Origin of the sequence: Candidatus Kurthia intestinigallinarum, assembly GCF_003991225.1 — a bacterium.
GTDB lineage: Bacteria > Bacillota > Bacilli > Bacillales_A > Planococcaceae > Kurthia > Kurthia populi.
Map to the genome: position 1 here is coordinate 288,357 of NZ_JTFC01000031.1, position 461,373 is coordinate 749,729.

At 39.2% G+C, this 461,373-nt stretch carries 423 protein-coding genes, 2 pseudogenes and 2 other annotated features (2 of these 427 running past the window's edge); of the genes and pseudogenes, 68 read left to right on the top strand and 357 right to left on the bottom strand.

Annotated elements, in window-relative coordinates:
* Both mutL and mutS read right to left on the bottom strand, forming a co-directional pair.
* Positions 1–63: the beginning of a DNA mismatch repair endonuclease MutL gene (gene mutL, locus QI30_RS10065; RefSeq protein WP_126990716.1), read on the bottom strand. The gene continues 1,854 nt to the left of window position 1, outside the view; 63 of the gene's 1,917 nt are visible here — the first part of the coding sequence; it begins with the start codon at positions 61–63; its stop codon lies beyond the left edge, outside the window.
* A 21-nt stretch (positions 64–84) separates the two neighbouring features.
* Positions 85–2,733: a DNA mismatch repair protein MutS gene (gene mutS, locus QI30_RS10070; RefSeq protein ID WP_233600568.1), complete on the bottom strand. Its 2,649-nt coding sequence runs from the start codon at positions 2,731–2,733 to the stop codon at positions 85–87.
* Positions 2,734–2,827: 94 nt separating this feature from the next.
* On the opposite strand from mutS, the gene QI30_RS10075 reads away from it, so the two are divergent.
* Complete coding sequence (locus QI30_RS10075) at positions 2,828–3,220, top strand: DUF423 domain-containing protein (protein ID WP_233600569.1); 393 nt, start codon at positions 2,828–2,830, stop codon at positions 3,218–3,220.
* Positions 3,221–3,273: 53 nt separating this feature from the next.
* Here the strand turns inward: QI30_RS10075 and QI30_RS10080 are convergent, their stop codons facing one another.
* From QI30_RS10080 to QI30_RS10105, 6 genes are all read right to left on the bottom strand, one after another.
* Positions 3,274–4,053, bottom strand: a complete 780-nt coding sequence (locus QI30_RS10080) for an alpha/beta fold hydrolase (RefSeq protein WP_126990718.1) — start codon at positions 4,051–4,053, stop codon at positions 3,274–3,276.
* Positions 4,054–4,296: 243 nt separating this feature from the next.
* Positions 4,297–6,444: an RNA ligase gene (locus tag QI30_RS10085; RefSeq protein ID WP_126990719.1), complete on the bottom strand. Its 2,148-nt coding sequence runs from the start codon at positions 6,442–6,444 to the stop codon at positions 4,297–4,299.
* A 251-nt stretch (positions 6,445–6,695) separates the two neighbouring features.
* Entirely contained in the window at positions 6,696–7,046 is a 351-nt protein-coding gene (locus QI30_RS10090) for a RicAFT regulatory complex protein RicA family protein (RefSeq protein WP_126990720.1), read from the bottom strand.
* Positions 7,046–8,566 (bottom strand): tRNA (N6-isopentenyl adenosine(37)-C2)-methylthiotransferase MiaB, encoded by a 1,521-nt coding sequence (miaB, locus tag QI30_RS10095; protein WP_126990721.1) that lies wholly within the window; start codon positions 8,564–8,566, stop codon positions 7,046–7,048. The genes QI30_RS10090 and miaB overlap by 1 nt, the downstream gene beginning before the upstream one ends.
* A gap of 63 nt (positions 8,567–8,629) precedes the next feature.
* Positions 8,630–9,982: an AMP-binding protein gene (locus QI30_RS10100; RefSeq protein ID WP_126990722.1), complete on the bottom strand. Its 1,353-nt coding sequence runs from the start codon at positions 9,980–9,982 to the stop codon at positions 8,630–8,632.
* 103 nt (positions 9,983–10,085) lie between these two features.
* Complete coding sequence (locus QI30_RS10105; protein WP_126990723.1) at positions 10,086–11,027, bottom strand: TDT family transporter; 942 nt, start codon at positions 11,025–11,027, stop codon at positions 10,086–10,088.
* Between the two features lie 110 nt (positions 11,028–11,137).
* Between QI30_RS10105 and QI30_RS10110 the strand changes: the two genes are divergently transcribed.
* The gene (locus QI30_RS10110) at positions 11,138–11,941 is read left to right on the top strand and encodes a LysR family transcriptional regulator (protein ID WP_126990724.1); all 804 of its coding nucleotides are present in this window, start codon (positions 11,138–11,140) and stop codon (positions 11,939–11,941) included.
* Positions 11,942–12,089: 148 nt separating this feature from the next.
* On the opposite strand, the gene QI30_RS10115 is transcribed toward QI30_RS10110, so the two are convergent.
* Both QI30_RS10115 and QI30_RS10120 read right to left on the bottom strand, forming a co-directional pair.
* Positions 12,090–12,956 (bottom strand): 2-oxoacid:ferredoxin oxidoreductase subunit beta, encoded by an 867-nt coding sequence (locus tag QI30_RS10115; protein WP_020189516.1) that lies wholly within the window; start codon positions 12,954–12,956, stop codon positions 12,090–12,092.
* Positions 12,943–14,703, bottom strand: a complete 1,761-nt coding sequence (locus tag QI30_RS10120) for a 2-oxoacid:acceptor oxidoreductase subunit alpha (protein WP_126990725.1) — start codon at positions 14,701–14,703, stop codon at positions 12,943–12,945. The genes QI30_RS10115 and QI30_RS10120 overlap by 14 nt, the downstream gene beginning before the upstream one ends.
* 294 nt (positions 14,704–14,997) lie before the next feature.
* Between QI30_RS10120 and QI30_RS10125 the strand changes: the two genes are divergently transcribed.
* Positions 14,998–15,195 (top strand): hypothetical protein, encoded by a 198-nt coding sequence (locus tag QI30_RS10125; RefSeq protein WP_020189514.1) that lies wholly within the window; start codon positions 14,998–15,000, stop codon positions 15,193–15,195.
* Positions 15,196–15,320: 125 nt separating this feature from the next.
* On the opposite strand, the gene QI30_RS10130 is transcribed toward QI30_RS10125, so the two are convergent.
* The 110 genes from QI30_RS10130 to QI30_RS10675 form a co-directional block, all read right to left on the bottom strand.
* Entirely contained in the window at positions 15,321–16,118 is a 798-nt protein-coding gene (locus tag QI30_RS10130; protein ID WP_020189513.1) for a TIGR00282 family metallophosphoesterase, read from the bottom strand.
* A gap of 111 nt (positions 16,119–16,229) precedes the next feature.
* A complete protein-coding gene (gene rny, locus QI30_RS10135; RefSeq protein ID WP_126990726.1) occupies positions 16,230–17,789 on the bottom strand; it encodes a ribonuclease Y in 1,560 nt (519 codons plus the stop codon).
* A 285-nt stretch (positions 17,790–18,074) separates the two neighbouring features.
* On the bottom strand, positions 18,075–19,142 hold the full coding sequence (recA, locus tag QI30_RS10140; protein WP_126990727.1) for a recombinase RecA: 1,068 nt from the start codon (positions 19,140–19,142) through the stop codon (positions 18,075–18,077).
* 165 nt (positions 19,143–19,307) lie between these two features.
* Positions 19,308–20,567, bottom strand: coding sequence for a competence/damage-inducible protein A (locus QI30_RS10145; protein ID WP_126990728.1), 1,260 nt, complete (start codon positions 20,565–20,567; stop codon positions 19,308–19,310).
* Positions 20,568–20,650: 83 nt separating this feature from the next.
* Positions 20,651–21,229 (bottom strand): CDP-diacylglycerol--glycerol-3-phosphate 3-phosphatidyltransferase, encoded by a 579-nt coding sequence (gene pgsA / locus QI30_RS10150; RefSeq protein WP_020189509.1) that lies wholly within the window; start codon positions 21,227–21,229, stop codon positions 20,651–20,653.
* A gap of 55 nt (positions 21,230–21,284) precedes the next feature.
* The gene (locus QI30_RS10155) at positions 21,285–22,256 is read right to left on the bottom strand and encodes a helix-turn-helix domain-containing protein (RefSeq protein ID WP_020189508.1); all 972 of its coding nucleotides are present in this window, start codon (positions 22,254–22,256) and stop codon (positions 21,285–21,287) included.
* Positions 22,257–22,272: 16 nt separating this feature from the next.
* Positions 22,273–23,082 carry a DUF3388 domain-containing protein gene (locus tag QI30_RS10160; RefSeq protein ID WP_126990729.1) on the bottom strand — a complete coding sequence of 270 codons (810 nt, stop codon included), beginning with the start codon at positions 23,080–23,082 and terminating at the stop codon, positions 22,273–22,275.
* Positions 23,083–23,301: 219 nt separating this feature from the next.
* Positions 23,302–24,024 carry an elongation factor P 5-aminopentanone reductase gene (gene ymfI / locus QI30_RS10165; RefSeq protein ID WP_020189506.1) on the bottom strand — a complete coding sequence of 241 codons (723 nt, stop codon included), beginning with the start codon at positions 24,022–24,024 and terminating at the stop codon, positions 23,302–23,304.
* Positions 24,024–25,328 (bottom strand): EF-P 5-aminopentanol modification-associated protein YfmH, encoded by a 1,305-nt coding sequence (yfmH, locus tag QI30_RS10170; protein WP_126990730.1) that lies wholly within the window; start codon positions 25,326–25,328, stop codon positions 24,024–24,026. Before yfmH ends, ymfI begins: the two co-directional genes overlap by 1 nt.
* The gene (gene yfmF / locus QI30_RS10175; protein ID WP_126990731.1) at positions 25,328–26,593 is read right to left on the bottom strand and encodes an EF-P 5-aminopentanol modification-associated protein YfmF; all 1,266 of its coding nucleotides are present in this window, start codon (positions 26,591–26,593) and stop codon (positions 25,328–25,330) included. Before yfmF ends, yfmH begins: the two co-directional genes overlap by 1 nt.
* A 153-nt stretch (positions 26,594–26,746) precedes the next feature.
* The gene (locus QI30_RS10180; RefSeq protein WP_126990732.1) at positions 26,747–27,706 is read right to left on the bottom strand and encodes an ABC transporter permease; all 960 of its coding nucleotides are present in this window, start codon (positions 27,704–27,706) and stop codon (positions 26,747–26,749) included.
* A gap of 1 nt (position 27,707) precedes the next feature.
* Positions 27,708–28,775, bottom strand: a complete 1,068-nt coding sequence (locus QI30_RS10185) for an ABC transporter permease (protein ID WP_126990733.1) — start codon at positions 28,773–28,775, stop codon at positions 27,708–27,710.
* Positions 28,775–30,316: an ABC transporter ATP-binding protein gene (locus QI30_RS10190; protein ID WP_126990734.1), complete on the bottom strand. Its 1,542-nt coding sequence runs from the start codon at positions 30,314–30,316 to the stop codon at positions 28,775–28,777. Before QI30_RS10190 ends, QI30_RS10185 begins: the two co-directional genes overlap by 1 nt.
* A gap of 189 nt (positions 30,317–30,505) precedes the next feature.
* Entirely contained in the window at positions 30,506–31,567 is a 1,062-nt protein-coding gene (locus QI30_RS10195) for a BMP family lipoprotein (RefSeq protein ID WP_020189500.1), read from the bottom strand.
* Between the two features lie 75 nt (positions 31,568–31,642).
* Positions 31,643–32,371, bottom strand: coding sequence for a GntR family transcriptional regulator (locus QI30_RS10200; RefSeq protein WP_020189499.1), 729 nt, complete (start codon positions 32,369–32,371; stop codon positions 31,643–31,645).
* Positions 32,372–32,581: 210 nt separating this feature from the next.
* Positions 32,582–34,966 carry an FtsK/SpoIIIE family DNA translocase gene (locus tag QI30_RS10205; protein WP_126990735.1) on the bottom strand — a complete coding sequence of 795 codons (2,385 nt, stop codon included), beginning with the start codon at positions 34,964–34,966 and terminating at the stop codon, positions 32,582–32,584.
* Between the two features lie 92 nt (positions 34,967–35,058).
* Positions 35,059–36,726 (bottom strand): ribonuclease J, encoded by a 1,668-nt coding sequence (locus QI30_RS10210; protein ID WP_020189497.1) that lies wholly within the window; start codon positions 36,724–36,726, stop codon positions 35,059–35,061.
* A 168-nt stretch (positions 36,727–36,894) separates the two neighbouring features.
* Positions 36,895–37,797 carry a 4-hydroxy-tetrahydrodipicolinate synthase gene (dapA, locus tag QI30_RS10215; protein ID WP_020189496.1) on the bottom strand — a complete coding sequence of 301 codons (903 nt, stop codon included), beginning with the start codon at positions 37,795–37,797 and terminating at the stop codon, positions 36,895–36,897.
* Positions 37,798–37,817: 20 nt separating this feature from the next.
* Complete coding sequence (locus QI30_RS10220; protein WP_126990736.1) at positions 37,818–38,858, bottom strand: aspartate-semialdehyde dehydrogenase; 1,041 nt, start codon at positions 38,856–38,858, stop codon at positions 37,818–37,820.
* A gap of 197 nt (positions 38,859–39,055) precedes the next feature.
* Positions 39,056–40,282, bottom strand: a complete 1,227-nt coding sequence (locus QI30_RS10225; protein ID WP_126990737.1) for a M16 family metallopeptidase — start codon at positions 40,280–40,282, stop codon at positions 39,056–39,058.
* Between the two features lie 141 nt (positions 40,283–40,423).
* The gene (gene pnp / locus QI30_RS10230) at positions 40,424–42,547 is read right to left on the bottom strand and encodes a polyribonucleotide nucleotidyltransferase (protein ID WP_020189491.1); all 2,124 of its coding nucleotides are present in this window, start codon (positions 42,545–42,547) and stop codon (positions 40,424–40,426) included.
* A 153-nt stretch (positions 42,548–42,700) separates the two neighbouring features.
* Positions 42,701–42,970, bottom strand: coding sequence for a 30S ribosomal protein S15 (gene rpsO / locus QI30_RS10235; RefSeq protein WP_010286308.1), 270 nt, complete (start codon positions 42,968–42,970; stop codon positions 42,701–42,703).
* A gap of 200 nt (positions 42,971–43,170) precedes the next feature.
* Positions 43,171–44,121 (bottom strand): bifunctional riboflavin kinase/FAD synthetase, encoded by a 951-nt coding sequence (locus QI30_RS10240; protein ID WP_126990738.1) that lies wholly within the window; start codon positions 44,119–44,121, stop codon positions 43,171–43,173.
* Between the two features lie 12 nt (positions 44,122–44,133).
* Positions 44,134–45,045 carry a tRNA pseudouridine(55) synthase TruB gene (truB, locus tag QI30_RS10245; RefSeq protein ID WP_126990739.1) on the bottom strand — a complete coding sequence of 304 codons (912 nt, stop codon included), beginning with the start codon at positions 45,043–45,045 and terminating at the stop codon, positions 44,134–44,136.
* 102 nt (positions 45,046–45,147) lie between these two features.
* On the bottom strand, positions 45,148–45,504 hold the full coding sequence (gene rbfA, locus QI30_RS10250; RefSeq protein ID WP_020189488.1) for a 30S ribosome-binding factor RbfA: 357 nt from the start codon (positions 45,502–45,504) through the stop codon (positions 45,148–45,150).
* Positions 45,505–45,522: 18 nt separating this feature from the next.
* Entirely contained in the window at positions 45,523–45,801 is a 279-nt protein-coding gene (locus QI30_RS10255) for a DUF503 domain-containing protein (RefSeq protein ID WP_020189487.1), read from the bottom strand.
* Positions 45,801–47,753, bottom strand: a complete 1,953-nt coding sequence (infB, locus tag QI30_RS10260) for a translation initiation factor IF-2 (protein ID WP_020189486.1) — start codon at positions 47,751–47,753, stop codon at positions 45,801–45,803. The genes QI30_RS10255 and infB overlap by 1 nt, the downstream gene beginning before the upstream one ends.
* Before the next feature lie 154 nt (positions 47,754–47,907).
* Positions 47,908–48,222 carry a YlxQ family RNA-binding protein gene (locus tag QI30_RS10265; protein WP_020189485.1) on the bottom strand — a complete coding sequence of 105 codons (315 nt, stop codon included), beginning with the start codon at positions 48,220–48,222 and terminating at the stop codon, positions 47,908–47,910.
* A gap of 1 nt (position 48,223) precedes the next feature.
* Complete coding sequence (rnpM, locus tag QI30_RS10270) at positions 48,224–48,496, bottom strand: RNase P modulator RnpM (RefSeq protein ID WP_020189484.1); 273 nt, start codon at positions 48,494–48,496, stop codon at positions 48,224–48,226.
* Between the two features lie 30 nt (positions 48,497–48,526).
* Positions 48,527–49,666, bottom strand: a complete 1,140-nt coding sequence (gene nusA / locus QI30_RS10275) for a transcription termination factor NusA (RefSeq protein ID WP_126990740.1) — start codon at positions 49,664–49,666, stop codon at positions 48,527–48,529.
* A 24-nt stretch (positions 49,667–49,690) separates the two neighbouring features.
* Complete coding sequence (gene rimP / locus QI30_RS10280) at positions 49,691–50,179, bottom strand: ribosome maturation factor RimP (protein ID WP_020189482.1); 489 nt, start codon at positions 50,177–50,179, stop codon at positions 49,691–49,693.
* Positions 50,180–50,311: 132 nt separating this feature from the next.
* Entirely contained in the window at positions 50,312–54,643 is a 4,332-nt protein-coding gene (locus tag QI30_RS10285; RefSeq protein ID WP_126991033.1) for a PolC-type DNA polymerase III, read from the bottom strand.
* 134 nt (positions 54,644–54,777) lie between these two features.
* Positions 54,778–56,487: a proline--tRNA ligase gene (locus QI30_RS10290; protein ID WP_126990741.1), complete on the bottom strand. Its 1,710-nt coding sequence runs from the start codon at positions 56,485–56,487 to the stop codon at positions 54,778–54,780.
* 115 nt (positions 56,488–56,602) lie between these two features.
* A complete protein-coding gene (gene rseP, locus QI30_RS10295; RefSeq protein ID WP_126990742.1) occupies positions 56,603–57,862 on the bottom strand; it encodes an RIP metalloprotease RseP in 1,260 nt (419 codons plus the stop codon).
* 64 nt (positions 57,863–57,926) lie between these two features.
* Positions 57,927–59,072 carry a 1-deoxy-D-xylulose-5-phosphate reductoisomerase gene (gene dxr / locus QI30_RS10300; protein WP_126990743.1) on the bottom strand — a complete coding sequence of 382 codons (1,146 nt, stop codon included), beginning with the start codon at positions 59,070–59,072 and terminating at the stop codon, positions 57,927–57,929.
* Between the two features lie 12 nt (positions 59,073–59,084).
* A complete protein-coding gene (locus tag QI30_RS10305) occupies positions 59,085–59,885 on the bottom strand; it encodes a phosphatidate cytidylyltransferase (RefSeq protein WP_126990744.1) in 801 nt (266 codons plus the stop codon).
* A gap of 3 nt (positions 59,886–59,888) precedes the next feature.
* A complete protein-coding gene (locus QI30_RS10310; RefSeq protein ID WP_126990745.1) occupies positions 59,889–60,674 on the bottom strand; it encodes an isoprenyl transferase in 786 nt (261 codons plus the stop codon).
* 137 nt (positions 60,675–60,811) lie between these two features.
* Positions 60,812–61,369, bottom strand: a complete 558-nt coding sequence (gene frr, locus QI30_RS10315; RefSeq protein ID WP_020189475.1) for a ribosome recycling factor — start codon at positions 61,367–61,369, stop codon at positions 60,812–60,814.
* Positions 61,370–61,387: 18 nt separating this feature from the next.
* Positions 61,388–62,104, bottom strand: a complete 717-nt coding sequence (gene pyrH / locus QI30_RS10320; protein WP_020189474.1) for a UMP kinase — start codon at positions 62,102–62,104, stop codon at positions 61,388–61,390.
* A gap of 93 nt (positions 62,105–62,197) precedes the next feature.
* Positions 62,198–63,076 (bottom strand): translation elongation factor Ts, encoded by an 879-nt coding sequence (gene tsf / locus QI30_RS10325; RefSeq protein WP_126990746.1) that lies wholly within the window; start codon positions 63,074–63,076, stop codon positions 62,198–62,200.
* Positions 63,077–63,171: 95 nt separating this feature from the next.
* Entirely contained in the window at positions 63,172–63,900 is a 729-nt protein-coding gene (gene rpsB / locus QI30_RS10330; protein WP_020189472.1) for a 30S ribosomal protein S2, read from the bottom strand.
* Positions 63,901–64,071: 171 nt separating this feature from the next.
* A complete protein-coding gene (locus QI30_RS10335) occupies positions 64,072–64,575 on the bottom strand; it encodes a hypothetical protein (protein WP_148113860.1) in 504 nt (167 codons plus the stop codon).
* An 8-nt stretch (positions 64,576–64,583) separates the two neighbouring features.
* Positions 64,584–64,892, bottom strand: a complete 309-nt coding sequence (locus QI30_RS10340; RefSeq protein ID WP_020189470.1) for a hypothetical protein — start codon at positions 64,890–64,892, stop codon at positions 64,584–64,586.
* Positions 64,893–64,910: 18 nt separating this feature from the next.
* Positions 64,911–65,678, bottom strand: coding sequence for a FliA/WhiG family RNA polymerase sigma factor (locus tag QI30_RS10345; protein ID WP_126990748.1), 768 nt, complete (start codon positions 65,676–65,678; stop codon positions 64,911–64,913).
* Positions 65,679–65,907: 229 nt separating this feature from the next.
* Entirely contained in the window at positions 65,908–66,252 is a 345-nt protein-coding gene (locus QI30_RS10350) for a hypothetical protein (protein WP_020189468.1), read from the bottom strand.
* On the bottom strand, positions 66,252–66,749 hold the full coding sequence (locus QI30_RS10355) for a chemotaxis protein CheD (RefSeq protein ID WP_126990749.1): 498 nt from the start codon (positions 66,747–66,749) through the stop codon (positions 66,252–66,254). The genes QI30_RS10350 and QI30_RS10355 overlap by 1 nt, the downstream gene beginning before the upstream one ends.
* A 1-nt stretch (position 66,750) precedes the next feature.
* Positions 66,751–67,380, bottom strand: a complete 630-nt coding sequence (locus QI30_RS10360) for a chemotaxis protein CheC (RefSeq protein ID WP_020189466.1) — start codon at positions 67,378–67,380, stop codon at positions 66,751–66,753.
* 14 nt (positions 67,381–67,394) lie between these two features.
* Positions 67,395–67,847: a chemotaxis protein CheW gene (locus tag QI30_RS10365; RefSeq protein WP_020189465.1), complete on the bottom strand. Its 453-nt coding sequence runs from the start codon at positions 67,845–67,847 to the stop codon at positions 67,395–67,397.
* A gap of 14 nt (positions 67,848–67,861) precedes the next feature.
* Positions 67,862–69,928: a chemotaxis protein CheA gene (locus tag QI30_RS10370; RefSeq protein ID WP_126990750.1), complete on the bottom strand. Its 2,067-nt coding sequence runs from the start codon at positions 69,926–69,928 to the stop codon at positions 67,862–67,864.
* A gap of 15 nt (positions 69,929–69,943) precedes the next feature.
* On the bottom strand, positions 69,944–71,068 hold the full coding sequence (locus QI30_RS10375) for a protein-glutamate methylesterase/protein-glutamine glutaminase (RefSeq protein ID WP_126990751.1): 1,125 nt from the start codon (positions 71,066–71,068) through the stop codon (positions 69,944–69,946).
* A gap of 1 nt (position 71,069) precedes the next feature.
* Positions 71,070–71,933: a MinD/ParA family protein gene (locus QI30_RS10380; protein ID WP_126990752.1), complete on the bottom strand. Its 864-nt coding sequence runs from the start codon at positions 71,931–71,933 to the stop codon at positions 71,070–71,072.
* A gap of 3 nt (positions 71,934–71,936) precedes the next feature.
* The gene (flhF, locus tag QI30_RS10385; RefSeq protein WP_020189461.1) at positions 71,937–73,049 is read right to left on the bottom strand and encodes a flagellar biosynthesis protein FlhF; all 1,113 of its coding nucleotides are present in this window, start codon (positions 73,047–73,049) and stop codon (positions 71,937–71,939) included.
* Positions 73,046–75,079 carry a flagellar biosynthesis protein FlhA gene (gene flhA, locus QI30_RS10390; protein ID WP_126990753.1) on the bottom strand — a complete coding sequence of 678 codons (2,034 nt, stop codon included), beginning with the start codon at positions 75,077–75,079 and terminating at the stop codon, positions 73,046–73,048. Before flhA ends, flhF begins: the two co-directional genes overlap by 4 nt.
* Before the next feature lie 16 nt (positions 75,080–75,095).
* Entirely contained in the window at positions 75,096–76,184 is a 1,089-nt protein-coding gene (gene flhB, locus QI30_RS10395; RefSeq protein WP_126991034.1) for a flagellar biosynthesis protein FlhB, read from the bottom strand.
* Position 76,185: 1 nt separating this feature from the next.
* A complete protein-coding gene (gene fliR / locus QI30_RS10400) occupies positions 76,186–76,962 on the bottom strand; it encodes a flagellar biosynthetic protein FliR (protein WP_126990754.1) in 777 nt (258 codons plus the stop codon).
* 4 nt (positions 76,963–76,966) lie between these two features.
* Positions 76,967–77,236: a flagellar biosynthesis protein FliQ gene (gene fliQ, locus QI30_RS10405; RefSeq protein WP_020189457.1), complete on the bottom strand. Its 270-nt coding sequence runs from the start codon at positions 77,234–77,236 to the stop codon at positions 76,967–76,969.
* 13 nt (positions 77,237–77,249) lie between these two features.
* Positions 77,250–77,915, bottom strand: coding sequence for a flagellar type III secretion system pore protein FliP (gene fliP, locus QI30_RS10410; protein WP_020189456.1), 666 nt, complete (start codon positions 77,913–77,915; stop codon positions 77,250–77,252).
* Positions 77,908–78,576: a flagellar biosynthetic protein FliO gene (locus QI30_RS10415; RefSeq protein WP_126990755.1), complete on the bottom strand. Its 669-nt coding sequence runs from the start codon at positions 78,574–78,576 to the stop codon at positions 77,908–77,910. Before QI30_RS10415 ends, fliP begins: the two co-directional genes overlap by 8 nt.
* Before the next feature lie 4 nt (positions 78,577–78,580).
* Positions 78,581–78,943: a response regulator gene (locus QI30_RS10420; protein ID WP_020189454.1), complete on the bottom strand. Its 363-nt coding sequence runs from the start codon at positions 78,941–78,943 to the stop codon at positions 78,581–78,583.
* Positions 78,944–78,963: 20 nt separating this feature from the next.
* Positions 78,964–80,142 (bottom strand): flagellar motor switch phosphatase FliY, encoded by a 1,179-nt coding sequence (gene fliY / locus QI30_RS10425; protein ID WP_126991035.1) that lies wholly within the window; start codon positions 80,140–80,142, stop codon positions 78,964–78,966.
* A complete protein-coding gene (gene fliM / locus QI30_RS10430; protein WP_020189452.1) occupies positions 80,135–81,133 on the bottom strand; it encodes a flagellar motor switch protein FliM in 999 nt (332 codons plus the stop codon). Before fliM ends, fliY begins: the two co-directional genes overlap by 8 nt.
* A 31-nt stretch (positions 81,134–81,164) precedes the next feature.
* A complete protein-coding gene (fliL, locus tag QI30_RS10435; RefSeq protein ID WP_126990756.1) occupies positions 81,165–81,596 on the bottom strand; it encodes a flagellar basal body-associated protein FliL in 432 nt (143 codons plus the stop codon).
* The gene (locus QI30_RS10440; RefSeq protein ID WP_020189450.1) at positions 81,589–81,807 is read right to left on the bottom strand and encodes a flagellar FlbD family protein; all 219 of its coding nucleotides are present in this window, start codon (positions 81,805–81,807) and stop codon (positions 81,589–81,591) included. The genes fliL and QI30_RS10440 overlap by 8 nt, the downstream gene beginning before the upstream one ends.
* Before the next feature lie 62 nt (positions 81,808–81,869).
* A complete protein-coding gene (gene flgG, locus QI30_RS10445) occupies positions 81,870–82,661 on the bottom strand; it encodes a flagellar basal body rod protein FlgG (protein WP_020189449.1) in 792 nt (263 codons plus the stop codon).
* An 82-nt stretch (positions 82,662–82,743) separates the two neighbouring features.
* The gene (locus QI30_RS10450) at positions 82,744–83,112 is read right to left on the bottom strand and encodes a TIGR02530 family flagellar biosynthesis protein (protein ID WP_020189448.1); all 369 of its coding nucleotides are present in this window, start codon (positions 83,110–83,112) and stop codon (positions 82,744–82,746) included.
* A 5-nt stretch (positions 83,113–83,117) separates the two neighbouring features.
* A complete protein-coding gene (locus tag QI30_RS10455) occupies positions 83,118–83,819 on the bottom strand; it encodes a flagellar hook capping FlgD N-terminal domain-containing protein (protein WP_126990757.1) in 702 nt (233 codons plus the stop codon).
* Positions 83,820–83,822: 3 nt separating this feature from the next.
* Positions 83,823–85,190: a flagellar hook-length control protein FliK gene (locus QI30_RS10460; protein ID WP_126990758.1), complete on the bottom strand. Its 1,368-nt coding sequence runs from the start codon at positions 85,188–85,190 to the stop codon at positions 83,823–83,825.
* A gap of 22 nt (positions 85,191–85,212) precedes the next feature.
* Positions 85,213–85,869 carry a MotE family protein gene (locus QI30_RS10465; RefSeq protein WP_126990759.1) on the bottom strand — a complete coding sequence of 219 codons (657 nt, stop codon included), beginning with the start codon at positions 85,867–85,869 and terminating at the stop codon, positions 85,213–85,215.
* Positions 85,870–85,874: 5 nt separating this feature from the next.
* A complete protein-coding gene (gene fliJ, locus QI30_RS10470; protein ID WP_126990760.1) occupies positions 85,875–86,324 on the bottom strand; it encodes a flagellar export protein FliJ in 450 nt (149 codons plus the stop codon).
* Positions 86,325–86,327: 3 nt separating this feature from the next.
* Positions 86,328–87,650: a flagellar protein export ATPase FliI gene (gene fliI, locus QI30_RS10475; protein WP_020189443.1), complete on the bottom strand. Its 1,323-nt coding sequence runs from the start codon at positions 87,648–87,650 to the stop codon at positions 86,328–86,330.
* A gap of 6 nt (positions 87,651–87,656) precedes the next feature.
* Positions 87,657–88,433, bottom strand: a complete 777-nt coding sequence (locus QI30_RS10480; protein WP_126990761.1) for a FliH/SctL family protein — start codon at positions 88,431–88,433, stop codon at positions 87,657–87,659.
* Positions 88,426–89,442, bottom strand: a complete 1,017-nt coding sequence (fliG, locus tag QI30_RS10485) for a flagellar motor switch protein FliG (RefSeq protein WP_020189441.1) — start codon at positions 89,440–89,442, stop codon at positions 88,426–88,428. The genes QI30_RS10480 and fliG overlap by 8 nt, the downstream gene beginning before the upstream one ends.
* A 15-nt stretch (positions 89,443–89,457) precedes the next feature.
* Positions 89,458–91,065 carry a flagellar basal-body MS-ring/collar protein FliF gene (gene fliF, locus QI30_RS10490; protein ID WP_126990762.1) on the bottom strand — a complete coding sequence of 536 codons (1,608 nt, stop codon included), beginning with the start codon at positions 91,063–91,065 and terminating at the stop codon, positions 89,458–89,460.
* A gap of 47 nt (positions 91,066–91,112) precedes the next feature.
* On the bottom strand, positions 91,113–91,415 hold the full coding sequence (gene fliE / locus QI30_RS10495) for a flagellar hook-basal body complex protein FliE (RefSeq protein ID WP_020189440.1): 303 nt from the start codon (positions 91,413–91,415) through the stop codon (positions 91,113–91,115).
* 24 nt (positions 91,416–91,439) lie between these two features.
* Positions 91,440–91,904, bottom strand: coding sequence for a flagellar basal body rod protein FlgC (gene flgC, locus QI30_RS10500; protein WP_020189439.1), 465 nt, complete (start codon positions 91,902–91,904; stop codon positions 91,440–91,442).
* A gap of 2 nt (positions 91,905–91,906) precedes the next feature.
* On the bottom strand, positions 91,907–92,302 hold the full coding sequence (gene flgB / locus QI30_RS10505; RefSeq protein WP_126990763.1) for a flagellar basal body rod protein FlgB: 396 nt from the start codon (positions 92,300–92,302) through the stop codon (positions 91,907–91,909).
* Between the two features lie 582 nt (positions 92,303–92,884).
* Positions 92,885–93,664 (bottom strand): GTP-sensing pleiotropic transcriptional regulator CodY, encoded by a 780-nt coding sequence (codY, locus tag QI30_RS10510; RefSeq protein ID WP_020189437.1) that lies wholly within the window; start codon positions 93,662–93,664, stop codon positions 92,885–92,887.
* Positions 93,665–93,741: 77 nt separating this feature from the next.
* On the bottom strand, positions 93,742–95,136 hold the full coding sequence (hslU, locus tag QI30_RS10515) for an ATP-dependent protease ATPase subunit HslU (RefSeq protein WP_020189436.1): 1,395 nt from the start codon (positions 95,134–95,136) through the stop codon (positions 93,742–93,744).
* Positions 95,133–95,678, bottom strand: a complete 546-nt coding sequence (gene hslV, locus QI30_RS10520; RefSeq protein ID WP_044527260.1) for an ATP-dependent protease subunit HslV — start codon at positions 95,676–95,678, stop codon at positions 95,133–95,135. The genes hslU and hslV overlap by 4 nt, the downstream gene beginning before the upstream one ends.
* A 27-nt stretch (positions 95,679–95,705) precedes the next feature.
* Positions 95,706–96,602 carry a tyrosine recombinase XerC gene (xerC, locus tag QI30_RS10525; protein WP_126990764.1) on the bottom strand — a complete coding sequence of 299 codons (897 nt, stop codon included), beginning with the start codon at positions 96,600–96,602 and terminating at the stop codon, positions 95,706–95,708.
* 256 nt (positions 96,603–96,858) lie between these two features.
* On the bottom strand, positions 96,859–98,169 hold the full coding sequence (trmFO, locus tag QI30_RS10530; RefSeq protein ID WP_020189433.1) for an FADH(2)-oxidizing methylenetetrahydrofolate--tRNA-(uracil(54)-C(5))-methyltransferase TrmFO: 1,311 nt from the start codon (positions 98,167–98,169) through the stop codon (positions 96,859–96,861).
* 307 nt (positions 98,170–98,476) lie between these two features.
* A complete protein-coding gene (gene topA, locus QI30_RS10535; RefSeq protein WP_020189432.1) occupies positions 98,477–100,564 on the bottom strand; it encodes a type I DNA topoisomerase in 2,088 nt (695 codons plus the stop codon).
* A gap of 93 nt (positions 100,565–100,657) precedes the next feature.
* On the bottom strand, positions 100,658–101,542 hold the full coding sequence (gene dprA / locus QI30_RS10540; RefSeq protein ID WP_126990765.1) for a DNA-processing protein DprA: 885 nt from the start codon (positions 101,540–101,542) through the stop codon (positions 100,658–100,660).
* 73 nt (positions 101,543–101,615) lie between these two features.
* Entirely contained in the window at positions 101,616–102,536 is a 921-nt protein-coding gene (sucD, locus tag QI30_RS10545; RefSeq protein WP_020189430.1) for a succinate--CoA ligase subunit alpha, read from the bottom strand.
* A gap of 17 nt (positions 102,537–102,553) precedes the next feature.
* Positions 102,554–103,714 carry an ADP-forming succinate--CoA ligase subunit beta gene (sucC, locus tag QI30_RS10550; RefSeq protein WP_020189429.1) on the bottom strand — a complete coding sequence of 387 codons (1,161 nt, stop codon included), beginning with the start codon at positions 103,712–103,714 and terminating at the stop codon, positions 102,554–102,556.
* Positions 103,715–103,870: 156 nt separating this feature from the next.
* On the bottom strand, positions 103,871–104,167 hold the full coding sequence (locus QI30_RS10555; protein WP_126990766.1) for an EscU/YscU/HrcU family type III secretion system export apparatus switch protein: 297 nt from the start codon (positions 104,165–104,167) through the stop codon (positions 103,871–103,873).
* A complete protein-coding gene (locus QI30_RS10560) occupies positions 104,164–106,248 on the bottom strand; it encodes a hypothetical protein (RefSeq protein ID WP_126990767.1) in 2,085 nt (694 codons plus the stop codon). The genes QI30_RS10555 and QI30_RS10560 overlap by 4 nt, the downstream gene beginning before the upstream one ends.
* Before the next feature lie 4 nt (positions 106,249–106,252).
* Entirely contained in the window at positions 106,253–107,026 is a 774-nt protein-coding gene (locus tag QI30_RS10565; RefSeq protein ID WP_126990768.1) for a ribonuclease HII, read from the bottom strand.
* Positions 107,027–107,114: 88 nt separating this feature from the next.
* Entirely contained in the window at positions 107,115–107,969 is an 855-nt protein-coding gene (gene ylqF, locus QI30_RS10570; RefSeq protein WP_126990769.1) for a ribosome biogenesis GTPase YlqF, read from the bottom strand.
* Positions 107,970–107,982: 13 nt separating this feature from the next.
* Positions 107,983–108,552 carry a signal peptidase I gene (lepB, locus tag QI30_RS10575; RefSeq protein ID WP_126990770.1) on the bottom strand — a complete coding sequence of 190 codons (570 nt, stop codon included), beginning with the start codon at positions 108,550–108,552 and terminating at the stop codon, positions 107,983–107,985.
* Positions 108,553–108,683: 131 nt separating this feature from the next.
* On the bottom strand, positions 108,684–109,028 hold the full coding sequence (gene rplS, locus QI30_RS10580) for a 50S ribosomal protein L19 (RefSeq protein ID WP_020189424.1): 345 nt from the start codon (positions 109,026–109,028) through the stop codon (positions 108,684–108,686).
* Between the two features lie 148 nt (positions 109,029–109,176).
* Complete coding sequence (trmD, locus tag QI30_RS10585; RefSeq protein WP_044527259.1) at positions 109,177–109,908, bottom strand: tRNA (guanosine(37)-N1)-methyltransferase TrmD; 732 nt, start codon at positions 109,906–109,908, stop codon at positions 109,177–109,179.
* Positions 109,908–110,423, bottom strand: coding sequence for a ribosome maturation factor RimM (gene rimM, locus QI30_RS10590; RefSeq protein ID WP_020189422.1), 516 nt, complete (start codon positions 110,421–110,423; stop codon positions 109,908–109,910). The genes trmD and rimM overlap by 1 nt, the downstream gene beginning before the upstream one ends.
* 69 nt (positions 110,424–110,492) lie before the next feature.
* Positions 110,493–110,726 carry a KH domain-containing protein gene (locus QI30_RS10595; protein WP_020189421.1) on the bottom strand — a complete coding sequence of 78 codons (234 nt, stop codon included), beginning with the start codon at positions 110,724–110,726 and terminating at the stop codon, positions 110,493–110,495.
* Between the two features lie 31 nt (positions 110,727–110,757).
* Positions 110,758–111,030 (bottom strand): 30S ribosomal protein S16, encoded by a 273-nt coding sequence (rpsP, locus tag QI30_RS10600; protein ID WP_020189420.1) that lies wholly within the window; start codon positions 111,028–111,030, stop codon positions 110,758–110,760.
* 222 nt (positions 111,031–111,252) lie between these two features.
* Positions 111,253–112,623, bottom strand: coding sequence for a signal recognition particle protein (ffh, locus tag QI30_RS10605; RefSeq protein WP_020189419.1), 1,371 nt, complete (start codon positions 112,621–112,623; stop codon positions 111,253–111,255).
* Positions 112,624–112,635: 12 nt separating this feature from the next.
* Entirely contained in the window at positions 112,636–112,968 is a 333-nt protein-coding gene (locus QI30_RS10610; protein ID WP_020189418.1) for a putative DNA-binding protein, read from the bottom strand.
* A 136-nt stretch (positions 112,969–113,104) separates the two neighbouring features.
* The gene (gene ftsY / locus QI30_RS10615) at positions 113,105–114,370 is read right to left on the bottom strand and encodes a signal recognition particle-docking protein FtsY (protein ID WP_126990771.1); all 1,266 of its coding nucleotides are present in this window, start codon (positions 114,368–114,370) and stop codon (positions 113,105–113,107) included.
* A gap of 16 nt (positions 114,371–114,386) precedes the next feature.
* Complete coding sequence (gene smc / locus QI30_RS10620; RefSeq protein WP_126990772.1) at positions 114,387–117,941, bottom strand: chromosome segregation protein SMC; 3,555 nt, start codon at positions 117,939–117,941, stop codon at positions 114,387–114,389.
* 69 nt (positions 117,942–118,010) lie between these two features.
* On the bottom strand, positions 118,011–118,781 hold the full coding sequence (gene rnc, locus QI30_RS10625; RefSeq protein WP_126990773.1) for a ribonuclease III: 771 nt from the start codon (positions 118,779–118,781) through the stop codon (positions 118,011–118,013).
* Positions 118,782–118,942: 161 nt separating this feature from the next.
* Complete coding sequence (locus QI30_RS10630; protein WP_020189415.1) at positions 118,943–119,179, bottom strand: acyl carrier protein; 237 nt, start codon at positions 119,177–119,179, stop codon at positions 118,943–118,945.
* 95 nt (positions 119,180–119,274) lie between these two features.
* Positions 119,275–120,009, bottom strand: coding sequence for a 3-oxoacyl-[acyl-carrier-protein] reductase (gene fabG, locus QI30_RS10635; RefSeq protein WP_126990774.1), 735 nt, complete (start codon positions 120,007–120,009; stop codon positions 119,275–119,277).
* Positions 120,002–120,949, bottom strand: coding sequence for an ACP S-malonyltransferase (fabD, locus tag QI30_RS10640; protein WP_126990775.1), 948 nt, complete (start codon positions 120,947–120,949; stop codon positions 120,002–120,004). Before fabD ends, fabG begins: the two co-directional genes overlap by 8 nt.
* 1 nt (position 120,950) lies before the next feature.
* A complete protein-coding gene (gene plsX / locus QI30_RS10645) occupies positions 120,951–121,937 on the bottom strand; it encodes a phosphate acyltransferase PlsX (RefSeq protein WP_126990776.1) in 987 nt (328 codons plus the stop codon).
* Between the two features lies 1 nt (position 121,938).
* Complete coding sequence (gene fapR / locus QI30_RS10650; protein WP_020189411.1) at positions 121,939–122,508, bottom strand: transcription factor FapR; 570 nt, start codon at positions 122,506–122,508, stop codon at positions 121,939–121,941.
* A 98-nt stretch (positions 122,509–122,606) separates the two neighbouring features.
* The gene (gene recG, locus QI30_RS10655; RefSeq protein WP_126990777.1) at positions 122,607–124,655 is read right to left on the bottom strand and encodes an ATP-dependent DNA helicase RecG; all 2,049 of its coding nucleotides are present in this window, start codon (positions 124,653–124,655) and stop codon (positions 122,607–122,609) included.
* Positions 124,645–125,544, bottom strand: a complete 900-nt coding sequence (gene sdaAA / locus QI30_RS10660; RefSeq protein WP_020189409.1) for an L-serine ammonia-lyase, iron-sulfur-dependent, subunit alpha — start codon at positions 125,542–125,544, stop codon at positions 124,645–124,647. The genes recG and sdaAA overlap by 11 nt, the downstream gene beginning before the upstream one ends.
* Before the next feature lie 11 nt (positions 125,545–125,555).
* On the bottom strand, positions 125,556–126,224 hold the full coding sequence (sdaAB, locus tag QI30_RS10665; RefSeq protein ID WP_020189408.1) for an L-serine ammonia-lyase, iron-sulfur-dependent subunit beta: 669 nt from the start codon (positions 126,222–126,224) through the stop codon (positions 125,556–125,558).
* A 359-nt stretch (positions 126,225–126,583) separates the two neighbouring features.
* A complete protein-coding gene (locus tag QI30_RS10670; protein ID WP_126990778.1) occupies positions 126,584–128,227 on the bottom strand; it encodes a DAK2 domain-containing protein in 1,644 nt (547 codons plus the stop codon).
* A gap of 17 nt (positions 128,228–128,244) precedes the next feature.
* Positions 128,245–128,619: an Asp23/Gls24 family envelope stress response protein gene (locus tag QI30_RS10675; protein ID WP_020189406.1), complete on the bottom strand. Its 375-nt coding sequence runs from the start codon at positions 128,617–128,619 to the stop codon at positions 128,245–128,247.
* Between the two features lie 235 nt (positions 128,620–128,854).
* On the opposite strand from QI30_RS10675, the gene rpmB reads away from it, so the two are divergent.
* Complete coding sequence (gene rpmB / locus QI30_RS10680) at positions 128,855–129,043, top strand: 50S ribosomal protein L28 (RefSeq protein ID WP_010286489.1); 189 nt, start codon at positions 128,855–128,857, stop codon at positions 129,041–129,043.
* 232 nt (positions 129,044–129,275) lie between these two features.
* On the opposite strand, the gene QI30_RS10685 is transcribed toward rpmB, so the two are convergent.
* The 14 genes from QI30_RS10685 to QI30_RS10750 form a co-directional block, all read right to left on the bottom strand.
* Positions 129,276–129,926: a thiamine diphosphokinase gene (locus tag QI30_RS10685; RefSeq protein ID WP_020189405.1), complete on the bottom strand. Its 651-nt coding sequence runs from the start codon at positions 129,924–129,926 to the stop codon at positions 129,276–129,278.
* On the bottom strand, positions 129,926–130,588 hold the full coding sequence (rpe, locus tag QI30_RS10690) for a ribulose-phosphate 3-epimerase (RefSeq protein WP_126990779.1): 663 nt from the start codon (positions 130,586–130,588) through the stop codon (positions 129,926–129,928). Before rpe ends, QI30_RS10685 begins: the two co-directional genes overlap by 1 nt.
* Positions 130,589–130,592: 4 nt before the next feature.
* Complete coding sequence (rsgA, locus tag QI30_RS10695; protein WP_126990780.1) at positions 130,593–131,474, bottom strand: ribosome small subunit-dependent GTPase A; 882 nt, start codon at positions 131,472–131,474, stop codon at positions 130,593–130,595.
* 10 nt (positions 131,475–131,484) lie between these two features.
* Positions 131,485–133,485: a Stk1 family PASTA domain-containing Ser/Thr kinase gene (gene pknB, locus QI30_RS10700; protein WP_126990781.1), complete on the bottom strand. Its 2,001-nt coding sequence runs from the start codon at positions 133,483–133,485 to the stop codon at positions 131,485–131,487.
* A gap of 3 nt (positions 133,486–133,488) precedes the next feature.
* Positions 133,489–134,226, bottom strand: coding sequence for a Stp1/IreP family PP2C-type Ser/Thr phosphatase (locus tag QI30_RS10705; RefSeq protein ID WP_126990782.1), 738 nt, complete (start codon positions 134,224–134,226; stop codon positions 133,489–133,491).
* 22 nt (positions 134,227–134,248) lie between these two features.
* Complete coding sequence (gene rlmN, locus QI30_RS10710; RefSeq protein ID WP_126990783.1) at positions 134,249–135,361, bottom strand: 23S rRNA (adenine(2503)-C(2))-methyltransferase RlmN; 1,113 nt, start codon at positions 135,359–135,361, stop codon at positions 134,249–134,251.
* Between the two features lie 63 nt (positions 135,362–135,424).
* Complete coding sequence (rsmB, locus tag QI30_RS10715; protein ID WP_126990784.1) at positions 135,425–136,780, bottom strand: 16S rRNA (cytosine(967)-C(5))-methyltransferase RsmB; 1,356 nt, start codon at positions 136,778–136,780, stop codon at positions 135,425–135,427.
* Complete coding sequence (fmt, locus tag QI30_RS10720) at positions 136,777–137,718, bottom strand: methionyl-tRNA formyltransferase (RefSeq protein ID WP_126990785.1); 942 nt, start codon at positions 137,716–137,718, stop codon at positions 136,777–136,779. The genes rsmB and fmt overlap by 4 nt, the downstream gene beginning before the upstream one ends.
* The gene (def, locus tag QI30_RS10725; RefSeq protein WP_020189397.1) at positions 137,718–138,224 is read right to left on the bottom strand and encodes a peptide deformylase; all 507 of its coding nucleotides are present in this window, start codon (positions 138,222–138,224) and stop codon (positions 137,718–137,720) included. Before def (QI30_RS10725) ends, fmt begins: the two co-directional genes overlap by 1 nt.
* Before the next feature lie 13 nt (positions 138,225–138,237).
* Positions 138,238–140,646, bottom strand: coding sequence for a primosomal protein N' (gene priA / locus QI30_RS10730; protein WP_126990786.1), 2,409 nt, complete (start codon positions 140,644–140,646; stop codon positions 138,238–138,240).
* Positions 140,643–141,845 carry a bifunctional phosphopantothenoylcysteine decarboxylase/phosphopantothenate--cysteine ligase CoaBC gene (gene coaBC, locus QI30_RS10735; protein WP_126990787.1) on the bottom strand — a complete coding sequence of 401 codons (1,203 nt, stop codon included), beginning with the start codon at positions 141,843–141,845 and terminating at the stop codon, positions 140,643–140,645. The genes priA and coaBC overlap by 4 nt, the downstream gene beginning before the upstream one ends.
* 92 nt (positions 141,846–141,937) lie before the next feature.
* On the bottom strand, positions 141,938–142,162 hold the full coding sequence (gene rpoZ, locus QI30_RS10740; RefSeq protein WP_126990788.1) for a DNA-directed RNA polymerase subunit omega: 225 nt from the start codon (positions 142,160–142,162) through the stop codon (positions 141,938–141,940).
* A gap of 3 nt (positions 142,163–142,165) precedes the next feature.
* Positions 142,166–142,786 (bottom strand): guanylate kinase, encoded by a 621-nt coding sequence (gene gmk / locus QI30_RS10745; protein ID WP_020189393.1) that lies wholly within the window; start codon positions 142,784–142,786, stop codon positions 142,166–142,168.
* 50 nt (positions 142,787–142,836) lie between these two features.
* Complete coding sequence (locus QI30_RS10750) at positions 142,837–143,712, bottom strand: YicC/YloC family endoribonuclease (RefSeq protein ID WP_126990789.1); 876 nt, start codon at positions 143,710–143,712, stop codon at positions 142,837–142,839.
* 159 nt (positions 143,713–143,871) lie between these two features.
* Between QI30_RS10750 and QI30_RS10755 the strand changes: the two genes are divergently transcribed.
* On the top strand, positions 143,872–145,557 hold the full coding sequence (locus QI30_RS10755) for an Rqc2 family fibronectin-binding protein (protein WP_126990790.1): 1,686 nt from the start codon (positions 143,872–143,874) through the stop codon (positions 145,555–145,557).
* 259 nt (positions 145,558–145,816) lie between these two features.
* Here QI30_RS10755 and QI30_RS10760 read toward each other — a convergent pair whose 3' ends face one another.
* From QI30_RS10760 to QI30_RS10915, 32 genes are all read right to left on the bottom strand, one after another.
* A complete protein-coding gene (locus QI30_RS10760; protein ID WP_126990791.1) occupies positions 145,817–146,719 on the bottom strand; it encodes a VOC family protein in 903 nt (300 codons plus the stop codon).
* Positions 146,720–146,865: 146 nt separating this feature from the next.
* Positions 146,866–147,498 carry an orotate phosphoribosyltransferase gene (pyrE, locus tag QI30_RS10765; RefSeq protein WP_020189389.1) on the bottom strand — a complete coding sequence of 211 codons (633 nt, stop codon included), beginning with the start codon at positions 147,496–147,498 and terminating at the stop codon, positions 146,866–146,868.
* Positions 147,499–147,500: 2 nt separating this feature from the next.
* Entirely contained in the window at positions 147,501–148,208 is a 708-nt protein-coding gene (gene pyrF, locus QI30_RS10770) for an orotidine-5'-phosphate decarboxylase (RefSeq protein ID WP_126990792.1), read from the bottom strand.
* Between the two features lie 2 nt (positions 148,209–148,210).
* A complete protein-coding gene (locus tag QI30_RS10775; protein ID WP_126990793.1) occupies positions 148,211–149,122 on the bottom strand; it encodes a dihydroorotate dehydrogenase in 912 nt (303 codons plus the stop codon).
* Entirely contained in the window at positions 149,119–149,886 is a 768-nt protein-coding gene (locus QI30_RS10780) for a dihydroorotate dehydrogenase electron transfer subunit (RefSeq protein ID WP_126990794.1), read from the bottom strand. Before QI30_RS10780 ends, QI30_RS10775 begins: the two co-directional genes overlap by 4 nt.
* The gene (gene carB, locus QI30_RS10785) at positions 149,886–153,089 is read right to left on the bottom strand and encodes a carbamoyl-phosphate synthase large subunit (RefSeq protein WP_020189385.1); all 3,204 of its coding nucleotides are present in this window, start codon (positions 153,087–153,089) and stop codon (positions 149,886–149,888) included. The genes QI30_RS10780 and carB overlap by 1 nt, the downstream gene beginning before the upstream one ends.
* A complete protein-coding gene (locus QI30_RS10790; protein ID WP_020189384.1) occupies positions 153,082–154,185 on the bottom strand; it encodes a carbamoyl phosphate synthase small subunit in 1,104 nt (367 codons plus the stop codon). The genes carB and QI30_RS10790 overlap by 8 nt, the downstream gene beginning before the upstream one ends.
* Entirely contained in the window at positions 154,185–155,462 is a 1,278-nt protein-coding gene (locus QI30_RS10795) for a dihydroorotase (RefSeq protein WP_020189383.1), read from the bottom strand. Before QI30_RS10795 ends, QI30_RS10790 begins: the two co-directional genes overlap by 1 nt.
* On the bottom strand, positions 155,462–156,343 hold the full coding sequence (locus tag QI30_RS10800) for an aspartate carbamoyltransferase catalytic subunit (protein ID WP_126990795.1): 882 nt from the start codon (positions 156,341–156,343) through the stop codon (positions 155,462–155,464). The genes QI30_RS10795 and QI30_RS10800 overlap by 1 nt, the downstream gene beginning before the upstream one ends.
* Positions 156,344–156,520: 177 nt before the next feature.
* Positions 156,521–157,885 (bottom strand): uracil-xanthine permease family protein, encoded by a 1,365-nt coding sequence (locus QI30_RS10805; protein WP_126990796.1) that lies wholly within the window; start codon positions 157,883–157,885, stop codon positions 156,521–156,523.
* A 28-nt stretch (positions 157,886–157,913) separates the two neighbouring features.
* Positions 157,914–158,453, bottom strand: coding sequence for a bifunctional pyr operon transcriptional regulator/uracil phosphoribosyltransferase PyrR (gene pyrR, locus QI30_RS10810; protein WP_020189380.1), 540 nt, complete (start codon positions 158,451–158,453; stop codon positions 157,914–157,916).
* A gap of 230 nt (positions 158,454–158,683) precedes the next feature.
* Positions 158,684–159,601 (bottom strand): RluA family pseudouridine synthase, encoded by a 918-nt coding sequence (locus QI30_RS10815; RefSeq protein WP_126990797.1) that lies wholly within the window; start codon positions 159,599–159,601, stop codon positions 158,684–158,686.
* Between the two features lie 4 nt (positions 159,602–159,605).
* Positions 159,606–160,082, bottom strand: coding sequence for a signal peptidase II (gene lspA, locus QI30_RS10820; RefSeq protein WP_020189379.1), 477 nt, complete (start codon positions 160,080–160,082; stop codon positions 159,606–159,608).
* A 139-nt stretch (positions 160,083–160,221) separates the two neighbouring features.
* A complete protein-coding gene (gene ileS / locus QI30_RS10825; protein ID WP_020189378.1) occupies positions 160,222–163,002 on the bottom strand; it encodes an isoleucine--tRNA ligase in 2,781 nt (926 codons plus the stop codon).
* Positions 163,003–163,050: 48 nt separating this feature from the next.
* Positions 163,051–163,271 (bottom strand) — a binding site (T-box leader).
* Between the two features lie 46 nt (positions 163,272–163,317).
* Positions 163,318–163,839, bottom strand: a complete 522-nt coding sequence (locus QI30_RS10830; RefSeq protein WP_020189377.1) for a DivIVA domain-containing protein — start codon at positions 163,837–163,839, stop codon at positions 163,318–163,320.
* An 89-nt stretch (positions 163,840–163,928) separates the two neighbouring features.
* Positions 163,929–164,720: an RNA-binding protein gene (locus tag QI30_RS10835; RefSeq protein WP_126990798.1), complete on the bottom strand. Its 792-nt coding sequence runs from the start codon at positions 164,718–164,720 to the stop codon at positions 163,929–163,931.
* 84 nt (positions 164,721–164,804) lie between these two features.
* On the bottom strand, positions 164,805–165,056 hold the full coding sequence (locus QI30_RS10840) for a YggT family protein (protein ID WP_020189375.1): 252 nt from the start codon (positions 165,054–165,056) through the stop codon (positions 164,805–164,807).
* A gap of 29 nt (positions 165,057–165,085) precedes the next feature.
* Positions 165,086–165,661, bottom strand: coding sequence for a cell division protein SepF (locus QI30_RS10845; protein WP_126990799.1), 576 nt, complete (start codon positions 165,659–165,661; stop codon positions 165,086–165,088).
* Between the two features lie 15 nt (positions 165,662–165,676).
* Complete coding sequence (locus QI30_RS10850) at positions 165,677–166,354, bottom strand: YggS family pyridoxal phosphate-dependent enzyme (protein WP_020189373.1); 678 nt, start codon at positions 166,352–166,354, stop codon at positions 165,677–165,679.
* A 276-nt stretch (positions 166,355–166,630) separates the two neighbouring features.
* A complete protein-coding gene (ftsZ, locus tag QI30_RS10855) occupies positions 166,631–167,824 on the bottom strand; it encodes a cell division protein FtsZ (RefSeq protein ID WP_126990800.1) in 1,194 nt (397 codons plus the stop codon).
* A gap of 50 nt (positions 167,825–167,874) precedes the next feature.
* Positions 167,875–169,206, bottom strand: a complete 1,332-nt coding sequence (gene ftsA, locus QI30_RS10860; protein WP_126990801.1) for a cell division protein FtsA — start codon at positions 169,204–169,206, stop codon at positions 167,875–167,877.
* Positions 169,207–169,423: 217 nt separating this feature from the next.
* The gene (locus tag QI30_RS10865) at positions 169,424–170,209 is read right to left on the bottom strand and encodes a cell division protein FtsQ/DivIB (protein ID WP_126990802.1); all 786 of its coding nucleotides are present in this window, start codon (positions 170,207–170,209) and stop codon (positions 169,424–169,426) included.
* A gap of 23 nt (positions 170,210–170,232) precedes the next feature.
* A complete protein-coding gene (murD, locus tag QI30_RS10870) occupies positions 170,233–171,588 on the bottom strand; it encodes a UDP-N-acetylmuramoyl-L-alanine--D-glutamate ligase (protein ID WP_020189369.1) in 1,356 nt (451 codons plus the stop codon).
* A 1-nt stretch (position 171,589) separates the two neighbouring features.
* A complete protein-coding gene (mraY, locus tag QI30_RS10875; protein WP_020189368.1) occupies positions 171,590–172,564 on the bottom strand; it encodes a phospho-N-acetylmuramoyl-pentapeptide-transferase in 975 nt (324 codons plus the stop codon).
* A gap of 209 nt (positions 172,565–172,773) precedes the next feature.
* On the bottom strand, positions 172,774–174,984 hold the full coding sequence (locus QI30_RS10880) for a penicillin-binding protein (RefSeq protein ID WP_126990803.1): 2,211 nt from the start codon (positions 174,982–174,984) through the stop codon (positions 172,774–172,776).
* A complete protein-coding gene (gene ftsL2 / locus QI30_RS10885; protein ID WP_020189366.1) occupies positions 174,981–175,373 on the bottom strand; it encodes a cell division protein FtsL in 393 nt (130 codons plus the stop codon). Before ftsL2 ends, QI30_RS10880 begins: the two co-directional genes overlap by 4 nt.
* A gap of 15 nt (positions 175,374–175,388) precedes the next feature.
* Positions 175,389–176,327: a 16S rRNA (cytosine(1402)-N(4))-methyltransferase RsmH gene (gene rsmH / locus QI30_RS10890; protein ID WP_126990804.1), complete on the bottom strand. Its 939-nt coding sequence runs from the start codon at positions 176,325–176,327 to the stop codon at positions 175,389–175,391.
* Positions 176,328–176,727: 400 nt separating this feature from the next.
* Positions 176,728–178,326, bottom strand: coding sequence for a bacillithiol biosynthesis cysteine-adding enzyme BshC (bshC, locus tag QI30_RS10895; RefSeq protein ID WP_126990805.1), 1,599 nt, complete (start codon positions 178,324–178,326; stop codon positions 176,728–176,730).
* An 80-nt stretch (positions 178,327–178,406) separates the two neighbouring features.
* Positions 178,407–178,772, bottom strand: a complete 366-nt coding sequence (locus QI30_RS10900; RefSeq protein ID WP_020189363.1) for a DUF3397 family protein — start codon at positions 178,770–178,772, stop codon at positions 178,407–178,409.
* Positions 178,773–178,912: 140 nt separating this feature from the next.
* Positions 178,913–179,683: an enoyl-CoA hydratase/isomerase family protein gene (locus QI30_RS10905; protein ID WP_020189362.1), complete on the bottom strand. Its 771-nt coding sequence runs from the start codon at positions 179,681–179,683 to the stop codon at positions 178,913–178,915.
* 253 nt (positions 179,684–179,936) lie between these two features.
* On the bottom strand, positions 179,937–180,110 hold the full coding sequence (gene rpmF, locus QI30_RS10910; RefSeq protein WP_020189361.1) for a 50S ribosomal protein L32: 174 nt from the start codon (positions 180,108–180,110) through the stop codon (positions 179,937–179,939).
* 23 nt (positions 180,111–180,133) lie between these two features.
* Positions 180,134–180,664 (bottom strand): YceD family protein, encoded by a 531-nt coding sequence (locus tag QI30_RS10915; RefSeq protein ID WP_126990806.1) that lies wholly within the window; start codon positions 180,662–180,664, stop codon positions 180,134–180,136.
* A 129-nt stretch (positions 180,665–180,793) separates the two neighbouring features.
* On the opposite strand from QI30_RS10915, the gene QI30_RS10920 reads away from it, so the two are divergent.
* Positions 180,794–181,972 (top strand): nucleotidyltransferase, encoded by a 1,179-nt coding sequence (locus QI30_RS10920; protein ID WP_126990807.1) that lies wholly within the window; start codon positions 180,794–180,796, stop codon positions 181,970–181,972.
* A gap of 142 nt (positions 181,973–182,114) precedes the next feature.
* Here the strand turns inward: QI30_RS10920 and QI30_RS10925 are convergent, their stop codons facing one another.
* The 4 genes from QI30_RS10925 to QI30_RS10940 all read right to left on the bottom strand — a co-directional run bounded on the left by QI30_RS10925 (position 182,115) and on the right by QI30_RS10940 (position 185,781).
* A complete protein-coding gene (locus tag QI30_RS10925; protein WP_126990808.1) occupies positions 182,115–183,167 on the bottom strand; it encodes a SepM family pheromone-processing serine protease in 1,053 nt (350 codons plus the stop codon).
* Between the two features lie 114 nt (positions 183,168–183,281).
* Positions 183,282–183,770, bottom strand: a complete 489-nt coding sequence (coaD, locus tag QI30_RS10930; protein WP_020189357.1) for a pantetheine-phosphate adenylyltransferase — start codon at positions 183,768–183,770, stop codon at positions 183,282–183,284.
* A gap of 1 nt (position 183,771) precedes the next feature.
* On the bottom strand, positions 183,772–184,335 hold the full coding sequence (gene rsmD / locus QI30_RS10935) for a 16S rRNA (guanine(966)-N(2))-methyltransferase RsmD (RefSeq protein ID WP_020189356.1): 564 nt from the start codon (positions 184,333–184,335) through the stop codon (positions 183,772–183,774).
* Positions 184,336–184,350: 15 nt separating this feature from the next.
* Complete coding sequence (locus tag QI30_RS10940) at positions 184,351–185,781, bottom strand: hypothetical protein (protein WP_126990809.1); 1,431 nt, start codon at positions 185,779–185,781, stop codon at positions 184,351–184,353.
* A 54-nt stretch (positions 185,782–185,835) separates the two neighbouring features.
* On the opposite strand from QI30_RS10940, the gene QI30_RS10945 reads away from it, so the two are divergent.
* On the top strand, positions 185,836–186,225 hold the full coding sequence (locus tag QI30_RS10945; RefSeq protein WP_020189354.1) for a DUF7147 family protein: 390 nt from the start codon (positions 185,836–185,838) through the stop codon (positions 186,223–186,225).
* A gap of 185 nt (positions 186,226–186,410) precedes the next feature.
* Here the strand turns inward: QI30_RS10945 and QI30_RS10950 are convergent, their stop codons facing one another.
* Complete coding sequence (locus tag QI30_RS10950) at positions 186,411–186,683, bottom strand: YlbG family protein (RefSeq protein WP_020189353.1); 273 nt, start codon at positions 186,681–186,683, stop codon at positions 186,411–186,413.
* Between the two features lie 134 nt (positions 186,684–186,817).
* Here QI30_RS10950 and QI30_RS10955 point away from each other — a divergent pair, with 134 nt between their 5' ends.
* Positions 186,818–187,723 carry a glycerophosphodiester phosphodiesterase gene (locus QI30_RS10955; protein ID WP_126990810.1) on the top strand — a complete coding sequence of 302 codons (906 nt, stop codon included), beginning with the start codon at positions 186,818–186,820 and terminating at the stop codon, positions 187,721–187,723.
* Between the two features lie 65 nt (positions 187,724–187,788).
* On the opposite strand, the gene QI30_RS10960 is transcribed toward QI30_RS10955, so the two are convergent.
* The 7 genes from QI30_RS10960 to QI30_RS10990 all read right to left on the bottom strand — a co-directional run bounded on the left by QI30_RS10960 (position 187,789) and on the right by QI30_RS10990 (position 196,498).
* Positions 187,789–189,144 carry a diguanylate cyclase domain-containing protein gene (locus QI30_RS10960; RefSeq protein WP_126990811.1) on the bottom strand — a complete coding sequence of 452 codons (1,356 nt, stop codon included), beginning with the start codon at positions 189,142–189,144 and terminating at the stop codon, positions 187,789–187,791.
* Positions 189,145–189,300: 156 nt separating this feature from the next.
* Complete coding sequence (locus tag QI30_RS10965) at positions 189,301–189,750, bottom strand: YlbF family regulator (protein WP_020189350.1); 450 nt, start codon at positions 189,748–189,750, stop codon at positions 189,301–189,303.
* Positions 189,751–189,786: 36 nt separating this feature from the next.
* Positions 189,787–190,854: a CAP domain-containing protein gene (locus QI30_RS10970; protein WP_233600570.1), complete on the bottom strand. Its 1,068-nt coding sequence runs from the start codon at positions 190,852–190,854 to the stop codon at positions 189,787–189,789.
* A gap of 69 nt (positions 190,855–190,923) precedes the next feature.
* Positions 190,924–191,385 carry a DUF420 domain-containing protein gene (locus QI30_RS10975; RefSeq protein ID WP_020189348.1) on the bottom strand — a complete coding sequence of 154 codons (462 nt, stop codon included), beginning with the start codon at positions 191,383–191,385 and terminating at the stop codon, positions 190,924–190,926.
* Between the two features lie 141 nt (positions 191,386–191,526).
* Positions 191,527–194,964 (bottom strand): pyruvate carboxylase, encoded by a 3,438-nt coding sequence (gene pyc, locus QI30_RS10980; RefSeq protein WP_126990812.1) that lies wholly within the window; start codon positions 194,962–194,964, stop codon positions 191,527–191,529.
* 13 nt (positions 194,965–194,977) lie between these two features.
* Positions 194,978–196,153: a putative lipid II flippase FtsW gene (ftsW, locus tag QI30_RS10985; RefSeq protein WP_020189346.1), complete on the bottom strand. Its 1,176-nt coding sequence runs from the start codon at positions 196,151–196,153 to the stop codon at positions 194,978–194,980.
* 63 nt (positions 196,154–196,216) lie between these two features.
* A complete protein-coding gene (locus QI30_RS10990; RefSeq protein ID WP_010286615.1) occupies positions 196,217–196,498 on the bottom strand; it encodes a YlaN family protein in 282 nt (93 codons plus the stop codon).
* A 176-nt stretch (positions 196,499–196,674) separates the two neighbouring features.
* Between QI30_RS10990 and QI30_RS10995 the strand changes: the two genes are divergently transcribed.
* Together QI30_RS10995 and QI30_RS11000 are read left to right on the top strand one after the other, a co-directional pair.
* Positions 196,675–197,166: a peptidyl-prolyl cis-trans isomerase gene (locus QI30_RS10995; protein WP_126990813.1), complete on the top strand. Its 492-nt coding sequence runs from the start codon at positions 196,675–196,677 to the stop codon at positions 197,164–197,166.
* An 11-nt stretch (positions 197,167–197,177) separates the two neighbouring features.
* Positions 197,178–197,381: a YlaI family protein gene (locus tag QI30_RS11000; RefSeq protein WP_126990814.1), complete on the top strand. Its 204-nt coding sequence runs from the start codon at positions 197,178–197,180 to the stop codon at positions 197,379–197,381.
* A gap of 196 nt (positions 197,382–197,577) precedes the next feature.
* On the opposite strand, the gene typA is transcribed toward QI30_RS11000, so the two are convergent.
* Entirely contained in the window at positions 197,578–199,422 is a 1,845-nt protein-coding gene (gene typA / locus QI30_RS11005) for a translational GTPase TypA (protein WP_126990815.1), read from the bottom strand.
* 185 nt (positions 199,423–199,607) lie between these two features.
* Here typA and QI30_RS11010 point away from each other — a divergent pair, with 185 nt between their 5' ends.
* Positions 199,608–199,793 carry a YlaF family protein gene (locus tag QI30_RS11010; RefSeq protein ID WP_020189342.1) on the top strand — a complete coding sequence of 62 codons (186 nt, stop codon included), beginning with the start codon at positions 199,608–199,610 and terminating at the stop codon, positions 199,791–199,793.
* Positions 199,794–199,977: 184 nt separating this feature from the next.
* On the opposite strand, the gene QI30_RS11015 is transcribed toward QI30_RS11010, so the two are convergent.
* Both QI30_RS11015 and QI30_RS11020 read right to left on the bottom strand, forming a co-directional pair.
* Positions 199,978–200,772: an inositol monophosphatase family protein gene (locus QI30_RS11015; RefSeq protein ID WP_020189341.1), complete on the bottom strand. Its 795-nt coding sequence runs from the start codon at positions 200,770–200,772 to the stop codon at positions 199,978–199,980.
* Between the two features lie 99 nt (positions 200,773–200,871).
* Positions 200,872–201,069, bottom strand: a complete 198-nt coding sequence (locus tag QI30_RS11020) for a hypothetical protein (RefSeq protein WP_020189340.1) — start codon at positions 201,067–201,069, stop codon at positions 200,872–200,874.
* Between the two features lie 143 nt (positions 201,070–201,212).
* Here QI30_RS11020 and QI30_RS11025 point away from each other — a divergent pair, with 143 nt between their 5' ends.
* Positions 201,213–201,842, top strand: coding sequence for a YktB family protein (locus QI30_RS11025; RefSeq protein WP_126990816.1), 630 nt, complete (start codon positions 201,213–201,215; stop codon positions 201,840–201,842).
* A 629-nt stretch (positions 201,843–202,471) separates the two neighbouring features.
* On the opposite strand, the gene QI30_RS11030 is transcribed toward QI30_RS11025, so the two are convergent.
* The 4 genes from QI30_RS11030 to QI30_RS11045 all read right to left on the bottom strand — a co-directional run bounded on the left by QI30_RS11030 (position 202,472) and on the right by QI30_RS11045 (position 207,138).
* Positions 202,472–202,765 carry a UPF0223 family protein gene (locus QI30_RS11030; protein ID WP_020189338.1) on the bottom strand — a complete coding sequence of 98 codons (294 nt, stop codon included), beginning with the start codon at positions 202,763–202,765 and terminating at the stop codon, positions 202,472–202,474.
* A 43-nt stretch (positions 202,766–202,808) separates the two neighbouring features.
* The gene (locus tag QI30_RS11035) at positions 202,809–203,486 is read right to left on the bottom strand and encodes an LrgB family protein (protein ID WP_126990817.1); all 678 of its coding nucleotides are present in this window, start codon (positions 203,484–203,486) and stop codon (positions 202,809–202,811) included.
* A complete protein-coding gene (locus QI30_RS11040; RefSeq protein WP_126990818.1) occupies positions 203,473–203,838 on the bottom strand; it encodes a CidA/LrgA family protein in 366 nt (121 codons plus the stop codon). Before QI30_RS11040 ends, QI30_RS11035 begins: the two co-directional genes overlap by 14 nt.
* Before the next feature lie 123 nt (positions 203,839–203,961).
* A complete protein-coding gene (locus tag QI30_RS11045; RefSeq protein ID WP_126990819.1) occupies positions 203,962–207,138 on the bottom strand; it encodes an efflux RND transporter permease subunit in 3,177 nt (1,058 codons plus the stop codon).
* 132 nt (positions 207,139–207,270) lie between these two features.
* Here QI30_RS11045 and QI30_RS11050 point away from each other — a divergent pair, with 132 nt between their 5' ends.
* Positions 207,271–208,107, top strand: a complete 837-nt coding sequence (locus QI30_RS11050) for a TetR/AcrR family transcriptional regulator (protein ID WP_020189334.1) — start codon at positions 207,271–207,273, stop codon at positions 208,105–208,107.
* Between the two features lie 41 nt (positions 208,108–208,148).
* Here the strand turns inward: QI30_RS11050 and QI30_RS20450 are convergent, their stop codons facing one another.
* The 3 genes from QI30_RS20450 to QI30_RS11060 all read right to left on the bottom strand — a co-directional run bounded on the left by QI30_RS20450 (position 208,149) and on the right by QI30_RS11060 (position 209,731).
* Positions 208,149–208,313, bottom strand: coding sequence for a hypothetical protein (locus QI30_RS20450; RefSeq protein ID WP_020189333.1), 165 nt, complete (start codon positions 208,311–208,313; stop codon positions 208,149–208,151).
* A gap of 11 nt (positions 208,314–208,324) precedes the next feature.
* Positions 208,325–209,104, bottom strand: coding sequence for an SDR family NAD(P)-dependent oxidoreductase (locus tag QI30_RS11055; RefSeq protein ID WP_020189332.1), 780 nt, complete (start codon positions 209,102–209,104; stop codon positions 208,325–208,327).
* Positions 209,105–209,188: 84 nt separating this feature from the next.
* A complete protein-coding gene (locus QI30_RS11060) occupies positions 209,189–209,731 on the bottom strand; it encodes a TetR/AcrR family transcriptional regulator (protein WP_158621028.1) in 543 nt (180 codons plus the stop codon).
* 161 nt (positions 209,732–209,892) lie between these two features.
* Here QI30_RS11060 and QI30_RS11065 point away from each other — a divergent pair, with 161 nt between their 5' ends.
* Positions 209,893–210,717 carry a pirin family protein gene (locus tag QI30_RS11065; RefSeq protein ID WP_126990821.1) on the top strand — a complete coding sequence of 275 codons (825 nt, stop codon included), beginning with the start codon at positions 209,893–209,895 and terminating at the stop codon, positions 210,715–210,717.
* Between the two features lie 12 nt (positions 210,718–210,729).
* Positions 210,730–211,344 carry a DsbA family oxidoreductase gene (locus tag QI30_RS11070; protein WP_126990822.1) on the top strand — a complete coding sequence of 205 codons (615 nt, stop codon included), beginning with the start codon at positions 210,730–210,732 and terminating at the stop codon, positions 211,342–211,344.
* Between the two features lie 273 nt (positions 211,345–211,617).
* Here the strand turns inward: QI30_RS11070 and lpdA are convergent, their stop codons facing one another.
* From lpdA to pdhA, 4 genes are all read right to left on the bottom strand, one after another.
* Positions 211,618–213,033: a dihydrolipoyl dehydrogenase gene (lpdA, locus tag QI30_RS11075; protein WP_020189328.1), complete on the bottom strand. Its 1,416-nt coding sequence runs from the start codon at positions 213,031–213,033 to the stop codon at positions 211,618–211,620.
* A gap of 5 nt (positions 213,034–213,038) precedes the next feature.
* Positions 213,039–214,382 carry a dihydrolipoamide acetyltransferase family protein gene (locus QI30_RS11080; protein ID WP_126990823.1) on the bottom strand — a complete coding sequence of 448 codons (1,344 nt, stop codon included), beginning with the start codon at positions 214,380–214,382 and terminating at the stop codon, positions 213,039–213,041.
* A gap of 100 nt (positions 214,383–214,482) precedes the next feature.
* On the bottom strand, positions 214,483–215,460 hold the full coding sequence (locus tag QI30_RS11085) for an alpha-ketoacid dehydrogenase subunit beta (protein WP_020189326.1): 978 nt from the start codon (positions 215,458–215,460) through the stop codon (positions 214,483–214,485).
* A 3-nt stretch (positions 215,461–215,463) separates the two neighbouring features.
* A complete protein-coding gene (gene pdhA, locus QI30_RS11090; protein WP_126990824.1) occupies positions 215,464–216,579 on the bottom strand; it encodes a pyruvate dehydrogenase (acetyl-transferring) E1 component subunit alpha in 1,116 nt (371 codons plus the stop codon).
* A gap of 324 nt (positions 216,580–216,903) precedes the next feature.
* Between pdhA and def (QI30_RS11095) the strand changes: the two genes are divergently transcribed.
* Complete coding sequence (gene def, locus QI30_RS11095; RefSeq protein WP_020189324.1) at positions 216,904–217,455, top strand: peptide deformylase; 552 nt, start codon at positions 216,904–216,906, stop codon at positions 217,453–217,455.
* 49 nt (positions 217,456–217,504) lie between these two features.
* Here def (QI30_RS11095) and QI30_RS11100 read toward each other — a convergent pair whose 3' ends face one another.
* Positions 217,505–218,284: a Cof-type HAD-IIB family hydrolase gene (locus QI30_RS11100; protein ID WP_126990825.1), complete on the bottom strand. Its 780-nt coding sequence runs from the start codon at positions 218,282–218,284 to the stop codon at positions 217,505–217,507.
* 220 nt (positions 218,285–218,504) lie between these two features.
* Here QI30_RS11100 and QI30_RS11105 point away from each other — a divergent pair, with 220 nt between their 5' ends.
* Together QI30_RS11105 and rnjA are read left to right on the top strand one after the other, a co-directional pair.
* Positions 218,505–218,717 (top strand): DNA-dependent RNA polymerase subunit epsilon, encoded by a 213-nt coding sequence (locus QI30_RS11105; protein ID WP_020189322.1) that lies wholly within the window; start codon positions 218,505–218,507, stop codon positions 218,715–218,717.
* On the top strand, positions 218,718–220,385 hold the full coding sequence (gene rnjA / locus QI30_RS11110; protein WP_020189321.1) for a ribonuclease J1: 1,668 nt from the start codon (positions 218,718–218,720) through the stop codon (positions 220,383–220,385).
* Between the two features lie 128 nt (positions 220,386–220,513).
* On the opposite strand, the gene ssuE is transcribed toward rnjA, so the two are convergent.
* The 10 genes from ssuE to aceA all read right to left on the bottom strand — a co-directional run bounded on the left by ssuE (position 220,514) and on the right by aceA (position 229,695).
* A complete protein-coding gene (ssuE, locus tag QI30_RS11115; protein ID WP_126990826.1) occupies positions 220,514–221,056 on the bottom strand; it encodes an NADPH-dependent FMN reductase in 543 nt (180 codons plus the stop codon).
* Positions 221,057–221,067: 11 nt separating this feature from the next.
* Positions 221,068–222,408: an LLM class flavin-dependent oxidoreductase gene (locus QI30_RS11120; protein WP_233600571.1), complete on the bottom strand. Its 1,341-nt coding sequence runs from the start codon at positions 222,406–222,408 to the stop codon at positions 221,068–221,070.
* Positions 222,409–222,449: 41 nt separating this feature from the next.
* Positions 222,450–223,457: an ABC transporter substrate-binding protein gene (locus QI30_RS11125; protein WP_126990827.1), complete on the bottom strand. Its 1,008-nt coding sequence runs from the start codon at positions 223,455–223,457 to the stop codon at positions 222,450–222,452.
* A 12-nt stretch (positions 223,458–223,469) separates the two neighbouring features.
* The gene (locus QI30_RS11130) at positions 223,470–224,282 is read right to left on the bottom strand and encodes an ABC transporter permease (RefSeq protein ID WP_020189314.1); all 813 of its coding nucleotides are present in this window, start codon (positions 224,280–224,282) and stop codon (positions 223,470–223,472) included.
* A 12-nt stretch (positions 224,283–224,294) separates the two neighbouring features.
* A complete protein-coding gene (locus tag QI30_RS11135) occupies positions 224,295–225,083 on the bottom strand; it encodes an ABC transporter ATP-binding protein (RefSeq protein WP_126990828.1) in 789 nt (262 codons plus the stop codon).
* A gap of 353 nt (positions 225,084–225,436) precedes the next feature.
* Positions 225,437–226,096: a potassium channel family protein gene (locus QI30_RS11140; RefSeq protein ID WP_126990829.1), complete on the bottom strand. Its 660-nt coding sequence runs from the start codon at positions 226,094–226,096 to the stop codon at positions 225,437–225,439.
* Positions 226,097–226,133: 37 nt separating this feature from the next.
* Entirely contained in the window at positions 226,134–226,388 is a 255-nt protein-coding gene (locus QI30_RS11145) for a hypothetical protein (protein ID WP_199754666.1), read from the bottom strand.
* A gap of 134 nt (positions 226,389–226,522) precedes the next feature.
* Positions 226,523–226,648 carry a protein YhfH gene (yhfH, locus tag QI30_RS11150; RefSeq protein WP_020189310.1) on the bottom strand — a complete coding sequence of 42 codons (126 nt, stop codon included), beginning with the start codon at positions 226,646–226,648 and terminating at the stop codon, positions 226,523–226,525.
* A 20-nt stretch (positions 226,649–226,668) separates the two neighbouring features.
* Positions 226,669–228,264, bottom strand: coding sequence for a malate synthase A (aceB, locus tag QI30_RS11155; RefSeq protein ID WP_126990830.1), 1,596 nt, complete (start codon positions 228,262–228,264; stop codon positions 226,669–226,671).
* Positions 228,265–228,423: 159 nt separating this feature from the next.
* Entirely contained in the window at positions 228,424–229,695 is a 1,272-nt protein-coding gene (gene aceA, locus QI30_RS11160; RefSeq protein ID WP_126990831.1) for an isocitrate lyase, read from the bottom strand.
* 201 nt (positions 229,696–229,896) lie between these two features.
* Here aceA and QI30_RS11165 point away from each other — a divergent pair, with 201 nt between their 5' ends.
* The 8 genes from QI30_RS11165 to QI30_RS11200 all read left to right on the top strand — a co-directional run bounded on the left by QI30_RS11165 (position 229,897) and on the right by QI30_RS11200 (position 237,460).
* Positions 229,897–230,565, top strand: coding sequence for a LytTR family DNA-binding domain-containing protein (locus tag QI30_RS11165; RefSeq protein ID WP_020189307.1), 669 nt, complete (start codon positions 229,897–229,899; stop codon positions 230,563–230,565).
* 256 nt (positions 230,566–230,821) lie between these two features.
* Positions 230,822–231,364: a helix-turn-helix domain-containing protein gene (locus QI30_RS11170; RefSeq protein ID WP_126990832.1), complete on the top strand. Its 543-nt coding sequence runs from the start codon at positions 230,822–230,824 to the stop codon at positions 231,362–231,364.
* A 15-nt stretch (positions 231,365–231,379) separates the two neighbouring features.
* Complete coding sequence (locus tag QI30_RS11175; RefSeq protein ID WP_020189305.1) at positions 231,380–232,480, top strand: ABC transporter ATP-binding protein; 1,101 nt, start codon at positions 231,380–231,382, stop codon at positions 232,478–232,480.
* Positions 232,470–233,294: an ABC transporter permease gene (locus QI30_RS11180; RefSeq protein ID WP_020189304.1), complete on the top strand. Its 825-nt coding sequence runs from the start codon at positions 232,470–232,472 to the stop codon at positions 233,292–233,294. Before QI30_RS11175 ends, QI30_RS11180 begins: the two co-directional genes overlap by 11 nt.
* Complete coding sequence (locus tag QI30_RS11185) at positions 233,281–234,072, top strand: ABC transporter permease (RefSeq protein ID WP_020189303.1); 792 nt, start codon at positions 233,281–233,283, stop codon at positions 234,070–234,072. The genes QI30_RS11180 and QI30_RS11185 overlap by 14 nt, the downstream gene beginning before the upstream one ends.
* The gene (locus QI30_RS11190) at positions 234,072–235,148 is read left to right on the top strand and encodes an ABC transporter substrate-binding protein (RefSeq protein ID WP_126990833.1); all 1,077 of its coding nucleotides are present in this window, start codon (positions 234,072–234,074) and stop codon (positions 235,146–235,148) included. Before QI30_RS11185 ends, QI30_RS11190 begins: the two co-directional genes overlap by 1 nt.
* Positions 235,149–235,357: 209 nt before the next feature.
* A complete protein-coding gene (locus tag QI30_RS11195; protein ID WP_126990834.1) occupies positions 235,358–236,983 on the top strand; it encodes an FAD-binding protein in 1,626 nt (541 codons plus the stop codon).
* A gap of 21 nt (positions 236,984–237,004) precedes the next feature.
* Positions 237,005–237,460, top strand: a complete 456-nt coding sequence (locus QI30_RS11200) for a CoxG family protein (protein ID WP_020189300.1) — start codon at positions 237,005–237,007, stop codon at positions 237,458–237,460.
* 125 nt (positions 237,461–237,585) lie between these two features.
* On the opposite strand, the gene QI30_RS11205 is transcribed toward QI30_RS11200, so the two are convergent.
* Entirely contained in the window at positions 237,586–238,224 is a 639-nt protein-coding gene (locus QI30_RS11205) for a TetR/AcrR family transcriptional regulator (protein WP_126990835.1), read from the bottom strand.
* Positions 238,225–238,383: 159 nt separating this feature from the next.
* On the opposite strand from QI30_RS11205, the gene QI30_RS11210 reads away from it, so the two are divergent.
* Positions 238,384–239,553 carry an MFS transporter gene (locus QI30_RS11210; protein WP_020189298.1) on the top strand — a complete coding sequence of 390 codons (1,170 nt, stop codon included), beginning with the start codon at positions 238,384–238,386 and terminating at the stop codon, positions 239,551–239,553.
* A gap of 158 nt (positions 239,554–239,711) precedes the next feature.
* Here QI30_RS11210 and QI30_RS11215 read toward each other — a convergent pair whose 3' ends face one another.
* The 6 genes from QI30_RS11215 to QI30_RS11240 all read right to left on the bottom strand — a co-directional run bounded on the left by QI30_RS11215 (position 239,712) and on the right by QI30_RS11240 (position 247,007).
* Positions 239,712–240,842: an N-acetyldiaminopimelate deacetylase gene (locus QI30_RS11215; protein WP_020189297.1), complete on the bottom strand. Its 1,131-nt coding sequence runs from the start codon at positions 240,840–240,842 to the stop codon at positions 239,712–239,714.
* A 61-nt stretch (positions 240,843–240,903) separates the two neighbouring features.
* Positions 240,904–241,617: a 2,3,4,5-tetrahydropyridine-2,6-dicarboxylate N-acetyltransferase gene (gene dapD / locus QI30_RS11220; RefSeq protein ID WP_126990836.1), complete on the bottom strand. Its 714-nt coding sequence runs from the start codon at positions 241,615–241,617 to the stop codon at positions 240,904–240,906.
* Between the two features lie 95 nt (positions 241,618–241,712).
* A complete protein-coding gene (locus QI30_RS11225) occupies positions 241,713–242,609 on the bottom strand; it encodes a LysR family transcriptional regulator (RefSeq protein ID WP_020189295.1) in 897 nt (298 codons plus the stop codon).
* A gap of 77 nt (positions 242,610–242,686) precedes the next feature.
* Positions 242,687–243,124, bottom strand: a complete 438-nt coding sequence (gene cbpB, locus QI30_RS11230) for a cyclic-di-AMP-binding protein CbpB (RefSeq protein WP_020189294.1) — start codon at positions 243,122–243,124, stop codon at positions 242,687–242,689.
* A gap of 228 nt (positions 243,125–243,352) precedes the next feature.
* A complete protein-coding gene (locus QI30_RS11235; RefSeq protein ID WP_020189293.1) occupies positions 243,353–245,467 on the bottom strand; it encodes an RNA degradosome polyphosphate kinase in 2,115 nt (704 codons plus the stop codon).
* Between the two features lies 1 nt (position 245,468).
* Positions 245,469–247,007 (bottom strand): Ppx/GppA family phosphatase, encoded by a 1,539-nt coding sequence (locus QI30_RS11240; protein WP_126990837.1) that lies wholly within the window; start codon positions 247,005–247,007, stop codon positions 245,469–245,471.
* A 151-nt stretch (positions 247,008–247,158) separates the two neighbouring features.
* Between QI30_RS11240 and QI30_RS11245 the strand changes: the two genes are divergently transcribed.
* Positions 247,159–247,593, top strand: a complete 435-nt coding sequence (locus tag QI30_RS11245; RefSeq protein ID WP_020189291.1) for a YkyB family protein — start codon at positions 247,159–247,161, stop codon at positions 247,591–247,593.
* 111 nt (positions 247,594–247,704) lie between these two features.
* On the opposite strand, the gene QI30_RS11250 is transcribed toward QI30_RS11245, so the two are convergent.
* The 3 genes from QI30_RS11250 to QI30_RS11260 form a co-directional block, all read right to left on the bottom strand.
* The gene (locus QI30_RS11250) at positions 247,705–248,607 is read right to left on the bottom strand and encodes a chemotaxis protein (protein ID WP_020189290.1); all 903 of its coding nucleotides are present in this window, start codon (positions 248,605–248,607) and stop codon (positions 247,705–247,707) included.
* A 249-nt stretch (positions 248,608–248,856) separates the two neighbouring features.
* The gene (locus tag QI30_RS11255) at positions 248,857–249,726 is read right to left on the bottom strand and encodes an NAD(P)-dependent oxidoreductase (protein WP_370323610.1); all 870 of its coding nucleotides are present in this window, start codon (positions 249,724–249,726) and stop codon (positions 248,857–248,859) included.
* Positions 249,727–249,796: 70 nt separating this feature from the next.
* Positions 249,797–251,191, bottom strand: coding sequence for a YfcC family protein (locus QI30_RS11260; RefSeq protein WP_126990839.1), 1,395 nt, complete (start codon positions 251,189–251,191; stop codon positions 249,797–249,799).
* Positions 251,192–251,336: 145 nt separating this feature from the next.
* Here QI30_RS11260 and QI30_RS11265 point away from each other — a divergent pair, with 145 nt between their 5' ends.
* From QI30_RS11265 to QI30_RS11275, 3 genes are all read left to right on the top strand, one after another.
* Positions 251,337–251,819, top strand: a complete 483-nt coding sequence (locus QI30_RS11265) for a GNAT family N-acetyltransferase (RefSeq protein ID WP_126990840.1) — start codon at positions 251,337–251,339, stop codon at positions 251,817–251,819.
* An 82-nt stretch (positions 251,820–251,901) separates the two neighbouring features.
* The gene (locus QI30_RS11270; RefSeq protein WP_126990841.1) at positions 251,902–253,095 is read left to right on the top strand and encodes an MFS transporter; all 1,194 of its coding nucleotides are present in this window, start codon (positions 251,902–251,904) and stop codon (positions 253,093–253,095) included.
* Positions 253,082–253,930 carry a MerR family transcriptional regulator gene (locus QI30_RS11275; RefSeq protein WP_126990842.1) on the top strand — a complete coding sequence of 283 codons (849 nt, stop codon included), beginning with the start codon at positions 253,082–253,084 and terminating at the stop codon, positions 253,928–253,930. The genes QI30_RS11270 and QI30_RS11275 overlap by 14 nt, the downstream gene beginning before the upstream one ends.
* A gap of 99 nt (positions 253,931–254,029) precedes the next feature.
* On the opposite strand, the gene QI30_RS11280 is transcribed toward QI30_RS11275, so the two are convergent.
* Both QI30_RS11280 and QI30_RS11285 read right to left on the bottom strand, forming a co-directional pair.
* A complete protein-coding gene (locus tag QI30_RS11280; RefSeq protein ID WP_020189284.1) occupies positions 254,030–254,212 on the bottom strand; it encodes an aspartyl-phosphate phosphatase Spo0E family protein in 183 nt (60 codons plus the stop codon).
* A gap of 109 nt (positions 254,213–254,321) precedes the next feature.
* On the bottom strand, positions 254,322–254,510 hold the full coding sequence (locus QI30_RS11285) for a hypothetical protein (protein WP_020189283.1): 189 nt from the start codon (positions 254,508–254,510) through the stop codon (positions 254,322–254,324).
* A gap of 104 nt (positions 254,511–254,614) precedes the next feature.
* On the opposite strand from QI30_RS11285, the gene QI30_RS11290 reads away from it, so the two are divergent.
* Together QI30_RS11290 and QI30_RS11295 are read left to right on the top strand one after the other, a co-directional pair.
* Positions 254,615–254,809, top strand: coding sequence for a YkvS family protein (locus tag QI30_RS11290; RefSeq protein ID WP_020189282.1), 195 nt, complete (start codon positions 254,615–254,617; stop codon positions 254,807–254,809).
* A 90-nt stretch (positions 254,810–254,899) separates the two neighbouring features.
* Positions 254,900–255,499, top strand: coding sequence for a CPBP family intramembrane glutamic endopeptidase (locus tag QI30_RS11295; protein WP_020189281.1), 600 nt, complete (start codon positions 254,900–254,902; stop codon positions 255,497–255,499).
* A gap of 119 nt (positions 255,500–255,618) precedes the next feature.
* Here QI30_RS11295 and QI30_RS11300 read toward each other — a convergent pair whose 3' ends face one another.
* Positions 255,619–256,068, bottom strand: coding sequence for a MarR family winged helix-turn-helix transcriptional regulator (locus QI30_RS11300; RefSeq protein WP_126990843.1), 450 nt, complete (start codon positions 256,066–256,068; stop codon positions 255,619–255,621).
* A 138-nt stretch (positions 256,069–256,206) separates the two neighbouring features.
* Between QI30_RS11300 and QI30_RS11305 the strand changes: the two genes are divergently transcribed.
* Entirely contained in the window at positions 256,207–257,943 is a 1,737-nt protein-coding gene (locus QI30_RS11305) for a B12-binding domain-containing radical SAM protein (RefSeq protein ID WP_126990844.1), read from the top strand.
* A gap of 38 nt (positions 257,944–257,981) precedes the next feature.
* Here the strand turns inward: QI30_RS11305 and QI30_RS11310 are convergent, their stop codons facing one another.
* Positions 257,982–259,340, bottom strand: a complete 1,359-nt coding sequence (locus tag QI30_RS11310; RefSeq protein WP_020189278.1) for a TrkH family potassium uptake protein — start codon at positions 259,338–259,340, stop codon at positions 257,982–257,984.
* A gap of 220 nt (positions 259,341–259,560) precedes the next feature.
* Positions 259,561–260,331, bottom strand: a complete 771-nt coding sequence (locus QI30_RS11315; protein ID WP_126990845.1) for a TerC family protein — start codon at positions 260,329–260,331, stop codon at positions 259,561–259,563.
* Positions 260,332–260,745: 414 nt separating this feature from the next.
* Between QI30_RS11315 and QI30_RS11320 the strand changes: the two genes are divergently transcribed.
* Entirely contained in the window at positions 260,746–261,408 is a 663-nt protein-coding gene (locus tag QI30_RS11320) for a hypothetical protein (protein ID WP_020189276.1), read from the top strand.
* 16 nt (positions 261,409–261,424) lie between these two features.
* On the top strand, positions 261,425–262,771 hold the full coding sequence (locus tag QI30_RS11325) for a hypothetical protein (RefSeq protein WP_126990846.1): 1,347 nt from the start codon (positions 261,425–261,427) through the stop codon (positions 262,769–262,771).
* Between the two features lie 137 nt (positions 262,772–262,908).
* Here the strand turns inward: QI30_RS11325 and QI30_RS11330 are convergent, their stop codons facing one another.
* The 5 genes from QI30_RS11330 to QI30_RS11350 all read right to left on the bottom strand — a co-directional run bounded on the left by QI30_RS11330 (position 262,909) and on the right by QI30_RS11350 (position 269,293).
* Entirely contained in the window at positions 262,909–263,454 is a 546-nt protein-coding gene (locus QI30_RS11330; RefSeq protein WP_126990847.1) for an NADPH-dependent FMN reductase, read from the bottom strand.
* A gap of 138 nt (positions 263,455–263,592) precedes the next feature.
* On the bottom strand, positions 263,593–265,167 hold the full coding sequence (locus tag QI30_RS11335; RefSeq protein WP_020189273.1) for a peptide chain release factor 3: 1,575 nt from the start codon (positions 265,165–265,167) through the stop codon (positions 263,593–263,595).
* A gap of 196 nt (positions 265,168–265,363) precedes the next feature.
* Positions 265,364–266,614 (bottom strand): LysM peptidoglycan-binding domain-containing protein, encoded by a 1,251-nt coding sequence (locus QI30_RS21170; RefSeq protein ID WP_126990848.1) that lies wholly within the window; start codon positions 266,612–266,614, stop codon positions 265,364–265,366.
* Positions 266,615–266,757: 143 nt separating this feature from the next.
* The gene (locus QI30_RS11345; RefSeq protein WP_126990849.1) at positions 266,758–268,230 is read right to left on the bottom strand and encodes a UDP-N-acetylmuramoyl-L-alanyl-D-glutamate--2,6-diaminopimelate ligase; all 1,473 of its coding nucleotides are present in this window, start codon (positions 268,228–268,230) and stop codon (positions 266,758–266,760) included.
* 4 nt (positions 268,231–268,234) lie between these two features.
* Entirely contained in the window at positions 268,235–269,293 is a 1,059-nt protein-coding gene (locus tag QI30_RS11350) for a M42 family metallopeptidase (protein ID WP_020189270.1), read from the bottom strand.
* Between the two features lie 131 nt (positions 269,294–269,424).
* Here QI30_RS11350 and QI30_RS11355 point away from each other — a divergent pair, with 131 nt between their 5' ends.
* Positions 269,425–271,014, top strand: coding sequence for a two-component system sensor histidine kinase NtrB (locus tag QI30_RS11355; protein ID WP_233600572.1), 1,590 nt, complete (start codon positions 269,425–269,427; stop codon positions 271,012–271,014).
* Between the two features lie 41 nt (positions 271,015–271,055).
* Here QI30_RS11355 and QI30_RS11360 read toward each other — a convergent pair whose 3' ends face one another.
* A complete protein-coding gene (locus QI30_RS11360; protein ID WP_126990850.1) occupies positions 271,056–272,432 on the bottom strand; it encodes an aldehyde dehydrogenase in 1,377 nt (458 codons plus the stop codon).
* A gap of 154 nt (positions 272,433–272,586) precedes the next feature.
* Between QI30_RS11360 and QI30_RS11365 the strand changes: the two genes are divergently transcribed.
* Positions 272,587–273,009, top strand: coding sequence for an Ohr family peroxiredoxin (locus QI30_RS11365; protein ID WP_020189267.1), 423 nt, complete (start codon positions 272,587–272,589; stop codon positions 273,007–273,009).
* A gap of 228 nt (positions 273,010–273,237) precedes the next feature.
* Here QI30_RS11365 and QI30_RS11370 read toward each other — a convergent pair whose 3' ends face one another.
* From QI30_RS11370 to QI30_RS11390, 5 genes are all read right to left on the bottom strand, one after another.
* The gene (locus tag QI30_RS11370) at positions 273,238–274,236 is read right to left on the bottom strand and encodes an inorganic phosphate transporter (protein ID WP_020189265.1); all 999 of its coding nucleotides are present in this window, start codon (positions 274,234–274,236) and stop codon (positions 273,238–273,240) included.
* A gap of 16 nt (positions 274,237–274,252) precedes the next feature.
* Complete coding sequence (locus QI30_RS11375) at positions 274,253–274,873, bottom strand: DUF47 domain-containing protein (RefSeq protein ID WP_020189264.1); 621 nt, start codon at positions 274,871–274,873, stop codon at positions 274,253–274,255.
* A 391-nt stretch (positions 274,874–275,264) separates the two neighbouring features.
* Positions 275,265–275,837 carry a histidine phosphatase family protein gene (locus QI30_RS11380; RefSeq protein ID WP_126990851.1) on the bottom strand — a complete coding sequence of 191 codons (573 nt, stop codon included), beginning with the start codon at positions 275,835–275,837 and terminating at the stop codon, positions 275,265–275,267.
* A 107-nt stretch (positions 275,838–275,944) separates the two neighbouring features.
* Complete coding sequence (locus QI30_RS11385) at positions 275,945–276,784, bottom strand: thermonuclease family protein (RefSeq protein WP_126990852.1); 840 nt, start codon at positions 276,782–276,784, stop codon at positions 275,945–275,947.
* Positions 276,785–276,854: 70 nt separating this feature from the next.
* Complete coding sequence (locus QI30_RS11390; protein WP_020189261.1) at positions 276,855–277,400, bottom strand: phosphatidylglycerophosphatase A family protein; 546 nt, start codon at positions 277,398–277,400, stop codon at positions 276,855–276,857.
* Between the two features lie 107 nt (positions 277,401–277,507).
* On the opposite strand from QI30_RS11390, the gene QI30_RS11395 reads away from it, so the two are divergent.
* From QI30_RS11395 to QI30_RS11405, 3 genes are all read left to right on the top strand, one after another.
* The gene (locus QI30_RS11395; RefSeq protein ID WP_020189260.1) at positions 277,508–278,230 is read left to right on the top strand and encodes an alpha/beta hydrolase; all 723 of its coding nucleotides are present in this window, start codon (positions 277,508–277,510) and stop codon (positions 278,228–278,230) included.
* 84 nt (positions 278,231–278,314) lie between these two features.
* Positions 278,315–278,827 carry a YjcG family protein gene (locus QI30_RS11400; protein WP_020189259.1) on the top strand — a complete coding sequence of 171 codons (513 nt, stop codon included), beginning with the start codon at positions 278,315–278,317 and terminating at the stop codon, positions 278,825–278,827.
* Position 278,828: 1 nt separating this feature from the next.
* On the top strand, positions 278,829–279,272 hold the full coding sequence (locus tag QI30_RS11405; protein ID WP_020189258.1) for a GNAT family N-acetyltransferase: 444 nt from the start codon (positions 278,829–278,831) through the stop codon (positions 279,270–279,272).
* 88 nt (positions 279,273–279,360) lie between these two features.
* Here the strand turns inward: QI30_RS11405 and QI30_RS11410 are convergent, their stop codons facing one another.
* The 6 genes from QI30_RS11410 to QI30_RS11435 all read right to left on the bottom strand — a co-directional run bounded on the left by QI30_RS11410 (position 279,361) and on the right by QI30_RS11435 (position 284,107).
* On the bottom strand, positions 279,361–279,663 hold the full coding sequence (locus QI30_RS11410) for a hypothetical protein (RefSeq protein ID WP_020189257.1): 303 nt from the start codon (positions 279,661–279,663) through the stop codon (positions 279,361–279,363).
* Between the two features lie 143 nt (positions 279,664–279,806).
* Positions 279,807–281,183 carry a magnesium transporter gene (mgtE, locus tag QI30_RS11415; protein ID WP_126990853.1) on the bottom strand — a complete coding sequence of 459 codons (1,377 nt, stop codon included), beginning with the start codon at positions 281,181–281,183 and terminating at the stop codon, positions 279,807–279,809.
* 142 nt (positions 281,184–281,325) lie between these two features.
* On the bottom strand, positions 281,326–282,219 hold the full coding sequence (locus tag QI30_RS11420) for an RluA family pseudouridine synthase (protein ID WP_126990854.1): 894 nt from the start codon (positions 282,217–282,219) through the stop codon (positions 281,326–281,328).
* A 2-nt stretch (positions 282,220–282,221) separates the two neighbouring features.
* Positions 282,222–283,028, bottom strand: coding sequence for an NAD kinase (locus QI30_RS11425; RefSeq protein ID WP_020189254.1), 807 nt, complete (start codon positions 283,026–283,028; stop codon positions 282,222–282,224).
* Entirely contained in the window at positions 283,025–283,705 is a 681-nt protein-coding gene (locus QI30_RS11430) for a GTP pyrophosphokinase (protein ID WP_020189253.1), read from the bottom strand. Before QI30_RS11430 ends, QI30_RS11425 begins: the two co-directional genes overlap by 4 nt.
* 18 nt (positions 283,706–283,723) lie before the next feature.
* Positions 283,724–284,107 (bottom strand): hypothetical protein, encoded by a 384-nt coding sequence (locus QI30_RS11435; protein ID WP_020189252.1) that lies wholly within the window; start codon positions 284,105–284,107, stop codon positions 283,724–283,726.
* A gap of 141 nt (positions 284,108–284,248) precedes the next feature.
* On the opposite strand from QI30_RS11435, the gene QI30_RS11440 reads away from it, so the two are divergent.
* From QI30_RS11440 to QI30_RS11455, 4 genes are all read left to right on the top strand, one after another.
* Positions 284,249–284,842, top strand: a complete 594-nt coding sequence (locus QI30_RS11440; RefSeq protein WP_126990855.1) for a CYTH domain-containing protein — start codon at positions 284,249–284,251, stop codon at positions 284,840–284,842.
* A 3-nt stretch (positions 284,843–284,845) separates the two neighbouring features.
* Positions 284,846–285,673 carry a lytic transglycosylase domain-containing protein gene (locus tag QI30_RS21175; RefSeq protein WP_199754669.1) on the top strand — a complete coding sequence of 276 codons (828 nt, stop codon included), beginning with the start codon at positions 284,846–284,848 and terminating at the stop codon, positions 285,671–285,673.
* Between the two features lie 159 nt (positions 285,674–285,832).
* Complete coding sequence (locus QI30_RS11450; protein ID WP_020189249.1) at positions 285,833–286,228, top strand: globin; 396 nt, start codon at positions 285,833–285,835, stop codon at positions 286,226–286,228.
* 3 nt (positions 286,229–286,231) lie between these two features.
* On the top strand, positions 286,232–287,047 hold the full coding sequence (locus QI30_RS11455) for a DsbA family protein (RefSeq protein ID WP_020189248.1): 816 nt from the start codon (positions 286,232–286,234) through the stop codon (positions 287,045–287,047).
* Between the two features lie 580 nt (positions 287,048–287,627).
* Here QI30_RS11455 and pepF read toward each other — a convergent pair.
* The 4 genes from pepF to spxA form a co-directional block, all read right to left on the bottom strand.
* Positions 287,628–289,442, bottom strand: a complete 1,815-nt coding sequence (gene pepF, locus QI30_RS11460; RefSeq protein ID WP_126991041.1) for an oligoendopeptidase F — start codon at positions 289,440–289,442, stop codon at positions 287,628–287,630.
* A gap of 54 nt (positions 289,443–289,496) precedes the next feature.
* Complete coding sequence (locus QI30_RS11465) at positions 289,497–290,525, bottom strand: competence protein CoiA (RefSeq protein ID WP_158621029.1); 1,029 nt, start codon at positions 290,523–290,525, stop codon at positions 289,497–289,499.
* Between the two features lie 95 nt (positions 290,526–290,620).
* Positions 290,621–291,277 carry an adaptor protein MecA gene (gene mecA / locus QI30_RS11470; protein ID WP_020189245.1) on the bottom strand — a complete coding sequence of 219 codons (657 nt, stop codon included), beginning with the start codon at positions 291,275–291,277 and terminating at the stop codon, positions 290,621–290,623.
* A gap of 180 nt (positions 291,278–291,457) precedes the next feature.
* Positions 291,458–291,853 carry a transcriptional regulator SpxA gene (spxA, locus tag QI30_RS11475; protein WP_044527252.1) on the bottom strand — a complete coding sequence of 132 codons (396 nt, stop codon included), beginning with the start codon at positions 291,851–291,853 and terminating at the stop codon, positions 291,458–291,460.
* 460 nt (positions 291,854–292,313) lie between these two features.
* Positions 292,314–292,529 (top strand) — a binding site (T-box leader).
* Between the two features lie 43 nt (positions 292,530–292,572).
* On the opposite strand from spxA, the gene trpS reads away from it, so the two are divergent.
* The gene (trpS, locus tag QI30_RS11480; protein WP_020189243.1) at positions 292,573–293,580 is read left to right on the top strand and encodes a tryptophan--tRNA ligase; all 1,008 of its coding nucleotides are present in this window, start codon (positions 292,573–292,575) and stop codon (positions 293,578–293,580) included.
* A 96-nt stretch (positions 293,581–293,676) separates the two neighbouring features.
* Here the strand turns inward: trpS and fabF are convergent, their stop codons facing one another.
* Together fabF and QI30_RS11490 are read right to left on the bottom strand one after the other, a co-directional pair.
* Positions 293,677–294,918 (bottom strand): beta-ketoacyl-ACP synthase II, encoded by a 1,242-nt coding sequence (gene fabF, locus QI30_RS11485; RefSeq protein ID WP_044527251.1) that lies wholly within the window; start codon positions 294,916–294,918, stop codon positions 293,677–293,679.
* A gap of 19 nt (positions 294,919–294,937) precedes the next feature.
* Positions 294,938–295,876, bottom strand: a complete 939-nt coding sequence (locus QI30_RS11490) for a beta-ketoacyl-ACP synthase III (RefSeq protein ID WP_020189241.1) — start codon at positions 295,874–295,876, stop codon at positions 294,938–294,940.
* A 192-nt stretch (positions 295,877–296,068) separates the two neighbouring features.
* Here QI30_RS11490 and QI30_RS11495 point away from each other — a divergent pair, with 192 nt between their 5' ends.
* Positions 296,069–296,266: a YjzD family protein gene (locus QI30_RS11495; protein WP_020189240.1), complete on the top strand. Its 198-nt coding sequence runs from the start codon at positions 296,069–296,071 to the stop codon at positions 296,264–296,266.
* A 77-nt stretch (positions 296,267–296,343) separates the two neighbouring features.
* Here the strand turns inward: QI30_RS11495 and QI30_RS11500 are convergent, their stop codons facing one another.
* The 7 genes from QI30_RS11500 to QI30_RS11530 form a co-directional block, all read right to left on the bottom strand.
* Positions 296,344–297,078 carry a glycerophosphodiester phosphodiesterase family protein gene (locus QI30_RS11500; protein ID WP_126990857.1) on the bottom strand — a complete coding sequence of 245 codons (735 nt, stop codon included), beginning with the start codon at positions 297,076–297,078 and terminating at the stop codon, positions 296,344–296,346.
* 74 nt (positions 297,079–297,152) lie between these two features.
* Positions 297,153–299,303: an ATP-dependent Clp protease ATP-binding subunit gene (locus QI30_RS11505; protein WP_126990858.1), complete on the bottom strand. Its 2,151-nt coding sequence runs from the start codon at positions 299,301–299,303 to the stop codon at positions 297,153–297,155.
* A 256-nt stretch (positions 299,304–299,559) separates the two neighbouring features.
* Complete coding sequence (locus QI30_RS11510) at positions 299,560–300,219, bottom strand: ABC transporter ATP-binding protein (RefSeq protein ID WP_126990859.1); 660 nt, start codon at positions 300,217–300,219, stop codon at positions 299,560–299,562.
* A gap of 12 nt (positions 300,220–300,231) precedes the next feature.
* Positions 300,232–301,737: an ABC transporter permease gene (locus tag QI30_RS11515; protein ID WP_126990860.1), complete on the bottom strand. Its 1,506-nt coding sequence runs from the start codon at positions 301,735–301,737 to the stop codon at positions 300,232–300,234.
* A gap of 174 nt (positions 301,738–301,911) precedes the next feature.
* Positions 301,912–302,916, bottom strand: a complete 1,005-nt coding sequence (locus tag QI30_RS11520; RefSeq protein WP_126990861.1) for an NAD(P)H-dependent flavin oxidoreductase — start codon at positions 302,914–302,916, stop codon at positions 301,912–301,914.
* Between the two features lie 82 nt (positions 302,917–302,998).
* On the bottom strand, positions 302,999–303,313 hold the full coding sequence (locus tag QI30_RS11525; RefSeq protein ID WP_126990862.1) for a metal-sulfur cluster assembly factor: 315 nt from the start codon (positions 303,311–303,313) through the stop codon (positions 302,999–303,001).
* A gap of 45 nt (positions 303,314–303,358) precedes the next feature.
* Positions 303,359–304,123 carry a prolyl oligopeptidase family serine peptidase gene (locus QI30_RS11530; protein ID WP_020189233.1) on the bottom strand — a complete coding sequence of 255 codons (765 nt, stop codon included), beginning with the start codon at positions 304,121–304,123 and terminating at the stop codon, positions 303,359–303,361.
* Between the two features lie 133 nt (positions 304,124–304,256).
* Between QI30_RS11530 and QI30_RS11535 the strand changes: the two genes are divergently transcribed.
* Together QI30_RS11535 and QI30_RS11540 are read left to right on the top strand one after the other, a co-directional pair.
* Positions 304,257–305,069 (top strand): Cof-type HAD-IIB family hydrolase, encoded by an 813-nt coding sequence (locus QI30_RS11535; RefSeq protein ID WP_126990863.1) that lies wholly within the window; start codon positions 304,257–304,259, stop codon positions 305,067–305,069.
* A gap of 12 nt (positions 305,070–305,081) precedes the next feature.
* Positions 305,082–305,939, top strand: a complete 858-nt coding sequence (locus QI30_RS11540) for a DegV family protein (protein WP_126990864.1) — start codon at positions 305,082–305,084, stop codon at positions 305,937–305,939.
* A 43-nt stretch (positions 305,940–305,982) separates the two neighbouring features.
* Here QI30_RS11540 and QI30_RS11545 read toward each other — a convergent pair whose 3' ends face one another.
* The 14 genes from QI30_RS11545 to QI30_RS11610 all read right to left on the bottom strand — a co-directional run bounded on the left by QI30_RS11545 (position 305,983) and on the right by QI30_RS11610 (position 326,205).
* On the bottom strand, positions 305,983–306,363 hold the full coding sequence (locus tag QI30_RS11545; protein ID WP_233600573.1) for a YisL family protein: 381 nt from the start codon (positions 306,361–306,363) through the stop codon (positions 305,983–305,985).
* A 122-nt stretch (positions 306,364–306,485) separates the two neighbouring features.
* Positions 306,486–307,385 carry a fumarylacetoacetate hydrolase family protein gene (locus QI30_RS11550; RefSeq protein WP_020189229.1) on the bottom strand — a complete coding sequence of 300 codons (900 nt, stop codon included), beginning with the start codon at positions 307,383–307,385 and terminating at the stop codon, positions 306,486–306,488.
* Positions 307,386–307,595: 210 nt separating this feature from the next.
* Complete coding sequence (gene addA / locus QI30_RS11555) at positions 307,596–311,279, bottom strand: helicase-exonuclease AddAB subunit AddA (RefSeq protein ID WP_126990865.1); 3,684 nt, start codon at positions 311,277–311,279, stop codon at positions 307,596–307,598.
* A complete protein-coding gene (addB, locus tag QI30_RS11560; protein WP_126990866.1) occupies positions 311,260–314,778 on the bottom strand; it encodes a helicase-exonuclease AddAB subunit AddB in 3,519 nt (1,172 codons plus the stop codon). The genes addA and addB overlap by 20 nt, the downstream gene beginning before the upstream one ends.
* A gap of 106 nt (positions 314,779–314,884) precedes the next feature.
* Positions 314,885–315,508: a TVP38/TMEM64 family protein gene (locus tag QI30_RS11565; protein ID WP_126990867.1), complete on the bottom strand. Its 624-nt coding sequence runs from the start codon at positions 315,506–315,508 to the stop codon at positions 314,885–314,887.
* Between the two features lie 163 nt (positions 315,509–315,671).
* Positions 315,672–316,790 carry a PDZ domain-containing protein gene (locus tag QI30_RS11570; protein WP_020189225.1) on the bottom strand — a complete coding sequence of 373 codons (1,119 nt, stop codon included), beginning with the start codon at positions 316,788–316,790 and terminating at the stop codon, positions 315,672–315,674.
* A 121-nt stretch (positions 316,791–316,911) separates the two neighbouring features.
* Positions 316,912–317,430, bottom strand: a complete 519-nt coding sequence (locus QI30_RS11575; RefSeq protein ID WP_020189224.1) for a redoxin domain-containing protein — start codon at positions 317,428–317,430, stop codon at positions 316,912–316,914.
* Between the two features lie 72 nt (positions 317,431–317,502).
* Positions 317,503–318,390 carry a permease-like cell division protein FtsX gene (gene ftsX / locus QI30_RS11580; RefSeq protein WP_126990868.1) on the bottom strand — a complete coding sequence of 296 codons (888 nt, stop codon included), beginning with the start codon at positions 318,388–318,390 and terminating at the stop codon, positions 317,503–317,505.
* On the bottom strand, positions 318,380–319,063 hold the full coding sequence (gene ftsE / locus QI30_RS11585; RefSeq protein WP_126990869.1) for a cell division ATP-binding protein FtsE: 684 nt from the start codon (positions 319,061–319,063) through the stop codon (positions 318,380–318,382). The genes ftsX and ftsE overlap by 11 nt, the downstream gene beginning before the upstream one ends.
* A gap of 125 nt (positions 319,064–319,188) precedes the next feature.
* Complete coding sequence (locus QI30_RS11590) at positions 319,189–320,367, bottom strand: DUF4097 family beta strand repeat-containing protein (RefSeq protein WP_126990870.1); 1,179 nt, start codon at positions 320,365–320,367, stop codon at positions 319,189–319,191.
* Positions 320,368–320,411: 44 nt separating this feature from the next.
* Positions 320,412–320,966: a hypothetical protein gene (locus tag QI30_RS11595; RefSeq protein WP_158621030.1), complete on the bottom strand. Its 555-nt coding sequence runs from the start codon at positions 320,964–320,966 to the stop codon at positions 320,412–320,414.
* 51 nt (positions 320,967–321,017) lie between these two features.
* Positions 321,018–323,885 carry an excinuclease ABC subunit UvrA gene (uvrA, locus tag QI30_RS11600; RefSeq protein WP_126990872.1) on the bottom strand — a complete coding sequence of 956 codons (2,868 nt, stop codon included), beginning with the start codon at positions 323,883–323,885 and terminating at the stop codon, positions 321,018–321,020.
* Between the two features lie 5 nt (positions 323,886–323,890).
* The gene (uvrB, locus tag QI30_RS11605; RefSeq protein WP_126990873.1) at positions 323,891–325,855 is read right to left on the bottom strand and encodes an excinuclease ABC subunit UvrB; all 1,965 of its coding nucleotides are present in this window, start codon (positions 325,853–325,855) and stop codon (positions 323,891–323,893) included.
* A gap of 122 nt (positions 325,856–325,977) precedes the next feature.
* Positions 325,978–326,205 carry an IDEAL domain-containing protein gene (locus QI30_RS11610; RefSeq protein ID WP_020189217.1) on the bottom strand — a complete coding sequence of 76 codons (228 nt, stop codon included), beginning with the start codon at positions 326,203–326,205 and terminating at the stop codon, positions 325,978–325,980.
* A 189-nt stretch (positions 326,206–326,394) separates the two neighbouring features.
* Between QI30_RS11610 and QI30_RS11615 the strand changes: the two genes are divergently transcribed.
* Positions 326,395–326,946, top strand: coding sequence for a competence protein ComK (locus QI30_RS11615; protein WP_020189216.1), 552 nt, complete (start codon positions 326,395–326,397; stop codon positions 326,944–326,946).
* A 45-nt stretch (positions 326,947–326,991) separates the two neighbouring features.
* On the opposite strand, the gene prfB is transcribed toward QI30_RS11615, so the two are convergent.
* The 29 genes from prfB to QI30_RS11760 form a co-directional block, all read right to left on the bottom strand.
* A protein-coding gene (prfB, locus tag QI30_RS11620) for a peptide chain release factor 2 (protein WP_126990874.1) occupies positions 326,992–328,096 on the bottom strand; the annotation gives its coding sequence in 2 pieces (ribosomal slippage) (positions 326,992–328,020 and positions 328,022–328,096; 1,104 coding nt in all).
* Positions 328,097–328,173: 77 nt separating this feature from the next.
* On the bottom strand, positions 328,174–330,735 hold the full coding sequence (gene secA, locus QI30_RS11625) for a preprotein translocase subunit SecA (protein ID WP_020189214.1): 2,562 nt from the start codon (positions 330,733–330,735) through the stop codon (positions 328,174–328,176).
* A gap of 211 nt (positions 330,736–330,946) precedes the next feature.
* On the bottom strand, positions 330,947–331,573 hold the full coding sequence (locus tag QI30_RS11630; protein WP_020189213.1) for an acetyltransferase: 627 nt from the start codon (positions 331,571–331,573) through the stop codon (positions 330,947–330,949).
* Positions 331,574–331,673: 100 nt separating this feature from the next.
* Positions 331,674–332,237 (bottom strand): ribosome hibernation-promoting factor, HPF/YfiA family, encoded by a 564-nt coding sequence (gene hpf, locus QI30_RS11635; RefSeq protein WP_020189212.1) that lies wholly within the window; start codon positions 332,235–332,237, stop codon positions 331,674–331,676.
* Between the two features lie 267 nt (positions 332,238–332,504).
* Positions 332,505–332,909: a PilZ domain-containing protein gene (locus QI30_RS11640; protein ID WP_126990875.1), complete on the bottom strand. Its 405-nt coding sequence runs from the start codon at positions 332,907–332,909 to the stop codon at positions 332,505–332,507.
* Between the two features lie 181 nt (positions 332,910–333,090).
* Positions 333,091–338,421, bottom strand: coding sequence for a hypothetical protein (locus QI30_RS11645; protein WP_126990876.1), 5,331 nt, complete (start codon positions 338,419–338,421; stop codon positions 333,091–333,093).
* A 133-nt stretch (positions 338,422–338,554) separates the two neighbouring features.
* Positions 338,555–338,920, bottom strand: a complete 366-nt coding sequence (locus QI30_RS11650; protein ID WP_126990877.1) for a flagellar protein FliT — start codon at positions 338,918–338,920, stop codon at positions 338,555–338,557.
* A complete protein-coding gene (gene fliS / locus QI30_RS11655; protein WP_126990878.1) occupies positions 338,920–339,318 on the bottom strand; it encodes a flagellar export chaperone FliS in 399 nt (132 codons plus the stop codon). The genes QI30_RS11650 and fliS overlap by 1 nt, the downstream gene beginning before the upstream one ends.
* Positions 339,319–339,345: 27 nt before the next feature.
* Positions 339,346–341,217 (bottom strand): flagellar filament capping protein FliD, encoded by a 1,872-nt coding sequence (gene fliD / locus QI30_RS11660; RefSeq protein ID WP_126990879.1) that lies wholly within the window; start codon positions 341,215–341,217, stop codon positions 339,346–339,348.
* Between the two features lie 15 nt (positions 341,218–341,232).
* Positions 341,233–341,607 (bottom strand): flagellar protein FlaG, encoded by a 375-nt coding sequence (locus QI30_RS11665; protein WP_126990880.1) that lies wholly within the window; start codon positions 341,605–341,607, stop codon positions 341,233–341,235.
* Between the two features lie 6 nt (positions 341,608–341,613).
* Positions 341,614–343,200 (bottom strand): aldolase catalytic domain-containing protein, encoded by a 1,587-nt coding sequence (locus QI30_RS11670; protein WP_126990881.1) that lies wholly within the window; start codon positions 343,198–343,200, stop codon positions 341,614–341,616.
* 15 nt (positions 343,201–343,215) lie between these two features.
* Entirely contained in the window at positions 343,216–343,935 is a 720-nt protein-coding gene (locus QI30_RS11675) for a 3-deoxy-manno-octulosonate cytidylyltransferase (protein WP_126990882.1), read from the bottom strand.
* A 12-nt stretch (positions 343,936–343,947) separates the two neighbouring features.
* On the bottom strand, positions 343,948–344,292 hold the full coding sequence (locus QI30_RS11680; RefSeq protein WP_126990883.1) for a hypothetical protein: 345 nt from the start codon (positions 344,290–344,292) through the stop codon (positions 343,948–343,950).
* Positions 344,285–346,021: a motility associated factor glycosyltransferase family protein gene (locus tag QI30_RS11685; protein ID WP_126990884.1), complete on the bottom strand. Its 1,737-nt coding sequence runs from the start codon at positions 346,019–346,021 to the stop codon at positions 344,285–344,287. The genes QI30_RS11680 and QI30_RS11685 overlap by 8 nt, the downstream gene beginning before the upstream one ends.
* A 123-nt stretch (positions 346,022–346,144) precedes the next feature.
* Complete coding sequence (hag, locus tag QI30_RS11690; RefSeq protein ID WP_126990885.1) at positions 346,145–347,224, bottom strand: flagellin Hag; 1,080 nt, start codon at positions 347,222–347,224, stop codon at positions 346,145–346,147.
* A 119-nt stretch (positions 347,225–347,343) separates the two neighbouring features.
* Positions 347,344–348,156, bottom strand: coding sequence for a flagellin (locus QI30_RS11695; protein WP_126990886.1), 813 nt, complete (start codon positions 348,154–348,156; stop codon positions 347,344–347,346).
* 192 nt (positions 348,157–348,348) lie between these two features.
* Complete coding sequence (csrA, locus tag QI30_RS11700; protein ID WP_126990887.1) at positions 348,349–348,564, bottom strand: carbon storage regulator CsrA; 216 nt, start codon at positions 348,562–348,564, stop codon at positions 348,349–348,351.
* Positions 348,565–349,011, bottom strand: coding sequence for a flagellar assembly protein FliW (fliW, locus tag QI30_RS11705; RefSeq protein WP_126990888.1), 447 nt, complete (start codon positions 349,009–349,011; stop codon positions 348,565–348,567).
* 3 nt (positions 349,012–349,014) lie between these two features.
* Positions 349,015–349,575, bottom strand: a complete 561-nt coding sequence (locus QI30_RS11710; protein WP_126990889.1) for a DUF6470 family protein — start codon at positions 349,573–349,575, stop codon at positions 349,015–349,017.
* Between the two features lie 45 nt (positions 349,576–349,620).
* Complete coding sequence (flgL, locus tag QI30_RS11715) at positions 349,621–350,580, bottom strand: flagellar hook-associated protein FlgL (protein WP_126990890.1); 960 nt, start codon at positions 350,578–350,580, stop codon at positions 349,621–349,623.
* Positions 350,581–350,594: 14 nt separating this feature from the next.
* Positions 350,595–352,490, bottom strand: coding sequence for a flagellar hook-associated protein FlgK (gene flgK, locus QI30_RS11720; RefSeq protein WP_126990891.1), 1,896 nt, complete (start codon positions 352,488–352,490; stop codon positions 350,595–350,597).
* Positions 352,491–352,628: 138 nt separating this feature from the next.
* Complete coding sequence (locus tag QI30_RS11725) at positions 352,629–353,126, bottom strand: flagellar protein FlgN (RefSeq protein WP_126990892.1); 498 nt, start codon at positions 353,124–353,126, stop codon at positions 352,629–352,631.
* 12 nt (positions 353,127–353,138) lie between these two features.
* On the bottom strand, positions 353,139–353,402 hold the full coding sequence (gene flgM / locus QI30_RS11730; protein WP_126990893.1) for a flagellar biosynthesis anti-sigma factor FlgM: 264 nt from the start codon (positions 353,400–353,402) through the stop codon (positions 353,139–353,141).
* A 168-nt stretch (positions 353,403–353,570) separates the two neighbouring features.
* Entirely contained in the window at positions 353,571–353,987 is a 417-nt protein-coding gene (locus QI30_RS11735) for a TIGR03826 family flagellar region protein (protein ID WP_020189182.1), read from the bottom strand.
* A gap of 18 nt (positions 353,988–354,005) precedes the next feature.
* Positions 354,006–354,605, bottom strand: coding sequence for a ComF family protein (locus QI30_RS11740; RefSeq protein ID WP_199754671.1), 600 nt, complete (start codon positions 354,603–354,605; stop codon positions 354,006–354,008).
* Positions 354,606–355,946 (bottom strand): DEAD/DEAH box helicase, encoded by a 1,341-nt coding sequence (locus tag QI30_RS11745; protein ID WP_126990894.1) that lies wholly within the window; start codon positions 355,944–355,946, stop codon positions 354,606–354,608.
* Positions 355,947–356,137: 191 nt separating this feature from the next.
* Complete coding sequence (locus QI30_RS11750) at positions 356,138–356,983, bottom strand: DegV family protein (RefSeq protein WP_126990895.1); 846 nt, start codon at positions 356,981–356,983, stop codon at positions 356,138–356,140.
* Positions 356,984–357,170: 187 nt separating this feature from the next.
* Positions 357,171–357,845, bottom strand: a complete 675-nt coding sequence (locus QI30_RS11755; protein WP_020189178.1) for a response regulator — start codon at positions 357,843–357,845, stop codon at positions 357,171–357,173.
* A gap of 34 nt (positions 357,846–357,879) precedes the next feature.
* A complete protein-coding gene (locus QI30_RS11760) occupies positions 357,880–359,031 on the bottom strand; it encodes a sensor histidine kinase (protein ID WP_126990896.1) in 1,152 nt (383 codons plus the stop codon).
* A gap of 179 nt (positions 359,032–359,210) precedes the next feature.
* Between QI30_RS11760 and QI30_RS11765 the strand changes: the two genes are divergently transcribed.
* Together QI30_RS11765 and QI30_RS11770 are read left to right on the top strand one after the other, a co-directional pair.
* Positions 359,211–359,846 carry a YigZ family protein gene (locus tag QI30_RS11765; protein WP_020189176.1) on the top strand — a complete coding sequence of 212 codons (636 nt, stop codon included), beginning with the start codon at positions 359,211–359,213 and terminating at the stop codon, positions 359,844–359,846.
* Positions 359,847–359,952: 106 nt separating this feature from the next.
* The gene (locus QI30_RS11770; RefSeq protein WP_199754672.1) at positions 359,953–361,122 is read left to right on the top strand and encodes an LCP family protein; all 1,170 of its coding nucleotides are present in this window, start codon (positions 359,953–359,955) and stop codon (positions 361,120–361,122) included.
* A gap of 1,065 nt (positions 361,123–362,187) precedes the next feature.
* Here the strand turns inward: QI30_RS11770 and QI30_RS11775 are convergent.
* On the bottom strand, positions 362,188–363,225 hold the full coding sequence (locus QI30_RS11775; RefSeq protein ID WP_020189174.1) for a glycosyltransferase family 4 protein: 1,038 nt from the start codon (positions 363,223–363,225) through the stop codon (positions 362,188–362,190).
* Between the two features lie 601 nt (positions 363,226–363,826).
* Here QI30_RS11775 and brnQ point away from each other — a divergent pair.
* Together brnQ and QI30_RS11785 are read left to right on the top strand one after the other, a co-directional pair.
* Complete coding sequence (gene brnQ / locus QI30_RS11780; protein WP_126990897.1) at positions 363,827–365,152, top strand: branched-chain amino acid transport system II carrier protein; 1,326 nt, start codon at positions 363,827–363,829, stop codon at positions 365,150–365,152.
* Between the two features lie 231 nt (positions 365,153–365,383).
* Positions 365,384–366,958: an FMN-binding glutamate synthase family protein gene (locus tag QI30_RS11785; RefSeq protein ID WP_020189172.1), complete on the top strand. Its 1,575-nt coding sequence runs from the start codon at positions 365,384–365,386 to the stop codon at positions 366,956–366,958.
* 151 nt (positions 366,959–367,109) lie between these two features.
* On the opposite strand, the gene QI30_RS11790 is transcribed toward QI30_RS11785, so the two are convergent.
* Positions 367,110–368,438: an NAD-dependent malic enzyme gene (locus QI30_RS11790; protein ID WP_020189170.1), complete on the bottom strand. Its 1,329-nt coding sequence runs from the start codon at positions 368,436–368,438 to the stop codon at positions 367,110–367,112.
* A gap of 661 nt (positions 368,439–369,099) precedes the next feature.
* Between QI30_RS11790 and QI30_RS11795 the strand changes: the two genes are divergently transcribed.
* Positions 369,100–370,182, top strand: coding sequence for a LysM peptidoglycan-binding domain-containing protein (locus QI30_RS11795; RefSeq protein ID WP_126990898.1), 1,083 nt, complete (start codon positions 369,100–369,102; stop codon positions 370,180–370,182).
* Between the two features lie 293 nt (positions 370,183–370,475).
* The gene (locus QI30_RS11800; protein WP_126990899.1) at positions 370,476–371,183 is read left to right on the top strand and encodes a C40 family peptidase; all 708 of its coding nucleotides are present in this window, start codon (positions 370,476–370,478) and stop codon (positions 371,181–371,183) included.
* 126 nt (positions 371,184–371,309) lie between these two features.
* On the opposite strand, the gene QI30_RS11805 is transcribed toward QI30_RS11800, so the two are convergent.
* Positions 371,310–372,989, bottom strand: coding sequence for a S1C family serine protease (locus tag QI30_RS11805; protein WP_126990900.1), 1,680 nt, complete (start codon positions 372,987–372,989; stop codon positions 371,310–371,312).
* 198 nt (positions 372,990–373,187) lie between these two features.
* Between QI30_RS11805 and QI30_RS11810 the strand changes: the two genes are divergently transcribed.
* On the top strand, positions 373,188–374,297 hold the full coding sequence (locus tag QI30_RS11810; protein WP_020189167.1) for a CapA family protein: 1,110 nt from the start codon (positions 373,188–373,190) through the stop codon (positions 374,295–374,297).
* 54 nt (positions 374,298–374,351) lie between these two features.
* A complete protein-coding gene (locus QI30_RS11815) occupies positions 374,352–375,083 on the top strand; it encodes a WecB/TagA/CpsF family glycosyltransferase (RefSeq protein WP_126990901.1) in 732 nt (243 codons plus the stop codon).
* A 95-nt stretch (positions 375,084–375,178) separates the two neighbouring features.
* On the opposite strand, the gene QI30_RS11820 is transcribed toward QI30_RS11815, so the two are convergent.
* From QI30_RS11820 to QI30_RS11830, 3 genes are all read right to left on the bottom strand, one after another.
* Positions 375,179–377,776 (bottom strand): hypothetical protein, encoded by a 2,598-nt coding sequence (locus QI30_RS11820; protein WP_126990902.1) that lies wholly within the window; start codon positions 377,774–377,776, stop codon positions 375,179–375,181.
* A 625-nt stretch (positions 377,777–378,401) separates the two neighbouring features.
* The gene (locus QI30_RS11825; protein ID WP_020189162.1) at positions 378,402–378,707 is read right to left on the bottom strand and encodes a DUF2653 family protein; all 306 of its coding nucleotides are present in this window, start codon (positions 378,705–378,707) and stop codon (positions 378,402–378,404) included.
* Positions 378,695–379,162 carry a hypothetical protein gene (locus tag QI30_RS11830; RefSeq protein WP_020189161.1) on the bottom strand — a complete coding sequence of 156 codons (468 nt, stop codon included), beginning with the start codon at positions 379,160–379,162 and terminating at the stop codon, positions 378,695–378,697. Before QI30_RS11830 ends, QI30_RS11825 begins: the two co-directional genes overlap by 13 nt.
* A 505-nt stretch (positions 379,163–379,667) precedes the next feature.
* Here QI30_RS11830 and QI30_RS11835 point away from each other — a divergent pair.
* Complete coding sequence (locus tag QI30_RS11835; protein ID WP_126990903.1) at positions 379,668–380,300, top strand: hypothetical protein; 633 nt, start codon at positions 379,668–379,670, stop codon at positions 380,298–380,300.
* A gap of 40 nt (positions 380,301–380,340) precedes the next feature.
* On the opposite strand, the gene QI30_RS11840 is transcribed toward QI30_RS11835, so the two are convergent.
* A complete protein-coding gene (locus tag QI30_RS11840) occupies positions 380,341–381,705 on the bottom strand; it encodes a S41 family peptidase (protein WP_126990904.1) in 1,365 nt (454 codons plus the stop codon).
* Between the two features lie 157 nt (positions 381,706–381,862).
* On the opposite strand from QI30_RS11840, the gene QI30_RS11845 reads away from it, so the two are divergent.
* Positions 381,863–382,687: an SH3 domain-containing protein gene (locus QI30_RS11845; protein ID WP_126990905.1), complete on the top strand. Its 825-nt coding sequence runs from the start codon at positions 381,863–381,865 to the stop codon at positions 382,685–382,687.
* A gap of 226 nt (positions 382,688–382,913) precedes the next feature.
* On the opposite strand, the gene QI30_RS11850 is transcribed toward QI30_RS11845, so the two are convergent.
* From QI30_RS11850 to QI30_RS11940, 20 genes and pseudogenes are all read right to left on the bottom strand, one after another.
* The gene (locus tag QI30_RS11850) at positions 382,914–384,041 is read right to left on the bottom strand and encodes an Ig-like domain-containing protein (protein WP_126990906.1); all 1,128 of its coding nucleotides are present in this window, start codon (positions 384,039–384,041) and stop codon (positions 382,914–382,916) included.
* Between the two features lie 11 nt (positions 384,042–384,052).
* Positions 384,053–385,033, bottom strand: a complete 981-nt coding sequence (locus tag QI30_RS11855) for a CZB domain-containing protein (RefSeq protein WP_126990907.1) — start codon at positions 385,031–385,033, stop codon at positions 384,053–384,055.
* An 88-nt stretch (positions 385,034–385,121) separates the two neighbouring features.
* Positions 385,122–386,093 carry a hypothetical protein gene (locus QI30_RS11860; RefSeq protein ID WP_126990908.1) on the bottom strand — a complete coding sequence of 324 codons (972 nt, stop codon included), beginning with the start codon at positions 386,091–386,093 and terminating at the stop codon, positions 385,122–385,124.
* 126 nt (positions 386,094–386,219) lie between these two features.
* On the bottom strand, positions 386,220–386,846 hold the full coding sequence (locus tag QI30_RS11865) for a hypothetical protein (RefSeq protein WP_020189155.1): 627 nt from the start codon (positions 386,844–386,846) through the stop codon (positions 386,220–386,222).
* 511 nt (positions 386,847–387,357) lie between these two features.
* Positions 387,358–387,789 (bottom strand): universal stress protein, encoded by a 432-nt coding sequence (locus QI30_RS11870; protein ID WP_020189154.1) that lies wholly within the window; start codon positions 387,787–387,789, stop codon positions 387,358–387,360.
* A 62-nt stretch (positions 387,790–387,851) separates the two neighbouring features.
* On the bottom strand, positions 387,852–388,469 hold the full coding sequence (locus QI30_RS11875; RefSeq protein ID WP_020189153.1) for a LysE family translocator: 618 nt from the start codon (positions 388,467–388,469) through the stop codon (positions 387,852–387,854).
* A 169-nt stretch (positions 388,470–388,638) separates the two neighbouring features.
* A complete protein-coding gene (locus QI30_RS11880; protein WP_126990909.1) occupies positions 388,639–390,153 on the bottom strand; it encodes a glycosyltransferase in 1,515 nt (504 codons plus the stop codon).
* A gap of 137 nt (positions 390,154–390,290) precedes the next feature.
* Positions 390,291–392,273, bottom strand: coding sequence for a hypothetical protein (locus QI30_RS11885; RefSeq protein ID WP_126990910.1), 1,983 nt, complete (start codon positions 392,271–392,273; stop codon positions 390,291–390,293).
* A gap of 99 nt (positions 392,274–392,372) precedes the next feature.
* Complete coding sequence (locus QI30_RS11890; RefSeq protein WP_126990911.1) at positions 392,373–393,536, bottom strand: hypothetical protein; 1,164 nt, start codon at positions 393,534–393,536, stop codon at positions 392,373–392,375.
* 58 nt (positions 393,537–393,594) lie between these two features.
* Complete coding sequence (locus QI30_RS11895) at positions 393,595–393,972, bottom strand: hypothetical protein (protein ID WP_126990912.1); 378 nt, start codon at positions 393,970–393,972, stop codon at positions 393,595–393,597.
* Positions 393,973–394,162: 190 nt separating this feature from the next.
* Positions 394,163–394,312 carry a hypothetical protein gene (locus tag QI30_RS20455; RefSeq protein WP_158621031.1) on the bottom strand — a complete coding sequence of 50 codons (150 nt, stop codon included), beginning with the start codon at positions 394,310–394,312 and terminating at the stop codon, positions 394,163–394,165.
* A 109-nt stretch (positions 394,313–394,421) separates the two neighbouring features.
* A complete protein-coding gene (locus QI30_RS11900) occupies positions 394,422–397,247 on the bottom strand; it encodes a hypothetical protein (RefSeq protein ID WP_126990913.1) in 2,826 nt (941 codons plus the stop codon).
* Between the two features lie 211 nt (positions 397,248–397,458).
* Entirely contained in the window at positions 397,459–398,154 is a 696-nt protein-coding gene (locus QI30_RS21240; protein ID WP_370323618.1) for a flagellin, read from the bottom strand.
* A 147-nt stretch (positions 398,155–398,301) separates the two neighbouring features.
* A pseudogene (locus tag QI30_RS20975) lies at positions 398,302–398,706 on the bottom strand (flagellin); the annotation flags it as partial.
* A 143-nt stretch (positions 398,707–398,849) separates the two neighbouring features.
* The gene (locus QI30_RS11915) at positions 398,850–400,559 is read right to left on the bottom strand and encodes a WD40 repeat domain-containing protein (RefSeq protein ID WP_126990916.1); all 1,710 of its coding nucleotides are present in this window, start codon (positions 400,557–400,559) and stop codon (positions 398,850–398,852) included.
* A gap of 434 nt (positions 400,560–400,993) precedes the next feature.
* Positions 400,994–401,356: a JAB domain-containing protein gene (locus tag QI30_RS11920; protein WP_233600574.1), complete on the bottom strand. Its 363-nt coding sequence runs from the start codon at positions 401,354–401,356 to the stop codon at positions 400,994–400,996.
* A 245-nt stretch (positions 401,357–401,601) separates the two neighbouring features.
* Positions 401,602–405,003, bottom strand: a complete 3,402-nt coding sequence (locus tag QI30_RS11925) for a hypothetical protein (RefSeq protein WP_126990917.1) — start codon at positions 405,001–405,003, stop codon at positions 401,602–401,604.
* A 635-nt stretch (positions 405,004–405,638) separates the two neighbouring features.
* Positions 405,639–407,186, bottom strand: a complete 1,548-nt coding sequence (locus QI30_RS11930; protein ID WP_126990918.1) for a GW dipeptide domain-containing protein — start codon at positions 407,184–407,186, stop codon at positions 405,639–405,641.
* Positions 407,187–407,546: 360 nt separating this feature from the next.
* A complete protein-coding gene (locus QI30_RS11935; protein WP_158621032.1) occupies positions 407,547–410,585 on the bottom strand; it encodes a GW dipeptide domain-containing protein in 3,039 nt (1,012 codons plus the stop codon).
* A gap of 344 nt (positions 410,586–410,929) precedes the next feature.
* Positions 410,930–412,456, bottom strand: a complete 1,527-nt coding sequence (locus QI30_RS11940) for a glucosaminidase domain-containing protein (RefSeq protein WP_126990920.1) — start codon at positions 412,454–412,456, stop codon at positions 410,930–410,932.
* Between the two features lie 114 nt (positions 412,457–412,570).
* Here QI30_RS11940 and QI30_RS11945 point away from each other — a divergent pair, with 114 nt between their 5' ends.
* Positions 412,571–413,125, top strand: a complete 555-nt coding sequence (locus QI30_RS11945) for a thioredoxin family protein (RefSeq protein WP_020189139.1) — start codon at positions 412,571–412,573, stop codon at positions 413,123–413,125.
* Between the two features lie 494 nt (positions 413,126–413,619).
* Here the strand turns inward: QI30_RS11945 and QI30_RS11950 are convergent, their stop codons facing one another.
* The 3 genes from QI30_RS11950 to QI30_RS11960 are packed head-to-tail and all read right to left on the bottom strand — an operon-like array spanning position 413,620 to position 416,835.
* Positions 413,620–415,164 carry a glycosyltransferase gene (locus QI30_RS11950; RefSeq protein WP_126990921.1) on the bottom strand — a complete coding sequence of 515 codons (1,545 nt, stop codon included), beginning with the start codon at positions 415,162–415,164 and terminating at the stop codon, positions 413,620–413,622.
* A 52-nt stretch (positions 415,165–415,216) separates the two neighbouring features.
* Positions 415,217–416,014 carry a teichoic acids export ABC transporter ATP-binding subunit TagH gene (gene tagH, locus QI30_RS11955; RefSeq protein ID WP_020189136.1) on the bottom strand — a complete coding sequence of 266 codons (798 nt, stop codon included), beginning with the start codon at positions 416,012–416,014 and terminating at the stop codon, positions 415,217–415,219.
* 11 nt (positions 416,015–416,025) lie between these two features.
* Positions 416,026–416,835 (bottom strand): ABC transporter permease, encoded by an 810-nt coding sequence (locus QI30_RS11960; protein ID WP_126990922.1) that lies wholly within the window; start codon positions 416,833–416,835, stop codon positions 416,026–416,028.
* A gap of 278 nt (positions 416,836–417,113) precedes the next feature.
* On the opposite strand from QI30_RS11960, the gene QI30_RS11965 reads away from it, so the two are divergent.
* Positions 417,114–418,265 carry a CDP-glycerol--glycerophosphate glycerophosphotransferase gene (locus tag QI30_RS11965; RefSeq protein ID WP_020189134.1) on the top strand — a complete coding sequence of 384 codons (1,152 nt, stop codon included), beginning with the start codon at positions 417,114–417,116 and terminating at the stop codon, positions 418,263–418,265.
* A 13-nt stretch (positions 418,266–418,278) separates the two neighbouring features.
* Positions 418,279–418,668: a glycerol-3-phosphate cytidylyltransferase gene (tagD, locus tag QI30_RS11970; RefSeq protein ID WP_020189133.1), complete on the top strand. Its 390-nt coding sequence runs from the start codon at positions 418,279–418,281 to the stop codon at positions 418,666–418,668.
* Between the two features lie 57 nt (positions 418,669–418,725).
* Here the strand turns inward: tagD and QI30_RS11975 are convergent, their stop codons facing one another.
* Both QI30_RS11975 and QI30_RS11980 read right to left on the bottom strand, forming a co-directional pair.
* The gene (locus QI30_RS11975) at positions 418,726–422,031 is read right to left on the bottom strand and encodes a YhgE/Pip domain-containing protein (protein WP_126990923.1); all 3,306 of its coding nucleotides are present in this window, start codon (positions 422,029–422,031) and stop codon (positions 418,726–418,728) included.
* An 84-nt stretch (positions 422,032–422,115) separates the two neighbouring features.
* Positions 422,116–422,685 carry a TetR/AcrR family transcriptional regulator gene (locus QI30_RS11980; protein ID WP_020189131.1) on the bottom strand — a complete coding sequence of 190 codons (570 nt, stop codon included), beginning with the start codon at positions 422,683–422,685 and terminating at the stop codon, positions 422,116–422,118.
* A gap of 143 nt (positions 422,686–422,828) precedes the next feature.
* Between QI30_RS11980 and QI30_RS20460 the strand changes: the two genes are divergently transcribed.
* Complete coding sequence (locus tag QI30_RS20460; protein ID WP_158621033.1) at positions 422,829–422,999, top strand: hypothetical protein; 171 nt, start codon at positions 422,829–422,831, stop codon at positions 422,997–422,999.
* Positions 423,000–423,059: 60 nt separating this feature from the next.
* Here the strand turns inward: QI30_RS20460 and QI30_RS11985 are convergent, their stop codons facing one another.
* From QI30_RS11985 to QI30_RS12035, 11 genes are all read right to left on the bottom strand, one after another.
* Positions 423,060–424,598, bottom strand: coding sequence for a glycosyltransferase (locus tag QI30_RS11985; RefSeq protein WP_126990924.1), 1,539 nt, complete (start codon positions 424,596–424,598; stop codon positions 423,060–423,062).
* Between the two features lie 12 nt (positions 424,599–424,610).
* On the bottom strand, positions 424,611–425,786 hold the full coding sequence (locus tag QI30_RS11990; RefSeq protein ID WP_020189129.1) for a CDP-glycerol glycerophosphotransferase family protein: 1,176 nt from the start codon (positions 425,784–425,786) through the stop codon (positions 424,611–424,613).
* Positions 425,787–425,817: 31 nt separating this feature from the next.
* Positions 425,818–426,951: a CDP-glycerol glycerophosphotransferase family protein gene (locus QI30_RS11995; RefSeq protein WP_126990925.1), complete on the bottom strand. Its 1,134-nt coding sequence runs from the start codon at positions 426,949–426,951 to the stop codon at positions 425,818–425,820.
* Positions 426,939–427,964 (bottom strand): ribitol-5-phosphate dehydrogenase, encoded by a 1,026-nt coding sequence (locus QI30_RS12000; RefSeq protein WP_020189127.1) that lies wholly within the window; start codon positions 427,962–427,964, stop codon positions 426,939–426,941. Before QI30_RS12000 ends, QI30_RS11995 begins: the two co-directional genes overlap by 13 nt.
* Positions 427,964–428,677, bottom strand: coding sequence for an IspD/TarI family cytidylyltransferase (locus tag QI30_RS12005; protein WP_020189126.1), 714 nt, complete (start codon positions 428,675–428,677; stop codon positions 427,964–427,966). The genes QI30_RS12000 and QI30_RS12005 overlap by 1 nt, the downstream gene beginning before the upstream one ends.
* Before the next feature lie 184 nt (positions 428,678–428,861).
* Positions 428,862–430,028 (bottom strand): aminotransferase class I/II-fold pyridoxal phosphate-dependent enzyme, encoded by a 1,167-nt coding sequence (locus QI30_RS12010; RefSeq protein WP_020189125.1) that lies wholly within the window; start codon positions 430,026–430,028, stop codon positions 428,862–428,864.
* 194 nt (positions 430,029–430,222) lie between these two features.
* Entirely contained in the window at positions 430,223–430,951 is a 729-nt protein-coding gene (locus tag QI30_RS12015; protein ID WP_020189124.1) for an amino acid ABC transporter ATP-binding protein, read from the bottom strand.
* Positions 430,952–430,963: 12 nt separating this feature from the next.
* Positions 430,964–431,620, bottom strand: coding sequence for an amino acid ABC transporter permease (locus tag QI30_RS12020; RefSeq protein ID WP_233600585.1), 657 nt, complete (start codon positions 431,618–431,620; stop codon positions 430,964–430,966).
* A gap of 110 nt (positions 431,621–431,730) precedes the next feature.
* Positions 431,731–432,546, bottom strand: coding sequence for a basic amino acid ABC transporter substrate-binding protein (locus QI30_RS12025; RefSeq protein ID WP_020189122.1), 816 nt, complete (start codon positions 432,544–432,546; stop codon positions 431,731–431,733).
* 377 nt (positions 432,547–432,923) lie between these two features.
* Positions 432,924–433,754, bottom strand: coding sequence for a flagellin (locus QI30_RS12030; protein ID WP_126990927.1), 831 nt, complete (start codon positions 433,752–433,754; stop codon positions 432,924–432,926).
* Positions 433,755–433,897: 143 nt separating this feature from the next.
* Positions 433,898–434,344 (bottom strand): transcriptional regulator, encoded by a 447-nt coding sequence (locus QI30_RS12035; protein WP_020189120.1) that lies wholly within the window; start codon positions 434,342–434,344, stop codon positions 433,898–433,900.
* 297 nt (positions 434,345–434,641) lie between these two features.
* Here QI30_RS12035 and QI30_RS12040 point away from each other — a divergent pair, with 297 nt between their 5' ends.
* From QI30_RS12040 to tnpB, 3 genes and pseudogenes are all read left to right on the top strand, one after another.
* Complete coding sequence (locus QI30_RS12040) at positions 434,642–436,213, top strand: SWIM zinc finger family protein (RefSeq protein WP_126990928.1); 1,572 nt, start codon at positions 434,642–434,644, stop codon at positions 436,211–436,213.
* A complete protein-coding gene (locus QI30_RS12045) occupies positions 436,210–438,975 on the top strand; it encodes a DEAD/DEAH box helicase (protein WP_199754674.1) in 2,766 nt (921 codons plus the stop codon). The genes QI30_RS12040 and QI30_RS12045 overlap by 4 nt, the downstream gene beginning before the upstream one ends.
* A 173-nt stretch (positions 438,976–439,148) precedes the next feature.
* Positions 439,149–440,298 (top strand): annotated as a pseudogene (gene tnpB / locus QI30_RS12050) (IS200/IS605 family element RNA-guided endonuclease TnpB).
* Positions 440,299–440,423: 125 nt separating this feature from the next.
* On the opposite strand, the gene QI30_RS12055 reads toward tnpB, so the two are convergent.
* Positions 440,424–440,837, bottom strand: a complete 414-nt coding sequence (locus QI30_RS12055; RefSeq protein ID WP_020189117.1) for a single-stranded DNA-binding protein — start codon at positions 440,835–440,837, stop codon at positions 440,424–440,426.
* Between the two features lie 185 nt (positions 440,838–441,022).
* Here QI30_RS12055 and QI30_RS12060 point away from each other — a divergent pair, with 185 nt between their 5' ends.
* Positions 441,023–441,451: a YwpF family protein gene (locus QI30_RS12060; protein ID WP_020189116.1), complete on the top strand. Its 429-nt coding sequence runs from the start codon at positions 441,023–441,025 to the stop codon at positions 441,449–441,451.
* A gap of 34 nt (positions 441,452–441,485) precedes the next feature.
* Here the strand turns inward: QI30_RS12060 and fabZ are convergent, their stop codons facing one another.
* From fabZ to QI30_RS12170, 22 genes are all read right to left on the bottom strand, one after another.
* On the bottom strand, positions 441,486–441,920 hold the full coding sequence (fabZ, locus tag QI30_RS12065; protein WP_020189115.1) for a 3-hydroxyacyl-ACP dehydratase FabZ: 435 nt from the start codon (positions 441,918–441,920) through the stop codon (positions 441,486–441,488).
* Positions 441,921–441,972: 52 nt separating this feature from the next.
* Positions 441,973–442,269 (bottom strand): DNA-directed RNA polymerase subunit beta, encoded by a 297-nt coding sequence (locus tag QI30_RS12070; RefSeq protein WP_020189114.1) that lies wholly within the window; start codon positions 442,267–442,269, stop codon positions 441,973–441,975.
* A 21-nt stretch (positions 442,270–442,290) separates the two neighbouring features.
* Positions 442,291–443,136 carry a flagellar hook-basal body protein gene (locus tag QI30_RS12075; RefSeq protein WP_020189113.1) on the bottom strand — a complete coding sequence of 282 codons (846 nt, stop codon included), beginning with the start codon at positions 443,134–443,136 and terminating at the stop codon, positions 442,291–442,293.
* 13 nt (positions 443,137–443,149) lie between these two features.
* Positions 443,150–443,986, bottom strand: coding sequence for a flagellar hook-basal body protein (locus tag QI30_RS12080; protein ID WP_126990929.1), 837 nt, complete (start codon positions 443,984–443,986; stop codon positions 443,150–443,152).
* 16 nt (positions 443,987–444,002) lie between these two features.
* Complete coding sequence (mreB, locus tag QI30_RS12085; RefSeq protein ID WP_126990930.1) at positions 444,003–445,016, bottom strand: rod shape-determining protein MreB; 1,014 nt, start codon at positions 445,014–445,016, stop codon at positions 444,003–444,005.
* 310 nt (positions 445,017–445,326) lie between these two features.
* Entirely contained in the window at positions 445,327–446,634 is a 1,308-nt protein-coding gene (gene murA / locus QI30_RS12090; protein ID WP_126990931.1) for a UDP-N-acetylglucosamine 1-carboxyvinyltransferase, read from the bottom strand.
* Between the two features lie 316 nt (positions 446,635–446,950).
* Entirely contained in the window at positions 446,951–447,196 is a 246-nt protein-coding gene (locus QI30_RS12095; protein WP_020189109.1) for a DUF1146 family protein, read from the bottom strand.
* A 707-nt stretch (positions 447,197–447,903) separates the two neighbouring features.
* The gene (locus QI30_RS12100; protein ID WP_020189108.1) at positions 447,904–448,311 is read right to left on the bottom strand and encodes a F0F1 ATP synthase subunit epsilon; all 408 of its coding nucleotides are present in this window, start codon (positions 448,309–448,311) and stop codon (positions 447,904–447,906) included.
* A 25-nt stretch (positions 448,312–448,336) separates the two neighbouring features.
* Positions 448,337–449,761, bottom strand: a complete 1,425-nt coding sequence (gene atpD, locus QI30_RS12105) for a F0F1 ATP synthase subunit beta (RefSeq protein WP_126990932.1) — start codon at positions 449,759–449,761, stop codon at positions 448,337–448,339.
* Between the two features lie 51 nt (positions 449,762–449,812).
* Positions 449,813–450,667 (bottom strand): ATP synthase F1 subunit gamma, encoded by an 855-nt coding sequence (atpG, locus tag QI30_RS12110; protein WP_020189106.1) that lies wholly within the window; start codon positions 450,665–450,667, stop codon positions 449,813–449,815.
* 44 nt (positions 450,668–450,711) lie between these two features.
* Entirely contained in the window at positions 450,712–452,232 is a 1,521-nt protein-coding gene (atpA, locus tag QI30_RS12115; RefSeq protein WP_126990933.1) for a F0F1 ATP synthase subunit alpha, read from the bottom strand.
* Between the two features lie 29 nt (positions 452,233–452,261).
* Positions 452,262–452,798: a F0F1 ATP synthase subunit delta gene (locus QI30_RS12120; protein ID WP_126990934.1), complete on the bottom strand. Its 537-nt coding sequence runs from the start codon at positions 452,796–452,798 to the stop codon at positions 452,262–452,264.
* Complete coding sequence (atpF, locus tag QI30_RS12125) at positions 452,795–453,319, bottom strand: F0F1 ATP synthase subunit B (RefSeq protein WP_020189103.1); 525 nt, start codon at positions 453,317–453,319, stop codon at positions 452,795–452,797. The genes QI30_RS12120 and atpF overlap by 4 nt, the downstream gene beginning before the upstream one ends.
* 212 nt (positions 453,320–453,531) lie before the next feature.
* Complete coding sequence (gene atpE, locus QI30_RS12130; protein WP_020189102.1) at positions 453,532–453,753, bottom strand: F0F1 ATP synthase subunit C; 222 nt, start codon at positions 453,751–453,753, stop codon at positions 453,532–453,534.
* A gap of 76 nt (positions 453,754–453,829) precedes the next feature.
* A complete protein-coding gene (gene atpB, locus QI30_RS12135; protein ID WP_020189101.1) occupies positions 453,830–454,543 on the bottom strand; it encodes a F0F1 ATP synthase subunit A in 714 nt (237 codons plus the stop codon).
* 36 nt (positions 454,544–454,579) lie between these two features.
* On the bottom strand, positions 454,580–454,951 hold the full coding sequence (locus QI30_RS12140; RefSeq protein WP_020189100.1) for an ATP synthase subunit I: 372 nt from the start codon (positions 454,949–454,951) through the stop codon (positions 454,580–454,582).
* 485 nt (positions 454,952–455,436) lie between these two features.
* On the bottom strand, positions 455,437–456,543 hold the full coding sequence (gene wecB / locus QI30_RS12145; protein WP_020189099.1) for a non-hydrolyzing UDP-N-acetylglucosamine 2-epimerase: 1,107 nt from the start codon (positions 456,541–456,543) through the stop codon (positions 455,437–455,439).
* Between the two features lie 18 nt (positions 456,544–456,561).
* Positions 456,562–457,191: a uracil phosphoribosyltransferase gene (upp, locus tag QI30_RS12150; protein ID WP_020189098.1), complete on the bottom strand. Its 630-nt coding sequence runs from the start codon at positions 457,189–457,191 to the stop codon at positions 456,562–456,564.
* Between the two features lie 362 nt (positions 457,192–457,553).
* Positions 457,554–458,807 (bottom strand): serine hydroxymethyltransferase, encoded by a 1,254-nt coding sequence (glyA, locus tag QI30_RS12155; RefSeq protein ID WP_020189097.1) that lies wholly within the window; start codon positions 458,805–458,807, stop codon positions 457,554–457,556.
* A gap of 44 nt (positions 458,808–458,851) precedes the next feature.
* Positions 458,852–459,409, bottom strand: coding sequence for a TIGR01440 family protein (locus tag QI30_RS12160; protein ID WP_126990935.1), 558 nt, complete (start codon positions 459,407–459,409; stop codon positions 458,852–458,854).
* Positions 459,410–459,421: 12 nt separating this feature from the next.
* Complete coding sequence (gene rpiB / locus QI30_RS12165; RefSeq protein WP_020189095.1) at positions 459,422–459,865, bottom strand: ribose 5-phosphate isomerase B; 444 nt, start codon at positions 459,863–459,865, stop codon at positions 459,422–459,424.
* Positions 459,866–460,169: 304 nt separating this feature from the next.
* A protein-coding gene (locus QI30_RS12170; protein WP_126990936.1) for a methyl-accepting chemotaxis protein crosses the window boundary here: on the bottom strand, positions 460,170–461,373 show its 3' portion. The gene runs 80 nt beyond the window's last position; 1,204 of the gene's 1,284 nt are visible here — the last part of the coding sequence; its start codon lies off the right edge, out of view; the stop codon is at positions 460,170–460,172.

Consider the following 461,373-nt stretch of genomic DNA (forward strand, 5'->3'; position numbering starts at 1 on the left):
GACAACTTCCCCTGCCGCAATTTTATTCGATAGAAATTCATCCATAATATGAATCTTGCCCATATCGAATGCACTTCCTTTACGTTATTTTTTTAGCAATTGTTGCTGTAAACGGTAAACCATTTGCAAGGCATCCATCGGTGTCGTTCCAGAGATGTTTATGCCTCGTAATTCCGTTAGTACATCCTGCTCCTCTTGTGTCTGTTCTTCAAATAGCGACAGCTGTGCAGAAGGTTCTGCTACGGCCGTTGCGCTCGCCACTTCGACAACACGCTCGACTGGCACCTCAACGATACGTTCAACCGGTACTTCGACACGCTTTTCAACAATGCGTTCCACTGGTACTTCAATGCGTTTTTCAACGATTTTTACCTCACCCTCATTTTGCGACTCGAATTGTTCAAGTAACACATGCGCACGTTCGATAATTTCCGTTGGTAAATCGGCAAGCTGTGCCACATGAATCCCATATGACTTATCAGCTGGCCCTTCTTTTACTTTATGCAAGAATACAACACGACCATCCTGCTCTGTTGCAGAAACATGTACATTACGTAAATGCGACAGCTGCTCTTCTAGCGACGTTAGTTCGTGATAGTGCGTTGAGAATAATGTATTTGCGCCAATATGGTCATGAATATATTCCATCATGGCCTGTGCTAAGCTCATGCCATCATACGTTGACGTCCCACGACCAATTTCATCAAATAATAATAAACTACGAGACGTAGCATTCATGATGGCATGTTGGGATTCAAGCATTTCCACCATAAATGTCGATTGACCACCTGCTAAGTCATCAGCTGCGCCAATCCGCGTGAAAATCTGGTCGGTAATCGGTAAGACTGCCTCATCCGCTGGTACATAGCAGCCCATTTGTGCCATGACCGTAATAAGTGCTACTTGACGCATATACGTTGATTTACCCGACATATTCGGACCTGTAATTAGCATCATATTTTCCGCTTCATTGAGCACACAGTCATTTGGTACATACGTTGATTTATTCAACATTTTTTCAACAACCGGGTGACGCCCGTTGATGATTTTTAGTGCGCGGTCTGCATGAAATACCGGCTTCACAAAACGATATTTTTCCGATATCGTCGCAAACGCTGCATACACATCTAGCTCACTAATTTGTGCCGCAATTTTTTGCAGACGACCAATGTATTGCTTCATCGTCTCACGGATTTCTGTAAATAATTTATATTCTAAAACAGCACTTTCTTCCTCTGCATTTAAAATAAGCGCTTCTTTTTCTTTTAATTCCTCTGAAATATAACGCTCTGAATTCGTTAACGTTTGCTTGCGCTCATAACGAGATAAATCCGCTAAATGAATATTTGATTTCGTAATTTCAATATAGTAGCCAAATACGCGGTTATAGCCAATTTTTAAGTTTTTAATGCCCGTACGCTCACGTTCTTTTTTCTCTAATTGCGCAATCCAGTCCTTACCATTACGTGAGGCATCACGTAGCTCATCAAGACGTGTATTATAGCCTTCGCGAATAACATCGCCTTCTTTAATTGAAATCGGTGGATTGTCTGTAATCGCTGTTGCAAGATAACGCTCAATATCCTCACATAAATCCAGTGCCTGGCCAAGAGCTACTAAATTATCGCGTCCAGATTCTAGTAATTGCTTTTGAATCGCCGGTAGCTGACGTAGTGAATCACGTAGCTGAGCTAAATCACGACCACCTACACTACCAAAAGCTACACGCCCTACAAGACGCTCTAAATCATAAACATTTGTAAATAACTCTTGTAATTCCATACGTAAAAAATATTCTTCAAGTAATGCTGTCACAACGCCAAGACGTTTTTCAATCGCCTGCTGATTGGCTAGTGGTTGATGGAGCCATTGTTTTAATTTACGACCACCCATTGCTGTGACCGTTTCATCTAGTAGCCATAACAGCGTACCCTTTTGGTCACCACCACGTAATGAGTGGATTAACTCTAGATTACGTTTTGAATGCGTATCAATATTTAAGTATTGCTCGACTTCTTGATAATTAAACGGTTGAATATGTGCGAGCGAGCGCATTTGTGTACGCTCAATATAACGTAATAGCTTGTAAATCGTCGCATGAAGATCATCAGGTGATGCAGTCGTATACATTGCCCCGTTTTCTGCACTCATTGCATCCTCTTCAATTGATAGCACAATCGAATAAACATCTGCGAGTTCCTTTAACTCATCGAAAAAAGCATCGGACACCACGAGCTCACGAATGCCAAGTGACTGTAGTTGCTGCATCAGGTCATCATTTGCACCGTCAACATAGGTTGCTGTTGCTTCACCTGTAGAAATATCTAAATAGCAAAAGCTATAACGTGCGCCAATTTTTTCAGCCGCCGCAATGAATAAATTCGTTTTACCATCCATGCCCTTGCCTTCCATTAACGTCCCTGGTGTCACGACTTGTACCACTTCGCGTCGCACGACACCTTTCGCTTGGCGTGGGTCTTCCGTTTGCTCACAAATGGCTACTTTATAGCCTTTTTGCACAAGCGCCTCAATATAGCCCTGTGCCGAGTGATGTGGGACTCCACACATTGGAATGCGCTCTGGTGCCCCAGCATCTTTCCCCGTTAATGTAATTTCAAGCAACTGCGATGCTTTTGTCGCATCATCAAAAAACAACTCATAGAAATCGCCTAAACGGAAAAAAACAAACGCGTCTTTATAATCTTTTTTTATATTAATGTATTGTTGCATCATAGGTGTATATCCCATAATCAGTTAAAACCTCGCTTCTACTTTCATTGTTCTTTTATTATATCAAAATTAGCAGGTGAAAAAAGGAATACGTGTTATGATGGAATTTGAAGAGGGAGTGAAGAAAATGCTTGTAACAGGTTCAGTTATTGCCATGTTAGCAGTTGTTATTGGTGCATTTGGTGCACACGCGTTAAAGACTCGATTTGAAGGAACAAATTACGGGGAAACGTGGGAGACGGCTGTTAAATATCAAATGTATCATGCACTTGGTCTTATTCTTATCGGCATTCTACAATTCGATACATTACTTGGTACGCAGTCGATTTTTTCAACAGCAAGCTGGCTAATGGTCATCGGGATTATTTTATTCTCAGGTAGCTTATATGTACTCGCACTCACAGGAATTAAAAAACTTGGTGCAATTACACCACTTGGCGGTCTATGCTTGATTGCCGCTTGGCTTTGCGTCGCAATTGGCGTAGCATAATAAAAAAGAGGCGAGGGACGTATCCCTTGCCTCTTTTTTATTGCAGTAAAAGATTATTCAGCTTCTACGTCTGATTCTGCTTCTACATCTGTGTCCGCATATTGTTCTTCAAAATCTGCAATTAAGTTTACAAAGCCTCTAGGTTCTTCTAGCATACCTAAGTGACCTGTGTTTGTTAACATCATTTCTACGTATAAGTTGTCTGTTTCAACAGGCTCTACGATTGTGTCCTCTTTACCTTCGATTACAAGGATTGGTGTTTCCGTTGTATCTAGTAATTGTTGTTGGTTTGGACGTTGTTTCATTGCTTCAAGCGCTGCAACTAAACCTTCTTTTGTAGCACCATTTGCGATTTTTTTAGCAAACTCGACATCAGTAGGTTTTGCATCTTTTTTGAAGAATTTCGTAATTGTGTAATCAACATAGTGCTCAACACCTTGTTTAGTGATGATGGCTTGTTGGTCATTACGTTTTGATTTTGTAAGTTCGCTGTCAGCAGCTGGTGAAGAATAAGCTAATACCGCTTTTGTAATTGGCATTAATTGTTTTTCAAGTGCTGCAAGTGTGATATACCCACCTAGTGAGTGGCCCACCCAAGTTGCTTCCTCGATACCTTCTTCTTTTAACACGTTTACGATTTCTTGTGCATAATCGTATACTGTGTACGCTTCTTTTTCCATTACGCTTTCACCATGTCCCGGTAGATCCACAGCAATCACATCAAAACTTTGTGAAAGTGGTCCAATCACGCGGTCAAAAATGGCTGTGCTTCCTAAAAATCCATGGATTAGAACAAGCGGTGCGCCTGTTCCTTGTCGTGTATAGTGTAACATAGCATAGCTCCCTTCAAACTTCCTATATGCTTGTGTATTCCCTACTTTAATTTTGATGAAAACTAACTCGGGTAAATTTGTATTCTAAATTGCATAACGCAACCATACTATAATATAACAAAATTCATCGTCTAATAGGGAGTTCGAGCAGGATTTCTTCTAATTTTCTTAAAAAACATCTACTTTCATATGTTGAAATTTTCATGGAAAATACATAATTTTGAAATTACCTTATAAAATTGGTTATTTTTTGTATCGTTTACGCACATCTAAAATCGACATTTCTTTTAATACGTCTTGCTCCTGTGCTTTCATCCACGTATAAACGGCGACATGAAGTGGTTTCGTTAATCGGTTTCGTTTCACCTCTTGCTTGCGCTCAATAACTTCCTTCACCGTACGTAGCTCTTTCCACACTGTGTAAAACGGCAACTTTAATTTTGTCATAAAGCCCGTCGCATCTTCTAAAACATAACCTTCCATTTCAAGCGTTAGATCATTTGTCACACGTAAATACCATTCATAGAAGCTTAACCAATCCGCAAATTCAGCCATCACCTGCTTCACTGGTAGCGCAAAGGTTTCCGCAAAGCGTACAACCTCATCATATGGTAGCTTTTCATAGGCGACACTGCGGCGCACGATATCTAATAAAATGAGGCGGTCTGTATCGTAGTCAATAATATGTGGATCTTCTTGAATTTTAATGACCTCAAATACGAGCGCTACATTTTCATCACGCAAAAAGCGTTTTACCGCTTCGCGTTGTTGCGGCTGGACTTGTTTTTCAAATAATTCCTTCACCCATTCGGAATGCATACCATCGATTCGTGATTTCGACGTATAAATGAGCGCATCACTCATCTCGTCATAGCCAACAGTGCCTAGGAAGCCATTCTCTTTTGAGTAAGCGACAACCGGGAATGTTAAATTTTCAGCTAGTGTATCCATTTTCGTGTCTTCTCGCTCGCCAATATTGAAAAATTTATTGTAGGAACGTGCGACAATTTTTTCGTTCTTCGTATTAATAAATAACCCACGTGCTTTGACATTAAGCGCATCCCACGCACGCTCTGTAAATGCCCGTCTCGTAAAGTTAAATGAAGAAATATGACCGTCCATCGGTTTTTCTTGCACAAGCTCATGTGCACGTAAATACGCAATAAATTCATCCTCTGGTACATCCTCTTGAATCGTGGTCACCGTATTGTCTTGCGACAGCTCATACACATCATTTTTTATTTCAAATGTCTCAAAACCGTCTTTAGATAACGTCATTGCACGAAGATACTGTCCCTTTTCTACCTGGCCTTCTAAATTAAATGTATGCGATGTTGCCTGTACTGGTAAATGATATAAATTACGATGACCATGCACCTGATACGTCGTTTCATGCTGCTCCCATAAATGGTCTACATCTAAGCTATAAGAACCAACACCGTATACAAATTGACGTGTCGGCATCAAATGTAAATCCTCTGGCATTTTCGGTATGCCTGCATGGGTAACAAGCACCTCCTGATTATCATACGTATAATATACGACCTGACGCAGACGACGACAAAGCTGGCGCACGTCTTTTTTCGATATATTTGCCGCTTCTAGTTGCTCCTTCGTCGGTCCAAAATTGCCCCCACGGATTTCCTCATCATTCGCCCATGCCTCTAAACTCTTCTCATGGTTACCGCGTAGTAGGACGACATTCGGCTGCTCGTACACTGTTAATAAAAACTGAAGCACCTCCACGTTTTCAAGGCCACGGTCTAAATAATCCCCAACAAAAATATACAACTCATCATCGTGTAGCTCGCTGTTTAAATACTGCTGAAGCGCCGTATAACAGCCATGAATATCCCCAATATGATGAATTTTTTGCCACTTATTATAGTCAGTTGGCGAATAGGTAATGGCCTCACGAAATTCATGTGGCTTCAGTGTTGTAATCCAGTTCGGCAATGGTGTCGTTTGGATTTGATCATAAACAGTCATAACGGCAGCATCCGGCACATGCTTATACGTCGCACGCATTTTATTTTGCTTTAATACTACGTCAAGTGGCACATCTGAAAAATCGACAGCGTATGTACGGTAGCGATAATGCTGTGCTAATTTTTTGTAGCGTGCTAGCGTCTTACTATTGGCATGCGTCGCATTGACGACAACAAACTCGCCTCGCTTCATACGCGTTTCTAATAAATCGAATAATAAATTCCACACACGGTGGTCATTTTTTTGACTAATCGTTAATTCTCCTGCGTCATTCATTAAGGGCCCTTCAAACATTAATCGAATCGTATCTGATGATAATGTATATGGTTCTAGACCTTGCTCGGTAATAAATGTGTCTTTTCCTGCGCCCATTGCTCCGCGCAGTAATACTAATTGCTGCATGCTACGTCCTCCTTTATTTGCTGTTCCAACGTAATCACTTATGTATTGATTAACTTCCTATGATACACCAAAATATCAAAAAAATACAAAAATAATAAAATCGCCATAAAAAAGAGACTGGGACAAAACACGTCATGTTCCTTTTTTAGCGTTCGCAACGAAAAACCGGAACCGCGCCACCGCGCGATTCCGGTTTTTCTGATGCTCCTATGAGAGGTGATTTCTACACGTATGTCAAAGCCTCGTTGTTGCTATTTTTCTAGATGATCTGCCATCGTCTTCGCGACAAGCTGTAGTAATTCGTTCACATCTTTATGAACGCCCTTAAACTGGTCTACAATTGGCATATCATCAATCTCTTGCTGAAGTGCATCAATTTTCGCTTCAACCTCATGCTGTGCAGCATATTTGCCGTAATGTTGTAAATTGACCGCTTGCTTCTGCAGCAGCTTAATTTCCGCAATTTTTTTTTGCACTTTTTTATTATTATTTAACTGCGCTTCTGCACGTTTGAAAAATGCTACTTCTTCGCTCTGTTCGATTTGAGCAGCAATTTGCTGTGCCTTGCGCTTAATGTCCTCGTTTGAAAAACGTTCAGGCATTAAACCTCCACCTTTTCCACAACCTCTACGAACTCACCATTTAATGAATACATTTTTGCGTCTGTCACACGTACAAGTACACGCTTGCCAATCACTTCTTTTGGTGCGCGGAAGTTGACTAATTTATTGCGACGCGTATAGCCCGCTAAGACATCTTTATTTCGTTTACTTTCGCCGTCTACTAACACTTCAACAACTTGGCCCACATAAGGTTTTAACGCCTTTTCGCTATATTCTCCAACGACCGCATTTAAACGCTGTAAACGCTCTTTTTTTACGTCCATCGGTACATTATCTGACATTTTTGCAGCAGGTGTGCCCTCACGCGGAGAATAAATATAGGTGAAGGCCATTTCAAAGCCCACCTCACGATAGAGTGATAACGTTTCTTCAAATTGCTCTTCTGTTTCATTCGGGAAGCCAACGATAATATCCGTCGTTAACGCAACATCCGGAATCGCCTTCTTAATTTTAGCAACTAATTCTAAATAACGCTCGCGTGTATACTTACGCGCCATGATTTTTAGCATACTTGTTGAGCCAGATTGTACAGGTAAATGAATATGCTCGACTAAATTACCTTTTTTCGCTAACACATCAATCAAGTAATCATCAAAATCACGTGGATGACTTGTCGTAAAACGAATACGTGGTACATTAATGGTACGAAGCTCATCCATTAAATGGCCTAAGCCATATTCAAAACCTTCTAAATCCTTACCATACGCATTGACGTTTTGACCAAGCAACGTAATTTCTTGATAGCCCTGTGCGGCTAACTCGCGTACTTCCTGAATAATATCTTGCGGTAAACGACTACGCTCTTTCCCGCGTGTATACGGTACGATGCAGTACGTACAGAACTTATCACAGCCGTACATAATGTTTACCCATGCCTTTGTACCACCATTACGCACTTTTGGCATGTTTTCGATGACATCGCCCTCTTTTGACCATACATCGATGACCATTTCTTTTGACATATACGCTTCATTTAAGATTTCTGGTAGCTTATGAATATTATGGGTACCGAAAATAATATCGACCTGATCATATGTTTTTAAGATTTTATTAACGACCGCTTCCTCCTGTGACATACAGCCACAAACGCCAAGTAATAAATCAGGATTTTTCGTTTTTAATGGTTTTAAATGACCCAGCTCACCAAACACACGATTTTCCGCATTTTCACGAATCGCACATGTATTCAGTAAAATCACATTAGCCTCGTTAACATCCTCTGTTGCTTCGTATCCTAGACTTTCAAAAATTCCTGCCATCACTTCAGTATCATGGACATTCATTTGACAGCCAAAAGTTTGAATCATAAATTTACGGCCATTGCCCATGCCTTTAAATTGCGCATTAATTGAAAATTGCTCATACGCAACCTCTTCTTTACCACGCTTTTTCGCATCTTTTAGTGAAGGTGCTTGAAAATAGGCACTATAGTCCTTTGTCGGTTGTAGTGGTTTGAACGGCTTCGCCTGCTCGTTCATGTTACGTTGTTCTTCGTTCATTATTTTATCCCCCTCAAAATCATCCCTCTTATTATACGGAATTCAGCGAGGTTTGGAAATGATTTACGGCAAGTACAACTGCTTCATACTTTTATAATCAACTTTACCGGTATGCAAATGCGGTAGCTCTTCGACGCTTTCGACCTGTACAGAGTTGGCATGCAAGTTATAGAGCTGGCATAAAAAGCGCTTCACACGTGATGCATCGCCGTGTTCAATTACCGCGACAAGTTGTTGGTCATTACCTACACAGGCGACCGTTACACCAAATTTCTTCGCGACCGTCTTTTCAACATCATGTAAATTAATGCGTAGCCCTTTAATTTTAATAAAACTTTTCATGCGCCCAATTAAGGTCGCATAGCCTTCCTCATCAATTGTTGCTAAATCGCCAGTCGGTAAACAGCCGTCATATTCATCGCCGTTTGCAAGATCTCTCGCCTCTGTTGCATAGCCCATCATGACATTATCGCCGTAATAATATAATTCACCCGTATCCGCTAGCTCAAAGCGGCCGCCGGGCACTGGGATACCAATTGAGCCTAATTTATCCGCAAGGCGCTCATACGGGACGTACGCAATGCGTGGTGCCGCTTCCGTTTGTCCATACATGACATAAAACTTGCGATTCGTTGCAATCGCGTATTGATTAAATTTATCGACTAAATACACATCTAAGTGGCCACCCGCTTGCGTCAATGTTTTTAATGACGGCAACTCCATATCAACAAAGCCTAAACGATTTAATAATTGATACGTAAACGGCACACCTGCAATCGACGTCCCTTTAAATTCATTCACAAAATACCAAAACGACGGTAGTTTCACGCTTTTAGACGTCAATAATAACGTCGCCCCTACTTGTAAATGACTATTCACAATCGAAATGCCGTACGAATATGATAACGGTAAATTAATGACGGGACGCTCGTGCTCGTCTAGTTCTAAATAGTCGACAATCGACTCGGTATTTGCTTGTATATTTTTATACGAGAGGCGCACGTATTTTGGGCTTCCCGTCGTACCCGATGTACTTAATAGTAGCGCTAAATCTTTATGAACCGAATAGGTTGGTTGTTGACGTTTTTTGAAAAACTGCTCGGTAATCTCTTCGTAGGCATCATGCGTCGTTGCACCGAGTAAAAAAGCCGGCTCATAATGCGTCACGATATTTTCAAGCATGGCTACCGCTAAGTCATCATTTATGAGCATCACTGCATGACCCGCTTGAAGTGCCGCTACATAATGGACAATCGTTTTATAATCATTGCGGCAAACAATGCCGACAACTACTTTCTTTGGCGTCTCTAACATCGCGACAATTTGTGCGACATCCTCAGCTAGTTGCTCATACGTGTACGCCGCTGTCGCTTTTTGAACAGCAATTTTTTCCGATGGTTGAATGTCAAAAAACATCGTTCTTCCCCCTTATCACAATTCCTTTGCTTTTATTTTAATGGAAAAATTTTGATTTTCCTATAAAAAAAGAGAAATCACGAAGATTTCTCTTTTTACATGCCTATTCATTGACCGCTACTTTTCTAGCACTTGCCATCTCACGCCATAAAAAGACAATGTAGCGCGCCGTTACATAGAGCACCATGACCGTTGCAAACGTTATTTCAACAACAATCACAGTTGTTACGATAGGACCTGTATAGCCTAAATAATGCACGGCATTTGTCAGTGCTGTCGCACAAATGACCAGTGGGAATGTAAACGCCGCATAACTCGGAAAAAATGGTAGGCGTAATAATTGAGGAAGCTGTGTTAGCACAAGCACATATAATAGCTGTGCAATGATAACTAGTGTTAACACCATCGTCGTTGAAGCCGCTTCAACATGTGCTAAGTAGCCTGCTAATGTCAGAGATACAGGTGCACATAAAATCGTAATTAACGGCAAGGTCGGCACCTCTAAATTACGCATCACGAAAATACGTACGAGCATGAGCGGTACAAGAATAATCACAAACGTAATACAGCTATAAAAAACGATATCCATTAATGCTGGCGCACGTCCACCAGCCGTTAGTGGCATAATGCCCATACCGATATACATAATAAACCAGCTCGGATAAATATGAGAAAGTGTCAACGCCGTACGTAATACGAAGCGATACGTAAAATACAACATCAATACAAAATGCAGCACAAGGGCAAACCACCAAATATTTTCCCATACAACCATTGTATCCATATACAAACTACTTAACACCATTAACGCCATTGTGAATGTCGGTGACACTGCAGCAATTAAAGGGTTTTTCATTTCTTTTAAAACGCGTTCTGGTGCTAATACAATCTTTAATAATAGTCCGCTTAAAAAGACAGCACCCATAAAAATAAGGCCATTGGCAAACCATGTTAGCTCGAATGTTTTTACTAATTTAGCGAGCGAGAATAATGCAAGCATAACACCGCTAATTGGAATCGGTATCGCACGAATAAGTTGTTTCATTGTTCATCACGTCTCCTTGATGCTTTCAGTATACTAAGAACTTTACTATTTTAAAAATACATAATTAAAATTATAATTATTGGTAAATCAAATAATTAGGATGTGATTCCATGCTTGAACAACTTCATGTATTCGTAAAAGTATATGAACAACGAAATTTTACAAAAGCCTCCGCACTATTGTTCATTTCACAACCAACGATTTCAACAAAGATCAAACAACTTGAGCAACAATTAAATACAACATTCTTCATTCGTAAAGGTCCCAAAAGCCTCGTACCAACTGAGGCCGCCCATACCTTTTATCAATATGCGTTACGTACCATTGATGACTACGAACAGACGTTGACACAACTGCATGGTAAAAAGCGTATACGTTGCCATATTGGCTGTTCGAATACGATTGCGGTCCATTACTTCCCGCAAATCTTCCCACAGCTTGTCGCCGCTTTTCCACATATTGATTTCATTTTGTCCTTATCCAATTCCGCGAAAGTAGCCGAAGGCGTGGCACAGCATCGACTAGATATTGGCCTAATCGAAAAGCCACTCGATACGCATCCGCTTCAAAAGACTATACTTGGTACAGATGAGCTCGTACTCGCTGGCAATCTAGAAAGTCCCTACTGGCTGATGCGTGAAAAACAATCAGGTGTTCGCTTTTTTAATGAACTCTATATTTCCGAACAAAATATTCATGCACAAATTATCGATACAAATAGTAATGAAATCATTACCGCACTACTGCAACAAGGCTTTGGTAAAACCATTTTGTCACGCATTAGCTTGCCAGAAAACATTCCCTTTCAGCAACTGTCCACGCATTATCATCGACAACTTTTCCTTATTAATCGCGACGATCAAAATGATTTACAAGCTGTTTCAGCGATGATTGCAAAGCATTTCCAAACATAAAAAAGAGAGAGGGATATACATGAAAAAACAACCGCTCCTAGGAGCATAAGAAAAACCGGAATCGCGCGGTGGCGCGGTTCCGGTTTTTCGTTGCGAACGCTAAAAAAGGAAAATGACGTATTTTGTCTCAGTCTCTTTTTTATTATGATTACATAAATTCTTTCATTAACTCGTCTAATTTTTCTTCGCCTAATTCAAGATTTTCATAAGTTAATGCATTTTCTGAATAGCCTTTTACTTTTTCTTGGTAAGAAGCTGTTTCAGTATCTTGATAAATGATACCTGTTACAAGACCTTCATGCTTCATAACCGTTTGCATTGCTTGCTCACGGTTTGAAGAATCATAATCTTCAATATCACTTAATTTTGTTAAATGTTCTTTAAACCAATCATATGTGTTTACTTTATTATATGTCACACATGGTGAGAATACATTAATGAATGAGAAGCCTTTATGTTTCATCCCTTCTTCAATCATCGCTGTTAATTCTTTTAAATCTGTTGAGAAGCCTTGTGCCACAAATGTTGCACCTGATGATAAGGCTACTTCAAGCGGTTTTAGTGATGGCTCAATCGCGCCACCTGGTGTTGATTTCGTGATAAAACCAGCAGCAGAACGTGGAGATGTTTGTCCTTTTGTTAAGCCATAAATTTGGTTATCCATTACAATGTACGTGACATCAATATTACGACGGATTGAGTGTACAGTGTGACCCATACCGATAGCAAATCCATCACCGTCACCGCCTGTTGCGATAACGTTTAAGTCACGGTTTGCCAGTTTTAGACCTTGTGCGATTGGTAGCGCACGACCGTGGATACCATGTAAGCCATATGCATTAATATAACCTGATAAACGACCTGAACAACCGATACCTGACACGACCGCTAATTCATGTGGTTCGATTTCTAGGTTTGCGGCAGCACGTTGAATCGATGCTTGTACAGAGAAGTCACCGCATCCTGGACACCAGTTCGGTTTGATTGTATTACGAAAATCTTTAAATGTTACCATCTGGTAGCAACTCCTTTACACGACCTAACAATTCGTTTGGTAAGAATGGTGTACCATCGTATTTTGTTAAGTTGATGATTTTATCATGATGACCGACGTTTAACTTAATGATGCTTGCAAGCTGACCAGTCGCATTATTTTCAACAACAATGATTTTTTTCGCTTTTTCCATTAATGGTAGCAATTCTTTTGCTGGGAATGGGTGAATCAAGCGAATATGAGCATGATTGGCTTTGATGCCTTGTTCATCTAACACAGGACGAATTTCTTCGATAGCACCGCGTGTAGAACCGAAACCAACGATTAATACGTCTGCTTCGTCATGTGGCGCATCTGTGTAAACAGGTGTCTCAAAATCAACATACTCTAATTTACGGAAACGTTTATCCATTTGCGCTTGGCGATTTGCCGGTGCTTCAGATGGTGTACCGATTTCAGAGTGCTCAACACCCGTCACATGGTGAATACCATATTTTTGACCAGGTACGACACGTGTCGATACACCGTCCTCTGTCACTTCATAGCGTTTGAAGTAGGCTTTGTCTTCCATTTCCGGTAAATCACCTAATTCCAATTTACCGCGTTTAATCGATACTTTACTATAATCAAATGGTTCCACTGTTTGCTTACCAAGTGATAGCTGTAAATCCGAAAGAACGATTACTGGTAATTGTAATTGATCCGCAATATTGAATGCTTGAATCATATCGTAAAATGCTTCCTCACCTGTTGACGGTGCGATAATCACTTTGGGAATTTCACCATGTGTACCGTAAAGCATTGCAAATAAATCGGATTGTTCTTGTTTCGTTGGGAGACCTGTTGATGGACCACCACGTTGTGTATCAACGACAACAAGTGGAGTTTCTGTCATACCGGCAAGACCTAAACCTTCCATCATTAGTGATAGACCAGGACCTGCTGATGCAGTGAATGCACGTGCACCACCATAAGAAGCGCCAATTGCCATTGTGACAGCTGCGATTTCATCTTCTGTTTGGACAACAAGACCACCGACTGTTGGTAGTTTTTTTGTTAAATATTCCATAATTTCAGAAGCTGGCGTAATTGGGTACGCACTCATCACGCGAGAACCTGCAGCTAATGCACCTAATGCCATTGCTTCATTCCCAATCATAAATAGACGGTGTTGACCATCGCCTGGTTCTAATTCAAATTGACCTTCTGTATTCCCTGCTTCAACTAATAAATCATGCATTAATTGATGCCCTTGTGCGATAGCCTCCATGTTTTTCGCTACGACTTCTTCCCCTTTACGGCCAAAGATTTCGTCGACGACACTTTGGAATACGGTATCTTCTAAATTCATTAATGCCGCTGTAGCACCAATCGCTACCATGTTTTTCATTAATGTTGTTCCTAGCTCTTTTGCAGTCGCTGTGAACGGCACGATATACATTGTTGCCTCACAATCTTCAGGTTTTACTGGCTTAAATTTTGCATCCGCTAAAATAACACCATCTGCATGTAGCTCTTTATAGTTTACATCGATTGTTTCTTGGTCAAATGCAACAAGAATATCGTTATCATCTGGAATCGTATGCACCGTTGTTGTACGTACGTTAATTTTATTATTCGTATGGCCACCTTTAATACGAGAAGAGAAATGACGATAGCCGTATAGGTGGTAGCCTAGACGGTTCATCGCTGTTGAGAAAATCTCACCAGTTGATTCGATCCCTTCACCTTGCTGCCCACCGACTTTCCACGAAAGTTGATGTAACATGTTTAAACATCTCCTTAAAACAGGGTATTTTATATATTTTTATCCTTCATAAGTTTATCACGAAGAAACGACAGAAACTATTGGAAATCCATGAAAAGAGAGAATTTCAGACCTTTGACGGAAAAATTAAGTTTGTTTTACATAAATAAACTTAATTTTCTTGTTTTTCATTCTTTTTATGTGTTTAAATTTCAAAAAAAGGGAATCATACTACTATACGAATAGAAGAACAACAATAAATATTACAAAAAAGCGAGGTGAAAGCTTCTACGCTACGCCGTAGAAGTAGCAATTATGATGAAAATTCTATGGATTCCCATCGCATTGTTTATTTTCTCACTAACAGCATATATGGTAGCTACTTGGGGTACTGACGGTGCAACAACATTGAAAATGCTCATCGGTCAAGGGGTTATGATTCCGTTCTTCTTCTTCGTTCTCTTATTCATTTGGCGATTTAATCAACAGCATAAAAAATCTTACACGGCTTAAACAGTATAAAAAACGCAACGTTAAAAACATGAGTAACAAAAAGAAGGAATCGCGCGTGTGCGTGATTCCTTCTTTTTATTGAGAAATATAATATTAAGTAAGAAAGGATTTACATCAGCTTTCCATTAACCTTTAAATGGATTATCTGGATTAATATAAATACGTTCCATTTGTTTCGCTTGACCTGTTTTATCATCCAGCTCAACAAATACAGCACTTAATACCGCGTCGCCTTTTGTTGGTACTTCAAAACGAACAGGTAAATTTGTTTGGAAACGATAAAGGACACTTTCTTTTTTCATCCCTAATACTTCATTATAAGGACCTGTCATTCCTACATCACTAATATAAGCTGTTCCGCCTGGTAAAATGCGAGAATCAGCTGTTTGAACATGTGTATGCGTGCCGACAACACATGATGCTTCTCCCGCTAGATGCCAGCCAAGCGCAATTTTTTCACTCGTTGTTTCAGCATGGAAATCAACGAAAACAAGTGGTGATACTTTTTTTGCTTCTGCTACAAGCTCTTTCCCCACTTTAAACGGATCTTCATGCGGTGGTAAAAAGACACGGCCATGTAAGTTAATAATTGAAATGGTTTGACCATTTTTTGTTACTGTCGTCATCCCTTTACCTGGCGCATCCTCTGAGAAGTTTGCTGGACGTACTAAATAATCAGCGTCATCGATAAAATCAAAAATTTCGCGTTGATCCCACGTATGGTTCCCCATTGTCATAGCATCGACACCCATCATTAATAAATCTTGATAAATACGACGTGTTAACCCGCGTCCTTTTGCGGCATTTTCTGCATTTGCGATGACAACATCAATAGCATATTTACGCTTTAATTTTGGTAGGTATTTCTCTACAGCATCTAAACCGATGTCCCCTACGATATCGCCGATAAATAAAACTTTCATTGTTTAAGCTCCTTAATAATACAAGTTATCTTTACTTTACCACAATACGCTTCTGCTTTGGAAAATGCATTAAAAAAAGAAGAGATTTGCCTAAGCAATCTCTTCTTCCATTTATTTTGCATATTCAACAGCGCGTGTTTCACGAATGACCGTAATTTTAATATGTCCTGGGTAATCCAGTTCATCTTCAATACGTTTTCGAATATCGCGTGCAAGACGATGTGATGATAAATCATCTACAGCATCTGGACGTACAATAATACGAATTTCACGACCTGCTTGAATCGCATATGATTTTTCGACACCTTCATAAGATTCGGAAATCTCTTCTAGCTTTTCAAGACGTCGAATATAGTTTTCAAGCGTTTCACTACGAGCACCTGGGCGTGCAGCTGATAATGCATCAGCAGCCGCTACAAGCACCGCAATAACAGATGTTGCTTCTGTATCACCGTGGTGAGAAGCAATACTATTAATAACGACTGGATGCTCTTTGTATTTTGTAGCAAGCTCTACGCCGATTTCAACGTGTGAGCCTTCTACTTCATGATCAATTGCTTTACCGATATCGTGCAGTAACCCTGCACGCTTCGCAAGCATCACATCTTCACCAAGTTCAGCAGCAAGTAAACCTGTTAAATGCGCTACTTCGATTGAGTGTTTTAAAACATTTTGACCGTAACTTGTGCGATACTTCATACGACCTAAAATTTTCATTAAATCTGGATGTAAATTGTGAATGCCAAGGTCAAATGTTGTTTGTTCCCCAGTTTCACGAATTTGTTCATCAATTTCACGACGAGATTTTTCCACCATTTCCTCGATACGCGCTGGGTGAATACGGCCGTCTTGTACTAATTTTTCAAGAGCTAGGCGGGCTGTTTCACGGCGAATCGGATCAAAGCCTGAAAGAATAACTGCTTCTGGTGTATCATCGATAATCAAATCAATACCTGTCAATGTTTCAAGTGTACGAATGTTACGACCTTCGCGGCCAATAATACGGCCTTTCATTTCATCGTTTGGTAAATTCACGACCGAAACGGTTGTTTCAGCCACATGATCTGCAGCAAAACGTTGAATTGCTAATGATAAAATTTCGCGCGCTTTCTTATCTGCTGTTTCTTTAGCACCTGATTCCGCTTCCTTTGTCATAACAGCGATATCAGTAGTAAGTTCTGTTTCTACGTCTTTAAGAATAATTTCTTTTGCTTCATCGCGTGTTAGAGCTGAAATACGTTCAAGTTCAGCGCTTTGTTTAGCTACAAGCTCTTCTGCTTTGCCTTCCATCTGTTCAATATGCTGTTGTCTGTCAGCTAGAGACGTTTCCTTACGCTCTAAAGCTGTCTCTCGATTATCGAGAGATTCATCCTTACGATCTAAGTTTTCTTCACGCATTAACAAGCGGTTTTCTTGTTTTTGTAATTCAGAACGACGATCACGGATTTCAGTTTCTGCTTCTGTTCGAAGTTTGTGAGTTTCATCTTTTGCTTCAAGAAGTGCTTCCTTCTTCAGTGCTTCCGCTTCTCTTTTACCATCTTCGATAATCATTTCTGCGGTACTTTTAGCACCTGTCACTTTTGAATCATTCACTTTTTTCATGACGAAATAGATAACAGCGGCACCGACGATGAGTCCAAGCAAAGCGGAGATTATGATTTCAATGCCCATTCGAACACCTCCTCTTGCTATTTTAAAAAAACATTTCAGTCGGCTATACATTGCATATTACAATATACTGCCTATTTCATTTCAGTTTAGAAATAATACAATTTCATTGTATAGATGAAGAAAAGGACTGTCAAGGATTCACAGTATTTGGATATTCTTTTCTTTCGTCATACGAATTATTTTCATATTATAAAAAATGTGTATTTTTTTATTAAAAACACATAAAAAGAGAGCTGTTCTGATAAGAAGATACTTACAGAACAGCTCACTTATAAATCGATAGTCTTATTCTTTGTCTAAACCTAAATCAGCAGCTAATGCTGGATCCATTTTTTCTTCCTCTTCTTCAGGAACAACATATTCTTCGCTAGCAATACCTGCTGCCACACGAATTTTTTGTGCGATTTCTGCGCAAACTTCTGGATTTTCTTTTAAGAATTGTTTTGCATTTTCACGGCCTTGACCTAAACGTTCGTCACCGTAAGCAAACCATGAACCCGATTTTTGAACGATTTCATATTCAACACCAAGGTCAACTACTTCCCCAACGTATGAAATTCCTTCACCATACATAATATCAACTTCTGCTACTTTAAATGGTGGCGCTACTTTATTTTTCACAACTTTAATTTTTGTACGGTTACCGACCATGTCACTACCTTGTTTAATTGTTTCAGCACGACGCACTTCTAAACGAATTGTTGAATAGAATTTAAGTGCACGACCACCTGTAGTTGTTTCAGGGTTACCAAACATAACACCGATTTTTTCACGTACTTGGTTAATGAAAATAGCGATACAGTTCGATTTGTTAATGATACCTGATAATTTACGTAACGCTTGAGACATTAAACGAGCTTGTAGACCCATGTGAGAGTCGCCCATTTCTCCCTCGATTTCAGCTTTCGGTACTAATGCTGCAACAGAGTCAATGATGATAATATCGATAGCTCCACTACGTACTAATGCTTCAGTAATTTCAAGTGCTTGTTCACCTGTATCTGGTTGAGATAGTAATAGTTCGTCGATATTAACGCCTAATTTTTCTGCATATGATGGGTCTAATGCGTGCTCAGCATCGATGAATGCTGCTTGACCACCATTGCGTTGTACTTCAGCAATTGCATGAAGCGCAACCGTTGTTTTACCTGATGATTCGGGTCCATATACTTCAATAATACGACCTTTAGGGAAACCACCAACTCCAAGAGATAAATCAAGTGTTAATGAACCAGTTGATGATGTAGAAATTTTTCTATCTGCTTGTTCCCCTAATTTCATTACTGAACCTTTACCAAATTGTTTTTCAATTTGCTTTAATGCCATATCTAAGGCAGCTTTACGATCGTTCAATGTATTTCCTCCTTCATTACACGTCTGTTGTGTCTATACATACTACTATACTTCAATTTCATAAAATACTCAAGAAAAAAGCGAACATTTATTCGTACTTTTTTCTGCTGTTCTGTAATTATAAGTTGTTTTTTTTGGACGTTCAAACGAAACGTCCCAAATTTATTAGCTATTTTTTAATTTTGAATAACCCTGTTCGCTTAATAATTGAATAATAAAATTTTGACATGCTTTAACAGCTAACAAACGATTCGTATTGCGCTGAGCTGACAACTGAAGCTTATACGTATGCACTGTATCTTTTATCGCAATTCCAATCCATACTGTACCAGCTGGGCTACCATCATGTGCATCAGGACCTGCAGCACCCGTCAAACCAACTCCAATATCCGCATCAAATTTCTCACGGGCACTTAAAGCCATTGCTTCTGCACACTGTGAGCTCACAACCGTATATTCTTCAAGAAGTTCTCGAGAGATATCTAGTTGTTTAATTTTCATTTCTTCATTATAAACAACAACACCACCTTGTAATGCTTCTCCTACTCCAGGAATATCCGCTAATGTTGCCATAAAACGTCCTGCAGTTAAGCTTTCTGCAGCAGCTATTGTTAACTTATTATCGATAAGCATTTCCACTAGCTTAGACGATAGTGAATCGTCATTAATACCGTAAAAGTGTTTCCCAACACGTTGTAAAATTTCTTGTTGAATTGGTTCAATTAACTCACGGGCACGTATTTCACTCTCTGCTTGAGCTGTAATTCGTAGCATGACTTCTCCGTCACTAGCAAGCGGTGCAACCGTTGGATTCGTTAAATCTAACAAATCCGATACTTCTACCTCGAGTGCTGATTCCCCAATACCATAAAAATGAAGCACCTGCGATACGATTTGCTCGCCATCACTAACAATCGATGCTAATAAAGGTTTTGCCTCAAATTGAAACATTGGTTCTAACTCACTCGGTGGTCCAGGTAATAACATATAGAAATGCTTATCTGTTTCATAAAACATCCCGGGCGCCATCCCATGACGATTTGTCAACACCGTCGCACCGTCTAGGACAAGTGCTTGTTTTTTATTATTGTCTGTCATCACGCGATTTCTCACATCAAAAAAATGTTGAATACTCGCCATCGCCTGATCGTTTTGTACAAGATTTACATTTAAATGCTGTGCAATGGTCTCCTTCGTTAAGTCATCCTTTGTTGGGCCCAATCCACCACTAAAAATAATGATATCTGCTCGGCTCTCAGCAATCTCAATCGCTTGCAACAATCGTCTCGGATTATCCCCAACAACTGTATGATGGTAAATATGAATTCCTAATTCCGTTAATTGACTTGAAATAAATCGTGCATTCGTGTTATTGATTTGCCCAAGTAATAGCTCCGAACCTACTGCAATAATTTCTGCATTCATGCGTTTTCTCCTCCAAATAAAAAAATACTTTCTATACATATTTACCATAAAGTATAGAAAGTATTCAAAATTAATTAATTAAATTACATTGAGTCTAATAAAAGACGACGATTTTTCCAGAAATAATCGAGACCTGATAACAATGTAAAGAAGAATGCTACATATAACATGATTTGGTCAAATGGGAAATTCCACATTTCAAAAATGATGTTGTGCAATAGTAAAAACGCTAATGCTACCATTTGAGACCATGTTTTAAGCTTTCCTAAGTTACTTGCAGCAATAATGACATTTTGCTCCGCGCCAATTGAACGAAGGCCTGTAACAGCAAACTCACGCGCTACAATGACGATGATTACCCATGCAGGTGCTACACCCCATTGCACTAAAATAATAAATGCTGCTGTGACTAATAATTTGTCCGCTAATGGGTCTAAAAATTTCCCCATATTCGTTACTAAATTATATTTACGAGCTAAGTGACCATCAAAGAAATCGGTAATTGATGCAATAATAAATACAATCGCACCGACTAAATGTTCAATTGGCATTGTAGCGCCAAGTAACGTAATGTTACCCCATCCAAAATTGACAACCATTAAAATAACGAAAATCGGAATCATCACGACACGAGAAACGGTTATTTTGTTTGGTAAATTCATTTCTTTCACCCTTTTTCAAAGAAAATAGCCATCAAATGATGACTATCTTCTGACATTATTTCATTTCAATAACAATATTTTGCGTTGGACGACTTGAAGCAGGAACTAATAGTTTTACTTCTTTGTTGTTAATAAATACTTTCCCTGCTGAAGCAGCACCTAAACGAATTCGAATGGATTCTTGGTCTTTTGCATTATATTCTAACTTTTGACCACTTGAATACATTTTACCTGTTACAAGATTTGCACCTGCAGCAGTTGTAATACCAACCCAGTTTTCGCCAGTCATTTCAACTCGAACTTTGAAGTTTTTCGTATTAGATAATGTGTATTTCGTTGTTGCACCATCGCCAGCATCTGTACCTTTTGATAACTTACCAGCTTTTTTCTTTTCTTTCGCTGCTTTTTCTTTAGCAGCTTTCTCTTTCGCCGCTTTTTTCTTAGCAGCAGCTTCTTTTTTCGCTGCTTTTTCTTCCGCTTCTTGATCTTTTACTTCTTGTTCTTTCGTTGTATCTACTTTAGTTTCTGTAGATGTAGCTGCTTTTTGTTCTTGCTTCACGTCATCTGTTACATCATTATTTTTAGATTGATGATTCGCTAAGAACCAAATAACTGCAATCACAACAATGACAACGACAGCTACCGCAATTTTTGGCATTAAATCGGTCATTTTACGTTGTTGCTTAGCTGTTTGCTTAATTTTCGCTGCAGGTTGTGCTGTACGTTGATTCGTACCACCTTTTGGTTGCTGAATCGCAGTTGATACTGTTCCAGCCGCCTCTGCTGCTTTATTCGCAGGAATTTCAGATTTATATGTTTCTAAAATTTCATTGGCATCTAATCCGACTGCCTCTGCGTATTGTTTAATAAATGCACGTACATAAAATGCACCGGGCATTACGCTAAAATTGCCTTCCTCGATGGCAGACAAATAGCGTTTTTGGATTTTTGTGATTTCTTGTAAATCTTCCAAACTATACCCTTTGGCCATTCTCGCTTCTTTTAAGCGAGTACCTAGTTCTGCCAAGTTAAACACCTACCTGTTAAAAGTTAAAGTCTCCAAAACCGCCGAAACCACCTGATTCGTTGAAGAAATCATTTTGTTGCTCATGCTTTTCAAGAATCTGATATGTAATTTCTTCCTCTGGATGATGTCTCAATTCGATTATATAATCGAAATCTTCTAGCGTGTATTCCGAATGTTGAACGAAAATATCAGGATGCTCCACTACTTTAATGGATGGTTGTTGCATCATTTCTCGCACTAATTGTTGATGTCGTTCGTCTGACGAACGACGCGTCACTGCTCCGTCAATAATAAATACATTATTACCACCATATTCATCACCATGTAGCTTCTGACGCACCGTCTGTTTAATCATTGTAGACGATAAAAAGAGCCATTTTTTGTTCGCACAAACACTGGCTGCTACAATAGATTCCGTTTTTCCAACACGAGGCATACCACGTACCCCAATTAATTTATGTCCTTCTTTTTTAAATAGTTCGGCCATAAAATCAACTAAAATCCCTAGTTCATCGCGTACAAAACGAAATGTCTTCGTTTCGTCGCCCTCACGTTGAATGTAACGACCATGACGAATTGCTAACCGATCTCGCGTTGTTGGTTTTCTAAACTTTGTCACACGAATCATTTCCATCGTAGAGACAATATTTCGAAATCGTTCAATTTGCTCAGCCTTTTCAGCGCGAATCAACATACCGCGACGCACTAAATCGACACCATTAATTGTAACAATATTGACACGCAGCATACCTAATAGCGACGCAATATCTCCTAATAAACCCGGACGATTTACCTGTATCTCATATTCAAAATACCATTCGTTCATACAAGGTTCTCCCTTCATATATAACGATTAAAACATTTCTATGTTTCATAATAGCGGATTTTGTAACAGATTAAAAGAAAAAAAGGAAAACTACGACAAAACGATGACATTCCTTTCATTTTCAAAATCTATTTCATACTTTTTTTATGTACATTGCCAAATACTTGTTGAATGAAAAAAAGCTGAAATCGTCACCTTGTACGTTTCCAGCTTTTTTCATTAAATATACCAGCCACCATTAACACGCATGATTTGTCCGGTCATATAATCTGCTTTTCCAGATAATAAAAATGATACAAAATGTGCCACTTCTTGTGGTTGGCCTGCTCGTGCCATCGGAATTTCCGATACAACATCCGCAAGCTCTTGCTCGGTTAAATGCCCATTCATCGATGTTTGAATCATCCCCGGTGACACAGCATTTACTTTCATACCATTAAAAGCGACTTCCTGTGCATAGGCTTTTACAAAACTATGCACCGCACCCTTAACCGCTGAATACATCACTTCGCCAGCGCCACCCGCTTCGCCCCAAATTGAGCCAATCATGGCGATATAGCTCGATTCATGACGACGCATTTTAGGTGCTAGTTCTCGAATAATTTCTACAGGCGATTGCACATGCACCATCCAAAGCGACTGCATATCACTCGCAGTTGTATCATCAATTAATTTATATAAGGCTTGCCCACTCGCTACAACAATCGCTTCGATATCAAAGATAGACTGTGCAAGCTTTTCTGCAGCTCCTGGTATACTGAGCTCCGCTTGAATCATCATAAATTCTTGCTCAGGATAACACGCCATTAATTCTTCAGCTAATGCTGTCACGGGATGGCGATTGTATTGTAAGTATAAGCTAAAACCATCCTTCGCAAGCTCACGAGCCGTCGCCGAACCAATTGCACCTGAAGCACCTAACACTAAACAAAAGCGTTTCATTAAGCTTGCGCCTCTTTTGTTAATGGATTAATCGTAAAGACAGATTGTTGGCTTTCACCTGTGATCGATGTTAATGCTTGCTCGACATCCGCTATCGTTAACTCTTCAATAACTGGGACAATATCAAATAGATTCATATCATTGAATTTATAACGTGTAAATTGGTTCGCAATAAATTCAATTGAGTTTAACGCACGTAAATTAAAGCCAATTTTACGACGTTTCACACGGTCTAAATCTTCTTGTGTAAATGGTAGTTGTACTGATGCATCCTCCATAACTTGTTTCATTGCTGCAATCAATTCTGTTGGATAAGCAGTATCTGAACCTACCATTGCAAAACCGAAACCTTCTTCTAATGAGAAGTCATATGAATACGATTCATCAATCCAACCTTGTTGGTACACTTCTTCATAAAATGTTGAAGAGCGACCATATAATAAATCAAGCGCTAACTGGATAGCTAATTCATGCTTCATCATTTCCGCACCCTGTAAGCTCACTTCACGCGCTTTAAATGATACATACGCTTTCGGTTTTAATACGTCCATTTCTAATGTACGTTCTTTTACCGCTACATCCGATGCTTCCTCTACATGAATGCGATTGATTGGTTGTGGCGCTGCAAATGTTTTCGTCTGTTGATTATCACGAATCGTTTGCATCATTTCCTCTGGATCCACATTTCCAATCGCAAATAATAGCATATTTGATGGATGGTAGAATGTGTTGTAGCACGTATATAAATGCTCTGCTGTAATGCCATCAATCGATTCAACAGTACCCGCAATATCAATTTTCACAGGATGCTCGTGGTAAAGATTTTCGATTGAGCCAAAATAAACGCGCCAATCTGGTTGGTCATCGTACATTTGGATTTCTTGTCCAATGATGCCTTTTTCTTTATTAACCGTTTGCTCTGTGAAATAAGGCTGTTGCACGAAATCTAATAATGTATTCGTGCTTTCCTTAATATGGTCCGTTGCTGAGAATAAATACGCTGTACGTGTAAATGACGTAAAGGCATTTGCTGAAGCCCCGTACTCACTAAATTTTTGGAAAATATCGCCCTCTTCTTTTTCAAACATTTTATGCTCTAAGAAATGCGCGATACCATCTGGTACAGTCACTGCCTCTTCCTCACCTAATGGCACGAATGAACGGTCAATTGAACCATATTTTGTTGTAAAGGTAACGAATGTTTTCGAGAAGCCTTTTTTCGGTAAAATATAGACATCTAAACCATTCGGTAATTTTTCATAATGTAATGTTTCTTCTAATTGATCAAAGTGGATTTTTTCCATTACTGTGCATCCTCCCCGCTTAAGAAGTAAACAGTTTCTTTTTTCAATTGTGCTGCCATTGCTACAACATCTTCTTTCGACACTGCATCCCATTTCGCACTCATATTTTCAACTGTAAATTCTTCTGGTAATTCACGATATTGATTGTAAAGCTCGATTTGGCCACGAGCTGAATCTAATGCTTCTTTTAATTGATTTTTCAGCATTGCCTTTGTTTGCATAATTTCTAAATCCGAAATATCACCTTGACGGATTGCTTCTAATTGTTCATCGATTAAACGACGCGCTTTTTCTTCATTTTCTGCTTCAATTCCTGACATCACGTACATTAAACCGTACTGTGCTGAGTATGAGCTTGAGCAGTAGTAAGCAAGACTTTCTTTTTCACGCACATTCATAAATAATTTCGCGTGTGGGTAACCACCAAAAATCCCGTTAAAGATTTGCATTTTCGGGAAATCAGGGCTTGTAAACTGCACCGGCGTTGAATAACCGATATGTAGTTTCCCTTGGCGTGTATCAAATGTTTCTTTTGTGTAGTCCGCTGTTGCGTGTGATTCTGGTAATGCAGGTGCCACTTTTGGTTTACGTGCACTAAATGGGAATACTTCTTTAAGCGATTGAATCATTTGTTGTTCGTCAATGTCACCAATAACAAAAATATCAATTTCATCTTCATTTAGCATCGCTTCGTATGCTTCTTTTAAACTCGCTGGTGTAACAGCTTGAACCGTTTCAACCGTACCATTTACTGATGTTGATACTGGATGATTTGGACGTAAGATTTCTTGCAGACGTTTTTGTGCATAACGTGATTTATCGTCAAATATAGATTGAATACGTTCAACAACCATTTCACGTTCACGTTCGACAATCGTTTGTTGGAAAAGTCCTTGTTCATCAAGATTTGGTTCAAACAGCACCGTATGCATTAATGATAATACTTCATTTAATACATCGCCTGTTTTTAAATAATGGTCATTTACTGTTTCAACATTTAATAAAACGATTTGCTCATTTCCTTGTTTTGTCGTATCTAAGTAAAGCACCGTACCATATAAATCATCTAATTTCATGCGCATCGCTGCCGCTGATTGGAATTTCGCATTACTATGTTGTAATACATTTGTCAGCACTGTACGATTTGCCGCTTCTTCTGTATTTAATGGTCGCTTTAATTTAATTGAAAAATTAACTGTTTTAAATTGCTCTGATTTACGCGTAAAAATTGTAACACCTTCCGCGATTTCCGTTCTGTTAAACATGTGACCCCTCCTAATTCTCCTGGGTAAAACACCATTAGTACCACTATATATGAGTTTTCTTTGCTTTGGCAACTAATGGTGGCTAAAAACACTAAAAAACGAAGCACAACGCAAAAACACTGTGCTTCGTTCTTTATTTTATGCGAAAAACCACTAACGTTTTCCTTTAATATAAGGCTTACCAGACGCCTTTGGTGCATTGGCTTTCCCAATGAATCCTGCAAGCGCTAGAATTGTTAAGACATACGGTAAAATCAATAAGATTACTTCCGGAATATCTTTTACGTACGGAATCGAAGCACCCGCGATACTTAATGACTGCGCTAAACCGAAGAATAACGCCGCACCTAATGCACCTAGTGGATGCCACTTACCAAAGATCATCGCCGCAATGGCCATGAAACCTTGTCCTGAAATCGTTAATGCACTGAAGTTACCAGCGATAGCCTGTGCATAGATTGCGCCACCAATACCACCTAGTGCACCTGAAATCATTACCGCGATATAACGCATTTTCGTTACATTGACACCCATTGTATCTGCGGCAACAGGATGTTCCCCTACTGCACGTAAACGTAAACCAAATGGCGTTTTATAAATAACGAACCATGCAAGAAATGCAACAGCAATTGCTAACACAGATGTCATGTGTAAATCATGGAAGAACATACGGCCAATAACAGGAATATCGCCTAATACCGGCACATCATAACGTCCAAAACGCTCTGAAATCGAATCCGTTTGTCCCTTATCATAAATCATTTTCACAGAGAATACAGCAAGCGCTAACCCTAACATGTTAAGCGCTACCCCAGTTACGGTTTGATCCGCTCGGAATGAAATCGCTGCAACAGCTAATAATAGTGAGAAGATGGCACCGACTACCATGGCAACTACTAAGCCTAACCACGGGGCCCATCCTGCTAGTTTATCTGCAAATGTTAAGTTGAAAATAACACTAATGAAGGCACCGATAATCATAATACCTTCAAGCCCGATATTAACAACACCTGAACGCTCCGTGAATACACCACCGATAGCTGTCATAATAAGCGGGGCCGCATAGAAAATGGCAGAAGGGATGATGAAGTATAACACATCTAAAAAGCTCATGTTATTTTCCCTCCTTTATTTTCTGAGTATCTTTATTTTTCTTGCCGAATTTTTCAAGACCTAATCGAATAAGGTAACCTGATGCGACGAAGAAGATGATTAATGCGATAACAATCGATACGATTTCTGTTGGAATGCCTGCTTCATTTGGCATATTCAAACCACCATTTTTCAGTGCACCGAATAAAATGGCACCTAATAGCACACCAAACGGTTGGTTAGCGCCTAATAAGGCAACGGCGATACCATCAAAACCAATACCTGTTGCAGCGGTCATTTTCATCATGTTGCCGAATGTACCAAGTGCTTCCATCGCACCACCAACACCCGCAAACATACCTGAGATGACCATTGCTAAAATAATATTACGACTAACATTCATCCCTGCATACTCAGAGGCATTCTTGTTGAAACCAACTGATTTCAACTCATAACCTAATGTTGTTTTTTCTAATAAAATCCACATAATAATAACAGCTAAAATTGCGACAACAAAGCCCCAGTGTAAACGAGAGAATTGTGTCATTGATGATAGCCATTCAGATGCAAGTGACGCAGATGGATAAATTTTATCCGTTTTCTCGCCGCCATCGCTAATTGCTGAAATGGCTGCGTTAGCTGTATGAAGGGCAATATAGTTCATCATAATTGTTACGATAACTTCATGCACTTGTAATTTTGCTTTTAATAATCCTGGAATAAAGGCCCAAATACCACCCGCTACTGCAGCTGCTAAAATTGCGACAACAGCATGTAAGCCTGTTGGCATTTCGAAGGCTTGACCAACATACGCTGCTGCAAGCCATCCCATAATTAATTGGCCTTCAACACCGATATTAAACATCCCTGTACGGAATGCAAAAGCGACCGCTAAACCAGAAAAAATATACGGTGTAATCGTACGAACGGTTTCACCTATATTATAAGTGTCACCAAATATCCCATTCCAAAGCGCTGAATACCCTGCCACTGGATTAAATCCTGAAACAAGCATCACAATCGCGCCGACAATTAATCCTAAAATAACTGAAACAACTGGCACGAGAATATTGACCATACGTTGTGACATTATTCTCCACCTACCTTATCTAATGATGGTTTTTTCACTGTTTGACCAGCCATTAATAAACCAAGCTGTTGTTCTGTTGTTTCTTGTGGTTTTACCGTATCAATAATATGTCCGTCATGAATAACTGCAATTGTATCCGATACGTTCATAACCTCGTCTAATTCAAACGAAATCAGTAATACAGCTTTTCCTTTATCACGTTGCTCGATTAGACGGCGGTGAATAAATTCGATTGCCCCTACATCCAACCCACGTGTTGGTAATGCCGCAATCAATAACTCTGGGTCACGATCGATTTCACGACCAATAATTGCTTTTTGTTGGTTACCACCTGATAATGCACGTGCCTCAGTTGATGCACTTGGTGTACGCACATCAAATTCTTGAATGATTTTTTCTGCTAATTTATCGATTTTTTTATAATCGATAATACCACCTTTAGAAATAGGCGATTGATAATAGGTTTGAAGTGCAATATTATGTCCAATTGGGAAATCCAATACCAGACCATGCTTATGACGGTCTTGTGGAATATGCCCCACGCCAGATTCTGTAATCTTACGTGGCTTCAACCCTGTAAGTTCTTGACCTTTTAAGAGTACCTTACCTGAAGATATCTTTCGAAGACCGGTGATTGCTTCGATTAGCTCGGATTGTCCATTACCATCAATACCAGCAATCCCCACAATCTCTCCAGCTCGGACGGTCAAACTTAAATCTTTCACGCGATCGACGCCTCGATTGTCTTTCACATTTAAACCTGTCACTTCTAAAATCGTTTCTTTCGGCGTAGCAGCCGTTTTTTCTGTTTTAAATACTACTTGACGACCTACCATCATCTCAGCTAGTTCATCTGGATTTGTCTGTGCAGTTGTCACAGTACCAATCCCTTGCCCTTTACGAATAATTGTTACACGATCTGAAACTTCCATAATTTCTTTTAGCTTATGCGTAATTAAGATAATCGACTTACCTTCTGAAATTAAGCGCTTCATAATTTGAATTAATTCCGTAATTTCTTGCGGTGTTAACGAAGCGGTTGGTTCATCGAAAATCAAAATCTCTGCACCACGGTAAAGCGTTTTTAGAATTTCCACACGTTGCTGCATACCTACTGAAATATCTTCAATTTTTGCATAGGCATCAACATTCAAACCATATTGTTCTGACAGTTGCTGCACTTTTTTAGCAGCTTTTTTAATATTTACTGTGCCGAGCGCTGTTGGCTCATTTCCCAAAATAATATTTTCCGTCACCGTGAAGTTTTCAACTAACATAAAGTGTTGGTGAACCATGCCGATACCTAAATCATTCGCTTTGTTTGGATCTGAAATCTTCACTTCTTCTCCACGAACTTTAATCGTACCTGCTTCTGGTTGATATAAACCAAACAGAACATTCATCAACGTCGATTTTCCTGCACCATTTTCTCCTAATAATGCATGAATTTCTCCTTTTGCTAATTGAAGGGTGATATTATCATTTGCTACAAAATCCCCAAATTGCTTACGGATATTAAGCATTTCGATCACATATTCCAATGTGCTCACTCCTTCAAAATTCTCTTAAAAATAGTTTGTAATGGATTTATAAGGTTAATTAAATTAACACATGTAAAAATTCGAAATGTTCAAATTTTTACATGTAATAAATTAAAAATTTATTACAAAATAAACATGAGGGCAGACATTTGCCCTCATGAAATACCGGACATAATCGCGGCAATACTACTATTTTTCTGGTTGCTCAGGAACTTCAATTTTACCAGCGATGATATCTTCTTTTGCTGCGTCAACTTCTTTTTGTGTTTTATCAGAAATTGCACCGTGTGAATCAGCAAGACCTACACCATCATCTTTAAGACCGTAAGTTACTGTTTCGCCACCTGGGAAATCACCATCAGCTGAACGTTTGATCATATCTTGCGCAGCAACGTCAACGCGTTTTAATACAGATGTCATCACAATATTTGTTTTATCGTCAACTTTACCTTCATCATATTGGTCACGGTCTACACCGATTGCCCATACGTCATTACCAGATTTTTTCTGAGCAATTGCTTCAGTGAATAAACCTTGACCTGTACCACCAGCTGCATGGAATACGATATCCGCGCCACCGTCATACATACGTTTAGAGATTGCTTGACCTTTCGCTGCGTCACCAAATGAACCAGCATATTGAACGTCAACTTTCACTTTAGGATCAGCTGCTTTAGCACCTGCTACGAAACCTGCTTCAAAACCACCGATGATATTACCTTCCATACCACCTAAGAAGCCAACTTTACCAGTTTTTGATTCTAATGCTGCGGCAACACCCGCTAAGTAAGAAGCTTCGTTTGCTTTAAACATAATTGATGTAACATTATCTAAATCTGGTACTACTGAATCGATAATAGCGATTTTCGCATCTTTTTGTTGAGCGGCTACTTCTTTCACTGAGTCTTCTAATTTAAATCCTACCGCAAATACTAAGTCAAAGTCACGACGAACTAAGTTGTTAATATTTGTTGTAAAATCAGAGTCAGAAGCTGATTGTAAATAATCGTAACCACCATCGCCTTTTTTCAAACCAGCCTCTTTCCCATAAGCTTGTAGACCTTCCCAAGTTGATTGGTTAAATGAACGGTCATCAATACCACCTGTATCCGTTACCATTGCTACTGAGAATGAATCTTTGTTGTCTCCACCTTTAGAATCGTCTTTCGAATCACTTGAACCACAAGCTGCCAATAAAGTACCTGACGCTAATAATGCTGTCAATGCTAAACCAATTTTACGCTTTTTCAATTTGGAGTCCTCCCAAAAAAGTGAAATTTTTATTTTTTGTATTGCTACGATAGCAGAAATGAATACGCTGATTTGTTATACACGCTTACGAACTACATGAAAGCTAAATTTATCAGCTCGGAAATAGTTGCGTGAGTAAAGAACCACTCGATCGTTATCATCATAGTGGAACTGCTTTAATACGAGTAAAGCTTGATCTGCTTTACAATTTAAGATTGGAGATACTTCATTGTGATAGCCAATAGGGTCAATATATGTCACTGCATATGACACGTGAATATCACCTGATTGTTCTAAAGATTGAAAAATCGATGGATTCTCCATCGTTAAAAAATCTGCCGATAGATAACTACTTGGCACTTGGTCTACACAATAGACGACGGGTTCCCCATCCGCTGTACGAACACGTTTAATCGTCATTATAGATTCATCTTCATCGCATTGAAAGCGCTTAATATCTTCTTCAGTCGAAATAGAAGCCGTGGAACTAATATATGTTGTGCCAGGCTCCATGCCTACTTCTTCGATCATTGAAGAAATGCTCGAAAGTTGTTCAATTCCTGATGTGAACACGGGTTTTGGGTTAACGAAAGTACCTACACCATGCCTGCGAACAATGATATTTTCCTCTTCCAACAGTCGCAATGCTTCACGAAGCGTTGCGCGACTGACTCCTAATGATTTAGAAAGTTCAAATTCTGATGGTAGTTTTTCATTTTCTTTAAAAACACCATTTTCAATATCCGTCTTTAAATGATCAATTACTTGGAGATACAGATGACGATGATCTGATTTTATAGCCATTCAAATCACCACCAATCAGTCATCAGACATCAGACGTAGAACATTTCTGCTAATCAGACAATACTATATCACTTTTAATTTAATAAATAAATAGCTTTAAACAAAAACTGTGTTAAAACAGCGAAAATTTTCTAACATTTATAATTTTTTCGTCAATTGTATAGTAAAAAAATGCAGGGATTCCAAAAACTTCCCTGCATTTATATCAATTTACTTACTTATTAATATTTGACGTGGCTTACTTTTTTCCGCAGGACCTACAACACCATGTTCTTCCATCTGATCCATGATGCGAGCAGCTCTCGCATAGCCAATTTTTAACTTGCGCTGTAAAAATGATACAGATGCATTGTCCTGTTCTACAACAAGGCGCACCGCTTCATTATAAAGCTCATCTGTATCCTCATCTGCCTCAGGTGCAATGTCCTCATCTGTTGGAATCATTTCTTCTTGGTATTGTGCTTTTTGCTGACTAATGACATATGCGACAATATCTTGTACTTCTTCATCTGAAACAAATGCACCTTGAACACGTGTCGGTTTTGATTCACCAGAAGGTAGGAATAGCATATCCCCACGTCCTAGTAAACGCTCTGCCCCGCCCATATCCAAAATAGTACGTGAATCAATTTGTGACGATACAGCGAATGCAATACGAGATGGAATATTCGCCTTAATAACTCCCGTTAACACATTTACAGAAGGTCTTTGAGTGGCAATAATTAAATGAATGCCTGCCGCACGCGCCATTTGTGCTAAACGCATAATCGAATCTTCTACATCGCCTGCTGCTACAAGCATTAAATCAGCAAGTTCATCCACAATCACAACAATAAAAGGTAAATGTGGATGCTTTTCATTATTTTCTTCGTTAAATCGATCTACATGTTTATTATAACCTTCAATATTTCTTGTGCCTGTATGTGAAAATAAATCATAGCGTCGTTCCATCTCACTAACTACTTTCTTTAGGGCTTCAGAAGCTTTGCGTGGGTCCGTTACAACGGGTGCCAATAGATGCGGCACACCATTATAAACACTTAATTCAACCATTTTAGGGTCAATCATCATCATTTTTACTTCATGTGGTTTAGCCCGCATTAAAATACTAATAATAATACTATTAATACAAACTGATTTACCACTACCAGTAGAACCTGCTACTAATAAATGTGGCATTTTGTTTAATTTTGTTAGTTTTGCCTCTCCTGAAATATCGCGACCTAAGCCAACAACCAATTTTTCATCTGGTTTATTACTTGGAGAAGCTTCTAATACAGAACGTAAGCTAACCATTGAAATTTCTTTATTCGGCACTTCAATCCCCACAGCAGATTTACCTGGAATTGGCGCTTCAATACGAATATCTTTTGCAGCTAATGCCAATGCCATATCATCTTGTAAATTAACGATTTTACTAACCTTCACGCCACGTTCAGGTAAAACTTCATATTCTGTAACAGCTGGCCCCAAATGCACTTCTGTCACATTAGCCTGAACACCAAAAGCATCTAATGTTTGCTCAATCGTTCTAGCATTTTGTTCAATAACTTCAAATTCAGCAGACTGATCTTTTACGGGCGGCAAGGCGAGTAAATCCATTTTTGGTAAATCATAAGCCTCATTTTGTACTATACCCGCTTCTGACATAATAGTATCTTGTTGTTTCTGTGAATTTTTGTCTATTTTTTCCTCTTCTTTAACTACTGGTTGTTCTTCTTCGACTGCAATATTTTGCGTATAAGCTGAAATGTTCAACGCTGGTTTTTTTATACTGTCAGATTTACTATCTGCTATAACAGTTTCTTCTTTAGCTTTCTGACTAGTTTTGTGTTGCTTTGACTTATCAGAAATAACTGGCTCTAGCTCTTCTTCCATTTTTTCTTCACGAGCATACATAACCTCGTCACGTCTTTTAGCAATTTCCTCACGCCACTTTGGAATTTGTTCCATTAAATACGGTACAAGTGCTTTCCCTGTCAATAAGATGATGCCAATCGCAATAAATAATACAGCTACTATTTTCGACCCTGTCATGTCCACGAGATTGTGAAATACTGCATACAAAACCGTTCCTAAAAGGCCGCCTCCAAGAAACCCATCTGGTTCTATATACGATTTTTCATGTACAATTAAGCCCCAGCTTTCGCTTAAAATACTTGTATTACGGTCAATCGATTCTCCATTATATAAATCATTAAACATCGCAATATGACTAAACAATGTCACACTACATAATAAACTGATGACACCCCAAATATAGCGATTTTTAAATGCTGGTAGCGTACGTCGCATCATCAAATAAACCGCATACCAAATCATAAAGATTGGTAATAATAAATGCCAATTACCAATTAATAATTTACTGAGTCCTTGAAAAAAACGCCCAATTAAACCAAACTGAAACATTGTAATAAAAGCAACTGCTATTAAAACTAGTCCGACAATTTCATAAGACAAGGAAGGTCGCTTTTTTGCTGTCGCTTGTTTTTTCATCGGTGTTTTACGAGCATTAGGCTTCTTTGAAGACTTACGCTTCGTTGTTGTCGTTTGTTGTTTGCGAGTCGTCGTTTGCTTTGTCTTGTTCGACGCCATGCCGTCACCTACTTTCTTTCTTCATTATACCTTGTAGTAAAAATGAAAAAAAGGATTCCCTGCCAAGAGGCAAGGAATCCCTTTTAGAATAATTAATATTCCATGATAATTGGAATAATCATTGGACGACGTTTTGTTTTTTGGTATAAGTAACCATTTAACGTATCACGAATTTCTTGTTTAATACTTGTCCATTCATAAGAACCTTTTGTTACGTATTTTTCAACAACGCCTCGTACAAGTTTTGCTGATTCATCCATTAGCTCTTCAGATTCACGTACATACACGAACCCACGAGATAAGATTTCTGGACCTGAGGCAATTTTTTTCAATTTACGATTAATTGTTACAACAACGATGAAAATACCATCTTGTGATAGTAATTTACGATCACGCAATACGATGTTACCCACATCGCCGACACCAATACCATCGATTAATACATTACCCGCTGTTACGCGGCCAGCCATACGCATTTTACCATTTTTGTATTCAACAATATCACCTTTATCCGCGATAAAGATTTGTGATTTTTGTAAACCGACATCTTGCGCTAATTTTGAATGCGTAATTAACATACGATATTCACCTTGGATTGGGATAAAGTATTTAGGTTGCATTAGATTTAGCATTAATTTTAAATCTTCTTGTGAACCATGTCCTGATACGTGAACTTTTTTATCTGCTGAGAATACTTTTGCACCTAGCTTAGATAATTCATTCATTGTATCAGCCATTTGCACTTCCATGCTTGGAGATGGTGTAAATGTAATTAAAACCGTATCATTTTGTTTAATGCGTAAATCGCGGTGGTGTTTACGGATAATTTTTTCTAATCCTTCAAGTGGTTCACCTTGATTACCTGTAATAATTGCAACGATTTCATTATCTTCATAATCAGACATTTTATTAACTGGAATGATTTTTTCTGAATCAATTTCTAAATAGCCTAAACGCATACCTACTTCAAAAATTGTTTCTAAGCTGCGACCTACGATTGCTACTTTACGACCTGAAGCAATTGCCTGATCAAATACTTGTTGAATACGAATGAAGTTAGATGCGTATAACGCTACTAGAATACGGCCTTCTGCTTTGTGGAATGTTTTTTCTAAACGAGTTTTTACAACGTTCTCTGATAATGTATAGCCTTCTTTTTCAGCTTCTGTAGAATCTGACATTAAGATGAATACACCTTCATCACCAAGCGCTGCCATTTTAGCGATGTCTGGGCGATATTTACCTTTTGCTGATTGATCAAATTTAAATTCACCTGTATGAACGATAGCACCCTCTGATGTATGGAATACAACACCTAATGAGTCTGGAATACTATGCGTTGTATGGAAGAATGTCACATACGTCGTTTTAAAGTTCATACGGCTTTTGTTTGTTACCTCAAAGAATTTTACTTGATGAGGCGCTGGATTTGCTTTTAAATGTTCTTTTGCTAACGCAATTGTTAAACGAGAGCCATATACTGGTGCATTTACTTTACTTAATAAGTAAGCCACCGAACCGATAGCATCTTCGTGACCATGTGTTAAGAAAATCCCTTTGACACGATCTTTATTTTCTACTAAGTAACTCATATCTGGAATGACATAATCAATCCCTAACATTTCGTCCTCTGGAAACATTAATCCACTATCTACTACGAAAATATCATCGTCGATTTCGACAACGTACATCGCTTTACCGATTTCACTCACGCCACCTAGTGGAATAACGCGAATCGTTTCATTTTTAATTTTTGCCACTTCTTTTCCTCCTAAAATATATCCCGTACAGCAACCACTTACACTCATTATAATTGTTTACCCAATATTACACAATTAAAAAAATGTCAATTCATGCCGTTATATCACGTTTCCAAAAAAAAAGAGTATCTAGATTTTCTCTAGAATACTCTCGGTCAATTAATCTACTTAAACCGTAGCAAAAGATTTTTGTTGTTCAAAATAAGCATCCCATACAATATCAAATGCTGCCTTCTCTTCATCTGTTAACGCTACGATTGGTAAACGTACATTCTCATTACATAAACCTAATTTTGATAACGCATATTTAACTGGTGATGGACTTGGTTGCGCGAATAATGCTCGAATTAACGGTAATAATGCTTGATGAATTTTTGCTGCTTCTGCATGACGGCCCTCTTTAAATAAAGAAATCATCGTTTGCATATCATTCCCAACAACATGTGCCGCTACTGATATAACACCATGTCCACCAACTGCTAATAATGGTAATGTAATGCCGTCATCCCCACTATACACTTTGAAATCATCTGGAGTTGAAGCAAGGATTTCAGACATTTGGTCTAAATCACCACTTGCTTCTTTAATGATTTGGATATTTGGTACTTGTGCCAGTTTGGCAACCGTTTCCGGTGCAATATTAATGCCTGTACGTCCTGGAATATTATAAAGCATTACTGGAATATCTACAGACTGCGCAATATCAACAAAGTGAGCGTAGATTCCGCGTTGATTTGGCTTATTATAGTAAGGTGCTACTAGCATAACACCATCTACCCCAGCAACTTCAGCTTTTTGAGCCATAATTTTTGAGTAGTATGTTTCATTATCACCAACACCTGCAATAACTGGTACACGACCGTTAACGCGGTCTACTGTATATTTTAAAACATCTAATTTTTCTTCCGTTGACAATGTTGGAACTTCTCCTGTTGTGCCTAATACAACAATTGTATCTGTTCCAGTTGAAATTAAATGTTCAATCATACCCGCTAAATGTTTATAGTCTACCATTGCTCCATCTTTCGTAAATGGTGTGACCATTGCTGTTCCAATATTACCTAAATCCATTTTTGCCATCCCCTTAAATTTTATAGTAAGCCGTCTTCAAGCATTGCTTCTGCAATTTGCACTGAGTTAAGTGCTGCACCTTTTAATAGATTGTCTGATACAACCCACAGATGGAAGCCTTTATCATTATTTAAATCTTTACGAATACGACCTACAAACGTTTCACCTTTACCTTCTGCTTCAAGTGGTGTTGGGTATTCTTGGTTTGCTGGATCATCTTGTAATACAACCCCTGGTGCAGCTTTTAAGACATTTTGAATATCTGCAACTGTAACACCTGCTTGTTCTACTTCGATAAAAATTGATTCAGAGTGCCCCGCTACAACAGGAACACGTACACAAGTTGCTGCTACTGGTAGTTCAGGTGCATGCATAATTTTTTTTGTTTCATTAATCATTTTCATTTCTTCGTATGTAAAACCATTATCAGTGAAAACATCGATTTGTGGTAATACATTACGTGCGATTGGGAAGTGACGTTTATCGCCTTTAACTGGTAAAATAGTTGCTTCTACATCTTTCCCTTTTTCCCATTGTACACTTTGCTCATGCAGTTCTTCGATTGCACTCACACCAGAGCCTGATACAGCTTGATATGTTGACACAATTAAATTATTTAAACCGTATGCTTGACGAATTGGCTCAAGTGCTACCATCATTTGAATTGTTGAACAGTTTGGATTTGCAATAATTCCTTTATGTTCTTTAATATCTGCACGATTTACTTCTGGCACAACAAGCGGAACATCGGGGTCCATACGAAATGCACTCGTATTATCAATTACGACCGCGCCTCGTTCTGCTGCAGCATGTGCTAATGCCGTTGATACAGAACCACCTGCTGAAAATAATGCTACATCGACTCCTTCAAATGATTCCGGTGTTGCTTCTTCAAGTACATATGTTTCGCCATTGAATGATAACTCCTTGCCAGCAGAACGCTTTGATGCAAGTAACTTCAATTTACCTACTGGAAACTTTCGCTTTGAAAGTTGCTCCATCATTTTTGTTCCTACCGCTCCTGTAGCACCGACAACTGCTACTGTTAATTGTTTCGTCATCATCCATCTCTCCCTATGTTTATAAAAAACTATAATTGGCGTTATTGTATCACAATAATTCAGTATTGTGTATAATAATCCGACTATTTTGGATATTCTAGCATTTTAAAGCGTTTACATAACGAAATATGACATGAACTGAAGTTTTCATTTAGACAAAAAAAGAAATGAGATGCATTTGACCGCATCTCATTTCTCTATTTTTCTTTATCACTAAAAATAACAGACCTAGCATGTGGTTTCGTTAAAATACGTTCAATTACACGTTCAACACTTGCCTCTGATACCGCAGCCAATTCCGCTAAAGCTTGTTCTACTGTTCGCTCTTCCCCGTATGTTAATTCATTTCGTGCATTACGGTTCATGTAATCAAAACTCGTTTCTAAGCCTAATAATAAACCACTTTCTAATTGAATTTTTGCACGTTGAATTTCTTCTAACGTTACACCATTATTTTTAATATCCTCAATAACCGCAAGAATCGTTTCTTCCATTTGAGCAAGCTGTTTCATCGATGTACCACCATAAATCATCCATGCGCCCATATCTTCATAAGAAGAATAATATGAATAAACACTGTATGCTAATGCTTTTTCTTCACGAACTTTTTGGAATAAACGTGAAGACATCGAATCCCCAATAATATTGTTTAATACAAGTAAGCTAACGATGTCTGGATCCGAAACTGCTAGGCCTTCATACCCTAGTACAAGATGAGCTTGTTCAATCGCCATTTTTCGTTCTACTGCATCTGCATGGAAGATTGGTTTTGTATGATGTACCTGTTCACGTGCCTCATTATCAAATTGATTAAATGTTTCTATAACAAAATCAATGAGTGCATCATCAATATTACCCGCTAATGAAATAATCACTTCACTCGGTGTATAATGTTCATTCATAAATGCTTTAATTTTTTCTTTCGTAAAAGTGCGAAGTGTTTCCTCTGTCCCTAAAATGGGTGCCGCCATTTGTGAACCGGCAAACATTGTTTGCCATAAACGTTCATCTACGCTATCCTCTGGATCATCCTCACTCATCGCAATTTCTTCTAATATAACTTGGCGTTCTTTTTCAATATCTTCTTCACGAAATGCTGAATTAAAAAATAAATCAGCTAAAAGGGCAATCGTTTTTCGTGCCTCGTAATCAAGCGATACAGCATAATAACAAGTCTGGTCCTTTGAAGTAAATGCATTTGTCTGTGCACCTAATCGGTCAAATTCCTCTGCTAGTTGTTTTGCTGTACGTTCAGATGTCCCTTTGAACAACATATGTTCAATAAAATGTGTTAACCCATTGTCTTCAGGTTTTTCATAGCGAGAACCCACATTCACAAAAATACCAATCGCTACCGAGCGCATATGTGGCATTTTTTCTGTAATAATTCTTAAGCCATTAGGGCATACTTGTTTTGTTGTCATATTCGCCTGCTAATTCATTTTTTACAATTAAATTAACAGCTTTCACCTCACTTTTAATCTCCATTTTACTCAGCCTACTATAGCACAACAACACAAAAAAAGCGCAATACATGGCGTATTACACTTTATTTTATAAAAATACTAAATTTCTTCTACAGCTGCTTTCTCTTCTTGAATAACAACTTTGCGTGATAAGTTCACACGATGTTTCGCATCAACTTCAATACATTTCACACGTAATTCATCACCTAATTTTAAAACATCTTCAACATTATTTGTACGTTCTTCTTGGATTTCAGAAATATGAAGCAAGCCGTCTTTACCTGGGAAAATTTCTAAGAAAGCACCGAATTTTTCAATACGTTTTACTTTCCCCATGAAATATTCGCCAACTTGTGCTTCGCGAACAATTCCTTCAATCATTTCTTGCGCTTTTTGAATCATCTCTTGATCAACAGAAGCAATGAAAATCGTACCATTTTGTTCAGTATCAATCTTAACACCCGTTTCATCAATGATTTTATTAATTTGCTTACCCCCAGGTCCAATAACATCACGAATTTTTTCTGGTTTAATTTGCATTTTTTTGATTTTCGGAGCATGTGTTGATAACTCTTCACGAGGACCTGATAATGTTGCAAGCATCGAATCTAAAATAATCATACGACCACGTTTCGCTTGTTCTAATGCTTCTTCTAAAATTGCACGGTTAATGCCATCAATTTTAATATCCATTTGAAGTGCCGTTACACCTTTAGCTGTACCTGCTACTTTAAAGTCCATATCACCAAGATGATCTTCCATACCTTGAATATCTGTTAATACCGCATAGTTGTCACCTTTTTTCACAAGACCCATTGCGATACCTGCTACAGGTGCTTTTAATGGTACACCAGCATCCATCATTGCAAGACAAGAACCACAAATTGATGCTTGTGACGTCGAGCCATTTGATTCAAGCACTTCTGATACACAACGAATTGTGTAAGGGAAATCTTTTTCATCTGGAATGACAGCAAGTAATGCACGTTCACCTAAAGCACCATGCCCAATTTCACGACGACCAGGACCACGCATTGGACCAACTTCACCAACTGAGAATTGAGGGAAGTTGTAATGATGCATGAAACGTTTATTCTCTTCGACACCTAAGCCATCAATTAATTGCACTTCTGATAATGAGCCTAATGTACAAACAGATAACGCTTGTGTTTGACCACGTGTAAATAAGCCTGAACCATGCGCACGAGGAAGTAAATTCACTTCTGAAGAAAGTGGACGAATTTCATCTAATTTACGACCATCAGGACGAATTTTTTCATCCGTAATTAAACGACGTACTTCATCCTTAACCATTTTATCCAATACCTGTGAAACTTGTTTTAATTGCGCTTCTGCATCTGCAACATCGCCAATTTTCTCAGTATAAGCTTCCATTACAAGTGCTTTTACTGCATTAATTGCTTCATCACGTGCATGCTTCTCATATGTTTGAATAGCAGCGATCATTTGAGGTTCATATGCATCATTGATTTCTGCAATAAGCGTAGCATCTAACTCATGTAATTCCACAGCCATTTTTTCTTTTCCACATTCAGCTGCAATTTTTTCTTGGAAAGCGATGACCTTTTTAATTTCTTCGTGACCGAAAAGAATTGCTTCAAGCATTGTTTCTTCAGGAACTTCTAGTGCTCCCGCTTCTACCATGTTGATTGCTTCCTTTGTACCAGCTACTGCTAAGTTAATTAACGATACGGCTTCTTGTTCTGGTGTTGGATTGACAATAAACTCACCATCAATCAAACCAATTTGCACGCCGGCAATTGGTCCATCAAATGGAATGTCGGATACCATAAGCGCTAAAGAAGATCCCAACATAGCAGCCATTTCAGTTGAACAATCTGGATCTGCAGACATAACCATTGAAATAACTTGTACTTCATTACGGAAGCCATCTGGGAATAATGGGCGAATTGGACGATCAATTAAGCGTGACGTTAAGATTGCTTTTTCAGAAGCACGACCTTCACGTTTAATAAAGCCTCCTGGAATTTTACCTGCCGCATACATCTTTTCTTCATAATTCACTGTTAATGGAAAGAAATCTGTTTGCTTTGGTTTCTTTGATGCTGTCGCATTACATAACACAGCTGTATCACCATAGCGAACCATTACTGCACCATTTGCTTGTTTTGCTAATTGACCGACTTCAATTTGAAGTGGACGGCCAGCCCATTCATAGGTATACACCTTTTTTTCGCTCATTGTAAAATGAACTCCTCTCTACGATTATCTAACACCATTTTTTATCTATGTAGTAGTATATTTTATCAAATTTCATCATTTTTAACATCTAGGAAATGTTTGAAAACATAAGAAAAAGCGGGGCTAGCCCGCTTTTGTGTGCTGAATTAAATTCTAGCGACGTAAACCTAATTTTTGAATAGTTTCGCGGTAACGAGTTACATCGTTTTCACGAAGGTATTTTAATAGGTTACGACGACGACCTACCATTTTGAATAAACCGCGACGAGAGTGGTGATCCTTTTTGTGTGTACGTAAGTGATCGTTTAATAAATTGATTTCTGCAGTTAGTACAGCGATTTGTACTTCTGGAGAACCAGTATCACTTTCGTGTGTGCGGAATTCCGCGATGATTTCGTTTTTACGTTCTTTTGTTAGAGCCATGCTCTACACCTCCTAAAATTATAAAAACCCCCATTTACTGAGTTCATCGTTGGAGAATCGATTGACCAAGTAATGGTTGTCCGTGATTAAATCACTTAAAGAAGTGTATCATATAAAGGCTTTATGTTGCAACTATATTCACATCATTTGCAAGTATAGTTCTTTATTTTTAGCCATTACATTCTTATCACGCGTATGGATTATTTTTGTGCCTCAAAATATTCCATACATTGTTGTTTGTCCGCTTGTAATTGTGCAATAAGCGCTTCAATACCATTAAAACGTTGTTCATCGCGCAAACGTTTATACCAATCAATCGCTACTTCTTCTCCGTAAATATTACGATCAAAATCAAAAATATTTACTTCAATTGTTAGTAGTTTTTCATCTGGATTTTTAAATGTTGGTTTAAAACCAATATTACACATACCTTCATACCATTCATCTTGCACACGAATTTTCACAACATAGACGCCATTTGCCGGAATAAATGTTCCTTCAGGTACTTGAACATTTGCTGTTGGGAAACCAATTTGACGACCTCGTTTGTCCCCATGAACGACGACACCTGGTGTTTGATATGGTCGTCCTAATAATGTTTGAACTTCTTCAATATTGCCCTCTTTTAGTAGTCCTCGAATACGTGTTGAACTCACCTTATCGTCACCATCCTCTAATTTTTCTACAACTTGTACGGAAATATCCGTACCACAAAGCTCTCTCATCACATCCATATTACCGCAACCTCGACTACCAAACGTATAATCAAAGCCTGCAGTTACATGAACTACATTTAAATCTCTTACAAATAATTGTACGAAATCTTCTGGACTTAATTTAGCAAAATCAGATGTAAAACGTACGACAAATAATGTATCAACACCTAATTTTTCTAAAACCTCGATTTTTTGTTGAAGCGGTGTAATGTAAAAAATAGCTTCTTTACGTCCCCCTAAAACAAGCGAAGGATGCGGATCAAAGGTCATTACCGCTAACTTTGTATTCGTTTGTTTTGCCTTTTCTTTCGCTGCATTGATTACCTTTTGATGACCTCTATGTACGCCGTCAAAAAAGCCTAATGCGAGTGAATAAGGGCCACTCACTTCTTCTGTGTGAATGTGATGTGGATACATCAATTGAATCACTTGCATTGAACGTTCCTCCTAATCTATGTTTGGAAACATTTTTTCAGGTTTCATTTGATCTTTTTTAGATGGATGTTTCACATATACCGCCACGGCTTTTTGCTGTTCTACAAAGACTAGTTTATCATGTTCTACTAGCTCTGGGTGCATTGGAAGGACCATACCATTTTTCACTTGTTTTTCATTTTGCTCTGTTATTTCTTGTTGAGGAAAATCAGACAGTGCTGTTTCTAATGGACGAATCACTTCATTTAAGCGCTCTTCATCAGCCAGTAACTGTAGTTCTGCTAAAGTTACACATTGCTCGCGTGTATAACTACCTGACATCACACGTGTTAATTGCGCCATGTGAGCAGGGTATCCTAATAACTCGCCGATTTGAACAGCTAATGTACGAATATACGTGCCTTTACCACAATGAATGCGTACAGAAAAAGTTACTTCTTTACCCGAATAGGCATCTTCATTATCAAGTAATTCAATACTATAAATCATCACTTCACGACTTGGACGCTCAACTGTTTCACCTGCACGAGCATATTCATACAATTTACGGCCATTCACTTTAACAGCTGAAAACATCGGGGGGACTTGTGTAATCTTCCCTGTTAACTTTTCAAATACCTTTTCTAATTCTTTACGAGAAAAATGTTTATCCTCAACATTTTCTTCAACCGTATCGCCTTCTGCATCTTCTGTCGTTGTTGATCGTCCGATTGAAATCACCGCTTCATATACCTTTCCCGCATCGGTAATATATTCTGCTAAACGTGTTGCATTACCTAAACAAATCGGTAATACGCCATCAACACCAGGGTCAAGTGTTCCTGTGTGCCCTACTTTTTTCATTCTTAAAATTTTTCTCACTTTAAATACGCAGTCATGTGACGTCATTCCGCGTTCTTTCCATAAAGGTAAAATACCGTGCATGTTCATTCTCCTTTGTTGCTATTCATTCTTTAAGAATAGCTTTTTGCGTGTATGATTTCAATAAAAAAGACTGAGGAGCCGAAGCTTCTCAGTCTTTTAATATTAATAATCTTTTTCAGATTCATGTAGTTGACGCAGTAATTGGTCAATTTTATTACCATATTCAGTTGAAGCATCAAATTCAAATGTTAATTCTGGTGTAATGCGCAAACGAATACGCTTTGCGATTTCTGAACGAATGAAGCCTTTTGCTTTTTCAAGCCCTTTTAATGTAGCTTCTTTCTCACGTTCGTTGCCTAGGCTTGTAATATAAACCGTAGCTTGTTGCAAATCACCTGTTACTTCAACATCTGTGACTGTAATAAAGCCTACACGAGGATCTTTTAACTTTCGACCGATAATGTCGCCTAGCTCTTTTTTCATTTGCTCAGCAACTCGGTTTGAACGTACTTGTGACATACAAGTCTCACCTCTTTGCTATAAATACTCGATGTTGATATTTGTACACTCCCACTCGGAGTTTGTTTCTAAAAATGCAATGGCTCGGTCTAGTTCTCGCCTCGCAGCAACTGTATCTGATGCAACTGCTACAAGTGCAACAACCGTTCTTTGCCATACATTCTGATAATTAATTTCTGCTATAGAAACATTGAAGCGTTGTTTTGCACGCATTGTCATACGTTGTAACACAGCTCTTTTTTCCTTTAGCGAATGCACCGTCGGAATAAAAAATTCACATTCGGCGTAAACAATCATTATCGTTTAATTTCTTCCATTACGAATGCTTCAATAATGTCGCCTACTTGAATATCGTTGTAGTTTGCGATAGTGAAACCACATTCGTAACCTTTTGCAACTTCTTTTGCATCGTCTTTGAAACGTTTTAATGAAGATAATTCACCTTCAAAAATAACGATTGAGTCACGAATAACACGTACGCCAGCATCACGAACAAGTTTACCCTCTGTTACGTAACCACCTGCGATTGTACCCACTTTAGAAACTTTAAATGTTTCACGTACTTCTGCATTACCAATGATTTTTTCTTCGTATTCTGGATCAAGCATACCTTTCATCGCTTGTTCGATTTCTTCGATTACTTTGTAAATAATACGATGTAAACGAATATCTACGCCTTCTTCTTCAGCAGCGCGTTTTGCGTTTGTATCTGGACGTACGTTGAAACCGATAACGATTGCATTAGAAGCAGCTGCTAATGCGATATCTGATTCAGTAATTGCACCAGCACCAGTGTGAATGATTTTAACATTTACACCTTCAACATCAATCTTCATAAGTGATGCAGCCATAGCTTCTACTGTACCTTGAACGTCGGCTTTAACGATTAAGTTTAACTCTTTCATTTCGCCTTGTTTCATTTGTTCGAATAAGTTATCTAATGTTACACGAGAACCTTCGTTACGGTGTTCTTGGATAGCTAATGTTTGACGAGCTTCACCAACTTGGCGTGCGCGTTTTTCGTCTTCAAATACAACGAATAAGTCACCAGCTTGAGGGACGTCGTTTAAACCTGTAATTTCAACTGGAGTTGAAGGACCTGCAGATTTAACACGACGACCAAGATCATTCACCATAGCACGTACACGACCAAATGTGTTACCTACTACGATTGGATCCCCAACGTTTAATGTACCGTTTTGAACTAATAGTGTTGCAACAGAACCACGACCTTTATCAAGTTGTGCTTCAATTACTGTACCCATAGCTAAACGTTTTTCATTTGCTTTTAATTCTCCTACTTCAGAAACTAAAAGAATCATTTCTAAAAGTTGGTCAATTCCGTCACCTTTAAGTGCTGAGATTGGTACGAAGATTGTATCGCCGCCCCAATCTTCTGGAATTAAACCATGTTCTGTTAATTCTTGCATTACACGATCAGGGTTTGCAGAAGGTTTATCCATTTTGTTTACTGCTACGATAATTGGCACTTCTGCCGCTTTCGCATGGTTGATTGCTTCTACTGTTTGAGGCATGACACCATCATCAGCTGCAACAACTAAGATTGTTAAATCCGTGATTTTTGCACCACGAGCACGCATTGTTGTGAAAGCTGCGTGTCCAGGTGTATCAAGGAATGTGATTTTTTTGTCGTTAACTTTTACTTGGTAAGCACCGATATGTTGTGTGATACCGCCTGCTTCACCTTCCGTAACCTTTGTATTACGAATTGAGTCAAGTAATGTTGTTTTACCATGATCGACGTGACCCATGATTGTTACAACTGGTGGGCGTTCTTTAATATCTTCTGGGTGCTCTTCTTCGTCTTCGAAGTACGTACCTAAGTCCGTACGGTCAATACGAATTTCTTCTTCAACTTCTACACCATAATCAGCACAAATTAATTCGATGGCATCTTTATCAAGTTCGTTGTTGATTGTAGCCATGATACCTAACATGAATAATTTTTTAATGATTTCAGAAGGTTCGCGACCTAATTTTTTCGCTAACTCCCCAACAGATAATGATTCATAGAACGTAATTTGTTCTGGCAATTCTTTTTTCACTGGTGGTGGAGGTGTTGGACGGTTTTTACGACGTTGTCCGCCATGAATACCTGGTCGACGGCGTTGGTTTGGACGTCCACCTTGACCTGGACGTCCACCACCGCGGTTATTATTGTTGCGAGAGTTACTATTGTTAGTGTTACTATTGCTATTATTGTTTTTAGATGATGAATTATTAGTCATAGTACTTCCTTACTTGTTGTTTAGTTTTGTCTTTTTACGATAAACGACATTAGATCGCCATCCCGTTTATCGTAGGACGAGTTCCTGGCTGTCCTTCGGCTGTAATGATGGCCTTTCTGAAGTGGTCAACACCAGTATCTCATAGACAGACAACTTACGCTAACTCATTGAAGTACTGCGATAGCTTTTTAGCAAAGCCGTTATCCATAATTGCTAGAGATACACGCGTTTCACGTCCTGTCGCATGACCTAATTGCTCACGCGAACCAAAGACATAAATCGGCACATTATAATATGCACATTTATCGTGCAATTTTTTTGTTGTGTTTTGTGAAGCATCTGCTGAGATAATGACAAGTTTGGCGTCATTCCCACGTACTTCTTTTACCACTTGTTCTTCGCCTGATACGACTTTTCTTGCACTGGCAGCGATTCCCAATAAATTAAAAATGGCTTGTTCTGTTGTCATTTTACGATTCCTTTCGAATAACTGCTAGTAAGTCTTCATAAATTTGTTCTGGAATTTCTACTTCAAGCTGATGCTTTAATACATTTTTACGTTTTGCTTCATTAACAGCATATTCTGTTTTTGAAACATAAGCACCCCGTCCTGATTTTTTGCCTGTTACATCTACTGATACTTCGCCTTCTTTTGAGCGTACAACACGAATCATCTCTTTTTTAGGATGCATTTCATTTGTTGCAACACAACGGCGCAGTGGCACTTTACGATTTGTTGGCATACTTTTCACCCTCCAAATTGATTCGGACGATTATGCTTCTTCGCCGTCTTGGTATAAATCGATTTCTACTTCTTCAGAAGCAACTGTTTCATCTTCTACTGCTACAAATGTAGAATTTTCGTTAGGGTAAATACCTAATTCGCGTGCATCCGTTTCTGATTTAATATCGATTTTCCAACCAGTTAATTTTGCAGCAAGACGAGCATTTTGACCGCGTTTACCGATTGCTAATGATAATTGATAATCCGGTACAACAACTGTTGTTGATTTTTCTTCTTCATTTACTTGAACATCAAGAACTTTTGATGGGCTAAGTGCGTTCGCAACGAATTCGATTGGATCTTCTGACCATTCAACAATATCGATTTTTTCACCGTTTAATTCATTAACGATTGTTTGAACACGTGCACCTTTAGCACCTACACAAGCACCTACAGGATCTACTTCTTCATTATGAGCTACTACAGAGATTTTAGAACGATCGCCCGCTTCACGTGAAATCGATTTAATTTCTACAGTACCTTCAAAGATTTCTGGTACTTCAAGTTCGAATAAACGACGAAGTAAGCCAGGGTGAGTACGTGATACGAATACTTGTGGACCACGAGTAGAACGTTCTACTTTTGTGATATAAACTTTGATACGATCATGTGGTTCGTACGTTTCGCCTTGAATTTGTTCGTTTTGCGGTAATACAGCTTCGATTTTGCCAATACCTACATAAATATTGCGAGCATCCATACGTTCAACAACACCATTAATGATATCATCTGCACGGTCTACGTATTCTTCATAGATAAGACCACGCTCTGCTTCACGGAAACGTTGTGTAACGATTTGTTTAGCAGTTGTTGCTGCGATACGACCGAAATCACGAGGAACTTCTTCTTTTTCTACAACATCGCCAAGTTCGTATGATGGGTTCACTTCTTTAGCATCTTCTAATGAAATTTGTAAACGTTCATCTTCTACGATACCGACTACATCTTTACGTGAATAAAGGCGCATTGTTCCTTTTTCTAGGTTTAAGTCAACGCGTACATTGGCAGCTTGATCATAATTTTTTTTATAAGCATTGATTAATGCCGCTTCAATTGCATCTACGATAATTTCACGAGAAATCCCTTTTTGTTCTAGTGCTTTTAATGCACCAACTAATTCCTTACTCATTTTATTTTTTCACTCCTACAATATTTAAAATTCTTTGTGTTTCGAAAAGTCGATTGCTAACCTAGCATTGGCAATTTTATCTTTTGGAATAAGAACTTTCACTTTTCTAGTTTTAATTAGCATATCAATTTCGGCGCCTTCATCGGTAAATGATTTTAAATATCCTTCAAAGACTTTCATTCCATTGACTGCCTCATATGTTTTCATGTGAACGAATTGGCCGATTGCTTTAATGTAATCTGCTTCCTTTTTCAGAGGACGTTCTGCTCCTGGTGAAGATACTTCAAGGAAATAGTTTTGCGAAATAGGATCCGATTCGTCTAACTTCTCGCTCAGTTTTTCACTAACTTGGGCACATTGATCAATATCAATATTTCCTTCAGGAGTATCTACATAGACGCGTAAAAACCAATCGCGCCCTTCTTTCACAAACTCTACATCGACAAGTTCTAGTTTTAACTCTTCAACGATTGGCATTGCGAGCTGTTCAATTTCAGACGTAACTTTACTCATACTCTCCTCCTGACTAGTTATTGTCATAGACAAACAGAAAAGAGCGGGAAATCCCACTCTTTTGCCGTCGTACTATCAACAAATAATTACTTAAATCCTATCACAAATAGCGCTACAATGCAATAGAATAGGCTAGAACAGTGATAATTGGTTCGCTTCTGGTAATCCTTCAAGACAACCTAAGCGGTCCATATACTCGATTAATGATTTTGAAACACGCCCACGAATTTGTAAATCTTCTTTTGATAAGAATTCACCTTGTTCCCGCGCTTTGACAATCATCTCTGCTACACTATTCCCTAAACCAGGAATCGCATTAAATGGTGGAATTAAACTTTGCCCATCAATTACAAATTCTGTTGCCTTTGAACGATACAAGTCAACCTTTTGGAAATGCATGCCACGTTCACACATTTCTAGTGATAATTCAAGTACTGTTAATAAACTTTTTTCTTTAACAGAAGCATCTAAGCCTTTATCACTCACTTCTTTCATTTGTGCTTTAATCATTTCTGGTCCATTGACCATCGCGATTAAATCAAAATCCGAAGCACGTACAGTGAAATAAGCACAATAATAAAGAATTGGTAAATGCACTTTGAAGTACGCAATACGAATCGCCATCAATACATAGGCTGCCGCATGGGCTTTCGGGAACATGTATTTGATTTTTTTACATGATTCGATATACCATTTTGGTACATTTTCAGCCATCATCGCTGCTTCCATTTCTTCAGTTAAACCTTTCCCTTTACGCACATGCTCCATAATTTTGAAGGCTAATGAAGGCTCCAAACCTTGATAAATTAAATACACCATAATATCATCACGACAACCAATTACTTCAGATAACACACATGTACCATCGGCAATTAAATCACTTGCGTTCCCTAGCCATACATCCGTTCCATGAGACAATCCCGAAATTTGCACAAGCTCAGAAAACGTCGATGGCTTCGTTTCTTCTAACATACCACGTACAAACTTCGTACCAAATTCCGGAATTCCTAGCGTACCTGTTTTACACATAATTTGATCAGCCGTTACTCCAAGAACTTCTGGACCAGTAAAGATTTTCATTACTTCTGTATCATCGGTTGGAATCGTTTTTGGATCGATACCCGATAAGTCCTGTAGCATACGGATAACGGTCGGATCATCATGTCCTAGAATATCGAGTTTTAAAATATTATCGTGAATCGAGTGGAAATCAAAGTGTGTGGTACGCCATTCTGCATTTTGATCATCTGCAGGATATTGAATTGGCGTAAAATCATAAATATCCATATAGCTTGGTACAACAATAATCCCACCTGGGTGCTGCCCGGTTGTACGTTTAACACCCGTACAACCTTGTACAAGACGATCCACCTCAGCACCACGGAAGTTAATGTTATGGTCTTGACCATATCCTTTTACATAACCGTAAGCTGTTTTTTCTGCTACCGTACCAATTGTTCCTGCACGGAAAGCATAATCTTCACCGAATAAAATTTTTGTATAATTATGTGCCTGCGGTTGATATTCACCAGAGAAGTTCAAATCAATATCGGGTACCTTATCCCCTTTAAATCCTAAGAACGTTTCAAACGGTATGTCTTGCCCATCTTTTTTATAAGCCGTACCACATTCTGGACAATCCTTATTCGGTAAGTCATAACCCGAAGCAACCGAACCATCCTCGAAGAATTCCGAGTGCTTACAGTTTGGACAAATATAATGAGGTGCTAATGGATTTACTTCTGTAATCTCCATAAATGTTGCAACAAGGGAAGACCCTACAGAACCACGTGAACCTACTAGATAACCATCAGATAATGATTTTTTTACGAGCTTCGCAGAAATTAAATAAATAACGCCAAATCCATGTCCTAAAATAGACTTCAATTCTTTTTCAATTCGTTTTTCTACGATTTCCGGTAGTATCTCACCGTAGATTTCATGTGCCATTTTGTATGTTCGTCGAGTTACTTCTTCATCCGACCCTTCAATTTTAGGTGTATATAAATCATCTTTAATTGGCACTACCTTATCAATCGATTCAGCTAAAGCTTGTGAGTTTGTCACAACAATTTCTTTCGCTAAATCTTCGCCTAAGAAAGCAAAGTCTTCTAGCATTTCATCGGTTGTACGGAAGTGACTCTCAGGCAGTTCCGCACGATTTAATGGATTCGCTCCACCTTGTGAACGAATCAGAATTTTACGGAAAATCGAATCCTCTTTGTGGAGGTAATGTACATTTCCTGTCGCAATAACCGGCTTGTCCAGCTTTTTACCGATTTTCACAACTTTACGCACAATATCCTCCATATTCCATTCATCTTTAATTAATTCACGTTCTAATAAAGGCTTATATACGCCCTTGGGATGTACTTCTAAATAATCGTAAAATTTTGCTACTTCCATCGCTTCATCAACGGATTTCTGCATAACAGCTGTAAAAAATTCACCATCTGAACAACCAGAACCCACTAATAATCCTTCGCGATATTTTTGTAATGATGAACGCTTGATACGAGGGACGCGATAAAAAGTTTCGGTATGCGCCTCACTAATTAGTTTAAACATATTTTTCAAACCGTCTTGTGTTTGCGCTAAAATCGTACAATGCGTTGGGCGAGAACGTTTATAAGAATCTCCGCCGCCAACATATTTATTAAAATCATCATGGAATGCGATGTCTTTTTCTTTCACAGCATCCTTTAATAGATGAAGTAATAAATAACCTGTCGCTTCTGTATCATAAATCGCACGGTGATGTTGCGTTAGTTCGATATTTAGCTTTTTACACAATGTATTTAAACGATGATTTTTCATCGTTGGATATAGCATGCGAGCTAATTCCAGTGTATCGATTACAGAGTGATCAAAATGGTCGATCCCCGCTTTTTTATATGCTTCATATAAAAAACCAATATCAAATGAAGCGTTATGTGCGACGACAATTCCATCTCCAATAAAATCGTGGAATTTTGCAATCATCTCTTCTACTTCTGGTGCATCACGAACCATGTCATCTGTAATTCCTGTTAATTCAATTGTTGTAGCAGATAATGGGTGATGTGGATTTGAAAAACTTTCAAATGTATCAATCACTTCACCGTCTACAATCTTCACAGCAGCCAATTCAATAATTGTATCGTATGCAGCTGATAAACCTGTCGTTTCTACATCAAAAACAACGAATGTTGCATGCTCAAGCTCAATATGACGAGGTTCATAAGCAATCGGCACCCCATCATCCACTAAGTTAGCTTCAACGCCAAAAATCGCTTTAATGCCATTTTTCTCTGCAGCGCCATAAGCTTCTGGAAATGCTTGTGCTCCACCGTGATCTGTAATCGCTACTGCTGGATGTCCCCATTTAGCTGCCTGTGTCACAAGCTCTGCCGCTGAAGATGTCGCATCCATTTGGCTCATTGATGAGTGCATATGGAGCTCTACACGACGTTCTCCTTCTGGCGCTTTATCCGAACGAATTTGCGGACGAATTTCTTGCATGTCTTGTGCCATCATCACTAAATCACGTACAAAAGTATCATTTTGGATCGACCCACGTGCGCGTACCCACATGCCTTTTTTTGCTTTTTGCATAATTGATACATCATCTTTATCACGTGAAAACATCTTCACTAAAATAGAATCCGTGTAGTCACTGACTTTCATCGTTAAGAGCGAACGACCACTACGTAGCTCTTTCACTTCCACATCAAATACAAATCCTTCAATTGTCACACGACGTTCTTCATCTTGAATTTGTTGAATTTCCATTAATGTATCATCAGGCTTCATTGCAATACCAAGTTGGAATGGACGATCATCGTCTTCGTCTCCACCATTCGCTTTTTCTTGCTCACGTTTTTGCATATCTTCTACAGCTTTTTTCGCAAATTGTTCTTCTTCAATACGACGCTGCTCTAAAAATTTCTGTTGTTCCTCTACCAATTCTTCTGTAGCTTCACTTAAAGCAAACTCTACAGGCAAATTTGGAAATCCATAATAACCATAATTCATTGAGATTTTATCAGTATATTTATGTTTATAGGCTTCAAGTTCAAAATCACGTTTACATGTTAACGAAAGTTTTTGACCATTCCATTGCGGTATTTGCTCTGCTAAACCTTTTCGTAATGGTGGTGAAATCTCTTCTAAATCATTAACAACTGTCATCCAATAATCTTGAATTAATTGTTCTGTCACTTGTGGTTGTTCTGTCGTAAATTGCAGTTGTACTTGTGCAATTTGTGAAAATGCTTTTTCCACATTCATTTTAAATAATTGATACACACGATACGGTAAAATATTTGGTGTTTTCAAAGTAAACTTCCAAACACGTTGCTGTTTATGCACCGTCATTCGTGTCATTTCTGCCGCTTCAAAAAACGGCATGTAAACATCATCTGTCAGACCAATTTGTTGTAATAAGATCTGAAAACGTTGTTTTGCTTCATGTTCATTAGACATGCTTGCACCTACTTTCTTTAAACGTTCATCTTCTATTGTACGTGAAATCGTAGCATCATACAAAGGCTCATACTTCCAATTTAGACAAAAGAAAAAAGCTTGATTGCTCAAGCTTTTTTCAGGCTATCTATAAATTAGTTTGTTGTTTTTAATAGATTATTTAAACGATCAATTAATTCTTCTTTTGCCCATTCAAATGTTTCGCCTGTTTGACGAACTTTTACTTCAACAATACCGTCAACAGCTTTTTTACCTACTGTTACACGCACTGGTAACCCAATTAAATCTGAATCTGCGAATTTAACGCCCGCGCGTTCTTTACGGTCATCATGAAGTACATCATAACGATAAGAAGTTAATAGTTTATAAAGATCTTCTGATAATTCATTTTGTGCATCATCTTTTGTATTCACTGTAATTAAGTGCACATCATACGGTGTTACTTGTTGAGGCCATGTGAAACCATATGCATCTTGATATTGTTCTGCCACTGCAGCCATTACACGTGATACACCGATACCATAGCAACCCATGATAAATGGTTGATTACGACCATTCTCATCTAAGAACATGCCATTTAATGCTTCAGAATATTTTGTGCCTAGTTTAAATACGTGGCCTACTTCAATTCCTTCAGCAAATTTAATTGTACCTTCACCATCTGGAGAAGGATCGCCTACTTGAATGAAGCGAATATCTTCATATGCATCAACAGCAAAGTCACGACCTGGGTTAACCCCTGTATAATGATAGCCATCTTCATTTGCGCCGGCTACACCATTACGAATCGATTTAATTGCATGATCTGCTACTACTTTAACGCCAACTGGTAATTTAATTGGGCCAAGTGAACCTATATGGCTACCTAATAATTCAACGATTTCTTCATCTGTTGCTAATTCTGCTGTTTCTGCATCTAGTGCATGTTTTAATTTAATATCATTTACTTCATGATCGCCACGAGCAAGAACAACTACTAATTCTTCATCTACTTTAAATACTAATGTTTTCACAATATTACTAGCAGGTACTTCTAGGAATGCTGCAACATCTTCAATTGTTTTTTGATCTAGTGTTTCTACTTTTTGAAGTTCTGTCATATCAACATCTGGTGCTGAATAATCTACTTTTACTTCTGCCATTTCAATGTTGGCTGCATAATCAGATGTATCAGAGTAGGCAATTGTATCTTCACCAATTTCAGATAACACCATGAATTCATGTGTATCTTTACCACCAATTGAACCTGAGTCAGCAATAACTGCACGGAAGTTCAAGCCTAGACGTGTGAAAATGTTTTTATATGCTTGAACCATATCATCATATGTTTCATCAAGGCTTTCTTGTGTTGCATGGAAAGAATAAGCATCCTTCATAATGAATTCGCGACCACGTAATAATCCGAAGCGAGGACGTTTTTCATCACGGAATTTTGTTTGAATTTGATAAAGTGTTAATGGTAATTTTTTATATGATTTCACTTCATCGCGAACTAATGCTGTAATAACTTCTTCATGAGTTGGTCCTAATGCAAAATCACGGTTATGACGATCTTTTAAACGCATTAATTCTGGGCCGTAATGTTCCCAACGACCAGATTCTTGCCATAATTCAGCTTGTTGTAGTGCTGGAAGTAATACTTCGTTACCACCTACTGCATCCATTTCTTCACGAACGATTTTTTCAATGTTTGCAAGCACTTTTTTACCTAATGGTAGATATGAATAAACGCCTGATGTACTTTGGCGAATAAATCCTGCGCGAAGTAATAATTGATGTGACTTTACATCAGCATCTGCTGGTACTTCACGTAAAGTTGGGATAAATGTTTTAGATTGTTTCATGTTTAACCTCACCTTTGAATATAGTTGACTCTATTATACAAGACAAAGAGCCTTTTGTTATGTTTTTAAGCAATAAAAGTTCATTTGCTGTGCAAATGAACTTTTTTCTCACTATCTAAAAGAAGAATCTCTGAATGTCGTTCCATGTTACCGCGACCATTAAGACCATCAGACATGCAAAGCCAACAAACGTAATAATACCTTCTTTATTTTTATCAAGTGGTTTACCACGTACTAATTCATAGAAAAATAATGCAAGTCGTCCACCATCTAGTGCGGGGAATGGTAATAGGTTCATAATACCAAGATTTACACTAAGTGCGGCAGCCCAACTTAATAATGTTACGAAACCATATTTAGCCACTTCAGATGTTGCCTCATAAATACCTACAGGACCAGATAAAGCGTCTAGCGTAAATCCACCTGTTACGAGCACAACTAAAATTTTCACAATTTGAACAAGCCAAGTCCATGTTTGTTCAAATCCATATGGAATTGCTTTAAGTGGATTTTTATCATACGTATTCGCATACTGAATACCAATTTGCCCCACTTTTTCTTTATTTACTTCCACTTCTTTTGGCGTTACCTTCAAGGTTTTATCTTGCCCATCACGTACGACACCAATCGTAATTTCCTTACCAGGGCTTCCTTGAATAACTGCTGATAAATCCTGGAATTTATCAACTTCTTTACCGTTAACAGACGTGATTAAATCTTTTTCTTCAAAGCCTGCTACAGCAGCCGGACTATCATCTACTACTTTAGCAATTAAAGGTTCATTCGTCGGAATCCCTTGCACGAAACCAATGATGACGAAAATCACAATCGCTAAAATAAAGTTAAATAACGGCCCTGCAAAAATTGTAATCGCACGTTTACCCAGTGATTTTGCATTAAATGTGCGGTCATATGGTGCAATTTGTGTTTCTTGACCATTTTCCTCAATGATACAGTCACGCGCGACATTGTAACGTACGAGCTGCTCATCTTCATCATAGCCTTCCACCCATAATTCTTTTTGAAGTTCTGCTTTCTCAACTTCTAAAAAAAGCATATCGGGCAATTGCTTGTTTTGATTCATGACAAGACGAGTAATTTCATCATTTTCATTTAGTGTAAACCCGATACGATAACCTGGCTGTAATTCAACATTATCTAAATCATCGCCAGCCATCCGTACATAACCACCCATTGGTAGCAGACGAATTGTATATAGTGTTTCACCCTTTTTAATGCCTAATAATTTCGGTCCAAAACCGATTGCAAATTCACGTACCATAATGCCAGAGCGTTTTGCAAAAATAAAGTGTCCTAACTCATGGAAAAAAACGATCATACCAAATACGAATATAAATGCAATTGCTGATTGCATCAAATCCCACCTTTAATAATAAAGTTGACTTTCACGCAAGATTGCACGCCCCGTCATCTGTATGCTATTTTAGCATGCCTTCAACAATTTTTCTTGTTTCCTTATCTACAGCTAAAATTGTTTCTAAATCTGGATTTTGAACATTGTCATGTGTTTGCATCACACGTTCAATAACATCTTCAATTTGAAGGAATGTAATTTTTTCTTGTAAAAACGAACCAACAGCTGCTTCATTAGCTGCATTCATTGCTGTTAAAATCGTACCGCCCATACGTCCTGCTTCATATGCAAAGTCTAGGCAACGGAAACGATTAAAATCAACATTTTCAAAATGTAATTGACCAATCTTCGCTAAATCTAATCGTTCAGCTGTTGAACGTGGTAAACGTTCTGGATAACTTAAAGCGTATTGAATCGGTGTACGCATATCCGCTGTACCAAGCTGTGCCATAACACTTGAATCGTGATATTCAACCATCGAATGAATAATTGATTCGCGATGAATTAAAACATCAATTTTATCATATGACATACCATACAATACAGCAGCTTCAATTACTTCCAGCCCTTTATTCATTAATGTCGCTGAATCAATTGTGATTTTTGCACCCATTGACCAATTCGGGTGATTCAATGCTTGTTTGACTGTCACACCTTCAAGCTCTTCACGTGTTTTATCACGGAAACTACCACCTGATGCAGTTAAAATCAAGCGTTCTGCAGATTTTGGATTTTCGCCATTCATTGATTGCCAAAGTGCTGAGTGCTCACTATCCACTGGTAAAATAGGTGCTCCATATTTTTTTGCTTCCGCCATTACGAGATGCCCTGCTGTCACAAGGGTTTCTTTATTTGCAATTGCAATAGCTTTCTTTTGACGAATTGCAGCCAGGGTAGACTCCAATCCAATACTACCTAATACAGCATTTAATAACACATTTGAATCACTATATGTCGCAACATCAATTAATCCTTGTGACCCATGTGTTACTTCTAATCCCGGAAATTCTTTTGATAAAGCTCGTGCATCTTCTTCTGATTGCATAGAAACAAGTTTTGGAGAAAATTCACGAATAATTTCCTTCGTTTTTTCAATATTTTTCCCTGATGCTAATGCAGCAATTTCAAATTCTTCTTGATGATCTTTTACAATATCAAGTGTTTGCTGTCCAATTGAACCTGTTGCACCTAACAAACTAATCGACTTCATAATGATGATCTCCTATCCAACAAAATGTAAAAAATGTAGCAGTGGTAATACAAACAATAGACTATCAAAACGATCTAAAATACCACCATGTCCGGGTAAGATTTTCCCTGAATCTTTTACCCCATAATGACGTTTAATAGCTGATTCTACTAAATCACCCATTTGCCCAACAATAGAAGCAATAATTGTTACAACAATTAATTTCCACCACTGTACTTCAAGATGTGTAATCATTTCAAAAATAAAAACAGCAATGATAGCGATAATAATACCACCCACAAAACCTTCAACTGTTTTTTTCGGTGAAATTTCTGGCCAAAGTTTATTTTTACCAAGTTTGCGCCCTACAAAATAGGCTCCTGAGTCAGTTGACCATACAACAACTAATGCAAAGACAATATATAACAGGCCATCTGATGCATCTCGTGTTGCCATAAAGTAATAAAACCCTACACCAACATAAAATACAGATATAAGTAAAAAACCAACATCGTCAAATGTAAATTTATTTTTCTTTAATACAACATAAATTAATAATAATGCTGTAACAAGGACAAGCCATTCCAATTTTGAATAACTTGTTGCGTCGATAATAGCACTTTCCCATCCTTCAGGCATTAACATAGCAAATAAGCCAACTAATGCTAATATACCTGGTACAGAGAATAGTGATAGATTGCGCATTTTAAGCATTTCAAAAAGCCCTACTGCTGCGATTATATAAATAACGATTGTTAATGGCGTTCCGCCATATACAACAAACGGTACAAATAATAATGCCGCAATAATGGCTGTAATAATACGCTGTTTCACGATTTATTCTCCTTTCAATCCACCATAACGGCGATTGCGCGATTGATAACTTTCTACTGCTTCTAGCAAATCTTTATCGCTAAATTCAGGCCAATGCACTTCTGTAAACCAAAATTCACTATAAGCAAGCTGCCATAATAGGAAGTTACTTAAGCGAAGCTCTCCACTGGTACGAATAAGCAAATCTGGATCTGGTAGCTGTGATGTCATTAAATGATTCGAAATTGTTTCTTCTGAAATGTCTTCCAAGCTTAACGTTCCATTTTGAACTTGGGTAACAATTTCTTGAACAGATAAAACCATTTCACGACGACTACCATAATTTAATGCAAAATTAAGTATCATACCTGTATTACTTGCAGTCGTATTCATCGCATTTTGAACAGCTTTTTGCGTATGTGTAGGTAATGCATCTATTTCGCCAATCATTCGAACACGAATATTTAACTCCATTAGTTCAGGTAAAAATGAAGTTAAAAATTCTTCTGGTAAGCGCATTAAAAATTCTACTTCTTTACGTGGACGTTTCCAGTTTTCTGTTGAGAAAGCATACAATGTCAACGCACCAATACCTACTTTATTTGCACAGCGCGTAATTGTACGTATATTTTTCATCCCTTCATGATGTCCTGCTACACGCGGTAGAGCACGCTTTTGTGCCCAACGACCATTGCCATCCATAATAATCGCAATGTGTTGTGGTACGCTCTCACTACGCACTTTTAACATGCGTTCTTGTAATGTAGCGTCCTTTTTATCTGTTTTTCTCCATCCGAGTTTATCTAACATTTAAAATCCTCCACTAGCTTGCATATCGGAACGTATACTTCATCTATCATAACAAAAATAACATTCTTTTTCCTCTATATCACTAAAAAAGACGTCCCTATTATATAGAGGACGTCTTTTTATTTTGGAAAGTTCTATTAAACTGATAGAATTTCTTTTTCTTTTTCAGCAGCTAGTTCATCAATTTCTTTGATGTGATCATCAGTTAATTTTTGAACATCATCGCTATATCCACGTAAATCATCTTCTGTAATTTCGCCAGCTTTTTCAGCTTTTTTGAAATCATCATTTACATCACGACGGATATTACGAACAGCAACTTTCGCTTCTTCAGCTTCTTTTTTCACCACTTTTACAAGATCTTTACGACGTTCTTCTGTAAGCGCTGGGATTGTTAAGCGAATTACTGAACCATCATTTGTTGGTGTAATACCAAGATCTGATTTTAAGATTGCTTTTTCAATATCGCCTAAAATTGTTTTATCATATGGTTGGATGACTAAAAGTCGAGCTTCAGGAACTGAAATACCTGCCATTTGATTTAATGGTGTTGGAGCTCCGTAATAGTCAACAGAAATACGGTCTAATAGTGAAGCATTTGCACGACCTGCGCGGATTGCCGCAAGTGCACGAGAAAATGCATCAATTGCTTTAGACATACGATCTGTTGCTTGATCGATAACTTGTTTTGACATGCTTAATCCTCCTGAGTTTTATTTATGCACTGTAGTACCGATTTTTTCGCCCATTACAGCACGTTTGATGTTTCCATCTTCTAATAATGAGAATACTACTAAATCGATATCATTGTCCATGCATAACGTTGAAGCAGTTGAATCCATTACTTGTAATCCTTTTTGAATAACATCTAAATATGTCAATTCTTCGTACTTAACAGCATTTTCATCAACTTGTGGATCTGCAGAGTATACACCATCTACATTATTTTTCGCCATTAAAATGACATCTGCGCCAATTTCAGCTGCACGCAATGAAGCCGTTGTATCAGTAGAGAAGTATGGGTTACCTGTACCGGCAGCAAAGATTACTACACGTTTTTTCTCTAAATGACGAACTGCTTTACGACGAATGTAAGGTTCAGCAACTTGTGTCATCACAATTGAAGATTGTACACGAGTTGGTACACCTAGGTTTTCTAATGAATCTTGTAAAGCTAAAGCATTCATAACAGTCGCTAACATGCCCATATAATCTGCATTGGCACGCTCCATACCCATTTCTGCTCCAATTTTACCTCTCCAAATGTTCCCGCCACCTACTACTAAGGCAACTTCCACTCCTAAGTCTACTACGTCTTTAATTTGCGCTGCTACTGATTTAACAACTTTTGGTGCTAGGCCGAAACCTGCTTCACCAGCTAGTGCTTCCCCACTTAATTTAATGACTACGCGTTTATATTGTTCTGGCATAAGCTCTTTAGACCTCCATATTTTTTTCTTGAAAAATAGGGAACACGGTGTTACTGTGCTCCCTACTTTAATAAAACTATTTGATTGAAAAAATTAGTTACCTTTAACTTGGTTCATAACTTCTTCTGCAAAGTTATCTTCACGTTTTTCGATACCTTCGCCTACTTCGTAACGTACAAATTCAGTTACTTTAGCGTCGCCTAAGAATTTAGCAACAGTTTCATCTGGATTTTTAACGAATGGTTGGTCAAGTAAGCAAATTTCTTTGAAGTATTTGTTTAAACGGCCTTCTACCATTTTAGCAACGATGTTTTCAGGTTTACCTTCATTTAAAGCTTGTTCAGTTAAAACTTTACGTTCGTGTTCAACTTCTTCAGAAGAAATTTGGTCGTGAGAAACATATTTAGGGTTGATTGCAGCAATATGCATAGCTACATCTTTCGCTTTAGCAGCGTCAGTAGTGCCTTCAACAACAGTTAATACACCAATACGACCGCCCATGTGTAAATAAGCGCCGAAAGCATCAGCATCTGTTTTAGTTTCGATTACGAAACGACGAAGAGTAATTTTTTCACCGATAGTAGCGATTGCTGATGAAATATGTTCAGCAACAGTTGCGCCACTTTCCATTTTAGATTCTAAAGCTGCTTCAACATTTTCAGGTTTTGCAGATAATAATTGTTCAGCTAATTCTTTAACTAAAGTTTGGAAACCTTCGTTTTTAGCAACGAAATCAGTTTCAGCATTTACTTCTAAAAGTACAGCTTCATTACCTTTTTCGGCGATGAAAGTAGTACCTTCTGCCGCGATACGGTCAGCTTTTTTACCAGCTGCAGCTAAGCCTTTTTCGCGTAAGAAATCTACAGCCGCTTGGATATCTCCATCAGTTTGTACTAATGCTTTTTTACAATCCATCATTCCAGCACCAGTTTTTTCACGTAATTCTTTAACCATTTTAGCAGTTACTGCCATTGATAGTTCCTCCTATACAATTGAAAAGTTTATTTTTCTCAAAAAAAGGTGATAAGAGGGATTATCCGCTTATCACCTGTCTCTAAAATAAGAAATTACTCAGCTGAAGCTGCTTCTGTAGCTTCAACTTGCGCTTCTTCTTCACCTTGTTTAGACTCGATTAAAGCATCAGCCATTTTAGAAGTGATTAATTTTACAGCGCGGATTGCGTCATCGTTTGATGGAATAACGTAATCAATTTCATCTGGATCACAGTTAGTATCAACCATAGCCACGATTGGAATGTTTAATTTGTGTGCTTCTGCAACAGCAATACGTTCTTTGCGAGGATCAACAACAAACATTACATCTGGAATAGCTTGCATATCACGGATACCGCCTAAGAAGCGTACAAGACGTTCATGTTGTTTTTTAAGTTGAACAACTTCTTTTTTAGGAAGTACTTCGAAAGTACCGTCTTCTTCCATACGTTCGATTTCTTTTAAACGAGCGATACGTTTTTGAATAGTACCAAAGTTAGTTAATGTACCACCTAACCAGCGTTGGTTGATGTAGTAGTTACCTGAACGTTCAGCTTCTTCTTTAATAGCTTCTTGAGCTTGTTTTTTAGTACCAACAAAAAGAACTTTACCGCCTTCTTCGCCAACTTGACGCATGAAGTTATAAGCTTCTTCTAATTTTTTAACTGTTTTTTGTAAATCGATAATGTAGATACCGTTACGTTCAACAAAGATGAATTTTTTCATTTTTGGATTCCAACGGCGAGTTTGGTGACCGAAGTGTACACCAGCTTCTAGTAATTGTTTCATTGAAATTACTGACATGATTTGGTTCCTCCTAAAGGTTTTTGATTTAATTTTCCTCCGCATTCATCATTTATATAGAGAACTTTAATTATTCAAAGCACCACCCTATATATCAGAATGCGTGTGTAATAATAACACCAATTGTTAATATACCATAGTCCCTATTCACTAGCAACTATTTTTATTTAGTTATTGTTGAAATTTTAGTAATAATTCAATTTCTGTTTTACCTCTATTTACTCTTTTAGCAATGTCTGAAATAGAAAGTCCTTTTTTATACATTTGAATTACTTGCTCTTCAACTGTAAGTTTATTTTCATCAGATTTTTTGGTTTGATATGCTTTTTTAACATAGGCTTTAGGGACCTTGAAGTTGTTTTGTATTGTTTCTATTTCATCGTCACGATCAGCTGTATTTTTTGTATACACTGAGCTATCTTGCTTATTAATAAACGATGATAAGTTATTCGTAGATTGTTTTTTTATCGTTTTCATCTCTTGAATCAAACGATTATTTTCATCTTTCATTTCAGCTAAATAAGCTCCTATGGCATCATCCATATCGTCTTTCATGCGCTGTTGTTTTTCTTCTACTTCTTTTAAAGAAGAAATCTTGAGGTTTAAAAGAACGATAAAATAAAAACTTAGACACTGAGCAATGACAAGAAAAATAATAATTATGCTGAGCATCATTGTATCTCCTAACCACTAAAATCAAAAAAATTACCCTTAAATGGATGTTGCGTTGAATGTTCTTTTGATTGGTATTTTTCTTTTTTTGAATGTGATGATTCATTAGATTTTTTTCGTTTATCTGGGTGTTCATCTCCGACTTTCGATGTATCTTCTGACTTTAAAACAGTCGTCCGATTTTTCAACGTCTGTTTTTCTGTAGCCATTTGAGCCATTGATTGATTACCATTAACATATTGCTGCGCATTATCAGCCATCTTACCAGCTTCAAACGTTTTAGGTAACGCAATTTGAAGTTCAATACTTTTTAATGACATTACATTCCCCCCATTAAATTATAAGTTTCTCATTTCTTCTGTTAGTAAGTTACGTAATTTAAATAAGGCTTTTGAATGTATTTGTGAAATTCTGGAAGTTGATAATTCTAACATTTCACCTATTTCTGTTAGCGTCATTTCTTCTGTGTAAAAAAGACTTAATACTAATTGCTCTTTATCATTTAATTTTAAAATACTTGCAGATAAATCTTGTATTAACTCTGCTTGCATTGCTTCTTGTTCCGGTGTTTTGATTGAATCATCTCGAATTGAAAAAGTTTTATTATCTGATTCATCATCCTGTAATTGTTCATCCATTGATAAAATATTTGAAGCAAAATGTTCTCGAACCGTTTGAAACACTTCATCAACCGTTATATTTAATTCAATCGCTACTTCCTCAGGTGTCACATGCCTTTGCAATCTTTGTTCCATTTCTTCAATAAGCATATCCATTTTCTTTGTTTTCTCACGCGCTGAACGTGGTAGCCAATCTTCTTTTCTAAGTCCATCAATAATAGCACCGCGCACTCGAAATGAAGCATACGTATCAAATTTCAAATCCCGTGTAGGATCAAATTTATTTAAAGCATCAAATAATCCCATCATACCTAAACTATTTAGTTCATCACGCGACACACTTTTAGGTAATCCAACAGCAATTCTTTGCACATGGTAAGATACTAATGGCTTATACTTTCGCATTAGTACGTCTCCTGCATGAGGATCTCGATTGGCCTTCCAACTTTGCCATAGTTTTTGCTCTTCTACTGAAGTTGTTTGCATCAAATTACCCTCCTCACTCTATCTACATTCCCTTCAATTATTATAGCAAATCTCACCTATATTTTGGAATGTATATACAACAGAATATGCGTAAATAAAAGGATTACCCCTAATAAATTTACTTACCATTTAAGAATTTGTAGAATTCAGAGAAAAATCTTCTAATAAAATTTCCCTTTACAATTTTCAGATTCTTAAGGTGATTAGAAATAGGGATAATCCTTCTTTTTTAGCTTTCTTGGGCCATTAACGTTTTCACTACTTTTGCTACTTCTTTTGCCTGTGTTTCTTCTATATCATTTTTCTCTATAGTTATTGACTGGTTTGTTACTTGATTTTGTTCTTGTTGTTCAGCTACTTGTTCTTCTATTAAAATTTCTTCTGATTTTGGATTATAGAAAGCATAACCTATTAAGAATCGAACAACGAACGTTGTAATAAATACAACAAATGCTACAGTGAAAGATTGAATAAGAATCTCACCTGGTGTGCGAGCTGTTTGAAATATTAATAAAAAGTAAATGGCAAAAGATCCAAGTGCTGCCCAACAATTAATATAAAATGAGCCTGCCATTAAATATCTTTCACTCCTTGATTTACAGTACGTATTTGTAATTTTGAGGTTTGAGGATTAAATTCAATCGTACGACCACTATTACCCCCAGTATCCTCAGAAACAATTGGAATACCAAACTTTCGTAGTTGATTTTTTACGGCTTCTACATTACGTGGTCCTATACGCATAGAATCTTGATTTGATGTGAATTTAAACATTTGCGCGCCACCAGCAATTTTAGCTTTCAACTTAACTGCATTAGCGCCCTTCAATTTCATTGCATCAATTAAAGCGGGAACACCTGTGTCAGCAAATTTCGCAACGGTCAGCTGATCACCTCTACTCAAAGATGAATCTGGCAACATAACATGGACAAGACCTGCTACTTGCTTTACCTCATCATATATAACAACACCTACACAAGAACCTAATCCTGATGTTCGAATCGTCTGCTTTTGCGTTGCCACATCTAATTGTGCAATCCCTACTTTAACAACATCTAGACTTGTAAACATATTATCCAACACCTAATGATGTAAAAATTGTAGAAAATGAATTTGGGTCTGGAATCAAGAAAAAGTGACCGCTGACTTCTTCTTTAGCATTTTCTTCATGTTCAATAATTGATGTATCTATTACAATTACATAATCACTAATTTGAGATACTTCTATTAATCCGATACTAATAATTGCACCAAACATATCGCTCGCTAACGCAGGAGGAGTTGGATATAATTTTAGCTTTGTAAAGTCCGAAAGTGCAGATAAATACGAACCCGATAAAATATTTCCCATTTCTTGCATAGCTGAGAGTCCTAATTCTGAAGGTGATTGCGCAAAATCAAAAGATTTTTCATGGATTAATTTTCGAATTAATTGGTTCGCTTGTTCTACTGGCATGATAAAAAACATTCCTCCAGCTACATCCCCCTCGATTCTCAAATAAATTCCGGTAACAAAAGTTTCTGCTCCGCCTACACGTTCCATCATATCGTTGAATGATACCATTTCTACTTGAGGTACATGCATATCTATCTTCGTATTAAGTAATGTAGATAAAGCTGTTGCCGCGTGTGCAGCTCCGATATTCCCAATTTCTTTCAGGACATCTAAATGAAAAGAGGTAATATTTTGTTGAATATCCATCTAAAAATCCTCTCTTATTTTAACGTACTTAGTACTTTTTCTAAGTTTAATAGAATCAATAGACGATTTCCTATGTTTGCGACACCTGAAATAAATTCTTCTTCTAATGAACCAACGACTTCTGGTTGTGGTTCAATTGTCTCTTTTTGAATATCCATTACATCGTTCGCTGCATCTACAATAAATCCAACTTCCATATCTTCTTCAGAAATTATAATAATACGCGTATTTTCGCTGCTCACAGTTGTTGTAACACCAAAACGATCACGTAAATCAATAATTGGTGTTACAACTCCACGTAAATTAATGACGCCTTTTACATAATGCGCTGTACGTGGTACACGCGTAATATGCATCATTTTTTCAATTCCTTGAACTTGTTCAACAGGTAATGCATATTCCTTGTCTCCTAATTGAAAAACAATTACTTTCATTACTTCGACGTCCATTGCTACATTTTCTGTCATTTCTAACACCTCTCTTATTTAATAAGTGAATTACAATCAATAATTAGTGCTACTTGACCATTCCCTAAAATTGTTGCTCCTGAAATCGCAAAAACATTTGTCAAATAATTCCCTAGAGACTTAAGAACAATCTCTTGTTGACCAATAAATGAACCAACAACTAATCCTGCCATTTTGTCCCCTTTTCGTACAATAACAACAGAGTGGAAATCATCTCCTGGATCATCAGTGCGTGGAACTTCAAAAATTTCTTCTAAAAATACAAGTGGTACTACTTTCCCACGGAAATCAATCACTTTCTGATTATGAGCATTCATTATATCTGCCTTACGAATAATTGACGTTTCAATAATTGACGTTAAAGGAATTGCATAAATTTCTTGTTCAATTTCAATTAACATAACCGAGATGATTGATAAAGTCAGCGGTAATTGAACAGAAAATAACGAACCTTTTCCTTCTTCCGATTCAATTGTAATGGTTCCTCCCAATGATTCAATTGTTGATTTTACAACATCAAGGCCAACACCTCTACCAGAAATATCCGATAATACTTCAGCTGTTGAGAATCCTGAAGCTAAGATTAATTCATTAATTTGAGTATCTGTTAGTTTTGATGCTAACTCTGAGGTAACGACGCCTTTTTCTAATGCTTTACTTAAAACACGTTCTTTATTGATACCGGCACCATCATCTTCAATTTCAATAAACACATGATTCCCACTATGATAAGCACGTAGTTCAACACGTCCTTCTTCAGGTTTTCCAGCTGCTACTCGAACCTCTGGACTTTCAATACCATGATCAAGTGAGTTTCGAATTAAATGAACAAGAGGATCTCCGATTTCATCAATAACTGTTCGATCTAATTCAGTTTCTGCACCAATAATATCTAATTTGATTTTTTTATTTAAATCACGTGATAATTGTCTAACCATTTTAGGAAAGCGATTAAAGACCGTTTCTACTGGTACCATACGCATATTCAAAATAATATTTTGTAAGTCGCTCGAAACGCGCGACATGCGTTCAACTGATTCATTTAATTCATTATGATTAAGCTCTGCTGCAATTGATTGTAAACGTCCTCGGTCAATTACTAATTCTTCGAATAAATTCATCAGTATATCCAGTCTTTCAATATTTACTCGAATTGTTTTACTTGTGGCATGAGAAGATTTAACTGGCTTTTCAGATTGCTTAGCAGTTGAGTTGGTTACGACTTTTGTTGCTTCTTGGGAAATCACTTCCACATCAATACTTTTGGCTGTTGAAGAAGCAACAACAGGTTCTAAAACATTTTCCTCTACTAAATCAAAGAACATTTTTTTAACAACTACTTCTTTTACTTCTGACACTTTTTTAATAGCTTCTTCTACAGTCTCAATAGCTTCTTTTGTAACAAAAGCAATTGAAAAATCTGTATCAAACTGTTCTGCTTCTAATTGTTCTACTGCAGGGACAGATTTAATTACATCTCCGCATTTTTCAAGAACTTCAAATACCATAAATACTCGTGCTGCTTTTAGTAAGCAATCATCGCGTAGAGTAATTGCGATTTCATATGTGCCAAAACCTTGTTCATTAGATTGTTCAATAATTGTACGTTCAAAATCATCATAAGTAAGTGCTGTTACTGAAACCAATCTATCTTCACTGCTATCCTCTACAACAGCTTTGGCATTTGAACCATCAATTAGTTCTCCATTTTCAATACGCTTTAATTTTTCAACAGTCTCGCTAACATTTCTTTTTCCATCTCCACCCTCAGAAATATCTCCAATCATGGCTTCAAGGTGATCAATAGACTCAAAAACAACATCTAAAATCTCAGGTGAAACTTCGATTTTTTCATTACGAATCCCATCTAAAACATTCTCCATTTTATGCGTCAAATCCGCCAAATCTTCAAATCCCATTGTTGCAGACATGCCTTTTAATGTATGTGCATTACGAAAAATCTCGTTTACAATTGATAAATCATGTGGATTTTGCTCCAGTGCTAATAAATTTTCGTTACATGATTGTAAATGTTCCGTACTTTCATCAATGAATACTTCTAAGTATTGGTTTGTATCCATATTTTAAGCCTCCTCTTATGGAATATATTTCATAATTGTTTGTGCAATATCATCAACATCTTCAACATTATCGACTAACCCGGTTTCAAATGCCGCTTTAGGCATACCATATACAACACATGTATTAGCAGATTCTGAAATAGCTTTAACATTTCCTGTGGTTTTTAAAATTTTAAGCCCCTTAGTTCCATCTGAACCCATACCTGTCATAATAACAGCTAATTTATCATATTCTTCTAACTTACTAGCACTTTCATACATAACATCAACAGCTGGCCTGTGACCTCCTCTAGGAGCTTCTATATTATCTAATTTAATTCCAACTGACATTCCAACTTTTTGTAATTTCATATGATATCCACCAGGAGCAATATATGCTACTCCAGATTGTAAAATATCTCCATTTTCTGCTTCTTTAACAGTTATCTCAGACAAATTATCTAACCGTGTTGCTAAAGATTTAGTGAACCCTGCTGGCATGTGCTGAACGATTAAAATTGGTGCCATAATGTTTTGCGGTATTTTAGTAATGACTTCCTGTAAAGCTCTTGGACCACCGGTAGATGTTCCTATTAATACCAATTTTTTCTTTCCATGTAAATTCCAATTATTCGTATTAATCACTGAACGTTCAAGTGGTTTAGATGGAGTAGTTATTTCTTTAGTAGAAATATCTTTATTAAAAAATGTATTTGCTGCTTTAGAAAGAGTTGCTGGCTTACGTAATTTTGTCACCGACACATTCGTTGCTTGAATGACTTTATGAACAAGTTCATCCTTAATCTTATGTAGATCTAAAGAAATTGTTCCACTCGGTTTAGCAATAAAATCTACTGCTCCATTTGCCATTGCTTCTACAGTAATTTCTGCGCCGGCTTTAGTCGTACTAGAAAGCATGACTACGGGAGTTGGACAATCTACCATGATTAGTTTCAAAGCCTCTAATCCATTTAATTGAGGCATTTCAACATCCAACGTCACAACATCTGGTTTTAAAGCTTTAATTTTTTCAAGTGCATCTTGTCCATTTCGTGCAGTACCTATTACTTCAATATTTGGAACATCTACAAAAAAATCTCCAATCAGTTTTCTCATAAATGCTGAATCATCAACAATTAATAATTTTTTTATTACTGTCATGTTATCCACGCCCTTTACTAAAAATACTTTTTAATGCATTTATAAAACGATTTGTGTCTAGTTCATTCAAATTTTTTGATTGACCTGATGTGTAAGTAGTAGTAATTTTTTGAACTGCTTTTGTAGCAGGAGCACGTTCATATAAAATTGAAAACAATTTTTGTTGCTGTACAGCTTTCCTTACATGAATATCTTCTGGAATAGAACCCAAAATATTTAAATTTTTGTTTAAAAACTGCTGTGCTGTACTTTTTAAACGATGTAGTGTTTGATTTGCTTCGTCTGTTGTCAATGCTCGATTACACACAATATGCATATTTTTAAGTGGGTTTCTTGTGTTCACATATTTCATCATTGAATATGCATCCATAACTGCTGTTGGTTCTGTAGTAGAAATAACGATTATATCGTCTAAAGCCTCAAGTAATTGCAATGACCATTCTGTAGCTCCCGCACCCATGTCAAAAATAATATAGTCATAGCGCTGTTGAAGTAGTTCAAAAGCAGATAGTAAACGATCAAACATTGAATCATTCCATTCAATTACTTTCGCCATTGCAGAGCCACCACTTAAATAGTCAATATTACTTAAAAAAGATTCTATTACATCTTCTAAAATATATTCTCCACTTAAATAATCGATTAAAGAATATCTAGACTTTTCTCCTAATAATATATGAATATTCCCCATCCCGATATCCATATCCACTATAACTATCTCATATCCTTTTTCTGCTAAATTGAACGAGAAATTAGTAGAAAAGTTACTTTTTCCAACGCCTCCTTTACCACTTATTACCCCTATAGATGTGGAAATACGTTTATTTTCCATTTTTAATCGCAATTTTTCTGCTTGATTTCCCATTGACTATTCTCCTTGGAAAATTAATTCAACTATTTTATCAAGAGTTGCTTCCACAATATCTTCTGGTACTTCTTGTCCATTAGTATAGTAAGCAAGTCCTTTATTATATTTAATCATTAAATTGACTATAGGGCCAATAGAATTTGTTTCATCTAGCTTTGTAAAAATTAACTTTGTAATTGGAAGTCTTTCAAACTGCTCGATAATCACTTCTAGATCACGCTGTTTTGCTGTAAGTGCTAAAACTAAATAATTTTCAGTTTCTTTATTAATATCGATTAATTCAACTAAATCATTAATATATTTACTTTCGTTGTAATTTCGTCCTGCAGTATCAATAAAAATCAAATCACAATGTTTTAAATTATCAATTGCTTTTACATAATCCTCATGTGAGTAGACAACTTCTACAGGTGCTTGTAGCAAATTAGCATATGTTTTCAATTGCTCAATCGCTCCAATTCGATATGTATCCGCCGTAATAAATCCAATCTTCTTACGTTTTTCCAATACTGCACGAGCAGCCATTTTAGCAATAGTTGTTGTTTTTCCAACACCTGTAGGACCAACCACATTAATAAATCGTTTATCAAAAGATTGATTTCCTATTGAAAACTGATCTAGCTCTTGACGTAATGCCATTTTAGCAAATCGTATTAATTGTTGTGTTGTTAACTCTTCACGACTATTTTTATACATGTCAAAAAGCTCATCACTAATTGATGTGATGAGCTTTTTGTCTAATTCTTGATGTTCCATTTGCTCAATAATAGATGTGAAAATAACCGGATACTTTGTAGTTGCTGTTTGCTGTTTCTTTATTAAATCTTTTAATGTCACTAACTCATGTCGAATTTCTTCAACATGCGTTGGTTGTAGAGTAATAGAATTTTTTTCTATTACATCATTTGATTTTAATTCTATATTTTCTATAGATGACATTGTCGTACGTTCGATTCCAATGACAACTTCAAAGTATTTCTTTTTAAACAAACCTAGAAACCCTTTTGAATATATAGGCTTTGAACTAATAATAATCGCTTCATCACCAAAATCTTTTTGTACTTTTTTCATTGCTTCTGCCATTGTAGAAGCTGTATATTTTTTCATCTTCATTCTACATTCACCACTCCAACACTTTGAATTTCAATTGATGCTTCTAGCTCATTATACGAAAGAATTGGAATTTGTGGGAAGTAGCGTTCTGTTAATTGTCGTACATACATGCGCACAGCAGGTGAACATAAAATTACAGGTGATTGTTCAAAAAATGCTATGCGTTCCACTTCTTTAGAAATGGCTTCTAAAATCATTTGAGACATTTGTGGATCTATTGCTAAATAATTACCATGCTCTGTTTGCTGAATACTATCTGCTACTATTTTTTCTACTTTAGCAGATACCGTTAACACTTTTAATTCAGGTTGATTACCAACATATTGAGTAGTAATTTGACGAGCTAGGCCTTGTCGAACATATTCTGTTAGCACATCTACATCTGATGTTAGTTTTGAATAATCAGCTAATGTTTCAAAAATAATTGGTAAATTACGTACAGATACGTTTTCTCTTAGTAAATTAGCTAATACTTTTTGTATTTCACCTATCGCCATTGGTGTAGGTGTTAATTCTTCTACAAGAATAGGGGATGTTTCGTGTAAGTGGTCAATCAATTGTTTTGTCTCTTGACGTCCCAATAACTCTGATGCATTTGCGCGAATAATTTCTGTTAAATGCGTAGAAACTACACTTGGTGGATCCACAACAGTGTATCCCAGCATTTCAGCTTCTTCTTTCACTAATTCAGTAATCCATTTTGCAGGAAGGCCAAATGACGGCTCAACAGTATCAATACCATCAATTGAATTCTCCTCACCAGGACTCATCGCCAAATAATGATCTAACAAGAGCTCTCCATTAGCCATTTCATTCCCTTTAATTTTGATACGATATTCATTAGGTTGCAGTTGAATATTGTCTCTAATACGTACTACCGGTATAACAATACCTAATTCTAAAGCTAATTGACGACGAATCATAACTACTCGGTCAAGTAAATCTCCACCTTGAGCTGCATCAACTAGAGGAATTAATCCATATCCAAATTCAAATTCAATCGGATCAACATTTAATAAATTCACAACATTTTCTGGACTCTTCAGATTATCTGTAACAACCTCTTCTTCGATTTCTTCTTGTTCTTCAACAGTTTCTTTTGTAGAACGTTTTTGTTGATATGCTAGTAATGCAATAATTGCTGCCACAGGAATTGTCACAAAATCACTAACAGGTGTTAGTAATCCTAATAAAAAGATTGTACCAGCTGCTACATATAATACTTTTGCATCTCCAAATAATTGACGCATAATATCCGTACTCAAATTACCATCTGATCCAGCACGTGTCACGACAATACCTGTAGCTGTAGAAATAATTAATGCAGGAATTTGTGAAACTAATCCATCCCCGACTGTCAATGTAGTAAATCGACTAATAGCGTCTGCAAATTCCATTTCCATTTGCACAACACCAATAACAATACCGAACAAAATATTAATAATAACAATAATGATACCAGCTATTGCATCACCTTTAACAAATTTCGTTGCCCCATCCATTGCTCCATAAAAATCGGCTTCTCCTGAAACTTTCTCACGACGTTCGCGCGCTTGCGTTTCAGAAATCAAACCTGCATTTAAGTCTGCATCAATAGCCATTTGTTTACCTGGCATGGCATCTAATGTGAATCGAGCAGCAACTTCAGATACACGTTCAGAACCTTTTGTAATAACAAGGAAGTTTATAATTACTAAAATAATAAATACTACTAATCCTACTACAAGATTTCCGCCAACAACAAATGTACCAAATGTTTCTACAACATTCCCTGCTTCACCACCACTTAAAATAGCTCGTGTAGTTGAAACATTTAAGCCTAATCTAAATAATGTTAAAAGCAAAAGAATTGTGGGAAAAATAGAAAACTCAAGTGCTTCTTTCATATTCATAGCAATTAATAAAACAAGAATTGCCAATGCAATATTCATGATAATTAAAAAGCTTAATAGCCATGTTGGCAGAGGGATAATCAGCATCGCTACAATCATAATAACGGCTGCTAAAACACCTATGTCGCGAAATTTCATGTTTGTCCCTCCCTAACTAAATCTTACGTTTAATGCGATATACATACGCAAGTACTTCTGCAACTGCTTTAAAAAATTCTTCTGGTATACGGTCATTAATTTTAACTTGGTCATACATAGCTCTGGCAAGGGGCCGATTTTCTACCATGACAACCTTATTTTCTTTTGCAATTAATTTTATCTTTTGTGCAACAAAATCTGTTCCTTTAGCAACGACTTTGGGTGCATCCATAGCATCCTCATCGTATTTTAAAGCAATTGCATAATGCGTTGGATTTGTAATGACTACATCTGCTTGAGGTACTTCCTGCATCATTCTACGCATTGACATTTCTCTTTGCCTTTGTTTAATTTTTGATTTGATTAAAGGGTCACCTTCAACATTTTTGTATTCATCTTTAATATCTTGTTTAGACATTCGAAGGTTTTTTTCATAATCATATTTTTGATACATGTAATCTAAAATCGCAATAACCATCAATACAATAGAAGCTGCTATACCCATGTATGCCACAAGTTTTGAAACTGTTATCAAGGCTGCTCCTGGGGTTTTATGTGCTAAGCTTAAAACTTCCTCAATGTTAATATATAATACTAAAAATGTTGTGGTACCTATAAAAGATATTTTCAAAATTGATTTTAATAACTCAACAATTGCTTTGAGCGAAACAATTCGTTTTAACCCCTTTATCGGGTCAATTTTTTTTAAATCAAATTTTAACGTTTCAGTTGTAAATAGTAATCCGAACTGCATAAAATTAGCCACAATTGCTGCAACAACTGCAACTATAAAAATTGGCACTACAATCATAGCTAATTCTTTTAGTATATCCCAATACATTTCCATAATGGAAGAAATAGTAATCGTTTTAACAGTCATATTATGTACAATAATTTCTCTGAAAAAAGACATCATTTCTTCTTTCATAGATCCTGCCACAAAAGTTAAATATAAAAATATCGCTAATAGGACTATTGCGCTTGTTACGTCTTGACTTTTTAATACCTGCCCTTTTTTTCTAGAGTCTTGACGTTTTTTTGGTGTTGCTTTTTCAGTTTTCTCACCTGCAAAAAACTGTATATTTAATTGAACTAACATATTCATTTTAGCCAATACCTATCAACTCCATGTATTGCCGCATCGAGACAAACATAAATTTAAATAACTGCTGCATCACCTCAGACATTACTGTAAACATAACAACCATTGTGACAAACGCCACAAAAATCTTCACTGGAAAACCGATTACAAAAATATTAAGTTGTGGCACAGTTTTTGCAACAATTCCTAAGGCTAAATCAGTCAAAAATACAGTAGCTACAATAGGAATAGCTAATTGAAACGCAATAATAAACATTCCAGCGAACATTTGTATTACAAACATAACTGTATTTTCTGTTGCAAGTTTCGGCCATGTCTGTGCAACAGGTACAAATTCATAACTATAATAAATTGCATCTAATAAAAGATGATGGCCATTAGCACTCAATAATAATAATAAAGCTATAACATTAAAAAATTGTCCAGTTAAAGGACTTTGTGTTCCCGTTTGTGGATCAATAACATTGGCAATAGCAAATCCTATTTGGAAGTCAATAAAACCTCCAGCTATTTGCACTGCTGACATTACAATATACGCTAACAAACCTAATGTTAGTCCCACAAGTGCTTCTTTAATAATCAATAAAGCATAATTACCATCAACTTCAATCATTTCAGCATCCATAGGAAGTGCAATAATTACTGAAAATAAAACTGCTAATCCAATCTTTACTTGATTTGGAATTGTTCGATATGAAAAAAAAGGCACTGTTGCTAAAAAAGCACTTAATCGGACAAGAATCAATATGATTAATGGAATTTTTGCTACCAATATTTCCATTCTCTCACCCTATATACCTTGTTAAGTTTTCAAAAATATCTTTTGTGTATGTAACAACCTTTGTTAGCATCCAAGGGCCAAAAAATACGATGGCTAATAATACAGCGATAATTTTTGGAACAAAAGATAATGTTTGCTCTTGAATTTGAGTCGTTGCTTGAAAGATACTCACAAGTAAACCAACTACTAATGCTACAAGTAAAAGGGGCCCTGAAGCCATAATCACAACAGTAATTGCACGTTCGGCAATTGATATAACTAGTTCTTGTGACATTTTTATTCATCCCCTAAAAGCTTTGTAATAGTGACTTCATCACGAGTGACCAGCCATCTACTAATACAAATAATAAAATTTTAAAAGGTAGCGAAATCATTACTGGCGGTAGCATCATCATCCCCATAGACATTAAAACACTAGCTACAATCATATCAATGACTAAAAATGGTATAAAAATCATAAATCCCATTTGAAATGCTGTTTTTAATTCACTTATGGTGTATGCCGGTACTAATGTCGTTAATGGTATATCCTCTACTTTTTCAGGCATTTCTTGATTTCTATAACTTAGAAATAAATCTAAGTCATTTTGGCGTGTATGTTTAGCCATAAACTCTTTAAAAGGTGTAGCTGCATTATCATATGCCTCATCTAAAGTTATTTCTTCATTAAACAATGGTTGTAAAGCGCCTTTATTCACTTCTTGTAGAGTTGGTGACATAATAAAAAATGTTAAGAACATTGCTAAGCCTATAATTACCTGATTAGGCGGCATTGTATTCGTTGCAAGAGCTGTTCTTACAAACGACAAAACAATGACGACTCGAGTAAAACAAGTCATCAAAATCAAAATACTTGGTGCAATAGAGAGTACTGTCAACAATAGCATTAGCTTCACAGAAGTCGAAACATTGGCAGCACTACTATCAGAAAAATAATTTATAAAATCACTCATCTTTCAGGCTGCTCTCCTTCTGTTTCAACACTTGTAATTCTTCATTACGTTGTTGTTTAATTTGATCTAAACGGCTTACAAATTCCGTTTTAAAATCATCCTTACCATCTATTTCTACCGTTTTTTTCTTTTTTAATAATTTTAAAAAAGGTGTTCCTTGAATTGGTTGAATTTGCTTTTCATTGTATAGAGCAATAAGTGAATTACGTTCTTGCTCATCTGTAATTTCTTTTAGCATATTTACATCTTCGCCTACACCAACTAGATAAAGAGAATTTCCTACTTTAACTAGTTGTACGGATTTTTGTGATCCTACAGAGATTCCGCCTAAATTTTGCATCATTTTAGTATGTTGATATTTTGTATTACGTTTGTTTAAAAACCGTAATACAAAATAAAGTAATCCAATAACAAAAATTAAAGCAAAAATCATCTTAATGTATTCTCCAGCAGACACACCAACAGCTGTCGATTCTTTATCATTATCGACAGCTGCCTCTGTATCCTCTTTGCAGGCTTCATCTTTCTTGTTTCCTATACAGTCATCTACCATAATATTAGATGATGCATAACCTACTTCAGAAAAAGGTACCGTTTCAGTAAATGGCAAAGCATTACACAATACAAAGAAAAGCAATATAAAGCATACTTTTCTAAACATCACCTTACCCCAAAGCTTTTTGAATAGCTTCAATAACTCGATCTGCTTGGAATGGTTTTACGATAAAGTCTTTAGCTCCTGCTTGAATAGCATCAATTACCATTGCTTGTTGTCCCATTGCAGAACACATAATAATTGTTGCGTTCGGACTTGTCTTTTTAATTTCTTTCAAAGCTGCAATACCATCCATTTCTGGCATTGTAATATCCATTGTCACTAAATCTGGTTGCAATTCATTATATTTTTCAACAGCTTGAGCACCATCTGCTGCTTCTCCTACTACTTCAAATCCATTTTTCGTTAAAATATCCTTAATCATCATACGCATAAATGCTGCATCATCTACGATTAAAATTTTCTTTGCCATAATTAGATTCCTCCAAACGATTATCGTAAGTTATTTAGTCTATCTGCCTTACTTAAGATATCTGTAATTCGCACACCAAAATTCTCATCAATAACAACTACTTCACCTTTTGCTATTAAACGACTATTTACTAAAATATCAACCGGTTCACCAGCTAATTTATCTAATTCAATAATTGAACCGCTTACTAATTCTAATACGTCTTTTACTGAACGTTTTGTACGACCTAATTCAACTGTTACCTGCAAAGGTATATCTAGAAGCATATTTAAATTACGTGCTTCTGTTTGTTTTAATGATGGTTGTGTAAATTCTGTAAATTGTGCCTGTTGAACATTCATTGGTTGTTGTTGATATTGTTGAGGTGGTGCATACATCGGCTGTTGCATTGTAATTGCTTCCTGGTGTTGCATCATAGGCTGTTGCATTGTTTTTTCTTGTGAAGTCACTGGTTCAGAAACACTTTCTTTCTCTATTGAAATTTCTTCTACTGGTTCTGGATTCAATAGTTGTTGAACTAAGGATTGACTAAATTCCAAGGGTAATAACTGCATAATATTCGAATCAATTAATTCACCTATACGTAAACGGAAAGATACACGTACCAGCAAATCCTCTTCTGGAATATTTTCAGAACCTTCATCTTCACGAATATTCATTAGATCAATTGATGGAGGAGAAATATCTACTTTTTTATTAAATATTGTAGACATCGAAGTAGCTGCAGAGCCCATCATCTGATTCATTGCTTCTTGAACAGCACTTAAATGTATTTCACCTAATTCCTCTGATGGATTCAATCCATCTCCACCTAGCATCAAATCTGCAATAATAGCCGCATCGGATTGTTTGATTACAAGTAAATTCATTCCTGTTAAACCAATCGTATATTCTACTTGAATAGCAACATACGGATGGGGAAATTCCTCCTCCAGTTTGTCACGATTAATCATTGAAATAGTTGGTGTGGTAATATCAACTTTTTGACCCAGTAAAGAAGATAGTGCAGTTGCAGAACTGCCAAATGAAATATTACCTATCTCTCCTAAGGCATCCTGAGACATTTCATCTAAATAGTCTCCTACATTATACTGTTCTTTTTGAGCAGACGCATCATCATTTTTATCATCACCTTTATCAATTGATTCACCACGAAGTAGTGCCTCAATTTCTTCTTGTGATAACATATCATCACTCATCATCATCGTCTCCTCCTCTCAAAGACTCAATTACTTGAACAGCCATTTTTTTCTTCACTTTACCTGGCTGAGCAGTAAATTTTGGAATATTGTCTACTTTAATTGTTAATGGATTGGTAATGTTTTGATCTAACTGAATAACATCACCCTGTTGTAAAAATAAGAAATCTTCAATACTAATGTTTGTAGAACCTAATTCAGCTGTAACATCCACCTCAGATCGACGAATATTTTGCTCAATTCGAGCTTTTTGTTCTGGTGAATTTTCCCTAGTATTCGATTGCATCCAATATCGGACAGATAAATTTGGAACAATTGGTTCTAATACAACATGTGGAATGCAAATATTTATCATTCCACTAGTTTCACCAATGATAGAATTGAACGAAATAACGACTACCGTTTCATTTGGTGATATCATTTGTAAAAATTGAGGATTCACTTCTAACTCTGTTAAAATCGGGTCAATATCAGCAATATTTGCCCATGCTTCACGTAAATTATCAAATGATCTCTCAAAGAGATTTGTCATTATTTTTTGTTCGATTTCCGTCAAATTATCTACATTACTATGACTTGTTCCTGCTCCACCCATCAAACGATCCAACATTGAATAAGCAATATTTGGATTAATTTCCATTAGAATATTGCCATCTAAAGGTGGCACATCAAATACATTGATTAATGTAATATTAGGTATGGAACGAATAAATTCTTCAAATGGTATCTGATCCACCGAGGCTACGGTGATTTGAACATAGCTGCGCAGCTGGGCAGAAAAATATGTTGTTAATAGGCGTGCAAAGTTTTCATGAATTCGCGTTAAGCTACGGATTTGATCTTTAGAAAATCGTAATGCTCGTTTAAAGTCATATACTTTTACTTTTTTCGTTTCTTCTTCTTTTTTCATATCTTCCGCTGACATTTCACCTGTTGATAACGCTGATAACAATGCATCAATTTCGGATTGTGATAACACATCTCCGGCCATTTGCCCACCTCCTTAAAAATTCATTTCTTTTTTATTGAATAATACATGATGTAATATACACACGTTGAATTTGACCTTCTTGCATTAATCCATTAAATTTTGTTTTTAATGTGTTTTGTAAAACCGCTTTTCCTTTTTTTCCTTCTAAATTCTCTTTTGATAACTCTGAAAGTTCTTCAATTAAAATATCTTTCATTTGAAAATCACGTTTTGTTAATTCTTCTGCAGCATCCTTACTATCCGTTTGTACTTTCAAAGAAATTTTAACAAAATTACTGCCTTTTAAGTTTGTAGTTAATTCTTCTACATCAACAGAAGACTCTAGCACTGTATCAATATCTGGCTCCGCATTTGCCGTATCTTTCCCACCAATTTGGGTAATAACTACGGTGGCTACAACACCGATTAAAGTTAGCGAAACCAACACAATAAGCATAATTGTTAGCACTTTATTTTTATTCATCTTCTTCACCTCTTAAATGCGGATTGGATAGGAGTTGAACACTTTTATAAAACTTTGTAACTCGATTTAATACTTCGTTCCCAGATTCTAATACAACATATTTTCTTCCAGTCGTTAATGTAATGGTCGTATCTGGAAACTCTTCGACTGTTTCTATGTATAATGCATTAAGCGAGAACGCCTTGCCATTTAACTTTGTTAAAGAAATCATAAAATGGATAGGACTAAGAAATTAACTTAGTCCTTCCTCCCTTCTTATAAAAAGGTTTAAAATTATCGTTTTAAATTTACTAATTCTTGTAAAATCTCATCAGATGTCGTAATAATGCGTGAGTTTGCTTGGAAGGCACGCTGCGCAATAATCATTTCGGTAAATTCTTCTGACATATCAACATTTGACATTTCAAGGAATCCTGATTGAATGACGCCATTTCCCTCTACACCTGGAGTTTTTTCCTCACTTGGTGCTCCTGAGTTAGCAGATGGTTTAAAGAAGTTTGCTCCTACTTTTGTTAGACCACCTGGATTAATAAATTTAGTAACTCCTATTTGACCTAACGGAGTTAACTGTCCTCCAACAATGGCATTAACTGTTCCATCTTGTGAAATAGATACTTCAGTGGCTTCGGCGGGGATATTAATATTACCACTACCAGCTGCTTGAATATAAGCTCCATCACTTGTTACTAGAGCCCCATTGCTATCTAAATAAAAATTACCTGAACGCGTATACATCGTTTCACCATTTTTTGTAACTTCAAAATAGCCATCTCCTTCAATAGCTAAGTCAAGCACGCGATTGGTTGTCTGTAATGATGATTGATCTGCAATTGTATCAATTGAAGCTACTGCAGAACCTAATCCAATTTGTTTTGGGTTTGTACCACCCATTGTATCTGTAGCGCCGCCAGCACCTGCAGAAGTTTGTGAGATTAAATCTTTAAATGTCGTACGGCCTTTTTTGAAGCCATACGTATTAACATTGGCGATGTTATTACCAATAACATCTAACTTCGTTTGAAAATTTCGTAAACCACTAACACCTGAATACATTGAACGTAACATAATAAATTTTCTCCCTTCGATTTTAAAAAATATATTACCTCTGTCAATCGGTAATACGAAGGCACCCTTTTACAGGTCCTGCCTATGATAAAATAATTGTTCCATCAATATTAGTAAACAATTGATTTTCAGATTCTTCTCTACTCATTGCTGTAATGACTGTCATATTTTTAGCGCTAACAATCATTGTTGTTTTGGGTGTTACAACAAGCGGTTCCTGAACTCCTTTTTCTTTCGCCTCTAGTACTTTACTTGTGATTTTCTGCCATTCTACTTCATTTATTTTTATATTTCGCTGTGCCAAACGTTGTGATGCATGTTTACTTATTTTCAACGAATTATGTTGATTTAAAACATCTTGAAAGTTTTGTGTAGGTACCTTTTTATAGGGCACTACATTTGGTGATTGCTTAACAGTGTTTGCTGGTTGTAGTGGTTGAATATATCGCAATAAATTTATGCTTTCTGAGTAATTGATACAATTTGATCTGCTGTTGTTTGAAGACCGCCTGATAAATTGAAAACAATTGAGTTGTCTTTTCTAGATACCGATTCAACCATCGCTGTTTGCTCTTCACCTTGTTCGTTTTTGAATGTAACATTTTTCCCAATTAACATGCTTGAGTCTACAAGAGAATTACCTGCACTACTTGAAGAACTTCCAGATAATACTTCTGATATATTAGATGCTTGAATGGTTTTTCCATTATCTAATACAAATTTTGCTGTTGAGCCGTCGTATTTGACACTTACGATTGTTCCAGTACCACTTTCAACACCTGCTGTAGATTGCGTTATCGAATCTTTAGCAGACTCTACAACTTCTCCAGTTTCTTTTCCAGTTGTCGTTGTTGTAATATGATACTTTACCGTTTTACCAACAAAAGAATTAAATTGAATCATCTGTGTTTGCTGTGTGACTGCTGTTAATTCTTCAATTGATGACGAAACATTTTGCATTTGTTCTAAAGAAGAGAACTGCGCCATTTGTGAAATAAATTGTGAGTTATCCATCGGACTAGATGGATCTTGATATTGTAGTTGTGTTACTAATAACTTTAAAAATGCGTCTTTACCTAAAGAAGTATTTTCACCTTCTGCAACTACTTTAACGCCATTACTTGGCATACCATATTGTTTTTGAATAGTCGTTGTCATAACTTACACCTCTAATTCTGCTAATAGTTCTTCAAACGTCAATCCATCATCATCTTGTCTATTTTCTTTTTGATTGCTATGATTCTGCTGATTCATAGACGATTGTTGATTAAATTGTTGTTGGCGCTGCTCGCTACGTGACGGTTCAGATAATGCTTGTGAAATATCAATTCGATCCAATTGAATATTTTGATTCACTAGCCCTGTTTTTAATTGATGTAATTGGCTTTCTATCATTTGCTTACCAGTAGCTGTTGATGTCAAAATACGTGCACTCATTATTCCATTTTGCTGTGAAAACTCTATACGTATTGAACCCAAATGCTCTGGATATAGTTTAATCAATAAGCGTTGTCCTTGAGCATTAGTTGCTAATTGGCTACGATTCATAATTTGTTCAAATTGTTTTACAAAGTTTTCAGATTGTGAAGTTGGCGTTGTTTGCGGTAAAGAAATTGTTATAGTTGTTGTCTGTGGAGTGACTTTTGTAATCGCGTTACCTACCAATTCAGGCGTCACTGATTTTGTTGTTGAAATTTCTTGCTGAACGACTGGTTTCACCACCCCAATAATTTCTTGTTCCTTCATATTGGGTGACAATTCTTTTTGACCTATAGTCGGTGCTTGTACTTCTGCCACTTTTATGTTCACAAGTGCCTTGTTAATCATTTCTTTAACATCTTGTTGCGTTTGTGCAGTTTCAATAACTCTTGAAGCAATTGTAGTCATCCAGTTTTTAACTTGTGAACTCTGCATTTCTTGTTGTAATGTTAAATCTGTTGTTGGAGCCGCCAATTCAACAAATTTTAACATTTTAACAACATCCGAAATTTCTTCTTTTGTAAGTGGTCCTTTTCCTTCTAATGAAGTCGTTACATTTTGAATAAATTTGAATGCACTCATATCAAGTTGGGCTAAAATATCCCAAAGGTTATCCCCCGTTACTTCTTCTGCAATTAGTTCACTAAATGCTTTTTTCAATTGATCTATATCCACCTCAAGTACTTCTGCTAATTGATTTAATGAAATCTGTTTTGTCATTAGCTCTGTATCAGATATATCAATTCCTAATTCTTTCAAATTCGAAGCGTTCAATAAACTTTTTATATCTATATCAACTGTTTCAACTTTTGTCTGATTATTACCCAACAATGCACCTAATCCTAAATTCATTTGAAATTTTTTAGATGTATTTCCATCATCAAGTGTTTTTTGCTGATTTGGTACTACTGAATTTGTATCATTAATAGTTGCGGCATTTAGTCTTTCATTAAATGATACACCTTGATCATTTACAGAAGCATTTGTTGTATTTACTGTATTCATTGATTGTTGCATTGTGTTTGCTAATTGCATCGTTGCAAGATTCATTTGTTCACCTCCTTTCAATTTTTTAATTTGTTGAAGTTTTTGTTACATTTTTATTGTCGACTTTTTTTACAGATAATAAAGTAGTAAATCGAGCAGCTTCATCTGGAGACATTTTTTCTAAAATGGCGGCTAATGTTTCTGTTTTTAATTTACTCATGATTGCAATAGCTTCTTCATCCTTAAGCGCAACTAAAGCTGGCGCAGCAGATTTCGGTCGCATTTGTTCATATGTAGCAATAAGCGAATCAATACTTGCTGTTTCATCTTCAGAACCTGACTTTAATTTTTTTATTTCTTTTTTCAAACGACGTTTTTCTATTCGTTCTTTTTTCGCAGTTATTTTTTGTTGATCAATTTGATCTTGCAAACTCTTAATTTCAGCTTCTTTTTCTTGTTGCTGAGCTTTCAAATTCACAATTTGTTCTTCGTAATTTTTATTATTAATTTCATTGTTTTCTTCATTTTGAGAAACACCTGCAATATCTTTTGCCTTTTCAAAAATATTTGTACCTGTCACTTCAAAAACAATTAATAAAATTGCTGAAGCGAATAGTAACGGTATAATAATCCAGAAAAAAGCTTTTTGGAATTTTCCCGGTGTTTTTTTTTCTTCTCCCAAATCTTCACGGCCCTTAGGTGGTCTTTTACCTTTTACAGGTCGTTTTTTTGGTTGTGCCACTAGAATCACCTAATTTCTTTATTGTAATAAGCGATTTGCGAGAGCTCATCTAATTGAAGCATTTCTAATCGATTTTTTTCTAATTTAAATAATTCATAATCTTTCTCTCGCATTTTTTCATATTTTCTACACTCTAATGTTTGCTCAAGTAATTTTCCTTCAAACCATTCCATTTTAGAACGTGCTTGAATTACCTTATTTTGAATATCAACAATCGCTTTTTCTATGCTATCTAAAAACTGTGCATTACTATGCATTTCTTGGATGCTCATACCTATTTTCATTTGTTGCTCTTGATAGCTAATTAAATCTTCTTTTCTTTTTAAGGAATCATATAAGTTTTGAGCAACTGCTTCAAAATCTTGTACAGCTTTTTTATAAGCCATTTCAACTTCATTCTTTTCTTGTTCTTTTACAACAATAATGGAATCAAATCGATATTTATACTTTGGCATCTATTATCCTCCTCGATTTGCTAAGTGAATAAGTTGATTAACGCTTTCTTCTAAAGAAACCGGGTCTAGATACCCCTGTTTTAAAAAATTCGTAATCAATGGTTCATAAAAAATAGCTTCATCAATTTCTTTTGATGTTCCTTTTTTATAAGCTCCTATATTAATCAAATCTTCGGATTTACTATAAGTGAAATAAAGTTCTCTTAATTTTTCTGCGGCAATTTTATGATCGTTTGTAACAATATGATTCATTAGTCGACTTACACTTTTCAAAACATTTATTGCAGGGTATTGCCCTTTATTAGCCAAGACACGGTCTAAAACAATATGACCATCTAATATTCCACGTACAGTATCTGCAATTGGTTCATTCATATCGTCCCCATCTACTAGTACTGTATAAAAAGCTGTAATAGAGCCATATTCATTTGTTCCTGTACGCTCTAATAGTTTAGGTAAAATAGCGAATACTGAAGGCGTATAGCCTTTTTGTGCAGGCGGTTCTCCTGTAGCAAGACCTACTTCTCGTTGTGCCATAGCCACTCGTGTTACCGAGTCCATCATTAACATGACATTTAATCCCTTATTACGGAAATATTCTGCTATAGCTGTAGCTGTAAAAGCACCTTTTATACGCATTAATGCAGGTTGATCAGAAGTAGCAGCAACAATTATCGAGCGTTTCAGCCCCTCGGGTCCTAAATCTCGTTCTATAAACTCTCTTACTTCTCTACCACGTTCTCCGATTAATGCTATGACATTTAAATCTGCAGTAGTATTTCTAGCAATCATTCCTAATAATGTTGATTTACCTACACCCGAACCGGCAAAGATACCAAGACGCTGCCCTTTTCCGACTGTTAACATACCGTCAATTGCTTTAACACCAACCTCTAATTTTTCTTCTATAGGTGGTCTAGTTAATGGGTTCGGTGGTTCTCCTTCAGTATCTACAACTGCTAATCCTTTAGGTAATATCGAGCCATCTAAAGGATTTCCCATTGAATCTAAAATTTTCCCAATTAATTCTGGCCCAATTTTAATTTCAAGTGGCTTATTTGTACTTTCAACAAGACAACCAATAGAGATATCTCTCAATGAAGTAAAAGGCATTAAGACAACCGTTTCATCTCTAAAACCCACTACTTCTGCTAAAATTTTTTGATGCCCTGTATGCGCAGAGAAAACATGTATTTTACATACATCACCTATTGAACTTTCAGGGCCTTGCGCCTCAATCATTAATCCAACAACTTTTGTCACTCGACCATATTTTTTAAATGTAGGTACGGCATGTAATTGTTCTAATAATTCCACAGCCTTCATTCCAAATCACTCCGCACTCTCTAATATTTCACTTAGGTGGTGACGTAACTCATTTAACTGTTCATCGATACTAGCTATAAGGCGACCATGATTTGTATCTATATAGCATTCTTGAATTGATAATGTATCGTCAATAAAAATCATAAATGGCATATCTACTGGGAACATCGCTACTAATTCTGCTCTATTTTTTGTAAGCAATGCATGATTTTCTGCAGAAACATACACTTTGACAAATTCACTTTCACGAACTTCTTTCAATGCTCGTTTAACAATTGGCATATATTTTGTAGCATTTTCTTCTAACTCTAAATTTAAAATCCGCTCTGCTGAACGCATAGCCAATTCTAAAATAACGCCCTCTTGACTTTCTAGATATGCATAGGCATTTTGCTCTGATTGAGCCATTGTTTCATTAGCTATTTGAATATCAGATGCCATATTCGATAACGCTTTATTTCTTCCCTCATCTATACCTTGAGAAAAACCTTCATCATATGCTTGTTGCTGCAATTGGATTTTTTCATCTTCCCATTGTTGCTTGGACTTTTTTAATGAAGTTTCTTTTTCTATGCAAAATACTTCAAACTGCTTTTTTTTCAATTCAATTTCTTGCCGAGCTTCTTCTAATAATCGATCTCGCTCAGCATACAATTGTTCTAGTGAAATATCTGGAACGACGTCATTATCTTCATCGACAGTAGGAATCATGAATTCTCGAATTTCAATCGTGCGAATATTTGGTTGGTCCATACCTGTGCCTGGGCGATAAATTCTAGACAATAATGTCATCTCCTCCACCACGAGCAATAATAATTTCTCCGGCATCTTCTAAACGACGAGTTACTGCGACAATACGTGATTGTGCTTCTTCAACATCACGTAAGCGAACTGGTCCCATAACTGCCATGTCTTCTTTGAAAGTTTCTGCCATACGTTGAGACATATTTTTGAATAAGATTTCTTTGACATCTTCGCTCGAAACTTTCATAGATAATAATAGATCTTCGTTTTCGACATCGCGTATAACACGTTGAATTGAACGGTTGTCCAATGTAACCAAGTCTTCGAAAACAAACATACGTTTTTTGATTTCTTCTGCAAGTTCTGGATCCTGAATTTCGAGTGCATCGAGAATTGTTTTTTCTGTTTGACGGTCTACCCCATTCAGTACTTCTACAACTGCATCTACACCGCCCGTTTCTGTATAATCCTGTGTTACTGTAGAAGATAATTTTCTTTCTAATACAGATTCAATTTCACTAATAACTTCAGGTGATGTTGATTCCATTGTTGCTATACGTTTTGCGATATCTGCCTGTACTTCTTGTGGCAGTGACGATAAAATTGTTCCTGCCTGCTGAGGCTCAAGATACGATAAAATAAGTGCAATTGTTTGTGGATGCTCATTTTGAATAAAGTTGAAAATTTGAGCTGGATCTGTTCGGCGCGCAAAATCGAATGGTCTTACTTGTAATGATGATGTCAAACGATTAATAATTTGCTGTGCTTGATCATTTCCTAATGCTTTTTCAAGAACTGTTTTTGCATATCCAATACCCCCTTGCACAATATAATCTTGTGCAAGGGCAATATTATGAAATTCTTCAATTATCTCTTCTTTTACTTCTGGGTCTACTTTTTTCACGCCTGAAATTTCTAGAGTTAAACGTTCAATTTCCTCTTCGGATAGATGTTTATATACTGCAGCAGAAACTTCAGGTCCTAATGAGATTAATAGGAGTGCGGCTTTTTGTTTACCAGAAAGCTCTTTATCTTTTTTTGCTACCAACGCATTTCCCTCCCATTAGTCTTCTGAAATCCATGTACGTAATAATTTTGCAAAGTCTTCTGGCTTATCTTTCGCCATTTTCTCTAACTGTTTACGACGAACTGTTGATTCAGAATCTTTTTCGTCTGCTATGTCTTCAATTTCCATTTCCTCATCATAATAGTCTTCTTCATCATAATAATCTTCTTCATTTTGACGACGTGAACGGATAATAAAGAATGTTAATAATCCAATGGCTACAACTAGAACACCACCAATGACCCAAATCCACCAAGGAATTGTTGTACCTGTTGCTGTTGCTGTTGTGGCTTTACCATTTAATTTTTGAACGGAAACATTAATTTTTTGTGATACATCTGCATTTGATAAGTTTCCTGCTGAGTTTTTATCGATTGATGTACGTACAATTGATGTCAACATATCTTGAACAGCCGTTTCTGTATCTGCTGGTAGAGATGTTGGGTCATCTGATGTTGGTGGTTCTAAAACGACTTGAATCCCTAAATCACGTACACGATATGGACTTTCAGTAATTTGGCGTTTAATACGATTCACTTCATTATTAACAGTATCTTCTGTTCTTTCATAATCTCCAGAACCCGTATCTCCAGCAGCTTGATAATCTGTAAAATTATCTGTAGCTCCATCTGCCTCTGACGTTCCTGCTGCTGCAGCTCCAGTACCTGAGTACGTTTCAGAGATCTTTTGAGCACTAATTGTAATACCCGCCATATTTTCTTTATCAACTGGTTCTACTAGTTTCTCAGTTCTTTGTTCTTGTGTGAAATCAATATCAGAAGTCACTGTAACAACGGCTTTTCCAGCGCCCATAATATTACTTAATAATGATTGAACTTGTCTTTGTAAATCACGTTCAATTTGTTTTTTTACGGCTAATTGACTCGCTGCATTCCCAGCTCCATTCGCTCCTGCAATTGAATCTGATGTCAAATCAAAATATTCATTATATTGATTTGTAATAACGATATTATCTGTATTCAAATTGGGTACTGATTTTGCCACTAAATTGTATAATGTTTTAATTTGCTCATCAGAAAATTGTTGTCCTGCCTGTGTATCTAACACAATAGAAGCACTAGATTCTTCTGCATTCTCACTACTTGTTACAAATGTGCTTTTTTCAGGTATAGATAACATAACTTTTGCATCTTTAATTCCATCCATTTGTTTTAATAATTTTGCTAATTCAGTTTGAACTGATGCAACTTTTAGCACATTAAATTCGTTGTCAGTCATACCAAATCCTGCGTTTTCAGAGAAGAAAGAGTAGTCAATTTCACCCGATTGTGGATAGCCTTGTGAAGCTAAACTTACGAGTAAATCATCTGCTTGATTTTCTGGAACTAATATTGTGGTTCCACCTTCTTCAATTTGATACTTAACCCCTTCAGCATCTAATTGTTCTTTAATTTGTCCAACTTCACTAGCTGTTAAATTTGAATACAAAGGTTTGTAAGTAACGCGGGTTGCAAAATATGTAATAATTGCTGCTAACGCAATAATTGCTACGATGCTACTAATTAATGCAATCTTTTGCTTTTTTGAACGACTTCCCCAAAATCCAGAGAACTTCGTTTTAATATTATTTACTCTTTCGTTCATTTTATGCCTCCGGGTACTTGTAAATGCAGCGATTCAAAGGTTTAAGCTTATACTGACATACGCATAACTTCTTGATAAGCTTCGACTGCTTTATTACGAATCGATAGAGCCGTATTCAATGTAACATTTGCTTTTTGTGCAGCAATCATTACATCATGCAACTCCACATCTTGCCCATTCACTAATTTATTTGTATACACATCTGATGTTGCTTGTGTGTCATTTACTTCATTAATTGCATCTTTTAACATCGTGCTAAACGATGTGTCTGTTTTAATGTTATCTGTTGCTGCTGTTTGCGTCACAGCAGGAGTAACAGGTTGAGTTAGCGCCACAGAAGATATGGCCATCATTAACAGCTCCTTCTAATTCATTTATTTACCTATTTCTAAAGCTTTTGACAGCATTGATTTATTTGCGTTAAATGCAGTTACATTCGCTTCATAAGATCTTGTTGCCGAAATCAAGTTTGTCATTTCTTTTAATGAATCCACATTTGATGTTTGAACATACCCTTCATCATTTGCATCCGGATCAGTTGGATCGTAAATTAATTTAAACGGTGTTTCTGTATCTTCATTAATTTGAGTTACTTTTACACCTTTACCTGTGGACTGATCACTTCGACCAATTGCTGCACTTAAATAGTTGGAAAAAGCAGGTCCTGATTGTTGAGAAGCTAATGTTACCGTTTTACGACGGTATGGTTCCCATTCTCCATTAACTTGTTTTGCTCTTGTTGTATCTATGTTTGCTAAGTTTGATGAAACAACATCCATTCTTAATCGTTGCGCAGTCAATGCACTTCCTGTTGTTTCCATACTACTAAAAATCGACATGGTTAACTTCCTCCCTTAGCAACTGTTAACAATGAATTAAGCTTTCCACTTACACGATCAATTAATGCATTGTAATAAATTGTATTTTCCGCTAAACTTGCCTGTTCTTTATCCATATCAACACCATTACCATTTTGGCGATAACTTAAATTTGTATAACTATATATACCTGGTGTTTTTGTTGAACTGGTAGTGAAATTAATATGCTTATTATCTGTTCTATAAGCTGATACAGATGATGTTTTCGCATCTTCTAACATTTTGGCAAAACTAACATCTTTTGCTTTATAATTAGGTGTATCACTATTTGCTATATTTTGTGCAACTACTTTATTCTTAGTTGAAGCATATGATAGACCATATTCTAAATTACTAATTGTCCCACTAAATAACCCCACTTTTTTCACCTCAGTTCAATATTCGCTGTAAACAAAGCCCTATAATATCAATATGTTAATTGTAATAAATAAGCGACAGTGTGTCTATTGATTCTACAGCTTTTTTAATGATTCTAAGGTCCTATCTTTAGTTCTATAATACTTTCAACTCAATGTTATATTCACTATATTATATTGTTTTTAGGCTGTTTATTCACACTATCAATACAGTGTAAACCTTAAAAATAGGGATTTTGAAGCTGTTTCGAATTTTACTTTTTATTGAAATAAAATATTACTTTTATCCTTTGTAATATTTTATACCTAAATTTGTATTTAAAGAAAATTAATTACATAAAGATACATGAATTTATTTTTAAGAAGTTTAATTTGTATCTTTATGATAATTCTTTAGTTTTTTATTAGCAGTTATTTTTTCAGCAAATAAAAAAGAAGAGGCTGGGACATATGTATAAAAACAACCGTTCATATGAGCATAAGAAAAACCGGAATCGCGCTGTAGCGCGGTTCCGGTTTTTCGTTGCGAACGCTCAAAAAGGAAAATGACGTGTTTTGTCCCAGCATCTTCTTTCAATTTAATAATTAACGCATTTTGATTTCTTCTAAAGCAGTAAGGAATTTATTGTTTAAAACTTTAATATAAGTTCCTTTCATACCTAGAGAACGTGATTCAATAACCCCAGCAGATTCTAGTTTACGTAAAGCATTTACAATCACAGAACGTGTAATACCAACACGGTCAGCAATTTTAGAAGCAACTAATAGACCCTCTGAACCATCTAATTCTTCAAAGATATGTTCAATTGCTTCAAGTTCTGAATAAGAAAGTGAATTGATAGCCATTTGTACAACTGCTTTTGAACGTGCTTCTTCTTCAATTTCTTCCGCTTTTTCACGTAGAATTTCCATACCTACTACTGTTGCGCCATATTCAGCTAATACTAAATCTTCATCTTCAAATGAGTTTCCGATACGACCAAGTACTAATGTACCTAAACGTTCTCCACCACCAACGATTGGAACGATAGTTGTTAAACCATCTTTGAATGTATCTTTATTTTCTACAGGGAATACTGTATGTTCATCATCGATACCTATGTTTGCGACTGTTTCTTGAAAATCATATAAATTTTTAGTATATGCTTCTGGGAAACGACGTTCTTCAAACATTTTTTTAATACGTTCGTTTTCGATTTGTTGATTAATTGTAAGACCTAATAGTTTACCTTTACGACTTACGATATATACATTACTATCAATTACTTCGCCAAGTGTTTCTGACATTTCTTTAAAGTTCACAGGCTTACCAGCTGACGCTTGAAGCATTGAGTTAATTTTACGAATTTTTGCTAATAAATTCATTTTAAAAGTGTTCCTCCTGATTGAATTGTCCTTTATTTACGGAATATTCAAAAGTTTTTATACATTTCAATTATAAACTATAAAATAAACTCTGACAAATCTTTGTTCTTAACGATTTTTCCGAGCTTACTGTTCACATACTGAGGTGTAATATCAATATGTGCTGGTGCGATATCAGAAGCCTCAAATGATAGGTCTTCTAATAGTTTTTCTAAAATAGTGTGCAAACGACGAGCACCGATGTTATCAGTATTCAGATTTACTTCCATCGCGATATCTGCTAAACAATCGATGGCTTCGTCGGTAAATGCAATTGCAATACCCTCTGTTTCAAGTAATGCTTGATATTGTAAAATTAATGAATGATCTGGTTCTTTCAAAATTCGTACAAAGTCTTCTTTCGTTAATTTTTCTAATTCAACACGAATTGGAAAACGACCTTGTAATTCTGGAATTAAATCAGATGGTTTTGACATATGGAAAGCACCTGCTGCAATAAACAGCATAAAATCTGTGCGTACAGTACCATATTTCGTATTTACTGTTGAACCTTCTACAATTGGTAAAATATCTCGCTGTACACCTTCTCTAGATACACCAGGTTGACCACCATTATTACCTCTAACTGCGATTTTGTCGATTTCATCAATGAAAATAATACCCATTTGTTCAGAACGACGAACAGCTTCTTCAGCTACCTCATCACTATCAATAAGTTTATTCGCTTCTTCAATCGTTAATACGCGGCGCGCTTCTTTTACTTGTAAGCGGCGTTTTTTCTTTTTCTTTGGCATCATACTAGACAATAAATCGCCCATACCTGTGCCATTCATATCCATACCAGGCATTCCTGGCATCATCATCATGCTCATTTGTTCTTCAACTTCAACAGTGACCCATTCGTTTTCAAGTTTTCCGGCAGCTAAATCTTCAGCAATTTGGGAACGTTTAACACGGACTTGTGTATCTTCCGTTGTGTCTTCATCCTCCTCTTGTTGATTGCCAAAAAACATTTCAAAAGGATTCGCCATATTTGGTTGTTTATTTTTGCGCATGCTTGGAACTAAAAGTTTAACAATTTGTTCATTCGCTAATTTCTCAGCTTGATCATGAACTTCTTCTTGTTTTTCTTCTTTTACAAGACGATTCGCAACTTCTACTAAATCTCTGACCATTGATTCTACATCTCGCCCTACATAACCAACTTCAGTAAATTTTGTTGCTTCCACTTTTAAAAATGGCGCTTTTACTAACTTAGCGATACGACGTGCAATTTCAGTTTTACCAACACCCGTTGGTCCAATCATTAAAATATTTTTAGGAATCACTTCTTCGCGCATTTCTTCTGATAAACGTTGGCGACGATAGCGGTTGCGTAAGGCTACTGCTACAGATTTTTTTGCCTCTGTTTGGCCAACAATATAGCGATTTAAGTATTCAGTCATTTGTTTTGGTGTTTGTTGTATTGTCATACGTCTAAATCCTCCACAATGATATTATGATTTGTAAAAACACAAATATCTGAAGCTGTTTCTAAAGAAGCTTTTGCAATTTCTTTAGCAGTCATATACTCTCCAGCGTGTTTTTGCAATGCTCTACCTGCTGCAAGTGCGTAGTTCCCACCTGAACCAATTGCTAAAATCCCATCATCTGGCTCAATAACTTCTCCTGAACCAGAAACAAGAAGTAACGTTTCTTTATTCATGACAAGTAATAATGCTTCAAGCTTCTGAAGCATTTTATCTCCACGCCATTGTTTCGCTACCTCTACAGCAGCTCGCTGTAAATTTCCATTATACTCTGTTAATTTGCCTTCAAACATTTCAAATAATGTAAAAGCATCTGCCACAGAACCAGCAAAACCTGCTAGTACTTGACCATTGTATAAACGACGAACCTTACGAGCAGTATTTTTCATAATAACTGATTGGCCTAATGTTACTTGACCATCACCAGCCATTGCACTTTGGCCTTTATGTTGAACTGCAAAAATAGTTGTTGCGTGCATTTGCATATCCACAATCTTCACTCCTCTTTATCATTACGCTCTCGGATGAGCATTCATATAAGTATTTCGAAGATGTTCTTTCGTTACATGTGTGTAAATTTGCGTAGAAGATAACGAAGAGTGTCCAAGTAATTCTTGGACTGTTCTTAAGTCCGCTCCATTATTCAACAAATGCGTAGCAAATGTATGACGTAACATATGCGGATATATCACCCCGTGCATCTCTGCCTTTTTCAGCATTTCGTTTAAAATATAACGAACGCCACGTGATGTTAGTTCCCCACCACGCATATTTACAAATAATTTACTATGTGGCTGATTCATCAATGGTGTGCGCACTTCATTTATATAACGCACAATAGCTTCATGAGCATAATGACCAAACGGTACATACCGTTCCTTTCTCCCTTTCCCCATGACACGTACAATATCCAATGATAAATCAACATCTTTTACTGTTAATGATGTAAGTTCACTCACGCGAATCCCCGTTGCATATAGCAATTCTAAAAGTGCTATATTCCGCAACGACTTTACATCATCCCCTTCATTTCTCTCAAACAAATTCGTTAATTCTTCCTCATAGAAAAAGCGCGGTAAGCGGCTTTCTTTTTTCGGATGATATAACGCTTGGAATGCAGCATCATCCAATTGATACTCTTTATTTAAAAAGCGGAAAAACGAACGAATCGCAGAAATCTTTCGTGAAATCGTCGCACGCGCTTTTTGCTCATCATATAACTGTGTTACATATAATCGCGCATGAAGATACGCTACTCTTTCTAAATCTTCGACACCTTCTTGTTTTAAAAATTCAAAAAAGTAATATAAATCTTTTTCGTAATTTAAAACAGTTGAAGACGCGTAATTTTTCTCAAGTTTAATATATGCTATAAAATCATTAAGCGCTTGAATCTTCTGAATCTCCATTCGAACACCTCACATCGAGCAATCTATCTTTATTCTCTCATTGTCTCACTATTAAATAAAGCGAGAAGGCTCTAAGCAAAACATAGATTGTACTTATTTTCTGTCAATCCGTGACGATTTTTTGAACAACCTATTACTAAGTGAAGGTATCTTACTTGAAGCATTAAAAAAGCCCTTCAAAGTATAACAACTTTAAAGGACCGAATCAAATTTATTTCTAGAGAATACAATTGTGTACCATAGAAAGATTATCGAATTAAAGTACAGTTGAATCTTTAAATTGCTTTAATGCAGCTAACGCACGAGCTGCATGACGTTCGCCACGTTCTTGTTTTGATTTAATGCGTTCTCCTAGTTCAGGGAATAAACCAAAATTCACATTCATTGGTTGGAAATGTTTTGCATCTGCTTCAGTAATATAGCGCGCCATACTACCAAGAGCCGTCTCTTTAGGGAAGATTACAAGTTCTTGCTCTAATGCCATATGTGCTGCATTAATCCCTGCCACTAACCCTGCTCCAGCTGATTCTACGTAACCTTCAACGCCTGTCATTTGACCTGCAAAGAATACAGTTGGTTGTGCCTTTAGTTGATATGTTGGAGCTAATACTTTGGGTGAGTTAATGAATGTGTTACGATGCATAACACCATAACGTACAATTTCAACATTTTCTAAACCTGGGATCATTCTAAATACACGTTTTTGTTCGCCCCATTTTAGATGTGTTTGGAAGCCTACAATATTATAAAGTGTGCCAGCTGCATCATCTTGACGAAGTTGAATTACTGCATATGGACGTTTGTCTGTTTTAGGATCTTCAAGACCTACTGGTTTCATTGGTCCGAATAACATTGTTTTTTCGCCACGTTCAGCCATTACTTCAATCGGCATACAACCTTCGAAGTATTTTTCTTTTTCAAATTCTTTTAGTGGAGCTTTCTCCGCTCCGATTAGTGCTTCACGGAAAGCATAGAACTCTTCTTTATTCATTGGGCAATTTAAATATGCTGCTTCGCCTTTGTCATAACGTGATTTTAAATATACTTTATCCATATCAATTGAATCTTTTTCAATAATTGGTGCTGCTGCATCATAGAAGTATAAATAATCTTGACCTGTTGCTTCACGTACTTTTTCAGCTAATGCCGGTGATGTTAATGGACCTGTTGCAATAACCGTAATACCTTCTGGAATTTCTGTTACTTCTTCGTTAATCACTTCAACATTTGGATGATTTTTTACCTTTTCAGTAATATATCCTGAGAATTCGTGACGATCAACTGCTAATGCGCCACCTGCTGGTACTGAACAATTATCTGCTGCATCAATAATTACCGAATCTAATTGGCGCATTTCTTCTTTAATTACGCCAACAGCATTTGTTAAAGAGTTTGCACGTAATGAGTTTGAACATACAAGCTCTGCGAATTTATCTGTATGGTGCGCTGGAGTTTGTTTTACTGGACGCATTTCATATAAGCGTACCTTTACGCCACGTTTTGCGATTTGCCATGCTGCTTCACTACCAGCAAGACCTGCTCCGATTACATTTACGATTGGTGTCATGTTACATACCTGCCTTTTTTTCTTTTGCGTTTTTCGCAATATAAAATTCATTTTAACAGTACACTAAATAAAACGCTACTATGTTTTACCAAGAGAATCATTGTTTAGGATAGAACTGTTTTATCACATAGTAGCAGTTGCTCACTTTTTTTCATAATTAAAAAAGCGACTGAAACACAATTGTAGCTCATTTCAGTTTATTGGTGCACAAAAAAAGGAATCACGCGTCAGCACGATTCCCTCTTTTATTATGCTTATATGTTTAAGCTGAGCTTTCCCTTTTGGCCTAGCTTCTTACATAGCACTCTTATTTTTCAACTGTTTCTTCTTTATAATCACATTCTGTACATTGTACTTGTGTGCCTTTTTTAACTTTCTTCTCAACTAATAAATGGTCACCTTTTGGACATTTACGAGCAATTGGTTTATCCCATGATACGAAATCACATTCTGGATAACGATTACAGCCATAAAAGACACGTTTCGTTTTGCTCTTACGTTCAACAATTTCGCCTTCATGACAAGTCGGACATTTCACACCGATTTCTTTTACAATCGCTTTTGTGTTGCGACATTCTGGGAAATTACTACATGCCATAAACTTACCGTAACGACCAAGTTTGAATACCATTGGATGGCCGCACAGTTCACAATCTTCACCAGCAGGTTCATCTTTGATTTCAACTTTTTCCATTGCAACTTCAGCATGTTTTAAACTTTTTTCAAAATCTTGATAAAAGGCATCAATGATTTTAACCCATTCTATTTTGCCTTCTTCAATACTATCCAAATCTCGTTCCATTTTTGCCGTAAATTCAATATTAATAATTTCTGGGAAAAATTCATTTACTAATGAATGAACGATTTCACCAAGCTCTGTTGGTACAAAACGCTTCGTTTCAAGCGTCACATAGCCACGCTTTTGAATCGTATCTAGCGTTGGCGCATAAGTTGATGGTCGACCTATACCTAGCTCTTCTAAGGTTTTTACTAACCGCGCTTCAGAAAAACGTGGTGGTGGTTGTGTAAAATGTTGTTTCGGCGCAATTTCAAGGCTTTTAACAATATCGCCTTCTTGCATCGGTGGTAACAATTTATCTTTTGATTTATCTTCTTTCGAATCGTCATTACCTTCAATATAGACTTTCATAAAGCCTGAAAATTTTACATGTGATCCTGTTGCACGGAATGTAATATCTCCATTAATTAAATCAGCTGTTACGGTATCTAATACCGCTGGTGCCATTTGGCTCGCAATAAAACGTTCCCAAATTAGACGATACAGACGCAATTGATCACGTGATAACACTGCTTTTAATTGATCTGGATGACGTAATGTAGATGTTGGACGAATCGCTTCGTGCGCATCTTGTGCTTTCTCAGATTTTTTAGCTTGTTGTGAAACAGGCGTTGTATATTCTTCACCATATGTTTGCTCAATATAACTAAATGCTTCTTTTTTTGCTGTTTCTGAAATACGCGTAGAATCCGTACGCATATAAGTAATTAAACCTGTAATACCTTCTTTTTTACCTAGGTCAATCCCTTCATAAAGTTGCTGCGCTAACATCATTGTTTTCTTTGCGCGGAAATTTAACTTACGCGCAGCTTCTTGTTGAAGAGAAGAGGTTGTAAATGCCGCCGCAGCATTACGCTTACGTTCACGTTTTACAATTTTTGTAACTTTGAAATCTTCACCGTCTATTTGTTTTAAGATTGCATTTACTTCTTCTTCATTTGTTAATTTTACTTTGTCAGTGCCTGTGCCATAAAATAATGCATCAAATTGTTTTTTGTCCTTTTCAAATTGTGCATCGATTGTCCAATATTCTTCTGGTTTAAAATTATTGATTTCATTTTCACGGTCAATAATTAAACGTAAAGCAATAGATTGAACGCGACCTGCAGATAACCCTTTTTTGACTTTCTTCCATAGTAATGGGCTAATGTTATAACCTACTAAACGGTCTAAAATACGGCGAGCTTGCTGTGCATCAACTAAATCCATATCAATTGGACGTGGATGTTTAAAAGATTCTTTAATCGCATCTTTTGTAATCTCATTAAAGACGACACGACAATCCGAATCTTTATCAATATTTAATGCTGTAGCTAAGTGCCAAGCAATTGCTTCCCCTTCACGATCTGGATCGGCTGCGAGAAAGATTTTTTTCGCTTTTTTTGCTGCGTTTTTTAAATCTTGTAAGACAGGGCCTTTACCACGAATCGTAATATATTTCGGTTCGTAGTTATTTTCCGTATCAATACCCGTTTGACTTTTCGGTAAGTCACGAACATGACCTATAGAAGCTTTTACCTTATATTTTTTTCCTAAATATCGCTCGATTGTTTTGGCTTTCGCGGGCGATTCTACAATAACTAGATAATCTGACATGTGATTTCCCCCTTATGAGAGGTGAAGTTTCTTATTGAAAACAAATACCTGTTGCAAAATGTATAACAGAAATCCAAGTTTTGCAACCATTTTTCATTTCAAAAATAAAAAATCGGCCATTTCTTCAAGGATTTGAGAGCCATTCCATACAAGCGTAGCACCCTCTGAGGCCAATTTATGGGGTAATTCAGAGAGTGGTGACAAAATATTTCCAGGAAGCACAAAAATTGAGCGTCCGTGCTCTAATCCATAGTCAACTGTCGATAAAGTGCCACTCTTTTTTTGAGCTTCTGTCACAAGAATTCCCCAACTTATCCCACTAATCAATCGATTTCTCATTGGAAATTGCCATTTTTTTGGCCCCATATACGGTGGATATTCGCTAATCAGTAATTGTGTTTGACTCATCACTTTTATTAATCCCTCATGTTCCTTAGGATAAACATGTTGAAATCCATAGCCTAATACACCAATTGTAGCCCCTCCAAGCGTAATTGTCACATCATGAGCCATTTTATCAGCTCCTCTTGCCAAACCGCTTACAACGACAAATTCTTCGTTTAAAAGTGGTGGCAGTAAATGTTCTAGCGCATCTTTTGAATATTGAGTTGCTTTTCGAGATCCTACAACGGCAATTCTCCGTTCATTTTGTAAAATATTTATGTTTCCCTTTGTATAAATAACACTCGGTGGATCATAAATATGGCGCAAATTTTTAGGATAGGCTGCATCAAAAAAAGTAATCGGGATGATTTTTTGTTGTTTATAATATGAAGAAAAAGAAAAATGTCTATGTGCATTTAAAAATTGTTGTAATTTTAAGGCTTTTTGAGGTGTAATTTTGAGGAGTTTTGATAGTTGCATAGAAGAAATTTTTTCTAATGATTCGCATGATAACAAGGGCCATAAACGATTGATAGAAGCAGGCATAACATAATGTAATGCTAGTAAAAATTCTCTTAGTGATTGTTCGAACATACTTTTCATCCTCTCTTAAAAACACAAAAAGGACCGCGTATATAACGCGATCCCGATTTATTTATTTTAAAAATTAAACATGTTGTTTTTCAGCATGTGTTTTTACTTGATCGTAAAGACCTTGCTCTTTTACAACTTTAATAAATGTTTCACCAATTGTTGATGGTGTAGGAGCAACTTCAATACCTGCTGCGTTCAGTGCTGCGATTTTATCCGCTGCTGTACCTTTACCACCTGAAATAATTGCACCAGCATGACCCATTCGTTTGCCTGGAGGTGCTGTTTGACCAGCGATAAATGCAACAACTGGTTTTGTCATATTGTTTTTTACGTATTCAGCTGCTTCTTCTTCCGCTGTACCACCAATTTCACCAATCATAACAACTCCTAATGTTTCTGGATCAGCTTCAAATTCTTTTAATACATCGATGAAATTTGTACCATTTACAGGGTCTCCACCAATACCAACTGCTGTTGTTTGACCAATACCTGCTGTTGATAATTGATGTACCGCTTCATAAGTTAATGTACCAGAACGTGATACAACACCTACATGGCCTTTTGTATGAATATATCCTGGCATAATACCAATTTTACATTCATCTGCTGTAATAACACCTGGGCAGTTCGGTCCGATTAAACGTGTTTTCTTGCCTTCCATATAACGTTTTACACGAACCATATCTAATACAGGAATATGTTCTGTAATACAGATAACCATATCTAATTCGGCTTCTACAGCTTCTAAAATTGAGTCAGCTGCAAAACGTGCTGGTACATAAATTACTGATACATTACATCCCGTTGCGTCAACAGCATCTTTTACAGTATTAAATACTGGAACACCTTCAACCTCAGTGCCGCCTTTACCTGGTGTAACGCCCGCTACGATTTTTGTACCATATTCAAGCATTTGTTTTGTATGGAAAAGTGCAGTTGAACCAGTAATACCTTGAACAAGCACTTTTGTATCTTTATTAATGAAAATACTCATGTTTATTCCACCCCTTCTTAGCCTACAAGCTCTACGATTTTTTGTGCGCCGTCTGCAAGTGATGCTGCTGCTACGATATTTAATGTTGAATTTCGTAGAATTTCTTTACCTAACTCAACATTTGTACCTTCTAAACGAACAACAAGTGGCACTTCTAAACCTAGTTCGCCTGCTGCTGCTACAACACCTTCTGCAATAACATCACATTTCATAATGCCACCAAAAATATTAACGAAAATACCTTTTACATGTGCATCTGAAAGGATGATTTTAAATGCTTCTTTAACTTTCTCTGCTGTCGCGCTACCACCAACATCTAAAAAGTTTGCTGGACTGCCGCCGTAGTAACCGATTGTATCCATAGTTGCCATCGCAAGTCCGGCACCATTTACTAAACAACCAATTGAACCTTCTAGTGGAATATAGCTTAAATCATGTTTTGATGCTTCAATTTCTTTCGGATCTTCTTCATCGTAGTCCCGTAGTTCTACTACATCTGCATGACGATATAGACTATTACCATCAAAGTTGAATTTCGCATCTAATGCGATAACTTCATCCCCATTTGTTACAACAAGTGGATTAATTTCAACAATAGATGCATCTTTTTCGATGAATGTTTTATATAAACCTAGGAAAAGGTCTGCTGCTTTATTTATCAAATTATTCGGAATATTAATATTAAATGCAAGACGTCGTGCTTGGAAAGCTGTAAGGCCGACAATCGGATCCACCACTTCTGTGAAGATTTTTTCAGGTGTTTCTTCCGCAACCTCTTCGATATTCATACCGCCTTCTTCAGATCCCATTAATGTGACACGAGAAGTAGCACGGTCAACGAGTAAACTTACATAATACTCTTTTTTAATATCTGAGCCTTCTTCTATGTAAAGGCGCTTGATTTCTTTACCTTCTGGACCAGTTTGGTGTGTCACCAATACTTTACCTAAAAGTTCTTTTGCATATTGTTCTACTTCGTCTAGTGATTTTGCGATTTTAACACCGCCTGCTTTACCACGCCCCCCAGCATGGATTTGAGCTTTCACTACTACTACCTCGGTGCCTAATTCTTTAGCTGCTTTCACCGCTTCTTTTGGTGAAAATGCAACGATACCTTTAGGAACCTTTACCCCATTTTGACGAAGAATCTCTTTCCCTTGATACTCATGGATATTCATGAAACTTCCTCCCATCTCTTTGTAAAACTTTCTGTTACCTATTTCATTGTATATAAAATATTCTGAACTGTCTATGTTTTATACTACAATATCTTTTATATTTTCTATAAAATTCTTCTTTAGACACAAAATCCGCTAAATTTCGCACCACGAAATTTAGCGGATTTTTTTTTGAACACCATCATATGTACGATCTAATCGATAAATAAAAGCAAAAACCTCTGCAACTGCTTGGTACAATTCTTCAGGTATCGATTCATTTAAGTCCAATTGTCCAAGTAATTGAACAAGTGAGCGGTCCTCTTGAATTGGAATGTCATGCATTTTTGCCTGTTCTAAAATATTTTCAGCAATTTTCCCTTTACCTTTTGCCAGGACTTTTGGTGCTCCACCATCAGTTGGATCAAAACTTAATGCAACTGCCTCATGTCTTTTTTCATATTGTTCCGTCATATGCGCAAATCAACACCGCCTTCTCCATTAGTTGTTGTTGCATGAAAAATTGGTTTCACTTCTTTTTCCACACGTTCAAATGATTTTATTAAAACACCTGATAACTTATAATCATGTGTTTGTAATCCTTTTTCTAATGACTCACGTAGCGGTTCTGCAAATAATGCTAGATCTTGTTTTTCATTATACACAGTTACAGTAACTACGCGACTTTGAACTTGCATATCAATAATTGTTTCCTCTAGTGAAGCTAAATCTAAATAGAACATAACACGTGCATAATCCGTATCAATTTTACCATTCTTTTTCATACGTCCATTCCATTGCAAAGTTGCATCAGTTTGTCTACCAAATAATTCAAGAGGTACTTGCATAATCAATTGATGTTGTGGTCCATTCTCACCCGATAAAAAATGCATTCCATTCATACGAGATATGATATTTTCCGCTGCTTGACGTGTTGCAGAATGCGCTGATTCATCTTGTAATAGCGCCATTAATTGCGGTTTTAATTGTTGCTGCAATTGTTCTAAATTTGTCTCTTTATTATTTAAATTTGCTTCATAATTAAGTCCTAAATTTTGTAAGGTATGCCGTAAGATCGTTTCAAACGCTTTTCCATTCAGCTGCTGTTGTAATTGTAATTCAGTATTTTGCAATAGTTGCTGTGCTGTAGCATTTACATTTTTTGTTGTTTGATACGTTAGTGCTTCTAATGCTTCATCCATTAGCTTCGGTTGAACACCTAATAATTGCATCAATTGTGTTTTAGTTTGTTGTGACGCATTTTGTTGAAAAGGCTGTTGCTGTAGTTGGCCACTATAGTCTTTTACTAATTCTTGCTGAACTAGTTTAGCCAAATTTTGAATAGATTGTGCCGTTGCTGGCGTCGTATTAAATTTTTGGACCAATGTTTGGATAGCTTCTTTTGTAGCTACAGATAATTGCGTATCTTGATTCACAGATTGTGTTAATTGTGTTAAAACAGGTGCTATATTTGTTGATTTTGTTTGTACTACAGCCGTTAATAATTGTGCTGGCGTTAAAGAATCTGCTGTTTTCATTGCATTCGTCGTCGCTGTATTTAATTGAGCCGTATACGTATTCGTCGGTGAAATCTGCACCCGATTTAATGCTGTTATAATCGCTTCTTTGGAAGCTGTATTTAATCCTGTGTGATTTAAAACAGCCTGCTGTAATCCTATTCTAGCTTCTACATTTTGTGGACTTTGTTGAACAAGTTGTAACGCATTTTGTAGCGTCTGTGTTGGATTAGCATCAACTTTCCCTAAGGCGCCTGATAAGAAATTCATCATATTGGCATTTTGAGGTAATACGCCTGCTTGACGAAGCATAGATAACATCGCTTGTTTTGTTGACGCATTGGTTGCAGTAGAAATTAGACTATCTAGCATTTTCGCTAGCATTATACTACCTGTTTCAATCGCTAATGGTTTCTCCAAACGCAATAAACTATTTAATAATGTATCTTTAAGTGTCGTACTTAATGTTGCATCATTTTGAATCAATTGTTGCAAGTTATTTAATGCTGCCTGGAATCCTGTTTTAGCACCACCTTGAACAATCGCTTGCAATGAACTTTCTGTCATCGGTAGTTTTAATTGAACAATTTTGGATAAAGCATCTAGCGCTTGTGTCGTTGGAATCGTTGTGGCTCTCAACACTTGCTCTGCTTGAATAAGTTGTTCGCGTGACATTGGTACATCATTTTTCAAAAATTGCTTTACAATTTGCTGCATTTCTTTTGAATCCGGTAAATCCATGCTATTTATTAATTGTAGTGCCTGTTGTGACGCTGATTGTGACGTTAAGGGCCCTGAAACTACTTTTAAGGATAAATTAGGTGAAATAACCGTCACTTGAAAGAAATGCGCGTCACCGGCTTTTAATGGCGTTTCAAGTTGTGCCATCATTTTTTGATTCCCTACTTGAATTTCAACTTTCTGGTCCGGGTACAATTTTGTAATTGTGCCATGTAACACTTGTCCTTCTTTTACAACAACAGCTTGTTGTGTTGTTTGCATTTGTGACTGCTGTACATTTACACCTGTTAAATTCATCGTCTCATCCTTTCAAAAGCATTGTTTTTATCGGTTCAAATGTTTTACGGTGAATCGGTGTGACCCCAAGATGTTCCAACGCTTCTAAGTGTTGTTTTGTTCCATATCCTGCATGTTTTGCAAAACCATAACCAGGATATTTTTCATCCATCTCTTCCATATAATGATCTCGTGCAGTTTTGGCCAAAATAGAGGCTGCTGCAATAGCTAAGCTTTTTGCATCTCCTTTGATAATTGAACTTTGTGCTATTTCGATATCTAGCTTCATAGCATCGGCCAATACATAATCGGGCTTTACTGCCAAACGCTCAATAGATGTCTTCATTGATTCACGTGTTGCTTCATAAATATTAATATCATCAATCACTTCGACTGATTGAAAATGAACGGCGGTTGCTATTGCAGTTTGCATAATCTTCTCAATAAATTCTTCACGTTTATCATATGATAATTGTTTCGAGTCGTTTAACCCAAGCAATTCTTCACATGCATTATTCGGTAAAATCACAGCAGCTGTCACAACGGGGCCGGCTAGTGGTCCTCTACCCGCTTCATCAGTCCCGGCTATAAGAGAAGAACTGTTCTCACGAAATGATTGATCAAATGCTAACTTCGACTGGTGCTCATCTATTAATTTTTGCTGTTTCTCTTGTGCACGTTTCCATGATTTTAATGCATTTTGAGCGCCTGTACGTTCATCTTTGGCTAATTCATCCATCCAACTTTGCCATACTGTCTCTGTTGATAATTTCTCTTTAATTTCTTTAATCGTTGTCATCTACACTTACTCCTTTTATCGGTTAACATTGTCACGATATAATGAAAAAATCGACAATGCCTAAAAGACATTGTCGATAAAGTGGCATTTACTCGTAATCTTCTACAAAATCAAATGTTAATTTTCCTAAATGTTCATTTCGAATGTCACGAACGATTAATTCAGATACCATTGAATAATCAATATCGCCACCTGACATTTTAATGTTGCGTAGTTTACCGATGTGATCAAATGTGCCAACAATTGGATCTGTTAAACCTTCAATTTGATAACGTTCATGTAAACGTTGAGGGTAATATGTTTCTAAAAAGTTTAGCCCAAAAATCGCTAAATCATCCATATTCATAATTGCATCTTTAATGGCACCCGTTACCGCTAATTTAGCTCCTACACGCTGATCTTCAAATTTTGGCCATAAAATCCCTGGTGTATCAAGTAATTCTAACTCTTTCCCAACCTTGATCCATTGCTGAGATTTTGTTACCCCTGGCATGTTACCTGTTCGTGCGATATTTTTTTTCGCTAAGCGGTTAATCATTGTCGATTTTCCAACGTTTGGAATCCCCACAATCATCGCGCGAATGGCACGCGGTTTTAAACCTTTTTTACGCATACGATCCCATTTTTCTGCCAACACATCTTCCGCAGCTTTTGTAACGCGTTTTAATCCTTTACTATCAAGTGAGTTTACAGCTACTGCTTTATGTCCTTTTTCTTCAAAAAATTGAATCCAACGCTTAGTTTGCGTTTCATCTGCCATATCGGCTTTATTTAAAATGAGTAATCGTTTTTTTTGATGAATAATATCATCTAGCATGGGGTTACGAGATGACATTGGTAAACGTGCATCAATTAACTCAAAAACAATATCTACTAACTTTAAATTTTCTGTAACTTGTCGGCGGGCTTTAGCCATATGCCCTGGAAACCATTGAATTGTCATAATATCTCTCCTCTTAATCTATCGTACCAAAGTTTTCAATTGGCCAGAAGACAACGCTTGCCTTCCCTACAATTTTTTCTTCTGATACTAGTCCAATATGTCGACTGTCTTTACTATTTCGTCGATTATCACCCATTACAAAATAATATCCTTTTGGAATTATTTTCTTACCTGTGTAATCTAATAGGCTAAAATCTTCGGTTAGTGTACCACCATCAACAATTTGGTTTTTATAATCTTGTAAATACGTTTCATTTACTTTCTTGTCGTTAATGTATAGTTGATCATTTTTATATTCAAGTGTATCACCAGGAACCCCTATCACTCGTTTAATATAATCTTTCTTTTCAGGTGCGTGGAAAACAACAATATCAAAACGCTGAATATCTCCAACTTTATAATTTAGTTTATTTACAATCATACGTTCGCCACTTTCAAGAGTAGGCATCATGGACTCACCATCAACAACAATTGGTGTAAAGAGTACAAAGCGGATCAATGCTGCTAATAAAAAAGCAATAATAAGCGCTTTAATCCATTCCCATAAGTCGCTTTTTTCTTTTTTTAATTTTTCCTCTTCCATACAATCACCCCTCACTCTACATTATTTATTGTACAAGTATTTCTAAAAGCAGGCAAAAAGATTCTCTCTTTTAGACATGAAAAAAGTGTAGAGCAAATTGCTCTACACTCTTTTTTGCTAGTAAAAAGAAATTAGCGAATTTCTTTGATACGAGCAGCTTTACCACGTAAGTTACGTAGGTAGTATAATTTAGCACGACGTACTTTACCACGACGAGTAACTTTAAGTGCTGCGATTTTTGGTGTGTTAACTGGGAATGTACGTTCAACGCCTACACCGTAAGAGATTTTACGAACAGTGAAAGTTTCGCTGATACCGCCACCACGACGTTTGATTACAACACCTTCGAATTTTTGGATACGTTCGCGAGTACCTTCGACAACTTTAACGTCGATAGATACTGTGTCACCAGGACGGAAAGCTGGCATATCAGTACGTAATTGTTCTTTTGTGATTTCTGTAATAATGTTTGACATTTTATTTTCTCCTTTGACAGATGCTCATATAGTTCGCTTAATGGTTGCTACAGCGGAACACCGTAATACGGCATTTCTTTAAGAAATGCACTTTAAATACTAACATATCTATACGTTTGTTTCAAGTCCATTTCCTTGTCACAGATGATTATTTTTCATACCCAAGTGAACGTAAATAGCTCTTTTGTTTTGGTGTAAGATTAATATTCTCTAATAAATCAGGTCGACGTTCGAATGTACGTTTTAATGATTGTTCTTCACGCCATTCTGCAATTTTCGCATGATTTCCAGACATTAAAACATCCGGAACTTTCATCCCACGAAAGTCTGCTGGGCGTGTGTAATGTGGATGCTCCAATAAACCTGTAGAGAATGAATCATTAATATGTGAAGCTTCTTGTCCCAATACACCTGGTAAAAGGCGCACTACACTATCAATGATTGTCATGGCAGCAAGCTCACCACCTGTTAACACAAAATCACCAATTGAAATTTCATCGGTAACAAGGTGCTCACGAATACGCTCATCGTACCCTTCATAATGACCACAAAGGAAAATCAAATCTTCTTCTAAAGATAGTTCTTCTGCTTTCTTTTGAGAATATCGTTCACCTTGAGGACACATTAAAATAATACGAGGTTTTTTGCCTTGTGCTTGCAATGCTTCTACAGCATTAAATAATGGCTCAGGTTTCAATACCATACCCGCGCCACCGCCGTAAGGGTAGTCATCTACTTGATTATGTTTATTGTTTGAAAACGAGCGAAAATCCGTTACATCAAATGTTACAGCACCTTTATCTTGTGCTTTTTTCATAATAGATGCATTAAAAACACCATCGAACATATCTGGAAACAATGATAAAACTTGAATATTCATCATGATAATAAACCTTCCATTAATTCAATTGTGACGCGTTTATTTTCAACATCTACTTCCTTAATTACTTCAAAAATAACCGGTAAATAATGCTCTTTACCATCTATGCCTGTAACAGTCCAAACATCATTGGCACCCGTTTCAAAAATTTCTTTAATTTTACCAATTTCATTGCCATTTTCATCAAACACGTCACAACCAACGATTTCATGATAATAAAATTCATCTTCTTCTAATTCTTCAAGGAAGTTTTCATTTACTTTTAGCATGCTTCCTTTGAATTTTTCAACATCATTAATATTTGGATAACCTTCAAATGAAAGAAGAATGAAGTTTTTATGTTTTCGAGCAGTTTTAATAATAACTGTTGTAGGACGTTTTTCACCCGGCGCAAAAATACCAAGTTTTGCACCTACTTCATAACGATCTTCTGGAAAATCTGTTTGTGAAATCACACGAATTTCACCACGAATACCATGTGTATTAACAATTTTACCAACGTTGTACCATTTCATACTAGGACACCTCTTTTTTATACTTATATACAACAAAAAAGGAAGGAACCAATGCTCCCTCCTTTTACGCTAATCTATGATGTCGACATATGTCTTCTTCATATGGTGACTGCTTGCAGCAGAATAAACAATTGTTCGAATCGCTTTCGCGACACTTCCTTGTTTACCTATGACTTTGCCGACATCTTGAGGATGGACAGCAAGTTTATAAACGACACGATTTTCTGATTCATTCACCGTAATGCGAACATCATCTGGAAAATCGACTAGTGGTTGTACAATTGTTTTAATCAGCTGTTCCACAACGTCACCCCCGATTATTTATAAGGCAAAATTATTTACCTTGTTTTGATTCATGGAATTTAGCCATGATACCTTGTTTCGAGAACAAGTTACGTACAGTATCAGATGGTTTTGCACCATTAGCTAACCAAGATAATGCTTTTTCTTCATCAATTTTAACTTCTTCTGGAGAAGTTAATGGATTGAATGTACCGATTGTTTCAATAGAACGACCGTCACGTGGAGAACGTGAATCAGCAACTACGATACGGTAGAAAGGAGCTTTTTTAGCACCAATACGTTTTAAGCGAATTTTTACTGCCATGTTTCTTTGCACCTCCGAATAAGTTTCACACAAGATAGTATAATATCAAGCTTTCGATTGTTTGTAAAGTGTTTTTTCTTAACACAAGTTATTCTACAGGATTCTGAGTAAGATTACAAGTGTTTGTAAAGTATTTTTTCTTAACAACTAAAAACAATTAATTCTACGAATTTTTTAAGCTATTTAGCATACGAAAAACTCTACAAATGCAGAGCTTTTGTATTACATTTTAAATAATGAATCCATACCTGGTAATTTCAGCTTTTTCTTTTTACCTGCACCAGGTGCACCGGCTAATCCAGACATTTGTTTCATCATTTTTTTCATTTCATCAAATTGCTTAATCAAACGGTTAACTTCTTGTACTGAACGCCCAGATCCTTTAGAAATACGTTTACGACGGCTCGCATTAATAATTTCTGGATTTGTGCGCTCTGCAATCGTCATTGATTGAATAATCGCTTCAATATGATTAATTTGTTTATCATCAAAGTTCATTTTATCTAACCCTTTGACTTTGTTCATACCAGGAATCATTTTAATAATATCTTCCAATGGACCCATTTTCTTCACTTGACTCATTTGATCAAGGAAATCGTCAAAAGTAAAACTTTGTGTTTTGAATTTTTCTTCTAACTCTTTTGCTTTGTCCGCATCAACCGTTGCTTGCGCTTTTTCAATAAGTGATAATACATCACCCATACCTAAAATGCGCTGTGCCATACGTTCTGGGTGGAATGGTTCAAGTGCATCCATTTTTTCACCCATACCAACAAATTTGATTGGTTTCTCTGTAACTGAGCGAATTGATAATGCCGCACCACCACGAGTGTCCCCATCTAATTTAGTTAATACGACACCTGTAATTCCGACAGCTTCATTAAAGCTTTCCGCTACGTTTACAGCATCTTGACCTGTCATTGCATCAACAACTAAGAATACTTCATCCGGCTCTTTAAGTGCTCGAATATCTTTTAATTCTTGCATTAATGCTTCATCGATGTGTAATCGACCAGCTGTATCGATGATCACAACATCGTGATGCTCTTCTTTAGCCAATTCAATTGCTTCACGAGCAATCTCTACTGGTGAAACATCCGTTCCTTTGTCAAACACTGGGATTGACAATTGTTTTCCTAGTGTTTGTAGTTGTTGTACAGCTGCTGGACGATAAACATCGGCTGCTACAAGTAATGGCTTTTTATTGTATTTTTTACGTAATACATTTGCTAGTTTCCCTGTAGTAGTCGTTTTACCGGCACCTTGTAAACCTACCATCATAATAACAGTCGGCGGACGAGTCGAGAATTTAACAGGTGATTGTTCGCCACCCATTAATTGTGTTAATTCTTCTTGAACAATTTTAATAACTTGTTGACCCGGCGTTAAGCTTTGCATAACGTCAGAACCTACTGCACGTTCACTAACTGATTTTACGAATTTTTTTACTACTTTTAAGTTAACATCGGCTTCGATTAAAGCAAATCGAACTTCACGCATCATTAATTTAACGTCTTGTTCTGTTACTTTACCTTTACCTTTAATTTTGGCAATTGTACCTTGGAGTCGCTCTGATAAGCCTTCAAATGCCATAGTGGTCGCCCCCTAATCCCATTCTTTCAATTGTTCAATATAACGTAATGCATCCTCTTTTGGCGCATTTTCTTCAATTGCTGCAATTAATGCCAGCGCAATTTGCTGTCTTTTTTGAAACTTTGTAAAAAGTTGAAGTTTTTCTTCATATTCTTCAAGCATTGCTTCCGTACGTCGGATATTATCATAAACTGCTTGGCGTGATACTTTATATGATTCTGCAATTTCTCCTAATGACAAATCATCTAAATAATAAAGTTGCATATAGCTTCTTTGTTTATCCGTTAGAAGTGCTTGATAAAAGTCAAAGAGAAAGTTCATACGTGTTGTTTTTTCTAATAACATACATAACCTCTCCTTTACATACATATTCCATCGTATCATATAAGAAAAGCGAGGACTCTGTCAAGGTAAACCCCTTGTCCAAAACCTCGCTTTTTATTGATATATCAACGTTTATCGTTGCTTATACGTCTTTGTGTTATTCATCCAATTCATCGATTTGTTTATCTAATGAATCTGCGAATAAACCATACACATAACGTTCCGCATCAAATGGTTGTAAGTCATCCATTTTTTCACCAAGACCAACAAATTTAACTGGAATATGCAATTGATTACGAATGGCTAATACAATACCACCTTTTGCAGTACCATCTAATTTCGTTAATACAATCCCTGTTACTTTTGTAGCTTCCTTGAATGTTTTCGCTTGTACAAGTGCATTTTGTCCAGTTGTAGCATCTAAAGCTAATAAGACTTCATGCGGTGCACCTGGTACTTCACGTTCGATAACACGATGTACTTTTTGAAGTTCATTCATTAAGTTAACTTTATTTTGTAAGCGACCCGCTGTATCACAAATTAAAATATCTGCTCCGCGGTTCTTGGCTGCATTGATTGCGTCATACATAACAGCTGCTGGATCCGAGCCTTCTGATTGTTTGATCACTTCAACACCCACTCGGTCGCCCCAAACTTGCAATTGGTCAATTGCACCAGCACGGAATGTATCACCAGCTGCCAGCATAACTTTTTTACCTTGTTGTTCAAAACGATGCGCTAATTTGCCAATTGTTGTTGTTTTACCAACACCATTTACACCAACAAATAAAATAACTGTTAATTCACCATCTGGTTGCATATTTAAATCAGTAATATCAGCTTCACCTTGCTCATAAATTTCCACTAATTTTTCCGAGATAACTGCTTGAATACCATCTGTTGATTTAATATTTTTGCGTTTTACTTCCATTTCAAGTTCATCGATTAATTGCATTACTGTTTCAAATCCAACATCGGCTTGTAGTAATAATTCTTCTAATTCCTCGAAAAACTCTTCATCTACTGTACGGTAACGTGCTACTAAATCATTTACTTTTGAAGAAAATGAATTACGTGTTTTTTCAAGACCATGCTTGAATTTTTCAGTAATTGCTGCTGGAGAAAACCAATGACGCTTTTGCTCTGATTCTTCTTTAGTTTCTGACTCTTCTTCAACAATCGTTGGTAGTTCTTCTAAAGCCTCTTCAACGACTGGTTCTTTGATTACTTCAGGTTCTTCCACAATTTCTTTGACAGGCTTTTCTACCGATTCAATTACTTTTGTTGTTTCCTCTGCTTGGCTTTCTTCGATTTCAGCATTGTCCTCTATGGCATCTGCTTCATTTGTTTCTTCTAGTTGTTCTAACTGTTCTTCATCTTTTTTACCAGTTAGCTTTTCTTTCATACGTTGTAAAAAGCCCATACTTCATTCCGCTCCTTTAGGACATCTCTTGTTCTAATTTTACTGATACGAGTTTTGAAACGCCGGATTCTTGCATCGTAATACCATACAACACATCGGCGCCTTCCATCGTACCTTTACGGTGCGTGATCACGATAAATTGTGTATCATCGCTGAATTTTTTCAAGTATTGACTATAGCGACTAACATTCGCTTCGTCAAGCGCTGCTTCGACTTCATCCAAAATACAGAAGGGTACTGGACGAGTTTTTAAGATTGCAAATAATAAAGCAATTGCTGTCAATGCACGTTCCCCACCAGATAATAAACTCAAGCTTTGCAATTTCTTACCAGGTGGTTGCGCAACAATTTCAATACCCGTTTCTAATAAGTTTTCTGGGTCTAACAAAATTAAATCTGCTTTACCACCACCAAATAATTCACGGAAAACTTCTTGGAAATGTGTGCGAATAGACATAAATGTCTCACTAAAACGAGCTGTCATTTCTTCATCCATTTCACGAATGGCTTCATGCAACGTATCTTTCGCCTCCAATAAATCATTGCGTTGATTTGTTAAGAATTCATGACGTTCAGACACGGTTTTGTATTCTTCAATAGCGTGTACATTCACATCGCCAAGCTCATCAATTGACTGACGTAATAACTTCACTTTACGCCGTGCTGTATCAATATCAACATCAACAGCTTCCTCAAGCAATGCTTCTTGGAATGTTAAGTCGTATTCTGTTAACAATTGATTTTCTTGATTGCTACGGTTTGCATCAATACGATTCATTTTCACATCGATGTCACGAATAGCGTTTAGCACGCCTTGGTGAACACGTTGTGCTTCTGTAAGCAATGTATCGACGTTTTGAATCGTTTTTTGCAATTCTGCACGTTTTACTTTTGCCTTAGCAATAGAAGTGTTTAAAGTATCTCTACGCGCTTTCAATGATACAGTATGCTCTGTCAATTCTTCCTCAGAAAGGCCTTCTTCTCCTTCGCTTGTTAATAACCATTCACGTTCTTGTTGTTGAGCATGCAAATGCTGTTTACTTGTCATTAATTTATTTGTTAAGTCTTCTACTTGCATACGAAGTTGTAGTACTTGCTCAGCTTTTACAGCCTGCTGTGCTTTTGCATCAGCTAAATCACTTTGCAATTGATCACGTTCGGTTATACTTTGTGCTTTTAATGACTCTAAGCGCTCTACATCTTTATTTAATGTAGCTGTCTCTTCATCTAAAGATACTAAACGTTTTTCAAGGGTGATTTTTGAATCTTCCAATGAACCTAAACGACTTGTGACATCTTGCTGTTCAGAATCAAATAAAGAAACACGTTGTGATAAGCGCTTAACCGTCGCTGAAATGGTTTCTAGTGCGATATTTTGGCGATATTCACGTTGTTTTAATGTATCCCCTCTTTGACGCTGTTGCTCCAACTCTGCTTCTTTTAAACCGACACGTTTTTCTAGTTCTTTCACTGTTTGTTCTGCTGCTAAGATAGAGACTTGCAATTTATCTACATTGTCTGTTAACTGTTCTAATTCTGCTTTACGACTAAATACAGGGTTTTGTTTATTTGTCGATCCACCCGTCATTGAACCACCAGCATTTACGACATCGCCTTCTAATGTAACGATACGGTAGCGATAATGACATGCGTTTGCGATAGCTTTAGCGCCGTCCAAATCTTTGGCGATAATAACATGCCCTAATAAATGAGCAACAATCGTATCAAACGTTTCTTCTGCTTCAACAAGTTTGTCAGCTGTGTTGATAAATGATGGATGTCCCGCTACACGCGCTAATACATCTGTTGGAATTTGACGCGATTTCATAATATTCTTCGGTAAGAACGTAGCACGTCCACCGTTATGATTACGTAAATAATGAATCGCTTGGCTCGCATGTTTATCCGTTTCCGTAATAATATGCTGTGCTGTTGCACCAAGCGTTGTTTCAATAGCAGTTGCATAAGGAGCCGGCACTTGCAACATTTCGGCTACAGCGCCATGAATACCTGTTAAACGATTTTCATAACGAGCTTGTAAAATCATTTTAGGACCTTTATAAAAGCCTTCAAAATTTGATGATAGCTCTTCTAACGTTTCTTTACGTCCTTGCATGGTTTTCAATTGATTATAGCCTTGATAAAGCATGTCTCGTTTTTTCGAATACATGTCACGTAATTTTTTATACGTCTCTTGTGATTCTTTATAACGTGCTAATTGCTCAGCTAATTCAATCGAAATGGCTTCTAGTGATGCCGCAGCTTGTTCTTTTTCTGCGTTATGACGACGTAACTCTTCAATTGTTTCTCCAGAAGCGGATGACATTTTTGTTGTCTCTGCTTGCTCTTGTTCCAATTGACGAATAATATTTTTTAATTCGTTATTTGTGGCAGCACGCTCACTTAAACGATCAACATAAACATTTTTAAGTTGTTCAATTTCACGCTCAATTTCAGATGTAGAACGTTCCAAAGTTTGTGTCATCTGCTTTACTTCTTGACAAATCTCTTTAAACGCAACGTCATACTCTGCTAGTTGTTGTGCCTTTACTTCTTTCAAAGCAGCATCTTGTTCATATTGTATTTTGGCAGTTTGAATTGATTTTTCTAAACTTGCTAGTTGTTGTGAAATATTTTGACGTTTTTGTAATAAGACCGCTTTACGTCCTTCATAGCGTTCTACATCTGTACTAACATCTACAAGTTCTGCTTGCTCTAAATCCAATGTTGTATCAATTGTTTGAAGTGCTTCGCGATGCATACGTTGCTCTTTTTGAAGCGCTTCGATCTCTAATTGTTGTGCATTTCCTTTTTCGGAAAGAGTACTTTTTTGCACAGCCAATTGTTTGAAAGAAGTTTCTAACATTTCGATATCATGGATTAAGACAGCAATATCAATGCCTCGTAGTTCTTTTGTCATCGACACGTAGTCTTCTGCGGCAGATGCCTGAATACGCAACGGTTCAATACGTCCGTCTAATTCATGTAAAATATCGAGCACACGATTTAAATTATCATCTGTTTCAAATAGTTTATGCTCTGCTTTTTTACGTCGTTTTTTATATTTTAAAACACCAGCAGCTTCTTCAAAAATCGCACGACGGTCGTCTGGTTTACTGTTTAAAATTTCATCAACACGACCTTGTGAAATAATTGAAAAAGCTTCTTTTCCTAGTCCAGAGTCTAAAAATAAATCTGTAATATCTTTCAAGCGACAGCTTTGTTTATTTAATAAATATTCGCTTTCACCCGAACGATAGACACGACGAGAAACGCTCACCTCATTATAAGAAAGTGGCAAGCGTTCATCTTCGTTATCTAGGATGAGCGTTACTTCTGCAAAGTTAAGCGGTTTGCGTGAGTCACTACCCGCAAAAATAATATCTTCCATTTTTGCACCACGTAGCGATTTCGCTGATTGTTCGCCAAGTACCCATCGAATGGCATCTATGACGTTACTTTTACCACTACCATTTGGACCGACTACCGCCGTCACTCCTGGCACAAAGTCAATTCCGATTCGATCGGCAAAAGATTTAAAACCAATCACTTCAAGCCGTTTAAGGAACAAAATAATACCCCCTACTAATCTTTTGCCTCATTAGTCTATACTGTTGTACATTCACGTACGTTCTGTTTGCTATTGGGCTTCGTTGTTATTTTTATTCATTTGTTGTTTTTTAAAAGCAACCATAGCACTTTGAGCAGCTCGTTGCTCAGCTTCTTTTTTCGATTTACCATTCCCGACACCTAACTCTGCACCACTTAACATGACTTGAGATACGAAAGTACGGTTATGCGCTGGACCATTTTCTTTAATAATAGTGTATTGAAGCGCACCTGAGTTTGCTTGTTGCACCATTTCTTGTAATTGACTTTTAAAGTCCATTACATGTGAAAACATACCGAGCTCTACTTTTGGAAAAACGACTTTTTCCAAGAAGCCAACAACTGTTTCTAAACCTTGGTCTAAATATAAAGCACCGACAAATGCTTCGAAGCAGTCCGCAAGTAATGCTGGACGTTCACGACCGCCTGTAATTTCTTCCCCTTTACCTAGTAACACAAATTGTCCAAAATTTAGTTCGTTTGCAAAGATAACAAGTGACGGTTCGCAAACAATCGCTGCGCGAAGTTTTGTTAATTCGCCTTCTGTCATTTTAGGGAATTTCAGGAATAAAAACTTAGAAACAGTTAGCTCTAACACTGCGTCACCTAAAAATTCAAGACGTTCATTGTCTTCATATTGTTTGCGGCGATGCTCGTTTACATAAGATGAGTGTGTAAACGCATTGTATAATAAATTTTTATTACCAAAGTGTAAGCCTAAAATATTTTGTAATTTTTCAAATTTAGCGCGAGCCTGTTCAGGGATTGCACCGTTTTTTTGTGATAATTCTTCGATTTCCATCGTTCATCAACCTTCTTAGTTTACTAAATTAGTACTCTTTGATAGTGTACCTTTTTCTTACGCAATGTGCAAAACATTAAAAAATTTGTCACAAAAACATAACTTCCCTTGCAGCAAGCTACAAGGGAAGTTTAAGTATTTATTCAAAACAGCTTATGTGATTAAGCTTGTGCTTTCTCGATGAATGACACTGCATCACCAACTGTTTGGATTTTTTCAGCATCTTCATCTTCGATTTGCATATCGAATTCTTCTTCAAATTCCATTACTAATTCAACAACGTCTAGTGAATCAGCACCTAAATCTTCACGGAATGATGCTTCCGGTTTTACTTCGCTTTCGTCAACACCTAAACGATCAACGACAACTTTGCTTACGCGTTCTAAAACTGTAGCCACAAAATACACCTCCTCTCAAAGACTAACTGGTATGACCAGTTTATGATTTCTAGCATAGTATAGCATTTTTCATCGGTGAATAAAAATAATATTTATTACATCACCATGCCGCCATCAACATGTAGTACTTGACCTGTCATGTAGCGGCTTGCATCGCCTGCTAAGAACGATACCACATCTGCGATATCTTCAGGCTGTCCTAATTTTGCTAATGGAATTTGAGCTTCCATACCTGCTTTTGCCTCTGCTGGCATAGCATCTGTCATTTCCGTTTCGATAAAGCCTGGTGCAACAGCATTTACTAAAATATTACGTGCTGCTAATTCTTTTGCAGATGTTTTTGTTAAACCAATGACCCCCGCTTTAGACGCTGTGTAATTCGCTTGCCCAGCATTCCCAACAATTCCGACAACTGACGCCATGTTAATGATGCGCCCTACACGTTGTTTCATCATTGGACGTGCTACAGCCTTCGTACATAAAAAGACTGATTTTAAGTTTGTATCGATTACTGCATCCCAATCGTCTTCTTTAAGACGCATTAATAAGTTATCGCGCGTAATGCCCGCATTATTTACTAGCACATCAATTGTGTCAAATGTTTCAAGCGTTGTATCGATTAACTTTTTAACATCGTCCGCTTCTGCAACATTTGCCTGAACGATAAGTGCTTCTACGTTAAATGCTTGTACTTCTTTAGCGACTGCTTCTGCACGTTCTTGAGAACCACTATAGTTGACAACAATATTGTAGCCGTCTTTTGCTAATTTCAAGGCAATTGCACGACCAATTCCGCGGGAAGCACCTGTTACGATTGCTGTTTTAGACATGAGACCACTCCTTTGCTTGTGTTAACACATCTTGTAATGATGCTTCATCATAAATACAGTACGTTGTTGCTTTACGATCCACTTTCTTCACTAAACCGCTTAATACTTTTCCCGGGCCACATTCAATAAATGTATCGACACCTTGTGCTAATAATTCACGAATTGACTCTTCAAAACGTACTGGTGAATACAACTGTTCCACTAATAATTTTTCAATCTCTTCAGGTCGCGTAACAGGCTTTGCCGTTACATTCGCAATAACCGGAATTTGCGCTTCGTGTAATTCAATCGCATCTAAGGCTGCTTTTAATCGTTCTGCCGCAGGTTTCATCAACGCCGAGTGGAATGGTCCACTAACGTTTAACGGTAATGCACGACGTGCGCCTGCTTCTTTTGCACGTTCACATGCTACTTCTACTGCATGTTTTGTACCAGAAATAACAATTTGACCTGGACAATTTAAGTTCGCCATTTGGACAACTTCACCAAGTTCTGACGATACTGCTTCCGTGACAGCGCCAAGTTGTTCTGAATCTAACGCTAAAATAGCGGCCATAGTTCCTTCACCTGCAGGAACTGCCTCATTCATTAATACACCGCGCTTATGAACGATTTTCACAGCATCTTCAAAACTCATTACTCCTGAAGCTACTAACGCTGCATATTCACCTAAGCTATGACCAATTGTGAAATCCGCTTTAATACCTGCATCTGCTAGTTGTTTTGCTACAAGTACACCAGTTGTTAAAAGTGCAGGTTGTGCATTGTATGTAAGTGTTAATTGATCTTCTGGGCCTTCTAACATAAGTGATGATAAATCATATGCTACAAGCGAATCCGCATCTTTATAGAAATTTGCGTAAGCACCTGTTAAGAGTTCAGCACCCATACCTACTTTTTGAGAGCCTTGTCCTGGGAAAAGAAAAGCAATTTTTGTCATGTTAATTCTCCTTTGAAATCGTAGAATCAATCGTTGCGCAGACATTATGTTTCACCATTTTCCGTGCTTGACGAATTGCACTGTAAAAACCTTGTGCATCTGATGAGCCATGCGCTTTAATAACTGGGGCCTTCAATCCAAATAATACCGCTCCACCATATTCTTTATAATCCATTTTATTTTTAATGGTTTTCAAGCTTGGTTTCATTAAAACCGCGGCTACTTTCGTTTTTGTTGATGACATAAAGCCCTCTTTTAATAAAGAGAACAATGCCCCAACAGACCCCTCGATTGTTTTTAATACCATGTTGCCAGTGAACCCATCTGTCACAACAACATCAGCGGCGTGATTTAATAATTCACGCGCTTCGACGTTACCGATAAAATTAATCGGTGCTTCTTTTAATAAATCAAAAGCATGTTTTGTTAAATCATTACCTTTTTTATCTTCTGTACCAATATTTAATAAACCTACAGTTGGGTTTTTTACGCCGCGCACTTGTTGCGCATAAATGCTGCCCATAATCGCATATTGTACAAGATTTTCTGGTTTAGCATCTGCATTCGCACCTAAATCAAGCATATCAAAACCAGCATCATCCAATGTTGGTAATGTTGTTGATAATGCGGGGCGGTCAATGCCGTCAATACGACGAACAATAAATAAACCAGCTGCCATTAAAGCACCTGTATTCCCAGCAGATACACATGCTTCTACTTCACCATCAGCAACAGCTTGCGCCGCACGCACCATTGAAGCATCTTTTTTACGACGAACAGAGCGCACTGGCTCATCTGTTCCTTCGATTACTTCTGTACAATGAATTACTTCTAAACGATTATGCTGTTTTAAAAAAGGTTTCATTTTCTCTTCGTCGCCATAAAGAACGATTTCTAAATCAGAAAAATCTTCAAGCGCTTTGTAGACACCTTCAATAATTTCTTTTGGCGCATTGTCGCCACCCATACCATCAATTGCAAATTTCATTTTATTCACCTTTACCTTTCGTACGGTACATTTCAAAATCTCCCGTAAACACTGTCGTACCATTTACTGTTGATGTCACACTTACAAATGTACGATTATTGTCATCACGACTTGTTACAGTTGCTTTTGCAATAACGCGATCTCCTGCATGTACAGGGCGCGTGAATGATAACGTTGATTTAACAGTTAACGCTAAATCGTCATCAATGACAGCGACCGCCAATGAATTTGCTTGTGCAAATAAATGGTGTCCTCGCGCAATATTATTACGCTGGAAAACATGATCCTCTGTCACATCAAAAATAGACAATGCTCGTTCATCTAACTCGATATCAATAATCTCACCAATGATTTCATCGAGAGGTAAAGTTTTTACTTCATTTTCAAAATTATGTGCTGCTACGTCTTTAATGCGTTCGCGTAACTCGGGGATAGATAATTCCATACGGTCTAATCGGATTGTTTGAACACTAACATTAAATTTTGTTGCCAGTTGATCATCCGTAATAAAAGGATTATCTTCAATAGTCTGTTTTAACAACTTTTGTCGTTCTTTTTTTGAATACTTCATCGTTTCAATATGCCGCTCCCTTTGTATTAGCACTTGGTACTAATATCAGTATATAAATATAAAAAGGAGAATGCAAGTATAAATTGCACTCTCCGCTTCTAATCAATGCGCTCACCCGTCATAACACCAGATTTTTCAAGTGATTCACGCAGTGGACCATACTCCTCGTCATGCCAAAATTCATCGGTATACAAAAGGTTGTTCGCATCGCGTCGTGCTGTTTCTAATGCTCGATAATCATGAACTAAATCAGCCATTTTAAATTGTGGTATACCACTTTGTTTACGCCCAAAAAAGTCGCCCGGACCGCGAAGTTCTAAATCTTTTTCAGCAAGGCGGAATCCATCATTCGTTTCGGTCATAGAAATCATGCGTTCTTTTCCTTCTTCGCTTTTAGGATCCGCTACTAGTACACAATAAGATTGATGCTCCCCGCGCCCTACACGTCCTCTTAACTGGTGTAACTGTGCGAGGCCAAAACGCTCTGCATCATAAATAACCATAAACGTGGCATTTGGTACATTCACACCAACTTCGACAACGGTTGTTGATACGAGTACATTGATAGCACCTTCGCTAAATGACCGCATAACCGCATCTTTTTCATCGGCTGGTAAACGACCATGCATAAGTCCTACTGTAAATTTATCAGCAAAAATAGTTTGTAGCTGCGCATGAAGCTCCACTGCATTTTGGACATCTAATTTATCCGACTCCTCAATCAATGGACAAATCAAATAAGCTTGACGTCCTGCTGCCAATTCCTGCTCCATACGTTGTAAGACTAGATTGAACTGCTCCGCTTTCAGCCAATTTGTTTCAATTACTTTTCGCCCTGCTGGCATCTCATCAATAATGGATACATCCATTTCGCCAAAAGCTGTAATCGATAATGTACGTGGAATAGGTGTCGCCGTCATAAACAACTGATCAGGACTTTCTCCTTTTTCACGTAACACGCGCCGTTGGTTGACACCAAAGCGATGCTGTTCATCGGTAATCACAAGCCCTAATTTATGAAACGCAACATCTGGTTGGATCAATGCATGTGTACCAATTAACACATCAATGTCGCCAGTTGCTAAATCTGCTAATAATGCCCGACGTGCTTTTGCTTTCGTAGAACCAGATAATAACTCAACACGAACATCAAATGGCTCTAGCCAGCTTCGTAAATTTTCTAAATGCTGTTCTGCTAAAATTTCAGTAGGAGCCATTAAAGCACCTTGAAATCCTGCTGTCACTACTGCATAAAGGCCACTCGCTGCAACGACGGTTTTACCCGAACCTACATCACCTTGTAGTAAACGGTTCATTCGTTGTGGTGTTAGCAAGTCCTTACAAATTTCATTAACAACACGTTTTTGCGCCCCTGTTAAATCATATGGTAGAGCCGCAAAAAATGTGCGTAATTTTTCAACATCATAGTGAATCGCTAAGCCAGCCTCGTCTTCACGACGTACTTTACGAAGCGCCTGCATCTTTAGCTGAAAGACGAGTAATTCCTCGTATACAAAGCGTCTACGTGCTTGCTTTGCATGCATCGCATTTTGAGGGAAATGCACGCCTTCTAATGCTTCATGAATTCCTAATAGCTTATATGACTCTCGCAATTTTCCTGGCAAAGTTTCCGGTATCATGAATGCTACTTCATCTAATGCTTGTCTCATAAAATGACGGTATTTTTTTTGTGTTAATTTCCCTTTTAAGCTATAAACGGGTTCAAAATCTGCCTGTGCATCTTTCGGTCCAAAGTGAACTTGTGAACCACTAATTTGCTGACGGCCTTGATCCCATTTGCCAGTTACAGTAATAATCGCACCCGGCTTTAATTTATTTTTTAAATATGCTTGATTAAAAAAAGATACGCGAATCAAATGGTTGCCTACAAGCATTTTAAATTGTAAGCGTGAACGACCTTTGCCCATAAACATGACATTTGGTACACTTTCAACGCGTCCTTCCACTGTCACACGCTCATTGTGAGGGGTTTGTGCTAAATCTTTCAGTCGAAAATCTTCATGGCGAAACGGAAATGTCATAATTAGTTCTTCTATTGTATGGACACCCATCTGTTCTAAATTTTCGGCAGCTGTCTTCCCAACACCCTTAAGCTCTGTAACAGGGCTTTTTAAATCAATTGCCACTGTTCGCTACAGCTCCTCCAAAAATACGTTTTTCTAACCAGCGACCGGTTGGTGTAGCAGCCAATCCGCCTTGTGCCGTTTCACGTAGTGCAGAAGGCATCGTTTGACCAATTCGATACATGGCATCGATTACTTCATCTGTTGGAATGCGACTTTCAATCCCTGCTAATGCCATATCAGCAGCTACCATTGCATTCGCTGCACCCATTGCATTACGCTTTACACAAGGTACTTCAACTAGCCCAGCTACAGGGTCACATACTAAGCCTAGCATATTTTTTAGTGAAATGGAGAATGCATGTGCAGATTGTTGCGGTGTTCCACCTGCCATTTCAACAATTGATGCTGCCGCCATTGCAGCTGCTGAACCTACTTCCGCTTGGCAACCACCCGCCGCACCTGAAATAGACGCATTATTTGCGACAACAAAACCAAATGCACCTGCTGTAAATAAAAAACGTACCATTTGTTCATGCGTAGGATTTAATTTATTTTTAACCGCAAATAACACACCCGGTACAACCCCTGCTGAGCCTGCTGTTGGTGTGGCGCAAATCATGCCCATCGCGGCGTTTACTTCGTTCGTTGCAACAGCTTTGCTAACAGCATCTAATAAGAAATCTCCGCTCAATCCTTTACCAGACTGAATGTATTTTTGCATTAATACAGCATCGCCACCTGTTAGACCAGTAACCGATGTGACACCTTTTAATCCACGTTCAATTGCTTGGTCCATAACTTCTAAGTTACGTTCCATTTGGGTAAAAATTTCTTCACGCGTACGTTCAGACATCCCCATCTCTTGCTCAATCATAATCTCTGATAATAATTTATTTTCATTTTCTGCGCGTTCGACTAATTCACGAACGTTACGAAATAACACTTCCATCTTCATTCCTCCTAGCTATTTTTGATACGTGATACTTGCGTAATATTCGGTAGTCTTTCTAGCTCATTTAAAATATCTTCATGTAGATTTTGATCGACTTCAATGACCATTAAAGCCATCGTACCGCGTTCTTTCCGTGACACTTCCATATGTCCAATATTAATCTGATGGCTCGCTAGACATACAGCCACATGTGCGACAACACCTGCACGGTCATTATGCACGACTAAAATAGCGGGCATACCACCTGACATACGTAAACGGAAACCATTTAATTCCGTAATTTCAATGGCACCACCACCAATTGAAATTCCGCACATCGACATTTCGTTTCCTTCTTCATCTCCTAAAATAATACGTGCTGTATTCGGATGCTCTGAAGCACCTGTTTCAGGAATAAATTCAAATGTTAAACCAACCTTTTCTGCTTCGTCAAAAGATGTTTTAATGCGCTCATCGTATGTTTCATAGTCTAATAAGCCACCAATAATTGCGACATCGGTACCATGACCCTTATACGTTTCCGCAAATGAGCCATATAAATGTATTTTTGCCCATGTTGGTTGTTTACCAAATAAATCTCGTGCTACGCGACCAATTCGCGCTGCTCCTGCTGTATGGGACGAAGAAGGCCCAATCATAACAGGACCAATAATGTCAAAAACGGATGAAAACTTCATTCGTAGTCCCCCTTTAGTAAATAAGTAATTGTAGTATCATTTTATCCTATTCAAGTCATAAACCCAACATTTATGCAATTGGGAACGATTGCATTTTACTATTTTGTCCGACTAAATAAGACATGCCAGAAAAAAAACGCAAAATAGTGTTGTACAAGGCGTGTAAGATGCGTTTTCACGGTGTACATTACGAGGAAAATTTTTCATAAAAAAGAGGCTGGGACAAAACGTTGCATTTTCCTTTTTTAGTGTTCGCAACGAAAAACCGGAACCGCGCCACAGCACGATTCCGGTTTTTCTTATGCTCCTATGAGAGGTTGTTTTACATGTATGTCCTAGCCTCTTCAATAGTTACTCGATTATTCAACTGAGATGATGTAAGGATATACCGGTTGTTTACCGTTATGTACTTCCACTTCTACATCTTCATAATTTGCTTCAATAAATCCTGTTAGTTGAGCTAATTGTTGTTGTGTCGTATTTTGACCATAAAGGATTGTAACGATTTCAGAATCTTCATCGATTACTTTTTTCACTGCTTCTTCTGCAGCTTCCTCTAATGTTTTAACAGACGCCACAATTTTACCTTCAACCATTGCCATGAAATCATCTGTGTGAATTTCAACGCCATCGATTGATGTATCACGAACTGCTGTTGTAATTTGTGCGGTTGAAACGCCCGCAAATGCGCGTGTCATTGCTTCAGCATTTTCTTCTACTGATGCCTCTGGGTTAAATGCTAAAATAGCGCTCATACCTTGAGGGATTGTTTTCGTTGCAACAACAGCAGCTGGAATATCTAATAATTCAACCGCTTGTTCTGCAGCCATCACAATGTTTTTATTATTTGGTAAAATTAATACTTTTTCAGCGCCAACTTCTTTAATTGCATTAACGATATCTTCTGTAGATGGGTTCATTGTTTGACCACCCTCGATAACATATGATGCACCAACGCTTTCAAGTAATTCTTTTACCCCTTCACCTAGTGCTACTGTAACGATTGCATAAGGTACTTTTTTCACTTCTTTTGCTGCTGTAGGTTTTTCGTCACCTACGATAGCTGTATGTTGTAAACGCATGTTATCTACTTTGATCTTCACAAGGCTACCATATTGGTGACCGTATGAAATAACGTCACCTGGTGTTTCAGAGTGAACGTGAATTTTAACGACTTCATCATCGGCAATCACTAATAATGAATCCCCAAATTTGCTCATTTCTTCACGGAATTGTTCTTCGTTGAATGGACGTTTGTCTTCCTCGAAGCGTACCATGAACTCTGTGCAATAACCGTAAACGATTGCTGAAGTATCCATGAAATCTTGTACACGATGGTGCTCAGCATTTACTAAATCATCTAAAGAAGATTCAATTTTCGCTGGTAACTCTTCGCCTTTTAAACTAGCAACAAAGCCTTCATATACAAATACTAGACCTTGGCCGCCACTATCGACAACACCAACTTCTTTTAAGACTGGTAACAGGTCTGGTGTTTTGTCTAAAGCGACTTTAGCAGCTGCTAAAACTTCTTCCATTAACACAATAATATCGTCTTCTGTTTCAGCTACTTCAACAGCTTTTTCACCTGCTAAACGGGCAACCGTTAAAATTGTCCCTTCTGCAGGTTTCATCACTGCTTTATAGGCTGTTTGAACACCATAGTTTAATGCATTTGCAAATGTCTTTGTTGTTAATGTTTCTTCTTTCTCAACCGCTTTACCGAATCCTCGGAATAATTGTGAAAGAATAACGCCTGAATTTCCGCGTGCGCCCATTAATAAACCTTTTGATAAGGCTTGTGATACTGCACCAATATTTTCTGTGACATTGTTTGCTACTTCTTTAGCACCTGATGTCATCGAAAGATTCATATTTGTACCTGTATCACCATCTGGTACTGGGAATACATTTAGTGAATCTACGTAATCTGCGTTTTGAGATAAATGATGTGCTCCAAGTTGCACCATTTCCGCAAATTTAATGCCGTCTAATGACTTCATTGATTTAGTTCCTCCTCTTAATCGTTCGCTACTCGAACACCTTGCACATAAACATTTACTGAATTAACAGCCATGCCTAATGTTGTATCAAGTGTATATTTTACTTTTGATTGGACTTGATAAGCTACTTCTGAAATTTTTGTACCATAGCTAACGATTACATACATGTCTATATGTAAATTTTTATTTTCATCTTCGCCGTCTTGACGTACTAGTACGCCACGTGCAAAGTTTTCTTTACGTAAAATATCTGTTAATCCATCACGAATTTGATGCTTACTTGCCATGCCGACAATTCCGTAACATTCGATTGCAGCTCCTCCAGCAATTTGTGCTACAACATCATTTGCGATATCAATATGACCGAATTCATTTGTAATTTCTACTGACATGATATGGCCCCCTGTCTAAAATTAACTTCACTTTATTGTACTATACAAAATCTTATTATAAAAGATTCCGCTGTATTCGTCCATTTTTGCACAAAACATAGTGTAAAGGTTTTTTTCTTGAAAGTCTAGGATTTAGTTATTGCAAAGTGCCAATCTGTATGTTAAATTATTATAGTATGTGAAATACCGAAGTGAAACACACTCTTTCAACTTCTTAAATGAGGAGGAAATTAATATGCCTAAACAATGCGTAATTACTGGACGTAAATCTCGTTCTGGTAACAACCGTTCACACGCTATGAACGCTTCTAAACGTACTTGGGGTGCAAACTTACAAAAAGTTCGTATCTTAGTAAACGGCAAACCTAAACGTGTTTGGGTTTCTGCACGTGCACTTAAATCAGGTAAAGTTGAACGCGTATAATTTTTAGCGCTGTCGAGACACCTTGCTATAGCAAGGTGTTTTTTTGTACAAACAAAAAGAAGAGGCTGGGACAAAACACGTCATTTTCCTTTTTTAGCGTTCGCAACGAAAAACCGGAACCGTGCCACAGCGCGATTCCGGTTTTTCTTATGCTCCTATGAGAGGTGATTTCTACACGTATGTCAAAGCATCTTTTCTTATACTCATCAATTTTAATTAGATTTCTTTTTGTTTAGTCGTTGCTACGAATCATCAATAAAGCGCCCTCTGAAAAGCTAACAGTCGCGGACGCACTGATAACCTCATTACTCGTAAAACGCGTTGTACCCATTTGTACCAGCTCTGAATGTGTTTCATAGGCTACTCCCTTTAATGTTACGTCCGGAACATCTCGTCCAAAGGCAAAAAAGGACATATATTTATAGCGTTGATCATAAGGTAAACGTGATGTCCCTGGTAAAATAAAGCGCACTTCATTTGTTTTATTCATTAAACGGATCGAACAGTTAGGTGCTTCCTTTTGTAAACGATACACTAAATGTAAATTTGATTCATAATGATCTAAGCGACCACCTGTAGCACCTGTTACGGTAATTTTTTGTGGTTTCATTTCTAAAGCGCGGATAATGGCAAGTTCAGTATCCGTTTCATCTTTCTCTGGTTCATGGCGCTCAATAGTCTTGACTTCTCGTTCTACTCGCTGCCACTCTTCAATTGTTAATGAATCAAAATCACCGACTGCCATTGTAGGTATAATTCCTTTATCTAATAAATAAATCGTGCCGTGGTCCGCTCCAATAAAGACGGCATCATCAAAAGAAAGGAGGACGTCGCGTTCTGCGACCTCCTCCTCTGGACCTCCTGCACAAATAATAACGTGCATTAAAGCGCCGCTTCTCCGGCTTCTTTAATTGCTTTTAAAGCAGCGGTACGATCTTCTTTACCGAAGATAGCGGAACCTGCAACAAAAATTGTTGCACCTGCTTGTGCACAAGGTACGATTGTTTCGGCGTTGACGCCTCCGTCGATTTCAATCGCAACATCTAAATTTTTCTCTTTAATAATATCTGATAGCTCTTTAATTTTTGGTACAACAGAATGAATGAATTTTTGACCACCAAAGCCTGGATTTACTGTCATAAATAGCACCATATCAATATCTTCTAAAACATGCTTAATTGTTTCAATGGGTGTATGTGGGTTTAAAACAACACCTGGTTTTACGCCATATGAGCGAATCAATTGAATCGTACGATGTAAATGACGGCAAGCTTCTACATGGACCGTAATATACGCCGCGCCTGCTTTCGCAAATTGCTCGATGTATTGGTCTGGATTTTCAATCATTAAATGAACATCTAATGGTAACTCTGTATGTGGACGAATCGCATCCATAGCAATTGAACCAAATGAAATATTTGGCACGAAATGGCCATCCATTACATCAACGTGAATTAAATCCGCGCCTGCTTTTTCGACATCTTTCACTTCTTCAACAAGTTTACCAAAATTTGCTGCTAGAATTGATGGTGCAATTTTAATCATAATATTAGTACCTCGGCTTTCTATCTGTTATCTCTTGTAGGAATTGTAGATAATGATCATAGCGATATTGCTGTAAATCACCTGCTTCTAGTGCTGCTTTAACGGCACATTTAGGCTCTTTCACGTGTAAACAACCACGGAATTTGCAGTTTTCTGAGAGACGCGCTAAATCTGGGAAGCAGTATGTTAATTCCTCTTTCTCTATTGTATCAAAATCAAATGAACTAAAACCAGGTGTATCTGCAATTAATCCACCTGCTACTTCGATTAATTCAACATGGCGTGTCGTATGTTTACCACGACCAAGTGCATCAGAAATAACACCCGTTTTTAAATTCAATTGTGGCATTAACGTATTCAATAGTGTTGATTTACCAACACCTGATTGTCCAGCAAGCACAGACGTTTTCCCTGCTAATAGCGGCGTTAATTTCCCTAAAATAGAAGCATCGTCTTTAAACGTTTCAATAACCGTGTAGCCAATCCCCTCATAATCCGCAATATAGCGTGCCATATCTTCACGTTTTTCTGCTGGGAGTAAATCCATTTTCGTTAAGCAAATAAGCGGTTGAATATGGAATGATTCGAGTACAACTAAAAAGCGGTCCAATAAAATCGTATTAAAATCAGGTTCTACGACAGAGAACACTAAAATTGCTTGATCAATATTTGCAATCGGTGGTCGCACAAGTTCATTCTTTCGCTCTGCAATCTTTGTCAACGTGCCATCATTATTTCCTTCCACCTCATACTCTACAAAATCTCCAACGAGTGGTGTAATGCCACGTTTACGAAAGACCCCACGTCCTCTCGTTTGAATAAGTTGTTCTCCATCTTGTACATAATAAAAGCCACTTAATGCTTTTCGAATTTGGCCTGTTGCCATATACTGCCTCCTATAAATCGTCGTAAAGGATTGTTTCATCATAAATCGTCTCACCATCACGCGTAATGCGATAAATGCCTTCTTCATCCTCTTCAATTACTAATTTTAATCGTTTTGTTGTTGTTTCCGTAATCGAGAATGTTTGATATACATCCTCTATAGAATGATCTTTATCTTGAATATAAATATCAATTTTTTGTGGTATAGGCTCTTCTTGTTCCGTATCTGACTCTTCTTCAGTTGCCGGTTCTTCAGTAGTTGCTTCATCGTACGGAATTTCAATCGTACGAATTAACGTTTTAGATGTTTTTTCAGCTGGACCTTTTGATAAAACGACTGTCACATCACTACCAGCACTTAGTTGTGTGCCAGCAGCAGGTGATTGTGATAGCACTTGCTCCTTCTCAAAAGTTTCTGAGTACTCTTCTCCGGTAATCCGAATGTTCACACCTGTCTGTGCTGCATAATCCTGAAGCTGTGATTTAGAATAGCCAAGTAAATTCGTTAGCTCAAATGTCTCAATACCTTTACTCACTGTCAATGTTACAGTCGTTTCTTCTGGTACGACTGATTTTCCAGCAGCTGGCTTTTGGCTTAAAATCTCATCGACTTCTTTAGAAGAATATTTTCGCTTCACCTTCACCTCAAAGCCTTGTTGTTCAAGTAATTGTTGTACTTGCCCAACATCACGCGCTACATAATCATTTAATGTCACCTGACGTTTACCGTTTGAAATCACTAGATCAATTTCGGTATTTTTATCAACTTTTTTCCCAGCCGATGGTGTAGTCGTAATAATATTGCCATCCACGATATCATCAGAAGACTGATTTTTTCGTTCGCCAATCGTTAAGCCTGCATTTTGAATTTCTGTTAGTGCTTTTTCAAGTGAAATATCGGTTACATCTGGCACTTCTACTTGCTGTGCTTTAAATAAACTCGGGAATAAAATAAGTGCTGCTAAAAATAAAATCATCAACATCCCTAATATGCCCAATGTGATAAGCCACTTATTACGTTTTTTCTTCTTCGGTGTTTCTTCGACTGGTTTTGGCGTAGGCTTTTGCTCTACTTCCATCACACGCGTCGCCTCATCATCTTCAGGACTTGGTGTGAAGTCACGAATAACTGGTAGCGCCTTTGTCTTATCCATATCTTCTGGCACGACAAATTTCGGTTCATTACTACGCGTATCATCAAGCACCGTTTCTAAATCTTCACGCATCGCTTCAACTGATAGATAGCGGTATTTGGGATCTTTAGCTGTTGCCTTTAAAACTACATTTTCTAAGCTCTGTGGAATAGATGGTACGATTTTTCGAACAGATGGCGTTTCAGCCTGTAAATGTTTCAGTGCAATTGATACCGCTGATTCACCGGAAAATGGCAACTGCCCAGTTAATAATTCATACAGGACAATGCCTAACGCATACATATCCGATTTAACAGTGGCAATACCGCCACGTGCCTGTTCTGGCGATAAATAATGCACCGTTCCTAGCACAGAATTTGTCTTCGTAAAGGACGTCGCCGACAACGCCATTGCAATACCAAAATCGGTAATTTTCACCGTACCATGTTCATCCATCAAAATATTTTGCGGCTTAATGTCTCGATGAATAATTTGATTTTGGTGCGCATGTGCAATAGCAGATGTTAATTGCAGCATAATCGTTACGGCACGCTTTGGCGATACAGGTGCATGTTGCTGAATATATTGCTTCAATGTTTGACCCTTTACATGCTCCATTACGAGATAATGCATATCAGCTTCTTCCCCTACATCATAAATCGATACGATATTAGGATGCGTTAAGCTTGTAGCAGATGATGCTTCCCGCTGAAAACGACGATGTAGTTCATCTTCATCAGTAAAATTATAACGTAATACTTTAATAGCAACGTCACGGTCTAAAATCACATCATGTGCTAAATAGACATTGGACATACCGCCGCCACCAATGAGTTCTAGGATTTTATAGCGGCCGCCAATACTCTTGCCAATAAGCATGCGCTACACCTCCTCTCGATCAGCTTCTAGTAGGATAAACGAAATATTATCTTCGCCGCCATACTCATTTGCTAACCTAACCAATGTTTGACCTTTTTGTTGAAGAAGCTCATCTTCCACGACGATGCTATGTAATTCAGAAGGTGTTAGCTTATTACTAAGACCATCTGAACAAATTAATAGATAGGAATAAGGCAACAATTGGACCTCATAGTAGTCTGGTTCAATTGTTGCCTCAGTGCCTAAAGATTTAATGATGTAGTTTTTCTGTGGATGCGTTTTTGCTTCTTCTTCACTAATTTGGCCGGTTTCTACAAGAACATTCACAAAGGAATGATCTCGTGTGATTTGTTCTATTTGATTTGCTTGAATAAAATAAGCGCGACTATCACCCACATGACAAATTGTCACATGTTGCTGCTCAATTAACGCGGCGATAATCGTTGTTCCCATACCTTGGCATTCTTCATGTGTCAGCGAATAACGATAAATTTCTTTATTAACGCGCTTCACAGTTGCTGCAAGCCATTGTTTCTTCGCTTCTCTATCGAGTGTCTCTAATTGCTCAAATGCTTGCTTAAATCCTTCAACTGCCATTGTACTTGCGACATCACCGGCATTATGACCGCCCATGCCATCTGCAACAACTGCTAATTGAAGGTTTCCTCGCGATAAGAGTAGCGTCCGATCTTCATTTACCGAGCGCTTTTTTCCAATATCACTTTCAACCGTAAATCTCAAGGGCACTTCACCTCTTTAACAATTAGTGTGCTGTTTCTTCTTCACGTTCTTGTGCACGTAATTGACCACAAGCAGCCGCGATGTCAGAACCTTGCTCACGACGAATTGTTACGTTAATACCACGGTCTTTTAATGTGCGCTCAAAAGCAAAAATACTGCTACGTGATGTACGAACATAATCACGTTCTGGCACGTAGTTAATCGGAATTAAATTGACATGACATTTAATGTCTTTAATTAAGTCCGCTAACTCATTTGCCACGTCTGTCGAATCATTTTGACCAGACATTAAGCCATATTCAAAACTTACACGACGACCTGTTTTTTCTGTATAATATTTAACCGCATCAAGCAATTCGTTTAATTTATATGCTTTTGCGATTGGCATTAATTTTTGACGTGCTTCTTGGTTTGGTGCATGTAATGATACGGCGAAGTTGATTTGTAATTCTTCATCCGCAAATTTATAAATTTTTGGCACAATACCAGAAGTTGATACTGTAATATGACGCGCACCGATATTTAATGATTGGTCATGGTTGATAATACGCAAGAATTGCATCATGTTGTCATAGTTATCGAACGGTTCCCCGATACCCATAATAACGACGCTTGATACACGTTCGTCTAATTCATCTAATTGACGTTGTACTTTCACAACTTGTTCCACGATTTCACCTGCTAATAAGTGACGTTTTAAACCACCTAATGTTGAGGCACAGAATGTACAACCGATACGACAACCTACTTGTGTTGTGACACAAATAGAATTTCCGTAGTCATGGCGCATTAATACCGTTTCAATTGAATAGCCATCTTGTAATTGGAATAAAAATTTAATCGTACCATCTTTTGATTCTTGTTTTACAAGTGTTGATAATGTACTTAGCGCAAAGCTAGCTGCTAATTTATCGCGTAAGCCTTTTGATAGATTGCTCATTTCTTCGAATGAACCAACACGTTTTACATAAAGCCAATCGAAAATTTGTTTTGCACGAAATGATTTTTCGCCATTATCTTTTAACCACTGCTCTAAATCTTTTGGTAGTAAAGAGTAAATTGATTCTTGTAAGACTGGCTTTTCTTTTTTGATACGTTTTTTTTCAGTTACTGGTTTTAAAATTTCTTGTTCCACGTTGGAATCTCCTTATTACTGTGGCTTAGAGGCCGTAGCCTGTTCAGCACTTAGTTATTTCACTTAGCCTTGTTTCACGAATGATGCGACAAAGAAACCGTCGCTATTAAAATCTTGTGGAAATACTTGCATCATACCACTGTCGCGTAATTCTTGCGCAGCTTCAGGTGCATTAGAGACAGGTGAAAGCTTCATATCTGGATGCTTCGCTAAAAATGCCTCCACCGTTCCGTTGTTCTCCATTTTATCAATTGTACACGTACTGTAAACCATTTTGCCTTGAGGTTTTAATAATTCATAGGCAGAATCCAATAAATCAAGCTGAATTGCATGTAATGAAGCAAAGTCTGATTCTGATTTTGTGTACTTAATATCTGGCTTACGACGAATCACGCCTAAGCCACTACATGGTGCATCGACTAAAACACGGTCAAATGACTGTTTTTCAAATTGTTCTTGTGCTTTACGACCATCTAACAATTGTGGCTTGATAATTGATAAACCTAAACGATCTGCATTTTCTTGAATCAATTTAATTTTATGTTTGTGAAGGTCTGTTGCAATTAACTCGCCTTCATTATTCATTTTTTCAGCGATATGCGTTGTTTTACCACCAGGGGCTGCACACATATCATAGACGCGCATACCAGGCGCTACATCTAATGCATACGCAGGTAGCATTGAGCTTTCATCTTGAATAGTAATAATCCCCTCAGCAAAAGCATTTGAACGTGCTGGTTGACCTTCTAGGACATGCAAACATTCTGGAATGTTTTCGCTACGACGCACAGAAAATTTTTCATCCCATAACGCTTCTAGACCACCGCGCGTATCCGCCTTGATTGAATTGACACGTACAGTTTGAAGTGGTGGTAGATTATTTTCGATTAACATATCTTCTGTTGCTTCAATACCAAATCCCTCAATATAGCGACGAACAAGCCACTCTGGGTGACTTGTTTCTACAGAAATACGTACAGCTGGATCTTTGATGGCTGTTGTTTCACGTAAGCCTTCACGTAAAATCGAGCGTAAAATACCATTTACAGTCGCGCTAACGCCACGGTGACGCGCACGATGTTTTGCGATTTCTACCGCTTCATTTACTGCCGCATGGTCTGGAATTTTATCAAGATATGCAATTTGATAAAGTGCTAGACGTAATAGCCAGCGTACCCATGTATCTAATTTTCCGCGTACATACGGCTCTAAATAATAATCTAATGTTAATTTATATTGTAATGTGCCATAAGTTAATTCCGTTAATAAACCACGGTCTTTTGCTGAAATATTATATTTCTCAATTGTTTTATGAAGCAATAAATTACTGTAGGCTTGCTTTTCATCAACGGCTAATAAAATCGTTAAGGCTGCGTCACGTACATTTCCGTCCCAAATGACGGCTTTCTTTTTACTCATTCAAATAGATCCCCAATCGCTAATTTTGAGCCTACACCGTTTAAATAGTTCACAGCTGGCATCGCTTTTTTTCCTGCTGGTTGAATTTCTAGCACATCAACCGCTGTTCCTTCACCACACGCTACAGTAAAGAATTTTTTTGCTTTGGCAACGACTGTGCCTGGTGCGGCTGTTGTTGTTTCTGCCGACTCACGTACAGCCCATATTTTGACGTTTTCATCCGCGAATGTTGTATAGGCAACTGGCCAAGAGTTTAAGCCACGTACTTGATTAAATACGGTACGCGCTGATTTTGTCCAATCAATGCGCTCTTGCTCGCGTGAAATATTATGTGCAAATGTCACAAGTGATTCGTCTTGTGGTGTGCGGCTATTTGTTCCTGCCACAATCGCTGGAATTGTTTCTTTTAGTAGGTCACGACCAATGATGCTTAATTCATCGAATAATTGACCCGTTGTATGATGGTCTTCGATTGTGATAGCACGTTGTGAAATAATATCACCTGCATCTAATTTTTCAGCCATATACATAATCGTAACACCTGTTTCAGCTTCTCCATCTAAGACAGCTTGGTGAATTGGTGCACCCCCGCGGTATTTAGGTAGTAGCGATGCGTGGACATTAACACAACCTAATTTTGGTGTATCAAGTAACGATTTCGGTAAAATTTGACCAAAAGCAGCAGTTACAACTAAATCTGGATTTAGTGCAATAATTTGTTGTAACTCTTCTGAGCCACGTAATTTTTCAGGTTGAATAACTGGTAAGCCTAACTCAAGCGCTGCCGCTTTTACTGGTGGTGGCGTTAAGATACGTTTACGGCCTACTGGACGGTCTGGCTGTGTGACAACAGCTAATACGTCATAGCCTTCCTCAACTAACATTTGAAGAACAGGTACTGAAAAATTCGGTGTACCCATAAATACGATAGACGTCATTATTCTTCCTCCCCAAACATATCAGCCATTTCTTCTGGCGTATACATTTTTGATGCTTTTGTTGTGAACAATACCCCGTGTAAATGGTCAATTTCATGTTGAATAACACGCGCATCATAGCCGATTGCTTCTAATTTATATGTTTTACCGAAGCGGTCTTCAAATTCCACACGCACACCATTAGCACGCTCTACATCACCAAATTGCTCTGGAATGCTTAGGCAACCTTCTAAATCGACATTCGTATCTGTTGAATATTGGACAATTTCTGGATTGATTAATTCTAAGATTTCTTCCTCTTCTTCAGAATCAATATTCATTAAAACGATAACGGCTTGTAATGATTGGTTGACTTGTGGTGCGGCAATTCCAACACCCTCACTTTCAACCATTGTTTCATACATATCATCTAATAATTTATGCAGTTTTGCATCAAATTTTGTGACAGGTTTTGCTTCTGCTAACAAGATGTCAGCTGGTTCTGTTACTACGTTTAAAATAGCCATAAAATCCTCTTTTCTATATGGACGATGGGTCGAGATCGACGAATAATTGTACGCCGTCTTTTATCCAATCCGTACGATACATTCTAATTAATTGTTTCAATGCCTCAATCAAATTAGGCTCTACTTTATATTTTATCAAACATTGATAGCGATATCTATTTTGGATTCGGCTAATTGATGCTGGTGTTGGACCAATTAAGCCAACTTGTGGCGATAAATTCGCTTGAATGAAGCGCATCGCTTGGTGTGCATAGTCCGACGCCTTCATAGCATTTTCATGACTAATTTGAATAAGGACAACAAAAAAGTACGGCGGATAGCTAAAACGATGGCGCATTTTCATTTCACGTTTATAAAATGGTTCATAATCTTGTGATTGTGCAAGCTCAATTGCATAATGTTCTGGCGTATACGTTTGAATAACGACCTGTCCCGGCAGTTCATGACGTCCGGCACGACCACTGACCTGTGTTAGTAGCTGGAATGTCTTCTCTGCTGCTCGGAAGTCTGGTAAGTTCAGCGACGTATCAGCACTCATAACACCAACAAGCGTAATATTCGGGAAATCAAGTCCCTTCGCAATCATTTGTGTACCGAGTAAAATATCCGCTTCACCACGACCAAAAGCATCTAAAATACGCTCGTGTGCCCCTTTTTGACGTGTTGTATCCACATCCATTCGTAGTACACGCGCTTCTGGGAATACTTTATGCAATTCCTCTTCAATCTTTTGCGTCCCTGTACCAAAGAAGCGAATATGCTCACTTTGACAGCTTGGACACGTGGTTGGCATCGGTTCTTCATAGCCACAATAATGACAGCGTAAGGAATGCGATGTTTTATGATACGTTAATGAAATATCACAGTTTTTACATTGCACAACCGTTCCACAATCTCGACATAACACGAACGATGAAAAGCCACGGCGATTTAAAAACAACACCATTTGTTCACCGCGCTCCAGACGCTCACGAATCCCTTGTGCTAATGCAGTAGAAAACATCGAACGATTCCCTTTATGTAGCTCATTACGCATATCAACAATTTCAACGCTTGGTAATGCTTGATGCTTCGCACGTTCAGTTAGTTTTAATAACGTATATCGTCCTTTTTGTGCACGAGCGGATGACTCTAGTGCTGGTGTGGCACTCCCTAAAATAACCGGACAGTTATAAAACTGACTTCGCCAAATAGCTGCATCTCGTGCATGGTAACGCGGTGTGTCTTCTTGCTTGTATGTGGATTCATGCTCTTCATCTAAAATAATTAAGCCAATATTCGTAAATGGTGCAAAAACGGCCGAGCGCGCACCAACGACAACGCTCACTTCACCACGCTGTACTTTTCGCCACTCATCGTATTTTTCACCCATCGATAAGGCACTATGCATCACGGCTACCTTATCTCCAAAACGTGCACGGAATCGTTCCGTCATTTGTGGCGTTAATGAAATCTCAGGAACGAGTACAATCGACTGTTTTCCTTCGTTCATCACATGCTGGATAGCTTGTAAATAAACTTCCGTTTTCCCGCTTCCGGTAACACCTTGCAGGAGAAATGTTTCCGCACGTTTCGCATCATAAGCAGCGTTAATGGACGTTAGTGCCTGTTGTTGCTCCTCTGTAAGCGTTAAAGCATTTGTTGCTTGCACTTCTTTTGAAAAAGGATCACGGTACGTTTCTTCATCTGTAAAGGTTGCCGCACCACGTTCTACAACACCCTTTAATACCGCATCTGACACGTCTAATAATGCTGCTAGTTCTGCTGGCACAAATTCTTCGCCTGCATGCTCAGACATCCACTGCACAACATGCAATTGCTTTTTCGCACGCGCACCCATTGACTCTGCAAGCTCTTGTAAGAAAAATTTATCGTCATGTACTTTAATTTTACGAACCGTCTTCGCTTTCCCTTGCTGCTTTACAGCGGTAATCACTTCGACTTGGCCATCTCGAATCGCACGCTTTAAAGGTGCCAGTAAACCTTCTTTTTCAAATAGTTTATACGTTGAAATTTGTCGCTTCCCAAATACACGTTGAAGCGACTCATCTAGAGTTGTCACAGCCACGTTTAAAACGACTTTTTTCTCATATTTTGCACGCAATGCATTCGGTAGCATTACTTGTAGTGCATCAATTTCATAACATAATGTTTTTTGCGTCATCCACTTCGCCATCTCAAGCATTTCAGCAGTTAAAACAGGTGTTAAATCTAGTAGCTCCGCAATGTCTTTTAGCTTCCCTGCTGGCACATCCGTCGTATCACTAAAGCCCACGATAAAGCCGAGGACATTGCGCCGGCCAAAAGGTACTTTGACACGACTGCCTGCCTCGACTAAATGGACTAACTGTTTTGGGACACCATAATCAAACGGACGGTCAACTGGATAAGCGGACACGTCAACAATTACTTTTGCAATCATTTCGCAACACCTGACTGTGCAATGATTGTTTCTAATAATTGCGTTGCTAAGGCTCGTTTAGATGTGGACGGGAAATGCTGTACAAAATCATGGCCATATAAGGTCACTGTATTTTGGTCCGCGCCAAAGCCGCGATCTGTTTTTGACACATCATTGGCGATAATATAATCTGCATTTTTACGTGTTAATTTATCAAGTGCATACGTTTCCACATCATTTGTTTCAGCAGCAAAGCCGATTAACAGTTGATGTGTCTTTTGAGCGCCAAGCGTCGCTAAAATATCTGGTGTTCGCTCAAGCTCCATCTGTGTATCACCCTGCTGTTTTTTTACTTTCTGTTGTGCTGCCTGCTTTGGACGATAATCTGCTACTGCAGCTGCTTTAATGACATAATCTGCTGCGTCATAGCGCGATAAAATCGCTTCTAGCATCTGTTCGGCACTTTCAATCGCAATAACGGTCATACCACTTGGATCTGGTAGCGCTACGGGCCCATGTACAAGCGTCACAGCAGCACCTAAATCACGTGCTGCTTCCGCCATTGCATAGCCCATTTTGCCACTTGAGAAATTCGATAAGTAACGTACCGGATCGATTCTTTCTAGCGTAGGTCCAGCAGAAACAATCACTTGCTTGCCTTTTAGTGGTAAATTTTGTGGTTCAAAAAATTTACTCACTAGCGCTGTAATTTTTTCAGGCTCCTCTAAGCGGCCTTTCCCTACATAACCACATGCAAGATACCCAGCTGACGGCTCGATAAAACGAATACCATCTGCATAAAGACGGTCAATATTACGTAATACTGCTGGGTGGTCATACATATGGACGTTCATTGCTGGTGCAATCCAAACAGGTGCTGTTGTCGCAAGCAATGTTGTCGTCACCATATCGTCGGCAATGCCATTTGCTAGTTTCCCAATGACATTCGCTGTTGCTGGTGCTACAAGTACTAAATCCGCCCAGTCTGCTAAATCAATGTGAGCAATGACATGCGAATCTTTTTCATCAAATGTATCGTAAAATACATCATTTTTAGACATCACTTGAAAACTTAATGGGTTCACAAATTGACGTGCTGATTCTGTCATAATCACTTTCACATGTGCGCCAGCTTGCGTCAATTTACTAACAAGCGCAACGGCCTTATAGACAGCAATCCCACCAGACACACAAAGTAAAATCTTTTTATTCACAAGCATTCGTATTCCTCCCCAATAAAATAGAAAGCTCCCAAGAATCATACCTGGGAGCTTCTTCGATTCTCATCGAGTAATTGTTGTTGATGGCGAAATTAAACTTCGTCTTCGTATACTTTTGATTCGTCTTGTTTTTCTTTTGTTAAAACGCCTGCAGCTACTTCTTCAAGTGCTTTACCAACGTTTTTCACAGATTTATAATTGCTTAAAAGTTCAGCAGAACCCTCTTGCATAGTGCGCGCGCGTTTTGCAGCAAGGCTCACTAAAGAATATTTTGAATCAATTTTTGTTTTTAATACGTCAACTGATGGATAGATCATCGGTTATTTTTCCCCTTTCAACATAGCTAAATATTGTTTTTCTACACGTTCACGACGGCAGTGTTCAGCTAAAATAATAGCATTAATGCGCTCACATGCAAGCTCGACTTCATCATTTTCGACTACATAATCGTAAAGATTCATCATTTCAAGCTCTTCGTTTGCAGCAGCAATACGATTTTGAATAACTTCTTGCGATTCTGTACCGCGGCCGATTAAACGGTCTTGCAGTTCAGAAAGGCTCGGTGGCGCAAGGAAGATAAATAAAGCATGAGGTGCTTTTTCACGAATTTGTGTAGCGCCTTGTACTTCAATTTCTAAGAAAACGTCGCGACCAGCATCTAAAGTTTCATTAACATAGTCAATTGGCGTGCCATAGTAGTTGCCTACATATTCCGCATACTCTAGTAATTTGCCTTCTTCAATTAATTTTTCAAAGCCTTCTCGTTCTTTAAAGAAGTAGTCTACTCCATCTACTTCGCCTTCGCGCGGTTTACGCGTCGTCATTGAGATTGAGTATTCATAGTTCGTATCCGGTTGTGAGAATAATTCTTTACGTACAGTACCTTTACCGACACCAGACGGACCAGATAGGACAATTAATAATCCACGTTCTTTTATCATTTGTTCTCCCTCATCGTTCCAAATTAATTATTTTACATTTTTTTCAGTGATTATTCAATATTTTGAACTTGTTCTCGCATTTTTTCAAGAACCGATTTCATTTGCACCACTGCGACAAATGCTTCAGATGATTGATTTTTTGAACCAATCGTATTTGTTTCGCGATGAATCTCTTGCAAAAGGAAATCAAGCTTACGCCCAATTGAAATGTCCTCTGCTAGCGTTTCATCTAATTGTTTTAGGTGACTATTTAATCGATCTAGCTCTTCTGCTATATCAATTTTTTCCGCAAACACAGCAACTTCTGTTAACACACGTTCATCGACACTTGTACTTTCCGTTACTTCTTTGATTCGTAATAATAGCTTTTCGCGATACTTCACAACCGCATCATCTGATACGGCGCGAATGCAGTCGATTTGCTCGACAAGCTCTTGCTTAAAGCCACACATGACTTCATACAATACAGCACCCTCGCGCTCACGCATCGCAATTAAATTGTTTAGCGCCTCTGTCAAAGCATCACGAACTGCCTCAATCACTTCTTCATGCGGTAGTTGCGCGGTCTCTACTGTTAAAGCACCCTCTAGCTTTAGCAACTCCGTCATATCCCATTCTTCCTTTAAGGGAACCTCTGCTGCTAACTCTTTTCGCGCTGCTTTATACGCATTGACAAGTGGCCAATTAATAACCATTGTTTGTTCATGCTGATGATTTTCATTCACAAAGACAGAAACGTCTAATTTTCCGCGTGATACTTTTGATTGAATCAATTTTTTTGCGGCGAGTTCAGCTTCCATCCATTCTTTAGGAAAGCGGCTAGAAATCTCCAAGAAACGATGATTAACGGAACGGACCTCTACCGTTAATTGGAAATGTTCCGTCTGTGTGACACCCCTGCCAAATCCAGTCATGCTACGAACCAAGGTCAGTCACATCCTTCTTTGCATAATAGTATAAGTATAGCATAGCAACGAATATTTTTGCTTGTCGATTTAAAAAAATCAATGAATCGTTAAAAAGACACAGCACCCTTAAGAAATGGTAAAATAAAAGGACGTTAAAAATGAAAGAGGTTTTCGATTATGGCTTATGATGGCTTATTTACTGTCGCAATGACAAAAGAGCTTCAACAATTTGTCACAGGACGTATTGCTCGCGTCCATCAACCAAACTCACAAGAAATTATTTTAACCGTCCGTGCAAATGGACGTAATGATAAATTATTATTTTCGATTCATCCATCTTACGCACGTGTACATCTAACAGAAAAAGCGATTGATAACCCACCTGAGCCGCCGATGTTTTGTACATTACTACGCAAGCATATCGAGGGTGGCTTTATCGAATCGATTGAACAGCTTGGTGCTGACCGCGTAATTGTCTTAACGATTACAGCAACTAATGAAATTGGTGACCCAATCACGCGTAAACTATATGCTGAAATTATGGGTCGCCATAGTAATTTAATTCTCGTGGAAGAGCAAGGAAAAATCGTCGATAGCTTGAAACATTTACCACCGAGTGTCAATAGTTATCGTACAGTGCTGCCGGGCTTTGAATATATCGAGCCACCGAAGCAAGATAAAGAGAATCCACTAACGATTTCATTAAATGAATTAGATGATTTCTTTGGTATGCCACGTGAGCCGCAGGAAATCGTCCAAGAATTTGTTGGCTTTAGTCCACTGCATGCGAAGGAATTTGTACATCGTGTCAATACGGAAGGTTTATCGATGGCCGATGCCTTTCAACCGTTTATTCAACAGTTTAAAGAGGGTGGCAATGAACCAACCTATATTGAGATTGGCAATAAAGTCTACTTCTCTCCAATCGCACTAACACATATCGATGAAAAGAAAACCGTCTACCCTAACTTAAGTAAACTGCTAGACCGTACATTCTTTGCACGTGCTGAGCGTGACCGCGTGAAGCAGCAAGCTGGTGATTTGGAGCGCTGGATTCATAGCGAATTAAGCAAATTACGCTTAAAACTTAAAAAATTAGACAAAGATTTAAAACGTGCGCAAACCCTAGATAAATATCAATTATACGGCGAACTTTTAATGGCCAATCTATATGCCTTTGAAAAAGGCCCTACAGAAGTAACTGTCACAAATTATTATACAAATGAGCCGATTACGATTCCAATTAGCGTGCGTAAAACACCGATTGAAAATGCGAAAAGCTATTATGCAAAATATAATAAGTACAAAAACGCACTTATCATGGTTCAAGAGCAGATCGATAAAACAAATGATGACATTCAATACTTTGAAATCATTATGCAACAAGTCGAGCAAGCTTCCCCTGCTGATATTGAAGAAATTCGTGAGGAATTAGCAGACCAAGGGTATTTGAAGTTAAAAAAATCAAAACGTCGAAAAAAACCGACACGTCCAAAGCCTGAGGAATATATTTCATCGACTGGGACGCGTATCTCCGTTGGGAAAAATAATAAGCAAAATGATTATTTAACATTTAAAATTGCCCGTAAAAATGAAATTTGGATGCATACAAAAGATATTCCAGGTTCCCATGTGGTCATTCACGAAGAAGAACCTGATGAACCAACAATGCGTGAAGCTGCAAATTTAGCAGCCTACTTTAGTAAGGCACGTGCATCAGGCTCTGTACCAGTAGATTATACGCAAGCACGTCATGTCAAAAAACCAAGCGGCGCAAAACCTGGCTTCGTCAATTATTTTGAACAAAAAACCATTTTTATCGATCCAGATGAAGATCAAATTATGAAATTAGAGCATCGCTAATAAAAAATACCCCTGACTTGTTCGCCCAAGTCAGGGGTATTTTTATAGACAAAGAAATGATGAGTGGTCTCCCTTTTCTAATCAAAATCACCACCTTCAATTGTCATTTTTACCCAATAAAATATTACAAAACATATATTCCTTATTTTTATTTATTACTTTTTAAATGATAAGAATGCCAAATTCCTACAAGAATCTACAGTTATCTAGACTAAAAATAAAAATCATTACTTTAGAGCCTTAGTGAAATGTACTGTACCTACTGCTTGATAACAATTCGATTACCACTTGGATCCGTTACAATAAATGTATCATCTAAATCTTGGAATGGAATTTGCTGCTTCACATGATTTTTCAATGCTTCATAGGCTTCACTAGATGACAATTTAATATGTACCTCTTTTAAGCCATTATGACGTTCTAATGGTTGTGCTGGATTATCACCAGACCATGTATTCCCAGCGATATGGTGATGATAGCCACCCGCACCTACGAAAAATACATCATCATATACTTCTTGCTTTTCAAAGCCTAATACATCATGGTAAAAAGCTAGCGTTTCTGCGAGTTGGTTTACGCGTAAATGCACATGTCCGATAATTGTATCTGCGGGTAGCTTACCATCCGTATCAAAATCTGCAAGCTGCGCTAATTCTTTAAAATCTAGCGGGTTACTGCCCCCTGGACGCGTAGCCCATTCCTCACGTGGACGGTCTGCGTAAATTTCGATGCCGTTGCCTTCAATATCTGATAAATAAAAAGCTTCGCTATAGCCGTGGTCACTTGCACTATCCAATTTTGCAATGGGTATGATACGTTCAAAATGTGGGAAACGATTTTCTTGTTCGCGTGGACTATCCACCGTTTCTTTATTGCGTAAAATCTCAAAGAATTTTGTCGCAAACGCAGCTCTTGTTGGTAATAAAAAAGCGGTATGGAATAAGCCTGTTGATAGAGCTGGCTGCAATTTTTCTGCTGTTTTTTGTAATGTAAAGAAAGCCGGAGCTCCTTTTGCTGCTGAGAAGCTAGCGGTTGTTGCGCTTTTTTTGACTACATATAAACCGACAACTTGCTCATAAAAAGCAGTTTGTCGCTCTAAGTCTATTACTTTTAATACTACGTTATCAATTTTAAGATTTGAATCGATTTCAAATGTTGTCATATTTAATCCCTCACAAATTCCTAGTTAACAACTAAGTTTTATCATATTTTAACAAGCGATGCAAGTTTCGCACGAAAAAGAGGAATCGCAATCATATGCAATTCCTCTTTTCTATTCAGATAAATTTATCTACATATATGTCGCAATTATTTTAAGTTACCTGCTTTTAAGTCTTCGTACCAGCTTAGTAACCCTGGGATATCTGCTTCTTCGATTGCACCTGTTTCTTTTGCTGCTTCAATTAATGCTTCGAAATTAGACAGGCTATAATATGGCACGCCTGCTTTTTCAAAGTTTTCAAGTGCAGCTGGTAATAAGTATGAGTACACAGAGACAACGCCTAGTACATCAGCACCTTCACGATTTAATGCTTCTACTGCATTGATTGAAGAGCCACCTGTTGAAACGATGTCTTCAATCACAACTGTTTTAGCACCCGCTTGGAATTTCCCTTCCGTTTGTTTACCACGGCCATGGTCTTTTGGTTTTGAACGAACATATACCATTGCTAAGTCTAAAATCTCCGCTACCCATGCAGCATGTGGAATGCCTGCTGTCGCTGTGCCTGCTACAAGCTCAGTGCCTGGGAATTTTTCGTTGATTAAGTCTGCTAAGCCTTGTGCGATTACTTTACGTACTTTTGGAAATGAAATCGTTAGACGTGTATCGCAGTAAATGGGTGATTTAATACCTGATGCCCATGTGAATAAATCATTTGGACTTAACTCTACTGCGCCTACTTCTAACATACCTTTTGCTACATCGTGTTGAATTGCCATCTTTAATTGTCCTCCCATAATTGTACCACTGTATGATACGCTTCTACTGGATTTTGTGCCTTTGTAATCGCGCGTCCTACAACGATTTGTGTTGAGCCTTCTGCGCGCGCTACTTGCGGTGTTGCAACACGTTTTTGATCATGTGTCGCCCCCCCTGCTAAGCGAATACCAGGTGTTACTTTCAAGAAGGCTTTACCGCATGCTTCTTCAATCATTTTCGCTTCGAGAACCGAACAGACAACACCATCTAATCCCGCATCTTTTGCGAGTTTCGCATAATGGACGACGGATTCAAAAATGGCTCCAGGGATTTTTTGTTCATTGTTCATTTGCTCTTCAGAAGTCGAAGTTAATTGCGTAACAGCAATTAATGCGGGACGTTCTTTGCCTTCTGGTGTTCCTTCAATCAGTCCTTCTAGCGCTGCTTTCATCATCAGCGAGCCGCCTGCTGCGTGAACATTTACTAAATCAATATCTAGCTTCGCTAAGCCTTTCATTGCTGATTTCACCGTATTTGGAATATCATGCAGTTTTAAATCTAAGAAAATGTCGTGACCTAATGCTTTGATGGCACGAATAATGGATGGACCATTTTGTAAATAAAGTTCCATGCCTACCTTTACAAATAGTGGCTCATCAAATTGGGATAAAAAGGTTGTTACATCTTCAGGTGTTGGAAAATCAAGTGCAATAATTGGCTTTGTGTTCATCGTTAGCGATGGCTCCTTCCGATTAAGTCTTGGACGTTTTCAACGCCAAGTTCGTCTAATTTTTGTGGTAGTGCGTCGATTAGGTTCGGGCAAATGAATGGCTCAACAAAGTTTGCTGTTCCGACTGCTACTGCTGAAGCACCTGCAGATAAGAAGTCGATGACATCCTCTACTGTTGATACCCCACCCATACCGATAATCGGAATATTGACTGCTTTATATACTTCATAGACCATACGAATGGCTACTGGTTTAATACCCGGGCCTGACAGACCGCCTGTACCATTTGCGATAACTGGCTTCCCCGTACGTTGATCTAAACGCATACCTACTAATGTATTAATCATCGTAATGGCATCCGCACCACCGCGTTCAACAGCTTTTGCCATATCGACAATGCTCGTCACATTTGGTGATAATTTCACGTAAACTGGCACACCCGCTGCTTCTTTTACAGCGCGTACGAGTGCTTCTGCAACATCTGGGTCTGTACCGAACTGAATGCCGCCGCATTTCACGTTTGGACAAGAAATGTTTAGCTCAAGTGCATACACATTTGGTGCCTTACTAATTTCACGCGCGACTTGCACATAATCCTCTGTTTCAGAACCCGCAACATTAGCGATAATTGGTACATCGTATTTTTCAAGCCATGGTAGCTCATGCGCAAGCACATGCTCTAGACCAGGGTTTTGAAGACCGATGGCATTTAACATGCCCGCAGCCGTTTCTGCAACACGTGGCGTTGGATTACCGCGACGTTGTTCTGCTGTTGTAGCTTTAATCATAATTGCACCTAGCTTTGATAGATCATAAAGCTGCGCATATTCTTGGCCGAAGCCGAAGCAACCTGATGCAGGCATAATTGGATTCTTTAATGTTACTCCTGGTAATGCGATTTCTAAGCGGTTCACAGTGCTACGACTCCTTTCGCGAATACAGGGCCATCTGAACATACTTTTTTATAGCCACCGTCGGTTGTATCGCATACGCAAGCGTAGCAAGCCCCGATTCCGCAACCCATACGTTCTTCAAATGATAAGAACCCTTTTTTACCTGGGAATGCTTGATCTACTGCTCGTAACATCGGCGTTGGCCCGCATGTGTAGAACGTATCAAACGCTGGATTTTTTTCATTAATTAATGTTGTAACAAAGCCTTGATGACCACTTGAGCCATCTTCTGTCACGATATATGTTTCACCTAATTGATTGAATTCTTCTTCGTAGAAAACATCTTTAGCTCCACGGAAACCTAACACATGAATGGTTTTCACACCGCGTTCATTTAAGCGTTTTGATAGCTCATATAGGGGCGGTACACCAATACCACCACCTACTAATAGCGCTGTTTCGCCTGGTTGGGTTTCCTCAACTGGGAAACCATGTCCTAGAGGACCTAGTACATCGACAACGTCTCCCACTTGTTTTTTAGAAAGAACGTCCGTACCACGTCCGCCAGCACGATAAAGCATCGTAAACTGCTTGTTGTCGTGATCGATATTCGCAATGGAAATCGGACGGCGTAAGCTAGGTTCATAACTATCCGCAACGCGTAAGTGAACGAATTGTCCGGGTTCTTGCATTTGGTCTGTAAGCTGGCCTTCTAGCGTAATCTCGAAAATACTATCCGCGACTTGCTGTTGACGCACTACTTTCATTTTTTCTTGTTGGATCATTAGATGCGCACCTCTACTTGAGCTTTTGGCATTGGCATTGCTGTGAATGTCATTGATTCGATAACTTTTAAAATTGCATCTGCTGTATCAAGTGAAGTTAAGCAAGCGATACCGTTCTCTACTGCTTCACGACGGATACGGAAACCATCACGTGCTGGTTGTTGACCTTTTGTAAGCGTGTTGATGATTAGCTGTGCTTCACCTTTTTGGATGACATCAAGTAATGTTGGGCCATTTGAGCCGATTTTATCAACGATTGTTGTTTGAATTCCTGCTTGTGCTAATGCTTTCGCTGTTCCTGGTGTTGCGAAGATTGAGTAGCCGATTTCTACAAAACGTTTTGCAAGCTCTGTTGCTTCTGCTTTATCTTTGTCTGCTACAGTCATTAATACTGAACCGTGATCTTCGATTTTTGTACCTGCTGCAACGAAGCCTTTGTAAAGTGCTTTTTCAAGCGTTGCATCTTTACCCATTACTTCACCAGTTGATTTCATTTCAGGTCCTAATGTTGTATCGACACGACGTAGTTTCGCGAAGCTGAATACTGGTACTTTAACGAAGACACCTTCTTGAATTGGTGCTAATCCTGTTGGATACCCTTGGTCAACGATTGATGTACCAAGGATGGCTTTTGTTGCTACATTGGCCATTGGGATATTTGTAATTTTACTTAAGAATGGTACGGTACGTGATGCACGTGGGTTTACTTCAATTACATACACTTCATCATTTGAGATAACGTATTGGATGTTCATTAATCCTTTAATACCAAGACCTAATGCTAGGCGTGTTGTGTAATCCACTAATGTATCAATATGTTTTTGAGATAAGTTTTGTGGTGGGTAAACCGCGATTGAGTCACCTGAGTGAACCCCTGCACGTTCAATATGTTCCATGATCCCTGGGATACATACATTTGTACCATCACAAATTGCATCTACTTCGATTTCTTTACCAGTTAAGTAGCGGTCGATTAATACTGGGTGCTCTGGTGATGCTTCAACCGCAGTTTCCATATAGTGTTTGATTTCGTCTGTGCTATAAACAATTTGCATTGCGCGTCCACCAAGTACATATGAAGGACGTACAAGCACTGGGTAACCGATTGATTCCGCAATTTTCACCGCGTCTTCTGTGTTTGTTGCTGTTTTACCAAGTGGTTGTGGAATATTTAATTCGTGAAGTGCTTCTTCGAAACGGTCACGAGATTCTGCACGGTCGATTGAGTCTAGTGATGTACCTAGAATTTTTACGCCACGTGCTTCTAATTTATCTGCTAAGTTGATGGCTGTTTGACCACCGAATTGGACAACCACACCTTTTGGTTGCTCTAAATCGATAATGTGCATCACGTCTTCGATTGTTAATGGCTCGAAGTATAATTTATCTGAGATTGAGAAGTCAGTCGATACCGTTTCTGGGTTTGAGTTGATGATGATTGCTTCGTAACCTGCTTCTTGGATTGCCCATACTGAGTGTACTGTCGCATAGTCAAACTCAACCCCTTGACCGATACGAATTGGACCAGAGCCTAATACGATCACTGATTCACGATCTGTTTTGATTGACTCATTTTCATCTTCGTATGTGCCATAGAAGTACGGTGTTTCTGATTCGAATTCTGCTGCACAAGTATCAACCATTTTGTACACTGGGATGATGCCATTTGCTTTACGGAAGTCGTATACATCACTTTCACTCATGCCCCATAGTTTACCGATTGTTTCATCGGCGAAACCAATTTTCTTCGCATGACGTAATACTTCAACGTCTTGAACATTGTCTTTTAATGTTGTTTCGTAATCGATGATGTTTTTGAATTTATTTAAGAAGAATAAGTCAATTTTTGACCATTCATGGATTTCTTCGATTGTTACGCCGCGACGTAATGCTTCACCTAGGAAGAATAAACGTTCATCGCCCGCTTTTGTGACACGTTTTTTAATCCATTCATCTGAAAGATCTTCCGCGTGCTTCATTTCAAGATGCTTGTGACCTGTTTCTAATGAACGTACGGCTTTTAGCATCGCTTCTTCAAAGTTACGACCGATAGCCATTACTTCACCAGTTGCTTTCATTTGTGTACCAAGGTTACGTTTTGCACCTTCGAATTTATCAAATGGCCAGCGTGGGATTTTTGCAACAATGTAGTCAAGTGCTGGCTCGAAGCAAGCGTATGTTTTACCTGTTACAGGGTTGATCATTTCATCAAGTGTTAGGCCAACAGCAATTTTTGCTGCAAGCTTCGCGATTGGGTAACCCGTTGCTTTTGATGCAAGTGCTGATGAACGTGATACACGTGGGTTTACTTCAATGATGTAGTAGTTGAAGCTGTCTGGGTCAAGTGCTAGCTGTACGTTACAGCCACCTTCGATGCCTAGTGCACGGATGATTTTTAATGATACGTTACGTAGCATATGGTATTCGCGGTCAGATAATGTTTGTGATGGTGCTACAACGATTGAGTCACCTGTGTGAATGCCGACTGGGTCAACGTTCTCCATGTTACAAACAACGATGGCATTGTCTTTTGAGTCACGCATTACTTCGTACTCAACCTCTTTGTAGCCAGCGATTGATTTTTCTACTAAACATTGTGTTACTGGAGAGTATTTTAAGCCAGATGCAACGATTTCGTGAAGGTCTTGGTCATTTTCACAAATACCACCGCCCGTACCGCCTAGTGTAAAGGCTGGACGTACGATAATTGGATAACCGATTTTTTTTACGAATTCTTCTGCTTCTTCTACTGTGTGTACGATTTCTGATTCTGGTGTTGGGACATCTAGTTCGTACATTAAGTTACGGAATAAATCACGGTCCTCTGCTTGGTTAATGGCATCTAATTTTGTACCTAAGATTTCTACATTTAGCTCATCTAAAATACCTGAGTTATGAAGCTCGATTGCCATATTTAAACCTGTTTGACCACCTAGAGTTGGTAAAATCGCGTCTGGGCGTTCTTTACGGATAATACGAGATACGAACTCAAGGCTAATTGGCTCGATGTATACTTTGTCAGCGATTTGTGTATCTGTCATGATTGTTGCTGGGTTTGAGTTAATAAGAATAACACGGTACCCTTCCTCTTTAAGTGAAAGGCAGGCTTGTGTACCTGCGTAGTCGAATTCTGCGGCTTGACCGATGATGATTGGACCAGAACCGATTACTAAAATGGATTTGATATCTTGGCGTTTAGGCATGTTGTTGTTGCTCCTCTCTAGTATTGTTATTCATTAACTCGATAAATTCGTCGAATAGATGGTTCGGATCTTCCGGACCAGGTGATGCTTCTGGGTGATATTGTACCGTGAAGGCTGCTGCTGTTTTGTGGCGTAGTCCTTCACATGTGCTGTCATTTAAAGCAACATGTGTTACTTCTAGGTCTGTTGCAGCAAGTGAATCCATATCTACTGCGTAACCATGGTTTTGAGATGTTAATTCTGTACGACCTGTACGTAAGTCTTTTACTGGGTGGTTCGCACCGCGGTGACCGAATTTTAATTTAAATGTTTGTGCACCGCTTGCTAATGCGAATAGTTGGTGACCTAAGCAAATACCGAATAGTGGAACTTTTCCGATTAAAGTTTTAATCGTTTCAATTGCTTCTGGTACATCAAGTGGATCCCCAGGTCCGTTTGATAGCATGATGCCATCTGGGTGGTAAGCTAGCACTTCTTCTGCGGTTGTGTTGTAAGGGACAACGACTACATCACAGTTACGTTTATTTAATTCGCGTAAAATCCCGTGCTTCATACCGAAGTCCATTAGGACAACGCGTTTGCCACGTCCTGGAGATGGATATGCGCTTTTTGTTGAAACTTGTTCTACTTGGTTTGTTGGGAAAGTTGTGCCTTGTAAGCGTGCCACAACTTCTTCTACATTGACGTCTTCATTTGTCGCTGTTAAGTATCCTTTAACAGAACCTTCGTTACGAATAAGGCGTGTTAGTTTACGTGTGTCGATGCCTTCAATCCCTGGAATGTCTTTCATTTTGAAGTATTCATCCACTGTGCCTTCGTTACGGAAGTTTGATGGTGTTTTTGCTAGTTCATGTACGACGAACCCTTTAATTGCTGGTGAAATCGTTTCGAAATCATCACGGTTCATCCCGTAGTTACCAATTAGTGGGTAGGTCATTGTTACGATTTGTCCGCAGAAAGATGGATCAGATAATGTTTCTTGATATCCTGTCATCCCCGTTGTGAATACGACTTCACCGTCCGAACCTTTGTCACTACCAAATGCTTGCCCTTCAAATACTTCCCCTGTTTCTAAAATGAGTTTTCTTGTTGTCATTATGCTTCCTCCCATACGATCTCACCATTGTAGATTGTTTTTTGTGGCCATCCATACGCTTTCCAGCCATTGAATGGTGTGTTTTTCCCTTTTGATTCAAAATTCTCAACGTCGACTGCTTGTTCATTATCTAAGTCAATCAGTACGATGTCTGCAGATTCGCCGACATTTAATGTACCGTATGGCAATTTGAATAGTTGTGCCGGTTTAACCGTCATCCAATCAATTAGTTGGCGCAGTGTCCATTTTCCTGTTTTCACAAATTGTGTATACAGTAATGGGAACGCTGTTTCAAAACCGACAATGCCGAATGGTGCGCCAACCATACCGCAGCATTTTTCATCATGCGTATGTGGTGCATGATCCGTTGCGATACAGTCGATTGTGCCATCAAGTAACCCTTCATGTAATGCTTCCCAGTCATCCTTCGCACGTAATGGTGGATTCATTTTCCAGTTTGCATCATCTGAAGGGATGTCCATTTCCTCTAAAATTAGATGGTGTGGACAAACTTCAGCAGTTACACGAATGCCTGCTTTTTTCGCATCGCGTACGGCGCGTACCGATTCTTTTGTTGAAACGTGGCAGACATGATAATGTGCACCAGCTGCTTCAGCAAGTAGTACGTCACGTGCGATTTGAACAGATTCACAAATTGATGGAATCCCAGGCAAGCCTAGTTCGTGATTACGTTTCCCTTCGTGCATAACACCGTCGTAGATAAGTGAATTATCTTCACAGTGTGCAACGACCGCTACCCCAAGCTCCGCTGCATCTTTCATTTGCTCGTACATTGTTGAAGCTAATTGTACGCCGACACCGTCATCAGAGAAGGCAACTGCGCCATTGTCTTTTAAATCTTTAATGCTTGTACGTGCGTCACCTGATTGGGCGACTGTTAGTGAACCGTACGGTAGCACACGGATTTTAGCGCTTTTCTCGATAAGACGATTAATTAATTGTAAGTTTTCAACTGAGTCTGGAACTGGCTTTGTGTTTGGCATTGCGCAAATGGTTGTGAACCCACCTTTTGCAGCAGATGCTGTTCCTGTTTCAATTGTTTCTTTATGTTCAAAGCCTGGCTCACGAAGGTGAACATGGACGTCAACAAAACCCGGCGAGGCCATGCAGCCTTTACCATCGATTGTTTCGTCTGCTGCTTGTGATACTTTTGCCGCAACTTCTGCGATGTTACCATCATTGTCGATTAAAATTTCACCTGCTGATAAGTTCCCTGCTGCATCTACTAACTGGATGTTTGTGATTAATTTTGACATTAGTTTCTCCCCTTTAAGATCGTTTCTACGATAGCCATGCGAACGAATACGCCGTTGCGTACTTGCTCGAAGATTCGCGAGCGGTCACACTCAACGAGATCGGAGTCAATTTCTACTCCGCGATTCACTGGTGCCGGGTGCATGATGATGGCGCCATCTTTCATTTGCTGTTCACGTTCTTTCGTTAAGCCGAATTGTGCGTGATATCCTTCTGTTGTAAAACCGTCGTATGCGGCATCACGTTCATGTTGAACGCGAAGTAACATGACGACATCACTTGTATGTAGTAACTCATCCCAATCGTGACGTGCCTCGCTGTAGTCGCCTTGCCATTCTTTCGGGCAAACAAAGTGAACGTTTGCGCCAAGTCTTTGTAGTGCGGATGCGTTTGATTTTGCAACGCGGCTATGGGACACATCCCCCACGATTGTAACATTTAATCCTTCGAATTTGCCGAACTCTTTGAAAATTGTGAATAAATCGAGTAGACATTGTGACGGATGCTGGCCTGCACCGTCACCTGCATTGATTACGGAGACGTTGATGCCTTCTAGTAATTCCTTGTAGTAGGCATCATCTTTATGGCGAATGACTACTGCGTCCATGCCGATCATCTCTAACGTTTTCACTGTGTCATACAGTGTTTCGCCTTTTAATGTACTTGAAAATCCTGCTTCAAAGGGAATGACTGTAGCGCCAACTTTGCGCTCAGCCGTTTCAAAGCTTGTTTTCGTACGTGTACTTGGTTCAAAAAATAGGTTTGCAACTAAGTAGTCTTGTTCTAGTTGTGTGGGCTCGCCTGCTTCAAACGCTGCGGCTCTTTTTAAAATCGCATAGATTTCTTCGTTAGATACTTCTTCAATTGACAGTAAATTTTTCATCATAGTGCCTCCAAATTTATTCTCGCTCACAGTCGAGATTTTAATAAAAAAGCCTCCTTAGTTATTTTAAGGAGGCGGAGGAAGGATATTACAGTAGAGGTATGCGAGTACGCCCCTCTTAGCTGTAGTATTGACCCTTCTGTGCCTCTCTGGGCAACCCTTAAAAGGTAATGCTGTTTAATTCTTATTAAGTTGTTGTTCTTTTTTTTCGTCTGCTAACAGCTCAAGGTCTGGCTGCGCTTTACCCGGTAAGATGATGTTTAGTAGGACACCGACGATTGCCGCTAGTGCCATACCTTCGATTGCAAAGTCATATCCTTTAATACCGAATGCGTTTTCCCATAAGAGCTTACCGCCGCCGATACCTAAGATTAGAATAACTGATGCAATCACAAGGTTACGACTGTGGTCGAAATCAATCTTGTTTTCGACTAGCATGCGTAGCCCGCTTGATGCGATGATACCGAATAGTAAGATCGATACGCCCCCAAGCACTGGTGTTGGAATTGTACTTACTAAAGCCATTAGCTTTCCTGAGAAGGACAGTAAGACGGCAAACACTGCTGCACCACCGATTACCCATACGCTGAAGACGCGTGTTAAAACAAGTACGCCGATATTTTCACCGTACGTTGTTTTTGGTGGACCACCGATTAGAGATGAAATTAGTGTACCGAAGCCATCACCTAGTAATGAACGGTGAAGCCCTGGACTTTTAATGAAATTGCGGTGTACGACTTTCCCTAAAACAAGTTGGTGTCCAATATGCTCTGAGATTGTCACGATGACGATTGGTACCATTGCAAGTAGCAACGTCGACGTTACCTTGAAGTCATAATCTATACCAGGAATTAAGAAGTCTGGTGAAGCAATCCACGCTGCTTCTGTTACTGCAGTGAAGTTAATAAAACTTGTACCTGCAATTTGGTCTGAAATAAGGGCCGCAATATAGCCGACAATCAAGCCGATTAAGATTGGCATCGTGCTGACAACACCTTTTACAAAGTTGTTGACGATAATCGCTGCTGCTAGTGTAATGAGTGCGATAACAAAGTACGATGCATGATATACTTTCGTGCCGTTATCTAGTGTTTCATTCATTGCCATGTCAACTGCTGTGCCCGCTAACGCTAAGCCGATAACCATAATAACAGGGGCTACGACGATTGGCGGTAAAATGCGTAAAATCCATTTATAACCTGTTTTCCAGATTAATAGCGACACAATCCCGTATACGATCCCGACTGCCATTGCGCCAATCATTGCTCCACCAGGGCCACCCGCAGCTTTCGTTGCTACTAAGATAGGAGCAATAAAGGCAAATGATGAGCCTAAATAGGCTGGCACTTGAAAACGTGTTATTAATAAGAAAAATAATGTTGCGATACCACTCGTTAAAAGGGCGATAGCTGGTGAGAGCCCTGTCAATGTTGGCACTAAAATCGTTGATCCAAACATTGCGAACATATGTTGTAAACTTAATGTAATTAATTGACTGCCTTTTGGTTTGTCATTGATATCTAAAACAGTTTGATTTGACATATCTTTCAACTTCCTTCTTTGCTTCTACCTACTCGTAAATTGCTACTAAATCTTCGTCGTCTACTTCTACCATGTGGACAACGACGCGTTCGTGGCTTGCCGTCGGGATGTTTTTCCCTACGAAGTCCGCGCGAATTGGTAACTCGCGGTGGCCTCGGTCAACTAGTACGGCTAGTTGAATTTGTGACGGACGTCCAATATCCATAACCGCATCCATTCCTGCGCGAACTGTACGACCTGTGTACAGTACATCATCAACTAGTACGACGGTTTGGTTTGTCAAATCGTGTGTAATATCGACCTGCTGTACTGTCGCTTCACCATTCAATGTTTTTGTTGAAAGATCATCGCGGTACAGAGAAATGTCTAACTCTCCTGCACGAATTTCCTTTTTCTCAATCGTATTGATTTTTTGTGACAGGCGCTTCGCTAAGTATGCACCGCGCGTTTTAATTCCTACTAAAATGACGTTATCGATTCCTTCGTTGCGTTCGATAATTTCATGTGCGATACGAGTTAGCGCTCTGTTCATCGCTGCTTCATCTAAAATGTCGGCCTTCTTTGTCAACTGGAACTGCCTCCTTTCTTTCAATAAAAAAACCTCTTGAGCATAAGGCCCAAGAGGTTGTATAGGTATACTGATAGATATGTCAAATAAACTGCATAACTCGACGCAGTAATCCCACATTCTTCGCATCCCTTCTCAGCCTCTCTGGACTGTCTTTAAAAGGTGAATATTAAGATTTTCACTGACACAATTATAGACCTTCATGACTTAAAGTGTCAACAGCCTATTTGTTAATTTTCGTATTCGCTGCCTAAACGAGCTAATAACGCTTCAAAATCAGCAGGTATTGGTGCAGAGAACTCTAAGTACTCATTTGTGCGTGGGTGCACAAAACCTAAAACGCCCGCATGTAGTGCTTGGCCACCAATATCCATTGTTTTCTTCGGTCCGTATTTTGGATCCCCAACAAGTGGATAGCCAATATAGTTCATATGCACACGAATTTGGTGTGTACGGCCTGTTTCAAGACGGCATTCAATTACTGTGTAATCTACACCAAAGCGGCCTGTTACTTGGAAGTGTGTCACAGCGTGCTTACCGTTATCGACAACGGCTTGTCTTTGACGATTTTTTTGGTCACGACCGATTGGTGCATCGATTGTTCCTTTGTCATGTGGAATATGACCATGTACAAGTGCTGTGTAGCGACGTGTTACTGTTTTATCAACAAGTTGTTGAACAAGTTTTTCATGCGCCATATCATTTTTAGCGACCATTAATAGACCCGATGTATCTTTATCGATACGGTGAACGATACCAGGGCGCATGACACCATTAATGCCTGATAGGTCGTTACAGTGATGCATTAAACCATTTACTAATGTGCCTGTTGCATGGCCTGGTGCTGGGTGTACAACCATACCTTTTGGTTTGTTAACAACTAAAACATCTTCATCTTCATAAACGATTTCTAACGCTAAATCTTCTGCGATGATTTCAAGTGGTTCAGCTTCTGGCTCATCCACGCTAATATGGTCATGCTCTTTTACTTTATATGTTTTTTTTACTTTTTCTCCGTTAACGAGTAAATGTCCCTCTTCAACAAAGTTTTGAATTTGCGTACGAGACCACTTTTCTTGCATTGATGCTATTGCTTTATCAATGCGGTTTCCGGCAGTATCTGCTTGTACTATAAAATTTTCAGTCATAAAATTATTTCTTCACCTTTCCTTGTTTTCCTTCAAAAAATAATACATAAATAATCATTAAAATTACGCCAAATGTCAGCGCCATATCTGCAATATTAAAGATTGGGAAATCGTAGTCGATTACTGGAATCCAAAAGCTTGCAAAGTCCACTACTTCGCCGCGCGTTAAGCGGTCGATGAAGTTCCCAATTGCGCCGCCTAGAAGCAGCATTAGGCTCGTCGCAAATAGCGGCTTGCCTTTTCCTTCTTTGTGGAAGTAATAAATGATCGCGATAATCACAACCACCGTAATGATTGTAAATAAACCTATTTTGCCTTGCATCATACCCCATGCTGCGCCTTGGTTACGATGTGAGTAAAGTGAAAAAATAGGGTCCCAAACAACGATTTCTTGGCCCTCTGTCATGTTTTTCACAATGCCCCATTTCGTCAGCTGGTCAACAATAATGACAAAGAGTGCAATTAAATAATATTTAAACACGTGACGTATCCTCCGTTTTCCATGAATCTAACCTATTTTACCACATATTGATACGAGAACAAATTGAACGATTAGCGAATTCCATAAGCATAAAAAAAGAACCGTACAATGTACGATTCTTTTTTGTAAAGATAAAAAATTATTTTGCTTCTAAATCAACGTCTGCAAAGTTTTCTTCCACAACGCTTGCACAGCGTTCGCAAAGGTCTGGATGTTTTTCGTTGTGACCAACTGTTTCATCAATTGTCCAGCAACGTGCACATTTTTCGCCTTCAGCTTTAACAACCGCTACGGCTACAGTTTCTGTTTTCACACATTCTTCTGTTGCGTTTGCAAGGTCATCTAACACAAATTCAGATACAATCATCATTTGTGCGAAATCGATTGATGCATCAGAAAGAACAGCTTTTGTTGCTGCATCTGCGTAAACGGTTGCTTTTGCTTCTAATGATTTACCGATAACTTTTGCTGTACGTGCTTCTTCTAATGATTTTAGAACTACATCACGAACAGCCATGATTTTTGTCCATTTTTCAGTTAATGCAGCGAAGTTTTCTTTTTCAACAGCATCTGGCATATCTGTTAATTGTACAGATTCCTCTGTTGTCCAAGCCATATAACCAAACATTTCATCCGCTGTGTGAGGAATGATTGGTGCAAGTAATTTCACTAATGCATTTAATGTATCGTACATAACGGATTGCATTGCACGACGCGCGTGGCTATTTGGTGCTTCTACATAGACAACATCTTTCGCAATGTCTAAGTAGAATGAGCTTAGTTCTGTTGCGATAAAGTTGTTTACTGCTTTATAAACTGTTGCGAATTCATATGAATCATATGCTACGCGCACTGTTTTGATTAATTTTTGAAGTTCCATATACATGTATTGATCTACTTCACGTAAATCTTCGTATGCAACATAGTCTGTTTCTGCATTGAAATCTTCTAAGTTACCATGAACGAATTTTAAAGTGTTACGTACTTTACGGTACATTTCAGAAACTTGTTTTAACATATCCATTGAGATACGAACATCTGCAGTATAGTCTACTGAAGCTACCCACATACGTAAGATATCTGCACCGTATTGTTGCATGATTTTCGCTGGTGCGATGATGTTACCAAGTGATTTCGACATTTTACGGCCATCGCCATCTAATACGAAACCATGTGATAATAAACCTTTGTATGGTGCATAGCCATTAACCGCTACTGATGTGATTAATGATGAGTTGAACCAACCACGGTATTGGTCAGAACCTTCTAAGTAAAGGTCTGCAGGGTAGCTCATACCACGTTCAGCTAATACACCTTGGTGAGAAGAACCTGAGTCGAACCATACGTCCATGATGTCGTTTTCTTTAGAGAATTCGCCATTTGGAGAGCCCGCATGTGTAAATCCTTCAGGAAGTAATTCTTTAGCTGTTTTTTGGAACCAGATATTTGAACCGTGTTCACGGAATAATTGTTGTACGTGCGCGATTGTTTCTTCTGTAATGATTTCTTCGCCGTTTTCAGCGTAGAATACAGGGATTGGAACACCCCATGCACGTTGACGAGAGATACACCAGTCACCACGGTCACGAATCATATTGAATAGACGTGTTTCGCCCCATTCAGGTGTGAAGTTCGTGTCGCGGATTGCTTGTAATAATTCTGGACGGAATGAATCAATTGATGCAAACCATTGTGGTGTTGCGCGGAAGATAACTGGTTTTTTCGTACGCCAATCATGTGGGTATGAGTGTTCGAAGAATGTTAGGCTTAGTAATGCGCCAAGTTCTTCTAATTTTTCACAGATTGGTTTATTTGCTTTGTCATAAAATTGACCAGCGAATTCGCCAGCAGCTTCTGTTAATACACCACGGTTATCTACAACTGAAAGGATTTCTAAGCCGTAACGTTTCCCAACTTGGTAATCATCCTCACCATGTCCAGGTGCTGTGTGTACGCAGCCGGTACCAGCTTCAAGTGTTACGTGATCGCCAAGCATCACAAGAGATGTACGATCGAATAATGGGTGTTTTGCTGTGATGTTTTCTAATTCCGCACCGTTGATTTCACGGTCGATTTGTACATCTTCCCAGCCGATTTTTTCTGCTACTGAATTTAGTAAATCTTTTGCAACAACGAATTTGCGGTCGTTTACTTTTACTACAACATATGTGAATTCAGGATTTACAGAAATACCTAAGTTCGCTGGTAATGTCCAAGGCGTTGTTGTCCAGATAACGATTTCTTCGTCATTATTTAAAACACCTTTACCATCTTCTACTTTAAATGCTACGAAGATTGATGGTGATTTGATGTCTTTGTATTCGATTTCTGCTTCTGCTAATGCAGATTCAGAAGATGGAGACCAATAAACTGGTTTTAATCCTTTGTAGATATAGCCTTTTTTCGCCATATCGCCGAATACGCCAATTTGACGTGCTTCAAATTCTGGACGTAATGTGATGTATGGGTTTTCCCAGTCACCGCGTACGCCGATACGTTTGAATTGTTCACGTTGGTTACTAACTTGCTCTAATGCATAATCTTTACAAAGTTCGCGGAATTCTGCGATCGACATTTTTTTACGGTCATGTCCTTTATTTGTTAATGCTTGTTCAATTGGTAGACCATGTGTATCCCAACCTGGAACATATGGTACATAGTAGCCTGTCATTGAACGATGGCGGTTAATCATATCTTTTAATACTTTGTTTAATGCGTGACCCATGTGGATATCACCGTTTGCATATGGAGGTCCATCATGTAACACAAATGGTGTGCGGTCTTTTGTACGTTCAAGCACTTTCGCATTGATATCCATTTCTGCCCATTTCTCTTGCATTTTTGGTTCCATATTTGGTAAGTTTCCGCGCATTGGGAAATCTGTTTTCGGCATTAATAACGTTTTTTTGTATTCAGCCATTCGTAATTCCTCCTCAAAATTAATCCATAAAAAAACTCCTCGCCCCAAACAAGGGACGAGGAGAAGTTAACTCGCGGTACCACCCTAATTGCATAGTTAGACCATGCCACTTAAGAACACCTTAACGCGGTGGTAACGAGACGGCTTACTAAAGTTCAGCAATCTAGCTCAAGAGTGATCTTCAACCTTATCTGTACCGTTCGAGCTCTCACCATCCTCGAATCGCTATACTGCAGCATAAAGTTTACTGTCTCTATCAGTGCTTTTCATTCATATGTTGCAATTATAGAAAATTGCGACCAGAACGTCAAGCGGTTATTCTTCGTCTGGTAATTCAATCGCTTCGACATTATCGACATCAGGCACTTTAATTTCATATTCCATTAAGTGATCCCAGTCTTCTGACTCGATTAAATCCAGTTGTGCTTCCACAATCATTTTGAAACGATTACGGAATACTTTTGAATGTTTTTTCAGTTCTTCGATTTCAAGTGCCACTGTACGTGCTTTCGCTAATGCTTCATTAACGATACGGTCTGCGTTTTTTTCAGCCTCTTTCACGATTAGTTTTGCTTCTTTTTGTGAATTGCGACGGACTTCTTCTGCCGCCTCTTGTGCGACAATAATTGATTTTTGAAGTGTATCCTCTAGTGAGCTATAATGGCCTAACTGATCATGCGCTGATGCAAGACGGGCTTCTAGCTCACTTTTTTCTTTTAACACAAGATCCATATCTTTCATTACTTGTTCCATAAATTCATTAACCTGGTCCTCGTTGTATCCACGGAATGAGCGGTCAAATTCTTTATTATGTATATCAAGTGGTGATAACGGCATACTATCTCTCCTTTTATCTGCAAGTTCAACTTATTCATTATTATACCGTTCTTTTGACAGAACTTCATCTGTAAAACGGCAAAACAAAGTTATTTCCGTTCCATTTTACCAATTTTTAGGCGTAGTTTTTCTTTCTTTGTGCGACCTTCTATCGATTCAATAAATAAACGACCGACACCACGAATCGAAATTAAATCTGCCTCATGTAATTCAAAGGACGTTTGTTCACGCACTGCATAGTTTACTTTCACTTTGCCAGACTCAATATATAACGCGGCTTTTTGACGTGAAATGGCTGGATAGCTTGAGGCAATGACTGTATCAAGGCGGAGTGATGAAGCCGTGATTACGGACTCCTGCCATTCTTCTGTTGCAGGAAGTAGTGTTGTTGAGGAATCTACTTCTTGCACAGTCACCTTGCTTTTCGCGATTGATGTTAAATTGGCACGTACATAGTCTGCTACCTCGCGTGCTACAACAAACTGCACAATGTCCGTCCCCACTCTTATATCCCCGAATTTTGCGCGTTCTAACCCTAAGCTAAGTAATGCGCCTAGAACATCAGGATGTTTTAGTTGCACAAATTTAGATGGATAGCGTACAGAAAGCATCGCAAACTGAAACTCATCTGCCACTGGCTCCACATAGCTCGGGTATATTAATGCACGCTGACGCTCTGAATAATCACTAAAGCCACCATGAAACGCTACTTGTGTATCGCCATTTGTACCAATAAGAGATTGTACAATCGTTCGCTGACGTGGATCTAAAAAAGGTGTTGTTTTTGGCGCATAAAAATCTTCCACTTGACGCTTCCATTCAAGCACTTGCTCAATAAACTCATGCTCATCGGGTCTAAAATGTTGTAGTAGATGATCCATTTTTTCTTCCTTTCTAAAAAACAAAAACTCCTTACGCCAATGCGCGAGGAGCCTTATTTAGTACATAATGATAGACTGACTAGTTTATAAAATATAGCTCAACACACGGTATAAGCCTATTTGAATAAAGTTCAATGCTAATAACGCAATGATTGGTGAAATATCAATCATACCAATCGGTGGAATAATCTTACGGAAAATCGATAAATACGGTTCTACGATTTTTGATAAAATTTCACCAAACTTTGATTCTTGCAACCCTGGAAGCCAGCTCATTAAAATGTAAATAATAATGGCGAATGAATAAACTTGAAATGCTAAAGCAATAATATCCATGCGTGTACTTTTCTCTCCTTAGTGGTAGCCTAGTACTTATCTTCTTCGTAATAGTATTCTGAAATCGCACCATCGATTTCAACATTATCTGGCGTACATAAGAAAATATCGATACCAATTTTTTTTATTTCACCGTCTAGTGCGAATACTGTACCACTTAGAAAATCAATAATACGCTTCCCATTTTCTTTATCAATACGTTGTAAATTAACAACCGCAGATTTTTTATTGCGAATGCAATCCGCAATATTTTGCGCTTCTGAATACATACGAGGCTCAAATAAATTGACCTTTGTTGTACGATTCATGCTCACGACATTATTAGCTTTTTTTTCCACAACTTGCATTTGTGCTACTTGTTGAGGTGGTAGATTTGATGCTACTTGCTGTGTTTTACGTTGTACAGGCTGTTGCACCTTACGTGGTGTTGCCATTTGTTGAGGTACAGGCTGCTGTTTTAGCTGCTGTACTTGTTGTGGACGCTGTTGCTGCTGTGGTTGTTGCTGTTGTGGTCTTGCTTGTTGTTTCGGCTGTGCTACTTCTTCTTCATCAAATTCATCATCGCGATTATCTAAATAGAAAAAGTCTTTTAAAAAGTTTTTCATTGCGGAATCCTCCTATCAGTCGAGTCCAACTAAAGCTGTACCAATACGAACGTATGTAGATCCCTCTTCGACGGCGATTGCATAGTCGTGTGACATGCCCATCGACAATTCGGTGCAAGGCGCATGCTCATATTGTTTTGCAGCGAGTGATAATTGAAGCTCTTTTAGTCCTTTAAATGTATTTCGAATGATTGTGTCGTCTTCTGTATTCGGCGCCATTGTCATTAAACCGACAACGCGAATATGGTCATATGCTTTCAGTTGTTCAATAAAAGGCTCAACTTCTTGTACCGCTAAGCCATGCTTAGAATCTTCGCCCGATACGTTTACTTGGACGAAGCAATTTACTGTTTTGGTTGCACGTTTATTAATTTCTTCCGCTAAACTTAATCGATCTAATGAATGGATGAAATCAACAGTATCTAATACTTTACGTACTTTACGTGTCTGTAATGAGCCAATATAATGCCAAACTGCACCATCTGTAATGGTTTCTTGCTTTTCAAGTAATGGTTCAGGGCGATTTTCACCTAGATGATGAATCCCTGCCGCAAGTGCTTCCTCGGCACGCGCTGTTGTGACTTGTTTTGTAACCGCAATAATCGTTACTTCTTCAGGATTGCGCCCTACTTTCGCGCAAGCTGCATCGATATTTTGTTGTATACGTTGTAAGTTATCAATAATTCGTGTCATGATTAATCCCAGCTTTTCAAGTTACTTGTTTATCATATTATTTTCATTTTATCAAGCACAGCCATATTAATCAATAAATTCCCATGAACCACGAAGATTTAAGCAAAATCTATTCATACTATCGTCTATTCCCGATGGCAATTCATCAAAAACATTAAAATTGTGTAACAAAATTTTAACAGATAAAAAAGCAGGAATCGCAATAGACACGATTCCTGCTTTTTTTATTAAATCCCTTGAAGGAAATAAGCTAACACTCATTCCACTCAAAACATTCTAGCGATTACGACGGTTACGATTACGTAAGAATGTTGGGATTTCTAATTCGTCTTGTTGAGACTGTTGTTGTTGTGTTTGTTGAGGCTGTGTTTGTTGCATAGGTTGCTCATATTGATGCTGTACAGGTTGTTGCGTTTGTTGTACAGGTTGTTGGTGCGTTTGTTGTGGAGCTGGGCGTGATGGTTGCACTGGACGTTGGCTACCACCTTGACCATTTGGATACGCATTATGTGTTTCAGAGAAATCTGTCGCGATAACTGTCACGATGATTTCATCTTTTAAGTTATCATTGATTACGGCACCGAAGATGATATTTTCATCGTCGTCTGGTGCAGCAGCACTTGAGATGATGTCCGCTGCTTCTTGGACTTCAAATAAGCTTAGGCTTGAGCCACCAGTGATGTTTAATAATACACCTTTCGCTCCGGCAATGGATGTTTCAAGTAATGGACTTGAAATGGCTTTTTTCGCTGCTTCTTCTGCGCGTTTTTCACCCGTTGCAATCCCAATACCCATCAGTGCTGAACCTTTGTTAGACATGATTGTTTTCACATCGGCAAAGTCAAGGTTGATTAAACCAGGTACAGCGATTAAATCTGAAATACCTTGGACACCTTGGCGTAATACGTTATCCGCTTCACGGAATGCTTCAAGCATTGGTGTATTTTTATCAACGATTTCTAATAGACGGTCGTTTGGAATAACGATTAATGTATCTACAGCTTCTTTCATCGTTGCAGTACCCGCTAATGCTTGAGATTGACGTTTACGGCCTTCGAATGAGAATGGGCGTGTAACAACACCTACTGTTAATGCGCCTAAATCACGAGCAATTTGAGCGATAACAGGGGCTGCCCCAGTACCAGTACCGCCACCCATACCTGCAGTGACGAATACCATATCAGCGCCTTGTAGTGTTTCTTCTAGTTGTTCTTTGCTTTCTTCAGCAGCTTTTTTACCTACTTCAGGGTTGGCACCTGCGCCTAAACCACGAGTTAGTTTATCCCCGATTTGTAATTTAATATCTGCTTGTGATGTTAATAATGCTTGTGCGTCGGTATTAACTGCGATAAATTCTACACCTTGTACCCCATGTTCAATCATTCGGTTTACTGCGTTGTTACCGCCGCCACCAACACCAATAACTTTAATTACTGCTAGTGGGTTTTCGTTCTGTTCGAAACCAATCATCTCTATTCCTCCTATTTCTTCAGTCACTATCTATCGTTATGAAACGTTAATTAGTCTAAAATCCCTTTGAAGATTTTCTTTACTTTATCGCTGAATTTTTCTTTTGGTTGATGATTTGTTTCTTCATAATCATCTCGTGGTGCTGGTTGTTGGTACTCCATTTGCTCTTGTTCATGCGATGGTTGTGCTGTACCTAACATCATATCATTTGAAGGTTGATTGAAATCACCTTCGTATTTATTGTAAAACTGATTATCAGCGTGTGCATAACGAATTAAATTCACAGCTGATGTGTATTCAGGGTCACGAACGCCAATATATTGAGGTGCTGCAATACGGACACGCGTTTGTAGACAATCACGTGCGAGTTGTGCGATACCTTCTAATTTAGCAACGCCACCTGTTAATACGACACCACCTGGTAAGCCTGAAAGATTTTGACGATAGAATTCATCTAAAATCAATTCGAACAGCTCTTCAAGACGCATACTAATAATTTCAGAAATATAGCGTTGGCTAAATTGTTCTTTTGCATCTGCCCCAATGACAGGCACATCGAAAACTTCATTATCCGATGCTTCATTGAAATAAGCATGACCATATTCTAGTTTGATTTTTTCAGCTTGCTCCGTCGATGTGCGCAGTACGAGTGATAAATCCTTCGTAATATTTTCGCCACCTACTGGAATAACCGATGCATGTAGTAATTGATCGTCTTTAAAGACTGCGATTGTCGTTGTTTCGCCACCGATATCAATCAATGTCGTTCCACGATTTCGTTCATCTTTTGTTAACGCAAATGTGCCCGATGCTAACGGTTGCAAGTAAATTTCTTGGATATCTAAGCCTGCTTTTTCTACACAACGTAAGACATTGTGTAACACCGTTTTAGATGTTGTAATCATCGTTGCATCTACTTCAAGTCGAATGCCTAGCATGCCGCGAGGATCTTTAATTTCTGATACGCTATCTACTGTGTAATAGCGAGGTACTAAATTAATATGCTCACGATCTGGTGAAAGAGACATCATCTGAGCAGCGTCTAATACGCGGTTTACATCATCAGACGTAATCTCACGATTTTCATCGTTCTTCACGACAGCTACGACGCCCTTTGTATCTTGAAGCATCACATGAGCTGCTGGAATTCCTAAAATGACCTTATGTATAGACATACCGATCATTCGTTCAGCTTGGTCCACTGCACGTTTTATCGATTGTACTGTCGCATCAATATCCACAATGCTTCCTTTACGAATGCCTGTAGATTTCGCATTTCCTACACCAATAATGTGTACGGCCTCATCACTGACTTCGCCAATAATACATTTTACAGATGTAGAACCAATATCTAATGATACATATACTTCTGGTTCACCCATTAAGGCACCTCCTTATAAAATGATTTTTTATTACCTTATAGTTTATTGCAAAACTTTTTTATTGTCTAAAGATAGTATGAAAAACAACTTTTTAGTATGAAATTCGCTATACCTTTTCCCTACATTTCTTATATAGAAACACTGTATACTCCGTATTATTTCATATTTTTCAAAAGATTACACGCCACAGCAGGAAATATTCACAAATTCATTATTTTTAATACTTCTTAAATGAATTGGCAACCTCCATGTTATAGACGCCTTTTTGAGTGCCACCTTTTTTCGCACGTTGCACCATTGCCGGATAGTACTGGAGCTTATATGCTAAATTTTTAACATCGATGTAGACGATATTACCATCCGTCATATAAAGCTTCGCATATTCACCATATTTCTTTTCAGTATTTGGTGAGATTTCCGAAATGGAATGAAGCAACTCAGCATCTAGTTGACTCAATTGTTTCACCGCATTTTGACGCTTTTCTTCATTGCTGAAACCCGTCATAATCGGCATATCAATTTCAGTAATATCTTTTGGTGTCGGTAAAATCACTCCATTTTCCAATACATATTCAATACGGTTCGTACTATCACGGACATATGCAACTGGCTTATACTCCGTAATTTTTACATGAATATCACTTGGCCACACACGACTGACAACTGCTTTTTTTACTGTTTTTTCTTGTGACAATCGTTTTTCAATAACACGATTTTTATAACCCCAAAGCGAGTCCCCAGCATGTAAATCACTTTGCTGCTCATAATACTCCGCTGACTTTAACGTTGCGCCTTTCACCGTTACGTTGTCGATATGGCTAATCGGCAATTGTAAGTAAAGAAGTGCGAGCAGACACACCGCAAGGATACTCATAATGATGGCAAACTTTTTCGTATGCTTGTTCATCTTTTTGGGTGGACGCTTTTTTTTCTTCGGCTTGTTTGACGAAGTCGTATCATTAGCGGCCTCTTGCAACTTAGAAAATTCGATAATTTTCTCCATGTGCTACTCACTTCTTTCTTCGTTTATTGCTGTAACGCCTCTACTGCTTTGACGAAGCGCTCGCCACGTACTTCAAAGCGAGAATATTGATCCCAACTTGCACATGCTGGTGATAGTAAAATAACATCACCTTCGTTTGAAACGGCATATGCTTTTTCTACAGCATCTTCAATCCACTCAGCACGTTCAATTGTTTCAATACCACAAGACTTCGCAAATTCTGCAAAACGTTCCGCTGTTTCACCTGATACGACAACGGCATGAACATTTGGCATAAATTCACGCAATTCTTCGAATGAATGTCCGCGATCCAAACCACCTGCTAGTAACACAATTGGTTGTTTGAAGGCTGACAAGGCACTGCGTGTTGCAAGTGTATTTGTCGCTTTTGAGTCATTGTAAAATTTACGACCATTCCACGTTGTCACAAATTGTGTACGGTGTTCTACGCCCGCAAATGTCGCTAGAACGTGTTCCATCGCTTGTTGTGGTGTATCAAGTAATTTTGCTGCTGCAATCGCACACATCGCATTTTCAACATTATGCTTACCTGGTAGCGCAATCATGTCGCGCGCCATTAGCACTTCTCCATTCCAGTAAATATTGTCAGCATCACAGCTAATCCCTTGTTCAAGGATGCGTGTTGATGAAAATGGAATTTTTTGTGCTTTTGATTTCGCCGCATATGATGATACGATTTCTTGGTCTGCATTATAGATTAAGAAGTCTTGCTCATCTTGGTTACGCGTTACATTGAATTTTGCTTTCGCATATTCTTCCATTGTGCCGTGGTAATCGATATGTGCTTCAAATAAATTCGTCCAAATCGCAATATGCGGTTTAAATTCATTTGTGCCCATTAGTTGGAATGATGATAATTCCGTGACGATGACATTGTCTTGCTGTGCTTTTTCAGCAACGCCACAAGCGACCGTACCGATATTGCCAGCGATTAATGGTTTTTTATTACCTTCGTTCAAAATATTAAATAACAATGTTGTTGTCGTTGTTTTACCATTTGAACCAGTAATCCCAATCATTGGTGCTTCACTTACTAGATAAGCTAATTCCACCTCGGTCCATACCGGAATGCCACGTTCAATTGCATCTTTAACGATGATATTTGAATAAGGAATCCCTGGGTTTTTGACAACGACTTCGAAGCCCTCATCAAGTAAATCTTCTGGGTGACGACCACAAATCACATGCATACCTTGCTCTAAAAGACGTTTTGCATCGTCATTGTCCTCAAATGGTTTTGAGTCATTGACCGTTACAAATGCGCCTAATTTGTGTAATAATTCCGCTGCTGCCACGCCACTTTTTGCTAAGCCTAATACTAATACTTTTTTATGTTCGAACATTGTTATTTTTTTCATCCTATAAAACCTCCGCAACCACTGCAATCACTGCTACGATTACTCCAACGCCCCAGAATGTAAGCACAACGCGCCACTCTGACCAGCCAGATAATTCGAAGTGGTGATGAATTGGGGTCATTTTAAATACACGTTTCCCTGTTTTTTTAAATACCGCTACTTGGATCATAACAGAAGCTGTTTCTACTACGAATACAAGGCCGATAATTAATAATAAAATTTCTTGATGCGTTAAAATTGATAACGTCGCTAAAGCGCCACCAAGTGCTAATGAGCCTGTATCCCCCATGAAGACTTTCGCTGGGTTTTTGTTGAAGATAAGGAAACCTAATAATGAACCTGCTACCGCAAAGGCGAAAACAGCTAAATCATACTGTTCTTGTACGAATGCGATAATGGCATACGCTAAGAAAGCAACAGCTCCTGTACCTGATACGAGACCATCTAGACCATCTGTTAAGTTCACAGCGTTTGAGAAGCCAACTAACCAGAAAATCATGAATAATACATATACCCATCCTAAATGAATTGAGCTATCTGTGAATGGAATGTGTAGTGCATTTTCAAAACCACCAACATTCGTAATTAAGAAGTACGCTACGATTGAAATGATGATTTGTAAAATTAATTTTTGAATCGACGTTAGTCCTAAATTACGTTTGAAAAATACTTTCATTCCGTCATCTAGGAAACCAACGATACCAAAGCCAAGAAGAACGATTAATAATGCAACAGATTCTGCTGAAATTAAGCCCTTCCCTGCCCCGATAATTAATGTTGTTAAAATAATTGAAATTAAGAAGATGATACCACCCATTGTAGGTGTACCTGCTTTTTTCATGTGAGATTTTGGACCTTCCTCACGAATGCTTTGACCAAATTTCAAGCGGTGTAATGCAGGGATTAACATCGGTGCAAGAATCGCTGAAATGGCGAATGCGACGATTAACGTCAAGAAAACTAATGATGCTGACATGTTTTTATTGCTCCTTTTAAACTTTTAAATACGTTATCTATCATAGTAGTTTCACTTTAAAATTAAAAGGTTTTTTCTAGAAAAGCCCTTTACAAATTCATCACAATTATGACTAAGCGATAACATTGTTCATTTTCAATATGAAACAGGAAAAAACCGAGCGTGGGCACGGTTTTAAATTTCCTGACATATAACTGTCGCCTAAACGACTATTTTTTTGTTTTTTTTGTACTTTTTGCATCCGTTTGCTTTAACGTAAGGGTTAGTTTTGAATCGGCATCTAATGTTGTGCCTTCTGGCAGTGACTGTGTTGTCACAAAGCCTTCTCCTTTTATCGTAAACTGATGACCACTAAGTGACTGATAGGTTAATACATCACGCAGTGACCAGCCTTTAAACGAAGGTAGCTGAATGATATCGCTATCTGTTTTCAAGAACAGACGTGCACCCTCTAATACTATTTCGCCTTTTTCTGGATATTGTTGCACAATTTGCGTACCATTCTCACCGAGTATAATTGGTGTTAATTTTTGAGCTGCTAATTCCTGTGTCGCATCTTCAACGCCTAATGCTACATAGTCGCTCACTTCTACATCCTCTGCACGTTCTACTTCTTCCGGCTCAACATTTAAATATTTTAAACTACGGTCCATGACGGAATTAAATACTTCTGACGTTGGATCTGAGCCAACATATTTTTCGCCGAGCTTCGGTTTCTTAACAGCAATGTACATCACTAGTTCTGGATCATCTGCCGGGGCACTACCTAAGAAGGAATACAGGAATTGATTTTTCCCCCATGAATAGCCGCCACCCGCTTTAGGAATTTGTGCGGTACCCGTTTTACCGGTTACTGTATAATCTTCACTCGCAAATTTTTGAGCCGTTCCGTGTTCGGATGTAACGGTTGTTGCTAATGTCTCACGTACTTCTTTAGCCGTTTCTGCTGAAATTGGCTGGCCTTTAACAGTCGGTTCATGTTGCTCAACCGTTTTACCAGTGTTAGGGTCGACAATTTTTTCAATGACATACGGCTGCATCATTTTGCCATCATTCGCAATGGCTGAATAGGCTTGAATCATTTGAATTGGCGTCACCGTTGACCCTTGACCATAGGCCGTTGTGACAACATTGATTGGGTATTGATTTAACAATTTACCCGACACTTCACCAGGTAAATCAATTCCCGTCTTCGTACCAAAACCAAATGTTTTCAATGAATCCATAAATTTTTCAGGACCAATTCGTTTTAGTAAGTTCGCCATCCCTACATTTGAAGAGCGTTGAATCCCTTCTAAATAAGTAATGCGACCCCAACCACGCTGATTACTATCACGAATCGTCGCATCATATACTTTGTATTGACCTGATTGGAATGTGGCATTTGGCTCCCAGTTACCATTTTCGATTGCTGTTGCAAGTGTAAAAGTTTTCATTGTCGAGCCCGGTTCAATCGTTTGTTCTGTTAAATAGTTCGCCCAGCTATTTTCTAAGCCTTCACGCGTTTTTAAGTTAAACGTTGGGCGCTGTGACATTGCTAAAATACGACCTGTTTTAGGATCGGCTACAATGGCCATCATCGATTCAGGATTGTATTTCTTTTGCACCTCTGACATAGAATCTTCTAAAAAGCTTTGAATCATTTTATCAAGCGTTAGATAAATATTTTGACCGTCTTTGGCCGGTACGATTGTTTCATCCTTCATCGGTAATAAACGACCCCAGAAGTCACTTTCATATTCAAGTTTTCCGTTCGTACCCGATAATTCATCGTTGTACGTGCGTTCAATGCCCATCTCTCCACTTACTTTACGTGTAAATAACTGTGTCTCTTTATCACGAACTTCCTCTTCCTTGACAATCCCTACTAAATTGGATGCGAAAATGCCATTCGGATAAAAGCGAACAAGTTGCGTCTCGAAATTAATGCCTGGTAACTCTTCTGCTTCAATTTTCTTTTTTACACTATTCGGCAGATTGCGTCCTGCCTTATTAAACTCAACTTGATATCGATCAGCCTTTTGAGCCTTCACGATAATTTCACGAATTTCAGCTGGCGATAAATCAATATATTTTGAAAGCACGCGTGCTGTCTTATCGACATCTACGACGTGATAATCTTCTTTTAAATCTTTTGAAATCTCGGGCGTAATAATGGCATACATTTTATAGCGTTGTTCATCTTCCGCAATAATCGAGCCATTACGGTCCATAATCTTTCCGCGTGTCGCAGATAAATTTTCCTGCTTTGTATGTTTTTTCGCTACCGAGGCGGCCAAATCACGGCCTTCCGCTGAACCTGTCGCTTGGATTAAGGCAATCCTTACAAACATCAATAGAAAAAGGAGCCCAAAAATGCCTAGCATTAAAAAGGCTCCCCATCGATTTCCGAATACACTTTGTCGTTTACGTTTTGTCATTCTCCTGACACTACCTTCACTTTCGAATCAGATGTTAAGCCTAAAGCTTTTGCCTTCTTCATAATGCGCTCCGGTGTCGATAAGCTACTTACCTCATTTGATAATTCGCTATTTTCTAATTTAATCGAGTCAATTTTCTTTTCTGTTTGACTCATCTTTACAGACGTCGATTGGATTGACGATAGAGTGTTTAAATTCATCACAGCAAAAATAGCAATAATACTCATCATCACTACAAAACTCAACTTTTCTGCTTTTGACCATTTGAAAATTGAAATTTTACGACGGGTCTGAGGCTTTTTCTTCGGTTGTGGGGTAGGATTAAAATCTGGTTGTTGTTCAATATACGGTTGTTGTATGTAATCCTGCTTTGGTTTTGCTAATGCCATCTAAACGACTCCTCTCTAAGCTTTAATACGTTCGATAATACGTAATTTCGCTGAACGTGAGCGATTGTTTTCTTCTAATTCTTCATCACTTGGTAAAATCGGTTTGCGTGTTACCAATTTAAAGTCTGGTTTTAAATGCTCCGGAATAACCGGTAAACCTGGTGGTAAATCTGGTAACGATGATTTTTCTTTAAACAATGTTTTACATAAACGGTCCTCTAATGAGTGGAATGTAATCACACTCACGCGGCCCTCAACATCGATTAAATCAAGTGCTTGTTGTAATGAATCCTCGGCTGCCCCTAGCTCATCATTTACGGCAATACGGATTGCTTGGAATACGCGTTTTGCCGGGTGCCCACCTTTACGGCGAGCTGCTGCTGGAATACCATCTTTAATTAGTTCAACAAGTTGGCTTGTCGTTTCGATTGGCGCTTTTGCACGCGCTTCCTCAATTTTACGAGCAATTTGTTTTGAAAATTTTTCTTCGCCATAACGATAGAAAATACGAACAAGATCTGAATACTCCCATTCGTTTACGACGTGGAATGCTGTGAGTGCAGCGGTTTGGTCCATACGCATATCTAGTGGCGCATCTTGGTGATAACTAAAGCCGCGCTCCGCCACATCAAGTTGTGGTGAAGATACCCCTAAGTCATATAGAATGCCATCAACCGTTGTGATACCTAGTGCTGATAATTCCTGCTGAATATAGCGGAAGTTTGAGTGCACAAAAGTCACACGGTCTAAATATGGTGCTAGTCTTTCTTTTGCATTGTCGATTGCAATTTGGTCTTGGTCAAAACAAATTAACCTACCTTCGTCCGACAGCTGACTTACGAGATATTCACTGTGTCCAGCGCCGCCGAGCGTACAATCTACATAAATGCCATCAGGACGAATGTTCAAACCATCGACTGTTTCTTTTAATAATACGGTTGTGTGATTGAACATTTTAAGTCCTCCAAAATCAAAATATCTTATTATACGCGTTTACTAACCTAGTACCGCACGTACTGAAAAAGTAAACGCGTATAATGAATAAGTGAAACATCGTACAGCAGTATATTCCCCAATAGCCCTATTTTCAAAAGCTATTTTGAAAAAATATACCGTTAACCCTATAAACTATCCCACTTTATACAGTAAATGTACCACATTCGTCGTTTTTACTCTACAAAATCCTGTATAATTGTGCAAAATTCCAAAAAAATAAGCATTTAATCCCTATTAAAAGATTATAATATGATAAATTTCACATTGATACCTTAAAAAAGTAATTAATATTATGCTTTTATGCCTTTTAGGACGTTAAAAATTAAAAAAAGATGCTATCAAAGCATCTTTTTTAGTGTTATAAATAAACAATTTGATGACGACCATCAATTGTATACGGTAATGTCAGTAAATCATCTACTAATGTCATACCATAGTCATTTAAATATGGATACGGTGTATACGTACGTTCCTGGAAGCCTCCAAGTGGTAATAAGTCCCGTTCGATATCTCCAAAGCGACGCATCGCCACATCATGTTTCATTAATACTTCTTGCTCAATCTTACGCATCATAAAATCAAGCTGTGATTTATGGAAGTTTAAGTTTTTATCAACGAGCGTATTAACATGTAAATCATTCGCAATTAAATGCTCATGCAATGCTGCATATTGTTTTTCAATTAAACGTTTTGTTGTTTCAAGCGTTTGCTGTGCCTCTTTGTCATATACTTGCGCTTTAAAGCTTTCGCGTAAGTCGTCTACTTTTCCTTCTAACGCGTCTTTCACCGTTAACTGTAAATCCTCAAGTAGCGCCTGTGTATGCGATGTCACCATCGTAATATTTAGACGTGGTGTGAATACCGGTACTTTCATGCCTAATGTCTCAAAGCCCTCTTTCAGCGTTGACCAATAAGCAAGCTCACCAGGCCCCCCGACAAATGATAGTACGGGAAGCACCATATCTTGCATCATTGGACGTGTCACCACATTATTACTGAAGTGGCCCGCCGCTGCTTGTTGTTTCATTTCATCTACTGTGAAATGAACATTCGCCGCATGATTTAAAAACTTACCATCCTTACGCACTAATAAGTAGCGTGCGCCGTCCTCTGTGTAAAATAAGTTTGCCGCATCTTCTGTAGCACCGATTGGCATTGGATAGCCTAGTTCGACTAAATGCGCTTCACGTGCTGTAACAACTTTGGCAATTTCTTCTGAATGGTCGATTAATCGTTCAAAATAGGGTGCTTCGTATGCGCGTAGCTTTTCATCCGCCGCATCCAGCATTAATAAGCCATACTCTTTAAATAACCCGTGCATTAAGCGTACAAAGAAGTCTGTAAATGTCGTTGTTTGCTCAACTTCCGCTAACACGCTCGCTAATAAATCTTTCGTGTACGCTGTTTCGCCAAAGGATGCAAAAATTTCTTTCACCCATTCCGTTAATGCCACGCGGTCAAGCACTGTATACGATGCCTGTTTTTTATGCTTCGTTTTTTCACCAAAATTCACTTTATGTAATGTGCTTGTGAATGTATGGTTAATTTCATCGATATCATGATCTTCCCCAGCAATCCAAAAGACTGGTACAACAGGTACACCGAGTTTTTCACGCTGCTCATTAGCTAAGACGATGACCGTAATCGCTTTATGTACAGAATAAAGCGGTCCTGTTAATAACCCAGCTTGCTGTCCACCAACAACGGCTACCGCATTCTCTTCTAATTCTTTTAAATGTTGCTCATCTTTTGGTGATAAGCCATATGGCGCCATAAAGTCGCGGATAATGTCGGCTAACTCCTGACGACGCACGGGATGATTTTTTAAATCATTCAGACGTTGTTCAAACGCTTCTTGTGTTTGTTCATAATGGAAAAAGGCTGCTACATCCCCTTGTTGTTGATAACTATTTAATAAAGGGTTTGTTGCCTTTAACTCAACTTGTTCCAATCTCATAGTCGCTCTTACTCCTCTTCGAATGTTTCACTCCTAGTAGCAGTATATCATTTCCTACTTTGTGAAATATATAAATGTGCTTACGGCATAAACAAATGCATGACCCATAACACAATATAGATAAAGCTATATAATAAAAAGACGATGCGCCAAGTGCGCTTTAATACGCCTAAAAATTTCAGTTCTTCTTTCATGCGCCATTCAAGCGTTGTCATAAGCATTAACAACACAACAGCAACAATCCATGTGAGAACACCTAAATCGACATCAAAATAATTTTTTGCGAGCTGCGGTATGGAAAAAAGCAACACAAATGTTGTAATATCTGCTGCTGCACCAAATGCGCGATGGCCTTTTTTGATTAGTTTCATAAACAGAAAAACGATTAAAAAGATGCCCCATGGAAATTGGGCGCATAATTCAAAAATTGTCGACAATATGCCCATTCCATCCACCCCCCTTTTTTTACCTTATGCAAGTATAATAATGTTTGAAGCTAAAATGCAAATCGAATTCAATTTTACAACATAAAAAAACGAAGACCTCTCTTGCTAAAACACGAGAAATCTTCGTTTAAAACCATGCATTATTTTTTGTTTTTTGATAGAAAACGATCGACTGCTGCTAAATGCGGCTCTTGCTCCCAAAGTAGTGAACATGTGGCCACCTCTTGTTGGATGCGTGTATAAAGTCCGGCATTTTTCCACTTACGAATCTCCATCTCTTTGTACGCCTTATGGACACCTGGCTCCACTTTACGCATATCCTCAATAAATTCTTCAAGAGCATTTCGAGGCTCCCCCTCAAAGACGCGCATTGCCCAGCCAATATCATATAGTTGCTGTGCAGGATATGTTTTCGCATCTACTAGCATTTTGAGTGCGCGGTCATGACGCAGCCCGCGCTCAAATAAGTACGTTCCGCCACCCCAACCGGTCGTAATGGCGAGTGTCCCTTGAATAAAGCCACATTTCGCTTCGGCAGCCACGAGACGGAAATCACAAGCTGTAGCAATCTCACAGCCGCCCCCTACTGCTGTGCCATTAATTAATGCGATTGTCGGTACAGGAAGTGTTGCCCATTCATATAATAGTTCTGCCATCTTCGACAACATGCTTGACGCTTGTTCTGCCGTCGTCAGCGTATGAAACTCAGATAAATCCCCACCTGAGCAAAATGCGCGGTCTCCCGTGCCTGTAATGACTAAAAAACGTACTGTATCATGTGTATGTACATAATCAATTACTTCACGGAAGCCATCCATCACGTCATCATTAATTGCATTACGACGTTCTGGACGGTCAATTGTAAACGTTAAAACGCCATCTACTTCCTCAAAAAAATACCCCTTTGTCATCTCTATCACCCTTTGTTTATTTTTTCGGAAACATACCTGTATAATAGCAATTTAATAAGAAAGTTGGCAATAGTGGAAAATTTTTACGTCCTATGATAAAAAAAGAACGTAGTACCGATTAACAGATACTACGCTCTTTTATGTGTGTGTGAAACTAGATTTTTTCCATGAATTACCGGGTCAGACCCGATATTAAAAAGGCCGCCAAAGAGCCATGGTCTCTCTAGCGGTCTCTCTCAGTTGAAAACTGAAATTATTTGCTGATAACTTCTTTACCTTTGTATGAACCACAAGCTTTACATACGTGGTGAGCAAGTTTTAGTTCGCCACAGTTAGGGCAAGCTACCATACCCGGTACAGCTAATTTGATGTGCGTACGACGTTGACGTTTCGCAGTTTTAGAAGTTCTTCTAAATGGTACAGCCATGAATGGCACCTCCTTACAGATTCTTATTCATCTGTTTGATCAAAAAATTTAGCTAAATTAGCTAATCTTGGATCTACTTTTTTTTCGTCATTTTGTTTCTGACGAGTCAAATCTTCTTCCGACATAATCGACCAATGATCGTTTTTCGGATTCATAATTTGTGCATCTTCCTTATACACTTGCATTGGAATCTCTAATAAAATTAGTTCTTCCAATACAGGGTCGACATGGATAACATCGCCCTCTACAGGGTGAATATTATCTTGTTCATCATGACCAGCCATATCTCCCCAGCGGAAAATTTCCACCATGTCGATGTCGATTGGGTAAATGACGTCTTCCCAAGTTCGCGCACAAGGAAGCGTTAGCGTCGTCGTCACGCGAAAATGACAATTCATTTGCTCTGAACCGAAAGTCGCTAAACCTTCGACATGTACAGGAGCAATTGCGCGAATGTCGCTATTGCGTTCCATTACGCTATCCAGTTGAACATCAGCGTTCACTGGCATCCCGCTTTGGCGATATTTCGATAATTGTGGGATTGCCCATTTCATATATATTATCACCTCAAGACAACAAAATTGATTATATAATGTGAATAAATAGATGTCAAGATATTTTCTTGTCACTACTCTCAAAGTCGGCTTATAATCATTAATAGTTAGTATAAACGGAGTGATTCTATGAATGCAACAGGTATAATTGTTGAATATAACCCTTTTCATAACGGGCACCTACATCATATCAAACAATCGCGTAATTTAACAGATGCAGATATCGTAATTGCCGTGATGAGTGGCCACTTTTTACAACGTGGCGAACCAAGCTTTGCAGACAAGTGGCTACGAACAGAAATGGCGCTTCAAAATGGCGCAGATATCGTCGTTGAATTGCCCTATGCGTTTGCGACAGCACCAGCAGTCGATTTTGCAAAAGGTGGCGTGGCACTTTTAGCGGCCTTAAAATGTCGTGCCCTGGCATTTGGTAGCGAACAAGGGCAAATCGAGCCTTTTTTAGCCACTTACGACGCGATAGAGGGCGACAATGCCACTTTCCAGAAAAATGTACAGCACGCCGTCAAAAGCGGTCTAAGCTATCCTAAAGCCTTAAATTCAGCCTACAGCCAAATGACCACAAAAAATAACGGTTCATTTGCCGATTTGACACAGCCAAATAATATTTTAGGCTATCACTATGTCGAACAAATTTTCAAACAAAAAAGTGCCATGCAAGCCGTGACCATTCCACGTATTGCATCGGGCTATCACGATCATATTTTAGCCGGCACGACGATTCAAAGCGCTACAGGCATTCGAGAAGCTGTTTTTGACGGCAGCTTACAAGATGTCGAAGCATTTATGCCGGCCAGTAATTTTTCATTATTACAGCAGGCAACGCTTATGAACTGGGATGTTCTTTATCCTACGCTGCGTTATATGCTACTGCGTTTAAGTCCTTCTGAAATCGCGGCCCATGCCGAGGTCACAGAGGGCATTGAATATTTATTGCAAAAAGCTGCGCGCACAAGCGACACCTTTACGCAGTTTATGACACGTATTAAATCAAAGCGCTACACATGGACGCGCCTACAACGGATGCTCACACATATTTACACCGGCTTTACGAAAGCACAGCTAATCGAGGCAAGTATGCCACACTACATTCGCCTACTCGGCATGACGGAAAATGGTCAGCGCTATATTTCAGCACATAAAAAAGAATTTACGTTACCACTTGTCAGCCGCGTTGCCGCGTTTGATGATCCGATGCTTTCGCAAGATTGTAAGGCAACAGATTTATATTACCTTGCACAACAGCGCGCACCGGGTGAAGATTTTAGACGTCCACCCATTCGAATTTAACGATGTTAAAGAGGCTTTGATATACGTGTAAAAAACCGCTCCTATGAGCATAAGAAAAACCGGAACCGCGTTTTAGTGCGGTTCCGGTTTTTCGCTGCGAACGCGGCAAAAAGAAAATGATATGTTTTGTCCGAGTCTCTTTTTAATTAGCTTCTTTTAAATTTTTTAAATAGTTAAGTGCATCCGCAGCCGTTTTCACCGGAACAATTTTCATGTCCGTATTAATTTTTTCGGCTTCTGCTTTTGCTTCATCGTAATTTGATTCGATTTTAAGCTTTGGTGCGACTTTTTTATACACCGAAATATCATCATCTGGTGCAAAGAAAATATCAGCGCCCGCTTTATCTGCCGCAATGACTTTTTTATCGATGCCACCGATGCGACCAACCGTGCCATCCTCATTCATCGAGCCCGTCCCTGCGATATCATGTCCTTTCGCTAAGTCACCAGGTGTTAATTGATCGATAATTTCAAGTGTAAACATCAGGCCCGCCGATGGACCCCCAATGCTCTCAGAATCGATTTTTACTTTTGGATTTGTCGTAATGGATTTACTATCTGTAAACGAAATGCCGACCCCAATGCGACCATCTGCATCCGGAATTTCTTTTAATGTGACATTCTTTTTCATTATTTTACCATCACGCTTAAAAGTTAACTTCACCTGGTCACCTTTGTCTTTTTTCGCAATGTAATCCGATAACTCGCCACTTTTCACTAATTTTTTATGGTCGATTTTCATCACTTCATCGCCAACTTCTAAAATGCCATCTGCGGCACCTTTTTTAACGACCGATGCCACGTAAATGCCATCATAATTCACTTTATAATCTTTTCCTGTTTCTTTAAAAGCAACATACTTCGCATTAAACTGGGAATCGCTCATTAAATGGAGCTGACGTTCATTGTATTCCTTATTGGATTCATTATCGCCAAGCACTTCTTTTTCTGTCATGATTTCCTGCGTATCATTCAGTTTGGCATACACATATGTAAACGGTGTTGCAACTGCCATCGATACCGTCATCATATTCAATTTACCAGGGCCCGGCTCATCGCCGTTCTCTACTTTTACATAATCTGATAACTCATAGGCATTTCCCGGCTTCATGATGTAATAATGTAGTGGGTACATAAAGCCAAATGCCAAAATCGCAATGACTACAAGCCACGCGAAAAAACGTTTTTTATTCATTTGATGGCCCCCTCTCTGTCGTGTAAGACGTCTAATCTGTCATTATGTTACCGCTTTTTCATACTTTTCTACAACAAAAAAGACTACCACGTTCACAGCAGTAGCCTCATCGCTTTATTTCGTTATGTTGAATTTTTCAAGAAGTGCATCTTCAATAATTTGTGGCACAAGCCCATGGATATTCCCACCGTACTGCGCCACCTCTTTGACAATGCTTGAGCTTAAGAATGAGTACTCATTCTTTGTCATAATGAAAAATGTCTCGATATGTTTATCTAAGAATCGGTTCATTGATGTAATTTGCATTTCATACTCAAAATCAGATACTGCGCGTAAACCCCTCACAATCGCACTTGCATTTTTGCTTTGTGCATAGTCTACAAGTAACCCCGCCGATTGTTCAATGCGTACATTCGGAATCTCCTTTGTCACTTCACCAATTAACGCCATACGCTCATCCACTGTGAAAAGCGGTTTTTTTGATGAATTGTTTAATACCGCAACATAGACAATATCAAATACTTCTGCTGCTCGTTTAATAATATCTAAGTGGCCGTTTGTGACCGGATCAAAACTTCCAGGTACAACTGCAATTTTCTCCAACCTATTCCCCTTCTTCCTCTAAGCGATAAAACGAAATAATCGTACTACCGTATTTTTCTTCACGATATTTCGTAAACGTCGCCATTTGGTCTGGCAAAACGAGTTGATTATCGTGTTCACACACTATAATACCATCTTTTGTCACGACATTGTTTGCAATAATGTCCTCGACCATTTTGTAATAGCTATGCTTTGCGTAAGGTGGGTCTAAAAAGATTAAATCGGCTTGGATTTCACGTTTAATTAGGAGTTTTAAAGCGCGTGTTGCATCATTACGATACGCTTCTGTGACATCCTCATAGCGGCATTTCTCAATATTTTCTTTTAAGTTTTGGTAGGCTTTGCTATCTTTTTCGATAAAGATGGCTTTATCCATACCACGGCTTAATGCCTCGATGCCTAAACCACCGCTACCAGCAAATAGGTCTAGCACCGTACCGCCATCAAAAAATGGACCTAAAATGTTAAATAGTGATTCTTTTACTTTATCTGTTGTTGGACGCGTTGTATTGCCGTTGACAGCTTTTAACGGCATACCTTTGCGTTCTCCTGCGATTACTCTCATAAATTTGATCCCTCATTATTTCAGCGCGTCATCGGAAATCGTAATATCAATTCGCTTGTCTGCCTTTTGAATATCTGCTCCAAATAGACGTAGTAGCCAAGTTTCTTCGATATAATAATGACCGTTAATTACCTCAAATGGTTGTGAGGCAATGTCGTAGCGCTTGTTGTTATATACATAAAATGCAGACGACATCGGGAAGCGATAATGTTGTGATTTATTGCTCACATAATAACCGTTGTTCCCCTTCTTCGCTGTATACCCTAGTGTATCAAATAATGCCTCTGCAGCATATAACACGCGACCATCTTTTAAAATAACTTGCATATTTTTTTGTTCGACTTTGTTGACATAAATCGTTCGACTATCCTCAAACAACAGTGGTGCAACCTTTTTCGACTGGGCATTCATCGTGAAATAACTCGTCGCAGAGTCTAATGTTTGGCCAAGTAGCTTATCAAGCTTCGATGTCGAAATCTTTTCGCCTTCTAAACTTTCTAGACCATTTTTCCACGTATTTTTCTGCGCATCTGTCATGAAGTCATCTAATGTTGTCACCATTTCCTTCGTCTTTTGGTCCCCGTACTTATCACCCGTTAAAAACGATGCAACAACTGCCGGTAACCACGATGTGCCGGTAAACGTATAGTTCTGCTTCACTTGATTGACCGCAATTTGCTCAGCTAAGCGCATATCTGTAATGTTTTTCACAAATAAAATTCGGTAACCATCTTGTAAATTATTTGTTTGAATAATATCTAAATGATTCGAATTATTCATGGCTGTATTGCTAAGTGCTTTTTGCATCTTCTCCGTCACGATACCACGACCATAAATCGTCACTTCATCGCTTGTAAAGGCTTTTTTCATCGGTTTTTTTTGCCAGTACAGCTCATAAACGGCACCCTTTCCGCTAAAATACGAATAATCAATTAATGTCATCTTTTTCGTTGCAATATTGGGTAAACCTGTAAACCATTGACCCCCGATACGCTTCTCATCCGTAATATGGACTTGCGTTTGCATCACAATACCACGCTTTAACGTCGCGAAAATATTCGTTAATAACTTTTCAGATGTCATGCCTTTTTTTAGTGGAATCGTATATTGAATTTGCTGTGTCGCTGATTCTCCTTTTTTAAATTGTGTCATCGTCTTATCAAGACGCTCACAATTCACGGCATCTCCTGCTGCATCTTTCACACATTTTTTGCCGGTGCTAGCATGTTTAGGCCAGGAAATCGATACAGGCGACTTTGGTAAATTTGTAAAGGTTTGCTTGATGACTAATTTATTTCCTTGGTATGTCACATCAATCACCTGGTTATAACGAAAGGACTGTGCGACATCATCGAGCTTATCCGAATAGACGTGATATTGAAACGTCAGCATAATGCCATTTACAAATACCAATAATGCAAATAAAATAATGGCTACTTTTTTCATGTGCTAATCCCCCTGCATCATGATAATATTTATAGGAAAGGATGTGTATTTATAATGATCGAACGCTTTATTGAATTAGGACAAGGTTATGGCGATCTGTATGAAATGTTAGAAATTATGAAAACAAATCAAGAGCGCATTCACAATACCTTCGTCTTCGTTTCCGAAAAAGACGGCAAAAAAGTAGCATCATTTGCGGTTGCAATGAAACCAGTTGGTGACAGCAAATTTATGCCAATCTATATTTGTCGCGAAGGAATCCCTTACAATGCTGAAAAAACATCACAGCGCTATGACCTTTTCAAAGAAGGCATTGAAGCTGCTAATAAAATATTGATCACATTAGAAGTTAAACACTCTTCTGCCTATGTAGAAACAACACTTTATTATCAATATTTAATCGGGTTGCTACGTCTGTACCATTACATTCCAAACCTAGGTTAATTTTTTGCTACATGCATTCGTATAGAAAATAAAACCGCGCTTTTGGCGCGGTTTTATTTTTCCCGGTCTAAACTCTTCCAATAAGGATAAAAGAATTATACGCGCAGTTGCATTTTATAGACTAAAAAGCCTATTTGCATTATTATCGACAGCTAGCCGTCTTTTTTTATCATTTTTATAATAATTTATAAACCAGCTTTATAATCATATTCTTTTGCTTTATCTGGTTTTGCGTTTTCATACTCTGTTTTTACAAATGGACGGAAAGATGGCACTATTTTTTTAACGAATGGTAAGCGTGTTAATTTATTCGTAACAGCCTCAATATTGTCCATATCACAATAAAGCACAACATATTTTTGACGACGTGATATGTAATGTACGTGTCCGTAACGTCGTAAAGACTTCGCTTGTTTTAAATGATGTACATAAACGATTAGCCCTTGTCTCTCTCTCACGAAAATCCCCTCATTTCTAATTCAAAGCATACCATAGCGTGAATTTTCTCCGCAACCTGCGAAGGCTGACAGGAGTCCTATCTTTCGAGTATAATGAACAAAAGTAGTCTGCAAACTTGGAGGAGGATTTATTTATGGGTAAAAAAACAAAAATCGCCGTAGCAATCGCAGCAGCAGGTGCCGCCGCTTGGGCAAGTACAAAAGCTATCGCCACACCACAACGTCGTGACAGTAAAACAGCACTTGAATATGATCGTCCAATTGTATTAGCACATCGCGGGGGCTCTCATTTAGCACCTGAGCAAACGATGGCTGCCTTTAAAAATGCCGCAGCACTTGGCGTAGATGGTTTTGAAATCGATATTCGCTTAACGAAAGATGAAGAAATCGTCGTTTTTCACGATGAATATGTAGACCGTACAAGTGAAGGTAGTGGCCGTATTGCAGACATGACACTTGCACAACTGCAAGAGCTTAACTTCGGCCATCAATTCGTTGATTTAGAAGGACAATTCGCTTATCGTGACACGCCAGAGCGTATCGTCACATTAAAAGAATTATTTACTGCATTCCCATCACTATTTATCAATATCGATATGAAAGATGCACCTGATACATATGAAGGTGGTCTGATGCCGTCAAAACTATGGCGCTTATTAGAAGAATGTGATGCAAAGGAACGCGTTGTTATTACAAGCTTCCATGATGAACAAATTGACCGCTTCAATTTATATGCACAAAACAGTGTGGCACTTGGCGCTGGTAAAAACGAAGTGACAAAAGCCTATACAGCATTCACAAGTCAATTCAAGCATCTATACAATCCTAAAGTCGATGTCTTCCAAATCCCACGTAATTTTGGTAACGTCATCGCGCTTGATACAAAGAGTTTTATTCATTTCTTAGACCAATTAAATATTCCAGCACATTACTGGACAATTAATGATCCACTTGAAATGAAAGAATTAATTAATCGCGGCGCACGTGGTATCGTGACAGATCGTCCTGATATTGCGATGCAAATTATTAACGAAGCCTAAAACGCATAATTTTCTATTAATAAAAAGCCTCTTCAAAGACAAAATTCTTTGAAGAGGCTTTTCTTTTACACAATAGTCATATGTGTTGCGTCTGTTAAATGACTTTTTGCTTGCTCGATTAAGTTCGTTAGCACGAGCCCATCGCGCTTTTTAAAGCAAATTGCGCTAGCGACAATACGGACAGACATTTGCGTTAAAATTTGCTGCACCTGCGTTACTAATTGTTGATTCATTGCGGCATCACCTGATACTACACCACAAAATAAATCTTTTTCATAACGTGCGAATAATCCACCGTGCGCTACAAAAACATCACTCACACGTTTCGCTAATGTTTTTAGTACATCATCACCTGCTAAATGACCATGTGCCTCTTTATATCGTTCAAATGCTACAATATTTATATAACAAAATAAATGTTGCTCGCCTTTTAAATAGCCATAATAGGAGCGCTCAAAATATTTTCGATTATGTATTTTCGTCAACGGATCTATCGACGTACGATAATCTATATGAAGACTATTTAAGCGTTCATTTTGAATTAAGTGAGATTTCCATGCATGCTTCTGTGATTTTTCGAGTACGTCAATATACATTGCTTGCGTCATAATAATTTGTTCAAAATCATCATTTGCCTTATAAATTTTAATTAATTCCTTTAAAATTTCAATACTATTGACCGTAAACGTATGTTGCAAAGAAATATCTCGCGCTTCTAGTAAGATTGCTAATTGGTCTTCTAGACGCTGTTGTTTTTTACGAACCTTACTTAAAGTAAACATTAAATTTAATTTTGAAATCAGACGCGTTGCGGGTAAAATCTCAAAGCCTTGTTGAATAACTTTTTCGCATTCTTCTAAACGATTTTGATGTTCTAAAATCATCGCGTAATTGATTGTCGGTGATATATATTCTGTTACTGCTGTTGTCACGCCAGTTGAAAATTCTTCTTTCAATAATTGTTGCGTTTCAAGTGCGTACTCTTCTGCTTTTTCAAAATGACCTTGCATAATATTAAAGGCCGTCAAGTTGTTCAATATTTTACGTAATAACGGCTTGTCATTTTCTTGTCGCACTAAAGGTAATGCTTCGTAAAGAAATGTTCCAGCATACTCTTTATCCGTTGTCTCATCCCAATAAATGAAAGATAAATTTAGAAAATTAATATAATCTGCTTTTGAGCCATATTCATCTACTAATTTTTTTAATGGGGCAAGCTTTTCGATGGCAATATCGACATGGCCAAGTTGATAATAGCATTCCGAGATGTGACGCATAATGAGCATGATTTCTTCAAACAGTTGAAGTTCCAAACCGATATCAATAACCGGCTCACATAGTTCTAAATATTCAATATATTTAGCCTCAGCCATTAGTGCATCCAATGTTCGGACGAGTTCTTTGAATTCCTCTTTGTCCATAATTCTCCACCTAATTTATCCTTATTTCCTATTTATTCTATCAAACTAACCCGGTAGTGGCAATAAATGCCTTCTTATAAAAAGAAAAAGATTATCGACATTTTTCTCATTAAAAAAAGAGAAGTTACTCAAATGGTTAACTTCTCCTTCTTTTTATTAAGCACTACATGAACAGCTACCACCGCTGCCACAGCCACCTGTTGAGCAACCTGATTCTTTTGCGAAAAACGGATTGCTGACTGGTACTTTCACCGATTCCGAAACCGTTTTGGCAATAATCAACGTCACTTCATCCACTAAATCTTGATAACTATTTTCGGCAATGCGAAGTGTTCCTATGCGGTCATCCATATCTAATTCACGCTTCATCCGGCGAATATCTTTCATAACTGTTTGATAGTCTGGATGATATTTGCCAAAGCGTTGCACTTCCTCATACTGCTCTTTCATGTGATTGAATGCGTCAATCTGTGCTACAAGCGCTGCGTCACTATAGACGGCTTTATGTGCACGCTGTACTTCCTCGTAGGCTTCTGACTGGCGCAACATCGAGCTTAAATCATCGACTTCATCAAGGATCATCGCCCATTCAGATGTCATCATCATACGCATTCCCTCCTAGCTTGTTTATCATAGCAAATCTTACTCAGAATCGCTCGCAGATTTGCTCGATTCAATAAAAATTTGTACATAATTTTTTGAATATGTTCCTGTACCAAGTACCGTAAAGGCTTCATCTAGCATTGTCGTACGGTGCTTATCTGAATTCATAAAACTATGAATTGCTTCCGGTGCATCGACATAATCCTCTGCTGCATTTTCAGCAGCACCGTCAAATTCGATACCTGCATTTTTTAAATTTTGTTTAAGCCCTACATCCTCTTCGCCATCACCACGTGCAAAAAGACTACTTTGGCTAGCCGCAAGCGTATTCACCTGCTCATCAAATGTGAGCGTCGGTAACCCATGATGTGTTCTAAAAATATTCGTAAGCTCTGCTAGTTGCAGCGCATTTTCTTCATTGATTTTTTGTTGTACAAATGATGATGGCGTTTTTGGCTCTAACATATCGCCAACATAGGTCATATCATACGGTTGCATTTTCACAAGCGTTTTGCCATCTAAATAGCGGACCGCCTCAAGCTCTCCTTCAATACCATCAAAGAAGAGCTGTGCATAGACACCATCATACATCACGAGTAGACGCGTATATAAATCGGCTTCACTCAGCATAAATGTGTACGTGCTATCGTCAATTTTCACATGCACCTCAGTATCTGTAATTGTATTACGATATAAATCTTCAATCGTTTGACCAACTTCAAATGGGGCCGCATCCACTTGTTCACCCGTTAAAAATACTTGCACAACTTTCCCTTTTTCCACACCAACTAATAAATACTGCTGGTCTTTTTGATTGTACACCCACCATTTAAAGCCATATGCAGAGGGTGCCTTACGGTCGGGCTTACCGTATTTCTCTTCAAACTCACTGACCTTTTTTCCGACATATGTTGAAAACCCTGTTTTCGGACGAGGCATCACATCATTATTCGTCTGCGGTGCCGTCTGCTCAGGATAGGTTTTATTCGGTGACTTCAATACTTCATTTTCTTTTACTGGCGTATTCGTATAAAAAAATACGACGAGTAAAATCGCAAATACAAATAAAATTTTATACAATGCTTTCAAATCATTTCTCTCCATCATCTATAGTACTTTTCATTATAGCTCAAGACGAAAAAAATCCAAAACGCTTGATACGCTTTGGATTTTTTATTATGGATTTAGAATCGCTTTAAATACAGACGTTGTTACGCCGCCTTCGTAAAATACATAGAGTAATAAGTAAACAATAACCCCTGTAATCGCTGTGAAGAACCAAATGATGCTTGTTACAGGACCGATTTTACGGTGTTTCTTGTAGTTTTCCTTAAAGCCAAGCCACAATGTGACAAGGCCAAATACCCCACCAGATGTTGCTAAAATGATATGGAATACAAGGAATGTTGTATAGTATTTTTTCAATTCATCTGGGCCACCAAACGCTGTATTGCCAATGAAAATTGTACGTGATGCATAAATAATAAAGAATGTTAGTGCTGCGATAGCACCTGCGATCATTACTTTTTTATGTGCTTCAATTTTACGTTGTTTAATTAAAATCCAACCAATTGCAATCAATACTGCACTTAGCACGATAAAGAAAGTACTAATCGTCGGTAAAATAGGTAAATTCATGCGTTCGAACTCCTTATCTATTAATAGAACTGTCGATTAATTCTTCCCCATTATAACAATACTCCCTAGAAAATGGCATGGATAAATCGTGAACAAAAAAACGAGGACAGCCATTTAGGCCTGCCCTCGCTTTAGAAACGGCTAATCTTCCATTTCAATTAGTAAATCACCTGTTGAAATCGCATCGCCTGCTGCTACGTAAATTTCTTTAATCGTACCATCTTTTGGCGCCTGAACCGTCGTTTCCATTTTCATCGCTTCTGTAATTAGTAAATGCTCCCCGCGTTTTACTGGGCTGCCTTTTGACACAACTACTTTTAGAACAGTCCCTGGCATCGTCGCCCCGATTTGATTGGCATCTGTCGGATCTGTTTTACGCTTCGCATCACCTGATACTTCCACCGTTAAATCTTGTACTGTAATTTCACGTGGCTGACCGTTCAGCTCAAAGTACACGACACGCGTACCATTATGCTGTGGCTCACCAATCGCCACTAATTTAATAATTAATGTTTTCCCTTTTTCAATCACAACTTCGATTTCTTCGCCTAGACGCAAACCATGTAAAAACGTCGGCGTGTCGAGTACAGAGACATTTTCAAATAAATCAAATGTCGTCATATACTCTTCAAATACTTTCGGATATAACACATGAGCAAGTGCATCCTGCGTCGTCATCATGCGGTCGTATTTTTTGCTTAATTCATTACGACGTGCCTCGATATCAATATCTTCTAGTAATTCACCTGGGCGTACTGTAATCGCTTCACGATCTTTTAAGACAACTTTTTGAAGTTCTTTCGGGAAACCACCATATGGCTGACCTAAATAGCCTTGGAAGAACTCAATCACAGAATCAGGGAAGCTTAATGTTTCCCCGCGCGTAATCACTGTTTGCTCATCCAAATCATTTTGTACCATGAATAGCGCCATATCTCCAACAACTTTTGATGAAGGCGTTACTTTGATGATGTCACCAAATAGCATGTTGACGCGTGAATACATCGTTTTCACTTCTTCCCAGCGGTCGCCAAGACCTACACCTTTTGCCTGCTGTTGAAGATTTGAATACTGGCCACCTGGCATCTCATGCACATAAATTTCTGAATGTGGACTATTCATGCCACTTTCGAAATCTTTATAGTATTTACGAATATCTTCCCAGTAGTATGAAATTTTTTCGACACCATCAATATCCATACGAAGATTACGCTCACTGCCTTTTAATGCGTAGTATAAGCTGTTCGCACTCGGTTGAGAAGTTAAGCCTGACATCGAGCCGACAGCCGTATCGATAATATCGACACCCGCTTCAATGGCCTTCGCATATAAGTAAATCCCATTGCCACTCGTATCATGCGTATGCAAGTGAATTGGAAGGTCTGTCGCCTCTTTTAATTCACTTACAAGCGCATAGGCTGCATTCGGTTTTAAAAGACCCGCCATATCTTTAATCGCGATAATATTGGCACCAGCATTTTCTAATTCCTTCGCCATTTTCTTGTAGTATGCTAGCGTATATTTTGAACGGCTATCATCTAAAATATCACCTGCATAGCATAGCGTTGCCTCTGCGACCTTTCCTGCATCACGCGCCGCATCAATCGCTACTTGCATCCCTGGTAACCAGTTTAGGCTATCGAAAATACGGAACACATCGATGCCCTCTTTTGCTGCCTCACGAACGAACTCTTTAATGACGCTATCTGGGTAGTTCGTGTAACCGACTGCATTGGCACCGCGTAGAAGCATTTGGAATAATGTATTAGGAATCAACTGACGTAGGAAGCGTAGACGCTGCCACGGGTCCTCTTTTAAGAAGCGATACGCCACGTCAAACGTTGCGCCACCCCACATTTCAAGTGAGAAGAAATCGCCCCCCATAATTTTCGCTGTGGCGTCTGCAATCTCGTACATATCATGTGAACGAACACGCGTCGCAAGTAGTGATTGATGGGCATCACGCATTGTTGTATCCGTTAATAGCACATCGTCTTGCTCGGTAATCCATTTCGCTAAACCTTCTGGGCCACGTTCATCTAAAATTTGCTTCGTACCCGCCGGAATTGACTGATACACTTTTAAATCCGGCTTATGTGGCTTCGGATAAATCGGCTTCGTTTGTGATTCGATACCTGGGAAGCCATTCACCGTTACGTTACCAATATAGCTCAGTAATTTCGTACCACGGTCACGCGGCACACGGAATTTTAATAGCTCTGGATTGGCATCGATAAAGCTCGTATTAAAGTCACCACTAATGAAGTCCTTATGACGCACGACATTTTCAAGGAATGGAATATTCGTTTTCACACCACGAATACGGAATTCCTGTAAGTTACGGTCCATTTTTTGAGCCGATTCCTCAAATGTATTGCCCCACGTACATAACTTCACAAGCAATGAATCATAGTGAGGCGAAATGACTGCACCCTGGAAGCCATTACCGGCATCCAAACGTACCCCAAAGCCACCACTTGAACGATAGACACTTAACCGGCCGGTATCAGGCATGAAATCATTTGCCGGGTCTTCCGTCGTAATACGTGATTGAATCGCAAAGCCATCTAATGGAATATTTTCCTGTAATGGAATATTTGTTATCTCATCATGTAAGGTATGACCTGCTGCGATATTAATTTGTGCGTGCACAATATCAATACCAGTCACCATCTCGGTAATTGTATGCTCTACTTGCACACGTGGATTTACTTCAATAAAGTAAAACGCATCGTCTGCTACTAAAAACTCGACCGTACCAGCATTAACGTATGCAACATTTTTCATTAATTTTACGGCAGCATCACAAATGCGACCACGTAGCTCTGCTGATAATGCATTTGATGGTGCAATTTCAACGACCTTTTGGTGACGACGTTGAATCGAGCAATCACGCTCATAGAGATGTACAAGATTCCCTTGTGTATCCCCTAAAATTTGCACCTCAATATGCTTTGGTTTATCAACGAATTTTTCAACGTACACTTCATCAGAACCGAACGCAGCTTTTGCTTCTGACTTCGCACGTTCATATGCTGACTGCACTTCCTCTGCATTATGTACTACTCGCATCCCACGGCCGCCGCCACCAAGTGCTGCTTTGATCATCAATGGATAGCCGTGCGTTTCCCCAAACGCCTTCACTTCATCAAGTGAATCGACTGGCCCGTCCGTTCCTGGAATGACTGGAATATTCGCTAAAATAGCCTGTTCGCGTGCTTTTACCTTATCACCGAACATATCTAAATGCTGTGGCTTAGGACCAATAAAAATAATGCCCTCTTCCTCACAACGCTTCGCAAATTCCAAATTTTCTGATAAAAAACCGTAGCCAGGGTGAATAGCATCTGCCCCTGACTCTTTTGCAATACGCAAAATATCTTCTATATCTAAATAAGCATCAATCGGCTTCTTCCCGTCCCCAACGAGATAAGCTTCATCTGCTTTATAGCGGTGATAAGAACCGCTATCTTCACGTGAATAAATCGCAACAGTGTGTATCTTCATTTCTGTACATGCACGGAACACGCGGATTGCAATCTCTCCGCGGTTCGCTACTAAAATTTTGTTTATTGACATAAACAAATTCCCCCTAAGCTTGTCGTTTTAAATGCTTGGATTTTACATTTTTTGAAATATTGGCGACAACACCTAACGCAATGGATAACAGTAGAATCGATGTCCCACCATAACTAATGAATGGAATCGGCACCCCTGTTAACGGGATCAGCCCTGCAAGTCCGCCAATATTGACGAATGTTTGAAGGCCAATCCATGTTGCCACACCTGTGCAAATCATACGAGCCATACTGTCTGAAGAACGAATACCAATGATTAAAATACGTGCGATTAAAAAGAATAACCCACCTAGGACAATCATGACGCCAATAATCCCAAGCTCTTCTGCAATAATCGGTACGATGAAATCCGTTTGGGGCTCTGGCAAATACCCGAGCTTTTGAACGGAATTCCCAAGACCTACACCTTTTAGACCACCTGCACCAATGGCATAATAACCGTTAACGATTTGATAGCCGTAGTTTTGCTCATCCTCAAACGGATTTAAAAATGCAGAAATACGACCAATACGCTTCCCACTGACAAATAGTTCTGGGAATTTTAATACCATTACGACAAAAATCGCCCCTAGTGCAAATAACGGTGCCGCAATGCGGAAAAAAGTCTTTGGTCGAATACCACTCGTTACGACAACAGACAATGCGATACAAAGTACCATCATCCCATTACCAAAATCAGGCTCGCCTAAAATAAGAATAACTGCGGCCCCTAACGCAAGAAACGGTGGTAAATAGCCTGCGGTGAAGCTATTTAATAATTTCTGTTCTTCTTTGCGTTTTAAAATTCCGGCAAAGTAAATGATAAAGGCAAGCTTTGCAACTTCCGATGGTTGAACATTCATAAAGCCTAAACTAATCCAACTTTTCGCGCCTGAATTCCCTGGCGCAACCCCAATAACTTTTACAAGAAGTAAAAGCGCAAATGTAACGAATAAAATAATCGTGTACCACTTCTTCTTCTTATAATGCTGATAAGGAATCGCCGTCACAACAAAAAATGCTGCAAAGGCAATCAATAGATTAATTAGTTGACGCACAAAATAATAATTTGGTGCTGCATGAAGCTTTTCAACTGCCCAAACCATGCTCGCACTATAAATCATAACAAGTCCAAACAAACATAGCAAAGTATATGTAACAAATAATGGATAATCGAAATTTTTAAAGATATTTTTTACCATTTTTTTCATTTTACCAACCCTCGCTGACCAATTAAGCAAAAAAACTCAAACAAAGTGTTTGAGTTTTTCGTCTTATTTCTTCGTGAACGCATCATGTAACGCCGATAATTCTTTCTCTAATGAATCAAGAATTTCACGGCCTTTTTCGCGCTCTAAAAGACCCAATTTAACAGCAAAATCGATTTCTCGAGATAAGCCGAACATTTGAGTATCTAAAACTTCCTCGTACAATGGACACTGTGGCATTGTTAAGTTTTCCATTTGTACTCGAATAAGTTGTGCAATTTTATCCGCATCGGCAATTAGGAGTTCTAATGCCTTCTCCTGATACGAACTTTGAGATTTTGTATCCATGAGGACGCCCCCATTACCTGATATTTCTTATCGTTCTATCATATAGATTTTAGCTTTTACAATGGAAAAATGCAAGCATCTACTAGCAAATTTACGATTCAATCAAAATCTTTCCTCAACAATTAGAAAAAAGGTTATACTGTTAGGTGGAACGTTATGTCAAGGAGGCAACAACAATGGACACTATTATCCAAGTTACAGGGAACGTCAATTTTGCGATTACACTCGATGCCAGCACATGGATTTTCGACGACCGTAAACTTGATTTAAACACATACTTTACAGCAGAACACATCGAGATTGATCCTGATGAAAAATATGTGAAAGAAGCGAGCAAATTCTGGTCTCGCGAAATCATGGAAGGCGCCGTATTCCCTCCAACACTTCAAACAGAAAAAAAATATACGCATAAAGATATGCGCACAGGGACTTTTGCGATGCCCGTAAGCTTATTCTTAAACAATGCAGAGCCAAAAGCAGCAGCTTCTCAAGTCGCTTTTATCGATGCACAAGGTACTGAATACGTTTATTCATTAGATGAAGCGAATACATTGCTATTCAAATTTAGCCAAGATGGTAGCATGCTTGAAAATGGTCCTGTATACATCTTAGACGCCGATGGTAAAAACGAGCCAATTCAAGGAATCGTTCGCATCGACGTACGTTAGGAGGAAGTTGCATGCGCGTCCAATGCGTTATTTGTGATGAAATCCATGAAATTCCGGACTTTTCACCGGAAGCAAAAAAGTTACGCAATCGTCCAATTCATACCTATATGTGTGATGAGTGCTACGAGCGCGTAACGGAAAAAACATTAGAACGCCTTGAAACAGGTAATTTCGAATTCCGCCGGGGCAATCATAGCGTCGAAGAGGAGTTTTAATGCATAAAGAGGCTGTGACATACGTGTAACAACACCCTCTTATATGAGCATAAGAAAAACCGGAATCGCGCGGTGGCGCGGTTCCGGTTTTTCGTTGCGAACGCTAAAAAAGGACAATAAAGTGTTTTGTCCCAGCCTCGTTTTTATGCAACAAAAAAGGATCTAGCAATTGCTAGATCCTTTTTAATGCGACAAATTATTTATCTGACGCGCGGTGTTTTTTAGAAACTTTTTCACGTTCGTTTTTGTTTAAGATTTGTTTACGTAAACGAATAGATTCAGGAGTTACTTCTAAGTACTCATCTTCATCTAAGAATTCTAACGCTTCTTCAAGAGTTAGGATTTTTGGCGCTTTGATAACGTTTGTTTGGTCTTTGTTAGAAGAACGAACATTCGTTTTAGCTTTCATTTTCGTAATGTTTACAGTGATATCATTGTCACGAGTATTTTGACCAACAATCATACCTTCGTAAATTTCAGCACCTGGTTCTAAGAATAGAGTACCACGGTCTTCAATTTGCATCATACCGTAAGTAGTAGCTTTACCAGTTTCCATAGAAACTAAAGCACCGTTACGACGGCCACCTACACGGCCAGCTACTGCTGGTTGGTAAGAGTCGAATGTGTGGTTGATGATACCGAAACCTTTAGTTAGAGACATGAATTCAGTTGTATAACCGATTAATCCACGAGCAGGTACCATGAAGATTAAGCGAACTTGACCAGTACCATCGTTGATCATATCAACCATTTCACCTTTACGTTCGTTTAATGATTCGATGATTGAACCTAGTGAATCTTCAGGAACGTCGATTTGAACGCGTTCTACTGGTTCACATTTTTTACCGTCGATTTCGCGGATGATAACTTTTGGTTTAGAAACTTGTAGTTCGTAACCTTCACGACGCATGTTTTCAACTAAGATTGAAAGGTGAAGTTCACCACGACCAGATACAGTCCATGCATCTGGAGAATCAGTTGGTTCTACACGTAAAGATACGTCCGTTTGTAATTGCGCTGTTAAACGTTCTTCAATTTTACGAGAAGTAACCCATTTACCTTCGCGACCTGCGAATGGAGAGTTATTTACTAAGAATGTCATTTGAAGAGTTGGTTCGTCAATACGCATTGGTGGTAGTGGATCGATGTGGTCTTGTGGACACACAGTTTCACCAACGTTGATTTCTTCCATACCTGAAACGGCGATTAAATCACCAGATACAGCTTCTTGGATTTCTTCACGTTTTAAACCGAAGAAACCGAAGATTTTTGTTACACGGAAGTTTTTGATTGTGCCATCTAATTTAGAAAGAGCTACCGATTGACCAACAGAGATTTTACCGCGGAATACACGGCCAATACCGATACGGCCTAAGAAGTCATTATAATCAAGTAATGCTACTTGGAATTGTAATGGTTCGTCGCGAGTATCTTCTGGTGCTGGAATGTGTTCGATAATTTTTTCGAATAAGCATTTCATGTTTTCTTCTTGGTTCGCTGGGTTTGGATCAAGAGATGCAGTACCGTTTACGCCTGAAGCGTATACTACTGGGAAGTCTAATTGATCTTCGTCTGCGCCAAGTTCGATTAATAAGTCTAACACTTCATCAACTACTTCTTCTGGGCGAGCTGAATCTTTATCGACTTTGTTTACTACTACGATTGGTGTTAAGCCTTGTTCTAAAGCTTTTTTCAGTACGAAACGAGTTTGAGGCATACAACCTTCATATGCATCGACAACTAGTAATACGCCATCAACCATTTTTAAGATACGTTCTACTTCACCACCGAAATCGGCGTGTCCAGGTGTATCAAGGATGTTGATTTTTGTATCGCCATAGTGTACAGCAGTATTTTTAGCTAAGATTGTAATACCACGTTCACGTTCGATATCATTAGAGTCCATTGCGCGTTCTTCAACATGTTCGTTTGAACGGAATGTACCTGATTGTTTTAATAATTGGTCGACTAAAGTTGTTTTACCATGGTCGACGTGGGCAATAATTGCAATGTTTCTTAAATCTTCACGTAAGTTAGTCATTGTTCCACTCCACTTTTTTTTATTTCGAGTCCATAACTGTGTTATTATAGCACAACTCGTTCTATTTGGCGATTTTTTATGGCTCGTATCAATTTTTTTTGTAGATTATAATTCGAAAACCTTGCGAAAAAACGTATTTCGTTCCACAATAAAGGAAGAATCCACAATTGGAGGTTTCACTAATAATGAATAAAGCAAAATTAGTTATGATGGTCCTAGCACTTGCAGGTGTTCTTTCTATGTGCTCAATTGGCGTCGCAGTTGCCGAGAAAAGCGTTTTCGGCACTATCCTAGGCATCGTGCTTGTAGTCGCAGTGTTCGGATATGCATTTAGCTTAAAACGCAAATTCCGTGAACGCGGTCTACTATAATCTTTTAAAAAGATGCACATTCAAGCGAATGTGCATTTTTTTAATACATTATAGGTCGCCAACATTTTTCACAAGTTTTATAGTAGCACTGACAAGCCTTTTTATACAATAGAGTTGCTCAATTTTTTACAAAAAAATATAAAAGACAGCGCTGGTAATAATTACCAAACACGCTGTCTTTCCTTTATTTTAGCGTAATGTAATCGCCTACAAGTTCTTTATGAATGCTTGGATTTGCAACAATAAATGTATCCTGATTTAAAAGGTTTACGGCATTCAAATCGAGTGTTGATGAAACGGCACCGACCTCCTGCGCAATAATAATGCCCGCTGCAATGTCCCAAGGTGATAAGCGAAAAGATAGATAGGCATCCATTCTCCCTGTTGCCACTGCAACGATTTCAAGCGTTGCTGAGCCAAGGGAACGCGTGCCACGTAATGTATGAATTAGCTTAATAATTCCTTCATGCTCAACGCGTGGATTTGGTGTCGCCCATACAGCATTAATACCAACAATGGCTTCATTTAATGGCAAGGCTTCAAGGGGGCTTAGACGCTGCCCGTTCATGTATGCACCTTGTCCTTTTAGTGCAAAATAAAGCTCATCCGCTACAACATCATATATGTATCCTGCCTGTCCGACACCATCGACATAAATCGCAATCGAAATCGCAAAGTTACGACGTTGACGTACAAAATTCATCGTGCCATCAATCGGGTCAACCATCCAGACAACCCCTTCAAGCGATGAAATCTCTTCCTCTGCCATCCCTTCTTCACCTAAAATACGGAAAGATTCATCATACGCATGAATTTTTTTAACGATAAATGCTTCTGTTTCTTTATCAATATTCGTTACTAAATCATTGGCATCTGATTTCGTTTCGATGTACATCGTTTCAAAAAACGACTTACGAATTCGTTCCCCTGCCTCTTTAATGATTGTTAACGTATAGTCGTGCAAGGCCTGTCTATCCATCAACGCCACCCCTTCTCACTTTTTTCTTAGTATAACAAAAAAACACCCGCTACTCACTTCGTTAGCTAGGTGTCTTATAGGTCAATTTTCAGACGAGTTCTAAGCCAGCGCATGCAGGGCCTCCAATTCTGAGTGGATTTCACTCAAGCGTGCCTTACTAGCCGCTATTTTTTGCTCGTCGTGGTCATTCATCGCATCAAATAACGTCGCTAATTCATAGTCTAACTCGAGCTTTAAGCCATTCACATATTTACGTTCATAATCCGTTTTACGTACAATATTCATAACTTGTTTCATCTTGATCATCTCCTTATTAATAGGCGGTCATCAAGAACTTTTTTAAGTTTTGCATGTTCTAAACGTTGCTAAGCTCTTGTACAAGAAATTTTCCCACATTTACTCTAAAATAAACATATAATTATTTTTGAAGGAGTTTTTTTATGACAACTGTTCAATGGACAACAAAAGATTTTGACGTTTTTACAATCGATGGTTTAGAACCTCGAATGGAAGCATTAATCGAGCAAGTTCGCCCAAAATTTAATGAGCTTGGTGAGGAATTCTCACATTATTTCACCGTCGAGCTTGGCGAAGAATTTTTTGCGCATGTCGCAAAGCACGCACGTCGTACAGTCAACCCACCGCATGATAGCTGGGTGGCATTTGCGCCAAATAAACGCGGCTATAAAGCGATGCCTCATTTCCAAATTGGTTTATTTGAAAGCCATCTATTCATCAACTTAGCTGTGATTTACGAGGCACCACAAAAAGATGCTATGGCTGCACGTCTTTTAGCGAAGCCAGAACTTTTTGATGCATTACCAGAGAATTTCTACGTTGCCGGTGATCATATGTCTCCTGTGACGCAAAATATTAGTGAAGCCATCGCAAATGGCGATGTAGAAAAATTATTAACACGTCTACAAAATGTGAAAAAAGGTGAATTCATCGTTGGGCGCACATTATCACGTGAGGAAACCGTCGCATTATTACCAAAAGCATTTCATCAAGTCGTAGAAGATACATTCAATGCTCTACTACCAATTTATAAAACCATGTTAAATCGTTAATAAATTATAAGCCGTAACACATTCTATTTTTCAATGTGTCACGGCTTTTTCATTTTTAAAAATACGTCATTCGCCCAAGAAGCGTCTTTTAGATACGACATATTTTTGAATATGTGTCATCTGTAAGACAGAAGCCTTAGTCAGTTATTAATTATGTATGCCCAAGTTCATTTTTCAAAAATGATTACTAAAACATGAACTGATTTTTATAAAATTTTAGTAAGCCTTATGTTCAAAAACGAACAAAAAATGCCCTTTAGCGATTCATTTTGAACGATTTGACGCTACACTGCTTTTTTTATCTTTCTCGCTGCCAGCTTCTTATTTCAAGCCGGAAAAATGATGAATCGGGTGAAAAATCGACCTCTAACGGTTAGTTTTCACCCGCTTTTTTAGAATTGCTATGCAAAAGTATCGTATTTTTTTAAGATTTCTTTGCTAACTATTTGTCACGACGTTCTATTGAGCGCAAAAAAATGAAATTCAGTCAGCCTATTCACTTAGTGTTGTCGCTTAATGAAAAATATGTCGTATCCAAAACACGCTTTCTGGCATGATTAGCGATTTCTGATAACATAAAAAAATTCGACGTCGCATCAAAAAATGATGGGCGTCGAATTTTTTTGTCGTTATTTACGTTTATTTCCTTTTGGTTCGCCTTTAATAATCGCTTTTGCTGGTGCCTCTTTTGCTTTTTTCACAATTGTATAAGCGGTATAGCCACTATCTTTTTCAAATTCGCGACAATATGTTTTTTCTTCAGACATTGCCGGTACAATTTCTTTGAAGCGACGATACGTTGCAAGAACGACCTCGCGCTTTACGCCCGTTTCGTATGCTTTTTCAATTGCTTGGAAAAAAGCGATGACGTCGACGATTTCTTGTGATGACCATTCGAGTGAAAATGGATATGAATATTCCATAAAGTTCCCTACCTTTTTTAACGTTGTACCGCTATTGTACACGTTAAAATAGCAACCAAGCAACAAACGGACAAAGAACCGCACCTAAAATGGCACTCAGCGTCATCGATACCGAGCCAATCGAGAGCGTTTGCTCACCGTATTCTGTCAGCTTACTCACACCAATGCCGTGCGAGGCACTCCCCATCGATACACCGCGACTAACAGGTGTATCAATGTTAAACAGTCGGTAACAAAGTGGGCCACAAATCGCGCCTACAATGCCGGCCACAATAACGAAAAATACCGTAAACTGTGGAATGCCACCAATCATCGCACTAATTTGTAGTGCCACTGGTGATGTAATGGATTTTGGTAAATAGCTAAGCATTACCGCATCTTCTAATTTCATAATCCACGCCATGAGTAGCACTGTCAGCATCCCAGCTAGCATTGCAACGCCTACACAACTTAAAATGATTTTTCGATTTTTCATAATCGTATCCCACTGTGTATATAGTGGATAAGCCATCGCGACAACAGCTGGCCCGAGCAGCCAATTAATAAACTTGCCGCCTTCCATATACGTATCATACGGAATATGTGCCAGTGCGAGCAAAACAATTAATACAATCGTCGATGTTAAAATCGGAAATAAAAATGAAATACCTGAACGCTTGTAGAGCCACGTCATCAACATAAAAATCCCAACTGTCAGTGCAATAAAACTAATCGCGACCATGTGCATTCCCCTCCATTTTCCGTGCAAGCTTACCGGTTAATACGAGCGTAATAAGCGTACTAATGGTCACAATCACAATGAGAATGACACCGTAGCCAGATAACAGCTCTGGATAATTCATAATACCAACTGTTACCGGGATAAAGAGTAATGTCAAAATCGGCAGTAAAAAGCCCGCGCCCTCTTTGACAAATTTGGCGGGCATAATGCCACTTAGTAAGCATCCTAACAATAAAAGTAAGCCAATGATGCTCCCAGGTAACGGGATATGTAGCCACTCGACGAGTACCGTACCAATCCAACAAAATGCATACAGTACAAAAATTTGAATGATGATTTTTAAATATTTCATTTTCCCACCACCTTTTCCAACAATTGTATAATCAAACGATTGCACTCGTCAAAGGAAAATGAATAACATCTCATTTCAACGTAAAAAAAGAGGCTAGGATTTCCCTAACCTCTTTTTTAGAAATTAAATATCTTTGTTTTCGTGTGCACGATCTTTTTTCAGTAATTTAGATAGCAGTTCGTAAACAAGTGGTACGACGATTAATGTTAAGACCGTCGAACTAATTAAACCACCGATTACCGTAATCCCCATCCCTTTTGAAATAAGACCAGCGCCCTCGCCACCAATTGCTAGTGGCACTAATGCAGCAATCGTTGCAATGGCTGTCATCAGAATCGGACGTAGACGTGTCGCACCCGCTTCAAGAATCGCTTCTCGTAGTGATAAACCGTCATGTTCCATATGGATAATACGGTCGACCAGCACGATGGCGTTCGTGACAACGATACCGACGAGCATCAGTACCCCGATTAATGAAGATACACTGATTGTTTCACCAGCAATCCATAATGCGACAAGCGCACCGATTACAGTGAATGGTAATGAGAATAAAATCGAGAATGGTGCAAGACCTTCACCAAATGTTACAACAAGTACGAAGTAAACAATCGCAATGGCTGCCGCAATCGCAAGACCAAGTTGAGAGAATGTGCTTGCGATGTCTTCTGTCACACCACCAGCATCAATTGTCACACCGTTTGGTACATCGATTTTATCGATTTCTTTTTGTACAACTGAACCAACGCCAGAAATATCTTTATCCGTTACAGTAGCTGTTACTGTCGCATAATATTTACCGCCGCTACGTGTGATTTCTGTTTGCGTTTTGTCTTTTTTAACATCGACTACTTCGCTTAGTTTCACTTTTTCGCCAGTTGGTGTTGTAATTTTTTCAGCTAATACTTTTTCAAATGTATCAGGACTTGTTGCCGCTGTTTTCAACTGAACATCGATTGTTTTACCGTCTTCTTTAATCGTTGTTAGCGTTGTTGCCTGCACATTTGGGTTAATCGCCATTGCGATTTGGCCGGTAGTTAAACCAAGCTCATTGGCGCGTTTTTGATCTACGACTAATGTTTTTTCATCATACTCTTCAGATAATGACGATTTCACATCTTTTAAATCGTTATTTTTTTTCATCACTGCTTCCATGTCTTTAATGACTGGGCGCATGTCCTCGATTGTATTACCGTGGACAGAGTATGATAATTCGCTATTTGATGAGCCCGTGAAGTTTTGCTCTTTCCATTCACCTGGTACATCAACTGCTTGGATTTTCTTCACTAATGCCGTTTTCTTATCCGCAAAGTTTTCTGTATCTGAATCGTAAATGATGTATACTAAACCACCATTACCACCGCCACCCATCATTGGGTTTGAGCCACCGATTGATGTTTGGATTGTGTCAACATCTGGTGCATCCTTAATGATTTTTTCAGCTTTATCAATGTCTTTAATGACTTGGTCACGTGTTTGACCAGGCTCTGGTGTATACGTCACATAGGCCATTTTTTGCTCATCATCTGGTAAGAAGCTAAAGCCAACAAGTGGTGCTAAGAATAAGCTACCTACTAGTAAAAGAATCGCGCCAATTGATGTTACCCATTTATGATCTAAAATCCATTTTAATGCGCGTTTGTAGCCACGTGCCATTTTGCCATGCTCTTCTTTTTTATGCGCACGTTCAGCAGGCTCTTTATATAGTTCCTTTTTGAATAGTGAATGCGCAAGTACGGGAACGACGGTAATCGCTACAAGTAATGATGCGAATAACGCAAAGCCCATTGTAAGAGCGAATGGTAAGAATAATTCGCCGACCATGCCGCCTACTAAACCGATTGGTAGGAATACAGCTACCGTTACAATTGTTGACGCTAGGATTGGGCGGAACATTTCAAGTGTTGCCGAACGGATTAATGCACGACCACTTAATTTTTCGTCTTTTGAATACAGACGACGATAAATATTTTCGACGACGACAATCGAGTCATCAATAACCCGACCGATTGCAACGGTCATTGCACCAAGCGTCATCATATTTAGCGTAATATCTAGCTCTTTTAAGAAGATAACTGCAATTAATAATGACAGTGGAATCGAGATAATCGAAATAATTGTTGAACGGATGTTACGCAGGAATAGCATAATAATAACTACGGCTGCTAATGCCCCAAATAACGCTTTTTCAAGCATTGTGTTCACTGATTTTTCGATTGGGTCCCCTTGGTCTAAGGTAACGTCGATTTTGACATCTGGATTTTCTTTTTCAAATGCTTTTGCTGCGTCTTTCACTTCTTGCACAACATCAACTGTGTTGGCATCTTGTGCTTTTACGACTTGAACAGCAATCGCATCTTTCCCGTTTGTACGTGAAACCGACTCTACTTCACCGACTAATTCCATTTTCGCAATGTCTTTTAGTTTTACAGTAGATGGTTTTGCTGCCTCAGCTTGAGCCGCTGCAGCTGCTGCCGCTTGTACTTCCGCACCAGCCGCTTGTTGCGCTTGACCTTGAGAAGCCGCTTGTGCTGCGCTAGCTTGTGTAGAAGCTGCGCTTTGCTGTACAGGGATTTCTAAGTTTTTCAATTTCTTTAATGTTGTCATTTTACCGTCGACAACAACTGATTGCTCTGAATCTTTAAATTCAAACATACCTAGCGGTGCTGTTGTATCCATCGCTTGGATAAATTGCTTCACAGAATCCTCTGTTAAGCCATTCGCCGCTAATTTTTTGTCATCAAACTCAAGCTCTACTTTCTTCACTTGTTGGCCTGATAATGACACCGAAGAAACGCCATCTAATTGTTCCATTTTTGGCTGTAAATAATCTTCTGCTGTTTTTGTTAATTCGGTAATATCTTGATCTGTTGAAGACACACTAAGTGCCACAACGGGGAATGCATTTAATGATAAACGGTCAATCGTTGGACTTTCCGCTGTCTCAGGCAGTTCGACCTTTTCTAATGCTTCCTTGATGTTTTGGCGCGCCTCTTTCATATCCGTACTGTAGTCGAATTCTACTTGGATATTCGACATATTTGAATAAGAAGTAGACTGAACTGTTTTCACGCCCTCTAAGTTTGCTACAGCTTTTTCATAGGGGGTCGATATATCTTCCTCCACTTGTTCTGGAGTAGCACCCGGATAAACTGTCGCTACCGAAATAATCGGTACCGAAATATCCGGAATCGATTCACTCTTCATATTTAGACCTGAATAAACGCCTGCACATGCTAGAATAATCGTCATGAGCCATACTGCTAGCTTATTTTTCAGGACAAATTTGACAAAGCCATTCAAAGTAAAACACCGCCTCTTTCACATAATTGACTAAGCGGTCATCATTCATTATAATAATGACCAGCTAGTCATTACTTTAATAGTAATGACCGTATAGTCAAAAGTCAATTTTAAAGGGAGGTTGCTACGACCATGTCGAAAAAAGAGCTGATTATCCAAAAATCAAAAGAATTATTCTCGACAAAAGGGATCGAACAAACTTCCATCGAAGATATTACAAAAGCTTGTAAAATATCAAAAGGTGCCTTTTATTTGTCATTCAAATCAAAGGATGCATTGATGCTTGCGATTGTCGATAGTATTATTCGTGAGGTCATTGTTCATATCCAACAATTAAATGATGAAGAGATCTCTTCGCATGAACGGCTTGAGCGATACTGTGCTTATAATTTTTCAATATTAGAACAGCATGCTCCACTTGTTATTATGTATTTACAAAATCAACCTATTTCAAACGATGATTTATTGGCCCATATTTCGCAGTTTGGGCTACAGATTGAAAAATATGTTTTAATTTTTTTAGAGGATGCCTATCCGTTCGTACCGAAAGAAAAAGTATATGATTTAGCAATTTATTTAAACGGACTCATTAAAGGCTTCGGTGAATTTTTCTTTAATAAGCAAATTCCGTATCAATTTGCTGACGTGGCGTCGCATATTATGCACTGTCTAGATGCTCTAGCACAGGCAGAACTAGCCGTTTTTGTGAACGCGGAATTATATGAAAGTAATCGTAAATCCCCCTTCCACTTTAAGCCTGAGGAAATGACGATCATCGAATTAGAAGAAATTGAGCGGTGTCTTGTCTTATATGATGACCACCCATTTTATAAGGAGACCTTACTTGTATTAAAAGAGGAATTACAGCGCGACGAGCCGCGTAAAGCTCTGTTAGCAGGCATGACGAATAATTTAATGCAGGAAAAAGAATTACAATGGCTCGCTACCTTACTTAAGCAAACACTTTAAAAAAAGAGAAATCGCGCAATTGCACGATTTCTCTTTTTTAGTTAACTGCGTACTTTTTTAAACACTGTGTACCCAAAACCAACAGCAACAATTAGTAACCAGACTAATAGAATACCTGTGTTTTGGAATTTAGCTGTTAAAAACGTTACGACAAATGTTACCACTGCAATGATGATAAACATAAGCCATAGTTTGCCTGTATTCACAAAATCTCCTCCTATAATGAAGGTGCCTTCCCACCATCAATATTGACGGCGGTACCTGACACGTATGAGGCCGCATCTGAAACGAGGAAGGTAATGACATTTGCTGCCTCTTCCGTTTTTCCAATACGCCCTAAAGGAATGTCTTCGCCCATTTTAGCAGAAAATTCGTCCCACGTTAACGATGGATGCGATTGTTTCCAAATTTGTTCGATTTGTGCGCTACGAATGAGCCCAATGCACACCGTATTGACACGAATGTTATATTTTCCTAAGTCCTTGCTCGCTGCATTGACAAGCGCTTGTCCTGCAGCACGACTCATCGACGTTGGAAGAGAGTTTGCACCTGGGGTTTTGCCGGCGATAGCGGTGACATTCACAATCGCTCCGCCACGTGTTTTCATATGCGGCAAGGCCATACGCATCGTATAAATGGCAGCGAATACTTTTAGTGCGACATCTTGCTCCCAAAGCTCCTCTGACACATCATCAAAAGCCTTTGCAGCCGCGGTACCTGCATTATTAATCAAAATATCGAGCTGTCCAAAATGCGTTACCGTTTCTGCGACAAAGCGCGCACAATCTGCCTTATTTGTCATATCTGCAACAACGGTAAACACCTCTTGACCTGTTTCATTGAAAAGATAGCGTTTCGCTTTTTCAAGACCTGCTGCATCGCGCGCACAAATGGCCACGCGTACACCTTCTTGTGATAACTGTAGTGCGGTTTGAAGTCCAATGCCTTTACTGCCACCTGTAATCATGGCGACCTTACCAGCTAAACCTAGTTGCATAACAGTCTCCTCCTTCGTTTCCTATTATTATAGCAAATGAACATGGAGAAGTTGTGAAGGAACCTTGTAGGAACTACGACGAAATCATGCGGACGGCTGAACAAATGCCCATAATTTTTCAGCAACTTCCTGTGCATAGTCCTCTGCACGAACCGTACTGCCTATATCCCAGTCTGCATACGCACCATACATACCCCAGCTCAGCACAATGGCATCGAGCTTTTGCCCATGCAGTAAATTGGCAAAAATACGCTCTAGTTGGCCCTTCACTTTTTCCTCAATCATTTGTGTAAACGTATTATACCCTCGTCTACAGTGTGTATTCATCGATTCATGAATCTCTACAATTGATAAAAACATGCGCTTCATTAAATCCTTACTCAGCTGCTCCTGGCATGTAAAATACGTTTTCATGACGGCACCTGTTTGTTCCGTTAATACACTATCTAATAGCTCATACTTATCAACAAAATGCGCATAAAACGTCGCGCGATTAATCGTCGCAAGCTCTGTGATGTCCTTCACCGAGATTTGGTCAAAATTTTTCATTTTAATTAATTGATTAAAAGCATCAATAATGAGCTGGCGTGTACGAATCGCACGTGGGTCGGTTGTTTGCGTTGTCATAATCGTCATCCTTTCAGCAACAATTTTTCAAAAGTGTTGTGTAAGCGACAAAATTTGGTAATTGTTTATTGTAGCATTTGCCACTTCGCTTTATAGTATAACTATACAACAGCTGTTGCTTATAAAACAACTGTTTGAAACATTCAAGGGAGGCAATCACTATGTTACCAATTCATACAATTCAATCCATCACATTACAACGTGGAGACGGTCGTAATTTACGCTATGTTTTGCAATTACGCGACCCAATGGACAATGATCCATTCATCATCTTAGCAGATGACAAATTTGCGCATAACACGTTTGCCGATCACCCACATAAAGGGATGCAAACAGTGACATACGTTTTAGAAGGCAGCTTAACACATTATGATAGTAAAACAGGCGGCGGTGTTAGATTAGCAGAAGGCGACTTCCAAATTATGACCGCAGGACGTGGCATTATTCATAATGAAAATCCAGACCCAGGCGAAGAAGTTCGCGTGCTACAACTTTGGGTGAATCTTTCATCTGACAATAAAAAACAACCAAGTAACTATCAAGACTTACCACATGACAGCGCGCCCGTAAAAGCAATTGATGGCGGTCAAGTAACGGTCTTTGCTGGTGACGTGGATGGCACTACTTCTCCACTTGCGTTATTAACACCATTTATCTTTGCAGAAGTAAAACTTGAAAAAGGTGCTCGCTACGAGTTCCCTGTTAATGCCGGCTTTAATACGTATTTATACGGACTTGATGGTGAATTCAGTATTAACGGCGAAGCATTAAAAGCATTTGATACCGTTCACTTTGACATTACTGAAAATGAGGATGTCATTGTCATCGAAGCAACAGAAGATGCAACGATTGTCGTCTTTAGCGGCGAGCCAATTAAAGAGCCAGTCATCGCCCAAGGTCCATTCGTTATGAACACACAGGAAGAAATAAATGAAGCATTTGCAAGCTATCGCAACGGGACGTTTTTAGAAGGCGTACCTTACTAGGAGGAACTGAAAATGAAAATTGAATTTTATGCAGATTTTACTTGTCCATTTAGCTATATGGGAAAACGTCGTTTAGATGAGGTCATCGAAGCAAGTGACGAGCCGATTGAGTTTGAATTGAAAGCATTCCAGCTAACACCGGAGGCACCAACTGAAAATACGATGCGTACCGTTGATTTATTAGCGAAAAAATTCGGCAAAACACCAGCGGAAACAATGGCAACAACTGCACGCCTTCGTGATCAAGCCGCTCAGGAATACGGTCTTGAATACAATTACGACACGATGCTTGCACCAAATACGAAAAATGCACATCGCCTTGCAAAATGGAGTGCACAGTTCGGCAAAGCACAAGATATGACAGAACGCTTCTTCGCTGCGATTTTCACACGCGGCTTAGATTTAAATAAAGAAAGTGACTTACTACAAATTGTCGAAGAAGCAGGTCTTGATGTCGCTGCTGCAAAAGAGGTCCTTCATTCAGATGCCTATGCACAAGAAGTTGATGCAGACCGCCAAGAAGCTGCACAAAACGGCATTCACAGTGTGCCGAGCTATGTATTCGACAATAAACTTGTAACAGGTGCTCAACCACTTTCTGTATTCTTACAAGCCATTAAAGCATAATTAAAAAACACTTCCGATATGGAGATGTTTTTTTATTGGGTAACATGTGATGAGGAACTGATTCATGCTAAAGCCTCCTCGCTCGTAAGCTCACTACTCGTTGTAGCATCTTCTTCCGGTATGCCACTCGCATGAACTTTGCCAAAATCCACGTATTAGATAGTAGTTGAACGGTTTGCACTTTAAGCTAAATTTCATGTCCGTTCAAACGCTCTTTTCATTAACAACACAAAAAGCCCCCGACCGAAGTCGAGGGCTTTTACTTAGTTAAAATTATTTTTTACCTAAGATATGGATTGGGTTACCAAGTGCTACTTCTGCAGCTTCCATAGTGATTTCACCTAAAGTTGGGTGAGCGTGGATTGTCATCGCGATATCTTCTAACGTCATGCCGCCTTCAATAGCAGTTGCCATTTCAGCGATCATATCAGAAGCACCAACACCAACGATTTGAGCACCGATTAATAAGCCATCTTCTTTACGACCTACTAATTTTACGAAGCCTTCCGTTTCGTTAAGTGCTAACGCACGACCGTTTGCGCCGAATGGGAATTTACCTGTTACAACTTCGAAGCCTTCAGCTTTCGCTTCTTCTTCGTTTAAGCCAACAGTTGCCATTTCAGGATCTGTGAAGCAAACAGCAGGAATTGCTAAGTAATCTACGATTGATGTTTCGCCAGCGATTGCTTCAGCAGCAACTTTACCTTCGTAAGATGCTTTGTGAGCTAATTGTAAGCCAGGTACGATATCACCGATAGCATAAATATTTGGTACTGATGTACGACCTTGGTTATCAACTTTTAATAAACCGCGTTCGCCGAATTCGATACCCGCTTCTTCAAGACCCATTTCGTCTGTGTTTGGACGACGACCTACAGTTACTAATACGTAATCAGCTTCAACAGATTTTGCTTCGCCGTTTACTTCGTAGTTTACTGTAACGCCAGTTTCTGTTTCTTCAACGCCTTGTGCAAGAGCGCCAACTTCAACAGTAACACCTTTCTTTTTAAGGCCTTTTTTCACGATTTGAGTCATCGCTTTTTCGAAACCAGCTAAGATGTCTTTGCCGCCTTCAAGGATTGTTACTTCAGAACCTAGGTTAGCGTATGCTGAACCAAGCTCAGTACCGATGTAACCACCACCGATTACTACTAGTTTACCTGGTAGTTCAGTAAGGTTAAGAGCACCTGTAGAGTTAAGAACACGTTTAGAGAATTTGAACGTTGGGATTTCAACTGGACGTGAACCTGTAGCAAGGATTAAGTTTTTGAAGTTATAGTGTTGTGAACCAGTTTCAGTTGCAACTGTTAATGAGTTAGCAGAGTTTAAGTAAGCTTCACCCATAACTACTTCGATACCATTACCTTTTAATAAACCAGACACACCGCCTGTTAATTTCTTAACAACGCTTTCTTTGAATGCTTGTGCTTTAGCGAAGTCAAGTTGTACTTCTGGCACGACAACACCCATGTCTGCTGATTCTTTAGCATGTACATAGCGGTGACCTACAGAGATCATTGCTTTAGATGGGATACAACCTACGTTTAAGCAAACGCCACCTACATATTCTTTTTCAATAACTGTTACTTTTTGTCCTAGTTGTGCTGCGCGAATCGCTGCAACATACCCACCAGGGCCTGCACCAATTACAATTGTGTCTGTTTCGATTGGGAAATCTCCTACTACCATTTGTTTTACGCCTCCATTAATAATAATTCAGGATCGCTCAATAAGCGTTTGATTAGATTCATAGCATTTTGAGCTGTAACCCCGTCAATCATGCGATGATCGAAGCTCAATGATAATGCTAACACAGGTGCTGCTACAATTTCACCATCTTTGATAACTGGTTTTTCCGCAATGCGGCCAACACCAAGAATAGCAACTTCGGGATGGTTGATTACCGGAGTAAACCATTGACCACCTGCAGAACCGATATTAGAAATTGAGCATGATGCACCTTTCATCTCATTCGATGCTAGTTTACCATTTCTCGCTTTGTCTGCCAATTCGTTAATTTCATTTGAAATAGCGAAAACAGATTTGCGATCCGCATTTTTTACGACCGGAACGAGTAAGCCACGCTCTGTGTCTGCTGCGATACCTATATTATAATAATGTTTCGTAATAATTTCCTCTGTTTCGTCATCAAACGAGCAATTTAATGCCGGGAATTCGCGTAAAGCGCTCACAAGGGCTTTAACCACATAAGGAAGGTATGTTAACTTAATTCCTTTTTCTGCCGCTACTGCTTTAAATTTCTTACGGTGTGCAACAAGTTCTGTCACATCGACTTCATCCATTAATGTTACATGCGGTGCTGTATGTTTTGAGTTAACCATTGCTTTTGCGATAACGCGACGCATCGCTGAAATTTTCTCGCGTGTTTCTGGGAATTCACCTTCTGAAACAACTGGTGCTTGTTTTGTTTCAGTAGCTGGTGCTTCTGTTGTTACTGCTTCTTCAGCTGGTGCTTCGGCTGCTTGTTGACCACCATTTTTAAATGCTTCGATATCTTCTTTTAACACGCGACCGTTTTTGCCAGAGCCTGTTACTTGTGTGATATCAACGTCGTTTTGACGCGCAAATTTACGAACAGAAGGCATTGCGATAACGCGGTTTGTGCCAGCAGGTTTTACAGTTTCTGCTTCAGATGCTTCTTTAGAAACTTCTTTCTTCGGTGCTTCTTCTTTTGGCGCTTCTTCTGTTTTTGGTGCTGCTTGTTCAGCTGATTGTTGAACTTGCTCTTCCGTTGCTTCCTCGTCATCTTTATGACCGTGAAGCTCTAAATCTTCATATCCTGGTGCGTCAATTTCAAGTAAAATTGTACCTACTGTTGTTAGTGTACCTTCTTCTACAAGAACTTTTTCGATTGTACCTTCTACTGGAGATGGGATTTCTACGACTGCCTTGTCGTTTTGTACTTCGGCTAAGATTGTATCCTCTTCAATTTTGTCTCCTGGTTTAACGAACCATTTAACGATTTCTCCCTCGTGAATACCTTCACCGATGTCTGGTAAGCGGAATTTATATGACATGTGCAATTCACCCTCCTAATATCTATTTTCAAAAAACGTTTATTTTCATGATAATAGAGAAGCATTTACACAATTTGCGCAAATGCTCTCTTTAATTTTATTAGAATTCTAAAACTTTTTTAGCTGTAGCTAACACATCTTTGTAGTTTGGTAACCAAACTGACTCAGCTTGTGGGAATGGATAGATTGTGTCAGGTGCTGCGACACGTAATACAGGTGCTTCTAATGAAAGAATGGCACGTTCGTTAATTTCAGCAATTACTTGTGCTGCGACACCTGCTTGTTTTTGTGCTTCTTGTACAACGATTGCGCGGTTTGTTTTTTCAACAGATGCCACGATTGTTTCAATATCAAGTGGTTGAATCGTACGTAAGTCGATTACTTCTACTGAATGACCTTCTTTTTCTAACTCTTCTGCCGCTTTTAATGATTCGTGAACCATTGCGCCGTAAGTGATGATTGAAAGGTCTGTACCTTCACGTTTCACATCTGCTTTACCAAGCTCGATTGTGTATGATTCTTCCGGAACTTCTTCACGGAATGAACGGTATAATTTTAAATGCTCTAAAAATACAACAGGGTCATTGTCGCGAATTGAAGCGATTAATAAACCTTTTGCATCGTATGGTGTTGAGGGTACAACTACTTTAATACCTGGTTGTTGTGCAATTAAACCTTCTAAACTATCTGAGTGCATTTCTGGTGTATGCACGCCGCCACCGAATGGCGAACGGATTGTTACAGGTGCGCTTAAGTTGCCACCTGAACGGTAACGTAAACGCGCTAATTGACCAGAGATTGAATCCATTACTTCATATACGAAGCCGAAGAATTGAATTTCAGGAACAGGACGGAAGCCTTCAAGTGCTAAACCGATTGCTAAACCACCAATACCTGATTCTGCAAGTGGTGTATCGAATACGCGACCCTCGCCGAATTCTTTTTGTAAACCTTCAGTAGCTCGGAATACACCGCCGTTTACGCCGACGTCTTCACCGAATACTAATACGTTTTCGTCGTCTTTTAACTCACAACGTAGAGCATCTGTAATTGCTTGAATCATTGTCATTTGTGCCATCGGTTATTTCGACTCCTTCTCTGCGTAAATTTCATATTGTTCTTTTAAGTTAGCAGGCATGCTGTTTTCATCATGCATGATTGAAATTAAGTCTGTTACTTTTTGTTTTGGAACACTATCTGCTTCTTTAATTGCTGCTTTGATTTGCTCTTTCGCATCTTCAATCACAGCCTCTTCTTTTGATTGATCCCATAAGCCTTTTGCTTCTAGGTATTTGCGGAAACGGATGATTGGGTCTTTTTTGCCCCATTCTTCGTCTGTTTCAGAAGTACGGTAACGAGTTGGATCATCACCAGCCATTGTATGTGGACCGTAACGGTAACATACTGTTTCGATTAATGATGGGCCTTCGCCTCTTACTGCACGGTCGCGCGCTTCTTTCGTTGCCATGTACACCGCTAATGGGTCCATACCGTCAACTTGGATGCTTGGAATACCAGCTGCAATCCCTTTTTGTGCTAATGTTTTCGCACCTGTTTGTAAGTGACGAGGTGTTGAAATCGCAAATTGGTTGTTTTGGATAATGAATACAGCAGGTGATTTGAATGCACTTGCAAAGTTAATTCCTTCGTAGAAGTCCCCTTGTGAAGAACCGCCATCGCCTGTGTATGTTACAGCAACTGCTTCTTTACCACGTTTTTGTAAGCCTAATGCCACACCAGCAGTTTGTACATATTGTGCACCAATAATGATTTGTGGTGATAATACGTTTACGCCCTCAGGTGATTGACCGCCTGCAAAGTGACCGCGTGACCATAAGAATGCTTGTGATAACGGAACACCGTGCCAAACGATTTGTGGTACGTCACGGTAGCCTGGTAAAATCCAGTCCGCTTTCTCTAATGCGTAGTGAGAAGCGATTTGTGATGCTTCTTGACCTGCTGTTGGTGCGTAGAATCCTAGGCGACCTTGGCGGTTTAATGAGATTGAGCGTTGGTCTAAAATACGCGTGAAGACCATACGGCGCATTAATTCGACTAATTTTTCATCTGATAGTTGTGGATCTAAATCCGGACTAACGATTTCCCCTTCTTCGTTCAAAATTTGAACCATTTCAAACTTTTCTTCGATTTCTTGTAAGTTTTTTACGGCATCGAAAATTGATTTGTTTGCTGACATTCTCTCACATCTCCTTTGAAACTGTATTATATTTAATGTTGTTTTTTATTAGTACAACTAATTCATGAACTTAGTATACATAATAGAATTTCGTTCGTCAATCATATAGTTAGCTTGATTTTTAAACTTTTTTCTTACTACACCATTAAAAAATCGTCTGTGCTGTATTACATTAATTTATAATACTGTACTATATCAGGGTCATTTTTTGTCCCAAAAATGGTAATACAGCATTAGTACACATTTCACGAAGCTTCCGTTATTGCACGATACGCTTAGTCATGTATACTAAAAACATAGCGAAACGAAAGGAAGAACTGAACGATGATTTTAATGAAAGACATTATTCGCGAAGGTCACCCGACTTTACGTGAAAAAGCTACAGAATTAGCATTCCCTCTTACAAACGACGAAAAACAATTAGGCGAAGACTTATTACAATTCCTTATTAATAGTCAGGACCCTGAATTAATGGAAAAATACGATTTACGCTCGGGTATCGGCATTGCCGCCCCACAAGTAAATGTTAGTAAACGTATTTTTGCACTTCACCTACCAGATGATAAAGGTAATTTAATTAGCATGGTTGTTGTAAATCCAAAAATCGTTAGTCATTCAGTGGAAAAAGCGTATTTACCAACTGGTGAGGGCTGTCTATCTGTTGACCGCGAAGTACCAGGCTATGTACCTCGCCCACAACGTATTACGGCGAAATTTTTTGATTTAGATGGTAATGAACATAAAATGCGTCTTAAAAATCTACCAGCGATCGCATTCCAGCACGAATTAGATCACTTAAATGGTGTGATGTTCTATGACCATATCAACAAAGAAAATCCATTCTTTGAAGCACAAGATTCACATCCACTTGATTAAGTTTTATCTATATAAAAGGAGGACACCTACAATAGGCGTCCTCCTTTTTTTAAATTAATCCGATTTTTTTCATCGCTTTTGATAAGCCATCATGGTCGACATGGTCCGTCACAAATGTCGCGGCGCGCTTCGCTTCATCTACACCGTTGCCCATCGCCACACTAATGCCGCGCTCTGAAAAGGCCTCAAGCATTTCTTTATCATTTAAGCCGTCACCAAAAACGACGACATCTTTTGCTTCAAAATCCGTATGTTTTAAAAACTGCTCAATGCCATACGCCTTTGAAACGCCTTTATTAATAACATCTAATGAATATTCGTGCCAGCGGATAAAATGCAGCTCAGGAAACGCCTTACGATAATCCGCTTCAACCGCCGCATCACCGTAAAGTAAAATTTGATAAATTGGTTTTAGGCTATACGCTTTTGGCGCTACGGTCGGCATCGGATAAAATAATGAATCCATGCTAACTTGTACTTCATGCGTATTAATAGTAGAAGACATTTTTTCGTCGTCTAAAAAGACAAGCGGACTATCTTCTTTATATGCCATGTCCACCATGCGCTCCATCGTTTCAAGCGGCAGTGGACTTCCTGAAATTAATTTTCCTTTGTGTACAACATACTGTCCATTAAAACTCACATACGAATCTACAGCGAGCTCTTTCGCTACTTCTTCTAAAAAGTAAGGTGAACGACCCGTTGCAATCGCCACCTCATGACCATTCGCACGTGCTGCATCAATCGCTTCACGCGTTGCTTGTGGTAGCTCCTTGTTTGAATTGTATAGTGTTCCGTCGATATCAAAAAATAAAATTTTCTTTTCCATCTGGCACGCTCCTTCTATGTCGATATGCTCTTTACATCAAAAAAATTTTTCTGTAAAATATTTTACTGAATTATTAGCACAAAATGGCTAATAAAATTGAGCAAACGTTTCATGCGCCCTGGCCATTTTTATGGAGGGCTTTTCTTTATTTTAAAGGACTAACATGATAATATAAAGGAAATGCAATTATTTTGAACGTATTAAAGGAGACAATAACACAATGATTTACAAAGTTTATTACCAAGAAAACAAGCTTGAGGTACCAGTTCGCGAAAATACTAAAAGCCTATATCTTGAAGCGGTTGACGTGCGTGAAGTACGTGAAAAACTTCAAGATCGTAACTACAACATCGAATTAATTCAATTGCTTGAAGGTAACTACCTAGAATATGAACAAGCAAGTGAAAACTACCGTTTGGAGAAATTTGACTAGATGAAATTTGTCAAAAACGACCAAACTGCTGTTTTCGCACTCGGCGGACTGGGCGAAATCGGCAAAAATACGTATGCAATTCAATTCCAAGATGAAATTATCTTAATTGATGCAGGAATTAAATTCCCAGAAGATGATCTTCTAGGAATCGATTATGTAATCCCTGATTACACGTATCTAAAACGCAATGTAGACAAAATCAAAGGTTTATTCGTAACACATGGCCACGAAGATCACATCGGTGGTATTCCTTATTTATTACGCCAAATTAACATTCCTGTTTATGGTGGTAAATTAGCACTTGGTCTTTTACGTAACAAGCTTGACGAGCATGGTCTACTACGCACAACAAAATTAATTGAAGTGGCAGAGGAAGATGTGATTAAATTCCGTAAAACATCGGTTAGCTTCTTCCGCACAACGCACAGTATTCCAGACGCATTAGGTGTTGTTGTTAAAACACCGCCTGGTAATATCGTGCATACAGGTGACTTCAAGTTTGACTTTACGCCAGTTGGTGAACCTGCTAACTTAACAAAAATGGCTGAAATCGGGAAAGAAGGCGTTCTTTGCCTACTATCTGATAGTACGAATGCTGAACGTCCTGAATTCACCATGTCTGAACGTAAAGTTGGCGAGTCAATTGACGAAATCTTACGTAAAGTAGAAGGTCGTATTATCTTTGCGACATTCGCATCAAATATTCACCGCTTAAAACAAGTAACAGATGCTGCTGCAGCTCACGGTCGTAAAGTTGCAGTATTTGGTCGTAGTATGGACAACGCGATTACAATCGGTCGCGAACTTGGCTATATTACAGCACCAAAAGAAACATTTGTTGATGCGCAAACAATTAACCGTTTGCCAGCGAACGAAGTCATGATTTTATGTACGGGTTCGCAAGGTGAGCCAATGGCAGCACTTTCTCGTATTGCTAATGGTACGCACCGTCAAATCCAAATCCAACCAGATGATACAGTCGTATTCTCTTCTTCACCAATTCCAGGGAATACAACAAGCGTGAACAAAATCATCAACCTGCTATTCCGTGCAGGTGCTGACGTTATTCACGGTGCGATTAATAATATCCACACATCTGGTCACGGCTCTCAACAAGAGCAAAAATTAATGCTTCGCCTAATTAAACCTAAATTCTTCATGCCAATCCATGGTGAATACCGCATGCAAAGCATGCACAAACAATTAGGGATTGATTGTGATGTTCCTGAAGATAATATCTTCGTTATGGAAAACGGTGAAGTATTAGCATTAAGCTCAGACTCTGCACATGTTGCAGGTCGTATTCCATCAGGTGATGTATACATCGATGGTAACGGTATCGGTGATATCGGTAACATCGTTTTACGTGACCGTCGCATTCTTTCAGAAGAAGGCTTAGTTATCGTTGTTGTAAGCATCGATATGGAAACAAAACGCCTTGTGTCTGGCCCTGACATTATTTCACGTGGTTTCGTTTACATGCGTGAATCAGGCTCAATGATTAATGAGGCGCAGCAAATGCTGAACCGCAACTTGCAACAATCACTGCAAGATAAATCACCACAATGGTCTGAACTTAAAAACGAAATTACGGATATCTTAACACCGTACTTATTCGAAAAAACAAAACGTCGTCCAATGGTCTTACCGATCATCATGGAAGTCTGATTATAATAAAAAGGCTTGGAATGTACATTCCAAGCCTTTTTTGTTGCGAAAAAAACTTATAATTATTCTTTATTTTGCAAAATATATGGTCACAGATGTTTAGGTCAGTTCTTTTTTTCATCCTCTTTTTACACGCGCGTGGTAATTTGTACATGTTGTGCAATATAAGTAGCCTGATGTGCGATACGTTCACGTGCCGCTGCATCCACCTCGTAATGACCATCCGCTAGCTTTGTCACTTGCTTGTCTACTACAAAGACGGTATGCGCAATATGTGTTGCACCAAGCACTGTCACAACGGGCTTCAGTGCATAATCAATCGCTAGTAAATGCCCAATAGAGCCGCCAATCGCAATCGGCCACACTAGCTTTCCTTCTAAGCCCTTTTGCGGAATCAAATCCAGGAAGGTTTTTAAAATCCCTGTGTAAGCTGCTTTATAAATCGGTGTTAAAATGACGACAATATCTGCCGCTTCGACCTTTGCAGTCGCCGTTTTAATCGCCTCACTACCAAAATTCGCTAAAATTAAATCCTCTGCCGGTAGCTGATGGACATATAAGATTTCTGTGTCAATGCCCTGTGCCTGCAAAGCCTGTTCCGCCTGCTGCTGCACCCCGGTTAAACGTGAATAAACTGTATTGCTGCCATTAATTAAAATTGCTTTTGTCATGTATAGCCCTCCTATTGTGTAACTGCACCTAAAACATCAGATGCAGTCGGTGTTTTCAAGCCTAAGTTTCCACGTAATGTCGTGCTCTCATACTCTGTACGGAATAGTCCGCGGCGCTGTAATTCTGGAATAACAAGGTTAATAATATCGGTAAAACCTTCTGGGAAATGAGGTGGCATAATATTAAAGCCATCCGCCGCACCATTTACAAACCATTCCTCTAGCTGATCGACAATTTGCGTTGGCGTTCCGACAATTTCTCGGTGTCCACGAGCACCAGCTACGCGCTCATATACCTCACGAATCGTCACAAGATTTTCTCGAACGGCTAAATCTCGAATGACATGATAGCGCGTCTGTGGATTAGATGGGTCCGCATTCGGTGCATCAAGTGGAAAGGCATCATCAATGTCATACTGTGAAAAATCAGAATCGGTCACACCAGACAAATACTTTAAGCCGACCTCTGGCAAAATATACGAGCTGAGCTGCTGTTGCTTAGCTCGCGCCTCTTCTTCCGTTTTCGCTACTGTAATAAACACACCCGGCATCACTTTTAAATCATCCGCATGACGGCCATATTTTCTGAGGCGTCCTTTCACATCTGCATAAAATTGCTGCCCCGCTTCAAGTGTTTGCCAAGCTGTAAAGATGACTTCTGCGGTTTTTGCGGCAAACTCTTTTCCTGCTTCTGATGAACCCGCCTGCACAAGCACTGGATGCCCTTGCGGTGTTTCCGTCTGATCCAAATAGCCCTCCACATCAAACCATTCGCCATGATGCTCGACGCAATGCGTTTTTGCTTTATTTAAAAATTGGCCACTTTCTTTATCTAAAACGAGCGCTTCTTTTTCAACAGAATGCCAAAGCTTTTTGGTCACTTCTACAAACTCTTCTGCACGTTCATAGCGACGCGCATGTTCTAAATGATGGTCTTTACCAAATAAGGAAGCTTCTTTGCCATTCGATGATGTGACGATATTCCATGCGGCGCGACCACCCGATAAGTGATCAATGGAGCCAAATTTGCGCGCAAGATGGAAGGGCTCATTATAAGTTGTCGTTGCCGTTGAAACGAAGCCAATATTTTTTGTCACAGCTTGCAGCGCTGAAATTAATACAATCGGGTCAAACTTCAAGCCTGAGCGATCATTTTCAACAATTTCTTCACCAAAAACATCGGCGAAAAACACCATATCAAATTTCGCCTTTTCGGCTAATTGCGCCTGCTCTTTAATAAAATCAAACGTAAACGCTTCGTTTGTTTTAGCTGATGGATAGCGCCATGACGCCAAATGATGTCCTGGTAAAAAAAAGAATGCCCCTAGCTTCATTTGTTTGGTATTCCTCATATACAACATCTCCAATTCATTTACTTGGTATTTAAACATACTTAATACGGATTAAATTCATTCGTATACATCGATTTCGTATCAATGTCTCCTGCTGGTAAATCATCTACACGCTGTAATGGCTCGATCCAGCGACTGAAGTCCTCGTCCGTAAATGTACCACCCTTTGTCGCAATACCTGTGCCACTCCAATATTGTAAATTTTCAATTGGCTCATCACGATCACGTTTTTCCATAATCGATTCTAAGCGCTCGACCACTTTATCGCGCTCAGTCGTATTCATCCACTCGATGGCCTTCGCCACACCTTGTGTAAAATCTTTTACCTCATCTGGATTCTCTTTAATAAACTCGGTCGTAAAGAAGTAGCTACCGGCATTATAAGCCTTTGAAAAAGCATCCATATCACGGAAAATGAGTTGCGTTTTTTTACGTTCTACAGCCTTATCACGAAATACACCATTCAGTGCGGCGACATCGACCTGCCCGTTAATAACAGCCTGCTCCGCATTCACTTGTGGCATCGTCACGAACTCAATTTTTTCAATATCCGCATCACTAACGCCCGATGTATGTAAGTATTCTCGAATGGCCATCTCATAATGCGCTCCCCGAATATTAACGGCCACTTTTTTACCAATCAAATCTTCGGGCTCTTTAATCGTTGTGCCCTTTTTGCCGAAGAAGCCAAGAAAGACTTTTTCATTACTACCATACGATGTCACGACCGATTTCACTTTGACACCCTTGGCGATGGATTTTAAAATCGCGCCGTTAAAGGACATCCCGTAATCTAACTGCTTCGTCGCCACAAATTGAATGCTTTCCGGTCCACCCGTATAAGCTCCCTGATAATCGAGCGACACTTTTTTAAAGTAGCCTAAATCCTGCGCCACCTCTGCTGGGTTTACAATGCCTGTCTCTCCTTGATAACGCAGTGGATATTTACCATCCGCCGCCTTTGATGTAGCGTCCTCTGTCTTGTCACCACAAGCGCTAAGTGACACCGCCACTACTGCTGCGCTCAGCAATGCTGCAAATTTTTTCATTATTGATTCCCCCTATTTCACTGGTTGTTTCCATTTTGAAAAATGCTTTTCGATTGCCAGTAATGTTTGGTTAATGACAATTCCTAAAAGTGAGATTGTTAAAATTCCCGCATACATCTCAGGAATTTGGAAATTGTATTGTGTGAAGGTGATATAATAGCCAAGCCCCGCCTTTGCGCCAATCATCTCTGCGGCGATTAGTACGAGGATGGCCCCTGTCCCTGCCATGCGAATGCCCGTAAAAATCGTTGGCACAGAGGCTGGTAAAATGACTTTTTTAAATAACTGAAAATCCGATAAATTCATCGATTTTGCTGACTTTATATACAGCGGGTCGACATCACGTACCGCCGCAATCGTATTTAATAAAATCGGCCAAATACATGCGAAAATAATAATGCCCACTTTTGATACTTCACCGATGCCAAGTAATAAAATAAAGACCGGTAATAGCGCAAGTGCTGCCGTATTACGGAAAAGCTCAAGCACTGGATTAAAAAGCTCGCGTGCTAGTGGATACCAACCAATAAGTAGCCCAAGTGGTACCGCAACTGCAATTGCTATAAAGAAGCCAAGTGCTGAACGCACAATACTCGCGCTAAAATGCTTCCATAATTCGCCGCTGACAAGCAACTGCCACCACGTTTTTGCGATTTCTGAAAATGGCGGGAAAAACACGCGGTCCACTAAACCAATACGCGGTGCAATCTCCCATAAAGCAAGTAGTACAACTAATACAATGGATTGCTTAAATAGCTTTGTGCCTATCGTAAATCCGCTCGTTTCCTGCGCTGGTTTTGCGATAGCTTTTTTAATCGTAACCATCCAATTCCTCCTTTAAATATAAGCCCCCTGGTATTCCTTCTCATGCAGCTCACTCCATACCTGATGACGAATGCTTGAAAATTCACTGCTTGAACGAAAATCAGCATCTTGTAGTCGGTGCTTCGTATCATTATCGATTATCGTTTTGACCTTTCCTGGATTCGCTGACAGCACCGCAATTCGCTGACCTAAATACACGGCCTCATCAATGCCATGTGTAATAAAGACAATCGTTTTTCCAGTCTTTTGCCAAATACGCACAAGCTCCTCCTGTAGATTTTCACGCGTTTGTGCATCAAGTGCCGCAAACGGTTCATCCATTAATAGCACCTCCGGATCATAGGCGAGGCTTCTCGCAATCGCGACGCGCTGCTTCATACCGCCTGATAATTCATTTGGATAATGATCATAAAATTGCTGAAGACCGACTAAATCCATATAATATTTTGCCTGCTGTAGCCGTTCTTTTTTCGAAATACCCTTTGCCTCTAAGCCAAACGCCACATTTTGTAGTGCCGTACGCCATGGATACAAAGCATATTGCTGAAAAACGATAGCACGGTCTAAACCCGGTCCTGTAATTTCCTGCTCGTTAATTAAAATGCGTCCTTTCGTTAGCTTCGTTAAACCACCTAACATATCTAACAATGTCGACTTCCCACAACCCGAAGGCCCTACTACTGTTAAAAATTCACCTTCGCGAACCTTTAAGTTTACATCTGACACTGCTGTGAATGGTGGTTTGCCGTTTCGTGCTGGAAATGTTTTTTCGACAAACTCAAACGAGATTTTATTTTTCATCGACATCGCCTTCCTTATAATTCATAGTGGTTTAATAGGTATTGAGGTGTAAAAAAAGGCTTCCGTGCCCGAAGAAATTATTCTTCCTGTACGAAAGCCTCTGGTTGTCCAGTGAGCATTTTTTAAACGCTAAAGCCTATTAACTTGATAGGAATACTTTAACAGCTATTCCTTTTTTGCGCAAGTAGTTTTCTGAATATTTTAAATTCGTATTAAAAAAGTGATTGGGCCAGAATACGTTATTTTCCTTTTTTAGCGTTCGCAACGAAAAACCGGAACCGCACCACAGCGCGATTCCGGTTTTTCTTATGCTCATATGAACGGTTGTTTTTATACATATGTCCCAGCCTCTTTTAATGCATCATTTTTTTCTCAAAACGATTAATATCTGCATCTGCACCAATAACGATTAAAATATCGCCTTCATGAATTTCCTCTTCCGCCTGTGGTGACACGATAACATCATTACCTCGCTTGATGGCCATAATGTTAATACCATAGCGTGCACGGATATCCATACCAATAATTGTATGACCCTCTAAATGATGGGTCGCCTGAATTTCGACGATTGAGTGCTCATCCGATACTTCTAAATAATCTAATACATTATTTGATAGCATATTATTTGCGACACGAATCCCCATATCACGCTCTGGGTGGACAACATGGTCAGCACCAATTTTACGTAGCACTTTTTCATGATAATCATTTTGTGCCTTCACCGTAATTTTTGGTACACCGATTTCTTTTAAAATAATCGTCGTTAAAATACTCGCCTGAATATCATCACCAATGGCAACAATCACATGCTCAAAATTACGAATACCTAATTGTTTTAATACCGTTTCATCCGTTGTATCCGCTGTTACGGCTTCGGTTGCAATTTGCGCAAATTCATTGACGCGCTCCGATGACTTATCAATCGCCATTACATCGGCGCCTTGACTAACAAGCTCATTTACAATACTTCCGCCAAAGCGGCCTAGGCCAATGACAACAAATTCCTTTTCCATGAAAATACCTCGATTCTATTTTTTCACTGTCGACACGTTATTCAGCACTTCGATGTCGTTCATTGCCACACTCATCTAAAGGCTTTTCTGGACGACGCTCGCATGCTTCACATGTCGGGTCATCGCATGTTACCTCTACCCATTCATTACAAGTAGCACAGTACAATGCGTCATAGTCATCCGAAAAGCGCAGTAGCTGTATACACATTGGACAATAATCGCGTAAATCCTCTACGTCAATGAGACGACGGTCCATCGCTAAAAAAGTCCCTTCAATCGCTGCACGATCCAACGCTAACTCCCCCTTATTCGTCAGTATAGTATAGCATACAAAAAAGCAAGAAGTTGTCTAAAAGCCTGAAATAATCAGGTACTAGACAACTCCTTGCTGACGTTAGGAAAGGGTTAATTTTTTATATGAAAGCACTACGATTGGTGTTCATCATCTCGACCAATACAGCGCTCACACTGCGTATGAATTGACTCTACTTTTTCTCGGATTTCACTACCACATTCACAACAAATTTTTGGTTCTCTTTGACGATTTTCCATCAAAATCCCTCCATTTTTTGTTAAGCTAGTTGTTTGTATCCCGAAAGCGTAAGGAACTCTTCAAATTCATCTTGCTGCACTAAATCCTTAAAGATTTGTACGGCTTCATTAAATTTCGATGCATTGTACGCCGCTTCACCAAATTGGTCTTTTAGCTTTTGCATCTCTTCTTCAATCGTTTGCTCGACTAACTCAAGCGTAATGTCGCGTCCATCATCGAGCTTACCAGCCTCCATGCGAATCCACTGCCACACTTGTGTACGCGAAATCTCTGCAGTTGCTGCATCTTCCATTAGATTATGAATCGGTGCTGCCCCTTGACCACGAAGCCACGACGCGATGTACTGAATGCCCACACTACAGTTAATACGTAAACCTTCTTCTGTAATTGTGCCCTCTGGTACTTCTAATAAATCTTCTGCTGACACCTGTACATCCTCACGTTTTTTATCGATTTGATTGGCATTTGGCATGTATTGATCGAATTGTTCCATCGCAACTGGTACTAAGCCTGGATGCGCTACCCATGTGCCGTCATGCCCGTCCATCGCTTCACGTTTTTTATCCTCACGTACTTTAGCGAACGCAATGTCATTTGCCGCCGGGTCATCTTTAATTGGAATTTGAGCCGCCATCCCACCAATTGCCGGAGCATTACGTTTATGACAGGTTTGAATACATAGCGATGTGTACGCACGCATAAACGGCGATGTCATTGTCACTTGACCACGGTCTGGTAAAATAACCCCTTCTTGATTACGAAGGCGTTTGATGTAGCTAAAAATATAATCCCATCGACCACAGTTAAGACCTGCCGAATGCTCGCGTAATTCATAAAGAATTTCATCCATTTGGAACGCGCCTGTAATCGTTTCAATTAATACCGTCGCTTTAATTGTCCCACGAGGAATATCAAGTGCATCCTGTGCAAAATTGAAGACATCATTCCACCAGCGCGCTTCTAAATGATGCTCTAGTTTCGGCAAATAGAAGTATGGGCCTGTGCCATGCTCGAGTGCAGCTTTTGCATTATGGAAAAAATACAGACCGAAGTCGAATAAGCTCCCTGACATTGGCTCGCCGTCGATTTCAATATGCTTTTCGATATAATGTAGCCCACGAGGACGTACAAGTAAGGTTGCATGCTCACTGTTTAAGCGATATTCTTTTCCCGCATCATTCGTAAATGAAATCGTTTCACGAATCGCATCGGCCATATTAATTTGACCATCAATCATATTTTCCCACGTTGGGCTTGTCGCATCCTCGAAGCAAGCCATAAACATCTTCGCACCAGAATTTAATGCATTGATAACCATTTTACGATCAACAGGTCCTGTAATTTCTACACGACGGTCCTGTAAGTCCGCTGGTAGTGGTGCAATCGTCCAATCTCCTTCACGAATGCTCTTCGTTTCTTCTAAAAAATGTAGCTGCTCCCCAGCATCTAGACGCGCTTGTTGCTCTTCACGCGCCTTTACTAATGCCATACGGCGCTCATTAAAGTTTTTTTGAAGTGACGCTAAAAACTGTAATGCCTCCGGTGTCAGTACGCGTGCTGTATGGTCATTTTGTTCCCCTGTAATACGGATATGTGCAGTCGTTTGTTGTTGCATGTGAATTCCCCTTCCCCAGTGTAAGATATAAAAATAATCTATACTGCGGCTGTAAGCGATTTCCTTCATTGCATGAACCTATCGGATACGGAGGCGCCCATATCGTCTATGCTCACGGTCAAAAAATTTAATCCCGCAGTATAGATTGCTTATGAAAAATTAGAATTGTGCTGTTTCTGTTGAGCCAGCCATTGCTGTTGTAGAAGATGTACCACCTGAAATAATTTGTGATACTTCATCAAAGTAACCTGTACCTACTTCACGTTGGTGCTTCGTTGCTGTATAGCCTTTTGACTCTGAAGCGAACTCAGCTTGTTGCAGTTTTGAGTATGCTGCCATGCCATTATCTTTGTAGTCATTCGCAAGTTCAAACATTGAGTGATTTAATGCATGGAAGCCAGCTAATGTCACGAATTGGAATTTGTAGCCAAGCTTACCTAATTCGCGTTGGTATTCAGCAATTTCATCTTGTGATAAATTCGCTTCCCAGTTGAATGAAGGCGAGCAGTTATATGCTAGCATTTTTCCTGGGTATTGTTCATGAATGGCATTAGCGAATTGACGCGCTTCTTCTAATGAAGGTTTTGATGTTTCACACCATACTAGGTCTGCATAAGGTGCGTACGCTAGGCCGCGAGAAATCGCTTGCTCAATACCTGGATTTGTACGGTAGAAACCTTCTGGTGTACGTTCACCTGTTAAGAACGGTGCATCGTATGGATCAATGTCAGATGTAACCATATCTGCTGCGTCTGCATCTGTACGTGCGATGATAATCGTATCAACGCCCATTACGTCTGCTGCTAAACGAGCTGCTACTAAGTTACGTACCGCTGTTTGTGTTGGTTGTAATACTTTACCACCTAAGTGACCGCATTTTTTCTCAGAAGCTAATTGGTCTTCTAAATGGATACCTGCTGCGCCCGCTTCGATCATGCCTTTTACTAACTCGAATACGTTTAGTGGGCCACCGAAGCCTGCTTCAGCATCTGCTACGATTGGTGCGAACCAGTCGAATTCACCGCCGCGACCTTCTGCTGTATCGATTTGATCAGCACGTTGTAGCGTTTGGTTAATGCGTTTTACAACTTGTGGTACAGAGTTTGCTGGGTATAATGATTGGTCTGGATACATTTGGCCCGCAATGTTTGCATCCGCTGCTACTTGCCAGCCTGATAAGTAAATCGCTTGTAAACCTGCTTTTACTTGTTGCATTGCTTGGTTACCAGTTAAAGCACCTAAGGCATTGATGAAAGGCTCTGTGTGTAATGAGTTCCATAAGCGAGCTGCGCCACGTGTTGCGAGTGTTTGTTCAACTAATACAGAACCACGTAATTTTAAAACGTCTTCCCCAGTGTACGGACGCTCTACACCTTCGAAACGAGCCTCTTTCCATTGTTGCTCTAATTGCTGTGCTGTTTGATTTGTCATTATAAATCCTCTCCCTCTATCTGATAAAGTTAACAACGATGTTCTGTTCTCGTGTTGCATAACAGTTATCATTTGTTGTAAACTACTATATAACAAAGATTAAAAATTTGTATCATTTTTTGGATAAAATACCCATTATTCATGATAAAACGGTATAATGCTAGATGAAACCGTTTTAATTCTACTTTAGGAGGTAAGGAAATGACTGTAACAGATATGCAACTGCAGGATGTATTAGTACAATATCAGGTTCTATGGGAAGATTGGATGCCAAAGGATGCGACCATTGCGCTCGCATATGAAGAACAATATATTTATTACGCACCCAAGCATTACGACATTCGTATACAAATTGGGACACAACCAGCTGAGACAAGTATTGCCTATCAAACCATTACGAAAAAACAAAAAGTCGCACAGCTTATCGAAGATCAAGAGACAAAAACTTCTTACTACGGTGTGGGCTATCCGATTACCATTCAAGAGCGCGATGCTGCTTTAGTCGTCGTCTTACCTCCATCTTATGCAAAACATCAAAGCCCGACGCTAAAATTTGTGACAGGTCGCCTCGAAGACGAATGGATGCCTGTAGCTGTCTCAACCATTGCCTATTTTGAAAGCTACAATAAGAAAAACTGGTTTTATATAGAAGGACAGCAATACCAGGTGTCCTTAACAATGAAGGAATTGTCCGAGCGCTTACCTGAAGAATTTATTCGGATACACCGTTCATTCATCGTAAATATTCATAATATTTCAAAAATTTCACGTGATATTACATCCAATCTCGTTATCGTGACACGTGATGGTACGCATTTACCGGTAAGTCAAAGTTATGTTGCCGACTTACGAAAAGCACTCGAATTTTAACTAAAGCGAAAAACCTTGCTACGGCGCGGTTTTTCGCTTTAGTTTTTTTCATGTTTACATATTTTTATTTGTGTAATACAACTGTTAGATTCTTTTTTTCATAAAGGAGTTGAAAATTTACGTCAATTTTGTATAATAAATAACGTTTGAGTAAACTTTAAGTTTTGTTAAAGTAAACTTTCTTTACTAAAAGTATGGTTAAAGTAAACTTTATCTACTAGAAGTTTACCTATAGTAAATGACGAGGAGCAACGACATGCAAATCGGTAAAAAAATAAAACGTCTGCGCCTAAAAAAAGGCCTCACGCAAGAGGAACTTGGTGAACGCACAGATTTAAGTAAAGGATATATTTCGCAGCTTGAACGCGATTTAAACTCCCCATCAATTGAAACACTCTTTTCATTATTAGAAGTACTTGGTTCAACACCAAAGGAATTTTTTGATGATGATGTGACAGAGCAAAAAGTTGTTTATATGGAAGAAGATCAAACACTTTATACCGATGAAGAAAAACATTTTCATCTTCAGTGGCTGATTCCAACATCAAATGAAAAAGAAATGGAGCCAGTGCTTTTAACATTGGAAGCACATGGTGAGTTCAAGCACTTTGAGCCATCCCAATCGGAAACATTTATTTATGTCGTCGAAGGTCGTCTACGCCTCCAACTTGGTAAAGAGCATTATATCGCTACAAAAGGGAATGCCCTTTACTTTGAGGCTTCTGACCATCACCAATTATTTAATGACCATGACGGACAAACAAAAATTTTACTCGTCGCAACAGACTCATATTTGTAATTAGGAGGCTCTCTTATGGACACGATTATTCGTTTTGACAACGTATCAAAAACATATGACGACGGTACAGTCGTTTTAAAGGACATCAGCTTCGAAATGGAGCGTGGAAAGTTCTACACATTACTAGGTCCCTCTGGCTGTGGTAAAACAACCATTCTACGCTTAATTGCAGGCTTTATGGAACCCTCACAAGGCACAATTTATTTTAACGGCAATAAAATCAACAATGTGCCCGCCAATGAACGTCAAGTAAATACGGTTTTCCAGGACTATGCACTTTTCCCTCATTTAAATGTTTTTGAAAATGTCGCATTCGGCTTGCGCATTCAAAAGTTAAAAGAGAAAGTGATTAAGGAACGCGTAGAAGAAGCACTTCGCTTCGTAAACTTAGCTGGCTATGGCTCACGCGAAATCCAAGAAATGTCAGGTGGTCAGCGCCAACGTGTTGCAATTGCACGCGCCATCGTCAATGACCCTGAAATTATTTTATTAGATGAGCCATTATCAGCACTTGATTTAAAACTACGTACAGAAATGCAATATGAGTTACGTGAATTACAACAACGCCTTGGTAAAACATTTGTTTTCGTTACCCACGACCAAGAGGAAGCACTTGCGATGAGTGATGAAATCTTCGTGTTAAACCAAGGAACGATCCAGCAAAGTGGCTCTCCTGTCGATATTTACGATGAACCAATCAACCGCTTCGTTGCGGATTTCATTGGCGAATCAAATATTGTCGAAGGCATTATGGAGCGAGACTTTGAAGTATCGTTTATCGGCAAAACATTTGAATGTGTCGACCAAGGGCTAAATCCACATGAAAAAGTAGACGTTGTTATTCGCCCAGAGGATTTAGAAATTACAACGGTCGAAAATGGGAAAATCCCGGTAACCGTTGATACACAATTATTCCGCGGTGTTCACTACGAGCTATCTACTTATGACGACAATGGCAATGAATGGCTTATCCACTCGCTGAAAAAAGCTGATGTTGGTGCAAAAATCGGCTTAGACTTCGAACCAGATGCCATTCATATTATGCGTCCAAATGAAACTGAAGAAGAGTTTGACGCACGCCTAGAATCATACGGGGACGAAGAACATGCAAAATAAGCGTAGCGGTAGCTTAACGCTCGTACCTTATTATGTATGGATTGCCTTATTTGTTATCGCACCAATCATTTTAGTAGGCTACTATTCCCTACTCGATTTAGAAGGCAACTTCACATTCGAAAACTATAAAAACTTTTTAACACCTGTTTATTTAAAAATGACATTGAGTTCCTTCTGGTATGCCTTCTTAATTACCTTGTTCTGTCTAGTTGTGTCGTACCCAGCTGCATTCATTATTTCGCGTCTTAAAAATAAACAACTCTGGCTCATGCTAATTATTATTCCATCATGGATTAACTTATTATTAAAAACATATGCATTTATCGGTATCCTCGGTCAAAGCGGTCCAATTAATGCATTCTTATCAGCAATCGGACTTGAAAAACAACAAATGCTATTTACGAGTGCAAGCTTTGTATTCGTATCCGTTTATATTTTCATTCCATTTATGATTTTACCGATTTTTAACTCAATTGATAAACTAAGCCCTGCCCTATTAGACGCCTCTCGTGATTTAGGTGCTTCTCGCCTTTATACACTACGCCGCGTCATGATTCCACTAACAATGGATGGCATTAAAGCAGGCATTCAGGCAGTCTTTATCCCTGCATTATCCCTGTTTATGATTACGCGTCTAATCGCTGGTAACCATGTGATTACACTGGGTACCGCCATTGAGCAGCAATTCCTTGTGACGCAAAACTGGGGTATGGGTTCGACAATCGCCGTATTCTTAATTATCTTTATGTTTATCATCATGGCCTTCACTGGCGAAAAGAGAAAGAAAGGAGCGTCTCGTCGTGACAAAAATTAATACAGGCTCTAAAGTCTATCTAGCACTTGTTTTTATCGTGCTATACGCGCCGATTTTCTTCTTAATTTTCTATTCGTTTAATAGTGGTGACTCGATGACAAACTTTAAATCATTTACACTCGATCATTATAAAGATGTCTTTGCGGATTCGCGCCTTGTCGTTATTTTATTAAATACCGTTGTTGTAGCGCTCTTGTCTGCATTAATCGCTACAATTATTGGTACAATGGGTGCTATTGGCATTCAAACGATGCGTAACCGCAAGCTACGCAATACTGTATTATCACTAAACAATATTTTAATCGTTAGCCCAGATGTTATTATCGGGGCATCTTTCTTAATTTTATTCACAATGGTTGGTATCAAGCTTGGTTTTATCTCTGTACTACTTAGCCATATCGCCTTTAGTATTCCAATTGTTGTAATTATGGTATTACCAAAAATGCAAGAAATGTCGAATACCTTAATCGATGCAGCACTTGATTTAGGTGCTTCGAAAAAAGAAGTACTAACGCGCGTCATCTTACCATATATTCAACCGGGTATTTTCGCTGGATTCTTTATGGCATTGACGTATTCACTCGATGATTTCGCCGTAACATTCTTCGTTACAGGGAATGGCTTCTCGACGCTGTCTGTTGAAATTTATTCAATGGCACGTGCCGGTGTTTCATTAACGGTCAATGCATTAAGCGGTATCGTCTTCGCTGTAACGATGCTCCTTGTACTTGGTTATTACTTCGTCACAACACGTAAAGTGAAAGGAGTGCGCAAATAATGAAAAATCTTGTGAAAGCAATCATTGCGATTGCCGTTGTATGCGCCGCACTCATGTATCTCGTCAATTCACTTGATAAAACATCCTCACAAGGCGGAACAGATATTTTAACGGTTTATAACTGGGGCGAATATATCGACCCTGCATTACTGAAGAAGTTTGAAAAAGAAACAGGCATTCAAGTTATTTACGAAACATTTGATTCAAATGAGGCGATGATTACGAAAGTAGATCAAGGCGGTACAAATTACGATATCGCCATTCCATCTGAATATACGATTGAACAAATGAAACAAAAAGATTTACTGCTACCAGTAGATCACAGTAAAATACCGAATTTAAAAAATATTGATGAGGATTTTTTAGATTTAGATTTCGATAAAAAAAATGAATACTCTATCCCCTACTTCTGGGGAACAGTCGGTATTGTATACAATCCAAAAATGCTGAAAAAAGACTTAGATTTCACATCGTGGGATCAATTATGGGACCCTTCCTTAAAAGGCGAAGTATTGCTTGTTGATAGTGCACGTGAAGTCATGGGGATGAGCTTAAACAGCATGAATTTATCACTTAACTCAACGGATTCTACAGAATTAAATAAGGCGACAGATAAATTAATCAAATTATCACCAAATGTAAAAGCAGTTATTGGCGATGAAGTGACACAGCTAATGGTCAACGGCGATGCGCCTGCTGCTCTTACATGGTCAGGACAAGCCGCAGATATGATGTATGATAATGAAGACTTAACATACAGCGTTCCAAATGAAGGCTCTAACTTATGGTTTGATAATATGGTTATTCCAAAAACGTCTAAAAACGTTGAAGGCGCACATAAATTTATTAACTTTATGCTAGACCCTGAAAATGCAGCACAAAATGCCGATTATGTCGGCTATTCAACACCAAATAAAGCAGCACTGAAATTATTAGACCCTGAAGTCATTCATGATGAGCGCTACTACCCATCAGCGGAAGTACGCAAAAATCTACACGTTTATAAAGACTTAGGAAAAGAAAAAATTGGTGAATACAATGAATTGTTCTTAAAATTCAAAATGTCGCTTCAATAATCAACGAAAAAGCACCGCAATTGTGGTGCTTTTTTTGTTGCATACAGAAGCAAAAATCCATATCAATAAAAGAAAATAAAAGTTCAAAATACGATATTTTAAATTAAAATAGATTTTTTTGCATTTTTCGTTTTACTTTTATACCAAATTCTTATAGAATCAAAATTGATAGTGACACTATCAATTTTGAATTTTAAGAGGTGTTTTTAATGACGACGCATCCAACAAATTGGGATCAAACAGTAGATGTTATTGTTCTTGGTACAGGAGGTGCCGCTTTATCTGCAGCTTTATCTGCAGCCGAAGAAGGCGCTAGTGTTTTAGCACTTGAAAAAACGAATCAAATTGGTGGTTCTACCGCTTTCTCTGGTGGTGTGCCATGGATTCCAAATAATCCTTACATGAAAGAGGCTGGCTATGAAGATTCAGCAGAAGCAGCCGCTACTTTTATTAAACGTTTAGCACTAGGTCGCGCAGATGACCATATGATTGATGTTTTTGTAGACAATGCACCAAAAGTGATTGAATTTTTACGTGAGCATACGCCGGTTAAATTTAAAACGCCTGCTGGCTATCCAGAATATTATGCGCATATGCCTGAAGGACTTAAAAATGGGACGCGCTCATTAGACCCCCTACCATTTGACTTAAATGAAATTGGCGAATGGGGCGACGTCTTACGTCAAAATCCTATTTTCCCGCCACTGACATTAGAAGAAGGTGGCGCTGTTGGTGGCATTGACTTTGAAGTCGTAGCTGACCGCATGGAGAACAATATCGTAACGATGGGGCGCGCATTAATCGCTTCACTACTAAAAGGTTGTTTAGACCGCGGTGTCACTGTACAAACAGAGATTGCTGGTAAAGAGCTCATTGCTGATGAAGATGGCACAATTATTGGTCTTGTAGCCGAAACAGTGAATGGTGATAAAAAATACATTCGTGCAAACAAAGGGATTGTTTTAGCTTCAGGTGGTTTCGAGTGGAATAAACAGCTTGTTAAGTCATTCTTGAAAGCAGAAATTTCAACCCCAGTTACACCTCCTGGCAACGAAGGCGATGCGCTTTTAATGTCAATGAAGGCTGGTGCAGCACTGGATAATATGAGTGAGGCTTGGTGGTATCCTGCAATGGTCGACCCAACGTTCGAGTACGAGGACAATGTGATGGCACAGTTAGGTGGCGGTCGTGAAGGTCCAAACTCAATTATCGTTAACAAATACGGCAAACGTTTCGTGCACGAGGCAACGACATACAATGATATGCCACGTGCGATGTTCGAGTATGATCCAGTAGCAGTAGAATTCCCGAACAAAGGTCCTGTTTGGATGGTTTTTGACCAACAACTAAAAGATTCAAAATTGATTATTACGATGTCACCTGGCGATCCAATTCCAGACTGGCTTGACCAAGCACCTACGATTCGTGAGTTAGCAGAAAAAATCGGTGTCGACCCGGATGGCTTAGAAGCGGAAGTAGAAAAATGGAATGGCTTCTGTGAACAAAAAGAAGACACAGACTTCCACCGCGGTACAATCCAATTCGAAGGCCTCACAACTGGTGGCGGTAGCCCTGAAAATAACTTAGGAAAAATCGAGCAAGCACCATTTTACGCCGTGCCTGTTTACTTAAGTGCCCTTGGAACGAATGGTGGCCCGCGCATTAATGAGCATGGTCAAGTCATGACATATGCGAACGAGCCGATTAAAGGCTTATACGCGGCCGGCAATGCTTCTGCCAATCCATTAGGCCCTATTTATCCAAGTGCTGGCGGTACAATCGGTCCTGCTTTAACATTCGGTTTCTTAGCCGGCAAACATGCCGCAACACACTAACACGCGAAAGAAGGAATCAGCATGCCACAAGGAACATATACAGTAAACGTACCATTAAATATCGAACAAATTTGGGATTTCGTACAAGATATGAATAACTGGGCACCACTTGTACCCGGCTATATCGCACACGAAATTAAAAGTGAGCGCGAATCAACATGGGAATTTAAAGGCGACCTTGGCTTTATGAAGAAAAAAGTAAAACTAGGCGTCGACATTAAAGAATGGAATGAACCTTCAGAAGTTATTTTTGACTTAACAGGGTTATCGGATAATTTTAATGGTGGCGGTTACTTCAAAGCAGAGCGCATCGATGATTACAACACAACGATGACAGGTCATTTAGACATTACTGCTGGCGGTAAAATGGGCGCGATGATTAACCAAATTCTTAAAAAATTCGTGCCAACAACAACGGAAGAGCTAACAAATGCTATCGTTGAAAAAATGCTAGAAATCAATAAAGTTCACTTATAGATGCAAAAAGAGACTGGGACAAACCACGTCATTTTCTTTTTTTAGCGTTCGAAACGAAAAACCGGAACCACGCCACAGCGTGATTCCGGTTTTTTTTATGCTCATAGGAGAGGTTGTTTTTACACTTATGTCTCAGCCTCTTTTTCATTATTTTTAATAACATGCTCAATTAAAAAATCTTTTACCGTATAGAGCTCTTCAACAGCTGGCATATAGCTCGCTATGCTTTTTGTTGAGGCATGCAGTGAATACTTTTTAATCGCGGTCCCAAATAAATTAATAATCGTCGTGACAATTTTAGGGCTTTCTAGATTTCTTCGAATGCTACCGTCCTGCTGCCCTTGCTCTAATATTCTCGTAATGAGTGCAGGTATTAAGCGAAAGACGCGCTGAATTTGTGCGAGCACTTCATCCTCTACATCATAAAATGCCACATATAACTCAAATGTTTCAAGAATTTTCGTCATTTCAAAATTTTCCTCTGATAGATAATCTATGTATGCCTCTAAAATCAAATTCAGTTTTTCAAGCGGTGAAATGCCTAAGTTTTCAATATGTTCAAAACGTGGTATTTGATCTTTATAAAGCTGTGAGACGATTTCAAAAAGAATGAGCTCTTTGCGCGGAAAATGACGAAAAACAGTCGCGACACCAATTTCCGCTTCATCTGCTATATTTTGCATCGTCGTTTGTTCAAAGCCCTGCGTCGCAAATAGTATCCTGCCCGCATCCACAATCTTTTGTCGTCGTTCAATTTTTTTCATAATGTCTCTCCTCCTTATTCTAAGGTATCCTTCCTTACTATACCCGTCATCTACGACTTTATACTGAATTAATTCGCACTCCTTGCGGCAATGGTTCCAGCAAGGATATAATCGAATTAGATGAAAAGCTTGAATTCAAGAAATAGTAAGGAGACGCGTATGAACAAACATAATCGCTTTGCACTCTTCCTACTCATGTTTATTATGTTTATTACTATGAGTAGTATCGGATTAATTATTCCGATCATGCCTGCTTATTTAAAAACATTTGGCGCGGCCGGTCAAGTACTCGGCTTTCTAATCGCTATCATTGCCTTTGCGCAATTTATTTTTTCTCCACTAGCCGGCAATCTTTCTGATCGTATTGGTCGTAAAAAACTAATTGTCTTTGGCTTAGTGATGACGGGGATCGCACAAATTGGCTTTGCACTATCAGGCCATTTAGTTGAATTATTTTTATGGCGCTTCTTAACAGGTGTTGGGTCAGCCTTTATTATGCCATCCGTTATGGCCTATGCAGCCGACATTACAACGCTTGAAGAACGGGGAAAAGCGATGGGACTGATTGGCGCTGCTATCTCATTTGGCTTTATGATTGGACCTGGTATCGGTGGTGCCTTATCGAATGTTAATATCCATTTTCCGTTTTATTTCGCGGGTGGCGCAGCCATTGTAACAGCCATTTTGTCTGTGATTTTCTTACCGAAAACCGCACTGACTGTTGCAGCAGCATCAGAAGCCTCTAATAATATCGTAAAAGAAATTATGCGCTCCGTTAAAAAGCCTTATTTTATTATGCTTGTCATTGTCTTTATTTTCTCATTTGGGATTTCAAACTTCCAAGCAACCCTATCAATTTATTTAACATACAAATTTGATTACTCACCGAATGATATTGCCATTTTAATGACTATTGGTGGTTTTGCTGGGGTTATTATTCAAGGTGTACTACTTAGCCGACTGTTCAAACGATTTGGTGAACTACGCATTGTGCTCTGGAGCCTTGTAGTTGCAGCCATTTCCTTTATTTTAATGATTTTTGTCAGCGGCTACTTTATTATTATGCTTGTCGCAACCATCTTCCAAATCGCGACGACACTTATTCGCCCAGCAATCAATACACTCGTATCAAAATCTGCTGGCAATGAGCAAGGCTATGCAGCCGGCATGAATACCGCCTATATGTCTCTTGGAAACGTCATTGGGCCAGCACTTGCTGGTACACTCGTTGACTGGAAGCTAGACTCACCATTTGTATTAGGCGCTATTATTTTATTTATAGGCTACCTTGTTTTATATAGCTGGTCACGAAAACAACCAGCACTTTAACAAATTAAAAAAGAGACTGGGACAAAACATGTCATTTTCCTTTTTTAGCGTTCGCAACGAAAAACCGGAATCGCGCCACCGCGCGATTCCGGTTTTTCTTATGCTCTTATGAGAGGTGATTTCTACACGTATGTCAAAACCTCTTTCTATCGATTCTTTTATGCTTTCCCGTTAAATTGACGTAAAAATCCGGCAACATACGCGACATTCGTATCAAGTAATGCTTCATCTGGACTCATCTGAGCATCATGTAAGCCATATGGCGTGTTGGCACCTGCCCAGAACATTGCGCCTGGTAATTCTTTTAAGAAGAAGCCAAAATCTTCCCCCGTCATGGCCGCATCACATTCATAGGCCTCTACACCGTCACACTGTGCTGCGTAATCAAGTAATGCACGTGCACAATCCTCATCATTGGACACCTGGTAATAGCCAGAGCCCCAGTCAATTGTCACCTCACAATCATAAGCAATCTCGGTTGCCTTACATAGCTTTACTATACGTTCTTTAATTAACGTCATCGATTCCGCTGACATTGTACGAATAGTGCCTTCAAGGCGCGCATTTTCAGCAATAATATTTTGCACAACACCACTCGTCATTTTACCAATCGTTACAACACCACTATCAAGTGGATCGACATTACGGCTAACAATCGTCTGCAATTGTAAAATTAAATTGGCTGCAACAACCGTCATATCCTTCGTTAAATGTGGACGTGCCGCATGACCGCCCTGACCTTTTAAGTCGATAAACAGCTCGGATGTATTCGCAAACAGCATCCCTGGACGCGTCGCAACAGTTCCCACTGGATACTCTGGTGCAACATGGCATGCAAATAAATAATCGGGTAATAAATCGGGGCGCTCTGCCTTCATAAATTCAAGCATTGGTTTCGCACCACCCGGACTCTCCTCTGCAGGCTGGAAGTAAATAATAATCGTATTATCCGGTTGCTGCTTCGCAAAATCTTGTACAAGACCGAGCGCAATCGTCATATGACAATCATGTCCACAAGCATGCATAAACCCTGGATGTGTCGATGCAAATTCAAGTCCTGTCTCTTCTGTAATAGCGAGTGCGTCAATATCCGTGCGCCAGCCAATTTTTAGCTGTGGGTTTTTCCCATCAATCGTCAAAATAATCCCTGTACGCCATGTATCCACATGAAAATAGGGTTGCATATATTCATTAATTACTTCTAATAAATATGCCTGTGTTTTAAATTCCTGAAAGCCAATCTCAGGAATTTGATGTAATGCGCGTCGAATTTCTCGTAGTTCCTTCATGTTCTCATCCCCATTATTAAAAAAAGCCATCTCAAAAAACCATTGAGACAGCTTTTATTTATTAGATTTTACGTAAATCTTGCATAATTTCTGTTTTTGATTTTGTTTTTTCATCGATTTCTTTAATGACTTTTGCTGGAACACCTGCAACAACTGTATAAGCTGGTACATCTTGTGTCACAATCGCGCCAGCCGCAACAACTGCACCTTCGCCTACTTGTACACCTTCTAAAAGAACGGCATTTGCGCCAACCATTACATTGTTGCCAAGCACAACCGGATCTGCACTTGGTGGTTCAATAACGCCTGCTAACACAGCGCCTGCTCCAACGTGACAATCTTCCCCAACTGTTGCACGACCACCTAATACAGCATTCATATCGATCATTGTACGTGCGCCGATTTCTGCACCAATATTAATTACTGCACCCATCATAATAACTGCATTGTCACCGATAGCTACTTCGTCACGAATAATTGCACCTGGTTCGATGCGCGCATTGATTCCTTTTAAATCAAGTGTTGGTACTGCTGAGTTACGACGATCATTTTCAATAACATAATCTTCGATAATGTTGTTGTTCGCCTCTAACACTGCTTCGATTTCTTTCCAGTTACCGAATACAACAGCTGTATTCCCTTCACCGAAAACTTGGCTATCTGTACCAAAATCAAGTGCCGCTACACCTTCACCTTTTACATAAACTTTTACGGGTGTTGCTTTTTCTGCATTTGCTAAGTATGCAATAATTTCTTGTGCATTTAATTTTTCCATCGTGACAAATTCCTCCTATGTAATGAAATATATTTCATTGTACATGATTTCAGGAGAAATTTCATTCTAAATTGTTCGAAAAATCATATTATTTGCTATTTATTATTCGAATAATCATATAAACACTGTGCTTGTTGCTTCACAATGTTGGTAAATGCTTGCACTTGGCGTAATTGAAGTGATGATTCATAGCCAATTAACCATGTATCACGTGTAAGCTCAAAATCCTTTGAATCCGCATTTAAGTTAATACGATTAATATTTTCCGTACCACTTAGTGTGATCGACGGTAAAATCGCATAGCCAATGCCGTTAAGGGCCATTTGCTTACATGTCTCAATTTGGTCGACTAAAATTTGATGTTTTGGATTTGACGTAAAATGCCGTTGCCACCATTGTTGAATCTCCTGAAAGTAATTCGAGTCACTTTTAAATTGAATAAATGGGCGCTCTGTTTCAAATACTTCCTCAAGCGTTTCAATCTCCGTATCAACTAAATAGAGCGTATCGCGGAATAAATGCTCTTTCGGACCCTTCCAATCCGTATTACCACGAATAATACCAATATGTGCTTCTCCTTCATAAATCGCGCGCAAAATTTCAGAGCTCCACCCTGTAATAAGCGATACTTTCGCATCTGGATACTGCGTCACAAATTCCTTTAACACTTTCGGTAGCCACGTATGGCCCACAATCGAGGCACAGGCGATTTTTAGCGTACCATGTACTTTTGAATTCAGTGCCTGAAGGGTTTCAAATACTTCCTCGCGACGCATAATCATTTCATTTGCATATTGAATCACAAGCTCTCCTGCAGGCGTTGCAGTTAGCCCCTTTTGTGAACGTAAAAATAATTTAGCGCCCCAATCCTTTTCAATTGTTTGTAGACGCTGTGACAGTGCTGGTTGCGATAAGAAAAGTCGCTCTGCAGCGCGGCGCATATTGCCTTCTTCAGCGAGGATTTTCATAATTTCTGCTTCAGATGTAGTCATGCTTAAATTCCTCCTTGCTTCATGACTTCATTTTAACAGAGTACAAAAAAAGAGGCATCAATTGATGCCTCTGATCGTTACGATTGATATACATATTTTTTTAATTGTTTTAAAATGACACGTCTCGTCATAATGCCAACAAATCGCCCTGCATCATCTACAACGCATAAAAATGCATGGTTGATAACAAGCTCCAATGCTTTACTGAATGTCTCATGTACATTTAACGTCGCAATATTTTCATCCATGACTTCATCAACTACTTTGTCAGCTAATTTATCGTATTCGATGCGCTCTAAACCTAAGATGGAATCCATAATCATGCGCGCACTGATTAGGCCACAAAAACGGTATGTTGGATCGAGTACGGGAATTGCTGAGTAACCACTCTTTGTTAAAACAAGTAGTGCATGCTCGACATTATTACCGAGCTGCACATGCGCTACTTTCTCAGCAGGAATGATAAACTCTTCTACGGGCATTTCTAAAAATTCTTTCTTACTTAAAGAAATCATATCCCTCTACCCCTTCTATCTATTCTAGGAAGTTTTACAACCTATCTTCTAATTTATCATATCATACAATAAGACATTTATACTAACTAAAACGTTTTCAAGCAGCCTTTTTATACAGTTATTAGATTTTTTATGCATATCTATACACTATAGGAATTTCCAAATAATCATGTAAAAAAGAAGCTAAGGCATATGCTTCTATGCCCTAACTTCCTTTTTATTTACATGCTATTCCTCATCATTTAATACACGGTATGCCTGTTTTAAAAATGTTTCTTGACTATTAATTAATTTGTCATTTGCGGAAGCTCTCTTATAATGATAAACACCATTCGCATCTTGAATACGTGCTTTCATATTGTCCGAAAGCTCTAAATCAATCGTATCTAAAATACGTTGCTTAATTCCCTTGTCATAAATCGGGAATAAAATCTCCACACGCTTAATCATATTACGCGTCATCATATCAGCAGAAGATAAATACAGCTTATTTTCACCATTATGATGGAATAAATAAATGCGCGAGTGCTCTAAGAAGCGTCCGACAATACTCGTTACCGTAATGTTGTCGCTTATTCCTGGAATTCCTGGGCGTAGGCAGCAAATGCCTCGAATAATTAAATCAACTTTCACCCCAGCCACCGAGGCCTCATACAATTTCATAATTAAATCCTTATCTGTTAACGAGTTCATTTTCGCACGAATTTGGCCGTTGCCATATTGTTGCTGGAAGGCAATCTCTTCATCAATTAATGCTAAAAATTCATCACGAATATCGAATGGTGATACGACTAGATGTTCAAAATTCGGTTTTTCTGTATAGCCACTTAAATAATTAAAGAAATTCGTCGCATCCGCACCGATTTTTTTATTTGTCGTAATGATGCCCATATCCGTATAAATTTTTGCCGTCGCATCATTATAGTTTCCGGTACCAAGATGGACGAAACGTTCGATATGTCCTTGGCGCTTACGAACAACTAATGTAATTTTAGAATGCGTTTTTAAATTATGCATACCATAAATTACGAGACAACCTGCCTGCTCAAGCTCCTTGGCCCAGTGAACATTATTTTCCTCGTCAAAACGAGCCTTCAATTCTACTAACACCGTCACTTGCTTGCCATTCTCTGCGGCCTGCTTTAATGCACGAATAACCGGCGAATTTCCACTAACACGATACAAGGTTTGCTTAATGGCTAGTACATCGGGATCCTCTGCCGCTTCCGTAACAAAATCAACAATCGGCTGGAATGATTCATATGGATGGTGGAAAAATAAATCTTCTTTTAATGCCTTTTCAAATAAATCTTCATCTGATTCAAGTGATAGCGGCACCTGTGGAATAAAACTTTCGTATTCAAGCTGCTCACGACCCTCTGCGATTTTTTTACAGAAACTAAATAAAAACGTTAGATCAAGCGGTCCATCTAAACGGAAAACCTGCGCATCCCAGTCCTCTAGCTCTTCTAGAAGATATTTCAGCATATCGTCATCCATCTCGCCTGAGCGCACTTCAATACGTGTTGTTGCGCCCCATTTACGTTTTTTTAATTCCTTTTCAATTTCCACAAGTAAATCACGTGCGCCCTCTTCATGAATTGTTAAATCGGCATTACGTGTTAGGCGGAATCCTTGCACAGACTTCACCTTATAACCTCGAAACATTTCATCGATATTTTGAACGATTACGTCTTCTAACAGCACGCCATGAATTTCATGCTGTGCACTCGGTAATTGAATGAAACGATCAAGAACAGATGGCACTTGCACAATCGCCATTTTTTTACGCAATTCCTCGTCCTCTTCCTCTTCGCGCTCTAATAGTACAATTAAATTCTGTGTTTTATTTAATAGCGTCGGAAATGGACGATACGCATCAACCGCAATCGGTGTTAGTACCGGAAAAATGGTTTCATCAAAATAGTTTTGGATAAATTCATGTTGTTCTACCGTTAACGAATCCATCTTTCGAATAAATACTTGCTCACGTGGTAGCTGCTGAAAAACTAGCTCTTTATACACATCAATTTGACGTGTAATTAATTGTCGTGTGCGCGCTTCAATACGCGCGAGCTGTTCTTTCGGTGTTAAGCCTGCTTTATTTTCAGGCTTATGAAATCCGGCCTTTACCTGGTCCTGTAACCCTGCAACACGTACCATGAAAAATTCATCTAAATTCGAGCTAAAAATAGCTAGAAAACGTAGACGCTCAAGTAATGGATTTCGTTCATCCTCCGCTTCCTCTAAAACACGTTCATTAAATGCTAACCAACTTAGTTCACGATTATTATAATATTTTGGTTGCGCAATCTCTTGTAATGTAGCTAACTTTTGGTCCATATTATCCTTCCTCTTCTATAAAGTGTAGTTCAATCGTTTTTTTGATCAATCGCTCTAAATGCTTGGCCTGGCGATTTGCACGGTATTGCTCAGCTAACGAATTGCTGTTTGTGTAAATATGCATCTCAACGACTTCCCCTTTGTCGAACAGACGCACCTTACGTACAACATTACGTTTTGTCGCATCGAGCGCATACGTAAATTTTAAAATCGAGCCTAGCTCAAATAATACCTTCAATTCATCTTCCGAGAACCATTGCTCAAAAGGCGCCGCATAGCGCTTGAAATTATCTTTATTTTTATACGAGGCCATCAGCGCTAGACGCACGCGCTCCTTATGATTTAAGCCATCGATAGCGCGATTCGATAAAATGTAAAAGGTATGCTGACTTGCCGCGTCTTTATCAATGTATTCGCCTAAGAAATATACTTTTGCAGCATTTGATAATAAACGTAAATTTTGGCGTTCAAAATCAACAGCGCCAATATCACCTAGTTGCTTGTACAACATTTCCGCTAAGTATTCATGATGCTTGATTTGCCCTTGATCTTTACCAAACTCTGCACATAAAAATTTGGCCGTCGTCGAGAAAACATCATAGCGATCAAAGGCATGTGGATTTTGCTTTAGGATGCGGTGAATGACAAGACCTTCACGCAGTCCTTTGCGACTGAACTGAAATTTTTGTGCCCCCACTATATCCATTAACGCATGGAACACCTCAATAACCGGGCCGATAATATCCGCACGGTCACTAGATAAGCCATCTAATTTTTGAAGTTGCTCTAGTGGCATTGATGTAAGTGTTTCAGCAATTTCTAAAAAGTCTTTTCGTGTAATACGATACTGATGAACACCCGACAGCGGATAGTTATTACGATGTTGATCAAAAGTGGCCATATTACGCGCACTACCGCCGATTCCAATGACTGGTAAATTTAAATCCTTCAGCCACGGAATCGTACTGAACTGCGCGATGGCAAAATCATACACACTTTGGCGTTCATCCGCCGTCAGTACCTCCCCTGCAACGAACTGTTGCTTCAGTGATACCGAACCAAATGGTAAGCTAATTGACTGCATCAATTCTTTCTCATCAAAATACGTTAGCTCCGTACTACCGCCGCCCATATCAATCGTCACACCAGATGGAGTAGAAGTTGTATACACAACCGCAAAGTAGCCATAAAAAGCTTCTTGGCGTTCCGATAAAAGCTCAATATCCACGCCAACAACTTCTTTCATGCGTGCTAATATCGCCGCCCCATTTTGTGCTTGGCGAATAGATGCTGTCGCAATTGCGCGAACATGCTCCACATTATAATCCTCTAATATTTCATTAAATGAATGTAAAATTCCTTCTAACCGTTCAATGCCCTCTTCTACTAAAATACCTGTATCATCAATAAAACTTCGTAATCGCGCAACCGCTTTTACGTTTTCAATTTCCTTTAATCCTCTAAGCTGTTCATAGTGATAGATAACTAGACGAACAGTGTTCGAACCGATGTCGATAATGGCTGTTTTATACTCTGTCATGTTGGCACGTCCTTTACTGTAATAGCTGCTATTCTCTCTATACTATATACTGTATACTTTTTCTATAAACATTGATATGATGGATATTGACTATTAAATTGAATGCTCTGAATTTTCTCAGTTATTTCCCGATGAGAAAGGTGGGCTTTTCATGACGAATTTATTTAGCAATAATGACTTAGCTTTAGCTGTTTTCACCGTCAATAAACATGCCAAAACAGCAATTGATAACCGAGGACTTTACGCTTTAAAACGTAACGCCATTTGTGAATTACTTCGCACAAAACGCGCAAAGAAAATAGGGTTACATTTTGTAGAAAACCCAAAATTCAGCAAACAACAATCTACCGTATTAATTCAATGTGCAGATTATTATTTTCATACACCGCCGAAAAAAGAGGATTTTCGGCAGTTGCCCCATCTTGGACAATTAGATCGACAATACCGAAATCCTAAGCGTCAAATGAGCCTGAACGAGGCAAAGCGTATTCTTCACTTATTTACAAAAACCTCACCAGAAATGATACCAAAACAACCGCAAAAAACGAGAATGACTAATTCTTCTAGTTATTTTTACGGGTATTAACATCCTATACGCATACAAAAACCCGCACTTCGGTGCGGGTTTTTGTATGTGCCGAACCTGATAACGAAACATTACACAGCCGTTCTTATTTCGTTCTACCGTAACTCATTTTTATAGAATGTATTGATCGATTTTTAAAATAAGTTCAGCAATTTCAGGTTTACTAATTTGCTCTTCTGCACCAACTTCAAGACCCTTATGTCGCAAGTCATCTGTGATTAAACTTGAGAAAATAATAACCGGTAACTTTTGTAATTGTGCACTTGATTTAATTTTTTTCGTTAAATGATGGCCATCCATTTGTGGCATCTCAATATCCGTTACAATTAATTGGACATAATCCGCAATATCACCACGCGTCGCACTAAACTCTAAAAATTCATAAGCATCTTTACCATTTTCAAAGAACTCAATATTCGTATACCCCGCTTCTACAAGCGTATCATTTAGAAGTTTACGTAATAGCGGTGAATCTTCCGCGACAATAATTTTCTTATCGCTACGCTCACGCTCGCCTAATTTTTTCACAGACTCAATTTGAATACCTGATTCAGGATTAATATCTACCATAATGCGCTCAAAATCTAGTAATAATAACATACCATCTTCACGCTTAATAACACCAATTACCTGTGAGCCACCACCTTGATACATATCAGACGGTTTTTCAATTTGATCCCATGAAATACGATGGATTTTTGTGACATTATCGACATGGAAAACAACTTTTTGTTTATTAAATTCCGCGACAATATACTTTTGTTGCTCACTATAATTTTGTGTTGGAACGCCGAGTACTTTTTGCATATCAACAACCGGTAACACTTCTCCGCGTAGCTGCACAATACCTTCTACATGTGGGTGTGCGTGCGGAATAAATGTTACTTCAATCGGTTGAATAATTTCTTTTACTTTAATAACATTAATCCCGAATTTGTTAGAAGCCACTTCAAATTCGACAATTTCAAGCTCATTTGTACCACTCTCTAACAAAATACCTTTGTTACTTTCCATTGAAAAATCGCCCCCTCAGGCATAATTTATTACACCCATTGTATCATATGGCACATAGACAACATAGCCAAATATCACGATTAACCTCTAAATAAACACATCGTATTTACCATATATTTTTATCTATTACCCGATTTCGGATAATAAATATGCGTCTTCTGTAAATTTCAAATATTTCCTAAGGGACTTTTTAATAATAGCGTAAATCCACAAAAAGAATGGTCCTTCCAAATGACTTTTACAAAACATTTACATTTCATAGTAATCAATTAATGCCTGTGTACCATTTTGGTCATACCCTTTTGCTGAAAGCTCATCATACATCGCTTTCGCCATTGCTAAGCCGGGAAGCTTAAGCTCCATTCGCGAAGCTTCATCCAGCGCAATGCCCATATCCTTAATCATATGCCTAATATAAAAGCCTGGCTCCTTATCACCTTGCAACATACGCGGTGCTAAGTTACTTAGTGACCATGAGCCCGCTGCACCTGTCGCAATCGATTGTAAAACCCGTTCCATATCAAGACCGGCCTTTTTACCATAAGCAAGCGCCTCACAAACGCCAATCATATTTGTCGCAATAGCAATTTGATTACACATTTTTGTATGCTGTCCTGCACCCGCCTCGCCTTGTAGCACAATATTTTGACCAATAACTTCAAATAATGGTGTTACTTTCTCAAAAGCTTGTTTTGAGCCCCCTACCATAATGGATAAGGTGCCATTTTGCGCGCCAATATCGCCACCTGACACGGGTGCATCTAGTGCCTCCATGCCAAATGCTTGTGCAGCATCGGCAATTTTCTTCGCCAGTGCGGGCTGAGAGGTTGTCATATCAACAACGATTTTCCCTTGCTGTGCCGCTTTAAAAATACCATGATCACCAAAATAAACTTCCTCTACATCTTTCGGATAACCTACTACTGTAAAAATAACATCCCCCTGCTCTGCTGCTGCTTGTGCGGTATCATACCATGTAGCACCTAGCTCCACTAGCGGCAGTGCACGCTCCTTTGTACGCGTATACAAATGAACCGTATGCCCCGCCTTTAAAAAATTCTTAATCATGCCTTGACCCATAACCCCTGTACCAATAAACGCAATATTTGTCATCATCATTTCCCCCTTTTGCATTTATTGTATCAAAAAAGAGCAGCTGCCTAATAGCGCTGCTCTTTCATAAAAAAATTTAGAATGGACCGTAATTAATAAAGTGTGCCACAACTAAAATGATAATGCTGACAATCACTTGGATAACGAAGAATGGGAAATACCAGCGTACCCATTTATTCCACGGAATACCGGCAACTGCAAGTGCGGCGATTAAAGCACCGTTTGTAGGGAATAATAAAGCAGCAATCCCGTCCCCTAATTGGAACGCAAGTACAGCTGTTTGACGCGTCACATCGACTAAATCTGCAAGTGGTGCCATGATTGGCATCGTTAATGCTGCTTGACCACTTTGTGATGGTACAAGGAAGTTGATAATCATTTGAATGAACATCATCGCCACAGCAGTTAACGCAGATGGCACACCTTGTAATAAATCACTCATATAATGAAGCATCGTATCAAGTAAGCCACCATTTTGGAACACAACTAATACCGCTTGTGCTAAACCGATAATTAACGCACCACCGATTAATTCACTCGCACCTTTCACAAAATTATCTGCGATGCCTGATGGACTTAAACCACCAACAATACCCATGATAATACCTGCTAATAAGAATAACCCTGCTAGCTCTGGAATGTACCAATCATACAGTTTCACACCTAAAATTAACACAACAAAGTTTAATAAAAAGACGATTAGTACAAGCTTATGACGACCTGTCATTTTAATATCTTTATCTTTATCTTTTGGACTAAATTTTTCGAACTTGCCATAAATACCAAGTTCCGGATTTTTTTGAACTTTTGACGCATGACGGTAAATGAAAATCGACGCCATAATGACAAAAATCGCAAATACGACTAAACGTAAGCCCATGCCTGAGAAGGTTGGTAATTCTGCAATACCCTGTGCTACAGCTGTTGAGAATGGGTTAAGGAAACCAGCTGTAAAGCCCATCCAAGCCCCCATGACAACAATCGCAAAACCAGTCACTGCATCAAAGCCTAATGCAATTGTTAATGGCACGATTAATGCCACATACACCGCTACTTCATCACTCATACCCATTGTTGAACCACAAACTGCAAAGAATAATACGAACACTGGAATCATCAGTTTTTCTTTACGTTTCATTTTTTCAGCAAATGTCACGATAAACGTATCCAGTGCACCAGTTGCATTCATAATACCGAATACACCACCGATGATTAATACGAAGAAAATCGTACCGGCACCGTTCACCATACCCTGGTGAATACTTGTAAAAATATCTAAGAATCCTACCGGGGTATTTTCTATAAATTTAAATGACTCTGCAATAATGACGCTATGGCCATCTTGATCTTTTGTATCATAATGACCTGCTGGTACGATGTACGTTAAAATAGCTGAAATCACAAGTAATGCAAAAATTAATACATATGCATTGACGCCACCAGCAAGGCCTTTCTTTTCTTTTTTATTCATATGTTATTGTTCTCCTCTTAATACACCTTTTCAAAAGACGTAAACTATCTTAAAAACAGAAATAATTATACACAACACTATATTTTTATACAAGCCTTTCAACTCATTTGTCATAAATTAAATTTACATTACAGGAGGACTGCGCATGCTTACATTTACTGACTATGAATCACACTATTTCGAGGAAGTTTTTTCATTATATAAGGAAAATACCCAATATTTCTTATTATCTGGTGGCCAGGAAGCGACGCTTGAGGATGTGCATGCAGACCTCAACACCCGTCCAGAAGGAGTGGCACCTTGGCAGCATCATTACATATTAATACATTTTCAGGAAGAACTTGTTGGTGTGCTCGTATATGTTGACGATTACCCAACAGTAAACACCATCTATATTGGCTTATTGCTACTATCCCCGCGCATTCAGGGACAAGGAATAGGCTCCTTTATTATGCAGCAATTAAAAGAAGAGCTAGCCCCTGGATACAAATTCCGCCTAAGCGTACTCGCGGAAAATACACAGGCTCTGCAATTTTGGAAGCACCATGACTTTAAGAAGGTTGATGAAAAGCCATTCACACTGCATGCAAAAACACAGCAAAGTTTTATTTTAGAATTCCAAAAATAAATGAAGATTTCCTTCTTGACTCTCTAGTTACTCTAGGGTTTATAGTTACGCTTAGAACTTTTAAAAAAGGAGGAATCTTCATATGAAGAAAAAGCTGGCATTAAGCCTTGTATTAATGAATTTATTTTTAGCCTTCGTTGGCATCGGATTGGTTATTCCCGTCATGCCAACCATTATGAACGAGCTTGGCATCACCGGCTCTACTGTCGGATTGATGGTTGCAGCATTTGCGATTGCCCAGCTCATCTTCTCGCCAATCGCTGGTAAATGGACGGACACGATTGGTCGTAAAAAAATGATTGTTGTTGGCTTAATCATTTTTGCTATCTCTGAATTTTTCTTTGCTATCGGGACAAACGTTGAAATGCTTTTCATATCACGTATTTTAGGCGGGATTAGCGGTGCCTTTATTATGCCTGCTGTCACAGCCTTTATTGCTGACATTACAACAGTGACAGAACGCCCACGTGCACTTGGATTAATGTCTGCCGCGATTTCAACAGGCTTTATCATCGGCCCTGGCGTTGGTGGTTTCCTTGCAGCATTTGGTACACGCGTGCCATTTTTCGTTGCGACAATGATGGCCTTAATCGCTGCCGTATTATCATTTATTACATTAAGAGAGCCAGAGCGCCGACAAAATGCGGCGCCAATCGCACAAAAGCATGATGATAAAAGTATTAAACGTGTATTCTCAAAAGTGTATTTCATTCCATTTGCGGTATTATTTATTTCAACATTTGGACTAGCCGCATTTGATTCATTCTTTAGCTTATTTACAAATCATAAATTTAATTTCACACCAACGGATATTGCGATTTCGATTACAGTTGGTGCCATCTTTGGCGCAATTGCTCAAGGTATTTTATTTGCACCACTGACACGAAAACTTGGCGAAATCCGCCTTGTACGCTGGTGCCTCGGTATTTCAGCCGTTGTCGTTTTGTTAATGACCCTTGCACCAACGCATTTCACTGTCATGCTTGTGACATTTTTTGCGTTTATCGGCTTTGATTTGATTCGCCCGGCCATTACTACGTATTTATCAAAAATTGCGGGGCATGAGCAAGGTTTTGTTGGAGGGATGAACTCGATGTTCACGAGTCTCGGTAATATTATTGGCCCATTACTTGGTGGGATGCTATTTGATTTAAATGTTAATTTACCATTCCAATTTGCCGCAGTTGTACTTATCCTTGCTTTATTGATAACATTTAAATGGGTAATGCCAAAATTTGTACAACAAACTGTAGGTGAGGTAATTGAAGAAAGATAATCTTTATACAATTGGTGATGTCGCAAAATTAATGAATATTTCGATTTACACATTGCGTTATTACGATCAAATCGACTTATTTAAGCCTGCTTTCACAGACCCCAAAACGAATTATCGCTACTATGAAGATACACAGCTTTTTCAGCTTGATTGGATTAAGTCACTACGTTCAATAGGAACGCCGCTTGAAAAAATCCATGAAACATATCAAATTTCAACCGCAGAACAGCTTCATTTCTTAGATGAGCAAGAGCAAGTCGTCAATGAGCAGCTAAGTGAGCTTACTGCCGTACAAAAAAATATCGCACAGGTACGTCAATATTTAACACAGCAGCTTGATGACCATCAGTTGAATGAGGTCTATGTGCTAGAGGCACCTGTTACACGTATTTTAGTAAAGCCACTGACGAAAAAAGGCATTAATCCTCGCGCTATTGAAAATAGCTCCTATAGCGATATGAAACATTTTCTAGAAGAGCAGCATCTTGGCATTCATGGTGGATATGGTGGCATCTTTCCTTACCGTGCAGATTACGCGTCCGTTGAGGAGATGGATTACCATACATTATTCACGCCGCTTTTTAGCGACAAATGGGTAACAGAGATTGCAGAAGGAATGGACATCGGCAAAATTCCAGGTGGGCGCTACGTTGCAATTCGTTTTGAATTCAGTCCATCCGCCTATGTAATAAACTATCAAAAACTATGTGCTTATATAGAAGAAAGGCATTTAAAGCCTAAAAGTATTTACGAATTTTTCACGATGACACAGTATGCACCCGAAGCAAAATCCGTTTTCATTATCGAGCTACGTATTCGTTTAGATAAAGCATAACTGCATTAAAAAAGGTCGAAACCCCTTTAGAACGGGATTTCGGCCTTTTTAGCATAAAAAATAGGCAGCGTATGCTACGGTGCCTATCGTTTATCATCATTAATCTAATTTATCGTAATCGTTTACATCATTTGTTGTATGGAATTGATAAAGATTTAGAAGTTGATCAAGTTTTTCGCTTAAGCGGATGGTTTCATCATTCAAAAATCCTTTTTCCAGGCCTGACTGAATCATTTTTTCACGAGTGATTTCTAATTTTCTTAAAAGCGTATCAGACATCATTTGTCCATCCTCCCTCTATATACTTCGTTAAAATAGTTTACGTAACGTTCATTATTATACTATTATTTCCACATTTTCGGAGATGAAATTTACGACAAAATTCGACAAATCAGCTTCTACCTTCAACAGAATACACATAAGAAACATTGCCACCCTGCTTGGCAATCCCTCTAAAATGTTTAAAATCTTCTCTTTTAATGACAATTTCTCTAATTTCATAGAATTCATTTTTATCTACATCAATCGAAGCGATTTTGCCATTTTTCAAGTCATCTAGCATAGAATTATAATCCTTCATTGTAAATTACTTCCTTTTTTGTTTTTTTTAATAGTTTTTATTTTACTTTTTCTAGAAATTCATGCACAATATTTACAATATTATTGCAAAGGGGGCTGTTGAATATGACAGAAAGAGTAGAACTGGGAAATATCATTGAGTTTGGTGATGGCTTACAAGGTATTGTAGAAAAAGTAAATGAGAACTCTGTAATTGTTAATTTAACATATATGAGCAATTTTAGTAGCCTTGATTTAGAAGAGCGTACTGTAATCAATCATAAGCGCTATAAAGTCATTGCAGAGCACGCAGCTAAATAATTTCTTGCTATCGGTATCATTTAATCCTACAATAGCTGTAATGAAGTACCGTCCTTATGAGACGGTACTATTTTTTTAGGAGGACTTTATATGTTACGGCGCTATCATCTTGTTTTTATATTGTCATTGATTGCTGTTTTTGCACTAATGACAGTTAGCTTTCAAAATCCCGCACTCTTTTGGTTTACATATACGTTTTCAATGCTGTTATGTGTCGCATTTAGTAAAACGTTTTCGGAAGTTTTTGATGAGCTATCAACTGCTAACTATTTAGTATTAGGCATTCCAAGTGGTATTATCGGTTACTTTATTATTTTAGGGTTTTATCAACTTCTACCCCATACTGCGGCGACAAACGTACAGACATTTCTTGTGACGTTTTCCCCACATTCTCTTTTTGAATATATTTTGCTTATTCTGATTATTGCTGTAGCTGAAGAGCTCTACTGGCGTGGCTTTGTTCAACAATACTTAAAACAGTTTATGCGTGATGTATTCGCTATTATTGTGGCTTCATTCGCATTTGCTATTCCACTCGCAATCAATGGCTTTTATATGCCTAGTGTTGCCGCCTTCTTTAGTGGTATTGTAATCGGCTTTCTTTATGAACGCACTAAAAGTATGCCGGTCATTATCATCATTCACATTGTGATGCTAACACTTCTTTTCTTATTATTACCACTATATTAAGATGCTAACCTACATCATTTTTACTATTTTATGGAATTTATTCAACAGAATTTTATTTTCTACTTAAAAAGGAGAAATCGCATTTTATCGCGATTTCTCCTTTTTGCTATCCATAAAACTTAGTACGATAAATCTTTAATCGATAAGCCTAATTTTTTTAGCAATTGAATCGCTTGGTTTTTTTCCTCTTCATCAAGAGAGCTCACTAAATGATTTAGTTGCACTTCATGACGTGGGAAAAGTTCGGCCATAAAATCACTGCCCTTTTCTGAGATTTCTGCGTATGTGACGCGGCGATCATTTGGGCATGCAAGACGGTATAAAAAACCTCGCTTTTCAAGTTTATCAATCACGTACGTAATCGAACCACTTGCTAATAAAATTTTATTGCCGATTTGCTGTAATGGTTGGCGGCCTTTATGGTAAAGCAACTCTAGTACCGCAAATTCTGTTGGGTTTAAACCATTCTCTTGGAAAAACTGGTTTGTCACTTCATTGATTGCTTTATTTGCTCGTGACAGCACAATATATAATTTAAGAGATTGTTTGATTTCTTCTGAAGAAGTCATTCGTATCATCCTTTATTTTTTCACATTAAATTTATTATAGCGATTATTAAATTGCTTTGTCAAAACGAGTTTGTAACAATCCCCTATTGTTGATACACTAAGCATATCTCTCACACTAATTTAAAGGAGTTTCTACAATTGAAAACTGTACTCGCAACATTGAATGCCAAATATATTCATACGAATATTGCCATTCGTTATTTAAAAGCTTACGCTAGACCAGAATTTGACCCAGAGCTAGCTGAATATACGATTAAGGACCCTTCGTTTAATATCGTTTCAGATTTGTATCAAAAGAAGCCTGATATCGTCGGCTTCAGCTGTTATATTTGGAACATTGAAGAGACGATTCATGTAATCCGTATGCTACGCAAAGTAAGTCCACATACGAAAATTATCTTAGGCGGTCCTGAGGTGTCTTATGACGTTCATGATTGGTTACGCCGTTTAGATGGTCTAGTTGACTACATTTTAATGGGTGAAGGCGAAATTTCATTCAAAAAATTACTACAACACTTACATGGCGAAATCTTACTTGAGGAAGTTCCAGGGGTTTGTTATTTAGAAGATGGTAAAGTAAAAATTCATGCTGCCGCGCCAAAAGCAGATTTACGTACAATGCCTAGTATTTATCGTTTTGACGAAGACAAACGCCATATCCCAGGTCGCGTTGCGTATATTGAGACGAGTCGCGGATGTCCATTTAATTGCCAGTTTTGCCTTTCTTCTATTGAAGTAGGGGTTCGTTACTTTAACCGTGAAAATGTGAAGGCAGATATTCGATATTTAATGGAAAATGGTGCACGTACGATTAAATTCGTCGACCGTACATTTAATATTAGCCGTAGTTATGCGATGGAAATGTTCCAATTTTTAATTGATGAGCATAAGCCAGGGGTTGTTTTCCAATTTGAAATTACAGCAGACATTATGCGCCCTGAAGTCATTGAATTCTTAAACGCCAATGCGCCAGCTGGCCTATTCCGTTTTGAAATTGGTGTGCAATCAACAAATGATGAAACAAATGATCTCGTAAAACGTCGTCAAAACTTCGAGAAATTAAAGCGTACCGTGACGATGGTTAAAGATGGTGGCAAAATCGATCAACATCTTGATTTAATTGCTGGTCTCCCTGAAGAAGACTATATGAGCTTCCGTAAAACCTTCAATGATGTCTTTGCCATGCGTCCAGAGGAATTACAGCTGGGCTTCTTGAAATTACTGCGTGGTACAGGTCTACGAATCGATGCCGAAAAATATGGTTACGACTATATCGACCTAGCACCCTACGAAATTTTCTCAAACAATGTTCTCACATTTGATGAAATTTTACGCATTAAACAAACCGAAGATATTTTAGAGAAATATTGGAATGACCATCGTATGAATCGTACAATCGAATATTTAGTAAAAGAAGTATTTGATTCACCATTCGATTTCTTCCAAGAATTCGGCACGTACTGGGATGAGCAGGGCTGGTCAAAAATAGGTCACCAACTAGAAGACCTATTTACCCGCCTATTAGGATTCCTCGAAAAACGTGGTGGTGTGGATACACGTATCGTCGAAAACTTTATGCAGCTAGATTACTTCGATGCACAGCGCTTCTTCCCACGCAAGATTTGGTGGCAAAATGCACTCGCAAAAGAGGATGCTCGTCCACTTTACGACCAATTGCTACAAGCAGAAGATAAAGTACAGCGCTTTAACCTGTCTGAAAAAGATTTATTTAAACACACATTAATCGTGCCTTGTCACATTGATGTGGAGGCTGCACATAATGGCGACTTTATTGCGAAGGAAAGTTACTTATTAACGTACTTCGAGCCATCAGGTAAAACGCACTTCCGCATGATTGAAAAACAATTAGGTTAAATAAAAAACAGGAACCCAGTTGGATTCCTGTTTTTTATTTAACCAATAATCACACGCTCTTTTGGGTAATGGAATTTTGGTTTTTCTGATTTGCCTCCAAGTGAATACAAGAAGGAAATCAAGCCAACTCGTCCTATAAACATGAGTAACATAATAATGATTTTCCCAAAGGAGGACAGGTCTTCGGTCAGTCCGAGAGACATTCCACATGTACCGAACGCAGAAGTGATTTCAAAAACAATTTGAATCAAGGTTGCACTCTTTTCAGACAATGCAAGTATCATTGTTGAAATGAGCACCATCATACACGCTAATAAAATAACGGCAAACGATCGATATACATCAATTAAATAAATTTCACGTTTGAAGATTTTAATATCTTCCTTACCACGCGCAAAGTTGTATAAAAATAATGCAGCAATCGCAAAAGTTGTCGTGCGAATACCACCACCTACTGAACTAGGAGAGGCCCCAATAAACATGAGGAAGCTTAAAAACATATCCGTTGATTCATGGAATTGCGTAACATCTACCGTTGTCAAGCCAGCTGAGCGTGTCGAATTCGACTGAAACATTGCGGCAAATAAAGCCTCATGCCAACTCATCCCTTTGAATGAATGGAATGATTCAATTAATAATACGACAAGTGTTCCCACTACAAATAGCACGCCATATGTAACCGTTGTGATTTTTGCAAATAATGAAAAGCGGAACACCTCATTATGCTTACGCTTTAAAAATGCTTTTACTTCCACTAATACTGGAAAGCCAATCGCGCCAAGTGTAATTAAAATCATATGCACAACTTGTACAAAATAATCATTACGAAACGGTGCCATCGATGTTCCTGTAATATCAAACCCACCATTTGTCGTCGCAGACACAGCACCAAAAATACCATGTAGTAACGCTTGTCCAAATGTATCATGGTACGGAGTGAAATAAAAATAACATGTTAAAATTATCGCACCTACTGCTTCAATACTTAATAAAATTTTAATAATTTCTTTAATTAAATGCACAACACCAGATAAATTATATTGATTGTGATCGACCATAATCAGCTGGCGCTCTCGCAAGCCAATTTTTTTCCCGACAACGAGCCATAAAAATGTACCCGCTGACATAATACCAATCGCGCCGAGTTGTAAAACAACGAGCAACATGATAATGCCAAATAATGAATACGTTTCAGAAACATTAATCGTCGTGAGTCCGGTTACGCTAACCGCACTAACAGCTGTAAATAAGCTATCAAGCCAGGATACATGAACACCTGGCTTATGTACGCCCGGTAAACTCAATAGGATAAAGGAAACTGTCATCGCCGCAAAATAATATAAAACGATTACTTGGAAAGGTGTTGCACGTTTTTTTATCTTTTTTATACTTCCCATAAAATCGAGTCCTTTCAATTAGTTAACGTCATAATATCCTATTGTAGGAGAAAAGTTTGTAAAAAGATAGACTGTCTTATCCGAAAGAATTGTCAATATATTATTCCCTATAGTTACATATACAACCATAAAAAAATACTAGAATAAAATGTATCGGTTCATAAAAAAAAAGGAATCGCGCCCGCGCAATTCCTTCTTCACTTATGCTTATTATTTATTTTTAGTGTTGTTCTTTTTTCGCACTACGAACACCCATAATATAACCACCAACAGCTAATAACACAAGTACTGTCCAGAAGATAGCTTTCCATGTAAATGAATGTGGGAAATGCTCATCTAATACACCAATGTCTTTATGTGCTAATGTCATCACTGTTAATTTTACACCAACCCAACCTACGATTAAGAAAGCAGCTGTTTCAAGTTGTGGGTATTTTTGAAGTAATTTAACGAATGCTTGTGCAGCGAAACGCATAATGACAAGCCCGATAATACCACCTAAGAACATAACGGTGAATTGACCACCATTAATACCGCCAATTTCCCACTCACCCCAATGAGGAAGTGTGACAGCTAATGCTACTGCTGCAAGCATTGAGTCAATTGCGAATGCTAAATCGGCTGCTTCTACTTTTACAACCGTCATCCAGAAGCCAGAGCCTTTTTTCACTGACTTTCCTTCTTCATCTACATGCTCATCATCGTCATGCCCTTTCCGCAGATCATATAAATTCTTCGCGCTAATGAATAGTAGATACGCAGCACCGATTGCTTGTACCCACCATAATTCGACGATTAATGTAATCATGAATAATGCAGCGAAACGCATAACGAATGCACCTAGTAAGCCGTAAAATAATGCTTTTTTCTGTTGTGCTGGTGGTAAGTGTTTTACCATTACAGCCATTACAACGGCGTTATCAGCTGCTAATAACCCTTCTAATGCAACTAGCACAAGTAGTACCCAACCATATTCCAATAATAGTTCCATTTGGATTTCTCCTCCTTTTTTGAACAAACAAAAAGAGACCCATGCCTAAATAAAGGCAAAGGTCTCACTTAGCAAAAAAGTTTTGCTCTTATAACCGATGATCTCTCTATAGATCATGTACTGACGATTATAAGGATAGGAACACGTCCTATAGCTACTCCCCCTTGACCGAAGTCAAAAGTTTATTCTGTTTGTTGTTACTGTTATTATAACAACATCTATTTCAAAAAGTAAATAAAAAAATACCGCTTTTGAAAATTTACATTTTTTTCAATTAAATTAAGTCCCGATACTATATAATTGTAACCATTTAACATATAAATACCTATCATCTAAAAACAATTATCATATTTTATTGATGTCATTACTAAATTTGTTATACTTAATTATAAGAAAATGATTCAGGAGGATTTTATGAGTGACATCCCTTTATTAACAAAAAATATGGACATGACATTAGAATTTTTTTTCTCGCAAAAAACAAGTTTATTTGTCATAAGCGATTGTCATTACAATCATTTTAAGGCGCAAGTATTTCACTATGCCCCTTTATTAACAACAATCGACTATGAAGCAATTAGCCATATTCAAACATGGGATATACTTCGAGATACTTACTTCATGTTAATGATTCCAAAAGATCAATACTTTGAAGAACCACTTACTAGCATGATTTTTAATGTCCGCCACCTGATTTTAAAACATGTACGAGAAAACGTAATATTCCCAACAATATTTGAAGCCATTCAACAACAACCTTCACGTGCTTATATCGCAGCAATTTCCATAACACGCTATTTAACGTATTGGTTAAGCGATATTTTCAAAAACTCATCATTACCGAATGAAGTACTACAAAATGAAGCATTACGTAATATGGATATTCGTCCACTCTTTGAAGAAAAATATAGTGCAATCGAACCTGTGCCTTCTGCAATCACAAATCTACAGGGGCGTATGTTGCGAAAAATCATTCAGTATTCGAATACACATGAGGAAGCATTAACAGTTCAATTACAGCAAGCTTTAGTAGATGCTCGTACACAATGGTCTATTTTTGAAAATCATCATGTTTAAAGAAAGTAGGGATTATATGCAAACGAAAGAGTATGAAAAAATCATTCAATCCCTTGAGCAACTGTTCTGTGAAGGTGCCTATGAACAGGCAAAAAACCAAGCATGTCATTATTATCAACTCGCTGCTGAAGAAAAAAATGATTTTGTTGAGCTTCACATGCTGCGCTACATGATGATGGCTAGTTCCAATTTAGGACAATATGAAATTTTATTGCACTTCTTTGAACGCTACGAATACCTCTGTCATGAGCTAGATGATGAGCAAAGCAAATTATTTTTAAATTTATATTTAACGTTTATTTATAACTATCAAGGCTATTACGAACAATCAATGTATGTACTAAAACGAGCATGTCGAATGGCCCTGAAAAAAAAGAACCAGCTCGCAATCGTCGAATCATTTAGTAACGCGTGTCATACAGCAACACTATTAAAAGATTATTCCCATGCGATTCAATATGCACTCATTGGTATGGCCCATCTTAGCGATGATATCAAGCATCCTATTTTGGCGATGCGGATTGAAATGAATTTAAGTGAAGCACTTATTTATGACGGACAACTTACGTTAGCACAGCGCTATATACAGCGTAATCGAACCATTATTGAAGAACCTTGCTATACGCCATTTGCGAGTGACCAAGCAACATACTATCGTCTAAAAGCGCTACTAGCACAACAAGACCAGCAGCTACTTGCAGCAAAGGTGTATTTAAAGCAAGCATTAGCGATTTTATTACGTAACTCACATATGGCTGATTTAGTTAACGTGATCCACGCAAATCTGCTATTAGCAAAAACATGTGCAGATGATACGTACGCCAGTGCAATGGATCATGTCCTCACAACACTAACGACGAACACATATCATCAGCGCATTGATGATATTACAACATTGAATGTTCAGCGCCATGTAAAGCGCGATAAGATGGCTACCCAACTATTTGATGATGCCATGGGCTCATACCGTGCTAAAGGTGTATTTCAAATTGTCAATGATTGGTTAGCACAACACGATCATGTCGATTGTGCTGTGATGACCATTGATACGCTCGATGAGAAGGATGCACGCTTTCAACAACTGATACAGCAAATCCATCTACTCATGGCGAATCAGCATAGTATGGTCGGCTTTAATTACCAACAAATTTTACTGTTCTGGCGTAATCAGCCCCGTACACATATTACAGCTCAGCTTTTGCAAATTGAACAACTTATTCAGAGCAATGGCTTAGTCGCAACAATTGGTCAAAGCTCAAGTAATAATGATACGATTTATGCGAAAGAGCTGCATAACTTTGCCTATGCGCAGCTCTATTATATGCGTGAATTAAATACACAAATTAATATGGAACAAAATTAAAATGAGATTGGGACAAAACATGTCATGTTCCTTTTTTAGCGTTCGCAACGAAAAACCGGAACCGCGCTTTTACGCGATTCCGGTTTTTCTTATGATCATAGGAGAGATTGTTTTTAGACGTATCTCCTAGCCTCTTTTTAGTTATTCTTTTCAACGAATTCAACAAAGTTTGTTGTCACCATGTCTAAAAAATTCACCGTGTTATCATCCGTTAAATTGCCTTGTTCATCAAATTTTGTATGCGCTGCACCAACAACCACTTGGTTTGCACCAGCTAAAAATGGGGAGTCAATACCAGGTGAGCGTAAGACATCATATAAATGTGCTTGTGCTTTTACAGTGCCTAATGCACCCATTGAAGCCCCCATTACTAATGATGGCTTTCCGACCATTACACGATTAACACGTGATAGCCAGTCAATAGCATTTACCAAAACGCCTGGCATCGTACCATTATACTCAGGTGTGAACCAAATCACTGCATCTGCTGCCGCTACTTTTTCTTTAAAGCTTTTTACTTCTTGAGGTGCATCATTTTCAATATCTTGATTATACAAAGGAATATTTTCCAATGTCAGTACTTCCATTTCAAATTTATGCTCAAATTGTTTTGCTACAAAATTTGCGAGTGCTTTATTTAATGAATCTTTGCGAACTGAACCTACAATACCTACTACTTTCATACTTTACGACCTCCATTTTATCTCAATTTCAAGATGATTGTATCGCTTCATGTAATATTTTTCAATTATTTTGACTTATAAAAGTCAAAATACCATAAAAAAAGATACTTTCCTAAGTAGGAAAGCACCTTCTTTTACTTATAGTAAGCTATATAGCTCAACTTCTGGATATTTATCTTCGAACCAACGCATCGCGAATTGGTTTTCAAATAAGAATACTTTATTGCCAAAACGATCATTTACTAAAATTGATCGTGGACCAGTCATTGAATCTTTGATTACTTCTTCATTACGAATCCAGCGCGCCATTTTTTGGCCGATATGTTCCATAATAACATCCACATTGTATTCATTTTTCATTCGGTTTTCAAATACTTCAAATTGTAATTGACCAACCGCACCAAGAATGATGTCTTCTGTAAATAATGTTTTATAGTACTGAATTGCACCCTCTTGTACAAGCTGGTCAATCCCTTTATGGAAGTGTTTTTGTTTCATAACGTTTTTCGCACTTACACGTACGAATAACTCTGGTGTGAATTGTGGTAGTTTTTCGAATTGGAATTTCTTTTTACCACCAACGATTGTATCACCAATTTGGTAGTTCCCTGTATCATATAAACCGATAATATCCCCTGCTACGGCTTCATTTGCTGTTTCACGATCATCCGCTAAAAATGTTGTTGCTTGTGTTACTTTAAATGATTTGCCTGTGCGGTTCATCGTAATATTCATACCGCGTGTAAACTTACCAGAAACGATACGTACAAAGGCAATACGGTCACGGTGAGCTGGATTCATATTTGCTTGAATTTTAAATACAAAACCTGAGAAGTCTTTATCTGTTGGCTCTACAATTGTTTCTTGTTCTGTTAAACGAGGTTGTGGCCCTGGCGCAAATTTTAAGTATGTTTCTAAAAATGTTTGCACACCAAAGTTTGTTAACGCAGAACCGAAGAATACAGGTGTTAATTGACCTTTTTCAATCGCTTCTTCAGAGAAGTCATTTCCTGCTTCGTCTAATAATAAAATGTCATCTAATGCTTGTGTATAATAAGACGTTTTTGTCATATCATTTTCAACATCAATTGTTCCTTCATCATTTAATGGAATAAAGCGGTCTTCTTCTTCCGTACGGAATTGTTCAATACGACGATTATAACGATCGTAAATTCCTAAGAATTCTTTACCCATACCGATTGGCCAGTTCATTGGATATGCATTGATACCTAATACTTCTTCTAAGTCTTCAATTAGTTCCAATGGTTCTCTACCTTGACGGTCTAATTTGTTAATGAATGTGAAAATAGGAATACCACGCATACGACAAACTTGGAAAAGTTTTTTCGTTTGTGCTTCAATCCCTTTCGCAGCATCAATAACCATGACTGCACTATCGACAGCCATTAACGTACGATACGTATCCTCAGAAAAGTCTTGGTGCCCTGGTGTATCTAAAATGTTAACTCGGCAACCATCGTAATCAAATTGCATTACAGAAGATGTTACTGAGATACCACGTTGTTTTTCGATTTCCATCCAGTCAGATGTCGCAAATTTCCCTGTTTTTTTACCTTTTACAGTACCCGCATCGCGAATTGCGCCACCGAAGTATAAAAGTTTTTCTGTAATTGTCGTTTTACCAGCATCGGGGTGAGAGATAATGGCAAAGGTACGACGTGAAAGAATATCTTGTTCTAAATTCGTAGTCATGTTGTTCTCCTTTATTTTAAATCAATATACGATTAATCATTCAATTTATAACTGCTACTTGTACACCTACATAAGATATCACCTATTAGTTTAAATTCAAATGCTCGTGTTCTATTACTTAACTTATCAAGTATATCAAAAATGAAAGCATGAAAAAAGAGGATGTGCTTCGAATACACTATCCTCTTTCATACAATTACGCTTTTGTAACATTTAGCACTTGGCCAATTTTAATCGTTGATGATTTTAAACCGTTCCATTTTTTTAAATTCGTTACAGTCGTACCATACTTTTTCGCAATTTTTGTTAACGTGTCGCCTTTTACTACTTTGTATGTCATGTTTGCTTTTGCTGTTAATTTTAATTTTTGACCAATTTTAATCGTTGATGATTTTAAACCATTCCATTTTTTTAAATTTGTTACAGTCGTACCATACTTTTTCGCAATTTTTGTTAACGTATCGCCTTTTTTCACTGTATGAATTGTCGCTTTTTTAGACGTTTCTGTCACATTAATTGATGTATCTTTACCTGCTGGTGTTACAGTCGTATTTGTCGATGACGTATCTTTTTCATCCACTGTAGGTACTGTTTTTGAAACATATAAGGTTTGACCAACAAAAATCGTTGTCGTTTTTAATGAATTCCAGCTTGTTAGATTTTTCACTGTTGTACCATATTTTTTTGCGATTTTCGTTAACGTATCACCTTTTTTCACAACATAGGTTGTACCTTTTGAAATCGAATTCCCTGTTTGTGTCACGGTCGTATTTGAGCTAGTAGAACCTGTTGTTAATGGTGCATCGAATTGTGTTAAATCATAGCGTGCGATTAAGTCGTTTAATTTTGTGTTGTAACGAGTATCTGTTGCATATGTACCTGTTAAGGCTTTCGTTGCGTCTTTATATGTTTTTGCGTTTTCACGCCACGCTTTACTATAATATTTTGCGTTCCAGCTAACACCGTAACGTAATTTTTTTGCATTATCTTCTAATGATTCTTTGTAAGAAGGATATTTACGGAATTTTGCTGTGATTGTGTAGTACTGCCCCTTACCGTTATCTTCTAATGTTTTCATATTCACATATTGCCCGTTATAGTCACCTTTAATGCCGAATAAGTTATAATTTGGTGCTGAAGCTAGCGCGCTTCGACCATAACTACTTTCTAAAATCGCCTGTGCCATCATAACCGAGCCATAAATGCCATATTGTTGAGAAAGCGTCACAACATCTGGTGAAACTTGATCAATAAAACTTTCGACAGTGGCTGTTGCACTTTTCGCTTTTGCTAAAACTTTTGTGTTTTCCTCAGCTGTATTTGCCGTTAAGTTGCTTACTGTTGATTCTTTTTGCACAGCTGTTGTTGCCTGAACAGTTGAAGCAAGTGTTGCGGTAGTCACAACGGTTGCCATTGCTGCTGCAAGCCATTTGCCTTTTTGATTCATGTAACTATTCCCTTCTCTATAACCTTTTTCTGTTACTATTAGATAACATTAGAATACCATTAATGTTTCAAATTGGGTAGGACACTAAAAAAATGACATAAACATCACATAATTGTAATGTTTATGTCATTTTTCGACAATAATTATTTAGCGTATTTTTTTGCCGCTTCATCTAAAGCGATTTGGGCATCGCTATGCGGATACTTTGTGTTTTCAATGATTTGATAATCTTCATGGCCTTTACCTGCAAAGAGGATTAAATCCCCAGGTTCAGACATTTGTACAGCATGACGCACCGCTTCTTCACGGTCCCCGATACATGTATAATTTTTATGTTCCATCCCTTTTTCAAGGTCGCCCATAATTGAATCATACGCTTCGTAACGTGGATCATCTGTTGTTAATATAACATATTCAGCTTTTGACGCTTTACGTGCCATGTCTGGACGTTTCGATTTATCACGGTTACCACCTGTACCAATCACAAAAATCATCTTGTTCTTTTTGTATGGCATTGCGGCATCGATTGCTTTCTCAATTGCGTCTGGTGTATGTGCATAGTCAACGAAAATATCGATTGGTAAATCACCTGTTGGTACACGTTCCATACGACCTTTAATCGCTGTTAAGCTTTCTAATTGCTCGATAACATCATCGATTGGATAGCCTTTTGCGTAAAGTGCTGCAACGGCTGCAAGTGCATTGTAGACGTTAAATTCACCTAATAATTTTAATTCCACATGGCGTTCGCCTTCAGGAGTTAACATCGTGAATTCTGTATGTTCATTATGATACGTAATATCCACACCACGGAAGTCTGCTGTCTCATCGTGAAGTGCATAGCGCCAAATCGGGAATGGTGTTAGCGTTTCGTATTTTTCGCTCCAAGCATCGTCTGAGTTTAACACGACATGTTTATCTTTTGTTAAATCTTGGCCAAGTTGTGAGAATAACATGCCTTTTGCATTCCCGTAGTTTTCCATTGTTCCATGGAAATCTAAATGGTCCTGCGTGAGGTTTGTAAAAATCGCGACATCAAAGTCAATACCTGTTACACGTCCTAATACAAGACCGTGTGAGGAGACTTCCATAATCATCGCACGACAATGCTCTGATTTTGCACGGAAAATCATTTGTTGGGTAGAAAGTGCATCACTTGTTGTATTTGAAGATTGATATAATGTGCCATTAATATCAAAACCAATTGTTCCTTTTAATGCTGATTTAATACCTAATCCAAGAAGCATTTTTTCAATCATATTCGATACAGTCGTTTTACCGTTCGTACCTGTAACACCAATCATTGTTAAATCTTGTGATGGGTAGTCAAAGAATTTCGCCGCTAAAATACCTAGCGTACGATCTGTACTGCGGACGATAACTTGCGCCACATCACCTGTTAAATCTAGTTCGCGCTCGGTAACAACGACTGTTGCGCCGCTATCAACAGCTTGTTGTGCATAATCATGCCCATCTACTGTATAGCCCTTAATACAAATAAAAATTGTTTTTTCTTCTACTGCACGTGAATCAATCGCCATATTACGCACTTCTTCTGGAAGTGTACCGACGATACGTTTTTGCGCTAAGCGATGTAATAGTTCTGTAGTTTGCATAAAATTAGTCCTCCTCATCGATCATTGGAGAAGTAACATAAGCGTATAATAAAGCAGCTGTATGGCGTAAAGAGTCTACATGTGTACGTTCAAAAGCATGTGATGATTCAATGCCTGCACCGAATAATGCATGGCGCACATCAAAGCCTGCGCGAATTGCTGCCGATGCATCCGAACCATAATGTGGATAAATATCGAGCTTATACTCAATATTATTGGCATTAGCAAGAGCTACTAACTGACGAGTCAATTCATAATGGTAAGGACCACTAGAATCTTTCGCACAAATTGAAACCGTATATTCATCAGATTGTTGGCCATCGCCAATTGCACCCATATCGACTGCAATATACTCTACGGTTTGCTCTGGTACGCTTGCATTTCCCCCGTAACCGATTTCTTCGTTGTTTGAAATATAAAAGTGAGTTGTGTAAGGGAGTTCAATTGACTCGTTTTTAATCAATTTTAATAATTGAATAAGAAGTGTTGTACTCGCTTTGTCATCTAAATGGCGAGATTTAACAAAGCCTGATTCCGTAAACTCAAAACGGTTATCAAATGAAATAAAGTCGCCTACTTCAATACCTAATGCACGCGTATCTTCTGCTGATGTTGTCTTCGCATCAACACGTACTTCAATATGCTTTTCGTCGCGTGGTAACGTGCCCATTTCACTGTAAACATGGACAGATGTTTCGTGCATTAATATAGTACCACGAATTGCTTCACCTCGTGCGGTATGAATTGTACAATATTCACCTTCTACCGCATTCCAGCGGAAACCACCTACCATTGATAATGCAAGGCGACCAGAAGATTTTACTTCCTTCACCATGGCACCTAATGTATCCGTGTGCGCTGTTAATAAACGATGACGGTCATCATTTTTCCCTTTAACAGTCGCAATAAGCGCACCTTTATTTGTTTGTACATATGATACACCAATGTCATCTAGCATACTCGCCATCAATTTCATGATTTTGGTCGTATAACCCGATGGACTTGGTGTATTTGTTAACGTTTCTAATAGTTGAATGGTTTCTTTTTCATTAAAAATTTGCACAGTAGAAAATCTCCTTTATTTTTAAATAGTAGAAAGGCGTAAATATATTCTTCCATCATATCAAAATATGCCTTTTTCCGACAGAGAGAAATCATGGTATGATAGTATCATCAAGTATTCGAGGTGTCTTTATGAAGAACTCTACTAGTTTACGTAGAAGAAATCAATTCTTGCTATTTCTTTATACACTTGGCATGTTTTTATTTACATTTCTATGTATGATTCGTGGACTAGATTATCCACTTGCCGCTCCAATTATTTTTGTTATAATCGGCGGTATTTTTTCGATTATTTTTGCAACAAAAAAATTAAGCGAGCCTTTAAATGCTGCTCTTATCATTCTTTTATTAAATATAACGGGTGTCGTGACACTAATTAATACCGATAATCCTTTTTACGTTTTATTCCTAATTTTTGACTTATTGCTTATTTCGCTTTATTTTTCATTCATACTCAACGTTGTCATGCTCATTGTGACGTTTCTTGAAACTGGTTTGTTAACGTATTGGTTATTTCCAGAGCTATGGCGCGCCTTATCTAGCGAGCAACTCTTTTGGCTCCTCATCTCAATTTTATTTCTTATTACGTTTAGCCTCGTTCAAGCACTGTATTTACACGCATCAAATCGATCAATCGAACGAAAAAATGTTTCAATGGAAAAAGAGTTTGAATCAAAAGAAGGCTATTTAAAATTGTTTTTTGAGAACGCAAAAGATAGCATTGCTGTTTTTGATTTAGATAATAAAGTCATTGCCGCCAATCCCGCTTTTGTAAAGCTCTATGGCTGGTCCTTAGAAGAAAGCATCGGTCAACAAATTCCGATGGTTCCGCCAGATTATTATGAAGCTTCGAAAAAACGTATTACGAATATGGTCGCTGGTGAAAGCTTTGACTTACTCCAAACAAAAGATATGAAAAAAGATGGCACTATTTTTGATGCTGAAGTAACATTGTCACCTATTTTCGATGCAAATGGACAAGTTATTGCGACGTCCGTTATTACACGTGATGTTTCGTATCGTAAGGAAGCGGAGGAATTACGTGTGCAGTCTGAAAAATTAAAAGTGGCGGGTGAAATTGCAGCGGGTGTTGCGCATGAAGTGAAAAATCCACTATCCGTTATTTCAGGCTTCGTTCAAATGATGAATGAAGATGTCAATTCGCCCTATACTTACTATACGAAATTAATTAAATCTGAGATTGACCGTATTAATTTAATTATTAGCGAATTCTTAGTGCTATCTAAACCACATGCCCAAGATGCAAAAGATTTTAATATTGAGCATATACTACAAGATATGCTTGCGCTCTTTAAACTTGAAATGGATGTTAAAAACATTACAATTCATGAGGTTTGGGATGCACCAAATGCTATTATCAAAGGGGATGCTAACCAAATTAAACAGGTGTTTATTAATATTTTCAAAAATGCGATTGAAGCCATTGAAGCAGAAGGTCATATCGATTTTGCGATGACAACCACTACTACGCACGTCGTTGTAAAAATTTCAGACAACGGCATTGGTATGAAAAAAGACGTTGTTGATAACATTTTCCAACCATTCTATACAACGAAAGAAAAAGGAACAGGTCTTGGCATGATGATTACTGAAAAAATCATTCATGAGCATAAAGGAGATATTAAAATTAAAAGCACATATGGTGTAGGTACGGAATTTACAATTCTATTACCACTCAGCACAATTTTTTATAACAATTAAAAAAACACTTCCAGGTAGTATTCTCTGGAAGTGTTTTTTAGTTAGCGCATAATTGTTTTTACTAATGCGACTTTCTTTTTATACGGTGGGAATAATACATTATTTGCGAGTTTTGTTGAACGTTTCAAAATTGATTTTGGATGTGTGAAACAGTCAAAGCTTGCGCGGCCATGATAATTTCCCATACCCGATTCACCTACCCCACCAAATGGTAAATGTAGTGAGCCAACATGTGTAATCGTATCATTAATGCAACCGCCACCAAATGGTAAGTTTTCTAAGAAATAATCAACAGCCTTATCAGACTCAGAGAATAGGTACGCTGCAAGTGGTTTTGGTTTCTTTTTAATTAAACGGATTGCCGTTTCTAAATCTTCGTACACTAAAATCGGCATAATCGGGCCAAAAATTTCATCTTCCATAATCGGACTATTCCATTTTACATCTTGTAAAACAGTAGGAGCGATGTACAGGTCTTCAGGATCTTGTTGGCCACCAATCAATACCTCACTCTGCATTTGCTGTAGCAATGCGCTTAATCGGTCAAATTGACGTGTGTTAATAATCCGACCGAAGTCTTTTGAATTTTGGGGGTCTTTGCCGTAAAATTTTGTCAGCGTTTTTTTCAATTGACGTAAAAATGGTACCTTTACTGATTCATGCACAAGCACATAATCTGGTGCCACACATGTTTGACCGGCATTTGTGAATTTACCCCATGCAAGACGTTTTGCAGCCACCTCTAAATTAGCTGTTTGATCAACGATAGCCGGACTTTTACCACCTAACTCAAGGGCATATGGCGTCAGGCGCTCTGCACAGGCAGCAGCGACAATTTTGCCGACTGCGACGCTCCCAGTAAAGAAAATAAAGTCAAATTCTGCATGAATTAATCCTTGCACTACTTCTTTCTCACCTTCTACAACAGCCACATATTCACGGTCAAATGTTTCCTCTAAAATTTGGCGAACGATCATCGCTGTGTATGGCGCTGTTTCAGCCGGCTTCACAATCGCTGTATTGCCGCCCATAATTGCGCCTACTAACGGCTCCATGACTAATTGGAATGGATAGTTAAATGGCCCAATAATACAGGTCACGCCATATGGTTCGCGTACGATAAAGCTTTTCCCTGGTTGAAATTGAATTGGTGTAGATGCTGTTACAGGATGCATCCATTCCTCTAAGTTTTTCAGTGCGAAACTAATCGAATCGTAAAGAATACCAATTTCTGTTGCAAAAGCTTCAAAGTCACTTTTGTGTAAATCTCGATATAACGCTTCGGTAATCTTTTTCTCATTACTAGAAATGGCCTTCTTCAGTTTTTTCAATTGGTCTTTTCGAAAAGCTAATGAACGCGTTGCACCACTATCAAAATATCGGCGTTGTTCGTCAATTAAATGTTCAATATGTTCCACGTGTTGTTTCCCCCTTCACTTCACTATTAGTTGAATTGTATCACTTTTCCACGCTTCTCTTCCATTCGTACCTTCTCAAATTATTCCAAATAAAACGGTTTAAGACATCCCAAAAGGAGGAAAGCTAATAAATAACGACGAGAAAGGATGATGAATGATGACAGTATTCTTTACTTCACAAGCAACAGCGAAAAATGGACGAGAAGGTCATGTTGAATCAAATACCGGTTCAATTAACATCGACCTCACAAATCCAGCGAAAGATAAAGATCCTTCAAAAACAAATCCTGAAGAACTATTTGCAGCAGGTTATGCAGCCTGCTATGATGGTGCGCTCAACTTAGCAGCGAAAAAAGCCGGCCATAAAATCGACTCTACCGTCACAGCAAAAGTTAGCCTACAATCAGATGAAAATGATGGTGGTTTTAAAATTGGTGTCATTCTAGTTGTTGATATTCAAGGTGTATCCCAAGAAGTTGGTGAGGAACTTACGGCTACTGCCCATCAAAATTGTCCATACTCTAAAGCAACACGTGACAATATCGATGTAGAAATTATTACACAAGCACAAATTTAATGTTGCATTTTTTTAAAACATCTGTATAATTAAATACTAGGTGCCAAACCTATTGCTATTCTTTTTTGAATAGCAGACTTACTCGCTCATAACAGCCGGATGCTGGAGCGAGTTTGTTTTTTTCGGCGGGAAGATGAGCTCCCGCCATTTTATTTTGTCTAAAATCGTATGCACATATATAAAAAGGACGTTCACACTGTAATTTCAATGTGAACGTCCTTATTTTATTTAGACAAATAAATTTAATAGCAAGTAAATTAATCCTGCTAATGTTGCTGAGATTGGTAATGTAATAATCCATGTTAAGACGATTTTACGAGCAACGCCCCATTTTACGCCTTTCACACGTTGTGCTGCACCAACACCCATGATAGCTGAAGAAATAACATGTGTCGTTGATACTGGCAAATGAATCAATGTCGCACCGAAAATGATTGAAGCAGATGAAAGGTCAGCTGCTACACCATTTACTGGACGAATTTTCATGATTTTACCACCAACTGTTTTGATGATTTTATAACCACCAATTGACGTACCTAGACCCATTGCAAGCGCACAGGCAAAACGTACCCATTCCTGTACCTCATCATCTGATTGCATACCTGCAGCAATTAAAGCCATTGTAATGATACCCATTGCTTTTTGCGCATCGTTTGTACCATGCGTGAAAGCTTGTAATGCTGCCGTACCAATTTGTACTGTACGGAAGCCTTTATTCGTTTTATATAAATTAAAGCCCTTAAATATAACTTTAAAGAGTGACATCATCAAGAATCCGACCGCAATCGCGATAAACGGAGATAGAAGTAACGCTTGTAAAATTTTAATGAAGCCTTCGTAGTTTAAAATACCAAAACCTGCTGCGGCAATTGCGGCACCCGCAATCGAACCGATAATTGCATGAGATGAACTTGATGGAATCCCGAAGTACCATGTAATTAAGTTCCATGCAATTGCGGCAATTAATGCTGCTAAAATAACGAGCGTCCCATTTTGAAGAGCAAATGGGTCAACAATATCTTTCGTAATCGCCTTCGCTACACCTGTGAATGTAATCGCACCAACAAAGTTCATGATTGCTGCCATAATTACAGCTGTTTTTGGTGGTAACGCACGTGTTGAAACCGATGTAGCAATGGCATTTGCTGTGTCATGGAAGCCGTTAATGAAGTCAAATGCAAGTGCAAAGACAACGACCAAAAGCGTTAAAAGTATTAGTGTATCCATCTAATCAGCCTGCCTCTTATGCATTTCGCATGATGATTGTTTCCATAGTATTGGCTACTGTTTGGCAATCATCCGCGATATCTTCAAGTTGTTCGTAAATATCCTTATACTGAATAATACGAATTGGATCTGTTTCGTGTAAGAACAGTTGCTTGATTGATTTTCGTAATACTTCATCACATTTTGATTCGTAATCTTTAATTTTAATAGCATTTTCGCGCATCTCAACTAATTTTTTGTTTTGCAATTTCTCCATTGCTAACACAATTTCATCTGAGCTTGCTACGATATTTTCTACGAATCTGTTCATCGAATCATCTGCTTCAACAATACCAAACATGTCAAAGTGGGCGATACATTCTTCCATACCGTCTAATACATCATCCATGCTGTTCGCAAGTTGTAAAATATCTTCACGCTCGATTGGCGTCATAAATGATTTGTTTAACATCACGATTAATTCATGAATTAACTTATCACCATCTGTTTCATATTGTTTCATCTGCTTGCTAATCTCAGCTAGATCTTCTTTGTTATGGATGTGGAAATCATTTGCGAAGTGTAAACCTTTTTGAACATTCACTGCAATTTCCGCTAATTTGTTAAAGAATGGATCGTCTTTTTTTCGATTAAACATAAGTTCCTCCTAGAGCTTGTGTGTTTTCTTTTTTATAAAAATGAAGCTGTTTACAGCCTCGTATTTCCTAGTTCAACGGCGTAGCCCTCTAGCTTTTGTCGCTTGCCTTAGTCATCTTAACAATTTTTTAATTCCGTTGCTTTGAAATTTACATTACTTAATGCAATATTTACAATTCTGTAATATTACCGTTCATTTTTTGGAAAAAATGTTGGTAAATTTAGTATTATTCCTCACAAAATAGCTGAATAAGACTTTAAAAAGATAATATGAATGTCTTTTCAAACAGTATACCCGTTTTTTCATGACATTTCGCCTTTTACAATTTACAAACTAATTTTCAACAAAAAAAGCAGCTCACATTGCTCATGAGACTGCTCTTTTTAAGGAGTTATACCATTAAATGATGGGTTTCATTGTACTTTCCAAGCCACCACTTGCTATCTTTTGTATACATCGTACTAATGCCTCCATTAGATAGCCTTGCATTTTGCGGGAACAGATCATCGTTTTCAACAATTTGAAATAAATTATGAATAACTGCACCATGTGCCACTAAAATAACAGCATCGTTCGGATATTGCTGTTCGATAATACGTAAACCTTCTTTTAAGCGTGCAATAAAATGTGAAAATGATTCCTGGCCCGGATAATTTTTTCTAGGATACACTTTTGAACGTTCTTCATACGTCATCCCCTCCGCTTGGCCAAATGCACGCTCTTGAAACGCTGATAATTGGGTAATTGGTAACTGAAATGGCTCATTTATAATCGCGGCCGTATCCGAAGCACGTTTCAGGGGGCTCGTAAAAATAGCGACTGCTTTATTGTCATGAAAATAATTTCTACATGCGGTCGCCTGAGCAATGCCACTCGTATTTAATGGTATATCTGTTGCCCCTTGTAAGCGGCCTTGGCGATTCCAATCCGTCTCGCCATGTCGTACTACATAGACCTTTGTCATCGCTTTCCACCCCATTTGTTTAGTCACTTCATAGTAACACAAAAATTGGAATTCAGGCATCTTTTCATATGAAAATAGCGCTCTCTAAAGAGAACGCTATTTGTTGATTATGAGCCTTTTTTAAATCCTGCTTTTTGTGCTTCTTCTTCGCTACAAAACATTTTTTCTTCTTGTACATTATCGTAATTATTTGTGCCTGGAAGGAAGTAATTTTTATTACCCTTGGCATTAATATTTCCTTTAATTGTACAAGCCTCATCTGATTTCGTTGATGAATTATTTGTTGAAGATGTTGTTTTAGATTGTGCTTGAGTTGCTTTATTTGTTGATACAGATTTTTCTAATGAGCCATTTTTATCTGGATTTTGTCCTGCTGACCAGCCTGGCACTTTTGATTTTACAAAGCCGCGATTTGTAACATAGCCTGGATATTGCCAAATCCCGCGATTCGCTGCTTTCGCTTCATCCTGCGCCTTATAATAATCATCTAAATGTGCAGCTTGTTTGTTGTAAACATAGCCTACACGTACAAGTCCCTCTTTAATTAACTGCTCCTGTACACTTTTACCGTCCACATAAACATATGCTAATAAACGACCGTATTTATCTTTTTTGTCACCCGTTTTATCAAACTCAAGTGACACTACTTCCGCGTTATTAATTAAATCACGATTTCGCTTTTGGGCTTCTTTCCCAAACGGCTGTTCTCCGAGCTGTTTATGATACATTTCTGGTGCATCAATTAATAAAAAACGCACGCTCGATACTTTACCATCATACTTTACCTTCATTGTGTCGCCATCCATGACACTAACAACTTCCACTTGTTCGCCTACTATTTTTTGTTCGTTTGAACCCGTAGTTGATGATGTCAACGTGTTCGGTTCTGTACAACCTGCTAATACAAATAGCGCAGCTGCCACGAATAATCCTATTATTTTTTTCATATAACGTCCTCCCTCTCACTCCGTTTATTTTAACGAATAAAAAAAGGGCTGACAATGCAACCCTTGCGTTTTAAACGAATTCATATTGTGGCAATGTCTCGCCACGTTCTTCTAAATCACGAATTTGGTGTGCTAAACGTGATGATGCCGCCGCTGCAATACTACCGACTAAATCATCTAAAAATGTATGAACCTTATCACCATCTTTGACATCTAATTTATTAATGATACCGATTTTTTCTTTATCTAAATGGCCATATGTCGTCAGTGAAATACTACCATATGATTGTGCTGCTCCAACCGCAATCGTTTCATCGATTCCAAATAAACTTTCATCTGAAACAATTAGTTGCTGTAATGGCTGTGATAATAAGCCTTTTTCCGCTAATTCATCTAGTTCAATGCCGACTAAAACAGCGTGCTGAATTTCACGTTTCCCTAATACTTTATGCACCGATTGATCACAGTGCTCGATTGTCAGGCCTTTACTATACGGTGCTTGCACAGTATAGACAATTTCGGCGATATCCCGTACAGTCACACCACGACGTTCAAGCGCCTTATATGTGGCTTCTGTTACTTCTTTAGACGGTACTTTTAACGCGCGATTAAACATAAATTAATTCCTTCTTTCTATGTTGCATTTATCTCAATGCTTCCTATTATAACTTACTATGATTGTATGATACAATTCTCCTACAATTGATAAAGGAGGTTTCTTTCGTGGAAACTGGTACCATCAAAGAATTTTCATTTTACAGCGATTCGTTAGCTGAAGAACTAACAATTTATATTTATTTACCTGCAGACTACACCCCAATGATGAGCTATCCTGTCATTATTGCTGCAGATGGCAAAGATTATATCCAGCTTGGTCGTGTTTCAGGAGTCATGAACGAATTGATTGAAAATGGTGATATCGAAGACACCATTTTTGTCGCAATTCCTTATAAAAGTGTCCAAGACCGCCGCGATAAATATTTACCTAGTGGCATTAAACATGAGGCCTATCTAACATTTCTAACAAAGGAGCTCATTCCTTATTTAGACGACAATTATTCAACCGAAGATGCGCCAGAAGCTCGTACATTAATAGGCGATTCACAAGCCGCAACCATTTCACTACTTGCAGCACTTCGTCATCCTGAAACATTCCACCATGTCATTATGCATTCTCCTTATGTCAATGAAGAAGTAATGGAAATTGTTCGGAATGTACAAAACGTTCAGGACTATACAATCTATCATGCAATTGGCAAAAAAGAAACAGAAGTGCGCACAACTGACCATAAAATAAAAGATTTTCTAACGCCTAACCGCGAGCTACATGCACTAATGGTGGCACGTGAATTTAATTTGTATTATATCGAATTAGAAGGTGACCATACGTGGAAAACGTGGCAGCCTGACCTACACCGCGCCTTCATACAAAACTTTTTGCTGTAATTCCCTATGCTCTCGCTAAATTTTTCGCCGTTTTTCTGTTATACTAAAAATTACGATAACTGTTATTTTAAGGAGGCTTTTTTCATGAATTATGGTATTGTTGCTTTTCCATCAAAAGAATTACAAGATTTTGCGAACTCTTATCGCAAACGTTATGACTCACACTACGCACAGATTCCGCCGCATATTACATTGCGCTCAGCTGGTGAGGCCAACGACACAACGTTACAAGAGCTTGCAGAACAACTGCATGAATCAGCTAGTCAGTTAAAACCGTTTGAAATTCATATTGGAAAAGCGAGTTCATTCTCACCTGTTACAAATGCGATTTATCTAAAAATCGATCCAACACCTGAGCTAGAAAACATCCATGAACTGCTATATAAAGAGCCTTTTGGTGGTCAACCACCACATAAATTTGTGCCACATATTACATTAGCACAAGGGCTATCTGCTAGTGAGCACGATGACATTTTCGGTCAAATTGGGATGGGAAATATCGATTTCACAGAAACAATTAGCCGCATTCATTTACTTTACCAACTAGAAAATGGTTCTTGGTCAGTTTACGAAACGTACCGTTTACGAGGTGAGTAATTTGCAAGATGTCATTGTCAAAATCGCACAATCTGAGCAAGAAAAAGAAGATGCCTTTTTTATTCGAAAAGAGGTATTCGTTAAAGAACAAGGACTTCCATTGCCACTTGAAATGGATGACCTCGATAAAATTGCGACACATATTGTTGCTTATTATAATGAGTCACCAATCGCAGCAAGTCGAATTATCGTTGATGAGAAATCATACAGCGTAAAAGTCGAACGTCTTTCGGTACTACCGAAATTTAGACGTAAGCAAATTGGTGTCCAAATGATGCAGACAATCGAAGCATTTATCCGTGAAAATTTCCCGAATGTCTCTTTAATTAAAATCCATGCACAAATTCATGCGATTCCCTTTTATGAAAAGCAAGGATTTCGCGTCACATCGCCCGAGTTTATGGATAATTATATTCCGCATCGTGCGATTGAAAAAGAAATTTAAACATGCAAAGGCAGAAATCGTTTAGTAACGATTCCTGCCTTTTTTGCGCATAGAAAAACCTGTAGCAACCCGCTACAGGCATATATAATTATGCATATGCATTGATAACAAAGCCTTTGCCAACAATTTCTGCCGTCGACATTGGTTTTGGTCGATACCTGACTACTTCTTCTGTAGAGGTAGCAGTAGGAACGGGAATATGCTGACGGCGTTTTTCACGCTCTTGCTTCATCAACAAGCGCTCTTGCTGTCTGCGTACCTCCGCATGAAAACGCTGCTGTGCCTCTACTGCTTGCACCCCTTCAATATAAGTAAAACGCTGATCTTTCAAAGCTAAACGATTAGCATAATCCGCATACTGCAACGGTGTGGTCGGTAAAATATAGCCCATACTAACTACCTCCTTTCTGTAATTTATTATTCCTTCTGAAGAGGTTTTACAAACTAGGTCTATGTTCCATTTTTCATTATTAGTTCTAAGGAAATAAAAAAACACAGGAAAGTATATTTCTCAATACTTTCCTGTGTTTTTTATCACATCAACTTATCTATGAATAAAGTTGCGATACCTAAATAAATTAAAATACTTGTAATATCATTTAATGTCGTAATAAATGGACCGGATGCAACAGCAGGGTCAATTTTCATGCGGTCCATCACTAATGGAATCAATGTTCCCGCAACGGTTGCAACAACAATCGAGCAGCAAATGGCAACACCGACAAGCGCGCCAAGAAGTAGCTCATGTTGCCAGAAGAATACGATACCAAGCGCAATGACACCACATACAAGCCCCATAATAATACCCGTAAGCAGCTCTCGAATGACAAGTTTCATTTTACTTTCTTCTTCGACATCCCCTGTCGCAATACCACGAACAGCAACGGCTAGTGCCTGCGTACCACTATTTCCGGATGTACCGCCAATCAGTGGAATAAATGCTGCAAGTAACGCGACTTTTGCTAAAGTGCCGGTAAATAAATCGATTAAATTGGCCGTAATCATGCCTAAAAATAATAAACAAACAAGCCAAGGCAATCGTTTTTTTGCCGCTGAAAAAGGACTTTTATCGAAGGTTTCCATATCAGATACCCCGGCAAGTTTTGAGTAATCCTCGCCCGCTTCTTCATCGATAACATCGATAATATCATCGACGGTAATAATCCCTAAAATTTCATTGCGTGAATTAACAACTGGTAACGCCACAAAGTTATAATCACGCATCACTTGTGCGACATCCTCTTGGTCATCTGTTACTTGTGCGCTCACGACACGCTCGTTTCGAATGTCTCGAATAAGCGTATCTTCTGACGCCACAATTAAATCTCTTAATGACAAAACGCCCGTCAATCGATTGCGGTCGTCTACCACGAAAATATAATAAATCATTTCTGCATCAGGTGCGGCATTACGCAAAATCGTCATCGCTGAGCGAACGGTCGAGTTCTCTGCAACGGCAACATATTCTGTCGTCATTAAGGCACCTGCTGTATCTTCTTCATAATGTAATAATTCTCGAATGTCTTGTGCAGATTCTGAGTCCATCATTTTTAAAAAATGACTTGTTTGGTCTTGGTCCAGCTCATTTAATACGTCGACAGCATCATCGGTATACATTTCCGATAGCATTTCTGCCGCATAGCTTGGCTCCATTTCTGCGATAAAGATTGGGTATTCCTCATCATCTAACTCAATCGCCTCAAAAATCGTTGCCAATTCTTTTGGGGACAAATATTGATAGATGATCTGACGTATATCAGGCTCCACCCTTTCATAAAATTGACCTTGATCGTATGGGTGAAGGTCTAAAAATTCTTCGCGAAACAGCACAATTTCTCCTTCTGTCAAAAGTGAAATCAAGCGCGCTTCATCAAATGCTTCTTCTTGACGGTCCTTTAGCTCTTCTACCATATTGTCCCCTCCTTTCGGATAACACGTTTCTTTGAACAAGGCTAATACTAACATTTTCCTCCTCGTTTGTTAACTCCCTAAAAATACGCGTTTTTGGATTTCTACACAAAAAAGAGGCACGTATAAACGGCCTCTTTCATTTCTATACTAATAATGACTGCATATCTGCTGGCAATGTTGTATGCCATTCGAGTGATTGCTTTGTTAAGGGATGCTTTAAGTGTAAACATACACAATGAAGCGCCTGGCGAGGTATCGCATCTCGCTTACCTCCATATAAGTCATCGCCAACAAGCGGGTGACCGATATGCTTCATATGCACACGGATTTGATGTGTACGTCCGGTATGTAGGCGTAGGCGGACATGCGTCATCGGCTCACCTTCATGCACGAAACGACGTAACACGCGGTAATCGGTATGCGCATGCTGCCCATCCTCGCGTACCATTCGTTCAATGATGCTATTCTCTACACGACCAATTGGCGCAATAATAGAGGCCTCATCTTCTGTGACGTGCCCGTGTACAATCGCCTCATACTCACGAAAAATCTCATGTGCCTGCTGTTGTGCGCTCATTATATGATGAATATGACGATGCTTTGCAACACACATCAGACCCGATGTATCACGATCTAGCCGGTTGACAACATGTACAGTTGAAGGAATATTTTTCGCTTTGAAGTAGCCTGCGACAATCGCCGCGGTGCTACCCTCTAAATGCACATGTGATGGAATCGTACTTTGATAAGGTGCTTTATTTAAAATTAACAGTTCATTATCTTCATAAATGATGTCTAAATCACCTTGTTGAGGCACTAAGCCTTCACTCAGCTCCTCGCGAGGAAACTTTACAACAACCGTATCGTTCGCCTCTAAACGATAGCGCACGTTTTGCTCCTGACCATTCACAGTTATTTCGCCACCATGAAATTTAATCGCTGTTAATGCTTTTTTTGAAATGCCATATCCCTGCAGTGCACTTCTTAGTAAGACTGGTTCTTTTACTGTAAATGTAATCGTATATCGGTTATCCATAATTAGTCCTTTAAATCACTGTCGATAAATGAATCATGTACACGTTGCCAGAATGGAAATGCCTTGTAGCGCGCAAAACGAACTTTTTCTTTTGCGACACGATACTCGATGGATTTCACATTTTTATGTAGCAATTGCACGTGGTCAACGGTTACCATGAAATCTTCCGCTTTAACGGGCTTTAATAGGCAATGATGATGTGATGGCAATACAAGTGAAGAGCCGACTGTACGGAATACACGGTTATTAATTGAGGCCATTTCTGTTAGTTGTAATGCCTCAAGAGATGGATGCAAAATCGCCCCACCAAGTGCCTTATTATACGCCGTACTGCCAGATGGCGTTGATACACATAAACCATCACCACGGAAGCGTTCAAAGCGACGTCCATTTAAAACAACGTCCATCACAAGAGTTACTTCTGATGATTTAACCGTTGATTCATTTAACGCTAAATACGTAAAACTTTCTTCTGAGTCACGGTAATTCACCGTTACTTCAAGTAATGGATACTCGCTAATGCGGTATTCACCTTTTGCGATTGAAATAACAAGCTTCTCAATATCATTTGGCTGCCAATCCGCATAAAAGCCTAGGTGCCCTGTATGAATGCCGACAAACGCAACTTCTGACAACATATGCGTATAGCGGTGGAACGCGTGTAATAGCGTGCCATCACCCCCGATGGATAGCACGATATCTGGTTTTTCTTCATCTAGTTCTAAGCCAAAATCGGTTAAATAACCAATCGCTCGCTCCATTAACTCATTTGATTGTGGATCATTGCGTGATTGTACGGCAAACTTCATACATTTTCCCCCTTATCCTGACCACTCTCGCCACGAACAACTGGCTTAGAGGCCTCCTTGTATTCTGTAAAATAGGCTTGTGCTTCATGAATTTCGTCGCGAATTTGCGACATCTCTTCATCGAGGCGAAAAGCCGCTTCAGCAGCACTTTGTAGACGTTCGGAAATCTCCGATGGAAAAACGCCCTTATATTTATAGTTTAATGAATGCTCAATAGATGCCCAGAAATTCATCGACAATGTACGAATTTGAATTTCTGCTAAAATAATCATTTCCCCCTGAATCGTCGCCACTGGGTACTCGACTACAATATGATACGAGCGATAACCACTCGGCTTAGCATTCGTAATATAATCTTTTTCTTCAACGATTTTTAAATCGTGACGCTGACGCAGTAACTCCAGTACAGTCGGAATATCATCGACAAACTGACACATTACACGAACGCCCGCAATGTCTTGCAGCTCATGTGCTAATCGTTCTGATGGCTCAAACACCAAGCCCTTCGATAACGTTTTATCGTAAATACTCGCTAGTGGTTTCACGCGTCCCGTTACGAACTCAATTGGTGACGTTTCGTTATTACGCTGAAACTGTGTACGAATACCTTTTAGCTTAATCTTTAACTCATCAACGGCTTGTTTATAGGGCTGTAAAAACCGATCCCATTGTCCCATGACAAGTCCCCCTAATTCTTAGGCCTCGCTTAAAATGCTCGCAAAGGCTTCCTCAACAGCATGTGAAAAAGCTTCGCCATAATTCGAGTTGCCTTCAATATTGTATACTAATCCTTCTAATTCATCTCGGAAATTTGTCAGAACAGCTTGTTGAGTTCCCCACGATAAGATAGGGTCTTCATCTGAAGCTAATACTTCGACGAGTTGAGGCCACACGTCTTCGTCAAATAATACATAGCTATAGCCTTCACCATCATCCATTAAATAAATGAATGTCATATTATCTGAATCTGTAATCATTTGTCCAGCTGGAGTCAGCTGTCCTTGTGGCAATGTGTTTAAGTTAAAGTGTACAACTGAGTTTTCTGTTGCTGCAGACGCAGCCTTTAATAAATTACGCAAATGCCTATCTTCCCTTCCATGAATATCCTAATTTATTTTACCATATTCTAAAGGCCTTTTTCACAAGAAAGAGTGGGTTTTGGCATTTTCCAAATTTGAAAAAGAACGTATAATTAATTTTTAACGAGAGGATGATGTGAAATGTCAAAGGAATTAGAAATTGAATTTAAAAATATGCTAACAAAAGAGGAATTTGAAGCATTGAAAAACGCTTTTCAATTAACAAAGGAAAATTTTCATACACAGGCTAATCATTATTTTGATACGGCAGATTTTGCCTTACGCAATCAAAAATGTGGCTTGCGTATTCGTGAGGTGGCAGACCGCTTTGAATGTACATTAAAAGAGCCTGCTGGTGGTATCGGCTTATTAGAGACTACCGACTTATTAGCTGAAGCTCACGTCCGTGCAGTGCTAGCGGGTAATGCCGTCATCGATGCAAAAGAAGTGCATGAACGACTTGCAGAACGTAGTGTGAATGAAGAAAATTTACAACTTCTAGGTACACTTTCAACAACTCGTGCCGAAATAAACTATAAAGGTGGGTTACTCGTACTCGATCACTCAATTTATGCTGATACAGAAGATTATGAGCTTGAGTATGAAGTAATCGATGAAGCAGCTGGTAAAGTAATTTTTACCGAGCTGCTAAAAGAATACGGCATTGCAACACGTCACGCACAAAAGAAAGTTGCGCGCTTCGTCGGTGCAATGAATCGAAAGAGAGGGATTTAATCTTTGGACGTTTCTGCCATTCAATCACTGATTCAAGCTCAGGCCCTGCAATCAGTTGGTAGTGCTTACGGAAGTTCATCTGACACGTCATCAACGAATACAACGGACTTTTCTGCACTCCTTAGCCAGGCGCTTGGAACAACTTCATCACGCAATACATCACAGTCACTTGGGCTAACAAGTAGCCTTAGTAATACTGCATCACAAACAGGCGATGTTACTACCGCATTAACGCAATTATTATCAGCAGCAAATCATTTCGCAACGACCGCACAGCAGTCCGGCATTGATTTATCGTCACTTGCTAACGTGCTAGGCTCAACCGCTGCACTGTATAACGGCTCAACCGCTGCCTATACACCTGCTAGCGTTCAAGCCACAGCTACGAATTCTGTAGCTACACAAGCAACGACACCGTCAACGACCGATTCCGTTGCATCAACATCTACAGGCCCTACAACGCAATACGATGCTATCATTCAAAAGGCTTCCCTTACATACGGAATTCCTGAGAAAATGATTAAAGCGGTTATTAAACAAGAGTCGAATTTCAATACAAACGCGACAAGCTCTGTTGGCGCAGCAGGTCTAATGCAATTAATGCCCGCGACAGCACAGTATCTTGGCGTAACGAATACACGTGATGCAGAACAAAACATTATGGCTGGCACAAAATACTTAAAACAAATGTATGATAAATTTGGTAGCTATGAGCTGATGCTCGCTGGCTACAATGCCGGCCCGGGTAATGTTTCAAAGTATGGTGGTATTCCTCCATTCAATGAAACACAAAACTACGTCTCAAAAATCATGACAAATTACAACGCTTAAAAACGAAGGAAAAGCTACCTTATCGGTTCTTTTCCTTCGTTTTTTCTTATTTTCCATCAACAAGCAATTGTCTATGTTTTATAGAAAATACCATTTGTTTGAGAAATTATGTACCTGTTGATAAAATAGAATTACAGCTAAAGCAAAGGAGCATCCCATATGATTCAAAAACCGATTATTCCATATGAGGAGATTGGTGCCGAAAAGCTTTCGGATTTAATCGATTCTTTTTATTCGAAAGTAGCGAAAAATCCAAAGCTAAAGCCAATATTCCCTGATGATTTAACAGAAACTGCCCGCAAGCAAAAACAATTTCAAACACAATACTTAGGTGGGCCTAATATATATACTGAAGAACACGGACATCCAATGATGCGCGCACGTCACATGAATTTCGAAATTACACCTGAACGCGCACAGGCATGGCTTGAATGCATGTATGAGGCAATGGACGAGGTAGGTTTAGACGGTAAATTCCGCGAAATCTACTACAAGCGTCTTGTTTTAACTGCACACCATATGATCAACGCTGAGGATCCAAACGAGGAGGTATAAATCGTGGCAAATGTACAATTTGTGACTGAGCAAGTAGCACCATCAACTACTTCCTTTAATAAACCAATCGAACTTTATGTATTTGTGGACTTATTACATCCTGGCAGCTGGCACTTACAATCGACAATCCGTCGCTTACAAGTGCGCTACGGTCATTATTTTACACTCCGTTTTATTTTAAGCACGGAGCTTGCATCGTTGAATACTGCTTGCCAACAACTTAATAGCTCTCCATCAGATTCTGACTTAATCGATGTTTCACATCCTGTCTTGCCGTCAATTGCTGTGAAAGCAGCCGAATTACAAGGAAAAAAAGCAGGCTATCGTTTCTTAATGAAACTACAGGAATATGCGATGATCAATGCAAAAAATGTCTGCTCTTGTTCCACATTAAATGAAATTGCTGAACAATGTCGTTTAGATATGATGGAGTTTAAGTCCGACTTCCGTTCGATGGAAGCAACACGCGCATTCCAAAGTGATTTATGTGTGACGCGTGAAATGGAAGTAAATGAAGTGCCTAGTTTTGTCTTTTTCAATGAAAATATTGAAGATGAAGGATTAAAAGTATCTGGCTCTTATGACTTTGAAGTGTATGAGCATATTTTAGAGGAAATGGTGGACGAACAATTAATTCCAACGAATCCTCCAGAACTAGAAATTTTATTTAAACAGTATCAAACATTATCTACTGAAGAAGTAGCAGCGATTTATAATATTCCTGAAAAACTGGCTGAGCGCGAACTAAAAAAACGTATGCTACAGCAAAAGATTTCACGCCTTGCCTGTGATAGTATGTCACTGTGGCAACTCAAATAAAAAACCTCGAGAGACAAAGCTCTCGAGGTTTTTTTATATTTTATAGCGATTTTTTACTAAAAAATAAAATGAGTGACTCTACGAGAGACACTCATTTTCACAAAGGGGATGGGAGAAATGTTCACGTTCAAACAAAGGGGTGTATGTTTGTTGTGATTTATTTCACGTCTATTACTTTAGCATGGAATCCTTGTTATAGCAACGTTTTTAAGGCATGTTCATAATTCAGACACAAAGAAACCGTTTACATTACATGGACATTATCCAATCATTACTGCTATAAATCATTCATATTTAATATAAGAGGAAGTTATACATAAAATTGTCAATAAGTTAATTTTCACAATTTTCCTGTTCTTTATTTTAACTAATTTTCATAGGACTTAAATCGTCACACTGTTATATTCCCCTGTGTTATTTTTATTAAACACCTTAGCTAGATTTCTGCTAATTTAAATGAATGGATAGCGAGTAAACAATAAGCTTCGGCATAACTTCATGCTATTTCATGTGTTTTCTCACCAAAAAACACGTGCCACCTAAAAAAGTTAGCACGTGTTTTCGTTACGTTAGGAAACGATTATTTTAGTAATAATTTTTCTAATTCTGCTAAACGTTCTTCAAATAAATCAAATGCTGCTTGAATTGGCGCTGCTGATTCCATATCAACACCTGCTGCACGTAAAACATTAATTGGCGTATCTGAGCAACCTGCTTTTAAGAAGTTATTAATATAACGCTCGACAGCTGGTTGACCTTCTTCAAGAATTTGTTTACTAAGAGCAATTGCCGCAGATTTACCAGTCGCATATTGGTAAACATAGTAGTTGTAATAGAAGTGAGGGATTCGTGCCCATTCGCGGCCGATTTCTTCGTCTACTACCATATCGTCACCGAAGTATTGTTTATTTAATTCATAATAAACCGTTGTCATCGATTCAGCTGTTAGCGCTTCTCCGCGTGCATCCATTTCATGAATAACATGCTCAAACTCCGCAAACATTGCTTGGCGAATAATCGTGCTACGAACGCCTTCTAACCAGTGATTTAATACATAAATGCGAAGTTTTTCATCTTCCACTGTTTGTAGTAAATACTCTGTTAATAATTCTTCGTTACATGTAGAGGCAACTTCTGCTACGAAGATGGAATAATCACCATAGACGAATGGTTGATTATTACGTGTGAAGTAGCTATGCACACTATGCCCAAACTCATGCACTAATGTGTAAAGATTGTCCAAGTTGTTTTGCCAGTTCATTAAAATATAAGGGTTTGTGCCGTATGTGCCTGAAGAATAAGCCCCGCTACGTTTCCCTTTTGTTTCAACTACGTCAACCCAGCGATCTTCTAATGCTTTCTTTAAGATGGCTGTATATTCCTCACCCATTGTACCAAGTGCCTTCACCATTGTTTGTGTCGCATCTTCATACGTAAGCTCAAATTTTGCTTCCTTCACAAGTGGTGTGTAAATATCCCACATATGCAGCTCATCGACGTCTAAAACTTTTTTGCGCAGGCCGATGTATTTATGAAGAAGCGGTAAGTTTTTGTGTACGGTATCTAACAATTGATCATACACTTTTTCAGGAATTTGGTTGTTGCTAAGCGCTGAATGACGTGCAGAATCATATTTACGAATACGTGCAGAGACATTATGACGCTTCACGTTCCCTGTTAATGTTGTCGCAAATGTATTTAAAAATTTGCCATATGTTTCGTACATTGCACGGAAGCCACGTTCGCGTGTTGCGCGGTCATCACTATCAAGGAATTGAATGTAGTTGCCATGCGTTAATTGTACTTTCTCACCGTTTTCATCTTCAATTACCGGGAACTCTAAATCGGCATTATTTAACATACCAAATGTATTGGCAGAAGCACCTGTTACTTCACTCATTTGTGCAAGTAACGCTTCTTGCTCCGCTGGTAAAACATGCGGACGCTGTGCTTTTAATTCATCAAGTTCTACTTTATATAAACGAAGCGCTTCATTTTCTGCTAAGTAGCCATCTACTACCGACTCGTCTAATGCTAAAATTTCAGGTGTTAAATATGCGATGCTTGTTGACGCTTTCGCTAATAATGTTTTACCGCGGCTATCCATCGCTTGGTAGAAGCTATTTGTTGTATCTTGATCGTAACGCATATGAGAATACGCATATAGGCGGCTTAATCGTGCATATAGTTCATCGCGGTAGTTAAATGCCGCAAGCATTGCCTCTGCACCGTCTTTTAATGTACCTTGAAAGTCGCTCGCTTTGTCACTTAATGCTTCAACTTCTTTATACTCTGCATCCCACGCATCATCCGTCGCAAAAATATCTTCAAGACGCCATGTTTTTTCAACCGGCACCTCGTCACGCGTAGGAATTTTCTTCGTTTCTGTCATAATAAAAGCCCTCCTATTATTTCGCATTCCTAAATAAATTTAGTTAGCTATATTTTCTCAATTATACCCCTTAAATGCAATGAATTGACTATACAACAGCTCATTTTGTGATACTTTTCGTGTATATAGCTGTTGAAGGAACTGCTCATAGGCTTCTACTTTTACTCTAGATATGTCATGCTGAACCAAAAAAGCATCAACGCCTTGTGGAAAATAATCGTAATAATAAATGATTTGCCAGTCGATAGCAGGCTGCACTTCAACATCAAAATCTGTTGGGACCCCGATTGCCTCTGGGAGCGCAAGCAAAGCAAGACGGCGTTCATAAACAAAACGTAGTAACATATCCTGCGTACCTCTACGATAACGCATATAATGCTGAATTAATTTACGCCGCTGCTCATACCATAGCTGCATAAACAGCTCAAATTCATCCCGTGTCAGCAGTCGCGGCGTGCGAAATGGCCACGTCTGATGTTGCTTTGGCAAAACGGTAATTTTGACCAAAAATTGTGTCGCAGTCATACTAATAAGCGCACTATAATAAATGAATTGTTCAGTATTGGGATTATAAGTGAGTAAGGTGTCATTGTGGCGATATTTTTGAATATCGTGGGATAAGGAGACGATGGCTAAGCCGTTTTCCTTTGATGGACTATAAGGTAGCCAAAGTGGCGTGAGATTGATAGAGGCATAGCCGGCGTTGCGCTCTAAAAAGCGTTCATGCGTCAATCGACTATATTGGAATTCAATTGCTGTGCGCTCATATAAAATGTCTGGACGCTGTTGGATTTGTGGAAGATAGGCTTCTAATTGCGGGGCACCAAGTTGTGAAAAGAAATCATACAGTTGCTGCTTGCCCGCAATATGCGTGGTCGTCTCATTTTCTGAAAAATAATGACTGCAGGCACTTTGCTTGTGATGAGCGAAATGAGGGGTGTTTTTCGTACCGATTTTAAGTTGTAGTGCTTGATGACATGCGGGGCAATAATAATGTTGTGTTTTACGTGCTTGTCGTAACTGCTCGCGATTCATTGTCGTATCTAGTATGATGAATTGTCGTTTTTCATCATAGGCAACTAACATAAGCATCACCTCTTCATAATTGTAAAAAATTGGTTCTTGAAATGCAATAAAAAAAGAAGCCTTAGGACTGTAATTTGTCCAAAGCTTCTTTTTTATTAGAAATATTTACGCACCGTATTAAAGGCATCTGCTGCAATAATAACGTTCGCATATTCTTCTAGTACATGGATAGTCGTATTCGCTTCTTTCGCGCACTCTGTTACGACGCTTAAGAAGTCTAAACGATCATCCTTGTCCCCTTCTTCATCGAAGTGGATATATAGATAATATTTGCCGTCTTGTTCAAATAACCGATTGTCGACGTCCTCTGTGTGCTCTAAGCGCTCAGATAGATGAATTAAATCATCGAAATCTTTTAATTCAAACACAAACTCAAATGTTGAATCGCCAAAATTTTCTTCCAAGAAGTTATCTAGCTCTTTTGCATTTTGTTGATCTAAATCAAACAAGCCTGGTAAGCCAGGTGGTAATTTTCCTGGGCCAAATGGTAAGTCTTCTAAGCCCTCTTGTGTAAGCTTCGCTGTTGTGACTGTCAGCTCAAGGCCGATTTCCTTTGCCACAACTTGAATCCAAAGTGGGCCATCAATTTCAAATTGATCTTCTTCACTAATCTCATCCATCATAACCCAAAAGAGTTCCTCACCTTTATCGCGGTTATACCAGATTTCATCCTTCGTAAAACCTCGCTCTTCAATGTCTGTATAAGAAATGAAAAGTTTCAGTGTGTTTTCGTTAATACGTTCAATATCCATATTACACAACTCCTTTCGGTTACTTCTATAAGAAGATGTTGCATCAAATATCTGCTTTCGAAGTATAGCTACTACTATTGTAATTCCTTTTCCTTAAAAAAGAAAAGAAAAAGTTTCAAAGCACCTTTTAAAGAAAAAGCAGCTAGGAGCTGTTTCTCCTAGCTGCATGTTTAAATACGCTTAGTTGACCATTTTTTGTGCTTCTTGTAATTGATAAGCACGTACTTTACGAGGTAAGAAACGACGAATTTCATCTTCGTTATAGCCAACTTGTAAACGTTTTTCATCTAAAATAATCGGACGACGTAATAGTCCTGGATTTTCTTGAATTAATTCGTACAGTTTATTTAGAGGCAATGTTTCTAAATCAACATTTAATTTTTGGAAGATTTTTGAGCGCGTTGAAATGATTTCATCGGTGCCATCTTCTGTCATACGTAAAATCTCTTTGATTTCACTAATGCTTAGTGGTTCTGCGAAAATATTACGTTCTGTATATGGAATTTCATGTTCTTCTAACCATGCTTTTGCTTTACGACATGAAGTACAACTTGGTGATGTAAATAATGTTACCATCATGTTCAAACACATCCTTTCAAAATGTGTAACCGAATTATTAAATTAGAATGACTCTAATAAAGAGGTCTAACTTCATTATACAACAACTTCATTACTTTGAATATAGGATATTTTAAATTATTTTATAATCATTTTCTAAAGCTACATTTTAGTAAAAAAAGTTTCTTTTTACCATTTTTTAGTTGGAATAAAAATAATCTACCTTACTAATGTTCCCTAGTTAGTAAGCCTTTAAACCTAATTTTAAAGATTCTTCATTCTCAATTAGATTACTATCAATGAAAATAAGTAATTTATTTTACTCTTTCTATTATACGTTTAGACCATCATTTTGGTTTCATTTTTCTTATTGTACCGAATGAATTTAAAAAATTAATCCGTCAAAGGACTGAACTATCTACATGTTGTAATTTAAAAAAAGCTGTATTATAATGGCTCTACAGCACAACGCTGACATATGAAGACGAAGACGAAGAGTAGTATATATAATGAGCATACCTAGAGAGTCTGTGGTTGGTGTAAACAGATTATGCATTGTATAGAATGGACTTCCGAGTTAACTTAGTGAAATGAATAAGTACCTAAGTTCGTTCCTCGCGTTAAGAGGTAGAGTGGTCGATTTATCGACAAGCTTGGGTGGTACCGCGGATTTTAAACATCATTCGTCCCTATTGATAGGGAGCATGATGTTTTTTTATTTTGAGGAGGAAACCACAATGGCAAAACGTATTTTTTCAGGTGTACAACCAACAGGCGTCATCACATTAGGTAACTATATTGGCGCAATCAAACAATTCCCAGAGCTTCAAGATCAGGGCGATGCAATCTACTGTATCGTCGACCAACATGCAATTACGATTCAACAAGACCCGAAAGAGCTTCGTTCAAACATTCGTAGCTTAGCAGCAATGTATATTGCTGTTGGTATTGATCCAGAGAAATCGATTTTATTCATCCAATCAGAAGTTCCAGCACATGCGCAAGCCGGCTGGATGCTACAATGTGTTACTTCTATTGGTGAATTAGAGCGCATGACACAATTTAAAGATAAATCAGCAAAAGCCGCTGGTACAAACGAAACTGTTTTAGCAGCACTTTTAACATACCCACCATTAATGGCTGGCGATATTCTTCTATATAATACAGACATCGTACCAGTCGGTGATGATCAAAAACAACATATCGAATTAACACGCGATATAGCGGAACGATTCAACAAACGTTATAAAAAAACATTCAAAATTCCCGATATCGCATTATCTAAAGCAGGCCGTCGTATTAAATCATTACAAGACCCTACGAAGAAAATGTCTAAATCAGATGCGAATGCAAAAGCGACAATTCGTTTATTAGATACACCAAAACAAATCGAGAAGAAAATTAAATCAGCTGTAACAGATTCTGAAGGTATCGTACGCTATGACAAAGAAAATAAACCAGGCGTATCAAACTTAATCGATATCGAAGCAGCATTAACAAATAGCTCAACAGAAGACGTTGTCGCTAAATATGACGGTAAAGGCTACGGTGATTTTAAAGCCGGCGTCGCACAAGTGGTCATCGATCATTTAGCACCGATTCAAGCGCGTTACAATGAATTAATCGATTCAGAAGAATTAGATCGTATTTTAGATGAAGGCGCTGAAAAAGCCAATGCCATCGCAAATGCAACGATCCAACGAATGGAAGATGCTATGGGCTTAGGCCGCGGCAGCCGTCACTAATAGACCATTCAAAAGAGGCTACGAAAATTTCGTAGCCTTTTTTTTACGCAAAAAAACTCGTCACCAAGAGATGACGAGTTGATAATAAGAAGTCGCTTACGCTTCGTATTTTTTAAATAATAATGTGGCATTATGTCCACCAAAACCAAATGAATTGCTTAGTGCATAGTCTACGTTCATTTCACGCGCTTCGTTTGGCACGTAATCAAGATCGCATTCTTCCGCTTGGTTCACAAGGTTAATTGTTGGAGGCACGATGCTTTCTTTAATGGCTAATGCAGAGAAAATGGCTTCAATACCGCCAGCTGCGCCAAGCATATGACCTGTCATTGATTTTGTTGAGCTAACCGCTAATTTTTTCGCGTGGTCACCAAAGACATTGTTAATCGCTAATGTTTCAAGCATATCATTATAATATGTACTTGTACCATGTGCGTTAATATAATCAACTGCTGAAGGCTCAACGCCTGCATCTTTCAATGCTTGTTGCATTGAACGCATTGCGCCACTACCATCTTGTGCAGGTGCTGTAATATGGTAAGCATCCCCTGATGCACCGTAACCAACAACTTCTGCATAAATTTTTGCACCACGTGCCAGCGCATGTTCAAGCTCTTCAAGGACAACGACACCTGCACCCTCTGCGATAACGAAGCCATCGCGGTCTTTATCAAATGGACGGCTTGCTGTTTGTGGGTCCGGATTTGTCGATAACGCTGTATTTGAGCAGAAGCCCGCAACCGCTAGTTCGGTAATTGGCGCTTCTGTACCACCTGTAATCATCGCAACAGCATCACCACGCTGGATAACTTTGAAGGCATCACCAATGGAGTTAGTCCCTGTTGCACAAGCAGTTACAGTACATGTGTTAATGCCTTTCGCACCTAGTAAAATCGATACTTGTCCTGCTGCCATATCCGGAATCATCATTGGTACGAAGAATGGACTCACACGACGTGGCCCTTTTTCAGTTAGGTTTTTGTATTGTTGTTCGAATGTTTCCATACCGCCAATACCTGAGCCTAGCCATACGCCGATATCTGCTGCATTATCATCATTGATTTCAAGTGCTGCATCGTCTACTGCTTCTTTTGCTGCGGCAATCGCATAATGTGTAAAGCGGTCCATTTTACGCGCATCTTTTTTTGAAATATATTGTTCAATATCAAAATCTTTTACTTGTGCCGCTACTTTTGCGTTAAATTTATCTGCATCAATACGTGTAAGTGGTCCCACACCTGATTGACCATTTTTCACTGCATTCCAGCTATCTGCTACATTATTACCTACCGGTGTAATTGCACCCATTCCTGTAATTACTACGCGCTTCTTCGTCATTTCGTTCCCCACTTTCATATTATTTCCCCCATCTTAGTGCGATTGCGCCCCATGTTAGGCCGCCACCGAAACCTACTAAAACAAGTAAATCATCGTCTTTAATTTTACCATTTTCTAATTCTTCAACTAAAGCATTACCAATGGAAGCCGCTGATGTATTCCCATATTTCGCAATAACAGATGACATTTTTTCTTCTGGTAAGCCAAGGCGTTCACGTGCTGAGTTCATAATGCGAATATTCGCTTGGTGTGGAATTAATAAATCAACATCTTCTTTTTGTAAGCCTGCTTGCTCAACAACCTTTAGTGCAGATTCACCCATTTGACGTACTGCAAACTTGAAGACTTCGCGACCATTCATAATGATATGCTTATTTTCATCTTCATATAAATATTTACCGCCAGCACCTTTTGCGCCTAAATCAAATGATAAAATCCCGCGGCCTTCTGATACTTTGCCCATTACAGCAGCACAAGCACCATCACCGAATAAGACAGCTGTATTACGGTCTGACCAGTCTGTGATTTTTGATAGTTTCTCCACACCTATCACTAACACATAATCATATGTATTTGTTGCGATAAATTGTTGTGCTGTGATAGCCCCATACATGAAACCAGCACATGCCGCTGAAATATCCATTGCTGCTGCATTTGTGGCACCCAATTTATCTTGTAACATACATGCCACAGATGGGAAAGGCTGATCTGGCGTTACCGTCGCAACTAAAATCAAGCCAATTTGCTCTGGAGAAATCCCCGCATGGTCAATTGCTTGTTTTGCTGCCTCGTAGGCCATATCTGACGTATCCACATCATCGCCCGCAATACGGCGTTCTTCAATGCCTGTACGTGTACGAATCCATTCATCATTTGTATCAACGATTTTTTCTAAGTCAAAGTTCGTCACGACTTTTTCTGGTACATAACGCCCTACACCAATAAACCCTGCGTTCATAACGTAACCACCTTTATAATCAAATATTAGTATCTGGTCATAATTATAGATAATAAGACTAAAAATTGCAACTATAGAAATACGAACAATGGAAAATCGCCTTTATTTATTCAAAAACAGTATTTCAATGCTTAATGTAGTTATGGTATGATAAGACAGATAGAATAGTAACTTAGAGGTGAAAACAAAATCATGAGATACATTTTCTTAGTAATCTGGTCAGTCATCTTAGTATCTGTATTGAACTACGTAGTTAGCGCAATCAACCAAGGTACTCCAGACTGGAACCAAGGCTTAATCATGTCATTAGTATTCGCTGTATTATTAATCATCATTGATGCCGTAATTCCAAGCGAATCGCCAAAAGCAATCGGTCGCGAAGACCACTAATCAGAAGTCTCGACATTTGTCGAGGCTTTTTACTTTTAAAAAGGACGGACCCGCCATCATAGCGAATCCGTCCTTTTTTATTGTCGTAGCGCTAATGCCACATCTGGCGCATCGGTCATAATGGTATCGACGCCTAACGCGAGAAATTCTTCGATCTGTGCGGCATCATTGACCGTCCAGACACGTAATGTTGGCAATAAATCTTGCCATTGTTCTTGATATTTTAATACGAGCTTTTTACTAATATGGAGCGCATCCAATTGGAAATGGCGCTTATAATCAGATAGAAGCGCAATGTCATCCTCGATTAGCCAGGCAATTTTTGCGGCTGGTGCTATGTCACGAATGCGTAAAATTGTCGGCAAATGAAACGATGAGTAAATGACGTGTGGCGTCTTTAGCTCATCAACTAATGCCAGTACCTTCTGTTCAATGCCATCATATGCGTAAACATTTGTTTTCAGCTCAATATTCACGATTACTTGCGGATACTTTTGATGAAGCGTTAAGACTTGTCGAAGCGTCGGAATGCGCTCCGCCTCCCATGTGCCGTCATAATTTTTATGCTCACGGAAAGCCGCGGCTGCACGAAATTTTTTAAGTTCCGCATACGTATAATCAATCACTTCTCCGTCTACCCCAGTCGTTCGCTTCAGCGATTCATCATGAATGGCGACTAACTCACCATCACGCGTCATATGAACATCAAGTTCAATGCCATCGACCCCTAACTCAAATGCCTTTTGAAAACTTAATAATGTGTTTTCTGGATACATCGCGCGAAATCCACGATGGGCAAAAATTTTCGTCATCGTCTCCCCCCTTTTTTCATTTAGTGTAGCACGAAAAAAAGAGAACTGTATGCTTTTACAGTTCTCTCAATAGATTATTGTGCTACATTGTCAACGCGAATATTCGCTTCACCGTTATCCAAGTAAACCGTTAATGTTGCACCAGGTAATGTATCGCCGCGTAACAATTCACGTGCGACAACCGTTTCAACATGACGTTGGATAAAGCGACGTAATGGACGTGCACCAAATGCTGGGTCCACCCCTTCACTCGCAATCCAATCTAACACTTCTGGCTCAATCACTAGATTTATTTCTTGAGAAGCTAAACGTTTACGTAATGAATTCAAATATTTGTCAGCAATTTTCACAAAATGCTCACCTGATAATGAATGGAACATCACGATATCATCCAGACGGTTTAATAGCTCTGGTTTGAAATGACGTTTCAATTCAGCCATCACTAAGTCTTCAGTTGCGTGTTCATTTGAATCATTCATTTCAAGTAAATAATGTGAGCCTAAGTTCGATGTCATAATAACCACTGTATTTGTGAAGTTGACCGTACGTCCCTGACCATCTGTAATGCGGCCATCATCTAAAATTTGTAGTAAAATGTTAGCCACATCTGGATGAGCTTTTTCGATTTCATCAAGTAACACAACCGCATATGGATTGCGACGAATTTGCTCAGTTAATTGACCGCCTTCTTCATAGCCGATATAGCCTGGAGGTGCTCCGACTAAACGAGAAACGCTATGTTTTTCCATGTATTCACTCATATCAATACGGACAAAATGATCCTCTGAATCGAATAATTGCTCAGCTAATGCTTTCGCAAGCTCTGTTTTACCGACACCTGTTGGACCTAAGAAGAGGAATGAGCCAATTGGTTTATTCGGATCTTGGATGCCTGCACGTGCACGCCATACTGCTTCTGTTACTAACTTCACTGCATCATCTTGCCCAACGACACGTTTGTGTAACGTATCGCCAAGTGCGAGTAATTTTTCGCGTTCACTTTGAAGCATTTTCGTTACCGGTACACCTGTCCAGCGCGATACAATGGCCGCGATTTCATCTGATGTCACGTCTTCACGAAGTAAGCGTGTGTCGCCTGTTTCTGTTAATTTTTGCTCTAATTCTTCTAATTCTTTTTTCAATTGTGGAATTTCACCATGACGCAATACAGCGGCTTTATTTAAATCATACTCTGATTCCGCTTTTTCAAGTTCATTCCGTTTTTGGTCTAAAAGCTCACGTTTCGCCTGAATTTCTTGCAAGGCATGTTTTTCGTTGTCCCACTGAGTTTTCATTGACGCAGAAGAATCTTTTAATTGCTGTAATTCCTCACGTAAATTTTTCAAGCGTTTTTCAGAAGCCGCATCCGTTTCTTTCATTAATGCTTGCTCTTCAATTTCAAGCTGCATTTGACGACGTGTCACTTCATCTAGCTCTTGTGGCATCGAATCGATTTCCGTACGAATCATCGCACATGCCTCGTCAATTAAATCAATCGCTTTATCGGGTAAGAAGCGCTCTGTTAAATAGCGATTTGATAATTCAGCAGCTGCTACGATGGCACGGTCATGAATTTTCACCGCATGATGGAGTTCAAAGCGTTCTTTTAAGCCACGTAAAATTGAAATCGTATCTTCAACAGATGGCTCGCGTACAAGCACTTGTTGGAAGCGACGTTCAAGTGCTGGGTCTTTTTCAATATTTGTACGGTACTCATCTAGCGTTGTTGCACCGATACAGTGAAGTTCACCACGTGCGAGCATTGGTTTTAGCATATTACCAGCATCCATTGAACCCTCTGTTTTACCGGCGCCAACAATCGTATGGATTTCATCAATGAATAAAATGATGCGTCCTTCCGCTTCCTTCACTTGTTTTAACACGCCTTGTAAACGTTCCTCAAATTGACCACGGTAGCTCGCACCCGCAATTAATGCGCTCATATCAAGCTCATAAATTTCATGGTCTTTTAAGCCTTCCGGTACGTCACCTTTCACAATACGCTGTGCAAGACCTTCGACGATGGCTGTTTTACCAACACCAGGCTCGCCAATTAATACGGGGTTATTTTTCGTTTTACGAGAAAGGATACGGATGACATTACGAATTTCTTCGTCTCGGCCAATGACCGGATCTAGCTTCCCTTCTTTAACCGTTTCATTTAAGTTACGTCCATATGTTTCTAACGGATTTTTATCTTGTTCATTATTCATTTTCATTTGCATATCGAGTCCCACTCCTTCATCGGATGTAGTTCGTCAAAGAATAGTTTGACCTTCTTTGACCTTTTGATTAATTTCATTATAGTCTCGTTTGCTCCATAATTCAACTGATATGTTTGACCTTTTTTGACTTTTTCTTTCTGTCTTATTCTACGGCTTTGCAGGCATTTGGTTTCACTTTTCTATTCCCTATTTTGCGAGGAATTGTATGAACTTTTTTCAAAACAAAAAAGGCTCGGCCATTGCCGAACCTCATTGATTATTTAATCGTATTAAATTTCTTGTTTTTCAATTCTAATACGACATCGCAAGCATTTGCGATGTCACGCTCATGCGTAATGACGATAACGCATTTTTGCTGTTCATGTGCGAGCTCTGCAAATAGCTTAATGATTTCTTGTGAGTTTTGCTCATCTAAGTTCCCTGTTGGTTCATCAGCTACAACGAGCTGTGCGTCACAGCACATCGCACGAACGATTGCAACGCGCTGCTGCTGACCACCTGACAGATGCTGTACATTTTTCTTCGCCATGTCTTCTGTAATACCGACACGCGCTAGCATTTCAAGCGCATAGGTTTTGCGGTCTTTACGCTGTGAATTGGTAATTTCAAGTGCTGCTAAAATATTATCCACCGCAGACATATACGGCAATAAGTTGTATGACTGAAAAACGATTGAGACATATTTATTACGATAAGCCGTTAAACCAATTTTTTTCATCGATTTGCCGTCGTATAAAATATCCCCTTTCTTCGGAACATCAAGGCCAGCGATGAGTGATAAGAACGTTGTTTTACCAGAGCCTGATGAGCCGAGTATGCCATATAATTTGCCGCTATCAAACGTTAAATTGATGTCGTCATAGAGCACATCATTTTTAGATTGATACCAATAATTAACGTCTTTTACTTCTAACATATTCGATTCCTCCTATGAGATTAAAATTTTCTTTGGTTTCATACGCATGATGCTAATTGAGGCAATGATGACAGCAAGGAAACTAATGCCTAAGCCAAAGCCACCAAGCTCGATTAATTCCTTCATTGATAATGTAATATCTAAATCACTAATTTGCTCCTGTACATCAGCAGCTTGTGGCATATTGCCGCCCATTGTAGGACCACCTTGGCCACCGCCACTTGGCATCCCTGATGGAGCTCCGCCACCTTGACCGCCACCCATTCCAGGGCCGCCTTGTGCATTTGAAGCGGTATCCGTTGTTTGTGTCGTCGTTTGCTGTTCAATCAATTGCTTACCGACAGCGTTGCCGACAAACTGACCGCTCACACCCGCTACTACTAGCGCAATAACAAGTACAAAGACAAGCTCTGTAAAGAACTGTGCGATGATTTTACTGCGTTTTTCACCTAGAGACATGAGGACACCAATTTCATATTTACGTTCACGAATGGTTAGCATCACGATTAACGCTAGGATAACGGTACCGGCTACTGCTACTAAAATGACAATTTTATTCGCGAAGCTTTTCACGTTATCAAGCGGCTGCACCATTTGTTGATACACTTGGTCATTTGTTGTTAATGCATACGTATCTGTATCTAAGCCCGTTGCTTCTGCTGCTTTCACAAAGTCATCCATTTTTTCTGGATCTGTTACGTTAAAGACAACGGAATCTGCCGTATTTTTATAGTCGCTACCTTTGACTTTATTCGCAAATGTGTATGATGTATAAATCGTGTTGTACGGATTTAATGACGCCATTTGCATACTACGTGAGTCTGTTGCTTCGGTTGATTTATAAATACCGACAACGCTTAATTTATACGTTTTGTCGTCACCTTTAACTTTAATTGTATCGCCAACAGCAATATCATTCGCTTCTGCTAGATTTGTTTCAATGACGGCTTTATTGGAGTCTGCATCGGCTTCTGTAATGCCTACACCATCAATGATTTCCGCTGTGCCACCTGTAAACGATGAGGCCTTTGCTGTTGCATTTGTACCTGAGATTGAAATATCACCTTGTGATGCCATCTCAGGCATTTGCATACCACCTGGGCCACCTTGTTGCTCAGTGTCGCTATCATCAGATGAATCTTCTGATGAAATAGCATCAAATGATTTTGCGTTCACAGTCGTTGTTGATGACAATGAATACGACGACAAGTTATCGAGTGCGGTAATTTTTTCAACATCATCTAAATCGATTGGTGTAATGCTGAAGCTACTAGGGTCTGGTCGCTCACCATCACGAGTATTCTCCTGCATCTCCTTCATCGCATTTTCCATATTGGCTGAAAGGGTTACTGTAGCCCCCATACTTTTCTTAGCGTTTTCTGCGGCTGTAAGTGAGGCGCTTTGAATCGTCAAACCCGCAAGAATGAAAATTAAAATAGCTGAGAATACAAATGTCAGTAGTAGTGAACGACCGACTTTTGCTTTTGTGCTATAAAAAGCACGTTTTAAAAAGTTCATATTATTTCCTCCTATAAGTAAAATGTATGACCATTGAGTGATTAAAATGGCTCGTGCTGTTGTTTACATTTGTTAGTATAGGAAGGTTGTGCGTCAGAAATATGTCAGCATTTAATTTTTTCCAAAATAAAAAAAGAAGCCACCCTTATGTGACTTCTTTTAAAAATTACTTTTCTATAATAGGTTTGCTTCTTTTTTTAATAAGGAAACAAGTTCCGTTGCAGACAGTACACGAATAGCTGAAAAATTCTTGCCAGCCCACATCGCTAATAAATCTGGACGATCTAATTCGCCCGCTTTTTTTCGTAGCGGCTGTGTCACATAATGTAGCTCCGGATACGCTTGCGGGGCATCATTGTAGCGCAGCATAAAGTCATTTTCTAACCCGCGTGCTAAGCGCCCGGTATAGGCGCGCGTCAATGCTGTCGTCGTAAAATACCCATCTAATAATGCCTTAATATGCGTTGGCTTCGTTCCGCTCTCCGGACAGCATAGAAAAGCGGTACCAAGCTGCGCAGCACGTGCTCCGGCATCTAGTACTTCGCGAATACTAGCACCATCCATCATGCCACCTGCTGCAATCACCGGAATATCAATAGCCGCCACCACATCTTTTACAAGCTGCACAAGCGGTGGTGTTTCTACTGGGTCTCTATCGTCAAAAGCCGCACGATGACCACCCGCTTCAATTCCTTGCACACATACCTCATCTACACCGAGCTTTTCGGCTTGCTGTGCCTCTTCTACTGAGGTAACCGTTTGAACCGTTTGAATGCCGGCTTCTTTTAATTGCAACACGTGCGCTGGTGTCGGCATATTAAACGTGAAACTTACGACCGGCACTTTTTCCTCTAGCATAAGCTGAAATTTTGCTGACCACTCATCATCTGAATAGGTATAGTCCCCAATTGTTGTATCAATTAACTCTGCTTCAATTGCGAGTTTTTCACAATAATTTTTCGTGAGCGCTGTTTGTCCATTCGGCTGTGCTGGCACGAATAAATTGACGCCAAAATAATCCGTTCCAAGTGCTCGTAACGAATGAATTTCCTCCTTTAGCGCAGCAACCGTTTTATAGCCGCCTGCTAAATAACCAAATCCACCGGCCTGTGCAACTGCATGTACGAGCGCAGGTGTCGCATTGCCACCCGCCATTGGTGCTTGAATAATTTCATACATTCTATTCCCCCCTATCTGCTTTAAGCATACCCTATTTTTCGGCATAAAAAAAAGAGGTGGGCTAAGCCCGACCTCTTATAAATTAGCGTACACCTAATGCCATTTTTGCGTAACGTGACATATGTTCCTTAGACCAAGGTGGATTCCATACGATATTTACGTCTACATCTTTTACTTCAGGAAGTTCGAAAAGCGCTGTACGAATTTGATCAACGATAACAGGACCTAATGGGCAGCCCATTGATGTCAGTGTCATCGTAATCATCGCAGTGCCTTCGTCATTCATATCAACATCATATACTAAACCAAGGTTAACGATGTCGATACCTAGTTCAGGGTCGATGACATTTTCTAGTGCACCTAGAATGCTATCTTTTAAATCTGCTTCAATTGCCATGAGAACGTAACTCCTCTCTCTATAGTAGATACCTCTATCATACAATTAACGCAAATGCTCTGCAAGCCAAGCAACTCCGGCAAGCATCCCGCTACGATTTACTTTATGTCCCTCATTCTTCGCAATATCAAAACGAATCAACTCTGGATTGTTTTCATATAAAGGCTGGAACTTTGCGACATACGTATCGTAGGCCAAATTAAATGGTACGGTTTTATCTTGCTTCCCATGCCAGAAATAAACAGGACGATTGTTTAGTTTTTCAGGTGTTAAGCTTAAATCAAGCGATGTTAGGGTATTCATTAAATCCGTAAGTTCTTGCTCTGTCAGCTGTAAGTCAAAGCCTTGCGCTTCAATTTGTGCTAATTGTCCTTTTGCTAATGTCACGTATGTAGCGGTACCCATGTAAACAGCGGCCGTTTCAACAAAGTCGAAAACCTTTAAGCAACCCAGTGTTGTAATGCCGCCCATCGATGTACCAGCTAAGCCAAAGCGACCTGTAAAGCCTTTGCGACGTAGCTCTTCATAAAGGAATTTTACTTCTTGAATATTTGTTAGCACCGTTTCCCAAAAACGTAAGCTCATTTCAATGGTATTCAATCCTTGTGAGCGCTCACCGTGTAAAATAGCATCCGGCATCAGCACACGCATTCCTTGCTGTACTAAATTATATGCGTAGTGCAGATTATGCTCTTTCGCACTTTGAAAACCATGAATGAAAAGTACGATTGGTGTATCAGCAGTCGCCTTTTCTTCATCATAAACGTGTAACAAAGGGATATTTCCCCATTTTTCATTAGCTACTATCATGTATTTTCAGCTCCTATTCATTCCTATCCTATCAAAAATGCCATTTCATGACAAAACTTTGACGCAGTACAAAAGAAAAAGTAAACTTATTTCGATAGTATTTACGATTTAGTAAGAAAGGGGTAAAAATATAATGAAGCCTCATTTAATTGTGTTAGACTTAGATGGTACGCTATTAACTGATGACAAAATAATTTCTGCACATACAAAGCATGCACTCAAAATAGCACGTGCTGAGGGACATCAGGTCATGATTGCGACAGGACGTCCTTATCGTGCTAGTAAATTATATTATAATGAATTAGATTTAATGACACCGATTGTTAATTTCAACGGTGCCTATGTTCATCATCCGAGAGCCGCAGCCTTTCATGCGATGCACACACCGATTGGCTTGCCTGATGTGCATGACATCGTAGATTCGCTTGCACCGTTTCAGCTTGATAATATTTTAGCCGAGGTGAAAGATGACGTGTATATCCAAAATCACGATGCGCGTCTACTCGATATTTTAAGCATGGGGAATCCCGTTATTACAGAGGGGCCTTTAGCTCAAACGCTTAAATCTTCACCTACTAGTATTTTATTGCAAGCAAAAGAAAATGATGTAGCAGTGATTCGTAAGCATTTAGCGGATACAAAAGCTGATTTGATAGACCATCGTCGCTGGGGAGACCCGTGGCATGTTATAGAAATCGTGCATCGTGGTATTCATAAAGCAAAAGGTGTTGCGCATGTATCGCGTGAATTAGGTATTCCACGCGAACGCATTATTGCTTTTGGTGACGAGGATAATGATTTAGAAATGATTGATTATGTAGGTCTTGGTGTTGCAATGGACAATGCCATTCCTCAATTAAAAAACATAGCGAATGAAATAACAGCCAGCAATAACGAGGACGGGATTGCGGCGCTTTTAGCTGATCGATTACAGCTGAAATTATAGGAGGTTTTTTTTATGAAAATTTTTACCGATAGTGCCTGTGACTTACCAAAGGCATATTTTACTGAGCATGATGTCCATTTATTCCCACTACGTGTTGAAATTAGTGGTCAAGAATTTGACGACGTAGTAGGCATCGAACCAATCGAAATTTACAATCAAATTCGTAACGGCAATCGCCCGAAAACATCCCAAGTATCACCTGAAGCATTCTTAACGGCTTTTACAGAGCTTGCAAAATCAGGCGAACAAGGCTTATACATTGCCTTTTCTTCTAATTTATCAGGCACGTATTCAACAGCAATGATGCTGCGTGAGCAAGTACGCGAAGAGTATCCTGATTTACAGCTTGAAATTATCGATACGAAGTGTGCATCACTTGGTATGGGACTTGTTGTTGAAGAAGCCGTGCGTTTACGTGATGAAAACTTCTCATATGAAGAAGTAATCAACCGCACACGTTTCCAAGCGGAGCATATGGAGCACCTCTTTACAGTAGAAGATTTAGATTTCCTAGCAAAAGGTGGTCGCGTGTCAAAATCTAGCGCATTTATCGGGGGCTTATTAAACATTAAACCACTAATGCATATGGAAGATGGCAAACTTGTGCCGATTGAAAAAATTCGTGGCCGTAAAAAAGTCTTTAAACGCATTATCGACGTAATGGCTGAACGCGGTGAAAACTTATCAGACCAAGTGATTGGTATTTCACACGGCGATGATATGGATGCTGCAAATGAAATGAAACGTATGATTGTTGATGCTTTCCATCCAAAAGCCGTTCAAATCGAGATTGTTGGTTCAACGATTGCGTCTCATACGGGTCCAAGTGTTATTGCAATTTTCTTCTTAAATCGCCAATTTAACGCATAAAAAAACAGGGGTCGCGACTGCGACTCCTGTTTTTTTATGCTCATTAGTTACCGAATAAATTAATACCTACTGGTAAATAGCTACCTACTAGGAATGTGATAATAAAAACAACGATAAAGCCAATCATAAAGCCTTTGCCATTTTTACCTTTTTGACTCTTCACTAATGCCATTTCCATTAAGCCAATTGTGACAACACCTAAAACAAGCTTGATACCATACATCATATCGTTGATGCCATGGTAATTTAAGAATAATAATAGGCCTGAAACAATAATGAAAATGTAGAACAAGCGTAAAATCATATGTGTTACTTTACGACCTTTTGCATCTGGTTTTGAGAAATAAGCAACGAAAAATAAAATGATGCCGACTGCCCAAGCCGCGATGTGCAAATGCGTCGTACTAGATAATGCGTCCATCATAATGATGTCCCCCTCAAAAATTTAAATTTGTGCACTTTTATCGTATCAAAGCCGTTTTAACTATACAACTGATAAAAACCCCCTGGACCAAAGTTCAGGGGGTTTTGTGCCGAATTCGACAATTATTCGAAACGATTCACTAAAGTACCGATACCTTCGATTGATACTTTCACTGTATCGCCTGCTTTTAAAAATTGTGGTGGTGTCATCCCTTTACCAACACCGGCTGGCGTACCTGTTAAAATAACATCTCCTGGCTCTAATGTGACAAGGCTTGAGATTTCAACGATCAAGTCTTCAACTGTGTGCATCATTTGGGCAGTTGTGCCATTTTGACGTACTTCGTCATTTACTTTTGTTACGACCGTTAATTTTTGTGGATCAGGAATTTCATCTTTCGTTACAAGGTATGGACCCATTGGGCAAGAACCATCTAATGATTTCCCTAAGAAATATTGTTTATGTTTATCTTGTAGGTTACGTGCTGTAATGTCGTTGGCAATTGTATAACCAAATACATAGTCGAACGCTAAACCTTTCGGAATATTTTTCCCTTTTTTACCGATAACTACGGCTAATTCACCTTCGTAATCAAGTGAATCCGTTACATCTGCATGCACAGATAATGTTTCTTCATCTGCTGCAATGGCAGTTGGCGCTTTAGTGAATACGACGATATCTTGAGGTGCTTCGCCGCCCATTTCTTTCGCATGCTCACTGTAGTTTTTACCGACGCAGATAATATTTTTCGTCGTACGTGGAATCGGTGCTAACCATTCAATTTCTGTAAATGCACGTTTGAAATCTGCTGGATTTTCTGATTTCTCCGCAGCTTCCACTAACTTACGTGCAGCTTCAACGAATTCAAAGCCAAATGTCATCCCTTCAACGATTGTTTTAGCGAATGATGGTAATACTTGTAGTTGTTCTTGGATTGCTAGCACGTCCCAAACGGCTTCCTCTTTTTTTACTTTAGGTCCGAAGCTAACAACATCGTTATAGCGAAATGATAAAATTTTCATGAATAGTAGCACTCCTTCTTCTTTTTTCCATCATACATCATTTTCTAAATAATTTCCTCCATTTTCGTGCGAATTTTCGGTAAGTTATGAATTTCCACACAATTTGTTGAAATTTCTCTAAAAATGGACATGAAGATGAAAAGAATAACATGGTGACAACGCATTTTCTAACGAATCATTGCGACTTCATCATGTTTTTACAATAATATTCTACAGTACCACTGTTTCGCTACTATCAAACGCATAAATTACTTTTTCTGCAATTTTTATTCCTAAAATACATTCGATTGCCTCTGTGTAAAGTGCCAGCTGAACCTCATATCGTTCACGAAGTGCTTGCTCTGGATTCGCATGATTTTTTAAACGGTCGGTCTTGTAATCAAGCAGAATCCACTCCCCTGTCGGCATTTCAAGTAAGCAGTCAATAATCCCTTGGACGATTTGCTCATCACCATCTGCATCGGCTCTGCGATACGTAAATGGTAACTCACGATGAATTGCTTTTGCCTCTTTGAAACGCGTACCAATGGAAGAGTCGAAAAAGGCTAAAATATTTTTATAATAAATTGTTTTTGCTTCTGCTTCTGTTAACAGTTCATTTTCTACAAGCTGTTCAACGAATGCAGCTACTTGTGGAATCGTCGCAAAGCCTTGCTGTGGTGCATGCTGCATAACGGTATGCATCGCTGTCCCCGCTTCTGCTGCTGTCATCTTCTTCTCCTGCATAAAACGCGGACGTGTTGCAACGCGCTGTGCGGATGGCTTAGTCGTCGCAAAAATTTCTGGTAGTTCCTGCTGCTCAAGCGTTTGCAGACGCTTCAATTCACTAACAGAGGCCTTTGAGCGTTTATGCAAGCGATTTTTATGCGGATACGGGGTATCAAAGCGTTGTTCAATGCGTGCTAGTAACGCTTTATCCACTGGTGTATCCGCTACTTCTACGACTTCATCTTCGACTGTTGCCGCCTGGAATGTCGTCGCATCAACGATTTGAACATCAAAGCGCGACGGCTCATCAGGTCGTGCAGACAATACCATATCAAGCGTCTGTTGGTAATCTGCATGACGCGCAATAGCTGGACCAACCCAGTCAAAATAATTTGAGGCGGTTCGGCGTATATACGGCGGTAGTGGCTCATCGAGAGAAAGCTGTTGCATCTCATGCCACGTAATCGCGGTGTTTTCCCAGTTTTTCACTGTACCGACTAAAAATAGCTTTTCTTTTGCACGTGTCATGGCTACATAAAGGACACGCATTTCCTCCGCTTTCATTTCAAGTAACTTTTTCTCCTTCACTGCTAAAAATGGCAGTGAGGTATATTGCAATCTTTTTTCTGGATCAATCATCTTCACCGCTAGGCCAAAGTTTTGGTCAAATAAATACGGTAAATTGAAATCCATTTTATTAAATGGGCGCCCCATTCCTGCCACAAAAACATAGGGGAATTCGAGCCCCTTTGAGCCATGAATCGTCATCAAGCGTACCACGTTTTCTGATTGGCTAATTGCTTTTGCAGTTCCTAAATCTTCACCGCGTAAACGAATACGGTCAACAAAACGTAGGAACCGGAATAGCCCACGGAATGCTGTTTTTTCATATGCAATCGCCCGGTCATAAAGCGCACGTAAATTCGCTTGACGCTGCTTACCATTCGACATGGCCCCCGCCATTTCATAATAATTCGTATCCATATACACTTGCCAGATTAATTCTGCAAGTGAACCACGGCGGGCTAAATCTCGCCAATCATCAAACTGTAGTAAAAAGCGCTGTAATTTCTCAGCTGTTCCTGCATGAAGACCGCTACGCTCTTTTAGTACAAATGATTTCAGTGCATCATAAAACGATGCTTTCGGTTCGGCTAAACGAATCGCCGCCAACTCATTTTCCGTCATGCCCACAAATGGCGCACGCAATACAGATGCGAGTGGAATATCCTGATATGGATTATCGATAATACGTAATGTATTCATCATAATCATCACTTCAAGCTCTTCAAAATAACCTGCTGATAGCTCCGCATACAACGGGATACCGGCCAATTTAAATTCTTCCACAAAGTCATTTGACCATGTCATAGAACGCATTAAAATAACAATGTCACGGTACTCCATATCACGCTTCATCGGATTACCCGCCGCATCTTTTTCGTACGCATCATACACCTGTGCACCCGTATCAATGAGCTGTTTAATTTGCCCAATAATATACCGCGCCTCAAGTTGTGATTTCTTCATTTCCTCTTCTGCCTGAAGCTCTGGCGTTTCTGCCTCTTCCTCAAGCTCGGGTGTATGCAGTACTGCGAGTGTAATCGGCATATCAAGTTCTGCGTACGGTGCTTGTGGTTTCAATGCAGCCGCATCGTCATAATCGATTTCGCCGACTTCCTCACTCATAATTTGTTTAAAAATATAGTTCGTGCCATCTAATACTTCGTGACGACTACGGAAGTTCGCATTTAAATCAATTTTCATACCCGTATTTTCTGCCTGCTCGGTAAAGCGCGCATACTTATCTAAAAATAGTCCCGGCTCTGCTAATCGGAAGCGATAGATCGACTGCTTCACATCGCCGACCATAAATAGATTCCCATCTGCCTCAGCACCTGCTTTTACTAATTGTAAAATGGTCTCCTGTAGGCGGTTTGTATCCTGGTATTCATCGACAAGTACTTCTTTAAAGCGTGCTTCATACGCTTTGGCGACGTCCGATGCCACAATCTTGCCATCAACTTCCTGTGTTAAAATTGCCAGCGCAAAATGCTCTAAATCGGAGAAATCAACGATGCCTTTTTTATTTTTTGCGGCACTATACGCCACAGTAAATTGTTTCGTTAATTCAACAAGCGTTTGCATTAAAGGATACATATGCTGCATTTCCTCTAATAAGCGCTCTGGACTGCGGCTGAAAAATTGCTCGGTCGCATCAGTCAGTACCTTTTTCGCATCATTACGCTTGGCCTTCGCACGGTCTAGTAGTAATTCGTCGCAAGTCCCTTTTTTCTGGGCCTTCAGTTTGCCCCATTTAAACACTGTGAAAAAGGCATAGGCCTCCTCCCATGAGCGTTCGTTTAGGAATGCTCGAGCTTCGTGTAACAAAATTAAATCTGCCTGCGCGGTTTCACCGTAAGCATCTGGGCCATCGGGTGTATTCGCTAACGCACGTACTTCTAAAATAAGCGCAATGGCCTCGTCGACACTATGCACCATTGTTTGACGAATTGATTGAACAAAATCAAGCTCATCAAGTGACGTCACACCGTCCATATTGTAGCGCTCTGGTAAGTCATCCAACCAGCGGAAAGGCTCTGGATTTACGCGAGCCATATCATACAATTTTTCAATTAACACTTCAATGTCCTGGTCATTACGGTCTGATGTAAAGGCATCCACTAGGCGATACATCTCACTTGGATCTGCGACATCATATGCCGCCTCTAATACTTCTGCCATCGTGTCATCTTTTAAAAGTGCCGCTTCATTTTCATTGGCAATACGGAAGCCGGGGTCGATATTTAGTAAATATGCATACTGCTTCACAATCGCTAAACAGAATGAATGCAGTGTTGAGATTTGTGCCTTATTCACAAGCGTTAATTGGCGGCGTAAGTGCTGTGATTCTGGATTCGCCTTTACGGCCTTTTCGAGTGCTGTTGCCATTCGTTGACGCATTTCAGCGGCAGAGGCATTTGTAAACGTCACAACTAATAATTCGTCGACATTAATTGGATTGACTTCATCAATGACCTTTTGTATAAGACGCTCAATCAAAACCGCCGTTTTACCTGAGCCGGCTGCTGCAGAGACGAGTGTATCCTGCCCCTTCGCCCAAATTGCCTTCCACTGGTCATCCGTCCATGTGACGTCCTGCGGTTTAATCGGTAATGTTGTCATCTGCCACCGCCTCCTTACGAATTTTCTCAATTACAACTTCTGGCTTGTCGATTGGCAATGCGCGGTATTGTTGATGCGCGTCATTGACATCAAACTGACAAACCGATTTATAGGAACAATATTCACATGCTGTTTTTTGTTTCATACGATACGGACTAATCGACGTATCACCTTTTAAAATGCCTTGTCCCGCTATTTTATGCTTTTGACGGACGAATTTTTGAAGGTCACCCATATCCTTTTCATTAATGACTGAGCTCCAGCTTGCGGATGTCGAGCCATCCTTTTTTAAGTAAGCCGGGATAATATGAGAACGCCCACCATTGTCCGCTAAGTTTTCATCCATTTCAACGAGCACATCTCGATTATCAAGCAGTAGGCCCTTCATTTTGAAGTCCTTCAATACTTCCTGCTCCTGCGCGTCATTACTCAGTACGGCATCCGCTTTTAACATGGGATTGTGGACGTGAATATATAATACACCGCCTGCCTCCGCATGAAGTGGTAGCCATTCACTTGAATTTGTCATCGCAACATCTAAATACGTCAGCATTTGTAGCGATAGCCCATGATAGACATCATTTAAGTCTAATTTTTGCGCAGAAGATTTATAGTCAATCACACGAATATACGGCTTATTATTCACTTCTGTCGCATCAATACGGTCGATTCGTCCACGCATTTGTAGCTTATGCTCATTATCAAGCTGAATAACAAGCGGTGGGAGCATATCGCCCTGTCCTGGACCAAAGGCAGCTTCAATAGCAATTGGCTTAAAGCCCGTCGTTTTAGCATGATTCGCTAGCGACAGCATCGTACGCTCAACGATTTGTGTCAGTTTACGCATAATATAACGATAGCGCGCCGTGCTAAGTAAAATTTTGTGATACAGCATCGGTACGATTTCCGCCACCGCTTCTTGCGAAAGTTTACGGCATTCCTCAACAGACAACTGTCCCCATGTCAGACCGAGTGCCTCTGTTTTTTCTGAAATGTATTTAAGCGCCGCATGGAATAAATCACCGATAGTTGGCGTTTCGAGGCGGTATTCTTTACGTTCCTCTAAATGCAGTCCATAGGTCGTGAAATGGGAGAATGGACAGCTATAATATTTTTCAATACGCGATACACTCGAAATAATGTCTTTTCCATATAATTCACGTGTATATTCTGGTGTTAGATTTTCAGCGCGATTATGCGTAATAAGTGGCCGCATCAAACGCTTCAGTACATCTTCCCAGTAGGGATCATTCTGATAATATTCCTTCAGCGCAGCCCATGCCGGTGTCAGCGCATCTTGGTCATAGTACTGCTTACGAAGCTGAATCATTAAATACGCGAGTGCCGTACGTGGGTGTGCGATATAATGCCAGTCATCCTCGGTATCAAGCGATTCCTCGGGGCTCATATAAATATAGCGCTCCTCTAAGCCCGGTACGAGATCATGAATTTTCTTCAAATAGGTCGACGGCAAGACACTTTTCCCTTCACTATCTGCCATCGTATAGCTAATAAATAGTTCATGTGATGCTACGGTAAATGCACGGTAGGCGATAAAATTTTCCTCAAGTAAACGCTCACGAGAGGTTGGTGCAATCTCATTCCCCGTGCGCTCAAACCACTCGCGCTCTGTATCTGCTAGCAGGCCTTCACGGTCGATACGCTGCGGGTAAACTCCTTCATTCATGCCAATGACAAATACTGCTTTCATATTCATTAAACGCGCTAAATCTGCCGTTACGACTGTCACCTCATCAATTGACGGTGGAATGCGTGAAAACTCGAGTGAATCCAGCCCCTCATCTAAAATTTCAATGAATTCATCAAGCGTTAATTCCACATCGCCAAACATTTCGACGAATTGGTCGAGCACATTCACCCATTCATTCCATGCCTGCTCATGCTCGGTCGCCGCAAGGAGCTTGCCATGCGCATTTTCATAATCTTTTAGCTCTTGTAGCTTCGCAAAAATTGCTAATTCATCAATGAACGTGTATAAAATTTCTGCATAGGCCCGACCCGTATGTGCTTGCTCTAATTGCTGCTGTAGCTGTTGCAGCGGTTCACGTACAAGTACACGTACCGCTTCAATTTCTTGCTGGAATGCACGCTCTTCATCGGTTTGCTTTGTTGTGAAAAATTCTAAGCCACGGTATTTTTTATACACCCAGCGAATATCATCAAACCAGCGCTCTCCATAAATCCCTTGTGCCATCACAAAGTTTTCTAACCGATCTGCACGCTCGCGCCAAATTTTCTTATCTGCATGTAATGGGAAAAATAAATCCGTCTTAATCGCACGGAAAATCGGCTCATACTTCCAATCCGTTTGAATGCTCTCTAAAATCGAGCGACTAAATTCAATGAGCGGGTGATGCAGCATTGGTTTCTTTTGGCTAATGAAAAACGGAATGTCATATTGCGGAAAAATGGTGGATAGCAGTGGATCATACTGCTCTGCCTGACGGTAAATAATCGCCATTTCATTGTAGGCAATGCCCTCATGTGACAGCGTCCGAATTTTTCGCGCGACCTCATGGATTTCCGCATGAGGATTAACGGCTGCCGCAATATCGAGATGCGCCGTCGTTTTCGCCTGCTTCGGATGATAGTGCTCAAACTGCGATTCAATCGTTTGAAGCGTATCATTACTATAGCGCATCGTCTGCGTTAAATGGACATCTGGTTTCACTTCAATACCGTTTGAAAACGCGACATCTTTTAAGCGACGTGCTGTATTTGCCGGCTCATAAAATAACGCCTGCTCATCATCTGCATCAAACTCCTGCTCAAATGGTAGTGCTATCGTGACATTTTTTGCGGTCGCAAGAAGCTCTTGCACAAGCTCAAACTCCTGCGTGGTAAACGACATAAAGCCATCAATATAAATTGATGCCTCGCGAATCATCGTCGAATGGACTAATTTTTGTTGAAGTAGTGGTAAATAACCCTCGCTATCGACATAGGTCGTCCCCAGTCGCTCCTCAACTGCTGCCTGAATTAATTGAATATCATGCACCTTATCTTGCAACGTGCGCGGTGCGTCTAATTGGTCGAACTCACGTTGAATCAATGCCATCTTGTCGCCATTGACGCTATAGCGGCTTAATTCCTTTAATAATTGCTCCATTTCTTCTGTAAAGCCACGTTTATCCGCAGCTTTCCCGAAAAGACGTAGCTTATCTTTATTTTCTTCTAGGATACTTTTTAGTAGCATGCGGTAACCAAAGCCATTGAGCTCCTGACGGCTAATCCCACCTGCCTCCTGTAAAATGCGCCATGCTAATCGCTTAAATGATGTGACCTGCACGCGAATTGTTCCGCGTGACTCCCCAGCCATCCACGTTAAATTGCGTTCACTTGAAAATGACATTTGGTCTGGAACAACCATAAATATCGGCGCCCCAAGTGGTTCTTTATTGACTGCATCCATGATTTCGCGTTCCATGAAATGTGTTTTGCCAACGCCTGCTCGCCCTGAAATGACACGTAAAGCCATCGTACTCCCCCTCTAAAACGTAATTACCTTTATTATACATGGACTTGCCTGTATTCGCACAAAATAAGAACGTATATTCGCTTATTTCTCAAAATAAAAAAACCTTCTAGTCATCAGAAGGTTTTTTCTGTTTATTATTCAAGTCCTGTATCATCTTCGCATTCATTCGCTTTTCAGCATATTTACCGCCGCCCCACATAATCAAAATGACGAGCACGACAATAATCGAGCGTTCGGGCTGCGTAATTAACGCACGTAAATCCGAACCAATCCAGCTAATAACAAGGAGCTGGATGATTTTTGCTAACAAAATCGTAACGAAATAATGCTTCTTTTTTAATTTTGATAAGCCGGCCACAACATTGACAATAGACGTTGGTGTAAACGGAAAGCATAGCAACACAAAAAGCGGTGTAAAGCCATGATATTCCACCCATTTAATAAGTTTTGTAACGGCTTTACGCTCTGTAATAAAACGAAAAACCTTGGCGTGACCAAATCGTCTTACAAGTAAGAAAACGCAGTACGCTCCGGCTACAGAACCTGTCCAAGATAATAAAAAGCCCATCCACATACCATATGCAGACGCATTTGCAACGACAAATGCCGCAAGTGGTAGTACCGGTAAAAATGCTTCAAAAAATGGCAATAAGAATGCCAGCAGCATCCCGATAAATTGATGTTGCTGGGCAACGGCTTGAAAATTTTCTACAGTCAACCACGCTGGCATAGCCTTGCCCCCTTCGTACATAACCTCTAATCATAGAGCGTTTTACATCGTTAAAAGTTTCTACATTATTTATTTTATTATAGCGGGAACCCTTCTTTATTTTCAAAAAATAGAGGTGATTCCATAAAAAAAGAAAGGCGTTGGAATAGCCTCTCCACCGATATTATTTCAGCACAATTAAGCCAATTCGGAAATGATCATGGCGGAAAATAACATGCTGACGAATACGAATTTCATTTTGCGCATCTAGCACTTCAATACGACAATGTGCCGCATTGATTTGCAATGCCTCATAAAGCTCCGTCTCTGTTTTTACAGGTATGCCATTGACGCGGCGAATAATTTCACCGACCTCGATGCCCATCGCTTCAGCTGGTGACTCTGGTAAGACAGCTGCAACTACAACGCCTGCATCTTGAGGCGTCACCGCAAATTGTCCTTTACGCTCACGTACAGAATAAATAATCGAAATTAACGCGCGACCAACAAATGCGACCGCAACTGCCGCAATGCCCATAATCGGGAAGAAAATTGCCAAAATCGCTTCAATCAATACGAGTACACCAAGCAACTGAATCGTCGCACCGACTTGCGGATAAAAAGCCTTCGCAAGCATTTTACGGGCACGTTGCTGGAAGCCAATAACGACTGGGAATAACACAAGTCCATACGTTTCGCCACCTAATGACAGTTGTGGCCAAAACGGGGCCCAATCTGGAATCGCGCCACCCGGAATAAAGAATACGACAGGTAAAATCCAAATACGCTTCGATAAATACGTCACTGCACGCAAGCCACGTGCTGTCGTTTGTAGACGAGGCGACGCATTATTCGCTGCATATTTTCGTACAAGCTGCCCTTCAATCAGCAATACAAGTGCGATAATCAGTGGCACTGAAATCAATAAATTTTTATGCATCACTGTCGCATCAAATTGCCAGCCCAAAATCGACCATGACCAATCGTACATATACGTTAGCCAAATCGCGATAAATGCGACCGCAAAGCCGTATGCCGCAGATGCTAAATGATAATAAAATGAAATAACACCGACTAGCATCACAAGCGTTACAAGCACTATGTATTCAACCGGTAAAACGATGCCTACGATGATACTAATGAGTGAGAAAATGAGCGCCATTGCCCATCCTTCTTTTAATAAATAAACAGCCTCATACATGCCCCAGTGAATACGTCGATTAAACGATTTTCGTTCATTAATCACACGACGATACCCAATAAGGATACAAAATAAAATCGCCACATACAGTAGCGGATTCATGAAGAGTCTGCCGATACCTTTTGCTATCTCCACAACGATATCCAGTGTGATTCACCTCGCCTTAATGTAAATTATTAACTGTTTCTATTGTAACAAAGTGAACCTCTTTAGGCGAACGAACTTAGCGCATTTCGTTAAATATCTGTTGTAATTGCGCTGAACTTACGCCACCTTCAACTTTTTTATGAATGATTCCGTCCGCATCAATGAAATATGACGTTGGAACCGCTGCGATTTGGTACACTTTACTTACTTCATCCATCGCATCTAGCACCGTCTTAAATGGCATCTCATATTTTTCAACAAATGCTTCCACTGGTGCGCTCCCAGTCTCTGTTGACGTTAAATTAACCGATAAAATCTCGATACCTTCTTTTTGATGTGCCTTATAGTAAGCGACCATATCCGGCGTTTCCTTGATACATGGTGGACACCACGTCGCCCAAAAATTCACGAGCACGCGTTTCCCTTCGTAATCACTTAAGTTCACCACATCCCCTTCTAGCGTACGCAGTTTAAAATCTGGCGCCTTATCGCCGATTTTAATGCCCTCTGCTACAGAAGGTTCTTTCATCCAAGTAGTATAGATCGTCACGCCAATTAATAGCGCAACAAGTGCCACCCCTAGCCATTTTTTCATGTTCCCACATCCTTTCCATTATCTTAACATGCAAAAAGGGAATGCCCTATACTAGACATTCCCTCTTTTCGCTTATTTCACAGCTAAATATTTTCGGATAGACATTGCACTTCCAAATATCCCAATAACGACGCCCATCGCTAATAAAATGACACTTAGACGCAGCAGGAAATTCGTTGGTTCAAGGAAGCTAAATACTTCATTTTGCACGATAGGTGACAGTCGCTCATAAAGACTCATATAGCCGGCAGCTACAGCGATAATCGGCAGCACCGCACCGAATAAGCCCAGCCACATTCCCTCTAGCATAAACGGCACACGCACATAATTATTTGTTGCGCCGACAAGCTTCATAATTTCAATTTCGTGCTGACGTGCAGCAATTGTTAGCTTAATGGTATTTGAAATTAAAAATACCGCCATCAATACTAATGCAACGATAAATACGAGCCCAATCGTTCGTGTTGTATCGACCATTTGAAAGAACTTATCTATCTTCCCTTTTCCGTATAAGACTTCAGATGTCCCTTTTAGCGCATCAATTTGACGGGCCACATCCGCTGTCTTTTGCGGCTCTGTCGCTTTGACATAGAGCACATTATGTAATGGATTTTCTTGGTCCACTAAGCTTAAATCTTCACCAAAATCATCGATTACTTTTTGTAATTCATCCTCCTTGGATGAATAGCGCACCTCCGCAACATCTGGTAGCTTCTTAACCTTTTGCGCGAGCGCGAGTGCCTTCGTTTCCTTCATTGTCGTATCAATGAGCACTTTCACTTCAACATCCTTTTCAAAATCAGAAGCGATTTTATTAACGTTTAAAATCAGCGCTACAAAGACACCAACAAGGAGCAGCGTCACCGTTACAGCCCCAACAGAAGCAAGCGACATCCAGCGATTACGCCAAATGGATATAAAGCTATCTCGTAGATGACGAATCCATGTTTTAATAGCCATCATAGTCACCTCCAGCTCGGTCACTGACGATGCGCCCTTTTTCAATGCGAACGACACGATGACGCATGCCGTCGACCACTTCTCGATTATGCGTCGCCATAATAACCGTCGTGCCCTGCGCATTAATCGCTTCAAGCACCTTCATGACCTCCCACGTTGTCGTCGGGTCCAAATTTCCCGTTGGCTCATCCGCTATAACAATTTTCGGTTGATTGACGATGGCCCTCGCAATCGCGACACGCTGCTGCTCGCCACCCGACAATTCATGTGGAAAACGCTTTGCCTTCGTCGCAAGACCAACGAGCTTTAGCACCTCCGTGACACGTTGCTTAATAAACTTTTGATCCTTTTCAATAACTTCAAGCGCATAAGCCACATTTTCATAGACGCTTTTTTTCGGCAATAGCTTATAATCTTGAAAAACTACGCCAAGCTGTCGACGTAAAAAGGGTACCTTACGTGCAGATAACTTTGTCACGTCTACTTGATTAACGAGCACCTTCCCGGCCGATGCGCGCTCCTCTGCATATAACATTTTTATAAATGTCGATTTCCCTGCGCCACTTGGACCGACCACATAAACAAATTCGCCTTGTGCAATCGACACATTTAAGCCCTGTAGCGCCTTACTGCCACCAGGATATTTTTTGAAAACCTGCTTCATTTCAATCATTGTGTCGCCTCACCTTTATACTATTCTCTGCTAGTTATAATACCACATATTAAGACGTTCGCATCCTGTAAAATGGCATAAAAAAAGGAGGCTAGCGCATTCGCTAAACCTCCGAAAATATTTATTTATAGAGCATAGCGTACGACTACGGTGCCAGTACGTGCTTCTGCTTCTAATACAAGTGGTGCATTGTCATCCACTTTTTTCTCAAAGCGTACAGATTTCGATAAAAATTGTTCCTGTGATTGCAATAGTTCGACATCGTGTAGCTGTACATCGATTTTACCGAAGTTTGAGCTCGCCTCACCACGAATGCCAACCGTATCAGGCACTTGGACTTCAATTGTACCGGCCGTTGTTTGCGCTTTAATTTTTTCAGCATGTGGATCCGTTGTTTTTACTTTAATGGTCCCGTTCGCAGAATGCGCTTCGATTTCGCGGAATGCGCCGTCAATTGATACAAGGCCATTAATCGTTTCCGCATCAACCTCTGTTGCTGCTACCCCTCGAATTTCGATGGCACCATTTGATGTTTCAGCATCAATTTTGCGGAATATTGCGCGTTCTACATTGATTTTGCCATTCATCGTTTGTACATCTAATTCATCTGCATTAATATTCGCTAGCGTAAAGCCGCCGTTAAATAGCTCTGCATGAATTTTTTGATATGTTGCTGCTGGTAAATAAAGCGTTGTATTCACATGGAAGCCGCGGTTATCACTTGTAATGCGGATGGTACCATTGTCATTTTCAGCAGTGAATTTCTTTAAGAATTCTTCCTCTACCTCTTCGTTACGCACCATAAATGTCGGAGAGACAGCCACTTCTACATAGGCTGTACCATTTGTAGATTGCTCAACTTGCACATGGCCATTTGGAATTTTCACGCTAATGTCTTGAATATGGCCTGCACCTAAATCAAAGCGATGCGTGAAGCTGCGTTTCTCACCTGTCAAATCCATGTCGCGTACTTTTGAAAATGTATTCGTTAAAATATCCATAAATTTCGTACTAAATTGTGAAAAGTCTTGCTTCAAATCATCAATAAATTCTTTGTCGGTCTTTTCATCAAAGTTTTTTTGGTCGAAATAATCATCGCCCTTTGCTTCCTCATGCTTCGGTTGCTCTTTTGGCGCTTCTTTTTCTGTTGTATGTTGCTTGAATGGTTCTTGTGGAATGTCAGAAGTTGGTGTCGTTTGCCCTGATTTCTCGTCAGCGATTTTCTCCAGTAAATCTAGTGCTTCTGCTGCAGAGATTACACCCTTCTCAACCAAATCCAAAATGCGTTTACGTTCATCTTGCATACGAACAGCTCCTTTAAAAGTTAGTACTACTATTTACGAATCCATTAGTAAAAAGTTTCATTTCGAATGAATTTTTTTACAAAAGCAGCGATTCGCTCTGGCTGTAGCGGCACCGTATTGTCATATTCGAGAACGACATTTTGCTCAAATAACGCCCCATCTGAATAGACCGGAAAGCGCGTGGCCACGTGCTCTGCCCAGTTGATTGCTGCATATAATGTTGGATTGTGCGCCGCTAATTGGGCACGTTCCATTTCAACTGGCAAAGTTATTTCGACATGCCGTACCTTTATATCTGTATCTTCTACAATATGGGCATCACTATAATACGTCGATAGCTCAATCACGGTATCAACGCCATTTTCTTCATTATCAACGACGATTTTGCGTAGCACATCTACCGCCTTATCTGTTTCTAAACGCTTTTTCATGACCGTTTGAAAATTATGGCCATCAATTCCTTTTGCGCTGAGCACTTCATCCATCAAGCGCTCGATGGTCGCTGGTCCATTAATAAAGGCGGCATGCATCTCCTTTGCAATAGCCTTTGCGATCGTTGTTTTGCCCACACTGGCATACCCCGAAACGATTACTAACATCCTCATCACTCCAAAAAAAGAGAGCCTGTCTAACAAGCTCTCAGCATTACATTATTTATCGGCTGCTTCTGCCAATTTTGACGCCATTCGCGCACGTTCACGCGATAAAATCGGTTTTAAATACTGTCCGGTATATGAACCTTCGACCTCTGCCACCTCTTCTGGTGTCCCTGTTGCGACGATCTGACCGCCGCGGAAACCACCCTCAGGCCCTAAGTCGATAATATGGTCTACTGCTTTAATAACATCTAGATTATGCTCAATCACAAGCACCGTATCGCCATTTTCGACAAGTCGCTGCAGCACTTCGAGTAAGCGCGCAATATCGTCTACATGAAGACCTGTTGTTGGTTCATCTAAAATGTAAATCGACTTACCTGTTGAGCGCTTATGTAGCTCGGAAGCTAATTTCACACGCTGTGCCTCACCACCTGATAGCGTCGTTGCTGGCTGCCCAAGCTTCATGTAGCCAAGTCCAACATCGACAAGTGTTTGCAGCTTACGTTTGATTTTCGGAATGTTTTTGAAAAATTCCGTGCCGTCCTCAATCGTCATATTAAGGACATCTGCAATGCTTTTCTCTTTATATTTCACTTCAAGTGTTTCACGATTGTAGCGCTTACCATGACATACTTCACATGGCACATAAACGTCTGGTAAGAAGTGCATTTCAATTTTAATAATACCATCGCCCTTACAAGCCTCACAGCGCCCACCTTTCACATTAAAGCTAAAGCGACCTTTTTTATAGCCACGTACCTTCGCTTCATTTGTCGTCGCATAGACATCACGAATATCGTCAAAAACGCCTGTATACGTCGCTGGATTTGAGCGTGGTGTACGGCCAATTGGCGATTGGTCAATATCGATTACTTTCTCAAGTTGCTCGATGCCTTCAATCCCTTTTGAGTGACCCGGCTTCGATTTCGCACGATTAATTTTTTGTGCCAACGTTTTGTAGAGCACTTCATTAATTAGCGTACTTTTCCCAGAGCCTGAGACACCCGTTACCGCTGTAAATACACCAATTGGAATCTCAACTGTTACGTCTTTTAAGTTATTTTCGGTTGCGCCCTTAATTTTCAGCACACGTCCGTCACCCTTACGACGCTCGATAGGTAGTGGAATAAATTTATCGCCACTTAAATAACGACCCGTAATCGATTTTTTATTTTTCATGACTTCTTCAGGTGTTCCCGCCGCAATAATTTCGCCGCCGTGATCCCCTGCACCAGGTCCAACATCAATTAAATAATCGGCCGCAAGCATCGTATCCTCATCATGCTCAACAACAATTAATGTGTTGCCGAGGTCACGCATCGATTGCAGTGTGCCAATTAAGCGCTCATTATCACGCTGATGCAGCCCAATAGAAGGCTCATCTAAAATGTAGAGAACCCCCGTTAAGCGCGAGCCAATTTGTGTGGCGAGGCGAATACGCTGCGCTTCGCCGCCTGATAAGGTCCCAGATGCACGGTTCAATGTTAAGTAATCGAGGCCGACATTATTTAAAAACGATAAGCGTTCGTTAATTTCTCGGAGCACTAAGCGTGCGATTTGGAAGTCTTTTTCGGATAGTTCTAACCCATTAAAGAATGCCTGTGCTTCTTGAATCGCGTACTGCGTCACTTCTCCGATATGCTTGCCATCGATTTTCACCGCTAAAGTTTCACGTTTTAAACGATGTCCATGACAGCTTGGACATGGTAGCTCTGTCATATATTTCTCCATTTGCTCACGAATCCAATCCGAATTCGTCTCACGGAAACGACGATCGACATTCGGTAGCACACCTTCAAATGGTGCTGTTTTTTCCCGTGTATTGCCAAACTCATTCGTATAAACGAAATGAATATCCTTTTTACCTGAGCCATTTAAAATGATGTCCATTTGTTCTTTTGGTAAATCCTTCACCGGCGTATCCATATCAATATTAAACGTGTTACATACGGTTTTTAATAACGTTGGGTAGTACGCAGAGCTCGTCGGAATCCACGGTACAATGGCATCCTCATTCAGTGATAAATCCCAGTTTGGAATGACTAAATCCTTATCGACTTTTAGCTGTGCGCCTAGACCATCACAAGTTGGACAAGCACCAAAGGGACTGTTGAATGAAAACATACGCGGCTCTAGCTCACCAATCGAAAAGCCACAAATCGGGCAGGCATGATGTTCACTAAATAATAACTCCTCAACGCCCATCACATCGACCTTCACGCGACCCTCTGCTAAGCGAAGCGCCGTTTCAAGTGAATCACTTAGGCGTGTTTCTACGCCCTCTTTCACGATGACACGGTCTACTACTGCATCAATATCATGCTTTTTATTTTTTTCAAGCTCAATGGAATCGTCTAAATCAAGCACTTCTCCGTCGATACGTACACGAACGAAGCCCTGCTTTTTCAAATCCTCTAAAATTTTCACATGCTGTCCCTTACGCCCTGACACAATCGGTGCTAATAATTGTAGCTTTGTGCGCTCTGGATATTCCATAATGCGGTCCACCATTTGCTCGACCGTTTGGGATGTGATTTCAATCCCATCATTCGGACAAATCGGCTTACCAACACGGGCAAATAATAGACGTAAATAATCGTAAATTTCCGTTACTGTCCCGACCGTCGAACGCGGATTTTTACTCGTTGTTTTTTGGTCAATCGAAATCGCGGGTGATAAGCCCTCGATTAAATCGACATCCGGCTTATCCATTTGGCCTAAAAATTGACGTGCATAAGCAGACAACGACTCTACATAGCGGCGCTGTCCCTCTGCATAAATCGTATCAAATGCGAGGGATGATTTCCCTGAACCTGACAACCCCGTCATGACGACTAATTGGTCGCGTGGAATTGTCACATCAATATTTTTTAAGTTATTTGCACGTGCCCCTTGCACGACAATCTCTGTATTTTTCAACGTAGTCATCCTTCCGCCTTTAGCTCTAAAATCGTATCCCGAAGCTCTGCTGCGCGCTCGAAATCGAGTGCCCTTGCGGCTTCGCTCATCTCTACCTCAAGCGACGCAATTAACTCGCCGCGTTCTTTTTTCGTTAATTTTTTATTTGACATATATTTATCGACCTCTTCGGCCACTTTCGTCGCGCGAATCGCATCACGAATTTCCTTATGAATTGTCGTTGGTGTCACACCATGCTCGTCATTGTAAGCCATCTGAATCGTACGACGACGTGCTGTTTCATCCATTGCCTTTTGCATCGAATCTGTTATTTTATCTGCATACATAATGACATGTCCGTTGGAATTACGCGCTGCGCGACCAATCGTTTGGATAAGAGAGCGCTCAGAACGTAGGAAGCCCTCTTTATCAGCATCTAAAATGGCGATAAGCGACACTTCTGGAATGTCGAGCCCTTCACGTAATAAGTTAATGCCGACTAACACGTCAAACGTACCTAGTCGCAGGTCACGAATAATCTCTGTACGCTCTAATGTTTTAACCTCAGAGTGTAAATACTGTACTTTGATGCCCATTTCTTTTAAATAATCCGTTAAATCCTCAGACATTTTTTTCGTTAATGTCGTAATTAATACACGTTCATTTTTCGCGATACGCTCTTGAATTTCATCAATTAAATCATCAATCTGGCCTTCAATTGGACGCACTTCGATTTCTGGGTCTAGTAAGCCTGTTGGACGAATAATTTGCTGTGCCATCTCTGGTGTATGCTCTAGTTCAAATGGGCCTGGCGTTGCTGAAACGAAAATCGCATTGTGAATATGCTTCTCAAATTCCTCAAAGCGTAGGGGACGGTTATCCATCGCAGATGGCAAACGGAAGCCGTGATCGACAAGCATTTTTTTACGCGCCTGGTCACCATTATACATACCTCGAATTTGCGGTAATGTAACATGACTTTCATCGACAATGAGTAAAAAATCATCCGGGAAGTAGTCGAGTAATGTGTACGGCGTCGCCCCTGCCTCGCGTAATGTTAAATGACGAGAATAGTTTTCGATTCCTGAGCAAAAGCCCATTTCACGCATCATTTCCAAATCGTAATTTGTACGTTGCTCAAGACGCTGTGCCTCTAATAATTTCCCTTCTTCGCGCATTGTCGCTAGCTGACCTTCAAGCTCTACCTCGATATTTTTAATCGCTTTTTGTAACTTTTCATCACGCGTAACGAAGTGAGATGCTGGGAAAATAGCGATATGCTCACGGTCGCCAAGTACTTCACCTGTCAATGCGTCAATTTCTCGAATACGGTCAATCTCGTCACCGAAAAATTCCACACGAATGCATTGTTCATCACGTGACACCGGAAAAATCTCGATAACATCGCCGCGCACACGGAATTTTCCGCGCGAAAAATCGATATCATTGCGCTCATATTGAATGTCTACGAGCTTGCGCAATAGTTGATTACGCTCGATTTCCATGCCAGGGCGCAGTGATAGCACCATTTCCTTATACTCCTCTGGTGACCCTAAGCCGTAAATACACGACACCGATGCGATAATGATGACATCCTCACGTTCAAATAAAGAAGATGTTGCAGAGTGACGTAATTTATCAATCTCATCATTAATGCTCGCATCTTTTTCGATATACGTATCCGTTTGGGGCATATACGCTTCCGGCTGATAGTAGTCATAGTAACTAACAAAATACTCCACCGCATTATTTGGGAAAAATTCTTTAAACTCACTGTAAAGCTGCCCAGCTAACGTTTTATTATGCGCAATAATAAGCGTTGGCTTTTTAATTTCTTGAATAACATTCGATACAGTAAACGTCTTCCCTGTACCCGTCGCACCTAACAATGTTTGATAGCGTTTATTCTCATGAACACCTTCTACTAATTCCGCGATAGCTTGTGGCTGGTCACCACTCGGTTTATAAGGCGCTTGTAAATCAAATTCCATCGATGTCCCTCCTCGTCAAAATCTCGTACGTACAGTGTATCATATTTCTTCCGAAAAAGCCGAACATACGTTTTCAAAGTAATCAAATAAAAGCACCCATACGAGATGGATGCTTTTATTATTTATACGGACGCACGTAGCGCATTTAATTCAGTTGTTAATTGCATAAACAGTTCCTCATCACGAGCATCTAATGCGTCATCGATTTTCTGCATATAGTATTCCTCGTATTGATCTGCATGTACATGGTTTAAAAATAAATCTAAGTAAATGTCGTTCAGTAATTCCTTACCTTGCAACCCCTGGCCTAAGTGATTTGAATCGTTTGATTTAATAGAACGGTATTCCATATGTCATCACCTCTATACCTTTTTTTCATTATATACCATCTGACATTCACATTTCAACATAAAATTTCTGAATATTTCGTATAAATATAAGGTATTTTATGTAAAAAACATAAATATATAGTATTGAAAACGTTACCATTTCCCGTATATAATGGAATTAGCTCGTAGAAGGAAGGAGTTTTGCTCATAATGAATTTAAAAATTATGGAGTTACAACATTACACTGTGTCAAAAGACTTAATGTTACTCGAACCTCGTCTCTGGAAAGGTCAGCGCTGTACCGTGGTGCATGAGCGTCACCGAAAATATGTCGTGCACGCCTCTGTCAAACGTGTCGTATCCCGTGCCTGTGCGCTATATGGTACATCCATTCAGTCCTCTACTTTATTATCGAAAGAAATTACAAAAGGAACGAAAAAGCTGCCCATCGGTTTAGGTGCCGTGCAGCCGATGATTTTAATTCCAACGGCATCTCCTTCCAATAGTCACACACAATGGGTCGTCTTTGATGCCATTCAAAACTATACCCCGGCCATCTTCAATGAATGTGACATTCAGCTCTCCAACGGCGAAACACATACCCTCAATCTCTCTTATCACAGCTTACGTACACAAATTTCACATGCTCATGCCATCGACAAATACTTTCGAACGTTAAACTTTGAACAACTCAATTCGATGTACTCCCCATTATTTTACGGTGAAGTAGCGCTTCATATGCTACTGCCCGTCGACCAATGAAAAAAGGCTTGGAACCTAGTTCGTTCCAAGCCTTTTTACTACTAGTTAAGCCATTTGCATACGTAAATACGCATTAATAAATTGATCGATGTCGCCATCCATTACCGCTTGTACATTCCCTGTCTCCACATTTGTACGGTGATCTTTCACCATCGAATATGGGTGGAAGACATACGAGCGAATTTGGCTTGACCAGCCAATTTCTTTTTGTTCGCCACGAATTTCGTCAAGATGCTCTTGTTTTTCTTCTAGCTTTAATTGATATAATTTCGCCTGCAGCATACTCATTGCTTTTGCGCGGTTTTTAATTTGTGAGCGCTCTGCCTGACAAGAAACAACTGTATTTGTTGGAATATGTGTAATACGCACAGCTGATTCTGTTTTGTTAATATGCTGACCACCGGCACCTGATGCACGGTAAGTATCAATTTTCAAATCTTCCGTACGAATATCCACGACCACTTCATCTGTAAATTCTGGCATCACATCACATGACACGAATGACGTATGACGACGACCTGCTGAATCAAACGGCGAAATACGTACAAGACGATGCACGCCTTTTTCCGCTTTTAAATAGCCATATGCATTATGACCGCGGATTGCGAGCGTTACAGATTTCAGTCCCGCCTCATCCCCTGGTAAATAATCCAATGTTTCCACTTTAAAATCATGCTGCTCTGCCCAGCGCGTATACATGCGCAGTAGCATCGTTCCCCAGTCCTGAGACTCTGTACCACCAGCACCTGGATGTAATTCTAAAATCGCATTATTTTTATCATATGGATCACTTAAAAGCATTTGTAGTTCAAATTCATCCACACGATTTTTGAAGGTATCAAGGGATTCACCAGCTTCAGCCAATAGCTCCTCATCTGGCTCCTCCTTTAATAATTCCAAGGTCATCTCTAACTCTTCCTGGTCAGATTCAAGTGAGTAAAATTCATTTACTACTTCCTTTAAGCCCTTTGATTCGTTAATAATAGCTTGCGCTTTTTGTTGGTCATTCCAAAAGGATGGGTCCAACATAATTTCATCCATTTCTTGAATACGGAACTCTTTGTTTTCTAAGTCAAAGAGACCCCCTAAAGTCTTCAATTTTTGTTGCAGTGGCATCTAGCGCATTTCGGATATCTGATAATTCTAGCATGTCGTTGTCCTCCCGTTTGTAAAATCACAAATAGGACTGTGGTCAATGGAACGCACAGCCCTATTTCTGACGATCTTTTATTCTTCAACTGCACCGTGACAGTTTTTATATTTTTTACCGCTACCACATGGGCATAAATCATTGCGGCCGATTTCTTGTTTTTTGCGAACAGGCTGACGTTTTTTCTTTTTGCCTTGGCTTTCCTCTTTCGGATTTACCGCTTGGCCTTTCGCTACTTCTTCGCGCTCTAAGTTCGAGCGAATTTCCGCTTTCATTGCGAAACGTGCAACATCTTCCTTGATTGCTTCAAGCATTAAGTTGAACATACGGAAGCCCTCTTGCTCGTATTCGTGAAGTGGATCTGTTTGCGCATACGCACGTAAATGAATCCCTTGACGTAATTGTTCCATTGCATCGATGTGGTCGATCCATTTTGAATCAATCGCGCGAAGTAAAATAACTTTTTCAAATTCACGCATACGTTCTGGTGTCATTTCCGCTTCTTTTTCGTCGTATTGCTCTTTTACAAGCGCACGTACCATGTCGATGATTTCATCTGATGTTTTACCATGTAACTCATCAATTGTCACCGAATCATCGCGTAGTAAGTTTGTATTTAAGAATGTAAGCATTGACTCGTAGTTCCAGTCATCTGGATTTTCAGCGACTGTGAATGATTGAATAGTTGATACTAATACATCATCAATCATTGATTCTACTAAGTGACGCATATCTTCTGTTTCCAATACTTCGTAGCGCTCTTTGTAAATGATTTCACGTTGTTGACGTGAGACATCATCATATTGTAATAAACGTTTACGTGCATCGAAGTTATTCCCCTCAACACGTTTTTGTGCAGATTCAACCGCTTTTGAAACCATACCTGATTGGATAGGTTGTGAATCGTCCATACCTAGACGCGTCATCATCGCTTTCATGCTGTCTGAACCGAAACGTTTCATTAAGTCATCTTCAAGTGATAGGTAGAATTGAGATACACCTGGGTCACCTTGACGACCAGCACGACCACGTAATTGGTTATCGATACGACGAGATTCATGACGCTCTGTACCTATGACAGCTAAACCGCCAAGTTCAAGCACACCCTCACCAAGCTTGATATCGGTACCACGACCGGCCATATTTGTCGCGATTGTTACCGCGCCGCGTTGACCAGCCAGTGCAACGATTTCTGCCTCGCGCTCGTTATGTTTCGCATTTAATACTTCATGTGGAATGCCACGTTTACGAAGTAGCTCTGATAATAATTCAGATGTTTCAATGGCAACCGTACCAACAAGCACAGGTTGGCCTTTGTGATGACGCTCTGCGATTTCATTCGCCACCGCAACGAATTTCCCTTGCATTGTTGCGTAGATTAAGTCCGGACGGTCATCACGCGCAATTGGTTTATTTGTTGGAATAACGACAACATTCATATTGTAAATGTTACGAAATTCCTCTTCTTCTGTTTTCGCTGTACCTGTCATACCAGACAGTTTTTCATACATACGGAAGAAGTTTTGGAAAGTAATTGTCGCCATTGTCATTGATTCATTTTGAATATCAACGCCCTCTTTTGCCTCGATTGCTTGGTGTAAGCCATCAGAGTAACGACGTCCATTCATAATACGACCCGTGAAACCATCAACGATCATGATTTCGCCGTCTTGTACAACATAATCCACATCTAAGTGCATTGCTGCATGCGCTTTTAATGATTGGTTAATCGCATGTAATAACTGGACATGTGATAAATCGAATAAGTTATCGATATTGAAGGCACGTTCTGCTTTCTCCATACCTGCTTCAGTAAGAGCTGTCGCCTTTGTTTCAATGTCGTATGTGTAGTCGCCTTCACCGTACTCCATTTTGCCTTCTTTATTTTTTGTACCTTTTGCTTGTTTTAACGTGCGCACAAACGCATTCGATTGCTTGTAAAGTGCTGCTGATTTGTTCGCTTGTCCAGAGATGATAAGTGGTGTACGCGCTTCATCGATTAATGCTGAATCGGTTTCATCGATTACGGCATAGTAAAGTGGACGCTGTACGCGCTCTTCTTTATAAAGCACCATATTGTCACGTAAATAGTCAAAGCCCAGCTCATTATTTGTGCTGTATGTGATATCACATGCATACGCCTCGCGCTTTTCATCTTTTGACATGCTGCTTAGGTTCAAGCCGACTGTTAAGCCAAGAAACTCATACAGTGGACGCATTGTTTCCGCATCACGTTCTGCTAAGTATTCATTGACCGTTACAACGTGTACGCCTTTCCCAGTAAGCGCGTTTAAATACACAGGTAATGTCCCCGTTAACGTTTTACCTTCACCGGTTTTCATTTCTGCGATATTCCCCTCATGAAGTGTAGAACCACCCATGATTTGTACGCGGTATGGATATAAGCCTAATACGCGTTTCGCCGCTTCGCGAATATTCGCAAATGCTTCTGGACGAATTTTATCTAAGTCCTCCCCATTTGCAATACGTTGTTTATAGTCTTCTGAGTTTTGTTTTAATTGATCATCCGACATTGCTGCAAATTTGTCAGCAAGTGCCTCTACCTGATCCGCCACTTTGTTTAAGTGTTTTAGTTCACGTTTATTCGGATCAAAAATTTTATTTAAAATGCCAAGCATTTATGTTCACATCCTATATAGTCTTAATCCTCATTCTGCTACTCGATACAAAAGTAACAGATTTATTGAATTATCATCATCCTGAATTCCCTCTAAATTGTATAAATCATTATACATCGCCATATTTTATTGTAATGAAAAAATGGAATTGTAGCAATGAAAAGAGCTGATTCTTCCAAAAAATTACGAACTTTGGAAGAATCAGCTTCATTTAACCTTCTTTTTCTAAGATTTTCGCCGGACAACCGACTGCTGTACACCCCGGTGGCAGATCCGCAATCACCGCAGAGCCCGCCCCAACAATCGCCCACTCACCAATTTTGCGATTTGGAATAATGGTACTATTTGCCCCAAGGCTAGCACCTGTTTCGACAACGACCTCACGTGTAATCGATGCGCCCGTTGACACATGGACATAATCTTGTAGCAAACTCTCATGCTCAACAACCGACTGCGAGTTCAAAATACAATGCTTGCCAATGACCGCGCCCGAGTTTACGACTGCTCCAGGCAGCACGACCGAGCCCGCGCCAATCTCGCTATAATGGCTGACAACCGCCTTCGGATGAATGACAATGCCATACTTCTCATCAGGAAGCTTCAAATAATCGACGAGTTGCTTGCGCACACCATTATCACTATAAGCTAAAATGACGCGCCGATGATCAATTTCTAACAGTCGTCCTACCTCGCTAAGCGGCCCTCTAAAAATATCACCATCCATTGACGGAATCGCATCCTTATCATCAAGAATCGCAAAAATTCGGTCACCACTCGCTTCGATACAATCACGAATCACACGCGCATGTCCACTATTACCAATTAAAATATAATCCATCACACCAACCCCCTTTTTCTACTAAATTCCCGAATCCGATAAAAAAACACATAAAAAATAGCCTAAAGCAAAAGCTCCAGGCTATTTTGAAAGGTTAAAGTTAGTTAGTTTCGATTAGACCGTATTTTCCATCTTTACGACGGTAGACGATATTTGTTTCGTCTGTCTCTGCATCTGTGAAGATGTAGAAGTCATGACCTAGTAGGTTCATTTGAAGGATTGCTTCCTCATCATCCATTGGTTTTAATGAGAATTGTTTCGTGCGGACAATTTGTAATTCGTCCTCAGCCTCTTCTACAGCAGGTGCTCCTGTTTCTGTTGCTGGTGCAGTGGCGAAGTATAGACCAACACCCTCGCGATCACGGAACTTACGATTGACTTTCGTTTTGTGTTTGCGAATTTGACGCTCTAACTTATCTACGATTGCATCGACACCGGCATATAAATCATCGTTACGTTCCTCAGCACGTAATGTTAAGCGCTTCATAGGAATCGTCACTTCGACTTTTGTACGTTTGTCGTTGTAGATTTTTAAGTTAACGTTAGCTGTTGCGTCCATATCGTTGTTAAAGTAGCGTTCTAATTTAGAAATTTTACTCTCAACGTACTCGCGAATTGCTGGAGTTACCTCAATGTTTTCACCACGAATGTTAAATGTTAGCATGTAAACTCCTCCTTTTTGAACTCCATCATGTAGAATAATTGATGGATGTCTACCTGTGACTTTATCATACAAATCAATGTTGGGTAGACGTAGCCCCCGTACTATTTACGGTTGTTATAATGCTATATTCTACAGTTCCCCTGCAAAGTCCTTCTTAAACGTTAAAATATTTAAAATATTTTTCAAAATATTTTTTAAATATAGAAAAAAGAACGCTTTTCGTGTCAAAATACGCGATTTTTCACAATCGGCATTAGTCTTTTTCTTCTATTTATCGTTTGCGACTTCCTGCTTACGACGCAGTTTCAAATCTTCAATAATGCTTTCTTGCATACGATCATCAATAGTTAGACGTACGCCATATGTATACGCCCCGAAACTATTAGGACGATCCCATACCGTCTCGCCTGACACATCAAACGTGCGCTCATGAATGACGAAACGCAGGATTAGCTTGCATTCATCCACATCCTTCGGTAAAGCGCGCTCAAAGCCAATGCGCAAGCCACGCGGACTAATATCAATAATTTCCCCGTGCGCCTCTAATGCCGCATCACGGTCTGGGTGCTTCACAAGGCACACCAATTGAATTGGATAAACCAATTTATGTCGAAATGATTCCTTACGTTTATATTCCATAGTAGACGCATTGCAGAAAGCCTTTGTCTGCAACGCTACGCCCCCCCTTCACTCATCAATTCATTAAATTTATAGTCCCTTTTTCATACCCTTTATTATACCCTTTATAACATATGAATTAAATAACATAAAACTTTCTGTTCGTTTTTTGTCATTTATAACTAATAAAATATATTAAAAAAACAGTTCCACAAAAAATGGAACTGCCTTTTCTTTATTTAGGGAAAACCTCTTTGAAGTTTTTCAATTGGTTTTTCATATCAAATACCTTGTAGTAATAATGGTAGCGTGTTTGCGCCTTCGTATCCGCTGCGTTTAATGGTTTTAACGAAACACCATTAATTTTAACCATTTTATTTAGGCCGTTACGGATGTTCGCCATGTCGATGGCGTCTTTTAAATAGTCTTTTTTATTACTCGCTTGATTTTCATCTAAATATAGCACCAATTCTTCTAGCATGATAATCATTTCGTATGGATTATACGTGCTCAGTTTATTAGGCGAATTCGATTTATTTTTAAAGGATCTTGGTGCCTCACCTTTGAAATCATACTTATACTGCACCTTATCTACTTTTTTATAATACTTCGTAAGCATTTTGCGATTTTTCACATATTCTTGCTGTTGCTTCGTTAAAGCATCATACGCTTTTTGTGCTTTTACAAATTGTTTGAAAAATGAGCTACCTTCTTTGACTGAATCAATCACCTTATCTACTGCCTCAGCTTGTGCAATATTGTACTCATCAGATAAATATTCTTTATTCGGTAGGTTCGTATTATCAAAAATTGTCTTAGCATCGCCTTTTAACGCTTTATGCAGCTTCAACGTTTCAGATAAAATCGCTGCCTGCTCATCCTTTAGCGCTGTTAATTCTTTCGTGCTATCAAAGGGTGGTAATTTATAAAGATTTTCTCGAATCGCTATCAGTGGCAAGAATTCATTATAACGTGCCAGTACTTTACTATCTAACCATGCTTTTTGATAATCTGATAATTTATTATACATCGCCACTACTTTTGAAATATCATCTTTAATATCGTCTAAATTGACACCAATTGGATTGCCAACAGCTAATGTTGATTTCGAACTTAGCGCCGCTACTGCCTTTTCAAATTCTTGTACATTGGCAGCAGTGGCTGGCGTTAATACGTCGCCACTTAGCTTTGTCCCACTATACAGCTTCTCAAAATAACGTTTTTGCTCCATCATCTTATCTGCACTGCGTAAATACCAGCGCGCATTGTTCGATAAGCCATCATAGGCGAATACTAATGCCTTTAATGCCTCTGCATATTTTTTTGCCTCTTTATCTACAAGCGGTGGGCGTGGGTCTGACGGATCATCGCCGTAAGGAATGTCCGTATATTGCGTCACAAACTTCGCATATAAATCTTCCATCTTCTGTGCTTCATCGATATATTTCTTTTGATTCACATAAAACGGTAAGATTATTAATGATTTTTCAAAATCAGTTGTTGCTGTTGTTGCTGTTGTTTCTAAATTTTTCACCATCGTTTTTTGAACATTCCCAAGCTTGCCGTACGCGGTCACTGCATTTTTCAAATCTTCCATTTCAGCTAATGTGTACGGTGTACCGATAATCGCACCAGTCGGCTTAGCAGGCGCCACAACCGTTAAAACATCATTTGCCACACCTAAAGCAAACACTTTATCCTGTGGCACAGTTTGTTGATTTAATCGTTCTGCCTTCAACGTATACGTAACCTTTTTCTTCGTCACCGCAGAAGTCGTTACCGTACGTTCAATCACTGCGACATCATTGGCATCACGCAGTGTTGGCACAGAAAAATCAAGTAACAATACAAACTGCTCATATTTCTTCATAATGTCATCTGCGACCACACTTTGAACGTAATCCGATAAACGATTATAGCGATTATAGACGCTTTGTACCGTTTCTGTTGCGCCGCCTGTGTTCATAATTTTGCTATCAACGGATAAGTCTTTAACGGCTTTTTCAAAGTTCGCTAAATCTTGAATCTCCGTTTTATATTTCTCCTTTAAGGCTTCGATGTCATCTGCATGCTTCACGAATGCTTTCGTTGCCGGCTCCGCTTCATCATACGCCTTAATCAATTCCATTACTTTTTCTAAATAATCCTTGCTGCTCGGCTTTAATGCCTCATACATCTTATCAATTTTTGATGCTTCATCTAAAAATGCTGCACTCGCTAAGAAGGATGTATCACGCATAACCTCGCGCTCCTGTTGCTTGTCTGGCAAATAGCAAGACGTTGTTGTTTCACTATCTGTACGATGCTTACTTGATGCAATAATCCCTTTTTGCTCCGTATCGAGTGTGTTGTATGCTTTTAACACCTTCAATAAATCCGCATGGGATAAATCCACATATAAGTAGTCATACGATAAAATATCGTCTGTGCTACACCAGTATTTATAGAAATGCTGATAGCGCGCGACATCCTGGATTTGAATTAGCACCATTAATTTATTGTACTCTGTCATTTTTCCCTTTGGCACAAACGCTTGAATGATCTCTGATTTTTGAACATTTTTCTCATAATAATCTTTTAAATCATTCACTTCGCCAATATTGCTTGCGCCCGTGATTTTATCGATTTCTGCAATAAATGCGAGTGCTGCCTCGTATTCTTTTTTATACGTCGTTTCAATCGCTTTTAAATCTTCTGCCGCCGCCACATATTTACGCACGGTTGGCGAAGCATTGATAAACGTCGTATACAGTTTAATCATATCTACTTGGTAGGTAGCCGAAGATGGCTTTAATTTTTGATAAGCCTTATCGATTTCTGTAGCTGTTTTGATTTCATCCACTTTCCCAAGCACTTTCGCCTGTGGTGTTTCAGCGCCTCCTACTGGTTTGAATGAATTCATCACTGCATTTTTCGGTCCAACCGACATCTTATCGTAAATTTTAATGGCGTCCTGAATATTTTTAATATCCTGTGTTGTCGGATGCTCAATATCAGTTGCCGCTAGTAAATTTACAACCTCATACGCCTCTACATAGGATTCGTACTTCTTCATGACCGATTTTTCGATAATACTTTGGGTGCTCGTATCATGCTCAATCATCGTATGATAATAATCCACCGCCGTAATGACCGGTGTCGCCCCATTTGTCGCTGTATCAACCGCACTCTTCGTATTTAACTTACCTACTAACTCTGTAAATTTATTCGCGATTGCCTGTGGATAATTGCCCGATGTTTTGGACACAAGCCCATTAAACCAATGCAAGCGCTCCTGGTTAATAACATACTTCTTCACTTTTGGTGAGGCAGATTTGTATTGGTTGTACACTTTTTTCACATCTGCAGCGAACGACTTACTTCCCGTATCCAATTTCAAAATCGCCGCATCAATTTTAATCGCATTCGCTACAAGCGTATATTCCGTTCCCCATATACGGGCGATTGGCGTCTTTTCATTATCATTTCGATTCGCTTGATCCATGATAACTGCTTTATCGACAAGTAGACGCTGTGGCTCAGTTAACGCATTGTATGCCTTACCAAACGCCACAATACGCTCCTCATCACCTGTATTGTATTTGAAATCCTTCTCTTCTACCTTCAACTCTGCTGTACCTGGTTGATATGGCTTCTTCACTAATTCATCCGATAACGTTTGCCCCTCACGAATCAGCTGTGGCATCGTCATATACAGCTCATAATCCTTCACAAGCTCTTTTGGCAGCATATCCATAGCTGCTGGCTTACCAGGATTTGCGGCCTTTTTCGCCTCAAGTGCCTTATATGCGCTTCGCAGTGCTTCAAGCGCTGCATCAACATCCGCCGCCGTTATAATATTTTTTTTATTATCAATTTTTAATTCATTCGGTTTATTCGCATCAGGCACTGTAATTGTCGCAGTTTTCCCCTGATTCAGTAACGCCACTTGCTCTTTAAATTTATTAATATCCGCAATCTGGTCCTTATACGTTTCTTGAACAGACGCCATCTCTTTGCCGAAAATCGTATATTTCTTCACTTCAGGTAATGCCTTACCAAACGCCACAGAAGAATCGATTAAGGCTTGTAAATCATTTTTATCGACAGCCTTCGTATACGTTTTATCGAGCTTTTCAGCATCTTTAATTTGCTGCTCCTCTGGGAAGAAGCTGCGGTTTTTTAAAATCTTCGTCTCATTCGCCTCATTACTAAACTCATACGGTACGGTCCCCGCTGGATACGTCATCGCAATATTGCCTGTATTTAACGCATCGACAAATTTCTTCTGATCATCACCTAATTTATCGTATAGCTTCTGTGCCTCGACGATGGTTGTACGATGCTTCTCAAGCTGAATATTCTTTTGGTCCGCTACCGCTACATTCGCCGCCGTGCTCCAATCAATCGAATCAGATGCCTCCGCACGGTTTAGCGCACGTAATACTTCCGGCACAGCTTTATAAGCCTCATACAGCTTCACAAAATCCTTATTCAGATATTTTGATAGTTGGATGCCATTATCCGGCTTCGTAGACGCGGTATACGCATCCTCTGCTGCTTTGATTGTAGCAATTGTGACATTCGGTGTATCTTCTAATACTTCAAGCGCTTGATTATAGGCCGTGAGCTTCGCATGCGTATCGCGATACTTTTCGTAAATGATATCCATTGCCTCGACATAATACGGATCGATATAGCGCTGTGTGAATTCACTACCGATTGTTTCTTTCGGATACAGCACACTAAAATCATGATAGGCCATCATTAATTCAAATGATTTACTATCAAAGTTTTTATTCGTCGGATTTAACGCCTCATATAATTTCGCCAGTTCCACTGATTGATTGATTTTGTCTTCATCTTTTAAATACTCGTTGATTTTCGCAATTTCGTCAGCATCAAATAAGCTTTTTTGGAAATCATCCATTTTTTTATAGTCCGCTAAAAATGCCTGTAATTGCTTTGCTGCCAATGTTTTATTCGACGTATACGTTTTATCTAAATCGCCAAACGCATCTAAAATCATGCCATCCTTGCTAATCTTTACGACAATCGACTCGCCATCTGGATCCGTTGTAATTGTCGATAATAAGTTAACAACATTTTTATACGATGCTTTCGCCTGTACGGGTGCCGCATACTTTTCAAGCTTCTTCACCGTCGCCGCAGGAACCGCCGCCTTTGTAATCTTAGTAAGGCCATCATATGTTTTCTGAGCCTTCGCTGCCTGTGTCACATAGTTTTTCGTCGTAATCGAATTGACCTGTGCTTTCAGCGTCGTAATCTTTTTCTCTAGTGGCGCAATTTTCGCTAAATGCTTTTTCAGCGTACTGTAATTGCTGACAAGCTTTTTATCCGTTGTTGATAACTTTTTATACGCATTATTCGCCGCACGCGTTTTCGCAATATAATTCGTCTTTTTTGAATTAATCGCTTTAATTTTATTAATAACCGCCTTCGCCTTTTTCGTTGGCTTCTTCGTTGCCGCCTCTGCTACCTGACCACCATCTGGAAAAGCCGCTGTTAACCAACCCGGTACAGTCAGTGCCATCGCAAGACTCGTCGTTAAAATTTTCTTATGCACCCGAAAATCATTCCTTTCATCCTAAATCCCTAAGTATTCGTTACTTTCTATACCTTTTGTATCGGTAGAAAGTGGAAGAACTAAAGGGAGAGAATGAAAAAGAGACACTAGCCTATTCGCTAATGTCTCTTCTTTATTTACGTTTATCGTAATAAGTGCCGTCACGATTGTAAAAGGCACTATAGGGATCATGATATTGTTTCTCTGATTTTTTTGATGCTTGAAGCTGTTTCATATCATTCGCAATATCTCGTTTAAAGCTTTGCAGACGCTCAACAATTCCTTTATCAAGCGCTCGTAGCTGCGCCTCGTATTCGTGGCCAATGATTGGATTGACAGGCAATGCCTGAAGCTGATCAATCGTTTGCCCACGCGCATCAAGTAATTTATTCACGTATGAAATATACTCATCACGTTTATCCTCTTTATCCTCAGGCTCCTTCTCTAAAAAAGAGTAGAGTTTTTCAGATAATAGCAGAAGCTGCTTCATCAAATCCATTACACTTGATTCCCTGTATATTGGCGTTGACGATTCATTTGGATGACTTCCTTCCACGTGTCTCGGAATTCGATTGTTAAATTTTCTACCTCATCAAGAATTGCACTATCGCTATTAATATTAGCCTGCGTTAATTGATGATACATGTAGTCATATAAATCAAACATATTTTTTGAAACAGGTACGTCCATATTTAACGTAGACATTAATTCATTCAAAATGGCCTGCGCCTTTTGAATATATTTATTACGCGCTTCAATATTTTTTACTTCAATTGCTTTTTTTGCTTGGTGGATGAATTTAATACATCCATTGTAAAGCATTAATGTCAGTTCACCCGGGGACGCGGTTGTAACACTATTTTTTTTGTATGCATTATATGCATTTTGTACTGACAAACGAAACAACTCCTTTTAAATACTTAATTACTGTGCAAAGATAGATGATTGACTATTGGCTTTTTGAATCGCCGTCTCCATTGCAGAGAACTGCTTCCAGTAACGCTCCTCGATATCTTTTAGGCGATCTTTCCAATCATCAATTTTTGATGTTAAATCTGAAATAGTTCTGCCTAAAGAATATGATTTTTCTGATGTAGAAGTCGCTTTTCCTGCGCTAACCTCTATATTTTTAACTGCATTTTGTGCAGCAGTACGTAGTTTAGAAACAATACCCTCTTCACCAGTTGAAGTATCGCCCGTAAAAATTCTCGTTACCGCATCGGGATCTTTTTCTAAAGCTTTACGTAGTTTATCTTCATCAACCTCTAATTTCCCATTATCTGTATATGCTTTAGATGTTGTAATACCTAGACTTGCTAACGTATCACCTGTTTTCCCACCATATTGCGATAATGCCGTTCGCATTGAAGAAAGCGCACTATTAATATTGCTATCTCCTTTTAATAAACCCGCTTTTGCTTTTTCTTCCCATTTTGTAATTTCTGCATCCGTCATTTCAGCTTTTTGTGCATCAGTTAACGGGCTATAATCCACATTTCTTTTTTCACTTGTTTTTGTATTTAAATCTTTAATTAAACCATTATAAGTATCAATAAATTCTTTAACTTTATCAATTGTTTTATCAACATCTGAAGAAGAAGTAATGTTAATGCTTGAACCTGCATCAATTGCTTTCGTTATTTCTAATTTATACCCTGCTACATTATACGTATTAGATGATTGCTCAATTGTCATACCATTTACAGTTAATGAACCATTTTTTGCACCTGTAGTTGCAAATGCACCTGTATTAGAACCTTCATTTGAGAAGAAGCCTAACTTTTTAAATACACCCTGATTATCTTCTGTAACACCCATGACTTTCCCGTCAATACCGGCACCTGCTGTATTAGATGTTAGAGAAATTTTGTTGCCGGACATAACAGCTGTAACACCTGCACCAGATGAATTGATTTTAGTCAGTAAAGACTCTACCGTATCAGTTTCTTTAAACGTAATTTCTTTTTCGATAAAGTCTGTTCCTGTTTCATTTAACCCAACTAATTTAAATGTGCCATTTGTTAACCCTAGCTCAGAAAGCTTTGATGTCGACTTAAGATTAGATGATGAAATTTCAGTAGTAACTAAAGTTTGTGAACTAACTGCTTGCCCAATTGAATCCTTAGTTAATTTGCCATCAGATTCTAAAGAAAAACCCAACTTATTAGCAAATGTTTTAGAATAGGAAGCATCGCTTACTTTAATATCAGCTCTAATAACTAGCTGACCTTTTTCTACTTGTGCATTAGCACCTGCTGAATTTAATTTAGATACTAATGAATCGACTGTATCATCTTTAGAATATTCAACAACTTTATCTTCTCCATTAATAGAAAATGCAAACTTCCCTGCTGTTGACGCAATACCAAAATCAGCTAATTTTTGAGTAGATGAATATGTGTTCGCTAATGTATTTTGCACAGTTCCAGATGTAGCTAGTGTTGCTGATGTAATTTCTAACTTTCCTGCCGCAGAAGATGTAGCCGTAGCTGTTACTTTATCACTACCTGTATTAGCAACTGTTTTCGTATTCCAGCTGCTTTGTTTACCATAGCTATCAAAAATACCTTGTTGGAAGGTTGTCAACGATGTATTGACTTCACGATAAGCATCGCGTTTCCATTCATATTTTTGCTTTTGTTGCTGAAGTTTCTCCATTTGAGAGCTTTCAGCCTTCATTAATTTTTCCATAATCGAATCGATATCCATACCTGATACGAGACCACCGATTTTATTTTTATATTGTAAGTAAGAATAAGCTGCTTGAGAGCTTGCAGTACCATTTACTGTTGCCATTATTGTTCCTCCTCACTATGCTTGTGTATCAAAAATTTTCCCAGCTAGTTTTTGCATTTCATAATAAGCATCTAATAAAGCTTTAGGTGGTATTTCTTTTACAACCTCTTGTGTTTGAGCATCTACTACTTCGACATAATAACGCTCTAAATCGCCGTGAAAAATAAATTTAGAATTTCTCTGTGTATGTTCCATAAATTCATTCAACTTATTAACAGCTGTTTGATAAGCTTGTTCAGTTGGATTACCCTTTTCATCAGTCATTTCAGAAATATCCACTTTAGACTTATGAATATCATTTGATTTTTGATTAATTTTATTTATTGATATTCCATTAGAATGATTTGAAATATTTTTTTGAAATTCAATTTCAGTTGTTCCTAACTTCATAACTACTTACCTTCCTTCTGTATAAGCTAATTTACTTGAATGTTTGTTATATATAGATTCTGTAATCCAGTCAATATCCATACAGTCCAAATATTTATCTAAAACCTTTATAACTCCACTATTGATTCTCGATTTTTTCAATTCAGACATTGGCAAATTATCTTCAGAATCCACATAATCTTGTGTATGACCATAACCATCGAAACCTGCTAACAATATATGACGTATACCAACATTTTTTAAAAACTCTAACAACATTAGCATCGCATTGTCTGACACATGATCTACTAAATTTAAAAGACTATTATAATCAACTATATATTTATTATCGGAAGTTATCTGTAAATTAGAAGTTACAATACATGGAATATTTTCTTTAAGTAATATTTTTTCTGCTCTTTTTGCATTACTAATAAATAGCCAATCAATTTTTATATTTTTAGGTATAAAATTAACACTAATTACAACAGTATCCTTAGTAATATATTTTTTAATCTCTTCTTCATTTGTTTCAATTGTTTTTCCAGAAGCTAATACTAAAATTTCTTTACTTTTGAATATCTCTCTGAAATTAATTAAAATACACTCATCATCTATAACGCTCTTTTGAAAATCATTATATAAATTTTCAATATATAATTTATCAAATTTTTGAGAACGCTCTAAACTAATAGAAGATAGAATTTCTTCCATATTTTTTATAGTTAAAGTATTTTTATCATTTAAGTATGTTGCATAATTTGGATGGCAATTATAAAGTGCGGATAAATAGTGTGGCAACGAATATCCCCAGTAATTCTTACTATACTCAATAGAAGTTGTTTCATCTATTATTTTCAAGAGTGGATAGATATTGTAATCTGTATCATAAGTTTCGTTTAAAAACTTTACAAATAGTTCTGTATTTAGATTTCCAGCACCTCTTCCCATCCCTTGTATAGAAGAATCTATAATAATATCTCTTTTTTTACTTTCTTCAACCAAACTTTGTGCATTAGAAAACGCTAGTTGCAAATTATTATGTGCATGATAACCTATTTTAATGTTTGGAAATAAATTATTTTCTAATAAATAATAAAGTCTAAGTAAATCATTTCGATTCATAACACCAAAACTATCTACTATATATAAAGCCTCGGGTGTAATTCGATTCACCTCTTGAATCAACCCTAAAAGTTCCATATCTGTATAATTAATAGTTGCCATCGGCTGTATAAACACTTTATAGCCTTTTTTCTTCACTGCTTCTGCATATATTACTGCATTTTGCCATTCTTCTTTTTTAAAAACGACTCTTATACCATCTAATGTGTTACTATCACATGAAGGAATTTTAGAAATATCAAATTCACCATAGTTAATCATGCCAACATATAATGTATCGGATTTTTTTTGAGATCTTATATTTACAAATCCTGGATAAATAGTGCTATTTTTATCTAACTTAGCTTTATCTTTAATATATCCGCATTCAATAATATCAACATTCGCCTTTTCTAAATTTATCATGATATTTTTTATATTTTTCTCTCCAAAGAACCAATTATTAATATATCCGCCATCTCGTAAAGTGCAATCTAATATTTGAATCATTTTTATCTACCTCATTTACTTCATTAATGTCCTTACGATTTCTAAATCTTTCTCTGTATCAACTGATAAAACATCACATTCTACATCAATCATTGAAACATTATATCCATTTTCTAAATAGCGAATTAAATCATTATCCTCGATTGATTCTATAACTCCTCTTTTAGTCGTATTATAAAAATCTAACGCCCGTTTATTTAAGACTGTAATACCTACATATTTTTTATATTCAAAGTTTAAATTCCCCTTTGGATAAGGTATCGGACTTCGCGAAATGTATAAACAATTTCCTTTTTCATTAGTTACAATTTTTAAATTTGTAAAATCAATCACTTCAGGAGAATTTTTTATTGTTGTCATTGCATTAACAACACAAATTTCTGAATTATTCACTGTATTTGGAATTAATTCTTTCATTGTATTAGGAAGAATTAATGGTTCATCTCCATTAATACACATATAATAATCTGCCTGTTCATTAATAGAAACTTCGTGAATACGATCTAATGGGGTTTTATGTGTATCTAATGTTTTAACAACTTGCATATTTAATTTATTACAAACTTCTATAATTCGATCATCGTCTGTCGCAACAATCACTTTAGAAAACTCTATTACTTTCATCGCATTTTGATATACCCACCAAATCATAGGCTTACCATTTATATCTGCTAATGGTTTTCCTTTAAATCTACTTGAATTATATCTTGCAGGAATTACACAAATAATATTCATTACTATCAATCCTTAATTTTTATTTAACACAGCAAATTCTTCAACAAACTCATACTCTAATATATCTGCAGCATCATCATAGTTTCTTTCAGCCAGCTTCCCATTAAAATCAGCCCAAATTTGAAGAATTTTAACGATATCTAGAGGAAACTCTATATTTTCAACCAAACTAAAATTTTTCACTCGAATAATCCAGTTTAATCCTTCTAACAAGTTATTTATATTATCAACAGCTATTTCTATATTATTATTTCGTAAATATTCACCAATTTTTTCACATCCATTTGGTATTTGAACACTATATTTAATTAAATTTTTTTCTAGTTCTTCCCATGTTAATTCTATTTCTTTAGACATTTTTCTCAGACCCCTCTTCTAAAATCTCTTTAATATATTCACTAAATTCTTTAGAGATTTTTAAATAAACTTCCAGCATAGCAATATTTTTATGATAAATATGGATTTGTACTTCTAAATCTGTATCTCCTTTTTTTGACAGATAAGATTCATGTAATTGCCAATCTACAGTTTGTTTCACCTTCCAAATAGGAACTTGTAAGAATAGCTCATTGATTGTTTTAATAAAAATTGAAAGCTCTTCATTATTTTGTAATAAATCCTCTAAAATCAAATTTTCGTTTTGTAATAACTCATTGTCTTTATTTAAATTTTCAAGCTTCCCTTCAATTAAAGATGTAATTTCTTCATAAATTATGATCTCTTTAGATAAATTTTCAAAAGGTACATAAGTAGATTTTCCTTCTTGAGTACTTGCTAACAAACGTTCTTTTTGAAACTCATATTTTTCTTCTACATTACTAGACAAGAAATTCAAAAAGCTAGTTTGTTTCATACCTTGAATTCTTGCGCCACCTTCTGTACAGTTAAATACTCTCCCAGGATTTTCAACCATTCGAATTTGTTTCTCAAAGCTTTCCTTCATTGCGTTCATTGTTAAACTAGTTAATACTTCTTCATCGTTGTATCCTTCAACATAAAAATACTGATTTTTTACAATTTCTTCCTCTGTTAATTCATGAAAATCCTTATTCGTATTTGCATGTGTGGCATTATTTGTAAAAGCTAAGTCTTGTCCAATAAAAGCAATCGGTCCTTTTGTCATTAAAGAAGCAATGGTAAAGGCAAAATTAGCACAGGAAGTTCCCATATTTAACCCCATCATCGATAAACGTAAGCTTTTTTTTGCATACTCCTCTAAAGCTTGCGATTCATGAGTAAAGAAGGCAAACCCTTTTTTATTAAACGATTTTCTAATTTTAAAATGTGTTTCCATCGAATAAATTAAACTACTACTAATATTTTTTAATTTTTCGTAGTGTTGTTCATAATGACTAAGTCGACCATCTACAGAAACTACGAAATCTGGAACAATATTAGCCTGCAACACAGAATTAATTGTAGAGCCAGAAACAATAGTCAGTACGCATTTCTCATACTTTTTCAATAAAATTAATTGTTTTGCTAGTGAAGGTCCCCCTGATATAACAACTACTGGAATATGCGTTTCAAATTCTAAATCATACAGTGTACCATCTGTAGGCAAGTTCATGATATTATGAATAATATTTTTTTGCCATTGTATACTAGTAGATGTCACCGTATATAAGCTATTAGAAAAATTTTGCATTCTTTTTTTTAATATATTTAAAAACTTCGTATATTCACTTGCAAATAAAGTATCATAATTCTTCGTACAAATAACTTTGACGCGATTATGTGTTTGATGTAAATAAAAATCAATGACAGACTCAAGAACATTCATATCATTCATTGAATAAATGTACTGTTTACACCCGGTTACAGTGTCTCGAATTTCATCTAGCAATGGATCAATAATTAATAATTGTCCGCCATTAACATCTTCGTTTATAATTTTCTGAAGCATTTTTTCTGATAAATAACCTACACCATATCCAAAAACAATATGTGTATAATAATCTGATAATTCTTTTTCAATAATACGTTCTGCTTCTTTATTTGGATTTATCTTACTTTCAATATATATATCATTAATTTTCAATATTTTTTGTTGATTTTTAGCATATTCATATGAAATATCGTACATCTTTATTCACCTCTATCACTATTATCGGTAGTAGAGTTTAAAAATAAATAACTTACATTTATCTATTTTAAATAAAAAATGCAACCCCATAGTGAGGTTGCATTTTTATAAATTGATTTTTGATTATTGTAATAAAGAAAGAACACCTTGTGGCTGTTGGTTAGCTTGAGCAAGCATTGATTGTGCAGCTTGAGTTAAGATGTTATTTTTAGTGAATTCCATCATTTCTTTCGCCATATCAGTATCACGAATACGAGATTCTGCTGCTGTTAAGTTTTCTGATGAAGCACCTAAGTTATTAATTGTGTGCTCTAAACGGTTTTGTACTGCACCTAAGTTAGAACGTGTTGCTGATACAGCGTTAATTGCTGCATCAATAGTTGTAATTGCTGATTCTGAGTTTGCTTGTGTTTTAATATCAATACCTTTAGCAAATTCGTCGTTCGCATTACCAACGCCAAGCGTTTTAGCATCCATTTTACCAACTTCTAGGTTCATTGTTTGACCTTGGTTAGCTCCAATATGGAATGTTAATTTACCATCTGTAACAGTTGAGGCTACTCCAACAACACCTTGTACTCCCGCTACTGATGTTACGCCTGCTACTGCCGCTACTGACGGGCTTGCTGCTACTCCTGGTGTTTTAACTGTTGAATTAGCAGCACCTGTATATACTGTTGCTACTGATGCTACTGCTGTTGCTGATGCTACTGCTGTTACGCCTGCTACTGATTTCACTTCAGCTACTGATGTTACTGCTGCTTTAGTTTGAGAAGCGCCTTCTAAGTTACCATTTAATAATTTTTTCGTATTGAATTCAGTTGTGTTTGAAATACGGTTGATTTCTTTTGCTAACTGATCCACTTCTGATTGTAATTTTAAACGGTCATCTGCTGTATTTGTATCGTTGGCAGATTGTACTGCTAATTCACGCATACGTTGTAGGATTGAGTGTGTTTCGTTAAGAGCACCCTCTGCAGTTTGGATTAATGAAATAGAGTCACTAGCATTTTTAGAAGCCATGTCTAAACCAGAAATTTGGCCGCGCATTTTTTCTGAAATTGCTAGACCTGCAGCATCATCACCTGCACGGTTAATTTGGTAACCTGAAGATAATTTTTCTAAGTTTTTAGAAGCTGCTGCATTGTTCATGCCTAAGTTACGGTGTGTGTTTAAAGCTGCGATATTGTGTTGAATTCTCATTGTGAGATTCCTCCTTGAATGTTTTAATTTCCACGTCCCTGTGGAGTTGCTTAGCAAGTGTCTTGCTTCACACTATATATATCGTGAATGATTTAAAATGTTTAACCCTTTTTTTAAATTTATTTCAAAAGATTTAAAACTTCACTGCCCTTTTGATTTCCTTGACTTAAAGCTGACTGCATTGTATCACGTAAAATTTGATTTTTTGTAAGTCCCATCATTTCGAATGCCATATTGGCATCTCGAATAATTGAATTAGCTGATGACGTATTATCACTCGTAATCGAATTATTATTTACAGTATGACCTAGACGGTTTTGCTGTGCGCCTAACCTAGAGCGCTGCGCTGATATCTTTTCAGTTGCATTATCCAGTGCTGTAATCGCTGCTTCTGAGTTGGCTTGCGTTTTAATATCAACAGTTGCTAACTGCAAATTAGTTGTCGATACTTCCTCTAATACAATACTAGTCGTCTGACTTTCATTTGCACCAAAATGAATTTGTAAATTAGTTGTTGTGCCATCAAATAGCTTCATCGTATTAAATTCAGTATCTCGCCCAATACGATCAATTTCTTCAAATAATTGCTCTAGCTCTTTTTGCAATTGCTGACGGTCATCTGCTGTATTTGTATCATTCGCAGCCTGTACCGCTAGTTCGCGCCTTCTATTTAACATACTATGAACTTCTGCGAGTGCCCACTCAGCGGTCTGTATAAGCGAGATGCCGTCTTGCGCATTTTTATTTGCTCTATCTAGGCCTGAAATTTGAGCCCGCATTTTCTCTGAGATTGATAGTCCAGCCGCATCATCACCTGCTCGCTTAATACGCAGGCTAGTTGATAATTTTTCGGTATTTTTAAACACACCTTTATTCGCCATTCCTAGCTGACGCGTCGTATTTAATGCTGAAATGTTATGACGTATATTCATTCGTATTCCTCCCTTCCTGTCATTGTTACTTTTATCGGAGAACTTTTATATGTGTAAATTTAGAATATTTTCTTTTTAATAGGATATTTATTCGATTTTTTCTATATTCATTTTTAGTGATTTTCGCAGTAGTTCTTTTTACCCTCAAAAAAACACCTCCCACAAATCTGTGAAAGGCGTTTCCTCTTAGCTTTATTCCCAGCCATCTAGAACACTTAAGTCACTCGCCTCAAGTGCCGCTTCATTTTCCTGCTGGATAGCTTCATATACTTCTCGTCGATAAATTTTCAGTGCGCGTGGTGCCTCGATGCCAATTTTGACTTGATCACCATCGACTGATACGATTTTCACTTGAATGTCTTCACCGAGCATCACCGTTTCACCAGGCTTACGCGTCAATACTAACATCTACTTTACACTTCCTTCTGCTGCCTTCTTTATTGGATAGCGTAGTAATTTTTCATCCTCTGTTGGTAGAACAAGCTGCTTCGCTAATTTTGTTTTTTCATTTATTACAACGGGTGCTAATAAATTAATCGTTGATTCCACCAGTGTATCCTTTAACGTCAGGATAGCATAGACAAATACGTCCTCTGGCTGCTCGATTTCAAGCTGTACGACATCGTCCTGTGGTAAATCAAATGAATAATCTGCTTTAAAGGCATACGGTGTTGCGACCATAAAGCCGACCTTTTCCGTTTTCACAGATTGTAGCACTAAAAATGGTGATGTTTCATTTAATGGAATGAGCGCAAACTGCGTTTCATCGTGAAAGCCCGGAATGCCCTCTGGAAATGTAATAATTGCTTCTTCCTTTACATCTACTGCACCTAAAAATTTCGTTTGAATATTCATCGCCTAATCTCCCTTAATTACCGTTGTCTCAACAGATGCACGCTGCACCGTCGTACCCGTTACATTTCCTGGTGTAAATTGACCACTTACATCCCCTATTCTAACATCAAAGCGTGGCTTTTGCGGTGTAATATTGATGTCTAAACGGCCTGGCACATACGTTGTTTTCACTGAATTGACGGATGGAATCCATTTGATACCAAGGCTCGGCTGCGGTGGTTGTGCAATATTTTCTGCAATGGCCTGTAGTTGATTTTGACCGCCTGAAATTTGCATCATTTGATTTCCCTCACGTGCTCGTCTTGCTGTGCCCGCCGCAGCGTCTTGCAGTCCCTTTTGTGCAGCCTGGTCCCCTGCTTCCATTGGTGTCAGTAAACCCATATCACGCCATGCCTGTGATTGGTCAATTAATAGCTTCGCCGCCTTTGAGCTCATTTCAAGAATAGCTGCTGGCTGCTCAATGTTCACCTGTGCATTCGTTGTATGCATGCGCAGTCGCGGCTGCGTTGAATGAATTTCTACCTTTTGATCCGTCGTTCGAATGTCCACACGATCTAATTTCATATTTCCTCACCTCTTAAAAAACGCCCGCAACCGCGAGCGTTAAAATTAACGAATGAAATCAACTAATGTTTGCTGAATAATACGACCACCAACAGACAATGCTGCACGGTGAATAGATTCTTGTGTAATCATATTCGTGATTGCTTCCTCGTATTCTACATCTTCAACGTTTGATTGTTGTTTCGTCAGTACTTCTTTTTGTATCGCCAAGCGGTCTGACATCATGTCAACGCGGTTTTGTTTAGCGCCTGCTTCAGCACGTTTACTTAATAATAAATCAATGGAACCTTGAATCGTTTCAAATGCTTTATCTGTTGGAGAATTTGTGCCACCTAGAATGCTACCAATGTCAGCACCACTTGTTACACCATTTGTTCCCGCTAGAGCCGCTTCAATTTTATCGAATACAATATCTAATTTGCCAAACATATTAATTGCACCCGTTGTATTCACATCAAGTGTAATATCATTATAAATTTCTACATTAAATGAACTTTCAAACCCGCTTGTATTTGGTGCAGCATTCGTTGCCTTTGGATTCACAATAGAATTGCCAGCCGCATCTTTTGTATATAATGGTTCACTTGTACGAGTCCCACTAAAAATATATTCGTCTCCAATTTTTGTGTTAGCAATATCGTAAACTTCTTCGCGAATTTGTTTAATTTCTAGTAACATTTTTTCTCGGTCAACGGTTTGATTCGTATCATTAGCTGCTTGTGTAATTAATTCTTGTACACGTGTCATCGCACTTCCTAAGGAACCTAGGGCTGTATCTGTTGTGTCGAGCCATTTTGAAGCAGTATCTAGATTTGTATCATACTGTGCATTTTGCGCTAGTTGCGTACGATACCCCATTGCTCTCGTCACACCTACCGGATCATCTGATGGACGTAACAGCTTAGACCCTGTTGAAAGTTGCTCTTGCCATTGTCCCATTTTATTATAGCTATTACTCAAGTTACGAAGCATCGTACTTGAAAGCATTGATTGTGTTACACGCATTTACTTTCTCCTCCTTATAAACCTACTCGTCCCATACCATTAATCACCTTATCTAAAATTTCATCAATAGCCGTCATCATACGTGCTGATGCATTATATGCTTGCTGGAACATAATCATATTCGTCATTTCTTCATCAAGTGAGACGGAACTAATCGAATCACGATTATTTGAGATAGTTAATTGTAGTGTCCCAGAATTGTAAGCCATCTTAGTTGCTTTTTCACCTTCTGTACCAACATCTGCAACCATTTTCGAATAAAAACCACCTGCTGAAGTATTTCCTAATCCAGCAATTGTTGTAGTTTTTAGATTAGAAAGTTTCAATGCAATATTGCCGTTTCCTTCTTCTTGCGCAGCATCTGAAGCTGCAATATTATTAAAGTCTTTCATCAAATCACTTACTTTGATATTAGCAGCATTAATTATTGGGCTACCATCTGTTGTATCAAAGAACGCACTTGCTGGCGTTGCACTTTCTAAAGCATAGCCACTTGTGTGTATGGCATTAAATTCTTTCGCAAATTCGCCTGCTAATTTATCCAGCTCCGCTAATTTGTCGTAGAAAAATCCTTTCGTTACGAGTGGCGCTGAACTATTTGTTTGCGTCGTATAGCCATATGACGTCGCGTAAGACGCTAGTTTTCCTTTATCCATCGACATCGTGTTGAACGTAATTCCGTCTGACGTACTTTGCCCTGTCGCAAACTTTACAGCGGTAATATTTTCTGACCCGTCAATTGTAGGTGTTACCGTTGTTGTGGCACCTGTAGTTGGGTCCGTCACCGTAATAACACCTGTAGCTGGATTGATTGTACCTGGTGTTGATGGATCTAATTGATATTTTCCAGTAGCGGCATCTTTTGTCACAATAAAATTCGTTGTCCCATTACTTAATGTAGCTGCTCCCGTTGTCGCATCTATCGCAACCGTTCCTGCTACAGAAGTAGAAGATGTACGTGAAACTTGAATACCTGAAAATGGTGTAAACGTATCATCATTTCCAACAGCTGTACCGCCAACACCGTTACCATTTGCATCAACAGCTTGTCCTGTCATTAATTCGACACGAGATGCAACAGATTTTCCATATAAATCTTTACCATTTTGCTGCGTGCCCGTTTTATCTGAACCAACAAGCATTGTCTTACTACCATCTGCCTCTACAAAATAAACATTCAATGCGCCTTCTGCATCAGAGCCTGCAAGACCACCAGAGTATGTGCTTTCTGTTGTAATTGGCAAATAGCTTGATAATTCATCTAATAATAAATCACGTGCATCATAAATATCATTTGGAATGTAGCCATTAGGCTCGACCTGCTTAATTTGATTATTTAGTGCCGAAATTTGTTCTAGAATCGAATTGACCTTATCAACAGTATTAATTGTTTCTGCCTTTAAATTTTGCTGTACTTGCGTCATTTGCTTATTCATATAGTTAAATGAAGAAGCTAAATGAGAGCCTTTCGTATAAACAACCTGACGTGCCGCTGAATCTTTAGGTGTATTTGCCAACGTTTGTAACGCTGTATAGAACTCATCAAATGCCGCATTTAGCCCATATGTTGATGGTTCTGACATAATGTCTTCCATTTGACTAATCGCATCTGTACGCTGTGACCAGTAGCCTAAATTATTCGTCTCCTGACGGTACTGCTTATCAACAAACTCATTACGCACACGTGTAATGGACTGGCTTGTCACCCCTGTTCCTAAGTGTCCTGCAAGCATTGGTGCATTCATCCCTACACCTGGGAAGCCATGTGTTGCTTCTAGGTTTACGCGCTGGCGTGTGTAGCCGACGGTATTGGCGTTTGAAATATTATGCCCGACTGTGTAAAGGGCTGTTTGCTGTGCGGTTAGGCCACGTTTATTTGTTTCAAGGCCCATAAATGTTGAAATTGCCATGTTTCATCCTCCTAAAAAAGTGTTTCGCTACGTTTATGTTCTGTATTTTTCATCGGCATCGGATGCGAGATTTCAAGTGTAAAATTATTTTTGGCGCATAAAAAAAGGCCTCTCCGCTTCTCGGTGAGGCAACATTTTCTATGCTTGTGAATTAAAGCGGCCAATTGTCGATGCATTACTGCGGCGACCTTGTGATTCGCCGTAGTTAAAGTTATCCTGCTGTGGGCGCATCATATCGACGGTCATATTAATAACCTGCAGTGAATTGAATAATAATTTTTGATTCAATTCATTCGTTTTTTGTAAATGCTCAACCGTCTGCAATAGCTCGTCACGTGTTTGTTGTAACTGCATCTTCTCCTGTGTCGTCGGCACAAGTGCAATCAGCTGTTCAATGGTCGGCTGCGTCCCGGGCGCTAGTTGTTGCCCATTAAAATAACGTAGCACCGCTTGCTGGCGTTGTCCCTCTAGCTGAGAGATAGCAGAAATATGCGATTGCTCGTCATTGATCATTTTCTTAATGCCTTCCATATCCCCGTTCGTAATCAGCTCGGTTTTATGGTCTGCGAGCTTCACTAAACTTTTATGCATGACATTTAGTTTTGCCATAATCGTATTGATTTGTTCGATAGACATTTGATTTCCTCGCTATCTACGGAAGTGATTTAATAAATCTTTTGCAAGCTTCTCTGAATCAATTTTGTACGTGCCGTTTTGAATTTGTGATTTCAACTCTGATAAACGGTCCGCGCGCTCACTTTCATACGATTTTACGCCTTGTAAATCTTTCGCTTGCGACGAAATCTCAAGTTGATCCTGAAAAGATAGACTCGATTTTTTCACTTCATTCGTTTTTACTTGTTGATTTTTATATGGATTCACTGCATTAACACCGTATCCTTGAACTTTCATAACTAGAACCTCCTTTATCATTCTTCACTATCTTTACCCATTATTTCGGATGTGGGGAGGGTATGTTAAGTGATTTTCCGATAAAAGAGTTGATGTTACTATACAATGCATGATTACGTAGTACTATTTTCTGTTACAAATTCAAAAACTATTAAAATAGTGCTAGGTCTAGCGTGTCCGTTTTTCTGATAGGTACGTACCGCGCTCATTTTTTTCAATTGACTCGCGGAATTCCTTACTCGCCTCAAATTGATTCAAATCTCGTTGCAATTTATTTGTGCAATTATCGCATAATTTCCCTGTCGTCGTTAAATGACCACAATTATCACATGGATAGCCTAGGTTCGGGAATAGCGCTGTCTGCAAGCGTCCGCGACGTACCCATCCATATAATAATTCCTCTGTGCAGCCCGTTGCTTCCACAATTCGCTCAACCGTTGCCGCACGATTTTCACGACGACGTAAAAAGCGATACACTTCTTCGTATTTCTTTTCCTCTTCCGCCGCGCAGTTTGCACATACTTCACGAATTCCGTTGTAGTTAAATAGTTGTCCACATGTTGGACAGCTCTTAATTTCGCCCATGTTGTCATAGGCCCCCTTTCACTTTCTCGCTGAAATGAACACGAGCACCTCTATATGCGTAAAACCATCTCGCTTTAAAACTTCATGCGCATGGCGTATCGTCGTTCCTGTCGTCACAATATCATCAACAAGAACAAGATGCGTGTCTTTCCTTAATTGTATAGCATTTCTTGTGAACAAAGTAGCACTATTTTCACGTTCTACCCGTGACTTCTGACTTTGTGTGTCCGTCGTCGTTTTTTCTAATAAATGCGTATAGCGCACACCTGCCGCTTCTAATAGCACATCCATATGTGCAAATGTACGCGCCCGCTTTTTTGCAGGGTGCATCGGAATTGGCACTATCACGGCCTTTTTATAGTGACTACATAGCTTTTTTATTTCATCGGCAAAAACATGCGCAATAATAGCGTCCTGTGAAAATTTGAGACGATGTAACCAGTCCCTCATCGCCTCATTATAGACATAAATTGTGCGAATGCCCTCGTAAGCCTGCTCACTTACGCGTTCAAACTTCGCCATACAGCTAGCGCAGGTCGTCCACTTTTGCCGGCGACTAAATAACCCTGTCCACGTCTCGATCTTTTCAACCACACGATCACATAGTAAGCAGCGCATTTAGTTCACCTCCGCATTGAGGCGTAAAATTTCACGTTTTGCCGCATCCATCTCGCGCGTCACCCCGTGATGGAAAAATACAATATCCCCCGTCGGCTCATGCTGCGCTCGGCCAACGCGCCCACTAATTTGAATAAGGGCACTCGCTGTAAAAATCGCCGACTCTGCACCGATAACTGCGACCTGAACACGTGGAATCGTAATGCCGCGCTCTAAAATGGTCGTCGTTAGGAGCCCGGCGACCTCGCCATTTCGCAGTGCCAGAACCTTCTCCTTGCGCTCCGCATCTTCAGCATAGACAGCCGGCACTGAAAATAAATGCGCTGCCTGTTTCATGAGCGCAATCGTTGGGAAGAATAGCAAATAAGGTTGGCCCTTGTCTTCACAGTTCTTAATCCAGCGTGCGATTTTTTTTGGTAAACGATTCATCTGTAGCTGCTTGTCATAAAACCATAGGGACGCAAAGCGAGGCACTGGCAAGTCAGCCCCGTGAAAGCGTCTTGGAATAAATGAATAGGCTCCAGTCTTTTGAAACTGCGCCTGCATATTTATAGATGGGGTCGCTGTCACAAGCATCGTGACACCGTCCTGTTTTCTTGCCTTCACAACCGCCTGCTGCAGCGCGACGTCAAATGTATACGGAAAGGCATCTGCCTCGTCGACAAAAATAATGTCAAAGGCATCTTCAAAGCGAAAAAGCTGATGCGTCGTCGCCACAATAAATGGTGAATAGCTCGTAGCTAACGGGGCACCGCCATAAAGCGCCTGTACAGTAACATCTGGGAAAACTTGCTGAAAGCGCGGCGCAAGCTCGAGCACAACATCTGTACGCGGCGTTGCGACACAGACGCGCCAGTTCATCGAAAGTGCTATTTCAATCGCCGCAAATAAAATCTCGGTTTTGCCGGCACCGCATACGGCATGTACTAGATGCGAGCGCTTTGCCCTCACACTATCGATAAGCTCCTGTGACACACGTGCCTGCGCCGCTGTAAACTGTCCCTGCCACTGTAGCTTTGGCTTTACATCTGTCGTAGCTGTAGCGCCAATCCAGCGTACAAGTGTATCACAAGACGCGAGCCTGCCCATTTGAATGCAATTCCGGCAGTAGACGCAGATTTTATCACATTTTGCGCAATAATAGCGAATATAGGTGTCAAAAGATGCACAACGACAGCGACGGCAGCTCGGCTTTCCTTTTAAAAACTCAATGGCTTGAACATCGTCAATTAATTGTCGCTCTTTTGCTTTTGCGATTACGGATTCATCAAATGGTAGCTTTCCTGCTGGCCAAATACGCCCGCTTAAAAACTGCTGTAGCCGCGCTAACTCGTCATTCATTGGACATCCCTCATTTGTCATTTTTGTCCATTTTAGCGATTTTTGCGCAAAAAAAAAGCATCTCTAGTTAAAACTAGAAACGCCCCTTTGAGATATTGTTTAGTATTATAAATAGTTTAGCCGTTTATGCTTATATTGTCACTCATTTTTTACGAATTTCGCTAAAAAATTTATCAAAAATTAATTTTCGACTATTTTTTGGCAAACCAGCCCATCGCTAGCGCACCTTCACCAAGATGCGTTCCAACAACTGCGCCAAAATAAGATGGATAAAAATCAACTGTTGGGAATTCAGCGCGTAAATGATTTAGCCATTCATCACGCTCTTGCTCGCAATTTGCATGAATAACGGTTGCTTCAATGGCACCATATTTTGCTACATCTTCAGCTAACAGGTCTTCAATACGTTTTAATGCTTTTTTCTTCGTACGAATTTTTTCAAATGGTACGATGACTTTATCGCTGAAATGAAGAATTGGCTTCACTTGTAGTAAGCTACCAATTAAAGCTGAAGCTGCTGATAGACGACCACCACGTTGTAAATGAGATAAGTCATCTACTAAAATGAATTCTTTTTCGGTTTTCTTCATTTCTTCTAAGTGCTCTAAAATTTCTTTCGCTGAGGCACCTGTTTTCGCTAAACGCGCTGCATGAATCGCATACATACCTTGCATATAACAAGCGACCTCTGTATCGAAACCATATACTTTTACATGATCGACCATATCCGCGGCTGCAAGTGCACCCTGGTATGTGCCACTAATACCGCTTGAAAGATGAATTGTAACAATTTCATCATAGTCTTTTGCAAGCTCTTCAAATAAAGCGACAAATTTGCCGATTGGTGGCTGTGTAGATGTTGGTAATTTTTTTCCGCCACGAATTTTCTCATAAAACTCGTCTGCTGATAAATTTACTTCTTCTTCATAGGTTTCGCCGTTAATAACAACGCTTAGTGGCACCATATGAATATTATATTTTTCAAGCTCGTCCTTTGGAATATAGGCCGTGCTGTCTGTTACGATTGCAGTTGCCATTATTTCACTCCTCTACATATACTGTTCATTTTATAAAAATATATATGAAAAGGCAAATAACATATGACATTTATAACTTTTCAAATCTTTTTAACTATGTACTGATTAGCATATAAAAAGGAATCGCGCGAAGCACGATTCCTTTTCAAAGTAGGTTAACGCCTATTACCCACTGTTTGAAGTGGTATTAGCGTACTTCTACCCAACCGTTTTTAATCGCTGTTACAACAGCTTGTGTACGGTCATTTACATTCATTTTTTGAAGAATGCTTGAAACATGGTTTTTAACTGTTTTTTCTGAGATGTATAATGTTTCACCAATTGCACGGTTTGATTGGCCGTCTGTTAATAATTGCAGGACTTCACATTCACGTTTAGTTAATAAGTGGAATGGACGACGGATTTCCGTTTGGTGGAATGAGCCTTTATTTTCACGTTCGCTTAAGCGACGATATTCAGCTACAAGATTTTTTGTGATTTTAGGATGTAAGTATGAGCCGCCAGCTGCAACGATTTTAATTGCGTCTACGATTTCATCCGCATCCATTTCTTTTAGCATATAACCTAGTGCACCAGATTTTAATGCGTGAGATACGTATGATTCATCATCATGAATTGAAAGAATGATTACTTTCGCATCAGGATATTTTTCGATTAACTCTGAAGTTGCTTCCACACCATTTTTTTGCGGCATGTTAATGTCCATTAACACAACGTCTGGTTGGAATTCTTCATATAGAGGTAATGTATCGATACCATCATCACCTTCTGCTACTACTTCAAATGTATCTTCAAAATCTAAAATACGTTTTACGCCTTCACGGAATAATTGGTGATCGTCAATAATAATAATTTTTGTCATAATAAATTTCCTCCTCAAGTACCTCTACAAAAGGTTATGTTCCCTTTTTTATGGGGATTATAAACATAATTCTCGTACCTTGTCCGATTTCGGACTGTATATCCATAGTACCATCTAATAAATCTATGCGCTCTTTCATTCCAACGATACCGAATGAATTTTGTTTTGTTAGCGCCATATCAAACCCTGTACCATTATCCTTTATAGAAATATTAACATTTTCTTTAAGCCATTCAAAGTTCACACGAATTTCTTTTGCAGAGCCATGTTTAATGGCGTTATTCACGCTTTCTTGTACAAGTCTAAAAATGGCTGTTTCATAATTCATCGGCATACGACGATCTTCACCACGTGAGCTAAATTCAATATACGTTCCTTCATTATAATCTTGCACGGAATTTAAATATTTCTTCAGCGTCGGCACAATCCCTAAATCGTCTAGTGCCATTGGGCGTAAGTCATAAATAATGCGACGAACCTCATGTAGCGTATCGCGCACCATCCCTTTTAAATCACGTAGTTCTTGAATCGCACGCTCTACACCTTTTTCATCATATGAACGTGTGATTAAATCTGTGCGAAGTAACACATTCGCAAGCATTTGCGCCGGTCCATCATGTACCTCACGCGAAATACGCTTGCGCTCTTCCTCTTGCGCCTCGATTACTCGAATCGCAAAATCCTCTTTCATTTTTGCATTCTTAAGAGCAGGACCAACATCTTTTAAATCCTCGCTTAAGTAGTTCAGTACTACATTGACTTGGTTTACAAGCTGGTCGGCTTTTTCAATTGTATCAAGTAAGCCTCGCATATTTCTTTCTAAGTCATCCCGGCGTCCGCGTAACAATTTTTCTTCTGATTGAACAACAGACTGACGAATTTGAAATGTATTTGCTGCATTATACGCTTGGTGCACCTGTTCCTCAGAATAAATACGGAAGTTTTGAGAAACCTCCGCAAGTCTAGCTCTAGCTTGCTTTACCTGAACTTCTAGCATATCATTTTCTTGTATAATGTCCTGCAATTTGGTACGTACAATACCGAGCTCTAATTTCATTTCTTCAAAAGATTGACGCGATTGCTCGCTAATCGTGAAAATATCATTTTTAGACGTATCAATCGTTTCGACCATACTATTGAAAATCTTATCTAATACTTGAATGTCAATCTTATTTCCTTTAACCATACTAAATACTCCTCACAATGCATACTTTATAGAATAGCATGTATTTTGTAGTACTGACATCAAAAATCTAAAATTCTTTACAATAATTATACCATTATTGTGATATAAGCACATAAAAATCCTGCGTTAAAAAGATGACAATTGTATCATTTACATTAAATTTCTACTAGGAGAATCAAATGAGAGAAAATTACCTAACATTAAAATCCTCTGCAAGCGACGAAATCATCATTTCAAAATCACGTTTCATTGCACACTGTGCTCGTGTGGAAACAGAAGAACAAGCGCAAGCATTTATTGAGCGTATTAAAAAAGAGCATCGTAGCGCCAATCACAACTGCTCTGCCTACCTAATCGGCGAGCATGACCAAATCCAAAAAGCAAGCGACGACGGTGAGCCAAGTGGTACAGCTGGTGTCCCAATGCTTGAAGTTTTAAAGAAACAGCACTTAAAAGATACTGTAGTAGTTGTTACCCGTTACTTTGGGGGTATTAAACTTGGCGCAGGTGGATTAGTGCGCGCATACGGAAAAGCAACAACTGTAGGTATTGATGCCTCTGGTGTTGTAGAACGTAAATTACACCATGAGCTAAAAGTAATTGCTGATTACACATTGCTCGGAAAGTTAGAAAATGAACTTCGCAATTCTACCTATATACTAGACCACATTGATTATGCTGAAAACGTCGAACTGACCGTACTTGTTCCTAAAGAACAGGACGAGCTATTCCAGTCTTGGATGACCGACCTTTCGAATGGACAAACGCAAATCGATTATGTAAAGTCCATATTTTTAGAGTTTGACCGTACTTAAAATTCGTTTTACGGATTTCTTATTGCATAGTATAATAATATCCGTTGTATAATACGAATATTTTTAGAATTTTCAACCATTTCCCCTTACAAAGGAGCTTGACTATATGCCAGAGAAGAAGAAAGGCACTAGACAACAAGCCCGGAGCAGCTCATCTACTTCTACGTCAAAGGCAAAATCGCATGCGAAATCTCGCACATCGAAAAGCCAAGAGCGTAAGAAGAAAGAGAAAGAATCAGGTGGCTGTCTTTGGAAAATCTTGCTTGTTGTCTTAATTTTGCTGTTGACATTTGGCGGCGGCTATATTTACTACCTATTTCATTCAGGTAAAAAAGCTGCTGAGAATGCGTACGTCGAGAATTCTCGTACAAAATCGGAGTTACGTGATGAAAGCGTTCAGCCACTAACAGACAATATTTCCATCATGATCGTCGGCATTGACGATAGTGAAAAACGCAGCCAAGGCGAAGGCAACTCACGCTCAGATGCTCTCCTTGTCGCAACACTGAATAATAAAGATAAATCTATCAAACTAGTAAGTATTCCGCGTGATTCTTACGTGTACATTCCAACTGTTGGTTACAAAGATAAAATCACACATGCCCATGCATACGGTGGCATTGATGCAACACGTGAAACCGTTGAAGGCCTACTGAATGTGCCGATTGACTACTATTTCCGTGTAAACTTTGATGCCTTCATTGAAATCGTTGATGCACTTGGTGGCGTGACAGTCGATGTCCCTTATGAAATTAATGAGCTCGACGAAAACGATAAGCGCACAGTTCACTTAATGCCAGGTACACAAGAAGTGAATGGCCGCGAAGCTTTAGCACTTGCACGTACCCGTCACCAAGATAGCGATGTCGAGCGCGGCAAGCGCCAGCAAATGATTTTAGAAGCCATTGCGTCAAAAGCAACATCTGTCACATCATTTACAAAATACGATAAAGTATTAGCAGCTGTCGGCAATAATATGCAAACAGATATGACATTTGATGAAATGAAATCATTATTCGCATACCTACAAAACGGCATGCCAAACATCGATTCCCTATCACTCAAAGGCAGTGATGATATGTCGAGCGGCATTTATTACTATCTACTACAAGATGATAGCTTGCTCGAAACACGTCAAACATTACAAAAGCATTTAGGCTTAACGATAGATACGAAGCTTAATCTTTCAGAAGATGAAGAAGTAATAGAAGAGCCTACAACTGAACAAAATACTGGATTCCAAAGCAACTATAATAGCTCTGGCTCTGGTAATTAACGCCAAACAAAAAAATACTATCTTTCATCTGAATTGGACGGACGCTTTCCTAGGAATCACCGTCAAATTCTTATTAAACCACCTTTTTCCGATATTCACCTGGAGAAAGGTGGTTTAATTTTGCCAAAATTCACGTATGATCATCGTAGTTGATGTATGCTTGAACGGTTTAAACGACAACGTTATTTGTCGTTTAAACCGTTCAAGATAAAACGTTTCGCACTTTAGACTGGCGTAGAACGCTTCCTCGCCAAGTATTGATACCATTTCATCCATGGATAAATTTGCGTATTATTTTTAACCCCACATGTCTTCATCATTTAATTCACTAGTACACTAGCTAACTTCATCTCAAATGACTTTCATTTTTATTTCGTATGAATACGTTTTTTTCAACACGGCTTCGCAATTTCGTGATTTCCTCAGAAAGCGTCTTTTACATACGACATATTTTTCAATAAGTGTCATCTGTAAGTGAATAGGGCTAGAAAAAGGCTAACTATTTGCGCAAAGCTTCCATTCCATCAAATAATTACGCATCGAGTGGCGATAGTTATGATAACTTTGCACAATCTTTTTGAAAATATCGGCAAAAATCACCCCGTAGCGCTCGATTTTCGCCCTGTTTCAGTTGTTTTCAGGGCCCGTTTTAGGTAATTTTAGGCTTTATTCGAAGGCTGCAGCTTGCAATAGATCTGTGAAATGGCGCATTTTCTAATGATGAAAATAAATGACAGCTTTTTCTCATTCCACTAATCATTCACTGCTAAAATTACCCCGCAGTGCGTCAAAATAGACCTGTTTTTGTCGTTTTCGGGCAAAAACAGGCCCCCTTCCTTTCTGAATCATGCTAGGAATCTGCTAAAAAATCGTAAATAAAAATTTTCGTTGACAGCTTTATGCAAGATGCGTGATAAACAAGGATTTTATCCTATATAAATACGCCTGCTTTGGCACATATTTTAAAATATGTTGTAGCCAAAAGACGCTCCTTGAGGTTATGGGCGATTTCAAATGAACGAAAAAAAGAAGGATGACGAATTTATTCTTCGTCATCCTTCTTCTCTACTTTTTTCTTACAAGTTTTAATAATGGCTTGTAACGATTGCCAGCTAAGCCAATGACCTCAACAAAAATCTCCAGTGCAATGAGTAGCACGAGGATAAGTAAAATAGCGCCCCACAGCTTTGCCATCGAGAAGATGACCGCTGCTAAACCAAACATCGCCGCAATCCCATAAATAATAATAACGGTTTGACGATGCGTAAAGCCGATACTTAGTAAACGGTGATGCAAATGCGATTTGTCTGGTTGGAAGGGTGGCTGTTTATTCAGTAAGCGACGTACGATGGCGAAAAACGTATCCGAAATCGGTACTCCTAGCATCACAATGGGAATAACAAGCGACACAAACGTCACATTTTTAAAGCCCAGTAATGCGAGCACCGAAATCATGAAGCCAAGGAACAATGCGCCTGTATCCCCCATGAAAATCTTTGCAGGATTGAAATTGTAAAATAAAAAGCCAATACAGCTTACCGCCAGTACAAGTGCCATAACGAGTACGAACGTGTTGCCCATAACGAAGGCCATTGCTGCCAGTGTCACAAGTGCAATCGTTGATACCCCTGCTGCTAAACCGTCTAAGCCATCAATTAAATTAATAGCGTTTGTAATACCGACGATCCAAATCAATGTCAGTGGCACACTTAGGTAACCAAAGTCTAAAATACCGCCGAATGGTAAGTTAATAAAATCAATCTGAATGCCGCCAAAGTAAATAACGATTGCTGCTGCTACTGTTTGGCCTAAAAATTTCGCCTTTGCAGATAGCTCCAGCATATCATCGACAACACCCGTAATAATAATGATAAACGCACCGATTAAAATGGGAATCATCGCTGGATTTGTCGGTTTTAAAATAAGTACAGCTACGAGGAAGGCTAAGAAGATAGCTAAACCACCTATACGCGGCATTATTTTCGCATGCACTTTTCGATGATTAGGCTTGTCAACTGCACCTATTCGGAAGGCCAGTTTTTTCACAAGAGGTGTGAAAATGATGGATGCGATGAAAGCCGCCGCCAATGACAGGTAAAACATGCCTTATCTCCTTTCCTTCTATATAAATTTATATTGTTATCTATGTTAAATAGTAGGTTATGCAAATTTTTTCATAAATCATCTTGTATTATAGCACGATTCACGTCCGTAGAACACTTCTCAAAATGTTGTCAACATAGGTGAGAACGTTTTTGACGTCTTTTGGTTGCTGTCTACAGGTTATTTTCCGTCTACTTATCAATAGTCCTTATTTTTTTTACAGTTTGTACGAATCACCCATTTTTTTTGGACCGAATGACTTATGGAAAGCCCCTTTTCAACAATTTAAAATTAAAAATGCAATATATAGGTGGCTTTTGAGATAGTAAAAATCACAAGACAGTAAAATCGCCTTACTCAATTATGTCTAAATATGCTATATAAAGAAATAAAAATTAGTCATTAACACCTTTTTTCGATTTATCACACAATTCAACATTTCATTATTCATTTATTCATGTTAGTATATTGAAGTGATTTTATTTACAATTTAATCTAAATTTTCAGACAAAACAAATTTTTTAAGTTTTTCAATCTTCCTGATTTCCAGACTTATTTATCAGAACATTTCGAAGATTGCATCACAAGAGGAGTTGTACATATGACAAAACTTTCATTTGGAGAAAAAATCTCCGTAGGGTTCATGTTGTTCGCCTTGTTCCTTGGTGCAGGTAATATTATTTTCCCACCACAACTTGGCCAACAAGCAGGTGAACATTTCTGGGTAGCAATCTTTGCCTTTTTAATTACAGGTGTAGGGCTTCCATTACTAGGCGTTATTACCGTCGCAAAATCAGGCGGCGAACTTGAAGATATGGCGGGTAAAATTAGCCCGGCATTCGGTATTTTTTTCACAGCCGTTGTTTACTTAACAATCGGGCCATTATTCGCCCTACCTCGTACAGGGACTGTATCGTACGAATTAGGTGTGAAGCCATTCCTTTCAGAGACAGCAGCAGCCGCTTCTTGGCCACTTGCTATCTTTACGGTAATTTTCTTCTTATTAACTACATTCTTTGCACTGAACCCAAGCAAGCTAATCGACCGCGTTGGTAAAATTTTAACGCCAATTCTTCTATTAGTCATTGCAGCGCTTGCAATCAAAGCAATCGTGACACCAATGGATGGTCCTGGCACAGCGACAGGTTCTTATATCGACAATGCATTCGGTGAAGGCTTCAAACAAGGTTACTTAACAATGGACTTCCTTGCCGCATTAATTTTCGGTATCGTGATTATCCAAGCATTAAAAGGTAAAAACGTAACCGAAAAAGCAACAGTCATCAAAACAACAGTATTTGCAGCGTTCGTCGCAGCAATCGGCTTAGCACTTGTGTACTTATCACTTGGCTACATCGGTTCTTCAAGTTTCCAAACAATCGGTGCATTTGAGCAAGGCTCAGACATCATTACAAACTCTGCAAATGCATTATACGGTCAATTCGGGAATATCCTATTAACAGCAGTAATCGTTCTAGCATGTTTAACAACATCAATCGGTTTATTAACAGCGGCATCTGAGTATTTCAACAAAATCATTCCTGCACTATCTTATAAAAAATGGGTTTGGATTTTCGCGATCTTCACTACATTTATCGCAAACATCGGTTTAGCTCAATTAATTACGTTCTCATTACCAGTATTATTCTTCATCTATCCACCAGCAATCATCCTAATGCTTCTAACATTAGCATCTAAATGGTTCGGTGATAGCAAGTACGTTTACTTATTCGGTATGCTATTTACAGCAATCTGGTCATTATACGATGGCTTAGCTGCTGCAGGAATTGCTCCAACATGGTATGAAAATATCGTTAGTGGCATGCCATTATTTGAAATGGGTCTTGGCTGGTTAATCCCAGGTATCATCGGCGCAATTATCGGCTATGTCATTTCACTATTCGTAAACGAAAAAAAACACGCTTAAAACTTTTTTAAGACGAGGAAAATTCCTCGTCTTTTTTTATTGAGCAAAAGCTGGGTTAGCTTAGAAAATTACAGCTTTAATTAGATTCTCTTGCAAACGCTTTCAAAAGAAGCGCCGTCCGAACATTCTGTCTATTCTAAAATGCTTGAATTAATCTCTTATTGTGATATATTTGATTCCGTTATGATATGAATTCACATTTTCGACAATAAATTAAAGGACGTGACATATATGAGTTGGACATCGATTTTAGCAATCGTACTGCTTGTTATTATCGCATTGGTCATCTTAGTGCCGGTCATTTTACTTGGAATCTTCTTCCTTACTGACCGCAAACAAAACCAACATGCAATCTTACGTAACTTCCCCGTTTTAGGACGTATTCGTTATTTAACTGAAAAAATTGGCCCTGAGCTTCGTCAGTACTTATTCGACGATGATAATAAAGGGAAGCCATTTTCTCGTGAAGATTTCCTTCACATCGTATTACCAGGTAAATATTTAGGCAGCGTTATTTCATTCGGCTCAAAACGCGATTTCGAAGACAAGGGCTTCTACATTCGCAATGCGATGTTTACAAAGCAAGTCGATGAAATGCGCGTAGACAATAGTAAAGTTATTGAATCTCAAAAATACATTATGGACCAAGATACATTATTTGGTCGTAAAGAACATGCAGAAACAGTCAAAGTGAAACCATGGCTATTACCTGAAGAAGATGCGGTCGTATTAGGCCCTAATTGCCGCGAGCCATTCCGCGTACGCTCAATGGTCGGTCAATCTGCCATGAGTTATGGTGCGCTTGGTAAAAACGCGATTACAGCTCTATCTAAAGGGATTCGTATGGCAGAAGGCTCTTGGATGAACACAGGTGAAGGTGGCGTGTCTCCTCACCATTTAGCAGGTGGCACAGACTTAATCGCACAAATCGGTTCTGGCTTATTCGGCTATCGTGATGCACAGGGCGAATTTAGCTTTGAAAAATTAAAAGAAAAAGCAGCAATCCCACAAGTAAAAGCATTTGAATTAAAACTAGCACAAGGTGCGAAAACACGTGGTGGTCACGTTGAAGGCGATAAAGTAACACCTGAAATCGCTGAAATCCGTGGTGTAGAAGTTGGTAAAACGATCAACTCACCAAACCGCTTCCACCAGTTCCATGACCTTGAATCTTTATTTAACTTCATTGAAAAAATGCGCGCTGAAGCTGGCCTACCAGTCGGCATCAAAATCGTTTTAGGGGCTCCTGAGGATGCAGACGATTTAGCACGCTATATGAAAGAAACTGGTAAGGGTCCAGACTTTATTACAATCGATGGTGGTGAAGGTGGTACAGGTGCGACCTTCCAAGACCTTGCAGACTCTGTTGGTCTACCACTTCACTCAGCAATCGTCTTATTAAATGATGCACTCAATAAATACGGTGTGCGTGACCGTGTGAAAATCATCGCCTCTGGTAAATTAATTACGGCCGATAAAGCAGCCGTTGTGCTTGCGCTTGGTGCTGACTTAATTAATATCGCACGTGGCTTTATGATTTCTGTAGGCTGTATTATGGCACAAAAATGTAGTTCAAATGAATGTCCTGCAGGTGTCGCAACGACAGATCCAAAACTTCAAAATGGTCTTGTCATCGAAGAGAAAAAATTCCGTGTTACAAACTATATTATCAACTTACGTGAAGGGTTATTCCGTGTAGCTGCGGCTGCTGGTATTGACTCGCCAACGAAATTTACAGATGACCACATCGTCTTTAAAGATGGCGAAGGTCGCGTATATTCTGTTGAAAACTTAAAAGCAAAATAATGCCTACTAAAAGAGACGGAGACAAATACGTCCTGTTCCTTTTTTAGCGTTCGCAACAAAAAACCGGAACCGCGCCACAGCGCGATTCCGGTTTTTCTTATATTCATAAGAGCGGTTGTTTTTACACGTCTATCAAAGCCTCTTTTTTATGTTATCCTTCATGTACCATTTCTTTTAATGCAATACGCTCTACCGCCTTAGCAACGATTTTATGCACGTTATGATCAAGTGGTGGTGGTACAAGATCACCATGACGTGTACACTCCACTAGCGCCTCTGCTGCCGCAACGAGCATCGGATACGTAATATCCTTTGCATTCGCATTTAGTGCCCCTCTAAAAATACCTGGGAACCCTAAAATATTATTCACTAAACGACCATCTGCCGCATAGGCTGCCCCTGCCGCAATCGCATCCTCTGGAGAAATTTCAGGATAAGGATTTGATAGCGCTAAAATGATTTGTCCCTCGCGTACAAGTGATGGGTCAATTAAGCCCTTCACACCTGTCGTAGCAATGACGATATCACAATGCGCCATTACTTCTTCTATAGAATTTAGCACATTTCCGCCGTATTGGCGAAGACGCATGACCGCACTCTCTTGTGGATCCGTACCGTATACTTCACTCACCCCATATGCCATCAGCATTCGACAAATCGCTAGTCCCGCTGCACCTAAGCCAATTTGACCGACAACCGCATCCTTAATATCAACGCCCGCATAGCGACAAGCAGATAGCGTCGCCGCAAGTGTCACAACCGCTGTCCCATGCTGGTCATCATGCATCACTGGAATCGATAAATCTTCTTTTAAGCGCTCCTCAATTTCAAAGCAGTGTGGTGAGCCAATATCTTCTAATAAAATACCGCCGTAGCCCTGTGAAATATGCTTCACCGTTTCAACGACTTCATCTGGGTCACTCGTATCTAATAAAATCGGTACGCCGCTAATACCAGCAAGCTGATCAAATAACACAGCTTTCCCTTCCATTACAGGCATCCCGGCAACCGGCCCGATATTACCTAAGCCTAAAATCGCCGTACCATCTGTCACGATAGCTACCGTATTCCCGATACTTGTATAATAAGATGCCTTCTCAGGTGAACGCTGGATTTCCTCACATACACTCGCTACCCCCGGTGTATAAACGCGGCGTAAATCTTCAATCGAATGTAAATCCATGCGGCTTGTCATATGAATTTTACCGCCTTCATGCGCTTTTAATACATCATCTGAAATGGCACGTACTTCGATGCCATTGCCAAGCGCATTAATGCTTTTGACAATCGTATCAAGTACTGTCGCATCCTCGACCGTACACGTAATGTCACGAATCGTCGTCAGCGTCCCTACCTTTAATGTTTTAATATCACCAATATCGCCACCATGCGCCCCAATTACCGTTGTCACTTTCCCGAGATTCCCCGGCTTTGACGGCGTATGAACGATTAGATTACGCATAATATTCTGTCCCACCATATGTTGTCCCTCCAAAAATTCAGCTTCCATAAGCATTCTCAGCTTAGTTTTTCATTCTATTACTACTGCACTTAAAAGTAAACGGCTTTTGCATCATTTAGCCATTATTATTCATAATAATCTATATTTTCTGACATATTTAATTTTTAGCATGTATAAACGTTATATCAAAAAAATACTATAGAAAAATGTGCATTGTTACAAATGCATGTCGTATTTACTATATAGCTAATGTTAACTTAAAATGGCAGCTTAATCATTATTAAAACAAGGTATATTAAATCATTTATTGTTTGAGTTATGCTTCAAGATTTTTTTATTTTTTTAGGCATTTTTTAAGGTTAAACGTTTATTTATATTAAAAAATGACAAAAATATAGTCATTTAAATTTAAAAACAGAGCTTTTATACCTAATTTAAAAAATAAATAACGTATAAATAAACATATCAGTATTTTGTTCTTTTTTACCTAGTTATCATATAGGTAAAAAGACTGTTAATGTCCTCGTTAATTATAGGACTAAAATCAAAGTACGTTCATTCCTCCTCTTTTAACTTAAACCTCTTGTCGAAAAATGTTTTTTTCACTAGAATAAATTTAATTAAGCAATACGATATATTTAAAACCATTAATTTACATTTATCAAGGAGGACAGTCCCTATGAAAAGAGGCTTATATTCAGCTTTCGCAATTGGTGCCGCAACGATGACGTTCGGACAAACTGCCCAAGCAGCAACAACAACTTATACGGTACAGCAAGGAGATTCGCTTGGTCTTATTGCACTAAAGCATGACACAACTACCACGAAACTACAGAAGCTTAATAATTTAACGAGCGATCGCATCTATGTAAGCCAAAAATTAAAAGTACCTGCAACTAAAAAAGCCGCTAGTAAAATGACGACGACTAAAAAAACGACAACCACGTCAACTTATACCGTAAAAAGTGGCGATTCGCTTGGTCTTATTGCGATGAAATATAATATGAGCGTTGCGAAGTTGAAAAAGCTAAACAAGCTGTCCTCTGACTTTATATACGTTAGCCAAAAATTAAAAGTAACAGGTAAAGATGTCACACAAAATAAAAAACCAACAACTTCAAAAAAACCTACAACACCTAAGAAGGAACCAGCTTCTAAAAAACCTGTTTCTTCTACTAAAACAAAAACGTATAGTGTCGCAAGCGGTGACTCACTCGGTGTCATCGCATCAAAGTATAATATGTCTGTTTCTTCATTAAAGGAGTTAAATAATTTAAAATCAGATTTAATTTTCGTTGGGCAAAAGTTAAAAATTAAAGGCTCAACAAAAACGACAACTGCTTCAAAAGCACCTGAAAAAATAACGGCAACAAACCAATCCATTGAAAAAGTTTCGTATTCTACACAACGCATTTTAAATATTGCTAAAAAATATACAGGCGTGCCCTATGTTTTTGGTGGTTCTACACCGAATGGATTTGACTGCTCGGGTTATATCTATTATGTCTATAAAGAAGCTGGGCTGAATTTAGGTGGACGTAAAACAGCAGCTGGTTATGCGAGTATGGCATCTTCTGTATCTTCTCCTAAAATAGGCGATCTTGTGTTCTTCCAAGGAACCTACTCCGGTATGCAAGGTCGCATTAGTCACGTCGGAATTTATTTAGGAAATGGTAAATTTATTTCTGCTTTAAGTAAGGGAATCGGTATTTCGGACCTGAAATATTGGCGGGATTCATTCGTTCGTTACGGCCGTTTATAAAAAAAATCGGGATAAATGATGTTTTCTGTCATTTATCCCTTTCTTTTTACAAAAAACGAAATGATATATTTATGCTGTTATTCATTTGTAATGAAAAATAAATACTATTTTAATGTTATTTTTTCAATAAGCTAACCTTTGTTACATAATTGTAATACAACTGTAACTAAAATGCGGTTGCGAGTGATTCTCAAATTCTATAAAGTTAGTGTCAGGAAATTTAATTACAGAACGTAAACGCAACGCATTATATACATAAAAAAACATTGTTAACTATTTGGAGGAATTATTACATGAATTTTAAAGGACTAACGACAGCATTCACTGCAGGCGCACTTGCTTTATCACTAGCATTCACATCAGTAAACCCAGTAAATGAACCAATCGAGGCACAAGCTTCTGAACAACAAGAAGACTATTCTGCTACAAAATTCGTTTATTCTTATGACGGTTCACTGAACGTACGTAAAGCAGCAAACGTAAAATCAGCAAAAGTTCAAACATTAAAAAACGGTAAAAAAGTTCGCCTTACAGCCAAAAAAGTAATCGGCAACACGACTTGGGTATACGGTACGGCAAACGGTAAAAAAGGTTGGATGAATGCTTCTTACTTAACAGAAACGAAAAAAGTATCTGCTGATACATCTAACGTTATCTCATACGGCGAACGCTTCTTAGGCACGCCATACGTATGGGGCGGTACACGACCAGGCGGCTTTGACTGCTCAGGTTTCACTGGCTACGTTTACAAAAACACTTTAGGTAAATCTTTACCTCGTACTTCTGGTGCTCAGTATTCAGCTTCTAAAAAGATTTCTAAAGACGCTGCACAACCTGGCGATTTAGTATTCTTCTCAGGTAATGGCCGTTCAATTACACACGTAGCAATCTACGCTGGTAACAACCGTCTATTACACGCAGCTGGCAAACAAGTGAAATACTCTAACCTTTACGATGGTTACTGGAATAAACGTATCGTAGGCTTCGGTACTTTCCGTTAATTTTCATCTATAAATTTCTAAAAAACACTAACAATGTATATAAGAGAAAAGCGCTTATCCCTCAATTTTTTGAAGGACAAGCGCTTTTCTTATACAAAAAAGAGGCTACAATGAGCCCCTTCGTTGTTATTGTGCCGTATCAGATGTTTCTGCGTCTGTTTCTGCATCATCTGTTGCTGGTTGTTGTTCTGTATCTTGCTCACCATTAGAAGCTTCAGAATCGCCTTCTTCAGTGTCTGGTGATTCATCCTCTACGCCACTTGGTGTAATCGGCTCTTCTTCTTCTTCAGTTGGTTCATCTGTTGAAGGTGTTTGCGGTTGGTCCTCTTCTGGTTCAGCCGTATTTGGATCCTCTGTTGATTCACCGCTCGGCTCAATGACTTCATCCGCTGTATCTGTAGAGCTATTAACGATAATATCTGATACGTAGTACTGGTCATATTCAAATACCCATTCGTACGTAATATTTTGTGTTAAGGTTTGTTTTTTACCGTCTTTTGTATAGTTGAGGACAGATTCGACGGTTACATATACTTTGTCGCCATCTGATTTCGGTTTACCAATCATTTTATACGTTAATTTTTGGTTTGATTTATCCTCTGTTGAATATTCACCAAACGTATCGATGGCTTTTTGGTCGCCAGCGCTATCGATTTGCATGATGCTTAAATAAGTGCGTTGTCCTGGATAAGCGATCTCTTGATTAATGTACAAGTATAGTGAATCGACATAGCTTTCAAGTACGCTAAAGCCATTTTCTTCATCTAATGCAATCGAGCCTTCTGGTGTGATTTCATCTTCAGGATCATGTTGACCAAAGACGATTTCATCGCTATATGCTGTCCATTTATTCACTAAATCCATCACATTCGCCATCGGAATTGAATAGCCAATTTCTGGATGGTCTGTTAAAATGATAGAGTTGATGCCAATTACATTCCCTGTTGCTTTATTAATTAATGGGCCACCACTTGAACCCGCTTCTAATTTAGCTGTGATTTCATACAAATTGCGATAAGCGTAGCCATCTGTAAAGTTGGCGCCTACACTTGTAATTTTACCTGTTGTTGTTGTGTTGCTATGCATATTGGGACTACCAATTGCAACAACTTCAGTTCCTACAACCGCTTGTGCTGTATCGATAACCATTGGGTTTTTACCCGCTAAATCTGGTACACGAATTACCGAAACATCCGTTGTGTCATCAATACCGATTACACGACCATTAAACTCTTGTCCTTGTGAATTTTCTACAACGACATCCGCTGTGTTGCCGGTACCTGTTAATTCTGTAACATGCGCATTTGTGACGATATCACCTTTCGTATTAATTAAGAATCCAGAGCCTTGCTCCCCTGTCGCATAAATTGTATACGTTTTTGTGATTGCGTTTGCTACAATTGTTTCTTTATCTTCTTTTGGCATAACAACATTTGTTTCCGCTTCATTTGTTGTCTCCGGAGAAGATTCGGTTGTCGTAGGTCCGATTTCATCACTATCAGTCGTTACTGTACTGCTAGCGCCCTCTTCACTATTCCCTTTATCCGTAATGTCATCAGCAGATACTGTCCCAGATGTTGATTGCTCTGTCTGGTCCTTGTTTTCGTCTTTTGTTTTATCTTTGTCACTTGTGTTATCCTTTTCCGCTTTTTGTACATCGTGAATACTTTGATTATCATCGTTGGCTGTTTTATCGCTTGTAACTAATGCATAAATGCCGACGAATACTGCAAAAATCAAAATAAGAGAAATGACAATTCGCTTAATGGATGCTTTTTTGGGTTTATACCGTTTATTATTTGTCACGACATCCACGCTCCCTATTTACTTCTAAAATTCATACTAAGTTCTAATGACGCATTGATTAATGCGCAAGTTTCATGAATAATAGTTAATGAGTAAAATTTCCTAAATTATGCGGAAAAAATCTTTTATTTACTGGAAATTTACACGTACTATCATAGCATATTTTATTAACAATATTTGACGAAAGGTTGAGATTTTTTGAAAAAATTTTTATCGATTCTATTGGCTTCTTCCCTTCTTGCCGCATGTTCAAACGGGGCAGATGAATCTGCGAAAACTGCAACGGAAGAAAAGAAAGTAACTGCCCCTGCTGAGGACAAAAAAACAGAGCCAAAGGAAGAAAAGAAAACAACTGTACGCTTAGCAATGATCGGTGATGTATTACTACATACTCAAATTCTATACTACAAAGATTACAGCCCGGCACTACAACCTATGGAAAAAACATTACAAAACTATGACTATTTAATTGCAAACCAAGAATCACTCGCAATTGGCAATGATTTCGCGCTATCTGGCTATCCTAAGTTCTCAAGTCCTGAATTTATTTTACGCGATATTAAAGAAGCCGGTACAGATATGGTCAATCTTGCAAACAACCATGTCATGGATTATGGCGAACCTGGTATGCGTACACAGTTTAAAAATATCGAAAAATACGACCTTCCTTATGTCGGTGCTTACCAATCTGAAAAGGATGCCAACAAGCCACGCGTCGTTGATATCGATGGCATTAAAGTCGGTGTACTTGGCTACACATACGGCACAAATCCTGGCTACAATGTGCCACAGGACAAAGAATACTTAGTAAATTATATTGATGAGGCGAAGATTAAACGCGAAATTCGTGACATCAAAAAATTATCAGATGTCGTCGTTGTCAATATGCACTGGGGTAGTGAATATGTGACACAGGAAAATGACGAGCAACGCCGTTTAGCGAAGGTGATCAATAAAGCCGGTGGGGATATTATTTTCGGTGGACACCCACATGTTATCCAACCTTATGATGAAATTGTCGGTAAAGACGGTCATAAAACAAGCGTCTTTTATTCAATTGGTAACTTCTACGCAACGATCACAAGTGGCGTAGAGACAATGGTCGGCGGTGCTGCGAGCTTCCGTATTACGAAGCAAGGCGATGATGTAACGGTTGATAAACCAATCTTTAAAGCATCCGCTGTACTTCAAGATGGTGGCATGTATAAAGTATTCCCTCTTGCGAAGGTAGAAGGAAAAACACCAGCACCTTATACAAATCTTCACTGGGTACAAGAGATAATGGGCGATAAAGTAATCGTAAAATAACTGACACATTTCTCATGTATAATAGAAGAAACATGAGATAAGTGAGGTTATGTAATGAACACTGTACCAATTCTCGGCATACCCGTGGCGCAAACGACGAAAAGCGAATTTGTGCCGCATGTGCTGAATGAACTGCTTCATACGGAGCATGCGATTACAATCGTAACCGCAAATCCAGAAATTATTATGCTAGCGAAAGAAAATTATAACTACGAACGTTTACTAAAGGCATCAAGCTATGTCGTGGCGGATGGTATTGGCGTTGTAATCGGCGCAAAAATGCTCGGCACACCAATCGCTGAACGCATTCCTGGTTATGAGCTTGTACATGAATTTATGAACACAGCTGCACCTGGCCATAATCGCTTCTTCTTTTATGGTGCAAAACCAGGCGTCGCACAGGAAGCCGCAACGAAAGCAAAAGAACTGTATCCACAAATCGATGTTGTCGGGGTATGCGACGGCTATGGCAATGATGGAGACGGTGATGAAGTTGCCGCAAAAGCTGCCGTATCCGAGCCCGATTTTATCTTTGTCGCAACCGGCGCCCCAAAACAAGAAGAATGGATTGCCCTTCATAAAAAGAAATTTCCGCATACTGTTATGATGGGTGTTGGAGGCAGCTTTGACGTGCTATCAGGCAATGTCGACCGCGCCCCAGACATCTTTATCAAGCTAAACCTTGAATGGTTCCACCGCTTAATTACACAGCCCACACGCGCAAAGCGTATGCTGAAAATCCCGCAGTTTTTACTTGCGGTCAATAAAGCGAAAAAACATTTATAATGACAAAAAGCCCCGAGTCTTTATAGGCTCGGGGTTTTGTATTGTATAAAAAAAGAAACCCGGTTAGGGGTTTCTTTTTTTGAAGCAGCCAACAATTAGTTGTTTGCTACTTTGTTACCGTTCGCATCAGCAAGGTTTGTATCTTCAAATTTTAAAGTTACTGTAGCGCCTGCTGGGATTTTGTTAGTGCTAGAAGTGATTACTACTGCACCATCAGTTAATGCGAATGTAGCGCCTGCTAATTCAACGCCGTTAGCGAAAGCTTTAACACCTGTGATAGATGCGTTAGCTGCTAATTTTTCAGAGAATGTAGCAGTTGCTTGAGTGTCGCTGTTTACTGTTACTTTGTCTAATTTTGGTGCAACTGTTTCTTTAAAGTCAACTGTTTGAGTAGTTTGGTCTTTAGAGATTGTGTTGCCTTTTGTAGAAGTTACATCTTTAGCGATTACTACGCGAGCACCATCAACATCGATTGAGCCAGCTGGTAATGTTACTAAAACTGTTTTCTTGTTGTTTAAGAATGTTAAGTCAGTACCTGCTGGAAGTGCTTGACCTGCGATTGTGTAGTTTTTAGCATCAAGAGCAGATGTAGTCATATCTTCAGTGTAAACAACTGTGAATTGGTTGTTATCAGTTGTTGAAGCAGTTGCTGTGTATGTTACTTTAGCGCCAGTAGCTTCAGAATCAGCTTTTGGTTCTACAGTGAATTTAGCTTCTTTGTTTTTAACAGCACCTTTATCAGTGAATGCACCTTCAGCGAATGTGAATGTGTATGCACCATCAACTAATTGGCTATCTTTAGAGAATTTATTATTAACGTCTGTTAAAGTGATTTCAGCATAACGATCTTTTTCTGCACCAGTTTCTACAGTGCCGTTTTTGTTTACATCATGTCCTAATTGAGCAGCGATTGTGTAATCTTCAGGAGCTAATGTTACTAATACGCCTTCAGCAGTTTTTACTTGTAATGATAGTTTAGAAGCATCTACAGCAGAAATAGCTTCAGAGAATTTCACTACTAATTTACCAGTAGCAGCTTCTTTTTTGAATGATACAACTTCAGCAGTTGGAGCTGTAGCATCTTTTGTTAAGTTTACTTTTGTTTCGATATTTTTAGCAGTGTTACCAGCTAAATCTGTAATACCTGAAACTAATACTGGTACGTCATTTTTAAATGCACTATTGTCTTTGCTTAATACCGTTGTAGCATCTACAGTGTATACTTTTGGATCAGTTGCATCTTTAACAGCAGTAGCCGGTTCACCACCAACAGTGACAGTTGGAGCCGCTTTTAATTCTTCAGAGAAAGTTAATGTTAAAGTAGTATCTTTAACCGCTACAGTACCTGAAGGAGCTACTTCGTCTTTACCAGTTGATACTGATGCAGTTAATGGGTTAGATACGTTACCAGCTAAGTCTACAGCACCGACAACATCGATTTTGTATTCTTTACCTGATTCTAAACCAGTGATTTCAGCTGATTTTTTATCATCAGCTAATGTTACTGATGTAGCTACGCCATTTACACTTACAGTACCAAGTTTAGATAATTGTTCAGTGAATTTGATAGTTGCTTTTGTGCCTGATACATCAGGAGTTACAGCAGCGATTGCTGCTGCTGTTTTATCCGATACAGAAATTGTAGTTGAGTAAGCTTGGATGTTTTTACCGTCAGCAGATTTGATTGAGTCAGCTGCAACTTTAACATCGTAGCGGCCATCAAATTTACCAGTAACAGCTTCTAATGTGTATGATTTACCATCTTCAGCTAATTCACCTTTGAATGTTACAGCGCTGTTATCTAAAGAATTAACAGTGAAGTCTGCATCAGCGATTGTGTTTTTATCAACAGCTTTTGTGAAGTTGATTTTGATTTGAGAAGCGCTTAAAGCTTCGATTGTTTTGATTGATAAATCTTCAACGATTTCGCCGTCTTTGATTTCAACTTTTTCACCGTTTACAGTAGCTTCACCAGTGAATAATTTACCGTCAGTACCGTAGTATTTAGAATCTTTATCAGCTTTTGTTACTTCAGTTGGTAATTTACCGTCTACATATAAAAGATCAGAGAAGAATTCTTGGCCTACTGATTTTTTACCGTTTACGAATAAAGTATCTTCGAATAATTGAGCTTTTGTATCAACTACACCGTCAGTGTAAAGTGTATCTTTGAATAATTTAGTACCTTCAGCAAGTACACCGTTTTCGAATAAGTTTGTTACGCCGCCACGTGTAGCAGTTTTAAGGTTTTTGTATAGGTAACCTTTGTTGTAAAGGAATTTAACGCCTTCAGCGTCAGTGTATACTTCCCAACCAGCTGCTAATTTACCGTTTTCATATAAACGTTCGTCAGCACCAGCTTGTTTGAAGCCAGGGAATAATGAACCGTCTTTGAATAATAATGTTTTGTTGTTCGCCGTTTTGAAACCTTTTTTAAGAGATGAGTTGAAGTAAAGTTTCATTTTTGAACCAGTACCAACTTTTGCGTAGCCTTTGTTTAATTTACCGTTTTTGTAAAGTTTGCCTTTGTAAACTACGTAGCCTTTAGCGATCTTACCGTTTTTATAAAGTTTGCCGTCTTTAATTTTGTAAGTTGTCGCTGCTGAAGCCGCGCCTGGAGCTACTGCTGTTGTTACTACTGAAGCACCTAGTGCTACTGCTGCTGCTGTTTTAACGAATTTTGCATTTGCCATGTGAAATTCAATCTCCTTTTGAGTTACATATTATAATTTTGTAATGAATCACCGAGGAACGGGGATATCATCATACTAAACAATATCTCACCTTATTACCCTCTCTGTAATCCTTATCGACTATATTACCACATAATGAAACATTTTTTTAATAAATTTAAGGTTTTTTTAATAAAAATTGTAATAATAATATATTGAGACTAACATTTTTCAATTATTTGGAATAAAAAGAAGACCTTTATTAGTTTATTAGAACTAAAAAAATCTTTTTATTTCCAATATTCAAGGACTCAATCGACTATTTTCAATTTAAAACATTTTATTGAGTCTTTTTATCCCTGTCTAGAACCCTAATAAATATACCATATTTAAACTTTAAAAGTATAAATATGACATTTATTAGAGATTGTCGAACCATGTCGTAAAAGTACCTTTATCTCTAATTCTTTTTTCAAATAAATGGTTTTTTGATTTAATTTATTGAAAATTATCATAAAGTTATTATTTTTATTGTAAAATATTATAAAAAAAGCGGCTTTAGTTGGATTCATTCCTCTTAAATAACTTCAAATAATAAAAAAACAGCAACCATATTTTCGTATGATTACTGCTTTTAATTACTCTATTATTCAACGATCGCGTAAATACCTTGTTCTTCATTGAACGCTAGTTTTACGATAGCTGAAAACTGATCAATATTATATTCAAAGTTCACCCAATTACGAATTGCTTGAATCATATCACCTTTTTGGTATGTGACAACTTCATTGTCTACCTCCGCCTCAGCACCAAATTCCTCTGGTTCACGACCATCATGATCATCGTACATAAGCTCGATCATCACATCTTCTGGAATTAAGTTTTTTTGGCGTGCATGATACGTGCAAAGCGCATTGATTACTTCTTGTTCGTCTAAAATTAGTTGTTCCATTGTTTATCGTCCTTGTCGTCACGTTTGTTGCGGTTTTTATTGTTACGAATCATGTTGATTAGGCTAACGACTAACATGATAACAACTAAAATACCGATAACGTTAATAAGTAAACCAAGAATTTCACCCATGGCGCCCATGTTACCAAGCATACCACCTAGTAATAGACCTGCTAAACCACCAAGCATTAAACCTTTCATTAAGCCGCCTTTATTTGATTTTTGAGCTGCTGATGAGTTTGTTGCTTTTGAGTTATTTGTTTGGTTTTGATTTTGGTTCGTTTTGTTGTTTGTTACACCATTTTGATTGTTGGTATTTGATTTAGAATTACTAAATCCACTTTTACCTGATTTGTACGACTTTGCTGATGCTGTCGTTGGATTGTCAATTACTGCTGGAGCAACCGTCGCAAACGATAACGTTGCAGCAAATGCTGCCGCTACTAATTTTTTCAATTAAAACCCTCCTGAAAATATGTGCTTGTCTTCATTCTACCATCTCTAATTGATGGTGAAAAATAATATACATCCAGAATATTTACTGAATACGTCAAATGTTGCAAAATTGTTTCAAAGAATATGGAGTTTCTTCCATTATATATGTATCTTTTCATTGACATAAAAAAAGCCATTTTATGTCTTTTTGTTACATTAACGACATATAAGATTCCAACAAAAGTAAATTTATATTTTTTTTGCATATTAATACTAATTTTTAAATTATTTTTCTTATATAAATAGATAACATAAGAAGGAATAAAATGCTAGAAAAAGATTTTTTTATGTAATTATAATCAACTTGTTTTTATAAAAAGCAAGTCTAAAGAATCTTTTTTTTACTTTTTAATTCATATTTCACTCAATAAAAAAATTATTCACTTTAATTTATAGTTCATTTTCTGTAGTTTAACTCCTATTAAATTTGTGAATCTAAATAAAAATAGTATAAGGAGGAACGTTTATGTCCAAAGGAAAAATGCTGATTTCAATTATTAGTGTGCTCTTATTGCTGGGTTTATCTGGATTTATCGGTTATAGCTTAGGTCAAAAACAAACAACTATCGTTTTAAACGATAAAAAAGCGCATATCGATGAATTGACAGAACATGAAAAAATGCTAAACGAAAAAATAGATACCGCTACTAGTGCACATAATGAATTAGTGGATGAGGTCAACGCGGCTTATGATGAAATGAGCGAATACGAGGAGGCTACTGGAGATTTAGATGAAGTGGTAGCTAAAAAAACAAAACAAGAGAATAAAATAACGAAATTAAAAGATCGAAATGATGAATTACAAACAAAAATTGATAGCAAGAAAAAAGAATTGGCTTCACTAACAGGTACAATTAAACAAGTACAAGCAAAACCAATTACATTACCTGGAGGGAATTTTACAGTTGGTAAGGATTTACCTGAAGGTCGTTATAAAATCTCTACAACAGCTAGCTCGATGAACTACTTTGTTAATGACGGAGAAGTAAATATCATTCTAGGTACAGAATCTGGATTTGCAGAGCCTACGTACACATTAGATTTATACAAAGGAGATAAAATTGAACAGGGTAGTTCGGTTACTTATACAAAAATTTAAAAAAAGATGCGCCTGATAGTTAAATCAGACGCATCTTTCTCTATTTCATCATGACATAACGGTACGTACCATCTGTCGAATCTTTGGCATTTTTAACACGTAAATAATAATTTGTTCCAGCTTTCAACTTCGTTTTTGGTGTCACAACAAGTGATTTCCCTTTTAGCTTAACGGTTACATCCTTCTCTTTCCCACCAATTTGTAGTAATGAGACCTTCGCTGTTTTTAACGTTTTCCAGTCCATATCCTTCGTCGGTTTTACAGTCATTTTTGGATTTGTCGCTGTCCGTTTGATTGTTGCCTCTTTATCAAATTTCTTTAATTGCTTTTTCAAAAAGGCTTGGTGACTCGTATACAGCTCTTTATTTTTAGGTGTTACGACATTCGGTGTGACGCCTTTATTTTGAATGACTGCATTTTTCGGTCCTCTAAATTCTGCAATCGTTAGCTTCAAGTATTCTTTATTCTTCACTTGTACAATCGACTGCATAACCCCTTTACCGTACGTTTTTTGACCGTAAATCGTTGCGGCCTTTTGGTCTTTATAAGATGCTGCCGTCATCTCTGAGGCACTTGCTGAGTTACCGTTTACGAGCATCGCCACTGACTTATCAAAATGTGTCGTCATTTTTGCCGGCTGTACTTTATAATTGCCCTCGCGTGTTTTTAATAAATAGGCGATTTTATTTTTCTTCGCTAAGCCAATAATTTTCTCAGCCGCCTCTACATCACCGCCACCATTATCACGTAAATCAAAAATATAGCCCTGTGTAGACGCTGGCATATTGCGAATAGCCTTCGCTACTGCGGCACCGCTATCCTCTGAAAATGAGTTGAGTCGAATGTATGCGATATGGCCCGCAAGCACGGATGTTTCAACATTTGGAAGATTCACAAGCGCACGCGTCATTTTTTTCGTATACGATTTTCCTGTTGATGGACGATAAAATTTCACCGTTACGGAAGTTCCCTCGTCACCTTTTAAACGATTGCTACTCTCCTCAATCGACAAACCCGCAATGGATTTGCCATTCACAGCGGTAATAATGTCACTCGCTTTCATGCCTGCCTTTTTCGCTGGACTGCCATCATATACTTGTAAAATTTTGATGCCTTTTTTATGCTCAACAATGCCTACACCAATGCCGACAAGCTGATTTTCAACCGCATTGTAAAACTCATTAAACTCCGCTGGTGTCATATAGCTTGAGTAGTCATCTAGCTTTTTCATCAGTTGTTTAATCGATGTAGATTTATTGACCTCTGCCTTTGAAATGCCTGGATAATAATAGTCATTGACGTATTGCTTCACATCCGCAAGTGGCTCAGCAGCGGTTGCCTGTAGTGTTCCTGATGTCAAAAATAATCCTGCTAAACAGGCTGCAGCAATTGATTTATAGTTCATAGTTGTCCCCGTTTCTACTTGTATTTGTTCTTAATTATACCGTTAATTGGGAGACGAGACTATGCGCTAAAGTTAAGAATTTTCTAGAAAAGTTCGGCTTTCCTACTATAAAAAACGCAATATTTTACGATATGACTGATGAAAGGGGGATTTTTCGATGTATAAATTATTTTTAGCTAGTATATTCGCTATCATTTGCTGTCTAAGTATGTCAAATCAGGCTTCTGCTGCAGAGGATTATAATTACTCAGCAACGACAAAGGTGCCGACTTTCCTTTATAAAAAGCATCCAGGTTCAGGGCGCATTATAGCTGTACCAAAGGGGGCGCATGTAACGTTTCATTACACGGCGAGCGATAGCTGGGGGCGCGTCACATACAATGGTAAAAAGGGCTATATTCTGACAGCCTATTTAGAAATTGATGACAAAGGTGCTTCTGCTGCCACCTATGCCGTTGACCAAACGAAGCTTTATAAATACAAGGTTATGGCAAACTCTATGTTTGAGCGCATTCACACGCCAACTAATTCACGTCCAGCAGATGGCACAAAGTATCCGTATACGAGCTATGCTTGGTACGACGCGGCTGCAGGGGCTTGGCAGCTCGACCCAATTAAATATCATCAGGAGCCACTCGATCAATACAAGCTCGTGCAAAACCAATATGAGCTTATTTTATATCCATCGATGAATGGACGCTTTTTGCGTAGCTATCAATTGCTGGCTTTTGCGGCGATTCCAAACGCCCGCTTCTGGGACATTCCAAAGTCCAATGCAGAGCGCCGTGCAATAACCGCGAAAATGCAGTTGCTCGCTACAAAAAAAGTAAAGGCCGGTACATTTAAAAATGTGATGAAAGTGACATATTCAAACCGAAATATCATTTACATCGCGCCAGGTGCTGGTGTTATTCAGGAATATCGCGAAAAAATTAAGGTTCGTGAGTTAATGTCTATTACGAAAAATACACAGCTCAAATAATTGGGTTCGCATTCATCCCCTCCCTACTCACTACGTTCCTTGAGGGAGGGGTATTCTGCGAAGAAATGATAAAACGCCGAACTTCTCTCCATTTGATTAGAAGTTCGCAACAAAAAACCGGAACCGCGCTACCGCACGATTCCGGTTTTTCTTATGCTTATAAGAGCAGTTGTTTTTATACGTATGTCCCGGCCTCTTTCTTCTACTTTTTTTATACGAGCCACTTTTATTTTTTACGACGGAATATCATATAAGCAGCGCCAAGTAAGCCTGCGCCAATCCAAGCTGGGTTACTTATACCTGTCTGTGGTAGCTCCGTTAATGTATTGCCGCTATCGTGATTTTTTGGGTTGTTTGTAATGACATCACCCGTTGTTTTAACACCATTATAAGAGGATGTATTTGATTGCTGCTCAATCGGTGCTTTTGCAGACAATGGCTCTTGCCCAGTAGATTGTGTAATGGGCTGTTTTTGGATTTCTTTCTCAGGTTCAGGTGCAATCACCTTAGCGCCCTTACCGTTCACTACTGCCTTCGCTACAATATCGTCGCTATTTAACGAATGAATCGTAAAATTATTCGTATATTTTTTTTCGATATCGGTCACCGTTGTATCGTAAGAAATTGTCACTACTTGCTCTTTAATTGTTCCTAGATTTAACTTTAACGTACGGTCTGCCAACAAGCGTGAATTAAATTTCTTCTCTGATGTCGTGCCGTCCGCATTTTTATAGCTTACAACAACTGGACCATCTAAATCATAGGAATCCCCAAAAGCATTTTCTAGTTGCGCGTTTGTTAAGGTTGCGCCTGACGCATCAATGGTCACCGTCCATGAAATCGTCGAGCCACTCACTGTGCCATCTCCCTCAACCGTTGCAGGGGCCGCTGATGCTACAACTGTATAATCAACGTTCTTCATACCGTTTTTCAGCGGTAATTCTAGTGTATGCTTCCCTGCCGTTGTATCTTGAAAAGTCACCGGAATATCGACAATTAGCTGACTATACTTGCTCGCCGCTGCGATATCATTTAGCGTCACAATCGCCTCATTTTTCTCCTTATTAAAGGCGACATTTCCGGCAACCTTGCCTTCTGTGTTTTTGACATCACTTGTCTGATTGCTATAGAGCATCACATCGGCTGGGAGCGCAATCGTAATCGTATCTCCTGCTTGTGCATCTTTCGCTAAGGTCACTGTATATTGAATGGTCTCTAATGTCTTCATCTCAATGTTTTCATGTTGCTTAATTTGTGCATCTGTTAGCATTCCAGTTCCTAATTCTTTCGCCTCTGCTGTCGCAAAAGGCACTAAAAGCGTTAAAGCTACTGCTGCACTTGTTAATCTCCACACATCACTTCCCCCTAACCCTCTCGTGCTTTGATTTCGATAATTAAGGCGATGGATGCTGACAGAAATGCCATTGACTCCTGTAGCATCCTACGCGAATTTTCGAATGAATCTTTTTGTAATAAATCTTGTGCTGCATCATGAAAAGCCTCGTGCTGCTCGATAAATTTACGAAATGCCTCAATGTGTAAAAATTGATCTTTATTCGCGACAATCCAGCGTCCCATAATGCATTCTGTTGACCCCGGCGCCTGATAATTCGTACCGATATGGTCAAGGAGCATCGCTAAGTAATCTGCATGATTAATAATACGCGCACTCAGTATACTAATCGATGTTTTCTCAGAGGGCATGGGAATCGTTGGAATAATCATTTCCATCACTTCGACAGCGTTTTCATAAATTTCTTTATAACTATCCGTCGCCAGCAATTCAAAAATTTCCGCTATCAACTCTTCAATCGTTGGCATCGGTGTAGCTGGATTATGCTCTAGCTCCGCGAGAAAAACTTTTTCAAGCACTTGTAGCTGATTCATCGTCATTAACAAACGCTCTCGAATGGCTTCCTGTTTCTGCAATAATAAGTCAATTAATTTCTGTGAATGCGCATTTAAATTTTTCTCGGTAAACAACGCCCCACTTAATTCAGAAAATCGTGAATCTGTGTTACGCAAAATTTCCTCGACTTCAATTTCGATATCTACACCATGGAAGTGATATATGCTTCGATAAAAAGAAAAGAACGCTCGATATGATGACATCATGAGTTGCTCAAATTCGGTACAAAACTCGATTAATTTTGAAATCGTATCGGCATAGGATAATGTGGAATAATCAAAACCTTTGAGACCCTGCTCTAATACTTGAACGCCATATAATAAACGATGACCTACAAACTCCGTATGCGTCAACGTATAATAATGTAAAGCATTTTGAAAATCTTTGTAATCTTCGTACGATAAATTTTGTGTAAACCAATCTTGCTGTGCCGCCATAGGTCATACCCCCTTATTCCTTACTTTTTTCATACCCTTTTATTGGTGAAATATGTTTGAAATCAGGCTATTGTGTCACAGTTTTTCACTATATCCAATCATCCGGCCCCCAACTAGAAGGAGGCTCCATATCATTCTCCCAGTCATTCGTTGTTGGTGGCTCTAAGTCATTTGGTGATGATTCAGGAAAATCAGGAGGCTCCATGTCATTCTCCCAGCCATTCATTGTTGGTGGCTCTAAATCGTTTTGCGGTGGCAATGTAGTGGATGGTGGCTCTGCATCATTTTGTGGTGGTGCAGTTGATGATGAAGGATAGTCAGGAGGCTCCATATCATTCTCCCAGCCATTCACTGCTGGAGGCTCCATATCATTGCCTTCATTTCCTCCTGGGTTTTCGATGTTTGATTCAGACCCAGTTTCTAAATTTGGCGGTGGTACGGCATCCTTAATTTGAAAGCCAAAGTCATCAATTTTAATCCAGCCAAGCTGCTTTGTTCGAATCCACCCCGGCTGAGTGGTTGCGCCCGTATACCATGCACCCTCTACATTCACGACGGTTGTATTTTTACGGCCATCTTTATAGAGCACCCCTTCATATACATAATAACCCGCATATAATGAATCATCCAAATACAATTTTTTGTTATATAAAGCAATTCCTACATTCAGTTTTTCTTTATGATAGAGCTGGTCGTTGTAGACGTAATATTCCTTATTTAAAACACCTGAGCGATACAGCTTCCCTTCATATAAACCAGACGCAAGCTGGCCACTACGGTAAAATTTCTTCTTATAAATACCGGTGCCAAGCTTCCCTTTTTTAAAATAGACACCATTTACCGTTCCCGTTAAGCGAACACCATTCTTATACATAAAGCCCTTGTATTGTGCATATTTTTTCAGCGGACGCTTCGTCATACGGTCATGCAACTTACTCCCCTTTAGGTAAACTTGATAAGATTCTGGATATTTAATGGTCGCCGCTTCGGCCTCGATCGTTTGCACCGTCGAAAAGCCGAGTGTCGTCACCATTGTTAGCATCAGTAATTGCTTCTTCATGTCGATCACCTCTTTGTCTATATCGGACTTTTACGTTTCGCCTTAACCAAAAAAGCAATCCTAGTAGCGAAGAAGCTATCATCCCAAAAAAAACACATTCAAAGATGATCTTCGAATGTGCTTCTTCTATTTTTCGTACACAAGTACACTAGTTGTATTGTCTGCCTTTGAATACGTTACGCTCATTAAATGCCCTTCATCTGTGAAGAATAGCTTTTGCGTCGATTTTTGTGAGGCATTGTTTTTGTTGTACCATTCCGTCACATTATACGCATCATACGTTGCTGTCGAATTGGTAAGCGTTGCGCCGTTATCTTGCAGCTGCTTTAGACCATCATAATTCATCATGAGTGAGCCATCTTCATTTTTATAGGCTTTGAGCTCATACGTGTTATCATCCGTTGTTGTCGTTAAATGAACGTTTTTTCCGTCATTTGTATAGCCATCATACTGAATGATTTCCTGGTACATTTTCTCCTGAGACTGATCATCATAAAACTGGATTATATTGACGTAGTCACCGTTTTTTTTCAGCTCAATTTTTTCTGCGTACGCTAAATCCTCACTCAGCGGCACCGTACGATAGTTCTTTAGTTGATTGCCATCTGCTTGGCCCATACTCATAAGTGTATAGCTTCCCACATACTGCGTATCAACATTCTTCGCCGCCTTGTCCGACTTTTTCTCTTCACTACAGGCGCCGAGGATAAGCATTAGTAGCACCGAGGCTATTACGAAACTGATTTTTTTCATTTTAAAAACTCCTTACATTCACCCTATTATACGCTACTTCACTGACGATGAAAAAGGAGAGTTGTTCCATTAAAAAAGAGCCGCCTCTGAAACTGACCCACGAAAGTGAGACAATATATTCTAAATGAATTTGACGGACGCTTTCCTGGGGCATGGCGGAAGCCTCCTCGCTCACAAGCTCACTGCGGGGTCTTCCACTCATGCTAAGGGCTAGGGCTCCCCTAGGAGTCGCCGTCAAATTCTTGTTTCGCCACCTTTCTCTGGTACGCAACTGGGTTTAACGTTACCAAAATCTGCGTATTATTTTTAATCTTATATGCCTTCATCATTTCATTCACTGGCACATTTGATACCTTTATCTCGAGTGACTTTCATTTTTATTTAATAGGAATCCGTTTGTTTTTTTGCCCATCAAAAAACACCTTCAAAGAGTGTATATCCTTGAAAGTGTCTTTTTCTTCTTATGTTGTCACAGATTTTTAGGTCAGTTCGTCTAGCAGCTCTCTGTTCTTTATCGTACAACAAGCGTATCACAAGGTGCTGTGCGCACGATGGCTTCTGATACACTGCCTAAGAAAATGCGTTCTGTTGCGGTTACACCGGTCGCACCGCAAATGATTAGATCAGCGCCAATACGAGGCGCTACCTCCTGCGTAATAACGGTACGCGGTGAGCCAGCCTCTGTAATAATTTCAATTTGCTCAATGCCCGCTTTCTCCGCATCATCATAGCTATCTACAAGACTTGTCGCAAATTGCTGCGCATCGGCCTCTAATTTATCGCGATTACGTGCTTCTAGGCTCGCCCATACACGTGTATCAATCACATTGACAATATTTAACACCGCTTTATTACGCTGTGCCACTTGAATCGCGCGCTGCAGGGCTGCCTTTGATGATTCAGAGCCATCTACTGCCACGATAATATTTTTGTAGTCTTCCATAATCACTTCACCCTCTCTTTTGTCTTATTATACCAATTTCTAAACAAACGAGGAACGAATAGCTATGGCTGACGTTCAAGTGCTAGGCGCACACCAAATGTGACTAATACCGCACCCGTTGTACCTTGCAATGCCTTTTGCACAATTGGTTTTTTCAGCCAACGTGAGAACGCTTCGATTAGTAATACATACAACGTAAAGACCATAATCGTCATGACGCCATATGCTAGCCCCATTAATGAAAACTGCAGCATATGATTTAGATTATCCGTCACAAACTGCGGTAAAAATGTAAGGAAAAATACTGCTACCTTTGGATTCGATGCACATGTGATGAACCCCTGTAAGTAGAATGATTTTTGTTTTTTTGCTTTCGTCATCGCAGCCGGCTCCTCTTTACGAAGCACTGTGCGTAGGGATGAAATGCCGATATAAATTAAATACGCGGCCCCGACCCATTTTAGTATAGTAAAGAGCCATGCTGATTTGACGATCAGTGCAGACAACCCAAGCACTGCCGCCGCTGTATGAATGAATAGCCCTGACACCGAGCCAATCACCGTTTTCATGCCCGCCTTTTTGCCATGAACAATCGAGTTTTGAATGACAAGTCCAGAATCTGGTCCCGGTACTAAAATAAGTAGTAGGGACATTAATAAAAATACGCCGATATTTTCCATCTTGCGCCGTCCTTTCGATTAAAATACTGACGCCATCATATCATACAGATTTTGGCTTGTGTGCTATTTCAAAAAAACAGTCAGCGTAGTAGTTTGCTAAAGCAATAGACTGCTAAAACACTGTTATACCAACAAAAAAGAGACCCTTCAGCTGAAGAGTCTCGTCGTCTTAATATTTTTTCCAAATATTTTCTCGTAGTCGTTGAATCAATTGAATCCAATAAATTTTCGTATTGTTCGCATTGAAGCGCAGTGCCTCACCGTACGCATGATTACTCATTGCTTCGGTTTCCTTTTGATCTGATAATCGCTCTACAATTAACGCCGCAAGCTCTTCCTCATTATTACGACTCGCAAGCAACCCGCTAATCTTATGTAAAATCAAATCACCAGGACCGTATAAATAATTGTAGCTCGCAGTTGGCACGCCGTACGCTAGATTGTATAAAATCGGTAATGGCACCTCACTATCGATGCTCGTCGAAATCGCCATCTGCACATGATTGTACACATTCGCGTCAAGCTCTAAAACAATGTCAATCTTGTCATCGAGCCCAAGCTCCTGAATCAACGCCTCGACCGCTTCTCGCTCCGAGCCTTCGCCGCACATATACAGTGTCGCCTCTGGTAGCTGCTGTACGATGCGGTTGAAAACACGTACTGCCGCCTGTGGATTATAGCGCGGCTCAAATGGTGCCACAAATAATAATGCATATGGCTGACGGTCTTTGAAATTCACACGCTGTGGCACTTCGACAAGCCCTGTCGGAATCGCAAATTGATTTTTCACATCACCAAAGCGCTCCTGCACATGGTCATACTGCTCGTTTGAGTCATAGACGACTGCCGCCGACTTATCAAACTGTTGGAACACATGACGGTATTCCTCATTTAATGAGCCATCAATGGGATTATTCGGGAAGTCAATATGCGGCTCATGGATCATTGTCACGATTTTTGCTCGTGGACCTAAATCCTCTAAAATCGCCGCATACGGTTTTTGTGAATCGACGAAGCAGTAATTTGTCTCCGTCTCCTCTAGCACCATTTTCAACCAAAAGCCCGCAAGCTCCGTTTCCGTCTCACATTGATATAAAATCGAGCCATCTTCATCCACTAATTGAATTAATGCTAACTCATCCTGTTCAAAGAAATGATACATACAAACGCGGCCATCTGTGCGGTAAAAAATCTCACATGTTACTTCATCACGTTGAATGACCTGTACTTTACTTAAAAAGCCATTCGAATCATAAATATCACTACGAATAATGCGACCATGCGTATCATAATGCACGACCATTTCTAAGCGGCCTTCCTCACTATAATTTCGATATTGAACGGGCTTGCCTTCACTATCTAGCACGCCAACATCATTTGAATCCGGTACCTTTTCATAGGACCATAGCGGATTGAGCGGCCATTCTTTCGGCTGTCCCATCTCCATATTCGTCTCTTGAAGGTCGGCATATAAATTTAAAAACTGTGTGTCACTGTCCAACACACCGCGCTCAATTAAAGTGCGGCGTGCCTTCGCTAATTGTGGCTCATATTCAACCGTCACAATTGTTGGTGAGACATGTAGTTTACGCTCAAATAATTGTGAGCGCAATAAAATAACTTGTTCCAAATTCGTACGGCCATCAGCTAAGTGTTCTGTAAAAAAATAAAATCGTTCCTTCACTCGTTAGCCCCCTATATTCCCTCGAAATTTCATTACTTTTATTATAACGGATATGTACTAAAAAAAGCCCGTTCCCTCGCTAAAATGAGCGGAACGGACTGCATTTCAATCAGCTGACCACAAGCAGAATACCCATATTATGGTTGTTCTATCCCGTCTACATAGTTCTTCCCGTTGTGAGGTCCTTGCGCAAGAACACCCTCCCAAAAGTAGCGCTTCTGGTAAAGTCCTGTAAATTTCACGCCATTGTCAAAGCAATACGTCACATTATTTATCGTGTAAACGCCATGTGCCGGCTTTGTGCGTGCATACCAAATTCCTTCATACTCGACTATATGATTGTGTGGGCGACCATTAAAGTACAATTCGCCGCTTCGTAATACATACCCTTCTTCAAGCTTCCCATTCACATAATAGGCCAATTGATAAAAACCTGTAACACCTTTGCCATTTTCTACCGCATATTCCTCACCAGCAGCCGTAAAAATAATGCCCGTTGCCGGATACTGATTGTAATACCAACTGTCCTCAAAGCGCTTTACACCAGTATTTGGCAGACCATCATAGTAGAGCTTGCCACCAATGAGCATAAGCCCACGCATTCGCTCGCCGTCCCTATAATAAATCCCCTGCACAAGCCCATTTGCGAGCACACCATTCACTAAATAGCGCACACCAAGCCCTGGCACATCATAGCGCCCCGTCGCAAGCACCCCGTTGACGTAATAAATGCCGTTATCTAGGAAAATTCCCTCGACCTGCAGCCCATCGACGAAAAAGAGTCCGCCATGCCACTTACGTCCGGTCTCACGTACCCCATTTGTATACAGAATCTTTTGTGCCACACCAGTAAAGCGCACACCGTCCTTATAGTAAATGTCACCTACGAGACCCGTCACATTGACACCTTGCGATAGCATTCGCTCTCCCCCATGAATGACCGTCAGCCCATTCGCTAGAGATGCACCGTTAAACCATTTATCTCGAAATAACACGACACCGACATTGGGCTGCCCTTTAAAATAAAGCGTACCATTCGTGTAATAAAAATCACTCACTGCCTCACCATTCACATACTCCACATAGTCCTTCACACCACTCGCCAGGCGTCCCTGTGACACGAGTAGCTGCTGATTGCCGACTATGATCAAGCCATTTGCGAGCGTCCCATTTTCATAATAGCGATCATGATACGACGCAATCCCTACTGAAAGGACTCCGTTACTATACAGGGTTTCATTATAAAGCTGTGTTCCTGTCGCAATCACTCCATCATAATAAAGCTTCCCTGAAATCAGCTCATAACCACGTAGTTGCGGTTGTTTCGGAGCTTCAGAAACTTCATCATCAGTCTCTGAGTCAGGCGCCGTTGTGTCATCTGGTATCTCCGGCTCAGAATCTGACACCTCAAGCCCATTCACCACATGGAACTGCTCACCCGCTTCTGTCGTAATCGAGCCATTCGCAAGCTTGCCGCCCGCATACCACACATCATTGACTTGCACCGTCGCCGTTTCGATATCCCCGTCACAATAAAGGGTCCCCTCATACAGCTTATAGCCCGCTGGTTTTTTACCATCCACATACAGTGACTGGTCAACCACACCTGAAAACACCTTGCCTTCCTCTAAATAAAGGCCATCCTGCTCCCCCGAATACGGCGCGCCTTCCTCGTAATAAACGCCCCCTACTAAGCCACTTACCTTCTCACCGTCCGCATATAATACCTCATCTTTTAGCCCAGAATAAAGCGCGCCTTTCGCATACACTTTCCCTTTATAGGTACCGCTACTCGCTACACCTTTTTTGTAGTACACATCACGAATCACCCCGGTATAAGGAGCGCCTTTTCGGTAGATTTTTGCCTTGTATGTACCACTCGCTGTACTGCCTTTTTTGTAATAGGTGCGATCCTTTACACCCGTAAAAAGCTTGCCATTGTGATAGACCTTTGCTTTGTAGCGCACATGACCCTTGACGACCTTGCCTGTTTTTTTCGATACGAGCTTTCCTGATTTTAATTCGACACTCGCCCCGACCTTTTTAATCGCTGCCTCTGCCTCGCCCGCCATCGATACAAACAAGGCCGTCGCGGTTATTCCTGCTACAAACTTTTTCATCGCCATCCTCCATCCACTATCTTTTCATCTTATATCGACATAGGCTCTTCAAATTAAAATTAAAAACCCCAACCATTGGAAGTGGCTGGGGCTTTTCCTTCATCGATAAAACACAATATTCGTCACAGCCATACCTTTTGGCACATTTTCAAACTCAAAAAAGATCGCACTATCATCCGCAACAACCGCTTCTTTTTCAATTGGCTCATTTAATGGTTCAATCGTCGTTGTCTCACGCAACTGCTTATCTCCGCGAAGTGTCATCGTCACAGGCGCCTCTAACAAACTATCATTCATCGCCTGGCTACGCGACAATGTATAGCGCATTTTTTTGAAGACTACATGTTTGTTGAATACATTATTATCCGGCAAATGCAAGCTCACCATGACTGCTGCGCGCTTTGCATCTTGCTGTAGCACAAAGCCTGTCGTTTGCTTGTTATCGTTCGAATCAATATACGGCGATGCTGTTGTGATCGACTCAAACTGAAAATCGCTCATCCAATGCACATGGCCTTCCGCTAATAGGTCATTAAATGTTGAAGAAGTAAAACGTTTTTTAATCACTGCCGCACGCTTATCAATTTTTTTCTGAAATTTTTTTGGAAGCGCCGGATAGTTCATTTTTTTACGCAATGCCTTGCCAGCTTTTAGCTCCGCCTGCGCCCTCTTATATGTAGCCTCTGCTTCGTCATACTCTAAAGCACGCACTTGCGCTTCCGCTGTTTCAAGCATCTGCCACGCCGTCAGCTCATGCTGCACGCGCTTCATTGCACGCTTTCCTGGATTGACATATGCTGTCGTCAGCCGCTTCGTTGCGGCCTTACCCGGATTGACCGTCTTAATTTGTCCTTCAAATTTAGCAAGCGCAAGGCGATATTTCAAATCTTCTTGGCCAATCAAGCGTGAAATATCCCCCTTTTCGACTACGCGATTGTAGACAGCCGTTTGTTTTTTCAACGCCTCACCTTGCTTCGCTAACTTTTGTTCTTTTTCCTTATTCGTCTGTGGGAAAGTTAAATCCTTCGTTGCCACATAGCCAAATTTATTGCGATATTCAATTTTCGTCCATACTTTACCGCGCTTTCGAATCAGTACAATTTCTCCTGCCTCGATCGTGCGCAGCTCCACTTTTCCTGCATGCTTGTACATGATTGTCACCTTTTTCGTCGTCGAACGAACAATTTCACGTGCCTCTACTTGTACTGGTAATGACGCCATCAATATCGTAGCCGCTAAACTACTAGTGATTAGTCGCTTCATCTAGTCGTCCCCCTTTCTTCGTATATCGGTCAATTAAAAAAAGGCTGCAGCCGCAACCTTAAATCGATACTTTCATCTCATCATATACAAGCTGTGCTTTCGCCTGACGTAGTGCATTTTTCACCTTCAGTAGCTCGACTAATTTCGTCTTGCGCCCACTTTGCACCTTTTTCGCCTGCGCCAATGCCCCCATATAATGCTGCCACGATGTTTCCGTATAAAAATTAGCCGTACGTTCCGCTTCGTCGATGAATGAGGCAAGCGCATACGCCACTTCACGCTGTACATGACTAGCTGTTGACTCTAGCCCATCTACCGCAGTAGCAAGCATTTTCGTCATTTTCGTATAATCCTCTACTGCATCGTGCATACTTTCAGCTACCTGCTTCGTATGCGTTAATATATCAACATATGAATCGAGTGTGTGCTTTTCCATCGTCCTCATCCTCTCATATATTTTTTCTATTATATACCTTATTACCCATAAATTAAACCTTTAAAACTATTTAATTTGTAAAATTTTTCAATAAAACGTTTACATAAGGTTCATAAGACCTTTTAAAGTAGGTTTTTTGGCTCAACAAAAAAAGCTCATGCATTATTCTACGATAACACACGACCTATTATTATTGTGCTTTTATTGTTTTTTGAGCTGTTACCTTATCACCGTTTAATACACGCACGTCCACTAAATGGTCGTCATACTTTGCGTTAAATTGCTTCGCATATGTCGGCACCAATTTTTGAGCAACACTTCTCTTACTACTAGAATTCATCACCCACCTACTCGCTCCACACATTGAGGAGGGTGTCTTCTGCGAAAAAATGATAAAAAACAAAAAAAAGAAACCATTATAACAACTGGCCCCTTTTTCACTCTATAACTTACTTCGCTGCCTCAATTGCTTGCTCGAAAGCCTCAACATATTCATCGAATGTAGCATTTTCATAATCTTCTGTTACTTGGATACGCTTTAGTACTTCTTGCTCTAAAATTTCTTTTTCAATGCCTGTATAGCTTTTAATTAGAATTAAGAATTGCTGAGCTTGCGCTTTATTTTCTACCGTAACGTCTTCAGGCGTTGGGAACTTTCCATTATCAATATAAGCTGACAGCCCAAGAACATCTGCAGCGCCTAGTAAAAGACTGTACCACATACGTTGGAACTCATCTTGTAACACCTTCAATAATTCTACTCGAATCTGTTGTTCAACAGAATTTGCTGTGCCATTAGATGTGTATAACGCCGCAATTTTGCTTTGATATTTTTTTATAATGGCCAGTTTTTCTTCGTTACTTTGTGCTGTGTCAAACTCATCGTCAAAATCTGAACTCGACCCCATAAAATCGTTAATCGGTAAAAATGCGGCAATAAATGCTAATCTGACTGGTGCTACTCCTTGTTGGATTGCTTTAATTGTTGTCGCATCTTTTACATTTTCATATAACGCCGCGTTTAAAATACTTTCTAATTCCCCAGGAAATTGTCCGCTACTACTCGCTAATAATGGTAACTGTAACACTTCTCCATACTGTGCAAGCACTTGTGCAATATTATCCTTCGTTGCACCTTTCACAGCGGTTAACGCTTCTTGTTCTTTTTGAAGTTGCTCTACTACTGCAGCATTCCATAATGCCTTGAATGCATCTATATTACTAAATGAATCCGTAATAGCCACACTTTGTGGAAGCTCTAGCTCGTTATATCCCGTCAAATCTAAGCCAAGTACTTGTGCGTGAGCTGCCGCATATTTAACACCAGCAATTGTAGAATCTTTAAAAGAGGCCTGTAGCTCAAAGAACGCTAAGTCAGCTTCTGACAATCCCGCAGATTCCTTTTTCACTGCCGCATCTAATACAGCTAAAATACTTTTCACACTAGAATAATCTGCATCAAGTGGCAACACTAGCGAATAATTTTCATCCTCTTGCTGTTTATAAGCGACTAATGCATCATATGCGACACGGCTATACCCAACCATCTTATGATATTCTGTGATTTGGTTGGCTAGCTGATATTGTTTATCTTTATCTTCTATTTCACTAGTTAATAGCTGTTCAATACTTTGAATAAACTGTTCTTCGCTGTGTTTTTGTGCATCTACTGCGTCATTAAAACCTGTTGTTACCTTTTCTACAGTTAAACTATTAAATGAGTTTAATTCAAATGTAATATTTTCAGGAATTTCTACAGCTTGATAGTCAGTCAAATCAATTCCTAAAATAGCTGCATATTTAACAATGGTTAAAATGACAGGGTCCGCCACGCCAATTTCTCGTTCAACATATGGATCACCTTGCATATACGCCATATTAATCTCTGCTAATGCCTTTTCTAGCGTTACAGCCTCGTTATCACCGCCGTTGTTTTCGTTACCGCCATTATTTTCGTTACCGCCGTTATTTTCGTTACCGCCGTTGTTTTCGTTACCGCCACCTGTTGTTGGTGGAATTACTGGCACAGTCGGTGGCAATGGCGAATCTGTATTCCCATTATTAGATGGTGGATTTGGATTTTGCGGATTGCTATCTAATGTTTTTTGGGCCGCTGCTAATTGTGCCTTATAGCCATCTAAATTTAGGTTAATCGTCGGCACATTGCCATAAGTATTCACTACTGTATCAACTACTTGTGTCGCTAACTTTATTAATTCTTGCGCTGTAATAGCACCCGCTGCTGTATCGCGACTTGCTGCACGTTCAGCAATTTCTAGCATTTGAGTCGCATCTGCCAATAGCACATTCACTTCTTTTTGAATTGTTGCCTCTAATACTTTTTGAGCCGCTTGCAATTGCTCAAGTGCTGATAGCAATTCTTCCGCTGTTGAAGCATTTGCTAGTAAAGTTTGTGCACGCTCAATGGCCTCTGTTGCCTCTTGAACAGACTTCGCTTTTATCTTATTAGCTTGCGTGGCACCTGCTGTTTTTTCCTCCACTTGCTTAATCAATGAAGCTACCTCTAACTCTTGTGCGTGTAATTCGGTTAATTCAGTTTGAGAAGCAGCCATCTTTGCTTTCAATTGTTCAATTACTTGCTCATCAGTTAGCTCTACAGGTTTTTCAACAACAATGCCATCTTTATAGTTTTTACCATCGATCACACCATTTGCTAATATTCCATATTGATAATATTTATCGTCCACCTGTGTAAATGCTACATTTAGCACACCATCTGTATACAATTTATTTTTAAAAACCGTATGCCCTTTTGCGACTACACCATCTTTAAATAGCACGGTCTCTCCTTGACGAGTTGCTAGTTTTAATCCTTTTTTCAAATAGCCATTTTGATACAAATAACGCGCGCCATTCGAAGCTTTATAAACTTCATAGCCTTTTGTAAGAACACCGTTATAATACAGTCGTTGATTTTTTGAAGCCGTCTTATAGCCTTTTGCCAGCTTGCCATCTTTGAATAAATAGCGATTATTTTTTGCTGTTTTATAGCCTTTTTTCAACGATGTATTGTAGTACAACTTCATTGATGAGTCTGCTCCTACAAGTGCATAGCCTTTATTTTTCTTCCCGTTTTTATATAGCGTTCCTTTATACTCATAAAATCCTTTAACCGTCTTACCTGATTTTTTATAGACAAGCTTTTTATCCTTTACCGTCACAGATGCCGCAGAAGCCTCTGTAGCAAACCCCGGAAGTACGAAAGACGCACCCAAAGCCCCAATTGTCGTTACTTTAATCATTGCTTTTCTCATTTTATTCCTCCTAAATATTTCACTTTAAATTAATTCTTTATAACTATCATTAATTACTATATTAGGACATAAAGGTTAAATTCAGGTTAAATTTTTAAGAAATAATAAAAGATTATACATTGTTCAAAAAAGGAACCAACTATGTGGCTCCTTTTCATCTTTTGTTATATTTATGTACTAAAAACAAAAAAACAAGCCGCTACAACTTGACCTACTTCAGTAATTCCAATATTCCCTGGCTCATTTGATTGGCCTGACTCGTCACTGACTGAGCTGCCTGTAAAATGAGCTGATTTCTACTCAATGTAATCGACATTTTTGCAATATCCGTATCTCTCACACGCGACTCTGCGGCTGTCAAAGACTCCTTATATGCACCTGTATTGTTTTGAACATGCTCCAAGACATTCATATACGCACCAAATTTTGAGCGCTCGCTCGATACTTTCCCGCTCGCCGCATCAAGTAAAGCAATCGCCTTGTCCGCACCCTCACGACTAGACAAATCAAGCCCATCAATTCCTAATGCCTCTGTTCGAGCATCCGTTAATTCTAGTTCCATCCGATGCCCCGCATTAGGCCCTTTTTGGATAATCAATGATTCTGGTGGTTGTACAGTCGGTGGCGTAGTGCCTGGTAAATTAAGCGAATAATTAGAGTTGAGCGTCATATCCGCCGTAGGACCATTTGCTGTGTAATCAATGATGATTGACCATTTTCCCGGCTTAGGATCATGAAAAATAAACGACTCAATTTTACTGCCATGCCCGCTATATGTACCGGAACTCGCTGATGGTAAATTGTTAATCGTTTGCGCACTAGAACTTTTAAGATACGACCCTACATAGCCATAAATTTCGCCATTTGGACCAACAATATTCAAGTCCGGATAATCGGCATTACCCATCGCACTAAAATCACAAAATATTTCTAGTAGCGACGTACCACCGGGTTTTACCTCTATGTATCCAACTGTCTTTCTTTCATTTGCTGAAATCGCTATATCTAAAGTTGTAGTAGGCGGTGGCGTGACCGCGCCGATATTTAACAACTTAATCGTATTAAATTCGGTGTTATCTGCAATGTCATTAATCCCTTGCTTTAATTGCTGCACTTCTTGCACAATGAGCGCACGGTCCGCATCTGTTAGCGTGTCATTCGCCGCCTGCACAGCCAATTCACGCATCCGAATCAAATTAGGATTATTAATTTGCGCAAGCCCAGAATCCGCCACTTATACGGGCGAGAGGCCATTTTGAATGTTTTTTTCAGCCATCGCAAGACCATTAATTTGCCCGCGCATCTTCTCAGAAATTGAAATGCCAGCCGCATCATCCGCCGCTCCGTTAATTTTATAACCGCTCGATAATTTCTCAGACGTTTTTTGCATCTTATTTGCTGTTTTCATGATGTTATTATGACTATTCAATACCGCAGCATTATGTTGAATCCTCATCATATCCCCCGATCAATACAGTTAATATTCACTATATCGATAGAAGGTTAAAATTGAGTTAAATTTAATGAAAAAAGCCAAGTGCTAGACTTGGCCTACTTCAACAACTGCAAAAGTTCTCTTATTGAATATATTGTTGTTCACGTTTATTTTAAATAATCATTCACTAATACACCTTTTAATAGCGCATCCTTTTGCGTTTTTGAAAGTTTAATCGTAACGGTCTTTTTACCGCCTTTTAATTTAGCAGTAACGGTTTTATTTGGATCCACATTGTCTTTAATCCATTTACGGTCAGCCACCGATAATTTAATCGAATTGGCCGATTCATAGCCATCTTTATATAAATAAGCTTTCGTATTCTTTTTAAACATTTTACCATTCGCTTGAAGTTCAATTTGTTTAAAATTAATAGCGGTTTTCCCTTTACGAGCTACATCTAAATACGTGACAGGTTGCCCATTTTTCTTACCTGTAAACGTCGTCACAATATATTGCCCTTTATAGCTGGCTCCTTTGTAAATGCGTTGATCTAAGTAAATATCTTTTACACCTAGATTAGAAATGTAGTAACCACCTTTTGTATGCTTCGCAAGGTATTCTTTGATGCCACTCAGGGCCGATTTCTTCACCGTTACTTGGACATCTGTTGTAAATCCTAAATAAGAGGCACGCAATGTAAATGTACCCGCTTCAGTCGGTTTAAATACGTTCTTACTCTCATCATAGTACGCCACGCTCAAATCATCTGACTTCCACGTCACGCCATCTGTCACCGTTGTTGTCGTGCCATCAAGTAGCGTTGCCGTAACAGCCGGCTTCAACTCACTCCCAGCTTCCATTGTGATGTACTGTTTCGGAATACTAATAGCCGTTGGAGATTTCCCGATGTTTTTTGTGTTGTAGGTAGATTTACCAAATTGAATAAACTTTGCACCATTAGATAGTAAAGCATCCCCATGATACGTATTAAGGTATTTTTCATCTAATTCTGTATAAATACGTTGGTTGTCTGTCAACGAAAACATTCTTAAATTTTCATATTCCTTATCATATTCGTTTGGTTTTTCAATAATTAAATAATTGCCTGATGCATCATAAGCAATATTCTTTGCGCCTTTTGTATCTTTAAAAAGAGATACGTTATTATCTGTATAATTATTGAATACATCAAAACTTTGTACATCTTTATTTTTCGTGCCTACTAAAAGTGTTTTTCCATCTGGCGAATAAGTCAAACTCGTTACTTTTGAATCAAACTGCAACACATCTACGTAATTACCATTACGGTCATAAATTGTTGCATTATTGCCATTCGCTACGACAATATCTTTTTTCACTGCAAAAATGTTGTTCCATTTTTCTCCTAGCTTCGTTTCAAATACTTGTTGTTTCGTGTCAAAGTCATACCCTTTTAGTTCTTTATAGTATGTACCAATCACTATATTTGTACCTTGTATAAAACCATGTAAGCTCGTAACATTAAAATCTGTTTCTAATTTCTGCGATTCATAAAATTGTGTCGCATAAAACAGGTTACTACCATTTCCAAGTGCTATAAATAAATCTTCATTGTCATTCACAGCTACTGCATAAGCATCTTGAAAAATCGTTTTTAACGTCGCACCTGTTACCATGTCCCGAATAGTGATGTCTTTATCTACATTAAGATACTGCGTTCCGCCTCCCGTTTTGACCAACATCATTTGATCTGCATTATAGCTAGAAAAAGTCGAAACTACCGGCATCTTCACACCATCCGCACCTAACTCATTTATCGCTTGCGCCTTCTCTGGACTCACCACAACAAGTGACGAAGCTAACACTACTCCAGACATTACATATAACTGATTCATCCCTTTTCCCCCTAATAAAATAATGGTTTTGATATATGCTTAAACTTATTATCAGCCAACTCAACAAACACGAGCGTAAAAAGATGCTTCTTATTACGCTGAATCAGCACTTAATATTGCACCAGATACTACTATTAATAAGGCAATTACATTCATCTAATTCTTTATATCCTCAAAAATACTTTATCAATAATAATATTTTACCATATAAAGTATTTAAAATTATTTATCAATCAAAAAGTACAGATGGTACATTTTTATAAAAGCCTTAGCTTTTCTTCATCTCATAATTAATACTAATCAAGCACTTACAAAAATGTGCTTACGCCTTCTAAAGAATTTTTGAAAATAAAGCTACCGGTCAGCTTAGCTATGTTCACCCCTGTAGCTTACCATTTCTGTTTCAATTGCCTCTGTCATGTTCTTTAACGCATCTATTGGCACAATCGCTTCGTTACTTGAATGTCCTCGACACTCGCTGTTGGATTTCCTGATGGATGATTATGTGCCACAACTACACTTGCAGAATTAGAAAGTACCACAACCTTAAAAACATCTCTCGGATGTACAATCGAAGCGTTTAATGAGCCTGTGTGAACAACCTGCATGGCTGTTGGCTCATTCTTCACATTCAAACACAACACGACAAACTTCTCACGATCTGAATCCCCTATGAAATCTCTGATGATGTTAGCCGCATCATTTGGCACTTTCACTCTGCGACCTTCAAACAGCATCGAACCTTTTCTTTCTAACACCACATCAACTAATGTAATTCTCTTCTTTGATTCACTCACACTATCTCCTGAAAAATAGGAAGTTCGGTCAAAACGGTACGTCCATGTACCTTGACCGAACTCATGACATCCATGTCACGAAAAAAGCCCATTCCCGTTAAGGAATAGGCTACGATTGTATTCAAAGAAATAATAGTTGTTTGAAATCGAGTTTAAGACAAAAGAAAAACCCCTAACCGAAGTTAGGGGGAAAAGACTACGTCATTTTATTTCCGTTCCATCCATAAGAGAGGTATGGGGTTGGATTATTGAGCTACTACTGTTGTAGCGTTGTCATATGTGCCATTTGAATCTGTATCAGTATCGTTACCTACTGTTACGGAAAATTCTTTTGTTACAGAAGCAGCGCCTTTAGTAATTGTAGCTTTTAATACATCATTTTGTACTGAAGTACTACGTGTAGCTGTTGTGTAAGTACCTGTTGCAATTGTACCTGTACCAGTAACTGTCCATGCTACATCTGCAGTATTTTGAGTCGTTGGTAAAGTAATTGTAGATTGGGCTGAAGCAGAATCTGTCACTGATAAAGTTAAAGCAGTTTTTGCTGCTAATACTGTTACAGTGTCATTTACTGCTGTTTGTACTTCAGCTTTAGTTAAATCTGAACCCTTAGCAGTTTTTGCTGTTGCTACTGTTGCTTTCACATCTGCAAGATTAGTAGTGGTTACATCTGTTACCCCTGCGGTAGTAAATTCCGCAGCTGTTGCCGTTCCAGCATTTACTTTATCTAATGCTGCTGCTTCGTTAGCAGCTGTTGTTTTAGCTGTATCTGCTGCGTCAAGTAATGCTTGTACACCCGCTTTATCTGTTGCTGTTGCTTTATTAGCGATTGCTGCATTAGCTTCTGCCACTGTTAAACCTTTAATATCTAAATCTGCTGTTGTATAATCTGCTGCTGCAGGAGCTGATTTTGTTTGATCAGCTGCATAGTCTGTTACTACTTTTAAAGCTGCTGCAGCTACTTCTTTAGCTTTTGCATCAGCAATTTCTTTTGTTAATGATGCTACATTGTATTGTTTGCCGCCTTGTAATGCTTTAAGAACCACATCAGTAACAAATGCATCTTTATCTTTTAAGTCTTGGTATGCTGCTACGTCTGCAAGAGCTTTTTTGATTGCGTCTTCATCGCCTGCTACGTTCACTGCTGCTACGATGTCAGTAGTTACTAAACCAGTTGCGATACCTTTAAATTCGATAGAACCTTCTACTAATGCAACGCCTGCTTTAGTTGTTGTTGCAGAAACATTTACTTTAGATTCATTATCTGAAGTGAATGAAAGTGTTGCTGCACCATTACCATTTAATGTAACTGTAGCTGTTGCACCAGTATTACCAATGTTAATTACATTTCCATCAACTGTAGTTAAACCCGTTAAGTTACCGAATGTAGTTGATAATTCAAATGTTACTTTGTTAGCTGTGTTAGAAGCTAATGCTGGAGTGTAAGCGAAACCGTTTTGGTCAACTGTTTGATAAGTAAGAGTTACATTTTCTTTAGCTTTTGCAACTGTAATTTCTTTACCTGCAACATTTGTGAATGCAAGTTTAGCTTTTTCTACTACTGCGTCACCGAAGTAAGTGATTTCAGCTACTGCTTGTGTATCATCGTTATCAAGTTTTGTTGCATTAGAACCGTTTTCTAGGTAAACCACTGGAGTTACAAAGTTATCAGTGATATCACTTGAAATTGAGTATTTAACTTGACCATTTTTGTCAGTTTTTAAGTTGTAAGTACCATCAGTGTTACGATCAACTTGTTTGCCGTCTACATCGAATACGTGTAAAGCATTACGTTGTGCTGTTGTGTGATTATCTTTAAATGTTAATTTAACATTTGTATTAGCTGGTGCAGTTTTGCCATCTTTATCAGTTAAAGTTGCAACGAATTGACGGCCACCGAAGTTTGCACCTAAATCTGCTGTGCTAATTGCTCGTTTCGCTGCCGCAGCATTTTGTGTACCTTGAGCTTCGTTTGTTAAACTTACATTTTGAGCATTAGCAAATGTTACTGTTGAAGCAGTTGTTTGTAATTCTGTTGGGTTTAAGCGGTTATAACCAGCTTGTGATGCTTGATTTTGATCATCGATATAAACTACTGGAGTTACAGAAGTATTTGAACCAGTTACTGTGAATTCAGCAGTACCTTTGTCATTTAACGTAATTGTAATAGCACGTTGTGCACCAGTTGTAACTTGGTATGGTGTTACAGCAGTAGCAGAACTACTAGCATCAACGATTCCAGCTGCATAGTTTACTTTATCTGGAGTTACTTCATAGTTTTCAGCAAATGTTACTTTTACTTGTTGTTTTGGAGTACCAGTTACTTTATAAACTTTTTTACCTTTGTTTGCAATTGAAGATGCTGTAGTTACATCTTCAACTGTTAATGGTTGAGCTACACCCCAGAATACATTCGTAGTTGTACGTTTAGTTGGAGCGCCAGTAGCATAAGCAGTTACTGAATCAGTTGAAGCTGTGTATTGAGTGTAAGTATAAGAAGCTACACCATTTTCGTCAGTGAATACTTCAACAGTTTGGTCTTTACCTTGGCTCCCGTTTGTATTATCTTTATCGTTATCGATAACGAAAGTTACAGGAATACCAGCTTTAGATTGACCTTCAGCAACAGTTACAGTAGCTTTTACAGTTACTTGTTCGCCGATTTTAGCTTGTTGAGAAGTTTGGTATGGTTTAACTTCAGTAGATTTGATAGCTGTTGGAATTGCAGCATTGAAGCCTACGAAAGTTTTTGTATCGTTTTCTTTGTAAGTGATAACGTATTCTTTAGCAGCTTCTTGTTTAGAAGTTGTAAGAACAACTACTTTAGAATCTGTTTGTTTAAGAGCAGCGTTAGAAACTGTTAAGCCTTCGATTTTGAAGTCAGCAGCTTTGATGTTTTCAGCTTTTTGACCTTCTTTGAATGTTACTTCAACAGTAGTATCGTTGATCGCTTTTACTGAAGCAACATCTTTCGCTACAAGTACGCCGTCTTTGTACTCAGCGCCATTGATTTCGCCGTTTGCTAATTTACCGTTGTTGTAGAATTTGCCGTCTTTTTCAGGGTATTGTACTAAGCCTTGGGCAACTTTACCGTTGTTGTAAAGTGTTTTAGAAGCTTCGTGTAATACGTAGCCTTTTGCAAGTTTACCGTCAACGAATAATAATGTTTCGCCGCCGCGTGTTGCTGTTTTTTGGCCTTTTTTAAGTTTACCGTTTTGGTAAAGGAATTTGTCGCCTTCAACGTTCGTGTAAACTGTGTAACCTTTATCAAGTTTACCGTTTTTGTATAGGCGTTCGTTTTTGCCAGCTTGTTTCCAGCCATCTGCTAATTTACCATCTTTGAATAGTAAAGTTTTGCTGTTAGCTGTTTTGTAGCCTTTTTTAAGTGTTGGGCCGTAGAATAATTTTTGAGCTGCGCCAGTACCGATGATTTTGTATTTTTTAGCTGGAGCTAATTTACCGTTTTTGTAAAGTTTTCCGCCGAATACTTTCCAGCCTTTCACTAGTTTACCTGTAGAAGTGTGTACTAGTTGATCCTTAGCGTTTGTTTTGTATGAAGCAGCTGATGCGCCTGGTGCTGCTGTTGCTACTACAGATGCAGTAAGTGCTACTGCTGCTGCAGATTTAATGATTTTGTGTTTTCCCATGAATGAAAATCCTCCCTTAATTAGATATGATTAGTCATCTCGCTTCCTGCGAAAAGTGTATCAACTAATCATGCTTAGCCTAATTATCGTCCAATCGTAGGAGAATTTCCACCTTTTTTTCTACCAAATAATTCTACTTAACAAGGAAGATATCACTATATTAATAACAAAATCAAATTATTACTCTTATAAACCTTGTATAGAATAGATACTTATTATTTTAATCATAAAAGTGATATTAAATACGATTGTTTAATTCCAAAGTATTGTTTTTAAGTCCTTTCATGTCACAGAATTGTCTATTTTGAGCGATTTCTATGATTTTGTAACAATCGATCTCTAATTAGTCGTCATTTCATGTAGAGTTTCTTCCTATTATATAATGAATTTCTTTTGGTTAATATCAACATTCTTTTACATATTTTAACATTTTTTATGTGAGCAATATTACAATTGTTACATTCAAATTAGCTATTCAACCGAACATTTATAAGAATATTCGCATCTATCGGATTTTGTCGAATCAGGCGATTTACCTAGTAAATCGCATTCAGGGACTTTCTTGCTACCTAAACGCAACCAAAACAAATAAAAAAGCATCCCCCTATTTACACAGGGAGATGCTTTTAAATCGCTTACTTTGTTTTTGTTACTTGTGAGGCTTTTACCCAGCCTGTTTTTGTGCCAAGCTGTCCAACATACCATGTGTCGTTGCCAATAATGGCTGTTGATGTTGGCTTGAAGGTATCACCTGCGAAGGGCTTCATCGTTGTGTACAGGATATTGCGTGATTTCCCGTTTGGTCGTGTATAGCCCTTCCCTGTCCCGTCAATTGTAAAGCTGTCCTTCGTATTGATCGTGAACTTCAGCGTTTGCTTTGCTAGGCTCTTATCTTTCACCCAACCAATGATATCACCTGATTGGCTGCGGCGAATTTCGTAATAGGTCGTATTTTTTACGACATTCTTCTTATATATATAGAACGTTTCATTTGTATAGCTTTTACCTGCTAAAAATTTGGTACTTGATTTTCCGGCAACGCGGAAGATAGGTGTCTTCGCAGATTTTGTCTGTCCTACATAGCTAACAGCGGTTGTTTTTGAGGTAGCTGTATTGCCCGTTTGCGTGATTGAATCGGTCACACTAGCTGCAGATACCCAGACATTGCGTACGCCAACTGTACCGTAGTACCAAAGCTCACCGTTTACTTCGACGGTTTCTTTCGCACGGAAGTTTGTATTTTTATAGGTGTTTAGTGAATGCCAGATGTTGCGCTCGCCACCTGCTGGGCGTGAATAGGCATTGCCTTTCCCTGTTAGCTTGAAGTTTTCCGTCACATTCGCATGTGCCTTTAATGAAGCAAGCTCAATCGCAGCAGATTTCACCCAGCCAACTGCTTCACTGCTCGCGCTTTCATTACGTGAGATGCGATAATACGTTACGCCATTGACGATTTTCTTTTGATGGACGTAGAAGTTATTTTCTGTATACAGGGTACCGGCCGTTTGTAGCTTTGCGCCGCCAGCTGTTTTGTAGATCACATTTGCTGTGCTATGCAGCATGCCCATATAGCTGACATTCATTGCTTCTGTTGTGGCTCCTGCTGTATCGACCTTTTCTGATAGGCTATTTGCTGAAATCCACACATTACGCGCGCCTACTTTTCCGTAATACCAAATCGCTGTGCCTACTTTTACCGTACGCTGCGGATAAAATTGACGGTTTTTATAGTCTTTTAATGAATGCCAAATATTCCGTTCGCCACCATCTGGACGTGAATAGGCATTGCCTTTCCCGTTCATTGGATGTGCTTTAACGACATTTTTTTGCTCCGTCATTTTTTTTACGTTAATTGTTGAGGCCTTCACCCAGCCGATGGCACCGAATGTTGGGTTCTCATTTCGTGAAATGCGGTAGTACGTCACGCCATTGACGACAGCCTTTTTATGCACATAAAAGCTGTTTTTTGAATACAATGTATCGACTGTATCGAATTTATTGCCGGCAGGCGCGTCATAAATAGCCGTTTTTGGATTATCAATCTGTCCCATGTAGGTAATCGCTGTCGTTTTTGTCGCTGCCTGCGCCACCTGCACGTCTTTCGTTCCGTTTATTGTCATTGGTGCTGTCATGATTGTTGTAGCCATCCCCATGGCCGCTACTATCTTCCAAGATTTTTTCATCTTCTCTTTACCACCTTTATTTTTTCTCTCTGCGTTTTAATATATCATTTTGATACTTATTTTAGTCCTACGTTTCATAGATGATTAGAACCGTTTTTGATATCAATATATACTTCAGCTCTACCCTACATCACATATATTGGACAATATAAAAGGTCTTAGGAACTAATTTATTTCGCCTTCATTGCATATCTTTAGACCTTTACAGCGAGATTTACCATTTTTAGGTATTTGCTAATACAGTGTATATCTATACTTAATTTTACTTTTAAGTTTATATATTCTCGTTTTTTAAGTCTTATGATATAGAAATAAAAAAAGAGATGTACGATTGCTCGTACATCTCTTTTAAGCGTTATTTTAGAAAAGGCGTAGCTCTACTTCCTTCACCCAGCCAACTTTCGTCGAATTAGGTATTTGTACACTGATATAACTCGCACCAGATGTATCTTTTGATTTAATATTTTTTCCATTTTCATCTAAAATCATATTGATATGTGCATTTTTACTTAATGTACCAATTGACAGCGCTGCTGGCGTGCCCGCTTCGCTCCAAATAACGGTATTGTCCTTCACCGCCGATGCAATGCTCGGAATCGATAGATTTGCTGACTGCACCCATGCCTGCGTGCCGTTATAATCAATGCGGAACCAGCGCGATGCGGTCGTATCACGCACATCCTCGTGGTACGCGACGATATTCAGCTTATCCCCTACTTTAGCGGTCGCCATTTCACGTGCTGGCTGTACATAAGGCATATTATACAGCTTCGTTGCTGTCGTCACAGTCGCTGTCCCATTAATCGTGCGGAATGATGTGGGCTGTGGCTGATTCGCCGGAATAATATGATCATACTGTGCGGTAATGCGCGCCGGTTCATTCGTTGACGCGGCCTTTTTGTCGTAATACGTGCGGTCATAGGCCTTCATTTCATTCATTAAGCGTGAGATGCTGCCACCCCAGTTTTTATCGGTCGCGTATTTGACGTTCATGCCAGCTGGTGTTGGACCATTATTGTAAATGGCGCCGTCTTTTAAATATTTATGATAGATTTGATCGGCATAGTATTCGACGCCGTCATTCATCGTTGGGAAGTAAATGGCGCATGTCTTCGCACATGAGTCATAGGCTTGGTAGCCAAAGGCATTATTTTTATAATACAAAATTTCCGAGCCACCCCAGCCCGTCTCCCAAATCGCATGCGCCAGCATAAACTGCGCATTGATGCCATATTTCTCCTGCACCGCTAAAAACGTTGGAATGGCTTTATACAGTGCATTCGATTGAATAGCTGTCCCTTTTTTCTTTACTAAATAGGCTTCCATTTCAGCCTTTGTAATCGTGGATGTTTTCCGTAGGTTTTCGACGTAAAAGGGATTGGCTAAATGAGCAGAAGAAATCCATACCGTTTTGCCTCCCAGTGTACCGTTATAATAGATGACATTATTTATCGTGCGGGACGTTTTTGGAATAAACCCCTCTGTACGATACGCATCAAGCGAGCTATAGATGACCGTGCCCTTATTACCCGCTTCACTATAGGCCTTCCCCTGTCCTGTTAGAAAGAGCGAGGCTACCTCGGTAGTCGGCTCCTCCTCAAATGTTAAGTACTTACTTGAAACCCAGCCGCTCACCTCGCCGTTATAGCTCAGCTCATAATATACGGCCCCGTCCGCTGTCACTGCCTTGCGTAGTGCCGCATAGCGCTGTGCCTTTTCTGCGGCTGATAAATTGCGTACGCTCGTGAGATTTTCAACATCCGCATAAATCGGTACGGTGCCACTCACGATACTCGCCTGTAAATTTACATTCGTATACGTCGGCTTCACCGGCTCTGGCGCTTTTTTATCGGTCGTATTTGTCGCAGCTGTCCAGATGTCTACATCGTTGACTGTACTGCCGTAATACCACAGCTTGCCATCAACGAGTGCCGAACGCTCGACTTTAAAGTCTGTATTGGCAAGTGCCGCAAGCGTGGATAGCACCGCTTCACCTGCTCGGCTCGCACCTGGTACTGAATAGCCACGCCCTGTACCCTTTAATGTGCGTGTGTCGTTTAGGTTCTGCTCATTCGTGTAGCTTGCGACTTTAACATCCGCTTCTGCCACAAAGCCAATATCCGCAAATTCATAGTACACCACATCATCAATCGTCGCCTTTTTGTCGATAAAGTGCGTCACATTGATATCTTCCGCATCAATGGCGACGGTTTTCGTTGGCTGCTTTAATGAAGGGATGGCCTTTGCGGTACTTTTCGTAATGCTTGCGACTGCCTCAATGGCTTCCTCCACAATAACGACCGTATCTGGCTCCTCCGGTGTAGGTGGCACAGGCTTTTTCGTTGTGATATCACTCGACTTCAGCCAAACTGTATTGCCGCCAATTTTTGCTGTATACCAGTTTTTCGTACCAACTTTCACCTTTGAGGTTGGCTTAAATGATGTGTCCTTATAAGCTGCTAGTGATTTGTACAGCACATTACGCGAGGCGCCGGCTGGTCGTGTATAGCCCTTACCTGTGCCCTTTATATAGAAGGTTTTTTTACTATTTGGCATGATTTTAAGCGTTTGTAGCTTCAGGCTCTTTTCCTTCACCCAGCCAATTGCTTCGCCGTCTTTTTTACGTGTAATTTCAAAATAGGCACTATCATTGATGACCTTTTTTTGATACACGTAAAACGTTTCATTCGTATAGGTCGTACCCGCAAGCATCAAGGATTTTTTGTCGCCCGCTTCTTTATAAATCGGTGTCTTCGCTGATTTTGCATTGGCCACATAGCTCACTGCCTCTGCCTTCACAGCCGGCTTGTCCTCTGGCTTCGATGCTTCGACAGTCCCCACACTCGCTGCTTTAATCCATACTGTATATGTATCGACTTTACCTAAATACCATATTTCATTGCCCACTTTTGCGGTAGACTGTGGCGTAAAGGTTTTATTTTTATAGGCACTTAAATTTTTGAACATCATATTACGTGCCTGGCCACCTGGTCGCGTATAGGCGATGCCTGTGCCATTTAATGTTTTTGCGGTGGCATCATTTTTTAGATAGCTAAATGCAGCTAGCTTCAGACTCTTCTCCTTCACCCAGCCAATCGCTGTCGCCGCATCCGATGTACTGCGGGTAATTTGATAATACGTCGTGCCCGCTACAACCGTTTTTGTGCGCACATAAAACATTTCATTCGTATATTCCTTACCTGCAAGCGTCTTTACCTTTTTGTCACCAGCCTTGTCATAGATTGGTGTCTTCGCAGATTTTGCCTGCGCGATAAAGCTCACCTTCATCGTTGTAGCCTGCTCTGTCGCTGCCTGTGCCAGTAAAGGCGATGTTAGCGGGCTTGTCATCAGTGTTGCCGCAAGACATGTTGCCGCAGCCGGTTTTAAATAATTTCTCATCAAACTTCCACCTTCCATTTACTTATCTACTTTCACTATACCATGCTAAATGATGTATTTGTGTACCAATATTAGTTAAATCATTGGAATCGTTTACACATTTTCGCTTTGCGCGGCAAAACGAAAACGCCAAAAGTCGGGTTTGGACACAGCGCTTATTTGATAATATGCGCCATGTAACAACTCTATGCGAAAAACTGGCACTTATCGCTAAAATTGCATGATATATACGATGAAACGAATCGCAAGCCCTCCCAAAAAACGCGATTTCGGGTCGTTTTTCGGTCTCTGAGGGGCGATTTTGCACAAAAAAAACGTGCTAGTCGCACGTTTTTTGTCTCGCATTAATACGTTTTAATATAGTTTGATTTTACCCACACCGCTTTTTTCGGTGCTGAAGTTAAGTACACTTTATACCATTTCGCCTTGGCACTATCGGTTTTGGTGACCTTTTTATTGTCCTTTAGCACAAATTGAATCGGTGAATAGGCGAGTGCATTCGAGACGGTCGAATATTTTGAGCCAGCATTTGAATGCGCGGTCGTCGTTTCGGTAATAAAGCCAAGTGTTTTGGTTGTAAGATGATCACTGCGCACCCAGCCCTGTGTCCCGTCATAGTCAATGCGATACCAGCGCGCCATTTTCGTCGTGCTAATCGCCACATCGCGCACATCACTATGATAGGCTGTGAGCTTAATTTTCTTTTTCGCCGCATACGTGCCAAGTGTGCGCGCGTACGTGTATGGCAGCGCATAGACAGTTGTCGTTTCCTTCGTTGTTGCGGTCATATTCGGTGGCATCGCTTTAAAATGCACAGGCTGCTCCTTTTTCTCAGGTATAATATGCGCATAGTTTTTCGGCGCTGCAAGGGTCATCGCCACCGCTTTTTTCTTTTTATATTCAGCAGCATTATACGGTTTCATTTGTTCCATAAGATTGGCGATTTTTTGAGCCCAGGTGCGGTCTGAAGCATAGCGTACATTCATCGCGAGCGCAGACGGACCGTTATAATAAAGGCCATTTTCTGCTAAATAATTCGTATGGATTTTATAGGCGTAGTAATCTAAGCCCTTTGTGCCGCTTGGAAAATACATCGCGCACGTCACCGGGCATGAATCATACGCCTGATAGCCAAAGAAGTTATTTTTATATTGTGCAATGACCGAGCTTCCCCAGCCTGTTTCTAAAATGGCATGCGCAAACATAAACTGCGCGTTAATGCCGGTATCCTTTTGTGCCTCAATAAAAGATGGTGCGAGCTTATATAAAATATTGTCTGGCGTCTTGCCCTTCGTCAGTAAAAAGGCGCGCATCTCCTTCACTGAAATGGAGGATGCCTTATGTAAATTCATCGCGGCATAGCCGTACATCGTCACCGAATCTTCTGGGAACCAGACGTATTTACCGCCCATTTTTCCTTTATACCAATTTTCGGTGCCAATGGTCTCGTACTGGACCATCGTGATTTTTTTGGCGACATACTGTGACAAATCGTAGACTACCTCTGTGTCACGCGCGATTGGCATGGCATATGCCTTCTGTAGGCCAATAATGTATTTGACGTCCTTTTTCGTTGAAATCATCTTTCGGTTATACAGCTTTAGATTGTTTTTTTTAACCCAACCAATCGTTTTAGAACCCTGCTCGATGCGGTAAAATGTACCGTCCACACGGCGCACATAATACGAGTGATTTGCGCGACTCCCCGCCTTTGATTTTGATGCCTTCGCATCTGCTTTTTTGTAAATATACACCTTGCTGCTCGTCAGCTGTGCAATTTGATTTGTTTTTTTCTCGGTGGCATCGGCCGGCATTTCTAAAAATAAAAAGCAGCCGATCATCATACTAAGTGCGAGCAACCATGTTTTCATATTCCTATACCTTCTTTCATTCTCACTACCCTACATATCGTCCAGTTCTTGAGGTTTTCTAGTTGTAAAAGTTCCCAGCTATCAGGCACAATAGGAGAAAAGGGAGGAATTATCATGAAAACTGAACAACAATATTTTGACGAAGCACTACCAATGCACGACTATATTGCACAAATGGACGTACCTTTTTTAAAGGAAGGCACTGAAAAAATTTATAACCAGTTCGACGTACCAAATGACGGCTTTGCGGAGCGTTTAGCAGGTCATAAAATTTTAGCAATCACTGAAAACTGGTGCGGCGATGCGATGCTAAACAACCCGATCATGCTAAAAATTGCGGAGGCCGCTGGTATCGAAATGCGCGCCGCTTTCCGTGATGCAGATACCGATTTAATCGACAACTATTTAACAAATGGTGGCCGTGCGATTCCCATTTATTTAGTATTAAATGAAGCTGGCGAGGTTGTCGCAAAATGGGGTCCTCGTGCACCAGAGCTTCAATTATTAGTCGTGAATGGTCGCGCTGAGCTTCCGCCAAAAGAAGACGAAGGCTATGCAGCAGCTGAAAAAGCGCTATATGGTGGTCTTCAACAAAAATACATCGCCGAATCACAATGCTGGTCATGGGTGTATGAAGATATTAAACGCGTCGTAACCGCGGCATTATAGGCGAAAAACTTAACCATCTAGAACAATATAAGAACAAAAGGACACTTTCACGAAGAAAAATCGTTGGAAGTGTTTTTTTATGCGCGAAAAAAGCGTATTCGACGAGAGATAATTTTGTCGCACAAGACCAAGGTGCATCTAAACAGACAGTAGATGAAGAAATTGTAGATGAGTATGAGCAAGCAGACAAAGAAAAAGGCGCTATCATGGGCATGTCCGGTAAAGACACGCCCGCTGATAACGCCCGTATGAACTATCACATTTGATAAAGGTAACGGCATGGTGTATACAAAAAAGATCGTAAATAAGAATTTGACGGCGACTCCTAGAGGGGGGGTCCCCCTAGCATGAGTGGAAGACCCCGCAGTGAGCTTGCGAGCGAGGAGGCTTCCGCCATGCCCCAGGAAAGCGTCCGTCAAATTCAGCTGAAAGATATTGTCTTTTTCTTTGTCTCACTTTCGTAGGTCAGTTCCCTATGCACAATTCCTTCTTTATTAAATTAACGGCGCTTTTGGTGTATATGCCTCGATATGATCAAGTAGCGCAAGCCAGTTTTTACTGTAAAGCTCTGCTGTGTAGCGTGCTTCGGCCTGCTGTTTCGCTGCCGCGCCCATTTTCTTCGCCTTCTCCTCATCGAGCATGTCAATCATGGACTCTGAAAGTGCCTCGACATTATGCGCGTCAACAAGCAAGCCATTTTCACCGTCTGTAATCGCTTCGGCTGCACCAAAGGCCACATTGTAGGCAATGACTGGTGTGCCGTTAGCGAATGCTTCGCCAATGCTCGATGACTGACCATCGGATTCTGACACAATCACATTGGCAACAGCACCAGCTAGCACCTCATCAATATTTAATTGATAGCCGTGCACAGTGACGGCGTCTTTTAGCTTCAGCTTCGCGATTTGTTTATTCATCGCTTCTTTACGCTGCTTCGTCAGCTTGCCGTAAAGCGCTAATTTCGCCTCTGGGTCCTTGTCGACTACAAGCTTAAAGGCATCGATTAATTCACTCGTTGCATGCCCTGCATCATAGGATGACACGGAGACGAATTTTTTCATATCACGCACAACATCTGGCTCCGTTGACTCAAAGTAATCCGGCATGACGAACACATTCTCGCGGTCGCCAATCGTTTGCTCTAAGTGGCGGCGCTGTGCTTCTGTCGTCACGACGATTGGATAACCCTTTGGCATCACCTGCAGTAAAATGGCGGCATCCTTCTCCATTACAAGTGGCTCGAAGCTTTCGACATGACTTGTATGACGCATATAAATACGGCTGGCATTGTCATGTTCAAGATTGCTCACGCGCTCGACTGTTGAAGGTTGCTCTGCAATAATGATTGGCTTCACTGCTTCTAGGTTTACTAATTCATCGATCCACGCAGTTTGTAGCTGCTTCATCGACGGGAAGACCATCGCCTTTGAATAGCTCGGGTCAAATAGGAAAACGGACTGCTGACGATCTGTTTCATTGTTGTACCAAATCGTTAAATAGCAAAAGCCGCTATGTGTAAAGTAGCGCTCCTGATTTCGTTTATTATTCGCCGGGTGATATAGTGTTTCGCGGGCTAAATAGCCATCCGGGTGAAACTCGCGGCGGCTTGTACGCACGCGGTTGTCATCGAACTCATCGACGATCATGAGCTGACCATTTTTGTCCCAGCGCTTATATTTCGTATAGACGCCGTTGACAAAGTAGCGCGCCGTATCGCCATCATCCTCTACCCAGTAACCTTCCTCAAACTTCGTAATGCTGTTTTCGTAATAGGCTTTTTGTGCGGCAGACATTGATTTTTCGTTAAATTTTTCAGCGTAATAATCATAGACATTCAACACGGGCACTGCGTCTGGAATAAAGCCGAATGCCTTTAATTCACGCGTGATTTGTGGATAATCAAATGAAAAATCCATCGTTAAAATGACCGGCTGGTAGCCATGCTTTAAAAATTGTTTTGCTTGTTTAAAAACCGAGCGATTCATGCCCGATGGTTTGATTGATAAGTTCCACATCGTTAGGAAAATGGTTTTTCGCATTGTTCGTTCCCCCAATTAAAAAGAGGCAGCCAGTAATTGGCTAGCCCCTTGTTTAGTCATGCTTTCGTCCTGCGGCAAGGCTATCACGAAAGGCCTTCTGTTCTGTTTCAGATAACTTATTATATTTACGTATGAAGGCGCGGTAGTTTTTCATGACCGTATTGGTTGGTCCAAACTCGCGTAAATGACCGCCTTCAATCCAAGCGATTTTCGTACAGAAGTTCTCGACTTGTTTTGTATTATGGCTGACGAAGAAAATCGTCTTGCCACGTTTTTTATATTCCATCATTTTAGCTAATGATTTGTCTGTAAAGGTTTGGTCCCCAACCGATAATGCCTCGTCAATGACGATAACATCTGGGTCTGCTGTGACACTAATCGCGAAGCCTAGTTTTGCCTTCATCCCGCTTGAGTATTGCTTTACAGGCTGATTAATAAAATCGCCTAGCTCTGAAAACTCAATGATTGCTGGCATAACTTCCTCGATTTTTTCTTTACTATAGCCCATCAATAAACATTTAAACTCGATATTTTCTTTACCTGTTAAATTATTTGATAGACCAGACTTAATGGCGATGACACTTACTTCCCCTTCAACGATGACTTCGCCTGAAGAGGCAGGTGTGAGGCCGCCGATAATATTTGATAGCGTCGATTTACCGGAGCCGTTAATGCCGACAAGCCCGACGATATCGCCTTCTTCTACTGAAAACGTAATGCCTTCAATCGCATCGAACTTACGCCCTTTCTTCTTTTTAAATGGAAGAAGTAGGTCGGTGAGTTGCTCGGATTTCGATTCATACATTGAATACGTTTTCGTCACATTTTTTAAAATAACTGTTTTTGCCACCGTAAATCCTCCTAAATGAAGTCAGAGAAGCGTGTTCTGAACTTGAAGTGTGCTTTCGCGCCTAAGAATAGGAACACGAAAATAAGTGCTAAATTATAAAGTGTTAGCTCCCAGTGTGTAATGATGTACCATTCGCCGTTTAATAATGAGGCGCGGTAGCCATTTGCTAGGAAGTAAAACGGATTCAGCTGCAAGATGTTCGCTAGCCAGTCAGGGAATTTGTCTGAACGGTCCCATAAAATTGGCGAGATAAAGAACATCGCTTGTAGTAATGATTGGATTAGCATTTGTAAATCACGCACAACGACGGTTAATGTCGACGTTAAAAGCGTAATCGAAAAGGCTAATAAATAGCTTAGTGGGATAAAGAATAGAAGCTGTATATAATAGATAGTTGGTAAGTAACCACTAAACCAGAAAACAATCATAATAATTCCAACGAGCGCTAGATGACTGTAAAATTTGCTTGTAATAATGTAGCTAGGGATGGCTGATAATGGGAAGTTCATCTTGGCGACGGTATTATACTTCTGGTAAATCGACTTTGAGCCGTCTAAAATGGCCTTGTTGATAAAGAACCAGAATGAAATACCGGCAAGCATCCAAAGGACGTATGGCATACCATCAATTGGCTCATTACGGTTCATTGCATAACCGAATACAAACCAATACATCACCATTTGAATTGCTGGATTTAACACTTCCCAGACAACGCCTAAATAATTGTTGTTGTTATCGATTCGCATTTGGAACTTTGCCAAACGCTGAATCAAGTAAAAGGAGCTGATTTGCTCTTTTACGATTTTGATTAAATCTTTCATGTAGTGTTCCTCAATTCCACGAAATTAGGTTAATAATCCACATCATAGTATAACATAGAACATTCGCTGAAACTTGCGAAAAAAGAGAATTTTGTCGAAATCTCTCTACCTTTTGACGGATTGTAAAACATGTCATTTTCACTGTAAATTTCTTGTTTTGAAGCCTTATTTCCTTTTTCTGCTTCTTTGTTAGTGAAAAGCTCTTGTTCAATCGAGCACGATTTTGCGCTATAATAGGCGTTAGGGTTTTCAATTCTATCTAGAAAACAGGTGACTGTATGAGAAAAGAATGGATCATTACCCTCTTTTTAATCGTCAATAAAATCTTTTTTAACACATTTAAGCTGTCTAAAAAAACAAATAACATCGTTTTTTTATGTGATTTCGGTGATAATGCCGAATATGTCACGAAAGAACTTGGTCGACGAGGCTATCAGGATGTTGTCGTTTTAAAAACCGGCAAATGTAAAACGTCTTTTAAAGACGCTGGTGTAGGCGAAATTGTTTCATTTAAGCCCACAAAGCCCTTTGAGTATTTGCGCGGCTTGAAACGACTCGCTACGGCACGTACTGTCCTAATCGACAACTATGCCGCCATTCTTAGCGTCTGTCATTTTAACGACGAAGTGGAAGTCATTCAGCTCTGGCACGCGGCTGGTGCCGTAAAGAAATTTGGGATGGCCGACCCAAGCTTGACTTATCGCACACCAAGAGCAATAAAGCGTATTGCAAAGGTGTATGAGGAAATGGATAAGATTGTCGTTGGCTCACCATTTATGGCTCAAATTTTTGCGAGAGCATTCCAAAAAGAGAGCAATGCGTTTTTACACACAGGTATTCCACGTACTGATTTCTTCTTTGATGAGAAAGCAAAGAACGAGACAATGGATAAGGTGTACGACACGTATCCAGAGTTGCGCGGTAAGAAGGTCGTTCTGTACGCACCGACTTTCCGTGACAATGAATTATCACAGCAACAAATCCCACTCGATTTCGTCAAAATTGCATCACAGCTTGGCGATGACTATCGATTAGTGATTAAATTGCATCCAGCGGTCGTGCATGACTTAAATGCCTTCCGTCATCCATATATTATCAATGTAGCAAACAAATTATCCGTAAACGATTTGCTGCTTGTCACCGATTACTTGGTGAGTGATTATTCATCGATTCCGTACGAATTTGCACTTCTTGGCAAGCCACAAATTTTTTACCCATATGATTTAGAACAGTACCAAATGAGCCGCGGTTTTTGGGATTCCTATGACCAGGTTGTGCCAGGTCCTGTCGTTGATAGCGACGAGGAGCTTGTGCACACACTGATGCATATGGACTTTGATTTACCACAGGTTGAGCAATTTGCTGCAAAGTGGAATTGCTACTCAGACGGTCATACCGCACAAAAGCTTGTAGACTACTTACTGAAATAGGAGTGATTTGTAAATGAAGACCGTTCTTACATACGGAACATTCGATTTACTGCATGTCGGACATATAAATCTTTTGCGTCGTGCGAAAGCCCTCGGTGACAAGCTAATTGTTGCCATTTCCACAGATGAGTTTAATGCGATGAAGCATAAGCAAGCGTATTACCCGTTTGAGCAACGCAAACAGATTTTAGAGGCCATCCGTTACGTGGACCTCGTGATTCCAGAAGAAAACTGGGAGCAAAAAATATCAGACGTTCAAAAATACGACGTCGATACGTTCGTCATGGGTCATGACTGGGAGGGTGAATTTGACTTCTTAAAAGAATACTGTGAAGTCATCTACCTTCCGCGCACAGATGGTATTTCTACAACGAAAGTGAAATCAGATTTAAGCGAGCATTAAATTAAAAAGAGGAAAAAAGCACTCAACAGGCTGTTGAGTGCTTTTTTGTATGCCTTATTAAGCTTTTGTTGCGCTATGGCGTTTTTTAAATACTAATAGGAAGTACATAAATGTAATCGCATAAGCTACGATTGCTACGACAACAAGTACCGCGATATTTTTCCAGAAGAACGGCATATCGCCTGTTGAAATAGCTGCTTTAAATCCTTGAATTGAATACGTCATTGGCATGAATGTATTTAATTTTTGGAAGAAGCTTGGTAGCATTTCAAGTGGGAATGTACCCGCACTTGATGTTAATTGCATCACCATAAATACAAGCATAATGTAACGACCGACATCATTGAAGATCGATACGAGCATTTGTACAAGTCCAATGAACGTGTAGCTTGCGACAAGCGCCATGAGATAGACCGCAAAGAGATTTTCTGTATGGAGGCCAAGGAATAATTTCACGACTGTTACGATGATGATTGCTTGGAAGAAGCCCATCACAAGTAATACAGACGTTTTACTCCAGTACCACGCACTTGCGCTTGTTGGCTGTACGGCAGGATGTGTCACATTGAAAATAACCGTAATAACAAGTGCCCCAACGAGAAGACCCATTGAGATAAAGTATGGTGCAAAGCCTGTACCGTAGTTTTCTACCGCATTTTGCTCTTTCTTATCAAGTTCGACTGGCTCTGCTTCCATATTGTATGTTTTTTCATCTGCATCGACATCTGCCTCGTCTTTGGCATCTGCAAGTTTTGTTTGAAGCTCTTTCGAACCGTCTGTTAGGTCATTTTGACCGTTTAGTAATTTAGTAGAACCATCAGCAAGTTCCGTAGAACCGTCTGCTAAGTCGCCTGTACCTTTGTGTAAATCACCGAGACCTGTTTTCAGTGAATTGGAACCTTCATCTAATTGACCAAGACCAGATACAAGTGAGCCAGAGCCATCTGCTAATTGTGTCATACCAGATTGTAGGTTACCTGCACCTGTTTGTAATTGACCTAAACCACCATTTAAGTCATTAGCACCTGTTGTGAGCTGACCTAAGCCAGTTGTTAAATCATTTGAACCTGTTTGGAGTTGACCTAAACCATTGTTTAAGTCGCCCGCTCCTGTTGCCAGTGTACCGAGACCATTGTTAAGGTCGGTCGCGCCAGTTTGAAGCTTTCCAAGGCCACCGTTTAAATCAGTCGCTCCTGTTGCCAGTGTGCCGAGACCTTTATTTAAATCAGTTGCACCTGTTTGAAGTTGACCAAGTCCGCCATTTAAATCGGTCGCTCCTGTTGCCAGTGTACCGAGACCTTTATTTAAATCAGTTGCACCTGTTGAAAGGTTTCCAAGTCCACTATTTAAATCGGTCGCGCCTGTTGCGACTGCTGAAGCGCCGTCACTTAATTCACTTGCGCCCTGCTGTAATTCAGGCACTTTACTGTTTAATTCAGTGGCACCGCTTGCTAATTTTTTCGCGCTATCATTTAATTCATTAGCGCCAGCAATTGAGCTATCCCAGCCGTCTGCAAGTTTCGTTGTTCCTGCTGCTAATTCATCTGAGCCTGCTGCTAGTTGATTCACAGCGCCTTTAATTCCGACTGTTTGCTCTGTACCATTTAAGCCTTCCGCAACAGCTTTTGATAATGCTTTCGCATTTTCAGTTACGTCCGCCTTTGGTGGTAGATTGCTCGCTGTATCAGAAATTGTTTTTTGAGCATCGGCTGTTGAGTTCGCTGCAGTCGCTGCTTTTGCTGTGGCATCCTTTGTCGCATTTGCCACTTCAAGTAATGCCGCTTTTTGGCCTTCATCGATTTGTAAGGCATTGATTTTTTCGACTAATGCCTGTGCACTTGCATCTGCATTCGTAGCAGCTTGTGTACCTGCTGCTGTCTTATCATTTGCGTTCGCAACGGCCTCTTTAAGTGGTGCTGCAGTATCTGTTGTACCTTGCGTAGCACCTAATGCAGTCGCTAATTGATTTGCCGCATCTGCAAGAGATGGGATTTTTTCATTTAATGTATTTAATCCTGTTGATAAATCAGTTGCACCTTTATTTAATTCATTGATTTGTGGCTGCTGTTCGGTAAGTGATGTGACAAGCTTACCTGTCCCTTCTTTTTGAAGCTTTGTCGCACCATCGGCTAATTGCTGTGTGCCATCTTGGAACTGAACCGCACCATCGGCTAAGTCACTAGCACCACTTGCTACTTTTTTCGCACCATCCGCTACTTTTTTAGAACCTGTTTTCGCTGATTTTGCACCGTCTTCAAGTTTTTTAGAGCCTGATTTTGCAGATGTTGCACCGTCTGCTAGTTGTTGTGAACCATCTTTCGCAGAGTTAATTCCATCTTTCAATTGTGTAGACCCTGATTTTGCAGATTTCGCACCGTCTGCTAATTGTTGTGAGCCATCTTTCGCTGAACCGATGCCGTCTTTCAACTGCTTCGAACCGTCCTTCGCGGAAGTAGCACCGTCTGCTAGCTGTTGTGAACCGTCTTTCGCTGACGTAATTCCTGTATTTAATTGCTCAGAGCCTGATTTTGCAGATGTTGCACCATCCGCTAATTGTTGTGAGCCATCCTTCGCTGATGTAATCCCTGTTGCTAATTGATTGGAGCCATCTTTCGCAGAGCCAATCCCTGTATCAAGTTGAAGTGCACCGTCTTTTGCTGAAACGATCCCGCTATGTAACTCAGTAGCACCTGATTCTGCATCTGCAGCGCCTGTATTCAGTTGGATCGAGCCATCCTTCAATTGAAGAATACCGTCTTGTAAATCCGTTGTCCCATCGGCTAATTTTTTAGAGCCATTTTTTAATTTTTTCGCACCTTTTGAAGCGTCACCGTAGCCATCGCTCATTTTTTTAATATTATCGAATAATTGCTCTGAGTACGTTTCGGCTACTTTTGTATTCACTTTCGTACGAATTTTTTCCATCGCTGAATTAGTAACTTGCGATGCTAAGAAGTTTAAGCCTTGGTTTTGTTTATATTTCAGTGTCATTTTCTCAGGGTCTTTATCTAATAAAGTTCCTGCATTTTCACTGAAGTTTTCTGGGATTTCAATCGACATATAATACTTTCGATCATCTAACCCTTTTTGCGCTTGTTCCTCTGTTACCTCATGGAAATCTAAACTTTTATCTTTCAGCAATTCATCGACTAAGTCATCACCGACTGTTAATTCTTTGCCTTCTACCTTTGCCCCAACGTCTTGATTGACGATAGCAACAGGTACTTTATCTAATTTGCCATACGGGTCCCAAAAAGACCATAGGAACATGCCTGCGTAAATGATTGGAACAAATAAAATGGCTGCTAATGAAATCATGAGCATTTTATTTGAAAAAATCTGCTTCCATTCTTCTTTAAACATGCATGTGACCCTCCTTTATTTTATATTCCGAAATACTAGCTGACCAATTCCTTCAATTAGTCATTTTTGAGCAAAAAAATACGATTAGGGTGTAAGCCCTCTAAAAATCGTACCTTGGAAAAGATCAATGATTTGCTCTTCTGTCAGCTCGTTTTCATGATAATCTGACCATTCAACGGCAACTGCAAGATAAGCTTTCAGCAACAAGTACGCCACTAATCGCGTATCATTTGCGACCATTTCACCTTTTGACACCGCATACTCGATTCGCTCCTCTAAGAACGATAGCAGCGCATCCTCAATCTTCGTCATCATCGTATGAACTTCTGGTGTATTCATTGATTTTTCTTCTTCAATTAATTTGGCATAAAGCTTATGCATCTCACGAAATTCTAAAATTTTCATTAACACATGATGTGCATTTTTCGTAAATGGTAGGTCATGATCAATAACCGCTTCTACCTCTCGCTTCATCTCTGCAACCATTTGAAGCGCAATATGTTCGAATAATACGTCCTTGTTTTTGAAGAACGTATAAATCGTGCCCTTACCGACCTTTGCAAGTTTTGCGATTTGATCCATCGTCGTCGCTTTATAGCCAAATAACGTGAATGACTGACGTGCTGCCTCGATAATTTCTGTTCGGCGATCCATGTCACTCAACTCTCTTTCTCGTATTTTCTCTAAAACTGACCGGAAACCTAATATGGTCATCTAGTCATTCATTCTATCACGATTCCAAAAAAATTCAACCGTTTTGCATAAAAAACCCTACCTAAGCAGGATTAACGGAAAGAATGATGAGCTTATTTCTGATAAACGAAAAAAAAGCGCCGGGATATGCGCTTTCTTTCGAAAAAAGTGAATGGGTTAAGGTAGAAGAAGCTGGTGAAACTTCTTCTATATTTAATCTATCATCTGATGAGCTTGTACTCAATAACATGCGCCAACACAAAAAAATGGCTTAAAAAAAGTGCGGAAAAATGACTTTCCCGCACTCCATCCATGCTTTTTTTCAGCTAAAGCGATTATTTTGCTGCTAGTTCTGAAAACAAGGCATCCCATTTTTTATACTGATCCGCAAAATGATAGTGATTTTTGACAAGTTCATGCCCTGCCTCACCCATCGCTTTTGCACGCGCTGGGTCTTTGAATAATTCAATCATCGCATCCGATAAGGCTTCCTTGTCGCCATCCGGTACAACCGATGCGAGCTTCGGATTATCGTACATTTCTTCTACTAAGTAGTTAATGTCAAATGCGACAACCGCTGTTTTGTTTGCGTACGCCTCTAGCGCGACAAGTGATTGTCCCTCATAAAGCGACGTAATAATTGTAAATTGCGACTCTGCAAACACATCATCCGCATTGGTCGTATAGCCTTTGAAGAACACATGATTCGTTAATTTTAATTTACGAACCAGCTTGCGTAGCTCAGGCTCCTCATCACCTGTACCATAAATATTCAAAATCGCATCCGGCTCTTCTCGCACAACTAATTTAAATGCGCGAATCGCTAAATGGATACGCTTCTCAGGTGCTAGTCGACTAACAATCGACGCAACAAATGGCTTCTTCTCTACTACATTTTCGCGTACATTCATCGCATGCGAAATGACATGATAATCAAAGTTATCGCCGAAATCTGCTTCTAAATCGGCTTTTTGATGCTCCGTTAACACGACAACCGGTACATGCGCTTCTTTATTCTCAAATAAACGCTTATGATTGTCCTTCAGCTCGCTACCCTGCGTATAGGGCTCCTCATACACCGTTGTATGAATGGCATAAATACGATGCGCAAGTGATGGCGACATCTTTTGAAGCTTCATCGCAGAACCCGGTCCATCACAAATAAAGTACGGCTTCGTATCCTCAGCCCTTGCAAGCTCTTCTAAGAAATACGTGTGAAACTCGGTATTATTTTCAAATGACACAACTTCCTTTTTATCGGTGCCAAACAACACAATACGCTGCTGCTTGCCTGTGCCTGAATTAAACCAGCGCGCTAAGTAGCAATGACCATCCGGCGTATAATGTAAAATCTGATTGAGCCCCCCGTTTTTCGGGTGGTACGTCGATTTACGAATCAAATAGCCCTCAGGATGGTACTCCTCGGTATAAGCGATGACACGCGTATTTGAATAATAGTAATCAATGCTTGCAAGTTGTCCGTTCGTATCCCACTTTTTATGCTTTACGAACTGGCCATTTAAAAAGTACAGCGTCGCCTGCTCATCATCCTGTATTTTATAGCCCTTTTCTTCACGCTTATGAAGCTGCTCGTAATGCTCGCGGTCCTCATCACTGACATTTTTATCGCGCGTCATTTTCTTGCGGTAATAATCATAGACATTAATAATAGAAGCTTCGCTATCAAGTCGACCGTCGTCATGCAGCTGTTTTTCAACCTCCGCATAGCCATACTGCTTATCATCGAACGTCACGATATGACTGCGGTAGCGCTCGTTATTAAACATATGGGTACGACGGAACATGACACTATTGATGCCGCCCTTATGAACATCTACATCCCATACAACCATAAATACTGTGCGTTTTGTCATCGCTTCTCACTCCTACTTGCGGTTCATACAATCGATAACAAGCTGTGCTACACGTTCAGTAGACTTACCATCTAAATCATCGAAGAATTTATCGGTGAATTCCGTTAAATCGACTACCTCGTCTGCACGATGTTTGTTCATTGACGCAACAAGCTCATCGGTATTACGTACGACATCTCCTGGTGTAAATTCGTCGTAGGATACGTAGAAATCACGTGATGCCACGTATTCTTCTAAGTCGAAGCAGAAGAAGATCATCGGTTTGTTTAATAACGCAAACTCGAAGCAAACAGATGAGTAGTCGGTAATTAAAATATCGGTAATAAATAAAATATCATTAACAGAAGGATATTTTGTGAAATCTTTAATTTTATCGCGATATTCTACTGGAATTTTAAATTTCTTCTTAACGAATGGATGCATTTTAATTAAGAACACATCGTTTTCGCCAAGTGACGCATATAATTTATCGAAATCAAGCATATGGTGTGGGAAGTGGGCACTTGTTTGACCATTACCACGGAATGTCGGCGCATATAATGTCACATGCTTGCCTTCAAGCTCTGGATATTTTCCGTACATCATCGCTTGTTTATCTGCTTTGTATTGCTCATCGAAAAATACATCCGTACGCGGCACACCTGTTGCCACAACTTTTGATTCGTCGATACCAAAGCCCTCTGCATAAAACGGTGCGACATATTTTGAACTTACAATCGCTTTTGTATAGTTTTTATGCGATACAGACGTTGGCTTTGGACCACCTGGCTTACCCATACGGCTAAAGCCGAACGTTTTGAACGCCCCAACTGCATGCCAAATTTGAATTAAGTCGGCACCTTTGCGGATTTTCAGTGGATAAATCATTGGGTAAAAGTCATCGAGCATGATAACTTTTGATGTAGCGATATTGTACGCTAATTGAATAATTTCAATGTAGCGTTTACGTTTTTTCACACTTGGTTTTAATAAAAAGTAATACTTATAATTCTCACGACGTTGTAACTCATCATAAACCATTTGGAAGTTATCACTTAAATCTTTACGGCTATCTGATAGAATCGATACTTTATTTTTTTGAATTGGGAGCATCGAGAAACCTTTATACATCGCTTGGAAAATTTCTTTTTTAAATTTACGGTCTAACTTTTTCTTAAACGATTCTTTTTTCTTCTTTTTTGTTGCCATTTGTCTACCTCTTTTCGAAACAAAATCATCCTTAGTTGGATTCAAATAGATGTTGTACGATTTTTTTCGATACATCCTCTGTGTGGCTGAAATTAAACTCCACCATACGCGATGTATCATACTGTTCATTTTTCTTGCGGTTGTTAATCCAAGAAACAAGCGCGTGTTGTTCTTGTAAAATCGTACCATCCGAAATAGCTTCAAGTGGACGATAAAGCCCTCTGCTTGCTGTATACTCCGCTAAATCTGGCACGTAATGTGCAAGTGGGCGTTCGAATAATGCAAATTCAAAAATCGCTGATGAATAATCCGTAATAAATGCGTCTGCTATCGGCATCCATTCATTTAATGGGTGCTGATAATCGAGCACGATATTATCAAATTGTGTCAACACACTCCACTCAGTACGGTCCGAATACGGGTGCGGCATAACGATAAGCTGAATATGGGGCGCTAATTGCGGTGCAATCGTTTGTAGCACAGCGAGCCAGTCTAGGTTCGACTCACTTTGGCCACTTTTCGCACGATACGTTGGCGCAATCAATACTTTACAGCGAGCCAGTTGAACCGGTGTTAATGCATCACTCGGCACAACTTCCTCACCGAGTAGGTCCGTACGCGGAATCCCTAGTGGATACACTTGATTTTCCGACATATTAAACGCTTCTGCGTAATACGGTACGACCGCCTTTGATGATACATAGACATGCGAATAATGCATATGGACAGGCACAATATTTAAATACTGTGAGGACGGTCCAAATTTCGTATCCTTCGTACTATACCCGAATTTTTTAAATGCACCTGCTGCATGCCATAATTGAACGAATTTTGTTTCTTTACGTGGATTTATTAGATAAACCGGTAAGAAATAATCGTCTAGTAACACCATTTTTGCATTAGCGATAGCCGGCAGCTCTTTAAATAACGCAAGTCCCATTTGCTTAGGTGCCTTGCGTATTTCGATATGCATTTCCGGATGCGTCTTTTGGATTTCACGCACGACGGCCTTTAGATTGCCCTCTAGCTGATTCGAGCGATACGTGTAGACGACAATTTTTTTCTCATCAATCGATTTTTGCTCTAAAACGAAATAGAAGAATCTATAAATTACTTTATAGATTCTTTGGATTGTATATTGGATTGTCTTTTTTAGATTTTCCATAACATGACGCTCTTACCCCATGAGCTAGATAAGTCACTTTCAAAGGCAGTGATAATGTCTTTAACAGATGTCACTTCTTGTGTGTATCCAACTAATGTCGATAAGTACTCAGGAATTTCAGGATGTGCTTTATAAAGATCCACTGTTTTTTGGAAATCAACAGCACCACTACGGCTTGAGCCAACAAGTGTTAAGCCTTTTTCAAGCACCATACGTGTGTTGATTTCTACAGGATATTCACTTACACCTAATAAGCAAAGTGTTGCTTCAGGGTGTACGTGGTCGATCATTTGGTCGATTGCGTATTGGCTACCTTTACCGCCAGCACATTCGAATGCATGGTCTACCATGTAGTCCTCAGGGATTTCGTTAATGAAGATTTTTTCGTCAACGAATGAGAAGTGGTCTAATTTATATTGTGTTTTACCAAAGATGGTTACTTTGCAGTCTGGGTACATGTATTTTAATAATAGACATGTGATGAAACCTAAGTTTCCGTCACCCCAAACGCCAAATGTACCGCGGCGTTTAATTGCTTTGCGTTCAAAGCGAGCGATTGAATGCGTAGCGATAGTTACTAATTCTGTAAATGCCGCTACTTCCATATTCATATCTTCTGGTAATACAACTAAGCGGTCACGATTTAAGAACACATAATCTTGCATGAAGCCATCGTAGCCTGAAGAACGGAACTTACTAGAGCGTAAGTAGTTTTCTGCTACATATGGGTCTTCCTCTGTTGGTGTGTTCGGTACCATGACAACCTTTGTGCCGACCGCATATTCACCAGTTGGGTCGTAAGCGACTTCCCCTACGCCTTCATGGATTAATGCCATCGGTAATTTTTTCTTCATCGCTTCTTCGCCGCGTGTTCCTGTGTAGTAACGTTGGTCTGCAGCGCAAATTGAAAGGTGAGTTGGACGTACAACGACGTGGTCAGAAGAAATTGCACGATCCTTATAAGTTACTTCGATCTGGCGAGCAGATACTAATCGATAAATTTGGTTAATCATTATTTATCTAAACTTCCTTTTAAAATTGAATTCGCCACGTTTAAATCGTAAGGCGTTGTCACTTTAATGTTATAACTTTCACCACGTACTAATTTAACTTTCTCACCTTTGATTGCGAAGATTTTACATGCATCTGTTAAGATTTCTTTTTCATCTTGAGACAGGCTATTATAAAGCTCTTGTAATTTTTTGATGTTGAATGTTTGTGGCGTTTGGCCTTGGAACATATGGCTACGCACTGGAATTTGTGTAATAAATTCGCCGTCTTGTGATTCAACGATTGTATCGATAGCTTCGATCACTGTATCAACTGAACCAAATTCAAGACCTGCATCGATATTTTGCTCGATGATGCGGTGTGTTAAGAATGGACGTACGGCATCATGTGTTACTAAAATATCGTCGTCGTTTAAGCCGTTTTGGCTATCGATTGCTGCGATGACGTTCATGATTGTGTCATTACGGTCTGCGCCGCCTTGGATTACTTCAACTTTTGGTAAATCTAGTTGATGTTTTTTCACAAGATCGCGTGTGTATTGAACCCAATCTTTTGGTACCGCGATAAAAATTTTATCTAGACGATTGTTTAGAATAAATTTCTCTAATGTATGGATGATGATTGCTTTATCATTTAATGTTAAAAATTGTTTAGGCATTGGTACGTTACCCATACGAGTTCCTTTACCACCTGCTAAAATACCTGCATAAATCATGTATAGCACCTCATTGATTATAAAATTAATTATTATTATTTTTGGAATTTATCTCTAAAAGTAAGAATAGCATAAATACCTTTCAAAAACATAGAAACATCCGTATTGTTATACAGTTGAAATACATTTTGAAGGCGTTTTCTTCACATTTAGAACGTCTAAATGTCGATTTGGGTTGCGATAATTAGTGTGATGCTTGCTCAGCGCGTACTTTTTCAACAAATGCAGCGAGGCGGTCCATCGCTTCAACTAATGTTTCAAATGCATAAGCATACGTAATACGTAAATAACCTTCTGCTGCAAATACAGCGCCCGGTACAACGCAAACGCCCGCTTCTTTTAATAAGCGTGTCGCAAATTCATGAGAGCTCATGCCAAATTGTTTAATAGAAGGGAAAATGTAGAACGCACCATTTGGCTTATGTACTTCAAGTCCCATTTCTACTAGACGACCATAAATGTAGTCGCGACGTTCTTTATAAGACGCTGTCATCGCGATTGGCGCGTCTTTTGAGCCTGTAAGTGCCTCAATTGCTGCGTACTGGCTTGGTACCGCTGCACATAAAATATTGAAGGCATTTACTTTTACCGTAATATCCGTCAATGCTTCAGGTGCTAGGATAAAGCCAATGCGCCAGCCTGTCATCGAATGTGATTTTGATAACCCCGAAATTAAGAATAGCTTATCTTTCAGTGCAGGGTAACTACCAAATGAACGATATTCCCCTTCAAATGTGATTTCACTATAAATTTCATCGGAGATTAAATAAATATCTTGCTCTGCTAAAAACGCAGCTAACGCATCCATACGTTCTGGACTTACCGTTGCACCGGTTGGATTTGACGGGAAGTTAAATAAAATCGCTTTCGTTTTTGGCGTAATCAATGCTTTTAAGGCATCGACTTCGGGCTCAAAATTTGTTTCCGTGATGTCTAAAAATACAGGTTTTGCTTTTGCATATTCAATCATTGGAACATAACCTGCATACATTGGTGCAGATAGGATGATTTCATCCCCTGGCTCGATAATCGTACGTAATACCGCGTCAATCGCCTGTGTTGCACCATTGGTTACGAGCACTTCATTTGCATTGTAATTGCAATTGTAGCGTTCGTTGAAATACGCCGCCGTCACTTGACGCAATTCAAGCAAACCGGCATTCGGAGAGTACGATGTTTTGTTTTCTTCAATCGCACGAATACCAGCTTGCTTCACAGCTTCAGGCGTTGGAAAATCTGGTTGGCCAATTGTTAAGTTTAAGGCATTTGGGTAATCTACTAGTTGATTTGAAAATTCACGAATTCCAGAGATACGAAGTTGTGTTGCTTCGCTATTTAATGTTAATGACATGAGTCAATCAATCCTTCTTTTCCTTATAAATGACGTGCTTTTAAACACGTTTTTTGAATTTGTCCTTATTATACAATTATATGACGTAAAGAGAAATACAAATACTTCATTCTGTCAAGTTGACTGGCACGACACATCAAATTTTTAGCACAAAAAAAGTACTGCTATTAAGCAGTACCCTCTTTTGTCACAGATTAATGATTTAATACTGCTTTTAAAAATTCTTGTGCACGCACAGTCTTTGGTGCTGTAAAGAATTCAGATGGTGGTGCTACTTCGACAATTTTACCCTCAGCCATAAACACGATGTCATTACAAATCTCTTTTGCAAAGCCCATCTCATGTGTCACGACGACCATCGTCATACCGGCATCTGCTAAACTACGGATCGCATCAAGCACCTCTTTTACCATCTCTGGGTCAAGTGCTGATGTCGGCTCGTCAAATAGCATAACTTCTGGGTCCATCGCAACGGCACGTGCGATTGCGACACGCTGCTGCTGACCGCCTGATAGACGACCTGGATAAGCGTCAAATTTATCCCCTAAACCAAGCTGCGTTAGTAATTCCTTACCGCGCTTTTCTGCTGCTTCCTTCGATAAGCCTTTTACTTTCATTGGGGCCATCGTGACATTTTCAAGTGCCGTTTTAAACGGATATAAATTAAAGCTTTGAAATACGAAGCCAATATTCGTACGTGCTTTGTTAATGTTTGTTTTTTTATCGTGAATGGAAATACCATCGACAATAATTTCGCCGCTATCAATCGTTTCAAGTGCATTAATCGTACGAATAAGCGTTGATTTACCGGCACCACTTGGCCCGATAAGCGCGATAACGTTTGATTTTGGTACTTCTAAATTAATATCTGTTAGCACATGGTGGTCACCATAGCTTTTATTGACGTTTTTAATTGAAATCATGATGATTACCTCCTACTGCTCTTTATCCATCATACGTTTTTCGAAGTAACGAATAACTAATGATAGCACGAACGTCATGATGAAATAAATGACAGCAATCGCCGTATAAATTTCTAATGGTTTTAATGTTGTTGCAACTAAGTTTTTACCTTTTAGCATTAAGTCAACGCCACCAATAACAGAGATTAAAGATGAATCCTTAATTAACATAATGAACTGTGAGGCAGATGGTGGCATAATGCGACGAACTGCTTGCGGTAAAATAATGTAGCGCATCGCTTGTGCACTCGTCATACCGCTCGCACGCGCTGCTTCCATTTGACCTTTTGGTACTGCTTGGACACCTGCACGGAAAATTTCCGCTAAAAAGGCACCGTTAAATGTTGCTAAACCGATGACTGCTGCAACTGTTGTCTCAACGTTTACAACATCACCTAAACCAATATAAATCCACATTAATAAAACTAATAGTGGTACACCACGCATAATCTCAACATATGCTCCAGCTAAAAAGCGAATGACAGGGTTTTTCGCAATTCGACCGAAGCCTACAATAATACCAATTGGCAAACTAAAAATCAGGGCTATAAATGAAATTTTAATTGTGAACCAAGCGCCTAACATCAATACTTCCCAGTTATCAGAAACAACGCTCCAGTCCCAAGACATGCTACTCAATACATTAACCTCCTATAATCGAAACCTTCTTATAATAAAAAAACGAAAAAGAAAGGATTCTCATCCCTTCTTCTCGTCAAAAGTCTATGAACTAAAAATGATTATTCTTCGTCTACATTGTTCATCCAATCAGCATTGTTGAACCATTTCTTTTGAAGTTCTTTTTCTTCTTTTGAACCTTTAAATTCTTTTAAGTACTCATTGATAAAGTCAACTGTCTCTGTGTCGCCTTTTTTCACTGCGATACCAAGATCATCCGCTGCAAGTAAGCCATCTAGTTTCACAACTTTACCTTTGTTTTGTAATTCGTAGATTTGGATTGCTGGCTCATCATAGACAACCGCTGCAACTTTACCTTGTTGTGCAGCCATTGCTGCTGTTGGGAAATCTTCAAATTCTTGAACTGTTGCGTTTTTGATTTCTTTTGCTGCAACAATTGCACCTGTTGTACCGATTTGAACAGCTACTTTATTGCCTTTTTTATCGATATCTTTAATTTCTTTTGCTGTGCTGTCTTTGCCGACCATTACTGCCTGACCTGTTGTATAGTATGAATCCGCGAATTCAACTGTCTTTTTACGTTCATCGGTAATTGTCATACCCGCTAAGACTAAATCAACTTTACCAGCATTTAATGATGGAATTAATGTTTCAAAGCCAAGTTGTTTTACTTCTAATTTTGCGCCCATTTTATCAGCGATAGCTTGCGCAACGTCCATGTCATAACCAATCATTTTGCCGTTTTTATCAAACATTTCAAATGGGTAATAACCTGCATTTGTTCCTACTACTAATGTTTTTTCTTCTTTTACTTTTTCAAGTGTAGTTTGTGAATCTTTTTTATCATCCCCGCCGCCACATGCTGCAAGTGCTGCAGTTACAACGACTAATAAGAATGCTGCTAACCATTTCTTCATGTCTCGCTATCCCCTCTCGGAATTCTTTTTTCGAATATTTATTATATATGAATTATAGTTTATTTTTATTCATCTGTCTACATAAAAATTAATATTTTTACATTAAAATGAGTGTATTATTCAATATTTTTAAGTAATATACAGCATTTATGAATAAAGAACGTATACACAACAGCATATATATACATATTTCAATTGACGATTATCGCTAGTAAACGTTGCGTTAACGCCATTTTTTTGAACTTTTTACTATTATTAGTGAAATATCATGTTGTTTAATGTATATTTATACACTTTTATTTTATTTTATTCGTTTGTATTATGCAATGAAAAAATGCTTTTGTAAGAATATTCCCTTTCAAAAGCACTTTATGCGTTCATCCATTCATTTTTAATAGCTGTAACATGCCTTGTGCCGTCTGCATATGCATTGCCATCGCATATTGTGCGGCTTGCTGTAAAATATTCGCCTTCGTAAAGTTCATCATTTCCTTCGCAATATCCGCATCACGAATACGCGACTCAGCGGCTGTTACGTTTTCCGCGGTATTGACGTTGACATGATAGGCATGTTCCATCCGATTTTGATACGCACCTAGACGTGACCGCTCCATCGATACACTTTTAATCGCAGCATCAAGCGTGGAAATCGACGCATCTGCCTCGTCCCGTGTCGCAATCGACGCGTCTGTGATGCCAATCGCATCCGCACTCATATCATTCATCGTTAAATCAATCGTCTGTCCTGCATTCGCACCAGCCTGAATTTTCAGTGGTGTCGTCGCATTATCACCATTTAATAATTTGCGTGTATTAAATTCCGTATCCGTCGAAATACATGTTACTTCTTTTTTAAGTTCCTGAAACTCCACATCAATGCGTGCGCGGTCGTCATCCGTCAACGTATCATTCGCCGCTTGCACGGATAATTCACGCATGCGCTGTAGCATTGCATGTGTCTCATTAAGCGCACCCTCTGCGGTTTGAACCATTGAGATGCCATCCTGTATATTCTTCGATGCCATATTCAGTCCACTAATTTGGCCACGCATTTTTTCAGAAATCGCCAGTCCTGCAGGGTCATCGCCTGCTCGGTTTATGCGATAGCCGGTTGATAGTCGTTCAAGCGCCTTCGATGCTGCATTCCACTGGTGATTCATATTGCCCCAAATCATCATGCCCTGGCCATACCATGCACCAATTCTCATCATTACGCCTCCCTTCTTATTACTCCTACTTCTACTATCGGCACAGAGACATTTTTTTCGACAAAAAAGCAGGCATCTATGGGTGCTTCACATAGATGCCTGTTATTGACTGTGGTAACTTTTTAAAATGTCGATCCGCTCCTTTAACGCATGTTGGTTAAGTCATCAAATAAATTTTTATCCCGACGATCGAGCGCTACATCAATTAAGTGGAGGCGATTTTGGTTTTCCATTTCGTTAAACAACAACTCAAATTCTGAGTGTGCCGCTGCGCGTGCCTCTTTCTGCTCTTTTTTCAGCTCTAGGTCATCTAAAATCTTTTGAAGATGATCATGGATGTTAGAGACGAGCAATAATTGATACAACGGTAGGCGGATAAAGCGGCTACCTCGTTGAAAAACGAAAACATCGGATAAGTTTTCGACTTGTAGCGTTTTGAGATTAATAATAATCTCTTTCCCTTCGACTGGAATAAAATTAAATAACTCATCATCTTTTAACACGGAGAAATATTGATAGGCAAACACAAGTTTTAAACGGTCCCCTACGCGTTTTGTATAGAACGGTTCGATTCGACGGATTTGTAACATGCTGTTCCCCTCCTTTTAACAAGGAATGATTAATCCTTAATGCTAACGGAGTCCTATTAAGTGATCGATATCTTGCAATAAGAATTGAGGATGAATCATGAGGAAAGTCACGCACTGTCCTATTGCAATATTCTGACTACTTATATAATACCACCATTTACATGTTTTCACACATATTCTGATTGAAATCCAACATTTTAACTAGAAGAAATGTTGTTTCAATCGAAAACATTTACGCATCACCTGAATGGGCATATAATGGAGAGAAAGATTTTTTTTGAGGACGGGATTATAAACATGAATACAAACGTTTCAGAAATCGCTCATTTATATGAAGATTTTTTACGCAATAAAATGCTAGAACTTAGCCTTGAACTCGATTCCTCGAATGAACAGGATGAGGAAACGGTTCGCCGTGCTGCCTTCTTAGCACGCCACAACTATGTAAAATTACGCAGCTTCCGCGCTGAATTGGGACGTCTACAATTTGCTGTGCAAGATGCTGGTACGCCGACGGTTACAATCGTCGTAGAGGATGAGAAATTATCATGCGACTGCCCGACAAAAAAACCTTGCCGCCACCAATTAGCAGCGATGTTTACGCTTTATCAATATGTCGATTCATTATCGCAGTGGTTAGAAGATTTTCGTAACAAAAAAAGTGTACAGCTCCGCCTTTTAAATGAAGAACGTACACCGGAGTCATGGCTAAAGCTTGTACAACAAGTGTATCGCCAAAATTTATACAATCAACAAAAGCTTAATCCGTATTTACTAGAAAGTATTTTTTCAGATATGCAACAGCAAATTTTCCGCTATACCCCGCTTGAGCGTGAATGGAGCAGTATGTATCAGCTCTTCACACATGTTGCGCTATTGTCGCATACGTGGAAGCATTTAAGCACGTCAACAGAAGCTTCTCGCTCATTTTATATTAATTTCATTGAGCATGAGGCAGATAAAATGAAAGAATTTATTCGCCAATGCGCGAATAAATCACGCCTTTTTGCGTTGGACCCTTTTTATGAGAGCCTACAGCAGGTCGTCAATTACTTCTTGCTGCACCAGGAAGGCTATTTTGACGAGCGCTTAACTATTTATACGTTGTTCTGGGAATCGATGTTTCAGGATAAACGCTCACGTGAGGCAGAGCTTTTAATGCTACAAAATGAGCGTCATATTGCAGACGATGTCGACATCAATGCGGTGTATGCGATGTTTTACATTATGCTTGATAAACGCGATGACTTTGCGGCGATGCTTGAGTCGATTGAGGCGAAGCAGCTACTTGTGTGGACCGATTTAGCACACTTTGCGAATCGTAACGGCTATGACGATATGCTTGCGATGATTGTCCGCGCGATGCTTCCACATGTCGATGCCTTTATTAATGAATGGCTAGCGACGCGCTATCGTTCCACATTTGTTAATGAATTTAATGAGCTTTGTAAGCAAATTAATTTAACGGATGAGGAAAATGAATTGCTATTTGCCGCTTCTGGCATGTATGGCATTCAGCCGTATTCACGCTATTTAATAAAAAAAGAACGTTATATCGAATGGTCTGCCCTCCATCAGCGCTTCCCCTCTTCACTTAGCTACTTAGAGCTTTGTGGGCTACGCGATATGCTTGAGCAAAAACCAGAGGCCCTACTGCCGCTTTATCATACGCTTGCGATGAATGAAGTGAATCAAAAATCACGTCAGCATTATAAACAGGCCGTCCGTGTATGGAAAAAGATGAAAACTGCCGCGAAAAAATCGGCGAAAAATGAATTTTGGAATGATTATGTAACGACGTTAAAACAAAGTTATAAGCGTTTACGTGCCTTACAAGAAGAAATCGAGAAAGGAAACTTAATGCTATGACAATGACAAAGCATGTACCAAGCACTTTTTTAAAGTCATTTATGCTAGAAATCTCAGAATTTAATCATGTCTACTCGCTTTCTGCATATGATGCCTCAACTGGTACAGCATTAAAAGCGGAGGACTGGGTACCCTTTTTATACTTCCGCTATGAGCGTGGCTTTTTCGGCTTAACAGCTAATACAACAGAGGATTCGATTTTATTATCACCACTTGAAATGATCGAGCTATTCTCCCCTAATCAGCTTCACCCATTCGCAACGTATAGCGGGAAATCACTGCATGACCAAGATGTACTAGATGCGGCAACACGTGCGGGCAATTATTGGTATAGCCCTTCGCTTTGGGATTATGTGTCATTAAAAGAGGATACGATTCACCTTTCGTTAGAGGATAAAGAAATCAATCATCTGCTAGAGCTTGCCCTAACGCAGAAGCTTGTCGATGAGGGCTTACGCTTTGACGATTTAGACGCATTAATTCCATTATTTAAAGATGGTGGCTGGCCGCTTCAAGATAAACAAATTGATGATACACTCGTTGTCGCATTACGTCTAAGTGAGCCCGAAGAAGGCGAAAGCGATTGGACGCTAGAAACCGTACTACGTGCGAAAAAATCAGCGAGCTACTGGGCTGTGCCAGCACGTAAACAAGCACTATCCATTGAAAATGCATTACCCTCTAAGTGGGCCGACTATAGCGCTCAGGTACGTGAGCTGCAATCGCAAATGCTGAAGTTACTACAGAGAAGAGTATATGGTGAAAATCTAACGAATGCACAATTTATCCATGTGAAATTAGCAGATCGTGATGTGCGTGAATTTTTACGTAGCGACTTTATTTACTTACAGGCACTTGGCTTTGAAATTGTTCTGCCTGGTTGGCTAAAAGAATTAAAAGAATCACGTATGAAAGTACAGGCAAGCGCCTCTACTGCCTCAAACTATAAATCAGCAGCTGGTCTGGATGAGATTTTAACATTCAACTGGAAGCTATCACTTGATGGGCATGAGGTCAGCGCGGATGATTTTGAAAAAATGGTCGCTGAAAATCGTGAGTTTATTCGTGCGGGTACAGAATGGATTCGCGTGGATGCAGCATGGATGCAAGAAATCCGCAAGCTGATGGAAAAAGCCGAAAACGAAAACTGGACGGTGCGCGATTTACTCTTTAAAGATATTGGCAAGGATTTGACGATTCCATTTGAATTAGAAGAGGAAGATTATTTAGATGACCCTGTGCTGCAATTTGAGCTACAGCGTTCGCTAAAAGATTATATGCAAAAAATCGTCGATAAGCAGGGACTTCCTGAAATTCCACTGCCTAAAACATTGCAGGCTGAGCTACGTCCGTATCAACAGGTCGGCTTTGACTGGCTTGTATTTATGCGTGAGCAAAAATTCGGTGCCTGCCTAGCGGATGATATGGGGCTTGGGAAAACGATTCAGCTTATTTCGTATTTACTGCATGTATACGAAACGGCGACAGAACCAACACTTATCATCTGTCCGACATCGGTGCTAGGAAACTGGCAAAAAGAATTAGAACGCTTTGCGCCTTCTCTGAATACGTATTTGCATTACGGTGCAAAACGCTTAAAAGAGCAGGACTTCATGCAAACAATCGAACGCGATAATGTCCAAATCATTTTGACGACGTATGGTACGGTGACACAGGACATTGAGATGCTAGAAGATTTAGCCTGGGCGAATGTGACGCTTGATGAAGCACAAAATATTAAAAATATGAATACGAAGCAATCAAAAGCAATTCGTCGTTTACGCGGTACACATCATATTGCCCTAACAGGAACGCCTGTTGAAAACCGTCTGTCTGAGCTATGGGCGATTTTCGACTTTATTTACAAAGGCTATCTTGGTAGCTTCTCGCGCTTCCAAGAAAACTTTATCGCGCCAATTGAGCGTGATAATAATGATGAAGTGAAAGAGCAGCTACGCCGAAAAATCCAGCCGTTCTTATTACGTCGAACAAAACAAGATCCAGAACTTCAACTGAATCTACCAGATAAAATTGAGCAGCGTGAATATTGTCCATTAACTGAGGAACAAGCCGTTCTTTATGAAAGCTATATTCAAGAAACGATGCATAAGCTTGAAACGCTAACGGGCTTTGAACGCAAAGGGCTTATTTTAAAAATGCTCGGCAAATTAAAGCAACTGTGTAATCACCCGGCCCTTTACTTAAAAGAGCCATTTGATAATGCGGAGGATATGATTCATCGTTCTGAAAAATTAGAGCGTCTCGTATCACTCGGCGCCGAAATCGTGCAAAACGGTGAGCAATGCTTAATCTTTACACAATACATTGGCATGGGGCATTTAATGCAGCACTGCTTCTCTGAGCTGTATGATATTGACGTGCCGTTCCTAACGGGAAGTATGCCGAAGCAGCAGCGTGACCATTTCGTCGAATCTTTCCAGCGTGGGGACTTCCCTATTTTCATTCTGTCATTAAAAGCAGGTGGTACGGGCTTAAACTTAACAGCCGCAAACCATGTACTTCACGCCGATCGCTGGTGGAACCCTGCCGTTGAAAATCAAGCAACAGACCGTGCCTACCGTATCGGTCAAACGCAATTTGTCCATGTGCATAAATTTATGACGACGGGCACAATTGAAGAAAAAATCGATGCGTTACTAACGGAAAAACAAGCTTTATCTGAACAGCTTATTCAATCAAGTAATTGGCTGACCGAATTAAATGATAAGGAACTCGAAGACTTACTAAGCTTCTCCTTCTAATGAATGACGCAAGGCTCCCTAAAAATACAGGGAGCCTTTTTTTATCATTTTTTCGCAGAAGACACCCTCCTCAACGCGTGGAGCGAGTAGGTGGGTGATGAATGCGGTGCTTAAAAGTAGAAATAGAACGTTTGTTTGTGTTAAACTAGAAGGCAAACAAGGAGGTGTTCGCCATGATCTACAAAGCATACCCATTTCGTCTCTATCCGAACAAAGACCAACAAGCGTTGATTCATCAAACGCACGGTCATTGTCGTTTTGTCTATAACCATTTTCTTTCATTATGGAATACAACATACAAAGAAGAAGGAAAAGGCTTAAATCGCTCCAGTATGTCTAAACTGCTGACAAAACTGAAAAAACAGGACGACACAGCCTGGTTGCGCAACGTAGATAGTGTGGCCCTACAAACCTCCTGTGAACAGCTTGTGGATGCATTTGGGCGTTTTTTCAAGAAACAAAACAACTATCCGCGTTTCAAAAGCAAGAAAAACGCCGTGCAAAGCTATACGACTAAAAATACGAATCATAATATCGCGATTGTCGGCAACAAAATCAAGTTACCCAAACTAGGACTCGTGAAATTCAAACAAACACGCGCGCTCGAAGGACGGATTATGCGCGCAACGATTCATTATCACGCGAGTGGTCGTTTCTCGGTGTCCATTACGTGCGAGGTCCCCGAATTTCAATCCCTGCCAAAAACACATCAAGCAATTGGCATTGATTTAGGCATTACCGATTTCGCGATTCTTTCGGATGGGCGTAAAGTGGATAACCAACGCTTTACGGCTAAGATGGAACAAAAGTTAAAACGTGAGCAACGAAAACTTTCACGCCGTTACGAACAAGCGAAAAAAGACAACCAGGTTTTACGAGACTGCATGAACTACCAAAAACAACGCCGTAAAGTGGCGCGTTTGCGTGAAAAAGTGGCGTTTCAGCGAGAGGACTTCTTACACAAGTTGACGACGGCATTCATTCGTCAGTCAGTACGATGTCATTTGTATCGAAGATTTGAACACCAAAGGCATGCTGAAAAATCATAAACGAGCAAAAGCGATTAGTGACGTATCCTGGTCTTCGTTTGTGCAAAAACGGATGTACAAAGCGAAGTGGTATGGCCGAACAATCGTGAAAACCAATCGCTTCTTCCCATCAAGCCAACTATGCCATGTATGTGGGCATCATGATGGCAAGAAAGCCTTAGAAATCCGCGAATGGACTTGTTCATCATGTTACACGACACTCGACCGCGACATCAATGCAAGTCGCAACATTTTAGCAGAAGGATTACGCCTTTTTGAAGCAACCCAACCGTAGGGACTACGGGGCTAGCCTACTAATAGAAGTGAAGCCGCTGTTTCGAGCAAAGAGGAACAAGCATGCACTGTTCGTAGGAATCCCCCACTTCAAGCGAGATCGTGAAAACGCTAAGTGGGGGTAGTTCAAACGGGTAAATTTTCTGGTGTCGTAAAATGCGATAGCAGCTCAGCATCAGGTAGCATCGGTGAATTCCCATCTGTGATTTTCTTCTTTGATGATAAAAAGCGTACATCTGAAACGACAATTTCCGTCGTATAGACGCGTTCATTTTGTTTATTCGTGTATGAGTTACTTTGCAGGCGGCCTATCACACTAACGAGGGAGCCCTTGCCACAATATTTCTGCATATTTTCAGCATCCTTGCCCCATACATTACATGATAAAAAGTCAGCCTCAATCACCCCCTGTTTATTTTTAAAATTACGAGATACAGCGATTGAAAAGCGTGCGACTGCCTGCTGTTTATCACCAACATAGCGTACATCTAAATCCTTTGTAATTCGTCCAACACAAGCAACTTGATTCAGTTGAATCACCTCCATGCGCTTACTATACGATAGAGGCCTTTAAAGCTCGAATCGTCATAAATGAAAAATCACATCGTTTTGCAGATGATTTCAAAGCGATGCGCACTTTTCTCTCTTTGCACCGGCTGTTTTCTCAAATATCGCATATGGTATACTTTTAATACGACTCTTTATAACGAAAGGCGATGAATCATGTGAAAACGTTTAAATTGATGTCCTTTGAAGTGTTTCAAAACGATAGCTTTAAAAAATACCCGCTTGAAGATGGTATTATTATTAACCAAGAAAGTAGCCACCAATCATGGGTGCTCGAAATCTTCGTAGATGCAAGCTATGAGGATGATTTCAAAGCGTACATTGGTACGGATACGATTTTAGAGGCACGCGCTGTTATTTCATATCCAGACAACGAGCCCGCTGCATTCCGCGTGCTCGTACAGCAACTCGAGCATACGAGTGATGGGCGTTTATCGATTTTATTTAAAGGCACATTGAAAACGCAAAATCGTCAGCAATACGCCGAGCTATTATTGGCGCACTTAATTAGTACCGGGCTCACTGGCGAGGAATTACTGACACAATTCCAACATGATATGAAACGTCGCCCGCGCATAAAAGCTTAAAAAAAGAAGGCCTCCTTTTGGAAGCCTTCTTTTTTTATTCTGCTTTCGGTCCAATTGCAAATAAAATATCACATTCACAAACAAGCTCACCATCAACTGTCGCAGTAGCATGTCCTTTACCCATTTGACGACGTAGTCTTGTGAATTCAACTTCCATTTTTAATTGATCGCCAGGAGTTACTTGGCGTTTAAAACGCGCATTATCAATTCCTGTTAAAAAGGCTAAATGCCCTTTGAATTCATCTTTAGAAAGTAGCGCAACGCCACCAACTTGTGCAAGTGCCTCAACGATTAATACACCTGGCATTACTGGATATCCAGGGAAATGCCCTTGGAAAAATGGTTCATTAACCGAGACATTTTTTAAACCAACAGCGCGTACCCCTTCTTCCATTTCTGTAATACGATCAACGAGTAAAAACGGATAGCGGTGCGGTAAAATTGCTTGAATTTCTGATGCATTTAACATTAAATTAGTACCTCCCAGTAAATTATTACCTGATACTAATAGTATACCATAATTAATCCATTTTACCATTCATGATGTCAAAGATGTGCGTCCATGTTCCAGGGTTTAATACTTGTAATGGATTACCATCACCAATCACACCATAGCCAATCATTGAGCCTACTAGCGCCACGACTAAAAATAATACAACAACGATTAAAATTCGTGTAATCCATGAAGCAAATCCAATCGATACGATAGGTTGCTCTGTTAGCACATCTTGTGGTAGCTCCTCTTGTACGCGTTTTTCTTTCTTCACTTTACGATCCTGACGCTTTTGCATACGCGTTTGTTTTGTTTCCTCTGTCATTCAAATAACTCCTTCATTCTGTTATCGAATGCTATTCACGAGTCCCATCATTTGGTCCGCCATCGAAACGGTACGAGCATTAAATTGATATGAGCGCTGTGTTTGAATCAAGTCACTCATTTCCTTCGATGTATCAACATTTGACGATTCAATCACACCATTTTCAAGCGCAATTTGATTTCGATTATTACCAACTAATTGTTCCATCGCTCCATCAACGTCTAGGTCGACAGCATTTTCAGGAAGTGTAAAATACGTGCCTGATAAATGCGATAAGATTTCTGGACGGTTCACTTTTGTGACACTAAATGCAATACGCTCTGTTGAGCCATCTGTATACGCCACTTGCATTACACCGTTATTGTCCATGCGAATGTCCTTTAAATCACCTTTAAATTGAATCGGCTCTCCATCTGCATCGAGCACATAGTTACCACTTTCATCAACTAAATTTGACGTACCATCGTCATTTGCAGACAATTGGAAGTCCCCTTGTCTTGTCCAAACAATTTGTGCTGGCTCGCCATCTAGCTGGTGATTATTCATTTGCACATTGAAGAAAAGATTTTCATCGGTAAAGGCAAAATCCAAGTAGCGATCTGTCGTTTTTAAGCTCCCTTGCTTCGTTACAAGCTGTGTTTGCGCAATTTGCGCGCCAACGCCCATACGAATGCCTAAAGCTGTCTGACGAGGTGCTTCGTCTGCCTTGTCATTGTTAAATTGTTGATATAATAGCTCACCAAATGTAGCATTCTTAGACTTATATCCTGACGTATCTGTATTCGCCAAGTTATTCCCAATAATATCAATTTTCGATTGTAATTGCGACATTGTATTCGCTGCTGACAGCATCGTACGATTAACCATTTATTTCTGCCCCCTATACTTTCCCAATCTCATTAACCGCCTTATCCATACTGCGGTCATAAGCTTGTAGCATTTTTTGATTCGCTTCAAATGAGCGATAAGCGGACATCATTTCGGTCATTGTCGAGCCTGCATCAACATTTGATTGCTCAATATAGCCTTGTCGCATAGAAAACGCAATATCATTATCATCATACGCTGATGTTAATTCATTGCCATCCTCTGTATAGTATAACCCATTATCTTGTTTTATTAACCTATCCGGGTCTTCTACATATGCGACGTCAATTTGCGCAATAAGTTCATTATTTTCGAGTACGCGACCATCCTCTGTGATTGTATAATCATCTGATGTCACTCGAATCGGCTCTCCCGTTGTTGATAACACATAGTTACCGCCCGATGTTACGAGCGAGCCTTGGCTATCAACAGTAAAGTTCCCATTTCTAGTATACGCTTCCTGGCCATCTGTTTGTAGACGGAAATATAGCCCACCTGTGCGGCTTCCATCGCCTCGAACTGGTAAATATTCATCAACTAATGCGACATCTGATTTTAAATCCGTTTGTACTAGTTGCCCCTGTGTATAATCCGGAATCGTTTCCTGCATATAAACGCCCGTTCCGAGTGTACCGATTTGCTGGACGGACATGGGATTAAAGCCATTTTGTAAATTAGCCTTTCCGTTTTTCTCAATTGCTGACAGCAGCATATTCGGAAATGCGCGCACCGTCGATTGATCTGCCTTATAGCCTGGCGTTGATGCATTTGCAATATTATTTGAGAGCATTTCTGTACGGCGCTGCTGTGCAATCATCCCTGTTGTAGCTGTGTAAAACCCTTTAAACATCGTTTATACCTCCTCATTAAGCCTCAATCATTTTTTTCGTTTTTGAAATACGGTCCATATTTTCTAATAAAATACCGGTGCCATCCGCTACACAGCTCATGGCATTGTCCGCCACAAATACCGGTACGAATAATTCGTCAGTTAATAGTTGGTCTAAGCCATGAAGTAATGCACCACCACCTGTGAGCATAATGCCGCGGTCAATAATATCCGCTGATAGCTCTGGTGGTGTTTTTTCGAGTACATTTTTTGCGCCTTGTACGATATAACGAATCGAATCGCGCAGTGCATCAAAAATTTCATCTGAAGAAATTTGCACCGTTCGCGGTAAGCCATTCATCATATCGCGTCCACGAATGTCTGTCACTTCGCTGCGAAGACCTTTCACAGCGGTCCCAACCTCTATTTTAATACGCTCTGCCGTATGTTCACCAATCAATAATTTATACTGTTTTTTAACGTACTCTGCAATATCAGCATCAAACGTATTGCCAGCAGTTTTTAAGGACTGTGATGTCACAACACCACCTAATGATAACACCGCAATATCCGATGTACCGCCACCAATATCGATGACCATATTGCCGTATGGCTGAAAAATATCCATCCCAGCGCCAACCGCAGCTACCTTAGGCTCCTCTTCTAAGAAAACCGTAGCACCACCTGCATGTTTTGCCGCATCACGAATCGCTTTTTGCTCAACTTGCGTCACATTTGTTGGGCAGCAAATTAAAATACGTGGTTTTTTTGACCAGCGTCCACCTAAATTCAGTGAGCGAATAAAATGCGTCAGCATCGCCTCTGTCGTATCAAAATCTGCAATAACTCCGTCTTGTAGAGGGCGAATTGCTACAATATTACCTGGCGTACGGCCAACCATTCGTCTCGCTTCTTCACCAACAGCTAATACTTTCTTTGTTTTTTGATCTAGCGCTACGACTGAAGGCTCATTTAATACAACACCTTGTCCTTTAACATACACTAATACGTTCGCCGTTCCTAAATCGATACCGATATCATTTGAAAACATCCCCATGTTTCCCCTTTCATGTCGTAAATAATCTATATTTCGTCAAAACATTCACCGGATTCCATACGTAACTCCCACTAGTGTATCATAGGTATTAAAGACGAATATAGAGTATATTTAGTGAAATTCATAAGACTTTCATACGCAAAGTGTTAGTTATCACAACGAAATTAGTCCTAATATATCAATATTAAATAATAGTTATCTATTTTATGTAAGGCTTAAGATATAAAAAAGAGAGATTGGCAACGGCCAACCTCTCTAGACACTTCTTAGCTTTAGTTAAAATTTAAAATAAATAATAGCGTGATTAAGCTTTTTGAAGTTCTTTTTCGTCTGTAGTTTCTGTTTCAGTGTCGATACGTTCAATATCTGCACCTAAAGCTTTTAATTTACCGTGGAAGTTTACATAGCCACGATCTAAATGTTTTAGTTCAGAAACGCGTGTTACGCCTTCTGCTACAAGACCTGCAAGAATAAGTGCTGCTGCTGCACGTAAGTCAGTTGCTGCAACTTCTGCGCCTTGTAATTTTGTAGGACCTTCGATTACTACTGAGCGACCATCAATTTTCGCATTTGCGTTCATACGACGGAATTCTTCCACGTGCATGAAACGATTTTCAAATACAGTTTCAGTCACCATGCTGCTACCTTTAGCAACTAGCATTAGAGACATCATTTGTGATTGCATATCAGTTGGGAACCCAGGGTGTGGAATTGTTTTTACATCTGTTGCTTTTAAAGGATGTGTTGCGCGAACGCGAACGCCACCATCTTCAAGTTCTGTAATTTCAACGCCCATTTCGCGCATTTTCGCTACTAGAGCTGTCATGTGCTCAACTTCTGCATTTTCAACGATCACATCGCCACCAGTAATTGCTGCGGCTACCATGAAAGTACCTGCTTCAATACGGTCTGGAATGATGCTATGTGTTGTACCGTGTAATGTTTCTACACCTTCGATACGGATTTTATCTGTACCTGCACCAACAACTTTACCACCCATTTCGTTGATAAAGTTTGCAAGGTCAACGATTTCTGGTTCGCGTGCTGCGTTTTCGATAACTGTTGTACCATCTGCAAGTGCTGCGGCTGTCATTAAGTTTTCAGTTGCGCCAACTGATGGGAAGTCCATATAGATTTTAGCACCTTTAAGACGACCATCTGTTGTCGCTTCTACATAACCGTGACCCATTGTAATTTTAGCACCCATTAATTCGAAACCTTTTAAGTGGATGTCGATTGGACGAGAACCGATTGCACAGCCACCTGGCATTGCTACACGAGCAAAACCGTTACGAGCTAATAGTGGACCCATTACTAAGATTGAAGCACGCATTTTACGTACAAACTCAAATTGTGCCTCCGAGTTAATTTCGTTAGATGCATCGATATTTACGATGTTTGTTTCTGGATCGTATGATAGTTCTGCATTTAAGCTTTTTAACACTTCATCAATTGTATATACGTCTGATAAGTTTGGTACATTTTTAATTACATTTTTTCCTTCTGATGCCAGTAATGTTGCAGCAAGTACTGGTAATACAGCGTTTTTAGCGCCCTCTACTCGTACTGTACCGTTTAAAACATTGCCGCCTTTTACAACGATTTTTTCCACTTTTTTGTCCCTCCGAATGTATTTATATCAAAAAAATTTTCATCATCTATTCATTATTCATTATTAATGTCTGTTGTCAATTATTAGTAGCAAAACACATATAATGATACATGGTTTTCTAGGGATTGACAAGCATCCAAAACACTAATTTCAATTAGCCTTTATAAATTTTAACATAAATCTATTACCGATGCCTACTTCCATCATATTATTCCCCAGGAAATAGTAAATTGTTCATGTCATATAAAATTAAACAACTTAGGTTATAAGAAAAAATTTTTCAATCAGGTTTCTATTATATCAAAATATAAACGGTTTAAGAAAATAAATAACTAAGCTGCTTGGCCCATCCTGTAAATTCCAAGAAAACCCTAGATGCCGCTCCTCCGATGGCAATGCTTAATAGAATTAAAATGAGTCGCGTTTGAAAGACATGATTTTTTTTGAAAAACTGGCTGTACATTAAACTTTGTAATCCATAAAATGTAATTGCCATGAAAAAGATATGTGACAATAAACTGAACAGTGCGTTCTGCCCAATTAATGTAGAGACCTCACCCATACTACTTAACCTCCAATTCATCATGATTACCTAGTTTAAAAAATAGAAACTCGACTAATTGCTGCTTAAGACATAGTCGAGTTTTTTTGAGTTTCTTCTATAATATATTCTAATGGATTTGATGTGTTTTTTCGACAGAAAGCTTCGGAAAGAAAATTGACTTTATCCGCTAATTCGTAACAATGTTTTCCCTCTCTATTACGATGCATTCATTCCTTCATATACATATTCTTTGAGATGGATTTTCCTGTGGTTAGTTGCTTCTATATAAAGGAAGTTTTTTTGTAGTACGTTAAAAGGTACTGACTGGATCCTAATGCTTTTATAAAGGAAGTTCTGCTAAAACCGCCGCGTCCTTTACAACTTCAATGGAAGGCTAAGGCTCTAGTTTTTTTTCAAGGAAGCTCTGACAGAACGCCACGTCCTGTGGCTTGTCAGAGCTATTCGCATCCGGAAGAGGAAGTTCTGCTAAAACCGCCGCATCCCTGCGGCAACGCAGAACGGCTTCCATCCATTTTTCTATGTGGTTCTGCTAAGTTCGCTCCCGTCCTGGGAGCAACGCAGAACTATTCACGTCCCGAAGAGGAAGTTCTGCTAAAACCGCCGCATCCCTGCGGCAACGCAGAACGGCTTCCATCCATGGAAGCCAAAAAAAACGAGTAGATCCCGGCCGGAAATCTACTCGTTTTATATAGTAAGCACAGAGCTTAAATGTTACCCTCTTTAACGTTGATACGATTTATCGCGCGGTTAAGAGCTAACTCAGCGCGCTTAACATCGATGCCGTCTTTTTTCGCTTGCAGGCGTTGTTCCGCACGTTTAAGTGCTTCTTTCGCACGAGCAAGGTCAATATTTTCGGCAACTTCAGCAGATGGTGTAAGAATAGTAACTTGTTCAGGACGGATTTCTACAAAACCGCCAGTAACAGCTACTAATTCCGTTTTATTGTCCGCAGTTTTCACGCGTACAATACCAACAGCAAGTGGTGCTACTGTAGGAATGTGACCTGGTAAGATCCCCATTTCCCCAGATGTAGCACGAACACTTACCATTGCAGCTGCTGAATCGTATACAGGACCGTCAGGAGTGACAATGTTGACTACAGTGGTCTTCATATTTTCTTCCTCCTAGTCCCTTTGATTAAAGTGTTACGCCTAAGCCTTTAGCTTTTTCGATAACGTCGTCGATGCCACCAACTAAGTGGAAAGCTTCTTCAGGGAATTTATCGTATTTACCTTCAAGAATTTCTTTGAAACCTTGAATAGTATCTTTCACGGCAACAAGAGAACCTTTTTGACCAGTGAATTGTTCTGCTACGTGGAAGTTTTGAGATAAGAAGAATTGGATACGACGTGCGCGGCCAACTAATACTTTATCGTCATCAGATAATTCATCCATACCTAAGATAGCGATGATATCTTGTAATTCATTGTAGCGTTGTAATGTTGATTGAACTTTACGAGCTACGTCGTAGTGTTCTTGACCAACGATTTCAGGTGCTAATGCACGAGAAGTTGAAGCTAATGGGTCAACCGCAGGGTAGATACCCATTTCAGATAATTTACGTTCAAGGTTAGTTGTTGAGTCTAAGTGAGCGAATGTTGTAGCTGGAGCCGGGTCAGTGTAGTCATCGGCTGGTACATATACCGCTTGAATAGAAGTAACAGAACCTTTGTTAGTAGAAGTGATACGTTCTTGTAATTTACCCATTTCAGTTGCAAGAGTTGGTTGGTAACCTACAGCAGAAGGCATACGACCTAATAATGCTGAAACCTCTGAACCTGCTTGAGTGAAACGGAAGATGTTATCTACGAATAGAAGTACGTCTTGACCCATTTCATCACGGAAGTATTCTGCCATTGTAAGACCAGAAAGTGCTACACGCATACGAGCACCTGGTGGCTCATTCATTTGACCGAATACCATCGCAGTTTTAGTGATAACGCCTGCGTCAGTCATTTCGTAGTAAAGGTCATTACCTTCACGAGTACGTTCACCAACACCAGCGAATACTGAGATACCGCCGTGACCTTTGGCGATGTTGTTGATTAATTCTTGGATTAAAACGGTTTTACCTACACCGGCACCACCGAATAGACCGACTTTACCACCTTTGATGTAAGGAGCTAATAAATCGACTACTTTAATACCTGTTTCAAGAATTTCTACTGAAGTAGATAATTCATCGAATTTTGGAGCTTCGCGGTGAATTGGATCGCGACGAACTGAAGCTGGTACTGGTTCTTTACCTGCTTCTAAATCGATTGGATCGCCTAGTACGTTAAATACGCGGCCTAGAGTTTCTTCACCTACTGGTACTGAGATTGCAGCACCTGTGTCAGTTACGACTGCACCACGACGTAAGCCATCAGTTGATGCCATTGCGATCGTGCGGACAGCGTTGTCACCTAAATGAAGAGCTACTTCTAATGTAAGAATAGTAGGTTCTTCGTTAGGTTTGTTAATTTCTACAGTTAGCGCGTTATAAATTTCTGGTAGTGTACCTTCGCCGAATTGTACATCGACTACGGCACCCATAATTTGAAGAACGTGTCCTGTGTTCATTATGCGTTTCCCTCCTATCAAAATCTACAGGGATCAGTGCATAGTGAGAGCCTATTCTAAGGCAGCTGCACCTGCAACGATTTCTGTAATTTCTTGTGTAATCGCCGCTTGACGCGCGCGGTTATACAATACTGTTAAGTCATTAATTAATTCTTTAGCGTTGTCTGTTGCGTTTTTCATTGCTGTCATACGTGCAGCATGTTCACTAGCTTTCGCATCTAATAATGCACCGTATACTAGGCTTTCCGCATATTGTGGAAGTAATACTTCAAGGATTTCTTCGCCTGATGGCTCGAATTCGTAAGAAGCATTTGTAGTAGCTGGTGCGATATCAGTGATTGGTAGTAATTTGCGTTCAGTGAACACTTGTGAAACGGCATTTTCGAAATGCGCATAACACATTACTACTTCATCAATTTGACCATCTGTGAACATACCAACAGCAGTACGAGCAATACGTTTAATGTCAGAGAAAGCAGGTTGGTCTGGTAAACCGATTTCAGAATCGACTACGTTATAACCTTGTTTCGTGAAGAAGTCTGATGCCATACGACCTACTGCGAAGATGACTGCTTGATCTTTCGATTGTTTGCGGTCTTCCATTGCAGTGATTGCTGTACGAATTGAATTCGTATTATAAGCACCAGCAAGTCCACGGTCAGAAGCGATGACGATATACGCCGTCTTCTTAACAGGACGTTCTACTAACATTGGGTGAGAGGCAGCTGTACCGTTAGCGATTGCAGCTACCACGTCTTGAATTTTATTCATATATGGAACGTATTTTTTCGCGTTACGCTCTGCACGTGCCATCTTAGAAGATGATACTAAATGCATTGCTTGCGTAATCTTTGAAGTAGACTTCGTAGAGTTAATACGTTGTTTGACCTCACGTAATGTTGCCATTGATATTTCACCACCTTATTATTTTAAGTTAGTCACAAGAAAGATTATTCAGCTGAACGAGCGAAAGTTTTTTTGAATGCTTCAATAGTAGCTTTCATATCTTCATCTGCTGGAAGACCTTTAGTATCTTTGATTTGACCTAAAATGTTTTTGTGGCCTGCATCGTTAGCATCTAACCATAAGTTGAATTCGTTTTCGAAACGTACGATATCTTGTACCGGAACGTCATCTAAGAATCCTTTAGTTAATGCGTAGATGATTGCAACTTGTTTTTGAACTGGGATTGGTTTGTTTAAGTCTTGTTTTAAAACTTCAACAGTACGTTTACCACGTTCTAAGCTACGAGTAGTCGCTTCATCTAAATCTGAACCGAATTGTGCGAATGACTCAAGTTCGCGGAAACGAGCTAAGTCAAGACGTAATGTACCGGCAACTTTTTTCATTGCTTTGATTTGCGCAGAACCACCTACACGAGATACAGAAAGACCTGGGTTGATCGCTGGGCGTACACCAGAGTTGAATAAGTTAGATTGTAAGAAGATTTGACCATCTGTGATAGAGATTACGTTTGTTGGGATGTAAGCACCGATATCACCAGCTTGTGTTTCAACGAATGGAAGAGCTGTGATTGAACCACCGCCGTAGTTTTCGTTAAGACGAGCTGCACGTTCTAATAAACGAGAGTGTAGGTAGAATACATCACCAGGGTAAGCTTCACGACCTGGAGGACGACGTAATAATAATGACAGTTCACGGTAAGCTGCTGCTTGCTTAGAAAGATCATCATATACGATTAATACGTCTTTACCTTGTAGCATTAATTCTTCCGCCATTGATACACCAGCATAAGGAGCTAAGTATAACATTGGAGATGGAGAAGATGCTGCTGCAGTAAGAACGATTGTGTAGTCTAATGCACCGTGTGCACGTAAAGTTTCTACTAAGTTACGAACTGTAGATTCTTTTTGACCGATAGCAACATAGATACAAATAACATCTTGGTCAGCTTGGTTGATGATTGCATCAACTGCTACAGATGTTTTACCTACTTGACGGTCACCGATGATTAATTCACGTTGACCACGGCCAATTGGAACTAATGCATCGATTGCTTTGATACCTGTTTGTAATGGTTGGTCTACTGACTTACGAGCCATTACACCGAAAGCTGGGCTTTCGATAGGACGAGTTTTTGTTGTGTTGATTGGACCTAATCCATCAACTGGTAAACCTAATGTGTTTACAACACGACCAATTAGTTCTTCACCAACTGGAACTTCCATAATACGGCCTGTACGTTTTACTTCGTCGCCTTCTTTGATACCATCACTTGGACCTAGAATAACGATACCTACGTTATTTGCTTCTAAGTTTTGTGCCATACCAAGAACGCCTGTAGAGAACTCTAAAAGTTCGCCTGACATAACGTTATCAAGACCGTGAACACGAGCGATACCGTCACCAACAGTGATGATTGTACCTACTTCGCTTACTTGCATTTCAGATTGGTAATTTTCCATCTGCTGTTTAATAAGTACACTGATTTCTTCAGCTTTGATGCCCACGTTTGTCACCTCTCAAAATTGTTTTCGGATTATCCGATTAATGTACGTTTTAAGCTTTCTAATTTAGTAGCAATAGTGCTGTCATAAATTAGATTACCTACTTGTACTTTGATACCACCAAGTAATGATGGATCGATTACATTTGTAATATGAAGCGTATCTTTGCCAACTTTTTTAGCAAAAGTAGCTGAAATACGATTAAGTTCATCTTCAGTTAGGGTAGTTGTTGAATAAACAACAGCTTCCGCAGCACCAGATGCATTGTAAGCAAGTGTCATGTACTCGCTAATGATTGCTGGTAACTCGTGGATACGACCCTTATCAAGGATTACTTTAAGTGCGTTAAGCACGATTTGCTCTGCGCCAGCGAAAACTGTATCAAACAGTTGACGTTTTTGCGTAGCTGGGATTTGAGGAGAATCTAATAAAACCATAAGGCTATTATCTTCGCCTAAAACCTTTTTGATTTCTGCGACGTTAGCTGTAACAGCTTCAACAGAATTCGTAGAGTTCGCTAATTGAAAAAGTGCTTCGGCATAGCGTTTAGCTGCTGGTGATTGACTCATCGAGCTTCCCCTGCCTTCGCAATCGTTTCTTCGATAAGAGCACGATTATCTTGTTCAGATACTTCTTTAGAAAGAACTTTAGAAGCAGCAAGTACTGAAAGTGATACCACTTCTTCACGTACTGCAGCGATAGCTTTTTCACGTTCTGCTTCGATATCACGTTTAGCAGATTCTTGTAAACGCACAGCTTCATTTTTAGCTGCAGAAACAATCTCTTGTTTTTGCATTTCAGCTTGTTTCTTAGCGTTTTCAACAATCGCTTGTGCTTCGTTTTGAGATTTGTTTAAAAGGCTACGTTGTTCTTCTAAAAGTTGTTGAGATTCTTGACGATTCTTTGCAGCTTCGTCTAAATCATTTGCGACTTGTTCTTCACGTTTTTGCATGATACCCATTAAAGGACCCCATGCAACTTTCTTAAGGATTGCCATTAAGATAATGAACATGATAAGGGTAAATGCGATATCACCCCAGTTCACACCTTGGTGTCCGGCAGCTCCTAGTACTAGATGATCTAGAAACACGATTGTTTCACTCCCTTCAAGAGCTTATAAAATTCATTGTTACACACACAAATCTTACATGTTATAAAAAGTAAAACACACTTGTTCTACTAATAGTTAAATCAAATGAGCTACGCCTAAACTATCGCTAGAAACCTTGTAACTCAGAAGGTTATTGGAAAAACATAAAGGAATGGCGAAGGAATACTTCGCCATCTTTATCGTAATTGAAATTATTTGTTCATTACGATGAATGCGATTACTACCGCGATGATTGGTAATGCTTCTACTAAAGCGACACCGATGAACATTGTTGTTTGTAAAAGACCTTTTAATTCTGGTTGACGAGCGATACCTTCTACTGTACGACCTACGATAAGACCGTTACCAATACCTGCACCAAGTGCACCTAAACCAACTGCTAATGCTGCTGCGATTAAACCTAAACCTGCCATTGTAATGTTTTCCTCCTTGGAAATAATAAAATTTTTTTTGGTTGTCAGCTGCCTAGTTTCCTAGACAATTTTTATACTAATGGTCTTTGCTCACTTTGTGAGACATGTAAACCATTGTTAACATAACGAAAATGTACGATTGGATCGTACCGATGAAGATTGAGAAACCTTGCCATGCTAATGTTGGAATGATTGCTGCGATAATACCAGCACCGCTCCACATGCTTGCAAGACCTGCAAGTAAGCCTAAAAGAACCTCACCTGCGTAGATGTTACCATAAAGTCGAAGACCTAATGTTAACGTGTTGGCAAATTCCTCGATCAATTTGATTGGGAATAACCACCACATCGGTGTGAAGAATGTTTTCGCGTAGCCGCCAATCCCTTGTGCTTTAATACCATAGTAGTTAGAAAGAACAATGATCATGACTGCAAAAGTTAATGTAATTGCTGGATCGGCTGTAGGTGATTTCCACCATAAGTAACCATCAATTTGGACTGAGAATGGTAAACCTAACATATTTGCTACGAAAATAAACATGATTAATGTAATCCCTAGAATATGGAATTTACCACCTGTTTTCCAGTCCATGTTGCTGCCGATAATGCCTCTTACGAAGTCCATTAACCACTCCATAAAGTTTTGCATACCAGTTGGCTTCATTGCTAACTTACGTGTCGCAAGGACAGCGATTAATAATACGATTAAACAAGTAATTGTAATCATCATTAAGTTAGCTGGATTGAAACCTAATCCCATGAACTCAAAATACGGATTTAAGTGATTCATTTCTGTGTGTTCACCTCTCTTTCGAATGCGCCGAGCTTATTGGTTTTTTAAATGAAATACGATCCTGTCCACTAATAGCAGAACGTACGGAATCATTAATCCAATGATCGTGCCGCCAACGCTAATATACTGCGGATACGTGAGCGCAAGCGCAACACCTAACACACCAGAAGCGAAGCGAATAAGGGTACCTAAAGAACGCGTCTTTTTCCCCTGCTCTACATTACGACCAAAGCTTTCCATTTTCCGGACCAGATTCCAAAAATTAAATAGACCGCAAAGCGCACCTACTGCGAGACCAGCGAATACTTGTTGATATGTCGTAAAAAACCAGCCTAACGCGCATACGAGAAGAAACAAAAGAACAATCTTTTTTAATCTTCTATAAATGAGATGCATTTCTACCATTGGCCTTTAATCTCCTGAATCTTTTTTCGAATGATGGAAGTACTAGCTGACCACCGGTAAGTTACCGGATAAGTAGCGTTAAACTACAAATGCGGGAGGGAAACGAGCTCCCTATATGTGAGCGTTAAGCTTTTAGGAAACCCTTTTCATTCTTTTAACGTCTAAAGAAACACCAATAAATATGCGAATAATCGTATTTTTTCTTCAAAAATAGGTATTCCCACATCCTAGTGACTTTTCCGATAAAAGATAGAGTAGAGCCATAATAAGCTTAACCATTTTTAACCCTTTGTTAGCATACAATAGTGAATATTTCATGTCAATTGCTTAGAGTGAAAAACTTCACAAGCAAATAACTTTTGTCGATTTGTTGACAAATTTGTGTAAAATTTAAGAAACGTTGTTATAACAACGTTTCTTAAACACCTTAGCGAGCTTTTTTCCTACATTGAAAAGAGAGAACGCGCTGTCTTTTTCACTAACTATTATTGTAAGAAAGTAATTAGCGCTTTTACAATACGTTCTGACGCATGTCCATCCCCGTATGGGTTTGAGGCATGGGCCATTTTTTTATAGGCTTGCTCGTCTGTCAGCAATTCTGTAGCTAATCGGTAAATTTGTTCCTCATCAGTACCCGCAAGTTTCAGCGTTCCTGCCGAGATCCCTTCTGGCCGTTCCGTCGTATCTCGTAAAACGAGTACCGGCTTCCCTAGAGAAGGTGCCTCTTCTTGTACACCACCAGAGTCCGTCATAATCATGAAGGACTTAGCAGCAAAGTTATGGAAGTCGAACACATCAAGTGGTTCGATTAAGTGTACTCTGCTCTCCCCCCCTAGTACGTCTGTTGCGATTTCTCGCACGACAGGGTTCAGATGAATAGGGTACACAACTTCCACATCCTCGTGATCTTGAAGCAGGCGCTTAATCGCCCCGAAGATATGACGCATCGGTTCGCCAAGATTTTCACGACGATGTGCTGTCAGTAAAATCATGCGCTCCCCTACTAGCTTCTCTAAAATCGGATGCGTGTACGAATCGTCGACCGTCGTCTTTAAAGCATCGATGGCTGTATTGCCTGTAACGACGATTGCATCTTCTTGCTTGTTCTCACGAAGTAAGTTTTCTTTTGCTTGTTCAGTTGGTGCAAAATGAATATCCGCCATGACACCTGTGAGCTGACGATTCATCTCCTCAGGGTATGGTGAATATTTATTGCCCGTGCGAAGTCCTGCTTCTACATGCCCGACTGGGATTTGATTGTAAAATGCTGCAAGACTTGCAACAAATGTCGTTGATGTATCTCCATGTACAAGCACGATATCTGGACGAGCTTCTTTCATTACAGCATCTAGCCCCTCTAAGCCACGTGTTGTGACATCGATTAGCGTTTGACGAGCTTTCATGATGTTCAGATCATAATCTGGTGTAATCTTAAACGTTTCAAGCACTTGGTCGAGCATTTCTCGATGCTGTGCTGTCACCGTCACGATTGTTTCGATTTCTTCGTGCTTTTTCAGTTCTAGTACGAGTGGGGCCATCTTAATGGCTTCCGGTCTTGTTCCAAAAACTGTCATGACTTTCAACTTCGACATTTCTACACCGTCCTCTAATTATTTAGTACCGAATAAACGGTCTCCTGCATCACCTAAACCAGGAACGATGTAGCCGTGGTCGTTTAATTTTTCATCTTTTGCTGCGATGTAAATATCAACATCTGGGTGTGCTTTTTGAAGTGCTTCTACGCCTTCTGGAGCTGCGATTAGGCACATGAATTTAATGCTTGTCGCACCGCGTTTTTTAAGTGAATTGATTGCTTCAATTGCAGAACCACCTGTTGCTAACATTGGGTCAACAACGTAGAAGTCACGTTCTTCAATATCTGCTGGGAATTTTGCATAGTATTCCACTGGTTGTAATGTTTCTGGGTCACGGTATAAACCAATATGCGCTACTTTTGCAGCTGGGATTAGTTTTAACATACCATCTACCATACCTAAGCCTGCGCGTAGGATTGGCACGATTGCCATTTTTTTACCAGCTAAAACTTTTGTTTTTGCTGTTACAACTGGTGTTTCTGTTTCCACTTCTTCAAGCGGCATATCACGTGTGATTTCAAATGCCATTAACGTAGCAACTTCGTCTACTAGTTCACGGAATTCTTTCGTACCTGTATTTTTGTCACGAATAAAAGTTAATTTGTGCTGAATTAATGGATGGTCAAAGACGTATACTTTACCCAAGGTTAAACACTCCCTATAAATAATTATCTTATCTATTATAGCAGAAAAAGCGCTTTCTTTTATGTCATTTCAATGGAAAATCAATTTTATGCCAATGAAACTATATTTTTTGAAGTTGCTGTATACTGCCCAATGTCCTATTAAAATCCACAAACTACAAGAATAGATATATTATATAGAAGAAACTAGTATTTTCTAGCATCCTCTTCTATTCTCCCCTCTTCATAATTTCACAAAAAATAATAATTAAACACGGGAAAATAAAAAAAATGGACCATGACCTTGCACTCCCCTATTAGAAAGCGCACCAAAAAACATGTACAAACATGGCATTTGGAAAAGATCATCGTCCATTTTAATAATTAAGCGTAGATTGGGTGTTTATCTGTTAAAACTTTTACGCGCGCTTTCGCATCTTCTTTAACAGCTGCATCTTCTGGATTTTTAAGAACAGCCGCAATTAATGCGCCTACTTCTTTCATATCCTCTTCTACAAAGCCACGAGAAGTAATAGCTGGAGTACCGATACGTACGCCTGAAGTTACGAATGGTTTTTCAGGGTCATATGGGATACCATTTTTATTTGCTGTGATGTTTACTTCATCAAGTAAGGCTTCGGCTACTTTACCAGTTAGGTTTAGTGAGCGTACATCTAATAGAAGTAAGTGGTTATCTGTACCACCAGAAACAAGGTCGATACCTTCAGCTTGTAATGCTTCGCCTAGCGCTTTTGCATTGTTGATCACTTGTTGTGCGTATTCTTTAAATTCAGGCTGTAATGCTTCACCGAAAGCAACTGCTTTACCAGCGATAACGTGCATTAATGGACCACCTTGGATACCAGGGAAGATTGATTTATCAATTTTCTTAGCCCATTCTTCTGAAGTTAAGATCATACCACCACGTGGACCACGTAATGTTTTATGTGTTGTCGTTGTAACGAAGTCCGCATATGGTACTGGATTTGGATGAAGGCCTGCTGCTACAAGACCAGCGATATGCGCCATATCCACCATGAATAATGCGCCTACTTCATCCGCGATTTCGCGGAATTTTGCGAAGTCGATTTGACGAGGGTATGCACTAGCACCTGCAACGATTAATTTTGGTTTGTGCTCTAATGCTTTTGCACGTACATCTTCATAATCGATTACGTTTGTATCTTTTGTTACACCGTATTCAACGAAGTTGTATTGAACGCCAGAGAAGTTGACTGGGCTACCATGTGTTAAGTGACCACCATGAGCAAGGTTCATACCAAGCACTGTATCGCCTGGTTCTAAAACAGTGAAGTACACAGCCATGTTCGCTTGTGCGCCAGAGTGTGGTTGTACGTTTACATGTTCTGCACCGAATAATTCTTTTGCACGATCGCGCGCAATATCTTCAACAATATCAACGAATTCGCAGCCACCATAGTAACGTTTACCTGGATAACCTTCTGCGTATTTGTTTGTAAGTACTGAGCCTTGCGCTTCGATAACTGCTGCTGAAACGATGTTTTCAGATGCGATTAATTCGATGTTTGCTTGTTGACGCGCAAACTCTTTTTCCATCGCTTCAAATACTGCTGAATCTTGTGCTTTTAAATTTTCTTGTGCTGCAAGTTTTGCCATTACTCTTTTTCCCCCTAAAATCTTTTTTAATTTATATGAACATCCTATTCAGATGTTTCTAACGTATAAACTGCGCGTTCACCGCCGATTAATTTCGGACGTGTTTTCGCTGCTGTAACAACTGCCTCACCAATTGTTTTCACCGATGTACGAATCGGAACAGCCACGCGTTTTAAATGCATACCGATGAGCGTTTGCCCAATATCGATGCCTGCGTGTGCCTGTACTTCCTCAACAACAACCGGATCTTCCAAATGGCGATATGCATAGGTTGACATCGAGCCCCCAGCTTTACGCACCGGAACGACTGCTACTTCTTCATAACCATATTTTTCGGCTGCCGCGCGCTCTAGTGTGATGGCACGATTTAAATGCTCACAGCCTTGAAAAGCTAAATAAACACCTTGTTCATTTGCGAAGTTTTGAAGTGGTCGGAATAATGCTTCTGCAATCTCCATGCCACCTGCTGTGCCAATTTTTTCACCTTTCACTTCAGATGTTGAACACCCGATGACGAACAGTTGGCCTTTTTTAAGTGGTGCCTGTTCTACAAATTCATCGAGTAACGTTTGAAGCTCGGTTTCGATTTGTTGTAGCGTCATGCTTGTCACCTCTTAGTTTTTTGCTTCGATTTCTGTGATTTTGCTTACGCGACGCTCGTGACGACCGCCTTCAAAATCTGTCGCTAACCAAATATCAACGATGTCTAATGCTAGGCCAGCGCCGATAACACGTTCACCCATTGCGATAACGTTTGAATCATTATGACAGCGTGTTGCTTTTGCTGAGAATGTATCGTGAACTAACGCACAACGCACGCCTTTTACTTTGTTCGCCGCAATTGACATGCCGATACCTGTACCACAAATTAGGATCCCTTTATCAAATTCGCCGCTCGCTACGCCTTCTGCTACTGGCATCGCGAAGTCCGGATAATCGACTGAGCCGTCCTCTTTTGGACCGAAGTCAGTATATTCATAACCTTTTGCGTCTAAAAGTCCTTTAATTTCTTTACGTAAGTTGTTACCACCGTGATCAGATGCGATTGCAATTTTCACAGTTATCCCTCATTTCTTAATCTTAGTCAAAATCAGTGTACCACTTATTTCAAGAGAATAACATCATTATGAGATGAATTTCAGGAATAAATTTTCGCTAAAAAGCGAACATTTAAGTTCATAAATAAGTGAACATATGTATTTTAAAATAAAATTAGCGATTTAAAAGATTAATCTACTCGGATAATTCGTATTTTACCAAGTATTTCATTGTTGCACAACCTAAAAAAGATGATTCTGTATCAAATACAGAATCATCTTACATGACTGCCTTAAATTTGTTCGTAAACGAGCACTTCATTCACTAGCGTTGAAACTTCGCTATGACTTCATATAACTCACGAGTTTGATAATTTACATCTTCCATTAAACGATTCATGTCATCAATCGCTTTTACTTGTTTTTCAGTCGCCTGCTGAACATCCTGTGTGCCGACGGACGTTTGCTTCGCAATGGCTGCTACTTCCTGTGACTGTGCGGTGGTTTGTTCAAGCATATTACGCTGCTCATCTGCAAGATGTGAAATCTCTGTCACCGACTTCGCTACCTCATGAATCATCGTCGTCATGCCATCTACTGCCTCAGTTGTCGCGGCAACACGTGCCACCTCTTTTTCCGTTGTTGTCACCTGCTCATGCATCGACGCAACGACCGTTTTTACATCACCCTGCATTTTATGAATTAAATCCGTAATATTATGCGCGGCTTCTGAGCTACCATCTGCTAGTTTTCGTACTTCCTCAGCAACGACCGCAAAGCCTTTCCCATGCTCCCCTGCACGTGCCGCTTCAATCGACGCATTTAGCGCAAGTAAATTTGTCTGATCTGCAATTGAGCTCACAAGCTGAATAATATGTTCAATTTCCGTCGCATTTTTCTCAAGCTGTAAAATTTCTTCAAGTGATTGACGATTATTATCGACCATATTTTGTACACCATTTACGAGTAAATTAATCTGCTCTGTCGCAGCCGTCAATTCTTTAACCATTAATTTTGAAGTTGATTGTGAAACATCCACATAATCACTCACTGAGTTCGTAATATCGCGTACATTTTCTAATGAGTTTGCTGTAAACTGTACCGCATTCGATGATTGCTCAGCACCAATTGAAATATCCGAAATCGTTTTCGCGATAGCATCGGTTTGTGCCGTCGCCTGCTGCGTACCTGATGATAATTTTTGCATGCTCGTATTCGTCGCTTCAAAATTATCCTCGATACGCGCAACCATTGAGCGTAAATTGACAAGCATCGTTTGGAAAGCCTTCGCAAGGGATTCCATTTCGTCATTCGTTTTTGGAATATCAATATCACGACCAATTTCACCACGCGCGGCCGCATTTGCTACTTCCTCTAGTTGCTGAAGCGGTCGCACTAAAATAACACCTAAAAACCCAGCTAAAATACCTGACCAAATAATACCCAGTGCATATGTAACGATTTCAAATACTTTTCGATTTGTCTCCGGGAAAAACATTGGTTGTACATATTCAATGAAAAGAAAGCTA

Excerpts from the sequence above, each read along its gene's own strand:
- mutS (WP_233600568.1), bottom strand. The coding sequence starts at position 2,733 with ATGATGCAACAATACATTAATATAAAAAAAGATTATAAAGACGCGTTT.
- QI30_RS10075 (WP_233600569.1), top strand. The coding sequence starts at position 2,828 with ATGATGGAATTTGAAGAGGGAGTGAAGAAAATGCTTGTAACAGGTTCA.
- QI30_RS10080 (WP_126990718.1), bottom strand. The coding sequence starts at position 4,053 with ATGTTACACTATACACGACAAGGAACAGGCGCACCGCTTGTTCTAATC.
- QI30_RS10085 (WP_126990719.1), bottom strand. The coding sequence starts at position 6,444 with ATGCAGCAATTAGTATTACTGCGCGGAGCAATGGGCGCAGGAAAAGAC.
- QI30_RS10090 (WP_126990720.1), bottom strand. The coding sequence starts at position 7,046 with ATGCCTGAACGTTTTTCAAACGAGGACATTAAGCGCAAGGCACAGCAA.
- miaB (WP_126990721.1), bottom strand. The coding sequence starts at position 8,566 with ATGAACGAAGAACAACGTAACATGAACGAGCAGGCGAAGCCGTTCAAA.
- QI30_RS10100 (WP_126990722.1), bottom strand. The coding sequence starts at position 9,982 with ATGTTTTTTGACATTCAACCATCGGAAAAAATTGCTGTTCAAAAAGCG.
- QI30_RS10105 (WP_126990723.1), bottom strand. The coding sequence starts at position 11,027 with ATGAAACAACTTATTCGTGCGATACCGATTCCAATTAGCGGTGTTATG.
- QI30_RS10110 (WP_126990724.1), top strand. The coding sequence starts at position 11,138 with ATGCTTGAACAACTTCATGTATTCGTAAAAGTATATGAACAACGAAAT.
- QI30_RS10115 (WP_020189516.1), bottom strand. The coding sequence starts at position 12,956 with ATGGTAACATTTAAAGATTTTCGTAATACAATCAAACCGAACTGGTGT.
- QI30_RS10120 (WP_126990725.1), bottom strand. The coding sequence starts at position 14,703 with ATGTTACATCAACTTTCGTGGAAAGTCGGTGGGCAGCAAGGTGAAGGG.
- QI30_RS10125 (WP_020189514.1), top strand. The coding sequence starts at position 14,998 with ATGATGAAAATTCTATGGATTCCCATCGCATTGTTTATTTTCTCACTA.
- QI30_RS10130 (WP_020189513.1), bottom strand. The coding sequence starts at position 16,118 with ATGAAAGTTTTATTTATCGGCGATATCGTAGGGGACATCGGTTTAGAT.
- rny (WP_126990726.1), bottom strand. The coding sequence starts at position 17,789 with ATGGGCATTGAAATCATAATCTCCGCTTTGCTTGGACTCATCGTCGGT.
- QI30_RS10145 (WP_126990728.1), bottom strand. The coding sequence starts at position 20,567 with ATGAATGCAGAAATTATTGCAGTAGGTTCGGAGCTATTACTTGGGCAA.
- pgsA (WP_020189509.1), bottom strand. The coding sequence starts at position 21,229 with ATGAATTTACCAAACAAAATAACCGTTTCTCGTGTCGTGATGATTCCG.
- QI30_RS10160 (WP_126990729.1), bottom strand. The coding sequence starts at position 23,082 with ATGAACGAATGGTATTTTGAATATGAGATACAGGTAAATCGTCCGGGT.
- ymfI (WP_020189506.1), bottom strand. The coding sequence starts at position 24,024 with ATGAAACGCTTTTGTTTAGTGTTAGGTGCTTCAGGTGCAATTGGTTCG.
- yfmH (WP_126990730.1), bottom strand. The coding sequence starts at position 25,328 with ATGGAAAAAATCCACTTTGATCAATTAGAAGAAACATTACATTATGAA.
- yfmF (WP_126990731.1), bottom strand. The coding sequence starts at position 26,593 with ATGTTTAACAGAACGGAAATCGCGGAAGGTGTTACAATTTTTACGCGT.
- QI30_RS10180 (WP_126990732.1), bottom strand. The coding sequence starts at position 27,706 with ATGAGCTTTTTAGATGTGTTATACTTCATCATCCCTTCTGCCATTTTC.
- QI30_RS10185 (WP_126990733.1), bottom strand. The coding sequence starts at position 28,775 with ATGTCACAACGTATGGTCAATATTCTCGTGCCAGTTGTTTCAGTTATT.
- QI30_RS10200 (WP_020189499.1), bottom strand. The coding sequence starts at position 32,371 with ATGGCTATAAAATCAGATCATCGTCATCTGTATCTCCAAGTAATTGAT.
- QI30_RS10205 (WP_126990735.1), bottom strand. The coding sequence starts at position 34,966 with ATGGCGTCGAACAAGACAAAGCAAACGACGACTCGCAAACAACAAACG.
- dapA (WP_020189496.1), bottom strand. The coding sequence starts at position 37,797 with ATGGATTTAGGTAATATTGGAACAGCAATGGTCACACCATTTACGAAA.
- QI30_RS10220 (WP_126990736.1), bottom strand. The coding sequence starts at position 38,858 with ATGACGAAACAATTAACAGTAGCAGTTGTCGGTGCTACAGGAGCGGTA.
- QI30_RS10225 (WP_126990737.1), bottom strand. The coding sequence starts at position 40,282 with ATGACAACAAAACAAGTATGCCCTAATGGCTTAAGAATTATTACAGAA.
- pnp (WP_020189491.1), bottom strand. The coding sequence starts at position 42,547 with ATGAGCGAAAAAAAGGTGTATACCTATGAATGGGCTGGCCGTCCACTT.
- rpsO (WP_010286308.1), bottom strand. The coding sequence starts at position 42,970 with ATGGCTCTAACAAAAGAACGTAAAAACGAAATCATCGCGGAATTCCGC.
- QI30_RS10240 (WP_126990738.1), bottom strand. The coding sequence starts at position 44,121 with ATGCAAGTGATTCAATTGATGTATCCACATCACATTCACACAGAAGAA.
- truB (WP_126990739.1), bottom strand. The coding sequence starts at position 45,045 with ATGCACGGTATTTTACCTTTATGGAAAGAACGCGGAATGACGTCACAT.
- rbfA (WP_020189488.1), bottom strand. The coding sequence starts at position 45,504 with ATGTCACAAGTACGTTCAAACCGAGTTGCTGAGCAAATGAAAAAAGAG.
- QI30_RS10255 (WP_020189487.1), bottom strand. The coding sequence starts at position 45,801 with ATGATTGTTTACGCCGAATGTGAATTTTTTATTCCGACGGTGCATTCG.
- infB (WP_020189486.1), bottom strand. The coding sequence starts at position 47,753 with ATGACTAATAATTCATCATCTAAAAACAATAATAGCAATAGTAACACT.
- QI30_RS10265 (WP_020189485.1), bottom strand. The coding sequence starts at position 48,222 with ATGACAACAGAACAAGCCATTTTTAATTTATTGGGAATCGCTGCCAGT.
- rnpM (WP_020189484.1), bottom strand. The coding sequence starts at position 48,496 with ATGCCAACAAATCGTAAAGTGCCACTGCGCCGTTGTGTTGCAACAAAT.
- nusA (WP_126990740.1), bottom strand. The coding sequence starts at position 49,666 with ATGAGTAAGGAATTAGTTGGTGCATTAAAAGCACTAGAACAAAAAGGG.
- rimP (WP_020189482.1), bottom strand. The coding sequence starts at position 50,179 with ATGAGTAAAGTTACGTCTGAAATTGAACAGCTCGCAATGCCAATCGTT.
- QI30_RS10285 (WP_126991033.1), bottom strand. The coding sequence starts at position 54,643 with ATGTCTAATGAACATGAAGCAAAACAACGTTTTCAGATCTTATTACAA.
- QI30_RS10290 (WP_126990741.1), bottom strand. The coding sequence starts at position 56,487 with ATGAAACAATCTAAAACATTTATCCCAACTTTACGTGAAGTACCAGCA.
- rseP (WP_126990742.1), bottom strand. The coding sequence starts at position 57,862 with ATGCAATCAGCAATTGCATTTATATTCGTATTTGGTATGATCGTTTTT.
- dxr (WP_126990743.1), bottom strand. The coding sequence starts at position 59,072 with ATGAAGTCGATTAGTTTGTTAGGTGCAACAGGTTCAATTGGACAGCAA.
- QI30_RS10310 (WP_126990745.1), bottom strand. The coding sequence starts at position 60,674 with ATGTTAGATAAACTCGGATGGAGAAAAACAGATAAAAAGGACGCTACA.
- frr (WP_020189475.1), bottom strand. The coding sequence starts at position 61,369 with ATGTCAAAACAAGTTATCGATCAAGCAACAGATCGTATGTCTAAAGCA.
- pyrH (WP_020189474.1), bottom strand. The coding sequence starts at position 62,104 with ATGCCAGAACAATATAAACGCGTAGTCATTAAATTAAGTGGGGAAGCA.
- tsf (WP_126990746.1), bottom strand. The coding sequence starts at position 63,076 with ATGGCAGTAACTGCTAAAATGGTTAAAGAATTACGTGAAAAAACTGGT.
- rpsB (WP_020189472.1), bottom strand. The coding sequence starts at position 63,900 with ATGTCAGTAATTTCAATGAAACAATTACTAGAAGCTGGTGTACACTTC.
- QI30_RS10335 (WP_148113860.1), bottom strand. The coding sequence starts at position 64,575 with ATGATGCTCAGCATAATTATTATTTTTCTTGTCATTGCTCAGTGTCTA.
- QI30_RS10340 (WP_020189470.1), bottom strand. The coding sequence starts at position 64,892 with ATGTCATTAAAAAGTATTGAACTTCAAATTGCGTTACCTAAAACGTTT.
- QI30_RS10345 (WP_126990748.1), bottom strand. The coding sequence starts at position 65,678 with ATGCAAACAACTTCAGTAGAAGAGCAAAAACTATGGCAAAGTTGGAAG.
- QI30_RS10350 (WP_020189468.1), bottom strand. The coding sequence starts at position 66,252 with ATGGCAGGCTCATTTTATATTAATTGTTGGGCAGCACTTGGATCTTTT.
- QI30_RS10355 (WP_126990749.1), bottom strand. The coding sequence starts at position 66,749 with ATGTTTACAAGTCTAGATGTTGTTAAAGTAGGGATTGCACAATTAGAT.
- QI30_RS10360 (WP_020189466.1), bottom strand. The coding sequence starts at position 67,380 with ATGGATATTCAACAAAATATTACCTCTTTTCATTTAGATGTCCTGAAA.
- QI30_RS10365 (WP_020189465.1), bottom strand. The coding sequence starts at position 67,847 with ATGACAGAAAATGTAGCAATGGACGTCGAAGTAATGAAAGTAATTGTT.
- QI30_RS10370 (WP_126990750.1), bottom strand. The coding sequence starts at position 69,928 with ATGGATACAAACCAATACTTAGAAGTATTCATTGATGAAAGTACGGAA.
- QI30_RS10375 (WP_126990751.1), bottom strand. The coding sequence starts at position 71,068 with ATGACAGTAATAAAAAAATTATTAATTGTTGATGATTCAGCATTTATG.
- QI30_RS10380 (WP_126990752.1), bottom strand. The coding sequence starts at position 71,933 with ATGGGAAATCAAGCAGAAAAATTGCGATTAAAAATGGAAAATAAACGT.
- flhF (WP_020189461.1), bottom strand. The coding sequence starts at position 73,049 with ATGAAGATGAAAAAATATACAGCTTCTACAATGGCAGAAGCAATGAAA.
- flhA (WP_126990753.1), bottom strand. The coding sequence starts at position 75,079 with ATGAAATTTCGCGACATAGGTGTTTTAGCAGCCGTTATTATGATTGTA.
- flhB (WP_126991034.1), bottom strand. The coding sequence starts at position 76,184 with ATGAATATGTTAGTTCAATTAAATATACAGTTTTTTGCAGGTGAGAAA.
- fliR (WP_126990754.1), bottom strand. The coding sequence starts at position 76,962 with ATGGAAATATTGGTAGCAAAAATTCCATTAATCATATTGATTCTTGTC.
- fliQ (WP_020189457.1), bottom strand. The coding sequence starts at position 77,236 with ATGTCACAAGAACTAGTTATATCAATTGCCGAACGTGCAATTACTGTT.
- fliP (WP_020189456.1), bottom strand. The coding sequence starts at position 77,915 with ATGAGTGATTTTATAAATTATTTTTCTGATAGTAGTGCTGCCAATGTT.
- QI30_RS10415 (WP_126990755.1), bottom strand. The coding sequence starts at position 78,576 with ATGTTTAGAAAAGTATGCTTTATATTGCTTTTCTTTGTATTGTGTAAT.
- QI30_RS10420 (WP_020189454.1), bottom strand. The coding sequence starts at position 78,943 with ATGGCAAAGAAAATTTTAATCGTAGATGATGCAGCATTTATGCGTATG.
- fliY (WP_126991035.1), bottom strand. The coding sequence starts at position 80,142 with ATGAGTGATGATATGTTATCACAAGAAGAAATTGAGGCACTACTTCGT.
- fliM (WP_020189452.1), bottom strand. The coding sequence starts at position 81,133 with ATGGCCGGAGATGTGTTATCACAATCCGAAATTGATGCATTGTTATCA.
- fliL (WP_126990756.1), bottom strand. The coding sequence starts at position 81,596 with ATGAATAAAAATAAAGTGCTAACAATTATGCTTATTGTGTTGGTTTCG.
- QI30_RS10440 (WP_020189450.1), bottom strand. The coding sequence starts at position 81,807 with ATGATTTCTTTAACAAAGTTAAATGGCAAGGCGTTCTCGCTTAATGCA.
- flgG (WP_020189449.1), bottom strand. The coding sequence starts at position 82,661 with ATGTTACGTTCAATGTATTCAGGTGTTAGTGGTTTACGAAATTTTCAA.
- QI30_RS10455 (WP_126990757.1), bottom strand. The coding sequence starts at position 83,819 with ATGACAACGACTATTCAAAAACAATATGGTATGCCAAGTAATGGCGTT.
- QI30_RS10460 (WP_126990758.1), bottom strand. The coding sequence starts at position 85,190 with ATGAATCTTGCAACGATGCAATTAGCAAACACAATGCAACAATCAATG.
- fliJ (WP_126990760.1), bottom strand. The coding sequence starts at position 86,324 with ATGCCAAAGTATAAATATCGATTTGATTCCATTATTGTTGTAAAAGAA.
- fliI (WP_020189443.1), bottom strand. The coding sequence starts at position 87,650 with ATGAAGGCTGTGGAATTATTAGAACAATTACATGCCGTACCTACATTT.
- fliF (WP_126990762.1), bottom strand. The coding sequence starts at position 91,065 with ATGAACGAAAGAGTAAATAATATTAAAACGAAGTTCTCTGGATTTTGG.
- fliE (WP_020189440.1), bottom strand. The coding sequence starts at position 91,415 with ATGGCCATATCTTCTGTGGCGCTAACTCAACCTGTTACTCCTGCTGTG.
- flgC (WP_020189439.1), bottom strand. The coding sequence starts at position 91,904 with ATGTCGATTTTTAGTAGTATGGAAACAACAGGAAGTGCATTGACTGCG.
- codY (WP_020189437.1), bottom strand. The coding sequence starts at position 93,664 with ATGAATTTATTAGCAAAAATTCGTAAAATTAACTCAATGCTTCAAGCG.
- hslU (WP_020189436.1), bottom strand. The coding sequence starts at position 95,136 with ATGACAATACAACAAACACCAAAACAAATGACTGAATACTTAAATCGC.
- hslV (WP_044527260.1), bottom strand. The coding sequence starts at position 95,678 with ATGCAAATGCACGCAACAACTATTTTTGCAGTTCAACATAAAGGCCAA.
- xerC (WP_126990764.1), bottom strand. The coding sequence starts at position 96,602 with ATGGAGATTCAGAAGATTCAAGCGCTTAATGATTTTATAGCATATATT.
- trmFO (WP_020189433.1), bottom strand. The coding sequence starts at position 98,169 with ATGACACCAATCGTAAATGTAATCGGAGCAGGTCTTGCTGGTAGTGAA.
- topA (WP_020189432.1), bottom strand. The coding sequence starts at position 100,564 with ATGTCAGATTATCTAGTTATTGTAGAATCGCCCGCGAAAGCCAAAACA.
- dprA (WP_126990765.1), bottom strand. The coding sequence starts at position 101,542 with ATGTTCGAACAATCACTAAGAGAATTTTTACTAGCATTACATTATGTT.
- sucD (WP_020189430.1), bottom strand. The coding sequence starts at position 102,536 with ATGAGTATTTTCATTAATAAAGATACAAAAGTGCTTGTTCAAGGTATT.
- sucC (WP_020189429.1), bottom strand. The coding sequence starts at position 103,714 with ATGAATATCCATGAGTATCAAGGGAAAGAGATTCTTCGTCAAAATGGG.
- QI30_RS10555 (WP_126990766.1), bottom strand. The coding sequence starts at position 104,167 with ATGACGGAACAATATGAAAAAAGACATGAGGCAGTTGCATTAAGTTTT.
- QI30_RS10560 (WP_126990767.1), bottom strand. The coding sequence starts at position 106,248 with ATGAATTTAACAGGTGTAAATGTACAGCAGTCACAAATGCAAACAACA.
- QI30_RS10565 (WP_126990768.1), bottom strand. The coding sequence starts at position 107,026 with ATGACAACGATTAAAGAAATTAAAGAGAAATTATCAACAGAGACAGTA.
- ylqF (WP_126990769.1), bottom strand. The coding sequence starts at position 107,969 with ATGACAATTCAATGGTTTCCAGGGCATATGGCTAAAGCCCGCCGACAA.
- lepB (WP_126990770.1), bottom strand. The coding sequence starts at position 108,552 with ATGGAAGAGGAAAAATTAAAAAAAGAAAAAAGCGACTTATGGGAATGG.
- rplS (WP_020189424.1), bottom strand. The coding sequence starts at position 109,028 with ATGTCAAACATTATTACAGAAATCACAAAAGAACAATTACGTACTGAT.
- trmD (WP_044527259.1), bottom strand. The coding sequence starts at position 109,908 with ATGAATATTCAAGTTTTATCATTGTTTCCAGATATGTTCGATGGTGTT.
- rimM (WP_020189422.1), bottom strand. The coding sequence starts at position 110,423 with ATGAAATGGTACAACGTTGGTAAAATTGTTAATACACATGGTATTCGT.
- rpsP (WP_020189420.1), bottom strand. The coding sequence starts at position 111,030 with ATGGCAGTAAAAATTCGCTTAAAACGTATTGGTGCTAAAAAAGCTCCT.
- ffh (WP_020189419.1), bottom strand. The coding sequence starts at position 112,623 with ATGGCATTTGAAGGCTTATCAGAGCGACTCCAAGGTACAATTGCCAAA.
- QI30_RS10610 (WP_020189418.1), bottom strand. The coding sequence starts at position 112,968 with ATGTTATTAGAAAAAACAACACGTATGAACTTTCTCTTTGACTTTTAT.
- ftsY (WP_126990771.1), bottom strand. The coding sequence starts at position 114,370 with ATGGGCTTTTTACAACGTATGAAAGAAAAGCTAACTGGTAAAAAAGAT.
- rnc (WP_126990773.1), bottom strand. The coding sequence starts at position 118,781 with ATGGAAATCGAAGAATTATCACAAAAAAACGGTGCAATCCCTGAACAG.
- fabG (WP_126990774.1), bottom strand. The coding sequence starts at position 120,009 with ATGTCTAAAACAGCAATCGTAACAGGTGCTTCCCGCGGAATTGGTCGT.
- fabD (WP_126990775.1), bottom strand. The coding sequence starts at position 120,949 with ATGACAAAAATTGCTTTTCTTTTCCCAGGACAAGGCTCTCAAAAAGTA.
- plsX (WP_126990776.1), bottom strand. The coding sequence starts at position 121,937 with ATGAAATTTGCAATTGATGGTATGGGTGGCGACAATGCGCCAAAAGAA.
- fapR (WP_020189411.1), bottom strand. The coding sequence starts at position 122,508 with ATGAAGTATTCAAAAAAAGAACGACAAAAGTTGTTAAAACAGACTATT.
- sdaAA (WP_020189409.1), bottom strand. The coding sequence starts at position 125,544 with ATGGAAGTGTTATTTCGTAACGTTCGTGAATTAGTCGAACGCGCAGAA.
- sdaAB (WP_020189408.1), bottom strand. The coding sequence starts at position 126,224 with ATGAAGTTTTCATCCGTTTTTGACATTATTGGTCCTGTTATGATTGGG.
- QI30_RS10670 (WP_126990778.1), bottom strand. The coding sequence starts at position 128,227 with ATGAAGTCATTAGACGGCATTAAATTTGCGGAAATGGTGCAACTTGGA.
- QI30_RS10675 (WP_020189406.1), bottom strand. The coding sequence starts at position 128,619 with ATGTCAGTAGAAATTACAAATGAATTCGGTCATATTGATATCGCAAAT.
- rpmB (WP_010286489.1), top strand. The coding sequence starts at position 128,855 with ATGCCTAAACAATGCGTAATTACTGGACGTAAATCTCGTTCTGGTAAC.
- QI30_RS10685 (WP_020189405.1), bottom strand. The coding sequence starts at position 129,926 with ATGCACGTTATTATTTGTGCAGGAGGTCCAGAGGAGGAGGTCGCAGAA.
- rpe (WP_126990779.1), bottom strand. The coding sequence starts at position 130,588 with ATGATTAAAATTGCACCATCAATTCTAGCAGCAAATTTTGGTAAACTT.
- rsgA (WP_126990780.1), bottom strand. The coding sequence starts at position 131,474 with ATGGCAACAGGCCAAATTCGAAAAGCATTAAGTGGCTTTTATTATGTA.
- pknB (WP_126990781.1), bottom strand. The coding sequence starts at position 133,485 with ATGCTTATTGGCAAGAGTATTGGCGGCCGCTATAAAATCCTAGAACTC.
- rsmB (WP_126990784.1), bottom strand. The coding sequence starts at position 136,780 with ATGAGTAAAAAGAAAGCCGTCATTTGGGACGGAAATGTACGTGACGCA.
- fmt (WP_126990785.1), bottom strand. The coding sequence starts at position 137,718 with ATGACGTCTATCGTATTTATGGGTACACCGAATTTTTCAGTACCTGTT.
- def (WP_020189397.1), bottom strand. The coding sequence starts at position 138,224 with ATGGCTATTTTAAACGTAGTAACAGAACCAGCTGACATCTTGTTAGCA.
- priA (WP_126990786.1), bottom strand. The coding sequence starts at position 140,646 with ATGATTGCAAAAGTAATTGTTGACGTGTCCGCTTATCCAGTTGACCGT.
- coaBC (WP_126990787.1), bottom strand. The coding sequence starts at position 141,845 with ATGCTTGTGAATAAAAAGATTTTACTTTGTGTGTCTGGTGGGATTGCT.
- rpoZ (WP_126990788.1), bottom strand. The coding sequence starts at position 142,162 with ATGATCTATCCATCAGTTGACGTATTAAAAACAAAAATTGATTCAAAA.
- gmk (WP_020189393.1), bottom strand. The coding sequence starts at position 142,786 with ATGATAAAAGAACGTGGATTATTAATTGTCCTATCTGGTCCGTCTGGT.
- QI30_RS10755 (WP_126990790.1), top strand. The coding sequence starts at position 143,872 with ATGGCTTATGATGGCTTATTTACTGTCGCAATGACAAAAGAGCTTCAA.
- QI30_RS10760 (WP_126990791.1), bottom strand. The coding sequence starts at position 146,719 with ATGACAACATTTGAAATCGATTCAAATCTTAAAATTGATAACGTAGTA.
- pyrE (WP_020189389.1), bottom strand. The coding sequence starts at position 147,498 with ATGGCAATTCAACACGATGTAGCAAAAGGTATGTTAGAAGTAGGCGCA.
- pyrF (WP_126990792.1), bottom strand. The coding sequence starts at position 148,208 with ATGAACACAAAGCCAATTATTGCACTTGATTTTCCAACACCTGAAGAT.
- QI30_RS10780 (WP_126990794.1), bottom strand. The coding sequence starts at position 149,886 with ATGATCCAACAAGAAAAAATGAAAGTAGTGCGTCAACAGCAAGTCGCG.
- carB (WP_020189385.1), bottom strand. The coding sequence starts at position 153,089 with ATGCCTAAACGCCAAGATATCAAATCCATTTTAGTAATCGGTTCTGGT.
- QI30_RS10790 (WP_020189384.1), bottom strand. The coding sequence starts at position 154,185 with ATGACAACAAGAAAACTCATTTTAGAAACAGGGGAAGTATTTGAAGGG.
- QI30_RS10795 (WP_020189383.1), bottom strand. The coding sequence starts at position 155,462 with ATGTCAAAATTAATCACAAACATCCAGTTAGTAGATGCAGCAGGGAAC.
- QI30_RS10800 (WP_126990795.1), bottom strand. The coding sequence starts at position 156,343 with ATGAAAAATTTACTGTCAATTGAAGAAGTATCTAACGAAGAAATCTAT.
- QI30_RS10805 (WP_126990796.1), bottom strand. The coding sequence starts at position 157,885 with ATGTCAAATCAAACTGTTTTAGATATCAATGACAAACCAAAAGGCAGT.
- QI30_RS10815 (WP_126990797.1), bottom strand. The coding sequence starts at position 159,601 with ATGACTGAAAATTTTATAGTACAAGCAGATACTGCCGGAAACCGCATT.
- ileS (WP_020189378.1), bottom strand. The coding sequence starts at position 163,002 with ATGGCTGAATACAAAAAAACGTTATTAATGCCGAAAACAGATTTCCCA.
- QI30_RS10830 (WP_020189377.1), bottom strand. The coding sequence starts at position 163,839 with ATGCCGTTATCACCACTTGATATACATAATAAAGAATTTGACCGCTCA.
- QI30_RS10835 (WP_126990798.1), bottom strand. The coding sequence starts at position 164,720 with ATGGATCATCTACTACAACATTTTAGACCCGATGAGCATGAGTTTATT.
- QI30_RS10840 (WP_020189375.1), bottom strand. The coding sequence starts at position 165,056 with ATGGATATTATTGCTTTAGCATTTCAAGTTTATTCATTCGCCATTATT.
- QI30_RS10845 (WP_126990799.1), bottom strand. The coding sequence starts at position 165,661 with ATGAAAAACTTTTTAAAAGACTTTTTCTATTTAGATAATCGCGATGAT.
- QI30_RS10850 (WP_020189373.1), bottom strand. The coding sequence starts at position 166,354 with ATGACACGAATTATTGATAACTTACAACGTATACAACAAAATATCGAT.
- ftsZ (WP_126990800.1), bottom strand. The coding sequence starts at position 167,824 with ATGATTGGTTTCGAACAGAACGAAAACCCACTAGCAGTAATTAAAGTT.
- ftsA (WP_126990801.1), bottom strand. The coding sequence starts at position 169,206 with ATGGGTGAACCAGAAGTATATGTATCATTAGATATTGGTTCTACATCT.
- QI30_RS10865 (WP_126990802.1), bottom strand. The coding sequence starts at position 170,209 with ATGGAGAAAATTATCGAATTTTCTAAGTTGCAAGAGGCCGCTAATGAT.
- murD (WP_020189369.1), bottom strand. The coding sequence starts at position 171,588 with ATGAAAAAAATAACAATGTTCGAACATAAAAAAGTATTAGTATTAGGC.
- mraY (WP_020189368.1), bottom strand. The coding sequence starts at position 172,564 with ATGTCAGCATCATTAGTTTTCTTGACGTTAATCGTCGCATTCGCCATT.
- QI30_RS10880 (WP_126990803.1), bottom strand. The coding sequence starts at position 174,984 with ATGACAAAACGTAAACGACAAAGTGTATTCGGAAATCGATGGGGAGCC.
- ftsL2 (WP_020189366.1), bottom strand. The coding sequence starts at position 175,373 with ATGGCATTAGCAAAACCAAAGCAGGATTACATACAACAACCGTATATT.
- rsmH (WP_126990804.1), bottom strand. The coding sequence starts at position 176,327 with ATGTTCAATCACACAACCGTATTATTAAAAGAAACAGTCGATGGTTTG.
- bshC (WP_126990805.1), bottom strand. The coding sequence starts at position 178,326 with ATGAGATTGGAACAAGTTGAGTTAAAGGCAACAAACCCTTTATTAAAT.
- QI30_RS10900 (WP_020189363.1), bottom strand. The coding sequence starts at position 178,772 with ATGGGCATATTGTCGACAATTTTTGAATTATGCGCCCAATTTCCATGG.
- QI30_RS10905 (WP_020189362.1), bottom strand. The coding sequence starts at position 179,683 with ATGACAAAGGGGTATTTTTTTGAGGAAGTAGATGGCGTTTTAACGTTT.
- rpmF (WP_020189361.1), bottom strand. The coding sequence starts at position 180,110 with ATGGCTGTACCATTTAGAAGAACTTCTAAAACTGCGAAACGTCAACGT.
- QI30_RS10915 (WP_126990806.1), bottom strand. The coding sequence starts at position 180,664 with ATGAAATGGGCAATCCCACAATTATCGAAATATCGCCAAAGCGGGATG.
- QI30_RS10920 (WP_126990807.1), top strand. The coding sequence starts at position 180,794 with ATGAATGCAACAGGTATAATTGTTGAATATAACCCTTTTCATAACGGG.
- QI30_RS10925 (WP_126990808.1), bottom strand. The coding sequence starts at position 183,167 with ATGAATAAAAAACGTTTTTTCGCGTGGCTTGTAGTCATTGCGATTTTG.
- rsmD (WP_020189356.1), bottom strand. The coding sequence starts at position 184,335 with ATGAGAGTAATCGCAGGAGAACGCAAAGGTATGCCGTTAAAAGCTGTC.
- QI30_RS10940 (WP_126990809.1), bottom strand. The coding sequence starts at position 185,781 with ATGAAAAAAGTAGCCATTATTTTATTTGCATTATTGGTATTTGTAAAT.
- QI30_RS10945 (WP_020189354.1), top strand. The coding sequence starts at position 185,836 with ATGATCGAACGCTTTATTGAATTAGGACAAGGTTATGGCGATCTGTAT.
- QI30_RS10955 (WP_126990810.1), top strand. The coding sequence starts at position 186,818 with ATGGGTAAAAAAACAAAAATCGCCGTAGCAATCGCAGCAGCAGGTGCC.
- QI30_RS10960 (WP_126990811.1), bottom strand. The coding sequence starts at position 189,144 with ATGGACAAAGAGGAATTCAAAGAACTCGTCCGAACATTGGATGCACTA.
- QI30_RS10965 (WP_020189350.1), bottom strand. The coding sequence starts at position 189,750 with ATGATGATGACATCTGAATGGGCGATGATCCTTGATGAAGTCGATGAT.
- QI30_RS10970 (WP_233600570.1), bottom strand. The coding sequence starts at position 190,854 with ATGATGGAGAGAAATGATTTGAAAGCATTGTATAAAATTTTATTTGTA.
- QI30_RS10975 (WP_020189348.1), bottom strand. The coding sequence starts at position 191,385 with ATGAATTTACCTATTTTACCGACGATTAGTACTTTCTTTATCGTGCTA.
- pyc (WP_126990812.1), bottom strand. The coding sequence starts at position 194,964 with ATGTCAATAAACAAAATTTTAGTAGCGAACCGCGGAGAGATTGCAATC.
- ftsW (WP_020189346.1), bottom strand. The coding sequence starts at position 196,153 with ATGAAAAAAATGGTAAAAAATATCTTTAAAAATTTCGATTATCCATTA.
- QI30_RS10990 (WP_010286615.1), bottom strand. The coding sequence starts at position 196,498 with ATGGATACAAAATCTCAAAGTTCGTATCAGGAGAAGGCATTAGAACTC.
- QI30_RS10995 (WP_126990813.1), top strand. The coding sequence starts at position 196,675 with ATGGACACTATTATCCAAGTTACAGGGAACGTCAATTTTGCGATTACA.
- QI30_RS11000 (WP_126990814.1), top strand. The coding sequence starts at position 197,178 with ATGCGCGTCCAATGCGTTATTTGTGATGAAATCCATGAAATTCCGGAC.
- typA (WP_126990815.1), bottom strand. The coding sequence starts at position 199,422 with ATGACTAACTTACGTGAAGATTTAAGAAACATTGCAATTATTGCCCAC.
- QI30_RS11010 (WP_020189342.1), top strand. The coding sequence starts at position 199,608 with ATGAATAAAGCAAAATTAGTTATGATGGTCCTAGCACTTGCAGGTGTT.
- QI30_RS11015 (WP_020189341.1), bottom strand. The coding sequence starts at position 200,772 with ATGGATAGACAGGCCTTGCACGACTATACGTTAACAATCATTAAAGAG.
- QI30_RS11020 (WP_020189340.1), bottom strand. The coding sequence starts at position 201,069 with ATGAAACAAGTTATGAATATTGTACGTAAAACGGATTATGAACGTAAA.
- QI30_RS11025 (WP_126990816.1), top strand. The coding sequence starts at position 201,213 with ATGACAACTGTTCAATGGACAACAAAAGATTTTGACGTTTTTACAATC.
- QI30_RS11030 (WP_020189338.1), bottom strand. The coding sequence starts at position 202,765 with ATGGAATATTCATATCCATTTTCACTCGAATGGTCATCACAAGAAATC.
- QI30_RS11035 (WP_126990817.1), bottom strand. The coding sequence starts at position 203,486 with ATGGTCGCGATTAGTTTTATTGCACTGACAGTTGGGATTTTTATGTTG.
- QI30_RS11040 (WP_126990818.1), bottom strand. The coding sequence starts at position 203,838 with ATGAAATATTTAAAAATCATCATTCAAATTTTTGTACTGTATGCATTT.
- QI30_RS11050 (WP_020189334.1), top strand. The coding sequence starts at position 207,271 with ATGTCGAAAAAAGAGCTGATTATCCAAAAATCAAAAGAATTATTCTCG.
- QI30_RS11055 (WP_020189332.1), bottom strand. The coding sequence starts at position 209,104 with ATGCAACTAGGTTTAGCTGGTAAGGTCGCCATGATTACAGGTGGCAGT.
- QI30_RS11060 (WP_158621028.1), bottom strand. The coding sequence starts at position 209,731 with ATGACAACGCAAACAACCGACCCACGTGCGATTCGTACACGCCAGCTC.
- QI30_RS11065 (WP_126990821.1), top strand. The coding sequence starts at position 209,893 with ATGTTACCAATTCATACAATTCAATCCATCACATTACAACGTGGAGAC.
- QI30_RS11070 (WP_126990822.1), top strand. The coding sequence starts at position 210,730 with ATGAAAATTGAATTTTATGCAGATTTTACTTGTCCATTTAGCTATATG.
- lpdA (WP_020189328.1), bottom strand. The coding sequence starts at position 213,033 with ATGGTAGTAGGAGATTTCCCAATCGAAACAGACACAATTGTAATTGGT.
- QI30_RS11080 (WP_126990823.1), bottom strand. The coding sequence starts at position 214,382 with ATGTCATATAAATTCCGCTTACCAGACATCGGTGAAGGTATTCACGAG.
- QI30_RS11085 (WP_020189326.1), bottom strand. The coding sequence starts at position 215,460 with ATGGCACAAATGACAATGATTCAAGCAATTACAGATGCTCTACGTTGT.
- pdhA (WP_126990824.1), bottom strand. The coding sequence starts at position 216,579 with ATGTCAGCAAACAAATCAATTTTCGATGCCGTAAAAAACTTACAAGAA.
- def (WP_020189324.1), top strand. The coding sequence starts at position 216,904 with ATGATTTTAATGAAAGACATTATTCGCGAAGGTCACCCGACTTTACGT.
- QI30_RS11100 (WP_126990825.1), bottom strand. The coding sequence starts at position 218,284 with ATGGAAAAGAAAATTTTATTTTTTGATATCGACGGAACACTATACAAT.
- QI30_RS11105 (WP_020189322.1), top strand. The coding sequence starts at position 218,505 with ATGATTTACAAAGTTTATTACCAAGAAAACAAGCTTGAGGTACCAGTT.
- rnjA (WP_020189321.1), top strand. The coding sequence starts at position 218,718 with ATGAAATTTGTCAAAAACGACCAAACTGCTGTTTTCGCACTCGGCGGA.
- ssuE (WP_126990826.1), bottom strand. The coding sequence starts at position 221,056 with ATGACAAAAGCAATTTTAATTAATGGCAGCAATACAGTTTATTCACGT.
- QI30_RS11120 (WP_233600571.1), bottom strand. The coding sequence starts at position 222,408 with ATGAGGAATACCAAACAAATGAAGCTAGGGGCATTCTTTTTTTTACCA.
- QI30_RS11125 (WP_126990827.1), bottom strand. The coding sequence starts at position 223,457 with ATGAAAAAATTTGCAGCATTGCTGAGCGCAGCAGTAGTGGCGGTGTCA.
- QI30_RS11130 (WP_020189314.1), bottom strand. The coding sequence starts at position 224,282 with ATGGTTACGATTAAAAAAGCTATCGCAAAACCAGCGCAGGAAACGAGC.
- QI30_RS11135 (WP_126990828.1), bottom strand. The coding sequence starts at position 225,083 with ATGAAAAATAAAATCTCGTTTGAGTTTGTCGAAAAAACATTTCCAGCA.
- QI30_RS11140 (WP_126990829.1), bottom strand. The coding sequence starts at position 226,096 with ATGGAAAAGGAATTTGTTGTCATTGGCCTAGGCCGCTTTGGCGGAAGT.
- yhfH (WP_020189310.1), bottom strand. The coding sequence starts at position 226,648 with ATGGAAAATCGTCAAAGAGAACCAAAAATTTGTTGTGAATGTGGTAGT.
- aceB (WP_126990830.1), bottom strand. The coding sequence starts at position 228,264 with ATGCAACAACAAACGACTGCACATATCCGTATTACAGGGGAACAAAAT.
- aceA (WP_126990831.1), bottom strand. The coding sequence starts at position 229,695 with ATGACAAATCAAACAGCACAGCAATTAGAGCAACAATGGAAAGAGGCT.
- QI30_RS11165 (WP_020189307.1), top strand. The coding sequence starts at position 229,897 with ATGACTGTAACAGATATGCAACTGCAGGATGTATTAGTACAATATCAG.
- QI30_RS11170 (WP_126990832.1), top strand. The coding sequence starts at position 230,822 with ATGCAAATCGGTAAAAAAATAAAACGTCTGCGCCTAAAAAAAGGCCTC.
- QI30_RS11175 (WP_020189305.1), top strand. The coding sequence starts at position 231,380 with ATGGACACGATTATTCGTTTTGACAACGTATCAAAAACATATGACGAC.
- QI30_RS11180 (WP_020189304.1), top strand. The coding sequence starts at position 232,470 with ATGCAAAATAAGCGTAGCGGTAGCTTAACGCTCGTACCTTATTATGTA.
- QI30_RS11190 (WP_126990833.1), top strand. The coding sequence starts at position 234,072 with ATGAAAAATCTTGTGAAAGCAATCATTGCGATTGCCGTTGTATGCGCC.
- QI30_RS11195 (WP_126990834.1), top strand. The coding sequence starts at position 235,358 with ATGACGACGCATCCAACAAATTGGGATCAAACAGTAGATGTTATTGTT.
- QI30_RS11200 (WP_020189300.1), top strand. The coding sequence starts at position 237,005 with ATGCCACAAGGAACATATACAGTAAACGTACCATTAAATATCGAACAA.
- QI30_RS11205 (WP_126990835.1), bottom strand. The coding sequence starts at position 238,224 with ATGAAAAAAATTGAACGACGACAAAAGATTGTGGATGCGGGCAGGATA.
- QI30_RS11210 (WP_020189298.1), top strand. The coding sequence starts at position 238,384 with ATGAACAAACATAATCGCTTTGCACTCTTCCTACTCATGTTTATTATG.
- QI30_RS11215 (WP_020189297.1), bottom strand. The coding sequence starts at position 240,842 with ATGAAGGAACTACGAGAAATTCGACGCGCATTACATCAAATTCCTGAG.
- dapD (WP_126990836.1), bottom strand. The coding sequence starts at position 241,617 with ATGGAAAAATTAAATGCACAAGAAATTATTGCATACTTAGCAAATGCA.
- QI30_RS11225 (WP_020189295.1), bottom strand. The coding sequence starts at position 242,609 with ATGACTACATCTGAAGCAGAAATTATGAAAATCCTCGCTGAAGAAGGC.
- cbpB (WP_020189294.1), bottom strand. The coding sequence starts at position 243,124 with ATGATTTCTTTAAGTAAGAAAGAATTTTTAGAAATGCCCGTAGAAGAG.
- QI30_RS11235 (WP_020189293.1), bottom strand. The coding sequence starts at position 245,467 with ATGGACCAAAAGTTAGCTACATTACAAGAGATTGCGCAACCAAAATAT.
- QI30_RS11240 (WP_126990837.1), bottom strand. The coding sequence starts at position 247,007 with ATGACAGAGTATAAAACAGCCATTATCGACATCGGTTCGAACACTGTT.
- QI30_RS11245 (WP_020189291.1), top strand. The coding sequence starts at position 247,159 with ATGACGAATTTATTTAGCAATAATGACTTAGCTTTAGCTGTTTTCACC.
- QI30_RS11250 (WP_020189290.1), bottom strand. The coding sequence starts at position 248,607 with ATGGAAAGTAACAAAGGTATTTTGTTAGAGAGTGGTACAAATGAGCTT.
- QI30_RS11255 (WP_370323610.1), bottom strand. The coding sequence starts at position 249,726 with ATGATGATGACAAATATTGCGTTTATTGGTACAGGGGTTATGGGTCAA.
- QI30_RS11260 (WP_126990839.1), bottom strand. The coding sequence starts at position 251,191 with ATGAATAAAAAAGAAAAGAAAGGCCTTGCTGGTGGCGTCAATGCATAT.
- QI30_RS11265 (WP_126990840.1), top strand. The coding sequence starts at position 251,337 with ATGCTTACATTTACTGACTATGAATCACACTATTTCGAGGAAGTTTTT.
- QI30_RS11270 (WP_126990841.1), top strand. The coding sequence starts at position 251,902 with ATGAAGAAAAAGCTGGCATTAAGCCTTGTATTAATGAATTTATTTTTA.
- QI30_RS11280 (WP_020189284.1), bottom strand. The coding sequence starts at position 254,212 with ATGATGTCTGATACGCTTTTAAGAAAATTAGAAATCACTCGTGAAAAA.
- QI30_RS11285 (WP_020189283.1), bottom strand. The coding sequence starts at position 254,510 with ATGAAGGATTATAATTCTATGCTAGATGACTTGAAAAATGGCAAAATC.
- QI30_RS11290 (WP_020189282.1), top strand. The coding sequence starts at position 254,615 with ATGACAGAAAGAGTAGAACTGGGAAATATCATTGAGTTTGGTGATGGC.
- QI30_RS11295 (WP_020189281.1), top strand. The coding sequence starts at position 254,900 with ATGTTACGGCGCTATCATCTTGTTTTTATATTGTCATTGATTGCTGTT.
- QI30_RS11300 (WP_126990843.1), bottom strand. The coding sequence starts at position 256,068 with ATGACTTCTTCAGAAGAAATCAAACAATCTCTTAAATTATATATTGTG.
- QI30_RS11310 (WP_020189278.1), bottom strand. The coding sequence starts at position 259,340 with ATGGGAAGTATAAAAAAGATAAAAAAACGTGCAACACCTTTCCAAGTA.
- QI30_RS11315 (WP_126990845.1), bottom strand. The coding sequence starts at position 260,331 with ATGGAACTATTATTGGAATATGGTTGGGTACTACTTGTGCTAGTTGCA.
- QI30_RS11320 (WP_020189276.1), top strand. The coding sequence starts at position 260,746 with ATGAGTGACATCCCTTTATTAACAAAAAATATGGACATGACATTAGAA.
- QI30_RS11325 (WP_126990846.1), top strand. The coding sequence starts at position 261,425 with ATGCAAACGAAAGAGTATGAAAAAATCATTCAATCCCTTGAGCAACTG.
- QI30_RS11330 (WP_126990847.1), bottom strand. The coding sequence starts at position 263,454 with ATGAAAGTAGTAGGTATTGTAGGTTCAGTTCGCAAAGATTCATTAAAT.
- QI30_RS11335 (WP_020189273.1), bottom strand. The coding sequence starts at position 265,167 with ATGACTACGAATTTAGAACAAGATATTCTTTCACGTCGTACCTTTGCC.
- QI30_RS21170 (WP_126990848.1), bottom strand. The coding sequence starts at position 266,614 with ATGAATCAAAAAGGCAAATGGCTTGCAGCAGCAATGGCAACCGTTGTG.
- QI30_RS11345 (WP_126990849.1), bottom strand. The coding sequence starts at position 268,230 with ATGCAAACTACAGAACTATTACATCGCTTAGCGCAAAAACGTATCGTC.
- QI30_RS11355 (WP_233600572.1), top strand. The coding sequence starts at position 269,425 with ATGAAGAACTCTACTAGTTTACGTAGAAGAAATCAATTCTTGCTATTT.
- QI30_RS11365 (WP_020189267.1), top strand. The coding sequence starts at position 272,587 with ATGATGACAGTATTCTTTACTTCACAAGCAACAGCGAAAAATGGACGA.
- QI30_RS11370 (WP_020189265.1), bottom strand. The coding sequence starts at position 274,236 with ATGGATACACTAATACTTTTAACGCTTTTGGTCGTTGTCTTTGCACTT.
- QI30_RS11375 (WP_020189264.1), bottom strand. The coding sequence starts at position 274,873 with ATGTTTAATCGAAAAAAAGACGATCCATTCTTTAACAAATTAGCGGAA.
- QI30_RS11380 (WP_126990851.1), bottom strand. The coding sequence starts at position 275,837 with ATGACAAAGGTCTATGTAGTACGACATGGCGAGACGGATTGGAATCGC.
- QI30_RS11385 (WP_126990852.1), bottom strand. The coding sequence starts at position 276,784 with ATGAAAAAAATAATAGGATTATTCGTGGCAGCTGCGCTATTTGTATTA.
- QI30_RS11390 (WP_020189261.1), bottom strand. The coding sequence starts at position 277,400 with ATGTTTAATCGCGCGTTAAAAGTACCGTCTAAAGAAGTAACAGAAGCC.
- QI30_RS11400 (WP_020189259.1), top strand. The coding sequence starts at position 278,315 with ATGAATTATGGTATTGTTGCTTTTCCATCAAAAGAATTACAAGATTTT.
- QI30_RS11410 (WP_020189257.1), bottom strand. The coding sequence starts at position 279,663 with ATGGGCTATATTTTACCGACCACACCGTTGCAGTATGCGGATTATGCT.
- mgtE (WP_126990853.1), bottom strand. The coding sequence starts at position 281,183 with ATGGTAGAAGAGCTAAAGGACCGTCAAGAAGAAGCATTTGATGAAGCG.
- QI30_RS11420 (WP_126990854.1), bottom strand. The coding sequence starts at position 282,219 with ATGGATAACCGATATACGATTACATTTACAGTAAAAGAACCAGTCTTA.
- QI30_RS11425 (WP_020189254.1), bottom strand. The coding sequence starts at position 283,028 with ATGAAGTTTGCCGTACAATCACGCAATGATCCACAATCAAATGAGTTA.
- QI30_RS11430 (WP_020189253.1), bottom strand. The coding sequence starts at position 283,705 with ATGGGACAATGGGATCGGTTTTTACAGCCCTATAAACAAGCCGTTGAT.
- QI30_RS11440 (WP_126990855.1), top strand. The coding sequence starts at position 284,249 with ATGTCAAAGGAATTAGAAATTGAATTTAAAAATATGCTAACAAAAGAG.
- QI30_RS11450 (WP_020189249.1), top strand. The coding sequence starts at position 285,833 with ATGATTCAAAAACCGATTATTCCATATGAGGAGATTGGTGCCGAAAAG.
- QI30_RS11465 (WP_158621029.1), bottom strand. The coding sequence starts at position 290,525 with ATGTTAGTTGCCTATGATGAAAAACGACAATTCATCATACTAGATACG.
- mecA (WP_020189245.1), bottom strand. The coding sequence starts at position 291,277 with ATGGATATTGAACGTATTAACGAAAACACACTGAAACTTTTCATTTCT.
- spxA (WP_044527252.1), bottom strand. The coding sequence starts at position 291,853 with ATGGTAACATTATTTACATCACCAAGTTGTACTTCATGTCGTAAAGCA.
- trpS (WP_020189243.1), top strand. The coding sequence starts at position 292,573 with ATGGCAAAACGTATTTTTTCAGGTGTACAACCAACAGGCGTCATCACA.
- fabF (WP_044527251.1), bottom strand. The coding sequence starts at position 294,918 with ATGACGAAGAAGCGCGTAGTAATTACAGGAATGGGTGCAATTACACCG.
- QI30_RS11490 (WP_020189241.1), bottom strand. The coding sequence starts at position 295,876 with ATGAACGCAGGGTTTATTGGTGTAGGGCGTTATGTACCAGAAAAAGTC.
- QI30_RS11495 (WP_020189240.1), top strand. The coding sequence starts at position 296,069 with ATGAGATACATTTTCTTAGTAATCTGGTCAGTCATCTTAGTATCTGTA.
- QI30_RS11500 (WP_126990857.1), bottom strand. The coding sequence starts at position 297,078 with ATGACGAAAATTTTTGCCCATCGTGGATTTCGCGCGATGTATCCAGAA.
- QI30_RS11505 (WP_126990858.1), bottom strand. The coding sequence starts at position 299,303 with ATGCAAATGAAAATGAATAATGAACAAGATAAAAATCCGTTAGAAACA.
- QI30_RS11510 (WP_126990859.1), bottom strand. The coding sequence starts at position 300,219 with ATGTTAGAAGTAAAAGACGTTAATTATTGGTATCAATCTAAAAATGAT.
- QI30_RS11515 (WP_126990860.1), bottom strand. The coding sequence starts at position 301,737 with ATGAACTTTTTAAAACGTGCTTTTTATAGCACAAAAGCAAAAGTCGGT.
- QI30_RS11520 (WP_126990861.1), bottom strand. The coding sequence starts at position 302,916 with ATGTATGAAATTATTCAAGCACCAATGGCGGGTGGCAATGCGACACCT.
- QI30_RS11525 (WP_126990862.1), bottom strand. The coding sequence starts at position 303,313 with ATGGCAATTGAAGCAGATTTAAAAGATAGCATTCTAGGTGCACTAGAA.
- QI30_RS11530 (WP_020189233.1), bottom strand. The coding sequence starts at position 304,123 with ATGATAGTAGCTAATGAAAAATGGGGAAATATCCCTTTGTTACACGTT.
- QI30_RS11535 (WP_126990863.1), top strand. The coding sequence starts at position 304,257 with ATGAAGCCTCATTTAATTGTGTTAGACTTAGATGGTACGCTATTAACT.
- QI30_RS11540 (WP_126990864.1), top strand. The coding sequence starts at position 305,082 with ATGAAAATTTTTACCGATAGTGCCTGTGACTTACCAAAGGCATATTTT.
- QI30_RS11545 (WP_233600573.1), bottom strand. The coding sequence starts at position 306,363 with ATGATGGACGCATTATCTAGTACGACGCATTTGCACATCGCGGCTTGG.
- QI30_RS11550 (WP_020189229.1), bottom strand. The coding sequence starts at position 307,385 with ATGAAAATTTTATCATTTCGCTATAACGATGTTGTTAGCTTCGGACCT.
- addA (WP_126990865.1), bottom strand. The coding sequence starts at position 311,279 with ATGACAACATTACCGATTAAACCGCAGGACGTCACATGGACGGATGAC.
- addB (WP_126990866.1), bottom strand. The coding sequence starts at position 314,778 with ATGGCTTTACGTGTCATTTCAGGGCGAGCAGGCGTTGGCAAAACACAT.
- QI30_RS11565 (WP_126990867.1), bottom strand. The coding sequence starts at position 315,508 with ATGCCAGCGTGGTTGACTGTAGAAAATTTTCAAGCCGTTGCCCAGCAA.
- QI30_RS11570 (WP_020189225.1), bottom strand. The coding sequence starts at position 316,790 with ATGAATCCGCTACTGTATGTGGCGATTTTATTTTGTATCCTTATTGGG.
- QI30_RS11575 (WP_020189224.1), bottom strand. The coding sequence starts at position 317,430 with ATGAAAAAATGGCTAGGGGTGGCACTTGTTGCGCTATTAATTGGCGTG.
- ftsX (WP_126990868.1), bottom strand. The coding sequence starts at position 318,390 with ATGGCTATTAAAACATGGATTCGTCATCTACGAGATAGCTTTATATCC.
- ftsE (WP_126990869.1), bottom strand. The coding sequence starts at position 319,063 with ATGATTGAAATGAAGCAGGTTTTCAAAAAATATCCTGGTGGCAGTAAG.
- QI30_RS11590 (WP_126990870.1), bottom strand. The coding sequence starts at position 320,367 with ATGCAAGATGAACGTAAACGCATTTTGGATTTGGTTGAGAAGGGTGTA.
- QI30_RS11595 (WP_158621030.1), bottom strand. The coding sequence starts at position 320,966 with ATGTTAGTAATCGTTTCGGGGTATGCCAGTGTGGGCAAAACAACGATC.
- uvrB (WP_126990873.1), bottom strand. The coding sequence starts at position 325,855 with ATGGAATTTGATTTACAAGCGCCTTATAAACCGAGTGGTGACCAGCCA.
- QI30_RS11610 (WP_020189217.1), bottom strand. The coding sequence starts at position 326,205 with ATGGAATACCGTTCTATTAAATCAAACGATTCAAATCACTTAGGCCAG.
- QI30_RS11615 (WP_020189216.1), top strand. The coding sequence starts at position 326,395 with ATGAATTTAAAAATTATGGAGTTACAACATTACACTGTGTCAAAAGAC.
- secA (WP_020189214.1), bottom strand. The coding sequence starts at position 330,735 with ATGCTTGGCATTTTAAATAAAATTTTTGATCCGAATAAACGTGAACTA.
- QI30_RS11630 (WP_020189213.1), bottom strand. The coding sequence starts at position 331,573 with ATGGATTATATTTTAATTGGTAATAGTGGACATGCGCGTGTGATTCGT.
- hpf (WP_020189212.1), bottom strand. The coding sequence starts at position 332,237 with ATGCTAACATTTAACATTCGTGGTGAAAACATTGAGGTAACTCCAGCA.
- QI30_RS11650 (WP_126990877.1), bottom strand. The coding sequence starts at position 338,920 with ATGGATTTGATGAAGCAGCTTCTGCTATTATCTGAAAAACTCTACTCT.
- fliD (WP_126990879.1), bottom strand. The coding sequence starts at position 341,217 with ATGGCAACAGTAAATGGTACTGCAAGCTCTCAAGCAGCTTATTCTTAC.
- QI30_RS11665 (WP_126990880.1), bottom strand. The coding sequence starts at position 341,607 with ATGAAGTTAGGAACAACTGAAATTGAATTTCAAAAAAATATTTCAAAT.
- QI30_RS11670 (WP_126990881.1), bottom strand. The coding sequence starts at position 343,200 with ATGATTCAAATATTAGATTGCACTTTACGAGATGGCGGATATATTAAT.
- QI30_RS11675 (WP_126990882.1), bottom strand. The coding sequence starts at position 343,935 with ATGAATATTATTTGTGTAATTCCTGCAAGATATAATTCAAGTAGATTT.
- QI30_RS11680 (WP_126990883.1), bottom strand. The coding sequence starts at position 344,292 with ATGTCTAAAGAAATAGAATTAACATGGGAAGAACTAGAAAAAAATTTA.
- QI30_RS11685 (WP_126990884.1), bottom strand. The coding sequence starts at position 346,021 with ATGTACGATATTTCATATGAATATGCTAAAAATCAACAAAAAATATTG.
- hag (WP_126990885.1), bottom strand. The coding sequence starts at position 347,224 with ATGAGAATTCAACACAATATCGCAGCTTTAAACACACACCGTAACTTA.
- QI30_RS11695 (WP_126990886.1), bottom strand. The coding sequence starts at position 348,156 with ATGAATATACGTCATAACATTTCAGCATTAAATACGACGCGTCAGCTA.
- csrA (WP_126990887.1), bottom strand. The coding sequence starts at position 348,564 with ATGTTAGTATTGACGCGTAAGCCTGGTGAAACGGTGATGCTCGGTGAA.
- fliW (WP_126990888.1), bottom strand. The coding sequence starts at position 349,011 with ATGAATATTCAAACGAAATTTTTAGGTGCAGTAGATGTAAAGGAAGAA.
- QI30_RS11710 (WP_126990889.1), bottom strand. The coding sequence starts at position 349,575 with ATGAAATTAGATCGTGTGGACATTCGAACGACGGATCAAAAGGTAGAA.
- flgL (WP_126990890.1), bottom strand. The coding sequence starts at position 350,580 with ATGCGTGTAACACAATCAATGCTTTCAAGTACGATGCTTCGTAACTTG.
- flgK (WP_126990891.1), bottom strand. The coding sequence starts at position 352,490 with ATGGCAATTTCAACATTTATGGGCCTTGAAACAAATAAACGTGGCCTA.
- QI30_RS11725 (WP_126990892.1), bottom strand. The coding sequence starts at position 353,126 with ATGTCTATCGAACAAATCAATACGATTATGGCAAAACTAAATGTCATG.
- flgM (WP_126990893.1), bottom strand. The coding sequence starts at position 353,402 with ATGAAAGTTCAAGGATACGGTGTTAATGCAGTGAATCCATATAAAAAT.
- QI30_RS11735 (WP_020189182.1), bottom strand. The coding sequence starts at position 353,987 with ATGGGCGAAATTAAGAGCTGTCCAACATGTGGACAACTATTTAACTAC.
- QI30_RS11740 (WP_199754671.1), bottom strand. The coding sequence starts at position 354,605 with ATGCGCTGCTTACTATGTGATCGTGTGGTTGAAAAGATCGAGACGTGG.
- QI30_RS11745 (WP_126990894.1), bottom strand. The coding sequence starts at position 355,946 with ATGAATGACGAGTTAGCGCGGCTACAGCAGTTTTTAAGCGGGCGTATT.
- QI30_RS11750 (WP_126990895.1), bottom strand. The coding sequence starts at position 356,983 with ATGGCAACTGCAATCGTAACAGACAGCACGGCCTATATTCCAAAGGAC.
- QI30_RS11755 (WP_020189178.1), bottom strand. The coding sequence starts at position 357,845 with ATGACAAAAATTATTATTATTGACGATCACCAATTATTCCGTGAAGGC.
- QI30_RS11760 (WP_126990896.1), bottom strand. The coding sequence starts at position 359,031 with ATGGTTAAAGGAAATAAGATTGACATTCAAGTATTAGATAAGATTTTC.
- QI30_RS11765 (WP_020189176.1), top strand. The coding sequence starts at position 359,211 with ATGAGAGAAAATTACCTAACATTAAAATCCTCTGCAAGCGACGAAATC.
- QI30_RS11770 (WP_199754672.1), top strand. The coding sequence starts at position 359,953 with ATGCCAGAGAAGAAGAAAGGCACTAGACAACAAGCCCGGAGCAGCTCA.
- QI30_RS11775 (WP_020189174.1), bottom strand. The coding sequence starts at position 363,225 with ATGTTTTACCTGTCATTGGCGGCGGCTTTCATCGCATCCATCATTTTC.
- brnQ (WP_126990897.1), top strand. The coding sequence starts at position 363,827 with ATGACAAAACTTTCATTTGGAGAAAAAATCTCCGTAGGGTTCATGTTG.
- QI30_RS11785 (WP_020189172.1), top strand. The coding sequence starts at position 365,384 with ATGAGTTGGACATCGATTTTAGCAATCGTACTGCTTGTTATTATCGCA.
- QI30_RS11790 (WP_020189170.1), bottom strand. The coding sequence starts at position 368,438 with ATGGTGGGACAGAATATTATGCGTAATCTAATCGTTCATACGCCGTCA.
- QI30_RS11795 (WP_126990898.1), top strand. The coding sequence starts at position 369,100 with ATGAAAAGAGGCTTATATTCAGCTTTCGCAATTGGTGCCGCAACGATG.
- QI30_RS11800 (WP_126990899.1), top strand. The coding sequence starts at position 370,476 with ATGAATTTTAAAGGACTAACGACAGCATTCACTGCAGGCGCACTTGCT.
- QI30_RS11815 (WP_126990901.1), top strand. The coding sequence starts at position 374,352 with ATGAACACTGTACCAATTCTCGGCATACCCGTGGCGCAAACGACGAAA.
- QI30_RS11820 (WP_126990902.1), bottom strand. The coding sequence starts at position 377,776 with ATGGCAAATGCAAAATTCGTTAAAACAGCAGCAGCAGTAGCACTAGGT.
- QI30_RS11825 (WP_020189162.1), bottom strand. The coding sequence starts at position 378,707 with ATGGAACAACTAATTTTAGACGAACAAGAAGTAATCAATGCGCTTTGC.
- QI30_RS11835 (WP_126990903.1), top strand. The coding sequence starts at position 379,668 with ATGTCCAAAGGAAAAATGCTGATTTCAATTATTAGTGTGCTCTTATTG.
- QI30_RS11840 (WP_126990904.1), bottom strand. The coding sequence starts at position 381,705 with ATGAACTATAAATCAATTGCTGCAGCCTGTTTAGCAGGATTATTTTTG.
- QI30_RS11845 (WP_126990905.1), top strand. The coding sequence starts at position 381,863 with ATGTATAAATTATTTTTAGCTAGTATATTCGCTATCATTTGCTGTCTA.
- QI30_RS11855 (WP_126990907.1), bottom strand. The coding sequence starts at position 385,033 with ATGGCGGCACAGCAAGATTGGTTTACACAAAATTTATCGTACGAAGAT.
- QI30_RS11860 (WP_126990908.1), bottom strand. The coding sequence starts at position 386,093 with ATGAAGAAGCAATTACTGATGCTAACAATGGTGACGACACTCGGCTTT.
- QI30_RS11865 (WP_020189155.1), bottom strand. The coding sequence starts at position 386,846 with ATGAAAAAAATCAGTTTCGTAATAGCCTCGGTGCTACTAATGCTTATC.
- QI30_RS11870 (WP_020189154.1), bottom strand. The coding sequence starts at position 387,789 with ATGGAAGACTACAAAAATATTATCGTGGCAGTAGATGGCTCTGAATCA.
- QI30_RS11875 (WP_020189153.1), bottom strand. The coding sequence starts at position 388,469 with ATGGAAAATATCGGCGTATTTTTATTAATGTCCCTACTACTTATTTTA.
- QI30_RS11885 (WP_126990910.1), bottom strand. The coding sequence starts at position 392,273 with ATGAAAAAGTTTGTAGCAGGAATAACCGCGACGGCCTTGTTTGTATCG.
- QI30_RS11890 (WP_126990911.1), bottom strand. The coding sequence starts at position 393,536 with ATGAAGCGACTAATCACTAGTAGTTTAGCGGCTACGATATTGATGGCG.
- QI30_RS11895 (WP_126990912.1), bottom strand. The coding sequence starts at position 393,972 with ATGGAAAAGCACACACTCGATTCATATGTTGATATATTAACGCATACG.
- QI30_RS20455 (WP_158621031.1), bottom strand. The coding sequence starts at position 394,312 with ATGAATTCTAGTAGTAAGAGAAGTGTTGCTCAAAAATTGGTGCCGACA.
- QI30_RS11900 (WP_126990913.1), bottom strand. The coding sequence starts at position 397,247 with ATGAGAAAAGCAATGATTAAAGTAACGACAATTGGGGCTTTGGGTGCG.
- QI30_RS21240 (WP_370323618.1), bottom strand. The coding sequence starts at position 398,154 with ATGGGTAATGCCGATTATCCGGACTTGAATATTGTTGGTCCAAATGGC.
- QI30_RS11915 (WP_126990916.1), bottom strand. The coding sequence starts at position 400,559 with ATGAATCAGTTATATGTAATGTCTGGAGTAGTGTTAGCTTCGTCACTT.
- QI30_RS11925 (WP_126990917.1), bottom strand. The coding sequence starts at position 405,003 with ATGGGAAAACACAAAATCATTAAATCTGCAGCAGCAGTAGCACTTACT.
- QI30_RS11930 (WP_126990918.1), bottom strand. The coding sequence starts at position 407,186 with ATGAAAAAATCTTGGAAGATAGTAGCGGCCATGGGGATGGCTACAACA.
- QI30_RS11935 (WP_158621032.1), bottom strand. The coding sequence starts at position 410,585 with ATGAGAAATTATTTAAAACCGGCTGCGGCAACATGTCTTGCGGCAACA.
- QI30_RS11940 (WP_126990920.1), bottom strand. The coding sequence starts at position 412,456 with ATGAAAACATGGTTGCTCGCACTTAGTATGATGATCGGCTGCTTTTTA.
- QI30_RS11945 (WP_020189139.1), top strand. The coding sequence starts at position 412,571 with ATGAAAACTGAACAACAATATTTTGACGAAGCACTACCAATGCACGAC.
- QI30_RS11950 (WP_126990921.1), bottom strand. The coding sequence starts at position 415,164 with ATGCGAAAAACCATTTTCCTAACGATGTGGAACTTATCAATCAAACCA.
- QI30_RS11960 (WP_126990922.1), bottom strand. The coding sequence starts at position 416,835 with ATGAAAGATTTAATCAAAATCGTAAAAGAGCAAATCAGCTCCTTTTAC.
- QI30_RS11965 (WP_020189134.1), top strand. The coding sequence starts at position 417,114 with ATGAGAAAAGAATGGATCATTACCCTCTTTTTAATCGTCAATAAAATC.
- tagD (WP_020189133.1), top strand. The coding sequence starts at position 418,279 with ATGAAGACCGTTCTTACATACGGAACATTCGATTTACTGCATGTCGGA.
- QI30_RS11975 (WP_126990923.1), bottom strand. The coding sequence starts at position 422,031 with ATGTTTAAAGAAGAATGGAAGCAGATTTTTTCAAATAAAATGCTCATG.
- QI30_RS11980 (WP_020189131.1), bottom strand. The coding sequence starts at position 422,685 with ATGGATCGCCGAACAGAAATTATCGAGGCAGCACGTCAGTCATTCACG.
- QI30_RS20460 (WP_158621033.1), top strand. The coding sequence starts at position 422,829 with ATGATGAGCTTATTTCTGATAAACGAAAAAAAAGCGCCGGGATATGCG.
- QI30_RS11985 (WP_126990924.1), bottom strand. The coding sequence starts at position 424,598 with ATGACAAAACGCACAGTATTTATGGTTGTATGGGATGTAGATGTTCAT.
- QI30_RS11990 (WP_020189129.1), bottom strand. The coding sequence starts at position 425,786 with ATGGCAACAAAAAAGAAGAAAAAAGAATCGTTTAAGAAAAAGTTAGAC.
- QI30_RS11995 (WP_126990925.1), bottom strand. The coding sequence starts at position 426,951 with ATGGAAAATCTAAAAAAGACAATCCAATATACAATCCAAAGAATCTAT.
- QI30_RS12000 (WP_020189127.1), bottom strand. The coding sequence starts at position 427,964 with ATGATTAACCAAATTTATCGATTAGTATCTGCTCGCCAGATCGAAGTA.
- QI30_RS12005 (WP_020189126.1), bottom strand. The coding sequence starts at position 428,677 with ATGATTTATGCAGGTATTTTAGCAGGTGGTAAAGGAACTCGTATGGGT.
- QI30_RS12010 (WP_020189125.1), bottom strand. The coding sequence starts at position 430,028 with ATGTCATTAACATTAAATAGCGAAGCAACACAACTTCGTATCTCTGGA.
- QI30_RS12015 (WP_020189124.1), bottom strand. The coding sequence starts at position 430,951 with ATGATTTCAATTAAAAACGTCAATAAAAGCTATGGTGACCACCATGTG.
- QI30_RS12020 (WP_233600585.1), bottom strand. The coding sequence starts at position 431,620 with ATGTCTTGGGACTGGAGCGTTGTTTCTGATAACTGGGAAGTATTGATG.
- QI30_RS12025 (WP_020189122.1), bottom strand. The coding sequence starts at position 432,546 with ATGAAGAAATGGTTAGCAGCATTCTTATTAGTCGTTGTAACTGCAGCA.
- QI30_RS12030 (WP_126990927.1), bottom strand. The coding sequence starts at position 433,754 with ATGAGAATTGGTGCATGGTATGGCCAGGGCATGATGATTTGGGGCAAT.
- QI30_RS12035 (WP_020189120.1), bottom strand. The coding sequence starts at position 434,344 with ATGTTACAAATCCGTCGAATCGAACCGTTCTATACAAAACGCGTAGGG.
- QI30_RS12040 (WP_126990928.1), top strand. The coding sequence starts at position 434,642 with ATGAATACAAACGTTTCAGAAATCGCTCATTTATATGAAGATTTTTTA.
- QI30_RS12045 (WP_199754674.1), top strand. The coding sequence starts at position 436,210 with ATGACAATGACAAAGCATGTACCAAGCACTTTTTTAAAGTCATTTATG.
- fabZ (WP_020189115.1), bottom strand. The coding sequence starts at position 441,920 with ATGTTAAATGCATCAGAAATTCAAGCAATTTTACCGCACCGCTATCCG.
- QI30_RS12070 (WP_020189114.1), bottom strand. The coding sequence starts at position 442,269 with ATGACAGAGGAAACAAAACAAACGCGTATGCAAAAGCGTCAGGATCGT.
- QI30_RS12075 (WP_020189113.1), bottom strand. The coding sequence starts at position 443,136 with ATGGTTAATCGTACGATGCTGTCAGCAGCGAATACAATGTCGCAATTA.
- QI30_RS12080 (WP_126990929.1), bottom strand. The coding sequence starts at position 443,986 with ATGTTTAAAGGGTTTTACACAGCTACAACAGGGATGATTGCACAGCAG.
- mreB (WP_126990930.1), bottom strand. The coding sequence starts at position 445,016 with ATGTTTTCAAATGATATCGGTATCGATTTAGGAACGGCGAACGTATTA.
- QI30_RS12095 (WP_020189109.1), bottom strand. The coding sequence starts at position 447,196 with ATGGGTGAGGTCTCTACATTAATTGGGCAGAACGCACTGTTCAGTTTA.
- QI30_RS12100 (WP_020189108.1), bottom strand. The coding sequence starts at position 448,311 with ATGAAGACCACTGTAGTCAACATTGTCACTCCTGACGGTCCTGTATAC.
- atpD (WP_126990932.1), bottom strand. The coding sequence starts at position 449,761 with ATGAACACAGGACACGTTCTTCAAATTATGGGTGCCGTAGTCGATGTA.
- atpG (WP_020189106.1), bottom strand. The coding sequence starts at position 450,667 with ATGGCAACATTACGTGAGGTCAAACAACGTATTAACTCTACGAAGTCT.
- QI30_RS12120 (WP_126990934.1), bottom strand. The coding sequence starts at position 452,798 with ATGAGTCAATCACCAGCAGCTAAACGCTATGCCGAAGCACTTTTTCAA.
- atpE (WP_020189102.1), bottom strand. The coding sequence starts at position 453,753 with ATGGCAGGTTTAGGTTTAATCGCAGCAGCATTAGCAGTTGGTTTAGGT.
- atpB (WP_020189101.1), bottom strand. The coding sequence starts at position 454,543 with ATGAATCACTTAAATCCGTATTTTGAGTTCATGGGATTAGGTTTCAAT.
- QI30_RS12140 (WP_020189100.1), bottom strand. The coding sequence starts at position 454,951 with ATGGTAGAAATGCATCTCATTTATAGAAGATTAAAAAAGATTGTTCTT.
- wecB (WP_020189099.1), bottom strand. The coding sequence starts at position 456,543 with ATGTCGAAGTTGAAAGTCATGACAGTTTTTGGAACAAGACCGGAAGCC.
- glyA (WP_020189097.1), bottom strand. The coding sequence starts at position 458,807 with ATGGCAAAACTTGCAGCACAAGAAAATTTAAAAGCACAAGATTCAGCA.
- QI30_RS12160 (WP_126990935.1), bottom strand. The coding sequence starts at position 459,409 with ATGACGCTACAACAAATCGAAACCGAGCTTCAAACGTTACTCGATGAA.